The sequence below is a fragment of the Pseudoalteromonas sp. T1lg22 genome, from assembly GCF_002964645.1.
GTDB lineage: Bacteria > Pseudomonadota > Gammaproteobacteria > Enterobacterales > Alteromonadaceae > Pseudoalteromonas.
This window is the reverse complement of sequence record NZ_PQBY01000016.1, coordinates 1-431,487: the sequence shown is the minus strand read 5'-3', so window position 1 is coordinate 431,487 and position 431,487 is coordinate 1. Positions and strand designations below refer to the sequence as shown.

The 431,487-nt window shown below is 49.7% G+C and carries 393 protein-coding genes, 5 tRNA genes, 13 pseudogenes and 1 riboswitch; of the genes and pseudogenes, 271 read left to right on the top strand and 140 right to left on the bottom strand.

Annotated elements, in window-relative coordinates:
• The coding region (locus C2M24_RS11695; RefSeq protein ID WP_267894379.1) for an EF-Tu/IF-2/RF-3 family GTPase at nt 1-463 on the top strand (463 nt) is incomplete at its 5' end.
• Nucleotides 464-1,565: 1,102 nt separating this feature from the next.
• Here C2M24_RS11695 and C2M24_RS11690 read toward each other — a convergent pair.
• From C2M24_RS11690 to C2M24_RS11680, 3 genes are read right to left on the bottom strand one after another with little or no spacing between them, the layout of a single operon-like run.
• Nucleotides 1,566-2,240: a DUF799 domain-containing protein gene (locus C2M24_RS11690; protein WP_105215058.1), complete on the bottom strand. Its 675-nt coding sequence runs from the start codon at nt 2,238-2,240 to the stop codon at nt 1,566-1,568.
• Between the two features lies 1 nt (nt 2,241).
• Nucleotides 2,242-2,586 (bottom strand): DUF4810 domain-containing protein, encoded by a 345-nt coding sequence (locus C2M24_RS11685; protein WP_105215055.1) that lies wholly within the window; start codon nt 2,584-2,586, stop codon nt 2,242-2,244.
• 12 nt (nt 2,587-2,598) lie between these two features.
• Nucleotides 2,599-3,273, bottom strand: coding sequence for a CsgG/HfaB family protein (locus tag C2M24_RS11680; protein ID WP_105215053.1), 675 nt, complete (start codon nt 3,271-3,273; stop codon nt 2,599-2,601).
• Nucleotides 3,274-3,783: 510 nt separating this feature from the next.
• On the opposite strand from C2M24_RS11680, the gene C2M24_RS11675 reads away from it, so the two are divergent.
• Nucleotides 3,784-4,380 carry a 1-acyl-sn-glycerol-3-phosphate acyltransferase gene (locus C2M24_RS11675; protein WP_105215051.1) on the top strand — a complete coding sequence of 199 codons (597 nt, stop codon included), beginning with the start codon at nt 3,784-3,786 and terminating at the stop codon, nt 4,378-4,380.
• Between the two features lie 72 nt (nt 4,381-4,452).
• A pseudogene (locus tag C2M24_RS11670) lies at nt 4,453-7,916 on the top strand (PAS domain-containing hybrid sensor histidine kinase/response regulator).
• A 65-nt stretch (nt 7,917-7,981) separates the two neighbouring features.
• Here C2M24_RS11670 and C2M24_RS11665 read toward each other — a convergent pair.
• Nucleotides 7,982-8,638: a response regulator gene (locus C2M24_RS11665; protein ID WP_105215049.1), complete on the bottom strand. Its 657-nt coding sequence runs from the start codon at nt 8,636-8,638 to the stop codon at nt 7,982-7,984.
• Between the two features lie 131 nt (nt 8,639-8,769).
• Nucleotides 8,770-11,061, bottom strand: coding sequence for a TonB-dependent receptor (locus C2M24_RS11660; RefSeq protein ID WP_105215047.1), 2,292 nt, complete (start codon nt 11,059-11,061; stop codon nt 8,770-8,772).
• A gap of 302 nt (nt 11,062-11,363) precedes the next feature.
• Between C2M24_RS11660 and C2M24_RS11655 the strand changes: the two genes are divergently transcribed.
• From C2M24_RS11655 to C2M24_RS11625, 7 genes are all read left to right on the top strand, one after another.
• Entirely contained in the window at nt 11,364-12,668 is a 1,305-nt protein-coding gene (locus C2M24_RS11655) for a GntP family permease (protein WP_105215045.1), read from the top strand.
• A 12-nt stretch (nt 12,669-12,680) separates the two neighbouring features.
• Nucleotides 12,681-13,859 (top strand): E22 family MetX-like putative esterase, encoded by a 1,179-nt coding sequence (locus C2M24_RS11650; RefSeq protein WP_105215034.1) that lies wholly within the window; start codon nt 12,681-12,683, stop codon nt 13,857-13,859.
• Between the two features lie 2 nt (nt 13,860-13,861).
• Nucleotides 13,862-14,620: a 3-hydroxybutyrate dehydrogenase gene (locus tag C2M24_RS11645; RefSeq protein ID WP_105215032.1), complete on the top strand. Its 759-nt coding sequence runs from the start codon at nt 13,862-13,864 to the stop codon at nt 14,618-14,620.
• Between the two features lie 8 nt (nt 14,621-14,628).
• A complete protein-coding gene (locus C2M24_RS11640) occupies nt 14,629-15,330 on the top strand; it encodes a CoA transferase subunit A (protein ID WP_105215030.1) in 702 nt (233 codons plus the stop codon).
• A gap of 2 nt (nt 15,331-15,332) precedes the next feature.
• Complete coding sequence (locus C2M24_RS11635) at nt 15,333-15,989, top strand: CoA transferase subunit B (protein ID WP_105215028.1); 657 nt, start codon at nt 15,333-15,335, stop codon at nt 15,987-15,989.
• Between the two features lie 166 nt (nt 15,990-16,155).
• Nucleotides 16,156-16,368, top strand: a complete 213-nt coding sequence (locus C2M24_RS16180; protein ID WP_105199956.1) for a GDCCVxC domain-containing (seleno)protein — start codon at nt 16,156-16,158, stop codon at nt 16,366-16,368.
• Nucleotides 16,369-16,509: 141 nt separating this feature from the next.
• Nucleotides 16,510-17,298, top strand: coding sequence for a TIGR00266 family protein (locus C2M24_RS11625; protein WP_105215026.1), 789 nt, complete (start codon nt 16,510-16,512; stop codon nt 17,296-17,298).
• Nucleotides 17,299-17,314: 16 nt separating this feature from the next.
• On the opposite strand, the gene C2M24_RS11620 is transcribed toward C2M24_RS11625, so the two are convergent.
• Nucleotides 17,315-17,776, bottom strand: coding sequence for an EVE domain-containing protein (locus C2M24_RS11620; protein WP_105215024.1), 462 nt, complete (start codon nt 17,774-17,776; stop codon nt 17,315-17,317).
• 84 nt (nt 17,777-17,860) lie between these two features.
• Between C2M24_RS11620 and tesB the strand changes: the two genes are divergently transcribed.
• Nucleotides 17,861-18,718 (top strand): acyl-CoA thioesterase II, encoded by an 858-nt coding sequence (gene tesB / locus C2M24_RS11615; RefSeq protein WP_105215022.1) that lies wholly within the window; start codon nt 17,861-17,863, stop codon nt 18,716-18,718.
• A gap of 119 nt (nt 18,719-18,837) precedes the next feature.
• Here the strand turns inward: tesB and C2M24_RS11610 are convergent, their stop codons facing one another.
• The gene (locus C2M24_RS11610) at nt 18,838-19,869 is read right to left on the bottom strand and encodes a cytosolic protein (protein WP_105215256.1); all 1,032 of its coding nucleotides are present in this window, start codon (nt 19,867-19,869) and stop codon (nt 18,838-18,840) included.
• 565 nt (nt 19,870-20,434) lie between these two features.
• Here C2M24_RS11610 and drt3a point away from each other — a divergent pair.
• Both drt3a and drt3b read left to right on the top strand, forming a co-directional pair.
• A complete protein-coding gene (drt3a, locus tag C2M24_RS11605; protein WP_105215020.1) occupies nt 20,435-21,616 on the top strand; it encodes an antiviral reverse transcriptase Drt3a in 1,182 nt (393 codons plus the stop codon).
• Nucleotides 21,609-23,552, top strand: a complete 1,944-nt coding sequence (gene drt3b, locus C2M24_RS11600; RefSeq protein WP_105215018.1) for an antiviral reverse transcriptase Drt3b — start codon at nt 21,609-21,611, stop codon at nt 23,550-23,552. The genes drt3a and drt3b overlap by 8 nt, the downstream gene beginning before the upstream one ends.
• Before the next feature lie 598 nt (nt 23,553-24,150).
• Here the strand turns inward: drt3b and plsB are convergent.
• Nucleotides 24,151-26,597, bottom strand: a pseudogene (gene plsB / locus C2M24_RS11595) (glycerol-3-phosphate 1-O-acyltransferase PlsB).
• Between the two features lie 791 nt (nt 26,598-27,388).
• On the opposite strand from plsB, the gene rpsJ reads away from it, so the two are divergent.
• The 14 genes from rpsJ (at nt 27,389) to C2M24_RS11520 (ending at nt 35,532) form a co-directional block, all read left to right on the top strand.
• On the top strand, nt 27,389-27,700 hold the full coding sequence (gene rpsJ / locus C2M24_RS11590) for a 30S ribosomal protein S10 (RefSeq protein ID WP_010376390.1): 312 nt from the start codon (nt 27,389-27,391) through the stop codon (nt 27,698-27,700).
• A gap of 27 nt (nt 27,701-27,727) precedes the next feature.
• Nucleotides 27,728-28,363, top strand: a complete 636-nt coding sequence (rplC, locus tag C2M24_RS11585) for a 50S ribosomal protein L3 (protein WP_105215016.1) — start codon at nt 27,728-27,730, stop codon at nt 28,361-28,363.
• 17 nt (nt 28,364-28,380) lie between these two features.
• On the top strand, nt 28,381-28,986 hold the full coding sequence (rplD, locus tag C2M24_RS11580) for a 50S ribosomal protein L4 (RefSeq protein ID WP_105189381.1): 606 nt from the start codon (nt 28,381-28,383) through the stop codon (nt 28,984-28,986).
• Entirely contained in the window at nt 28,983-29,285 is a 303-nt protein-coding gene (gene rplW / locus C2M24_RS11575) for a 50S ribosomal protein L23 (protein ID WP_105199951.1), read from the top strand. Before rplD ends, rplW begins: the two co-directional genes overlap by 4 nt.
• A 17-nt stretch (nt 29,286-29,302) precedes the next feature.
• Complete coding sequence (gene rplB, locus C2M24_RS11570) at nt 29,303-30,127, top strand: 50S ribosomal protein L2 (protein ID WP_105189379.1); 825 nt, start codon at nt 29,303-29,305, stop codon at nt 30,125-30,127.
• 16 nt (nt 30,128-30,143) lie between these two features.
• Complete coding sequence (gene rpsS, locus C2M24_RS11565; protein WP_010367084.1) at nt 30,144-30,422, top strand: 30S ribosomal protein S19; 279 nt, start codon at nt 30,144-30,146, stop codon at nt 30,420-30,422.
• Between the two features lie 12 nt (nt 30,423-30,434).
• Nucleotides 30,435-30,767: a 50S ribosomal protein L22 gene (rplV, locus tag C2M24_RS11560; RefSeq protein WP_105189398.1), complete on the top strand. Its 333-nt coding sequence runs from the start codon at nt 30,435-30,437 to the stop codon at nt 30,765-30,767.
• A 12-nt stretch (nt 30,768-30,779) separates the two neighbouring features.
• The gene (gene rpsC / locus C2M24_RS11555; RefSeq protein ID WP_105199950.1) at nt 30,780-31,481 is read left to right on the top strand and encodes a 30S ribosomal protein S3; all 702 of its coding nucleotides are present in this window, start codon (nt 30,780-30,782) and stop codon (nt 31,479-31,481) included.
• A gap of 12 nt (nt 31,482-31,493) precedes the next feature.
• A complete protein-coding gene (rplP, locus tag C2M24_RS11550) occupies nt 31,494-31,907 on the top strand; it encodes a 50S ribosomal protein L16 (RefSeq protein WP_105199949.1) in 414 nt (137 codons plus the stop codon).
• A complete protein-coding gene (rpmC, locus tag C2M24_RS11545) occupies nt 31,907-32,098 on the top strand; it encodes a 50S ribosomal protein L29 (RefSeq protein WP_105189377.1) in 192 nt (63 codons plus the stop codon). Before rplP ends, rpmC begins: the two co-directional genes overlap by 1 nt.
• Nucleotides 32,098-32,355 carry a 30S ribosomal protein S17 gene (gene rpsQ, locus C2M24_RS11540; RefSeq protein WP_105199948.1) on the top strand — a complete coding sequence of 86 codons (258 nt, stop codon included), beginning with the start codon at nt 32,098-32,100 and terminating at the stop codon, nt 32,353-32,355. The genes rpmC and rpsQ overlap by 1 nt, the downstream gene beginning before the upstream one ends.
• A gap of 356 nt (nt 32,356-32,711) precedes the next feature.
• The gene (locus tag C2M24_RS11535) at nt 32,712-33,269 is read left to right on the top strand and encodes an RNA polymerase sigma factor (protein ID WP_105215013.1); all 558 of its coding nucleotides are present in this window, start codon (nt 32,712-32,714) and stop codon (nt 33,267-33,269) included.
• A complete protein-coding gene (locus tag C2M24_RS11530) occupies nt 33,269-33,907 on the top strand; it encodes an NrsF family protein (RefSeq protein ID WP_105215011.1) in 639 nt (212 codons plus the stop codon). Before C2M24_RS11535 ends, C2M24_RS11530 begins: the two co-directional genes overlap by 1 nt.
• Before the next feature lie 323 nt (nt 33,908-34,230).
• Nucleotides 34,231-35,532, top strand: coding sequence for an NAD(P)/FAD-dependent oxidoreductase (locus C2M24_RS11520; protein WP_105215007.1), 1,302 nt, complete (start codon nt 34,231-34,233; stop codon nt 35,530-35,532).
• A 49-nt stretch (nt 35,533-35,581) separates the two neighbouring features.
• Here C2M24_RS11520 and C2M24_RS11515 read toward each other — a convergent pair whose 3' ends face one another.
• Nucleotides 35,582-35,947: a hypothetical protein gene (locus C2M24_RS11515; protein ID WP_105215005.1), complete on the bottom strand. Its 366-nt coding sequence runs from the start codon at nt 35,945-35,947 to the stop codon at nt 35,582-35,584.
• Between the two features lie 221 nt (nt 35,948-36,168).
• Between C2M24_RS11515 and C2M24_RS11510 the strand changes: the two genes are divergently transcribed.
• Entirely contained in the window at nt 36,169-36,762 is a 594-nt protein-coding gene (locus C2M24_RS11510; RefSeq protein WP_105215003.1) for a hypothetical protein, read from the top strand.
• Nucleotides 36,763-36,799: 37 nt separating this feature from the next.
• On the opposite strand, the pseudogene acnA reads toward C2M24_RS11510, so the two are convergent.
• Both acnA and C2M24_RS11500 read right to left on the bottom strand, forming a co-directional pair.
• Nucleotides 36,800-39,540, bottom strand: a pseudogene (gene acnA / locus C2M24_RS11505) (aconitate hydratase AcnA).
• A 163-nt stretch (nt 39,541-39,703) separates the two neighbouring features.
• Nucleotides 39,704-40,096 (bottom strand): RNA-binding S4 domain-containing protein, encoded by a 393-nt coding sequence (locus tag C2M24_RS11500; RefSeq protein ID WP_105215254.1) that lies wholly within the window; start codon nt 40,094-40,096, stop codon nt 39,704-39,706.
• 180 nt (nt 40,097-40,276) lie between these two features.
• On the opposite strand from C2M24_RS11500, the gene C2M24_RS11495 reads away from it, so the two are divergent.
• Nucleotides 40,277-40,576 (top strand): hypothetical protein, encoded by a 300-nt coding sequence (locus tag C2M24_RS11495; RefSeq protein ID WP_105199945.1) that lies wholly within the window; start codon nt 40,277-40,279, stop codon nt 40,574-40,576.
• Nucleotides 40,577-40,644: 68 nt separating this feature from the next.
• Here C2M24_RS11495 and cysQ read toward each other — a convergent pair whose 3' ends face one another.
• Genes cysQ through cysG form a run of 6 tightly spaced genes read right to left on the bottom strand, consistent with a single transcriptional unit; the run spans nt 40,645 to nt 47,539 of the window.
• Entirely contained in the window at nt 40,645-41,415 is a 771-nt protein-coding gene (gene cysQ, locus C2M24_RS11490; RefSeq protein WP_105199944.1) for a 3'(2'),5'-bisphosphate nucleotidase CysQ, read from the bottom strand.
• A gap of 3 nt (nt 41,416-41,418) precedes the next feature.
• The gene (cysC, locus tag C2M24_RS11485) at nt 41,419-42,015 is read right to left on the bottom strand and encodes an adenylyl-sulfate kinase (protein ID WP_105215001.1); all 597 of its coding nucleotides are present in this window, start codon (nt 42,013-42,015) and stop codon (nt 41,419-41,421) included.
• A gap of 15 nt (nt 42,016-42,030) precedes the next feature.
• Entirely contained in the window at nt 42,031-43,749 is a 1,719-nt protein-coding gene (locus tag C2M24_RS11480) for an SLC13 family permease (RefSeq protein WP_105214999.1), read from the bottom strand.
• Nucleotides 43,750-43,752: 3 nt separating this feature from the next.
• Complete coding sequence (cysN, locus tag C2M24_RS11475; protein ID WP_105214997.1) at nt 43,753-45,174, bottom strand: sulfate adenylyltransferase subunit CysN; 1,422 nt, start codon at nt 45,172-45,174, stop codon at nt 43,753-43,755.
• Nucleotides 45,174-46,073 carry a sulfate adenylyltransferase subunit CysD gene (gene cysD / locus C2M24_RS11470; RefSeq protein ID WP_105199940.1) on the bottom strand — a complete coding sequence of 300 codons (900 nt, stop codon included), beginning with the start codon at nt 46,071-46,073 and terminating at the stop codon, nt 45,174-45,176. Before cysD ends, cysN begins: the two co-directional genes overlap by 1 nt.
• Before the next feature lie 44 nt (nt 46,074-46,117).
• Entirely contained in the window at nt 46,118-47,539 is a 1,422-nt protein-coding gene (gene cysG / locus C2M24_RS11465) for a siroheme synthase CysG (RefSeq protein ID WP_105214995.1), read from the bottom strand.
• A gap of 259 nt (nt 47,540-47,798) precedes the next feature.
• Here cysG and deoC point away from each other — a divergent pair, with 259 nt between their 5' ends.
• The 16 genes and pseudogenes from deoC (at nt 47,799) to C2M24_RS11385 (ending at nt 67,226) form a co-directional block, all read left to right on the top strand.
• Nucleotides 47,799-48,530: a deoxyribose-phosphate aldolase gene (gene deoC, locus C2M24_RS11460; protein ID WP_105214993.1), complete on the top strand. Its 732-nt coding sequence runs from the start codon at nt 47,799-47,801 to the stop codon at nt 48,528-48,530.
• Entirely contained in the window at nt 48,527-49,033 is a 507-nt protein-coding gene (locus tag C2M24_RS11455; protein ID WP_105199937.1) for a hypothetical protein, read from the top strand. Before deoC ends, C2M24_RS11455 begins: the two co-directional genes overlap by 4 nt.
• Nucleotides 49,034-49,124: 91 nt before the next feature.
• Nucleotides 49,125-49,201, top strand: a tRNA-Trp gene (locus C2M24_RS11450).
• Nucleotides 49,202-49,326: 125 nt separating this feature from the next.
• Nucleotides 49,327-49,704 (top strand): preprotein translocase subunit SecE, encoded by a 378-nt coding sequence (gene secE, locus C2M24_RS11445; RefSeq protein WP_105199936.1) that lies wholly within the window; start codon nt 49,327-49,329, stop codon nt 49,702-49,704.
• A gap of 4 nt (nt 49,705-49,708) precedes the next feature.
• Nucleotides 49,709-50,267, top strand: a pseudogene (gene nusG, locus C2M24_RS11440) (transcription termination/antitermination protein NusG).
• 195 nt (nt 50,268-50,462) lie between these two features.
• Nucleotides 50,463-50,891: a 50S ribosomal protein L11 gene (rplK, locus tag C2M24_RS11435; RefSeq protein ID WP_105199934.1), complete on the top strand. Its 429-nt coding sequence runs from the start codon at nt 50,463-50,465 to the stop codon at nt 50,889-50,891.
• A gap of 4 nt (nt 50,892-50,895) precedes the next feature.
• Nucleotides 50,896-51,600, top strand: coding sequence for a 50S ribosomal protein L1 (gene rplA / locus C2M24_RS11430; protein ID WP_105199933.1), 705 nt, complete (start codon nt 50,896-50,898; stop codon nt 51,598-51,600).
• A gap of 287 nt (nt 51,601-51,887) precedes the next feature.
• A complete protein-coding gene (rplJ, locus tag C2M24_RS11425) occupies nt 51,888-52,382 on the top strand; it encodes a 50S ribosomal protein L10 (RefSeq protein ID WP_105199932.1) in 495 nt (164 codons plus the stop codon).
• A gap of 81 nt (nt 52,383-52,463) precedes the next feature.
• A complete protein-coding gene (gene rplL, locus C2M24_RS11420; RefSeq protein ID WP_105189354.1) occupies nt 52,464-52,826 on the top strand; it encodes a 50S ribosomal protein L7/L12 in 363 nt (120 codons plus the stop codon).
• Between the two features lie 270 nt (nt 52,827-53,096).
• Nucleotides 53,097-57,122: a DNA-directed RNA polymerase subunit beta gene (gene rpoB / locus C2M24_RS11415; RefSeq protein WP_105199931.1), complete on the top strand. Its 4,026-nt coding sequence runs from the start codon at nt 53,097-53,099 to the stop codon at nt 57,120-57,122.
• A gap of 92 nt (nt 57,123-57,214) precedes the next feature.
• Entirely contained in the window at nt 57,215-61,393 is a 4,179-nt protein-coding gene (gene rpoC / locus C2M24_RS11410; protein WP_105199930.1) for a DNA-directed RNA polymerase subunit beta', read from the top strand.
• Between the two features lie 186 nt (nt 61,394-61,579).
• Complete coding sequence (rpsL, locus tag C2M24_RS11405) at nt 61,580-61,954, top strand: 30S ribosomal protein S12 (RefSeq protein ID WP_010387308.1); 375 nt, start codon at nt 61,580-61,582, stop codon at nt 61,952-61,954.
• A gap of 97 nt (nt 61,955-62,051) precedes the next feature.
• On the top strand, nt 62,052-62,522 hold the full coding sequence (rpsG, locus tag C2M24_RS11400; protein ID WP_105199929.1) for a 30S ribosomal protein S7: 471 nt from the start codon (nt 62,052-62,054) through the stop codon (nt 62,520-62,522).
• A gap of 27 nt (nt 62,523-62,549) precedes the next feature.
• Nucleotides 62,550-64,667: an elongation factor G gene (fusA, locus tag C2M24_RS11395; protein WP_105199928.1), complete on the top strand. Its 2,118-nt coding sequence runs from the start codon at nt 62,550-62,552 to the stop codon at nt 64,665-64,667.
• Nucleotides 64,668-64,724: 57 nt separating this feature from the next.
• Nucleotides 64,725-65,909 (top strand): elongation factor Tu, encoded by a 1,185-nt coding sequence (tuf, locus tag C2M24_RS11390; RefSeq protein WP_105214991.1) that lies wholly within the window; start codon nt 64,725-64,727, stop codon nt 65,907-65,909.
• Between the two features lie 990 nt (nt 65,910-66,899).
• Nucleotides 66,900-67,226 (top strand): DUF6572 domain-containing protein, encoded by a 327-nt coding sequence (locus tag C2M24_RS11385; protein ID WP_105189617.1) that lies wholly within the window; start codon nt 66,900-66,902, stop codon nt 67,224-67,226.
• A gap of 1,263 nt (nt 67,227-68,489) precedes the next feature.
• On the opposite strand, the gene C2M24_RS11370 is transcribed toward C2M24_RS11385, so the two are convergent.
• Nucleotides 68,490-69,020, bottom strand: coding sequence for a PaaI family thioesterase (locus C2M24_RS11370; protein ID WP_105214985.1), 531 nt, complete (start codon nt 69,018-69,020; stop codon nt 68,490-68,492).
• Between the two features lie 229 nt (nt 69,021-69,249).
• Here C2M24_RS11370 and C2M24_RS11365 point away from each other — a divergent pair, with 229 nt between their 5' ends.
• Nucleotides 69,250-69,780, top strand: a complete 531-nt coding sequence (locus C2M24_RS11365) for a DUF924 family protein (protein WP_105199976.1) — start codon at nt 69,250-69,252, stop codon at nt 69,778-69,780.
• On the opposite strand, the gene C2M24_RS11360 is transcribed toward C2M24_RS11365, so the two are convergent.
• Entirely contained in the window at nt 69,777-70,145 is a 369-nt protein-coding gene (locus C2M24_RS11360) for an STAS/SEC14 domain-containing protein (RefSeq protein WP_105199977.1), read from the bottom strand. The two genes, C2M24_RS11365 and C2M24_RS11360, sit on opposite strands and share 4 nt — an antisense overlap.
• A 206-nt stretch (nt 70,146-70,351) precedes the next feature.
• Here C2M24_RS11360 and lexA point away from each other — a divergent pair, with 206 nt between their 5' ends.
• The 5 genes from lexA to C2M24_RS11335 all read left to right on the top strand — a co-directional run bounded on the left by lexA (nt 70,352) and on the right by C2M24_RS11335 (nt 75,427).
• Entirely contained in the window at nt 70,352-70,969 is a 618-nt protein-coding gene (lexA, locus tag C2M24_RS11355; RefSeq protein ID WP_105199978.1) for a transcriptional repressor LexA, read from the top strand.
• A 316-nt stretch (nt 70,970-71,285) separates the two neighbouring features.
• On the top strand, nt 71,286-72,419 hold the full coding sequence (coxB, locus tag C2M24_RS11350) for a cytochrome c oxidase subunit II (RefSeq protein ID WP_105199979.1): 1,134 nt from the start codon (nt 71,286-71,288) through the stop codon (nt 72,417-72,419).
• The gene (gene ctaD / locus C2M24_RS11345; protein WP_105199980.1) at nt 72,416-73,990 is read left to right on the top strand and encodes a cytochrome c oxidase subunit I; all 1,575 of its coding nucleotides are present in this window, start codon (nt 72,416-72,418) and stop codon (nt 73,988-73,990) included. The genes coxB and ctaD overlap by 4 nt, the downstream gene beginning before the upstream one ends.
• Nucleotides 73,991-74,533 carry a cytochrome c oxidase assembly protein gene (locus tag C2M24_RS11340; protein WP_105214983.1) on the top strand — a complete coding sequence of 181 codons (543 nt, stop codon included), beginning with the start codon at nt 73,991-73,993 and terminating at the stop codon, nt 74,531-74,533. It begins immediately after the preceding gene.
• Between the two features lie 18 nt (nt 74,534-74,551).
• The gene (locus C2M24_RS11335) at nt 74,552-75,427 is read left to right on the top strand and encodes a cytochrome c oxidase subunit 3 (protein WP_105214981.1); all 876 of its coding nucleotides are present in this window, start codon (nt 74,552-74,554) and stop codon (nt 75,425-75,427) included.
• Here C2M24_RS11335 and C2M24_RS11330 read toward each other — a convergent pair.
• Nucleotides 75,327-75,629, bottom strand: coding sequence for a DUF2909 family protein (locus C2M24_RS11330; RefSeq protein WP_267894377.1), 303 nt, complete (start codon nt 75,627-75,629; stop codon nt 75,327-75,329). The genes C2M24_RS11335 and C2M24_RS11330 overlap by 101 nt on opposite strands.
• A gap of 29 nt (nt 75,630-75,658) precedes the next feature.
• On the opposite strand from C2M24_RS11330, the gene C2M24_RS11325 reads away from it, so the two are divergent.
• From C2M24_RS11325 to C2M24_RS11305, 5 genes are read left to right on the top strand one after another with little or no spacing between them, the layout of a single operon-like run.
• Complete coding sequence (locus tag C2M24_RS11325; RefSeq protein ID WP_105214979.1) at nt 75,659-76,390, top strand: SURF1 family protein; 732 nt, start codon at nt 75,659-75,661, stop codon at nt 76,388-76,390.
• Nucleotides 76,377-76,880 (top strand): transmembrane cytochrome oxidase associated protein, encoded by a 504-nt coding sequence (locus C2M24_RS11320; protein ID WP_105214977.1) that lies wholly within the window; start codon nt 76,377-76,379, stop codon nt 76,878-76,880. Before C2M24_RS11325 ends, C2M24_RS11320 begins: the two co-directional genes overlap by 14 nt.
• 10 nt (nt 76,881-76,890) lie before the next feature.
• Nucleotides 76,891-77,880 (top strand): COX15/CtaA family protein, encoded by a 990-nt coding sequence (locus C2M24_RS11315; protein ID WP_105215249.1) that lies wholly within the window; start codon nt 76,891-76,893, stop codon nt 77,878-77,880.
• Nucleotides 77,881-77,898: 18 nt separating this feature from the next.
• Complete coding sequence (cyoE, locus tag C2M24_RS11310) at nt 77,899-78,807, top strand: heme o synthase (protein ID WP_105214975.1); 909 nt, start codon at nt 77,899-77,901, stop codon at nt 78,805-78,807.
• Nucleotides 78,797-79,402, top strand: a complete 606-nt coding sequence (locus C2M24_RS11305) for an SCO family protein (RefSeq protein ID WP_105214973.1) — start codon at nt 78,797-78,799, stop codon at nt 79,400-79,402. The genes cyoE and C2M24_RS11305 overlap by 11 nt, the downstream gene beginning before the upstream one ends.
• On the opposite strand, the gene C2M24_RS11300 is transcribed toward C2M24_RS11305, so the two are convergent.
• On the bottom strand, nt 79,380-80,420 hold the full coding sequence (locus C2M24_RS11300; protein WP_199775715.1) for a polysaccharide deacetylase family protein: 1,041 nt from the start codon (nt 80,418-80,420) through the stop codon (nt 79,380-79,382). The two genes, C2M24_RS11305 and C2M24_RS11300, sit on opposite strands and share 23 nt — an antisense overlap.
• A 42-nt stretch (nt 80,421-80,462) precedes the next feature.
• Between C2M24_RS11300 and dinF the strand changes: the two are divergent.
• Nucleotides 80,463-81,735 (top strand): annotated as a pseudogene (dinF, locus tag C2M24_RS11295) (MATE family efflux transporter DinF).
• A 96-nt stretch (nt 81,736-81,831) separates the two neighbouring features.
• On the opposite strand, the gene nfuA reads toward dinF, so the two are convergent.
• On the bottom strand, nt 81,832-82,407 hold the full coding sequence (gene nfuA, locus C2M24_RS11290; RefSeq protein ID WP_105214969.1) for a Fe-S biogenesis protein NfuA: 576 nt from the start codon (nt 82,405-82,407) through the stop codon (nt 81,832-81,834).
• A gap of 149 nt (nt 82,408-82,556) precedes the next feature.
• On the opposite strand from nfuA, the gene C2M24_RS11285 reads away from it, so the two are divergent.
• Nucleotides 82,557-85,124 (top strand): M14 metallopeptidase family protein, encoded by a 2,568-nt coding sequence (locus C2M24_RS11285; protein ID WP_105214967.1) that lies wholly within the window; start codon nt 82,557-82,559, stop codon nt 85,122-85,124.
• 79 nt (nt 85,125-85,203) lie between these two features.
• On the opposite strand, the gene C2M24_RS11280 is transcribed toward C2M24_RS11285, so the two are convergent.
• A complete protein-coding gene (locus C2M24_RS11280) occupies nt 85,204-85,893 on the bottom strand; it encodes a ComF family protein (protein WP_105214965.1) in 690 nt (229 codons plus the stop codon).
• 87 nt (nt 85,894-85,980) lie between these two features.
• Here C2M24_RS11280 and bioH point away from each other — a divergent pair, with 87 nt between their 5' ends.
• On the top strand, nt 85,981-86,727 hold the full coding sequence (gene bioH / locus C2M24_RS11275; RefSeq protein ID WP_105214963.1) for a pimeloyl-ACP methyl ester esterase BioH: 747 nt from the start codon (nt 85,981-85,983) through the stop codon (nt 86,725-86,727).
• Nucleotides 86,728-86,789: 62 nt separating this feature from the next.
• Nucleotides 86,790-87,098 (top strand): hypothetical protein, encoded by a 309-nt coding sequence (locus C2M24_RS11270; RefSeq protein ID WP_105214961.1) that lies wholly within the window; start codon nt 86,790-86,792, stop codon nt 87,096-87,098.
• A 60-nt stretch (nt 87,099-87,158) separates the two neighbouring features.
• On the opposite strand, the gene C2M24_RS11265 is transcribed toward C2M24_RS11270, so the two are convergent.
• From C2M24_RS11265 to C2M24_RS11255, 3 genes are all read right to left on the bottom strand, one after another.
• The gene (locus C2M24_RS11265) at nt 87,159-89,474 is read right to left on the bottom strand and encodes a Tex family protein (RefSeq protein ID WP_105214959.1); all 2,316 of its coding nucleotides are present in this window, start codon (nt 89,472-89,474) and stop codon (nt 87,159-87,161) included.
• A gap of 135 nt (nt 89,475-89,609) precedes the next feature.
• Nucleotides 89,610-90,188, bottom strand: a complete 579-nt coding sequence (locus C2M24_RS11260) for a CBS domain-containing protein (RefSeq protein WP_105214957.1) — start codon at nt 90,186-90,188, stop codon at nt 89,610-89,612.
• Nucleotides 90,189-90,225: 37 nt separating this feature from the next.
• Nucleotides 90,226-90,540 (bottom strand): hypothetical protein, encoded by a 315-nt coding sequence (locus C2M24_RS11255; RefSeq protein ID WP_105214955.1) that lies wholly within the window; start codon nt 90,538-90,540, stop codon nt 90,226-90,228.
• Nucleotides 90,541-90,617: 77 nt separating this feature from the next.
• On the opposite strand from C2M24_RS11255, the gene greB reads away from it, so the two are divergent.
• From greB to envZ, 3 genes are all read left to right on the top strand, one after another.
• Nucleotides 90,618-91,100, top strand: coding sequence for a transcription elongation factor GreB (gene greB, locus C2M24_RS11250; RefSeq protein ID WP_105214953.1), 483 nt, complete (start codon nt 90,618-90,620; stop codon nt 91,098-91,100).
• A 100-nt stretch (nt 91,101-91,200) separates the two neighbouring features.
• Entirely contained in the window at nt 91,201-91,920 is a 720-nt protein-coding gene (gene ompR, locus C2M24_RS11245; protein WP_105214951.1) for an osmolarity response regulator transcription factor OmpR, read from the top strand.
• Nucleotides 91,920-93,239 (top strand): two-component system sensor histidine kinase EnvZ, encoded by a 1,320-nt coding sequence (gene envZ, locus C2M24_RS11240; RefSeq protein ID WP_105214949.1) that lies wholly within the window; start codon nt 91,920-91,922, stop codon nt 93,237-93,239. The genes ompR and envZ overlap by 1 nt, the downstream gene beginning before the upstream one ends.
• Nucleotides 93,240-93,402: 163 nt before the next feature.
• On the opposite strand, the gene C2M24_RS11235 is transcribed toward envZ, so the two are convergent.
• From C2M24_RS11235 to hslR, 3 genes are all read right to left on the bottom strand, one after another.
• Nucleotides 93,403-94,941 carry a phosphoenolpyruvate carboxykinase gene (locus tag C2M24_RS11235; RefSeq protein ID WP_105199998.1) on the bottom strand — a complete coding sequence of 513 codons (1,539 nt, stop codon included), beginning with the start codon at nt 94,939-94,941 and terminating at the stop codon, nt 93,403-93,405.
• 271 nt (nt 94,942-95,212) lie between these two features.
• On the bottom strand, nt 95,213-96,061 hold the full coding sequence (hslO, locus tag C2M24_RS11230; protein WP_105214947.1) for an Hsp33 family molecular chaperone HslO: 849 nt from the start codon (nt 96,059-96,061) through the stop codon (nt 95,213-95,215).
• A gap of 8 nt (nt 96,062-96,069) precedes the next feature.
• Nucleotides 96,070-96,471: a ribosome-associated heat shock protein Hsp15 gene (hslR, locus tag C2M24_RS11225; protein WP_233999542.1), complete on the bottom strand. Its 402-nt coding sequence runs from the start codon at nt 96,469-96,471 to the stop codon at nt 96,070-96,072.
• A 267-nt stretch (nt 96,472-96,738) separates the two neighbouring features.
• Here hslR and gspC point away from each other — a divergent pair, with 267 nt between their 5' ends.
• From gspC to C2M24_RS11160, 13 genes and pseudogenes are all read left to right on the top strand, one after another.
• Nucleotides 96,739-97,608 carry a type II secretion system protein GspC gene (gene gspC, locus C2M24_RS11220; RefSeq protein WP_233997925.1) on the top strand — a complete coding sequence of 290 codons (870 nt, stop codon included), beginning with the start codon at nt 96,739-96,741 and terminating at the stop codon, nt 97,606-97,608.
• Nucleotides 97,609-97,632: 24 nt separating this feature from the next.
• Nucleotides 97,633-99,699 carry a type II secretion system secretin GspD gene (gspD, locus tag C2M24_RS11215; protein ID WP_105200002.1) on the top strand — a complete coding sequence of 689 codons (2,067 nt, stop codon included), beginning with the start codon at nt 97,633-97,635 and terminating at the stop codon, nt 99,697-99,699.
• Nucleotides 99,700-99,751: 52 nt separating this feature from the next.
• Nucleotides 99,752-101,248, top strand: a complete 1,497-nt coding sequence (gspE, locus tag C2M24_RS11210) for a type II secretion system ATPase GspE (protein WP_325034819.1) — start codon at nt 99,752-99,754, stop codon at nt 101,246-101,248.
• Nucleotides 101,248-102,480, top strand: coding sequence for a type II secretion system inner membrane protein GspF (gene gspF, locus C2M24_RS11205; RefSeq protein ID WP_105214941.1), 1,233 nt, complete (start codon nt 101,248-101,250; stop codon nt 102,478-102,480). Before gspE ends, gspF begins: the two co-directional genes overlap by 1 nt.
• A 44-nt stretch (nt 102,481-102,524) precedes the next feature.
• Nucleotides 102,525-102,947 (top strand): type II secretion system major pseudopilin GspG, encoded by a 423-nt coding sequence (gene gspG, locus C2M24_RS11200; protein ID WP_105200005.1) that lies wholly within the window; start codon nt 102,525-102,527, stop codon nt 102,945-102,947.
• A 2-nt stretch (nt 102,948-102,949) separates the two neighbouring features.
• Nucleotides 102,950-103,534: a type II secretion system minor pseudopilin GspH gene (gene gspH, locus C2M24_RS11195; RefSeq protein ID WP_105200006.1), complete on the top strand. Its 585-nt coding sequence runs from the start codon at nt 102,950-102,952 to the stop codon at nt 103,532-103,534.
• Nucleotides 103,534-103,937, top strand: a pseudogene (gene gspI / locus C2M24_RS11190) (type II secretion system minor pseudopilin GspI). The gene gspH and the pseudogene gspI overlap by 1 nt, the downstream one beginning before the upstream one ends.
• Complete coding sequence (gspJ, locus tag C2M24_RS11185; protein WP_105215245.1) at nt 103,937-104,710, top strand: type II secretion system minor pseudopilin GspJ; 774 nt, start codon at nt 103,937-103,939, stop codon at nt 104,708-104,710. The pseudogene gspI and the gene gspJ overlap by 1 nt, the downstream one beginning before the upstream one ends.
• Entirely contained in the window at nt 104,703-105,695 is a 993-nt protein-coding gene (gspK, locus tag C2M24_RS11180) for a type II secretion system minor pseudopilin GspK (protein ID WP_105214939.1), read from the top strand. The genes gspJ and gspK overlap by 8 nt, the downstream gene beginning before the upstream one ends.
• Nucleotides 105,692-106,897, top strand: a complete 1,206-nt coding sequence (gene gspL, locus C2M24_RS11175) for a type II secretion system protein GspL (RefSeq protein WP_158683756.1) — start codon at nt 105,692-105,694, stop codon at nt 106,895-106,897. Before gspK ends, gspL begins: the two co-directional genes overlap by 4 nt.
• Nucleotides 106,894-107,364 carry a type II secretion system protein GspM gene (gene gspM, locus C2M24_RS11170; protein ID WP_105200009.1) on the top strand — a complete coding sequence of 157 codons (471 nt, stop codon included), beginning with the start codon at nt 106,894-106,896 and terminating at the stop codon, nt 107,362-107,364. Before gspL ends, gspM begins: the two co-directional genes overlap by 4 nt.
• A gap of 2 nt (nt 107,365-107,366) precedes the next feature.
• On the top strand, nt 107,367-108,131 hold the full coding sequence (locus C2M24_RS11165; RefSeq protein WP_105200010.1) for a type II secretion system protein N: 765 nt from the start codon (nt 107,367-107,369) through the stop codon (nt 108,129-108,131).
• Nucleotides 108,131-108,736 carry a UPF0149 family protein gene (locus C2M24_RS11160; protein ID WP_105214935.1) on the top strand — a complete coding sequence of 202 codons (606 nt, stop codon included), beginning with the start codon at nt 108,131-108,133 and terminating at the stop codon, nt 108,734-108,736. Before C2M24_RS11165 ends, C2M24_RS11160 begins: the two co-directional genes overlap by 1 nt.
• Nucleotides 108,737-108,770: 34 nt before the next feature.
• Here C2M24_RS11160 and C2M24_RS11155 read toward each other — a convergent pair whose 3' ends face one another.
• Nucleotides 108,771-108,968 (bottom strand): hypothetical protein, encoded by a 198-nt coding sequence (locus C2M24_RS11155; RefSeq protein ID WP_105214933.1) that lies wholly within the window; start codon nt 108,966-108,968, stop codon nt 108,771-108,773.
• A gap of 6 nt (nt 108,969-108,974) precedes the next feature.
• Entirely contained in the window at nt 108,975-109,316 is a 342-nt protein-coding gene (locus tag C2M24_RS11150) for a hypothetical protein (protein ID WP_105214931.1), read from the bottom strand.
• Nucleotides 109,317-109,529: 213 nt separating this feature from the next.
• Between C2M24_RS11150 and ccoG the strand changes: the two genes are divergently transcribed.
• Genes ccoG through C2M24_RS11130 form a run of 4 tightly spaced genes read left to right on the top strand, consistent with a single transcriptional unit; the run spans nt 109,530 to nt 113,246 of the window.
• A complete protein-coding gene (gene ccoG / locus C2M24_RS11145; protein WP_105214929.1) occupies nt 109,530-110,963 on the top strand; it encodes a cytochrome c oxidase accessory protein CcoG in 1,434 nt (477 codons plus the stop codon).
• Between the two features lies 1 nt (nt 110,964).
• Nucleotides 110,965-111,942, top strand: a complete 978-nt coding sequence (locus C2M24_RS11140) for a serine/threonine protein kinase (protein WP_105200015.1) — start codon at nt 110,965-110,967, stop codon at nt 111,940-111,942.
• Nucleotides 111,943-111,976: 34 nt separating this feature from the next.
• Entirely contained in the window at nt 111,977-112,597 is a 621-nt protein-coding gene (locus C2M24_RS11135; protein WP_105200016.1) for a thiol:disulfide interchange protein DsbA/DsbL, read from the top strand.
• Between the two features lie 16 nt (nt 112,598-112,613).
• Nucleotides 112,614-113,246, top strand: a complete 633-nt coding sequence (locus C2M24_RS11130) for a thiol:disulfide interchange protein DsbA/DsbL (protein WP_105200017.1) — start codon at nt 112,614-112,616, stop codon at nt 113,244-113,246.
• A gap of 52 nt (nt 113,247-113,298) precedes the next feature.
• On the opposite strand, the gene trmA is transcribed toward C2M24_RS11130, so the two are convergent.
• A complete protein-coding gene (gene trmA, locus C2M24_RS11125) occupies nt 113,299-114,396 on the bottom strand; it encodes a tRNA (uridine(54)-C5)-methyltransferase TrmA (protein WP_105215243.1) in 1,098 nt (365 codons plus the stop codon).
• A gap of 671 nt (nt 114,397-115,067) precedes the next feature.
• Between trmA and C2M24_RS11120 the strand changes: the two genes are divergently transcribed.
• The 4 genes from C2M24_RS11120 to C2M24_RS11105 all read left to right on the top strand — a co-directional run bounded on the left by C2M24_RS11120 (nt 115,068) and on the right by C2M24_RS11105 (nt 121,098).
• Nucleotides 115,068-116,123, top strand: a complete 1,056-nt coding sequence (locus tag C2M24_RS11120) for an OmpA family protein (RefSeq protein WP_105200018.1) — start codon at nt 115,068-115,070, stop codon at nt 116,121-116,123.
• A gap of 260 nt (nt 116,124-116,383) precedes the next feature.
• Complete coding sequence (acnB, locus tag C2M24_RS11115; RefSeq protein ID WP_105200019.1) at nt 116,384-118,981, top strand: bifunctional aconitate hydratase 2/2-methylisocitrate dehydratase; 2,598 nt, start codon at nt 116,384-116,386, stop codon at nt 118,979-118,981.
• Between the two features lie 233 nt (nt 118,982-119,214).
• Nucleotides 119,215-119,850: a 2OG-Fe dioxygenase family protein gene (locus C2M24_RS11110; RefSeq protein WP_105214927.1), complete on the top strand. Its 636-nt coding sequence runs from the start codon at nt 119,215-119,217 to the stop codon at nt 119,848-119,850.
• Nucleotides 119,851-119,859: 9 nt separating this feature from the next.
• Nucleotides 119,860-121,098: a cysteine desulfurase-like protein gene (locus C2M24_RS11105; RefSeq protein ID WP_105214925.1), complete on the top strand. Its 1,239-nt coding sequence runs from the start codon at nt 119,860-119,862 to the stop codon at nt 121,096-121,098.
• 57 nt (nt 121,099-121,155) lie between these two features.
• On the opposite strand, the gene C2M24_RS11100 is transcribed toward C2M24_RS11105, so the two are convergent.
• Nucleotides 121,156-121,860, bottom strand: coding sequence for a 2OG-Fe(II) oxygenase (locus C2M24_RS11100; RefSeq protein ID WP_105214923.1), 705 nt, complete (start codon nt 121,858-121,860; stop codon nt 121,156-121,158).
• Nucleotides 121,861-121,888: 28 nt separating this feature from the next.
• Between C2M24_RS11100 and C2M24_RS11095 the strand changes: the two genes are divergently transcribed.
• Nucleotides 121,889-122,293: an acyl-CoA thioesterase gene (locus C2M24_RS11095; protein ID WP_105214921.1), complete on the top strand. Its 405-nt coding sequence runs from the start codon at nt 121,889-121,891 to the stop codon at nt 122,291-122,293.
• Here C2M24_RS11095 and C2M24_RS11090 read toward each other — a convergent pair.
• Nucleotides 122,290-123,237, bottom strand: coding sequence for a hypothetical protein (locus tag C2M24_RS11090; protein ID WP_158683755.1), 948 nt, complete (start codon nt 123,235-123,237; stop codon nt 122,290-122,292). The genes C2M24_RS11095 and C2M24_RS11090 overlap by 4 nt on opposite strands.
• Nucleotides 123,238-123,287: 50 nt before the next feature.
• Nucleotides 123,288-126,113: an excinuclease ABC subunit UvrA gene (uvrA, locus tag C2M24_RS11085; RefSeq protein ID WP_105214917.1), complete on the bottom strand. Its 2,826-nt coding sequence runs from the start codon at nt 126,111-126,113 to the stop codon at nt 123,288-123,290.
• Between the two features lie 208 nt (nt 126,114-126,321).
• On the opposite strand from uvrA, the gene C2M24_RS11080 reads away from it, so the two are divergent.
• From C2M24_RS11080 to C2M24_RS11055, 6 genes are all read left to right on the top strand, one after another.
• Complete coding sequence (locus C2M24_RS11080; protein ID WP_105214915.1) at nt 126,322-127,689, top strand: MFS transporter; 1,368 nt, start codon at nt 126,322-126,324, stop codon at nt 127,687-127,689.
• 19 nt (nt 127,690-127,708) lie between these two features.
• Entirely contained in the window at nt 127,709-128,392 is a 684-nt protein-coding gene (gene ssb / locus C2M24_RS11075; RefSeq protein WP_105214913.1) for a single-stranded DNA-binding protein, read from the top strand.
• Nucleotides 128,393-128,508: 116 nt separating this feature from the next.
• Complete coding sequence (locus C2M24_RS11070; protein WP_267894382.1) at nt 128,509-128,742, top strand: hypothetical protein; 234 nt, start codon at nt 128,509-128,511, stop codon at nt 128,740-128,742.
• 76 nt (nt 128,743-128,818) lie between these two features.
• Nucleotides 128,819-129,199, top strand: coding sequence for a hypothetical protein (locus C2M24_RS11065; RefSeq protein ID WP_105214909.1), 381 nt, complete (start codon nt 128,819-128,821; stop codon nt 129,197-129,199).
• Nucleotides 129,196-130,047: a S1C family serine protease gene (locus C2M24_RS11060; protein WP_105214908.1), complete on the top strand. Its 852-nt coding sequence runs from the start codon at nt 129,196-129,198 to the stop codon at nt 130,045-130,047. Before C2M24_RS11065 ends, C2M24_RS11060 begins: the two co-directional genes overlap by 4 nt.
• 405 nt (nt 130,048-130,452) lie before the next feature.
• The gene (locus C2M24_RS11055; protein ID WP_105214906.1) at nt 130,453-132,036 is read left to right on the top strand and encodes an EAL domain-containing protein; all 1,584 of its coding nucleotides are present in this window, start codon (nt 130,453-130,455) and stop codon (nt 132,034-132,036) included.
• Here the strand turns inward: C2M24_RS11055 and C2M24_RS11050 are convergent.
• On the bottom strand, nt 132,020-132,928 hold the full coding sequence (locus tag C2M24_RS11050) for a 1-aminocyclopropane-1-carboxylate deaminase/D-cysteine desulfhydrase (protein ID WP_105214904.1): 909 nt from the start codon (nt 132,926-132,928) through the stop codon (nt 132,020-132,022). The two genes, C2M24_RS11055 and C2M24_RS11050, sit on opposite strands and share 17 nt — an antisense overlap.
• 377 nt (nt 132,929-133,305) lie before the next feature.
• On the opposite strand from C2M24_RS11050, the gene C2M24_RS11040 reads away from it, so the two are divergent.
• From C2M24_RS11040 to tldD, 8 genes and pseudogenes are all read left to right on the top strand, one after another.
• The gene (locus C2M24_RS11040) at nt 133,306-134,349 is read left to right on the top strand and encodes a rod shape-determining protein (protein WP_105200035.1); all 1,044 of its coding nucleotides are present in this window, start codon (nt 133,306-133,308) and stop codon (nt 134,347-134,349) included.
• Entirely contained in the window at nt 134,349-135,197 is an 849-nt protein-coding gene (mreC, locus tag C2M24_RS11035) for a rod shape-determining protein MreC (protein ID WP_105214900.1), read from the top strand. Before C2M24_RS11040 ends, mreC begins: the two co-directional genes overlap by 1 nt.
• On the top strand, nt 135,190-135,666 hold the full coding sequence (mreD, locus tag C2M24_RS11030) for a rod shape-determining protein MreD (RefSeq protein WP_105200037.1): 477 nt from the start codon (nt 135,190-135,192) through the stop codon (nt 135,664-135,666). The genes mreC and mreD overlap by 8 nt, the downstream gene beginning before the upstream one ends.
• Nucleotides 135,667-135,668: 2 nt before the next feature.
• On the top strand, nt 135,669-136,226 hold the full coding sequence (locus C2M24_RS11025) for a Maf family protein (protein WP_199774427.1): 558 nt from the start codon (nt 135,669-135,671) through the stop codon (nt 136,224-136,226).
• 1 nt (nt 136,227) lies between these two features.
• Nucleotides 136,228-137,699: pseudogene (rng, locus tag C2M24_RS11020) on the top strand (ribonuclease G).
• Entirely contained in the window at nt 137,699-141,547 is a 3,849-nt protein-coding gene (locus tag C2M24_RS11015) for a YhdP family protein (RefSeq protein WP_105214898.1), read from the top strand. The pseudogene rng and the gene C2M24_RS11015 overlap by 1 nt, the downstream one beginning before the upstream one ends.
• Nucleotides 141,547-142,374, top strand: coding sequence for a carbon-nitrogen hydrolase family protein (locus tag C2M24_RS11010; protein WP_442792516.1), 828 nt, complete (start codon nt 141,547-141,549; stop codon nt 142,372-142,374). The genes C2M24_RS11015 and C2M24_RS11010 overlap by 1 nt, the downstream gene beginning before the upstream one ends.
• Nucleotides 142,371-143,810: a metalloprotease TldD gene (gene tldD, locus C2M24_RS11005; RefSeq protein ID WP_105214894.1), complete on the top strand. Its 1,440-nt coding sequence runs from the start codon at nt 142,371-142,373 to the stop codon at nt 143,808-143,810. Before C2M24_RS11010 ends, tldD begins: the two co-directional genes overlap by 4 nt.
• A gap of 63 nt (nt 143,811-143,873) precedes the next feature.
• Here the strand turns inward: tldD and yjgA are convergent, their stop codons facing one another.
• The gene (gene yjgA / locus C2M24_RS11000; RefSeq protein ID WP_105214892.1) at nt 143,874-144,386 is read right to left on the bottom strand and encodes a ribosome biogenesis factor YjgA; all 513 of its coding nucleotides are present in this window, start codon (nt 144,384-144,386) and stop codon (nt 143,874-143,876) included.
• A gap of 191 nt (nt 144,387-144,577) precedes the next feature.
• On the opposite strand from yjgA, the gene pmbA reads away from it, so the two are divergent.
• A complete protein-coding gene (pmbA, locus tag C2M24_RS10995; RefSeq protein WP_105214890.1) occupies nt 144,578-145,927 on the top strand; it encodes a metalloprotease PmbA in 1,350 nt (449 codons plus the stop codon).
• Between the two features lie 136 nt (nt 145,928-146,063).
• Nucleotides 146,064-146,480: a VOC family protein gene (locus tag C2M24_RS10990; protein WP_105214888.1), complete on the top strand. Its 417-nt coding sequence runs from the start codon at nt 146,064-146,066 to the stop codon at nt 146,478-146,480.
• A gap of 59 nt (nt 146,481-146,539) precedes the next feature.
• On the opposite strand, the gene mgtE is transcribed toward C2M24_RS10990, so the two are convergent.
• From mgtE to C2M24_RS10930, 12 genes and pseudogenes are all read right to left on the bottom strand, one after another.
• Nucleotides 146,540-147,898 (bottom strand): magnesium transporter, encoded by a 1,359-nt coding sequence (mgtE, locus tag C2M24_RS10985; RefSeq protein ID WP_105200046.1) that lies wholly within the window; start codon nt 147,896-147,898, stop codon nt 146,540-146,542.
• A gap of 111 nt (nt 147,899-148,009) precedes the next feature.
• Nucleotides 148,010-148,276: an HPr family phosphocarrier protein gene (locus tag C2M24_RS10980; RefSeq protein ID WP_105200047.1), complete on the bottom strand. Its 267-nt coding sequence runs from the start codon at nt 148,274-148,276 to the stop codon at nt 148,010-148,012.
• A gap of 5 nt (nt 148,277-148,281) precedes the next feature.
• The gene (gene rapZ, locus C2M24_RS10975) at nt 148,282-149,127 is read right to left on the bottom strand and encodes an RNase adapter RapZ (RefSeq protein WP_105200048.1); all 846 of its coding nucleotides are present in this window, start codon (nt 149,125-149,127) and stop codon (nt 148,282-148,284) included.
• Between the two features lie 106 nt (nt 149,128-149,233).
• Nucleotides 149,234-149,681: pseudogene (gene ptsN, locus C2M24_RS10970) on the bottom strand (PTS IIA-like nitrogen regulatory protein PtsN).
• Nucleotide 149,682: 1 nt separating this feature from the next.
• Entirely contained in the window at nt 149,683-149,970 is a 288-nt protein-coding gene (gene hpf, locus C2M24_RS10965; protein ID WP_022945550.1) for a ribosome hibernation promoting factor, read from the bottom strand.
• Between the two features lie 25 nt (nt 149,971-149,995).
• The gene (locus C2M24_RS10960; protein WP_442792515.1) at nt 149,996-151,444 is read right to left on the bottom strand and encodes an RNA polymerase factor sigma-54; all 1,449 of its coding nucleotides are present in this window, start codon (nt 151,442-151,444) and stop codon (nt 149,996-149,998) included.
• Nucleotides 151,445-151,509: 65 nt separating this feature from the next.
• Nucleotides 151,510-152,235, bottom strand: coding sequence for an LPS export ABC transporter ATP-binding protein (gene lptB / locus C2M24_RS10955; RefSeq protein WP_105214886.1), 726 nt, complete (start codon nt 152,233-152,235; stop codon nt 151,510-151,512).
• Nucleotides 152,232-152,762 carry a lipopolysaccharide transport periplasmic protein LptA gene (gene lptA, locus C2M24_RS10950; RefSeq protein ID WP_105200051.1) on the bottom strand — a complete coding sequence of 177 codons (531 nt, stop codon included), beginning with the start codon at nt 152,760-152,762 and terminating at the stop codon, nt 152,232-152,234. The genes lptB and lptA overlap by 4 nt, the downstream gene beginning before the upstream one ends.
• A complete protein-coding gene (gene lptC, locus C2M24_RS10945) occupies nt 152,752-153,306 on the bottom strand; it encodes an LPS export ABC transporter periplasmic protein LptC (protein ID WP_105200052.1) in 555 nt (184 codons plus the stop codon). Before lptC ends, lptA begins: the two co-directional genes overlap by 11 nt.
• Entirely contained in the window at nt 153,303-153,854 is a 552-nt protein-coding gene (gene kdsC / locus C2M24_RS10940) for a 3-deoxy-manno-octulosonate-8-phosphatase KdsC (RefSeq protein WP_105214884.1), read from the bottom strand. Before kdsC ends, lptC begins: the two co-directional genes overlap by 4 nt.
• A complete protein-coding gene (locus C2M24_RS10935; RefSeq protein WP_105200054.1) occupies nt 153,854-154,822 on the bottom strand; it encodes a KpsF/GutQ family sugar-phosphate isomerase in 969 nt (322 codons plus the stop codon). Before C2M24_RS10935 ends, kdsC begins: the two co-directional genes overlap by 1 nt.
• Nucleotides 154,823-154,833: 11 nt before the next feature.
• Nucleotides 154,834-155,805: a calcium/sodium antiporter gene (locus C2M24_RS10930; protein ID WP_105200055.1), complete on the bottom strand. Its 972-nt coding sequence runs from the start codon at nt 155,803-155,805 to the stop codon at nt 154,834-154,836.
• 203 nt (nt 155,806-156,008) lie between these two features.
• Between C2M24_RS10930 and C2M24_RS10925 the strand changes: the two genes are divergently transcribed.
• From C2M24_RS10925 to murA, 7 genes are read left to right on the top strand one after another with little or no spacing between them, the layout of a single operon-like run.
• Nucleotides 156,009-156,803, top strand: a complete 795-nt coding sequence (locus C2M24_RS10925) for an ATP-binding cassette domain-containing protein (RefSeq protein WP_105200056.1) — start codon at nt 156,009-156,011, stop codon at nt 156,801-156,803.
• The gene (mlaE, locus tag C2M24_RS10920; protein ID WP_442792512.1) at nt 156,803-157,591 is read left to right on the top strand and encodes a lipid asymmetry maintenance ABC transporter permease subunit MlaE; all 789 of its coding nucleotides are present in this window, start codon (nt 156,803-156,805) and stop codon (nt 157,589-157,591) included. The genes C2M24_RS10925 and mlaE overlap by 1 nt, the downstream gene beginning before the upstream one ends.
• 12 nt (nt 157,592-157,603) lie before the next feature.
• Nucleotides 157,604-158,158, top strand: a complete 555-nt coding sequence (gene mlaD, locus C2M24_RS10915) for an outer membrane lipid asymmetry maintenance protein MlaD (protein WP_105200057.1) — start codon at nt 157,604-157,606, stop codon at nt 158,156-158,158.
• Nucleotides 158,159-158,164: 6 nt separating this feature from the next.
• Nucleotides 158,165-158,842: an MlaC/ttg2D family ABC transporter substrate-binding protein gene (locus C2M24_RS10910; RefSeq protein ID WP_105214882.1), complete on the top strand. Its 678-nt coding sequence runs from the start codon at nt 158,165-158,167 to the stop codon at nt 158,840-158,842.
• On the top strand, nt 158,835-159,128 hold the full coding sequence (locus C2M24_RS10905; protein WP_105200059.1) for an STAS domain-containing protein: 294 nt from the start codon (nt 158,835-158,837) through the stop codon (nt 159,126-159,128). The genes C2M24_RS10910 and C2M24_RS10905 overlap by 8 nt, the downstream gene beginning before the upstream one ends.
• A gap of 5 nt (nt 159,129-159,133) precedes the next feature.
• Nucleotides 159,134-159,391, top strand: a complete 258-nt coding sequence (locus tag C2M24_RS10900) for a BolA family protein (protein ID WP_105200060.1) — start codon at nt 159,134-159,136, stop codon at nt 159,389-159,391.
• An 11-nt stretch (nt 159,392-159,402) separates the two neighbouring features.
• A complete protein-coding gene (murA, locus tag C2M24_RS10895) occupies nt 159,403-160,662 on the top strand; it encodes a UDP-N-acetylglucosamine 1-carboxyvinyltransferase (protein ID WP_105214880.1) in 1,260 nt (419 codons plus the stop codon).
• Nucleotides 160,663-160,714: 52 nt separating this feature from the next.
• Here the strand turns inward: murA and C2M24_RS10890 are convergent, their stop codons facing one another.
• From C2M24_RS10890 to C2M24_RS10880, 3 genes are all read right to left on the bottom strand, one after another.
• A complete protein-coding gene (locus C2M24_RS10890; protein ID WP_105200062.1) occupies nt 160,715-161,797 on the bottom strand; it encodes a trypsin-like peptidase domain-containing protein in 1,083 nt (360 codons plus the stop codon).
• 104 nt (nt 161,798-161,901) lie between these two features.
• Nucleotides 161,902-163,254, bottom strand: coding sequence for a DegQ family serine endoprotease (locus C2M24_RS10885; RefSeq protein WP_105214878.1), 1,353 nt, complete (start codon nt 163,252-163,254; stop codon nt 161,902-161,904).
• 120 nt (nt 163,255-163,374) lie between these two features.
• A complete protein-coding gene (locus tag C2M24_RS10880) occupies nt 163,375-163,827 on the bottom strand; it encodes a YhcB family protein (RefSeq protein WP_105200063.1) in 453 nt (150 codons plus the stop codon).
• A gap of 100 nt (nt 163,828-163,927) precedes the next feature.
• On the opposite strand from C2M24_RS10880, the gene zapE reads away from it, so the two are divergent.
• From zapE to C2M24_RS10825, 11 genes and pseudogenes are all read left to right on the top strand, one after another.
• Nucleotides 163,928-165,016, top strand: coding sequence for a cell division protein ZapE (gene zapE / locus C2M24_RS10875; protein ID WP_105215241.1), 1,089 nt, complete (start codon nt 163,928-163,930; stop codon nt 165,014-165,016).
• 246 nt (nt 165,017-165,262) lie between these two features.
• Nucleotides 165,263-165,691 (top strand): 50S ribosomal protein L13, encoded by a 429-nt coding sequence (rplM, locus tag C2M24_RS10870; protein WP_105187995.1) that lies wholly within the window; start codon nt 165,263-165,265, stop codon nt 165,689-165,691.
• 13 nt (nt 165,692-165,704) lie between these two features.
• The gene (rpsI, locus tag C2M24_RS10865) at nt 165,705-166,094 is read left to right on the top strand and encodes a 30S ribosomal protein S9 (RefSeq protein ID WP_105200064.1); all 390 of its coding nucleotides are present in this window, start codon (nt 165,705-165,707) and stop codon (nt 166,092-166,094) included.
• Nucleotides 166,095-166,570: 476 nt separating this feature from the next.
• Nucleotides 166,571-167,167 carry a ubiquinol-cytochrome c reductase iron-sulfur subunit gene (gene petA / locus C2M24_RS10860; RefSeq protein WP_105200065.1) on the top strand — a complete coding sequence of 199 codons (597 nt, stop codon included), beginning with the start codon at nt 166,571-166,573 and terminating at the stop codon, nt 167,165-167,167.
• Nucleotides 167,167-168,432 (top strand): cytochrome b, encoded by a 1,266-nt coding sequence (locus C2M24_RS10855; RefSeq protein WP_105200066.1) that lies wholly within the window; start codon nt 167,167-167,169, stop codon nt 168,430-168,432. The genes petA and C2M24_RS10855 overlap by 1 nt, the downstream gene beginning before the upstream one ends.
• On the top strand, nt 168,429-169,166 hold the full coding sequence (locus tag C2M24_RS10850; protein ID WP_105200067.1) for a cytochrome c1: 738 nt from the start codon (nt 168,429-168,431) through the stop codon (nt 169,164-169,166). Before C2M24_RS10855 ends, C2M24_RS10850 begins: the two co-directional genes overlap by 4 nt.
• A 141-nt stretch (nt 169,167-169,307) precedes the next feature.
• Nucleotides 169,308-169,933, top strand: a pseudogene (sspA, locus tag C2M24_RS10845) (stringent starvation protein SspA).
• The gene (locus C2M24_RS10840) at nt 169,933-170,415 is read left to right on the top strand and encodes a ClpXP protease specificity-enhancing factor (RefSeq protein ID WP_105200069.1); all 483 of its coding nucleotides are present in this window, start codon (nt 169,933-169,935) and stop codon (nt 170,413-170,415) included. The pseudogene sspA and the gene C2M24_RS10840 overlap by 1 nt, the downstream one beginning before the upstream one ends.
• A gap of 220 nt (nt 170,416-170,635) precedes the next feature.
• Nucleotides 170,636-171,154 carry a shikimate kinase AroK gene (gene aroK, locus C2M24_RS10835; RefSeq protein ID WP_105187988.1) on the top strand — a complete coding sequence of 173 codons (519 nt, stop codon included), beginning with the start codon at nt 170,636-170,638 and terminating at the stop codon, nt 171,152-171,154.
• A 21-nt stretch (nt 171,155-171,175) separates the two neighbouring features.
• Nucleotides 171,176-172,246 (top strand): 3-dehydroquinate synthase, encoded by a 1,071-nt coding sequence (aroB, locus tag C2M24_RS10830; RefSeq protein ID WP_105214876.1) that lies wholly within the window; start codon nt 171,176-171,178, stop codon nt 172,244-172,246.
• Nucleotides 172,247-172,575: 329 nt separating this feature from the next.
• Nucleotides 172,576-173,454 (top strand): Dam family site-specific DNA-(adenine-N6)-methyltransferase, encoded by an 879-nt coding sequence (locus tag C2M24_RS10825; RefSeq protein WP_105200071.1) that lies wholly within the window; start codon nt 172,576-172,578, stop codon nt 173,452-173,454.
• On the opposite strand, the gene C2M24_RS10820 is transcribed toward C2M24_RS10825, so the two are convergent.
• Together C2M24_RS10820 and C2M24_RS10815 are read right to left on the bottom strand one after the other, a co-directional pair.
• Nucleotides 173,410-173,589, bottom strand: a complete 180-nt coding sequence (locus C2M24_RS10820; RefSeq protein WP_105200072.1) for a DUF2970 domain-containing protein — start codon at nt 173,587-173,589, stop codon at nt 173,410-173,412. The two genes, C2M24_RS10825 and C2M24_RS10820, sit on opposite strands and share 45 nt — an antisense overlap.
• A gap of 12 nt (nt 173,590-173,601) precedes the next feature.
• Nucleotides 173,602-173,910 (bottom strand): hypothetical protein, encoded by a 309-nt coding sequence (locus tag C2M24_RS10815; protein WP_105214874.1) that lies wholly within the window; start codon nt 173,908-173,910, stop codon nt 173,602-173,604.
• 257 nt (nt 173,911-174,167) lie between these two features.
• On the opposite strand from C2M24_RS10815, the gene rpe reads away from it, so the two are divergent.
• The 9 genes from rpe (at nt 174,168) to speD (ending at nt 183,233) form a co-directional block, all read left to right on the top strand.
• The gene (gene rpe / locus C2M24_RS10810; protein ID WP_105200074.1) at nt 174,168-174,842 is read left to right on the top strand and encodes a ribulose-phosphate 3-epimerase; all 675 of its coding nucleotides are present in this window, start codon (nt 174,168-174,170) and stop codon (nt 174,840-174,842) included.
• The gene (locus C2M24_RS10805; RefSeq protein WP_105200075.1) at nt 174,839-175,501 is read left to right on the top strand and encodes an HAD-IA family hydrolase; all 663 of its coding nucleotides are present in this window, start codon (nt 174,839-174,841) and stop codon (nt 175,499-175,501) included. Before rpe ends, C2M24_RS10805 begins: the two co-directional genes overlap by 4 nt.
• Before the next feature lie 16 nt (nt 175,502-175,517).
• Nucleotides 175,518-176,522, top strand: a complete 1,005-nt coding sequence (trpS, locus tag C2M24_RS10800) for a tryptophan--tRNA ligase (RefSeq protein ID WP_105200076.1) — start codon at nt 175,518-175,520, stop codon at nt 176,520-176,522.
• Nucleotides 176,523-176,591: 69 nt separating this feature from the next.
• Nucleotides 176,592-177,173: an anthranilate synthase component II gene (locus C2M24_RS10795; protein WP_105200295.1), complete on the top strand. Its 582-nt coding sequence runs from the start codon at nt 176,592-176,594 to the stop codon at nt 177,171-177,173.
• Nucleotides 177,174-177,856: 683 nt separating this feature from the next.
• Nucleotides 177,857-179,056, top strand: coding sequence for an aspartate aminotransferase family protein (locus tag C2M24_RS10790; RefSeq protein ID WP_105200077.1), 1,200 nt, complete (start codon nt 177,857-177,859; stop codon nt 179,054-179,056).
• Between the two features lie 116 nt (nt 179,057-179,172).
• A complete protein-coding gene (gene astA, locus C2M24_RS10785; protein ID WP_105200078.1) occupies nt 179,173-180,192 on the top strand; it encodes an arginine N-succinyltransferase in 1,020 nt (339 codons plus the stop codon).
• Nucleotides 180,193-180,204: 12 nt separating this feature from the next.
• Nucleotides 180,205-181,674, top strand: coding sequence for a succinylglutamate-semialdehyde dehydrogenase (gene astD, locus C2M24_RS10780; protein WP_105214872.1), 1,470 nt, complete (start codon nt 180,205-180,207; stop codon nt 181,672-181,674).
• Nucleotides 181,675-181,923: 249 nt separating this feature from the next.
• Entirely contained in the window at nt 181,924-182,331 is a 408-nt protein-coding gene (locus tag C2M24_RS10775) for an OsmC family protein (RefSeq protein WP_105200080.1), read from the top strand.
• Between the two features lie 95 nt (nt 182,332-182,426).
• The gene (gene speD, locus C2M24_RS10770) at nt 182,427-183,233 is read left to right on the top strand and encodes an adenosylmethionine decarboxylase (RefSeq protein ID WP_105200081.1); all 807 of its coding nucleotides are present in this window, start codon (nt 182,427-182,429) and stop codon (nt 183,231-183,233) included.
• A 24-nt stretch (nt 183,234-183,257) separates the two neighbouring features.
• Here speD and C2M24_RS10765 read toward each other — a convergent pair whose 3' ends face one another.
• Nucleotides 183,258-184,157 (bottom strand): phosphoribulokinase, encoded by a 900-nt coding sequence (locus C2M24_RS10765; RefSeq protein WP_105187972.1) that lies wholly within the window; start codon nt 184,155-184,157, stop codon nt 183,258-183,260.
• A 137-nt stretch (nt 184,158-184,294) separates the two neighbouring features.
• Here C2M24_RS10765 and C2M24_RS10760 point away from each other — a divergent pair, with 137 nt between their 5' ends.
• Nucleotides 184,295-185,167 (top strand): hypothetical protein, encoded by an 873-nt coding sequence (locus tag C2M24_RS10760; protein WP_105214870.1) that lies wholly within the window; start codon nt 184,295-184,297, stop codon nt 185,165-185,167.
• Here the strand turns inward: C2M24_RS10760 and C2M24_RS10755 are convergent, their stop codons facing one another.
• From C2M24_RS10755 to C2M24_RS10735, 5 genes are all read right to left on the bottom strand, one after another.
• Entirely contained in the window at nt 185,168-185,842 is a 675-nt protein-coding gene (locus C2M24_RS10755) for a hypothetical protein (protein ID WP_105214868.1), read from the bottom strand.
• A gap of 6 nt (nt 185,843-185,848) precedes the next feature.
• On the bottom strand, nt 185,849-186,202 hold the full coding sequence (locus C2M24_RS10750; protein ID WP_105214866.1) for a DUF2750 domain-containing protein: 354 nt from the start codon (nt 186,200-186,202) through the stop codon (nt 185,849-185,851).
• 5 nt (nt 186,203-186,207) lie between these two features.
• Entirely contained in the window at nt 186,208-186,780 is a 573-nt protein-coding gene (locus C2M24_RS10745) for a glutathione S-transferase family protein (RefSeq protein ID WP_105214864.1), read from the bottom strand.
• Between the two features lie 86 nt (nt 186,781-186,866).
• Nucleotides 186,867-187,148 (bottom strand): peptidylprolyl isomerase, encoded by a 282-nt coding sequence (locus C2M24_RS10740; protein WP_105200087.1) that lies wholly within the window; start codon nt 187,146-187,148, stop codon nt 186,867-186,869.
• 84 nt (nt 187,149-187,232) lie between these two features.
• The gene (locus tag C2M24_RS10735) at nt 187,233-187,784 is read right to left on the bottom strand and encodes a glutathione peroxidase (protein ID WP_105214862.1); all 552 of its coding nucleotides are present in this window, start codon (nt 187,782-187,784) and stop codon (nt 187,233-187,235) included.
• Nucleotides 187,785-187,862: 78 nt separating this feature from the next.
• On the opposite strand from C2M24_RS10735, the gene C2M24_RS10730 reads away from it, so the two are divergent.
• Nucleotides 187,863-188,351 carry a GNAT family N-acetyltransferase gene (locus C2M24_RS10730; protein WP_105200089.1) on the top strand — a complete coding sequence of 163 codons (489 nt, stop codon included), beginning with the start codon at nt 187,863-187,865 and terminating at the stop codon, nt 188,349-188,351.
• Here C2M24_RS10730 and asd read toward each other — a convergent pair.
• Complete coding sequence (gene asd / locus C2M24_RS10725) at nt 188,340-189,206, bottom strand: archaetidylserine decarboxylase (RefSeq protein WP_105200090.1); 867 nt, start codon at nt 189,204-189,206, stop codon at nt 188,340-188,342. The genes C2M24_RS10730 and asd overlap by 12 nt on opposite strands.
• A gap of 118 nt (nt 189,207-189,324) precedes the next feature.
• Nucleotides 189,325-190,383: a small ribosomal subunit biogenesis GTPase RsgA gene (gene rsgA / locus C2M24_RS10720; RefSeq protein WP_105214860.1), complete on the bottom strand. Its 1,059-nt coding sequence runs from the start codon at nt 190,381-190,383 to the stop codon at nt 189,325-189,327.
• Between the two features lie 116 nt (nt 190,384-190,499).
• Here rsgA and orn point away from each other — a divergent pair, with 116 nt between their 5' ends.
• From orn to C2M24_RS10700, 4 genes are all read left to right on the top strand, one after another.
• Complete coding sequence (gene orn, locus C2M24_RS10715; RefSeq protein ID WP_105200092.1) at nt 190,500-191,045, top strand: oligoribonuclease; 546 nt, start codon at nt 190,500-190,502, stop codon at nt 191,043-191,045.
• A 99-nt stretch (nt 191,046-191,144) separates the two neighbouring features.
• Nucleotides 191,145-191,220, top strand: a tRNA-Gly gene (locus C2M24_RS10710).
• A gap of 132 nt (nt 191,221-191,352) precedes the next feature.
• Nucleotides 191,353-191,428 (top strand) — tRNA-Gly (locus C2M24_RS10705).
• A gap of 81 nt (nt 191,429-191,509) precedes the next feature.
• A tRNA-Gly gene (locus tag C2M24_RS10700) sits at nt 191,510-191,585 on the top strand.
• 104 nt (nt 191,586-191,689) lie between these two features.
• Here the strand turns inward: C2M24_RS10700 and queG are convergent.
• Nucleotides 191,690-192,856, bottom strand: coding sequence for a tRNA epoxyqueuosine(34) reductase QueG (queG, locus tag C2M24_RS10695; RefSeq protein WP_105214858.1), 1,167 nt, complete (start codon nt 192,854-192,856; stop codon nt 191,690-191,692).
• A gap of 12 nt (nt 192,857-192,868) precedes the next feature.
• Here queG and C2M24_RS10690 point away from each other — a divergent pair, with 12 nt between their 5' ends.
• The 18 genes and pseudogenes from C2M24_RS10690 (at nt 192,869) to C2M24_RS10605 (ending at nt 210,862) form a co-directional block, all read left to right on the top strand.
• On the top strand, nt 192,869-194,356 hold the full coding sequence (locus C2M24_RS10690; RefSeq protein ID WP_105214856.1) for an NAD(P)H-hydrate dehydratase: 1,488 nt from the start codon (nt 192,869-192,871) through the stop codon (nt 194,354-194,356).
• 7 nt (nt 194,357-194,363) lie between these two features.
• A complete protein-coding gene (gene tsaE, locus C2M24_RS10685; protein ID WP_105200095.1) occupies nt 194,364-194,834 on the top strand; it encodes a tRNA (adenosine(37)-N6)-threonylcarbamoyltransferase complex ATPase subunit type 1 TsaE in 471 nt (156 codons plus the stop codon).
• Entirely contained in the window at nt 194,827-196,167 is a 1,341-nt protein-coding gene (locus C2M24_RS10680; protein WP_105214854.1) for an N-acetylmuramoyl-L-alanine amidase, read from the top strand. The genes tsaE and C2M24_RS10680 overlap by 8 nt, the downstream gene beginning before the upstream one ends.
• An 8-nt stretch (nt 196,168-196,175) precedes the next feature.
• The gene (gene mutL / locus C2M24_RS10675) at nt 196,176-198,023 is read left to right on the top strand and encodes a DNA mismatch repair endonuclease MutL (RefSeq protein ID WP_105214852.1); all 1,848 of its coding nucleotides are present in this window, start codon (nt 196,176-196,178) and stop codon (nt 198,021-198,023) included.
• A 6-nt stretch (nt 198,024-198,029) separates the two neighbouring features.
• On the top strand, nt 198,030-198,947 hold the full coding sequence (gene miaA, locus C2M24_RS10670; RefSeq protein ID WP_105214850.1) for a tRNA (adenosine(37)-N6)-dimethylallyltransferase MiaA: 918 nt from the start codon (nt 198,030-198,032) through the stop codon (nt 198,945-198,947).
• 79 nt (nt 198,948-199,026) lie between these two features.
• Nucleotides 199,027-199,293 carry an RNA chaperone Hfq gene (gene hfq, locus C2M24_RS10665; RefSeq protein WP_105187956.1) on the top strand — a complete coding sequence of 89 codons (267 nt, stop codon included), beginning with the start codon at nt 199,027-199,029 and terminating at the stop codon, nt 199,291-199,293.
• Nucleotides 199,294-199,304: 11 nt separating this feature from the next.
• A complete protein-coding gene (gene hflX, locus C2M24_RS10660) occupies nt 199,305-200,588 on the top strand; it encodes a ribosome rescue GTPase HflX (protein WP_105200098.1) in 1,284 nt (427 codons plus the stop codon).
• A 142-nt stretch (nt 200,589-200,730) separates the two neighbouring features.
• A complete protein-coding gene (gene hflK, locus C2M24_RS10655) occupies nt 200,731-201,903 on the top strand; it encodes an FtsH protease activity modulator HflK (protein ID WP_105200099.1) in 1,173 nt (390 codons plus the stop codon).
• Nucleotides 201,904-201,905: 2 nt separating this feature from the next.
• Nucleotides 201,906-202,783 (top strand): annotated as a pseudogene (gene hflC, locus C2M24_RS10650) (protease modulator HflC).
• A gap of 77 nt (nt 202,784-202,860) precedes the next feature.
• Nucleotides 202,861-203,055, top strand: coding sequence for a DUF2065 domain-containing protein (locus tag C2M24_RS10645; RefSeq protein WP_105214848.1), 195 nt, complete (start codon nt 202,861-202,863; stop codon nt 203,053-203,055).
• 125 nt (nt 203,056-203,180) lie between these two features.
• On the top strand, nt 203,181-204,497 hold the full coding sequence (locus C2M24_RS10640) for an adenylosuccinate synthase (protein ID WP_105200102.1): 1,317 nt from the start codon (nt 203,181-203,183) through the stop codon (nt 204,495-204,497).
• A gap of 315 nt (nt 204,498-204,812) precedes the next feature.
• Nucleotides 204,813-207,266 carry a ribonuclease R gene (gene rnr / locus C2M24_RS10635; protein ID WP_105214846.1) on the top strand — a complete coding sequence of 818 codons (2,454 nt, stop codon included), beginning with the start codon at nt 204,813-204,815 and terminating at the stop codon, nt 207,264-207,266.
• A 12-nt stretch (nt 207,267-207,278) separates the two neighbouring features.
• Entirely contained in the window at nt 207,279-208,013 is a 735-nt protein-coding gene (rlmB, locus tag C2M24_RS10630; RefSeq protein ID WP_105215239.1) for a 23S rRNA (guanosine(2251)-2'-O)-methyltransferase RlmB, read from the top strand.
• Between the two features lie 187 nt (nt 208,014-208,200).
• Nucleotides 208,201-208,545 (top strand): 30S ribosomal protein S6, encoded by a 345-nt coding sequence (gene rpsF, locus C2M24_RS10625; RefSeq protein WP_105200104.1) that lies wholly within the window; start codon nt 208,201-208,203, stop codon nt 208,543-208,545.
• A gap of 18 nt (nt 208,546-208,563) precedes the next feature.
• The gene (priB, locus tag C2M24_RS10620; protein ID WP_105200105.1) at nt 208,564-208,893 is read left to right on the top strand and encodes a primosomal replication protein N; all 330 of its coding nucleotides are present in this window, start codon (nt 208,564-208,566) and stop codon (nt 208,891-208,893) included.
• Nucleotides 208,894-208,904: 11 nt separating this feature from the next.
• On the top strand, nt 208,905-209,132 hold the full coding sequence (rpsR, locus tag C2M24_RS10615; RefSeq protein WP_010386263.1) for a 30S ribosomal protein S18: 228 nt from the start codon (nt 208,905-208,907) through the stop codon (nt 209,130-209,132).
• 35 nt (nt 209,133-209,167) lie between these two features.
• Entirely contained in the window at nt 209,168-209,620 is a 453-nt protein-coding gene (gene rplI / locus C2M24_RS10610) for a 50S ribosomal protein L9 (RefSeq protein WP_105200106.1), read from the top strand.
• 759 nt (nt 209,621-210,379) lie between these two features.
• Nucleotides 210,380-210,862, top strand: a complete 483-nt coding sequence (locus C2M24_RS10605; protein WP_105214844.1) for a DUF4304 domain-containing protein — start codon at nt 210,380-210,382, stop codon at nt 210,860-210,862.
• 209 nt (nt 210,863-211,071) lie between these two features.
• On the opposite strand, the gene C2M24_RS10600 is transcribed toward C2M24_RS10605, so the two are convergent.
• A complete protein-coding gene (locus tag C2M24_RS10600; RefSeq protein WP_105214842.1) occupies nt 211,072-211,413 on the bottom strand; it encodes a cupin domain-containing protein in 342 nt (113 codons plus the stop codon).
• 20 nt (nt 211,414-211,433) lie between these two features.
• Entirely contained in the window at nt 211,434-211,793 is a 360-nt protein-coding gene (gene yidD / locus C2M24_RS10595; RefSeq protein WP_105214840.1) for a membrane protein insertion efficiency factor YidD, read from the bottom strand.
• 1,048 nt (nt 211,794-212,841) lie between these two features.
• On the opposite strand from yidD, the gene C2M24_RS10590 reads away from it, so the two are divergent.
• The 7 genes from C2M24_RS10590 to C2M24_RS10560 all read left to right on the top strand — a co-directional run bounded on the left by C2M24_RS10590 (nt 212,842) and on the right by C2M24_RS10560 (nt 221,309).
• Nucleotides 212,842-213,405: an RNA polymerase sigma factor gene (locus C2M24_RS10590; protein ID WP_105214838.1), complete on the top strand. Its 564-nt coding sequence runs from the start codon at nt 212,842-212,844 to the stop codon at nt 213,403-213,405.
• Entirely contained in the window at nt 213,392-213,901 is a 510-nt protein-coding gene (locus C2M24_RS10585; RefSeq protein ID WP_199774396.1) for a hypothetical protein, read from the top strand. The genes C2M24_RS10590 and C2M24_RS10585 overlap by 14 nt, the downstream gene beginning before the upstream one ends.
• Before the next feature lie 9 nt (nt 213,902-213,910).
• Nucleotides 213,911-214,867: a DUF4097 family beta strand repeat-containing protein gene (locus C2M24_RS10580; protein WP_105214836.1), complete on the top strand. Its 957-nt coding sequence runs from the start codon at nt 213,911-213,913 to the stop codon at nt 214,865-214,867.
• A gap of 135 nt (nt 214,868-215,002) precedes the next feature.
• Entirely contained in the window at nt 215,003-216,382 is a 1,380-nt protein-coding gene (gene dnaB / locus C2M24_RS10575; RefSeq protein WP_105200113.1) for a replicative DNA helicase, read from the top strand.
• Nucleotides 216,383-216,387: 5 nt separating this feature from the next.
• Nucleotides 216,388-217,467 carry an alanine racemase gene (gene alr, locus C2M24_RS10570; protein ID WP_105200114.1) on the top strand — a complete coding sequence of 360 codons (1,080 nt, stop codon included), beginning with the start codon at nt 216,388-216,390 and terminating at the stop codon, nt 217,465-217,467.
• Nucleotides 217,468-217,665: 198 nt separating this feature from the next.
• Nucleotides 217,666-218,646 carry an FHA domain-containing protein gene (locus tag C2M24_RS10565; RefSeq protein WP_105214834.1) on the top strand — a complete coding sequence of 327 codons (981 nt, stop codon included), beginning with the start codon at nt 217,666-217,668 and terminating at the stop codon, nt 218,644-218,646.
• A gap of 14 nt (nt 218,647-218,660) precedes the next feature.
• Entirely contained in the window at nt 218,661-221,309 is a 2,649-nt protein-coding gene (locus tag C2M24_RS10560) for a serine/threonine-protein kinase (protein WP_105214832.1), read from the top strand.
• On the opposite strand, the gene C2M24_RS10555 is transcribed toward C2M24_RS10560, so the two are convergent.
• From C2M24_RS10555 to C2M24_RS10545, 3 genes are all read right to left on the bottom strand, one after another.
• A complete protein-coding gene (locus C2M24_RS10555; protein WP_105214830.1) occupies nt 221,296-221,844 on the bottom strand; it encodes a hypothetical protein in 549 nt (182 codons plus the stop codon). The genes C2M24_RS10560 and C2M24_RS10555 overlap by 14 nt on opposite strands.
• Nucleotides 221,845-221,945: 101 nt before the next feature.
• On the bottom strand, nt 221,946-222,377 hold the full coding sequence (locus tag C2M24_RS10550; protein ID WP_105214828.1) for a secondary thiamine-phosphate synthase enzyme YjbQ: 432 nt from the start codon (nt 222,375-222,377) through the stop codon (nt 221,946-221,948).
• Between the two features lie 38 nt (nt 222,378-222,415).
• Complete coding sequence (locus tag C2M24_RS10545; RefSeq protein ID WP_105200118.1) at nt 222,416-222,850, bottom strand: transcriptional repressor; 435 nt, start codon at nt 222,848-222,850, stop codon at nt 222,416-222,418.
• Between the two features lie 113 nt (nt 222,851-222,963).
• Here C2M24_RS10545 and C2M24_RS10540 point away from each other — a divergent pair, with 113 nt between their 5' ends.
• The 6 genes from C2M24_RS10540 (at nt 222,964) to C2M24_RS10515 (ending at nt 227,416) form a co-directional block, all read left to right on the top strand.
• Nucleotides 222,964-223,572, top strand: coding sequence for a MarC family protein (locus tag C2M24_RS10540; protein WP_105200119.1), 609 nt, complete (start codon nt 222,964-222,966; stop codon nt 223,570-223,572).
• A gap of 119 nt (nt 223,573-223,691) precedes the next feature.
• Entirely contained in the window at nt 223,692-224,696 is a 1,005-nt protein-coding gene (gene dusA, locus C2M24_RS10535; protein WP_105214826.1) for a tRNA dihydrouridine(20/20a) synthase DusA, read from the top strand.
• Nucleotides 224,697-224,839: 143 nt separating this feature from the next.
• Entirely contained in the window at nt 224,840-225,043 is a 204-nt protein-coding gene (locus C2M24_RS10530) for a PspC domain-containing protein (protein WP_105200121.1), read from the top strand.
• Between the two features lie 101 nt (nt 225,044-225,144).
• Nucleotides 225,145-225,633: a copper chaperone PCu(A)C gene (locus C2M24_RS10525; protein ID WP_105200122.1), complete on the top strand. Its 489-nt coding sequence runs from the start codon at nt 225,145-225,147 to the stop codon at nt 225,631-225,633.
• Nucleotides 225,634-225,641: 8 nt separating this feature from the next.
• The gene (locus C2M24_RS10520; RefSeq protein WP_105200123.1) at nt 225,642-226,628 is read left to right on the top strand and encodes a DUF2333 family protein; all 987 of its coding nucleotides are present in this window, start codon (nt 225,642-225,644) and stop codon (nt 226,626-226,628) included.
• Between the two features lie 11 nt (nt 226,629-226,639).
• On the top strand, nt 226,640-227,416 hold the full coding sequence (locus C2M24_RS10515) for a TIGR04219 family outer membrane beta-barrel protein (RefSeq protein WP_105214824.1): 777 nt from the start codon (nt 226,640-226,642) through the stop codon (nt 227,414-227,416).
• A gap of 63 nt (nt 227,417-227,479) precedes the next feature.
• Here the strand turns inward: C2M24_RS10515 and C2M24_RS10510 are convergent, their stop codons facing one another.
• The 3 genes from C2M24_RS10510 to C2M24_RS10500 form a co-directional block, all read right to left on the bottom strand.
• On the bottom strand, nt 227,480-228,046 hold the full coding sequence (locus C2M24_RS10510; RefSeq protein WP_105214822.1) for an SRPBCC family protein: 567 nt from the start codon (nt 228,044-228,046) through the stop codon (nt 227,480-227,482).
• A 186-nt stretch (nt 228,047-228,232) separates the two neighbouring features.
• A complete protein-coding gene (locus C2M24_RS10505) occupies nt 228,233-229,018 on the bottom strand; it encodes an META domain-containing protein (protein WP_105214819.1) in 786 nt (261 codons plus the stop codon).
• A 103-nt stretch (nt 229,019-229,121) separates the two neighbouring features.
• Entirely contained in the window at nt 229,122-229,688 is a 567-nt protein-coding gene (locus C2M24_RS10500) for a PhnA domain-containing protein (RefSeq protein WP_105187923.1), read from the bottom strand.
• 242 nt (nt 229,689-229,930) lie between these two features.
• Between C2M24_RS10500 and C2M24_RS10495 the strand changes: the two genes are divergently transcribed.
• Nucleotides 229,931-230,572 carry a paraquat-inducible protein A gene (locus C2M24_RS10495; RefSeq protein WP_233999540.1) on the top strand — a complete coding sequence of 214 codons (642 nt, stop codon included), beginning with the start codon at nt 229,931-229,933 and terminating at the stop codon, nt 230,570-230,572.
• On the opposite strand, the gene C2M24_RS10490 is transcribed toward C2M24_RS10495, so the two are convergent.
• The 3 genes from C2M24_RS10490 to C2M24_RS10480 form a co-directional block, all read right to left on the bottom strand.
• On the bottom strand, nt 230,569-232,056 hold the full coding sequence (locus C2M24_RS10490; protein ID WP_233999539.1) for a Ppx/GppA phosphatase family protein: 1,488 nt from the start codon (nt 232,054-232,056) through the stop codon (nt 230,569-230,571). The two genes, C2M24_RS10495 and C2M24_RS10490, sit on opposite strands and share 4 nt — an antisense overlap.
• Nucleotides 232,043-234,121: a polyphosphate kinase 1 gene (ppk1, locus tag C2M24_RS10485; RefSeq protein ID WP_105200129.1), complete on the bottom strand. Its 2,079-nt coding sequence runs from the start codon at nt 234,119-234,121 to the stop codon at nt 232,043-232,045. The genes C2M24_RS10490 and ppk1 overlap by 14 nt, the downstream gene beginning before the upstream one ends.
• Before the next feature lie 109 nt (nt 234,122-234,230).
• The gene (locus tag C2M24_RS10480; protein ID WP_105200130.1) at nt 234,231-234,731 is read right to left on the bottom strand and encodes a glycine cleavage system protein R; all 501 of its coding nucleotides are present in this window, start codon (nt 234,729-234,731) and stop codon (nt 234,231-234,233) included.
• 312 nt (nt 234,732-235,043) lie between these two features.
• Here C2M24_RS10480 and C2M24_RS10475 point away from each other — a divergent pair, with 312 nt between their 5' ends.
• The 10 genes from C2M24_RS10475 to C2M24_RS10430 all read left to right on the top strand — a co-directional run bounded on the left by C2M24_RS10475 (nt 235,044) and on the right by C2M24_RS10430 (nt 245,990).
• Nucleotides 235,044-237,275: an ABC transporter permease subunit gene (locus tag C2M24_RS10475; RefSeq protein WP_105214814.1), complete on the top strand. Its 2,232-nt coding sequence runs from the start codon at nt 235,044-235,046 to the stop codon at nt 237,273-237,275.
• A gap of 16 nt (nt 237,276-237,291) precedes the next feature.
• Nucleotides 237,292-238,941: a phosphate ABC transporter permease PstA gene (gene pstA / locus C2M24_RS10470; RefSeq protein ID WP_105200132.1), complete on the top strand. Its 1,650-nt coding sequence runs from the start codon at nt 237,292-237,294 to the stop codon at nt 238,939-238,941.
• Between the two features lie 29 nt (nt 238,942-238,970).
• A complete protein-coding gene (gene pstB, locus C2M24_RS10465; protein WP_105200133.1) occupies nt 238,971-239,795 on the top strand; it encodes a phosphate ABC transporter ATP-binding protein PstB in 825 nt (274 codons plus the stop codon).
• Nucleotides 239,796-239,854: 59 nt separating this feature from the next.
• Nucleotides 239,855-240,556 carry a phosphate signaling complex protein PhoU gene (gene phoU / locus C2M24_RS10460; protein WP_105200134.1) on the top strand — a complete coding sequence of 234 codons (702 nt, stop codon included), beginning with the start codon at nt 239,855-239,857 and terminating at the stop codon, nt 240,554-240,556.
• 264 nt (nt 240,557-240,820) lie between these two features.
• On the top strand, nt 240,821-241,498 hold the full coding sequence (locus tag C2M24_RS10455; protein WP_105200135.1) for a TIGR00153 family protein: 678 nt from the start codon (nt 240,821-240,823) through the stop codon (nt 241,496-241,498).
• Nucleotides 241,499-241,570: 72 nt separating this feature from the next.
• Nucleotides 241,571-242,839, top strand: coding sequence for an inorganic phosphate transporter (locus C2M24_RS10450; protein ID WP_105214811.1), 1,269 nt, complete (start codon nt 241,571-241,573; stop codon nt 242,837-242,839).
• A gap of 99 nt (nt 242,840-242,938) precedes the next feature.
• On the top strand, nt 242,939-243,853 hold the full coding sequence (locus tag C2M24_RS10445; RefSeq protein ID WP_105214808.1) for a hydrogen peroxide-inducible genes activator: 915 nt from the start codon (nt 242,939-242,941) through the stop codon (nt 243,851-243,853).
• Nucleotides 243,854-243,968: 115 nt separating this feature from the next.
• Complete coding sequence (locus C2M24_RS10440; protein WP_105214806.1) at nt 243,969-244,520, top strand: RNA polymerase sigma factor; 552 nt, start codon at nt 243,969-243,971, stop codon at nt 244,518-244,520.
• Entirely contained in the window at nt 244,501-245,109 is a 609-nt protein-coding gene (locus tag C2M24_RS10435; RefSeq protein ID WP_158683754.1) for a hypothetical protein, read from the top strand. The genes C2M24_RS10440 and C2M24_RS10435 overlap by 20 nt, the downstream gene beginning before the upstream one ends.
• The gene (locus tag C2M24_RS10430) at nt 245,109-245,990 is read left to right on the top strand and encodes a hypothetical protein (protein ID WP_105214802.1); all 882 of its coding nucleotides are present in this window, start codon (nt 245,109-245,111) and stop codon (nt 245,988-245,990) included. The genes C2M24_RS10435 and C2M24_RS10430 overlap by 1 nt, the downstream gene beginning before the upstream one ends.
• Before the next feature lie 73 nt (nt 245,991-246,063).
• Here C2M24_RS10430 and C2M24_RS10425 read toward each other — a convergent pair whose 3' ends face one another.
• Nucleotides 246,064-246,267, bottom strand: coding sequence for a hypothetical protein (locus C2M24_RS10425; protein ID WP_105214800.1), 204 nt, complete (start codon nt 246,265-246,267; stop codon nt 246,064-246,066).
• A 468-nt stretch (nt 246,268-246,735) separates the two neighbouring features.
• Here C2M24_RS10425 and queA point away from each other — a divergent pair, with 468 nt between their 5' ends.
• The 7 genes from queA (at nt 246,736) to C2M24_RS10390 (ending at nt 255,404) form a co-directional block, all read left to right on the top strand.
• Complete coding sequence (queA, locus tag C2M24_RS10420) at nt 246,736-247,773, top strand: tRNA preQ1(34) S-adenosylmethionine ribosyltransferase-isomerase QueA (RefSeq protein WP_105214798.1); 1,038 nt, start codon at nt 246,736-246,738, stop codon at nt 247,771-247,773.
• 346 nt (nt 247,774-248,119) lie between these two features.
• Entirely contained in the window at nt 248,120-249,244 is a 1,125-nt protein-coding gene (gene tgt / locus C2M24_RS10415; RefSeq protein ID WP_105214796.1) for a tRNA guanosine(34) transglycosylase Tgt, read from the top strand.
• Between the two features lie 79 nt (nt 249,245-249,323).
• A complete protein-coding gene (yajC, locus tag C2M24_RS10410; RefSeq protein WP_105200142.1) occupies nt 249,324-249,662 on the top strand; it encodes a preprotein translocase subunit YajC in 339 nt (112 codons plus the stop codon).
• A 13-nt stretch (nt 249,663-249,675) separates the two neighbouring features.
• Complete coding sequence (gene secD, locus C2M24_RS10405) at nt 249,676-251,535, top strand: protein translocase subunit SecD (protein WP_105200143.1); 1,860 nt, start codon at nt 249,676-249,678, stop codon at nt 251,533-251,535.
• Between the two features lie 12 nt (nt 251,536-251,547).
• Nucleotides 251,548-252,492 carry a protein translocase subunit SecF gene (secF, locus tag C2M24_RS10400; RefSeq protein ID WP_105200144.1) on the top strand — a complete coding sequence of 315 codons (945 nt, stop codon included), beginning with the start codon at nt 251,548-251,550 and terminating at the stop codon, nt 252,490-252,492.
• Nucleotides 252,493-252,710: 218 nt separating this feature from the next.
• The gene (locus C2M24_RS10395; protein WP_105215235.1) at nt 252,711-254,510 is read left to right on the top strand and encodes a bifunctional diguanylate cyclase/phosphodiesterase; all 1,800 of its coding nucleotides are present in this window, start codon (nt 252,711-252,713) and stop codon (nt 254,508-254,510) included.
• Nucleotides 254,511-254,636: 126 nt separating this feature from the next.
• The gene (locus C2M24_RS10390) at nt 254,637-255,404 is read left to right on the top strand and encodes a YggN family protein (RefSeq protein WP_105215233.1); all 768 of its coding nucleotides are present in this window, start codon (nt 254,637-254,639) and stop codon (nt 255,402-255,404) included.
• Nucleotides 255,405-255,583: 179 nt separating this feature from the next.
• On the opposite strand, the gene yacG is transcribed toward C2M24_RS10390, so the two are convergent.
• The 11 genes from yacG to C2M24_RS10335 all read right to left on the bottom strand — a co-directional run bounded on the left by yacG (nt 255,584) and on the right by C2M24_RS10335 (nt 266,257).
• Nucleotides 255,584-255,823 (bottom strand): DNA gyrase inhibitor YacG, encoded by a 240-nt coding sequence (gene yacG / locus C2M24_RS10385; protein ID WP_105214794.1) that lies wholly within the window; start codon nt 255,821-255,823, stop codon nt 255,584-255,586.
• A gap of 84 nt (nt 255,824-255,907) precedes the next feature.
• The gene (gene pilB, locus C2M24_RS10380; RefSeq protein WP_105214792.1) at nt 255,908-257,584 is read right to left on the bottom strand and encodes a type IV-A pilus assembly ATPase PilB; all 1,677 of its coding nucleotides are present in this window, start codon (nt 257,582-257,584) and stop codon (nt 255,908-255,910) included.
• 74 nt (nt 257,585-257,658) lie between these two features.
• Entirely contained in the window at nt 257,659-258,294 is a 636-nt protein-coding gene (gene coaE, locus C2M24_RS10375; RefSeq protein WP_105214790.1) for a dephospho-CoA kinase, read from the bottom strand.
• On the bottom strand, nt 258,287-259,177 hold the full coding sequence (locus C2M24_RS10370) for a prepilin peptidase (RefSeq protein WP_199775714.1): 891 nt from the start codon (nt 259,175-259,177) through the stop codon (nt 258,287-258,289). The genes coaE and C2M24_RS10370 overlap by 8 nt, the downstream gene beginning before the upstream one ends.
• Nucleotides 259,178-260,401, bottom strand: coding sequence for a type II secretion system F family protein (locus C2M24_RS10365; protein ID WP_105214788.1), 1,224 nt, complete (start codon nt 260,399-260,401; stop codon nt 259,178-259,180).
• Nucleotides 260,402-260,498: 97 nt separating this feature from the next.
• A complete protein-coding gene (gene pilB / locus C2M24_RS10360) occupies nt 260,499-262,190 on the bottom strand; it encodes a type IV-A pilus assembly ATPase PilB (RefSeq protein ID WP_105214786.1) in 1,692 nt (563 codons plus the stop codon).
• Nucleotides 262,191-262,200: 10 nt separating this feature from the next.
• The gene (locus C2M24_RS10355; RefSeq protein WP_105214784.1) at nt 262,201-263,409 is read right to left on the bottom strand and encodes an O-antigen ligase family protein; all 1,209 of its coding nucleotides are present in this window, start codon (nt 263,407-263,409) and stop codon (nt 262,201-262,203) included.
• A 74-nt stretch (nt 263,410-263,483) separates the two neighbouring features.
• Nucleotides 263,484-263,942, bottom strand: a complete 459-nt coding sequence (locus tag C2M24_RS16170) for a pilin (protein ID WP_105214782.1) — start codon at nt 263,940-263,942, stop codon at nt 263,484-263,486.
• A 372-nt stretch (nt 263,943-264,314) separates the two neighbouring features.
• On the bottom strand, nt 264,315-265,157 hold the full coding sequence (gene nadC, locus C2M24_RS10345) for a carboxylating nicotinate-nucleotide diphosphorylase (protein WP_105214780.1): 843 nt from the start codon (nt 265,155-265,157) through the stop codon (nt 264,315-264,317).
• Nucleotides 265,158-265,179: 22 nt separating this feature from the next.
• The gene (gene trmL / locus C2M24_RS10340; protein WP_105214778.1) at nt 265,180-265,644 is read right to left on the bottom strand and encodes a tRNA (uridine(34)/cytosine(34)/5-carboxymethylaminomethyluridine(34)-2'-O)-methyltransferase TrmL; all 465 of its coding nucleotides are present in this window, start codon (nt 265,642-265,644) and stop codon (nt 265,180-265,182) included.
• A 166-nt stretch (nt 265,645-265,810) separates the two neighbouring features.
• Complete coding sequence (locus C2M24_RS10335; protein ID WP_105214776.1) at nt 265,811-266,257, bottom strand: REP-associated tyrosine transposase; 447 nt, start codon at nt 266,255-266,257, stop codon at nt 265,811-265,813.
• A gap of 329 nt (nt 266,258-266,586) precedes the next feature.
• On the opposite strand from C2M24_RS10335, the gene C2M24_RS10330 reads away from it, so the two are divergent.
• Entirely contained in the window at nt 266,587-267,444 is an 858-nt protein-coding gene (locus tag C2M24_RS10330; protein ID WP_105200303.1) for a cation diffusion facilitator family transporter, read from the top strand.
• Between the two features lie 113 nt (nt 267,445-267,557).
• Here C2M24_RS10330 and C2M24_RS10325 read toward each other — a convergent pair.
• Nucleotides 267,558-268,396: pseudogene (locus C2M24_RS10325) on the bottom strand (23S rRNA (adenine(2030)-N(6))-methyltransferase RlmJ).
• 265 nt (nt 268,397-268,661) lie between these two features.
• Here C2M24_RS10325 and zapB point away from each other — a divergent pair.
• From zapB to C2M24_RS10310, 3 genes are read left to right on the top strand one after another with little or no spacing between them, the layout of a single operon-like run.
• Nucleotides 268,662-268,883, top strand: coding sequence for a cell division protein ZapB (gene zapB, locus C2M24_RS10320; protein WP_105200156.1), 222 nt, complete (start codon nt 268,662-268,664; stop codon nt 268,881-268,883).
• Nucleotides 268,883-269,173 carry a cell division protein ZapA gene (locus C2M24_RS10315; protein ID WP_105200157.1) on the top strand — a complete coding sequence of 97 codons (291 nt, stop codon included), beginning with the start codon at nt 268,883-268,885 and terminating at the stop codon, nt 269,171-269,173. The genes zapB and C2M24_RS10315 overlap by 1 nt, the downstream gene beginning before the upstream one ends.
• A 36-nt stretch (nt 269,174-269,209) precedes the next feature.
• Entirely contained in the window at nt 269,210-270,187 is a 978-nt protein-coding gene (locus tag C2M24_RS10310) for an MBL fold metallo-hydrolase (protein WP_105214774.1), read from the top strand.
• Nucleotides 270,188-270,408: 221 nt separating this feature from the next.
• Here C2M24_RS10310 and C2M24_RS10305 read toward each other — a convergent pair whose 3' ends face one another.
• Nucleotides 270,409-273,195, bottom strand: a complete 2,787-nt coding sequence (locus tag C2M24_RS10305) for a S9 family peptidase (RefSeq protein ID WP_105214772.1) — start codon at nt 273,193-273,195, stop codon at nt 270,409-270,411.
• Between the two features lie 165 nt (nt 273,196-273,360).
• On the opposite strand from C2M24_RS10305, the gene C2M24_RS10300 reads away from it, so the two are divergent.
• The 7 genes from C2M24_RS10300 (at nt 273,361) to C2M24_RS10270 (ending at nt 280,327) form a co-directional block, all read left to right on the top strand.
• Nucleotides 273,361-273,804 (top strand): YaiI/YqxD family protein, encoded by a 444-nt coding sequence (locus C2M24_RS10300; RefSeq protein ID WP_105187885.1) that lies wholly within the window; start codon nt 273,361-273,363, stop codon nt 273,802-273,804.
• Nucleotides 273,805-273,827: 23 nt separating this feature from the next.
• Nucleotides 273,828-273,945, top strand: a riboswitch (TPP riboswitch).
• Between the two features lie 129 nt (nt 273,946-274,074).
• Complete coding sequence (thiC, locus tag C2M24_RS10295; RefSeq protein WP_199775713.1) at nt 274,075-276,024, top strand: phosphomethylpyrimidine synthase ThiC; 1,950 nt, start codon at nt 274,075-274,077, stop codon at nt 276,022-276,024.
• A complete protein-coding gene (locus C2M24_RS10290) occupies nt 276,024-277,028 on the top strand; it encodes an FAD-dependent oxidoreductase (RefSeq protein WP_105214767.1) in 1,005 nt (334 codons plus the stop codon). Before thiC ends, C2M24_RS10290 begins: the two co-directional genes overlap by 1 nt.
• An 11-nt stretch (nt 277,029-277,039) precedes the next feature.
• Complete coding sequence (thiS, locus tag C2M24_RS10285; RefSeq protein WP_105214765.1) at nt 277,040-277,237, top strand: sulfur carrier protein ThiS; 198 nt, start codon at nt 277,040-277,042, stop codon at nt 277,235-277,237.
• A complete protein-coding gene (locus C2M24_RS10280; RefSeq protein WP_105214755.1) occupies nt 277,238-278,029 on the top strand; it encodes a thiazole synthase in 792 nt (263 codons plus the stop codon).
• Nucleotides 278,030-278,036: 7 nt separating this feature from the next.
• Entirely contained in the window at nt 278,037-279,575 is a 1,539-nt protein-coding gene (gene thiE / locus C2M24_RS10275; RefSeq protein WP_105214753.1) for a thiamine phosphate synthase, read from the top strand.
• A complete protein-coding gene (locus C2M24_RS10270; protein ID WP_267894375.1) occupies nt 279,572-280,327 on the top strand; it encodes a HesA/MoeB/ThiF family protein in 756 nt (251 codons plus the stop codon). Before thiE ends, C2M24_RS10270 begins: the two co-directional genes overlap by 4 nt.
• A 45-nt stretch (nt 280,328-280,372) precedes the next feature.
• On the opposite strand, the gene C2M24_RS10265 is transcribed toward C2M24_RS10270, so the two are convergent.
• Nucleotides 280,373-281,296: a manganese-dependent inorganic pyrophosphatase gene (locus C2M24_RS10265; RefSeq protein ID WP_105214751.1), complete on the bottom strand. Its 924-nt coding sequence runs from the start codon at nt 281,294-281,296 to the stop codon at nt 280,373-280,375.
• Nucleotides 281,297-281,483: 187 nt separating this feature from the next.
• Between C2M24_RS10265 and mutM the strand changes: the two genes are divergently transcribed.
• A complete protein-coding gene (mutM, locus tag C2M24_RS10260) occupies nt 281,484-282,293 on the top strand; it encodes a bifunctional DNA-formamidopyrimidine glycosylase/DNA-(apurinic or apyrimidinic site) lyase (protein WP_105214749.1) in 810 nt (269 codons plus the stop codon).
• 193 nt (nt 282,294-282,486) lie between these two features.
• On the opposite strand, the gene C2M24_RS10255 is transcribed toward mutM, so the two are convergent.
• The 4 genes from C2M24_RS10255 to C2M24_RS10240 form a co-directional block, all read right to left on the bottom strand.
• Nucleotides 282,487-282,978 carry a DUF3299 domain-containing protein gene (locus C2M24_RS10255; protein WP_105214747.1) on the bottom strand — a complete coding sequence of 164 codons (492 nt, stop codon included), beginning with the start codon at nt 282,976-282,978 and terminating at the stop codon, nt 282,487-282,489.
• A gap of 7 nt (nt 282,979-282,985) precedes the next feature.
• The gene (locus C2M24_RS10250; protein ID WP_105214735.1) at nt 282,986-284,245 is read right to left on the bottom strand and encodes an ABC transporter permease; all 1,260 of its coding nucleotides are present in this window, start codon (nt 284,243-284,245) and stop codon (nt 282,986-282,988) included.
• The gene (locus C2M24_RS10245; RefSeq protein WP_105214733.1) at nt 284,232-284,930 is read right to left on the bottom strand and encodes an ABC transporter ATP-binding protein; all 699 of its coding nucleotides are present in this window, start codon (nt 284,928-284,930) and stop codon (nt 284,232-284,234) included. Before C2M24_RS10245 ends, C2M24_RS10250 begins: the two co-directional genes overlap by 14 nt.
• Before the next feature lie 82 nt (nt 284,931-285,012).
• Complete coding sequence (locus tag C2M24_RS10240) at nt 285,013-286,050, bottom strand: CDP-glycerol glycerophosphotransferase family protein (protein WP_105200305.1); 1,038 nt, start codon at nt 286,048-286,050, stop codon at nt 285,013-285,015.
• 276 nt (nt 286,051-286,326) lie between these two features.
• On the opposite strand from C2M24_RS10240, the gene C2M24_RS10235 reads away from it, so the two are divergent.
• The 4 genes from C2M24_RS10235 (at nt 286,327) to C2M24_RS10220 (ending at nt 290,004) form a co-directional block, all read left to right on the top strand.
• Complete coding sequence (locus tag C2M24_RS10235) at nt 286,327-287,427, top strand: phosphoribosylaminoimidazolesuccinocarboxamide synthase (protein WP_105214731.1); 1,101 nt, start codon at nt 286,327-286,329, stop codon at nt 287,425-287,427.
• Nucleotides 287,428-287,657: 230 nt separating this feature from the next.
• Complete coding sequence (locus C2M24_RS10230; protein ID WP_105214729.1) at nt 287,658-288,737, top strand: CDP-glycerol glycerophosphotransferase family protein; 1,080 nt, start codon at nt 287,658-287,660, stop codon at nt 288,735-288,737.
• The gene (locus C2M24_RS10225; protein WP_105214727.1) at nt 288,727-289,131 is read left to right on the top strand and encodes an adenylyltransferase/cytidyltransferase family protein; all 405 of its coding nucleotides are present in this window, start codon (nt 288,727-288,729) and stop codon (nt 289,129-289,131) included. The genes C2M24_RS10230 and C2M24_RS10225 overlap by 11 nt, the downstream gene beginning before the upstream one ends.
• A gap of 45 nt (nt 289,132-289,176) precedes the next feature.
• Nucleotides 289,177-290,004 carry a sulfurtransferase gene (locus C2M24_RS10220; RefSeq protein WP_105214725.1) on the top strand — a complete coding sequence of 276 codons (828 nt, stop codon included), beginning with the start codon at nt 289,177-289,179 and terminating at the stop codon, nt 290,002-290,004.
• 61 nt (nt 290,005-290,065) lie between these two features.
• Here C2M24_RS10220 and C2M24_RS10215 read toward each other — a convergent pair whose 3' ends face one another.
• A complete protein-coding gene (locus C2M24_RS10215) occupies nt 290,066-291,034 on the bottom strand; it encodes a class 1 fructose-bisphosphatase (RefSeq protein WP_105214723.1) in 969 nt (322 codons plus the stop codon).
• A 177-nt stretch (nt 291,035-291,211) separates the two neighbouring features.
• Between C2M24_RS10215 and C2M24_RS10210 the strand changes: the two genes are divergently transcribed.
• The 7 genes from C2M24_RS10210 to panP all read left to right on the top strand — a co-directional run bounded on the left by C2M24_RS10210 (nt 291,212) and on the right by panP (nt 300,196).
• Nucleotides 291,212-293,641: a zinc-dependent metalloprotease gene (locus tag C2M24_RS10210; protein WP_233999538.1), complete on the top strand. Its 2,430-nt coding sequence runs from the start codon at nt 291,212-291,214 to the stop codon at nt 293,639-293,641.
• A gap of 361 nt (nt 293,642-294,002) precedes the next feature.
• Nucleotides 294,003-295,358, top strand: coding sequence for a UDP-N-acetylmuramate:L-alanyl-gamma-D-glutamyl-meso-diaminopimelate ligase (mpl, locus tag C2M24_RS10205; RefSeq protein ID WP_105214719.1), 1,356 nt, complete (start codon nt 294,003-294,005; stop codon nt 295,356-295,358).
• Nucleotides 295,355-295,978 carry a flavin prenyltransferase UbiX gene (locus C2M24_RS10200; RefSeq protein ID WP_105214717.1) on the top strand — a complete coding sequence of 208 codons (624 nt, stop codon included), beginning with the start codon at nt 295,355-295,357 and terminating at the stop codon, nt 295,976-295,978. Before mpl ends, C2M24_RS10200 begins: the two co-directional genes overlap by 4 nt.
• Nucleotides 295,979-296,899 carry an ABC transporter ATP-binding protein gene (locus C2M24_RS10195; RefSeq protein WP_105214715.1) on the top strand — a complete coding sequence of 307 codons (921 nt, stop codon included), beginning with the start codon at nt 295,979-295,981 and terminating at the stop codon, nt 296,897-296,899.
• Nucleotides 296,900-296,901: 2 nt separating this feature from the next.
• The gene (locus tag C2M24_RS10190; protein WP_105214713.1) at nt 296,902-297,669 is read left to right on the top strand and encodes an ABC transporter permease; all 768 of its coding nucleotides are present in this window, start codon (nt 296,902-296,904) and stop codon (nt 297,667-297,669) included.
• The gene (gene trmB, locus C2M24_RS10185) at nt 297,669-298,334 is read left to right on the top strand and encodes a tRNA (guanine(46)-N(7))-methyltransferase TrmB (protein WP_105200179.1); all 666 of its coding nucleotides are present in this window, start codon (nt 297,669-297,671) and stop codon (nt 298,332-298,334) included. Before C2M24_RS10190 ends, trmB begins: the two co-directional genes overlap by 1 nt.
• Nucleotides 298,335-298,567: 233 nt before the next feature.
• Complete coding sequence (panP, locus tag C2M24_RS10180; protein ID WP_105200180.1) at nt 298,568-300,196, top strand: pyridoxal-dependent aspartate 1-decarboxylase PanP; 1,629 nt, start codon at nt 298,568-298,570, stop codon at nt 300,194-300,196.
• A 356-nt stretch (nt 300,197-300,552) separates the two neighbouring features.
• On the opposite strand, the gene C2M24_RS10175 is transcribed toward panP, so the two are convergent.
• From C2M24_RS10175 to C2M24_RS10165, 3 genes are read right to left on the bottom strand one after another with little or no spacing between them, the layout of a single operon-like run.
• On the bottom strand, nt 300,553-301,494 hold the full coding sequence (locus C2M24_RS10175; RefSeq protein WP_105214711.1) for an alpha/beta fold hydrolase: 942 nt from the start codon (nt 301,492-301,494) through the stop codon (nt 300,553-300,555).
• Between the two features lie 6 nt (nt 301,495-301,500).
• On the bottom strand, nt 301,501-302,868 hold the full coding sequence (locus C2M24_RS10170) for an ATP-binding protein (RefSeq protein ID WP_105214709.1): 1,368 nt from the start codon (nt 302,866-302,868) through the stop codon (nt 301,501-301,503).
• A complete protein-coding gene (locus C2M24_RS10165; RefSeq protein WP_105214707.1) occupies nt 302,869-303,552 on the bottom strand; it encodes a response regulator transcription factor in 684 nt (227 codons plus the stop codon).
• Between the two features lie 165 nt (nt 303,553-303,717).
• On the opposite strand from C2M24_RS10165, the gene C2M24_RS10160 reads away from it, so the two are divergent.
• The 5 genes from C2M24_RS10160 (at nt 303,718) to C2M24_RS10135 (ending at nt 309,685) form a co-directional block, all read left to right on the top strand.
• Nucleotides 303,718-304,170, top strand: coding sequence for a Spy/CpxP family protein refolding chaperone (locus C2M24_RS10160; protein ID WP_105214705.1), 453 nt, complete (start codon nt 303,718-303,720; stop codon nt 304,168-304,170).
• Between the two features lie 856 nt (nt 304,171-305,026).
• Nucleotides 305,027-306,043, top strand: a complete 1,017-nt coding sequence (locus C2M24_RS10150) for a Fe(3+) ABC transporter substrate-binding protein (RefSeq protein WP_105214701.1) — start codon at nt 305,027-305,029, stop codon at nt 306,041-306,043.
• A 13-nt stretch (nt 306,044-306,056) separates the two neighbouring features.
• Nucleotides 306,057-307,688, top strand: a complete 1,632-nt coding sequence (locus tag C2M24_RS10145; RefSeq protein ID WP_105214699.1) for an ABC transporter permease — start codon at nt 306,057-306,059, stop codon at nt 307,686-307,688.
• Nucleotides 307,688-308,728, top strand: a complete 1,041-nt coding sequence (locus C2M24_RS10140; RefSeq protein WP_105214697.1) for an ABC transporter ATP-binding protein — start codon at nt 307,688-307,690, stop codon at nt 308,726-308,728. Before C2M24_RS10145 ends, C2M24_RS10140 begins: the two co-directional genes overlap by 1 nt.
• 60 nt (nt 308,729-308,788) lie before the next feature.
• Nucleotides 308,789-309,685, top strand: a complete 897-nt coding sequence (locus C2M24_RS10135; RefSeq protein ID WP_105214695.1) for a Dyp-type peroxidase — start codon at nt 308,789-308,791, stop codon at nt 309,683-309,685.
• Between the two features lie 38 nt (nt 309,686-309,723).
• Here C2M24_RS10135 and argR read toward each other — a convergent pair whose 3' ends face one another.
• Entirely contained in the window at nt 309,724-310,191 is a 468-nt protein-coding gene (gene argR / locus C2M24_RS10130) for a transcriptional regulator ArgR (RefSeq protein WP_105200190.1), read from the bottom strand.
• Nucleotides 310,192-310,684: 493 nt separating this feature from the next.
• Here argR and mdh point away from each other — a divergent pair, with 493 nt between their 5' ends.
• The 5 genes from mdh to lpdA all read left to right on the top strand — a co-directional run bounded on the left by mdh (nt 310,685) and on the right by lpdA (nt 318,897).
• Complete coding sequence (mdh, locus tag C2M24_RS10125; RefSeq protein ID WP_105200191.1) at nt 310,685-311,620, top strand: malate dehydrogenase; 936 nt, start codon at nt 310,685-310,687, stop codon at nt 311,618-311,620.
• A gap of 282 nt (nt 311,621-311,902) precedes the next feature.
• Nucleotides 311,903-312,652, top strand: a complete 750-nt coding sequence (pdhR, locus tag C2M24_RS10120) for a pyruvate dehydrogenase complex transcriptional repressor PdhR (protein WP_105200192.1) — start codon at nt 311,903-311,905, stop codon at nt 312,650-312,652.
• 88 nt (nt 312,653-312,740) lie between these two features.
• Complete coding sequence (gene aceE, locus C2M24_RS10115; RefSeq protein WP_105214693.1) at nt 312,741-315,407, top strand: pyruvate dehydrogenase (acetyl-transferring), homodimeric type; 2,667 nt, start codon at nt 312,741-312,743, stop codon at nt 315,405-315,407.
• A 10-nt stretch (nt 315,408-315,417) separates the two neighbouring features.
• The gene (gene aceF, locus C2M24_RS10110; RefSeq protein WP_105214691.1) at nt 315,418-317,331 is read left to right on the top strand and encodes a pyruvate dehydrogenase complex dihydrolipoyllysine-residue acetyltransferase; all 1,914 of its coding nucleotides are present in this window, start codon (nt 315,418-315,420) and stop codon (nt 317,329-317,331) included.
• 153 nt (nt 317,332-317,484) lie between these two features.
• On the top strand, nt 317,485-318,897 hold the full coding sequence (lpdA, locus tag C2M24_RS10105; RefSeq protein ID WP_105200195.1) for a dihydrolipoyl dehydrogenase: 1,413 nt from the start codon (nt 317,485-317,487) through the stop codon (nt 318,895-318,897).
• A gap of 99 nt (nt 318,898-318,996) precedes the next feature.
• Here the strand turns inward: lpdA and C2M24_RS10100 are convergent, their stop codons facing one another.
• On the bottom strand, nt 318,997-319,320 hold the full coding sequence (locus C2M24_RS10100) for a hypothetical protein (protein ID WP_158677911.1): 324 nt from the start codon (nt 319,318-319,320) through the stop codon (nt 318,997-318,999).
• Nucleotides 319,321-319,649: 329 nt separating this feature from the next.
• On the bottom strand, nt 319,650-320,192 hold the full coding sequence (locus tag C2M24_RS10095; RefSeq protein ID WP_325034815.1) for a GNAT family N-acetyltransferase: 543 nt from the start codon (nt 320,190-320,192) through the stop codon (nt 319,650-319,652).
• A 70-nt stretch (nt 320,193-320,262) separates the two neighbouring features.
• Here C2M24_RS10095 and C2M24_RS10090 point away from each other — a divergent pair, with 70 nt between their 5' ends.
• On the top strand, nt 320,263-320,934 hold the full coding sequence (locus C2M24_RS10090) for a tRNA-uridine aminocarboxypropyltransferase (RefSeq protein ID WP_105214689.1): 672 nt from the start codon (nt 320,263-320,265) through the stop codon (nt 320,932-320,934).
• 134 nt (nt 320,935-321,068) lie between these two features.
• Complete coding sequence (locus C2M24_RS10085) at nt 321,069-323,165, top strand: TonB-dependent receptor (protein ID WP_105200198.1); 2,097 nt, start codon at nt 321,069-321,071, stop codon at nt 323,163-323,165.
• A gap of 65 nt (nt 323,166-323,230) precedes the next feature.
• Here the strand turns inward: C2M24_RS10085 and suhB are convergent, their stop codons facing one another.
• Nucleotides 323,231-324,034 (bottom strand): inositol-1-monophosphatase, encoded by an 804-nt coding sequence (gene suhB / locus C2M24_RS10080; protein ID WP_105214686.1) that lies wholly within the window; start codon nt 324,032-324,034, stop codon nt 323,231-323,233.
• Nucleotides 324,035-324,248: 214 nt separating this feature from the next.
• On the opposite strand from suhB, the gene trmJ reads away from it, so the two are divergent.
• The 13 genes and pseudogenes from trmJ to C2M24_RS10015 all read left to right on the top strand — a co-directional run bounded on the left by trmJ (nt 324,249) and on the right by C2M24_RS10015 (nt 336,178).
• Complete coding sequence (trmJ, locus tag C2M24_RS10075) at nt 324,249-324,980, top strand: tRNA (cytosine(32)/uridine(32)-2'-O)-methyltransferase TrmJ (protein WP_105214684.1); 732 nt, start codon at nt 324,249-324,251, stop codon at nt 324,978-324,980.
• A 163-nt stretch (nt 324,981-325,143) separates the two neighbouring features.
• Complete coding sequence (gene iscR / locus C2M24_RS10070) at nt 325,144-325,635, top strand: Fe-S cluster assembly transcriptional regulator IscR (RefSeq protein WP_105200207.1); 492 nt, start codon at nt 325,144-325,146, stop codon at nt 325,633-325,635.
• 32 nt (nt 325,636-325,667) lie between these two features.
• The gene (locus C2M24_RS10065) at nt 325,668-326,885 is read left to right on the top strand and encodes an IscS subfamily cysteine desulfurase (protein WP_105200208.1); all 1,218 of its coding nucleotides are present in this window, start codon (nt 325,668-325,670) and stop codon (nt 326,883-326,885) included.
• A gap of 34 nt (nt 326,886-326,919) precedes the next feature.
• Complete coding sequence (iscU, locus tag C2M24_RS10060) at nt 326,920-327,303, top strand: Fe-S cluster assembly scaffold IscU (RefSeq protein ID WP_105200209.1); 384 nt, start codon at nt 326,920-326,922, stop codon at nt 327,301-327,303.
• 9 nt (nt 327,304-327,312) lie between these two features.
• Nucleotides 327,313-327,636, top strand: a complete 324-nt coding sequence (iscA, locus tag C2M24_RS10055; RefSeq protein ID WP_105200210.1) for an iron-sulfur cluster assembly protein IscA — start codon at nt 327,313-327,315, stop codon at nt 327,634-327,636.
• Nucleotides 327,637-327,728: 92 nt separating this feature from the next.
• The gene (hscB, locus tag C2M24_RS10050) at nt 327,729-328,256 is read left to right on the top strand and encodes a co-chaperone HscB (protein WP_105214682.1); all 528 of its coding nucleotides are present in this window, start codon (nt 327,729-327,731) and stop codon (nt 328,254-328,256) included.
• 39 nt (nt 328,257-328,295) lie between these two features.
• On the top strand, nt 328,296-330,158 hold the full coding sequence (gene hscA / locus C2M24_RS10045) for a Fe-S protein assembly chaperone HscA (protein ID WP_105214679.1): 1,863 nt from the start codon (nt 328,296-328,298) through the stop codon (nt 330,156-330,158).
• A 3-nt stretch (nt 330,159-330,161) separates the two neighbouring features.
• The gene (fdx, locus tag C2M24_RS10040; RefSeq protein WP_105200213.1) at nt 330,162-330,500 is read left to right on the top strand and encodes an ISC system 2Fe-2S type ferredoxin; all 339 of its coding nucleotides are present in this window, start codon (nt 330,162-330,164) and stop codon (nt 330,498-330,500) included.
• A 71-nt stretch (nt 330,501-330,571) separates the two neighbouring features.
• On the top strand, nt 330,572-332,005 hold the full coding sequence (locus tag C2M24_RS10035; RefSeq protein ID WP_105214677.1) for an NAD-dependent succinate-semialdehyde dehydrogenase: 1,434 nt from the start codon (nt 330,572-330,574) through the stop codon (nt 332,003-332,005).
• A gap of 91 nt (nt 332,006-332,096) precedes the next feature.
• Entirely contained in the window at nt 332,097-332,984 is an 888-nt protein-coding gene (locus tag C2M24_RS10030; RefSeq protein WP_233999537.1) for an NTP transferase domain-containing protein, read from the top strand.
• Nucleotides 332,985-333,006: 22 nt separating this feature from the next.
• Nucleotides 333,007-334,136, top strand: a pseudogene (locus C2M24_RS10025) (phosphotransferase enzyme family protein).
• Nucleotides 334,137-334,266: 130 nt separating this feature from the next.
• Entirely contained in the window at nt 334,267-335,649 is a 1,383-nt protein-coding gene (locus C2M24_RS10020) for a Gfo/Idh/MocA family protein (protein WP_105214675.1), read from the top strand.
• A gap of 289 nt (nt 335,650-335,938) precedes the next feature.
• On the top strand, nt 335,939-336,178 hold the full coding sequence (locus C2M24_RS10015; protein WP_105214673.1) for a hypothetical protein: 240 nt from the start codon (nt 335,939-335,941) through the stop codon (nt 336,176-336,178).
• A 13-nt stretch (nt 336,179-336,191) separates the two neighbouring features.
• Here the strand turns inward: C2M24_RS10015 and C2M24_RS10010 are convergent, their stop codons facing one another.
• Entirely contained in the window at nt 336,192-336,452 is a 261-nt protein-coding gene (locus C2M24_RS10010; protein WP_105200309.1) for a YfhL family 4Fe-4S dicluster ferredoxin, read from the bottom strand.
• 265 nt (nt 336,453-336,717) lie between these two features.
• On the opposite strand from C2M24_RS10010, the gene C2M24_RS10005 reads away from it, so the two are divergent.
• Nucleotides 336,718-337,587: a kinase gene (locus C2M24_RS10005; protein ID WP_105214671.1), complete on the top strand. Its 870-nt coding sequence runs from the start codon at nt 336,718-336,720 to the stop codon at nt 337,585-337,587.
• Between the two features lie 2 nt (nt 337,588-337,589).
• Here the strand turns inward: C2M24_RS10005 and trhP are convergent, their stop codons facing one another.
• Nucleotides 337,590-338,942: a prephenate-dependent tRNA uridine(34) hydroxylase TrhP gene (gene trhP / locus C2M24_RS10000; RefSeq protein WP_199775711.1), complete on the bottom strand. Its 1,353-nt coding sequence runs from the start codon at nt 338,940-338,942 to the stop codon at nt 337,590-337,592.
• 282 nt (nt 338,943-339,224) lie between these two features.
• Between trhP and ndk the strand changes: the two genes are divergently transcribed.
• From ndk to der, 9 genes are all read left to right on the top strand, one after another.
• On the top strand, nt 339,225-339,656 hold the full coding sequence (gene ndk / locus C2M24_RS09995; RefSeq protein ID WP_105200219.1) for a nucleoside-diphosphate kinase: 432 nt from the start codon (nt 339,225-339,227) through the stop codon (nt 339,654-339,656).
• A gap of 168 nt (nt 339,657-339,824) precedes the next feature.
• Nucleotides 339,825-340,955 carry a bifunctional tRNA (adenosine(37)-C2)-methyltransferase TrmG/ribosomal RNA large subunit methyltransferase RlmN gene (locus C2M24_RS09990; RefSeq protein ID WP_105200220.1) on the top strand — a complete coding sequence of 377 codons (1,131 nt, stop codon included), beginning with the start codon at nt 339,825-339,827 and terminating at the stop codon, nt 340,953-340,955.
• Nucleotides 340,956-341,047: 92 nt separating this feature from the next.
• Nucleotides 341,048-343,165: a type IV pilus biogenesis/stability protein PilW gene (gene pilW, locus C2M24_RS09985; RefSeq protein WP_105214669.1), complete on the top strand. Its 2,118-nt coding sequence runs from the start codon at nt 341,048-341,050 to the stop codon at nt 343,163-343,165.
• On the top strand, nt 343,162-344,103 hold the full coding sequence (locus tag C2M24_RS09980; RefSeq protein WP_105214667.1) for a RodZ domain-containing protein: 942 nt from the start codon (nt 343,162-343,164) through the stop codon (nt 344,101-344,103). Before pilW ends, C2M24_RS09980 begins: the two co-directional genes overlap by 4 nt.
• Nucleotides 344,104-344,108: 5 nt before the next feature.
• A complete protein-coding gene (gene ispG / locus C2M24_RS09975) occupies nt 344,109-345,227 on the top strand; it encodes a flavodoxin-dependent (E)-4-hydroxy-3-methylbut-2-enyl-diphosphate synthase (RefSeq protein ID WP_105200223.1) in 1,119 nt (372 codons plus the stop codon).
• Nucleotides 345,228-345,337: 110 nt separating this feature from the next.
• Complete coding sequence (gene hisS, locus C2M24_RS09970) at nt 345,338-346,612, top strand: histidine--tRNA ligase (protein ID WP_105214665.1); 1,275 nt, start codon at nt 345,338-345,340, stop codon at nt 346,610-346,612.
• Nucleotides 346,613-346,633: 21 nt separating this feature from the next.
• Complete coding sequence (locus C2M24_RS09965) at nt 346,634-347,269, top strand: YfgM family protein (RefSeq protein WP_105200225.1); 636 nt, start codon at nt 346,634-346,636, stop codon at nt 347,267-347,269.
• Between the two features lie 11 nt (nt 347,270-347,280).
• A complete protein-coding gene (bamB, locus tag C2M24_RS09960; protein WP_105214663.1) occupies nt 347,281-348,453 on the top strand; it encodes an outer membrane protein assembly factor BamB in 1,173 nt (390 codons plus the stop codon).
• A gap of 89 nt (nt 348,454-348,542) precedes the next feature.
• Nucleotides 348,543-350,018, top strand: a complete 1,476-nt coding sequence (der, locus tag C2M24_RS09955) for a ribosome biogenesis GTPase Der (protein WP_105200227.1) — start codon at nt 348,543-348,545, stop codon at nt 350,016-350,018.
• Nucleotides 350,019-350,089: 71 nt separating this feature from the next.
• Here the strand turns inward: der and C2M24_RS09950 are convergent, their stop codons facing one another.
• The 3 genes from C2M24_RS09950 to C2M24_RS09940 all read right to left on the bottom strand — a co-directional run bounded on the left by C2M24_RS09950 (nt 350,090) and on the right by C2M24_RS09940 (nt 352,717).
• The gene (locus C2M24_RS09950; protein ID WP_105214661.1) at nt 350,090-350,680 is read right to left on the bottom strand and encodes a glycosyltransferase family 25 protein; all 591 of its coding nucleotides are present in this window, start codon (nt 350,678-350,680) and stop codon (nt 350,090-350,092) included.
• A complete protein-coding gene (locus C2M24_RS16245) occupies nt 350,677-350,847 on the bottom strand; it encodes a glycosyltransferase family 25 protein (RefSeq protein ID WP_158683753.1) in 171 nt (56 codons plus the stop codon). Before C2M24_RS16245 ends, C2M24_RS09950 begins: the two co-directional genes overlap by 4 nt.
• A gap of 178 nt (nt 350,848-351,025) precedes the next feature.
• Entirely contained in the window at nt 351,026-352,717 is a 1,692-nt protein-coding gene (locus C2M24_RS09940) for a dipeptidyl-peptidase 3 family protein (protein ID WP_105214657.1), read from the bottom strand.
• Between the two features lie 327 nt (nt 352,718-353,044).
• On the opposite strand from C2M24_RS09940, the gene C2M24_RS09935 reads away from it, so the two are divergent.
• Complete coding sequence (locus tag C2M24_RS09935) at nt 353,045-353,884, top strand: HDOD domain-containing protein (protein WP_105214655.1); 840 nt, start codon at nt 353,045-353,047, stop codon at nt 353,882-353,884.
• Nucleotides 353,885-354,083: 199 nt separating this feature from the next.
• Here C2M24_RS09935 and rdgC read toward each other — a convergent pair whose 3' ends face one another.
• The gene (gene rdgC / locus C2M24_RS09930; protein ID WP_105214653.1) at nt 354,084-354,992 is read right to left on the bottom strand and encodes a recombination-associated protein RdgC; all 909 of its coding nucleotides are present in this window, start codon (nt 354,990-354,992) and stop codon (nt 354,084-354,086) included.
• Nucleotides 354,993-355,059: 67 nt separating this feature from the next.
• Nucleotides 355,060-356,820 carry a sensor histidine kinase gene (locus C2M24_RS09925; RefSeq protein ID WP_105200234.1) on the bottom strand — a complete coding sequence of 587 codons (1,761 nt, stop codon included), beginning with the start codon at nt 356,818-356,820 and terminating at the stop codon, nt 355,060-355,062.
• 573 nt (nt 356,821-357,393) lie between these two features.
• Between C2M24_RS09925 and thrA the strand changes: the two genes are divergently transcribed.
• The 4 genes from thrA to ung all read left to right on the top strand — a co-directional run bounded on the left by thrA (nt 357,394) and on the right by ung (nt 362,777).
• Nucleotides 357,394-359,811 (top strand): bifunctional aspartate kinase/homoserine dehydrogenase I, encoded by a 2,418-nt coding sequence (gene thrA, locus C2M24_RS09920; RefSeq protein ID WP_105214651.1) that lies wholly within the window; start codon nt 357,394-357,396, stop codon nt 359,809-359,811.
• A 9-nt stretch (nt 359,812-359,820) separates the two neighbouring features.
• Nucleotides 359,821-360,762, top strand: coding sequence for a homoserine kinase (gene thrB, locus C2M24_RS09915; RefSeq protein WP_105214648.1), 942 nt, complete (start codon nt 359,821-359,823; stop codon nt 360,760-360,762).
• Nucleotides 360,762-362,045: a threonine synthase gene (gene thrC / locus C2M24_RS09910; protein WP_105214646.1), complete on the top strand. Its 1,284-nt coding sequence runs from the start codon at nt 360,762-360,764 to the stop codon at nt 362,043-362,045. The genes thrB and thrC overlap by 1 nt, the downstream gene beginning before the upstream one ends.
• 66 nt (nt 362,046-362,111) lie before the next feature.
• Nucleotides 362,112-362,777 carry a uracil-DNA glycosylase gene (gene ung, locus C2M24_RS09905; protein ID WP_105214644.1) on the top strand — a complete coding sequence of 222 codons (666 nt, stop codon included), beginning with the start codon at nt 362,112-362,114 and terminating at the stop codon, nt 362,775-362,777.
• A gap of 52 nt (nt 362,778-362,829) precedes the next feature.
• Here ung and C2M24_RS09900 read toward each other — a convergent pair whose 3' ends face one another.
• Together C2M24_RS09900 and tal are read right to left on the bottom strand one after the other, a co-directional pair.
• A complete protein-coding gene (locus tag C2M24_RS09900; RefSeq protein ID WP_105214642.1) occupies nt 362,830-363,015 on the bottom strand; it encodes a DUF3545 family protein in 186 nt (61 codons plus the stop codon).
• A 159-nt stretch (nt 363,016-363,174) separates the two neighbouring features.
• Entirely contained in the window at nt 363,175-364,125 is a 951-nt protein-coding gene (tal, locus tag C2M24_RS09895; RefSeq protein ID WP_105214640.1) for a transaldolase, read from the bottom strand.
• Between the two features lie 306 nt (nt 364,126-364,431).
• Here tal and yaaA point away from each other — a divergent pair, with 306 nt between their 5' ends.
• Nucleotides 364,432-365,211, top strand: a complete 780-nt coding sequence (gene yaaA / locus C2M24_RS09890; protein ID WP_105200241.1) for a peroxide stress protein YaaA — start codon at nt 364,432-364,434, stop codon at nt 365,209-365,211.
• Nucleotides 365,212-365,291: 80 nt separating this feature from the next.
• Here yaaA and C2M24_RS09885 read toward each other — a convergent pair whose 3' ends face one another.
• Together C2M24_RS09885 and C2M24_RS16010 are read right to left on the bottom strand one after the other, a co-directional pair.
• Nucleotides 365,292-365,528, bottom strand: a complete 237-nt coding sequence (locus C2M24_RS09885; RefSeq protein ID WP_105200242.1) for an EF-hand domain-containing protein — start codon at nt 365,526-365,528, stop codon at nt 365,292-365,294.
• An 88-nt stretch (nt 365,529-365,616) separates the two neighbouring features.
• Nucleotides 365,617-365,868, bottom strand: coding sequence for a hypothetical protein (locus tag C2M24_RS16010; protein ID WP_105200243.1), 252 nt, complete (start codon nt 365,866-365,868; stop codon nt 365,617-365,619).
• A 252-nt stretch (nt 365,869-366,120) separates the two neighbouring features.
• On the opposite strand from C2M24_RS16010, the gene C2M24_RS09880 reads away from it, so the two are divergent.
• Genes C2M24_RS09880 through C2M24_RS09865 form a run of 4 tightly spaced genes read left to right on the top strand, consistent with a single transcriptional unit; the run spans nt 366,121 to nt 369,984 of the window.
• A complete protein-coding gene (locus C2M24_RS09880; protein WP_105214638.1) occupies nt 366,121-367,539 on the top strand; it encodes a sensor histidine kinase in 1,419 nt (472 codons plus the stop codon).
• A 10-nt stretch (nt 367,540-367,549) separates the two neighbouring features.
• Nucleotides 367,550-368,101 carry a hypothetical protein gene (locus tag C2M24_RS09875; RefSeq protein WP_105200245.1) on the top strand — a complete coding sequence of 184 codons (552 nt, stop codon included), beginning with the start codon at nt 367,550-367,552 and terminating at the stop codon, nt 368,099-368,101.
• Nucleotides 368,091-369,440 carry a sigma 54-interacting transcriptional regulator gene (locus tag C2M24_RS09870; RefSeq protein ID WP_105200246.1) on the top strand — a complete coding sequence of 450 codons (1,350 nt, stop codon included), beginning with the start codon at nt 368,091-368,093 and terminating at the stop codon, nt 369,438-369,440. The genes C2M24_RS09875 and C2M24_RS09870 overlap by 11 nt, the downstream gene beginning before the upstream one ends.
• A gap of 43 nt (nt 369,441-369,483) precedes the next feature.
• Nucleotides 369,484-369,984 (top strand): DUF1543 domain-containing protein, encoded by a 501-nt coding sequence (locus C2M24_RS09865; protein ID WP_105214636.1) that lies wholly within the window; start codon nt 369,484-369,486, stop codon nt 369,982-369,984.
• A 16-nt stretch (nt 369,985-370,000) separates the two neighbouring features.
• Here C2M24_RS09865 and C2M24_RS09860 read toward each other — a convergent pair whose 3' ends face one another.
• From C2M24_RS09860 to pdsR, 3 genes are all read right to left on the bottom strand, one after another.
• Nucleotides 370,001-370,213: a hypothetical protein gene (locus C2M24_RS09860; RefSeq protein WP_105200311.1), complete on the bottom strand. Its 213-nt coding sequence runs from the start codon at nt 370,211-370,213 to the stop codon at nt 370,001-370,003.
• Between the two features lie 218 nt (nt 370,214-370,431).
• The gene (gene pdsS / locus C2M24_RS09855) at nt 370,432-372,564 is read right to left on the bottom strand and encodes a proteobacterial dedicated sortase system histidine kinase (RefSeq protein ID WP_105214634.1); all 2,133 of its coding nucleotides are present in this window, start codon (nt 372,562-372,564) and stop codon (nt 370,432-370,434) included.
• A complete protein-coding gene (gene pdsR / locus C2M24_RS09850; protein ID WP_442792514.1) occupies nt 372,565-373,197 on the bottom strand; it encodes a proteobacterial dedicated sortase system response regulator in 633 nt (210 codons plus the stop codon).
• A gap of 435 nt (nt 373,198-373,632) precedes the next feature.
• On the opposite strand from pdsR, the gene C2M24_RS09845 reads away from it, so the two are divergent.
• The 4 genes from C2M24_RS09845 (at nt 373,633) to C2M24_RS09830 (ending at nt 380,537) form a co-directional block, all read left to right on the top strand.
• Nucleotides 373,633-378,648, top strand: coding sequence for a S8 family serine peptidase (locus tag C2M24_RS09845; RefSeq protein WP_105214632.1), 5,016 nt, complete (start codon nt 373,633-373,635; stop codon nt 378,646-378,648).
• Nucleotides 378,649-378,852: 204 nt separating this feature from the next.
• Nucleotides 378,853-379,107 (top strand): YkoF family thiamine/hydroxymethylpyrimidine-binding protein, encoded by a 255-nt coding sequence (locus C2M24_RS09840; protein WP_105188085.1) that lies wholly within the window; start codon nt 378,853-378,855, stop codon nt 379,105-379,107.
• Nucleotides 379,108-379,135: 28 nt separating this feature from the next.
• Nucleotides 379,136-379,759: a nicotinamide riboside transporter PnuC gene (gene pnuC / locus C2M24_RS09835; RefSeq protein ID WP_105214630.1), complete on the top strand. Its 624-nt coding sequence runs from the start codon at nt 379,136-379,138 to the stop codon at nt 379,757-379,759.
• Nucleotides 379,752-380,537: a phosphotransferase gene (locus tag C2M24_RS09830; protein WP_105214628.1), complete on the top strand. Its 786-nt coding sequence runs from the start codon at nt 379,752-379,754 to the stop codon at nt 380,535-380,537. The genes pnuC and C2M24_RS09830 overlap by 8 nt, the downstream gene beginning before the upstream one ends.
• Here the strand turns inward: C2M24_RS09830 and C2M24_RS09825 are convergent.
• Both C2M24_RS09825 and C2M24_RS09820 read right to left on the bottom strand, forming a co-directional pair.
• Entirely contained in the window at nt 380,534-382,069 is a 1,536-nt protein-coding gene (locus C2M24_RS09825) for a tetratricopeptide repeat-containing sulfotransferase family protein (RefSeq protein WP_105214626.1), read from the bottom strand. The two genes, C2M24_RS09830 and C2M24_RS09825, sit on opposite strands and share 4 nt — an antisense overlap.
• 42 nt (nt 382,070-382,111) lie before the next feature.
• Nucleotides 382,112-384,547, bottom strand: a complete 2,436-nt coding sequence (locus C2M24_RS09820; protein WP_105214624.1) for a TonB-dependent receptor — start codon at nt 384,545-384,547, stop codon at nt 382,112-382,114.
• Nucleotides 384,548-385,287: 740 nt separating this feature from the next.
• Between C2M24_RS09820 and C2M24_RS09815 the strand changes: the two genes are divergently transcribed.
• From C2M24_RS09815 to C2M24_RS09805, 3 genes are all read left to right on the top strand, one after another.
• Nucleotides 385,288-385,362, top strand: a tRNA-Arg gene (locus C2M24_RS09815).
• A 338-nt stretch (nt 385,363-385,700) separates the two neighbouring features.
• Nucleotides 385,701-388,223, top strand: a complete 2,523-nt coding sequence (locus C2M24_RS09810; protein ID WP_105214622.1) for a TonB-dependent receptor plug domain-containing protein — start codon at nt 385,701-385,703, stop codon at nt 388,221-388,223.
• Nucleotides 388,224-388,351: 128 nt separating this feature from the next.
• Complete coding sequence (locus C2M24_RS09805; RefSeq protein ID WP_105200255.1) at nt 388,352-388,564, top strand: Rho-binding antiterminator; 213 nt, start codon at nt 388,352-388,354, stop codon at nt 388,562-388,564.
• Here C2M24_RS09805 and C2M24_RS09800 read toward each other — a convergent pair.
• On the bottom strand, nt 388,542-389,510 hold the full coding sequence (locus C2M24_RS09800) for a zinc transporter ZntB (protein ID WP_105200256.1): 969 nt from the start codon (nt 389,508-389,510) through the stop codon (nt 388,542-388,544). The genes C2M24_RS09805 and C2M24_RS09800 overlap by 23 nt on opposite strands.
• A 180-nt stretch (nt 389,511-389,690) precedes the next feature.
• Here C2M24_RS09800 and C2M24_RS09795 point away from each other — a divergent pair, with 180 nt between their 5' ends.
• The 3 genes from C2M24_RS09795 to C2M24_RS09785 are packed head-to-tail and all read left to right on the top strand — an operon-like array spanning nt 389,691 to nt 392,078.
• A complete protein-coding gene (locus tag C2M24_RS09795; RefSeq protein ID WP_105200257.1) occupies nt 389,691-390,119 on the top strand; it encodes an ATP-dependent zinc protease family protein in 429 nt (142 codons plus the stop codon).
• 8 nt (nt 390,120-390,127) lie between these two features.
• Nucleotides 390,128-391,033 (top strand): 30S ribosomal protein S6--L-glutamate ligase, encoded by a 906-nt coding sequence (rimK, locus tag C2M24_RS09790; RefSeq protein WP_105200258.1) that lies wholly within the window; start codon nt 390,128-390,130, stop codon nt 391,031-391,033.
• Nucleotides 391,020-392,078, top strand: a complete 1,059-nt coding sequence (locus C2M24_RS09785) for a succinylglutamate desuccinylase/aspartoacylase family protein (protein ID WP_105200259.1) — start codon at nt 391,020-391,022, stop codon at nt 392,076-392,078. The genes rimK and C2M24_RS09785 overlap by 14 nt, the downstream gene beginning before the upstream one ends.
• Nucleotides 392,079-392,108: 30 nt before the next feature.
• Here C2M24_RS09785 and C2M24_RS09780 read toward each other — a convergent pair whose 3' ends face one another.
• From C2M24_RS09780 to C2M24_RS09770, 3 genes are all read right to left on the bottom strand, one after another.
• Nucleotides 392,109-392,663 carry a mechanosensitive ion channel domain-containing protein gene (locus C2M24_RS09780; RefSeq protein ID WP_105214620.1) on the bottom strand — a complete coding sequence of 185 codons (555 nt, stop codon included), beginning with the start codon at nt 392,661-392,663 and terminating at the stop codon, nt 392,109-392,111.
• A gap of 73 nt (nt 392,664-392,736) precedes the next feature.
• Nucleotides 392,737-394,398: a POTRA domain-containing protein gene (locus C2M24_RS09775; protein WP_158683752.1), complete on the bottom strand. Its 1,662-nt coding sequence runs from the start codon at nt 394,396-394,398 to the stop codon at nt 392,737-392,739.
• 51 nt (nt 394,399-394,449) lie between these two features.
• Nucleotides 394,450-394,740, bottom strand: coding sequence for a DUF3630 family protein (locus C2M24_RS09770; RefSeq protein WP_105214618.1), 291 nt, complete (start codon nt 394,738-394,740; stop codon nt 394,450-394,452).
• Nucleotides 394,741-394,753: 13 nt separating this feature from the next.
• Here C2M24_RS09770 and C2M24_RS09765 point away from each other — a divergent pair, with 13 nt between their 5' ends.
• Nucleotides 394,754-395,074: a c-type cytochrome gene (locus C2M24_RS09765; RefSeq protein ID WP_158677912.1), complete on the top strand. Its 321-nt coding sequence runs from the start codon at nt 394,754-394,756 to the stop codon at nt 395,072-395,074.
• Here the strand turns inward: C2M24_RS09765 and recQ are convergent.
• Complete coding sequence (gene recQ / locus C2M24_RS09760; RefSeq protein WP_105214614.1) at nt 395,056-396,873, bottom strand: DNA helicase RecQ; 1,818 nt, start codon at nt 396,871-396,873, stop codon at nt 395,056-395,058. The two genes, C2M24_RS09765 and recQ, sit on opposite strands and share 19 nt — an antisense overlap.
• Before the next feature lie 130 nt (nt 396,874-397,003).
• Here recQ and C2M24_RS09755 point away from each other — a divergent pair, with 130 nt between their 5' ends.
• Together C2M24_RS09755 and rarD are read left to right on the top strand one after the other, a co-directional pair.
• A complete protein-coding gene (locus C2M24_RS09755) occupies nt 397,004-397,456 on the top strand; it encodes a thioesterase family protein (RefSeq protein WP_105214612.1) in 453 nt (150 codons plus the stop codon).
• A gap of 59 nt (nt 397,457-397,515) precedes the next feature.
• Complete coding sequence (rarD, locus tag C2M24_RS09750; protein WP_105214610.1) at nt 397,516-398,412, top strand: EamA family transporter RarD; 897 nt, start codon at nt 397,516-397,518, stop codon at nt 398,410-398,412.
• Nucleotides 398,413-398,518: 106 nt separating this feature from the next.
• Here the strand turns inward: rarD and maoP are convergent.
• A pseudogene (gene maoP / locus C2M24_RS09745) lies at nt 398,519-398,892 on the bottom strand (DUF413 domain-containing protein).
• A 94-nt stretch (nt 398,893-398,986) separates the two neighbouring features.
• Between maoP and C2M24_RS09740 the strand changes: the two are divergent.
• Complete coding sequence (locus C2M24_RS09740; RefSeq protein WP_105214608.1) at nt 398,987-399,844, top strand: LysR family transcriptional regulator; 858 nt, start codon at nt 398,987-398,989, stop codon at nt 399,842-399,844.
• A 155-nt stretch (nt 399,845-399,999) separates the two neighbouring features.
• On the top strand, nt 400,000-400,929 hold the full coding sequence (locus tag C2M24_RS09735; protein WP_105214606.1) for a porin: 930 nt from the start codon (nt 400,000-400,002) through the stop codon (nt 400,927-400,929).
• Between the two features lie 51 nt (nt 400,930-400,980).
• Here the strand turns inward: C2M24_RS09735 and recG are convergent, their stop codons facing one another.
• The 3 genes from recG to asnC form a co-directional block, all read right to left on the bottom strand.
• A complete protein-coding gene (gene recG, locus C2M24_RS09730; protein ID WP_105214603.1) occupies nt 400,981-403,056 on the bottom strand; it encodes an ATP-dependent DNA helicase RecG in 2,076 nt (691 codons plus the stop codon).
• 64 nt (nt 403,057-403,120) lie between these two features.
• On the bottom strand, nt 403,121-403,816 hold the full coding sequence (gene trmH / locus C2M24_RS09725) for a tRNA (guanosine(18)-2'-O)-methyltransferase TrmH (protein WP_105214601.1): 696 nt from the start codon (nt 403,814-403,816) through the stop codon (nt 403,121-403,123).
• A 75-nt stretch (nt 403,817-403,891) separates the two neighbouring features.
• Nucleotides 403,892-404,350 (bottom strand): transcriptional regulator AsnC, encoded by a 459-nt coding sequence (gene asnC / locus C2M24_RS09720; RefSeq protein ID WP_105200272.1) that lies wholly within the window; start codon nt 404,348-404,350, stop codon nt 403,892-403,894.
• 159 nt (nt 404,351-404,509) lie between these two features.
• On the opposite strand from asnC, the gene asnA reads away from it, so the two are divergent.
• On the top strand, nt 404,510-405,502 hold the full coding sequence (gene asnA, locus C2M24_RS09715) for an aspartate--ammonia ligase (RefSeq protein ID WP_105215220.1): 993 nt from the start codon (nt 404,510-404,512) through the stop codon (nt 405,500-405,502).
• A gap of 341 nt (nt 405,503-405,843) precedes the next feature.
• Here the strand turns inward: asnA and C2M24_RS09710 are convergent, their stop codons facing one another.
• From C2M24_RS09710 to C2M24_RS09685, 6 genes are all read right to left on the bottom strand, one after another.
• On the bottom strand, nt 405,844-406,236 hold the full coding sequence (locus C2M24_RS09710; RefSeq protein ID WP_105214599.1) for a RidA family protein: 393 nt from the start codon (nt 406,234-406,236) through the stop codon (nt 405,844-405,846).
• Between the two features lie 9 nt (nt 406,237-406,245).
• Complete coding sequence (spoT, locus tag C2M24_RS09705) at nt 406,246-408,351, bottom strand: bifunctional GTP diphosphokinase/guanosine-3',5'-bis pyrophosphate 3'-pyrophosphohydrolase (RefSeq protein ID WP_105214597.1); 2,106 nt, start codon at nt 408,349-408,351, stop codon at nt 406,246-406,248.
• Nucleotides 408,352-408,464: 113 nt separating this feature from the next.
• The gene (gene rpoZ / locus C2M24_RS09700) at nt 408,465-408,740 is read right to left on the bottom strand and encodes a DNA-directed RNA polymerase subunit omega (protein ID WP_105187776.1); all 276 of its coding nucleotides are present in this window, start codon (nt 408,738-408,740) and stop codon (nt 408,465-408,467) included.
• A gap of 76 nt (nt 408,741-408,816) precedes the next feature.
• Nucleotides 408,817-409,437 (bottom strand): guanylate kinase, encoded by a 621-nt coding sequence (gene gmk, locus C2M24_RS09695; protein ID WP_105214595.1) that lies wholly within the window; start codon nt 409,435-409,437, stop codon nt 408,817-408,819.
• 153 nt (nt 409,438-409,590) lie between these two features.
• Nucleotides 409,591-412,722, bottom strand: a complete 3,132-nt coding sequence (locus tag C2M24_RS09690) for an efflux RND transporter permease subunit (protein WP_105214593.1) — start codon at nt 412,720-412,722, stop codon at nt 409,591-409,593.
• Between the two features lie 11 nt (nt 412,723-412,733).
• The gene (locus tag C2M24_RS09685) at nt 412,734-413,987 is read right to left on the bottom strand and encodes an efflux RND transporter periplasmic adaptor subunit (RefSeq protein ID WP_233999536.1); all 1,254 of its coding nucleotides are present in this window, start codon (nt 413,985-413,987) and stop codon (nt 412,734-412,736) included.
• A gap of 572 nt (nt 413,988-414,559) precedes the next feature.
• On the opposite strand from C2M24_RS09685, the gene C2M24_RS09675 reads away from it, so the two are divergent.
• Nucleotides 414,560-415,450 carry a cation diffusion facilitator family transporter gene (locus C2M24_RS09675; protein WP_105214589.1) on the top strand — a complete coding sequence of 297 codons (891 nt, stop codon included), beginning with the start codon at nt 414,560-414,562 and terminating at the stop codon, nt 415,448-415,450.
• A 13-nt stretch (nt 415,451-415,463) separates the two neighbouring features.
• Here C2M24_RS09675 and C2M24_RS09670 read toward each other — a convergent pair whose 3' ends face one another.
• From C2M24_RS09670 to C2M24_RS09635, 8 genes are all read right to left on the bottom strand, one after another.
• On the bottom strand, nt 415,464-416,618 hold the full coding sequence (locus tag C2M24_RS09670) for an MFS transporter (protein WP_233999535.1): 1,155 nt from the start codon (nt 416,616-416,618) through the stop codon (nt 415,464-415,466).
• Nucleotides 416,619-416,831: 213 nt separating this feature from the next.
• On the bottom strand, nt 416,832-419,471 hold the full coding sequence (locus C2M24_RS09665) for a hypothetical protein (protein ID WP_105214587.1): 2,640 nt from the start codon (nt 419,469-419,471) through the stop codon (nt 416,832-416,834).
• Complete coding sequence (locus C2M24_RS09660) at nt 419,471-420,076, bottom strand: hypothetical protein (RefSeq protein ID WP_105214585.1); 606 nt, start codon at nt 420,074-420,076, stop codon at nt 419,471-419,473. The genes C2M24_RS09665 and C2M24_RS09660 overlap by 1 nt, the downstream gene beginning before the upstream one ends.
• 472 nt (nt 420,077-420,548) lie before the next feature.
• Nucleotides 420,549-423,161, bottom strand: coding sequence for a hypothetical protein (locus tag C2M24_RS09655; RefSeq protein WP_105214583.1), 2,613 nt, complete (start codon nt 423,159-423,161; stop codon nt 420,549-420,551).
• On the bottom strand, nt 423,161-423,766 hold the full coding sequence (locus tag C2M24_RS09650) for a hypothetical protein (RefSeq protein ID WP_233999534.1): 606 nt from the start codon (nt 423,764-423,766) through the stop codon (nt 423,161-423,163). The genes C2M24_RS09655 and C2M24_RS09650 overlap by 1 nt, the downstream gene beginning before the upstream one ends.
• Before the next feature lie 752 nt (nt 423,767-424,518).
• Nucleotides 424,519-427,023, bottom strand: coding sequence for a hypothetical protein (locus C2M24_RS09645; RefSeq protein WP_105214578.1), 2,505 nt, complete (start codon nt 427,021-427,023; stop codon nt 424,519-424,521).
• Entirely contained in the window at nt 427,020-427,628 is a 609-nt protein-coding gene (locus C2M24_RS09640) for a hypothetical protein (protein ID WP_105214576.1), read from the bottom strand. Before C2M24_RS09640 ends, C2M24_RS09645 begins: the two co-directional genes overlap by 4 nt.
• A 421-nt stretch (nt 427,629-428,049) precedes the next feature.
• A complete protein-coding gene (locus tag C2M24_RS09635) occupies nt 428,050-428,910 on the bottom strand; it encodes a YicC/YloC family endoribonuclease (protein ID WP_105214574.1) in 861 nt (286 codons plus the stop codon).
• A 168-nt stretch (nt 428,911-429,078) separates the two neighbouring features.
• Here C2M24_RS09635 and rph point away from each other — a divergent pair, with 168 nt between their 5' ends.
• From rph to C2M24_RS09620, 3 genes are read left to right on the top strand one after another with little or no spacing between them, the layout of a single operon-like run.
• The gene (gene rph / locus C2M24_RS09630; RefSeq protein ID WP_105187768.1) at nt 429,079-429,792 is read left to right on the top strand and encodes a ribonuclease PH; all 714 of its coding nucleotides are present in this window, start codon (nt 429,079-429,081) and stop codon (nt 429,790-429,792) included.
• Nucleotides 429,793-429,818: 26 nt separating this feature from the next.
• Nucleotides 429,819-430,463, top strand: a complete 645-nt coding sequence (pyrE, locus tag C2M24_RS09625; protein WP_105187767.1) for an orotate phosphoribosyltransferase — start codon at nt 429,819-429,821, stop codon at nt 430,461-430,463.
• Between the two features lie 58 nt (nt 430,464-430,521).
• The gene (locus tag C2M24_RS09620; protein ID WP_105214572.1) at nt 430,522-430,977 is read left to right on the top strand and encodes a diacylglycerol kinase; all 456 of its coding nucleotides are present in this window, start codon (nt 430,522-430,524) and stop codon (nt 430,975-430,977) included.
• The last annotated feature ends 510 nt before the right edge of the window (nt 430,978-431,487 follow it).

The following is a 431,487-nucleotide window of genomic DNA, read 5'->3' as shown; positions in this document are numbered from 1 at the left end:
CGAAGTTGAAATCGTAGGTATCAAAGAAACTACGAAGACAACTTGTACTGGTGTAGAAATGTTCCGTAAGCTTCTAGACGAAGGTCGTGCTGGTGAGAACATCGGTGCCCTTCTACGTGGTACTAAGCGTGACGAAGTAGAGCGTGGTCAAGTACTAGCTGCTCCTGGTTCAATCAACCCGCACACTAAGTTCGAAGCAGAAGTATACGTACTTTCTAAAGACGAAGGTGGCCGTCACACGCCATTCTTCAAAGGCTACCGTCCACAGTTCTACTTCCGTACAACTGACGTAACTGGTGACATCCAACTACCAGACGGCGTAGAAATGGTAATGCCTGGCGACAACATCAAGATGACTGTTGAACTAATCTGCCCAATCGCGATGGACGAAGGTCTACGTTTCGCGATCCGTGAAGGTGGTCGTACAGTAGGTGCTGGTGTTGTAGCAACTATCGTAGAGTAATAGTTACTCTCAAGAAAAAAGGCCGCTTTTAGCGGCCTTTTTTGTGCCAGCACCAAAGTAGACCACCTTCACGGCTCGAGCGCGAGGCAACGGATGCCGATAACTTCGTTACGAACCGGGACCAAGCTTCAGGGACGAATTCCTTGCAGAGTGGTGATGCAGGTCAAATCGCAGCGCTCGCCGCTTGAAGGCGAAGAGCTCTGCGATGAGCGGGGACGCCGTAACTTCGTCACGAACAGGAACCCAGCTACATGGATGTATTGCTAAAACCACGCTTACTTCGGACACCAAAGGCCGCATTAGCGGCCTTTATCATTTCTGTAATTCTGTCTACAGCGTTTAAAGCTATACTCACTTCTGAGTTTAAAACTCCCCACAGCTTTGCACAGTGAGTTCTTGTCGCGTTGGCGACGACAACCAAAGAGGGAGTGATTCGACTCCCTCTTTGGAAACTCCGCGAACCCGTAATTCGCCTATGCTTACGAACTCAGGTTTTTGCTAAACGCTCCACTTAGGCTGCGACACGATTTAACGGCACTTCCCTGTGCCGATAAATCTAGCTCGGCCTCCATGCCTCGCTGTCTTAGCCACGCTATGCAGCAAAAGCCGATATCGAAAGCGCGAATTTAAACGGGAAACTCGATACCTGTAGGTCAGGTTTCAACCTGACAATTTTTGTAGGGCCATCGACAGTGGCGGTAGTTGATACATAGGTGTTCTTGAGATCGTGATAGTGTATGGATGTAACCTAGGCTTTAGCCTTGCGTGAATAGTTTGACGTCAAGTCATAGTCGGCGACCCAGCGAGATCTCCAGTCTCTGCCTTTTTGGGTTAGGCATGACGAGCATTACCCCATTGATTTTAAACTGCCTTGTAAGTAAATGTCGTCAAAATAGAGCAAATTTGAATGTCGATGTGAAATCAATACTGTCCTCTTAAATTGATTCTTTTATCATTTTTGCACGACATGGCCATGGGGAGAAGCCTACGTCTCAGGGGGATTAGCACCTCTAAGCCGATATTAAAGCCTGATTCCCCCAACAAAAAGCGAGCCTTTTAGGCTCGCTTATGGGTAGTAGGGGTCAGTTCGCGCTAAATATGTTTACTTTTTCTCGCTTGGAGCAGGCTGACCATGCTTAGGTGAGCGCGGGCCATAGAGTAAACCGTTATGGGCTTCTGAAGATAACATTCTGTTCGCCGTGACCGCGGAAACATCAAAACCCGCATCGGATACGGTTTCGACGATTTGGCTAACTGCTGCTTCAACTAACAGGCCTACAAGCCCTCCTCCACTGTTGCCTCTGTTTTCTGCCGAAGAAGCGGTTCCTTTACCTTGCCAGAGCACGGTGCCATCACGCAGGTCGACTAGTTGAGCTGAAGCGGTCACTCTCGTCTCGCTAGAAATAACAACATAGCTGGTACCATATTCTTCAATGGTTATATATAAGGCTGCATCGGCTCCAAAGATTTCCCGCAACTTGCCAATCGGAATCGCATGGGCGTCATGTGCTACCGTAATGCCATTGCTTCTGAATGTTTGATCCACCAAGGCTACGGGGAATACATAAAATCCTGATTCAGCAATCGGCGTGGTGACCTGAGACATAACGCTGTAAGACGCGATGACTTCGGTAGAGTTATTAATGGGGGGCAATACCAAAATAGAATAGGGATTGGCATCGCGGAAATTGGAGTAATCATGACTCTGAGGCGTATTGATACATCCGCTCGCTAGGAGCGTCGCAGCTGCTGCCAATAATATTTTAATCTTGGTCATTTCATACCTCCTTGGCCGATTTGATTAGGAAGTCGATATACTGTGCTGACTCCGGGAAAAGGAATTTTTCCTGTTCAAAATGTTCCATACCTTGCGTGTTATTGCCTGTTTCAAAGTACAGCATGCCTAAATGAGCGTGGATACCAGGAGCAATGGCTTTGCCTTTGGCACTTGCCTGTTCAATCACAGTTTCAAGAGCCGCAATTTGTTCCTCGATTGTTGAGTTATCGGCCTTGAAGTAGTCATAAACAGAGCTGTTGTAATTGCCGTAATAATAAAGTGGCTCGACCGTTTTACAGCCGGTAGCTGCGACGGCAAAAATAGCCGCAGTAATGAGCTTTTTCATTGTGATACCTTCTTATAATTTCCAAGCACCTGACTCTATGCCCGTAACTAATTTATCCACGACTTGTCTGATGGCCAGATCGATCACTTTACCATTGAGTGTTGCATCGTAACTTGCTGTGCTGCCGAACCCAATCACCTCACGCTCTGATAAGCTATATTCCCCCGCTCCTTGCACCGAATAGATGACTTCCGACGTTGCTACGTTTATGACATTCAGAGTCACTTTTGCATAGGCAATTTGCGATTTACCCTTGCCCAAAAGGCCAAATAACTGTCTGTCACCAATGGCTTTGCGTCCAAATTCTGTGACATCACCCGTTACGACAAATTTGGCTCCTGCGATATTAAGTTGGGTTCCTGAACGCTCGGCTTCGCTCGTCAGCATCTCCATATTATCTCTGTCTAGCACGCTAAAGCGGTTTGTTTGCTGAAGGTGACTGATGAGTGATGTTTTCGCCTGGCTGCCTAGGCGATCTTGTCCTGTTGAAAAAATACCGTTCTGGAAACTGGAGCGGTTTACGAATTTACCTACCACTAGTTTGCTTTTTTCACCCGCGTAGGTGGTGTTGTAACTCTCGACCTTTGGGGGCTCTATAACCTGCGAGCTTGTTGTTGCACATCCGGACATCAAGGTTGTGGAAGCTACAATGATTGCTGCTAGTAATGATTTGTTATTTTTAAACATTGCAAAATCCCTAGTTAAATATTGTTATCTGTAGTTAGAGGCGCGGTGGTAGCTGTGATATGGAGCGTCAAGAACTACTGTAAGAGCGAGAAGCAATTTAAAGAGTTCCATCTGAGGCTGCTCGAAACATTATTCCTGTCTGAAAGCCACCCTTTGCCAATGTAAATAAAATATTAACCAAAAGCATGTTGAATTGGAATGATTGGTGCGTAATTTAAGATTTACCTGCCTCGCTGGTAGCAGTTACCGATAACAACGGTCGGTGATTACAAAAAAAGCAACAGCCTTTTTCTTGCGTGTGCCCTGGCACAAGCTAAGAAGCAAATTTGAATGTCTAAGTAGAATCAAGTATGTCGCCTAAATTGTGTGAATCTCAAGTTTTGGTTGGACATTCAAATTTGCTCATCCACACTGTGTTTTAAATCATAAATTCGGTAAGAGCTTAATAAAATTGACTAAACAGCCACTTAGCGCCAATCTAACGAGATTGTCCCCGACGTTAAAACGCTTATGCCTGAGCTGAAGATCCCCACGAATATTCCCCGTACCCATAGTCGCTTTGGCCGTTGGCTGGGTACCAAGGTGCTGAACTGGTTTGGTTGGCAGGTGGTGGGGGAGTTTCCCGAGCATGGCAAGTTTGTCGCCGCGGTGGCGCCTCACACCTCAAACTGGGATTTTGTTATCGCCATCGCGGTGAAAATGCACTTGCAGGTGCGGATCCGCTTTTTAGGTAAGCACAGTATTTTTGTCTGGCCTTTGGCGCCCTTGTTACGAAAATGGGGTGGTATTCCTGTCGACAGACGCTCTTCCCATGGCGTGGTGGCCCAGGTGAAGACTCTGTTTGATAACAGCGACGCGCTGATCCTCGGCTTGGCGCCTGAGGGCACCCGCAAATATACGCCGCAATGGAAAAGTGGTTTTCTGCATATCGCCAAGGCGGCAAAGGTTCCCGTGGTGCCCATGGCGCTGGATTACAGTAAAAAGCAGTTTGTGATCATGGCACCGTTAGAGGTTGGAGAAGATATAGATACAACCCTGGCTCAGGTAAAGGCCCTGTTTCCCGCCGAGATGGCGAAATATCCCCGGCAGGTATCGGGCATCAAGTAACACTAAAGTCAGTGGTGTTTTTACATACAGAAGCGCTATGATGATGAGAAAATAATAATAAATTAGCCCGTTATGTTCTCGATTGGTGTGATAAGCCTGATTGCCCTGGCCTACCTTGGGGTCTTGTTCGCCGTGGCCTGGTATGCGGATAAATTCAAGCACCGCGCCAGTGCCTGGGTTTATGGTCTGTCGCTCGGGGTGTATTGTACCTCCTGGGCGTTTTACGGCACCACGGCGCAGGCCGCCAATAACGGTTGGTGGCTGGCTCCCACCTATACCGGCACCATCTTACTCTTTATATTTGGCTGGCAAATCTATACCCGCATCGCCACCATCTGTCGCCAGCAGCAACTGACCTCCATGGCCGACTTTATTGCCACCCGTTATGGTCAGTCATCGAGTTTGTCGGGCCTGGTGTCACTGATCTCGGTGATCGCCATAGTGCCCTATATCGCCCTGCAGCTAAATGCCACCAGTGCCAGTATCACTATGCTCACCGAGGTGGAGCGCGGGCAAAACGACTATTTTTATCAGGACAGTACCTTTTATATCACCCTGACCTTGGCGCTGTTTGCCATTTTGTTCGGGGCACGAAGGGTGCGCCCCAGTGAGCACAATCCGGGCTTGATGGCCTCCATCGCCTTTGAGTCCGTGGTCAAGTTGCTGGCCTTCGTCGGCGTTGGTTTATTTATTTGCTTTGGGTTATTTGACTCGCCCCAGGCTATTTTTGCGGCGGCGCAACAGCAAGAGATAGCGGCGCAGATGCAAACCACCGCCAGTCCGGGTTATGTGTATTGGGTGCATGTGTTGCTCGGCTTATTGGCGACCTTGTGTTTACCACGCCAGTTCCATACCGCCTTTATCGAGCATGATAACGAGCAGCAGATAAGGACCTCGCGCTGGCTGTTCCCCCTTTATCTGTTGCTGATTAACCTCTTTATTCTGCCCATCGCCTATGCGGGCCTGGTGTATTTTCAGGGTCAGGATGTGGGCTATGACACCTTTGTGCTGGCCCTGCCCATTGCCGCCGAGGCGCCCTGGGTGTCGTTGTTGGCCTTCTTGGGGGGCTTTTCTGCGGCGACCAGCATGGTGATCGTCTCCACCATAGTCTTGTCTATCATGATCACCAACGACTTTATTAACCAGTTTTTGCTGCGCCGCTCACAGCTGAGTTCGTCCCACCGCGGCCTCTCCAAGTTTAAATTACTTCAGGCGCGTCGGGTGGTGATAGTGGTGATCCGCTACTCAGTTATGCCAGCCACCGGGTACTGGCCGAGGGTAATACCCTGGCCAATATGGGTCTGATGTCTTTTACTTTGGTGGCCCAATTTGCCCCGGCGATGATCATCGGCCTGTGGTGGTCTAAGGCCTCGTGTCGCGGCGCCCAGCTGGGTATTTTAAGCGGCTCGGCGATTTGGTTTTACACCCTGCTGTTGCCAAGCGTGTATAGCGCCCTGTATGGCGAGGCCGTCTGGCTGAACGAGGGGCCTTGGCAGATTTCCTGGTTGGCGCCCAACGATCTGTTTTCCTTGGGTCTGGAGCCTTTAACCCAGGCCGTGCTGCTGTCTTTGGGTGTGAACACATTTGTGTATTTGCTGGTGCCCTTTATCAGCGCGGCGCAGCTGGCCGAGCGCCTGCAAAGCAATAAGTTTATTCTGCGTGGCGTTGAAGAGCGTGACGCCAATATCGCCCTGAGCTATCAAGAGCTGGCGCTGTTATTACAGCGCTTTAGTGAGCCGGAACGGGCCGCCGAGCTGGTAGAAAAATACTTCCCCGCCGCCCGCAATCTTTGGAAGGAGCAGGCGCCCACCACGGTGGAAGAGCGGGTCGAGCGGGAAATGTCGGCCCTGGTCGGTGGCGCCTCGGCGCGGCTGATCCTCGATGTGGCTAAGGATGAAAAACGCCAGCCCTTTGAGCAGGTGGCGGAGTTTGTTGATGAAGCCTCTCAAGTACTGCGCTTTAACCGGGATCTATTGCAGGCCACCATAGAAAACATAGAGCAGGGTATTAGTGTGGTCGACAGCGACCTCAAACTGGTGGCCTGGAATCAGGGTTATCAGGAGATGTTTGCCTATCCAAAAGACATGCTGGCGGTAGGGCGACCGGTGGCCGAGCTGATCCGCTTTAATGCCGAGCGTGGCCTGTTTGAATGCCAGCAAATCGAGGCGGAGGTAAGCAAACGTATCGCCCACCTGCGCCGTGGCAGTGCCTATAAATATCGCCGCGAGCACAACGATGGCCGGGTCTTTGAGATGCAGGGTAACCCCTTGCCCGGCGGCGGTTTTGTTACTACCTACACAGATATCAGCGACTTTGTGCAACAGCAACGTGAGTTAGAGCTGGCCAACCTGAATCTGGAAGAGAAAATAGCCGCTCGTACCAGTGAGTTGGTGGCCACTAACTATGCCCTAATAGCGGCCAAGCGTGAGGCGGAATCGGCTACGGAAAGTAAGACACGATTTTTCGCCGCCGCCAGTCATGATCTGTTACAGCCTTTTAATGCCGCCAGCCTGTTTTGCTCGCTGATGAGCGAAAAGGCGCAGGGCTCGGAATTGGCCGAGCTAGCGCAGAATATTCGCAACTCTCTGGCCAGTGCCGAGGATCTGTTGTCGAGCATCTTACAGCTCACCAAGCTGGAGTCCGGCTCCTTTAAAATCAATAACACAGACTTCTCCCTGACCAGCCTGTTACAACCCCTTGCCAATGAATACGGGGCCCTGGCCAAAGACAAGGGCCTGGCATTTCGCCTGCAGGGCGCCGAGGTAATGTTGAAAACGGACAAGGCGCTGCTCAAGCGGGTGCTGAGCAACCTGTTGAGTAACGCCATTCGCTATACCGAGCGGGGCGAAATCCGAGTGCTGTGCGAGAGTCATGGTCAGCAGTTATCCATTATGGTGGAGGACACCGGAGCCGGTATAGCCAAGCAAGATCAGGAACTGATTTTTGAGGAATTTAAACAGCTGCAGGGCAAGGAGCAAGCTCAGGGCCTGGGTTTGGGACTGGCCATAAGCAAGCGTATTTGTGCCGCTTTGGATATTAATATGACGCTGGGTTCACAGCTCGGCAAGGGCACTCAGTTTACCTTGTCTTTGCCCTGTTACAGCCAGTCGCACAGTAAGGTGCCGGCACCGAGCGAACACAAGGGTCAGGATAATCAACTGGCGGGTCTGCGCATCTGGCTGCTCGATAATGACGATAACGTGTTACAGGCGCTGTCTCAGGTGCTCCAGAATTGGGGATGCAGCGTGGCGCTGGCCAATGATCAGGCGCAGTTGGCGGAGTTGGTCAATGGCGGTGAAGCGGATATTCTGATTGCCGACTACCAGCTAGACGATGGCGTCACCGGCTTGCAGGTGATCCAGGCTTTAGGCCTGGATGAGATGGCAATCTTAATCAACACTGCCAACCACGACGAGGCCATTCGTGAGCGTGTGAGTGATTGCGGTTATCCCTTGTTGTATAAGCCGTTAAAAACTCCGGCATTAAAGCGCACTTTAAAGCGGTTAAAGGCGAATCAGGAGCGGGTTAATTTGTAGATACAAGGTCGGTGCTTTGCGCCGACAATATGCCCTTTGTGTCGGGATAAAATCCCGACCTACAGTCAGGCTTCTTCACTTTCGGCCACCGTGGCCATTTGCTTGAATAAAATGCCCGCCTGGGTGCGGTTGTAGACATTGAGCTTTTTCAAAATGGCCGAGACATGCTGCTTAATGGTGGTTTCCTGAATCGACATGGCATAGGCAATTTGCTTATTGAGCATGCCATCGGCGATCATGCTTAACACTCTATACTGCTGTGGCGTCAGTTTTTCCAGGTTACGGGCAAACTGGGCCTGCTCACTGTTAACGTCGGTGCAAATTTCCGTTTGTGGCGGTAACCAGTTTTCCCCTTCGATAACCTGGGCTATGGCTTCACTGATCACATCCAGGGATGAAGACTTGGGAATATAGGCACTGGCACCGAGCGCCATGGCTTGTTCAATTATGCTGGGATGTTCATTGGCGGAGACCATGATCACCAGAATATCCGGGTATTGATTGCGTAGTCGCGCTAAGCCTTCCAGGCCTTGAGCACCGGGAATGGTGAGATCTAAAAACACCAGTTCAATCTCCGGATGGACGACAAGGGCACTAAACAGCTCCGATAGATCGCTGGCTTCTAAAATTGGCTCATCGGCCATGGCCTGTGCGGCGGCTTGTTTGAGGGCGCTGCGAAATAACGGGTGATCATCGGCGATAATGGCTTGCACACTGGGCATCCTAAGTTGACTCCATCTTCCTCGTTATAGGGGATTTTATTAGTCGCGGCAAGGGCCTGCGTTAAGTTGCATATGGAAAGGCGGCCATTTGAAACCGGGGGAGGGCTGGCCGCCTTGATACGCAAGAAAGGTTAGAAGTTATAACCAACGGTGAGCGACACGGTGCGCGGGTCACCAAAGTAGCCGATCAAGGTGTTATCGCCACCCAGACCCGGGGTGTACTTACTGACATCCGTGGGATCAGACGCATCCGGGGTGACAAACTGATAGCCGCCGATCATATATTCTTCATCCGTTAAGTTCTTGCCATGGAGGCCAACACGCCAGTGGCCGTCGGTGCTGTACCAGTTAACGCTGAGGTTAAGCAGGCCATAGCTGTCCTGGCTGAGCAGGCTGTCTTCTTCGAATAACACATAGTCGCCACGGTAGTAGTAGTTGGTGTTAAACACCCAGTCGCCGTTATCCGTATACAGGCGATAGGTGGCGCCCAGGTTAAAGGTGAGATCCGGGGTGTTGGAAATGCTAAAGCGATCCGATTTATCGAAGGTTTCGCCGCTAACGGGGTCCGTATCTAACACCTCTTCGAAGTCCGAGTCGATATAGCCCATAGACGCATCAAACGTCAGGGCGTCGGTGGCGACATAGTTCAGCTCCACTTCCACACCGTCCGCAGAGGATTTACCTATATTACCCAAGCGCTGGTTGAGATCCGCCGAGCTATCGCCGGGCAGTACCGAGATATACTGACGGTCTTCATGATCTAAGGTAAAGAAGGTGATATTGGCACGCAGGTTGTCGTTCCACTCGCTCTTCATACCCAGCTCGTAGGAATCCACGATTTCCGGGTTGGCCGCCGGCTCGGCGGTGCTGGCACGGGGGTTAAAGGTGCCAGATTTAAAGCCCTGAGCGTAGCTGGCGAAGAACATGATGTCGTTATTGTATTGGTACTCGACGCCAACGCGAGGAGTAAAGCGTGACCAATCTTTTTCATCGTCCAGTACCGTAGGGACCAGCTGGCCTTCAGGGCGAACATATCCTGGCACCCAACCTGATTCAGGGTATACGGTATCGAAGATCAGGCCATTGTTAACGATCGCCTCTTTACTGTCACGGGTGTAGCGTGCACCTAAAGTCAGTGACCATTGCTCTGACAGGTCAAGACTACCCTGAATATAGGCGGCCTTACTGGTGGAGTTACTGCAACCGCTTACTTCACGCGTCAGGCTTGGCCCGCCCAGGGCGATACCAAGCTGCTCTAAGATGGCCTGAAACTGGCCGCACGACTCACCATCGTAATAATACAAGCCGGATACCAGCTTATAATTATCGCCCTGATGGTTTAGCTGTAACTCATGAGTGGTTTGCTCATCGTCATAAATGGCAGGGACGTCGAAAATGCGGATAGAGGTATTGTCAAAGTCGATATTGGTCGGTGAATAGCTGTCGCGCTTGGCACCGATATACTTAAACGAGGTGCTGTCGTTCATGTCCCAACGTGCGGTCAGGCTAAACCCTTCCAGCTCCACCTTGTTCCAAGTAGGTAAGCTGGTGTAGGAGTCATACACACTGTCTGGCACAGGCGCATCGGTCAACAAACTAGGAAGCAGGCGATAACCACCTTTTGAGTTTGAGTCATCGTCGGTTTTATCCCAGCCGAGGCGGAAAAACAGATCTTCCGTGGGGCGATACTCCAGGGTCAGGCGTGCCGCGGTAAGATCCTTGTTATAGTTTTCTCGATCTTGATTGTCTAAATCAGAGGTAATGAAATCACCAAAGCCGTCGCGGTTTAAGGTGGCAAAGCCGTAACCCAGGTAGAGCTGCTCATCGATCAGCGGTACTTGCCCGGTGATCTTCAAATCTCTTTGGTTATAGCTGCCCACAGTACCCTGGATATCAAAGGTCATATCGCCGGTCATTTCCTTGGTGACATACTTCACCGCGCCGCCAATGGTGTTTTTACCGTAGAGTGTCCCCTGTGGGCCACGTAATACTTCAATTTGCTGGACATCCAATAAATCCAGTACTGCACCCTGAGGTCGAGCCACGTAGACATCATCGATGTAGATACCCACACCCGGCTCATAACCCCACAGAGGGTCCTGCTGACCTACACCGCGAATAAAGGCGGTGATGGTGGAGTTGGTGCCGCGGCTGGCCTGCAAGGTGGTGTTGGGTGAAAACTGCTGTACCTCGGTCATCACCGAAATACCGTTTTCCTGTAGTTGCGCAGCGCCGATTGAGGTCACGGCCACCGGTACCTCTTGCAGGTTCTCTACCGTTTTACGGGCGGTAACCTCGATGCGCTCCAGCTCGGCTTTTTTTACTTCTTCTTCTGCCAAGGCCGTTGGACTTGCCAGTGCACTTGTGAGTGCCGCCCCAATCGCTAAGGCTAGACTAGAGCGGCGTAGACTGTATGTGTTCATCCTGTATCCCCTGTTATTGTCGTTGTCCGTGCGCCGGTATTGTTATGGGTCGTCACGGTATGGGTTTGTTTTAAAAATATTAATTAACTGTGACTTTAGGGGAAAAATGCGACGAGGGGGTTAGTACCTTAGTACTATCGCCGCTACAGCCCTTTATTTACGGGGCGTGGCGCAATTCTATAACCTTAGTACTATGTATTTTAACGGTTTGTGGGGCCACACTGATTGCCAGTGTTGTTAACAGAAACAGCTGCTATGCTAGCTCTGATAACTAAAACAATAATAATTCGAGGAGCACTTCTATGCTCAGTATGATTGGCCTTATCGGCGGTCTGGTACTACTTATCATTCTTACCCTGCGCGGCGTAAACCTGTTTATTGCCGCGCCCTTATGTGCCCTGTTGGTGGCGCTGAGCGGCAATATGGCGCTCTTTCCCGGTGAGAATGTGTCTTTAGACTTTGTCAGCACCTATATGAACGGCTTTGCCGGTTTCCTCAGTGCCTGGTTCTTTATGTTCTTGCTCGGCTCCTTGTTCGGCAAGTTTATGGAAGACAGCGGCGCCGCGGACAGCGTTGCCCGTGCCATAGTCAACAAGCTGGGTATGAAACACGCGGTATTGGCCGTGGTGATCGCCTGTGCGGTACTGACCTATGGTGGTGTCAGCGTCTTTATCGTCGCCTTTTCCGTATATCCCATGGCTCTGAGCCTGTTTAAAGACGCCAACCTGCCGCGGCGCTTTATTCCCGCGACTTTGGCCTTTGGCTCGGTGACCTTTACCATGACCTCGGCGGGCTCGCCGGAGATTCAAAACTGGATCCCCATCAAGTATTTGGGCACTTCGCCCTATGCGGCCTGGGAAGTGAGCCTGGTGGTGGCTGTGTTTATGGCCATTGCCGGTTACTGGTGGCTGAAGAAGATGATCACCAAGGCGGTGGCCAATGGTGAGCGCTTTGAGGCCCGCGATGACGACCCGGAAATTCCCGAGCGCGACTATCCCCATCCGATCACCGGAGTGATCCCGCTGCTGGTGGTGTTACTGCTGTCTTTTACCCTGCACGATGTATTGCACCAAAGCGCGCTGATTGTCGCCTTGCTCGGCGGTGTATTGGCGATTCTGGTGATCAACTTCAAGCATTTCCACAACCTCAGCGGTGCCATTAACCTGGGTACCACGGGGGCGCTGGTGGCCATAGGTAACACCAGTGCGGTCGTCGGTTTTGGTGCGGTGGCCAAAAACACAGAGGCCTTTCAGGTGGCGGTGGAAGTCATGACTAATATGCCGGGCAACGAATTGCTCGGTGCGGCGGTGGCCGTCAGTGTCATTGCCGGTTTGACCGGCTCGGCATCAGGCGGACAGGCCATAGCCCTGCCGTTAGTGGCGCCTCATTACCTGGATGCGGGTGTGAATCCAGAACAATTACACCGGGTGGTGGCGATCAGTTCCGGGGCGTTGGATACCTTGCCGCACAACGGTTATGTGGTGACCACCATCCGCGCCATCTGTAAAGAAACGCACCAACGCGCTTACTGGTCTATGGCGGCATTAACGGCCGTGGTGCCACTGATTGGCGTGGCCCTGGCGCTCGCCCTATTTATCTTATTCTAAGGAGTGAACAACATGAGCATGCTGCGAATAATAGGCCTTGTTTTAATCTGTGTAAGCCAGTGGGCCTGGGCTCAGGGCGAGCCCCCGCTGGTGGAAAAACAGCGTTTCGCCTTTGCCAACTACACCACGGAGTCGGGTGTGACCTTGCCCGAGGTGCAGGTAGGGTGGGAGAGCTACGGCACCCTGAATGACGCCAAGGACAATGTGATTCTGATCACCCATTTCTTCTCCGGCACCTCCCATGCGGCGGGTAAATACAGCGCGGATGACGCTTTGCCCGGGTATTGGGATGCCATTATTGGCCCGGGGAAGGCCATAGACACCAACAAGTTTTTCGTGATCAGCTCGGATACCCTGGTTAACGCCAACTGGCACGATAAAAACGTGATCACCACGGGCCCGGCGTCCATTAATCCAAAAACCGGCAAGCCCTATGGCCTGGACTTCCCCGTGGTCACCATAGGTGATTTTGTCGAAGTACAAAAACGTTTGCTCGACAGCCTGGGGATTGAAAAACTCCACGCCGTCATTGGCGCCTCCATGGGCTCATTCCAGGCGCTGGAATGGTCGGTGCGTTACCCAGACAAGGTTGAACGTTTAGTGCATGTGATTGGTGCGGCGAAAATGGACGCCTGGACCGTGCCAGCCCTGGAAAAATGGGCCTTGCCTATTCGCCTGGACGCAAACTGGAATAATGGCAATTACTATGAGGGTGAGCGCCCGCTGGCCGGTGTGACCGCCACCATGCTTAACATCACTCAGGACGCCATGCACCCGGAAAGTTATAAGGCCAGCTTCCCGAACTTCAAGGTGCAGGACGAGGGTGCAAAGAAAGACATACGCACCCTGCCGGCCATTAACCAGACCTTGCATGAGCGCGCCCTGGTTCGAGCGCAAACTCAGGATGCCAACCATATTCTCTATTTAGTGCGCGCCTCGCAACTGTACAGCGCCGGCATGCAGGAAGACCTAAGCGCGGCGGCAAAAAAGATTCAGGCCAAGGTGCTGCTTATGCCCGCCAGTAACGACCTCTTGTTACGCCCAGGCCCGGTGCGCGCGTTTGCCAAGCTGCTTAAAGAGCAAGAGAAAGATGTAAAAATCGAGGAAATTGAGGGTATATGGGGTCATCTTGACGGTATTTTCTCCATTCAAACCAAGGGCCAGGTGATCGGCGAATTCTTAGCGGAGTAATTATGAGCAAACGAATTTTAATTACCGGTGCCGCCAGTGGCATTGGCCGCTATGTGGCGGAGCATTTGGGCAAACAAGGGCACGAGATCTTACTGACCGATCTGGATGGTGAGCGAGCCAAGGCCGAGGCCGAACAGCTTCAACAGCAGGGCATTCGTGCCCAGGGCCTGGCGCTGAATGTGGCGGATCTTGCTTCCCTCGGGGATTTTATTGCCAGGCAGCCGACTATAGACGTGCTGATCAATAACGCGGGCGTTCAATACGTAGAGCGTCTAGACGAGTACCCCTTGGATAAATGGCAGCTGCTGCAGGATGTGCTGCTCAATGGCCCGGCCATGCTCACCAAGGCGGTGCTTCCAGCGATGCGAGAGCAAAACTTTGGTCGCATTATCAATATCGGCTCCATCCATGCCCAGGTGGCCTCCAAGTATAAGTCGGCCTATGTGTCGGCCAAGCATGGCCTTATTGGTTTGGGCAAGGTGCTGGCGCTGGAAACCGGGGATGTGGATATCACGGTCAATACCATTTGCCCGGCCTATGTGAAAACACCCCTGGTTGAGGCGCAAATAGCCAGCCAGGCCAAACAACATGGCATCACGGAGCAGGAGGTGATCGACACCATAATGCTGGCCCCCATGCCTAAAAAGGCCTTTATCGGCCTGGATGAAATCGCCCACACCGTTGACTTTTTAATGGCGGATGCGGCGCGCAATATTACTGCCCAAGCCATCGCCCTTGATGGCGGCTGGACGGCGCAATAGGAGAGAAGATGGCAGGTTTTAATAAGGTAGTGAACAGCTACGGTGAAGCTATGGCGGGCCTCGAAGACAATATGACGGTGATCGCCGGCGGTTTTGGCCTATGCGGTATTCCCGAGGGCTTGATTAAAGAAATCAAAAACAAGGGCACCACCGGCCTAACAGTGGTTTCCAATAACTGCGGCGTCGATGGCTTTGGTTTAGGCATCCTGCTTGAAGATAAGCAGATCCACAAAATGGTGGCCTCTTATGTGGGTGAAAACGCCTTGTTCGAGCAGCAATTGCTGAGCGGTGAGCTGGAGGTGGAGTTAACCCCTCAGGGCACCCTGGCGGAGAAAATGCGTGCCGGTGGCGCCGGCATCCCTGCGTTTTACACCGCAACCGGGGTCGGCACAGTGGTGGCCGAAGGCAAGGACATCAAGCAGTTTGCTGGCCGCGACTATGTGCTTGAGCCAAGCATTGTCGGCGACTTTGCCATAGTGAAGGCGTGGAAGGCGGATCGCTACGGCAACTGCATCTATCGTCATACGGCGATGAATTTTAACCCCATGGCCGCCACCGCTGGCAAGATCACCGTGGTTGAGGCGGAAGAAATTGTCGAGCCCGGGGAGCTGGAGCCCAGTCAAATTCACACCCCGGGTATTTATGTGCAACGCGTGATTCAAGGTCAGTTTGAAAAGCGCATCGAAAAACGTACGGTGCGAGGAGCATAACCATGGCACTGACACGAGAGCAAATGGCGCAGCGCGTCGCCCAGGAATTACGCGACGGTTATTATGTGAATCTGGGCATAGGCATTCCCACCCTGGTTGCCAACTATGTGCCCAAAGGCATAGATGTGATGCTGCAATCGGAAAACGGCTTGCTGGGCATGGGCGAATATCCGCTTGAGGCACAAGTGGATGCGGACATGATCAACGCCGGTAAGGAAACCGTGACCGCCCGCACCGGCGCCGCGATTTTTAACTCAGCCGAAAGCTTTGCCATGATCCGCGGTGGTCATGTGGACTTAACCGTGTTGGGCGCTTTCGAAGTGGATCAAAACGGCAACATCGCCAGTTGGATGATCCCCGGCAAGTTGGTCAAGGGCATGGGCGGGGCCATGGACTTGGTGGCGGGCGCCAAAAATATTATCTGTACCATGACTCATGCCAGCAAGCATGGCGACTCAAAACTGCTGACCCAGTGTTCACTGCCGCTGACGGGCGTCGGTTGTATCAATAAGGTGATCACCGACCTGGCGCTGCTGGAAATCAAGGATGGTGCGTTTCATCTGCTTGAGCGCGCTCCCGGCGTAAGCGTGGAAGAGATTAAAGCAAAAACCCAGGGCAAGCTCATCTGCCCGGATCAGGTTCCTGAGATGCAGTTTTAGGGTTGTCCCGACTCTAAACTGCGCCAGCCAACACCCAGCTAGCCTGCTATGCTGGGTGTTTTTTATGTGTTCATCACAACCCAACCCAAACGCAGGCGTAGGGTGCCCTAAGTAGGAGCTGTGCTAAGGTTTAAGGGCTATTAACCAAGATGCGACAGAGATCTAAATGAATAATGTCATTCTCGAGTCTGTTATCACTTGCCCAGCGTGCGGCGCAAAGAAGCAGGAAACCATGCCAACGGATGCGTGCCAGTATTATTATGAGTGTTCATCTTGCCACACCCTGCTAAAGCCTTTACCCGGTGACTGCTGCGTGTATTGCTCATATGGCTCGGTTAAATGCCCACCGATACAAAAAGATGGCAGGTGCTGCGGTTAATAACACTCAAAACGAATCGGGCAGCGATTGCCACGGCTACAGCCTAGATTCCCCCCTTGTAAAAGCTGCTTACATTTTATTCGATGCACTGAATGTGCATTTAGGTCATGCTAGGTCCATCAAGAAAAAGGAGAAAGCACAATGCGATGTCATGAAGTTGACTATGAAATTATCGGCCATTCAATGCAAATGGTGGAAGTGGAACTCGACCCGAATGAAACTGTGATTGCCGAAGCGGGGGCGATGAACTACCTCGATGACGGCATTCAATTTGAAGCGAAAATGGGTGACGGCTCACAGGTCAATCAAGGCTTTATGAGTAAGCTGTTTAGTGCGGGTAAGCGCATGATCAGCGGCGAGTCCCTGTTTATGACCCACTTTACCAATCAGGGTATGGGTAAAAAACGCGTTGCCTTTGCCGCGCCTTTTCCCGGCACCATCATCCCCTTGAACATGGCGCAGCTGGGTGAGCAGGTGTTCTTACAAAAAGACTCCTTCCTGTGCGCGGCAATGGGCACCGAGGTCAACATCGCCTTTCAGCGTAAATTAGGCGCCGGCTTCTTTGGCGGCGAAGGCTTTATTTTGCAGCGCTTAGAAGGCGATGGCATGGCTTTCGCCCATGCCGGTGGCACGGTCGTTGAGAAACAGCTCAATGGTGAAACACTGCGTTTAGACACTGGCTGTGTGGTTGGCTTTACCGGCGGCATCGAGTTCGATATCGAGCGGGTGAAGGGCCTGCGTTCCATGTTCTTTGGCGGTGAAGGCCTGTTTCTGACCACGCTGCGCGGCCACGGCACCGTGTGGATCCAAAGCTTGCCATTCTCACGCTTGGCCGATCGCGTGCTTGAGCACGCGCCTAGAGCCGGGGGTGCACGCCAAGGCGAGGGCTCGGTCCTTGGCGGCATCGGCGATATGATAGGCGGCGATTAATTCACGCCGCCTCGTCTTACTTACTGGCAATGCCGCACAGGTATTGCCATTCTTCCTCGGTGACCGGCATCACGGACAAGCGCCCGGATTTTTTCAGCGCCAGCTCTTCGATGGCCGGGTCGGCCTTGATCGCCTGCAGGGTCACCGGCTTGTTAAACGTTTCCCTGTACTGCACATCGACACTAAACCAGCGTGGTGCCTCGGCCGTGGCTTTAGGGTCATAGTAATCGCCACTGGCATCGTATTGTGATGGATCCGCATAGGGGCCGTTCACTATCTCGGCCACGCCGACTATGGCCGGTACCTTGCAGCTTGAATGATAGATAAACACCTTGTCGCCCACCTTCATGCCATCGCGAATAAAATTACGGGCCTGATAATTACGTACGCCATCCCACACCGTGGTGCCGTTCGGCGCCGCTTTTAGGTCTGCTAATGAAAATGCATCGGGCTCTGTTTTGAGTAGCCAATAAGCCATGTTGGGTCCTGTGCTGAGCTAGGTAATCGGGTTCATTGTATAGTATTATCATTGTATTAGCTGCAATGTGGAAATGAGGACACAATGAGCCAAGCATTAGATAATTTATTGTCGCTGTTAAAACTGGAAGAAATCGAGTTGGGCCTGTATCGCGGTGCCAGCCAGGACCTGGGTTTTAAGGCCGTTTTTGGCGGTCAGGTTATGGGTCAGGCACTGTCGGCAGCGAAGGAAACCCTGCCCGAAGGGCGCGTGGTGCATTCCCTGCATTCCTATTTTTTACGCCCCGGCGATGCCTCGCGTCCCATTGTGTATGATGTGGAAAACATCCGCGACGGTAAGAGCCTGAGCACCCGCCGTGTCAGTGCCATTCAGTACGGCAAGCCGATTTTCTATATGACCGCCTCTTTCTCCGGCGACGCCCAGGGCCTGGAACACCAAACACCTATGCCGGATGTGCCGGCACCGGAAGGCTTACGCTCTGCCCTGGAATTTTACCAAGAGCATGCGCACCAAATTCCAGAGCCTATTCGCAACAAGTTTATCAGCGAAAAGCCCATCGACATGCGCCCGGTGAATTTCCAAAACCCCTTTAAGCCGCAGGTGGCCGAGCCAATTAAGCATATCTGGTTTAAGACCAATGGCGAGATGCCGGACGACCAGCGTATTCACAACTATTTGTTGGCCTATGCATCGGACTTCGAGTTTTTGCCTACCGCCTTGCAGCCCCATGGCAAGTCCTTTATGCATCCGAACATGCAGGTTGCCACTATCGATCACTCCATGTGGTTCCACCGTCCATTCCGTATGGACGAATGGATGCTCTACAGCGTAGACAGCCCCAGCGCCAGCTGTGGCCGCGGTTTGGTGCGCGGCCAGTTCTTTGACCGTAAGGGCAATTTAGTGGCTTCCACCATTCAAGAAGGTGTGATGCGCGAGCGTTAGGGGCTTAAAACTGCTGCGCTCGCGACGTTTTCAATGGTTTTTGGCGACGACACCCGAGGGCGCCTCCACATTTGCTTTTTGCTTGCCCGTGTTAGGTGACAACGCATGCTTAAAAGTTGCTACCCAAGCTGCCTTAATTTGTGCTCAACGAGGGGGTCATCCGGTACCAGTTGCTGCGCTACTTCAAGCAGCTTGATGGCATCGTTAGGATGGTCGTCTTGGTGCTTCACCGCGACATCAATGAGTGGTTGCACATCAATTTGCGCTTGATGCTCTTGCACATGGTTCTCTTTTTCATCGGCCAATATTTGATGTGCGGTACTTAACAATGCCAGGCGGTGTGGCGAGTTACTATTGGCTCGGTTAAGAGATTGATAATAATCTTCTTTTAGGCGCAAGGTTTTGGTTTGCTGGCGGAACGTTTTGATATCCAGTTCTTGATGGTGCATGAAGTCCTTCGCCACCTGCTTATAAAAGCCAAACTTATTGAGATAACTGGCATGAGTGCCATGACCCATACCGTAAACGCGAAGGTGAGTTAGCTGTGAGTAGCGCTTTGCGTGTTTACGGTCAATCTCATTGGTTGGATCGTAAATGATGTAGCCTTTGGCACTTCCTAATTGGAGATCATGGTAATCACCTTGCCAGTCAAACTGCTGCGCAAGTTCTGTGCTGGAGCGAGTATCCCATGGCGCAATGGTGGTATTTTTAGTGCTCACCGGATGCAGTAACAGTACATAATCGAGCTTTAAGAGCTCAGAAAATGCCCCTACGGCAAACCCCCCACGACTTAAACCATAGCCGAGGCGAGTAGGGAATGGAGTGAGTAATGACGTTAACTGCTCCAAGAAAAAGATAAGGTTACGGCTGCGAAACCAGTTACTTTGGCCTAAGTGTTGAAAAGCAATGACATTCACTTGCTGTTTTTGCGCCAAGCGATAGCCCCATGGAGCAAAATCCTTGTGTAAATCACTAGTTTGGTAGTTTGTGCCGGCAGGTGAAAACGTGAATAACAGTGGTTTGCTAGGGTCTATAAAGTGATATTTAACATACACATCATCGAGTAAGTCGCTGCCCGTCATTGGTAGACGTTCGCGTCGCTCTGAAGGTGAAAGAGTTAGCCACTCATCTAGCCAATATAGTAACTTCATACCGTGCTCCCAGTAGGCCTCACGCCCACCGGCGCCAAGACAAACCCACAAAAAGCCCCGCATTGTAGCAAAAGTGAGCGGCTAAGAAAAATAAGGGGATTGTTGTCGAGCCGTCGACTGTGACGGTTAGAGCTTGTCGCGTTGGCGACTCCAAGTTAGAGGAAATGCGCGCCCATTTCCTCTAACAACTCCTAGGGCGCCCGTGATTCGCAATTGCCTCCGAACTCAGGTTTTTGTTAAACGTTCCGCTTAGCTTTCAACACGGTTTAACTCGTCTTCCTGACTCGATAAACCTAACTCCGCATCCATGCTCCGTTGTTTCAAGCACACTCCACAACAAAAGCCGATTTCACCAGCGCGAATCAGAACGGGGAAGGATGACACCTGACTGTTCGGTGTAACTTGTTTTACTTGGGGCAGTTGTAATTGCTTGTAATCAAATTGCCTGATAACTTATTGCTATTATTGGATAAAAAATTTATGGGAAGTCTGTGGGTTATGGATAACTTCTTTTACAGGGTACTTTTGCACATATGCTGTCATCTAAAAGCTGTAGGCTAACCTAATGCTAAAACAGGTTTTTGATAGAGAGCAACTTTCTAAAGCTATTACGTCATCAGATGTTTGGCAATGGAACATATTGAAAGACTATGGTGATGTTGAAACTGCTGTTGATCATACTGTCAGCCACTGGAAGTCAAGCAACCTCAACTTATCATCATTAAATACAAGGACGGTAAAGAATAAATTAGTATTTACCCCAGCCATTATGGAAGACGCTCTTGCTATCAAGCTACTGGATAGGTTTATTCGAAGAATTTATAAAGTTAGGCAGTCTGATCGTAACCGAATTGTCAGGCAGTTAGTCACCTTATTAAAAGACTCAGGTAATTATCATGTACTTAGGTTGGATATCAAAGACTGCTATGAAGCTATACAATTCGAGCATCTAATCAATAAGTTTAGAGATGAGCAAATCCTTGCTCCTGAATGTACCAAACTGTTGGATGATATTTTTAGTGATGTTTGCGCAAACCATAAGTTGCGAGGTTTACCAAGAGGGTTATCTATAAGCCCTACGCTTGCAGAATTGTATTTGGAAACACTAGATAAGCAGATTGCTGCACACCCAAACGTGATATACAGCGGAAGATATGTCGATGACATCATAGTCTTAACTCCATCAGGGAAGGAGCAAGGTGTAAAAACTGATATCCAAGGGTTCATGAATGAAATGGGCTTAACTCTCAATAATAATAATGGGAAGTACTATAGTGGCTCTTCAAGCTCGGCAGAGTTTGATTACCTCGGTTACGCAATTAAGGTTGAGCCCAAAAAAAATAATCCAAACACAGTAAGTTTGAAAATTTCTCAATCAAAGTTAAATAAACTCAAGTCTCGGATAGTTATCAGCTTTTGTGATCATAAAAAGAAAAATAATATACCTCTTTTAAAAAGAAGGCTTGAATACCTTTGTATGTTGAAAACTGTTAGGAAAGGTAAGAATGGCAATTTACTAGCAGGTCTTTCTCATAATTATCAGTATGTTACTGATGGCTTTGAATGTTTAAAGCCTATTGATGGTTTTCTATTTCAGCAATTAGTTAACCCTCGGTTTGGTCTCAATCAACAAGAGAAAGATAGTATTAAGAAAGTATCGATATATGGAAACGCGAAGAAGGGTAATATAGGAAAGTTTAGCAAGAAGCAAACAGCTAAAATAATGCAGGTTTGGAAAAATGCCTAAAACTATTAGAGTAAATACTAATAACAAGTTAAGAACTCTGTTAACTGACGTTCTTCCTTATGAGCTACCAATATGGTTCACTAACTTCTCTATGTATCAGAGGTTTAGTACGGCAGCTCATATTAATGCGTACAGGAATGTTTCAGGTCTTGATTTTTCAAGTGGATCAGGTGTCTATATTCCTTTAGATTATCTTGTATGTCGAGGTGGTAATAAATCTCCACGTACAATCTCAATTATGCATCCTGTAGCTCAACTCAAAGTTTGTGATTTTTATGATGAATACGATGATTTAATCGAATATTACTGTACAAAGTCAAAATACTCTTTAAGACATCCTTACCGAAAATCAACCAAATTTTACGGTAAATCTCAAAAAGGGTCAAAGATAGCTGAAGGGGTTGAAAGCGCAGAGGAGGAGCGAATTGTTTCAAGCTCCTATTTTAAATATAAGAAGTACCCTTTCTTATATCGCTTTTTCGAATCTTATGAATATCATAAACTGGAAAAACAGTTTCATAGCATGCTACAGGTTGATGTTTCGAAGTGTTTTCCAAGTATCTACACTCATTCGATCGGTTGGGCGGTAAAAAATAAGCGCTTGGCCAAAGCCAAGCCAAGGGCTCACGGTGACTTTGACGGAGAGTTTGATAACTTAATGCAACTCACAAATTATCGTGAGACGAATGGTATTATTATAGGGCCTGAAGTAAGTCGGATTTTTTCAGAAATTATTTTACAGAGAATCGATTTAAACTTAGTCGAAAGGATGTTGAGTAATGAATTTAAAATTTCCAAAGACTATGATTTCAGACGTTATGTCGATGATTATTTTGTTTTCTTTCGTTCAGAGGAAGTGAAAAAAGCTTTCATAAAATCATTAGAGTTAAGTCTTTTGGAGTATAAAATGTACTTGAATGAGGCAAAAACGACAATTGCCTCTAGACCATTTGCAACTGACATATCTCTGGCTAAATACGCATTAAAGTATGCTGTGGGCCAATATTACAGTTCACGTTATAGAGATGAAAATACTGATTCAGAATCCATAGTTCAATTGCGAAATCCAAGCTCTAAAGCTAACAAAACAATAGCTGAAATTAAAATGGCTTTGGCTAACCACAAGGTTGAGTACAGCTCTATTTCGAACTATCTATTCAGCGCTGTTACAAAAAAAACACTCTCGTACTTATCGAAAGTATCGGAGATTGATGAAAAAGAGGAGTTTCATTTAAATTGGTTATTAGTGGATTTAGATGTGTTATTTTTTATTCATGCAATGGATATTCGGATAAGGCCAACGGATAGGTTGGCGCGTTTAATTTACGACCTTCTTGAAAAAACTACGAGCTGGCCTGAAAATTATAAAGAAATAATCCACAAAAAAGTTTTCGATCATGTTAAACAGGCAATAAATATATTTATTTGCCATGCAAATGATATTATCGGGCTTGAGACCTTGAACCTTCTGATTATATTGACAATGCTACCACCTAAATACCAGATCCCGGAGAGTAAATTGACGGAGTATTTTGGTAGCTTAAAGAAGAACTCTGCAACCAATGATTTCTACTTTCGCTGGGTAACATTTATGCTTTACATTGAAAGTAAACCAGAGTATCAGCAACTGCGAGAAGAGCTTATTCAAGCCGCAGAAATGTATTTTCTAGATAGCGATGATATGTTTATAGACTCTGAATACTTTATGTTCTATTTTGACTATCTAGCTTGCCCATACATAAATAGGGATACTAGGAAAGAGGTGATAGAAAAAGTTAAAGGTATCACCTTAGATAGCAAGAAAAAGCCAGTACATTTTAATGTTGATACACAAAGCCAAATACTGCTTAATAAAGACTTTATTGTTAACTGGAGTGATCCAGAATATTTAAAAAACAGCTTAGAGAAGAAAGAGTATATTTTCTCTTACAACTAGTTTATGTCGCCTGCCTCCGTAGGTTTCTACACTCACTTAAGTGCTTGTATGGCCTTTAGCGGCTGCTCACACAAGCATTTCGGTGTTTGTACGGGCTGAGGGAAACTTCAGTCACACACACGATGGGAGGTAGGCGGCGCCCAACATGGGCATCAGTCATCAGTGTTGACCTTGCACTTCGCACTTATTAAAAAGGCCTAGTAAGCGCCTAAATTATTACAGTGCTAGATTCTCTTACTCTACAATCCATTGCTATTAAATCTTAACCCTGACTCGGTGTGTCAGTGAATTCCCCTTACATTGCATCCGAAACGTGATGCGAGAAGAGTAATCGCCCGCTGGGATTGCGGGCGAAAACATGCTCAGTACAGGGAAGTGCTGTGCATGTTGGTTACATTCATTTCTCGTAGTGCGTTGAGGAAACCATGCAATGTCGGGGCGCCTTGGGGTTCTTAGGGGTGGTTGGCGTAAACCACCCCTAAGGTGCTGTCGCCACCGCGACAAGATCTGTCAGCTACCACCGCTATCGGCGGTTCGACAAAACCCATCAAATACCACAGGTGTCAGCGCAGAGCGCCGACCTGCAAGGTCGTCAGGCCTAAGCCTGACCTGCATGCATCGCCGCTATGGCATCACTTATCGACTGCCACAGCCTGGCCGGCAGCAACTGCTGCAGATCTTGGTACAGGGCAACTAGCTCGTCGGTATGGGCGAGGGCGTTGTCGCGCTGATGCACCAAGCCTTGCTCTTTAAGGCTGGCAATAAAGCCGGTCAGTACCTTCTTATCGAAGAATTCCGGGCTCTTAATGCCATGCAAGGTGCCCAGGCGGTTGGCGATCACGGTGCCTTCTTTTTCCAGCTCCGAAGGGTTCATATCGCCGCTTTGGCTTAATAGGCCTATGACTATGGCGTAGCGCAGCAAGGTGTGATGTACCACCTTGCCGAGCATTTCCAGGGTAGCCTGGTTGTCACCTGCTTTGATCACTTCCAGCTGCTCGCCATGTTGGCGAATAAGGCCCTGTTCGGCAAAGCTGGTGAGAATCTTGTCGATGTAGTCTTCGTTCAGCTCGGGCAGGAACCATTCCTTGGCAAACAAGGGGTAGAGGCGTTGAACCTGTGCCTTGCACTCGCTAACAGTGATGCTGTGGTGGTTAAACAGCTGCTGGGCGATAACGCTGGGCACCGCAAACAGGTGCAGCACATTGTTGCGGTAGTAGTTAAACAGGGTGCGCTCTTTTTCTTTAATGGCAATGATGTCGCCAAACGGGTCGTTGACCACATCAAACTTATTGAGCGTCAGCGCGTGCTCCAGCAGCTCGGCGCTGTTTTGCTGGGGCAGGGTTAACTTGTCGCTGAGCGGCGCATCGCGGTGCAGGCGCAGATAGAAATCCATCTGCTCCAACAGTTGTGACTTACTGAGCGCAAACTGATCATTGGTTAACAAGATGGTGGCCAGCAGGTTCACTGAGTTCAATGCCGCGGCACTGTTGATATTGAGCATGATCTCGTCGGCCAGATTGCTGACCTGCTTACCCAGCCAGGCCGGCTTTTGTACATCGGTGGGGTGAATCGCCTCGCGCCAGTTCGGCTGCTGCTCATTGAGGAACTGGTTGATATTGATGGGCGCACCAAAGTTCACGTTGCCGCGACCATAGTTCTTGAGGTTTTAATGGCCTTGAAAATACCCAGCACGGACTCGTTCTTTTTATTGTCGCCGGCCAGCTCTTTGAGGTAGGTGTTGATCTCCATCACATGCTCATAGCCGATATACACGGGCACTATGCTGATGGGGCGGTCGATGCCGCGCAGCATGGCCTGCAGGGTCATGGCCAGCATGCCGGTTTTCGGTGGCAACAGGCGACCGGTACGGCTACGCCCGCCTTCGGTGTAAAACTTCACCGAGTAGCCGTTAATAAAGAGCTGACTTAGGTATTCTTTAAACACCGCCGAGTAGAGCTTGTTACCGCTGAAGGAGCGGCGAATAAAGAAGGCGCCGCTGCGACGGAATATGGGCCCGGCGGGGAAGAAGTCGAGGTTAATGCCCGCAGCGATATGCGGCGGCACCAGGCCCTGGTGATAAATCACGTAGGTGAGTAACAGGTAGTCCATATGGCTGCGGTGGCAGGGCACATAGATGATCTCGTGACCTTTGTCGGTCAGCTCGCGCACCTGCTCGGCATAGTTCACATCGATGCCGTTATAGAGCTTATTCCACAGCCAGGTAAGAATACGGTCGGCAACACGGACCATGGCATCGGAATAGTTGGCGGCGATTTCATCGAGCAGACGCAGGGCATTTTGTCGCGCCTGGTCCTGGCTGATGCCCTTAGCCTTGGCTTCATCGGCAATGGCTTTTTTAATGGCGGGTGAGGCCAGCAGAGAATTAAACAGGGCTTCGCGCGACGGCAGTTTGGGGCCGGTGGCCGCCAGCTTTTGGCGACGGAAGTGCACCCGGGCCACGCGCAGCAGCTTTTGCGGCAATTCATCTTTATCGCCCTTATCGTGCACCAGCTGGGTTAAATCCAGGGGCTGGCTAAAGCGAATAAGGTTGTCGCGCCCGGAAAATAACACCACAAAAAACTTCCGGAACCAGCTCGGTGTTAAGGAGTGGGAGATCAGCGTGCTTAAACCCGGCTTTTCTTTCCCCGGGTTGCGGCCCCACAGAATGGTGACCGGAATAATCTGGATTTTTTGTTGCGGTTGCTTGGCCAGAGCATCGAAAATCGCCTTACCCTGTTGCAGTGCACAGCTGGGGCGGCTTTTAGTGCCGAACACCGGTGGTGGATTTTGAATGCCGATGAAGCGCGGCAGCTCGGTGTCGGCCAGGCTCTGCTCCTGGGTGGGGTCGGGCAGGCCCAGCTTGCGACAGACCTTCGCCAGGGCGGCGATATCGAGGCGTGAGTTTAAGCGGCCAATGTAGAAGGTCGGTACCGAGGTATCGAGCTCAAAGTCGGCAATCGGTTGCTGCGGCAGTACCTTGGACCTTACACAAATGGCATTTAAGCAACGGGCTAAAAAGTCGACGCTGCGGTTTAAAATCTTCATTTATACTCACTCGCTTAACCACATTACCAAGGGGCAATAACAGATCAGGTAATGTCGAATACCAATTAATTAATACCTTGCACCATCCAGCGCGTTAAACGACGTCTTGGCTTGGTTAAAAATTATTTATACAGAACAACTATATACCATAATTTTAGCCTTGCTATCCTGCGTCTCTATCCGACGCTGTGGCCGCTTACTTTATTAATGCAATTGGCATCAAAAAACACAAAAAAGGGCGCAAATGATACCAAGTTATAACTGGACTGACCATTTCTGTAAGCCGACTTTGCGCCTGACCTGAGCTTGCGCCCTAAAGGTGTCGCCTAGCTTTATCGCTATGAGATATTGCGCGGTATACAAAATGATCAGGTCTTAAGCTTGCTGTCAGTTAAAAATCTAGATAATTACGACTAATGGTTGCGATAAACGCACCAGGCTCGGTATTTAGTCGTATCCCTGAGGCTGAATTCTGTGTTACGGCAGGCAAGAAGGATGGATACGCGGCGCTTGTCGAGCATTTCGTCCTTCTTGTCCACTGTACCCATCCCCCGCTGAAAAAACTGTTGCATTTATCGCCAATCTCTCTATAATATGCGGACTTTCTTTGCCTTAGGTGTTTCACCAAGGACTTGGAAAGCTAGATATAGCTTGGATTTCAAGCATAAACAGGAGCTCCGATTTGGAGCTCAATGGTAGAAAATGAAAGGACAACCGACTTCTTAGTAGTAAGTAAGTTTCGGGTGTTTTTTTATGCTCTTTTTAAATGCTCTTTTTATTGAGGTTTTAGAATGTCAAATCAACGCATTCGCATTCGCCTAAAAGCTTTTGACCACCGTTTGATTGACCAATCAACGGCGGAAATTGTGGAAACTGCGAAACGCACAGGTGCTCAGGTACGTGGTCCAATCCCACTTCCTACACGCAAAGAACGTTTCACTGTATTGATCTCTCCGCACGTTAACAAAGACGCGCGTGATCAGTACGAGATCCGCACCCACAAACGTCTGATCGACATCGTAGAACCAACAGACAAGACTGTAGACGCTCTAATGCGCCTAGACCTTGCTGCTGGTGTTGATGTTCAAATCAGCCTGGGTTAATCGGAAGATTAGAGAGGTTTTAGGAAAATGGCATTAGGTCTAGTCGGTCGTAAAGTGGGCATGACTCGTATCTTCACTGAAGATGGCGTATCTATCCCAGTAACCGTAATCGAAGCGACTCCTAACCGTGTTACGCAGATCAAATCTGACGCAACAGACGGTTATAACGCGCTTCAAGTAACCGCAGGCGAGAAAAAAGCTAGCCGTGTAAACAAACCAGCAGCGGGTCACTTCGCTAAAGCTGGCGTTGAAGCGGGTCGTGGTCTGTGGGAATTCCGTCTTAATGGCGGTGAAGGCGACTTCGAAGTTGGTAACGAAATCACTGTTGAAGTATTCAACGAAGTGACCAAAGTTGACGTTACCGGTACTTCTAAAGGTAAAGGTTTCCAAGGTGGTGTTAAGCGCTGGAACTTCAGCATGCAAGACGCTACACACGGTAACTCTTTGTCTCACCGTGCTCCTGGTTCAATCGGTCAAAACCAATCACCTGGTAAGGTGTTTAAAGGTAAGAAAATGGCCGGTCACATGGGTGCTGAGCGTGTAACTACTCAGAACCTTGAACTAGTACGTGTTGACGCTGAGCGTAATCTGCTTCTAGTTAAAGGTGCAGTACCTGGCGCTATCGGCGGTGACGTTATCGTTAAACCAGCTGTTAAAGCATAAGTCCTGGAGATTTAGTGATGGAATTAGCAATTAAAGACGCGTCAGGCGCTCTTGAAGTTTCCGAAGCTACTTTTGGACGTGAGTTTAACGAAGCATTAGTACACCAAGTAGTTGTTGCTTACGCAGCAGGTGCTCGTCAAGGTACTAAAGCTCAGAAGACACGTTCTGAAGTAAGCGGTGGCGGTAAGAAGCCATGGCGTCAAAAAGGTACTGGCCGTGCACGTGCTGGTACAATCCGTAGCCCAATCTGGCGCAGCGGTGGTGTGACTTTTGCAGCTAAGCCGCAAGATCACAGCCAAAAAGTAAACCGTAAGATGTATCGCGGTGCGATCAAGAGCATCTTATCTGAGCTTGTTCGTCAAGAGCGTTTAGTTGTAGTTGAGAACTTCGGTATCGAAGCTCCTAAGACTAAAGCCCTTGTAGCTAAGCTTAAAGAGCTTGAGCTTAAAGACGTACTAATCGTGACTGAAGAAGTAGAAGAGAATCTATTCCTTGCAGCACGTAACCTATACAAGGTTGACGTACGTGACGTAGCTGGCATCGACCCAGTAAGCCTAATCGCTTTCGATAAGGTTGTTATGACTAAGGGTGCTGTAAAGCAACTTGAGGAGGCGCTAGCATGATCCGTGAAGAACGTCTTTTAAAAGTAATCCTTGCTCCACATATCTCTGAGAAGAGCACTGTATCTGCTGAAGATAACAACACGATTGTTTTCAAAGTACTTAAAGATGCAACTAAAGCTGACGTTAAAGCAGCTGTAGAAAAGCTTTTCGAAGTAGAAGTAACTGGTGTTCGCACACTTAATGTTAAGGGTAAAACAAAGCGTACTGGTATGCGTTTCGGTCGTCGTAGCGACTGGAAGAAAGCCTACGTTACTCTTAAAGAAGGTAGCGAGCTAGACTTTGTCGGCGGCGCCGAGTAATAAGGGGAGTTAGAATTATGGCACTTCAAAAGTGTAAACCAACTTCTGCGGGTCGTCGTCACGTCGTTAAAGTGGTTAACCCTGATCTACACAAGGGTAAGCCATACGCTCCGCTTCTAGAGAAGAACTCTAAGACCGGTGGTCGTAACAACAAAGGTCGTATCACGGTTCGTCATATCGGTGGTGGTCACAAGCATCATTACCGTGTAATTGACTTTAAACGCACTAAAGATGGCATTCCAGCTAAAGTAGAGCGTCTAGAGTATGATCCAAACCGTAGCGCGAACATCGCCTTGGTTTGTTATGCCGACGGTGAGCGTCGTTACATCATCGCTCCTAAGGGTCTTAAAGCAGGTGATCAAATCCAGTCTGGTGTTGATGCACCAATCAAAGCTGGTAACACCTTACCTATGCGCAACATGCCTGTAGGTTCGACTGTACACAACGTAGAGCTTAAGCCTGGCAAAGGTGCACAGATTGCACGTTCTGCAGGCGCTTACGTACAAATCCTAGCACGTGAAGGTCAATACGTGACTCTACGTCTTCGTTCAGGCGAAGTTCGTAAAGTACTAGCTGACTGTCGCGCAACTCTAGGTGAAGTAGGTAATGCTGAGCACATGCTACGTTCACTTGGTAAAGCCGGTGCAAACCGCTGGCGTGGTATCCGTCCGACCGTTCGTGGTGTTGCCATGAACCCGGTAGATCACCCGCACGGTGGTGGTGAAGGTCGTACTTCTGGTGGTCGTCACCCTGTATCTCCATGGGGCGTACCTACCAAAGGTTACAAGACTCGTAAGAACAAGCGTACTGATAAGTTTATCGTACGTCGTCGTACTAAATAATAGTTGAGGAATAGCCATGCCACGTTCTCTCAAGAAAGGTCCATTTATTGACCTGCACTTGCTGAAGAAGGTAGAGAAAGCGTTGGAAAGCGGTGACAAGAAGCCAATTAAAACTTGGAGCCGTCGTTCAATGATCATACCTAACATGATCGGATTGACCATCGCTGTCCATAATGGTCGTCAGCACGTTCCTGTGTTTGTCACAGACGAAATGATCGGTCACAAACTGGGTGAATTCGCACCTACACGTACTTATCGCGGCCACGCTGCTGATAAGAAAGCTAAGAAACGTTAATCGGAGGTTATGATGGAAGCATTAGCTAAACACAAATTCGCCTCTGGTTCGGCGCAAAAAGCACGTCTAGTTGCAGACCAAATCCGTGGACTACCGGTAGATCGCGCCCTAGAAATCCTGGCGTACAGCCCTAAGAAAGCGGCTGCATTAGTTAAGAAAGTACTTGAGTCTGCTATCGCGAACGCGGAGCACAACGAAGGTGCTGACATTGATGAGCTTGTAGTAGCGAAAGTATTTGTAGACGAAGGTCCTACAATGAAACGCATCATGCCTCGTGCTAAAGGACGCGCTGACCGCATCCTTAAGCGTACAAGCCACATCACTGTTGTGGTTTCGGATAACTAGGAGATATAAGTAATGGGACAAAAAGTTCATCCTACTGGTATTCGCCTAGGTATCTCTAAACCATGGGTTTCTACCTGGTACGCGAATACAAAAGATTACTCTGAGCAGCTTTTTGGCGATCACAAAGTACGTTCTTACCTTACTAAGGAACTTAAGAACGCTTCTGTGGCTAAAATCGTTATCGAGCGCCCAGCTAAATCTATCCGTGTAACAATTCACACAGCTCGTCCTGGTGTTGTTATCGGTAAGAAAGGCGAAGACGTTGAAAAGCTACGTCAAGCTGTAACTAAAATCGCTGGTGTACCGGCTCAGATCAATATTTCTGAAGTTCGTAAGCCAGAGCTTGATGCACAACTAGTAGCTGACGGTATTGCGTCACAGCTAGAGCGTCGTGTTATGTTCCGTCGCGCTATGAAGCGTTCGGTACAAAACGCAATGCGCTTAGGTGCAAAGGGTATCAAAGTTGAAGTAAGCGGTCGTCTAGGCGGCGCAGAAATCGCACGTTCTGAGTGGTACCGTGAAGGTCGTGTACCTCTACACACTCTTCGTGCTGATATCGATTACGCAACTTCTGAAGCTGCAACCACTTACGGCATTATCGGTGTTAAAGTATGGATCTTCAAAGGCGAAGTTATTGGTGGTCTTCCACTAGTACAAGAGCAAGAGAAGCCTGCTAAACGTGGCCCGAAGAAAGCCAAGAAAAGTGCTAAGTAGGAGTAGCGAATAATGTTACAGCCAAAACGTACAAAATTCCGTAAGATGCACAAAGGCCGCAACCGTGGTCTTGCGCAAAACGGTAACAAAGTAAGCTTCGGTACTTTCGGTCTTAAGGCTACTGGTCGTGGCCGTATGACTGCTCGTCAAATCGAAGCAGCTCGTCGTGCTATGACACGTCACATCAAGCGTCAAGGTAAAATCTGGATCCGTGTATTCCCAGACAAGCCAATCACAAACAAACCGCTTGAAGTTCGTATGGGTAAAGGTAAAGGTTCTGTTGAATACTGGGTTGCTGAAATTCAGCCTGGTAAAGTACTTTACGAAATGGAAGGTGTTTCAGAAGAGCTTGCTCGTGAAGCATTCAACCTAGCGTCTCGTAAATTACCATTCAAAACCACTTTTGTAACTCGGACGGTGATGTAATGAAAGCTAGCGAACTTAAAGACAAAAGCGTAGAAGAGCTTAACGCTGAACTTATTGAACTTCTTCGTGAGCAGTTTAACCTGCGCATGCAAGCAAGCACTGGTCAGCTAGCTCAATCTCATTTGCTACGTAAAGTACGTCGCGATATCGCGCGTGTTAAAACGGTTATTAACCAGAAGGCAGGTGCATAATGAGCGATAAGATCCGTACTCTACAAGGCCGTGTAATCAGCGACAAGATGGACAAGTCTTTCACTGTTGCTGTAGCCCGTTACGTGAAGCACCCTATCTATGGGAAATTCATCAAACGTACTACTAAGTTGCACGTACATGATGAGAACAACACTGCCATGACTGGCGACACAGTTACTATCCGTGAGTGTGCGCCTATCTCTAAGACTAAGTCTTGGACTTTGGTAGATGTTATCGAGCGTCCGAAGAAAGCTTAATTTTTAATTAAGTCTATTTGGACCTAAAAAGCCCCGGCATCTGCCGGGGCTTTTTCATTATTGGGCCGTTGCGGCTGACAAAATACCCACACTCCCGTCTATTTCTTCTTCCCTTTTTTATTGCGTTTTCAGCCAGTTAAGCCTTGGTCGATCAGGGTTAACTTATCCTGATCTGAGCCCGATTTATTTTATGCCTTGTAACCTTTGAAAGCTGCGGTACGTATTAAGCAAATATGGCGTGTTATTGAGGTGCTATTATTAACGCTTCTAGGTCTTACAAATTTATCGGAATTGCGTCCATCTCAGGGGGCTTTAATATTGGAATTGTCATCTTATCGGCTTATGAACTTACCCGGATGAGCATCAATGACGCGTCGCAATCCGATAACGGCCGTTGGTCAGAGCTGATGGCCAGCGCTCAAATGGGTTGCGAATCCGATTATCGTCAATTACTGACTGAGCTGGCGAACGTGATCCACGGCTACCTTAAAAAGCGATTCGGGGATCAGGAGTTCATAGAAGATTGCGTCCAGGAAACCTTGCTCGCCATTCATAAGGCGCGCCATACCTATGATCCCCAGCGCCCGTTCCGGCCTTGGTTTTTCACTATTGTTCGGCACAAGGTGATAGATTATCTGCGCCACAAAAGTAGCCGTATTCAACACACCGAGTCGTATCAACTCGAAGCGCTGGATCTTGTATCCCAGAGCGCTTCGGTGGAAGACTGCATTGATGAAGAGAACCTATTGCTGGAGCTGTCGGCTCCCCACAGGGAAGCGCTCACCTTGACCAAGCTGGTAGGACTGAGCAGCAGCGAAGCCGCGAAACAATTGGGAATCTCAGAAAGCGCGCTTAAGGTGCGAGTGCACAGGGCCATCAATAAACTCAAACATCTTATCGAGGCGGAAGACTAATGCCGGATCGAATAACCTTTATCGCGGCTCTCAGCCATAACCTCAAGCCGGTAGGCAAGATGCCGGATCTGGACAGGCTGGCCATGGCCTGGTTTGTGTTGAGTATGCTGTATGTAGTTGTGCTTACTCATCTCGTGGGTCCAGCCCGCCCGGACGCCTTTGCTCAGCTGTTGTCGACGCCGCGTTTCTTATTCGAAACCCTGTCGGGGGTGGTGGCGATAGTTTATGTCAGCGTGCAGGCTTTTCGAGATGCTGTGCCCGGCAGAACGAGCGGCAGATTGCAGCTCCTTGGTTTAATGCTGATGTTATTCTGGCTGCTGCAATATGTAATCGGCTTTGTGGCTCCCACACTTGAGCCCGCAAGCCTGGGAAAAAGACAAAACTGTGATTTTGAAACCCTGCTGTATTCCCTGGTGCCCCTAAGCCTGGCCTGGTTTGTGACGCGTAAGTTCTACCCTCTCTACCCACGACGTATGGCCATCTCTTTGAGCCTGGCGTCCGGTATGATGCCTGCTTTGTATATGCAGCTAGCCTGCATGTATGAACCAAGCCATATTTTGCTGTTTCACATCACCCCAGGTTTGCTAGTGATGGTGATCGGATTGGGATTAGCCTGGCTTTATCGCGTAAGGCGTTGAGCGGGAAGACTGGCAATTACATCCACCTCATTCGCTGGGATCTGCCATTTTGCTAAGCATTGATTCACCAGTTAGCCGTGTAATTTACCTATCCACGCATTTAGAATGCGGCAAATGCTGCAGGTCTATGTCTCGCTTAGCAAAGTTATTACATATATTAATTCAGTAGTTGGCACCTTAATGACTTTTGTTAACAGAAGGCGTAAGCTGGCCCAAAGTGTTCCTCGAAAACAAGAGATTGGCCAACCCACTGGCCATCAATACCCAAGTGCATTTGACGCTCAGGTACGTGCATTTGGGTATGCAATTTTTGAGGAATAACTATGAACGACGAATCGATACCACGCATCGTTATTGTTGGTGGTGGTGCAGGAGGATTAGAACTCGCTACGGGCTTGGGCCATAAATTGGGCAAAAAGCACAAAGCTGAAATTATACTGATAGATCGTAACCGCACACACATCTGGAAGCCTCTACTCCATGAGGTCGCAACTGGCTCACTTGATGCTAGCTTGGATGGTGTTGTCTATTCTGCGCATGCAGCAAAACATCATTTCATTTTTCAACTCGGCACGTTTTGTAATCTTGACCGTCTTACCAAAACAATTTTACTTGCCCCCCTATTAGATGATCGTGGCCAAGTGGTGCTTCCTGAGCGCACGCTTAGATACGATAAACTGATTCTCGCCATCGGCAGCGTGAGCAATGACTTCAATACTCCCGGAGCACAAGAGCACTGTTTCTTCTTGGATTCAGTCAGTGGTGCAGAACGTTTTCAACACACCTTGTTGGACAGCTTTACTCGCTTGCAGCAGGCGGATGAGAGCACATCAAAACTCAACGTAGCCATCATAGGTGCCGGAGCCACAGGTGTTGAATTATCTGCTGAGCTCTATCATGTCACTAGTTTACTTAAGATATACGGACTAGATAAGGTCAATAAAGATCGCCTGAACATTCACCTTATTGAAGCAAGTGACCGGATCCTCCCGGCGCTGCCTGAGCGTATCGCTACTAAGGCGACATTGGAGCTTAAAAAAATTGGCGTTACCTTACATTTGGGTAAACGAGTTTTGCAAATCGATGAGCGCACTATCCACTTTGAAGATCAAACTTTGGATTGCGACATTAATGTCTGGGCTGCAGGTGTAAAAGCACCGGACTTTTTGAAAGACCTTGGTGTCTTTGAACTCAATCGCAACAACCAAATTGTGGTTAACTCTTACCTGCAAGTAAGCGATGACGAACATATCTATGTAGTGGGGGATTGCTGTGCGTTCACCCAAGAGGACGGTTCCCTGGTGCCGCCGAGAGCACAGTCGGCGCATCAGATGGCCAGTACGGTAAAAAACAACATCATTCGCGAGTATCAGGGCAAGCCTCTGCAACCTTTTGTTTATAAGGACCATGGTTCCCTAGTGAACTTGGCCCGTTTTAGTGCCGTTGGCAATTTGATGGGTAACCTCAGCAGTGATGTGTTTATTGAAGGCAAAATTGCGCGGTGGATGTATATGAGCCTGTACAGAATGCATCAACAAGCAGTGCATGGCACTTTGAAAATGATGGCGCTGTGGCTTAGTGAAAAGCTGATGCGCGTTGTTAGGCCGAAAATGAAATTACACTAAGTGCTCAATGCGGCGCATAAACAACTTATTCGCCGCATTGAAGAAGAGGTTATGGGGTTTCTCTGCCCGGACCCAGAAGCGGACATAAGAAGTAGACATCACCTTCATCCATAAAGCCATTGGCATTGGCATCCACCCACCAACGCCCGCCATAATAGCCGGTATCCATGGGGCCAAATTCGGTTTGTACCCCGGTGGGGCCATCCATTTCCAGTAACTGGAAATTTTCAGTGCCATTAAACGGCAAATCTTTTAACAGCAGAGTGTCGTAATAAAGGCTCTGAGAGGTCACGTAAATGACCGGAAGGTCTGGGGCCCCTTTACCCGTGGTACGCTCTTTAGCGTCGACAGCGGAAGTCAAGAGGGCGACTGCACTCACCAGGACAATCACCGTTAGGGGTTTGTATGTGTTCATAGTGGTACCTTAATCTTTAGTTGGTAATGTGCCGCGGCACATTGATTAGATTTGCGCGCTCGCATCAATGGACGCGGCGCACTTCTAAAACCCTTGCTGGGTTAAAAGCGAATACGCACAGCCTGGTGAAATTGTTACATCGCGAGGCAAGTATTTTTGTCATTGAGGCTTCATAAACTTGCTCTAGGATGCGCCCTCTATGGATGCAATGTGAGTAAGTCATGCCTGAGAACAAAGAGCCGATTTTGATCATTGGCAATGCGCCTATCACCGCAGACATCCGTGCCGAGGTGGATTCTTATACCCGGGTAGTGCGTTTTAACTTTTGTGCCGGCATGCCGCAGCATCTTGGCCGCAAATGCACCGATCTCTGGCTCAGTGGCCGTGGTCGCCAAGCCCATAAATTGGTGCATTCACACTTGGATATAGATGCCCAGCAACTGCTTAGCCTAGTGATCACAGACCCACCCCCTAACCCAGTTACACAGACGTGCTTCCGTCTCCTTGGTCGCCAAGGCAGCTTGGATCATGGTGAAGCGCTGATGACTAAGTTTGCCCCTGCACACTCAAAAAAAAGAATAACGGCGGCGGCAAGACAACAGCTCTTAGCCGAGTTGTTGCGTTTAGGGCAGCCCGAGTGCAAACCCAAATGGCCAAGCTCAGGCACTCAGGCCATAGCGCATTTCGTCGCAGCTGGAACGCCGGTGCATATTATCGGTTTTGGTTTCCAAGGCTGGAAACGCCACCCCTGGCGATTGGAACGGCGTTATGTGGCCAAGCTACAAGAGCAGGGAAAGCTGCGCTATTTGGCCTAAAAAGAAAAAAGCCGTGCTAGGCACGGCTTAATCTGACTTAGGAGCGCAGCATTTGCCTCAGCACATACTGCAAGATGCCGCCGTGCTTGTAATATTCCCATTCTTTCGGGGTATCGATACGCACATCCACTCTAAACTTGGTTTGCCCCCCGCCCTCAGCGGTGGCGATAATCTCCAGCTCCTTGGCTTTATCGCACAGGCCATTAACATCGAAGGTTTCCTTGCCGGTTAACCCCAGCTCTTCATGGTCTTCACCCGCTTTAAACTGCAGGGGCAGTACGCCCATGCCGATGAGGTTGGAGCGGTGGATACGCTCATAGCTTTTGGCGATAACCGCCTTAATGCCAAGCAGGAGGGAGCCCTTGGCCGCCCAATCCCGCGATGAGCCAGTGCCATATTCGGCCCCGGCCAACACCACCAAAGGCGTGTCCGTTTGCTGGTACTGCATGGCCGCATCATAAATACTGGCAAGCTTATCTTCCGGTTGGGTTCTGGTTATGCCTCCTTCGGTGCCCGGTGCGAGTTGGTTACGCAGGCGCACATTGGCGAAGGTGCCGCGCATCATCACCTCATGGTTACCTCGGCGTGAGCCATAGGAGTTAAAGTCTCCTTGTGATACATCATGTTCAAGCAGATACTCTCCCGCAGGAGCATCGGCCTTAATCGCTCCGGCCGGGGAGATATGATCTGTGGTGACAGAGTCGCCCAGTTTCGCCAAACAACGGGCCCCGGCTATGCTGGGTAGACCCGGTGGCTCCTTGCTCATGCCATCAAAGAAGGGCGCCTTGCGAATATAGGTGGATGCCTCATCCCATTGATAGCGCTTAGCCTCGGGCACAGCGATAGTGCGCCAGCGCTCATCGCCCTTGTAAACGTCGGCATAGCTTTTCGCAAACATCTCCTTGGTGACCGTGGACTTCACCAGCTCCGCCACCTCGCTCACCGAGGGCCAGAGATCTTTAAGGTAAACATCGCGGCCTTGCTCGTCTTGCGTCAGTGGCTCGTTATACACATCGATATCGGTGCGCCCGGCAATGGCATAGGCGACCACCAGAGGCGGCGAGGCGAGGAAGTTCATCTTCACATCCTGATGAATGCGCCCTTCAAAGTTGCGGTTGCCGGAGAGAATCGAGCTGACGATCAATTTATGATCAATGATGGCCTGGTGAATTTCATCGGCCAGGGGTCCGGAATTACCAATACAGGTAGTGCAGCCATAGCCGACCAGGTTAAAGCCCAATGCTTCCAAGTCATCCATAAGCCCGGCTTTTTTTAAGTAGTCGGTGACTACCTGCGAGCCCGGCGCCAGGGAGGTTTTTACCCAGGGCTTCACATTCAGTCCCAGCTCCTTGGCTTTTTTAGCAACCAGTCCGGCGGCGAGGATCACACTGGGGTTCGAGGTATTGGTGCAACTGGTGATGGCGGCGATGACACAGGCGCCGTCGCTAAGCTCAAACTCCTCACCGTTAAACTTAACCTTGGCAATGCCGCAGGTATTTGCTGCGGTTTTGGATTGTCTTGGCTGCCCACCCTCGGAAACAATGCGGGCTTCATCTTCCATCCCCAGTGCAGTTTTCTCGGCTCGCTCATCTTCAAAGTGACGTAAATGTGCGCTAAGATCTTGCCGGCTTCATCAAGCGGGATACGATCCTGCGGTCGTTTTGGTCCCGCCAAGCTCGGTACTACTGTACCTAAATCCAGTTCTACGGTGTCGCTGTAAAGGAATTCGTCGCCGGCCTCACGCCACATTCCCTGATGCTTGGCATACGCCTCAATTAGGGCTATTTGCTCGTCACTGCGATTGGTGAGTTTAAGATACTCAATGGTTTCCTGGTCGATGGGGAAGATGCCGCAGGTGGCACCATACTCCGGCGCCATATTGGCTATGGTGGCTCTGTCAGCCAACGGCAAGTCGGCCAGGCCATCGCCATAGAATTCCACAAACTTGCCGACCACGCCTTTTTCGCGCAGCATTTGTGTCACGGTTAATACCAGATCCGTGGCCGTGGTGCCTTCGGGCAGTGCGCCCTTGAGTTTAAAGCCGACTACCTGGGGGATCAGTAAGCTGATGGGTTGGCCGAGCATGGCGGCCTCGGCCTCAATGCCGCCCACACCCCAGCCGAGAATGCCCAGGCCATTGATCATTGTGGTGTGCGAGTCGGTACCGACCAGGCTGTCCGGGTAGGCGAAGGTGTGTCCCTGCTCCTCATTTTCAAACACCACCCGGGCCAGGTACTCCAGGTTTACCTGATGCACTATACCGGTGGCCGGAGGCACTACGGTGAGGTTATCAAAGGCCGTTTGCCCCCAGCGTAAAAATTCGTAGCGTTCCTTATTGCGCTGGTATTCCAGTTTGGCATTGATATCGAAGGCGCCGTTGTTGCCATAGCTGTCGACCTGCACCGAGTGATCGATCACCAGCTCCGCCGGTGACAGGGGATTGATCTTGCTGGGGTCGCCACCGAGTTGCTCCATGGCATCACGCATCGCGGCTAAATCTACAATAGCGGGCACCCCGGTGAAGTCCTGCATCACCACCCGTGCCGGCGTAAAGGCTACCTCTTTACTCGGCTCGGCTTGTGGTTGCCAATCAAGTAAGGCCTGAATATCGTCTTTGTGGATGTTCTCGCCATCTTCGTGGCGCAGCAGGTTTTCCAGTAAAATCTTTAACGAGAATGGCAGGCGCTTGGCTTTATCGCCTAAGCTTGCTAACGAGTGAATATGATATTGCTTGGCGTTGACGGTAAGCTGTGCAAGCGTGTTAAAGCTGTTCTTCATTCAATACCCCTTTTGCTCTTGGCGCATGACACAATCGCACAGTGCGATTATTTGATGCGTAAAGTTCCTTGCGGCTGAATTTTAGCCACATTTAAGAGCTTGGGGATATTTGCGTGTTTTTCAACCTGTCAGGGCAGGAAACTTTGTAACTCGCCCTGCGAACTTACCCGAATGAAATGGGCTTACGGCCGGTGTTTTCGTCGCGGTTAGAGGTTTTCTTCTTGGCTTTTTTGGCTGCAGCGGGTTTCGCTGCTTGCTTCGCAGGTGCCGCTTGCTTTGCCTTGGGAGCTTTTGGCGCAGGGGCTTTGTGTTGCTCGCGCTGCACCATATTTTCCGCAGCGCTCATTAAAAAGGTGTCGCCGTCGAAGTGCACCGTATCACCGGCATAGATTTTTTTTCGCTTTTGCGTGCACAACTCGCCGTTAACGCCCACATAACCGTCGGCGATCAATAACTTGGCATGGCCACCGCCCTCTGCGAGGTCGAGCACCTTAAGTAGCTTACAAAGCTCTATGGGTTCTTCTTCAAGTTCAACTTCAATAATATCGTCGTGCATGCTGTTCGGGCGCTTGTTGCCTAGTTGGTGGCCATTATACCCCAAGCCTGGCGGCAAGCATCGCAAAAAGACAAAACTTTTGTCGCCGCCTGTAGTCCAATTCATAAATTTGTCATACAAAAGCCTACAATAGGGGCCTGGTCGTGATGAGCGGCCAGCCAAGATCTATAGGAGAATAAGATGGGTGCAAGACAAGCGGTTTTTGAGGAATTTTTAGGCCATAAATATGCACATCATTGCAGTGCCGAGCAGGTGCGTACGGCCATTACCGACGCTATTAAGCTCTCAGGTGCGCATGGCGAGCAATACTTTGCACTGCTATCGCGCTTTAACGATAACCATAACCGTATTCTCTATCAGGGTCGCAGCGCCGAGCCCTTCTTGGAGTTTTGCCAGCATAAGCTGTTTAAAGAAATCACCTATGACAAGACCAGCGTCCGAGCCTGGGCCCAAGGTCGTGGCCTTGAACTGAGCCTGTGAAGGTTATTCTGAAAAAAAAAGCAGCCTAGGCTGCTTTTTTTAACTTTCAATTCGACGTAGCGGGCTGCTTAGGATTGCAGGGCACTGACAATAAAGAAAGGATTGAGATAGCTTTCTTTTTGATTGTATTTAAGAGGCGCTCCGTCAACCGTAGTCACAGTGGCACCGGCGATGACGGCCACCGCATGTCCGGCACCTGTATCCCACTCTGACGTCGGTCCTAAACGCGGGTAAATATCGGCGGCGCCTTCGGCTACCAAGCACAGCTTCAGCGAGCTGCCTTTGGGTACCATATCCACTTCGTCAAACTGCTTTAGGAAGTTGGCCAGTTGCTCGGACGGGTGTGAGCGACTGCCGACCACGCGGATCACGCCCTTATTTTCCTTCTTAGTCACCTTCAGCTCGATGCGCGCTTCGCCAACCTGCTTAAAGGCACCTATATCCTGGGTGGCCAGATAGGTGACTCCGAGCGCCGGGGCATCGACCACGCCCAGTACTGGCTCGCCGTTTTCAATCAGAGCGATGTTGATGGTGAATTCACCGTTTTTCTTAATAAATTCCTTGGTGCCGTCAATGGGGTCGACCAGCCAGTAACGTTGCCATTGCTGTCGCTCCTGCCAGCTAATGGCGGCGCTCTCTTCACTCAGTACCGGCAGCTTAGGCGTGATTTTCTCCAGCCCAGCAAGGATCACCTTGTGAGCGGCCAGGTCGGCATCGGTGACCGGGCTTTTATCGTCTTTATACTCGACGTTAAAGTCCTTGTTATAGATGCGCATGGCCGCTTGTCCGGCGTCTTGCGCCAGTTGCACAACTTGTTCTAGCAGTTCTGGAGAAGTCATTGGCTATCCTATTATGTTTTTGCCGCGCAAATAGGCGATAAGTTGCGCCACGCAGCCGTCTATATCCTGTGTTGAAGTATCCAGGGTGAGCTCAGGGTTACGCGGCACCTCATAGTCAGAGTCAATGCCGGTAAAATGAGCGATTTCACCTGCCCGCGCTTTCTTATACAAGCCCTTCGGGTCGCGCTGTTCGCAGGTGGCCAAAGGTGTATCTAAATACACTTCGATAAACTCGGCTTCACCCACCAGATTACGTACCATATCTCTTTCTTCCTGAAATGGGGAAATAAACGCGGTGAGTACAATTAATCCGGCATCGACCATAAGCTTAGCGGTTTCACCGACGCGGCGAATATTTTCTTTACGATCGGCGTCGCTAAAGCCGAGATCGCCACAGAGGCCGTGGCGGACATTATCGCCATCAAGCAAATAGGTGTGCTGGCCCAACTCATGCAGCTTGGCTTCCAGGGCGCCGGCTATGGTGCTTTTGCCCGAGCCGGAAAAGCCGGTAAACCACAGAATGCAGCTTTTATGGCCATTTTGCTGTTGTCTTTTTTGCTTATCGACACCGTGTTGGTGCCACACTATGTTTTCATCCATTCTCAGGTCTCGATCTTAAAACTCAAATACATAACCAATCAGTGACAGTACCACGGCGGCATAGGCCAAAGACATTATCACACCTAGGCGGGCAAAGTCGGCAAAGCGATACTGGCCGGCGTTCATCACTATCATATTGGTTTGGTAGCTATATGGGCTGATAAAGGCGGCGCTGGCGCCATAGGCCACCGTCATGGCGAAAGGTATCAGGCTTGCCTCTAAGGAGTTGGCCAGGCCATAGGCGAGCGGGAACATCAGCGCCGCAGCGGCATTATTGGTGATCAGCTCGGTCAGCAGTACGGTCAGCACATACACCAATACCAGGGCCATAAAGGGGGTCAGCCCCTGGTGCTCTCCCAGCCAGTGTTGCAAAGCCAGTTCGGCGCCGGAGCCGCTAAAGGCATTGGCCAGACCCAGAGCCGAGGCGATAATGATCACCAGCTCAAAGGGAAAACGACGTTTTAATTCCTGGCCGTCGAGCACCTTGGTGGCCAGCAGCAGGGCGACAAACACCAATAAGCCCTGTACCAGGGGCACTAAGGCGGTGGCGGCCAGGGCAATGACCGCGGCAAAGCCACCGAGCAGGGCGAATTCGCTAACGCGATTATAGACCTTGGCGACACTGTGCTCGCTGACAAAGTAAAAGTTCTTATCCAGGTTGTTGCGGTTTTGAAAGTCGCGGCCCACCGCCAGCATCAGCCGGTCGCCGGGACGTATGGCAACCTCGCCCAGCTTGCCGGACAGGCGCTCGCCATTGCGGTGAATGGCCACCACGGCGGCATCGAATTTGGCGCGAAAACCCACGTCCTTTAAGGTCTGGCCCACCAGGGTCGAGGTGTGGGTGACTATGACTTCTTGCAGGTTTGAGCTCAGTAAACCATTGCTGTCGGCGAACAGGGTGATCCCGGGAATGCGCTGCAGGGCGGTCACGCTCTGCACATTGCCGGTAAAAATCAGCTTGTCGCCGGCGCGTACCTTGTTTTGTGGGCGTACCGGGCTTATCAAACGTTTTTCGCGGACGATTTCCACTAAGAAGAGGTCATCGAGATCGCGCAGACCATTTTTTTCTATGCTTTTGCCAATCAGGGGGGAGTCCGGATTAACCTTGGCTTCAAGCAGGTACTCCTTGTGTTCGCCTTCAACCCTGGGGTAGTCGGGCAGCAGCCTATGGCAAAAGATCAGCAAGAGGACGCCCACCAGAGTGACGGCCAGACCTATGGGTAAAAAGCTAAACATGGCCAGGCTCAGGCCATCATATTGTTGGGTAAAACTATTGACTATGAGATTGGTGGAAGTACCAACGAGCGTAGTCGTGCCGCCCAAAATGGCCGCATACGACAGTGGGATCAACAACTTAGAAGGTGCATGATGCTTATTGCGGGTCAGTGGCCCAACTAAAGAGGCGACCACGGCGGTATTATTTAAAAACGCCGATGCCGCTGCCGTCAGCGTACTTACCTTGATAATGCTTAATTTCAAGGAAGGGTTGACGATGCGCTTGGCCAAAATCTGCAACAAGGAGGTACGCTCCAGGGCGATGGAGACCAGCATCAACAACACCAGGCTCACCAGCCCGGTGTTGGTAAAGTTGCCCAGCAGGGTTGGGGTATCCACATACCCCAGGGCATAGCAGCCGAGTAATGCGCTGAAAAACAGGGTCGCCGGGCGCACATGGGTCAAAACCAAGGCGGCAAATAAGGCGGCTATTATCAGCACATAAAAAACGGCATCCATGGCTTAACGCAACTTACTGATGTCTAGTGCTTGCCAATGCGGGAAGTGCTTACGCACCAGGGCATTTAGCTCAACTTCAAAGTCGCTGAACTGACTTGCTTGTTGCTCCTGCGTAGCTGCTAATACCTGCTCAACCATACCCGCACCCACGGTCAGGTTAGACAGGCGGTCGATCAGGATAAAGGCACCTGTTTCGCGGTTATTGCGATACACATCCGCTAGCAAGGGTTCGGTCAAATCCACAGTCACTATGGCAATCTCGTTAAGCTGCAGCTTGTCCGCCTCGCCATGGGCCAAGGTATTTACGTCTATGGTGTGATCTATGCGTGAGATCACCGCCGCAGTTTTCTTGGCACCTAGCTTGAGGTTATAGGTTTTGCCGACAATCAAAGGCTCTTCGTGCATCCATACCAGTTTGGCTTGCAACTGGTTGGTCGCCACCGAAGTGGAAGCGCTCGGTACGATCACATCGCCGCGACTGATATCTATCTCGTCGTTCAAGGTCATGGTGATCGCCTGACCGGCTTCTGCGCTATCCAAGTTGCCGTCGAAGGTGACCAGTTCCTTGATGCTGGAGGTTTTACCCGAAGGCAGTACCTTCACTGTATCGCCAACCTTAAACTCGCCCGAGGTGATAGTGCCCTGGAAACCACGGAAATCAAGGTTAGGGCGTACCACATACTGCACCGGCAGGCGGGCTTCAAAGCCATTATTGGTGGCTGCCGCCGGAGAGTCTTCCAGCAACTCTAGTAAGGGCTTATCCGTGTAATACGGCGTGTGCTCGGAGCGAGTCACCACGTTGTCGCCTTTAAGGGCTGACATGGGCACAAACTTGATATCGCTGACATTCAGCTGCTCGGCAAACTTAAGGTAATCGGCCTTGATCTTCTCGTACACAGTTTCATCGAAGCCGACGATATCCATTTTGTTGATGGCTACCACAAACTGCTCGATACCAAGTGAGTCACAGATAAAGCTGTGGCGCTTGGTTTGCACCTGTACACCATAGCGGGCATCAACCAGAATAATCGCCAGATCACTGGTTGACGCGCCTGTCACCATGTTTCGGGTGTATTGCTCGTGTCCCGGGGTGTCGGCAATAATAAACTTGCGCTTGGCGGTGGAGAAATAGCGATAGGCCACATCTATGGTGATGCCTTGCTCGCGCTCTGCCTGCAGGCCATCAACCAGCAGGGCTAAATCCAGCTCTTCGCCGGCGTTACCCACCTTTTCATTGTCTTTATGCAGTGCCGCCAGTTGATCTTCATAGATCTGGTGGCTGTCGTGCAGCAAACGGCCGATCAGCGTCGATTTACCGTCGTCAACGCTGCCACAGGTCAACAGGCGCAACAGGCTTTTGTCTTGTTGGCGCGTTAAATAGGCCTCTATGCCTAATTCTTTTACTTCATTGGCAGTTGCTGACATTAGAAATAGCCCTCACGTTTTTTCTTCTCCATGGAACCGGCGGAATCGTGGTCGATTACGCGGCCCTCACGCTCCGATGATGTCGACAGCAGCATCTCTTCGATAATGCCGGTCAGGGTATTGGCTTCGGATTCCACCGCGCCGGTAAGCGGGTAGCAACCCAGGGTACGAAAACGTACCGACTTCAGCTGCGGCTGCTCGCCTTCGTTCAGTGGCATACGCTCATCGTCGACCATGATCAGGGTGCCGTTACGCTCAACCACAGGGCGTGGCTGGGCCAGGTAAAGTGGCACGATTTCGATATTTTCCTGGTAGATGTACTGCCAGATATCCAGCTCGGTCCAGTTCGACAACGGGAACACACGGATGCTTTCGCCCTGGTTCACTTCGCCGTTATAGGTATTCCACAGCTCCGGACGCTGGTTTTTCGGATCCCATCTATGGTGCTTATCGCGGAACGAATAGACGCGCTCCTTGGCGCGGGATTTCTCCTCGTCACGGCGGGCACCACCGAAGGCGGCATCAAAACCATACTGATTAAGCGCCTGCTTCAGACCCTGGGTCTTCATGATGTCGGTGTGCTTGCTGGAGCCGTGTACGAAGGGGCTGATATTGATAGCCAAACCTTCGGGGTTTTTATGTACCAGCAGGTCAAAGCCATATTCTTTGGCCATGCGATCACGAAACTCAATCATCTCGCGAAATTTCCAGTCGGTATCTACATGCAGCAAGGGAAAGGGGATCTTCGCTGGGAAGAAAGCCTTACGGGCCAAGTGTAATAGCACCGAGGAGTCTTTACCTATGGAGTAAAGCATTACCGGGTTTTCAAATTCAGCCGCGACTTCGCGGATAATTTTGATGCTTTCAGCTTCAAGCTGCTGAAGATGTGTTAAAGCCATAGCTTTGTTCCTGCCTAAACTCTTAATAAATTTGCCATAGGGTGTTATGCCACATCGGTCAGGGGCTGCGCCAGGCTGCTGGTTTGCGCGGTATTGCCAAACCAGGCCAACTGCCGATGTAATGAGGCTACTTCACCTACTATGAGTAAGGCCGGTGACTGAATATTATGTTGAGTCACCAACTCGTCTAACTGTGCCAGGGTGCCCGTAACCACGCGCTGTTCTTTGCGCGTGCCGTTTTCTACTATGGCCACCGGTGTTGCCGGGCTGCGGCCATGGTTAATAAGTTGTGCCTTGATATCCGGAGATTTCATCACCCCCATGTAAATCGCCAGGGTTTGATTAGGCTTAGCAAGGGACTGCCAATCCAGCTCCTGACCCTCTTTTTTACAGTGGCCGGTTACAAACTGAATGCTCTGCGCGTGATCCCTGTGGGTCAGCGGAATACCGGCGTAGGCGCTACAGCCCGCTGCGGCGGTAATGCCTGGGACGATTTGATAGCTGACGCCATGCTCGGCCAGTACCTGCACTTCTTCGCCACCGCGACCATAAATAAAGGGGTCGCCACCCTTAATACGGCAGACTTTTTTGCCTTGCTGCGCCAGCTCCACTAGGATTTCATTGGTGCGCTCTTGCGGCACGCTGTGGTCACCGGCGCGCTTACCTACACAAATAAGGTCGGCATCGCGGCGTACCAGCTCCATAATTTCGTCGGACACCAGGTAGTCGTAAACCACCACATCGGCCTGCTGCATTAGCTGTAAGGCTTTGAGCGTCAATAATTCCGGGTCGCCTGGGCCGGCGCCAATCACATACACCTCGCCCTTGGGCGCAGGGGTGTCATTCAGCATTTGCTGCAGTTGCGTATAGGCCTGTTCTTCATTGCCTTTTTGCACTTCACTCACCACATTGGAGTCAAACACCTGCTCCCAAAACTGACGGCGGTCGGCAAAGTGGGTAAAGCGCTGCTTTACCTGCGAACGAAAACGACCGACCAGATTGGCCAATGGGCCAATGTGCTGTGGGATCAAGGTCTCAAGTTTTTCCCGCAGACGTCTTGCCAGTACAGGCGCAGTGCCGGCACTTGAAATCGCGATAGTCACCGGGCTGCGGTCAACAATCGATGGGAAAATAAAGCTGCACTTGGGCTGATCATCGACCACATTAACGAAAATGTTCTGTTCATCGGCGGCCGTTTGTACCTGGGCATTGACGGTTTCACTGTCGGTAGCGGCGATCACCAGCATAAAGCCCTTTAGCTGCTCGGCGTTAAATTCGGCGCGAATTAGGGTGATTTTTTGTGCTTGTGCCAAGTTCTCTAGTTGCGTGCAAAATTCAGGCGCGATCAGCGTCAGTTTGGCACCCGCCTTGAGCATGGCCGTTGCCTTACGCTGGGCCACTTCGCCGCCGCCTACGACCAGCACCGGCTTATTATCTAATTTTGTGAATATGGGAAAATATTGCACGCGTTACCACCTGTTCCAAGCAACTAAAAAATAGCGAACCCTAAGATTCGTTAGAGCTGCAAAGCATAATGCCAGCCCCAATGGTTAAAAAATAATTTGTTCCAAGCTTATATAACCAAAAGTTATATGCTGACTTTCGAAATGGCTTAAGCCAATAAAAATAAAGCGTTAACGGAGTTTTATAAAACAGCCGGGAAGGGGATTTAAGAATTCCGTTTGAATGTTAGTATAGGTGTAGCGGAAAAAGGAGGGTGTGGAAATGAGTGCAGCAGATGACGCCTTGCGGGCATTGGCCTGTTTGGATTTTACGCGTTTGGATGAGCGGGATGAGGAGCAAGATATCAAAGCGTTTTTGCAGCAATTGTCGGCGGATAAGCCCTTACCTGCGGCGATTTGCATCTATCCGCAGTGGTTGACCTATGTGCGCGCCTATATGCAGATGCACTTTTATCAGCCCCCCGCCTTGGCGACCGTGACCAATTTTCCACATGGCGATCAGCCTTTAGATGTGGTGTTACGTGAAACCGAGTTGGCACTGGCCCTGGGCGCCGATGAAATCGATTTGGTCCTGCCCTATAAGCGTTTGCAGGCGGGGGATGAGCAAACGCCCTTGGATTATGTGCGCCGTTCAAAACAACTGTGTGCTGGCCGGGCCAGGCTTAAAGTGATCATCGAAAGTGGCGAGCTCAGTTTGCCTCAGGTAGCGCAGGCGACTCGTATTGCCATCGCCGGTGGCGCCGATTTTGTTAAAACCAGCACAGGCAAGGTGGCGGTCAATGCCACTTATGAAGCCGTGGCCGTGATGCTGGCAGAAATAAATCAAAGCGGCCAGGGTGTAGGGTTAAAGGTTTCCGGCGGTGTCAGAACCCTGGCACAGGCGCAGCAGTATATGGCTTTGGCCGATAAAGAAATGGGCGAGTCCTGGCTGACTCCCGCTCATTTTCGTTTTGGCGCTTCGGCGCTTTTAGAAGACTTGTATCGCGCCTTATGACAGACAGCGAAACAGAAAAATTACAATTAGAGCATGAAGCGGCGCGGCTTTTTTTGCGTGCTTATGAGCGCACCTATCATACGCCGATGCGCCATATCTGGCATAATGAGCCGGCCAAGCCCGACGTCAGCTGTTATATGGACGAAGAGCGTCTGGACATAGAGATCGCCCACCTGTATGCCAATGAACATGAGGCCATGGCGGTGTTGGGGCGGGTGTTGGGTCTGGATATCCAACGCCAACTGGCACAACTGGCTTTGAATCCGAGCTCGGAGCAACTGTCCTTTGCCCTTGGCCGATTGTTAAGCGCCAAAGCCAGTAAAAAATACGACAGTAAGCGAGTATGGCTGCTGATCCGCAATGCCAGCACACTATGGCAAAGAGAGGACTTTATTGCCGTTTTGCGTACTTTACCGGTGCCAAAGACGCATCAGTTTGAGCAAATCTGGTTGTTAAGCGATTGGCGTGGCGAAGAGCAACCTCTGCTGCTATACAAAGATTGAACGGACTAAAAGCGCGCAATTAATTTTATATGTGGCTGGCTTTTACTCTTGTGTTAGCGCGGTTGGTCAGTATAATGGGCATCCACTTTGCAGGGGCGTAGTTCCAATTGGTAGAACAGCGGTCTCCAAAACCGACGGTTGGGAGTTCGAATCTCTCCGCCCCTGCCACTTTTCAGCTAGTAAGTCTAAGTTTAAAAATCTGTTTTAAAAGCAATTTTTTAAGGTTAGATTTGGATAGATTTACCCTGTCAAGTGACGGGGTTGTTGTGTCTGTATTTAAGGTATCAGGAATTATGAGTGCAAATGTAGAAAACCCGTCAAGCTCGATGGACTGGGTAAAGTGGCTATTCGCCATTGCGTTACTGGTAGCAGCGGTAGTAGGTAACACCGTATATGGTGAAGAGTCTGCACTACTTAGAGCTATCGGTGTTGTTGCGGCAGTGGCTATCTCCTTAGCGGTAGCAGCGACCACAGAAAAGGGTCGTAACTTTATCAATTTCGCGAAAGAAGCACGCATCGAAGTACGTAAAGTGGTTTGGCCTACGCGTCAGGAAACCATACACACTACCTTCATCGTAATGATTGCAACAGTTATCATGGCACTAATCCTTTGGGGATTGGACGGAATTTTATTCCGAGTAGTAGGCTTTTTAACTGGGTTGGAGATCTAGTCCCATGACGGAAGAGAACAAAGAAAAGAAATTACGCTGGTATGTGATTCAGGCTTTCTCAGGTTTTGAGAAGCGTGTAGCACAAACCATCAAAGAGCACATTCAAATCCAGGGTCTGGAAGACAGCTTTGGTGAAGTGCTAGTACCTACTGAAGAAGTAGTGGAAATGCGCGCCGGTCAAAAGCGCAAATCAGAGCGTAAGTTCTTCCCGGGCTATGTTCTGGTTGAAATGGACATGAACGATGCCAGCTGGCACTTAGTGAACAGCACGCCTCGCGTGATGGGCTTTATCGGCGGTACTTCTGACCCGTCCAGCGCCAATCAGCAAAAAAGAAGCGGATCGTATTCTTAACCGTCTACAAGAAAATGCCGAAGCGCCTAAGCCTGCGACTCTGTTTGAGCCGGGTGAAGTGGTACGTGTTGTTGATGGTCCTTTTGCCGACTTCAACGGTGTTGTTGAAGAAGTGGATTACGAGAAAAGCCGCGTAAAAGTATCTGTACTTATCTTTGGTCGTTCGACGCCGGTTGAGCTGGAGTTCAGCCAGGTAGAGCAAGACAAATAATTTGTCTACTTAAACGACAAAATCGTATTGAAAAAGGCCGCTGATTAACTTATAATCAGCGGCCTTTTTGTATTCGTGCTCGGTGTTCTGCACTTTAGTATGAGCAAAAAGCGCACTAAATTTTTAAATTGGGAAGCCGCTTGAGTACGCGTCCTCGCGCGCACGAGGCTAAGACCCACCTAACGAGGTATAATCATGGCTAAAAAAGTTGAAGCTTTAATCAAGCTACAAGTTGCTGCTGGTATGGCTAACCCTAGTCCACCAGTAGGTCCTGCTCTAGGTCAACACGGTGTTAACATCATGGAATTCTGTAAAGCGTTCAACGCCCGTACAGAATCACTAGAGAAAGGCGCTCCGGTTCCTGTAATCATCTCAGTTTACGGCGACCGTTCATTCACGTTTGAAATGAAGACACCACCTGCTGCTTACCTTCTTAAGAAAGCTGCTGGTATCAAGTCTGGTTCAGGCCGTCCTAATACTGAAAAAGTAGGTACTGTTACTCGTGCTCAACTAGAAGAAATCGTTGAGATGAAGAAACCTGACCTTACAGCGGCCGACATGGACGCTGCGGTACGCACTATCGCAGGTTCTGCGCGTGCAATGGGCTTGAACGTAGAGGACTAAGATAATGGCAAAACTAACTAAACGTATGCGTACTATCCGCGAGAAAGTGGAAGTAACTAAAGATTACGAAATCAACGAAGCTGTAGCGCTTCTTAAAGAGCTAGCGACTGCTAAGTTCGTTGAAAGTGTTGACGTTGCTGTTAACCTTGGTATCGATGCACGTAAATCTGACCAGAACGTACGTGGCGCAACTGTTCTTCCTCACGGTACTGGCCGTGACGTTCGCGTAGCTGTATTCACCGCTGGTGCAAATGCAGAAGCAGCGAAAGAAGCAGGTGCTGACATCGTAGGTATGGAAGATCTTGCTGAACTAGTTAAGAAAGGCGAGATGAACTTCGACGTAGTTGTTGCTTCTCCAGATGCAATGCGCGTTGTTGGTCAACTAGGTCAAATCCTAGGTCCACGTGGTCTTATGCCTAACCCTAAAACTGGTACTGTAACTCCTAACGTTGCAGAAGCAGTTAAAAATGCTAAAGCTGGTCAGGTTCGTTACCGTAACGACAAGAACGGCATCATCCACACTACTATCGGTAAAGTGGATTTCACAGCTGAGCAACTACAAGAAAACCTTGAGTCTCTAATCGTAGCGCTTAAGAAAGCTAAGCCTTCTCAAGCGAAAGGTACTTTCATCAAGAAAGTAAGCATCTCTACGACTATGGGCGCAGGTGTTTCTGTTGACCAAAACTCTCTAAGCACGCAAGTATCGTAATTAAAGAGTTTACGTGGCGCGATTTTTATACTATAATTTCGCGCCATTTTGTTGAGAAAACGTCTCAACAAAACAACAAATTCGGGTTGAAGCCAAGTTAAATTGGCTTCCGTCCAAGACCGTAGGTGCAGTGTTTCATTGCTTAATTTCCTACGTAGACGGTGTGAATCCCAGCTAGATTTTTCCTAATCTTCTGGCTCTCGCCGTAACAAGCAACTCCGCTGATTGATTGGTGGAGTAGAGTAAAACTGAGGGATGTAAATTCCTCACAACCAGGAGTAACACCCATGGCTTTAAACCTTCAAGACAAAAAAGCAATTGTTGCTGAAGTCAACGAAGCTGCCAAAGGTGCTCTATCTGCAGTTGTTGCAGATTCTCGTGGTGTAACAGTAGACGCTATCACAGGCCTTCGTAAAGAAGCTCGTGCAGCTGGTGTATGGATGAAAGTTGTTCGTAACACCCTAGCTCGCCGTGCTGTTGAAGGTACTGAATACGAGTGTCTAACCGAATCACTAGTAGGCCCAAGCCTAATCGCTTTCTCTTCAGAGCACCCAGGTGCTGCTGCGCGTATCTTCAAAGATTTCGCCAAGAAGCACGAAGCGTTTGAGCTTAAAACGGCCGCTTTTGACGGTTCACTAGTTGATGTAGATATGCTTGCTAAGCTACCTACATACGACGAAGCTGTTGCACGTCTAATGAGCGCTATGAAAGAAGCTTCTGCGGGCAAGCTGGCAAAAACTCTTGCTGCAGTTCGCGACCAGAAACAAGAACAAGCTGCTTAATTTTTATTTATAAGCTATTGTTCTTTATCGGTGTATTGAATTTAATGAACCGCAAGGTTCGAGAATATTAGGAAATTTACAATGTCTGTAACTAAAGACCAAATCCTTGACGCTATTGCTGAAATGTCAGTAATGGAAGTTGTTGAACTAGTTGAAGCAATGGAAGAAAAATTCGGCGTAACTGCAGCTGCTGCTGTTGTTGCTGCTGGTCCTGCTGAAGCTGCTGAAGAGAAGACTGAGTTCGACGTAATCCTAGCTGGCGCTGGCGCTAACAAAGTTGCTGCTATCAAAGCAGTACGTGGCGCTACAGGTCTTGGCCTTAAAGAAGCGAAAGCTCTTGTTGAATCAGCTCCTGCACCTATCAAAGAAGGTGTATCTAAGGAAGAAGCTGAAGCACTTAAGAAAGATCTTGAAGAAGCTGGTGCTGAAGTTGAGATCAAGTAATCTAGCATACGCTAGGTTCGCTGCCTGAGAAATCAGGCAAGGGCTGGTGATTATTTAATCACCGGCCCTTTTGCGCTATAGAGAGAAAATCCACTGTTGCGCTCTCTATAATCAAATTTCACTATTATTATCAATTAGTTACACCAATTATTGGCAATAGCAGTGACATTTGGACGCAACTCTAAATGTTGTAGAAATTGGCATATCGTCAATGAAGTCCTGTTCTTACAAGAACAGGTAGGGTCAAAGATCAGCAAGCTGAGGAACCCCATGGCTTACTCTTATTCTGAAAAGAAACGTATCCGTAAGGATTTTGGTAAACGTCCACAGGTGTTGGATGTGCCTTTCTTACTGCAGATGCAGCTAGAATCGTTTAAAAAATTCTTAACGCCGGACGCTGACGGTGATTTCGGTTTGGAAGCAGCTTTCCGTTCCGTTTTCCCGATTAAAAGCTACTCGGGCAATTCTGAGCTTCAATACGTAAGTTATCGTATTGGTGAGCCAGTATTCGACGTTAAAGAATGTCAAATTCGCGGCGTGACATATTCTGCTCCACTTCGCGTGAAACTTCGTCTAGTGCTTATGGACAAAGAAGCACCTGGCACTGTTAAAGACATCAAAGAGCAAGAAGTTTACATGGGCGAGATTCCGCTCATGACCGACACAGGTACCTTTGTTATCAATGGTACTGAGCGTGTTATTGTTTCTCAGCTACACCGTTCACCTGGTGTATTCTTTGATAACGACCGTGGTAAAACCCACTCGTCGGGCAAGGTTCTTTATAACGCCCGCGTTATCCCTTACCGTGGTTCTTGGCTCGACTTCGAATTCGATGCTAAAGATAACCTGTATGTACGTATTGACCGTCGTCGTAAACTTCCTGCGTCGATCATTCTGCGTGCCCTTGATTTCTCAACTGAAGAAATCCTAAACATCTTCTTTGAAACCACGACCTTTGAAGTGACTGACGGTAAAGTTCTTATGGAACTTGTGCCTTCGCGTCTGCGTGGTGAAACCGCTGCTTTTGAAATCAAGAGCGAAGACGGTGAAGTATTGGTTGAGCAAGGCCGCCGTGTAACTGCGCGTCATATCAAAACCATCGAGAAAAAAGGTATCGACCAGTTAGAAGTACCACACGAGTACATCATTGGCCGCGTACTAGCTAAAAACTACTTCGATGAGTCTACTGGTGAAGTAATCGCCAACGCTAACGACGAGCTATCGCTAGAGCTGATGGCTGAGCTTGTTAAAGCAGGTCACACTAAGATCGCAACTCTTTACATCAATGATGTAGACAGCGGTGCTTACATGTCAGATACGGTACGTATCGACTCAACGAACAACCGCCTAGAAGCACTTGTGGAAATTTACCGCATGATGCGCCCTGGTGAGCCACCAACAAAAGAAGCGGCCGAAGCTCTATTCGACAACCTATTCTTCTCTGATGAGCGCTATGATCTATCAACCGTAGGTCGTATGAAGTTCAACAGCCGTGTTGGTTACGACTCAGACGAAGGTCCGGGTACGCTTTCTAAAGAAGATATCGTTTCGGTAATGAAGGTACTTATCGACATCCGTAACGGTAAAGGCGATGTGGATGATATCGACCACCTAGGTAACCGTCGTATTCGTTCTGTGGGCGAAATGGCTGAGAACCAATTCCGTGTTGGTCTAGTACGTGTTGAGCGTGCGGTACGTGAGCGCCTAAGCCTTGGCGATCTTGATGCCATCATGCCACAAGACCTGATCAACGCTAAGCCTATCTCGGCTGCGGTTAAAGAATTCTTTGGTTCATCACAGCTTTCACAGTTTATGGACCAGAACAACCCGCTTTCAGAAGTAACGCACAAGCGTCGTATTTCTGCATTAGGTCCGGGCGGTCTAACGCGTGAGCGTGCAGGCTTCGAAGTACGTGACGTACACGTAACGCACTACGGTCGCGTATGTCCAATCGAAACGCCTGAAGGTCCAAACATCGGTCTAATCAACTCATTGTCTACGTACGCACGTACCAATGACTTCGGTTTCCTAGAAACACCTTACCGTAAAGTGGTAGATGGCTCTGTAACTGATGATGTTGATTACCTATCTGCTATCGAAGAAGGTCAATTCGTAATCGCTCAGGCAAACGTTGACTTGAACGATAACAACGAATTCATTGAAGAACTGGTTACTTGTCGTCACAAAGGTGAATCAACCTTGATGCCGCGCGAAGACATCCAATATATGGACGTATCGCCACAACAGGTTATCTCAGTAGCTGCTGCCCTTATCCCATTCCTAGAGCACGATGATGCGAACCGTGCATTGATGGGATCGAACATGCAACGTCAGGCTGTTCCTACACTACGCGCCGATAAGCCGCTAGTAGGTACAGGTATCGAGCTTACACTTGCCAAAGACTCAGGTGTAACTATCGTTGCTAAGCGTGGTGGTGTGGTTGATTACGCTGATGCGAGCCGTATCGTTATCAACGTAAACGAAGATGAGCGTGTACCTGGTGAAGCCGGTATCGACATCTACAACCTGACTAAGTACACCCGTTCTAACCAGAACACCTGTATTAACCAAAAGCCAACTTGTATGGTTGGTGAGCCAATCGTACGTGGTGACGTACTAGCCGACGGTCCTTCAACAGACCTAGGTGACCTGGCACTTGGTCAAAACTTACGCGTGGCATTCATGCCTTGGAATGGTTACAACTTCGAGGATTCAATCCTACTTTCAGAGAACGTTGTAAAAGAAGATCGTCTAACGACTATCCACATCCAAGAGCTTCAGTGTATTGCTCGTGATACCAAGCTTGGGCCGGAAGAAATCACAGCCGATATCCCGAACGTGGGTGAATCTGCACTAGGCAAGCTGGATGAGTCTGGCGTTGTTTACATCGGTGCGGAAGTGAAAGGCGGTGACATCCTAGTAGGTAAAGTAACTCCGAAAGGCGAAACCCAGCTTACTCCAGAAGAGAAGCTACTGCGCGCCATCTTTGGTGAGAAAGCGTCTGACGTTAAAGACAGCTCGCTACGCGTACCTAACTCTGTATCTGGTACTGTTATCGACGTACAGGTCTTCACCCGTGACGGTGTAGAAAAAGACAAGCGTGCGCTTGAAATCGAAGAAATGCAGCTGCGTGAAGCCAAGAAAGACTTCAACGAAGAGTTCAAGATCCTTGAAGAAGGTGTATTGAGCCGTGCTCGCAAGCTTCTTACCGATTCAGGTGTAGACGCCGCCAAGCTAGCCGGTCTTGCTGCTGACAAGATCCTAACGCAAAGCCTGGCCGAAGAAGACAAGCAAGCTGAACTAGAGCAACTTGCTGCTCAGTACGAAGAGCTTAAGGCCGAGTACGACAAGAAATTTGAAACCAAGCGTCGCAAGATCACTCAAGGTGATGACTTAGCGCCGGGCGTATTGAAGATTGTGAAGGTTTACCTAGCGGTTAAACGTCGCATCCAGCCAGGTGATAAGATGGCGGGTCGTCACGGTAACAAGGGTGTTATCTCGACTATCGTACCTGTAGAAGACATGCCTTACGATGACAAGGGCCGTACCGTAGATATCGTGTTGAACCCACTGGGTGTACCATCACGTATGAACATCGGTCAGATCCTTGAAACCCACATGGGCCTAGCGGCACGTGGTATCGGTGAGCGTATCGAAGAAATGATGAAAGAGCAGCGTGAACTTCACGAGCTGCGCGAATTCATCAAGAAAGCGTACGAGCTAGGTGAATGTCGTCAGAAAGTAGACATCGACACCTTCTCAGATGACGAAGTTCGTCGTCTAGCCGAGCACCTTAAAGGCGGTCTACCAATCGCAACTCCGGCCTTCGATGGCGCTAAAGAAAGCGAAATCAAAGAGCTATTGGAGCTAGGTGGCTACCCATCAAGCGGTCAGGTAACCCTGTATGACGGTCGTACCGGTGACCAGTTTGAGCGTCAAGTAACCGTAGGTTACATGTACATGCTGAAACTGAACCACCTTGTTGATGACAAGATGCACGCCCGTTCAACTGGTTCTTACAGCCTAGTAACGCAGCAGCCTCTGGGTGGTAAAGCTCAGTTCGGTGGTCAGCGCTTCGGTGAGATGGAAGTATGGGCACTTGAAGCGTACGGCGCAGCCTACACGCTACAAGAGATGTTGACGGTGAAGTCGGATGACGTGAACGGTCGTACCAAGATGTATAAGAACATCGTTGATGGCAACCACAAGATGGAGCCAGGTATGCCGGAATCATTCAACGTATTGTTGAAAGAAATCCGTTCACTCGGTATCAACATCGAGCTTGAAGAAGAATAAGCCGGTTGGGCGCATAGTGCGCCCACTACCTGCAAAAAGAATGAATGGGTGGATTTCTGCCCTCGAGATTAACCTCCGACAGGAGAGCTAAGGTGAAAGACTTACTTAAGTTTCTGAAGCAACAAAATAAGACCGAAGAATTCGACGCAATTCGCATTGGTCTTGCTTCGCCAGACATGGTGCGTTCATGGTCATTCGGTGAAGTAAAGAAACCTGAGACCATTAACTACCGTACTTTCAAGCCTGAGCGTGACGGCTTATTCTGTGCCCGTATCTTCGGCCCAGTGAAAGACTATGAGTGTTTGTGTGGTAAATACAAGCGCTTAAAACACCGTGGTGTTATCTGTGAAAAATGTGGCGTTGAAGTAACGCTGACTAAAGTACGTCGTGACCGTATGGGTCACATTGAGCTTGCAAGCCCAGTAGCCCACATCTGGTTCTTGAAATCACTACCGTCTCGTATCGGCTTAATGCTTGATATGACGCTACGTGACATCGAGCGCGTACTGTACTTCGAATCATTCGTTGTGACCGAGCCTGGCATGACTACGCTTGAGCGTGGCCAGCTACTAGGCGAAGAAGAGTACCTGGATGCTCTTGAAGAGCACGGCGACGAGTTCGAAGCTAAGATGGGTGCAGAAGCTGTACTTGATCTGCTTCGTGAACTGGACCTAGGTCAGCTGATCGCAGAAATGCGTGAAGAGCTACCTACTATCAACTCAGAAACTAAGCGTAAGAAAATCACTAAGCGCTTGAAGTTGATGGAATCATTCCACCAGTCTGGTAACAACCCAGAGTGGATGATCATGACTGTTCTTCCGGTTCTACCACCAGATCTACGTCCTCTAGTACCACTAGACGGCGGTCGTTTTGCGACCTCTGATCTGAACGACCTATACCGTCGTGTTATCAACCGTAACAACCGTTTGAAGCGTCTTCTTGACCTAGCGGCACCAGACATCATCGTACGCAACGAAAAGCGTATGCTTCAAGAAGCGGTAGATGCGCTACTTGATAATGGTCGTCGTGGCCGTGCGATCACAGGTTCTAACAAGCGTCCTCTTAAGTCGCTTGCAGACATGATCAAAGGTAAGCAAGGTCGTTTCCGTCAAAACCTTCTAGGTAAGCGTGTTGACTACTCAGGCCGTTCTGTAATCACCGTAGGTCCGACACTGAAACTACACCAGTGTGGTCTTCCTAAGAAAATGGCACTTGAGCTATTCAAGCCATTCATCTACGGCAAACTAGAGCGCCGCGGTATGGCGACAACCATCAAAGCTGCGAAGAAGATGGTTGAGCGTGAAGTACCAGAGGTTTGGGACGTACTAGACGAAGTAATTCGTGAGCACCCAGTGCTACTTAACCGTGCACCGACACTTCACCGTTTGGGTATCCAGGCGTTTGAGCCGGTACTAATCGAAGGTAAAGCGATTCACCTGCACCCGCTAGTGTGTGCGGCGTATAACGCCGACTTCGACGGTGACCAAATGGCGGTTCACGTACCATTGACGCTAGAAGCGCAGCTAGAAGCGCGTGCGTTGATGATGTCAACCAACAACATTCTTTCGCCTGCGAACGGTGAGCCAATCATCGTACCTTCACAGGACGTTGTATTGGGTCTGTACTACATGACCCGTGATCGCATCAATGCCAAAGGTGAAGGCCTGGTATTTAAAGACGCGAAAGAAGCTGAAAAAGCATACCGTACCGGCGTTGCGCAACTACACGCACGCGTAAAAGTACGTATGACGCAAACAGTGATTGCCGAAGACGGTACTTCAAGTGAAGTAACTGGCATCGTTGACACCACTGTAGGTCGTGCAATCTTCTCATTAATCATGCCACAAGGCTTACCGTTCGAGTTGGTTAACCGCCCACTTGGTAAGAAGCAAATCTCGGGCATGCTGAACGAGTGTTACCGTCTACTAGGTCTTAAAGATACCGTTATCTTTGCCGACCAGGTTATGTACACCGGTTTCCACTACGCGATGAAGTCGGGTGTGTCTATCGGTATCAATGACATGGAAATTCCACCGGTTAAAGCTGAGATCATCGAAGCGGCCGAGGAAGAAGTTGCTGAAATCAACCAGCAGTTCCAGTCAGGTCTTGTAACCGCCGGTGAAAAGTACAACAAGGTTATCGATATCTGGTCACGTGTGAACGAAAACCTTTCACGCGAAATGATGGCTAACCTGTCAAAAGACACTGTAATCAACGCTGATGGCGTTGAAGAAGAGCAAGACTCATTCAACTCAGTGTTTATGATGGCCGACTCGGGCGCTCGTGGTAGTGCTGCTCAGATCCGTCAGTTGGCGGGTATGCGTGGTCTAATGGCACGTCCGGATGGTTCAATCATCGAAACACCAATCACGGCTAACTTCCGTGAAGGTCTGAACGTACTTCAGTACTTCATCTCGACCCACGGTGCGCGTAAAGGTCTTGCCGATACCGCATTGAAGACAGCGAACTCGGGTTACCTAACGCGTCGTCTAGTAGACGTAGCGCAAGACTTGGTAATCAACGAAGTAGACTGTGGTACCGAAGATGGTCTAACCATGAAGCCGCTAATCGAAGGTGGTGACGTAGTTGAGCCGCTACGCGAGCGTGTACTAGGTCGTGTGGTTGCTGAAGACGTGGTTATCCCAGGTACTGATACTGTACTAGTTGAGCGTAACATCATGCTTGACGAGAAACTGTGTGACCTTCTAGAAGAGCACTCAGTGGACGAAGTACGCGTACGTTCTGTTATCACCTGTGACAACGACTTCGGCGTATGTTCGAACTGTTACGGTCGTGACCTTGCCCGTGGCCACCGCATCAATGCGGGTGAAGCGGTCGGTGTTATCGCGGCACAGTCAATCGGTGAGCCGGGTACACAGCTTACGATGCGTACCTTCCACATCGGTGGTGCGGCATCTCGAGCGTCAGCAGAGAACAGCGTACAAGTTAAGAACAACGGTCGTCTTAAGCTGCACAATGCGAAATTCGTATTGAACACTGAAGGCAAGATTGTAATCACTTCACGTTCAACAGAAATCACCATCATCGATGAGCATGGTCGTGAGAAAGAGCGTTATAAAGTACCTTACGGTGCAGTACTAACTGTACAAGACGGTGCGGAAGTGAAGGGTAACGACATAGTTGCTATGTGGGACCCGCACAGTCACCCAATTATTATCGAACACGAGTCAAAAGTGTCGTTCAGCGACATCGACGATTCGAACACGGAAACGCAGACAGATGATCTGACTGGCCTAACACGTGTGGTTATTAAAGACCTTGCGAAAGTTAACGCCAAAGAGCCTAAGCTAATCATTGAAAATGAAGAGCGTGGCCTGCAGGAAATCCGCCTACCGTCATTCACCACAATCGAGGTGAGCGATGGTGCGACATCTAAACCAGGTGACGTATTAGCGCGTATTCCACAAGAAGGTTCGAAGACTCGAGACATCACCGGTGGTCTACCGCGCGTAGCGGACCTATTCGAAGCTCGTAAGCCGAAAGATCCAGCAATCCTTGCTGAAATCTCAGGTATGGTTAGCTTTGGTAAAGAGACCAAGGGTAAGAAACGTCTTGTGATCACACCGGAAGAGGGTGATGCATACGAAGAGATGATTCCTAAGTGGCGTCAGCTTAACGTGTTCGAAGGTGAAATCGTATCTAAAGGTGAAGTTATCGCCGATGGTCCGGAGTCTCCGCATGACATCCTTCGTCTACGTGGCGTAACCGATGTTGCTAACTACATCGTTAACGAAGTGCAAGACGTTTACCGTCTGCAAGGTGTAAAGATTAACGATAAGCACATTGAAACCGTGATCCGTCAGATGCTACGTAAGTGTCTGATCACTGACGGTGGTGACTCTGAATTCCTAGCCGGTGAGCAGGTTGAGGTAGCACGTGTAAACATTGCGAACCGTGACCTAGAAGAGCAAGGTAAGATCCCAGCTAAGTTTGAAATTCAGCTGATGGGTATTACCAAGGCATCACTTGCTACAGAATCATTCATTTCTGCAGCCTCGTTCCAGGAGACCACGCGTGTCCTAACCGAAGCCGCTGTAAATGGTAAGAGCGATGAGCTACGTGGTCTGAAAGAGAACGTAATCGTGGGTCGTTTGATCCCAGCCGGTACCGGCTTTGCGTATCACCAGGATCGCGCTAATCGTCGCAAGCAAAATGCAGAGGACCTGCTAGAGCCAACAGTAAGTGCTGAAGAGGCAACTCAAGCGCTAACTGACGCCCTAAACGCAGATCTGTCTGGCGACCAAGAATAAACTTAATTTCATAATTAAGTCATGCCTGGAGTGGTAGAATACCGCTCTGGGCATTGTTTTGGTTGACAGGCTAAACTTTGCTCATTAAAATTCCGCCACCCTTTTACTCGCTACAGTGACTGTTGCGGATAAATTGGGCGGAATTTTTAATTTCAGTAGTAATTTTAATTTTTCAGGAGCTATTTAATGGCAACTATTAACCAGCTAGTGCGCAAGCCACGTCGCAGCAAGGTTACCAAAAGTAACTCAGCCGCGCTAAAGGCATGTCCACAAAAGCGTGGTGTATGTACTCGTGTATATACTACTACTCCTAAGAAACCTAACTCGGCTCTACGTAAAGTAGCCCGTGTTCGTCTAACGAACGGTTTCGAAGTAACATCATACATCGGTGGTGAAGGTCACAACCTTCAAGAGCACAGTGTAATCCTAATCCGTGGTGGTCGTGTTAAAGACTTACCAGGTGTACGTTTCCACACTGTTCGCGGTGCACTTGACTGTGCAGGCGTAAATGACCGTAAACAAGGTCGTTCTAAGTACGGTGCAAAACGCCCTAAGGGCTAATGGTTCTCCGTTAGTAAGGCCAAGCACTTAAATTTTTAATAAATATTGTTTTGGGAATCTGTTCAAAAGACAGACCTGAAGATACCGGAGATTCAAAATGCCAAGAAGACGCGTTATAGGTCAACGTAAAATTCTTCCAGATCCTAAGTTCGGATCAGAATTACTTGCAAAGTTCGTCAACGTAGTAATGCTTGACGGCAAAAAATCTACTGCTGAAAAAATCGTATATGGTGCGCTAGACGTGGCTGCTGAGAAATCAGGCAAGTCGCACCTAGAAATCTTTGAAGCTGCACTTGAAAACGTTCGCCCACAGGTTGAGGTTAAATCTCGCCGTGTTGGTGGTTCAACGTACCAAGTACCAGTTGAAGTACGTCCAGTTCGTCGCAACGCATTAGGTATGCGTTGGTTAGTTGACGCTGCACGTAAGCGTGGCGAAAAATCTATGGGCCTTCGTCTGGCTCAAGAGATCGTTGACGCTGCTGAAAACAAAGGCACTGCGGTTAAGAAACGTGAAGACGTTCACCGTATGGCTGAAGCGAACAAAGCATTCGCTCATTACCGTTGGTAATCTGTCCTTAACCTTTAAGAGGATAATATGGCACGTACAACTCCAATTGAGCGCTACCGCAATATCGGTATTTGTGCTCACGTAGATGCGGGGAAAACCACCACTACGGAACGTGTACTTTTCTACACGGGCCTATCTCACAAAATCGGTGAGGTACATGATGGTGCCGCAACTATGGACTGGATGGAGCAAGAGCAGGAGCGTGGTATCACTATCACGTCTGCTGCGACTACTTGTTTCTGGAAGGGGATGGACGCGCAATTTGACGATCACCGCATCAACATCATAGACACTCCTGGACACGTAGACTTCACCATTGAAGTTGAGCGTTCACTGCGTGTACTAGATGGTGCCGTGGTCGTGCTTTGTGCCTCATCAGGTGTACAGCCACAGACAGAAACAGTTTGGCGCCAGGCCAACAAATACGAAGTCCCTCGTTTGATCTTCGTAAACAAGATGGACCGCATTGGCGCCGACTTTTTGTCGGTTGTAGACCAGGTGAAAACCCGCCTGGGTGCTACTCCTGTTCCCATTCAGCTGCCTATCGGTGCTGAAGAAGAATTTAAAGGTGTTATCGATCTTATCAAGATGAAAGTCATCAACTGGAACGACGAAGACCAGGGCATGACCTTCAGCTATGAAGAGATCCCGGCAGAACTTCAAGACCAAGCCGAAGAATACCGCTCTGAGCTAATCGAAGCGGCTGCGGAAGCGTCTGAAGAACTAATGGACAAATATTTAGAGGAAGGCGAGCTCAGCGAAGCTGAGATCAAAGAAGGCCTGCGCGCCCGCACCTTAGCGAACGACATCGTGCTAATGGCCTGCGGTAGTGCATTTAAAAACAAGGGTGTTCAAGCCGTGCTTGATGCCGTTGTTGAATACATGCCTTCACCAACCGAAGTCAAAGCAATCCAGGGTGTGTTAGAAGACGGTGTAACCGAAGACACGCGCCCAGCAGACGACAAAGCGCCATTCTCGGCCTTGGCGTTTAAGATTGCCACCGACCCCTTTGTTGGTACGCTAACCTTTTTCCGTGTTTACTCGGGCACAGTGGGCCAGGGTGATACGGTTTATAACCCAGTTAAATCAAAGCGTGAGCGCTTCGGTCGTATCGTTCAGATGCACGCAAACTCACGCGAAGAGATCAAAGAAGTTCGTGCCGGCGATATCGCCGCTGCGATTGGTCTCAAAGACGTTACAACAGGTGATACCCTGTGCGATGGTAATGCTCCTATTACGCTTGAGCGTATGGAATTCCCAGAGCCGGTAATCTCTGTTGCGGTAGAGCCAAAAACCAAGGCAGACCAGGACCGCATGGGCGTGGCGCTAGGTAAACTAGCGGCAGAAGACCCATCGTTCCGTGTACAGACCGACGAAGAATCTGGCCAGACTATTATCTCTGGTATGGGTGAACTTCACCTGGATATCATCGTCGATCGTATGAAACGTGAATTCAATGTTGAATGTAACGTTGGTAAGCCCCAGGTTGCCTATCGTGAAGCGATTCGTTCAACCGTTGAGGTTGAGGGTAAGTTTGTACGTCAATCGGGTGGTCGTGGTCAGTATGGTCACGTTTGGGTCAAACTTGAACCACTTGATATCAGTGATGATGACGCACCAACCTTCGAATTCGTTAACGAAATCGTCGGTGGTACGGTACCGAAGGAATACATTCCTGCGGTAGAAAAAGGTCTCCACGAGCAGATGGAGCAAGGTGTTCTTGCTGGTTATCCGCTACTGGGCGTAAAAGCGACACTTTTCGATGGTTCATTCCACGATGTCGACTCGAACGAAATGGCCTTTAAGATCGCTGGTGCACTGGCAATGCGTAAGGGTGCGCTTGAAGCAAGCCCGGTATTGTTAGAGCCTATCATGAAGGTTGAAGTGATCACTCCAGAAGCAAACATGGGTGATGTTGTAGGCGACCTAAACCGTCGCCGCGGTATGATCGATGGCATGGATGAGGCACCTGGCGGTTTGAAACAAATCAACGCCGAGGTTCCGCTTTCAGAAATGTTCGGTTATGCAACTGACTTACGTTCTGCCACGCAAGGTCGTGCCTCGTACTCGATGGAATTCCTCAAGTACGCAGAAGCGGCTAAAAACGTAGCAGAATCTATTATTGCAGCTCGCGCTGTTAAGTAATTTTAGTTCGGTCCGATCTTCGGGTCGGACTTTAATTTCTTTATAGGAATTTTTAAAATGGCAAAAGAAAAGTTTGAACGCGTAAAACCGCACGTAAACGTTGGTACAATCGGCCACGTTGACCACGGTAAAACAACTCTAACTGCAGCAATCACTAACGTACTTGCAAAAGTATACGGTGGTACAGCTAAAGACTTCGCATCAATCGATAACGCTCCAGAAGAGCGTGAGCGTGGTATCACAATCTCAACTTCACACGTTGAGTACGACACTCCAACTCGCCACTACGCGCACGTTGACTGTCCTGGACACGCTGACTACGTTAAAAACATGATCACTGGTGCTGCTCAGATGGACGGCGCGATCCTAGTAGTAGCTGCGACTGACGGTCCTATGCCTCAGACTCGTGAGCACATCCTACTTTCTCGTCAGGTTGGTGTACCTTACATCATCGTATTCATGAACAAATGTGACATGGTTGACGACGAAGAACTACTAGAGCTAGTAGAAATGGAAGTTCGTGAACTTCTTTCTGAGTACGATTTCCCAGGTGACGACCTACCTCTAATCCAAGGTTCAGCTCTTAAAGCGCTTGAAGGCGAGAAAGAGTGGGAAGACAAGATCATCGAGCTTGCAGAAGCCCTAGATACTTACATCCCAGAGCCAGAGCGTGACATCGATAAGCCATTCATCATGCCTATCGAAGACGTATTCTCAATCCAGGGTCGTGGTACAGTTGTAACTGGTCGTGTTGAAGCCGGTATCATCAACGTGAACGACGAAGTTGAAATCGTAGGTATCAAAGAAACTACGAAGACAACTTGTACTGGTGTAGAAATGTTCCGTAAGCTTCTAGACGAAGGTCGTGCAGGTGAGAACATCGGTGCCCTTCTACGTGGTACTAAGCGTGACGAAGTTGAGCGTGGTCAAGTACTAGCTGCTCCTGGTTCAATCAACCCGCACACTAAGTTCGAAGCAGAAGTATACGTACTATCTAAAGACGAAGGTGGCCGTCACACGCCATTCTTCAAAGGCTACCGTCCACAGTTCTACTTCCGTACAACTGACGTAACTGGTGACATCCAACTACCAGACGGCGTAGAAATGGTAATGCCTGGCGACAACATCAAGATGACTGTTGAACTAATCTGCCCAATCGCGATGGACGAAGGTCTACGTTTCGCGATCCGTGAAGGTGGTCGTACAGTAGGTGCTGGTGTTGTAGCAACTATCGTAGAGTAATAGTTACTCTCAAGAAAAAAGGCCGCTTTTAGCGGCCTTTTTTGTGCCTGAAAGTTGAGAAGACCACCTTCACGGCCGTGAAGGCTGAAAGCGGAAATAAGCGAGTGAACAATTTCACTCGCGCCGCTTGAAGGCGACGAGCTCTGCGAGGAGCGGGAGGGCGTACAGTTGCGTTGGTGTTGGCAAGGCGTAGCCTTGCAACCTTGCTTGTAAGCTCTCAGCTTCCTACAAACAAACCAAAGGCCGCATCAGCGGCCTTTATCACTCCTGTGATTCCTTCTACAGCTTTTAAAGCTTGGTTGTGTGAACTTATTCACTTCTTCCGTTAAAACTCCCCACAGCTTTGCACAGTGAGTTCTTGTCGCGTTGGCGACGGCAACTTGAGATAAAAATCACCTTAGGTGCAAGTAATTCGTCCCTGAAGCCTGGTTCCTGTCGGCATCCTTGCCTCCACTTCCTCGTGCTGCGACGATTATCAATCGTCGGTCACTCGTCACCCCTTGGAACCCCGAGGCGCCCGTAATTCGCCAATGCTTCCGAACTCAGGTTTTTGCTAAACGCTCCGCTTAGGCTGCGACACGATTTAACGGCACTTCCCTGTGCCGATAAATCTAGCTCGGCATCGTGCCTTGCTGTCTTAGCCACGCGCCGCAACAAAAGCTGATTTCTCCAGCGCGAATTTAAACGGGATTAGGCTGATACACCTGCGTTTCAATTTAGGCTAACGCAAACTGTAAGTTGGATTAGAGCGAAGCGGCCGTTGATAATTTTCGACTAAACCGTTTATAACGCAAATTGCGTGCATATTCAGGAAAACGACCCAAGCGCTCGTTTTTATCCCATACACAATATTCTTATAGTGAATGAATCCTAAAAGTGGCAGCAACTTACATTGTTTGATACAAATAGACCAATCATAAAAGCGAGCAATGTTTCGGTAGAAAAACGCGCGATTAGCTCGCTATAAACATGTTAGCTTTCAAGGATGGTATGTCTATAACTGATAGCCAAACGATTGACTCAGTCATTCGCAGCGATGAACATAATGATGTGGTGTTACTGATTACTGATCATCTTGATTGGTCAGAGCCACAAGAACACTTATTAGCATTGCAACAGAAATTGAATACGTATATTTCTTTTGTGGAATCAGGACAATTGTTCAGTGATTTTCCTGACACCAAAAATAAAGAGGTTTCCATTTTAATTGCCTGCGGATTTGAACCAGTCAATGCAGCACTTAGTTTTTTTAAAAAAGCAGATGTGTTCTTAAACGATAGGCTCAACATCAGGCTAAGGTATGCAATTGAAAGCTAACAAGTCAATTATGGCATGGACGCAAAACGCATGGCTTGTGCTCCTTCGTCGCTAAGTATAGCCATGCATTTATGCGCCCCATATTGAGGCGTTATGTTTTTCGAGGTTCGTATGGCATTTGGAACAGCGCTATATAAATTCAAAGAGTTACTTGAACATCGTAAGTACTTTAGAAAGTGCCAGCGCTGCTTTTACCATTACGATACTAGGAAAGGAGAGTGCTCCCATTGTTCTCATTTAGATGAGGCAGGGCTCAAATCTCTATTTCATGAAAGGGAGAGAAACTTCCAAGGGCGTCGCCAATTGGGCCTAATGTTTGCTTTTGCGGCCGTTGTTGCGGCAATATTCTTAGCAATCTCGTTCGTGGGTTAAAACATAACAAGCGCAAGCAATACGCTACAGCCCTTCGGGCCTTCGCGGGACGCCCAACGCTGTGCACCTTTTGCGCGGTCGCTTTGCTCCCATTATTGCGCAAAAGGCGCACAACATTGGTCGCCCATGTTGCGGGCGTTATATTTAAAATCAGACTACGGAGTAATATTAATGGAAGATATAAAAGTAAAAAGGAGTTTCTCACAATGGTTTTTTGGCGAATACTCATGGACACTTAAGTTTGTTTGGATAGTATCTTTAATGGTGTTTTTTACGATTGGGTACAACACTGAAAAAAGCTTTTGGACTTTACTTGTTGAAGGAGACTTCAACTCAGCATTCCTACTTATTATAATTGGTTATTTATCTGATTTTCGTTACAGAATCGTAAAAGAGTCTAGGAATAATTAAATATAACAAGCGCATTAAGTCAGACGGCTCAATTTGTCCGATTTTTTGCAAAGATAAACGACGCAAAAAAGCGTCCAATTAATTGACCCGCTTCTTATGCGGGCGTTCCCACAGTCCGCTTTTGGCACTTAGCGCCTTCTCGGACACCTCACAACTAACAGGTATCGATCCCCCGTTTTGATTCGCGCTGTAGAAATCGGTTTTTGTTGTGGAGTGTGCTAGAGACAGCGAGATAGGGATATCGAGCTAGGTTTACCGAGGTAGGACACCTCGTTAAACCGTGTCGAAAGCAAAACGAAACGCTTAACAAAAACCCGAGTTCGGAAGCATTAGCGAATCACGGGTTCGGGGGGTTTCCAAAGGGGGAGTCGAATCACTCTCCCTTTGGGTGTCGTCGCCACCGCGACAAGATCTAAAATCGAAGGGCCTTTCGCAAGGCTAAAGCCTCGCCTACAGACAAGACGCTAGAACAATCCCGCATTAAAGCCCAGCGCTTTTACTTCTTTTCTCCACCACAGCCGCTGTCATCCTTGAAATACAACACAAATCGCCGGCGCTGTTGTAGATCTTAATCTCCCATACCGATGAGCGGCCGCCTAGGTGTACGGGTCTGGTTACGGCTTTGAGAGTGCCGGTGCGTGAGGCTTTAAGGTGATTGGCGTTGATCTCCTGGCCGACGCAGTAATATTTATTGATGTCGACGGCGAAGTTGGCGGCGTAGCTGGCGACGGTTTCGGCCAGTACCACGTAGGCGCCGCCGTGGACTATGCCGATGGGGTTGTAGAGCTCGTTGTCGATAGGCATGGTGGCCACCAGGTAATCCGGGCCGATTTCGCTGATTTCAATGCCGAGTTTGGTCATAAGCGTGCCCTTGGCGCCGACGCCGAGGTCGAGTTTGCGACACAGATCAAAATCGATTTCCTGAGCCCAAATACTTGGGGTGTTTTCGCTTACACTCGAGTCTGGCTGCTCAGTGACCGGTAGATCGTTTTCATGATTCTGAATACTCATACAGATTCCTTATACGGCGGCATGGTTAACGGGGGTTATTTGCACTCATTGGCACTGTGCTCCACATAGTGCTGCACTCGCCTGGGCTTCTGCAAGCCTTTTACGACGGTTAGCGAGCGCAAAAAGAGGAACGGGGCGGCGATATCTTCGGCGGCCTGGCTATCACCTGAGGGCCGGATTTGACTAGACTGTCAGTAACGACCTGGGTGTAAATGTTGAAGGAGGGTCTATGGACTTTCAATCCGTGTATGATTTCTGGTTTAACCAATGCAACAGCGAGGACTGGTTTAAAAAGAGTGCGACCTTCGATGCCAGGGTTACCGAGCTGTTTGCCAAGACTCACCGCGCCGCCAGTCGGGGGGAGCTCTATCATTGGCGTAGCAGTGCCCACGGTGCCCTGAGTGAAATTATCGTGCTCGATCAATTCTCCCGTAATATCTATCGCGATACCGCCAGCGCCTTTGCCCAGGATGCTCAGGCCTTGTGCCTGGCTCAGCATGCGGTAGAAAAGGGCTACGACCTGCTGCTCAATGAGCAGGAGCGTGGCTTTTTATACATGCCTTATATGCACAGTGAAAGTGCCGTCATTCATATGCTTGCCGAGCACCTGTTTCGGCCTTTGGAGAGTTATTCCTATGAGCTGACCCATAAGGCGATCATCGACCGCTTTGGTCGCTACCCGCATCGCAACGCTATACTCGGGCGTCGGTCGACACCAGAGGAAATAGCATTTTTAGAAACGCCCAACAGCAGTTTTTAATCGGCCTCACTCACCCAGTTACGTGCTTGCTCCATCTGGTCATATTGAAAGGCTCTGATTTCGGCACTGATAAAATGCGCCGTTAAATGCTCGCCGAGCATGGCCAGGGGAGAGTCGGTAACTACGGCTATCCTGCTGATTCTCTTATGGTGGTCGCGGGCAAAGCGCAGGTGCGCTGACAAGGCCGCAAACGAATCCCAGCCGGGAAAGTGACGGGTGGCTATCATCAGCCCCTTGAGTCCACCATGACGTTCTATATAGGGATCTATAATACGTACGGCGGCTATAAAGTCGGCGGCAGACAACTCGCCATGGGGGGTAAATACGCCAATATCATGTTCATTATCTAGGCTGATACAGAGCATATTGGGTTCCTTCTTTCATTTAAAATGCTTCGATGCGAAATCGGCTACCTATAACTGTAGGCGCTTTTTTAAGTATTTGCGCAGTCGCTGATACAGCTTAGAAATAACTCCTGACTGTGGCAGCAGCAAAATCATTGAATATATTTGCGATTTTCTGACAACTGTATATACTCACAGTTAAATGTACTGTATGGAAAACCAGTTGTATGCGCCCTTTAACTAATCGCCAATCTCAAATTTTAGAGCTGATCAAAGTCTTTATTAAAGATACCGGCATGCCGCCGACGCGCGCCGAAATTGCACAAACATTAGGTTTTCGCAGTGCCAATGCCGCCGAGGAGCACCTTAAGGCGCTGGCCAAAAAAGGGGTGATCAGAATGAAACCCGGTGCCAGCCGCGGTATTCAGCTGGTTGAGGAAGAAGAGCCGGAGCAATTAGGCCTGCCGTTAATCGGTCGGGTTGCCGCCGGTGAGCCCATTTTGGCGCAGGAGCATATCGAGAGCCATTGCCAAATCGACCCCATGTTGTTTAAACCGGCGGCGGATTATCTGCTACGGGTTAACGGCATGAGTATGAAGGATATCGGCATTCTTGATGGCGATCTGCTGGCGGTACACCGTGCGCAAGTGGCCGAAAACGGTCAGGTGGTGGTAGCCCGAGTGGGTGACGACGTAACCGTGAAGCGCCTGGAAAAGGCCGGTCGCAAGGTTTTCCTGCATGCGGAAAACGAAGAATTTGCTCCTATCGAAGTCGATTTAGAACATGAATCCTTTGATATTGAGGGCTTAGCGGTTGGTGTAATTCGAAACGCCGACTGGATGTAGGTTTTATTCGGTATTTTTGCCCCCGATACGCCGTTTATTGGGGGTTTTACGGCGCTTTTCTCCCTTCTTTTCTTACGCGCTAACAGTTTGAATATCCCCCAAATATTTATTTAAAAAAGAAAAACAAAAACGCTTCATTTCTTGCTATTCGTTCAAATCTTGACTAATTGTTATATTACAGGCTTTGCTGGTTGCTTTTTGCGCACTTTGTTTGCAGAAAATTGAATCGGCCAGTCCAAGCATAATAATAACGAAGATTGGCTAGCAGTAATTGCCTCTTCCCTTTTTGCGTTGCGCGTAGTTAAGGAGATGGTACATGAAGCAGCTTTGCTCCCTCATGTTGCTGTGTTTGTTTGCTCCCCATCTGGCCTTGGCCAACAGCAAGTACAACTTGCGCCCCGGGGTGACGGATATCAGCGAGAATGTTTACCAATTGCATATGACGATATTTATCATCTGCTGTGTGATTGGGGTGATCGTATTCTCGGTCATGTTTTGGGCCTTGCTCAGGCACCGTAAATCCAAGGGCGTTACCGCCGCCACCTTCCATGAAAGCACTAAGGTCGAAATTCTTTGGACCGCTATTCCCTTTCTTATCCTTATCGGCATGGCGGTGCCGGCGACCAAGACCCTGATCGCCATGGAAGACACCAGCAAGGCGGACATCACCATTAAGGTGACCGGCTCGCAGTGGAAGTGGCATTACGAATACATGGGCCATGATCTGGGCTTTTATTCGCTGTTGGCCACCCCTCAGGAGCAAATTCAAAATGCCGAGAATAAAGGCGAAAACTACCTGCTGGAAGTGGATAAGCCACTGGTGATCCCAACCGGTAAAAAAGTGCGTTTTCTGATGACCTCTGACGATGTTATTCACTCCTGGTGGGTGCCGGACTTTGCGGTGAAAAAAGACGCCAACCCAGGCTTTATCAACGAGGCCTGGACCAAGGTTAACGAAGCGGGTATCTATCGCGGTCAATGTGCCGAGCTGTGTGGTCAGGACCACGGCTTTATGCCCGTGGTGGTTGAAGCGAAATCCCCTGAGGAGTTTGATATCTGGCTGGCGGCGCAAAAACAAGCGATGTTAGACCAGGCCGATGCCGATGCTGCCTTACTCGACCAAACCTTGTCTCATGACGAGCTCATGAGCACTGGTGAGAAGATCTATATGACCCGCTGCGTAGCCTGTCACCAACCGACTGGTCTCGGCGTTCCCGGAGTATTCCCGGCAATCAAGGGCAGCCCAATCGCGACCGGCGAAATCAAAGACCACATCGATATCGTGGTACACGGTAAACCTGGCACCGCCATGCAGGCGTTTGTTAGCCAGCTCACTATTAAAGAGCTCGCGTCCGTTGTTACTTACCAGCGTAATGCCTTTGGTAATGACACCGGCGATACGGTGCAACCAAGTGCGATCCAGGCCTTTATTGATGGGGAAGAACAATGAGTACAGCAGCTGCAACACACGAACATCACGGGCCTGCGACTGGCATTAAACGCTGGCTCTTTACCACTAACCATAAAGACATAGGCACGCTATACCTGCTGTTTTCGCTGCTGATGTTTTTAACCGGCGGCGCCATGGCCATGGTGATCCGCGCCGAGCTGTTTCAGCCGGGATTACAATTGGTCGACCCGCACTTCTTTAACCAGATGACCACGGTGCATGGCTTGATCATGGTCTTCGGTGCGGTGATGCCGGCCTTTACCGGCCTGGCCAACTGGATGATCCCCATGATGATCGGGGCGCCGGACATGGCCTTGCCGCGCATGAACAACTGGAGCTTCTGGATCCTGCCCTTCGCCTTTGCCATCTTGCTGATGTCGCTATTTATGGATGGGGGCGGCCCGGCCTTCGGTTGGACCTTCTACGCGCCGCTGTCGACCACCTACAGCAACGACAATACCGCGCTGTTTGTGTTTGCCATCCATATTATGGGTATCAGCTCCATTATGGGTGCCATTAACGTCATAGTGACTATCGTCAACCTGAGAGCGCCGGGCATGAAGTGGATGAAGCTGCCGCTGTTCGTATGGACCTGGCTGATCACCGCCTTCCTGCTGATTGCGGTGATGCCTGTGCTGGCGGGGGCAGTGACCATGGTACTGACGGATAAATACTTCGGCACCGACTTCTTTAATGCCGCCGGTGGTGGCGATCCCGTGATGTTCCAGCATATTTTCTGGTTCTTCGGTCACCCCGAGGTGTACATCATGATCTTGCCGGCGTTTGGTATTATCTCCACCATAGTGCCCACCTTCTCGCGCAAAAAACTCTTTGGCTACTCTTCCATGGTGTATGCCACCGCGTCCATCGCCTTGTTGTCCTTTGTGGTCTGGGCGCACCATATGTTTACCACCGGCATGCCGCTGGCCGGTGAGCTCTTCTTCATGTACTCCACCATGCTGATATCCGTGCCCACCGGGGTCAAGGTGTTCAACTGGGTGGCGACCATGTGGCGCGGCTCCATCAGTTTTGAAGCGCCCATGATGTTTGCCATCGCCTTTATCGTGCTCTTTACCCTGGGCGGTTTCTCCGGCCTGATGCTGGCGATTACACCGGTGGATTTCCAATACCATGATACCTACTTTGTGGTGGCGCATTTCCACTATGTGCTGGTTACCGGGGCGGTGTTCTCCATTATGGCCGCGGCCTATTACTGGCTGCCGAAATGGACCGGGCATATGTACAACACTAGGCTGGCGAAGTGGCACTTCTGGATGTCGCTGATCAGCGTCAACGTGCTCTTCTTCCCCATGCACTTTGTTGGCTTGGCGGGCATGCCCCGTCGTATCCCAGACTATGCGCTGCAGTTTGCCGACTTTAACGCCATCATCAGTATCGGTGGCTTTGCCTTCGGTCTATCGCAGCTGCTGTTTGTGGCCGTGGTGTTTAAGTGCATCAAGGCTGGCGAAAAGGCCCCGGCCAAGGTGTGGGACGGAGCCGAAGGTTTAGAGTGGCAGGTGGCTTCACCGGCGCCTTATCACACCTTTGAAACGCCGCCCGAGGTGAAATAAATGAACCATATGCCGCTGTTAAGAAAGCTCTTATTAGGCACCCTGGCGATGTTCGCCTTTGCCTTTGCGCTGGTGCCCTTGTACGACGTGTTCTGCGATGTCACCGGCCTTAACGGCAAGCCCTCTATGGAGCAGGCGCAGCAAAGCGAACGGGTGGATAACAGCCGTGAGGTTACCGTGAGCTTTACCACCCATGCCCAAAGCGGTGCGCCCTTTAAGGTCAGCGCTCAGCAGCAGTCTGTGGTGGTGAAGCCTGGCGAGATGAGCCTGGTGACCTTTGCGGCGGCCAATACCAGCGATCAAGCCCGGGTGATGCAGGCCATTCCGTCTGTCTCTCCTGGGTTAGCGGCAAAATACCTACATAAACTGGCGTGCTTTTGCTTTGACCAGCAAACCTTGCAGGCCAACGAACAACAAGAATATCAATTAAGATTTTATGTCGATCCGGCGTTGCCACCCGAATACGAGGAGCTAACGCTGTCATATACGCTTTTTGATATCAGCGCCAAGCATAGCGAGTCGTTAGTGGCGGCGGCGCGATAACCCAAATGAGGCATGAATATGAGTGAAGAGTATCAAAAGTACTATGTGCCGGCGCAAAGTCCCTGGCCGATAGTCGGCGCGGTGGCGCTGTTCTTTATCGCCGCCGGTGCCGGTCTAACCGTGATGCAAATGGAGCAGGAAAGCAGCCATGGCCATTACCTGTTATTTGCCGGTATTGCCGTGTTGCTGTACATGCTGGTGGGCTGGTTTCGTAATGTCATCAGCGAGTCCCATGGCGGTCTCTACTCGATGCAGATGGATCGCTCCTTTAGACAGGGCATGAGCTGGTTTATTTTCTCCGAGGTGATGTTCTTTGCCGCCTTCTTCGGCGCCTTGTTCTACGCCCGTATGCTGGCGGTGCCCTGGCTCGGTGGTGATGGCAATAATGTGATGACGGGCGAAGTGTTATGGCCGGAATTCACATCTGCATGGCCGCTGGAAAGCACTCCGGATGGCACCAGCACCCAGGCCATGGGCTGGCAGGGGCTGCCGCTTATCAACACCATTATCCTCTTGGTGTCGTCGGTAACCTTGCAGTTTGCTCACACCGCCATAGAAAAAGATAAGCGCACGCCTCTGACCCTCTTCCTGCTGTTGACCATAGTTCTTGGTATCAGTTTCTTGGGCCTGCAAGCCTATGAATATGTGCATGCCTATCAGGATTTAGGACTGAAGCTGGATTCCGGCATTTACGGCAATACCTTCTTCTTGCTTACCGGCTTTCACGGCTTGCACGTAACCCTGGGCACCATAATGCTTATTGTGGTCTGGATCCGGGTGTTAAAGGGCCACTTTAGCAGCGAAAAGCATTTCGCCTTTCAAGCGGCGGCCTGGTACTGGCACTTTGTAGATGTGGTGTGGCTGTGCCTGTTTGTATTTGTGTATGTGTTGTGATCGGTGATTGATTAAAGCGCAGCAGACCAAACTGCTGCGCCAGCAAAATAATAATAAGTACTAGGATGCACAGGGCAACGCGTTTGCCCAAATAGCGCGACATAGGCACCTTGTTATCGGCTTTTATCATCGCCAGTAAGGCGCGGAAAAGGGTGTAAATGACGGTCAGCAAGAGCGCAATAATTATAATTTTAATAAGCAAGATACGGATACTCCGAGGTTGGTGGTTGAGTGTTTACAGCTAAGCTTAGCGCAATTTTATGGATAGGGCTGGTTATCCTCGCGGTAACTGTTTGTACTCGCTTGGGTTTTTGGCAACTTGAACGGGCAGAACAAAAACAGCAAAGACAACAGCTGCTGGATTCCTGGTCGGCTCAGGGCGTTATGCCTTTGACCAAGGCGCTGCGCTATATCGAAAGCGAAGATGCCACAGGTTTGCAGGTTCGCTTTGATGCTCAGTTGCAGAGCGAATACTGGCTGCTGGACAATCAGGTGTATCAGGGCCGGGTCGGCTATGATTTGCTGGTGCTGGCCTTGGCGCCTGGCGCCAGTCACTGGCTGTTGGTCAATCTCGGCTTTGTGCCGGCACCCAGCAAGCGCAATGAACTGCCCACTATCACCTTGCCATCTGGGATCACCCTGACTCAGGCGTTAGTCAAAGAAGGCCCACTGGCGCAGTTTACCCTGAGCGAAACTCAGGCCCCGCAAGGCTGGCCCAAACGTATTCAAGAGATCGCCATCACCCAGATGAGCGAGCAAACCCGCAAACCCATATATCCCTTTATGGTCTATGCCCAAGATGCCATTGATGGCATAGGCGCCATCCCCCATTACCAGCCGGTCACCATGTCCGCAGACAAGCACAAGGCCTACGCCTGGCAGTGGTTTTTAATTGCCCTGGCGGCCTTGGTGATTGCTTTAAGTGCCTATTGGCGAGCAAGGAGAACGCATGCAGCTACCTAAACCCCTTATGTTATTTATCGGCTGCTTTTTGCTGCCCATTGTTGCCGCCGTGGCGGTTTTGTATTCCGGCTGGCTGCCCGGCCATAAGAGTAATCAAGGGCGGCTGATGAGCGAGCAGGTAGAACTGAGCGACTGGCAGCAATACCCGCCATCGCCCTGGACCATAGCTCTGGTTAATACCGAGCCCTGTCAGGGCTGTGCGCAGCAATGGCAGGACCTGCAGTCGCTCTATGTGGCTCTGGGTAAAAATAAAGACAAGGTGCGCATTGCCGTCTTGGGCGAAGCAGCACCCAAGGCGCAAGACATGCCCAGTATTCATATTAACAGTGCTCCGGCGCAGCTGAATGCCGGCAGTCTGTATTTAATCGACCACCATGGTTTGGTGGTGCTGGAGTATGACTTTGCTCCACAAGCCGACGCCAATCGCTTGGTACACAAGGGATTGTTGAAGGACTTAAAAAAACTACTTAATTATGCGCGTAGCAGTTAAAGAGGCCAGTATGACAAAAAACTATAAATTTCTGGTGTTAACTACGGCTTTATTGGCCGTGTTGGTGGTGGGCCTGGGGGCCTATACGCGATTGAGCGATGCCGGTCTGGGTTGCCCCGACTGGCCCGGCTGTTATGGCTTTTTAACCGTGCCCGATAAGGCCCATGAAATCGCCGCGGTGGAGGAAAACTTTCCCGGTATGGAGGTGGATCAGGGTAAGGCATTGAAGGAAATGGTGCATCGTTACTTTGCCGGCACCTTGGGGCTGTTGATCCTCGCCATTGCCCTGTATGCGTGGCGTTATGGCAAGCAGGTCCGTATGCCGGTGCGTTTGCCCATGGTGCTTGTGCTCTTGGTGATCTTCCAGGCCATGTTGGGTATGTGGACCGTGACCATGAACCTGCAGCCTCTGGTGGTGATGGGCCACCTGCTCGGTGGTTTCTCCATTGCCAGCCTGTTATGGCTCTTGTATTTGCGCAACCACAGTCGCCCCGTGCCCGGTGGCGACCCAGGTGCCAAGAGCTTGCAGGGTTGGAGCATGGCAGCCTTGAGTATGGTAGTAGTGCAGATTGCCTTAGGGGGCTGGCTGGCGGCCAATTATGCCGCCGCCCATTGTGTTGGTTTTCCCCTGTGTGAAGGCAGTGAGGCGTTTTCCCTGGCCGAGGTGTTCCATTTGCCTATGGAGCATGCCAATTACGAGTATGGGGTGCTCTCCTACGAGTCGCGCATGTCCATTCACCTGCTGCACCGCTTTGGCGCCCTGATGACTCTCTTGATTGTCGGTGCGGCCATGTGGCGGGTATATAAAGCTGCCTATTCGCGCACCATTAAAAATGCGGCCTTAGCGGTCGGTGCCGCCCTGGCGGCCCAACTCACCCTGGGAGTTGCCCTGATCTATTTGCAGATCCCCTTGTTGATGGCGCTGGCGCATAACCTGATGGCCCTGCTGTTGCTGCTGACCCTGGTGCGGTTGTGCTATTTACAAAAACGAAAATGTTAGGCGCGAAGGAGAAGAATTATGAGTAAAGCAATAACCTTAACACCCTCTCTGTCGCACTGTGCAAGCTGGCGCGATTATCTGGCCATGTGCAAGGGCAAGGTGGTACTGATGCTGGTACTGACCGCCTGGGTTGGCCTGGCCCTGGCGCCGGATATGGGGCGCTCCTGGGTGCTGCAGCTGATCAGCCTGCTCGGCATTGGCCTGCTATCGGCGGCGGCGGCGGTGATCAACCATATTGTCGACCGTGAAATAGACTCCAAGATGGCGCGCACCCGCCATCGCCCGGTGGCCCAGGGTAAGGTCAGTGAAGGACGGGGCTTTGCCTTTGCCGCGCTGCTCGGTGGCATTGGCTTTGTTGCCCTGGTCGGCGCTGCCAACTGGCTGACCGCCTTGTTAACCCTGCTGGCGCTGGTGGGCTATGCGGTGGTTTATACCCTGTTTCTTAAGCGGGCAACGCCGCAAAATATCGTCATTGGTGGTTTGGCCGGCGCCATGCCGCCGTTATTGGGCTGGGTGAGTGAAACCGGGCAGCTGGCCGCCGCGCCTTGGCTTTTGGTGATGATCATCTTTGCCTGGACGCCGCCGCACTTTTGGGCTCTGGCCATTGCCCGTGAAGCGGATTACCGCCGCGCCAATATTCCCATGCTGCCGGTCACCCATGGTATCGATTTTTGTAAAACCTGCGTGCTCGGTTATACCGTGCTCTTGGCTCTGGTCTGTGTGTTGCCCTATCTGATCGGCATGTCCGGGCTCTTCTATCTGCTGGCGGCATCGGCGCTTAACCTGATGTTTATCGCCTATGCTTGGCGTTTAAAGCGCGAGCCTCAGCATCAATCGGCAATGCGTGTTTTTAAGTTCTCTATCCTGCATTTAATGTTACTCTTTGTCGCATTATTTATTGATAAGTGGGTATTTTATGTCGCTTAAGTGGTGGCTGATTGGGGCGCTTACAACCTTGACTCTGGGTTGTAGCAAGCCGGAATTGCAGGTGGAGGCCTTGGTGTATGAGCAGCCACGGGTGATAAATGCCTTTAGTCTGGAAGATCAGCATGGCGAGCGAGTTGGTGTGGCCGATTTACAAGGGCAGTGGGATCTGCTGTTTTTAGGCTATACCAGCTGCCCGGATGTGTGCCCCATGACGCTGGCGAAATTGCGTCAGGTCGAGACGCAAGTAAAAGATCATAACCTGAATGTGTGGTTTGTATCTGTGGACCCTCAGCGGGATACGGCGGCGAAACGTCGCCAATATATCACCTACTTTAACCCTCAGTACAAGGCGGTTTCGGCCCCGCATCAGGACCTCTATCCCTTTGTGCAAAACCTCGGGCTGATGTACGCCATTAGCGAGCAGCAGGAAGGCGACTACCTGGTGGATCACAGTGCTTCCGTGGTGCTGGTGGACCCGGATGGGAAGATCCGCGCCATCTTTAAGCCAGAATTTGTTGCCGGCTCGGTACCGACCATCAATACCGAGGTCATGGTACGCGAGCTAAAGGCGATTATTGACTATTACCCTGGGTGATCACCCAGGGTTGGGAGAACCACAAATAACGCCCCGATTTGTGCAGCGACGGGGCGGTGCAGTTATAGCGGGCGCGGCCGGGTTTTAAATCCTGTTTGGCCTGCACGGTCACGTGATTGCCGTCGAGCCACTTGATCTCTGCTTGACCCTGGCCGGAGACATAGCAAGCAAACTGATTGTTATGAAAGCCCTTTTCGGCAAATTCCAGGGTGACCTTGGGACGCGGTTCGGCGGTTACAGTGTCGCTATAGTCGAGCTTGGCCAGGGCAAAGGGCAAGGACTCCAGCTTGGTCGCCAGGGTTTCCAGGTCGGCATAAAAACCAGAAGCAGGGAAGCGCGGCAGGCGGGTAAAATCATTGCCCGGGCCCAGGGCACCCGAGTGCTGACCTATGCCTATATAACCTAACTCTTTCACCACCTGCTGCAGTGCCTTATCGAACTCGCCATAAGGGTAGGCCAGGTATTTCAGGCTGTAGCCAATTTCCTCTTCGATGCGTTTTTCGGCACTGGTGAGGTCGGCTTTAATGCGGCTGCGCCATTGCTCTTCGCTTTCTCCTTCAAGGCGATGATGGAGATAATCATGACGGCTGCTGTGGTTGGCAATCAGGGCTCCCTGTTTGCTGAGCTCCTTGAGTTGTGCCCAGGTCATCACATAGCCTTTTTGTTCGTCGATCAAAGCCGGATTAACAAAGATGGTGTAGGGGTAGCCAAATTCCGCCAGTATGGGGGCGGCCTGCTCGATATTATTGTCATAGCCGTCATCAAAGGTGATGGCCACGGTTTTATCGTCAAACGTTTGTCCTTGCTGCAAGCCACTGAGGAGTGTATCCAGGGCAACTACCTTAAATTCATGCTGCTGCAAATACTGTAAATGGGCGCGAAAGGTGTCGGCTTCGACACTGGTTACCTTGGGCAGGGTTTTACTGACGTGATGATACTGTAAAATACCCGCTGCCTGGGCAGAGGCGCCAAACAGGGCGCATAAAGAGAAGAATAAATGGGACAATTTTCTATACATAACCACACTCACCATAAAAGCTTATTGCTGCTTGCCGGGCCCATGATTCTATCTAATATCACGGTGCCTTTGCTAGGCCTGGTTGATACCGCGGTTATCGGCCACCTCGGCAGCGCCCATTATTTAGCAGGTATTGCCCTGGGTGCAACGGTTATTTCCATCTTGTTTTGGCTCGCCGGCTTTCTACGTATGAGCACTACCGGGCTTATCGCCGCCGCCTTTGGCGCCGAAGACAAGCAAGAGCTGGTGCAGGCGCTGCAAAAAAGCTTAATGCTGGCGCTGGCGGTGGCGCTGCTCTTGTTGCTGTTACAAAAACCTTTGGGGTCGCTGATGGCGCTGCTTGCCGATGCTTCGCAGCCAACCATGGAGCAGGCCTTTAATTATTTTTATATTCGTATTTATAGTGCCCCGGCGGCCTTGGCGAATCTGGTGCTGCTGGGCTGGATGCTTGGCGTGCAATACGGGCGTGGTCCATTTTTACTGGTGCTGCTCACCAATGTCATCAATATCGCTTTGGATATTCTCTTTGTAGTCGGCTTTGGCTGGGGCGTTAAGGGCGCGGCCCTGGCCTCGGTGATCGCCGATTATTGCGCCTTGGTCTTTGCCCTGTGGTTGGTATCGCGTTTGTTTGCCAAGCTGCAGTTGCACTGGTGTTGGTCCTTCGGCGCCCGATTGCTGCAACTGGGTGCCCTGCTGCGCCTCAATGGCGATATTTTCCTGCGCTCCTTAATGCTGCAGCTGTGCTTTAGCTTTATGACCTTTTACGGTGCCCGCTTAGGGGATGTGGTGCTGGCCGCCAATGCGGTACTACTGAACTTCCTGCTCTTGATAAGCTTTGCCATGGATGGCATTGCCTATGCCGCCGAGGCCAAGGTGGGGCAGGCGCGTGGGGCGCAAATCCGTGCATGGTATTAGAATGTGGGTACGTATTAGCTTACAGTGGGGTGCTGTATTTGCGGTGCTTTATGCTGTGGGCTTTTATGTTTTTGGGGAGCAGGTGATCCGCTTGCTCACCGATGTGCCCGAGGTTAACAGCCTGGCTATCGCCTATTTGCCCTGGCTGGTGCTGATGCCGCTTATTGCTATGAGTTGTTTTTTATTCGACGGTATTTTTGTCGGTCTTATGCGTGCCAAGGATATGCGCAACACCATGATGCTGTCTGCCTTAGTGGGCTTTTTCGGGGTCTTTGTGTTAACCCAGGGCTGGGGAAATCATGCCCTGTGGGCAGCTATGACCGCCTTTCTGGCGCTGCGTGGCATTAGTCTGGCGGTGCGTTATCGTCAATTGCTAAAGGCGGATGCTTTACTGCATTAACAAGACGAAATGATTGGTAAAAATGCAGAGGCCGATAAGAAAGGATTTGAGGCTGCGCTTGGGCTTGGCGCCCAAGCGCTAATCAGCGTCGCAAACTTAGTAGTAAGAGTGGTCGCCATGGCTGTGTTCGGTAATATCACGAACACCTGTGATTTCGCTGAATTTAGCGACCATTTCTTTCTCAATACCCTCTTTTAGGGTGACATCGATCATAGAACAACCATTACAGCCGCCGCCAAACTGCAGCACGGCAATGCCTTCGGCTGTGATTTCAACCAATTGTACCTGGCCGCCGTGGTTAGCTAACTGAGGGTTTACCTCGGTTTGCAGCATGTGCTCAACCTGCTCTTCCAGTGATGCATCGCTAGAAAGCTTACGGGCCTTGGCATTAGGTGCCTTAAGGGTCAATTGGGTGCCCATTTTATCGGTTACGAAATCGATTTCCGCCGCCTCTAGAAAAGGTGCACTTTCCTTGTCGACTACCGCATCAAAACCGTTGAAGTTAAGACGAATATCATCTTCTTCAACCGCATCGGCCGGGCAGTATGACACGCCACATTCGGCTCCTGAGGTACCAGGATTAACAACGAACACTCGGATATTGGTGCCATCAGCTTGTTCTGAAAGCAATTTTGCAAAGTGACTTTGCGCGGTTTCTGAAATTGTGATCATAGTAACAACACTATACTTGACTGTTTTACTCGGTTAATGGCTATGATACTCCGCTCATCGCGTTGCCGCCAGTGTTGAACGTAAAAAGTTGGCTTAATTTTAAGCCAATGGTAGCGTGAGAATATGGTTTTTAATTCACTGTTATCCTAATGCGCCGAATTTTACTTTTATTATTAACTGTCTTTGCCTCATCCCTAGCCGCGCAGCCGCTCAGCTACTATTTTGGTGACGAGGTGCAATTTGACCCTAAGGTGCCCACGCCGGCATCGATATTGGGTTATGAGGTGGGCCAGTGGCATGTGCGTCATGATCAGCTGGTTTATTATATGCGTGAGCTGGCCGAGCACAGTGATCGCGTGCAAATGCAAACCATAGGCTACACCCATGAGCAGCGCCCTTTGGTGATGCTGACCATAGCCGCACCCGAGCGCCTGGCTAATATTGAGCAAGTACGCCAGACACACCTGGCCCGAGTGACGGGCGAAGGCAAGGGCTCCTCTGCTACCACAACGGTAACTGCACCGGCAGTCATGTATATGGGTTACAGCGTCCATGGAAATGAGCCTTCCGGCAGTAACGCCGCGCTGTTAGTGGCTTATTATCTAGCTGCGGCGCAGGATCAGCGCGTTGAGCGCCTGTTGCAGGAAACAGTGATCCTGCTCGACCCTTCGTTAAACCCGGACGGGCTGGCTCGTTTCGCCAATTGGGCTAACTCTAACCGCGCCATGGTGCCGAACGCCGATCCCAATACCCGCGAGCACAATGAAAACTGGCCGAGCAGCCGCAGTAACCATTATTGGTTCGATCTTAACCGCGACTGGTTATTGCTACAGCACCCTGAATCACAAGCCCGTATCGCCCAGTTTCAGCGCTGGCAGCCCAATGTGTTGACCGACTTTCATGAAATGGGGCCAAACAGCACCTTCTTCTTCCAGCCCGGTATTCCTAGCCGTAAAAACCCGCTGACGCCGGATGAAAACGTGGATTTGACCAAGGCCATAGCCGAGCACCACGCCCGTATTCTCGACAGCCATGATCGCCTGTATTTTACCGAGGAGTCATTTGATGACTTTTATGTGGGCAAGGGCTCAACCTACCCGGATGTAAACGGCAGCGTTGGTATTTTGTTTGAGCAGGGCAGCAGTCGCGGCCATGTGCAGGACACCATAAATGGTCGTTTGGAATTTCCATTTACCATTAAAAATCAGCTGCTAACCAACTTTTCTACCTTTGATGCCGTACTTGAAAAGCGCCAGCAGCTGCTTGATTATCAGCAAGATTTCTTTGCCCAGGCGAGTCAGCTTGCCGATAAAGACAAGATAAAGGGCTATGTGGTTGGTGCGCCAAAAGATCCGACCCGGTTGCGTTATTTCCTCTCTATTTTGGCGCAGCATCAGATAGATGCTTATGCGCTGCAAGAAGATGCGACCGTAGAAAAGCAGCAGTTTGCGGCCCAAAGCAGTTACCTGGTGCCCTTGTCACAGCGCCAATACCGCTTGATCAAGGCCATTTTTAGCGAGCAGCAAAACTTTGTCGATAATACCTTTTATGACGTTTCCGGCTGGACCTTGGCCCATGCCTTTAACCTGGAATTTAAAGAGCTAAATAGCGTTCGTGGCTTAGATGTGGCGGCGCAGCCTTGGTCACCAAGCAGCAGTGCCTCGCAACAGGTCTTGCAGCCTCATTATGCTTTTGCTTTTGAGTGGTTCGATTATCACGCCCCTAAACTGCTAACCAAGCTATTGCAGCAAGGTATAGAGGCGCGCGTTGCTTTGGCGCCCTTTACCGCCAGCAGCGACGGGCAAAGTCGTGAGCTGGCCGCCGGTTCAATTGTGATCGCCGCAGGATTGCAGCAGCGCGATGATTGGTTAAGGGTATTAAATCAGGTCAGTGCCGAATTTGATATTGATGTGCATGGTATCGACTCAGGGTTAACCAGTCGTGGCGTTGACCTAGGTTCGCGCCAGTTAGCGCCGGTGCAGTTGCCCAAGGTGCTATTGGTGGGTGGCAAGCAAAGCAGCCAGTATGAAGTGGGCGAGCTTTGGTACTACCTTGACCGCCATGTGGGTTTAACGCCGAGTATTATCGAGGCCGATGAGTTAACCAAGGTCGACTTGAATAACTACACTCATATCGTTTTTGCCAATGGCCGCTATGCCAGCTTGGCAAAGTCATTTAAAGCCGAGCTACATACCTGGGTACGTAATGGCGGGGTGATCTGGAGTCATAAAGGTGGGGCGCAATTCCTGGCCGATGAGCAGATATTAAAGGCCAGCTATTTGTCCCGTAAAGACATGGCGGCGGCTTTTTCGACCCAAGGTCTGAATTATGGCGACAGGGATATGCTGGCGGGTAAGCAGCGTATTGCCGGCGCGATTTTTAATACCAAGGTCGATTTGAGCCATCCATTGAGTTATTCACTCACCCGCGACGAGCTGCCGGTATTTAAGAACGGCACCTTTTTATTGGAGCAAGCATCCGTGCCCTTTGTGAATGTGGCGACCTATACGGAAAAACCCTTGCTTGCCGGTTTTACTCATGAGCAAAACCTGGCACAAATCGCCAATGGTGGTGCCATCCTTGCCCATAGCTATGGTCGTGGTGCTGTGGTGGCTATGACGGACAACCCGGTATTCAGGGGCTTTTGGTATGGCAGCAGCCGTATTTTCAGTAATGCCTTATTCTTTGGCGCCCATATAGATGCCAGCGCCGAGTAAGTTTTACATCTTCGAGTAACTTTACTCCTTCCAGTTATAGTTCTCTCCTAAGCAAAAGCCGGTGTAAAAACCGGCTTTTTTATGTTTTCGCGGTGAGGCAAACGACCCAGGCGGACACCGAGCGCGCTCCCGCCGCTTTGAGCAGTTTTGCGGCGCTATCCAAGGTTGCCCCCGTGGTCAGCACATCATCTACCAAGGCAATATCAAGATTATGCACATCGGCCTTAAGGTTAAAGGCCCGGGCCAGATTTTTGCGTCTTTGCCTGGCACCAAGCCTGGCTTGAGCCCGAGTACAATGGTGTCGCGCTAATAGGTTAGTGACAAACAGCTGGGGCGGCAGGGCGTCCTGCCATAGCCGCACCACCTGATTAAAGCCACGCCAAACCAGCCGTGAAGGTGCCAAGGGAATAGGAGCGACAAGATGCGGCCAGTGCCAGCTGGGCTGGGTGGCCAGCTGCGCAAAGTAATAACTAAGCAGGCTGGAGATGGCCACCTGGCGATACATACGTTGTTCATACTTGTATTGCTTTAACCAGGTCGACAAGGGTGGGCGATACCAGTCCAGGGCCTGCAAGTTGTCTATATAACGCAGTGGAAACTGGCGTTGAATATCGGCGCGCAGCAGCAAATCTTCTTCTAGATCAGCGTTTATGCCGTTAAAAGCCTTGATGCAGTGAGCACATACTTGTTGTCCGGCACTGAGGGGCTGAGCACAGAGCTGGCAGTACTGCGGGAACAGCCAGGCACAGGCTTTTGTGAATGCGTCCATTGCATAAGCCTTTATTCACGTTAATAATGCAGGTGTCGGCGCGCGGCGCGACAGGGCTTTAATAATAGTGGATGCGGAACAGGTTAAATGCAAAAACAACTGGTGTTGCTTCATGGCTGGGGTATGAACCGTGAAGTATGGGAGTTGGTTCGTCCAGAGCTTAACTTTATTTTTGACGGTGAGGTGCGGGCCCTGGATTTGCCCGGCTATGGCCATGCCCAGTCGACTCAGAGAGAAGGGTTTCACTCGGATCTGCCGACCATGGCCAAACAATTAGCGGAGCAGCTACAAGACGGCTCCATTCTTGTTGGCTGGTCACTCGGTGGTCTGGTTGCCTTGTATCTGGCGCACTTTTATCCGCATAAGGTCAGCAAGGTGATCTTGGTTGCCTCGACGCCATTTTTTAGCCACAGCTCGAACTGGCCGGGAATTAAGAATGCGGTGTTGGAGCAGTTTAACCAACAGCTGGTGGAAAACAGCAATAAAACCATAGAGCGCTTTCTTGCCATTCAGGCCATGGGCAGTGAGTCGGCGCGTCAGGATATTAAACAGCTTAAGGCGCTGATCCAACAGGCGCCCAGTACCTCGGAGCAGGTGCTTAAGCAGGGCTTGGAAATCCTGGAATATCAGGACTTAAGACAGGAATTTGCTCACCTTAAGCAACCCATAGGCGCTATTTTTGGCCGCTTGGATGCGCTGGTGCCTTATAAAGTCATAGAGCAGATGCAGCGCTTAAGGCCGCACTTGGATATAGAGGTGTTAGATAAGGCATCTCATGCGCCTTTTATTTCCCACAAGGACGAGTTTGTAGCGGCATTAAAAGCCATGCTTTAGTTGTATTTCATTCGTGTGTTTTTTGCGCAACAATAACTAAGGACTTACCTCGGAGAGCTGAGATGACGGTAGCAATGATTTTTAATGCGGGAATGGATGGTTTTGCCCGTGCCCAGCAGGATGCGACTCAAGCCAGTGCCAATATCAATCGCGCCACCACAGCACAGCTAGACACCCAGCAATTACAACTTGGACGTCAGCCTCAAGGGGCGAGTAATGGTGAAACTCTGATAGCACCGGTGGCGGAAGCGCCGCGTCTCGAGCAAGAGCTGGTGAATTTACAGGTCGCCGAATTGCAGGCCAAGGCCAGCGCTAGGGTGATTGCCAGTGCCGATGATCTTTTGGGCACCATTATCGATATTCGCGCCTAGCAGCCAATTACAAGCATAAAAAAACGCAGCCTAGGCTGCGTTTTTCGTCGTTTTAAGCCATTACTTTTTCAGCTTGGCAAAGGCCTCGGCAAAGGCATTGCCCATAGCGGCATTGCCTTGATCCTTGCTGCGATTATTGCCCTTCTTGCTTGGTGCTGCAGCCTTCTTCGCCGCCGGCTTAGCTGTGCTTTTGGCACCTGCTGCTGGCAGCTCGTCATTAAGGCGCATGGTAAAGCTGATACGCTTGCGGGCACTGTCAACTTCCATCACCTTGACCTTAACGATATCGCCGGCCTTAACCACTTCGCGGGGATCGCTAATAAACTTGTCGGTTAGCGCTGAGATATGCACTAGGCCATCCTGATGTACGCCGACATCGACAAAGGCACCAAAGTTAGCAACGTTCGATACCACGCCTTCAAGCACCATGCCGGGTTTAAGGTCATTAATGGTTTCTACACCAGCCTTAAATTCCGCAGTTTTAAACTCGGGGCGCGGATCGCGGCCCGGCTTATGCAGCTCGCTGATGATGTCGGTGACCGTGGGCAGACCGAATTGCTCGTCTGTATAGTCCGCGGCTTTGAGGTTTTTCAACACCTCGGCATTACCGATTAAATGGGCGATATCCTGATCGTTGGCGGCGCAAATATTCTTAACCAGGGGGTAGGCTTCCGGGTGAACCGCAGAGGCATCCAGAGGATCGGCACCACCGACAATACGCAGGAAGCCGGCACTTTGCTCAAATGCTTTTGGCCCTAAACGCTCAACCTTTTTCAACTCGCTACGCTTGGCGAAGGCACCATTGTTATCGCGATATTTAACGATGTTCTGGGCCAGGGTTTTGTTTAAGCCGGAAACACGTGTCAGCAGCGGCACCGAGGCGGTATTCACATCAACGCCCACAGCGTTTACACAGTCCTCTACCACTGAGGTCAGGGTTTGCCCTAGCTGGCTTTGCGATACATCATGCTGGTATTGACCCACACCTATGGATTTAGGCTCGATTTTTACCAGCTCTGCGAGAGGATCCTGCAGACGGCGGGCGATGGATACGGCGCCACGCAGAGAAACGTCAAGATCCGGGAATTCCTGAGCGGCAAACTCGGATGCCGAGTACACGGAGGCACCGGCTTCGCTGACCATTACCTTGCTTAATTTCAATTCTGGCGCTGCTTTAATTAGCTCGGCAACCAGTTTATCGCTTTCGCGGCTGGCGGTACCGTTACCTACGGCGATCAGCTCCACCTTGTGCTGGCGGCATAACTGCTCCAGCGTACGCAAGGACTTATCCCATTGGTTTTGTGGTGCGTGGGGGAAAATGGTGGCGGTGCCAAGCAGCTTGCCCGTGCTATCAACCACGGCAATTTTACAGCCGGTACGTAGACCCGGATCCAGACCCAGGGTTACCTTGGCGCCCGCAGGGGCTGCCATAAGCAAGTCTTTAAGGTTCTTGGCGAACACATCTATGGCGCCGGTTTCGGCTTGCTCGCGCATATTGGCAAGAAACTCATTTTCCAGATGCAGTGCCAGTTTCACCTTCCAGGTCCACTGTGCTACCTGTGCCAGCCACTGGCTGGCTGCCTTGCCTTCGATGGCAAGATTGAAGTGGCGGGCAATCATGTTAACGCACAGGGCCTGACCATCTTCGCTTTGCGCATCCGGGTTCATGTTCAGCGCTAGCACCCCTTCGTTACGGGCGCGCAGCATGGCCAAGGCGCGGTGCGATGGAATGCTGGCGATGGCTTCGTTATGCTCAAAATAATCCTGATACTTGGCGCCGGTTTTTTCCTGACCGGCGATCACTGCACTGCTAATATGGCCATGCTGTTTGATGTGGCTACGCAGCTTGGCCAGTAACTTGGCGTCTTCGGCAAAGCGCTCCATCAAAATATAGCGGGCACCCTCAAGGGCTGCTTTGCTATCCGCTACGCCCTTATCGGCATCGATAAAACGCGCCGCTTCACTTTCAGGATCTAGGTTGGCATCGTTAAGCAGGGCATCGGCCAAGGGCTCAAGACCAGCTTCAATGGCGATCTGACCCTTGGTGCGGCGCTTAGGCTTGTAGGGAAGATACAGGTCTTCAAGTTCGGTTTTGGTCGCCGCGGCAGCAATATCTGCGCTCAGCTGCGGCGTTAACTTGTCTTGTTCGCTAATGGTTTTAATGATGAATTGGCGGCGCTCTTCAAGCTCACGTAAATAGCCTAAACGCTGCTCTAAAGTACGTAATTGGGTGTCGTCCAGGCCACCGGTTACTTCTTTACGGTAACGGGCAATAAATGGCACCGTGGCGCCTTCATCTAAAAGCTTGGTTGCTGCTAGCACTTGATGTTCTTGCGCTTGTAATTCCTGCGCCAGAATCGTGGTGAGATTAGCCATTAATAACCTTATATCTTGGTGCCCAAAGCAGGGCGAATACGAGTAAAATTAACTGGATAATATCACAGCTGGTCGCGAACGACAGGGCAAATTTGTCGTTCGTGACCCGCATTTTAAGTGCCTTAAAATGGCCTGTTAGTGGGGGTGTTCTACGCTGGCAACCACATCCTGAAAAGACTGCGCCACTGGGGTAATATCCAAACCTATATTCAGGGTTTTGGCTATCTTACGGGCGCAGAGAATACCGCGAATTTGCTCATTCTCGGTCACCAGCAGATAGAAGCTGCCGGTGCGCTCCATGGTGCTAAGCACATTGCCTAGGGTAGTATTGCGTACCGCCAGCATGCTAATGCATGGCAATGTGTGCAAAGAGCGCATAACGTCGTGCACCATCAGCTCACTGGGTTTAAGACCAAGCTGCAGGGCTTGGGTAGTGACGCGAATACTTTGTAGCTCAACGCTTGAGGTGACTCCTATCACCTGTCCTTGCTCATCAAGCACCATGAGCGCATCTGTCGGCGTGCTGCTGGCCAATTTACGCGCCGCCGTCAGCGGGGTGTTGGCCTGCACACAAATGGGGCTTTGCAGGGTGAAGTCTTGCAACAGGCTTAAGGCGCCACTGCTGGTATCTAGCTGTAAGTGTGACTCGTGTGCGCTCGCCAATTGAGCACCATCAAGAATATGGTGTGTACGTAATGAATTAAAATTAGTCATGATATTTCTCCAAAAAAATTGTAAATAAAACAGTTTTTTAAGAGAGGTGTGGCGGTGCTCTTTGTTGTGCTGCGGTGAGCACTCGACGGTTAAGCGGCGCACTGGGCGCTATCGACACTGTATTTTTTGCTAAGGCCGCTTGCTTAATAGCAGGGCTTAGCGGATGCTCAGGGTCGTGATCATTATCGCTATCAGGATTGATATTTTGTGCCGTATCGACACTAACGGTAAGGCTATACTGGTCACTGGAGTTGGCAGCTGAGGTGAATAGGTGTTGGCTTGCGAATAGGCCGCATAGGGCAAACAAGGCAAACACAAAAAGCAGGTTGTACTTCAAGTTGTACTTTTGCATACCATCACCTGCCTATAAAATTACTACCTAGGGGTAAATATGACCCTGTTTATATGAACGAAAACTGAACATTATTTATGAAAACGAAATTAATCACCCGCCGTGGTTATCTGCAATTACAAACTGAACTCGACCATTTATGGCGAACCGAGCGTCCTGAAGTAACAAAAAAAGTGGCCTGGGCGGCGAGTTTGGGCGATCGCTCTGAGAATGCCGATTACCAATATAATAAGAAGCGTCTGCGGGAAATTGACCGCCGAGTCAGATACTTAAGAAAGCGATTGGACGAGCTTAGAGTCGTAGATTACAGCCCGAAGCAAGAAGGTAAGGTGTTCTTTGGTGCCTATGTGGAGGTTGAAGATGAGCAAGGCGAAGTGCTGGCCTTTCAAATCGTCGGCCCAGATGAAATTTACGATAACAAGGCCGTGGTTTCCATTGATGCCCCTATGGCTCGCGCTCTGTTGAAAAAGGAAGTCGATGACGAGGCCTGGGTGAACACGCCTAATGGTCGAAAGTTGTGGTATATCAATAGTATTCGCTATCAGCAAGGTGAAGAGTAAGGCGGAAAACAAATGTAACAATCTTCTTAACCTTGGGCGTTTCCCAACTCGGGTATTTCGCATATAGTTAAGGCTACAACAAGAAAAATTAAGCAAGAAGATGGGACAAGAAACCACCAAAATCCTCGTTGTCGATGATGATATGCGTTTACGCAGCCTGTTAGAAAGATACCTGGTTGAGCAGGGCTTTATCGTTCGCAGTGCCGCCAACTCAGAGCAAATGGATAAATTGCTGGAGCGGGAAAACTTTCACCTCATGGTGCTCGACTTAATGCTGCCCGGTGAAGATGGCTTATCAATTTGTCGGCGTTTACGACAAAAGGAAAATGAAATTCCGATTGTTATGCTGACCGCGAAAGGGGACGAGGTAGACCGCATTATCGGCTTGGAACTCGGTGCCGATGATTATATCCCTAAGCCTTTTAATCCCCGTGAATTGCTGGCCCGTGTAAAGGCCATCCTGCGCCGCCGCGCCAAAGAGGTGCCCGGTGCCCCTTCTGCCGAAGAGAACCTGGTAAAATTCGGTGAATTTGCCCTTAATCTGGCGACCCGGGAAATGACCCGAGGCGATGAGGTGATCTCCCTGACCAGCGGCGAGTTTGCTGTGCTTAAAGCCTTGGTTTCGCACCCTCGCGAGCCGTTAAGTCGGGATAAGTTAATGAATCTGGCTCGGGGCCGTGACTACAGCGCCCTGGAGCGCAGCATCGATGTGCAGGTGTCGCGCCTGAGGCGGATGATAGAGGTGGATGCCGCCAATCCTCGCTATATTCAAACCGTTTGGGGACTAGGTTACGTATTCGTACCCGACGGCAATAATTGATGCACTTACTTCCTCGAAGCGCTTTTGGACAAACGGTTTTCCTGGTTGGCGCCCTGCTGCTGATCAACCAGGTGGTGTCTTATGTAGCGGTGAGCTTCTATGTGGTTAAGCCGACCATAGAGCAGGTCAACATCATGCTCGCCAAACAGGTAAAAACCGTGTTTATCGGCGTTAATGACGGCGTTGAGGTGAGTGATCAAGTGTCCAAGCGTTTCCTTGAGGAAACCGGTATTGAGATATTAACTCAGCGCGATGCCTACATTAATGGCTTAGGCGAAGCGCGAGAGTACTCCATGCTCTCGAATATTATGTCGCAGCAGCTCAATGGCTCGGCCCGGGTGCGCATCAGTCAAACCGATCCTCTGATTTATTGGATAGAGCCACCGCAGGCACCGGGTTATTGGGTGCGGGTGCCGCTGTCGGGCTTTACCGAAGCCAATATTGAATTCTTAACCTTTTACCTGACCAGTATCGGTTTTCTAAGTGTGCTCGGTGGCTGGCTCTTTGCCCGTCACCTCAACCGCCCGTTAAAGGCCTTGCAGGAAGCGGCGATTAAGGTGAGTAAGGGGGACTTCAGTACCGAGGTCGATGAACAAGGTTCGACGGAAATGGTGGAAGTGACCCGGGCCTTTAACAAGATGTCGCGCGGTATTGCCGCCCTTGAGCAGGACAGGCGCTTGCTTATGGCGGGTGTCTCCCACGATTTGCGTACCCCCTTAACCCGTATTCGTCTGGCGACGGAAATGATGTCTGACGATGAGGACTACCTGCGCGAAGGCATAATTCATGATATCGAAGACATGAATGCCATTATTGATCAGTTTATTGAGTACCTGCGCCACCATGATAAGGGCGATTATCAAAGGGAAGATCTGAATGCCCTAGTGGAAGAAGTAGTGCATGCGGAGCAACAGCATGGGCGCGTGCAGGGGCGGGAAATTAGCGCTCACCTCAATCCCAGCTTGCCCAACGTGCCCATGAGCCATGTGGCCATTAAGCGGGTGCTGACCAATATGATTGAAAATGCTCTGCGTTACTCCAGTGCCGATATAGATGTGGTAACCCACTATAACGCCCGTAAAACTCATGTGTGTGTGAGCGTAAAAGACAGAGGTCCGGGCATTCCCGAGTCTGAGCTGGAAAAGGTGTTTGCGCCCTTTACCCAGGGCGATCAGGCTCGTGGCAGTGAGGGCAGTGGTTTAGGCCTGGCCATTATTAAGCGCATTATTACCATGCATAACGGCCGGGTGGAATTAAGAAATCGCAAGGAAGGCGGTTTGTGTGCCACCATCTACCTACCCATAAAAACGCCGGCATAAAGCCGGCGTTGCACCCTGTTTGTTTCCTTTTGCCCTTGCGCTAGGCACCTGTCTGTTGATTGAGTTATAAGCTCACTGCTAGGCTCTAGTAACAAAAACGCCAGCATAAAGCTGGCGTTGGTGCGAATTCTCAGCGCTATGGCTAAGTTAAAGAAGTTGACCCTTAGCTATTAGGGCCAGCTTGTTTAATGGCGTCAGATACGTCGTACTTAGCAAAGTTCTCGTTAAAGTCGTTCGCTAGTTTCTGTGCGTATTCTGCGTATTTCTCTTTGTCGTTCCAAGTGTTGATTGGGTTTAGAACCGCGCTATCAACGCCAGGTACGGCTACCGGTACGTCTAGGTTTAGTACGTCGATATGTTGAGTTTCAACGTCGGCTAGTTTGCCAGATACGATAGCATCAACAACGGCACGCGTAGTCGGGATGTCGAAACGCTTACCAACGCCGTAAGGACCACCAGTCCAACCTGTGTTTACTAGGTATACCTTGGCACCGAACTCACGAACGCGCTTCATTAGAAGCTCAGCGTAAACGCCAGCTGGGCGAGGGAAGAAAGGTGCGCCGAAACAAGTAGAGAAGGTTGATTCGATATCAGAAGTTGAACCGATTTCGGTTGAACCTACTTTCGCTGTGTAACCGCTTAGGAAGTGGTATGCAGCTGCTTCTTCGCTTAGAACAGAAACAGGAGGTAGTACGCCACTTACGTCACAAGTTAGGAATACCACGGCCTTAGGCTCACCAGCGCGGTTTTCTTCTTTACGCTTGGCTACGTGCTCAAGTGGGTACGCGGCACGAGTATTCTGCGTAAGTGATGAATCTGTGTAATCAGGAGTACGTGTGTCATCCAGAACAACGTTCTCAAGGATGGTGCCGAAGCGGATAGCATCCCAGATCACAGGCTCGTTCTTCTGAGACAGGTCGATACATTTCGCGTAACAACCGCCTTCGATGTTAAATACGCTGCCAGGTGCCCAGCCGTGCTCGTCATCACCGATTAGGAAACGGCTTGGATCCGCAGAAAGAGTTGTTTTACCAGTACCAGATAGACCGAAGAACAGGGCAGTGTCGCCTGCTTCGCCTACGTTTGCAGAGCAGTGCATAGGTAGCACGCCTTTAGCTGGAAGTAGGAAGTTCTGTACTGAGAACATAGATTTTTTCATTTCGCCCGCGTAGTGCATACCAGCAAGTAGTACTTTACGCTCTGCGAAGTTGATGATGACCGTTCCGTCACTGTTTGTACCGTCACGCTCTGGCTCACATACAAACGAAGGTACATTTAGGATTTGCCACTGTGGCATGTTGGCCTTGTTGAAGTGCTCCGGCTGGATGAACATGTTTTTAGCGAAAACATGGTGCCAAGCAGTTTCAGTGGTTACAACGATTGGTAAGTAGTGCTCTGGATCCGCACCTACTTCAAGGTGAGAAACGAAGTGGTCGTTTTGCGATACATGATTCTCAACTCGCTCCCAAAGGGCGTTGAATTTATCAGCATCGAAAGGACGGTTAACGTTACCCCATTGGATATCGTTCTCGGTGCTAGACTCTTTTACGATAAAACGATCGTTAGGAGAGCGGCCGGTACGACGACCAGTTTTAGCCACGAAAGCTCCGTTAGCAGCAAGAGAACCTTCACCACGGCGAATTGCCTGCTCGATTAGTTCTGCAGTTGTAAGATCAACAAAACGAGTAGCGCTTGAAGTCATGTTTTTACCTAAAAGTTGTGAGAGATTGAACGGTTAATCTAAAGCGGTGTGAGAGTGCTTTGATATGCAAATTATAGTAACAGATGGTTTGTGCATATACGAGCTTTGAAGTCGCTAAAAATGCCCGTTTTAGGTGAAAAAACATGAATAATTACAGTGATACCGGTGTCATGAAAAATGCATGTTCTTATGATACCGGTGTCATTTTTATTCACAAAAAAACTCGGGCGTTAATAACCCGAGTTTTTTATCGCCTTCGTTTAGGCCTATATTAATTAAAAATCGCTTTAATCTGCTCTTCGTTAAAGCGGTAATCAGTCAGGCAATAATGACAGCTGATCACTATCTCGCCATTTTGATGGACGTCGGCGAGCAACTCTTCCTGGCCTATATTGACTAGGGCATCCATGGTTTTTTCACGGCTACAGGTACATTTAAAGCGAATCGGCTGCGGCTCGAACAACTGGGGGTTGTCTTCGTGATAAAGGCGCGTTAGCACTGTATGGGCATCGAGGTTGAGCAGCTCATCGTTAGTAACCGTGTCGCTCAGTGTTTCTAAATGGCTGAAATCGGCTTCCGATTTCTCCCCTTGATGCACAGGCAATACCTGCAAAAATAAACCTGCGGCGCGCTCTTGGCCTTCGGTGACATCGGTGGCAAACCACAGACGCGTGCGCAGCTGCTCCGACTGGGCAAAATACTGCTCAACGCATTTTGCCAAGGTGTCATGCTCTAACGGCACTATGCCCTGGTAGCGCTCGCCTTTGATAGGAGTGATGGTGATGATCATATGACCCTTACCCATCAACTCAAGCAGGTTGTCGCTTTTTATTTCACCCTGCATACGGGCTACACCGCGCATATTTTGTTCATGGTCACCATTTATTGCGGCAAATTTAACCGGGCCATCGCCCTGGATTTGCACATTAATATGGCCTTGAAACTTTAAGGTTGCTGTGAGTAAAGAAGTCGTTACAAACAGCTCGCCCAAGAGTTTTTTAACCGGGTCAGGGTAGTCGCGTCCTACCACCATTTGGGTGAAAGCGTCACTTACTTGCACTAACTCGCCGCGCACGTCGAGTTGTTCAAAAATATAACGATATAGTAGATCTTGCTGCATGTGTTTCTCTATCTGGCTTTAAACTTGATCAGTTCACGGCGCTGTTTTTTATCCGGCTTGTGATCTGGATGCGGTGCAAAGAAGGCGTTATTTTTCCGGGCTTGCGCGTTTTCTTCGCGTTTTTGCTTACTTTGCTCTGTTTCCTCATAGCAAGTCACAGCAATGGGGGCGGCAACGCGTTTTTCAAGTAATTTAATTACCGTAATTTGCTTTTCATCGAAGCCCTGAGCGAGACGAATTTGCGCACCTACCTCAACCTGTTTGCTGGGTTTACAGCGTTGTCCATTGTAATGTACTCGGCCGCCTTGCACCATCTCGCGAGCCAGGGCGCGGGTCTTATATAAACGCACCGCCCAAAGCCACTTATCTAAGCGTACCGGGTCGGGTTTATGTTCGGGGGTTTTGGTCACGATGTTTGGCCTTATTGCAAGCCCATATATAGAGGGGCAAAGTTAACATATAAGCAAGTGTAAAAAAAGTTGGCAAGATTGTAATACAGATGCCTTACTTAGCTTATATAGTCCTTGCCCGATTTTACATATTGCTACAGTACGCGCTTGTTGAACGCAGGTGATGAATGTACTATGTGGCGTTAGTTAACAGAATGATAATAGTGAACAGTTTTGGATTTAGCCCAACTACAACAAAGGCTTAAACAGCTTCCACAGACGAAGATTGTGACTGCTATAGTGCTGGCTACGACAATATATTGTGGCTATTTAGCGGCTTCGTTGGTGTGGTTACTGTGGCCACAACCGCAAGTTACGGCGGTCATGCCGCCGGCGACGGCCTCGTCGACGGCAAAAAATGGCGTCAATATTGCCGCTATTAAGGCAGTTAAATTATTTGGTGATGCTGCAGCGGTAGTGCAGGAGCAGCCCAAGCAAGAAGTGACCAGCGATGCTCCTGAGACACGTTTAAGCATCAACCTTACCGGGGTTGTGGCGGCCACCGATGATAATAGTGCTGGCTTGGCCATTATCGAATCCCAGGGTAGCCAGGAAACCTACGGCATAGATGATGTGATCAAGGGCACCCGAGCAAAACTGGCTAAAGTTTTGCCCGATCGCGCCATTTTGGACGTTAACGGTCGTTTTGAAACCCTGATGCTCGATGGCGTCAGTTTTACCAAAACGGTCAGTATGCCGGTTCCGGCCAGCAAGGAGCCAGAAAAATCCGGACCCAGCCGACAACAGGCTAAGCAAAGCGTTAATGTCACCGCCGATCCCGAACTCAAAGCAGAGTTACAACAAAAACGCGAAGAGGTATTGGCGGATCCTGGCAAGCTGACGGATTATATTCGTGTTAGTCCGGTGCGCAACCAGGGACAGTTGCAGGGTTACAAGTTAAGTCCGGGTAAAGATCCCCTGCTGTTTAAGCAGATGGGCTTAGAGAATAATGATATTGCTGTTGCGATTAATGGCTATCAACTCACCGATATGAAACAAGCAATGGCGGCTTTGCAGGAGCTTCGTTCAAGTACAGAAGCGGCGATTACGGTGAACCGTAATGGCCAGCTTATCGACGTGCAATTTAGCCTGCAATAATCACAAAGTGTGGAGAGAAGAATAATGGGCGCGAAATTTCGCACAAAAGTTTTAAAAGGGCTGGCCAAATATGGTGCGCTCTTTTTTGCCGCTGGTATTAGTTTAAACCTGTATGCAGTTGAGTATGCGGCAAATTTTAAAGGCACGGATATTAATGAATTTATTAATATCGTCGGTAAAAACCTGAATAAAACCGTAATCATCGATCCCAATGTGCGCGGTAAAATCAATGTCCGCAGTTATGAATTGATGGACGAAGAATTGTATTATCAATTCTTCCTTAACGTGCTGGAAGTGCACGGTTTTGCCGCGGTAGAAATGCCTAACGGTATTCTTAAGGTTGAAAAAAGCTCAGACGCGAAAAAGACGAATGTGCCGGTGATCGGCGAAGAAGACGGTTACGGCGGCGATATGCTGGTGACCCGCGTAGTACGAGTTAAAAACGTAACTGTGCAAGAGCTCGGCCCGCTTATTCGTCAGTTCAGCGATCAAAAAGACGGCGGCCATGTAACCAACTTTAACCCATCAAACGTAATGATGCTGACCGGCCATGCCGAGTCGGTTAACCGTCTCGTAGAGATTATTCGCCTGGTTGACCAAGCCGGTGATAAGAGCGTTGATATCGTTCGTCTGAAACATGCCACCGCCGCGGATGTGGTATCCGTAGTCGATAATATTTTTAAAGATACCGGCAAGGGCAGTGTGCCTGAGTTTTTGATCCCTCGCGTGGTCGCCGATGAGCGTACCAACAGTGTGATCGTCAGTGGTGAAGGCCAAGCCCGTACTCGTGCCATCGAATTAGTAAAACGTCTTGATAACGAGCTGGAAAGCACGGGTAATACCAAGGTGTTTTATCTTAACTACGCTAAGGCCGAAGACTTGGTCACAGTACTACAGGGCGTAAGTAAATCACTGACCGAAGAACAACAGGGCGCCGCTGCCACTCAACGAACATCGCGTCGCTCTCGCAGCGATATCAGCATCGAAGCTCATAGTGACTCCAACTCACTGGTTATTACCGCCCAGCCGGATATGATGCGCTCGCTTGAGAAAGTGATAGAGCGTTTGGATATCCGCCGTGCTCAGGTATTGGTCGAAGCCATTATCGTTGAAGTATCGGAAGGCGACGGCATTAATTTTGGCCTGCAGTGGATCACCGAAGAAGGCGGCATGCTGCAGTTTAATAACGGCACCACAGTGCCCGTGGGTTCATTGGCCGTGGCCGCAGAGCAGGCTCGTGATGAAACCATTATTGATAATGTTATCGGCTCTGAAAATGGCACGGTAACACCAATCGAACGTACTCAAGAAGGTGACTTAGGTCCATTAGCCGCGTTGTTAGGCGGTATCAATGGTCTGGCCATGGGTATTGTCCGCAACGACTGGGGCGCTATTGTTCAGGCGGTATCAAATGATACTAACTCGAACATTCTAGCAACGCCTTCGATCACCACCATGGATAACGAAGAAGCTTCGATGATCGTGGGTCAGGAAGTGCCAATTATCACAGGTTCATCGACTGGCAGTAACAACGATAACCCATTCCAGACCGTTGAGCGTCAGGAAGTGGGTGTGAAACTGAAAGTAACGCCGCAAATCAACGATGGCTCGGCGGTACAACTTACAATTGAGCAGGAAGTATCGAACGTTGCCGGCTCTACCGCGGTGGATATCTCCATCAACAAGCGTGCCATTACCACAACCGTTTTAGCCGATGACGGCGGCATGGTGGTGTTAGGTGGCTTGATTGACGAAGACGTACAAGAAAGTGTTTCTAAGGTACCATTGCTGGGTGATATTCCAGTGCTGGGTCACCTGTTTAAGTCCACTAGTACGGCCAAGCGTAAGCGTAACCTGATTGTCTTTATTCGCCCGACGATTCTTCGCGACAGCGAAAGCATGAACCGTCTTAGCCACAGCAAGTATAACTTTATCCGTGGCGAGCAGTTAAAGCAGGATGACGATGGTATCGACCTTATGCCATTCGAGAAGGTGCCTATGCTGCCGGAGTGGGACGACGCCCTGGTATTGCCTCCTACGTATGAAGAGTACCTAAGAGAACAGAATAAGGCTGAGCGTAACAATGACTGAGCAAGTGGCCAATGATGCCTCTCCTGAGCTGCCGGTAAGCGACGAAGAGCTGATGGAAGTATCGGAAGTGCTTGCCGCAGCGCCGTTGCGACTGCCTTTTGCCTATGCTCGCCGTTTCCAGGTTTTGTTGGTCGACAAGGACCAAAAATTGGTGTTGTACTACGCCAATGAGCTAGACGCGCAGGTGATGTTGGAAGTGCGCCGTTTCGCGGGACGCGGCTTCGTAGTGGAAAAGCTCGCAGAAGATAAATTTGAGCTGCTATTGGAAGCCTCTTACCAAAGAGACAGCTCCGAAACCCAGCAGATCATGGAAGATATCGGCAACGAGGCGGATCTTTTCTCTCTTGCCGAAGAGCTGCCGCAAACCGAAGATCTCTTGGCGGGTGACGATGATGCGCCTATCATCAAGTTGATCAATGCCATGCTCGGCGAAGCCATTAAAGAAGGCGCCTCGGATATACATATAGAAACCTTTGAGCAGGATCTGGTGATACGTTTTCGTGTCGATGGCGTGCTTAAAGAAGTGCTTAAACCCAACCGCAAATTGTCGTCGCTTTTAGTGTCGCGTATCAAGGTTATGGCCAAGCTGGATATCGCCGAAAAGCGGGTACCGCAAGACGGTCGTATTAGTTTAAGAATTGCCGGCCGCGCCGTTGATGTGCGGGTATCGACCATGCCATCGAGCTTTGGTGAGCGTGTGGTACTGCGTTTGTTGGACAAAAACAACGCTCGCCTTAACTTACAAGACCTAGGCATGACGCAGCACAATCAGGAGCTGTTTGCCGAACTTATCCGCAAGCCTCACGGCATTATCCTCGTTACCGGTCCTACGGGCTCGGGTAAGAGTACGACCTTGTATGCCGGTATGAGCGAAATCAACAGTAGAGATCGTAATATCTTAACCGTTGAAGATCCGATCGAATATGAAATTCCAGGCATAGGCCAGACTCAGGTGAACCCCAAGGTGGATATGACCTTTGCCCGCGGTTTACGGGCTATTTTGCGTCAGGATCCGGATGTGGTGATGGTCGGTGAGATCCGTGACTTGGAAACGGCACAGATCGCCGTGCAGGCATCTTTAACCGGTCACCTGGTATTGTCGACCCTGCACACCAACACCGCCGCTGGTGCCATTACCCGAATGGAAGATATGGGCGTTGAGTCCTTCTTACTTTCTTCATCTTTACTTGGGGTCTTGTCGCAGCGTCTGGTACGTACCCTGTGTAAATCGTGTAAGCAGCCGCATCAGGCCGATGCCAACGAGTGTCAGATGCTCGGCGTTAGTGCTGAATCGGCGCCAATCATCTACCGCGCCGTGGGTTGTGAAGAATGTAACTACAATGGCTATAAGGGCCGAACCGGTATTCATGAGCTGTTGATCGTGAACGACCATATTCGCGAACTTATTCACAATGGTAAGGGCGAGCAAGCGGTTGAGAAATACATTCGTCAGCATAGTCCGAGTATTCGTGGCGATGGGTGTACCCGTGTGCTGGCAGGCAAAACCACTCTCGAAGAAGTATTACGGGTTACCCGTGAGGAGCAATAGTGGCGGCGTTTGAATATCGAGCTCTGGATGGCAAAGGCAAAGAAAAAAAGGGCATTTTAGAGGCCGATACGGCAAAACAGATACGTCAACAATTACGTGATAAGGGCTTGATGCCTTTAGCCGTTGAGCTGGCAGCCTCGCAGGAGAAGGCCAGTGCCGCAAAAACCGGCCTGTTTAGCGGCCTGTTTAAGGCGAAAATCGCGACCTCAGATCTGGCCTTGATCACCCGCCAGTTGGCGACCCTGATCCAATCTGCACTGCCGGTAGAAGCCGCGGTGATGGCGGTGGCCGAACAGTGTGAAAAGCCTCGCCTCAAGAAAATGTTGATGGCGGTACGCTCCAAGGTGGTCGAGGGTTACACCCTGGCCGATGGCCTGGCGGAATTTCCTCATGTTTTCGATAACCTCTATCGTTCTATGGTGGCGGCAGGGGAAAGATCCGGGCATTTGGATCAGGTATTAAATCGCCTAGCGGATTATACCGAGCAGCGCCAGTATATGCGTTCGCAGATAGTGCAGGCCATGGTGTACCCCACCATACTTGTGGTGTTCGCCATTGCCATAGTTTCTATCTTGCTTGGTACAGTCGTTCCCGAGATCCTAAAGACGTTTGAGAAATCCAAACAGGCTCTCCCCTGGACCACAGAATGGGTAATGGCGGCCAGTGCCTTTGTACAAAACTACTGGTTTATTACCCTGGTCGTGGTGATAGCCGTGGTGGTCGCTATTAAGCAGGCGTTGAAGCGCCCCAATATTCGTTTTTGGTACCATTCCCGGTTATTGTCCATGCCTGGTTTAGGCAAGGTCAGTCGTGGCCTGAATACAGCGCGTTTTGCCCGTACCCTAAGTATCCTTTCTTCCAGTTCGGTGCCCTTGCTTGAAGGCATGAAGATTTCCGGTCAGGTATTGGAGAACGATAAGATCAAACAGGCGGTGGCCGAGGCGGCTACTCGGGTCAGTGAAGGTGCCAGCCTGCGTGCTTCTTTGGAACAGTCTAAACTTTTCCCACCCATGATGCTGCACATGATTGCCAGCGGTGAAAAGTCCGGTGAGTTGGAGCAAATGCTTGAGCGTGCTGCAGACAACCAGGACCGCGAGTTTGAGACCATGGTGAATGTGTCATTAAAACTCTTAGAGCCGGCAATGATAGCGAGCATGGCACTAATTGTGCTATTTATCGTAATGGCAATATTGCAGCCAATCATGGCAATGAACAAGGCAATTGGCTTATAGTGGCCAAGTAAACACAGATTTCAGTAAATTTAGAGGTACGAACAATGAGAAAGCAGTCTGGTTTTTCATTACTTGAAGTGATGGTGGTATTGGTCATCATAGGCATGATCATGTCGATTGTAGCCCCGAATATCATGGGACAAAAAGAAGAAGCCGATCTTGATAAGGCGCAGTTGGACATTCAGCAAATTGAAGATGCGCTAAGCATGTATAAGTTGCGTGTTAATACCTACCCAACTACAGAGCAGGGTTTGGAAGCACTTGTGACCAAGACCAGCATAGAGCCAATTCCAAAGCGTTTCCCTGAGGGTGGTTTTATCAATGAATTGCCATTGGATCCTTGGGGTAACCCTTACCAGCTAATCTATCCGGGTGAAATCGGTAAGATTGATGTATTTTCTATGGGCCCTGACGGCGAAGCAGGTACCGAAGATGATATCGGTAACTGGGACGAAGAAGAGCGCTAAGCATGAAGGCGGTGAATCATCGATCCGGTTTTACCCTAATCGAAATTCTGGTGGTGCTGGCAATTATTGCGTTTAGCGCCAACCTGATAGTTTATAGCATTGATGATTCACGCCACGACGAGTTAGAGCAAACGGCCTTTGCCTTGCAAACCAGCATTAACTTTGCGTCCGAATACGCCATCCTTAATCAGCGTCAGCTCGGTTTATTTGTAGATGACGAAAATGGTTATGAGTTTATGGTCTATGGGGAGCAAAAATGGCAAGCATTGGATGACAGCGATGGTGTGCTAAAAGGCAAAAAGCTGGAGTCCGACTTTTCCCTGACCCTGAATCAAGAAGATCTCCCTTGGGCGCAGGATAGTCTGCTGAATGAAGTGGATTGGCAAAAACTATTGGGAGCCGATGACGATGACTTTCTTGAACTGCAAAAAATGCAGATCCCCCAAGTGATGATCCTATCCTCAGGCGAAATCAGCCCGTTTCAACTACGTCTTGCCTTGCAGGATGCGGACGAAGATCTGGCTCCCTTTATTATCGAAGGGGAATTTATGGCGCCGGTTAGCCTTTACCAAGAAGAGCTGCAATGATGGCTCAGCATAGATCTCGCTCAGGTAAGCGCAGCGCTGGCTTTACCCTTATCGAAGTTTTAGTGGCGCTCAGTATTTGTGCCATGGCCGGGATCGCTGCGATGCAGATCAGTGGCGAACATATTAATCATTTAGGCGCCATTCAAGAACAAACCTATGGCTCCTGGGTCGCGGAAAACCAGTTGGTTGAAATTCGCGCCCAAGGAGATAAGTGGGATGCCAAAAATGGTGCCAAGGGCAAAACTGAGTTGGCCGGAGTAACCTGGTATTGGCAACAGGAAGTGATACGCACCGCCAACAGCAGCTTTGTGAAAGTGGTGATATCCGTATTTACCGATGAAGAGCGTGAACAATTTGCCTATGGCTCGCGACCTATATAGATAAAGAGGCGAGTAAAACATGATGCGTAGCCGCTTTGCTAATGTGTCTCGCCAACGTGCTTTTACCCTGGTTGAGGTGCTTGTAGCCTTGGCCGTAATGGCCTTTATTATCGGCGCCACCCACCAGATTTTTGAGGTCAGCACCCGAACCAAGGAAATGTCGGAAGAGACATTGGATAACCTATCACGTTTGCAGACGGTTTTTCGGGTGATGGAACAGGATTTTAGTCAGATAAGTAAGCGCAAGGTGCGCAATGAGGCTGGCGATTTTCAGGAAAAATACCTGTTACACGAGCGCTTTTTATTTGGCAGTGAACTAGATGGCATTGCCTTTATACGCAACGGCTGGACCAACCCGGGCTACTTGTTGCCGCGCAGTGAACTGCAAGCCGTAGCCTATCGGGTGCAAGAAGGACGTTTAGAGCGTTTGTATAGTCTTTATGTCGATCAGTTAGACAGCAGTGAGCCTAGAGTGCAGGTGCTGTTAAATGATGTGGAAGATTTTAGGTTTGAGTTTTTTAACGGCCAGGCGCAAAAGTGGCAGGAGCAATGGCAGCAGGAACTGTTACCTAAGGCCGTTGCCGTGGATCTGACCTTGAAAGAAGGCGACCCAATTCGTCGCCTATTTTTACTGGCAGGTCAGGGCGCCGATATCCCGGTGCAGCAAGGCGGCTCAGGAAATAATTCAGGCGGTGGTTCATCTGGTTCCCAGGGCGGTAACCAAGGTGGAAATAATAATCAAGGCGGCAACAACTCGGGTGGCGGCGGTTCGACGGGGAGCCCTAATCATGGTTAATCGTCACCAAGGCGGGGCGGCCCTTATCATTGTTTTATTTATTGTTGCCCTAGCCGCAACCATTGCCGCGCAGATGAGTATGAATCTTATGGTTCAGGTGCAAAAGTCATCGAATCTTAACGATTTTCGTCAGGCTAAGTGGTATGCCTATGCGGCGGAGGCCCTGGCGCAAAAGGTGCTGCGCGAAAGTATCGAAGAAGAGCCGGACAAAATGCACCTGAAACAGAGCTGGGCTTTGGCAGCTAATACGCCGTTTCCTGTGGAAAATGGCACCATTGCCGGGGAAATTAAAGACTTGCAAGCCTGTTTAAATCTTAATGCGCTACGGGCTGAGCCTCAAACGCAAAACGGCGGCTATGTAAAATCTAACCCGGCTCATCAGGCTCTGCTAGCCTTATTAAAGGAAATCGATGATTTGCCAAGTGATGAGTCTGAAGAGGCTATGGCCGACAGCGTGTTTGACTGGGTGGATGAAGACAGTATTACCATGCGTTCCGGCGCCGAGGAAGACGAGTATTTATCCCGGGATGTGCCTTATTTAACCGCCAATAACTTCTTTGCCGATTTTTCCGAGTTACGCCTGGTAAAAGGCTTTAACCCGCTGGCGATGCGTAAATTGGCTCCTTATGTTTGCGTGATCCCCGGCAGTGAGGTATTTGCATTAAATGTAAATACCATTACCGAAGATCAAGCCTTGCTTCTGGCTGCTATGATTGAAGGGTTGGACGAGTCATCGGCGCAGTCGGTGATCAGTGCACGCCCGGAAAAAGGCTTTGATTCGCTGAGCGACTTTGTTAACGAGGTAACCCAGCAGGGGGGCCGTGATGTTAAAGAGGACGATGGTCGGTTTGTGCTGAAAAGTTCGTATTTTCAATTGCAAACAACCGCAACTTTTGTCGAGTTTGAGTTTACTATGACCTCGCTATTACAAATAAATAATAAAGAAATTTCCATTATGGCGCGAAAATTTGGAGGCCTGCAGTGAGAGAATCCTTACTGATCCACGTGGGCGAGCGCCCAGATCAGCCTATTCATTGGCTGGTATATAATCCCGCAGAGGACGAAATTATCGCCAGCGGCCACCTCGCCGAGGCAACCGCTTTATCCGGACTCACGGACAAGGCGCGCAATCGCGATTGCACCTTAGTAGTGCCCTGCGCTCAGGTGCAACTGCAAAGCGTGAAATTGCCCGCGAAGTGGAATCGCAAGCTGGCTCAGGCCTTACCCTTTATGGTGGAAGAGCAGGTGACGGTCGATATCGACAGCCTGTTTATCGCCCATGGCAATGCCTACAGCGAGGCGGATAATCATTTTATTAATATCGCTCTGGTTAATAAGCAGTGGCTGCAAAACTGGCTGGAGCTATTTGCTGAAGCCGATATTGCCGTAGTGAATGTGTATGTTGATGCCCTCTTGCTACCCGAGCCTGCACCGCAAAGAGCCAGCGCCATAGCCATTAATGATGACAGTTTTTTGGTGCGTTCCAGCCAGTGGCAAGGCGCCCAGTTGGAGCCGGATTGGGCAGCAGCCTATTTAATCTCGGCAGGCATCGAGACCTTAGACTTATACAGCCCATTACCCAGTGGCGAATTGGGAATTGAAACCTATAGCCACGAAGATAAGTTTGAATTGCCTTTGGCCATGTTTGCCAAGGCCATCTCACCTATCAATTTGCGTCAAGGCACATTTGCCTACAAGAAAAAAAGCAGTGGTTGGATTAAGGTATGGCGTCCGGCCATGGTTGCCGCGGGTGTGGCTCTGGTCTTTATGCTGGGCGTCAAGGGGGGGCAGTGGTATCACTATTCTTCTCAGGCCGAGTCGGTGAAAGGGCAGGTAGTGAGCAGTTATGAGTCGGCTTTCCCCGGCACCAAGGTGCGTCCGCATCTTATCCGTAACCAGATTAATACCGCACTGGGCGGCCAGAGTCAGGGCGGCGGCGCTGAATTTCTGATGATGTTGCAGGATTTTGCCGATATCGTGCAGCAAAGCAATGAGTTTGTAACGCAAACGCTGCGTTTTGATCAGCGCCGCAATGAATTACGGGTTGGCGCCAGAGCCAAAGACTTCCAAAGTTTTGCACAAGTAAAGGCGCGCTTGGAACAGCGCGGTTTCAGTGTCGACCAGGGGTCATTAAACAATGATGGCGAAACCGTGGTGGGTGAATTACGCATAAGGGGCGAACAATGAGCGCATTAACGAATTATTGGCAATCATTGAAGCCACAAGAGCAGCGTTTGCTAAGCATCGCCGGCGTTATTTTTATCATCTTTTTCTTTGTTATGGTGATCTATCGGCCGTTAAATAACGCCGTTGCTGAGGCCAAACAAGAGCTGAGCAAACAGCAAGAATTGCTGCAATTTGTGCAGCAAAGTGTGGTGCAAATTAAGGCCCAGGGCGGCTCCGTAAAAGCTGTCTCCAGTGGTAATGTCACCCAGGTGGTGAACAGCACCCGTTCACGCTATCAAATTGAGATCGCTCGCATGCAGCCCAGTGGTGAAGGTTTGCGTTTAAATATTGATAGTGTGCCCTTTAATCAACTCTTGTCTTGGTTGGATGACATAGTCAAAAACCATGGCGTGACCATTAGTAATATCGAGCTGTCTTTAGATCCAAAACCGGGCCATGTCCGTGTTAGTCGTATCGTTCTGGAGTAACTATGTCTGTGAAGAAAATCAGCGGTCTAGCCGTTGTATTTGTTGTTTTTTTGCTGGTTTTCGCCATTGCCCTGCTGCCCGCTTCGGTGGCCTTGGACTGGTTTAAAAAAGATCTACCACCTGGCTTACAGTTGGGTCCGGCCACGGGCACGGTCTGGCAAGGCCAGGTGCACGGGGCGCGTTATCAGGGCCAGTATGTCAGCCAGGTGAAATGGCAGGTTAAGCCGCTGGCGCTGTTGCAGGCGCAGTTGAATATGGATCTGGTGCTAGGTAATAAGCGCAATACCAATGAAATTTCGGCCCAGGGTCAATTAGTCTACGGCCTATTTAACAAGCAGCTGCAGCTTCACGATACCCAGGCACGACTTTCTCTTGAGCAAGTTTTACAGCGAGTGCGTCTACCCATACCTACAGAGGCCAAGGGGCGGGTGTTTGTCGAACTGGATAACTACCAACTAGGTGAGCCTCACTGTCAGGCATTAGCCGGCACCATCAGCTCTGCGGATATCAGCGTGAAGGGTCGTAATGGTTGGTTTAGCATTGGCGAGCTGGAAGGTGAGCTTAGCTGCGTAAATAGTGCTGCTAAGGTGACGGTTACCAAGGAAAACCGTCTGGGTTTACAGGTTGATGCCAGCTTTAACGACCGTGGTCAGTTTAGCGTTAAAGGCTTTATTAAACCGGATGCCAGCCTGCCTAAGGACGTGCATGATGCGGTGCAGTTCCTGGGAGCGCAGGGAGCCGACGGTCGCTATCGGATCGATTTCTAATGAGTGAGCAAGCGCTAACCTCTTTGCGTGACTACCTGAAGGAGGCTGGTAATGCTATGCCCTTGGCTCAGGTTCAGGGTTATCTTTTTGCACTTATCTGTGCTCCTGCTCCCATAGAGGAAGAGCAATGGTTGCAAGAGGTGCTAGGTGGCCATGCTGCCGATTGCGATGAAAGTGTTTTATTTGCACTCATGAGTCTGCATCAGGATATAAGTGAGCAGGTGTATGAGACCGGTTTTAAGCTTACTAGCAATGTCGCAGTTGCACAGCGCTGGCAGGATAATCTAGCTGCCGATGCCGAGTTGCATCAATGGGCACAAGGCTTTGTGCTGGGTGTCAGCTATTACCTTGAACCCTTGCTAAGTGCCCCATCGTGCCCCGAAGAAAGTAAAGATATGCTTGCTCAGGCGGTCACTGTACTTGGATTATTTGCCGATGCTGAGCAATTCAGCATACATGCGGCAAACTCTGGTCAGGATGAGCAGGCATTTAACGATGCTCTGGTTGATATGATGGCCGATTTTAGCCTGGGATTTGCCGAACTGATTGAGCTTACTGCGGTGCAAAGTGGTTTATTCGATGATGAGCCGCACTGGGAAACCTAACCCCGCCATTTTCGCTATGTCTTCTTGGGTGAGCTTAGCCGAGTTGCAATAGCAGGTCGGTGCAGCCCTTGGTGCAACGGGCTCTGGCATAGCCGGGTTCGGCGAGTTGCAGACTTATGGCGCCTTGGCAGTGCTTGCATAACACGGTTTTGCCCTTGCTCAGTTGCTGCAGCAGACGTTTGTGCTCGGCAAAAGAATCGCCTTGCTTTTTATTGAGTGCTGAAAAGTCCATAGCTTACTAGTGGGTAGCCGCAATAATGGTGCAGGTCTGCAGTAAATCGTCACCATAAAAATACTGATTAAGCTCTCTGTTTTTACAGTATTTTTGCTCCCACCAGTGCATACCGCGAACCGTTTTAAAACTGTCGGCGAGATGGGCGTCCTGATCTTTGTTTAATTTAAGTTGAGAGCGGACCTCAGCTAGGGCATGTTTTGCCTTCACTTCCCTTTGTACCTGAGTGGAATCACTTAAATCCGACACCACAGAGCCAAGAATTTTGTCACGGGGATTTTTGATCAAAGGATGATCAACGCTTAGCAGTGCTAACAGAATAACGACCAACAGTAATAACTTCTTCATGAGTAAACCTTGATCTAGGTGGCAACGGGGACGCTGATAGTGTAGTAAACTCTGGGTTTTAAAAGCAAGCCTATTAAGGCGCTTAGGGTTAAATATAATCTTCTGGTTACATCATTTTGGTGGCCGAATTGATATACTTGCCCGAAACGACAAACCTAATAACCAATTAGGTAAGTTTGCCCATTCCTAAATCCCTGGCGTTGAGGAACTAAGATGGAAAAAGAGCAGCGGATCAAGGTAAAAAACATACCCAGTGACGTGAAAATCGAAAAGCCCAGCGGGGCCGAGTACGATAGATTTAATCCCCGTAACCGCATTTATGTCCGAGCCGTCACCGGATTACACCAGTTGCTAAGACAGCGTATCGGCTTAGTCGGTATGCTCGCCTTTATGTTGTTGCCTTGGATTAACTACAACGGCCAGCAAGCGGTTTTATTCGATATAGGTAATCAGCAGTTCAGTATTTTTGCCCTGACCTTTTGGCCGCAAGACTTAACCATACTCGCTTTTATTTTTATGATTGCCGCCTTTGCGCTGTTTCTGGTGACCACCTTCTACGGCCGTGTCTGGTGCGGTTATACCTGTCCGCAAACGGTGTGGACCTTTATCTTTATCTGGTTTGAAGAGAAGTTTGAAGGCACCGCCAACCAGCGTAAAAAGCTGGATCAGCGTGCCATGGACTTTGATAAGTTTTGGCGCAAAACGGCCAAACATGGCAGCTGGTTGCTTTTCTCCTTGTATACCGCCATTACCTTTGTCGGCTACTTTACGCCCATGCGTGAGCTGGTGTTCGACTTTGTGACCTTTTCTGTGGGCGGCTATGCGCTGTTGAATATTGTCGTATTTGCCCTTTGTACCTATGGTAATGCGGGCTGGATGCGGGAAATTATGTGTTTGCATATTTGCCCTTATTCGCGCTTCCAGTCGGCCATGTTCGACAAAGACACCTTTACCGTAAGTTATGATGCCAAGCGCGGCGAAAACCGCGGTCCGCGTGGGCGTAAACAAGATCCTAAAGAGTTGGGGTTGGGCGACTGTATCGACTGTAACCTCTGTGTACAGGTGTGTCCTACCGGTATAGATATTCGTAACGGCTTGCAGTACGAGTGCATTAACTGTGGCGCCTGTATTGATGCCTGTGACGGCGTTATGGACAAGATGAATTATCCTCGTGGCCTGATCTCCTATACCACGGAACGTAACCTGGAGGCTTCCGCCGAGAAAACCAAGCCGGTGCGCGGTAAGTTAATTGGTTACTCTATTATTCTCTTTATCCTTATCGGCGCGCTGGCGGCTAATATCGCCATGCGGGTGCCCATGGATCTCGATATTATTCGAGACCGTAATCAGTTGTTCCGTATCAATGTTGATGGCTTGGTAGAAAACACCTACACATTGAAGGTATTGAATAAGGCTCAGGTAGCGCAGCAGTTCCGAGTTGAGGTTGAGGGGCTGGAGCATTATCAGGTGATTGGTCAGCTTGAGTTTAGTGTGGCACCTGGACGCTCTCACGATCTGCCTTTATCTGTGATTATCGACCCTTACGATCTGAAAAAGCCGATGACAGAGTTTAATTTTGTGCTTTACCCGGTGACTGATCCCGAGACGCAAATTAAGCAAAGCAGTAATTTCTTTAAGGGTCGTTAAGGTGAGTGAATTTAGTTTTGCTTCCTTAACCCCGGATACCATTTTAGATGCCCTCGATGGTGTGGGCATCTATGCTGAGTCTGGGCTCTTGGCGCTTAATAGCTACGAAAACCGTGTTTATCAGTTTATAGCTGAGGATCAGCGCCGCTATGTGGCAAAATTCTATCGCCCTGAGCGCTGGAGCAATGAGCAGATCCTCGAAGAGCATAGCTTCAGTGCCGAGCTGCAAGAAGCCGAGGTACCTGTGGTGGCGCCGTTGCGTATTGATGGTCAGACACTGTTTGAGCATCAAGGCTATCGCTTTACGCTGTTCCCCAGCGTTGGTGGCCGCCAGTTTGAGATGGATAATCTCGACCAGCTAGAACAGCTTGGCCGTTTAATTGGTCGCATGCACAAGGTGGCGGCGGCAAAACCTTTTACCACGCGGCCTGTGCTAGGCTGTGATGAATATCTATATCAAGCCAAGGTTCATTTGCAGCACAGTAACTTGGTAAGTGAGGCAATGTCTTTACCTTTTTACACCGTGCTCGATCAGGTTATCGACAAAGCTAGCCGCTTATACCAGAGTGTTGCTACTATACGCTTGCATGGAGACTGCCACGCTGGCAACATTCTCTGGTCCGGCGATGATATGCTAACCTTTGTTGACCTTGATGATAGCCGTCAGGGCCCAGCGATGCAGGATTTATGGATGATGCTCAGTGGCGATCGGCAAAATCAGCTGGTCCAGCTTGATACCCTAGTGAATGCCTATGAGGAGTTTGCCCATTTTGAGCATGGCCAGTTGCGTTTAATAGAGCCGCTGCGGGCGATGCGCATGGTGCATTATATGGGCTGGATTGCCAAACGTTGGCAAGACCCGGCATTTGAGCGGAACTTTTCTTGGTTCGCACAAGACAAATACTGGGAGCAGCAAACTCTGGCATTAAAAGAGCAACTGGCGGCGCTGGATGAGCCAGCGTTGAAATTGATGCCATAAGCGCGCAGCCAAATTGAATTTAAAAGAGACGATTATGATAAAAACACTAACAGGTTCGTTATTACTACTTTGTTTACCTCTGGCCTCTTGGGCAGCCGACTTTAAGGCCGGCGAGCATTACCAAGTGCTTGATACTAAGGCCTCTGAAAGTGACAAGGTAACCGAGTTCTTTTCTTTTTACTGCCCTCATTGCTATCGTCTTGAGCCGGCGGTCGGTGCGCTTAAAGATGCCTTGCCAAAGGATGTGCCCTTTATTAAAAGCCATGTAAACTTTTTACGTTTGGATAAGGCTGCGCAAAATCGCCTAACCACGGCGTATCTAATCGCTCAGCAAGAAGGTAAAGGCGAACAGGTATCTGAGGCCATCTTCAAGAGTATTCATCTGCAACGCGAGCCACTGCAATCGCAGCAAGCGGTAGAAAAATTATTGGCGGAGCAGGGCATTGGCGCCGAGCGTTATAGCATGTTAGCAAGCAGCATGCCGGTATTGGCCGGTGAAAAGGCCGCTCTGGAAGCGCAAGAAACTTATACCAAGGCCGGCGCTCTAACGGGCGTGCCTACCATTATTGTTAACGACAAATACAAGGTGCATGTACACACTGTGAAGTCGCAACAAGAGCTTAATGAGCTCGTTAACCATTTATTAGAAAAATAACACGGAGAATAAAGGTATGAAGAAGTTTATTGCCCTAGCGCTAATGGCGCTGGCATTACCTTTGACAGCAGTGGCAGCACAGTTTGAAGAAGGTACTCACTATGAAGTCGTTTCTGAGCGTGCTAGCCGTAAGCCGGAAGTAAAAGAATTCTTCTCTTTCTACTGCCCAGCCTGTAACGCTTATGAAGGTTTACTAAGAGACGTTAAGCCTAAGCTTAACGAAGGCGTGAGCTTTAAGCGCAGCCATGTAAACTTTATGGGTGGCCGCACCGCAGAAAACCAGGATATGTTGTCGCAAGCCTTGGCAACGGCCAGTGTGTTACCTGAAAAAGAGCTTTTGGTTGCTGCCATCTTTAACCACATTCACAATAAACGTTCGCAGTTTAACGAAATGGCCGACGTGAGAGATGTGTTTGTTGCCAATGGCGTTGATGCACAAAAGTTCGACAAGTTATTCGAAGGCTTTGCGGTACGCACTAAAGCCTCAAAGATGCAGCGCGATCAAGAATACTATAAAGAAAAGGGTGCCCTGAAAGGCGTACCTACCTTTATCGTTAACGGTAAGTATCGTTTGATCTTAGGTCGTGATTCTGGCGTTACCGAGCCAGATGATATTGCAGCGCTAATCAACTACTTGGCCAAGAAGTAAGTACGGCCAATGATAAAAAAACCGCATCTTTTGATGCGGTTTTTTTATGTTCTTATTTGCGCTTTAGGTAGACCCCGGATTCAATATGATGGGTGTAGGGGAACTGATCAAAGATAGCAAAGCGGGCTACTTCGTGGGTTTGCGTCAGTATCTCCAGATCGCGCTCCAGGGTCTCCGGGTTGCAGGAAATATAGATGATGTTGTCGTACTCGCTGGTAAGCTTACAGGTCAGTTCATCCATGCCGGCTCTTGGTGGGTCGACCAAGATGGTTTGGCAATCATAGCTGTGTAGGTCTATGTTACCTAAGCGGGTAAAGGTGCGTTCTTTACGCATTGCCTGCGTAAATTCTTCGCTGCTCATGCGGATGATATCCAGGTTTTCAACCTTATTGGCGGCAATATTATATTGCGCCGAGTGTACCGATGACTTGGAAATTTCCGTGGCCAGCACGCGATTAAAGGAACCCGCCAGGGCGATTGAAAAGTTGCCATTACCACAGTAGAGCTCGAGCAAATCATTGCTCAAGGGGGCACAGATATCCTGAGCCCAGGCCAGCATAGACTCATTTACCTTGGCATTGGGTTGGGTAAAGCTGTTTTCCACCTGCTGATAGGTATAAGTGCGGCCATTTACTTCAAGTTGCTCAATCACATAATCCGTGGCCAGTACCTGCTTTTGTTTGCGGGCGCGGCCAATAAGCTCAACATTAAAACGCTGTTGCAGTCGTGCTTGTAGATCCTGTGCCGCTTGCAACCACTGCTCATCTAACTGTTTGTGATAGAGCAGGCTGATTAAGGCGTTGCCACTTAACGTGGTCAGATAATCGATTTGGAACAGCTTACGACGCATCAGCTCGTTATCTTTTAACTCGGCGATCATCGCACTCATCAGTTCATTGATCAGCTCGGCACCCGGGTCGAAGCGCTCGACGCGGACTTTTTCTTTACTCTGTTGATCGAACATAATGTGGTAGAGGTCATCGCCATCATGCCAGACACGAAATTCCGCACGTTGCCGGTAATGTTTCGGGGTCGAGGCAAACACTTCTAACTTATTGACACCAAAGCGAGAAAATTGCGCAAGAATACGCTCTTCTTTTTCTGCTAATTGCTGGTTGTACCCGGACGCGTCGATTTCTATTACTGGCATGCAAACCTCTACTAATTTATGTGCGCCGCTATTGTAGGTAGCTGCGTCCAATTGTCCAGTAACAAGTGCCATATTCTTGTTTGTTTTTTCTACAGCTTGATGCATTACTCGGGTTATGAGTGCCAGGGCCATTATAAAATTTTGCTATTGCGCCGCGAAAAACTACATGTCGCGATTCGGGTAATAAAGAAACCTTGGTAAAGAGGTTGGATGGATGCAGGGTTTTATTGCACATGCGGTGAGTATTTTTCAGCCTAGCTCCCGCAAGTTTAAAGATGTGGGTTAATTAAACTACAATATCTTGCCAGGGCTGGTTCAGAGGGCTTTTTCTGCTGTGTTGTAATTTGCAAAGTGGCAGAAACTTTACTACTTTAATACTAAAATCATCTTATATTCAGGAACATAATGCTTTAATATAGCGTACCTGATTAAGTTAAGGCGCGAACTTGCTTAATTAGACTACAATGTAGATGTGTTGAAACCTGTTAGCGCGGATCTAGACCTGGTGCTGTATAGCACCTGCGATAAAAGCAAGAAATGTCGGCTGATAGATTAATGAATCATCGGAATATAACTAAGTAAGAGGCACAAGATGGACCTTTTACTTGGCGCATTAAGGACTAATTTACCTTGGTGCGCATAATCGATAATCGTAAAATGGGATGGAAACAATGAAAATCAAATCACTTTCTGCTGCTATCGTTTTGGCAATGGCATCACAAGCTGTTGTTGCTGAAGAACAGAAAAACCCTCACGAAGGTATTCACATTGGTGTGTTTGGTGATTACTTCTGGGCTGACTGGGACAACATCAAGGGCGCAAACCCTGCGAATGTTGCGCTAGGTGAGTCTTTCGGTTCAGGTATCGAAGTAGGTTACCGCTTTAACGAATACTGGACAGCTCGTCTAGAATTTGCAGCCCTTGAGCTTGATAAAGAAAATTCAGACAACCACAAAACAGGTGAGCGTTACGGTGCTGATGTATTGTACCACTTCAACGACACTTTCTACGGTGTACTAGGTGCAAAGAAATTTGACGTATACGATGACTTCAATGCAGCTAACCTAGGTTTTGGTTTCCGTAGCCACTTCCGTTACAACTGGGCATTCTTCGGTGAAGCCAACTATTACGAAGGTCTTAACCAGAACCATTCTGATTTCGGTCTTAAGCTAGGTGTTAGCTACCACTTTGGTGACAAGCCTGAGCCTAAGAAAGTTGAGCCAGCACCAGTAGTTGTTGCTCCTAAGCCAGAGCCAAAAGACACAGACAAAGACGGCGTACTTGATGCCAACGATAAGTGTGCAAACACACCTATGGAAGATGCAGTAGATGCGTCGGGTTGTACTCGTTACATGGAAAAAGGCGACAAGGTTAGCTTGTTAGTACGTTTCCCACACGATAACTCTGACGTTAACCAGCGTTACTTGGATGATATCCAAAAAGTTGCTGAATTCATGACTAAGTACCCGCAAACAAACGTACTACTTGAAGGTCACGCTTCAGCAGTAGGCGATGCAGGTTACAACAAAAAGCTTTCTAAAAAGCGTGCAGACGGTGTTGCTAAGCAACTAATCAATGATGGTATCTCAGCTTCTCGCGTAGAAACTGTAGGCCTAGGTGAAGAGCGTCTATTGAACACAGAAAACACCAAAGAAGCTCACGCTGAAAACCGTCGCGTTGAAGCGCACATCTCAGTTACTGAGCGTGTAAGCATCAAACGTAACTAATTAGTAGGTTATTACCAACCTATGATGAAAAGCCCGGCTGATGCCGGGCTTTTTGCAAATAATTATTACTCAACATTCACCAACCTATAGTTTTAAAGCCCTTACATTCATTGTATTTATATTGACTATTTTGCCTCTAGGCGGCGACGCCAATTTTCTTCTATCTTTAAAGCCTTTATAATTGTTATCGTGTCAAAATTCTATAAGTAGTATGGACGCGTCGAAGTCTGCTACTTTCACGTCACCAAGAGGGCATAATTGTGCTTCAAGAATATCGTAAACATGTTGAAGAGCGTGCAGCCCAAGGTATTGTGCCTGCACCATTAGATGCTCAGCAAACTGCTGACCTGATCGAATTAATCAAGAATCCACCTGCCGGTGAAGAAGAGTTTATCCTAGACCTTCTAGTTAACCGTGTACCGCCTGGCGTAGATGACGCCGCCTATGTAAAAGCGGGCTTCCTAGCCGCCGTTGCAAAAGGTGAAGCGCAGTCGCCACTAATCAATAAAGAAAAAGCGGCCGAGCTACTTGGCACCATGCTAGGTGGCTATAACATCGAGCCTATGATTGATCTGTTAGACGATGCTGAACTTGCACCGTTCGCAGTAAAAGGCCTATCGCACACCCTGCTTATGTTTGATGCCTTCTACGACGTAGAAGAAAAAGCCAAAGCGGGTAACGAATTTGCTAAGCAAGTTATCGAGTCTTGGGCAAACGCCGAGTGGTTCCTTGAGAAGCCGGCTGTGCCAGAGAAGATCTCTGTAACCGTGTTCAAGGTAACCGGTGAAACTAACACAGATGACCTTTCACCTGCTCCAGATGCCTGGTCTCGCCCGGATATCCCACTACACGCACTGGCTATGCTTAAGAACGAGCGTGACGGTATCAACCCTGATAAAGCCGGTGAAATCGGTCCAATTGCCCAACTTGAAGAGCTTAAAACCAAAGGTTTACCACTAGCGTACGTAGGTGACGTTGTAGGTACGGGTTCATCACGTAAGTCGGCAACTAACTCGGTACTTTGGTTCATGGGTGATGATATTCCTCACGTACCAAACAAGCGCGTTGGCGGTGTATGTCTAGGCGGTAAGATCGCTCCTATCTTCTTCAACACCATGGAAGACTCAGGTGCACTACCTATCGAGTTGAACGTTGACGACATGAATATGGGTGATCAAATCGATATCTACCCGTATGAAGGTGTGGTTAAGCGTCACGGTACCGATGAAGTTATCTCTACGTTCAAGATGAAGTCAGACGTGATCCTTGATGAAGTACGTGCCGGTGGCCGTATTCCACTAATCATTGGTCGTGGTTTGACCGACAAGGCTCGTACCTCATTGGGTATGGAAGCCGAAGACATCTTCCGTAAGCCTGCTCTTGTTACCGATTCTGGTAAGGGCTTCACCCTGGCTCAGAAGATGGTAGGTAAAGCATGTAACATGCCTGGCGTTCGCCCTGGTCAATACTGTGAGCCTAAGATGACTACAGTTGGTTCGCAAGATACCACAGGTCCTATGACTCGTGATGAGCTTAAAGACCTTGCTTGTCTTGGTTTCTCTGCCGACCTAACTATGCAGTCTTTCTGTCACACGTCTGCGTATCCTAAGCCTATCGACGTAAACACGCACCACACACTACCTGATTTCATCATGAATCGTGGCGGTGTATCGCTACGTCCAGGTGACGGTGTAATCCACTCATGGCTAAACCGTATGCTTCTTCCTGATACCGTAGGTACAGGTGGTGACTCGCATACTCGTTTCCCTCTAGGTATTTCATTCCCAGCGGGTTCTGGTGCGGTTGCATTCGCAGCGGCAACAGGTGTTATGCCACTGGATATGCCAGAGTCGGTACTAGTACGCTTCAAAGGCGAAATGCAGCCGGGCATCACACTACGTGACCTAGTACACGCAATTCCTTACTACGGTATCAAGCAAGGCCTGCTTACCGTTGAGAAGAAAGGTAAGATCAACGAATTCTCTGGTCGCGTACTAGAGATCGAAGGTGTTGAGCACCTAACCGTTGAGCAAGCGTTCGAGCTGTCAGATGCCTCTGCCGAGCGTTCAGCCGCAGGTTGTACCGTTAAGCTAAGCAAAGAGTCTATCTCTGAGTACCTAGAGTCAAACATCGTTATGCTTAAGTGGATGATCGCTGAAGGCTACGGTGATGTACGTACTATCGAGCGTCGTATCAACGCGATGCAAGAGTGGTTGGCTAACCCAGAACTTATGGAAGCCGACAAAGACGCAGAATACGCGCACGTAATTGAAATTGACCTGGCGGAAATCAAAGAGCCAATTCTTTGTGCTCCTAATGACCCGGATGACGCACGTCTTCTTTCAGACGTAACTGGCGAGAAGATCGACGAAGTATTCATCGGTTCATGTATGACTAACATCGGCCACTTCCGTGCCGCTGGTAAGCTGCTAGACAACTTCGGTGGTCGTCTACCAACCCAACTTTGGGTTGCACCACCTACTAAGATGGATAAAGACCAGCTTACCGACGAAGGTTACTACGGTATCTTTGGCCGTGTAGGTGCGCGTATCGAAACTCCGGGATGTTCATTGTGTATGGGTAACCAGGCACGTGTTGCTGATAAGGCAACGGTTGTTTCTACCTCTACGCGTAACTTCCCTAACCGTCTAGGTACAGGTGCAAACGTATTCCTAGCGTCTGCTGAGCTTGCAGCGGTAGCCGCAATTCTAGGTAAGCTACCTACAGCTGCGGAATATCAAGAATACGCGGAGAAGATCAACGCAACAGCGGCTGATACTTACCGTTACTTGAACTTCCACAAGATGCCTCAATACACGAAGAAAGCGGATAACGTGATTATCCAGCAAGCCGTATAATCAGGATTTGTGATAAAAGCCCGCTTACCTAGCGGGCTTTTTTATGTTTAAAATTAGTTAAAATAGAATATGGGTTTTAGTAATTTTTCATATTTTTAATTTTTAATCCTTAAAATTTAAGATTAAAGGTTTTTTTATTTAATTTGACATCAAAATTGTCCGTAAATGAAATCAAACCTGCCAAAGAAATAGCTTAAAATCCCCGCCAATTTTCTTATCAAGGCAGGATCTTTATGACTTCGTTAAATAACCAGAACCTTCTGCAACTTCGTTTCATTGACCAGTCTCATATTGACGCGGTAAAGCCTTCTTTTGACCATCTTCCCGATAATCCCTATGCCGATGGTGCCTTCCGTAAGCGTCGTTATTCAGTGATCAAGGTGCAACAACAGGGTGAACTCACCCTTCAGCCTACTAAAGCCTTTGTACAAGATGATTCCATCAATACCTTCCAGGGCAATGTTGAGCGTACCTACGAAAACCTCGACGCAGACTTGCTGAGCAGCGAAGGCATGAAGCGCATTGTGGCCGAGTTTATTGCCATGACAGGTATCGACGCCGATCGTGATATTGAAATTCACCAGTTCCGTATGTTGGCCATCGACAGCGATACGCCGCCGGCACCGGAAGGTATTCATCAGGATGGCTTCGACCACGTCTGTATATGCGGTGTATCCCATGAAAACATCGCCGGTGGTGAGTTATTGGTGTATGAGCACAAAGAAGCCAAGCCGTGTTTCAAGATGGAAATCAAAGACGGCATGTTCGCACTTATCGATGATCGCCAGGTGTGGCACAACGCCACCCCCATGAACAAGCTGGATGAGTCGAAGATCGGCTATCTTGATTGTTTTGTACTGACTGCGTAAGGAAGAATGATGAATCTAGTCTCTCTGCGTAGCCAGTTCCCGGCCTTAATGCAGCAAGTAAACGGCGAGTCGCCAATCTTTTTTGATGGCCCGGGTGGTGCACAAGTACCGCAATCGGTATTGGATGCCATGGCGGCTTACCTGGGTTTTTACAATTCAAACCTGGGTGGCGCATTTTTCTCCAGCGATAAAACCGTGGCGGTGATGAGCCAAGCCCGTCAGGCCATTGCCGACCTGCTTAACAGCCCAAGCCCGGAGCAAATCGTCTTCGGCGCTAACATGACCAGTTTAACCTTTAGTTTTAGTCGCGCTATTTCACGCGGCTGGCAAAGTGGCGACGAGATCATAGTGACCAATGCGGATCACTTCTCCAATGTGTCTTCGTGGCGTCAGGCCGCCGAGGATAAAGGAGCCACTGTGCATGCGCTGCGTATTAACGAAGCGGATTGCACCCTGGATATGGCGCACTTCGAGTCATTGCTTAATGCCAATACCAAGCTGGTCGCCGTAACCTATGCGTCGAACACCACGGGCTCAATCAATGATGTGAAGCGTATTATCGAGTTGGCGCATCAGCATGGCGCCTTGGTGTATGTGGATGCGGTTCACTATGCTCCACATGAGCTGGTGGATGTGCAGGCGCTGGATTGTGATTTCCTTGCTTGTTCGGCCTATAAGTTCTTCGGCCCCCATGTAGGTATCGTTTACGGTAAGCGTGAGCATTTGGAAAACTTCACCCCCTACAAGGTAGAGCCGGCGAAAGATGTAGTACCGGGTCGTTGGGAGACGGGTACGCAAAGCTTTGAAGGCCTGGCCGGTGTGGTTGCCGCCGTTGAGTATATTGCTTCGCTGAGCGGCCTGGATGCGCAACTGCCGCGTCGTCAGCGTCTTGAAGCGGCATTTGCCAACAGCAAAGAGCACGAAATGGGGTTAAGCAAGCACTTCCTTACACGGCTAAAAGAGTTTCCACAGATCTCGCTGTTCGGTATTGATGATATGGAGCGTTTGGCCGAGCGTACGCCGACCTTTGCCCTTACCTTTGATGGCTTAGAGCCACGTCAGGTATCCGAGTTCTTAGGCAAGCAGCATGTCTGTGTATGGGACGGTAACTTCTATGCCCAGGGCTTGTGTGAGCAATTAGGTGTAATGGACAAGGGCGGTGTGGTACGTATCGGTTGTATGCACTACAACAGCATCGAAGAAATTGACCGATTATTTACCCTGTTCGGCGAGCTACTCGGCTCATAGCGCTGCGCTCTGTTAAAAAGGCTGCCTAGGCAGCCTTTTTTGATCTTGGGTGGTGGGTTATTTTTGTGCTTGGCCGTAGATTTGCTCGGCGCGATTAAACAACACCCAAGAGGTAAGAATGTACTTGTCATTCGACAAGGGCTTATTACCGCGGTGGGTATGGGTAAAGTAGGCCGGTGCGACCACCATGGTGCCGCGTTGTGGAGCGATTTTACGCTTTTGATAGTAAAACTCGGTTTCGCCGCCTTCGCTGACATCGTTCAAGTAGAACATAAACAGCAGGACGCGGTGTAAGGCTTCGTTATGGCCGGTTTGTGGATAGACCTCACTGTGCCAGTAAGGATACCCGCCCTTATTGATCTCGTATTTCTGCGCTTGAATACTGCCTAAACGAAACAGCTGTTGCATCAAGGTACCCAGTTGCGGTTTGGCCACCTCTTCAAAGTTGTCCTGGTTCAGCGCCACCGGTTTACCGGTTTTTGGATGGAAGACCTGTAAGCCAAAGGCGCCAATCATCATAAATAGATGTTCTTCAACATAGCGCATCACGTGTTGTGCGGTGACCTGCTGAATATGCTGCAAGTGCTGCTGGTACTCTGGGTGAGCATTGAGGTAAAGGTCTTTACTGTCTTTTTTACTTAAATCTATGCCGCCAGAGGTGGTACCCTGCTTCAAATGCGGGCTCTGCTCGAACAGGTCGATAAACTGACTACAAAAAGTGTCACTAAGCGCGTTATCATAAACGCCAATGAAGTCTGTCATGACTGCAACCTTACCTATTGGAATTATTATGCTTATTGAAAAAGTTCAGCCCAGATTTAGTGAAACTGATGTCCTCGGGCACATTAACAATACAGTACTACCGGTGTGGTTTGAAGCCGCCCGCACACCTATTTTTAAAATCTTTACCCCAGATCTTAATCCACATCAATGGCGCTTGATTGTTGCTAAGGTGGAAGTGACCTTTTTGGGCGAGCTTTTCTATGGCCAGGAAGTGGAAGTGAAAACCATGATCGAGCGTATCGGCTCCAGCTCTTTTGTGATCAAACAACAAGCTTGGCAGCACGGCCAGTGCTGCGCCGAGGGTAAGACGGTGATGGTGCGTTATAACTTTGAAAACAAAGCGTCACAAGCCTTAAGCGAAGAGGAAAAGTCGCAACTTAGCCAGCATCTCGAGGCCGTGCAAGAGGGCTAGGGGCTGTTGATGGTGGTTGTGGCAGGGAAAGCCGGAGACACACACCGTTTTGTTTCAAAGCGGATGCCATACTCGGCTTGCTCGTCCTCGAAGAGCTCAACAATTTCATAATCATTGAGCTCAACCACCTTACTGTTTTTACTTTTTTCGCAGCGTGAGAAGCTGTCTGCCTCCCAATTGTAGGCAAACTGAGCGACCAAGATTTTTATCCACTTATCGGAATCCTTGCCCGGCTCGGCAATGTTTGCTTCAAGGTGCATGGTCGCAGGGGCCTCTTGTGTTTGTTCTGCACTGGGTTCTTGCTCCTTACTCATCTCTTTTTCAAAGCTCGCACTGACCTGATCTATGACATCACCGGCGTTGTCGAAATCCCCTGAGGTTACCACTAGGTTGGCCGTGACAATAACACATAAAACAAAGCGGGCGATGGCGGTTTGAATGGGTCGTTTCGTGCTGTCCAAGAAGTGCAAGCCAAAGCGCTGGAAAGGTCTGAGTAAGAGTAATACCAAGATGTAAAGGGGAAGCACCAGCTGGAGAAGAAGCAAGGCGATAACCGAAAGCGCTAACATCCAACTGGGCAGGTACAGCAAGATAGCAAAGTTATGGGTATAGTCGAAATGGCTTGCCGCTACGCCGGTGACTTCATTTACCGTGCCAGCTGCATTCGCCAGCACAAAATTGGCTATGGTACCGTAAAACAGTAAGAGAATGGCTTTACCGGGAAGTGAGTGAAAAAGCTGAAGAAAGCGCGGCCAGAACTCAATGGTTAAAGCCGCCACTGTGCATGCCGTTGTCAGCCAGATACTGACGGGAGAGAGCAACAAAGCGACCGCGTACAGGCGTTGTGCCAGGGTCAATGCTTGCCAAAACCTTGCAAAGCCTAGTTTAAGGTTTCTCGTAGTTCGGGCTGTTTTTGCTTTGAGGCGTAATAAGGGGGCCGTCATGATAAGCCTGAATATTTTCTTTATTTATTCAGACTTTACCCCCTAATTGCTTATTTTGCCAACAATGGCTTGAGATAGTGCCCGGTATGGGAGCGCTCATGCGCAGCTACTTCTTCCGGGGTACCGGCGACGAGAATTTCACCGCCACCGCTGCCGCCTTCCGGCCCCAAATCAACAATCCAGTCGGCGGTTTTGATCACATCCAGGTTATGCTCAATCACCACTATGGTATTGCCGTGGTCGCGCAGGCGGTGCAATACCGTCAGCAGTTGCTGAATATCATGGAAGTGCAGGCCGGTAGTGGGCTCATCCAAGATATACAGGGTTTTACCCGTGTCGCGCTTGGACAGCTCTCGGGCCAGTTTCACACGCTGCGCCTCACCGCCGGATAAGGTGGTTGCCGCCTGTCCCAGACGAATATAGGACAGGCCTACATCCATCAGAGTTTGCAGCTTACGATTGATAGCAGGAATGGCATCGAAAAATTCGCGCGCGTCTTCCACCGTCATTTCCAGCACCTGATGGATGTTTTTACCCTTGTAGAGCACCTCTAATGTTTCGCGGTTATAGCGTTTGCCCTGACACACATCGCAAGGCACATACACATCCGGCAGGAAGTGCATTTCCACCTTGATCACGCCATCGCCCTGACAGGCCTCACAGCGTCCGCCCTTAACGTTAAAGCTAAAGCGACCCACCTTGTAGCCACGCGAGCGTGACTCTTGAGTACCGGCAAAAAGTTCACGTATGGCGGTGAAAATACCCGTATAGGTGGCCGGGTTTGAGCGTGGCGTACGGCCGATAGGGCTTTGGTCGATATCGATAACTTTATCGAAATGATCCAGGCCAGTGATTTCTTTATGCGGCGCCGGCTCAACCGCTGTGGCGCCGTTGAGTACAGTGTGTGCCACCTTAAACAAGGTGTCGTTAACCAGGGTCGACTTACCCGAGCCGGAGACACCGGTAATACAGGTCATTAAACCGAATGGGATGCGCAAGTCGACATTCTTGAGGTTATTGCCGGTAGCGCCAAACAGCTCTAGCCATTTCTCGTTAGTCGGGTGGCGCTCCTTGGGCACGGCGATTTCTTTGACGCCGCTGAGGTATTGGCCCGTCAATGAGTCCGGATTGTTCATGATGTCGTCGCGCGAGCCTTCGGCCACCACGTGGCCACCATGAACTCCGGCGCCCGGGCCGATATCGATAATGTAGTCGGCGGCGCGAATGGCATCTTCATCGTGCTCCACCACTAAGACGGTATTGCCGAGGTCGCGCAGGCGCGTCAGGGTTTGCAGCAGGCGGTCGTTATCGCGCTGGTGCAAGCCGATAGAAGGCTCGTCCAACACATACATAACCCCTACCAGGCCGGCACCTATCTGGCTGGCCAAACGAATGCGCTGGGCTTCGCCCCCGGAGAGGGTATCGGCACTGCGCTCCAGGGATAAATAATTTAGGCCGACATTGACTAAGAAGGATAAGCGGTCGCGAATTTCTTTAAGGATTTTATCGGCAATCTGTGCTTTTTGGCCGCTGAATTCCAGGCTGTCGAAATAGTCGAAGGCCTGGCCTATGCTCATCAGGGTCACCTTAGGCAGGTTAGTCTCGTCGATAAAGACGTTACGTGCTTCCTGACGTAAGCGTGAGCCGCTACAACTGGGGCAAGCCTGTGAGGTTTGATACTTGGCCAACTCCTCACGCACCGAATTGGACTCGGTTTCATGGTAGCGGCGCTGCATATTATTGAGCACGCCCTCGAATTCATGATTGCGGGTGATTAGATCGCCGCGGTCGTTACGATAATGGAAGGCGACCTTGTCCTTGCCAGAACCCTCCAGCACCACCTTTTTGGCCTCATCACTTAAATTTTGGAAGGGCGTATCCAAATCAAATTGATAATGCTCGGCCACAGATTGCAGCATTTGGAAATAGTAGAAGCTGCGCTTGTCCCAGCCCTTAATGGCACCACCGGCGAGGCTTAGCTCGGGGTTATGAACCACGCGGTGGGGGTCGAAATACTGGCGTACACCCAGGCCATCACAGGTTTGACAGGCACCGGCCGGGTTATTGAAGGAAAATAATCTTGGCTCAAGTTCGCTCATGGCATAGCCACAGCTTGGGCAGGCAAAGTTGGCGGAGAACACCAGCTCTTCTTCAAGGGAATCATCCATGGCGGCCACCTGAGCAACGCCACCGGAGAGCTCCAGCGCGGTTTCGAAGGACTCGGCTAAACGTTGTTGCTGCCCTTCTTTCACCTTTAAGCGGTCAACCACCACTTCTATGGTGTGCTTTTTATGTAGCTCTAACGGCGGAGGATCGGATAGGTCACAGACTTCACCATCGATGCGAGCGCGGATATAGCCTTGTGCCGCCAGTTGCTCGAGCAGCTTAACATGCTCACCCTTACGGTTTTTTACCACGGGTGCCAACAACATCAGCTTGCTGCCCTCGGGCAGGGCTAGGACGTGATCCACCATCTGGCTGATGGTTTGCGCCGCCAACGGCAGGTGATGGGTTGGACAGCGTGGTTCGCCGACACGGGCAAACAGCAAACGCAGGTAATCGTATATCTCGGTGATGGTGCCCACGGTTGAACGTGGGTTATGGGAGGTCGACTTCTGCTCGATGGAAATAGCTGGCGACAGGCCTTCAATATGATCTACATCGGGCTTTTCCATCAGCGATAAAAACTGGCGCGCGTAGGCCGATAAGGATTCCACATAACGCCTTTGCCCTTCGGCATACAGGGTGTCGAAGGCGAGGGACGATTTGCCCGAGCCCGATAATCCGGTAATGACGATCAACTTATCCCGAGGTATGGTTAGATTGATGTTTTTAAGGTTATGGGTGCGCGCACCGCGAACTTCGATATTATCCATTCTTCGCCTGTTTCCCGAGCTGCTTATTAACCTGTAAGTATCGCATAGTTTGCCATTACTTAGCGATGCTTTCTTGTCCTTAAACCGAGCCGATGGCTTGCATCTTGGCAAGGGCTAAATTCGCGGCTAGGCATGTCCCAATGGCAGGCGATTATGCTATCATCGCCGGCCAAGATAGAATTTGTTATCAGCCGATTAGTAATCCGTCATGTCTGCATCCCAGTTAAACAGTGTTGAAAAGCGCGCCGCGCTGTCGTTGGCGAGCGTGTTTGCCTTTCGTATGCTTGGCCTCTTTATGTTGATGCCGGTGCTGGCCATTTATGGTCAGGATCTCAGTGGTTTTTCGCCCTTGTGGATCGGACTTGCCATTGGTGCCTACGGGTTGACTCAGGCGCTGCTGCAAATCCCCATGGGCTGGCTATCTGACCGTTTTGGTCGTAAACGTATTATTATCGCCGGATTAATCGTCTTTACCCTGGGCTCTGTGATAGCCGCTTTGGCCGAGTCCATGTATATGCTGACGCTAGGTCGAGCGCTGCAGGGCATGGGCGCCATTGCCAGTGCCTTGTTGGCCTTGGCTGCGGATCTAAGCCGCGACGAGCAGCGTCCCAAGGTGATGGCGGTGATTGGCATGAGCATAGGCATGAGCTTTGCGATTGCCATGTTGCTTGGCCCCATGGTGGCGGCCAGCTTTGGCGTGTCTGGAATTTTTTGGTTAACGGCAGCTCTGGCGCTGGTGGGAATGGCCATAGTTGTGTGGCTGGTACCCAGTGCGGTTAATCGGGCTCCCAAGGGGGAAACCACTGTCACCCTGCGGGATGTGGGTAAACTGGTGCGCCACCCGGATCTGGCGCGTTTGGATTTGGGGGTGTTGTTTTTGCACCTGACCCTGACCACCATTTTTGTTTCCTTGCCACCTCAGCTTATTAACGACGGTTTACCCGCGGCCCAGCATTGGCAATTGTATATTCCGGTATTTATTTTATCTTTTGTGCTTATGGTGCCTATGATGATAGTGGCTGTGGCTAAGCAAATGGAAAAACCCCTGTTTTTGGTGGCCATAATTATGCTGGTTGTCAGCATGCTGGGCTTGGTTTTCGGAGCCAACTCTGTCTATATGATAGCCTTGTGTATGATGTTGTATTTTATCGCCTTTAACTTTCTAGAGGCGACCATGCCGGCCCTGGTATCACGACTGTCGCCAGCCAATCAGAAGGGCTCGGCCATGGGCGTGTTCTCATCATCCCAGTTTATCGGTGCCTTTTTGGGCGGTATTCTTGGCGGATTTGTGGCTCAGCGCGGTACCCCCGAGATGGTGTTTGCGGCTGCCGCCTTGGTTGGGTTAATATGGTTTGTCATTGCTGTAAAAATGCGAGTACCGCCGCGCAGTAAAATTATCAGTTTGCTAAGTGCAGTAGGCAGCGAACATGATGCAGAACAATTAGCGGCGCAATTGGTAGAGCTGCCGGGAGTGCTTGAAGCCACGGTGGTATGTGATGAAAACCGTAGCTACCTCAAGGTAGACGAGAAGAAATTTGATTTACAGGCGGCGCAACAGCTAGTCGCCTCAGCGTAAAAAGTAGGAGCATATATCCATGGCGCGCGGTATTAATAAAGTGATTTTAGTGGGCAACCTGGGTCAAGACCCTGAAGTTCGCTACATGCCTAACGGCAATGGCGTTGCTAACATTAGCATCGCGACCAGCGACAGCTGGAAGGATAAAAACACGGGTCAGATGCAAGAGCGTACCGAGTGGCACCGCGTGGTGTTGTTCGGCAAGCTGGCCGAGGTAGCCGGTGAGTATCTACGTAAAGGCTCGCAGGTTTATATCGAAGGTAAATTGCAAACCCGTAAATGGACAGATCAAAGCGGTCAGGAAAAGTACACCACGGAAATCGTGGTTGACGGTTTCGACGGTAAAATGCAGATGCTCGGCGGTCGCGGTGAAAACCCAGGCGGCGGTCAAGGCGGTTACCAAGGTGGCCAGCAGCAGGGCGGCTTCGGTGGCGGCCAGGCGCAGAGCCAACAAGGCGGTCAGCAAAGTGGTGGCTATGGTCAATCACAGCAGCAGGGTTATGCACCGCAGGGCAACCAAGGCATGCAGCAAGCTGCTCCACAACAAGGTGGCCAGCAAGGTGGCCAACAAGGCGGTGGTTATGGCAACCAGCAGGGCGGCCAACAGGGCGGTTTCGCTCCTAAGCCACAAAATGCCCCTCAAGGCGGCGCTGCTAACCCAATGGAACCGCCAATCGACTTCGATGACGATATTCCGTTCTAAGGAATACATAACTAATAACTGTTGATTAAAAATATTAAAGGTCTGCTTTGCAGGCCTTTTTTATGCTCTGTAAAAAATTTTTTAAAAACTAAGTACGTTAACTCCCTTAATTAACAATCCACAAATCACAAGGTTCTCAATGGCCTAATTGCTTTGTCATGTTACCCAATGAAGCAGAAAAAATGATAGATAAATCGTTGCTTTATACCGCATCAATTCGTCCAAGTGAAAGGCTGGTGCTGATGGGCGATGAAAAGGTAATTGAAACGGCTATTGAAGTTGGTTCAAAGGCATTAAATAGAATGACCTTCCTTCAGGAAAGAATAGTCTTTGCTAGTAAGTTAAACTAATTGAATTTCTTGCCTGTGTACTTGATTATATGCTTAATTTAACAGTTTTGGACTTAAAAAATAAAAAGGAGTGGGTATGCAAAAAGCTTTGATATTGGCTTTAGGAGTTATTTTTTTGTGTGGTTGTGTCAATACTACTAGCAATGACGCAGCGGGTAAATCAGCAACAATAATGCTGGCGAGCGACATGACAAATGTCCCAGTCCAACCATTCAATATTGAGAAAGATTGTTTAATTTATATAAATAATACAAGTGACCACTTTGAGTACTTAAATAATAGTAGGTTGAGATGGGATGGCGATTGTAAAAATGGTAAAGCAAATGGTTTGGGGAAGATCTTAGATAGTAGTGGTCCAGTAGATAGATATGATATTACATTCTTAAGAAAAGGCATACCAGAACAACTTAGTATTAGTGGGCTTGAAGGGGAGGTGTTACTTATATTTCGGAAATGAAGACAGAAAATGGTAAACCCGCTACTCGTTTTTTTTGTAAAGTGAAATTACTTGGAAGTTCTATTATTTCAGTAGAGGTTTGCGCTATGGCTGATTATTTAAAGGGGGTAGCTACCGAACATTCCAAAGGAAAAGAACAGTTAGTTTCATCGGCAATGGCAATGCTCAAAAAGTATAATAATCAAAAAGGCACTTTAGTATCCAAGGGAGAGCCTACAAAAAAGCGAAAAACTTCAACAGGAACAGGCTTCTTTATCTCGAATGATGGTTTTGTGCTTACCAATAGTCATGTAATAAAAGGTTCATCAAAAATTTCAATTATTTTAAATGATAAATCTGTATCGGCTACTCTAGTTGATCATGACCCTAGCAATGATATCGCTTTACTGAAAGTAGATAAGGCAGTTGAAGGTTTATCTATTGAGCTTAAAAACAAAACAAAGCAAGGAACCGCAATCGCCATTTTAGGATATCCAAATATAGGCTTACAAGGCAACGAACAAAAAGCAACATTTGGGTATGTTAATGCCAATTCAGGTATCCAAGGTGATACTCGGTATTTCCAAATTGATTCTCCCATACAACCCGGAAACTCAGGTAGTCCAATGGTAAATGATCAAGGTGTTGTCATTGGTATTGCTTCGGCATCGTTAAATCAATCAGCGGCTATTGAGGCTACGGGAACATTAGCACAAAATGTGAATTATGCCGTTAAAATAGCTTATGCATTGCCAATGCTGATAAATCATGGTGTTGACTATATTGAACCAGCCAAGCAAAAAGCCTTGGAAAAAACAGAGCTGATAGAGAGTATTTCAAATAGCGTTGTTCTTGTTGTGGCAGAGTGATGTAGGTTATGTAATGGTATTACCCCCTGAATTAATTAAGTTAATTGATCGTAAAGCATCGGTAGAGTGTGGGCATAATAATTTACTTCACTCTTCTGTTTATATTAGTCAATTAAATGCGCACATAAACGGCACATTTGAGTTAGCAAAGCATGAAATCGAATCCAAAGTGGATTTCTTAGCTGGTTGCATGACTATAACACTATGAGGTATATAAGCTTGCTTAACTGAGCTTATTGAAATCTAGATAGTTTCTTCTGAAGACCCCGTAATACGGGGCTTTTTTATGGGCTCACACTTGAGCTTCCCCAGCACATGGACAACACTTTAGTCATGAGTAAAGATGACTAATAGACCTTGGATTTGTCCATTTTCACTAAGTATCAAAAGCTTGGCTTAACTTGCATGCTTGGCGCGCTGATGATGGTGCTGATCAACGCCATTTTGGTGTGGGGCTTGATGCAGGAGCGGCAATCGCAAATACAACAACTGGAAACGCGGCTTGAGCAATTGGGCAGTGTTAACGAGCAGGTGCTCTCCACGGCTCTGGCGCCTTATGGTTTATCAAGTAAGGCGCAAAAGGGGAGTTTTGTGATGCCGGTACAATTTAATCTGGCCCTGAGCTCAGGGGCGCTCACCGTTTATAGTCAGCCCTTGTGGCAGCAGCATAGCCATTGGTTTATTGCCATTAATGTTTTGTTGCTTATTTTTTTATGGCGCACGGTACAGTGGCTGCGCAGGACCGAATGGCGCGCGGCGCGGGCATTCAGCTGCTACGGAGGGCAGAAAAAAGAGGACGAACACCAGGATACCCATCCGGTCAGTGCCAATATGCTGGGGGTCAACCAGCTTTATCAAAGTGTTTTTGCTATTGTTTATTGCCAGCGCTTAAGCTCGGTAGCGTCCGGGGTCGTGAGCTTATTCGAGACCCTGTTGCAGGAGCAGTTACAGCATCAACAAAGGGTATCGGTTAAAATTCTTAATTCCGGCTGCTTCGCCATTACGGTTAAAGAAGTGGCCTATAAACAGCTGGAAACTCATTTGCAAAGCTTTAGTGCCATGGCGCTTAAGTGTTGCCGTAGCCTATTGCCTGATTTGCGTCGCGATGAGGTTAAAGTCGGCCTGTGTAACTATCGCAGTGGTGCCGATCAGGCGGTGGTCTATCAGCTGTGCCAATCGGCATTGGCATTGGCGTGTCAAAGTGAGCATAAGCATTGCTACCGCATTCCCTTTAGTCATAATCACTCCATGCTGCTGGCCGCCAAGTCCTGCTCTTTGGTTGATGCCATTAATAACGAGCAGTTTGTATGTTTCTTCCAGCCTGTATTCGACTTATATAATGAGGAGATTATGCATCACGAAACCCTGCTGCGAATTCGCCATCCACAGCTAGGGCTGATTTCTCCTGAATATTTACTAAGTCACAGCACGCCTGAAAGTGCTGCGCGCAGCGTTGATATTGCCGTACTGAAGCGTCTTGAAACCATGCTTAAGAGCGAGCAGTTGCAGGCCGATATCAGTTTAAATATTCACCCCAGCTCCTGGCTTGATGATGATGTATGGCGGCGGTTAGGGGAGTTTTTAGAAGCCCACCCCAGGGTGTGCCTGGAGTGTCCGGCAGCGCTGCTGGCAAAGCAACCCAGGCTGATAGCAAAGCGCTTAAAAAGCACAACAGCGTGCCAGTGCGGTATCATTGTCGACCAGCTAAGCAAGTGGCCCACCGACGCCATAAACACCCTTAATGTACCGATTAAGGCCGTTAAATTAGCCAGTGAATTGATCAGCCATGTGGATACGGACAGGCATATTCAGCGTCGGGTTTTATCTTATGTCGCCAATGCACAGCGCTTGGGGATAGTGGTTTTTGCGGTCGGCATTGAGCGCCATCAACAGGCCGAAGTGCTAAAACAACTGGGTGTGCAAGGAGCGCAAGGCTTTTACTTCACCGGCACCATTAACCAACTCAGTGCCTTTAACTTGCCCCAATAAGGCCGCGATACCTAAGGCCTTCCTTACCCTGTAAGCCACCGGTATGGATGGCAATGATATGGCTGCCGCCGGGAAAATAACCCTGTTCGATCAGTTGCCAGAGGGCATAGATCATTTTGCCGCTGTAGATGGGCTCCAGTGGGACCTTGTGAGTGTGTTCGAACCATTGGCAAAAGCGCCATAGTTCGGGGCTAAAGCGACCATAGCCGCCGTCATGATGGTCACAAAGCAGACGCCATTCGCAGTTGGGCTGTGGCTGAAGTCGTTTGATTTCTTGTTGTAGGTATTCGGCATTTTTCAATACAGCTATGCCCAACACCTGGGTTTGTGTATGCCCGGATAGCAGTCCCGCCAGGGTGCCGCCACTGCCGGTGGCACACGCTAAGAACTGATGTTCCGGCAGGCTGTGGGCCAGTTCTTCGACTCCCCTTAAGGCGGCGGTATTGGTGCCACCTTCGGGAAGGATAAAAGCCTTGGTAAAGCGCTGCTGTAATTGCTCTAGGTACTCCGGGCTATTGCGCTGGCGATACTCGATACGGGTAACCGGATGCAACTGCATACCGCAGGCCTTGGCAAAACGCAGCGTCGGATTATGCTCATCCAGCTGCGGGCCCCGCACTATAGCGCGCGTTGGTATGCGGAATATTTTGCCGGCGGCGGCACTGGCATACAGGTGGTTGGAAAAGGCGCCACCAAAGGTCAGCAGCTCGGATTTACCGGATTGGGCAAAGGCGACCAGGTTGTACTTTAACTTGCGCCATTTGTTGCCATGGATAATGGGGTGCAGCAAATCGTCACGTTTAATACTCAAGCGCACACAGTGTTTGGTTAGCAGCGCATCCTGGATTTGCTGCAGGGGAGATTCGGGGATTGTATTTTCGACCAGATTCATGGTTAACCGTGTTTATTTGCTGTGAGTATGTGCACTGATGGCGCTGCGTTATTATCCGTTGCGACTAGGATAAAAGCCAGCTTCAAGCTGGAATCCAGTACTTTTACCCACCGAGTCAGCGACTGTTAAGCGCAGAGGTGGACAATGAGCGCCAGCGGTGGCGAGATGAGGGGTTATACTAGGCTTGCCGCGGGTAAGTTTTTAAATGTACTACTTTATGCGTATGTCGACAGATGTCATCAAAGTTTTGCATTTACGGCGCTCAATGTGCTGTTTTTTAGAGACCAATGCAAGCTTTATGTTGCCGCGACGCAGTTGCATTGGTAAAGTGTCCCAAGCTTTCAGATAATAAGAATTTTCAAAGGTCAACCAGTCCCATGTTCAAGAAACTCCGTGGTCTTTTCTCCAACGATCTATCGATCGATTTGGGGACAGCGAATACCCTGATTTACGTTAAAGAAGAAGGTATCGTCCTTAACGAGCCTTCAGTAGTAGCCATTCGTCAAGAGCGTGCTGGTGGACCTAAAAGTGTGGCTTCGGTAGGGACGGAAGCCAAGCAAATGCTGGGTCGTACCCCAGGCAACATTAAAGCCATTCGCCCTATGAAAGACGGTGTTATTGCCGATTTTTATGTTACCGAAAAAATGCTGCAGCACTTTATTAAGCAAGTGCACAACAACAATTTCTTGCGCCCAAGCCCACGCGTTCTAATTTGTGTGCCTTGTGGTGCCACTCAGGTTGAAAAGCGCGCCATTCGCGAGTCGGCCATGGGTGCTGGTGCTCGTGAGGTGTATCTTATCGAAGAGCCGATGGCGGCAGCCATTGGTGCCGGTCTGCCGGTATCTGAAGCAACGGGTTCCATGGTGGTCGATATCGGTGGTGGTACCACAGAAGTGGCCATTATCTCACTGAACGGTGTGGTGTATTCTTCATCGGTGCGTATCGGTGGTGATAAGTTTGATGAAGCCATTATCAACTACGTACGTCGTAACTTCGGTAGCCTGATCGGTGAAGCCACGGCGGAGCAGATCAAGCACGAGATAGGTTCGGCATTTAAGACCGACGAAGTAAGAGAAATGGAAGTACGTGGCCGTAACTTGGCCGAAGGTGTACCGCGTTCATTTACTCTGAACTCACACGAGATCCTCGAAGCTTTGCAAGAGCCATTGATGGGCATAGTAAGTGCGGTAATGGTGGCGCTGGAGCAATCGCCGCCAGAGTTGGCATCGGATATTTCTGCTCACGGCATGGTATTGACCGGCGGTGGCGCACTACTGAAAGACTTGGATCGCTTACTAATGGAAGAAACCGGTATTCCGGTTGTGGTAGCCGACGACCCACTTACTTGTGTTGCGCGTGGGGGCGGTAAGGCCCTGGAAATGATCGACATGCATGGTGGTGACGTATTTAGCTACGACTAATGAATTTATTATTTGGTCGCACTATTTCAATGCAACTGCGATTAACCATCGCAGTTGTGCTTAGTGTTATTCTTATTCTTGGTGATCGCTACACCAGTGGCGGCACAGCAGTACGTACCTCGCTTAATACCCTGGTCAGCCCCTTGTTATACCTGGCCAATCTTCCCTATGAGCTGCTTTCGACCAGTGCTAAAAATCTGACCTCTCGTGAACAACTGCTAAAGGAAAACGAAGCCCTGAAAAACAAGCAATTGTTGCAAAGTGAACAGCTGCAGCAATATGCCTTTTTGGTGCAGGAAAACGAAAAGCTGCGCGCCTTATTAGGCTCAAACCCACGACAGCAGCAAGGTAAGCTGGTGGCCCAGGTTTTATCCGTGCACTCGAATCCTTACAGTCACCAGGTGGTGATCAATAAAGGAACCTCGGATGGCCTGCGTGAAGGCTTGGCGGTAATAGATGAGTTGGGTGTGGTCGGCCAGGTGATCCAGGTCGGCGCCAGTACCAGTCGTGTCTTGTTGCTGACAGATACCACTCATGCCACGCCGGTGCGGGTGCTGCGCAACAATGTGCGCACAGTGGTTGAAGGCATGGGTAAGATCTCCAGTGTTAAACTTTCTCATGTGCCTCACAGCTTGGATATTCGTATCGGTGATGTGTTGTTAAGCTCGGGGCTTGGCGAGCGCTTTCCCGAAGGTTATCCGGTTGCCGTGGTCACCCATATCAATCGTGATGAGGGTCGCCCCTTTGCGCAAATCTACGCGCAGCCGGTGGCGCAGCTCGACCGCATTCGACTATTGCTGGTGTTAACCGATACACCCCAGATGCAAGAGGTAAAGATCGATGAGTAAGCAATATGGGCTCATTATCTTAAGCGTCTTTTTCTCCTTGGTAATGGCGCTAATGCCCTTACCGATTTCCATGGAAGCGTTTCGTCCCGACTGGGTGCTTTTGGTCTTAATGTATTGGTCATTAGCCTTGCCGCATCGCGTCAATATAGGCACCGCCTGGCTAACCGGCTTGATCATTGATTTGGCCACCGGCTCTCCGCTTGGAGTGCATTCGCTGACTTATGCGGTGACCATTTACATTACCGCCAGTAATTATCAAAAGCTGCGTAATTTTTCCATTTGGCAGCAAGGCTTATTAGTAGCCGTGTTCCTGGCCTTGCATCATCTGCTGCAGTTCTGGCTCCATCACTTTCTTTTGGATGTCTACTTTTCGCCGCAATACCTGTGGCCGGTGTTAACCGGTGCCATTTGTTGGCCTTGGTTGTTCCTGTTGCTGCGTAAATACCGCCGTCATTTTCGGATCCGTTAATCATGAAGCCAATTTATCTTGCTTCGCAGTCGCCCCGGCGCCGCGAGCTTTTAGCGCAACTGGGCGTTGAATTTGAACAGTTTTCCGTGGATGCGGACGAACGTCCCTTGGCCGGTGAAAGCGCTCTGGCGCTGGTGGAGCGTCTGGCTCGTCTTAAGGCGGAGACCGGCGTTGCCCTGGGCTATCATGACCGTCCTGTGCTTGGCAGTGACACAGTAGTGGTGTGCGACGAACAAATCATGGGTAAGCCCCATGATTTTGATGATTTTGCTGCCATGATGCGGCTGCTCAGTGGCCGCAGCCATGAGGTTTTGACCGCGGTGGCTTTGGCAGACACAGAGCATACAAGCAGTGTGGTGGTCAGCACTCAGGTCACTTTCAAGACCCTGAGCGAGGCGGAAATAGCCGCCTACTGGCACAGCGGTGAACCCTATGACAAGGCCGGAGGCTACGGCATTCAAGGGCGTGCGGGCGCTTTTGTCACCCACCTTAGCGGTAGCTATTTTGCGGTGATGGGGTTACCTTTGTATGAGACACAAAAATTACTAGCTGAATTTTAGCATGAGCTCAGAATTACTTATCAATGTGACTCCCAGTGAGAGTCGCGTCGCCTTAATAGAAAATGGCGTGCTGCAAGAGATCCAGGTTGAGCGCATCGGCAATCTCGGTATCGTCGGTAATATTTATCTCGGTAAGGTGAGTCGCGTATTGCCCGGTATGCAGGCAGCCTTCGTCGATATCGGCCTAGATAAAGCAGCATTTTTACACGCTTCCGACATAGTCAACAGCGCCTCCTTTGAAGACGGCCTCGACGAGCAGCCGGTGAAAAAGGTGCAGGATATTCGCGAGTTGGTACGTCAGGGCCAGCATATTATGGTGCAGGTGGTTAAAGACCCTATCGGCACCAAGGGTGCCCGATTAACCACGGACATCACCATTCCTTCACGTTATCTGGTGTTTATGCCGGACGCCACACACGTGGGCGTCAGCAGCGCATCGAAAGCGATGAGGAGCGCCAGCGTTTAAAAGACATAGTGGCTCAGTATAATGATGAAAATGGTGGCTTTATTGTGCGCACCGCCGCCGAAGGGGCGAGCGAGCACGAGCTTAAGCACGATGCCGAATTCCTTAAAAAGCTGTGGTTGAAAATAGTCGATAAGCGTAAAAAGACGCGTAAAGAAAGCATATTGCACGAAGACTTAAAGCTGGCGTTTCGTACCCTGCGTGATTACGTTGGCGAGGATATGGAGCGCATTCGTGTCGACTCCAAGCTGACTTATCAGGAGCTGGTGAGCTTTACCGAAGAGTTTGTGCCGCACCTTCATAAAGTGCTGGAATACTACCCAGGTGAGCGCCCCATTTTTGATCTTTTTGATGTCGAAAACGAAATTCAAAAGGCACTGCACCGCAAGGTAGAGCTGAAGTCCGGCGGATATCTTATTATCGATCAGACCGAGGCCATGACCACGGTGGATGTGAATACCGGCGCCTTTGTCGGTCATCGCAATCTCGAAGAAACGATTTTCAACACCAATATCGAAGCCACCAGTGCCATTGCGCGTCAGTTGCGACTGCGTAATCTGGGCGGCATCATAATTATCGACTTTATCGATATGATCTCCGATGAGCACAAAAGGCGGGTATTGCACTCTTTAGAGCAGGCGTTGTCTAAGGATAGAGCCAAGGCCAATATCAATGGCTTATCGGCACTGGGGCTGGTGGAAATGACCCGCAAACGCACCCGGGAAAGCCTGGAGCATATTCTCTGCGGTGTGTGTCCATCCTGTGCCGGTCGGGGCTCGTTGAAAACGGTGGAAACCGTCTGTTATGAAATCCTCCGTGAGATTGTGCGCGTCAACCGCGCCTATGATGCCGACAAATTTATGGTGTACGCCTCAGCGGCCGTCAGTGAAGCGCTGATAAACGATGAATATCACAATCTTGCCGAGCTAGAACTCTTTATTGGTAAACAAGTGATTATTCAAACCGAAAACCTGTATAGCCAAGAGCAGTTCGATGTGGTGATGATGTAGTGAACGCCAGGTCGGTTTGCTTTTTTTGCGTCACAAAAATTTGGCAACTCAGCGCCATAATTTTAGTGCTGTTGGCCGTGCTTGTGTCGTTGCTAAAATACAGCTTACCTTATGCCAACGATTACCGTGTCGAGGTCGAGCAGTTTCTTGGCGAGCAGCTTAATGCCGATATCTCCATAGGTTCGCTTAGTGCCAGTTGGCAGGGCAATGGCCCGGCCCTGGTGGTTAACGAAGTGGGCTTTGCCGATAACGCCCAAGCCCCCATCAGCGTCAGCGTGGCGCAAACCCGCCTCCACATCAATTTGTGGCAATCCCTGCTGCACAGACAATTACGCTCTAACTATTTTGTGCTTAATGGCTTTAAGGCCAAAATTGACGCTCGGCAACTGTTTGCCAGTCAGCAAAGCAATAATAACTCACAGCAGCAAGCGCTGATCGAGAGCCTCTTCCTCGGCGCCTCAGGGCATTTTGCCATAGAGGAGAGCGAGCTTAATATCATCAGCCTGGATAATCGTAATCATAGAATCTTGTTAGAAAATTTGGTGTGGGAAAACCGCATCGACGGGCATTATGCCGAGGGGCAGGTAAGCCTGCCCGGCATTGAACAGAACTCTTTGGAAGCACGGCTTAAGCTATCCGGTGAAACCCTGGCAGGGGTGTATGGGGATCTTTATGTGCAGGCTCAAGGTCTGGATGTTTCCGGCTGGTTAAACGACTATTTGCACCCCGAACTTAAAGAGCTGCAGTCGGATTTAAACATTGAATCCTGGTTGCATTTTGCCGGTGGGCGCCTGACCGATGTGCAGCTGTTAACCCATCCGAGCAAGTTATCCTGGCGTAATGGCGAGCAGGATGAATACCTTGAATTGCAGCAAGGCATGGTACGAATTCACCCGCAAGCCAAGGGCTGGCGTGTGCGTACATCCGGACTGCAGCTTAGCGACGAGCAGTTCCAATGGTCACCGCTGATTTTCGATGGCTTGTTTAGCGATGAGCAACAGGTCTGGGTGCAGGATTTGGATATCTCCATGGTCTCCACCTTTGCTCGTTTGGCCAAGGGCGAGGCCCTACAAGGCTTGCTGTCCATCCAGCCGCAAGGCTTTATCAATGAAGGTTATTTCCATTGGCAAAATGCCGATAAATGGCGCTTATGGTTTGCCGCCGAGCATCTCGGCTGGTCCGGCATTTATGGTATTCCTGGGGCGCAAGACCTCAGTGCCACAGCGCATATTACCAATGAAAAAGGCCTGCTAAGCGTACAGGGGAGTGATAATCACCTGCTTACCGGCGACACCTTTAGTCAGCCGCTGGCCTATCAACAACTGGTGGCGGAAATTGCCTTTTATAACCATGGCGATTATTGGTCGATTGAAAGCGATAATGTGCGCTTAAACAATGACGACCTGCAACTGGTGAGCGAATTTGCCTTGCACCTAGAGGCTCAGCCTAATCTTGACCTCTATGCTGAGATCAGCGGTGGCAGCGCCGCCAGCGCCGGGGCTTATTTTCCCGTGCCCTATATGCACAAAAATTTGATCGACTACCTCAATGGCGCCATTAAGGGCGGTGACATGCGCTTTGCTCAGGTGCTGATGCAGGGGCCGATTGCCGAGTTTCCCTATACAGAAAATCAGGGCCGCTTTGTTGTTAAGGCCGAAGTCGACAACGCCAAATTCGCCTTCGCCCCCCAGTGGCCAGCCCTTGACGAGATAGGTGTGAGCCTGAACTTTGATAATCAGCGCATGGATATCTACAGCCGGGAAGGGGAGTTATTAAATTTAAGCCTGGACAGCAGCGTGCATGTCTACCTGGAAGACTTGCTCAATGCCGATACCCTGTTTATCGATATTGACGAGCAGGTCGACGCCCCAGAATTACAGCCGTTTTTTGCCGATACGCCATTGGCTAAGCCACTGGCGACCGTATTTGATGTGATTCAGGCAAAGGGCAGTATTGCCGGACAGTTACAGCTGCAAATCGACCTTAAGGACGGTGGTGTGCTGGCAAAGGGCGATGTGGAATTTGCCGGCAACCCTGTGTATCTGGCTCAGCCCGGTTTAAACCTCGAAGACTTACGTGGTCGTCTGAGCTTTGCCAATGATCACATTGAGATTAAAGAGGCCAGTGCCAGTTGGCAGGGCATGCCGCTCACCATCAGCCTGTTAGGGGCGCAGGAAGGTGACAGCTATAACACCAATATTGAGCTGAGCCTGGAGGCGGATACTGCCAAGCTAGAGCAGCACCTAAATGGCTTGCTGGCGCCTCAGTTGCAAGGGAAAACGCCGCTGAATGCTCAGCTTCAACTGAAATTCGGTGCGCAAGGCTTTAATTATGAGGCCCATGTACAAAGCGATCTGATCGGCATCAGCAGTAGCCTACCGGCACCCTATAACAAACAGGCACAAGAGGTATTACCTCTTAATGCGCTGATCCAAGGCGATGATATTTCTAACTTAATTATGGCTGAGCTCGATGGTCAGCTGTATTTCAATGGCATCTTAGATAATGGCAGTGGGCAGATGAGCAGCGCTCACCTGATAGTCGGTGAGCAAAACCTTGGCCTGAATCAGCAGGGCTTTGATGTCACGGTAAACCTGCCCAAGGCGGATGTGTTGGCCTGGCAACCTGTTATCGACAATATTATCAATGTTTCGAGTCGCCCTGCGAGCGGCAACTCGGTAATGCCCAAATTCAATAAGGTAGTTGGGCAGATAGGCCAGGCGCAGTTGGGCCCAGTGCCCTTCAACGAGCTGGAATTTACTCTGACTCCAACGCCAGGTGCCATGGATTTAAAGCTGAACGCCAAGGAATTAAGAGCGCGTGTTGATATCCCTACGGGGGAGCAGCAGCGCGATATTCATATTCAATCCGATTACTTACGAGCCAATGTGCCTACGGAACAAAAGCCCCAGAACGAGCTGGAAAATGCATTGGCAGAGCAAGCGCTTGAGCTGCCTGAGGAAGACCTTAGCTGGCTAGCCCGTCTACCGGCGGTGCGCTTTGACTGCGACGACTGTCGCCTGAATCAATACCAGCTGGATAAGGTAAGCATGGCTTTTGAAGGGGATGGCCAGCAACTTAATATTAACAATATCCTAGTCGATAAGGGCGAGCATACCTTACGTGCCGATGGTATCTGGCGAGACGGGCAAACGGCGCTTCAAGGTGAGTTTAAAAGCGATGATATCGGCGAGCTGTTCGATGAATTCGATATTACCTCCACGGTTCAGGACTCTAACGCCAGCATGGATTTTGCCTTGCACTGGCGAGGAGCGCCCTATGATTTCGATATCGCCAGCCTGGGTGGCAATATCGAATGGCGTCTAGGGGGAGGGCATTTAAGCGAGATCAGCGACGGCGGCGCCCGGGTATTTTCATTGCTAAGCCTGGACTCACTGGTGCGTAAACTGAAACTGGATTTTCGCGATGTTTTCGCCAAGGGCTTTTTCTACAATAGCATGGAAGGCAGCATGCAGCTGGCCAGCGGTATTGCCTATACCAAGGACACGAAAATGGATGGTGTGCCGGCAGATTTAAGTATTCAAGGGTATGCGGATCTGAATAACCAGACTCTTAATTACGATTTGTCGGTGGCGCCGCAGGTAACCTCCAGCCTGCCGGTGATTGTGGCCTGGATGGTTAACCCGGTAACGGGCCTAGCAGCTTTAGCGCTGGATAAGGTGATCCACTCGGCGCGGGTGATCTCCGAGATTAAGTTTAAGATCCGTGGCCCCATGAGTGACCCTGAGGTGATTGAGCTTGACCGTAAGAGTCGTGAAGTGACCTTGCCTCAGGCGGCGCAAAATGAACCGCCAGAAGAGGGCGATCTGGAGCCACAACCACAGTGATTATTCATGCCTTGCAAGTGTGTGCTCAAAGCGACCCGGAAGTGAACTTTGCCGCGGTACAGGCCTTGATAGCCGAACTGCCGCCGCAGCGTCCCGCTCTGGTGTGCTTACCTGAAAGCTGGCTGTGCTTTGCCAAACAAAGCGAGCAGGTGCTGGCCGTGGCCGAGCAGCATCAAGCCTGGCGTCAACGTCTGGCACAGCTCTGCTGTGAGGAAAATATTTGGCTGGCCGCCGGTACCCTGCCCGTGATGAGCACCAGTGGTCGCTATTATGCCGCTTCCTTGCTTATCGACAACCAAGGCGTCGAGCGCGCCCAGTACAATAAAATTCACCTTTTCGATGTCACCGTTGCCGACAGCACGGGCAATTATCGCGAGTCCAAGCATACCCAGCCTGGCGAGCAAGTCGTCGTGGCCGACACGCCTTTTGCCCGGCTGGGACTCAGTGTGTGTTATGATATGCGCTTTAGTGAATTATATCGGGCGCAAGTGCAACAAGGCGCCGATGTGCTGCTTGTTCCCAGTGCCTTTACCGTGCCCACCGGGCGTGCCCACTGGCACACCTTGTTGCGGGCCCGCGCCATCGAAAGCCAGGCCTATGTGGTGGCCGCCGGTTTATATGGCCGTAATGGCACCGAGCTAAGCCATGATAATGGCCGCGAAACCTATGGTCACAGTGTGATAGTGTCGCCCTGGGGCGAGATCCTCGCCGAGCTAGATCATGGCCAAGGGTGGATAAGCGCCGCCCTCGACAGCAACGAATTAAATCAATGCCGTGAGCGCATGCCGATGGCCGCTCACCGCCAAGCGAGAAAAGTAATTTTATGAGCCAAGTAGAGCACAATCTCTTAACCCAGAGTCATCTTGACCGTGATGATCTCGCCAAAGCCCTGGCCTATATTCACCAGCATAAGGTGGATTATGCCGACCTGTATTTCCAGTCCAGCTATAACGAGTCCTGGGTATTGGAAGATGGCCTGGTAAAAGAAGGCAGCTACAACATTGAGCGTGGTGTTGGCGTGCGCGCCATCAGCGGCGAGAAAACCGGCTTTTCCTATTCCGATGCTATCAATCTTGAGGCCATTAATAATGCTGCCATGGCCGCGCGCAGCATTGCCGATGCTGGTCAGGATGGCAAGGTACAAGTCTTTAGCGAGCAGGATGTAAAGCGTCAGTTTGAGCCCATGCAGCCCATTCAAAGCATGAAGGATGCGGACAAGGTGGCCCTGCTGCATGAAGTGGAAGACTATATCCGTCAATTGGCTCCAGAGGTTGAGCAGGTGGTCAGCTCCATGTCAGCGGTTTATGAAGAGGTTTTGATTGCCGCCAGTGATGGCACCTTTGCCACGGATATTCGCCCACTGGTACGCTTAAACTGCTCCGTATTGCTGACCAAGGGTGAACGCCGTGAGCGCGGCGGTGCCGGCGGCGGTGGTCGCACAGATTTTCATTACTTTAAAGAGCTGGTCGAAGGTAAGCCGCGTTGGATGCACTACGCCGAGGATGCGGTGCGCATGGCGCGAGTAAACCTTGAAGCCATAGATGCTCCGGCGGGCACCATGCCCGTGGTATTGGGCGCAGGCTGGCCGGGCGTGCTATTGCATGAAGCCGTGGGTCATGGCCTGGAAGGTGACTTCAACCGCAAAGGGGCATCGGCCTTTAGCGGTAAGATAGGTCAACAGGTGGCCTCCGAACTTTGTACCGTGGTTGATGACGGCACCATGGCCGATCGTCGCGGTTCATTAAATATCGATGATGAAGGTACGCCTGCCGGTTATAACGTGCTGATTGAGAACGGTATCCTTAAGGGCTATATGCAGGATAAGCATAATGCCAAGCTGATGGGGGTGGCACCTACTGGTAATGGTCGTCGTGAGTCTTATGCTCACCTGCCCATGCCGCGTATGACCAACACCTATATGTTGGCCGGTGAACATTCACAGGCGGATATTATCGCCTCGGTCGATAAGGGCATCTATGCGCCTAACTTCGGCGGCGGTCAGGTAGATATTACCTCGGGTAAGTTTGTGTTCTCGGCTTCCGAAGCCTATTTGATCGAAAACGGTAAGATCACCACGCCGATTAAGGGCGCGACCCTGATAGGTAACGGCCCTGAGGTAATGAAGCAAATCTCCATGGTCGGTAATGACCTTGAGCTGGATAAGGGCGTGGGCGTGTGTGGTAAGGACGGTCAGAGCGTACCGGTTGGCGTGGGTCAGCCGTCGCTGAAAATTGACCAGCTTACCGTGGGCGGTACCGCCTAAGGTAGGTAAACAACGCAAAAAAGGCAGCCATGGCTGCCTTTTTTGCGTTTTAAGACGTCGGCTCTAAAGCATCAGATCTTTAAGGATCTGGAATAGTTCTTTGAAGGCCTTGCCCGGCTTTTCCTGCTTAACCTCTTTCGCCGCCTGGCGAATAAGCTGGCGCATGCGTTGGCGTTCCAATTGCGGGTAGGTCTCCAGCAAGGGATTAAGACCGGCGTCGCCCTGGGCGATAAGATCATCACGAGTTTGCTCGATATGATTGATGATCACATCTTTCTGGTTGTTCTTATTGGTGATAATAGCCATTGCCTGGTGAATGTCTTCGACATTGGTGGTGCTGCGCAGGGTTTTGGCAATATAGTTTAAGTGTCGACGGTAGGCGTCCTTTTTATCCTTTAAACGGTCGGCCAGTTCCATCGCAGCTTCCAAGTCGGGACTAAGCGGAAGCTTCTCGCGTTGCTTTTTAGACAGGTTGGCAATCTCTATGCCTAGCTCATGGTATTCCATGGCATCGCGCTTAAGCTCGCTTTTAGATACGTAAATAATCTCTTCTTCGGGTTGCGGTTTTTTGGCCATACTGGTCTCGAATAATGCACTTTGTCGTTATTATACCAATTCGTTTGGCTAAGTGGTCGGAAAATTGCGCAGATAAAATCGCGACAGCACCGCCCGTAAGACAGAAACAAATAACAAAGCGTAACTGACGCTAAATTAGTGTGAGGCTTTGTGGTAGGCTAGGGTCATTAGATTCAAGAGCGAAACGAATTATGCAAGAAAACGAATCTGCGGCGATTTACCAGCAAATCGACGAAGTAAAAGAGGCCGTCAGTGAAGTCTTAGAGCAGGCCAAAAAGCTCGGCGCCACGGCGGCCGAAGCGGCTATGTCGAGCACCAGCGGCTTGTCGGTGAGCACCCGTTTGGGCGAAGTCGAGACCATCGAATTTAACCAAGATGGTGGCCTAGGTGTCAGTGTTTATGTGGGTAATAAAAAGGGCTCGGCATCGACCGCTGACCTCAGTCCACAAGCCTTGCGTTCCGTGGTGGAAAAGGCCATTGAAATTGCCAAATACACCTCGGAAGACCCTTGCAATGGTTTGGCCGATGCCGAATTGTTGGAAATGAGCCCGCCGGATCTGGACCTTTATCATCCTTGGCAGGTAACGCCGGAGCAAGGCATTGAAATTTGTCAGGAAGCGGAGCACGCGGCGTTAAACTTCGACCCGCGCATAGTGAATTCCGATGGCGCCAGTTTCAGCAGCCATCAGGGCCTGCGCGTATATGGTAACAGCCATGGCATGCTGGCTGGTTTCCCCCGTACCCGCCATAGCATAAGCACCATGGTGATAGGTCAGGAAGGGGAGCAAATGCAACGCGACTCGGCCTACACCATAGCCCGTGAGCAAAGCGGTTTAAAGGCGGCCAGCGAAGTGGGCCTGGAAGCGGCCAGCGAAACCCTGGCACGATTAAATAGCCAAAAGCTGGGCACCATGAAGGTACCGGTGATTTTCCGTGCCGATGTGGCTAACTCCTTGTTTGGCCACCTAGTAGGAGCCATTGGTGGTGGCGCCCTGTATCGCAAATCCAGCTTCTTGCTTGATAGCCTAAATACTAAGGTGTTCAGCGATATAGTTAATATTAGTGAGCGCCCGCACTTGCTTAAAGGCTTTGCCTCGTCACCCTTTGATTCAGAAGGGGTAAAAACTCAGGACCGTGAAATTATTCACGGCGGTGAGCTAAAAACCTATCTTCTGGCCAGCTATGCGGCCCGCAAAATGGGCATGACGGCAACCGGTCACGCCGGTGGCATTCATAACTGGCTGGTGGAACAAACGCACCAGGATTTAAAGGCGCTGCTGAAGCAGATGGGTCGTGGTTTATTGGTGACCGAGCTGATGGGCCAGGGCGTTAATACAGTGACAGGTGATTACTCCCGCGGAGCTGCCGGATTCTGGGTTGAAAACGGCGAAATTCAGTATCCGGTGAGTGAAATTACCATAGCCGGTAACCTGAAAGACATGTTTAAGGGCATAGTCGGCATAGGTGGTGACATCGACCCGCGCGGTGGTGTGCTTACAGGCTCAGTGCTTATTGAGCAAATGCAGATAGCCGGCGAGTAACTCAAGCATCTGTTTCTCGAATAATTTTAAAGCGCCTGATGGGCGCTTTTTTTCATTTTGCACTTTACCTTAACTTAAGTTGAGGTTTTAAAGTCTTTCCTAAGTTAAAAAATGAAAACCAAATTAGGAGAGAGCTATGTACTTAGAGCATGTGAATTTAGTGGTCACGGATATCAATGAGTCGCTGCGTTTTTATCGCGCCGCCTTCCCGCACTGGCTGGTACGCAGCAAGGGCGAAGGTACCTGGTCCGGTAAACCGCGCAACTGGCTGCACTTTGGTGATGACTACCACTACGTTGCCCTGAGCGATAACGGCGAGGGGGTTAATCGTGATCTGGAAGGGCATCAACCCGGCCTGGCGCATTTCGCCTATGTCACTCAGGATATCGATGGGGTGATAGAGCGCTTGCAGAAGGCGGGCTTTGCTATTGCCAAAGACGGGATGGATAATCCCTATCGTCGCAATGTTTACTTTTTAGATCCGGCGGGTTTTGAGGTGGAGTTTGTGCAATACCTGACGGATATTCCCGAGCTGCGTAATAATGAGCTTTGAGAGAATACGAAAAAGCCCAGATAAATCTGGGCCTTGTCTTTGTGATACGGCTCGTTTGGCTAGATAAGGAACCAGGTTGCGGTGCCGAGGAAGGCGAAGATACCGACTATATCCGTGACCGTAGTCAATACCACATTACCCGCCAGGGCCGGGTCTATATTCATGCGCTTGAGAATAAGCGGGACCACCGCACCGGCGATACCGGCGGCCAGCAGGTTCATAAACATGGCAAAGGCAATCACCAGACCTATGGTGATGTCCCATTTCCACAGGGCAATGGCACTGCCTATGAGTATCGCCCACAACACGCCGTTCAAGGCACCGATGGCCAGCTCCTTGGTCAGTAAGAACTTTTGGTTGGTCTCATTGACATGGCCTAGGGCCATACCACGAATAACCAGGGTCAGGGTCTGCGAGCCGGCAACGCCACCCATGGACGGCACTATGCCGTTAAGCACGGCTAAGAAGGGTAAAATACCCAGGGTGGTTTCGAAAAAGCTGGCCACAAAGGCCGCCAACATGGCGGTAAGCAGGTTTACACCCAGCCAGATAGAGCGTCGCTTGGTACTTTTCACAACCGGCGCAAAGGTATCTTCTTCATCATCAAGACCGGCCAGGCTTAACATGCTGTGCTCGGCACTTTCACGGATAACGTCAACGATATCATCGATGGTAATACGACCGAGCAGATGGGCTTGATCATCCACTACCGGGGCTGAGATCCAGTTATGACGTTCGAACAGTTGTGCCACTTCCGACTCGTCCATGCTAATGGGAATGACTTCGCATTCCTCGTCCATTACCTCGCGCACTATGGCGTCGGGCATATTGGTTAACAAGGCGGTCAGTGGCAGTGAGCCCAAAAAGCAGTTGTCTTTATCGACCACGTAGAGCTCATCCGTGCCCTCGGGTAATTCGCCTTTTAGGCGCAGGTAACGCAACACCACATCGATGGATACGTCCGGGCGTATGGTCACGGTATCCGTGTTCATCAAGGCCCCGGCCGAGCGCTCCTGATAAGACAGCGCCGTGGTTGCCCTGTCTCTATCCTGGCTGTCCATCGCCTCGATTACGTCTTTATAAACGGGCTCCGGCAGGCTTCGCAGTACTTCACCGAGATCATCGTCGTCCATGTCCTCGGTCGCCGCGGCAATGTGCTCCGGCTCCATGCGCGCAATAATGCTAAGACGCACGTCTTCAGACAGCTCTTCGAGCACGTCACCCTGAACGTCGGGGTCGACTAAGGCCCAAAGCTTGGAACGGGTTTTATGCGGCGATGATTCGAGTAAAAGGGCGGTGTCACAGGGCGCTGTTTTTGCTAGAAGCCGACGTACATGAACAAATTGGCCGCTATTGAGTGCTTCAGTGATCTCTTGAAGTGGTTGCAGCGGATTTTCTTGTTCATAGGCTTCAGGCATAGGCTTCCCTTGTCGATAAAAATGGAAGAAACGCACCGATAAGCGAGCACTTACAAGCGCTTAGTAAGTTTACCTTAACTCAGACTAAGATACCAAAGGTAAATGAGGGAGCTATTCTTGTTCGTGAAACTTTTCTGCTATCAACTGCCCAATGGCAGCCAGCGCACCTTCTTCGTCGTTGCCCTCGCACACCACTTTGACTTCCTTGCCTTGGCCGCTTTCGAGCAAGAGTAAGGCGAGGACGCTGTCGGCCTCGGCGCTTTTCTCACCCTGATACAGGGTGATCTTAGCATCAAAGTTCATTGCCAATTGTGCCAGCTGTGAGGCGGCACGGGCGTGCAACCCCAGCTTGTTTTGAATAACAAAGGTGGCTTCCATCAAGTCTAGCCCTCCTGCTCGCGATGGCGGATTTTCACGTTAGGGTGAGAGTCCATAAAGCGCTCGCCCAAAGTTTGCGCCAGATACACAGAGCGGTGCTGGCCACCGGTACAGCCTATGGCTATGGTCAGATAGCTGCGGTTATTACGCTCTAAATGAGGTAACCAGGTTTGCACGAAGGTTTGAATTTGCCAGGTAAATTTTTGCACTATGCTATGGCTGGCAAGGTAGTCTTTGACCGGTTGGTCTAGGCCGGTTAAGGGCTTAAGTTCCGGCTCCCAATGTGGGTTAGGTAAAAAGCGGGCATCGAACACATAGTCGGCATTTTTTGGGATGCCGTGTTTAAAACCGAAGGATTCAAAGGTGATAAGCAGTTGCTTATCTTTTTTACCCAGTACCTTTTCTCGTATCATCTCGGCCAACTGGTGAACACTTAACTCACTGGTATCAATGATAAAGTTGGCGTGAGTGATCAACACATCCAGTAGTTGTTTTTCTTCGCGGATGGCCAAGTCCAGAGGCAGGTTTTGCATCGACAGCGGGTGCAGGCGTCGGGTTTCTGAAAAGCGTTTGATCAGGGTCTGCTCGTCACTGTCGAGGTAAAACAGTGTCGGTTGTGAAAACTCTGGTAGGTAACCTAGGATATCGCTGAATTCTTGTTCTTCTTTGGGAAGGTTGCGAACGTCTATGCTGACGGCAATTTTATCGTAATTGTCGGAAACGCTGCGCACCAGGGCGGGCAATAGGTTGACCGGGATATTATCGACACAATAGTAGCCGAGATCTTCAAGTACATGCAGGGCGACGGATTTACCGGAACCGGAGCGCCCACTGACAATAATCAAATCCATTTATCCACCCCTTGCCGAGCCATATGCTGGCATTAAAGTTAAACACTCGAACTTATCAGTCGCACTTCTCAGTCGCACTTTTCAGTCGAACCTACAGTGTGGCGCCTTAGGCAACCATTAACTGGTACAGTTCCTGGTCACTGGTGACCGATCTTAGCTGCTTACAGAATTGTTTATCTTTAAGTTTATCAGCAATTTTCGCCAAGGTCTTGAGATGTTGATCGCATTGATCGCCTGGTACAAGCAGCGCCACAAAAATATCAACGGGGCGATTGTCGATGGCGTCAAAATTGATGGCTTCACGGTTGGTGACGATAATGGCCAGGGTATTCTCTATGCCTTCAAGGCGACCGTGTTGGAATGGCAACCCCTTTCCCTATGCCAGTGCTGCCAAGCTTTTCACGAGCCAGAAGGGAATCCAGTATGGCTTGCTCACTGAGGTGGGGGATATGTTGGTGTGCTACCTGAGAGAGGTATTCCAACATTCTTTTTTTGCTATTAAAAAGGACCGCAGCCTTGCTGCAGTCCTTGGAAAAAAGTAAATCTAAGCTCATTTTAATGACGAGACAATTTCTCTTTATGTTTGATTACCTGGCGGTCTAATTTGTCAATTAAGCCATCGATCGCCGCGTACATATCCTGATGCTCTGCGGTGGCAAACAGTTCGCCGCCGTTTACATGAAGTGTTGCTTCTGCTTTTTGTGTGAGTTTCTCGATATCAAGAATAACATGCACATTATTAATGTGGTCAAAGTGACGCTCTAATTTGGCAAATTTACTATTTACATAGTTGCGAAGAGAGTCTGTGATTTCTACATGACGACCGGTAAGATTTAATTGCATAAGCATTTTCCTTCTTGTCTAACGTCTATATCAAGCTTTTACGTTGATTTGACGGTGGTATGGCCAACGATTCACGATATTTTGCAATCGTTCGTCGAGCCACTTTGATTCCTTGCTCTGCTAGTATGTCGGTAATCTTGCTATCGCTTAACGGTTTTACAGGATTTTCCGCGGCTACTAGCTTTTTGATCAATGCTCTAATCGCTGTGGATGAGCATTCACCTCCATTCTCGGTATTCACATGGCTGGAGAAAAAGTACTTTAACTCAAAGATCCCACGTGGCGTGTGCATGTATTTTTGTGTGGTAACACGAGAGATTGTTGACTCGTGCATTTCCACCATTTCTGCAACGTCGTTAAGGACCATTGGCTTCATTGCTTCTTCGCCATGTTCAAAGAATGCCTGTTGTTGCTGAACAATGCAATTAGTTACTTTAAGTAAGGTGTCATTGCGTTGCTCCAGGCTCTTTATAAACCATTTTGCCTCTTGCAAGTGAGAGCGAATAAATTGGCTGTCACTTTGTGATTTGCAGTTGCGACCCAGGGATGCGTAGTGATCGTTGACACGTATCTTCGGCATGCTGTCGGGGTTTAATTCCACCTTCCAGCGACCCTTGACCTTCTTCACCGATACATCCGGGATCACATACTCCGACTCTTCGCGCACTATGGTCGCTGCGGGCTTGGGATTCAGGCTGTGTATCAGTGTCATCACCTCTTTCAACTGGGCTTCTTTAAGCTTAGTCTTTTTCATTAAGGTGCGGTAGTCACGGTTACCAAGCAAATCAATATAATTACAAACTACCTCTTTCGTCTCGTTAAGCCAAGGGGTTTGAGGCGAAAATTGCTTGAGCTGGATCAACAAGCACTCTTGTAGTGAGCGGGCGCCAATACCAATGGGATCAAACATTTGAACTCGCTTAAGCACGGCCTCTATTTCGTCGAGTTCAATCTCTTCTTCCAGCTCATCATGGTTGATGCTTTCGAGCAAGTCCTCGGTGCTAACGGTAAGTAAGCCGTTGTCGTCGATGGCTTCGATAATCGCGGTGGCAATGGCTTCATCTATGGCGCTAAACGGGGTGAGGCGTAATTGCCACATAAGGTAATCGTGCAGGGTTTCTGTGGTTTCGCCTTGGTAAATAGACTCGTCATCGGGCATGGGCCCAGATGCAACCGGGGCGGCACTGATGTACTCGTCCCAGGATACATCCATAGGCAGCTCATCGCTGATCGAGTCATTGTTAAGGGCGTCGCCGCTTTCAACTTCGTCCTGATTGCTTGTGCTGTTATTGCTTTGAATGTCGCTATCGCTGTCGGCCGCCGAATTTTTATCGCGTGGCAGGTCACTATCGCCGTAATGCTCTTCTTCGATTTCGAGCAAGGGGTTGGCATCAAGCGCTTCTTGAATTTCTTGTTGGAGATCCAAAGTACTGAGCTGCAACAGGCGGATAGCCTGCTGCAATTGTGGGGTCATTGTTAATTGCTGGCCTAGACGCAGCTGTAATGATTGCCTCATGTACTCTAACAATCCTTTTGTGATTAAAGTCTAAACTGCTCACCTAAATACACATCGCGTACTGTTTGATCTGCTAATACCTGTTGGGGAGTTCCAGATGCGATTAGCTCGCCATGGGAGACGATATAGGCAGTTTCACATACGTCTAATGTTTCGCGCACATTGTGATCGGTAATAAGAACGCCAATACCACGGTTGCGGAGGTGTTCAATGATTTTCTTAATATCTAGCACTGAAATAGGGTCAACACCAGCAAAAGGTTCGTCGAGCAGAATAAATTTCGGGTTAGCAGCGAGGGCGCGGGCAATCTCCACACGACGGCGTTCGCCGCCGGACAGGGCCATGCCTAATGACTCACGAATATGCTGAATATTAAATTCGTCCAGCAGACCTTCGAGCTCGCTTTCACGGCCGCTTTTATCCAGGTCCTTACGGGTTTCCAAAATAGCCATCAGGTTCTGATAGACGGTCAATTTACGGAAAATAGAAGACTCTTGCGGCAAATAACCTATGCCTAAACGGGCGCGTGAATGCATGGGCAGCAGGGTGATATCCTGCTCATCGATGCTGATCACACCCTTGTCGCTTGGTACCAGACCCACAATCATATAGAAGGTAGTGGTTTTACCGGCGCCGTTGGGGCCAAGCAAGCCGACTATGCTGCCGGCTTTGACTTCCAGGCCCACATCCTTGACCACTTCACGGCCTTTATAGCTTTTTGCCAGCTTTTGCGCCTTCAGCGTGGTCATGGTTGTCCCTTCTCTTTTTGCTCGTCATTTTGCGGTGTGAGCGTGGTTCTTACACGGGTGCTCGAATCTTTATCTTTTTCGGCACTGATCAGCTGCTTGTTTATATCATAGCTGATCGTCTCGGCGACGATCTGTTGATCGGCCATGGCAATTTTGGCGGTGCCGGAAATCTGTAGCATTTGCGTGGCTACATCGTAGCGGATTTCCTTAGCTGAAGCGGTGATTTGCGTACCATCGTCCATGGTTTCGCTGTAGATGGCCGGGTTGCCGGTGGCAATAAGCAGCTGCTTGTTATCACCTAACTCAGGGCGACGGTGGGCCTCAAGGCGATCCGCCTTGATTTCTCGTTGACCATGAACAATGTGCACATTTTTATCAAAAATGGTGATGTTTTCTTTGATCAGAGCCTGCTGTTTATCGGCGTCGATCTGTACTTCCGTCACCGTGGCTGGTTGCTCTGCCCAGGCATTTACAGCGCCTAGTCCAAACCCCAAACCTATGATTAATGCTTTGAATTTACTGGTCATAATATACCGTTCGCGTATGTTTTATTAGTTCCACTATCTCTGTATTGATATCCGCTTTCAAGCCCTGACCTGTGATCAGTAGATCCGGCCCCCTGAGCTCAACACTTTGTTCCGATTCCATACGTTGGGCATCAATGTCTATTTGGATAGCTGCTGCTTGGACCTTTTCGATCATTGCCCCTGGTATTAAATTGGTGGCGATGACGTTGGTTTCCAAGATCAAAATATTATTATTGTAGAGCGTCGCCTCATCGGCGGTTACACGCCAACGTTCACCGTCGTTATAGAGGGTAAATACCGGCTTCTTGAAGTGGGTAAAACCCAGCTCGTCGAAGAGCTCCATATGTTCAGCATAGACGGTGTGGCTTAACGCCCCCTGATCGTTATAGCTGCTTTGTCTTAGTCCGGTGGCAATATAATCCGGGATAGAAATGGCATCGCTGCTGCTTTTTACCGTTTTTTCCGATTGCATATAATAGGGCGCCCATAGCCAGGCCATAAGCGCAATAAAAACGATGGATATCAGCACCCGCGCCATATTCATGAGCTGGTGCCCTCGGTGCCCAGGCTGCCGCCCTTGGCCAGTATCAGCAGGTCGGTGAGTTCGCGTACCGCACCAAAGCCACCTGGCAGCATAGTAGTGTAGTGGGCAACGCGCTTTACCAAGGGGTGCGCGTCATTAACGGCCACGGCAAAACCTACTTTTTCCATTACCGGCAAATCCGGGCCATCATCACCTATATAGGCAACCTGCTCATCACTCAGATTAAGGGTTTGCTTGAGTTCGGCATAGGCATCGAGTTTATGCTCACGGCCCTGATAAATATAAGGGACGCCCAGGCTTTCCATGCGGGTTTGCACTATTTGTGACTGGCGGCCGGTGATCACCGCCACCTGAGTACCGCTATTAAGCAGCGCCTTAATGCCAAAGCCGTCTTTGGTGTTAAAGGCTTTGAGCTCTTCACCCTGATTGCCCAAATAAATACGGCCGTCGGAAAACACGCCGTCGATATCGCAGATAAGCAATTTTACCGCCTGCGCTCTTTGCCAGGCATCTTGCTCTATGGGCTGATACAAATCGGAAAATTGCATTAGAGCACTCCCGCACGCAGTAGGTCTTGCATATTCAGGGCGCCAATGGGGCGACTATCCTGATCGATGACGATCAGACCGTTGATACGCTTTTGTTCCATGATATTAAGTGCCTCGGCGGCCAGCATATTAGCGGTGGCCGTAGTGCAATTTGGTGTCATCACCTCGAGCAGGGCGGTGCTATGGATATCGATGCGTTGCTCCAGCACTCGGCGCAGGTCGCCATCGGTAAAGAGTCCAACCAGTTGTTGCTCATCGTTTATAACAGCCGTCATGCCCAGGCCCTTGCTGGAAATTTCCAACAAGGCTTCTTTAATGCTTTGTGATTGATGCGAACGCGGTACGCTATCGCCGCTGTGCATAACGTCGTTTAGCGTTAGCAATAAACGTTTACCCAGGCTGCCGCCGGGGTGGGATAAAGCAAAGTCATCGGCGGTAAAGCCCTTGGCTTCGAGCAGGGCAACGGCGATGGCATCGCCCATGGCTAAAGTGGCCGTGGTACTGGCGGTGGGAGCCAGGCCCAAGGGGCAGGCTTCCTGAGAAACGCCGATGCAGATATGCAGATCCGCCAGGGTAGCCATGCTTGACTGGGCGTTGCCTGTCATGGCCACCAAGGTTGCGCCAATGCGCTTAATCACAGGGATGATGCTGACAATCTCATGAGTCTCGCCGGAGTTAGAGATCAATAACACCACATCCTGGGCGGTGATCATGCCTAAATCTCCGTGACTGGCTTCTCCCGGGTGCACAAAAAAGGCCGGGGTGCCTGTACTGGCCAGGGTGGCGGCTATCTTGTTGCCGATATGACCTGACTTGCCCATGCCGACCACGATAATGCGTCCGGCGCAGGCCTTCATTAGCTCACAGGCCTGAATAAACTGCTCGTCCAGATGTTGTAGCTGTTCTTGAAGGGCAAGAACTTCTGTCTCTATCACCCGCTGGGCGGAAGCGATGTAGCTTTGTGTCATATACGCTTACTCTATGCTATCTGACTAAAAATATATCCTTGGTAGGCAAAAAATGCGACCAGCAACATGCCTCCTTCTAACCTGTTGATGCGTCTGGCACCACGAAAGTTCAAACTCATGGCAATTAATACTATGGTCGCGGCTATCATAACCAGGGCGTCGCGGTTGGCTGCAGCCGGGTCAATCACAGCAGGGTTGAGAATGCCAGCAAGAGAAAGCACGGCAAGGATATTGAATAGGTTTGAACCGACGATATTACCCAGGGCCAGGTCGTCTTCGTTTTTTAACACCCCGGCCACACAGGCGGCAAGCTCTGGCAAACTGGTGCCAATGGCGATAATGGTGAGGCCGATTACCAGGTCGCTAAGACCAAAGAATTGAGCGATTTCCACCGCCGAAGAGACGATAAAATGCGAACTGACCGGCAGTAGTATCAGGCCCACAACCAGCCACAGTGAGGCGGTTTTGGTGCTTACGTCTTTAGGGATTTCATCACAGGCTTCGCTGACAAAGGGGTCGTCCTCAGTATTCTTGTGCTGGCGTGAAATAACGATAAGAAAAGCGATAAAGGCGACAAAGCCGGCCAGTAGCAACCAGCCTTCTACACTGGAGAAATAGTTGTCGGTAAACATGTACCAGGCGGCCACAGAGACCACAAAAACCAAGGGCATTTCCCGTTTAAGTGTTACCGAGGAAACTGAAAGCGGGCGCAACAGGGCGGTGATACCCAGCACCAGCAGAATATTGGTTATATTTGAGCCCACAGCATTACCGACCGCAGTATCGGTTTTATCCGCCAGCGCCGCTGACGCCGACACCATCATTTCCGGGGCTGAAGAGCCCATAGCGACTACGGTTAAACCTATGATTAAAGCGGGTACGCCAAGGTTGCGTGCCAAAGCCGCGGCGCCAAAGACAAAACGGTCAGCACTCCAAACGAGAGCGACAAAACCGGCGACGAGAATGGCAAAAGAAGTGAGCATGAGTGCAAAGCCAATGAGTTAGAAAAAATACTGGCGCAAATAGTATCAAAAGCCGTTGTAATTGTGTAAAAAAACGCACCTAATTTGTCGTCATTACAGCTTTGTTGAATGATCTTACAAATTTTTACAGATTCTTTTTTCCCTCGGCGCAAAAAAACTTTAAAATGTCGGGTCACATGATAGAAGAATAGTGGGAGAGCGACTTGTCGCAACCAATCGTTGAAATCAAGGATGTTACCTTCAAACGCGCGGAGCGTGTTATCTATCAGAATATGAGCCTAACCATTCCCAAGGGGAAGATCACTGCCATTATGGGCCCCAGTGGTATAGGTAAAACCACCTTGCTGCGGTTGATCGGCGGTCAGCTCAAGCCAAATAGTGGCGATATTCTTTTTCAAGGTCAAAGCATTCCCAGCATGAATCGCGCAGCGTTATACAAGGCGCGCACGAAAATGAGCATGCTGTTCCAAAGCGGCGCCTTATTTACCGATATGTCGGTGTACGACAATATCGCCTTTCCGCTGCGTGAACATACCCAGCTAAGCGAAGAATTAATCCGTCTTATCGTCCTGATGAAGCTGCAAGCCGTGGGTTTACGTGGTGCTAAAGACTTAATGCCCGCAGAGCTCTCTGGTGGCATGGCCCGTCGTGCCGCACTAGCGCGCGCCATCGCCCTGGACCCGGAATTCATCATGTACGATGAGCCGTTCGCCGGGCAAGACCCTATTTCCATGGGCGTGCTGGTGAAGTTGATCCGCTCGCTTAACAATGTTCTTGGGCTGTCGTCCTTAATCGTTACTCATGATGTGCCCGAGGTAATGAGCATCGCCGATCACGTGATTATCATCGCTGAAAAAGGGGTGATAGGTTGTGGCAGCCCGGATGAGCTGCGCAAGCATGAGTCGCCTCTGGTGCAGCAATTTTTACAGGGCTTATCCGATGGTCCTGTGCCATTTCATTTTGATGCTCAGCCTTATGAACAGGAGTTAATGTCATAATGTCAGCCTTGCTCGAGTTTTGGCAGCGCCTGGGGCATAAAACCCTGAGCCGCTTCGCCTCTATGGGCCGTGCTACCTATATGTTGTTAGGTGCTTTAATAAGCATGCCTAACTTTCGTAAGGGCACGCCGCTGCTGATCCGCCAGCTTTACATGGTGGGTTTCTTATCTCTGATTATTATTGTGGTATCCGGCTTGTTTATCGGCATGGTATTAGCGTTGCAAGGTCATACCGTGTTGGTGGATTATGGCGCCGAAGACAGTTTGGGGCCCTTGGTGGCACTGAGCTTATTGCGTGAATTAGGCCCTGTGGTTACAGCGCTATTGTTCGCCGGGCGTGCCGGCAGTGCGTTAACTGCAGAAATTGGATTAATGAAGGCCACCGAACAGCTTACGAGTCTGGAAATGATGGCGGTGGACCCTTTGAAACGGGTTATTGCACCGCGCTTTTGGGCGGGCATGATCAGCATGCCAGCGCTGGCACTCATCTTCTCTGCGGTGGCCATTTTAGGGGCGCATTTAGTCGGCGTTGATTGGCTTGGCGTTGACCGCGGTAGTTTCTGGTCAATTATGCAATCGCAGGTGTCGTTCGAGAAAGACATACTCAACGGCATCATTAAAAGCTGTGTATTTGCCTTAGTGGTGACCTGGATAGCCTTGTACAAGGGTTATGACTGCGTCCCCACATCGGAAGGGATCAGCAAAGCGACAACGGAAACCGTTGTCCATTCTTCACTGGCCGTGCTTGGCTTCGATTTTATTTTGACCGCCGTGATGTTTGGCGGCTAAAGGATTAACACCATGAATTCGAGAAAAATTGAAATTTTGGTCGGCTTGTTTGTCTCTCTGGGCATTGCCGCGCTTGTTATGCTGGCGCTCAAGGTAGCCAATGCGGGTTTAAGCGGCAGCAATGGCACTTATTCATTGCAGGCTAAGTTTGAAAATATAGGATCACTAAAATCTCGTGCACCTATCAAGGTGGGCGGGGTGGTTATCGGCCGTGTCGAAACCATTCAGGTGCACCCGAGTGAGTTTGTGCCTGTGGTCTATATGGCCATAGATAACGCCTATGAATGTAAGTTTTCCGATGCCACTTCGGTATCGATTTTGACCTCGGGAATCTTAGGTGAGCAATACTTGGGCCTTAACCCGGTTATTGCCAGCAACCAAGCGCAGCAGGCCTGTTTGGGTAATGCTGTGGCCGAGTCGCAACAAGATGATGAGTTATCAATTGACGCCATCTTTGGCGTGCAGTCAAAAGCGTTAAAGGACGGCGATATGATCACCGATACCAAGTCAGCCTTGGTGTTGGAAGAGCTAATCGGCCAGTTTCTATTCAATCAAGGTAGCGAGTAGGTAGTTATGGATAAGGTTTTCAGTTTCGTAGCAGGATTATTTTTGCTGCTAGCCCCTCAGGTGCAGGCGGTGGAAGTTGATTTAAGCGACCCATATAAAATGGTGCGCCAGGTTGCCGATCAAACCTTTAAGCGTATCGAACATGACCAAAGCAAGATTGCCGCCGATAAAGAGCATCTAAAGGTGATAGTGGAAGAAGAGCTTCTTCCTTATGTCGATTATAAGTATGCCTCTTATCGCGTGCTGGCGAGCTATATTCAAAAGGCGCGTAATATCGAAGACCCTGAGGAGAAAAAGCAGGCCATCGAGAATATTAAGCGCTTTATGGATGTGTTTAAGGATTATCTGGTAGCCACTTATGCCGGTGTATTTACCCAATACACCAACCAAACCGTGGAATTCGACAGTGCGAAAGACTTCGGTAGCGATACTGTGGTAGTGGTAAAAACCACGATTAAAGATCCGGGTAAGCCAGACATTGATATTGGCTTTAAAGTGCGTAAGGATAATAGCAATCAGTGGCGCGCTTATGACATGATAGCCGAAGGCATTAGTTTGCTTGATGCCAAACAAAGTGAGCTGCATGGTATTTTACGCCAGGAAGGCATTGAACATGTCATTGATTTACTAGAGAAGAAAAGTAAACTGCCAGTTCAGTTTCGTGGTGAAGGTGGCAATGAGTAGCCTGACCTTATCACAACAAAGTGATGACCAATTTACACTTAGCGGTGAATTAACCCGATATAGTGTTGCCGATAAGACCTTGGTACAGCAGCTGCTCGCCAGTGGCAGTACAAAGGTAGCACTGGATTTAAATGACGTTAGTCACGTTGATACCGCTGGGTTGGCCTGGTTATTAGACAGCTTGTCGCAGCTTCATAAGCAAGGTAAAGAGTTGCGATTACAGCATATCCCTGAACAGCTGCAAAAGTTGATGCAACTGGGTCAGGTCGACAAAATTTTTGAGTGAGAGTAATGCAAAGCAGTCAAGTTGAAGCTTTATTGAAAGACGAGCTAGGGCTCGAAGAAGTAATAGTTAAAGTTGAAGGTACCCACTATCAGGTGATCGCCGTGGGTGACTGCTTTGACGGGTTAACCCCGGTCAAAAAACAGCAGTTGGTGTATAAGCCACTGATGGAGCAAATCTCAGATGGCACCATACATGCTGTGACTATTCGTGCCTTTACGCCAGAACAGTGGCAGCGTGAACGCAAATTTATCCTTCCGCAATAACAGGCACAGTAATGGATCATTTTATTATTCAAGGTGGCACCCCGTTAAGCGGTGAGGTGACCATTTCCGGGGCGAAAAATGCCGCCCTGCCCATTCTATTTGCAGCCCTTTTAGCCGATTCTAAAAGCTGCTTTAGCAATGTTCCCAAATTACGCGATATCACTACTACGGAAGCCCTGCTAAAAGAGCTGGGTGCCGAGGTGTATTGGCAAGACGACAAGCTTATCGTCGATGGCGCTACGGTAGACAATATCCTGGCGCCGTATGAATTGGTAAAGCAAATGCGCGCCTCGGTATTGGCCCTGGGCCCTTTATTGGCCCGCTTTGGTAAGGCCCAGGTTTCTTTGCCAGGCGGTTGTGCCATAGGCGCCCGTCCGGTCGATATCCATATTCAAGGCATGCGTCGCATGGGCGCTCAGATTGAAGTGGAAAACGGCTATATTCACGCTCAGGTTGATGGTCGTCTTAAAGGCGCGGAAATCTTTATGGATACCGTGAGTGTAGGTGCTACGGAAAACTTGCTGATGGCAGCAACCCTGGCGGAAGGTAAAACCATATTGGAAAATGCCGCCCGCGAACCTGAAATCAGCGATCTTGCTAAGTACTTGAATAATATGGGTGCCAAGATCAGCGGTGCCGGCAGCAGCCGCATCGAGATTGAAGGGGTTGAGCGTCTAGGTGGTTGCGAGCATTCCATCTTGCCTGACCGTATCGAAACCGGCACCTTCTTGGTTGCTGCGGCCATGGCTAAAGGCGATATCCTGTGTAAGAACACGGATCATCTGAGCCTGGAGCCGGTAATTGAAAAGTTACGCGAAGCCAATGCCCATATTGAGGTCACTGAGAATAGCATTTATCTGGATATGCGCGATCGTGAACTTAAAGCGGTAAACATTAAAACCTTACCGCACCCGGGTTTCCCGACCGATATGCAGGCCCAGTTTACCGCCCTAAACGTGGTAGCCAAGGGCAGCGCGACTATTACAGAGACCATCTTTGAAAACCGCTTTATGCACGTGCCTGAGCTGCAACGCATGGGTGCAGACATCCGCCTTGAGGGCAATACCGCCATTTGTGGTGATACCCCTAAATTAAGCGGTGCGCGAGTGATGGCCACGGATCTGCGCGCTTCGGCCAGTTTGATTCTGACCGGTATTATCGCCGAGGGCGAAACTCGGGTGGATCGCATCTATCACGTTGATAGAGGCTATGAGCATATCGAGGATAAGCTGACCGCGTTAGGCGCTAACATCAAGCGCGTAAGCGACTAACTGCGAACATAAAAAAAGCTGCCTGATGGCAGCTTTTTTTATATCAATAGCATTACATGCGAGTTTCCAGCTCGGCCACGGTAACCGTAAGCTTATGTAGTTCGCCATCGCGGTAGAGTTCAACCTCCAGCTCGGTGCCCGGGTTGGTATTGGCAATACGCTCTAGGCTTTGCTGTATATTGCTGACCGAGTGGCCACCCATACGAATAACTATATCGCCTTCTTTTATACCCGCCTGCCAAGCCGGCCCAAGGGGGTCGAGCTTATTAATGCGCATGCCAGCTATGGCCATCTTATTATTGGTGACATCGCGCCCTTGTTTATCTACGGCTGTGACATCCATACCCATATAACCGCGCACCACACGGCCGTAGCGGATCAACTTATCCATCACGTCTTTGGCCAAGGAGTAGGGCACAGCAAAAAAGATCCCTTGAATATCCAGGTTGCTACGGGTTTTAAACTGGGCCGAGGTAATACCCACCAGATCGCCATGGGAATTAACCAGGGCGCCCCCCGAGTTACCGACGTTGATGGCGGCATCCATTTGTAACAGGCTTGAGTGTGAGCTGTCGGTGAGTCGCTGCTTACCCGTGGCACTGATAATGCCCTGGGTAATGGTTTGCCCGAGATTTAAGGGGTTACCTATAGCCAGGACCACATCGCCAACCTGGGGGGAAAAGGTTTCATCAATGGGAATAGTAGGCAGGCTTTGTGCGTTTATCTTTAACAGGGCCAGATCGGTGACGGTATCAAAACCCACCAGTTGCACATCACTAAAGTGGCGGCCATCGCTGAGCATCACCATGATCACATCGGCGCTATTGATAACATGGTAGTTGGTAAGAATATAACCATCTGCGCTCATTACTACGCCGGAGCCAATTTCCGATACCGTGCTTTGTTGCTGCATGTAACGGGGTTGAGTAGAAATGCGTTCGGAATAAACCGTGACCACGGCGGGTGCGGCGCGTTTTACGGCGGTGGCATAGCTCATATGTGAGCCGCTAAAGCCGTCGCTTGCCAACATTGGCAGTAAGGCATCCCGTAGCGAGGGTGTGGCCAGCACCATAATAAAGGCGAGCCCCAAACCGCTCAGCAGCGGCACGAGCACAAATCTGATTTGTTTTAGCACGAAATTAATAATTATTATTAGTTTGTTGAGCTAACAATGATGGCACAGAAGTAACAACAGCGGCAAGGGCGCCGCTGTTGAATTGTTGCAAGTCGAGGTGGTGCTTACTGAATCGGAGCGAAGAAGGTGCTGTTACCGCGGCGCACTACAAGCACTATATTGCCTTTAATATCGGCTATGGTGCTGGACAGCTCTCGCACTGTTTCTACGCGCTGGCGATTCACCTGAGTGATGATATCGCCTTCCTCTAAGCCGATACGGGCGGCAACCGAGCGGGGATCGACGCTATTGACTATCACGCCTTTGATGCCGTTACGCTTACCGGACTCGAGCTCGGCACCGGCCAGTGCCGGGTGCACTTCCGCCGCTTCTTTGGAGATATCACCGGCGGCGGCCAGGGTGACGTCCACTTCGATTTCATCGCCGTCACGATAGAGGCCGATTTCCACTTTCTTACCTTCGCCCAGGGTCGCTATTTTACCCTGTAGCTCCTGGAAGCTGCGTATATCATTGCCATTGACGCTGATGATCACATCGCCCGCCTTGATACCGGCCTTTTCAGCGGCCGAGTCTTCGACCACGCGCTCAACCATGGCGCCGCGCTTCACATCAAGATCCAGGGCTTCGGCGTAACCGGCATCCAGCGTGCGTCCGGAGATCCCCAGCGAGCCACGGCGTACCTGGCCAAACTCAATGATCTGATCGACCAAGTTCTTCATCATATTTGAAGGAATGGCAAAGCCGATGCCCACGTTGCCACCTGAGGCGCCGAGGATGGCGGTGTTGATGCCGATCAGCTCGCCCTTAAGGTTCACCAGGGCACCACCTGAGTTACCCTGGTTGATGGCGGCATCGGTTTGAATAAAGTCTTCGTATCCTTCAATATTGAGGCCGCTACGGCCAAGAGCACTGACAATGCCCGAGGTGACCGTGTGACTTAAACCAAATGGGTTGCCTATGGCTACGGAGAAGTCGCCGACGCGTAGCTTGTCTGAGTCGGCCAGTTTAATTTCGGTCAGGTCTTTGCCTTCGATTTGTAAAAGGGCGATATCCGACTCTTTATCGGCGCCAATCAACTTGGCGGCAAATTCACGGCCGTCTTCTAAGGTCACCAGCATTTCTTCGGCATCGTCGATAACATGGTTGTTGGTAACTATATAACCGTCATCGGCATCTATGATCACGCCTGAGCCTAAGCCGCTAAAAGGGCGCTTTTGCGAGCGAGGCTGAGGGCGACCAAAGAAAAAGTCGAATGGGTCGACACGACCACGGACTTCCTTGGAACCTGAAACGCGAATACTAACAACGCCAGGTGTTACGCGCTCGAGCATAGGCGCTAGGGTGGGGAGTTGTTGACCATCAACGGCAACGGGTAATTTTGCCTCGGCAAGGCCGGGCTGCATAAAAAATGTGGCCGATAAAATTGCGGCACTGAGAACTGATAACTTCATTTTCATAGTATAGACAAACTCCAAAAGAGAGGGCCGCGAAGCAGCCCGGTACCTATAAAGCTATTTTCTATACTGACTATGGGGATGCTAAATTAGTTCCTCAAGGGTAGAACGACTGCTTATTTATCAAGCAGATTGTCTTTGTTCAACATCCTTCTTCTCGCCTCGAAACAGTCCGGATTCACCGGCGGCATAGTCGGCCGGTTGGCTGTCATGGACTATGTTGCTGGAGTGGCGCTCGGGACGCTGACTTAATGATGCCTGCAGTTGTTCCGTGGTTTCTTTAGAGAAAAACGGCTGGCTCTCACCCAGGTCCTTTTTGCTCAGCAATAAATGGTCGCTTTGCTGCACATGATGAGCCAACTGCTCATAGTTGTCTTTTAATTTATTGATCAGTCTATTAGTGCTATCCAAGTGGTCAGCGACGTCCTGGCGATATTGTTCCAGCTCGTTTTGTGCTTTTTCAGCTTGTTGCTCTAATTCTTCCTGCTTAAAGCGTTTTTTTGTAAACAAGCCACCAACAAAGAAGCTGCCAATGGCAATAATGATTACAACTCCAATCCAAGTAATAGTGGACATAGATTTCCCCTTCTGAAAACTTTCTTAGCCAAATATACGCTTTGTTATGAGCCGTGTTAAGATAGCGCGAAAATTTACCTCTTTGTACGCCGTTACTATCATGACTCCTTGGCAAAAATACCAACAAGACTTACAGCGTGACGACTTTCTCTATGATGCCGCTCAGGAAAATGCCGTTAGGCACCTGCAAAGGCTATTCGATGATATGGTCGCGCAACCACCCAAGCCGGCCGGTTTATTCGCAAGACTCTTTTCTAAGGATAGCACGAAGACCATTAAAGGGCTTTATTTTTGGGGTGGTGTTGGTCGTGGTAAGACCTACCTGGTAGATACCTTTTATGAGGCTTTGCCAACGGAACGTAAAATGCGTGTGCACTTCCACCGTTTTATGCACCGGGTTCATCATGAATTAAAGCAATTACAAGAGGTTAAGAACCCTCTTTTGGTGGTGGCCGATAAGCTTAAAAGTGAAACGGATATCATCTGTTTTGATGAGTTTTTCGTCCAAGATATCACCGATGCCATGCTTTTGGGGGGCTTAATGGAGGCCTTGTTCGAGCGTGGCATCATCTTGGTGGCAACCTCGAATATAGTGCCAGATGAGCTATATAAAAATGGCCTGCAACGAGCGCGCTTTTTACCCGCCATTGAGTTGGTTAAGGTCAATACCGAGGTGGTGAATGTAGACTCAGGTGTCGATTATCGTTTGCGTACGCTCGAGCAGGCGGAGATCTTCCACAGTCCTCTAGATGAGCAGGCGGATAAAAACCTCTTTGCTTATTTTGAGCAGCTCTCTCCAGAGCCCGGGCGCGCCAATGAAGAGATTGAAATCGAAGGGCGAATGATAGGCACCCGTATGGTCAGCGACTGTATCGTGATGTTTGATTTTGAGCAGCTTTGCGAAAGTGCGCGCTCTCAGGTCGACTATATGGAAATCTCCCGTCTTTATAACACTGTTTTGTTGGCCAATGTTAAGCAGATGGGCCAGCATAATGATGATGCGGCGCGCCGTTTTATCGCTCTGGTCGATGAATTCTATGAACGTAATGTAACCTTGATCATCTCTGCCGAAGCGCCAATAGAGCAGCTTTACAGCAGTGGTCGGTTGAACTTTGAGTTTAAGCGTTGTGTTAGTCGTTTGCAGGAAATGCAGTCGCACGAATACCTAAAACGCCCTCATTTGGCCTGATCTTAGCGGCGCGTTTTGGTGCCGCCACTTCGACCCCTTAAAGGCGCGCAAAAAAACAGCTAAGCAGTAGTAATTCCCTATTTGCTTTGCTATACTCCCGCGCCTACCACTTGCCGTTCTACCTCGGTTCGTTTAGCCACTACTGAGGGTTAAGTCTTAAACTCGAAGGGGTTGAAGCATATTTAATAGAGCAGCAGAAAAATTTCTGCTTGTGGTTTTATAATTGTAAACATTGGATTTTTATAAATGAAAACGTTTGTTGCTAAGCCAGAATCAGTAAAACGTGACTGGTACGTAGTTGACGCTGAAGGTAAAACTTTAGGTCGTATCGCTACTGAGATCGCTCGTCGCCTACGCGGTAAGCATAAAGCTGAGTACACTCCTCATGTTGACACTGGTGATTACATCATCGTTATCAACGCGGAAAAAGTAACCGTAACTGGTAACAAGACTCAGGACAAGATGTACTACGCGCACACTGGCTTCCCAGGTGGCCTTAAGTCTATCAACTTCGAGAAACTTCAAGCTAAAAAGCCTGAAATGATCATCGAAAAAGCTGTTAAAGGCATGCTTCCACGCGGTCCTCTTGGCCGTGCAATGTACCGTAAACTTAAAGTTTACGCAGGTACCGAGCATAACCACGCTGCACAACAGCCTCAGGTTCTAGACATTTAAGGAGCACTAACTCATGGCAAATCAATACTACGGTACAGGTCGTCGTAAAAGTTCAAGTGCTCGCGTTTTCCTACGCCCAGGCACTGGCAACATCGTAATCAATCAACGTTCTATCGAAGAATATTTCGGTCGTGAAACTGCTCGCATGGTTGTTCGTCAGCCTCTAGAGCTAGTTGAAATGACTGAAAAGTTTGACCTTTACATCACTGTTGAAGGTGGTGGTACTACTGGTCAAGCTGGTGCTATCCGTCACGGTATCACTCGTGCGCTTATGGAGTTCGATGAATCACTTCGTCCTTCACTTCGTAAAGCTGGCTTTGTTACTCGCGACGCTCGTAAAGTTGAGCGTAAGAAAGTGGGTCTTAAGAAAGCACGTAAGAAAACACAGTTCTCGAAGCGTTAATTTATTACGTATCCAGAATTTCAAAACCCGGCTTTGCCTTTGGCAAACCGGGTTTTTTATTGCCTGTTTTCGACGCGGGGACGGCTTAGGTCTCTTTCGCCGAGAATATTTCATAATTTCCCCGATTTAATGCAAATCAAGCCGATAATTTTGAGAATTTTTTGCTACAATTGCCGGGCAAATAAACTAACGAAGTGATTTTAAACTACTTTGCTTGACTAGACCTTGATCTTTATCAGCGTCGGCGGCGAGTGTTTGCGATAACATAAACAGCACTGCTTGATAATCGAATACGCTTTTTGAACCCAGACTCAGTCGCTGAGAGGGTGCTTATTCGACTGTGAAACAGTGAATAACCTTGTTTTAATCAAGGCTTTTATTTATGATCGCTTCTATTTTGTAACTTCAAAAATTAACCTGCTGTAACTGATGTTCTCAATATAGCAAGTGTTGAGAATCATAGTGGAGATAAGTGGATGAGCAATGCGCCTGTAGACAACAGCCGACGCCGCTTTTTGACCATTGCTACCTCTGTTGTAGGTGGTGTGGGTGCGGTTGGAGCTGCTGTTCCTTTTATTGCGTCTTGGAACCCTAGTGAGAGAGCCAAATCTGCGGGTGCTCCCGTAGAAGTGGATATCTCTAAACTAGAGCCTGGACAATTAATCCGTGTTGAATGGCGAGGCAAACCTGTTTGGGTAATCTCGCGTACGCCGGAAATGCTAGAACAACTTAAAGCACACGAAGATCAACTCCGTGATCCTCAGTCTGATGAACCGCAACAGCCTGGGTTTGCCAAGAACGAATTCCGTTCAATCAAAGAAACTATCTTTGTGGCCGTGGGTATTTGTACTCACCTGGGTTGTTCTCCTAGCTTCCTACAAGGTGGCTTTGGTGAGAAAGTGGAAGGCACAGACGATGGTTTCTTCTGTCCATGTCATGGTTCTAAATTTGATATGGCCGGTCGAGTATTCCAGTCGGTTCCAGCTCCTCTAAACCTAGAGATCCCTCCTTATTACTTCATTGACGACACAACTATTTTAGTTGGTGCTGAGCAAGGCGAAGGGGTAGCATAATGTTTGGTAATATTATCAACTGGATTGATGAACGTATTCCTATGACTCGCGTCTGGAATATGCACATCGCACAATATCCCGCACCGAAAAACTTTAACTTCTGGTACTTCTTTGGCTCACTAGCCATGCTAGTACTAGTAAACCAGATCGTTACTGGTATCTGGTTAACCATGAACTTCGTTCCTTCGGCCGAAGGTGCGTTTGCTTCCGTTGAATACATCATGCGTGACGTAGAATACGGCTGGTTGCTGCGTTATCTCCACTCTACTGGCGCCTCGGCGTTCTTCGTAGTGGTTTATTTGCACATGTTCCGTGGCATGATCTACGGTTCATACCAGAAGCCGCGTGAACTACTGTGGCTATTCGGTATGTTTATCTTCCTAGCGCTAATGGCTGAAGCCTTCATGGGTTATCTACTACCTTGGGGTCAGATGTCATTCTGGGGTGCTCAGGTAATTATCTCACTATTCGGTGCTATTCCGGTGATTGGTGATGACCTTACCCTGTGGATCCGTGGTGACTACGTAATTTCAGGTGCAACGCTTAACCGCTTCTTCGCCCTACATGTAATCGCACTGCCGCTGGTACTTGTTATCCTAGTGTTCTTGCACATTGTTGCTCTTCACGAAGTGGGTTCAAACAACCCAGACGGTGTTGAAATCAAGCGTAAGAAAGGCACGGTTGCTGAAGAAGACAAGCCAAAATTCAAGTTCCACGAATACTACACAAACAAGAAAGACATCGTTGATGCGATTCCTTTCCACCCTTACTACACGGTAAAAGATATTGTGGGTGTTGTGGGCTTCTTAATCCTATTCTGCTACGTGGTGTTCTTTGCGCCGGCTATGGGTGGTTTCTTCCTAGAAGCGCCAAACTTTGAAGCGGCAAACCCGCTGAAAACGCCTGAGCACATCTTCCCTGTTTGGTACTTCACGCCTTTCTATGCGATTTTGCGTGCGATCCCAGACAAGCTAATGGGTGTAATCGCCATGGGTGCGTCAATTGTAGTGCTAGCGCTGCTACCTTGGATTGACCGTGGTAAAGTTAAATCAATCCGCTACCGTTGTGGTTTCCACAAGCTGAACATTGCTCAGTTCGTTGTAACCTTCGTTATCCTTGGCTGGGTAGGTGCAACTCCACAAACTGACTTCAAAACGATTTTGTCGCAGATTTGTACAGTTACTTACTTTATGTTCTTCGTGCTACTGTTCTTCTACTCTAAGAACGAGAAGACCAAGCCATTGCCAGAGAGGTTGACTAAGTGATGAAAAAACTAGTAATCGGTTTATTCGCATTGCTGCCAACGCTATCAATGGCAGCGGGTCCTTCGATGCCTTTGCAAGAAGCAAACATCGACCTAACGGATCAAGCATCATTACAACGCGGTGCTAAGCTATTTATGAACTACTGCCTTGGTTGTCACCAAATGCAGTACCAGCGTTATGAGCGTACTTTCCGCGATATCGGTATTCCTACCGATATCGGCCAGGAAACGCTTATTTTCGATGGTTCGAAAGTAGGTAGCCACATCACCAATGCGATGGAAAAAGATGATGCTGCAAAATGGTTCGGTGCTGCGCCACCGGATTTAACACTGATTTCACGTGTTAAATCACCTGACTACATCTACACCTACTTAAAGTCGTTCTATAAAGATGAGTCGCGTCCATTTGGCGTAAACAACATTGTGTTCCCTTCTGTAGGTATGCCGCACGTTCTTCAAGAACTACAAGGCCTACCAAATCCTGTATTCGAGGAAGTGGAAGAGCACGGAAAAACAGTTAAGAAAGTGGTAGCGGTTGAAACCGACGGCCAGGGTGAAATGAGTGTTGACGAGTATGATCATGCTGCTCGCGACATTGCTAACTTCCTAGCCTATGTAGGTGAGCCTTCACGTTTAGATTCAGAGTCTTTAGGTATCAAGGTTATTGGTTTCCTATTTATCCTCTTTATCTTTGCTTTCTTACTGAAGAAAGAATACTGGCGTGATGTTCATTAATTAGAATAATCAACCAGTTAACTCAATAGGGGCGTATGCCCCTATTGCCGTTTAAAATCATTGCTGTGAATTTAGTCAGGCTAGGCACTGTGATGACGCAAAAAGTATGTTGTACTTTGTGATTTTTTAATGGAGGTAGGCATGGCCGTTGCTGCCAATAAACGCCCTGTAATGACGCTGTTTTCCGGCGCGAATTGTATGTACAGCCATCAAGTTCGTATTGTCTTGGCTGAGAAAGGCGTGAGCGTGATATCCATTTGGCGGAGAAAGATAACCTGCCAGAAGCATTACACGAAATTAACCCGTACGGTACGGTTCCTACTTTGATCGATCGTGAGCTAGGTCTTTACCAAGCAAACATCATCATGGAATATTTGGATGAGCGCTTCCCGCACCCTCCATTAATGCCTGTGTACCCGGTAATGCGTGGTCGCAGCCGCTTGATGATGCACCGTATTGACACCGATTGGTATTCGCTTGCTTCGAAGATCCTGGCCGGTGGCAGCGATGCTGAGCAAGCACGCAAAGAGCTGACCGAAGCACTGCTTGCGGTAGCACCTATTTTCAATGAAGCACCATACTTTATGAGCGAAGAGTTCAGCCTAGTTGATTGCTACCTGGCGCCGCTATTATGGCGTTTACCTGAGCTTGGTATCGAGCTTGCGGGTGCTGGCAGCAAAGAGCTGAAAGAGTACATGATTCGCTTGTTTGAGCGTGAATCGTTCCAAGCGTCATTGACTGAAGCAGAACGTGAGATTCGTCTCTAATGACACCTAACAGACCTTATCTGTTACGTGCCTTTTACGACTGGATAGTCGACAACCAGTGCACACCGCACTTGGTTGTCGATGCCGAGTTTGCTCAGGTACAGGTACCGACTCAGTTTGTTCAAGACGGACAAATTGTGTTGAACATCAGCCCGAGCGCTGTAATGCAATTTTCCATGGATAACCGAGCATTGACCTTTAATGCTCGCTTTGGTGGTCAGCCCATGCAGGTTTATGTACCCATGGGAGCTGTATTGGCCATCTATGCCCGAGAAAATGGCGAAGGCACGGTATTTACTCAAGAAGAGTTATACGAAGAGCAGGATCGTTCTGAATCAGTACAATCAACTGCCGAGTCTGAGCCGCAACAACCGCAGGCCGGGTTCGAGGCAATTGACAATCCAAACCCACAAGCAAGCCGTGAGAACAGTCAGGACGACGGCAAAGGCAAAAAAGCTAATCACTTAAAAGTGATTAAGTAGCCTACTCAGATTCGGCTTAAGTAGAAATCCATCGTAAGCAGGGCTAAGTTCTAAAAGTGCGCTGGATTTCTCTAATCGACCCACCGCCCACTGTGATTATTTGCAGTATTATGCTTGAAAACAGGCATAAATTACTGAGATAATCTCCCCCTTGAATTTTGGGGCCAGTCGCGAGGCGGGGTTTTATTTCAAATTTTAGAGTTCGTTTGTACTAAAAGATATGGCTGAGAAACGTAATATATTTCTAGTAGGTCCCATGGGGGCCGGAAAGAGCACAATTGGTCGCCACATTGCAGACCAACTGCACCTTGAGTTTTATGACTCGGATAACGAAATCGAGCGCCGCACCGGTGCCGACATTGCTTGGGTATTTGATATCGAAGGCGAAGATGGTTTCCGTCGTCGTGAAGAAGCGGTGATCACAGATCTAACCGAGCTTCAGGGTATCGTATTAGCAACAGGTGGTGGCTCAGTAGTCAGTAAAGAAGTACGCAACAAACTGTCTGCTCGCGGTATTGTGGTATACCTTGAGACCCCAATCGAAAAACAGGTTGCCCGCACCCAGCGTGATAAACGACGTCCGCTACTGCAAACAGAAGAAGCGCCGCAGCATGTGTTGGAGCGTCTAGCCGAAGAGCGCAACCCGCTGTATCAAGAAATCGCCGACTTTGTTGTGCGTACCGATGAGCAGAGTGCGAAAGTTGTGGCTAACCAAATCATCGAGAAGCTTAACTTCTAAATATCCCAAGGAGAATTGCGCATGCTGGAACTCAATGTTGAACTTGGTGAGCGCAGTTATCCCATCTTTATTGGTAACGAGTTAATACAAGACGGTGCGCGCCTGCAGCAATATGTAGGCGAGCGACGCGCGGTAATCGTTACCAATGAAACCATAGCACCTCTCTACCTGGACACCCTGATTGCCAGCTTGGCAGATAAGGATCTTCTTGTCTTCGTAATGCCCGACGGTGAGCAATACAAAACATTGGAATGGTTTGAGCGCCTCAATGCCTTTTTGTTAGAGCACAACTGTGGCCGCGATACCATTTTGCTGGCCTTGGGTGGCGGGGTTATTGGTGACCTGACCGGTTTTGTTGCTGCCTGTTATCAGCGCGGCGTACCTTTTGTGCAGATCCCTACCACCTTGTTGTCGCAAGTGGATTCATCCGTAGGCGGTAAAACCGCGGTTAACCACCCCTTGGGCAAGAATATGATCGGTGCCTTTTATCAGCCTCAGGCAGTGTTTATCGATACCGCTGCGCTGGCCACCTTACCGGCCAAGGAATTTGCCGCCGGTATGGCCGAGGTGATTAAATACGGCTTGATCTACGACCTTGATTTGTTCGAGTTACTTGAGCGTAATGTTGAAGAGATCAAGGCCTTGGATGCTCAGCTATTGCCAAGGGTGATACAGCGTTGCTGTGCCATTAAGGCGGAGATAGTAGCGGCGGACGAAAAAGAAGCCGGGCTTAGGGCCTTGCTTAATTTAGGTCATACTTTTGGTCATGCTATCGAAGCTGAAATGGGCTACGGCGCCTGGCTTCACGGAGAAGCGGTCGCGGTCGGTATGGTGCTGGCAGCACAACTGGCACACAGCCGAGGCAAGCTAAGTAGTGCCGAGGTTGAGCGTATTATTGCCTTGCTCAAAGCCTATGATCTACCATTGCAAATCCCAGATGAAATGACCCCAGCGCAGTTTCTTGCCCATATGCGCAAGGACAAAAAAAACAAAGCGGGACGCATTCGCTTTATTCTGCCTAGCCAATTTGGACGTTGTGAATTGGTTGATGATGTCAGCGACGCCGAGCTAGAAACCCTGCTCACACGCTAATACAATCGCTCCTCCTGCCTGTGGCCTATAATGGTCAGCACCAATAAGAAGGTGCAGTGCGCCTTATCATAGTGCCGTTAAAGGCCGGCATGTGCTTACCTGGGCTCAGGCCGTGTCTAAGAATGAACTAACCTCTTAGTTGGCGGCGATACGCATACTAATTGGCGAGGCCCAGCGCTAAGGTAAACAAATAGCGCAGATAAAAGGGGAGATAAACTCGCAACAGTCCCCTGAATTGCGGTAGAATTTGGCTTTGACCCCGGTATTTACATTTACCCTTGTGGTGCACCGGGAGTGAGATAATAATTAAAGATGAGCTAGTAGAATAGATGCAAAAGAAAACCCGTGCTTTCCTGAAATGGGCGGGCGGCAAATACAGTTTGGTCGAAGATATCGCCAAACGTTTAGATCAAGCTCAGGAGCTCACCGGCAGCTCTGCATCTACGCTCGTTGAACCCTTTGTTGGCGCCGGCTCGGTGTTTCTAAATACCAATTTTAAGCATTACGTGCTTAACGATATCAATGCGGATCTAATCAACCTCTATAAAGAATTAGCCCATGCGCCTGATGAGTTTATCAGTGATGCGCGTAAGCTGTTTTGCGAGCTTAATAATGACGCCGATGTCTATTATGGCTTGCGGGCTCGCTTTAACGAAAGTCGCGATGCCTACGAACGCGCCATCCTATTCCTCTATATGAATCGTCATGGTTACAATGGCTTGTGCCGTTATAATCTTAAAGGCATTTTTAATGTGCCTTTTGGAAAATATAAAAAGCCTTATTTCCCCGAAGCGGAAATGTATTTCTTTGCTGAAAAGGCACAGCAAGCCACCTTTACCTGTTTAAGCTATCGCGATGTCTTTGCTTCATTACCGCAAGATGCCGTGGTTTATTGCGATCCTCCCTATGTGCCGCTGAGTAAAACCGCATCCTTTACCAGCTACGCCAAAGGCGGTTTTAACCTGGACGACCAAGCGAACCTGGCCAACTTGGCAGAGCAGGCCGCGGGTGAACAGCAAACTTCGGTACTGATCTCTAACCACGATACCTTATGGACCAGAAAGATCTATGAGCAGGCGGATATTGATGTGCTCAAGGTAAAGCGCACCATCAGCCCTAAGGGGAATGGTCGCAATAAGGTCAATGAATTGATGGCTATGTATTTATCCGGTCGCCAATACCAGTTGAACCAGGCCAAACACGGCTAGGACAAAAATAACAAACAGGGCGATGGCGAGGGCGATAATGATCTTGGGGTTATGATTGCTGAAGTCTTGTTGACGTTTGGCGTCGCTTTGTACACCAAAAAAGGCCGCGACCACAGTTTGAATTTGTGACCACATAAGAATTCCTGCCTAGTAGGAAGTATTAGAGAATTGTCGGGCGCTTTCCTTGTTGTCGTTACGGCTAAGTAATTCCAACAAGTCTAAATAATGAAATTGGGCACTGCGGCTGTCGCCGGCAAACCAAGCAAACCAAGATTGTTCACCATCAGGATTAGCACAGTCTTGAGTTTGTTCGCCGTACGCATTGGTATCACAAACGCATTGGCTATAGGTTTCAGAGTTAAGAGATGAGCCAGATTGGATAGCAAAAGTGCCAACAATCATAGCAGTAGTTGCAACGCCTGCTAACAACGCATGTTTTTTCAGCACTAACAACATATCCCTCTCCGATCCTTAACTAGTCACTAGAGCTTACGCAAAGTTGTTTAAAAAAACAACTGAACTTTTAAAAATAATTAAACTTTTTACTTTAAAAACAAGGGTGTAATGTTTAATTTATGTTAACGGTTGGGCTTTAACGTTTTGTTTCTAAATAATTCGTCGGGATCGATGAAAAACCTCGCAAAAATAAACATACGCTAACAACTATGCGTATTTTTCGTTAAAGTATAGGCCCCGTTCAAAGGAGCAGTATTATGAAAGACTACCTGATCGCGCCCTCGATCCTTTCCGCCGACTTTGCCCGTCTTGGTGAAGACGTAGAGCGAGTTATTTCCGCCGGCGCCGATGTGGTGCATTTTGATGTGATGGATAATCACTATGTGCCGAACCTGACGTTTGGTCCCATGGTGTGTAAGGCGCTTAGAGATTATGGCATCACGGCACCTATTGATGTGCACCTGATGGTGAAGCCGGTCGACAGCCTGATCCCTGAATTTGCCAAGGCTGGTGCCAGCATTATTACCTTCCACCCCGAGGCCAGCGAGCATGTGGATCGTACCCTGGCTCTGATCAAGGAGCATGGTTGTCAGGCAGGTCTGGTATTTAACCCGGCGACACCGCTGCATATTATTGAGCATGTTATTGATAAGCTGGATGTTATCTTATTAATGTCAGTTAACCCTGGGTTTGGCGGCCAGAGCTTTATTCCTCATACCTTGGAAAAGCTTAAGCAGGTACGTGCCATCATAGATGCCAGTGGTCGTGATATTCGACTTGAGGTCGACGGTGGTGTGAAGGTGGATAATATTGCCGAAGTGGCGGCCGCCGGTGCCGATATGTTTGTAGCCGGTTCGGCTATTTTTAGTCAACCCGACTATCAGGTAGTCATCGAGCAGATGCGCAGCGAACTCGCCAAGGTTGCTCAGTGAAATACCAGGCGCTGATATTTGATCTTGATGGCACCCTGGTCGACAGCGTGCCGGATATGTACATAGCGGTGAACCTGATGCTTACCGATCTGGCTCGACCGGTGATCTCTCACGCCATGGTCAGCCAGTTTGTCGGTAATGGCATAGAGCAGCTAGTGGTGCGTGCGCTCAGTGGTGATATGGAGCCCAATCCGTTGCTAACGGAGCAGGAGATTAGCCGTGCCAACGAGCTGTTCTGCCACCATTATCTTGCGGTGTTGGGCCAGTATTCGCAGCTTTACCCCCATGTTGAAACTGTATTGGCGGCCTTTGCGGCTACGCCCAAGGCTCTGGTCACCAACAAGGCCCGATGTTTTACCGAGGCTTTATTGCAACAGCTGGGTATTGCCAGTCATTTTCAGGTGATTGTGTGTGGCGATGATGGTAAGAAAAAACCTTCGCCCGAGCCCTTGTTAAAGGCTTGCCAGCAGCTTGGTGTCGAACCGGCTCAAGCCTTGATGATCGGCGACTCGAAATCGGATCTGCTGGCGGCACAAGCAGCGGCCATGGATGCCCTGGCTTTGAGCGGCGGTTATCACCAGGGGGAAGACCTGCGCCAGTACAATCCAGAGTACCTCTGTGACCAATTCTTAGATATAATCACCGCCATTAATCGATAAGCAATAAAGGAACATCATGAGTAAACCAGTAGTGTTAAGCGGCATTCAGCCAACAGGTGGTATGACAATCGGCAATTATGTTGGCGCCATTAACCAGTGGCTTAGCTTGCAAGAGCATCATGAAAGTTACTTTATGCTGGTTGACCTGCATGCCATCACCATTCGCCAAGAGCCGGAAGTATTACGCTCGCGTGTGCTTGATGGTGTGGCCCTTTATGCGGCTTGTGGTATCGACCCGGAAAAAGCAGCGTTATTCGTGCAATCTCAGGTGCCTGAGCATGCGCAGCTGGCCTGGGTGTTGAACTGCTACGCGCAAATGGGCGAACTTAACCGCATGACACAGTTCAAGGATAAGTCGGCCAAGCACGCCAACAACGTCAATGTCGGCCTGTTTGCCTATCCTGTGTTACAGGCGGCCGATATCCTTCTGTATCAGGCGGATCAGGTGCCGGTAGGTGAAGACCAAAAGCAACACTTGGAGCTGACCCGAGATATCGCCACGCGCTTTAACAACCTTTATGGTGAAGTATTTAAGCTGCCAGAGCCTTATATTCCTGAGTTTGGTGCCCGTGTAATGAGCTTGCAGGATCCATTGAAGAAGATGTCCAAGTCGGACGAAAACCCAAATGGTTACATCATGCTTCTGGACGAGCCGAAGAAGATCGAGAAAAAGCTGAAAAAAGCGGTGACAGACTCTGACGAGCAGGCACGTATTTACTTTGATCGTCAGGAAAAGCCGGGCGTATCAAACTTGTTGACCTTACTGTCGGTAGCAACCAAGCGTTCTATCGATGATCTAGTGCCTGAGTACGAAGACAAGATGTATGGTCACCTGAAGAAGGACACCGCCGATGCCGTGGTAGCCATGATTGAGCCTATTCAACAGCGCTTTAAAGAGATCCGTGCGGATCAGGCGTTGTTGGATCAGATCATGCGCAGCGGCGCTGAGAAAGCCAGAGCGAAGGCAGCGCCGACATTAAAAGCAGTGTACGACGCACTTGGCTTTATTCCGCGTCCTTAAGCGTTAGGGCAGAAATAGACTAATCCAAAGCCAAGCGTGTAAATGCTTGGCTTTTTAGTGGAAGATTCCATGTTATTAATGATCGACAACTACGACTCATTTACCTTTAACTTGGTGCAGTATTTCCAGCGTCTTGACCAGGAAGTCTTGGTTAAGCGCAACGATGAATTGACCCTGGCCGATATTCAAGCGCTTAAACCCGAGCATATAGTACTGTCGCCCGGACCATGCAGTCCCAATGAGGCGGGTATTTCCCTTGATCTGGTGCGCCGTTTTCAGGGCAGTATTCCTATTCTTGGTGTTTGCCTGGGACATCAAACCATAGCCCAGGCCTTAGGCGCTCAAGTGGTGCGTGCCAGAGAGGTTATGCATGGTAAAACTTCTGTGATACGTACTACACAGCAGGGCGTTTTTGCCGGATTAGACGAGCGCATTGAGGTGTGTCGTTATCATTCCTTGGTGGTGGCCCCGGAAACCTTACCAGCCGAGCTGAAAATTACCGCTTGGACCGAGAATGAGCAGGGTGAGATGGATGAAATCATGGGCTTATTGCATACCGATAAGGCCTTAGAAGGGATTCAGTTTCACCCGGAAGCCATTCTTACCCAGCACGGGTTGGACATGCTAAAGCACTTTATCGAGCGAAATTAACGCTCAGAATATAGCAACTCAGCAGGCGCACTTTCTTCAAGTCTAAAGGCGTAGATTATTAGCGCTAATGTGAGTACTAACTTACATCTCTTTATTAAAGAAGACATTGAAGCTTAAGCCTGTGCTTTATTACTTCGCTTAGGTAAGCCGTCATAGTTCAGCGGCGTGGCCAAAACTCTGGTGCAGGCCTATGGCTCTTGCCAGAACCATTGGTTGTAGCAGATGAACGGCGGTTATGCTGTGGCTCTCTTGGTCTGCAAAATCCTCAACTTACCCCTTGATATGGTATCGATTTAGGTACTTTCACCCAGCAAACTGATGCAAAATAAGCCGTTGCTGAAAATATTTTGTAAATTTTTTACGTATATTCATTCAAATACTGTTCAGTATGTGCTTTGACGGCGGCAACTCATGCCATATGGCTTCTTTATTAATGGCGCTAAAATAGTTATTCACTCAAGGTGAAAATCTACCCTCAATGCCTGTGTTTACGGGGTCTGCATGAAAGCTTTGCATGAGACTTTACGGGTTTTTTCTGAAATAATGATGTTATTCATGTAGTGCTTTGTCCGTCGCCTTAATGGCGGATTTCATAGCCTTGTTAAGAGTGTTGCACTAGCTTTAAGGTCCCCAGACCTGTACTTGGTACCCACTTTTAACGCCATACTCAATGAGGAAAGAAAATGACAGTTAATCGCGCTTTATTTGATGAAGTAATGGTTCCTAACTACAACCCATCGGATGTGATCCCGGTACGCGGCGAAGGTGCTCGTGTATGGGACCAGCAAGGCCGTGAGTTTATCGACTTTGCCGGTGGTATTGCGGTTAACTGTTTGGGTCATTGTCATCCAGCGCTAGTTACGGCATTAAAAGAGCAGGGCGAGAAACTTTGGCACCTGTCGAATATCTGGACCAATGAGCCGGCACTGCGCCTGGCGAAGAAAATGACCGACGCGACCTTTGCCGAGCAGGTTTATTTTGCCAACTCGGGTGCGGAAGCTAACGAAGCGGCACTAAAGCTTGCTCGTCGCTGGGCCCTAGATAACTTCGGTGCACAAAAATCAAAAATCATCGCCTTTAACCAAGGCTTCCACGGTCGTACCTTCTTTACCGTAACCGTGGGTGGCCAGGCTGCTTATTCAGACGGTTTCGGTCCTAAGCCGGGTGATATTGTGCATTGTGATTACAACGACCTGGAAGCATTCAAGTCATTGATCGATGACAACACGTGTGCGGTTATGATGGAGCCATTGCAAGGTGAAGGCGGCATCATTGCTCCTGAAGCTGATTTCGTTAAGGGCGTACGTGAGTTGTGCGATAAGCACAATGCACTGCTTATTTTCGATGAAGTACAAACAGGTGTTGGCCGTACCGGTGAGCTTTATGCTTATCAGGGTCTGGGTGTAACTCCAGATATCATGAGCTCGGCTAAAGCCTTGGGCGGCGGCTTCCCTATCGGTGCCATGCTGACCACTAAAGAGATTGCCAAGCACCTTAAGCCGGGTACGCACGGTTCAACCTACGGCGGTAACCCGCTGGCGTGTGCGGTAGCCGAAGCGGCTTTCGACACTATCAATGACCCTGCGGTATTAGCAGGCGTAAAAGAAAAAGAAGCGCTATTTAAGCAACTTCTAAATGACATCAATGCTAAGTACGATGTTTTCAGTGATGTGCGTGGTAAAGGCTTGCTTATCGGTGCAGTAGTGAACGATAAGTTCAAGGGTCGTGCCCGTGAATTCCTGGTTGCCAGCATGGAACAAGGTTTGATGTCGCTTGTGGCCGGTGCCGATGTGGTACGTTTTACACCGTCATTGGTGATCAGCGAAGAAGAGATTCGTGAAGGCATGGCACGCTTTGAAAAAGCGGTTGCCAGCCTAGTTTAAGCACTTCACCACGGCGCTCTGTCTAACTACTAGAACGCCGGTCAATTTGAAGTTTGGCGCTGCATGGCGCGGCGCCAGGCTTGTTATGGTTTAACCTTTAGGGAGTAAGCGGATCTATGATGGTTCTTCGCCCAATCCGACAACAAGATTATCAAGAGCTGCTCGTTATCGCCGAGGAGTCGGGGCATGGTTTTACCTCGCTGCCACTGAATGAAGAGTTGTTGCAGAATAAGATCACCCGTTCTATTGAATCCTTCGCCAAGCCGACAGCAAAAGCCGGTGATGAAGGCTACTTGTTTGTTCTTGAAGATAGCGAAACCGGTGAAATCGCCGGTACCTGTGGCATTGAAGCTGCGGTGGGTTTAGATGATGCATTTTATCACTACCACCTTTCCAAAGTGATCCACTCGTCTCGCACCTTAGGTGTGTACAAGGCGGTTGATATTCTAACCCTGTGTAACGATTACACCGGCGCCACCGAACTTTGTACGCTGTTCCTGAAGGAAAAATATCGGCAAAAATTTAATGGCAAGTTACTGTCTAAATCGCGTTTCTTGTTTATTAACCAGCACCGTGAGCGTTTTGCTGACACAGTGATCGCCGAAATGCGTGGTGTATCCGACGAGCAGGGCAGCAGTCCGTTTTGGCAGTGGCTTGAAGAGCACTTTTTCAGCATGGACTTCCCCACCGCGGATTACCTGACCGGCATAGGCCAGAAGGTCTTTATCGCCGAATTGATGCCGAAATACCCGATTTACGTAAACCTGCTGAGCAAAGAAGCGCAGCAGGTTGTAGGCCAGGTTCATACCAATACGCGTCCAGCCATTGAATTGCTTAAAAGCGAAGGCTTTACCTTTAACGGCTATGTCGATATTTTCGATGCCGGTCCTACGGTGGAAGCCAAGGTCGACAATATCCGCACCGTTATCAACAGTGGCCTGCGCACCGTAGTGATAGGTGAGAGCCAGGGCGACAACGCGGTGATGGTGGCCAATCAGAACATTGAAGATTACCGTGCCCTGGTGGTTGAGGTGGATCTAGATGGTGGCGATGACGCCGAAATTATTTTAACGCAAAGCACCGCCGATGCGCTCAAAGTACAGAGCGGCGACCAGGTGTGCGTGGCAGCATTATAAGGAGTCATATTTATGTCTCATCCAGCACAATTTATTAATGGTCAATGGCTTGCAGGTCAGGGCCATGCAGTTAGCTCGGTAAACCCTGCTAACAACGAACAGCTTTGGCAGGCCAACAGCGCCACCGCCGAGCAGGTAAATGACGCCGTTGTAGCGGCGCGCAATGCTTTTATCCCTTGGTCGGATAAAACCTTTGCCGAGCGTCTGGCTGTAGTTCAGGCCTTCGCCGAGCAGCTGAAGGCGAACAGCGAAGAAATGGCGGTAATTATCGCCCAGGAAACCGGTAAACCTTTATGGGAAACGCGCACTGAAGCCGCCGCCATGGTGGGCAAGGTAGCGATTTCAGAAAAAGCTTACCAAGAGCGTACCGGCACGGTAGAAAATGCCATGCCAGTGGGTAAAGCCGTTATTCGTCACCGTGCCCACGGTGTAGTAGCTGTGTTTGGTCCTTATAACTTCCCAGGTCACCTGCCTAACGGTCACATAGTACCGGCGCTTTTAGCGGGTAATACCGTGGTGTTTAAACCTTCTGAGCTGACTCCGGCAGTAGCCGAGTTTACTTTGAAACTATGGCAACAAGCGGGTCTGCCTGATGGTGTGCTTAACCTGGTTCAGGGTGAAGTTGAAACCGGTAAGGCTTTGGCCTCACACCCGGGTATCGACGGTCTATTCTTTACCGGTTCATCACGTACAGGTCATATCCTGCATGAGCAGTTTGCCGGTCAGCCGGGTAAAATCCTGGCTTTGGAAATGGGTGGTAACAACCCGCTTATCGTTAAAGATGTCAGCGATATCAAGGCGGCGGTGCACGATATTATTCAGTCGGCCTTTATTTCCAGCGGCCAGCGTTGTACCTGTGCGCGTAAGCTTTTCTTGCCTGAAGGCGAGTTGGGTGATGCTATTTTGGCGCAACTGCTAACGGCCACTAAAAACATCAAGGTTGGCGACTATGATGCCGCCGAGCAGCCGTTTATGGGTTCTATGATCTCCGAAGCAGCAGCCAAGGGCATGGTGGCGGCGCAGCAACAGCTTGTTGAGCTAGGTGCTCAGCCATTGCTGGAACTGACGCACACTGCAGGCACAGGTTTTGTTACTCCGGGTATTATCGAGTGTACCTCGGTACAAGACTTCCCGGATGACGAGCATTTTGGCCCGCTGCTTAAGGTATTCCGTTACAGCGACTTCGATAGCGCCATCGAGAAAGCCAATGAAACCGCTTATGGTCTGTCTGCCGGCCTACTGGGTGATAACGAAGCGGACTATGAATACTTCCTGCGTCGTATTCGTGCCGGTATCGTCAACTGGAACCGTCCTATCACAGGTGCGTCAAGTGCGGCGCCATTTGGTGGTATTGGCGCCTCTGGTAACCACAGAGCCAGCGCCTACTATGCCGCGGACTATTGCGCTTACCCGGTAGCCTCGGTAGAGCTGGAGCAGCTGACCCTGCCGGACACGCTTAGCCCGGGCTTAAGCCTGGACTGATCAGCTCTTGTGGATAAAAAAGCAGCTTAGGCTGCTTTTTGTCTTTAGGTGACTCGGGAGCTGCGCGTTTTTATCGATGAAGTTGCCAGTTTGGTAAAAAACTATTCGATAACGCCATGGCATCAGTGGCTCAATAACCGCTCGTCCTGCGCATGAGCGCAATTATCGCAGCGGGAATAAATGCAGGTTTGCATCATCGGCGTGCTGCTTTACAATCGCTGAGATTTTAATTTAAACAACGAGGTTTACATGCAAGCAAACGTAAAGTGGGTTGAGGGCGACACCTTTATCGGTACTTCACATTCTGGCCATAACGTGGTGTTTGATACTGGCAGTGATCCTAAGGCGCCGTCGCCGATGGAAATGGTGTTAATGTCGGCGGGTGCATGTTCATCGGTGGACGTGGTTAGCATTCTAAAAAAGGCGCGTCAGCAGGTAAGTGGTGTGCAGGTGCAGCTAAGCGGTGAGCGTGCCGAGACAACACCTCGCGTGTTTACAAAGATTAATTTGCACTTTATCGTTACCGGTACCGAGGTGAGCGAGAAGCATGTTGAGCGTGCCGTAGCCCTGTCTGCGGATAAATATTGCTCGGTGGCGATTATGCTGGAAAAGTCGGTGCAAATAACCCATAGTTTTGAAGTACAAGAAATCGTTTAAAAAGTACTTTTTAAGGGAGCCAAATTGGGCTAAAATCCGCCCTCTTTTTTGAGTCCCTGAGTGACTTTTGTGACTAGGTTTGAGGTTGGTTTATAGTGAACAAGCCCTTTGATAAAATTAAGCTTCATGGTTTCAATAACTTAACCAAAAGCTTAAGTTTTAGTATTTACGATATTTGCTATGCGAAAACAGAGCAACAACGTAAAGAATACATTGAATATATTGATGAGCAATACAGTGCTGATCGTCTTACGGACATTCTTGGTGAAGTCGTTGACATTATTGGCGCCAATATCCTTAATGTTGCCCGTCAGGATTATGACCCTCAAGGGGCCAGTGTAACTATTCTGATCTCGGAAGAGCCGGTAGACGAACAGAGCTTTGACAGCGAAGAAACGCCGGGGCCATTACCCGAGTCTGTGGTTGCGCACCTGGATAAAAGCCATATTTGTGTGCACACCTACCCAGAGTCGCACCCGCATGATGGTATTTGTACCTTCCGTGCCGATATCGAAGTATCAACCTGTGGCATTATTTCGCCACTAAAAGCGTTGAACTTCCTGATCCACTCGTTGGAATCGGACGTGGTAACTATTGACTACCGTGTGCGTGGTTTTACCCGTGACGTTAACGGTGTTAAGCATTATATCGACCATGCCATTAATTCTATTCAGAATTACATGACTGATGATACCAAAGAGCTGTATCAGATGATGGACGTGAATGTGTACCAGGAGAACCTGTTCCACACCAAGATGATGCTTAAAGAAACGGATTTAAATACTTACCTGTTCGGTGTAACTACCGATGAGCTTGAAGAAAGCGAGCAGGAAGAAATTCGTGAGCGTTTAAACCGCGAGATCCAAGAGATCTTCTACGGTCGCAACCTGCCAGAAGCTTAATCCTTTAAGCTTTATTAGCGCCGGCTAGATGGGTAAATCTGCTGGCGCTAAATGTTCTAAAGCCCGCTTTTTCACTAACAATTCTTTGATCAGCGGCGTTAATAATAACTCCATTGCCAAACCCATCTTACCGCCGGGCACCACAAGTGTGTTCATTCGCGACATAAAGCTGCCATCTATCATCTGCAAAAAGTAGGGGAAGTCGACGCTGTCGATGCCGCGAAAACGGATCACCACAAAACTTTCGTCCAGCGATGGAATGTCCTTGGCACTAAAAGGGTTGGAAGTATCCACAGTAGGCACGCGCTGAAAGTTAATATGAGTGCGCGAGAACTGTGGGGTGATATGGTTTACGTAATCATCCATGCTGCGCAGTATGGAGTCCATCACCGCCTCTCGGGAGTGTCCACGCTCCGAGGTATCGCGGATCAGCTTTTGTATCCACTCAAGGTTGATGATGGGCACCATGCCAATCAGGAGGTCGACATGCTTGGCCACATCATGTTCTTCATCCACCACACCACCGTGTAAGCCTTCGTAGAACATCAAATCTGTACCGCTTTCTAAATCCTGCCAAGGTGTGAAGGTGCCCGGAAGTTGGTTGTAGGGCACGGCTTCATCAAAGGTATGCAGATAACGACGCACCTTGCCGCTGCCGGTTTCGCCATAGTTGGTAAACAGCTTTTCGAGGGCGGCAAAATCATTGGCTTCACGACCAAAATAACTGATATGACGACCTTGTTGCTCTGCTTCGCGTATTTTCTTATCCATCTCGGGGCGGGTATAGCGGTGGAAGCTATCGCCTTCGATAAAGGCGGCGTTGACGTCCAGGCTGCGGAAAATATGCTTAATGGCATTGGTGGTGGTGGTAGTGCCCGCACCTGAAGAACCGGTAATCGCGACAATGGGATGTTTGGCCGACATAAGATTAATCGTTTGTTAACTCAAATACCCTTTATAAAGGGGCTTCCATGTTAAATCAAGGCGCGGTTTGCCCTAAAGGGATTTCACGCTAGTATAGAAGGGCAAATTTAAGAGCAAAAATAAGAACGAAAACAATAATGAAATTAACGACTTTAAAGGTATTAAGCTTGCTGTGTTGCAGCCCGCTGGCCTTGGCCCAGAGCCAAATCCTGCTGTTGCAACACGATGAGCAGGGACAAGCCGAAGTGCTGGCGGTGAGCGAGCGCGGGACTTACAGCAATCAACCGGCGATAAGTAAAGCTGGCGTCTACTACAGTTATGAAATCGGCACTGATAAGCAGGCACAAAAGGAGATCTTCTTTTACGACTTCGCCACCCAAGACCGCCGTAATATCAGTAACACCCCAGCTTACAGCGAATATTCGCCAACCTTGGTGCCAGGTTTAAACGCCTTATCGGCCGTGGTGGTTGAACCCGATGCCAGCCAAAAGCTTTGGTCTTACCCCTTGGGTGAGTCGGCGCCGAGCACACGCATCCTGGATAACAGCCTGACCATAGGTTATCACGCTTGGGGAGCACGGCAGGACTTGCTGGTGTTTGCTCTTGGTGAGCCGCACAGCGCCAAATATTTTAATCTGGCCGAGCCGGAAAAAATCCATCATGTGGCGGATAATCCGGGTCGTGGCTTTAGCTATAACCCGGTGCTGGGCGTCTTCACCTTTACCCAGCAGCAGGACTTGCAAAACTGGTTTAGCAGCTTTGCCCCAGACACGAAAACCGTGACCCAGCTGTTTCGTTTGCCACAAGGAGTGCAGGACTATACCTGGGTGACGGATAAGAGCATAGCTTATGCCTACGGCGGGCGGGTATATCAAAAGCAGTTACAGAGCGCCAAAGCGGCTACCCTGTGGCATGACTTAAGCGAATACTGTGCAGGAAATATCACCCGACTGAGCTATTTGCCCGAGGGCGATAAGCTGGCTTTTGTCTGTGAGGATAAGGCGCCCTAGTTAGCTGCGGGCGCAGAAGCGCTGCCAATGGCTATGAGCATTCACTATGCGTACCCCGCGAACAATTTTTTGCAGGGTGCGCAGATCGGCAAAATCATCTTCGGGGTAGTCTTTTAGCCCCATCAGATAATAAAAGCCGGGTTTGCAGCCAAGCTGCATGGCGCTGATGCGAATGCTTTGCTCAAAGTTAAGGCGCAAACTGCTGAGCGCGGTTTTATGACCTTGTTGATCCACGGTCGGCAGATGGCATTTTTGCATATACCCAGCGCGTTCGCCCTCACCAGAGAACCAAATACGGGCCTTTTCACTGTAACGCCCTGACTTTGATGGTAAGTCGAATAATAAGCGGCTGTGCTGCTGCGTTTTGACGAAATCGACATACTCGCTCAGGCCAGAGGCAAACAAATGCGGGTGGATGGGGATTTTACGAGCCTTGATCTTGCCATGGGTGTGCAGGTGTAAAACCGGTATAGTGCTGGTGATATCGACATCACCCAGTTCTAAGGAAGCGAGTTCATCGCTAAAACCACCGCTGTAATAGGCCAGCAGCGGCAGCCAAAAATGCCAATGCTTGGGCTGCTCGCGCGCTTGCTTGTCATCGCCATAAATATACCCGGAAAACAGGGTATGTAACTCCATACTGGAAAAGGGCCGCCGGCCTAAATGGGTCTTCACTAGGTATTAATCGGTTAGTGCGCTCACCAAGGACTTGGCCGACAGCTCGGTGCAGACCTGATTATCCCAGTTGATACCCACCATAACATTATCGTCAATTAACTGAGGAGCGAAGTCCTCAAGCACTTCATCGAGGGGCAATGAGAAAGGGCTAAACCCTTGCCAGTCACCTGTGCATTGCGCCTGAGCCAGCTCTTCACTGTGCCACATAAGCAATACATCCTGGTTGTCATCATAGGCGGAGCTGACCGAGGCAATACCGCCATCATCACTGCCGAGCAACCAGATCTCTTTGCTTTGTTGCACCTGGTCGCAAAATAGCTCCCACTGCGATTCAATTTCAATGTCGTCATGTGCCATCTTAATTATCCCTGTCTTGGATCCGTTGCTTGTGCTTGTGGTGATGTTTTCTGGGCTTGCCAAAAAGCCATGAGTGCCGGGTAAGGCGTTACATCATGTAGCTCTCTAAATTGTAGCCAATCAAGTAGACAAAACAGGCTGGCGCATACGTAGCTATGCTGTATAGCCGCTACCTGTTGCTCTAGGGCATCAAGGCACAGGGCGATACGCTGTTTTTGCAAGTCGAAAAATAAGTGTTCTTCATTGGTGTCAAAGCCGGAGCGCTGGCTTAACAGCAGCTCTATGGCCGAGTCATTGGCGGCATTGATAACCGTGAGTTGATTGCGCTCATCCCAACTCATGCTGGGCAGTTTAAAGTGCGCACTTAGGTATTCGTACACCACATTGGAGTCGTAAATGACCTGTTCGCCATCGACCAAAAAGGGAATTTTAGCCACTGGACTGTGAGCCAAAAGGAATTTTCTGCCATCGGGCGAAAAAATATCAAGGTGTTGAAAAGAAACCGCTAGATTGTGCTGTTCACACCAGATGCGTAAGCGACGAGCGAAAGGAGACGTGTTGGAGCCATACAGTTGCATTGCCAAACCTGCCGTAAGCGTGAGTCTGTGTTCGAGAGCTCAAACATAACAGGCTTGGCGGTCAATGCAACTGAAATTTAAAGGAATTAATCGCTACGACTGGTAACCTCAAGAAGGTGATAGCCGAACTGGGTTTGCACCGGGCCCTGAACTACATTAAGAGGGGCCGAAAATACCACTTTATCAAATTCTGGCACCATCATACCCGGGCCAAATTCACCGAGGGCACCGCCATCTTGCGAACTTGGACACATGGAATGCAACTTTGCTAATTCTGCAAAATCAGCGCCTTGCTCAATTTGTTCCTTCAGATCAAGACACAGGGCCTCGTTGTCTACCAGTATGTGACGCGCACTTGCCAATGTCATATTTACTCTCCATATCTTCTTTATAATCAATGAGACAAGACTAGCTTGCTAGCCCTGAGTTGGCCACCGTAATTGTGTTAAAGTTTAGTCTTTGTGAGCGAGAGCTTGTTCAATTGCCTTGGTGAGTTCGCTCGACAGCGGCTTGGTACGGCTGTTAAAGCGTTGTACCTGCTGTCTATCCTTGCTCACCAGATATTTGTAAAAGTTCCAATTGGGCGAGCTGGTTTTCTTGTTGAGGTATTGAAATACCGGATGGGCATCTGAGCCACGCACCGACACCGGCGCCATCATGGTAAAGGTCACGCCATAATTGATAAAGCAGACCTTGGCAGTGTCTTTTTCCTCATCTTCTTCTTGGAAAAAATCATCGGAAGGGAAGCCCAAAATCACCAGCCCCTGGTCTTTGTATTTTTGATGCAGCTGTTCGAGCTCTTTAAATTGGGGTGTAAAGCCGCAATTACTGGCGGTGTTGACTATCAGCAAGGGCGAGTCTTTAAACTGGCACAGGTTGATGCTTTGCTCGGAGCGCAGTTTGCGCACCTGGATATCGGTAAAGTCGCCACATTCCTGGTTGTCATTGGCATAAGCCAGGCTCGTAGCCAATAAGAATAAGCTGGCGAGAAATAATTTAAACATGTTCGTTCTCAAGTTATTGTTAGTTTTAATATATAGGTTAGTATCGGCACATTAGATCACCCAGCTTGTGGCTGAAATATGTTTGTACCTGCACAGATTGAAGACTTACCCAGTATAGTCGCCATTTATAATCAAACCATCCCCAGTCGCATGGTGACCGCCGACACCGAGTTGGTGAGCGTTGAGTCGCGTCGAGAGTGGTTTCTATCCCATAACGATAAACGTCCCATCTATGTTTACAAAGACGGTGACAAGGTGGTGGGCTGGTTGAGCTTTAAATCCTTCTATGGTCGTCCTGCCTACGAGCAAACCGTGGAGATCGCAATTTACCTGTGTGAATCGGTGCGCGGTCGCGGATTAGGCAAACTGAGTCTGGCATTTGCCGAGCAGCAGGCGCATCGTTTGGGGGTGACCAATTTGTTGGCCTTTATATTCAGCCATAACATACCGAGCATGCGTTTGTTTAAACAGGCTGGATTTAGCCAGTGGGGCGAGTTGCCTAAGGTGGCGATTATGGATGGTCAGAGTTACAACCTGACCATCCTGGGGAAGTGTCTAGTCGACTAATTTCGCAAAAGGCGTGCCCATGCGGGTGACGGCTTCAGGCACTTGAGTGCTGATAAAGTCGGCCTGATTAGCACCCCAAGCCATTACTACGGTGGAGCCCAGTTTAAAGCGGCCCATTTCTTCACCTTTTTTCAGGTGCACGGCGCGGTCGCCTGTGCTCGGGTAATCCCAACTGAACACGTCTTTACCTGCTGGTGGTGTTACCGTGCCGGCCCAAATGGTTTCTATGCTGGCGACTATGGTGGCGCCGACCAAGACCATGGCAAGGGGCCCTATCTCGGTGTCGAATATGGCTACCACACGCTCGTTACGGGCGAACAGGTTAGGCACGTTTTGCGCCGTTAACGGGTTAACCGAGAATAAATCGCCCGGCACGTAAATCATGCGTTTTAGCGTACCATCGACAGGCATATGAATACGGTGATAATCCTTGGGCGCCAGGTAGATGGTAGCGAACTTACCGCCTAAAAACGGCTGAGCATCCTCGGCCTTACCGCCAAGCAGGGCTTCAAGGCTGTAGTAGTGGCCCTTGGCTTGCACTAATTGACCATCGAGAATATCACCGAGTTGGCTAATGGCGCCGTCCACCGGGTGGGCGACAATGTTTGCATCTTCAGCCAAGGGGCGAATGCCCGGCTTAAGAGGACGGGTGAAGAACTCATTAAAGGTTTGATAATGCTCGGGAGCTTCATGCAATGCTTCGCTCATATCAATTTTATATTGTTTAATAAACAACTTGATAAGGGCAGTGGTTAGTTTACCCGCTTTGGCAGCAGCCAGTTTACCAACCAAACGGGATACGCCGTGTTTTGGCAATGCATATTGAAAAGCAATTTTTACTTTATCTAAGTTCACTGTTTAATTCTCAAAATATTTTTACGAATGGTAGCTAAATCAAGGAGTAAAAACCATAGCCTAATAAACAGGCAAGGCGTTGGCGGCCGTTTCTTGCCGCCGCGGGTTAGCGCTCGGCTTACACTCTTGGATTACGTGCCCCGGCGCGGCTATCTGCCATGGATTCGATAATCCTGTGGTAGTTCTCAAAACGAAACTCGGCAATATCGCCATTTTCCACGGCTTCGCGTAATAAACAGCCAGGATCGTCCAGATGTTTGCAGTCCCTGAACTTACAGCCGCCTAAGAACTGGCGAAACTCTTTAAAACACCAAGCCACACGCTCAGGCTCTAAATGCCATAAACCGAATTCGCGAATTCCCGGTGAGTCAATTAGATTACCGCCGCTGGGCAGGTGATGCAGGCGCGAGACAGTGGTGGTATGTTGCCCTAGGCCGCTGTTAGAGGAGACTTCCTGAGTGAGGATCTCGGCATCGGGCAGCAGGGTATTAACTAGGCTTGATTTACCGACGCCACTTTGCCCCACGAAAATACTGTTTTTATCGACCAGCTCGGCTTTAAGGTGCTCTATGCCTTCACCGCTGTGGCTACTGACCAGATGAATGTCGTAGCCCAGCTCATGATATTCGGCGAGTATTTCCATAAACATATCGCGGTCTTCATCCTCAAGCATGTCGACCTTATTTAACAGCAATACAGGGGCTATGCCCATGTCTTCGCAGGCAACGATATAACGGTCGATAATTTGCGTGCTGAACTCGGGCACCACGGCCGATACCATAAGGATCTGGTCGATGTTGGCGGCCACCACCTTAACGCCATCATAAAAGTCCGGGCGGGTAAGCTGAGAGCGGCGCTCTTCAACCAGTTCCACCACGCCGGCAATATCGCCGTCGCTGACGTTGGCGCGGCGAAACAGCACCTCATCGCCACAGACTAAGCTGGTTACTGTGCGGCGAATATTACAGCGAAGTACATCGCCGTCGGGCGTTTCTATGTCGGCATGTTGGCCAAAACGACTGACCACAACCCCAGGCTCCTGAGCGCCGAGGTTATCGCTATCGAATTCGCTTGTTTGGGTGTCGGCTGAGCTTTCTTTAGCGCGTTGTAAGCGCTTTTGATGATTGGCTCGAATGCGTCGAGCCTGGCCTTTGGACAGTTTTTGCTTTTTTGCCACGCGGTCTCTGTACTTAGCTGGGCTAAACCTTTTTAAAAAAGCTTTAGGTCTATGAGTTAAGCTAATATGATATATCTTATTGCGTTAAACCGAAAGTAAAGCAGGGTTAGGTTGATATGGCTGTGAATGATAAGAATTTAGTGTGGTTGGATTTGGAAATGACGGGGTTGGACCCAGAGCAGGATAGGATCCTGGAAATTGCCACCATAATCACCGACAGCGAACTCAATATCCTGGCTCAGGGCCCGGTTATAGCAATAAAGCAAAGTGATGAGTTACTTGATGGCATGGACCAGTGGTGCACCAACCAACATGGCAAGTCGGGTTTAACGGCGCGATGTAAGGCCAGTGAGGTAACGGAGCAAGAGGCCATGGCTGATACCCTGGCATTTTTAGAGCAGTGGGTACCCAAAGGAGCTTCGCCCTTGTGTGGTAATTCCATCGGCCAGGACCGCCGTTTTCTTGTGCGTTATATGCCTGAGCTTGATAATTACTTCCATTACCGCAGCATTGATGTCAGTACCATCAAAGAGTTGGCGCGACGCTGGCAACCGGAAGTACTTGATAAGGTAAAAAAGCAGGGATCGCACCTGGCACTGGACGATATCAAGGACTCGATCATGGAATTGCAGGTTTATCGTACAGAAATCTTCAAAATTTAAAAAAATCCCAAAAAAGGGCTTGCAAAGAAGGGGCAATCTTGTAGAATCCTGCCCCGCTTAAGACGAACATGAATGTGTTAATTTTGAGCTATATATGAAGCGGCACTAGCTCAGCTGGTAGAGCGCAACCTTGCCAAGGTTGAGGTCACGAGTTCGAACCTCGTGTGCCGCTCCAAATTTTCACTCGTTTAGCTCAACGTTTGAATCTCACTCAGAGCATTTATGAAGCGGCACTTGCTCAGCTGCTAAATTGCAAAGCCGCAACCTCAGGTTGCGACCAGCGATAAAACAAAGAGCGACCTATGAAGCGGCACTAGCTCAGCTGGTAGAGCGCAACCTTGCCAAGGTTGAGGTCACGAGTTCGAACCTCGTGTGCCGCTCCAAATTTTCACTCGTTTAGCTCAACGTTTGAATCTCACTCAGAGCACTTATGAAGCAGCATATTTTTGCTTCAGACCTATGAAGCGGCACTAGCTCAGCTGGTAGAGCGCAACCTTGCCAAGGTTGAGGTCACGAGTTCGAACCTCGTGTGCCGCTCCAATTTTACCCATTAAATAAAAATCCCTCTTTTTAACAGCAAAAATTTACCAATGCCTTGTCGTGCGTGGTATTTATAACTTCGAATCCTTAATTGCTCGTCCTAACTAAGCGTCTCGAACTAAGCCTTTTTCAACGGCGCGAACAAGTCGCTGAGTTTTCTTTTGTGTGCTAATCACCTTGACCTCTATGGCTTGTGCTTTTCGTTGTTGCTGCGCTAATGCCCATTGAATATGCTCGCCGACCAAATCATCGACTTCATCTAGCTGCTCCTCAAGGGCTTGCACTATGGCTTGATCATAAGGGGCGTTACCCAGAGCCACGGCAATATTGCGAAGCCAGCGTTGATGACCGATGCGGCGTATCGGGCTGCCTTCGGTATTCTTTAAAAAGGTCGCTTCGTCCCAAGCAAAGAGGGCAAGCAGACTTTTATCGCGTAATTGCGCTCGGGCATGAAAGTCTTGCTCGGCGGTGATTTGGCCATAGCGATTCCAAGGGCAGATTAGTTGGCAATCATCACAGCCATAAATACGGTTGCCCATGGCCTGACGGTACTGCTCGGGGATAGCGCCTTTAAGCTCTATGGTCAGGTAGGAAATACATTTGCGGGCATCGACCACAAAGGGTTCTACTATGGCGCCGGTAGGGCACATGGTCATGCAGGCCACGCAGTTGCCACAGTCCCCTTGGCTGGCTAAGCGCTCGGTGGGGTCATCCACGGGCAGGGGAATATCGACAAACAATTCACCCAAGAAGAACCAGGAGCCGGCCTGCTTATCGATAATTAAGCTGTGTTTGCCGGTAAAACCAAGCCCGGCCTTGGCGGCCAGCTGGCGCTCTAATACAGGAGCCGAGTCGACAAAGGGGCGAAAGCCAAGACTTTCTACCTGCTCGCTGATGCGCTCTCCTAGTTTCTTAATGCGGTTGCGCATAAGCTTATGGTAATCGCGTCCCAGGGCGTAGCGACTAATATAAGCCAGATTTGGGTCTTTCAAGGTTTTGGCAAAGCCTGCATCGGGGGGCAGATAATGCATTTTCAGGGAGATCACCCGCTGCGTGCCCGGTACCAGCTCGTCCGGGCGAGAGCGTTTGGTGCCATGCTCGGCCATAAAGTTCATTTCGCCGTGATACCCTAAATCGAGCCAGCGTCGCAGCTGAGCTTCATGCTGGCGCAAATCGATATCGCAGATCGCCGCGTCGGCAAAACCCAGTTCGCTTGCCCATTGCTTAATTTGCTGGGCTAGTTCAGGATAATTGATAGTGTCTTGAGGCAAAAGTAAACAACCATGTATCTTAACTACAGTACTAATTTACCACAGCAGGCTTATAGCCCCCAACAGTTAAGAGAAAACGAGGCGCATGCGGCCAAGCACTGCGGCATTAGCATGACAGAGCTGATGGCAACCGCTGGTGGCGCTGTAGCGGCCTGGGTGCAGGCCCATTATGCCAATAACCAGCGAGTGCTGGTGCTGGTGGGCAGCGGCAATAATGGCGGCGATGGTTTCGTTGTTGCCGAGCAACTAAGACGTGCCGGTTACTCTGTGCAGGTGTGGCCCCTGTTATCCTTAGCTCACTTGGGAAGCGACGCCATAGAAATGATGCAGCGCTATAAAAATGGCGGTGGTGAGTGCGTGGCCAAGCCCAATTTGCACCAGTTTGAGTTGATCATAGACGGTGTCTTTGGCATTGGTCTGGATCGCCCTCTGAGCCCGGAGCTGCAAGACACCTTTACACATCTTAATGAATTGCGTGCGGTGCGTATTGCCATCGATGTTCCCAGCGGCGTAAATGCCACAAGCGGTGAGGTTTACCCCGGCGCTTTTGCCGCGCACCATACCCTGACCTTTATCGGCTTAAAACAGGGGATGCTCACCGGACGAGCCAAGGCGCAATGTGGCTTACTCTGGTTTGCGCCTTTGGGCGTGGCTCAGGCCTTTGCTCATATCTGTATGCCGAAGGCGCGTCGCCTAATTCATGATGAGATGATGAGAAAACGCCCGCAGCGCCAGCCCTGTGCCCATAAAAATAATGCCGGTCATGTACTGGTGATAGGTGGTGGCCCAGGCATGGCCGGAGCGGCGCGTTTGGCCAGTGAGGCAGCGCTGCGTTGCGGTGCCGGCCTGGTCAGCGTGGCGACCCACCCGGAAAATGTCATGGCGGTATTGCAGGGGCGTTTTGAGTTGATGGTGCATGGGGTTGAGACGCCGGAGCAATTGATGCCGCTGCTCGACAAGGCTTCGGTGCTGGTGGTAGGGCCCGGACTGGGGCAGTGCCAATGGGCTCAAACCTTACTGCAGCAGGTGCTAAAGCACGGGAAGGATAAAGTAAAGGTGCTTGATGCCGATGCCCTTAACCTGCTGGCGCAAAACCCTCAGGAACTAAATAAAGCCGTGCTGACGCCGCACCCAAAAGAGGCGGCCAGGCTATTGAATACCTCGGTGGCTGAAGTTGAAGCCAACCGCTTTGCGGCGCTAACCGAGTTGGTAAAGCATTATCGGGCAACCGCGCTGTTAAAAGGGCCGGGTACCTTGATTGCTTGTGAGCAAAGGCTGTGGATCAACAGCAGTGGCAGCGAGGTACTAGCGAGTGCTGGGATGGGTGATGTATTATCTGGTATTATAGCTGCTTTATTAGCCCAGGGCCTGAGTGCCCAGGATGCGACATGCCTTGGTGCCTACTTGCATGGGTTTGCTGCCGAGCAAGCGGCGGCACAAGGCGGCAAGGGGCTATTAGCCAGCGATTTATTCCCAGTTTTAAGAGCATTAGTAGGATAAGCAATAGATGAGTCATGAATTTCACCAGTATTTAGCCGACGAAGCGGCCACCGTGGCCTTTGGCAACACTCTCGCCAAATTTGTGGCGGGCGGTGTGGTGATTTATCTTTATGGCGATCTGGGGGCGGGTAAAACCACCTTGAGTCGCGGTCTAGTGCAAGGGCTGGGCCATAAAGGCAAGGTTAAGAGTCCCACCTATACCTTGGTGGAACCTTACGAACTACCCGAGGTCAATATATATCATTTTGATTTATATCGATTAGCCGATCCCGAAGAACTGGAGTTTATGGGGATCCGGGATTATTTTGATAATAGTGCCGTATGTATTCTAGAGTGGCCAAGTAAGGGTGCCGGGATGATCCCTCGCGCCGATTTAAAAATCACCTTAGAGTATAACGGCGAAGCGCGTGAGATCAGCATTCTTGCCGACACCGAGCGAGGCGCTGACATAGTAACGAAGTTAAAAGGCAATGCTTAAAACAATTATAACCGCGAGCAAGATTACCTTAAGTTGCATACTAGTGCTGTGGGCTGCGGCCGCATCGGCACAGAATAAAATTGAAGGGGTGCGGGTTTGGCCGTCGCCGGATAGTACCCGCATCGTATTCGATATGGCCGAAAAGCCGGATTACAGCTTTTTTATGCTCAGTAATCCGCGGCGCCTGGTGGTGGATATTAATAACACCGCCCGACACAGCGACTTTCCGAACATAGAAAAAAAGCATCAACTCGTTGATGTGATCCGCGCCAGCAAGCCAAAAAAAGCCGGCTCTACCCGAGTGGTGTTTGAATTACTTAAACCGACAAAGCCCGTGCTCTTTGCTCTGGCACCAACTGGTCCCTATAAAGACCGCTTGGTGATCGACCTGTACGATAAAAGCGACAACCAAAGCGCCGAGAAAACACCTAAGAATCGCGTGCTTGAAACCAATCGTGACATAGTGATTGCCATAGATGCCGGTCATGGCGGTGAAGATCCGGGCTCTATAGGCCCAAGCGGTACCTATGAAAAAGACATTACTCTGAAAATCGCCAAGCGCCTAGAGCGTTTGATTAATGCCGAGCGTGGCATGAAGGCGCATTTAGTGCGCAGTGGTGATTACTTTATCAAGGTCAACTCGCGTAGCGCCAAGGCCCGTGAAGGCAAGGCCGACTTCCTGGTTTCTATTCACGCGGATGCTTTCACCAGCCCGCAGCCAAGAGGGGCATCGGTGTGGGTGTTGTCGCTGCGCCGGGCCAACTCGGAAATCGGTAAATGGATTGAGGACAGGGAAAAACATTCAGAGCTTCTTGGTGGTGCTGCGGATGTGATTCGTGATACCGCCAGTGAAAAATACCTGGCGCAGACGCTGCTTGATATGTCCATGGATCATTCCATGAAAACCGGCTTTAAGATTGCCGAAGAGGCGGTTAAAGAGCTGAGCAAGGTCGCGAAAATGCATAAACGCTATCCGCAGGCGGCGAGCTTGGGGGTATTGAAATCACCGGATATTCCATCCATCCTGGTTGAAACCGGCTTTATTTCCAACCCACAGGAAGAGCGTTTATTGCTTTCGGCGGGGCATCAGGAAAAGCTGGCACAGGCTGTGTTTAAATCGATCCGCGGCTATTATCAGCAAAATCCGCCGGATGATTCCCTGTTCGCCACCATTAAGGCGCAGAATCCAACCCGTCACAAGATCTCCCGTGGTGAGTCGTTAAGCGTGGTTGCCAGCCGTTATGGTGTATCGGTGAGCGACCTGAAGCGGGCTAACAAACTCAAATCAGATCGGGTCTATATCGGCCAGGTACTGACCATTCCCAGCACCTAAGTGAGCTTATGAGTATAGAGATATTACCGGCGCGTTTGGCTAACCAAATCGCCGCCGGTGAGGTTGTTGAGCGTCCAGCATCCGTGGTTAAAGAGCTGGTTGAAAACAGCCTGGATGCCGGTGCTACCCGCATTCGCGTCGACATTGAGCGCGGCGGCCATAAGCTTATTCGTATTAGTGATAATGGCAGCGGTATTGCCAAAGACGAGCTCACCCTGGCGCTATCGCGTCATGCCACCAGTAAGCTGAAAAGTCTCGATGATCTGGAAAATATTTGCTCTTTGGGCTTTCGTGGTGAAGCCCTGGCGTCGATTAGCTCGGTCTCTCGACTGACGCTTAAATCCAAGCCCGCAGCGCAAGCAGAAGCCTGGCAGGCCTTTGCCGAGGGGCGGGATATGGCGGTGCAGGTACAGCCGACGGCGCATCCGGACGGCACCAGTATCGAAGTAAAAGATCTGTTTTTTAATACCCCGGCGCGGCGCAAATTTTTACGTACCGAAAAGACCGAGTTTAGCCATATCGATGAACTGCTTAAGCGTATAGCCCTCAGCCGCCTCGATATCGCTCTGACCTTAACGCACAATGGCAAGGTGGTACGCCAGTATCGCCCTGTGTCCGAAGAGCAGGCGGTGAAGCGTATTGCGCAGGTCGCCGGAAAGGGCTTTGCCGAGCAGGGCATGCACCTGCAAAGTGGCGAACAGGGCTTGTATTTGCACGGCTGGATCATGCCTCAGGAAACCCAAACCGAGCCGCAATACACCTATGTAAATGGCCGCATGATGCGCGATAAGCTGATCTTGCATGCAATTCGCCAGGCCTTTGAAGAGCATGTGGGCGCCACCCATGTGCCGGCCTTTGTACTGTATTTGGAAATCGACCCGCGCCAGGTGGATGTGAATGTGCATCCGGCTAAACACGAGGTGCGTTTTCATCAGGCGCGCCTGGTGCATGACTTTATTTTGCAGGCGGTACAGCAGTTAATCACCACAGAGCAAAGTCTGTTTGGTCACCAGGAAGCGCAGCTGCCAACACAAGCCGCGACGCCGATTGAGTATGGTGATTATCCGAAATCCCATTTACAGCCCCAGCTTATGCAGCCGCAGAATGAATCTCAAACTTGGGCAAGCGCTTTATCAGCTTCACCTAGGGCGTCATCGGGTGGCGGCAATGCGAGTGCGGGCTATGGTGCTAAAGCCCCTGGCTCAGCGCCCAAAGCGGCACAAATTGAACAGGCTAATCGCTATTATCAGGGCATTAGCGAGGTGCAGGCGCATAGCTTTACTCAGGCCGCGCAGCAGGTCGCGCCAGTAGCAGGAGCGATAGCTTTAGGGCAAAACGTCGACATTCTCCCTTTAAATCATGGGCGCTGCGCCCTAAGCCAGGAAGGCGAGCTTTACCTGGGCCATTGGCGCAGTGTGTTATTACCGGCTTGGCAGCAAGGGCTCGAAGAAGATGCACAGTTGCCGGGAAGGGCACTGTTACTGCCGGTGCGGGTGGCTATCAATAGCGAAGAGTTTACCCGGCTGGAGGCAAGCCAGTCCTGGCTGGCGGTGCTGGGCTTTGATCTGGAGCTGGTAAAACAGCATGTGATGGTCAAGCGTTTACCCAGCTGTTTGTACAGTGTGGACGCCAAACAGGTGATCGAATGTGTATTGGCGGCGCCGCTTAGTGAAAAAGATGGCGAACAGCCCTGGCTGCAATGGCTGGCAAGTCAGGTGCCGGAGACTTACTTTGACGGTCAGGACTTTCTTAACTGGCGCTTGCAGCTGCAAAAATGCCCCGAGATTATGCAGCACTTACAGCAAAAAGCCGTTAAAATAGACGTATCCCAGTACCTCAACCAAATAAGCGTTTAAAGTTCCGTGAGTACACTGCCAGTTATATTTTTAATGGGGCCAACGGCCTCGGGTAAAACCGATCTAGCCATTGAGCTCTGCCAGCACTTCGATACCGAAGTGATCAGTGTCGACTCGGCCTTGGTATATAAGGGCATGGACATAGGTACGGCCAAACCTAATGCTGAAGAGCTGGCAAAAGCGCCGCATCGATTAATCGATATTATCGACCCGGCCGAAAGTTACTCCATGGCGGATTTTCGCAGCGATGCTCTGGCGCATATCAAGGAGCTGCACGCTCAGGGCAAGGTGCCCCTGTTGGTGGGTGGTACCATGATGTATTTCAAAGGCTTGCTTGAGGGCTTGTCGCCTTTGCCCGAGGCGGATGAAGCGGTGCGGGCCGAGTTGGAAAAAGAAGCCAAGGAGCAAGGCTGGCCAGCCTTACATCAGCAGCTGCAGCAGATAGACCCGCAGGCCGCGGCGAAAATCAATGCCAATGATTCGCAGCGTATTAACCGTGCCCTAGAGGTGTATCGCATTAGCGGCAAGACCATGACGGAGTTACAGCAAAACAAGGCGCAAGCTCTTGATTTTCCTGTTTATCAGTTTGCCATTGCGCCAAGCGATCGCAAGGTGCTGCACCAGCGTATTGAGAAAAGATTCAAAATAATGCTGGAGCAGGGGTTTGAAAATGAAGTTTTGTCCTTATATAACAGGGATGATTTGCATCCAGATTTGCCATCGATACGTTGTGTCGGCTATAGACAAATGTGGGATTACATCGTCGGTGAAATTGACTATGATGAGATGGTTTTTCGCGGCATTGCGGCAACCCGTCAGTTAGCAAAACGTCAGCTGACCTGGTTACGCGGTTGGTCGGACCTCACCTGGCTTGAAAGTGGGGATAGTGAAAACTTGCAACGTATAGTAAGTTCGCTAAGCTAGTATTATTGGAACGATTTTTGTTTTAAGTATGTTCCAGATATAGTTACATAATAACATCTATAAACTAAGGAAAATAACAATGGCAAAAGGCCAATCGTTACAAGACCCATTTTTGAATGCGTTACGTCGTGAACGTGTTCCTGTTTCTATCTTTTTAGTTAACGGCATTAAACTGCAAGGTAAAATTCAGTCATTTGACCAATTTGTGATCTTGCTTGAAAACACAGTAAACCAAATGGTGTATAAGCACGCGATTTCGACCGTAGTGCCGGCCCGTTCAGTTAATTTCCACGGTGCGCAAGGAACAGACGCGCCAGAGTCAGAAGAAGGGAATTTTAATCAGTAGGAGCAGTGTGCTTGTTTGACCGTTATGAAGCCGGCGAACAGGCAGTCTTAGTACACATAGAGTTTCCCCATGAAGGTGATAGAGAAGACCTTCAAGAGTTGGAAATGCTGGTGTCTTCTGCAGGTGTTAGTAGTCTGATGGTTGTGCAAGGCAGCCGTCAGGCACCACATCCCAAGCTATTCGTCGGCACGGGTAAAGCAGAAGAAATCGCTGAGATTGTCCAATCCCACAACGCAGATGTCATTATATTCAATCACGAATTAAGCCCATCACAAGAGCGCAACCTAGAGCGAGTGTGCAAATGCCGCGTGCTCGATAGAACCGCGTTGATTTTAGATATTTTCGCCCAAAGGGCGCGTACCCATGAAGGTAAACTCCAGGTTGAACTGGCGCAGCTACGCCATATTTCCACCCGTTTGATCCGCGGTTGGACACACTTGGAGAGACAAAAAGGTGGTATAGGTTTACGGGGTCCTGGTGAGACCCAGCTTGAGACCGACCGCCGTTTATTGCGTGCACGTATTAAAAACATCCTTAAACGTCTTGATAAAGTAGCGAAACAACGTGAACAAGGGCGTCGTGCGCGAAATCGAAATGAAATTCCCGGTGTTTCTCTGGTGGGTTATACCAACGCCGGAAAGTCGACCCTGTTTAATCGCCTGACCGAGTCGGATGTGTATGCAGCGGATCAGCTGTTTGCGACCCTGGACCCCACTTTGCGTAAGCTTGAGGTGCCGGATATTGGCAGTGTGATCCTCGCCGATACCGTGGGCTTTATTCGCCATTTGCCCCATGACCTGGTGGCGGCCTTTAAAGCCACACTGACCGAGACCCGTGAAGCGGACCTTCAGTTACATGTGATCGATGCGGCAGATCCTCGCCGTAAAGAAAACATCGAGCAGGTACAGGAAGTGCTGGAGGAGATTGAGGCCAACGAGATCCCGCAATTGCTGGTGTACAACAAAATTGACCAACTCGAAGATGTTGAGCCGCGTATTGACAGAGACGACGAAGGCAAGCCACGTCGAGTGTGGTTGTCGGCGCAGCAGGGTCAAGGGGTGGAACTGCTAAAGCAGGCGATCAGCGAATTGCTGGCTAAGCAAATGCTCAACACCTTGTTGTGTGTGCCGCCGAGTCAGGGGCGTTTACGTGGTGCTCTGTACAACCTCAACAGCATCAACAAGGAAGACCATGACGAAGATGGCAACTGGTTGCTGCAGGTGAATGTACCCATGAGCGAGTGGAATAAGTTGAAAAAGGAAATCGGTGAACAAATCGATAGCTACCTTACTTAGCATGGGAAAATACGCTAAAGTAGCACCATTAAAGATTTTCTTTGTTTACAGCTGGGCGTTTAACGCCTCGTTGTGACAACGCAGGTAATGCTAAGCTAGCATTACCCCGAATAACGAATATTGATAACTATGGAGTAGAGCTATGGCCTGGAACGAGCCGGGTAACAATGGCAACGGCAAAGACCCTTGGGACAATAAAGGCGGTCGCGACCAAGGCCCACCTGATTTAGACGAGGTACTGAAAAAGTATTCCGATAAATTTGGCGGTCTGTTTGGCGGCAACAAGGGCGGAAATAAAGGCGGTGGTGTCGGAGGCGCTGGCATCTTTATCGTGGTGATCATCGCGCTGATCATTTGGGCCTTGAGCGGTTTTTACACCGTAAAAGAAGCGGAACGTGGTGTGGTCTTACAGTTTGGTAAGTTTGCCCGTATCGCCGAGCCAGGTCTGCGTTGGAAAGCCACCTTTATCGAAAACGTTATTCCCGTGGATATCGAAGCGGTACGTTCACTGTCGGCGTCTGGCTTTATGCTGACCGAAGACGAGAACGTGGTTAGCGTTGAGTTTGAAGTTCAGTATCGTGTGCTTGACCCTTATCTTTACAAGTACAGTGTTACCGATGCGGATCACAGTCTTCAGCAAGCCCTGGATAGCGCCCTGCGTTATGTGGTTGGTCATGCGAAGATGGATCAGGTACTGACCACTGGCCGTGAGGTGGTACGTCAGCAGACTTGGGAAGAGTTGAACGGTATTATCGAGCCTTATAAATTGGGTCTGGTTGTTACCGACGTGAACTTTAAAGACTCTCGCCCGCCGTCGGAAGTAAAAGACGCCTTCGATGACGCCATTGCCGCGCAAGAAGATGAAGAGCGCTTTATTCGTGAAGCGGAAGCCTATGCCCGTGAAATCGAGCCTCGTGCCCGTGGTCGCGTTACGCGTATGACCCAGGAAGCGGAAGCCTACCGTGAGCGTGTAACTTTGGAAGCTCAGGGTGAGGTGGCGCGTTTTGAAAAGCTGCTACCTGAGTATCAAAGTGCTAAGCAGGTAACACGCCAGCGTTTGTATATTGATGCCATGGAGCAGGTGCTTGGCAGCAGCTCTAAAGTCTTGGTTGACGTGAAAGGCGGCAACAACATGATGTATCTGCCTTTGGATAAAATCATGGAGCAGCATTCGTCAGGTAAAAAAGTAACTTTACCAAATGCCAATACCATCCAGGATTTACGTAACAAGCTAGGCACTAATTCATCGCAAAACAGCCAGGTGAATTCAGGTAATGACCGTTTCGCTAAAGACCGCTTTAATGGAGGACGATAAAAGTGAGAAATTTTAGTTTAATCCTCATTATCGCTGCTGTGGTATTTTCTTTTTCTTCGGTATTTGTGGTGCCGGAAGGACAAAGAGCCATTGTTTTGCTATTCAGCAAGGTGCAAAAAGACGACAGCGATAACGCCGTGGTGTATGAGCCGGGTCTGCACTTTAAGGTGCCCTTTGTGGCTCAGGTGCGCAAACTGGATGCTCGTATTCAAACCTTGGATGGTGCACCGGATCGCTTTGTAACCAGCGAGAAAAAAGATTTGATCGTTGATCTTACGTGAAGTGGCGCGTTCAAGACTTTAGTGATTATTACATGCGTACTCGCGGTGATAAGAACTATGCGGAAACCCTGCTTAAGCAAAAGGTAAACAATGGCCTGCGTACCAACTTTGGTGCTCGTACTATTCGTGAAATCGTTTCTGGTGAGCGTAGCGAGCTGATGGCGGATGCCTTAATTCAGGCCTCGGAAAGTGCCCGCGAGTTGGGTATTGAAGTGCTGGACGTGCGCGTGAAGCAAATCAACCTGCCAGACGAAGTGAGCAGCTCAATCTACCAGCGTATGCGCGCCGAGCGTACCGCGGTAGCGAAAGAACACCGCTCACAGGGTCAGGAAAAAGCCGAAGAGCTGCGCGCCGAAGTGGATCGTCGCGTGACGGTTATGCTGGCGGATGCCGAGCGTAATGCCCGTTCTGTGCGCGGTGAAGGTGATGCCCAGGCGGCAAAAATTTATGCCGATGCCTACAACAAGGATCCTGAATTCTTCGGTTTCCTGCGTAGTCTTGATGCGTATAAAAACACCTTTAAGAATAAACAAGATGTGATGGTGATAGAGCCCAACAGCGAATTCTTCAAATATATGAAGAACGCCTCGGCGCAGTAATCGCTCCATTTTTAAAAGCCCTGAGATTTAGTCTCGGGGCTTTTTTTTTTGCCATTATTTTAACTGGGGGAGGCTAAATGAGCTGGCAATTATTTTTAAGTGCCGTAGCATTAATGCTGATATTTGAAGGCCTGGGGCCGGCGCTATTTCCAAAACAGTGGCGCGCTTATTTACTGCAGATAGTGCAGACCGATGAGCGGACTCTGAAGATGGTCGGCATAATTTTAATGCTCATTGGCGCGGTGTTATTTCACTTTGTGCAACCAGGTTAATCCCTTGCTAGCCCTATGAGTAAAAAGTAAAAAAACTATTAGCGGAAAAAATAGCCAAAACGGGGTGATCTCTGGCCCTCTTTTCTGGTAAAATCTGCGCCTAATTTTTTCTAAGTGAATTTGCAATGGGTAAAAACGTCGTTGTATTAGGCACCCAGTGGGGTGACGAAGGGAAAGGGAAGGTTGTTGACCTTCTTACAGATAAAGCATCTTTAGTAGTACGCTACCAAGGTGGTCACAATGCTGGTCACACGCTAGTGATCAATGGTGAGAAAACCGTACTGCACTTGATCCCATCGGGTGTACTGCGTGACAACGTTAAATGTATCATTGGTAACGGTGTTGTACTTGCTCCAGACGCCTTAATGAGAGAAATCGGCATGCTTGAAGAGCGTGGCGTACCTGTGCGTGAGCGTCTTCTAATTTCTGAAGCTTGTCCGCTGATCTTGCCTTATCACGTAGCACTTGATGTTGCGCGTGAAAAAGCACGTGGCGATAAAGCCATTGGTACTACTGGTCGTGGTATCGGTCCTGCCTACGAGGACAAGGTAGCACGTCGTGGTCTGCGTGTTGGTGATTTGTTCAACCCAGAGCAATTCGCGAACAAACTACGCGAGATCCTTGAGTACCACAACTTCACTTTAGAAAATTACTACAAGGTTGAGCCGGTCGACTTCCAGAAGACATTCGATGACGCTATGGCTGTGGCTGAGATCCTTAAAGCTATGGTTGTTGACGTTACCGAGCTGCTTGACCAAGCGCGCGCAAACGGTGAAAACATCCTTTTTGAAGGTGCTCAAGGTACACTTCTTGACATCGACCACGGTACATATCCGTATGTAACTTCTTCAAACACCACTGCTGGTGGTGTGGCGACAGGTGCTGGTTTTGGTCCATTAAATCTGGACTACGTACTAGGTATCGTAAAAGCCTACACTACTCGTGTTGGTTCAGGCCCATTCCCTACAGAGCTTTACGACGGCCTTGATAAGCAAGACCCAGTTGGTAAGCACCTAGGTGAGAAGGGTCACGAGTTCGGCGCGACCACAGGTCGTCTGCGTCGTACTGGTTGGTTTGATGCCGTGGCTATGCGTCGTGCAGTGCAGATCAACAGCATCTCAGGCTTCTGTATGACCAAGCTTGACGTACTTGACGGTATCGAAACCATCAAGATCTGTACTGGCTACCAGCTTGAAGATGGCACAGTTACCAACGTAACTCCGCTTGCCGCTGAAGGCTACGAGAAGGTAACGCCTGTATACGAAGAAATGCCGGGCTGGAGCGAAAACACTTTCGGTGTGACTCGTGTTGAAGACCTGCCTAAAGCAGCAATCGACTACATCAAGCGTATCGAAGAAATCACAGGCGTACCTGTTGATATCATCTCTACCGGTCCTGACCGTGTTGAGACCATGATAGTACGCAACCCATTCGGTGAGTAATTACCAAATGCGTTAGAAAAAAGCTGCTTCGGCAGCTTTTTTTGTGCCCAAATTTTGAAATTTTGTTACTGTTTTTGCCTTTAAGTGGTGCTAAGCGAAAAATGTCACAGCAGCGTTGGCGTTTTTACGTACCGCTTGTTGCTTGCTTAGCTCTCACCTGGCAAGGTTGCACCTTGCACACGGCATTCTTGTTGCGGGAAAGAGCCTCAATTTGATTTAAAAGCCCAATCGACCCAAAACTTTAACAGTAATTCCCTGTTGCCTTTTTCTTATATGGGTTAAAATAACAGCATAAATCATAGTATAAGTTAATGAATGACCAAGCAGGATCCATACCTCGATAGAGAACAGCAAAAATACGACAATCCCGTCCCCAGCCGAGAGTTTATTCTCGACCACATAAAGAAACGCTCTAAACCTGCCACCTTTAGCCAACTTTGCGGCGAACTCGAAGTTTATGAAAGTGATCGTCAAATCGCTTTTAAGCGTCGTTTGCGTGCCATGGAGCGTGAAGGTCAGGTGCATTTTAATAAGCACAAGTGTTACGTCATCCCCGAGGATAGCGCCCTGGTGAAAGGCAAGGTCATCGGCCACCGTGATGGCTTCGGCTTCTTGCAGGTTGAGGGTGAACCCAAAGACTGGTTTATTCCCCGTCATCAGATGAATCTGGTGCTCCATGGTGATGTGGTGCTGGCCAAGGCTGGCTCACGAGGCCAGGGTGGTAAGGTGGAAGCGCGTATTGTTCGGGTGCTGGAAAACGAGCGTGCGCCTATTATTGGTCGTTATTTTGTTGAGCACGGTATGGCCGTGGTGGTGCCGGAAGATCCGCGCCTGACGCAAGACATTATAGTTCTGCCCGGTGCAGAAAAGGGTGCGCGTCATAATCAAATGGTGCAAATCGAGATCACCCAAAACCCGACCCGCCATATGAATGCGGTAGGCAAGGTGACCGAAGTGCTGGGCGATCACCTGGCGCCGGGCATGGAAATCGAAGTGGCACTGCGCAACTACGAAATTCCCCATCAATGGCCGGAGGCCGTTGAACAGCAGGTTGCACCTCTGGGCGAGTTTGTTGAAGAAAAAGATAAGCAAGGGCGAGTAGATTTACGTCATCTGCCGCTGGTGACCATAGACGGTGAAGACGCCCGAGATTTCGATGACGCCGTGTATTGTGAGCGCAAAAAATCCGGTGGCTGGCGGCTGTGGGTGGCCATCGCCGATGTCTCTCACTATGTGAAAAAGGGCTCACCGCTGGATATGGAAGCCATCAACCGTGGTAACTCGGTGTACTTCCCCGAGCAGGTGATCCCTATGCTGCCGAAAGTGCTTTCCAACGGCCTGTGTTCCTTGAACCCTAAGGTTGACCGCCTTTGTATGGTGGCGGAAATGAGGGTTTCCGATGCGGGTAAGTTGTCGGGTTATCGTTTCTACGAAGCGGTGATGAATTCCCATGCCCGTCTAACCTACACCAAGGTGCATGGTATTTTAGAAGGCGACGAGCGCCTGTGCGAAGAGTACGAGCCGTTAGTGGGTTATCTAAAAGACCTGCAGCAAATGTATATGGCATTAAAAGCGGCGCGTCAGCAGCGCGGTGCCATTGAGTTTGATACTCTGGAAACCCGCTTTGTCTTTAATGCTCATCGCAAAATAGACTCGATTGTACCCGTGGTGCGTAACGATGCTCATATGCTGATCGAAGAGTGTATGATCATGGCCAACGTCGCCGCCGCGCGACTGTTGGAAAAACATGAAGCCAGCGCCCTGTATCGGGTGCATGATGAGCCGGACAGCGAAAAGCTGGGACATTTCCGTGAGTTCTTAGGTGAGCTGGGTGTGGAGCATCCCTTTGGTGATGCCCCCGAGCCCGGTGAGATCACCGCCGCCATCAATAAGCTGGCGGAGCGTCCGGAAATTGAGCTGATCCAAACCATGTTGCTGCGCGCCATGAAGCAAGCCGTGTATCAGGCCGACAACATTGGCCACTTTGGTTTGGCTCTGCCAGCCTATGCGCATTTTACCTCGCCCATACGCCGTTACCCGGATTTAGTGGTGCACCGCGCCATTAAGGCCATTTTAAAATCTCAGGGTCAGCAAACCAGCGGCGAGCATGCATACAGCGCCGATGAAGCGGATCAACTGGGCGAGCAGTGCTCCATGACCGAGCGCCGCGCCGATGATGCCACCCGTGAAGTGGCGGATTGGCTAAAATGTGAATATATGCAAGACCATGTGGGCATGCAGTTTGGCGGGGTGATCTCCTCGGTGACCAACTTCGGTATTTTTGTACGCCTGGATGACCTGCAGATTGACGGCCTGGTGCATATTGCCAGTTTAGGTGATGAATACTTCCATTATGATGGTGCCAAGCACTGTTTAGTGGGCGAGCACACCAACAAGGTGTATCGCATGGGTGATAAGGTGCGCGTGCAGGTGGCCTCGGTGTCCCTTGAAGAGCGCCGCATTAACCTGGTGCTGGCCAGCGATGCTGAAGACAGATATAGTCGCCGCCGCGCTAAACCTTCGGTGCGCGAGCAGCTAAAATCAGGGGAGATCCCTGATAAAGGTAGAAAGCCTAGATCTGGCGCCAAGTCCGGAGCTAAGTCAGGTTCCAAATCTGGCTCAAGGTCGGGCGCTAAACCCGCAGGCAAGGACAAGCCTAAAAAGGCTGGTGAAAAAGACAAAAAGGGGGCCGTGGCGAAAAAAGCCAAGGCCAAGAAGGCAAAGAAAAAGCAGCGTGCAGGTAAAAATGCCCGCACCAGAGCAAAATAGTAGAGAGTGTTTGTGAGCAACGAACTAATTTTTGGCTTTCACAGCGTTGAAGCCATCTTAAGCAAAGAGCCTGAGCGCTTTTTAGAGATTTACGCACTCAAGGGCCGCGAAGACAAGCGTCTTAATGACGTTATTAATCAGGCTCGCAAGTTTGGTATTTCAATCCAGTTTATGCAGCGCAAGGCCCTGGACGATAAGGCCAAGGGCGAACAGCACCAGGGCATTATCGCCAATGTGCGCGCCGGTAAGCAGTACAGCGAAAAAGACTTGGACGATATTATCAAGCGCGAGCAAACCCCCTTCTTGTTGGTGCTTGATGGCATTACCGATCCGCATAATCTCGGTGCCTGTTTACGTAGCGCCGATGCCGCCGGTGTCCATGCCGTTGTGGTGCCTAAGGATAAGTCGGCCAAGTTAAATGCCACGGCCCGCAAGGTGGCCTGTGGAGCAGCGGAAACCGTGCCCTTAGTGCAGGTGACCAACCTGGCGCGTACCCTGCGTGAAATCAAGGACGCGGGCGTGTGGGTAGTGGGCACTGCCGGTGAAACCGATACCACCTTGTTCGAAGCCAATCTGACCGGCCCGATCGCCATAGTGATGGGCGCCGAGGGCGATGGCATGCGCCGTTTGACCCGCGAGCACTGCGATGTGTTGGTGAAAATCCCCATGGTGGGCACTGTATCCAGCCTCAATGTATCCGTGGCTACGGGCATCAGTTTATTCGAAGTGCTGAGACAGCGCGCTTAACTTATCGAAATAGCGTGAAGCCCGCATTATCGCGGGCTTTTTTATTGCTTAAGGCGGATAAATTAAGTTGCTTAATTTGCCAGCAATGCGTAGAATACGCGCTCATTTCGACCTTTTAACTTTAATTCCTTGCCTTAAACCGAGTGGTCGAAACGGTGGAAGGCTATATTAACCGTAAGGAATACCCATGCGTCATTACGAAATCGTATTCATGGTTCATCCAGATCAAAGTGAACAAGTAGCTGGTATGATCGAGCGTTATACTGGTTCTATCACTGAAGCTGGCGGTAAAATTCACCGTCTAGAAGACTGGGGTCGTCGTCAACTGGCTTACCCAATCGAAAAGCTTCACAAAGCACACTATGTTCTAATGAACGTTGAAGCACCAACTGAAGTAATCAACGAGCTTGAAACTTCTTTCCGCTACAACGATGCAGTGCTTCGTAACCTAGTTATGCGCACTAAAGATGCAGTAACTGAAGCTTCTCCTCTTGCTAAAGAAGAGAAAAAAGAAGCTGCTGCTGAAGCTTAATCGTTCTGCGTGGTTGTAATGGCTGAACTGTCTAGCGAGCAAGCGCTCAACCTAGTCGAACTTGGTGGCGTTATTTGTAAGGCCCCAAAATTCAGTCAAAGCCCGGCCGGTGTGCCACACTGTATTTTCGTGCTTGAGCATCGTTCAATACAGGTTGAAGCGCAACTTAACCGACAAAGTTATGTTCGCATTCAAGTGGTCGCAAGTGGCAATGAGCATCAACCAGCAACACAGTATTTGCAAGTTGAGCAACAGGTACGAGTTAGGGGATTTTTAAATCGCCATCAGGGCCGAAACGGCCTCAGTCAACTGGTACTACACGCTCAGCAAATTGAAAGAATTAATTGAGGAAAATACTCATGGCACGTTACTTCAGACGTCGTAAGTTCTGCCGCTTCAAAGCGGAAGGCGTACAACAAATCGATTATAAAGATCTAGCTACTCTTAAAAACTACGTTACAGAAAGTGGCAAAATCGTACCTAGCCGTATCACAGGTACTAGCGCTAAGTATCAGCGTCAGCTAGCAACCGCTATCAAGCGTGCTCGCTACCTAGCCCTTCTTCCATACACTGACTTACACAAGTAAGCAGCGGATTAACTGTTTTTAAAAGGTGTAGAGACATGCAAGTTATTCTACTAGACAAGATCGCAAACCTAGGTAGCCTAGGTGACCAGGTTTCAGTTAAATCTGGTTTCGCACGTAACTTCCTTTTCCCTAAAGGTAAGGCAGTTCCTGCAACTAAAGTTAACATCGAAACTTTCGAAGCACGTCGCGCTGAGCTTGAAGCGAAAATCGCTGAAGAGCTAGCTGCTTCACAAGCACGCGCTGAGAAGCTTGAAGCACTTGCAGAAGTGACTCTTGTTTCTAAAGCAGGTGACGAAGGTAAACTATTTGGTTCAATCGGTACTCGTGACATCGCTGACGCGATCTCTGCAACTGGTATCGCTGTAGCTAAATCAGAAGTTCGCCTACCTACCGGTACTATCCGTGAAACAGGTGAATTCGACGTAGCAATCCAGGTTCACTCAGAAGTTACTGCAACTATCAAAGTGATCGTTATTGCTGAAGCTTAATCGTCGATTAGCTTTATGTGAAAAACCGCGCCAAGGCGCGGTTTTTTTATGTCTGTTTGTAGGTCGCTGACAACCATGCCTATGTAGTTCGGTGCTATGCGCAGACAAAGGTGCCTTTGGAAAGATCTTGTCGCGTTGGGTGAGCGCGTTAAGAAAATAGTCCGGTGGACTATTTTTAGCAAGCGAACGCCTTGAGCCAGAGAGAGGCCGGGGACGGCAACTTGAGATACAAATCACCTTAGGTGCAAGTGATTCATCCATGAAGCTGGGCTCCTGTCGGCATCCATGCCTCCACCTCCGTGAGCTGCGAAGCAAGGCTTCGGTCACCCGTCGCCCTCGCTCTTAATGATACACTCCACAACAAAATCTGATTTCTCCAGCGCGAATCAAAACGGGGAGGGTGATACCTGTGAATTTTGAGTGCCTGGTGTGCCAGAAGCGGACCTTCACACGTAACTCGTTTCTGCCCCACAATGAGTTAACATAAATGCTCTAAGGGTGATTTTGAGCGAAAAGCTAACGTTCATGCTTCCATCTAAATTACTGTTTATATATCCATAATCATTGAGTTTCTTCCATAGTCAGGAAAACGACCCAATGGGTCGTTTTTGTCGTGTCCACATTTAGGGCAATGTAACGTAACTTCAATGCTGGTAAGTACTTCCTAAATTTGCTATCAATGGTCATAGGACAAAAACGAGACAGATTGCGGCAGAAAAACGACCCAATCGCTCGATATTAAATTGTTAAGGCATTAGGATGGCTAGTGCAAAAAGTTTAAAAAAGTACGCAAAGAATAGCCTGTCGCCTTATATGGCCGCTTTAGGATTCGAACTTATTAAAGGGCTTTCATATGTAAAGGAAGCACCTGAAGGAATGACCTACTTCGTGGATTGTTTTGCCAGCAGGTGGGGTAATGTGACCTTTGACGTCGGCATCTATGTTCCAGAGTTGGATGAAGAAGAACGGGAAGATCTGGCTTGGCCTAAGGTCATGAGATCTCTTGTTGGGGGAGAGCTTCAAGAAGACAGTCCGATGCTCAAATATGTTCAGCATTGCTGGAATTTTGAAAGTGAACCAGAGGCAGTTATTGATCGTGTTCAAGCAGCAATAGAAAAGTATGCCATTCCTTTTTTCGAAGAGATTCAATCTAGAGAAGATATGGTAAATGCAATTGATAACGACTGGTACAAATGGCAGAGAGATGAAGAGCTGTTGGGCAGGATATTACAAAAGCCTTAACAAGCCGATGCACGCGGAGCCAGCTACGTTGCACAATTATTGTGGTGTCGCTGCGCTCTTTTACCACAATAATTGTTCCACTGCGCTGGCCCGGTGATCGGGGCGTTACCGAATAAATACTCTAACGTGTTTTTGTCCAAAAACGCGCTAGAGTGGTCGTCTGCTTCTCCCTCTTCGCAGACACTAAGCTGATGTGAAGACTAGTCGATTCAAACTAACACTCTATCTCCATGGCTTGGGGGTGTTGAGGTGACGATGAAACAGAGGTGTTCTTCGTGTTTATTTTTGAGTTGGTGCGGTGTTTGGGCGGGGACGTGTATGCCTTGTTGAGGGTGTAATTTATACTCTTTACCGTCTACTTCGATGGTGGCGATGCCGCTGAGGATAAAGAAGAACTGCTCGCTGTGTTCGTGATAATGACGGACTTCTTTACAACCCGGTGGCACAAGTTCTTGAATAACGCTGAGGTTGGCAGATTTCACTAAATGCCAACCATCGCAGTTATCGCCCCAGGTGTAGTGCTCTGTATTTTCGGTATTAACGGGTTTCATAGTATTCCTGAATTAAGTGTTTATGGCCAGCAGTCGCAAGGGAGGTCGGGTAGGTCGCAATTTTTTCCTCTACCCGCGCAGCTGGCGACATCGCAGGCCGCGGATGGGTCGCAGCAGTCATAGCCATTGTCTTTCTTTTTGCGTTTGTTTTTATCTTTTTGGGTGTTTAGTTGCAGCGTGGCATAGGCACTTTTACAGGCATACATGCGTGCTCTGATTTTTTGGTATCCGTGCCAGACTCCATCTTTTTGGACGATGTCTAATACTGCGGCAGAACAGGACGCTCCTTTGTGCAGGCAGGCATGTGCACAGCGAAATCCTTTGTAGGGAGAAATAAAGCGCTGATAGAAGCGTATAAAAATTACCGCGAGGAAGTTCATCATTGTTTCCTAATACTTGACTCGCTACCACGGGTAAAGTTCGTGAAGCAGGATATACCCGAAGTAGCTAAGAAATCCCCAAACGATGGCAAACAAAACTTCGCACCGTATCTTAATATTTGCATCCAACTTGATATGCCGAAATTGGCGGGTGCCGATATAGCCATATAGAAATGATGCGTTGGTGATGTTGCTCATCAAGCCAGATGGAGAGTCCCAATACTTTACTTCGTTTGGGTATTAGCATTTAAGTTTGCTGATAACAACAAGATTAACCAACAACATCAAAAATAGTAGCGAAAAGAAAATTTCCAAATGCTCAATCCTTGCTTAAAGCCGTTCGTGATTATGACTTTTAGACCACATCCCATGTTGGCTAGATTAACTTGTTAGCACAGAAAGTCCAATTTATGTACTACCTCATAGTGAGATCTTTATCAACATAAACAACGCGATAATTGAACTCGGTGTATCAGCTAAATCCCCTTACATTGCATCCTCAACATAATGCGAGAAGAGTAATCGCCCTTTGGACTAAGGGCGAAAACATGCCCAGGAAATGGCTGAAAGCGGAAACAAGGGAGTGAATAATTTCACTCCCGCCGCTTGAAGGCGACGAGTTCTACGAGGAGGGGGACTGTCCTATGCATGTTGGTTACGTTCACTTCTCGTAGCGCGTTGAGGAGATAATGCAATGTCGGGGCGCCTCTGGGTTCTTAGGGGCGACGAATGACCGACGATTGATAATCGTCGCAGCATGAGGAGGTGGAGGTAGGGATGCCGGCAGGAACCCAGCTTCAGGGACGAATTATTAGCATCGCACTGAACCAAGCATTTCCTCTAAGTCGAGGTCGGCGACCCTACAAGAACTCAATTCAAAGTACCATCGTCACTACGATCACCCAACTTTTCAGCCCCACGCCAAAGGCACCTTTGTGACCCTTTGAAAAATAAATTAAAAAATTTTTTAAAACCATTTAAACCCTTTGTACTTTTGGGTGCGTCTAATAGAGTAACAAAGCAAATAAACAACAACAGGATGACGCGGATGTTGGTTAATGCCGAACAGGCATTCTCACAAACACAAACGGCGCAACAGGAACTACAAAGCATAGAGAAAGCCCAGCAGGGTGACCAAGATGCCTTTTATATCCTGTACCAAACGCATGTAAAACGTGTGTATGCGCTCTGTCTGCGCTTGGTGGCCGACCCGGCGCAGGCGGAAGATGTGACTCAGGAAGTGTTTGTGCAATTGTGGCAAAAAATACATAGCTTCGATGGTCAGTCGCAATTCAGCACCTGGTTGCATCGCGTGGCCAGCAATATCGCTATCAGTTATCTGCGCAAGCAAAAGAACTGGATTCAGCGGGTGGTGAGCAGTGAAGATGCCGGCATGGAGTACGAGCAAGCCGCGCAATGTCAGGAGCTTAATGGTCTCGACAAACTAATAGTGCGTTTGCCCGAGCGCGCCCGGCAGGTATTTGTCCTGCACGCGGTGGAAGGCTATCGCCACGAAGAAATAGCACAGATGATGAATATGGCGGTGGGATCGTCAAAATCCCAGTATCACCGCGCCAGAGGGTTGTTAAAGGAGTGGTATGAAAATGAGTAAACCAGACTTCGACCAGTTTTTAGATGAGCAACTGCAATCGCAGCAAAAAGAAGTGAGCCCAAGCCGCGACCTTTGGCCAGGTATTGAGCATGCGATTAACTTGCAGCAAAGCGCTAACCAAAACAAGGCAAAGCGCAATTGGCTGATGCCGGCATTCGGCAGTGCCGCCGCAGCGATTCTGGTGGCCGTGGTGGGCTTGAACATGCCAATGCAGCAAGACGCTCAACAACCCCAGTTTGCGCTTATAAGCGATGTATTTGAGCAACAAAAGCAGAGCCTGCTGGTGCAGTATCAGTCGCAACCGGCGTTAACCGATAACTGGCAACAGCAACTTGAAGAGTTGGAGCAGGCGGAAAAGGCAATCAAAACCGCGCTGGAAGACGACCCAAATAATCGCGCACTACTTGGCATGTTAGCGCAAGTATACCAACAACAACTTGATTTAATTAATAAAGTGCACCAGCCCAAGCAGGGCACTGTATTACAGCATATTTAGGAGAAGAAGATGAAAGCACTAGCATATACCCTGGCATTGGTTCCATGTTTGGCCTTAGCGGGTGAGAAAATCGACGAGCAGATCAACGTACCTGCGGATGGTCGTATCTTTATCGACAATCAGCGCGGCGACATCATTATCAAGGGCTGGGATAAGGCAAGCCTGCAGATCAAGGGCGAGCTGGACGACAGAGCCGAAGGCTACACCCTGGAAACACGCGGTCAACGCACCGACTTTATTGTCAAAATGCCTAAGAGCTCCAATTGGGGTTGGGGCAATAAGGATGATGAGGGTGAAGGTTCCAGGCTCACCATTTATATGCCGATGCAAAGCGCCCTAAGCCTGGAAGGCGTGAATGTCGATGTAGATGTAAGCGATCTCAATGGCGACAGCCGTATTGAAACCGTTAACGGCGATATCGATGCCAAAAAATTACAAGGCAAACTGACCTTTGAAACCGTTAACGGCGATATTGATGGCACCGACCTGCAAGGTGATATTCGCTACCAAACCGTCAATGGCGATATTAACGATGTTAATTCTGCCGGCCAGCTGCGCATGACCCTGGTAAACGGCGATGTCACCAGCAAAACCAGTTCAGAAGATATTCGTTTTGAGAACGTCAATGGTGATCTGACCTTGCACGCACAAACCCTGGGCAGCTTGAAGCTGAACACGGTTAACGGCGAGCTGGAAGTGTATGTGCAAGAGCTTAAAGCGAATGCGCAGATTCGTGCCGAAAGCGTCAGCGGCGACTTAGACTTGTACCTGCCAACGAGTGTCTCGGCACGCTTTGACTTAGACGTTCATGCCGGTGGTGATATCCGCAATGAGCTGAGCAAAGACAAGGCGGTCAAAGCCAAGTACGGCCCGGGCGAGAGCCTAAGTTTCACCCTGGGTCAGGGCGAGGCCGAGGTGGAAGTGACTACCATCAGTGGTAACACCAACTTACGTAAAAACGACTAATTAACGCGACTAGCAAAAAACAACTCCCAACTTAGCGGGCACTTAGCCCGCTTCTTTTTTAAAAATACAACGCAATTGTTGCACTGCCATACTAAGCCGATAGAATAAGGCAATTCGCTCCCCTTTTGAGTAACTATGGCAAAGATAGATAAACAGGTTGATAGCCTAAAAGTACCCCCGCATTCCATTGAAGCCGAGCAATCCGTGCTTGGTGGCCTAATGCTTGATAATGAAGCCTTTGACCGTGTGGCTGAGATAGTGGTATCTCAGGATTTCTATACCCGCACGCACAGGTTTATTTTCGAAGCCATGGAACGTTTGGTGGAAGCTGGGCAGCCCATAGATCTCATCACCATTTCGGAATCGCTGGAGAAAAATAACCAGCTGGAAGGCATAGGTGGCTTTGCTTATTTAGGGGAAATTGCCAAAAATACGCCAAGTGCGGCGAATATCTCTGCCTATGCGCATATCGTACGTGAACGTGCCGTAGTGCGTGAAATGATCGGTGTGGCTAATGAAATTGCCGAAGCGGGTTTTAACCCCGAAGGGCGCGGTAGTCATGAGTTACTCGATCTGGCCGAGAGTAAAGTATTTAAAATCGCTGAACAGCGCACCAAGAGCACCGAAGGTCCGCAAAATATCCATACTATTTTGGAAAAGACCGTCGATAAAATCGAAGAGTTGTATCAGTCGCCCCAAGACGGTGTAACCGGTGTCAGCACGGGTTATTCGGATCTCGATAAAATGACCGCAGGTTTACAGCCTTCGGATTTGATCATAGTCGCCGCTCGTCCGTCCATGGGTAAAACCACCTTCGCCATGAACCTGGCCGAACATGCTGCCATGACCCGAGATAAGCCCGTAGTTATCTTCTCACTGGAGATGCCCTCGGAGCAGATCATGATGCGTATGTTGGCGTCATTAGGACGTATCAACCAAACCAAGGTACGTACCGGTCAGCTGGATGATGATGATTGGGCGCGTTTATCTTCCACCATGGGACTACTGATCGAAAAGGGCAAGATGTATGTCGATGACGCCTCGGGGCTAACGCCTACCGATGTGCGTTCACGAGCCCGTCGTATCGCCCGTGATCACGGCGGCATCAGTATGATCATGGTCGACTACCTGCAGCTGATGCGGGTGCCAAGTTTGTCTGATAACCGAACCCTGGAAATCGCCGAAATTTCCCGCTCACTTAAGGCCCTGGCCAAAGAGCTGGAGTGCCCTGTGGTAGCCCTGTCGCAGCTTAACCGTACGCTGGAGCAGCGTGCCGATAAGCGCCCGGTAAACTCGGACTTGCGTGAATCGGGCTCAATCGAGCAGGATGCCGACTTGATCATGTTTATCTACCGTGACGAGGTCTATAACGAAGACAGTAACGACAAGGGCACTGCGGAAATCATCATAGGTAAGCAGCGTAACGGCCCTATCGGTAAGGTCAGGTTAACTTTCCAGGGGCAATACTCACGCTTTGATAATTATGCCGGACCGGCAATGGAAGATGAGTACTAATAATTATGGCCCTGGCTACGGCAACTATTGATTTTTCTGCACTGCGAGCCAATCTCGCCCGGGTAAAAGAGCTGGCGCCCAACAGTCAGGTGATGGCGGTACTTAAGGCCAACGCCTATGGCCATGGTCTGGTACCCATAGCCCAGCAACTGGCGGGGGCGGATGCCTTTGCCGTGGCCCGCATTGAAGAAGCCTTGGCGCTGCGCACCGGCGGTATTACCAAGCCAATTGTCTTGCTTGAAGGCTTTTTTAAGGCCAGCGATATCGACATCATGCTGGCCAACAATTTCCAAACCATAGTCCATGACGAGTACCAGTTAGCAGCGCTGGAGCAGGCGCAGCTCAACGGTCAAATCAAGGTGTGGCTTAAGGTCGACACCGGCATGCACCGCCTCGGCGTTGAGCCGGAGCAGTTTGAGCAGTTTTATCAGCGTCTTAAACGCTGTGCCAATGTGCATGAGCAGCTGCATTTGATGACTCATTTTGCCTGCGCCGACGAGCTTGAAAACAGCTATAACCAAACCCAGCTGGCCACCTTTACTACCTTGGTCAGCGATAAGCCAGCACCCTTATGCCTGGCTAATTCCGCCGCCATTATCAATTACCCGCAAAGCCATGGTCACTGGGTGCGCCCCGGCTTGATGCTTTATGGGGTATCGCCGGTACAGGGTAAAACCTCCTCTGAGCTGGGTTTACAGCCGGTGATGAGCCTGACCAGCGAAGTGATTGCGGTGCGTCGGGTGAAAAAGGGCGAACCCGTAGGCTATGGTGGTCACTGGCAGGCCAGTGCCGATACCCAGTTAGCGGTTGTTGCCATAGGTTATGGTGACGGCTACCCGCGCCATGCCGAAAACGGCACCCCAGTGTTGATTAATGGTCGTCGCTATCCGCTGGTGGGCAGGGTGTCCATGGACATGATCAGCGTAGATATTGGCGCCGATAACCAGAGCGTCGCGGTGGGTGATGACGCCATCATGTGGGGCGCCGAGCTCGGCATCGAAGAAATTGCCACCTGCGCCAGCACTATCCCCTATGAATTGCTGTGCAATATCACTCCACGGGTTACCTACCAGTATCTAAACTAGGCGGTGAGAAGCCGCCTTTGTTGTTATTTTCCCGCCCCACGCAATGAAAAACAAGCTATCAATTTGATTTATAAGTGAAAAGCTAAGTATCCAAGTGGGGTTGTGGCCGACTTGTAAAGCAGTTGTTTCTTTTTTCTAAAAAAAAGCCCAAAATGTCAGTTACAACAATTCTTATAGGGACAGGTGCTGGGAGCGGATATGGCTTACCTTATCGAACTAGATACGGACAATGTGATCTACCTGCATGCCCACCATAGTTTTGGTCGCTTTCAATATAGCGTCGATACCCTAGTTGTTGAGCCCAGCGTGTCGAAAATTCACTGTATTATCGAGTGGCAGGGGAGTCATTGGCAGGTCCGCGATCTAAGTCGTAATGGCACCTGGTTGAACTCGAAGCGCTTGGAAAAAGATCGCCCCGAGATACTGCATTGCAATGATCTGCTTACCTTTCCCGGCAATAGCTGCAGCGGTTATCGGGTTGCCAATCTCGATAAGCCCGAAGATATGCTGATTATTCTCAACTCATTGCAAAGGCCTACCGAGCAACATATCCCCCTGAGCAGCTATAATCTGATCCCAGATGAGCAGCCGGAAATTGCCGTATTTATTCAGCGTGAGAGCGGCTTTTGGTGTTTTGAACGCCTCGACGGACCGCTGCTTGAGCACACCATTATCATAGAGCATGACAGGGTGAGCGACAGTCGCCATACCTATCAATTGCACTTAAGCCATAGCGAGGCGGCAACCGCCATGCGTGATGTGGCCAGCGTGAAACTGGCGGATCTTAACTTTATTTTCAACCTTACTTTAGATGAAGAGTCGGCGGAGCTGGTGATTAAAGGCCCTAATGAAGAGGTCGACCTGGGTGAGCGTTGCCATCATTATCTTACTCTGAACTTGGCGCGCTATAGGGCGCAGGACGCGGCCAAGGGCGTGCATGAGCTAAGCCAAGGATGGGTTGATACCGAAGTGATCGCCAAAGACTTAGGCATAGATTCCCGCTATCTTAATATTCAAATTCATCGCGCCCGCAAACAATTTAGCGATGCCCTGGCTCATGTGGAAGGGGCGGATCATGTTATTGAACGTAAGCTGCGCAAGGTGCGCTTTAACGCCAGTAACTTCGAGATTTATAAGGGTCACCAACTCGAGGGCGCAATCAACAGCGCTTCTAACTAGTAGGGCTAGCGGTAATGCAGAAGTTAGCACACTACGAGATTAAACATCTGATCTACCAAGGTGCCATGGGGACCGTCTTTGAAGCGTTCGATACCAAGTTGGAGCGCACGGTTGCCTTAAAGGTGTTGGCGCAGGCGGATCTTAGCGCCGCCGACAGTGCTGAAGCCCTGAGTGAAGCGCGCTTTCTCGCTCGATTAAATCACCCCAATATTATTCAAGTATTTGATTGTGCAGAAGATCAGGATACGCATTTTCTGGTAATGGAATTTTGCCGTGGCAAAAATCTGCTGCAGTACCAAAAACAGCATTTACTCAGCCTGGAACAAAAGCTCTCCCTGTTGATCGATATCGCCAAAGGGCTGGAGCATGCTCATCGCAACGGCATCATCCATAGGGATTTAAAGCCCAGCAATATTTTGATCAGTGAATCGGGGGCGGTAAAAGTTGCCGATTTCGGTATTGCCGAATTTATTGGTGCAAATGCCAAGGCCGGTGCCAGCGCCGGTACTCAAGGCTATATGGCGCCGGAGCAGATCCTTGGTCAGCCTCTTAGCAATAACAGCGACTGGTTTTCTTTTTGTGTGCTTGCCATCGAGTTACTGACGGGACAGCACCCCTATGGCGGCCAAGGCCAAGGTAGTGAAAAAGATATGGCGCGGGCCATATGCGATGGTCAGTTTATTGATCTGAATGCGTTTTCTGCCTACTTGCCGCAGCCGCTTATCCATATACTCAGTCAGGGCTTGGCGGTAGAGCCGGGTAAGCGTGTTAACTTACGCCGTGGTGCGTTGAGCACTCAGCTTGAGCAAATATTGCAGTTGCAGGTACAGCAGGCCATTATGGCGCAGCAGACCGAGCCGCTAGAGGCCCCAGCCCAAGGCAAGCAAAATGAGATGGCTTCATCTGAGGCTGCCTCCGAAGCTTCAGAGCCGGCTAAAACGAGCTCAAAACCTACCCGGCGAGCCTGGTATTATGGCCTTACCTTTAGCTTTATCGCTGTCTTGCTGGTGAGCCTCTATCTGTTTCGCGATTACTTTATCAAGGCGCCTGTGGTGGCTATTTTACCCACTCAGGTAGAGATAGATGCGCCCGAGCTGGCCTACTACCAGGGCACGCTAAGCGGTTCTATTCAAAGTGCACTGTGGCAACAATTGGCATCGCAAAATGAGCATCTGGTTAGTCGCACGGAACTGCAGATGCTGGCCAAGGGAGTTGAGCCGGAGCGCTTACAAGACCCCAAAACCTATTTTCAGATGCTGGCCGATTACACCGGAGCCAGCGTTTTTATCACCAGCTCGGCTTCTTGCCAACAGCGCTATTGCAGCATTGAAATCAGCCGCTTAGAGGCGCCAGACTGGCAGCTGGTGGCCACCAAGCAATGGCAGTCGGATTTGGTCGACACCCGTAATGTGCATGAGTCGGCGCGCTTTTATGGCGCCAGTCTGTTTGCTCATGAGACAAGCTTTAATATGCAGGATGAGCAGGCGCTTCAGGAGCAAATCTTCAATTATTACAACCGTTATTATAATGATGACGAGATCAGTGAGCCCTTGTTCAACGAGGTTATGGCTTTGTTGAGTACACAATCGCATTTTGATGTGGGCTATACGCTGGCGCGGGAATTGGCGCTGCAGCTGAAGGAGATCACCGGCAAGGATGAATATCTAGAGCAGGTGCAAGGCTTGTTGGCTCAGGCGCCGCGACAATATCAGCGTCGGCCCAGTTATTTTAGCAGCCGTATCTTGCTGTCCTTGGCCCAGGGAAAGGTTGAAGATGCGTCTCATGACCTGGCGCAATTACGCCGGCTAGGTGGGGGAGAGGCGGAATATTTAAACCTGCAAGCTTCCTGGTATTTGGCTCAAGGAGAGCGAGAAAAGGGACGTGATGCCTTGGAGCGTTCCCTGATGATGCGACCCAATCTAAATGTGCAAATAAAGCTGGCGTCCTTGCTCTATAGCATGGGCGACATCGACTCGGCGCTGTCCTTGCTCGATGATGTGCTCAATAAGCTGCCATTGGACAAGGATGCCTTACAGTTAATGGCGGTGCTGGCGCTCACCCAGGGGGACTTTGCTACAGTGATCCGCCATTATGAGGCGCTCATTAAGGAGTCTTTAGATCCCAAAGATGTTGCCAACACCAGCATCTTGGCTAATCTTGCTTTGGCCTATTTGTATGTGCAGCAATATCAGCAGGCGCAAATCATAGCCGGGCAAGCCCATAGCCTGGCGCCAAATAATTCGGGGATCCTGTTAAACTATGCGGATGCATTGACCCTGGCGGGGCAATTGGCTTTGGGACGTGAGTATTATCAGCGAGTGATAGATGTGAATAATGGTCAGCAGTCCGCTTACTCCTGGTCAGACAGGGCCCAGGCCTATGCCCATCTGGGAGATTATCAAAGGGCAACCACCGCCATTAATACCAGTTTGGAGCTCGGGCAGGAGCTGGCGGATATCCATTATGCCGCAGCCATTGTCTATGCTGCTACCGGCGATAATCATTCGGCGCTGTATTACGTGCAAAAGGCGATGCAGGCTGGGTATGGCGCCAACTGGTTTGTTCTACCTTGGTTCAAGCCGTTATGTGCCTATCCGCAATTTACCGAGCGATTACACCAGTCACAACGGCTTTGTGATGACGCCCCGGTTACTGCTCTTTAGGGCGATCGACTATAATGCGCGGGTCCTGAGACATATAAAAACGGCCGCTGCTCAATTGCTTGGCGGTATAACGAAAGCCAATGGTTAGCGGTTGTGCCGAAGGTGAGGGCGTGACCTCAATCACCTTATCAAGTGGGCTGTTATCACTGCCTGCATAGCGAATCGTGGGTTCTACCTGGCGCAGCACTATGGTGAGCTGTTTCTTATCTTCGCTCAACTGCGAGTCGACATTGTAGTTACAATTGCTATCACTCTTAACATATTCCACGCCATTGCCGAAAAATTCCCAATCCGGGTCTTCAATATGCACTATAAATCTGGCTTCCTGGCGCTTTTCAATACTGGGATCGTCGGCATTATTGGTGAAGGTGACGTTGAAGTCGTCGTTATTGGCGCCGCCTAAACGCTCACCACTGTCGTTCAGTTGGGTTACCCAGCGTTGTGAGCTACTGGGGGTGAGCATAAAGCTTTGTTGTGCTGTGTAGTCATTGGGCAGGCAGGGAACGATCAAATTTGTATGATTTGGAGTGAGCATTGTTGTTCCTTATTGATTCAGAGTCTATTAACTATAGCCATAGTTTGAATAAAAAAGGAAAATTGTAATCTTTTGTAAGAAAAGAACTTTTGGTGTTTTTGTTAGGGGTACATTTGACCCTGAAAGGTCGCCAAAATGCGTCGCTTGCCACCCATATCTCTGTGCTCACCCAGATAAATGCCCTGCCAGGTGCCTAGCACCAGATGCCCGTCGCGAATAGGCAAGGTCAGCTCGCAGCCCAGGGTGCTGGCCTTGATATGGGCCGGCATATCGTCATCCCCTTCATAGGTGTGGCGATAGAAGGGCTGGCGCTCGGGGGCGGCCCAGTTGAAGTGGGCTTCCATATCCTGACGCACCGTGGGATCGGCGTTTTCATTAATGGTTAAACTGGCGGAGGTATGCAGCAGTAACAGGTGTACCAAGCCGACCTGATATTGGCCGATTTGTGGCAAAAGCCGCTCCAGTTCATCATCGATAAGATGAAAACCACGCGTTTTGGCGCTTAGGGTAACTTGATGTTGTTGCCAGCTCATAAGGTATCACGGCTCATTTTGACGTACTGCTTTGGCGCTTAAGATTGGCAGTTCTTGCAAATGCCATGGGCCTCTATGGTTTGGGCGCTGACGCTAAAGCCATGCTCAAGGGCAAGAGCGCTTAGCTCATGGGAAAGCACGCTGGAGTGCAGCTCAGCCACATGACCGCACTGATCACAGATCAGCAATTGCACCGGGTGGATGGACTCAAAATGATGGCACAGCATAAAGGCATTGGTGCTTTCTATTTTATGAATAAAGCCTTGCTCCGCCAGAAAATCAAGGGCGCGATAAATGGTGGCCGGTTTGGCGCTGCTTTCGGTAACCTTAAGCTGCTCAAGTAAGTCGTAGGCACCTACACCGCTTTCGGTGCTCGCCAGTAAGCGAAAAACCTTTTCTCTAATGGGTGTGAAGCGCGCACCCTTGCTATCACACATTCTTTTCGCTTTATTGACCAGCGCATCAACGTTCATAGGTTACCTTTTTGATCTTCTCGCACCCCTAATAGCATACTATGGTCGCGAAAAATTACTATCTCTGAATTGTCGCCAACGGTATAATTTTGTTTTCATAACTGGGAGTTAGCGTGAACGAGTTAATCGCCACATTTATCTTCTTTTTTGCGGTTATCGACCCGGTTGGCACCATTCCGGTGTTTATCGCCGTCACCCGAGGCGAAGATGCCGCCTTTAAACGCAAGGTAGCCTATAAGGCCGTCGCCGTTTCAGCCCTGGTGTTATTATTCTTTGTGGTGGTTGGCGAGCTGCTGTTAAACGCCATTCGTATTCCCTTAGCCGCGTTTCAAATTGCCGGTGGCATCGTTCTGTTGTTATTTGCGTTGACCATGATCTTTGGTGAGGGTAAGCCTGAGTCCGAGATCAAGAGCATGCGTGACTCCACTGAAACCGCGATTTTCCCCTTGGCCATTCCTTCCATTGCCAGCCCTGGGGCCATGCTGGGCGCGGTACTGATGACCCGCAATGCCGAGTTTACCTGGGTCGAGCAGGCGATCACTTCTGCTGTGATGCTGGGTGTGCTGGTGCTGGTACTCGTGCTCTTGCTGCTTGCCCGTTATGTGCATAACTTTATCGGTGACAGTGGCGCCAGCATTATTTCCCGGGTTATGGGTTTGATCTTAAGCTCGGTGGCGGTGGCCAATATCCTCGGCGGCATTAAAGATTATTTTGCGCTCTAGCAAGAGGATTGTTTGATGGCGTGAAATTTACGCGTTAGTTGCGTATAATTCGCGCCCTTACTGCACACTAGTACTGCACACTTAATACATAATCGCAGGCGTTTTTTAGGTAATCAGCCATGACAGATACTATCACTCATACTCCGACTCCCACTTGGCAGCAAGACACTTTCCGCCGTTTTAGCGTTGCCCCTATGCTGGATTGGACCGACCGTCATTGCCGTACCTTTCATCGCCTGATGAGCAAAGAAGCGGTGCTTTACACTGAGATGATCACTACCGGTGCCATTATTCATGGCAAGGGCGATTACCTGCATTTTAATCAGCATGAGCAACCTGTGGCCTTGCAGCTGGGTGGTTCAAACCCCGAGGAGCTGGCCCATTGCGCTAAGCTGGCGGCAGAGCGCGGTTATGCGGAAATTAACTTAAACGTGGGTTGTCCTTCCGATAGGGTGCAAAATGGTCGCTTTGGCGCCTGTTTGATGGCAGAGCCCGAGCTGGTGGCCGAGGGCATTGCGGCGATGAAGGCGGTGACCAATATCCCGGTTACGGTAAAAACCCGTATTGGTATCGATGAGCAAGACAGCTATGAGTTCCTTTTGGCGTTGATCGATGCCAACCATAAAATCGGCTGTGATGATTTTATTATCCATGCCCGTAAGGCCTGGTTGCAGGGCTTGAGCCCGAAGGAAAACCGTGAAATCCCGCCGCTTGATTATCCTCGTGTGTACCAGTTGAAAAAAGACTATCCGCATCTGCATATCAGCATAAACGGCGGCATTAAAACCCTTGCCGAGTGTCAGCATCATTTAGAGCATGTTGATGGTGTGATGATAGGGCGTGAAGCATACAGCAATCCCTATTTGCTGGCGCAGGTGGATGCCGAGCTTTATGGCCTGCCGGGCTGCACCTTGACGCGCCATCAGGTGGCCGAGCAAATGTTGGATTATATTGACGATGAAATGCGCCAGGGCGCCCGCTTTTGGCATGTGGCGCGTCATATGCTGGGGCTTTTCCAAGGGATGCCGGGAGCGCGCGGTTATCGTCGCCACCTTTCCGAGAACGGCCATAAAAGTGAAGCCACGGCGCAAACCCTAGTACAGGCATTGGGCTTTGTCAGCTAGAAGTAGGAAAATACACTACAAATTAGTCTGTCCGGCTAATTAGAATTAGCCGGCTGTATTTTATAACCCTTTAAATTCAATATCTTATGTTTTGGCATGTAACTTGAGAGCCATGCAGTAGTTCCACTAATTAGGAGTACAGCATGGCTAAATCAAGCAGCACTTATTATCGCGATGCCCTGAATAAGAAAATCTCCGGCGTATGTGCCGGTTTTGCGAAACATCACCATCTGCCAATCTGGCTGGTTCGTTTGGCGGTGATCATCGTCTTTCTCAATGCCCCCATTATCATGGCGGCGCTTTACCTTGTTTGCCACCTGCTCTTTGAGGAGCAGATCCTGGTTTAATCCCACCCCAGTGGGGTTTAGGTTGCTGATTTTACTAAAGACACTCAGTTGTCATTAAGTTATATTAGGGTACCTTCAAGGGATAAATTCAAGGAAGCATTATGTTGCGTATTTTCAATCGGGCCTTGCTTGCGGCAACGGCCCTCTGTGCTTGTACCTTTAGCTACGCCCAGGATGGGCTAATGATCAGCGAGGCTAAGGTTCGCCAGTTTTTGCCGGCGGCCAGCAGCTCTGTGGGCTATTTTACCTTGGAAAATAATTCCGAGCGTGAGCGCACCCTTAAAGCCGTTGAACTAGAGTCGCTGGGGCGCGTTGAAATTCATACCCATGAACACAGCGATGGCATGATGAAAATGCGCAAGTTGGACAGCCTCACTATCGGCGCAAATAGCCGCATAGTGTTGCAACCGGGTGGGCTACACTTAATGTTATTTTCGCCACAGCAGGCCCTTAGCGTCGATCAGACTCTGAAAATGACATTGATCTTCGCCGATGGCGAACGTGTAAATGGCCAGGCGCGTGTTTTCAGCTTGATAGAGAAAGAGCAAAAGCGCGACAGCGGCAGTGAGCACCAGCACCACCACAACTAGGAGTTGATATGTCACAGCATAAAGGAAAGATCGCAGCCGCCATCGCCGCTGTATTATTGTTATTTTATTTAATTGCCGTGTATTGGAGCATAGAGCCAGACCGCTTTGATGTGCTCGAAAATGCCAAGCAGCAGGCCAGTGAACGTAACGAGCAACTGGTGACAGGATATGTGACCACCTCGGCGCTGATCACTGTGACTCAAACCTTACTCGATAAACCAGGTGGCTACCTCAGCAATGATATGATGCCGCCGAGCGTTATGATGGACAATATGCCGGCCTGGGAATACGGCGCATTGGAAATGGCCCGTGATATGGCCCTATCCATGCGTAAAGACTTTAGCCGTTCGCAATCTCAGTCAACCGAGCATCCTTCGCTGAAAAAAGCTCAGCCGCAATTTAACATCAGCAATACCGCCTGGATGTGGCCAAGTGCCGAGGGTGAGTATCAAAAAGGCATAGAGCTGCTGATTGAATACCGCTCGCAAATTGCCGACAGTGGTGATCGCCAAAGTCAGTTTTACGCCCGTGCCGATAACCTGCGCGCCTGGGTTAAAGAAGCAGAAAAGCGCCTAGGTAGCTTAAGTCAGCGCCTCAGTGCCAGTGTCGGTCAGGAGCGCTTAAACACGGATTTAGCCGGCGATCGCGAAGCCCATCAGGCCACCTATGCGCCTCATGAGCAAATGGTGCGTACTTCCTGGTGGAAAATTGACGACACCTTTTACGAAGCCCGTGGCGCCACCTGGGCGTTACTGCATTTTCTAAATGCCATTGAGTATGACTTTGCCGATGTATTAGAGAAGAAAAATGCCAGGGTGAGTGTGCAGCAGATCATCCGCGAGCTTGAAGCTACGCAGGAGCCGGTATGGAGCCCAATGGTCTTAAACGGCAGTGGTTTTGGTTTTGTGGCCAATCACTCTTTGGTGATGGCTAATTATATTTCGCGTGCCAATGCGGCACTGATTGAACTAAGCGAGTTACTCGCACAAGGATAATAGGGGATAAAATGAAAAAGTACGTTCTAGCGGCAGCAGTATCGTTAGCAAGCATGGCGCCAGTAGCCCAGGCCGATACGTTACTGGGTTTATACGTAGGTGCCGAAGGCTGGCAGGCAGAGCCAGAAGGCAGCTTTGGTAGTAAAGGTAATGCCCAGCAGGATTTCGCGTTTGAAGATGAAACCTTAACCAGTTACTACGTAGCCCTAGAGCACCCAGTACCACTTATCCCTAACGTAAAGTTACGTTACACGGAAATGGACGTAACCGGCGACACCACCCTAGTTGACGGTTTTGAGTTCCAGGACGTTAACTTTGGCGCCGGCACGAACCTGTATACCGAAACCGATCTTACTCATATCGACTATGTGTTGTACTACGAAATTTTCGATAACGATACCCTGTCGATCGACTTGGGTCTAAGTGCTAAGCAGTTCGATGGTGATTTTTACATCATTGATACCATGAGTGGTGAAAACGCCAGCACAGGTGCCATGGTGCGTACCGACTTCTCTGGCTTTGTACCACTAGCCTATGGCCGTGCTCAGGTTGGCCTGCCGTTCACAGGTCTTAGCGTGTTTGCTGAAGGCAGCATGTTCGCTCTTGATGACAGCTCGGTACATGACTACCAGGTTGGTGTTGAGTGGGAAGTGATCGATAATTTAGCGGTTGATGTGGCTATTCGCGGCGGTTACCGCAGCATGCTGATCGAGCTTGATGATATCGACGATATCAATACGGATATCGATGTATCTGGACCGTTCGCAGGTTTGCAGGTGCACTTCTAAGCGCAGATCTGCGCAGCAAAAAAGCGCCTTTTGGCGCTTTTTTTGTGTCTTTCCAAAAGCAGGCTAGGGGTCGCTGGGCTGCTCACTACCCTTATCGTGCTCTGGCTGGGGCAGCTCGGATAGGGTTCTTAAGTTATTCAGACTATGGGTGATGGTATTTTGCAGTTGATGCTCGGCAAGCCAGGCCAGATAAGGACCAAGTACCGGGATGGTGATTTCTCCCCGCTGTTGCCAGGTTACCCTGCTGCCTTGGGCATAGCCTTGGATGCTGATAGTGCCACGGGAAAGGTATTCGTCATTTACCAGCACCTGAAATTCTAATTGCTCCGCACTGCTGTGGGTAATGCTCAGTTCACCACGGGAGCTGTCACCTAGCCAGTTGATATGCGCACCCACGCCCTGAGTTCTGCCATGTACCTGCAGCCGGGCGCGATCTTCGATTTGTTGCACCGCCAGCCATTTTGGCCAGTTGTTTAAATCCTGTAACCAAGGGGCAATTTGCGCCGATGAACTTGTGATATCGACGCTGCGCTGCACCTGATAGCTGGGGGTCAGTACCAGACCAAAAAAGACGATAACAAGTAGGATAAGCACCAGGACTTTGAGCGATTTTTCTAAGGCTGTCAGCACGCTATATGGCCTCTTACCGTAAGTTACGGATAATTATAAAGGATTAGAATATCCTGTTCGTGGCAAATTTACCATGCTGCTGCTTTTGTAATGGGAACAAAGCGGCGTTTTCTAGGGATAAAGGGGTAGGGGAAGAGCTGAAAAAATAAAGGAGAATGCGGCGCCAAGACGCCGCAATAAAAAGCCTTATGGCAGGTGTACGGCCTTAAAGCTAGCCAGGGCATCGCCTTGCTCATTTTTCAACGTTAAGGTGTCGCCATTAATGCGGTATGAGAAGGTATCGGCTAGCACTTTGCTGAATGCTTGCTCTTGATCCATTTGCTCCATACACATTTTTCTGGTGCTGGCTAACGACTTAAAGCGTAAGCCAAAGTGCTGAGCTGTCACGTATTGACCCATAACCTGGTTACAACCCAAGAAGCCGCTGACACGACCGTCCTGGTGCAGGGTGATTTGTGGTTCACGCTGTTGAACAACTACTTGCTCAGTGCCGATTTTCATCGCTTTCCAGTAGGTATTAACCAAGTTTTCATTCGGCTTGGCAACGCGCTCCATCATCACCTTAATCGGGCTTTGTGTCTGCGTGGTACCGAAGGGGTCGTTATTTTGCGTGGTGATATAACGCAGCTCACCATTATGGGTTATTTTGGCGCTGACGCTGTAACGCATACGCTCTTTTACCGCATCGGCGGCATAGGTCAAGGCTAGATCATAAGGCGGCGCACCATCTAAAGTGACGGTTTCGCTGGCAATGACCTCGGCGGCCACATCCATTTTTGAGACATCGGAAAGGGTAACGGTTAACTGCGAGCCAGGCGGTAGCATGCTGCGGTCTTTGTAAAGAACCTGCACCTGCATGGTTTTCATTTTTTGCTCGGCGGCGGTTTGTGCGCCTTGCTCCGGGGTATTGCTACAGGCACCCAATAATACGCTGGTAAGGGCTAGGGCCGAAAAAGTAATCTTTTTGCTCATATTATTAACTCCTTTAATACTGCCAGTATTTTAAGTAAATATGTATTAATTACACCTTAATACATGGACTTATACTGCGACCCTCGCGGTTAAACGGCGGTCGCTATTTCTTTACAAATTTAGTCAGAATAACGATTCGCTGACCTTCCACGCGCCCTTCGATATGCTCAGGGTTCGAGGTCAGGCCGATATTGCGTACCGCTGTGCCACGTTTGGCAACCAGGCTGCTGCCTTTTACATCTAGATCTTTGATCAGGGTGACGGTATCACCGGCGGCCAGACGCACACCGTTGGAATCAAGATGCACCACATCTTCGTCTTCAGCAATGGCGGCTTCGGCCCACTGTTGGGTTTGCTCATCTAGGTATAGCATATCCAGCATATCGCCGGCCCAGCTGTGCTCGGCACTTAATTTATTCAGTAGGCGCCACGCCACAACTTGTACCGCAGGTACCTGGCTCCACATGCTGTCGTTAAGGCAGTGCCAATGGGTGTCGCTTAACTGATCTTGGTTCTGTAATTGCTCGGCACAAAAACCACATACCAGGATGGATTTGTCAGAATGGGCTTCACCTTCCGGTGGTACGGCGTACACGCTTAGGTTGTCGCTGCTGGCACATAATTCACATTGGTTGTTGCTACGATCGCGTAACGTTTGTTCTATGCTCATAAAAATCAGTACTTAATAGAGTAGAGTAAAGCCCAATTATAACCAATATACCCACACAAAAGGTATTGTTTTAGGAACTGTTGCCTTTACAGTAAACCTTTAGGGGAGGCAGTCCCTAATTAATTCGTGTACATAAATGTACAAAAATGCTTTTTTGCACCACAGAAAGAGTCATAATAACAAGCTCTTGCGATCTGGCTTGGCCATGGCAAGTGCATTTTTGGCTCTGTTGGAGGAATGCCGTGCGTCGTTTTTTTATTAGTCTACTGCTTATTTTTTCTCTGGTGTTGCTGGCCTTTGCCGTTACCGAGCCGGCATTGACTATAGAAGCAAAAATTGCCAAGTCTGAATTGGCAAGCAGTGCCGTTGAAGCCATTACCGAGGAGGGTGACAGCCAAAGCCGGTATATGCTTCAGACCTTGTCGCAAATGCTCGGCCTAGATCGACTCGAAGGGCATATTGAAGCCTATGGCAAGACGCGCAGCATCTGGGGGACTGTGATGGAGTTGTACCAGCATGACAATGTTTTGGTGGCCGTGCTGGTGGCTATGTTTTCCGTGGTGGTGCCCCTGTTTAAATCCACATTGCAATTTGTTGTTTTGCTGCTTGGACCTGGGCCGAGAGTTGGGAGCCGACTTGGACGAGTGCAGGGGCGTTTGCAAAGGGTCACTGCTATGCTGAGCAAATGGAGCATGGCCGATGTGTTTGTGCTGGCGCTTATCATCACCTATCTGGGTGGTAATGCCGATGGCCACTTTGGTCAATTAGTCATAATGCAGGCGCAGTTACACCAGGGCTTTTGGCTGTTTCTCGGCTATTGCCTGGTGTCCATAATCACCAGTATTGTGTTACATCGACAGTGCCAACTATGGAATAGGGCCTAGAACACCTGAAGTTTTAGGCCCAGTTTCTGCCATTGCCTTTGTTCCGCTTCCAGATCGGCGGCGAACAAGGTGTGCTCCTTAAGCCACTTTCCCTTAAATTCCACGTTCAATGAATGGCCATCCACAGTGATGGCAAACTGAGGTTTACTCTGTGCCTGGCGCTTGCGGTTAAGCAAGACAGCCAAACGAAACAGGACGATCAGCCGATAGAGTGTGGCCTGCGGCAGATGAATAAAGTCGGGCATTTCTCTGAGCTTGATTTTCTTGCGCGAGAAACGGGTTAAGGTTGCCAGCAGTTGTTGCTGCTCCTGAGTAAAGCCGGGCAACTGGCTGTGGGCAATAATATAAGCGCTGTGCTTATGCAGTGCGGAGGAGTTGATGCTCAAGCCCACCTCATGCAGTTGTGCGGCCCAGTTAAGAACGGCCAAATCCTCTTCGCTTAATTGCCACGGCTTGGCAACATGAGGAAAAAGCCATTGCAGGGAAGCGCATACATTGGCGGCGTGCTCGGTATCTATCACATAACGGGCACTTAAGTTGGTGATGGTGGTAACGCGGATATCCTTGTCCGTGAGTTTGTCATGAAGCTCATGCAGCAGGCCTTCACGCAGCGAGTAATCGCAATAACTGAGCTTTTCTATATTCAGCGAGCGCATTACCGCAATCATAATGGCTAAACCTCCGCAAAAGGTGCCACGGCGCTCGGGCACCAGCTCGCTATAGGGCAGATTATCGAAGTGGCCAGCGGCGCAGCTGCTGTTCATTAGCTGTAATAAATCGTCTAGAGTCAGATCTTGGTTCAGATCACCCTGATGGCAAACGGCGGTCAACACCTTGGCGGTGCCCGAGGTGGCCAGCACATGCTGCCAACCTAGTTGACCATAACTGGTGGTGATTGACTCCAGCTCCTGCTCGGCGCGTAAAATGGCGCGCTGAAAACGCTTTTTGGTGATCCGGCCATCGCCGAAAAACTGCTGCGAATAACTGACACAGCCCATATTTCGACTGCTGAGCGCCAAATGCTGATGATGCTCGCCGATCACCAGCTCGGTGCTGCCACCGCCTATATCTATCACTAAACGGCGGCCTTCATGATGCATATGATGAGCCACGCCCTGGTAAATAAGTCGCGCTTCTTCCTGACCGGAAATTACCTCGATATGAAAGGGGAAAATCGCTCGCGCTCTTTGCATAAAGCGTTTAACGTTACGGGCCCGGCGCAGAGTATAAGTGGCGACCACCTTAACGTTGGCGGCGGGAAAGTTCGCCAGGGTAAGGGCAAATTGCTTGAGTACAGCAACCGCCCTGTCTATGGCTTCATCGCTGAGGCAGTAGCGGTGATCCAGCCCCGCGGCCAGATAGACCCGTTGTTTTTCCTTATGCAGTACCTCGAAGCGGCCATCGACTTCACGTGCTAGCAGCAGGTGAAAACTGTTGGATCCTAAGTCAACTGCGGCGTAGGTAGTGGGCTCATTGGTTTGCACGGCTGCTTTCCCATTTCTTCAGATAATCATGTATGGCTATCTGCGAGCGAATTTTCTTTTTATTACCGCGACGCACATAGTGATTTTGTTGTTGTGCGTCAATAATACGGGCTTTGCTGCGGTCGCGCCATTGCAGTTCAAGAATATCTATGATCACCTGCTGCAGGGCCGGGCTGTAGATGGGGACCCCGACTTCGACGCGATGATCCAGGTTACGGGTCATCCAGTCGGCGGAGGAGATATAGACCTTACTTTGTTCATATTTACCGAACACCATGACTCGCGGGTGCTCTAAAAAGCGATCCACTATGCTGATCACCTTGATATTCTCGCTTAATCCCTTAATGCCTGGCACCAGGGAGCACATACCGCGAATAATCAGGCGTATCTTCACCCCTTGCTGCGAAGCCAGATAGAGCTTGTCGATCAGTTCCTTATCTACCAGGTTGTTGATCTTAATAAGAATGCTGCCGTTACGCTTAAGCTGGCACTGCTCTTCAATCAAACTGTTGATACGCTCGCGGGCATTGACCGGCGAAACCATAAGGTGTTCAAAGTTAAATGGCTTGTAGCTGTGCTCGATAAACTTAAAGACGTTGTCGCACTCCTCACAAATGGCAGGATCTTTGGTGAACAGGCTAAAGTCGGTATAGATTTTCGCTGTTTTCTCGTGGAAGTTACCCGTGCCTATATGGGCATAGGAAACGATTTGCCCCTGCTCTTTACGGTGGATCACGCAAAGTTTGGAATGCACCTTCAAAGAAGGGATACCGAAGATAACCTTGATGCCAGCCTCGTCCAGGGATTTGGCCCATTCAATATTGTTCTGCTCATCGAACCTGGCCTTGAGCTCCACCATGACAGTCACCTTTTTACCATTTTTGGCGGCATTGACCAGGGCGCCAATTAAGCGCGACTGGCTGGCAACACGATAAATATTGACCTTGATATGCACCACATCCGGGTCGAAGGAGGCCTGGCGCACATAGTTTAAAAAGTGATTAAAGGTGTGATAGGGGTAATAGAGCAAGATGTCTTCATGGCTGATGGCATCGAACACGCTGCTAAAGCGCTCAAAGGCATGAGAGCGCAGGCTCGGCAGCGGGCTGTTTTCTAAATAGCGACGACCTACATTGGGAAAGGCCAAAAAATCGCGGAAATTACGGTATCGGCCACCTGGGATCAGGGCATCAAAGCGGTTGATACCTAAGCGTTTACGCAGCACCTTGTGCATTTCGCTGGGCATAGTATGGTCGTATACCAGACGCACCGGCTCGGAGCGCAGGCGCTGTTTTAAGCCCTTGGACATCTTGTCCAATACGCCTTCTTCGATTTCATCATCGAGATTGTATTCGGCATCTCGGGTCAGTTTAATGGCGTAGCCACGAATGGAGTCGAAGGCGAAAAAGTTGCCGAATACGTCTTTAAGAAAATAAAGAATAATATCATCGAGCAGCACTATGGTCTTTTGGCGCCGGGTTCTTTCTGCCGGCAGCACCACAAAGCGCGGCAGGCGATTGGTCGGCACCTCCAGCAGGGCGTAGTGATTTTTGTCATCCTGCATTTCCACGAACAAATAGGTCATGGTGTCGTTGATATGGCCCGAGTAATTCTTGTTTTCGTCCACCAAAATAGGTGACAGGTGTTCAAGTACCTCGGCCTTAAAGAAACCACCCAGCCATTGCTGATGAAAGGGGCTGAGCTGCTCTGGGCGTTTTACATGGATATTGTGTTCGGTCAGGGTCTTAAGAATATCATCATAGGCGACATTGAAATCATGACCCAGGGTTAAGACCTTGTCCTGAATTTGCTGCATTAAGGCCTCATCTTCGTCAAAATTGGCGTCTGGCAGCTTGTTAAGAAGAATTCGGCGCTTTACATCGGCAACCCGCACCTGGAAAAATTCATCGAGATTATTGGAGAAAATACCTAAAAAGCGAATACGCTCGATAATGGGGTTAGTTGTATCTCTCGCTTCTTGCAATACCCGCTCGTTAAACGATAACCAACTCAGCTCTTTGGGATAATAGCTGGTGACGTGCAGGTCGACTTGTTCCATGTTCATAACACACTCAGAATAAAGGGCTGGCTAAGTGCGCTAATTTATTGCAGAAACATGACCGAAATATGACAGAGGCCGCAGCCTTGCCTATTTCGGTCGTAAGTTTTTGCCGCTAATCTTCGATATCGACGATCACATCCGAGGTAATGGATTCTAGCGCTTCAATAACCACGTCTCGACTCATTCCCGCAGGTAAAGACACGGTTGCCATGGCGCTGAAAATAGGCACGCCCCAGTTAGGTGCGCTTTGTCGCTTTGATGTCAGATGGGTGATATTGGCCCCCTTATGACGGATCACGGTTGCCAGCTCTTGTACTATACCCGGGCGATCATTGCCGGTGATCACCAGGTTAATTAACTCGGCGGTTGCGGCGTTGGTGAGGTCGCCGGATTCGACGCGAATTTCCAAATGCGCAATGCTATTGAGGGAATCTTGTAACTCGCGCAGGTGCTCTTCGGCCACTTCGACCTGAACGATACCGGCAAACTTACCGGCAAGATGGGAAAGGTTACTGGCTAACCAGTTACCATGGTGACTAAGAATTACGGAAGCAAGGTCTTCTAAGAGGCCGGGGCGGTCTTGGCCGATTACGGTTAATACTAACTGCTGCATAGGTTACTGTCTCTTTATTATTGTGAGTGAAAAGCCCGTTTAAGGGAGCATATATAAACCCCAGAGAATTCGTTAAGGCAATGTTAATTATAAGGTTTTAAATAGGTTTGAATATTTATTCAAATCTTTCATCAGCAAGTATTGACCCCTTTTTTAAGTTTGTCCAATTGTTGCAGTGAGGATTTTAACTCCCGGGTCTGCTGGCTAAGAAGATTAAAATTCAGCTTTTCGTAGCAGTTTTAGAGCCATGTAACAAAACTGTCATTTTGATGAAATATAATCCGCACATCGTCAAGATCTAAGGGTAAGTTGATGACTTCCAATCCGCAAAACCTGTCATTTAGCACGGATAGAAGCCGTCTGTTTAAAGACAAAATAGCTCAGTTTAGTATTACCTCAGGTGGGGTAATGGTACTCGTGGCGCTGTTGCTGATATTTTTCTATCTCCTCTATGTAGTACAGCCAATTTTTGAATCGGCTGAAGTTCAAGAGCGCGCACATTTCACCGTAGACCAGCAAGAAGTAGTAGGTCTAGGCCTTGAAGAGCAAACCGAGGTCGCTTACTTGCTTAAGCGCAGTGGTGCCGTTGATTTCTATAATATCCAGGGGACTGATTTCGGTAAGCAGATCACCGAACTGACGGCAGAGTTGCCGGCGGCAGTGTCCAGCTTTGCAACCAGCGCGCCGCACCAGGGCTTGTACGCCTATGGTTTGGATAGCGGTGAAGTGGTTATCGTAAAGCCCAGCTTTCAGGTTACCTTCCCTAACAACCAGCGTAAGATGACGCCTGTCCTTAATTACCCCTTAGGCAGTGAGCCGTTAACGGTTGACCAGCAGGGCGCCGCCATAAAGCGCTTCGCCTTTGCTCAAACTGAAGGCAAGCTTGTTGTGGTTGCTTTGACCGCCGATAAGCGCGTGGTATTTAGCGCCTACGTGGGTGAAGAAAACTTTATGACCGGCGAAACCGAATGGGTTGCGGAGCAAACCGAGCTGGATATCGACGGTCGTATTGATGAGCTGTTGATCTCTCCCGATGGCAGTCGCGTTTTTGTGCGTTCGGCCAATCAGATTTATATCTTCGACAGCCGTTATGCCGATGATGTGCAACTGACACAGATTTTGGCGGCGAATGAAGAAAATGCCAATATTGTTTCTGCGCAGCTACTTGCCGGCGCCAACTCGCTAATGTTGGCCAATGACAACGGTGAAGTGTCGCAGTGGTTTGAGGTGAATACCGATGAGGGTAAGGAATTTAAGAAAATTCGTGCCTTTGAAACCTCAAAGCAAAAAGCCATTAATATTTACTCTGAATTCTACCGTCGCACCTTCTTTACTACCGGTGCCAACGGTGAGTTAGGCCTGTATTACACCACCAGTGAAGCTAAGCTATGGCAGGGCAAGGTGGCCGAAGGAGCCATTAAAAACTTTGCCGTTGCTCCGCGTGCTAATGCTGCGTTAATTCTTGCCGACAACAAGGTGAGCGTGCTGGAAATTGAAAATGAGCACCCGGAAGTAACCTGGTCTGGTTTATGGCAAGAAGTTTGGTATGAAGGCTACCCTGAGCCGGATTACATCTGGCAGTCAACGTCGGCCAGTGATGACTTTGAATCTAAATTCTCTTTGGTGCCTATTTCATTCGGTACCTTAAAAGCGGCCATGTACGCCATGTTATTCGCCGTGCCTATCGCTCTGTCTGCGGCTATTTACACCGCCTACTTTATGTCGAGCGAGCTCCGTAAGGTGGTTAAGCCAACGGTTGAAATTATGGAAGCCTTACCAACGGTTATCTTAGGTTTCTTGGCCGGTCTCTGGTTGGCGCCGTTAATTGAGGAAAACCTCCCGGCCATTGTCGCTCTCTTGGTACTGTTGCCTATAGGTATCTTAGCTACTGCTTTGGTATGGACTAAGCTGCCGGAGCATATTCGTCACCGTATTCCAGAGGGCGCACACTCGATTATTCTTATTCCTGTGGTGTTGTTTATCGGCTGGTTGTCATTTGCCATGAGCGGTAACCTCGAAGCCTGGTTCTTTGGTGGCAACGTGCGTCAGTACATTACCAACGAGTTAGGCATGACCTTCGACCAACGTAACTCTTTGGTTGTGGGTATCGCCATGGGCTTTGCGGTTATTCCGACTATTTTCTCGATTGCCGAAGATGCGGTATTCAGCGTGCCTAAGCACCTGTCGAACGGCTCTCTGGCGCTGGGCGCCACCCAATGGCAAACCCTAGTGCGCGTAGTATTACTTACCGCCAGCCCGGGTATCTTCTCGGCTATTATGATGGGCCTAGGTCGCGCCGTGGGTGAAACCATGATCGTACTGATGGCGACAGGTAACACGCCAATTATGGATTGGAGCATTTTCCAAGGTATGCGCACTCTGGCGGCCAACATAGCGGTAGAAATGCCGGAGTCAGAAGTAGGTAGTTCGCACTACCGTATTCTTTTCCTTGCCGCCTTTGTGCTGTTTATTTTCACCTTTGTCTTTAACACGCTTGCTGAGTTTGTTCGTCAGCGCCTGCGTGAAAAGTACAGCTCACTGTAATTAGAGGAGAAACGACATGATAAGACAGTGGTTTAAGTCTGGTTCTCCTTGGATTTGGATGACCGGTGGTGCGGTAAGCATCAGTTTGATTTCGGTAATCGGCCTGCTGGCCTTGATCGCATGGCGTGGTCTGGGCTTCTTCTGGGCCTCACCGGTACACGAGTTTCATATTCAGGGCTCGGTAGAGCAGCACACCGTAATAGGTGAAATCTATGACCACGAAGTGGTGCCGGCCAGCCGCGTACGCCAAGCGGGCGTAGACTTGGGGGACTTCCAGGGGGAAGAACTAACTCGTTACCTGATCAAAACCGGTAACCGTGAATATGTGGAGTTGGACTTCCGTTGGATTTTGGAAACCGACATCCAAAGCCAATCGACGCCCCATAACCTGGCCGTGTTCGAACGTTCTAAAAACGGTAACTTCTATGGTTATATCGAACAGGTGATCGAAAACGGTCAGCCGGTTCAAGGCGACCTGGAAGAAAAACTGGAAGAGCTGGTAGAGCGTGCGGTAGACCTGAATGAACAGGCGCTGGACCTGCAAAATGGCGACATTGGTCATATTAACTACGAGCTTGAGCGCCTGCGTTTAAAAGAGCGTGGCTATGAGCTTGATAACGAGTTGACTCACGAGCGTGCCGCTGAGCTTGAAGCCCAACGTAAGGCCTTGCGTGAACAGTATAAAGAGCTGGAAAAAACACTTTTCCAACTGCGTGATGACGCCAAGCGCGATCAGGTTGTAGTAAAAGACATGCGCGGTGAGCTGGTAACCCTGCCACTGTATCAGGTGCTGGATTTCTGGTTGCCGAACGACATGGGCTTCTTTGCCAAGGTGGGTCATTACTTCGGCCAGTTGGGCAAGTTTATTTCTGACGACCCGCGCGAAGCGAACACTGAGGGCGGGGTATTCCCAGCCATCTTCGGTACCGTATTTATGGTTATGCTAATGGCAGTGATTGTGACTCCATTTGGTGTGGTTGCAGCCATTTACCTGCACGAATATGCGGCGAAGAATGCGGTAACCAAGATGATCCGTATCGCGGTAATCAACTTGGCCGGTGTACCTTCGATTGTATACGGTGTATTCGGTCTTGGTTTCTTCGTTTACATGCTAGGTGGCAGCATAGACCAATTGTTCTACCCGGAAGCGTCGCCAAGCCCGGTATTTGGTACTCCGGGTGTGATCTGGTCGGCATTGACTCTGGCTATTTTGACTCTGCCTGTGGTTATCGTATCAACCGAAGAAGGTTTATCACGTATTCCAAGTCAGGTGCGTCAGGGCTCATTGGCTCTGGGTGCCACCAAGGCTGAAACCCTGTGGCGCATCGTGGTGCCTATGGCCAGCCCGGCCATTATGACGGGTCTGATTCTGGCGGTGGCCCGTGCGGCCGGTGAGGTTGCACCTCTGATGCTGGTGGGTGTAGTGAAAATGGCACCAACTCTGCCACTGGATGGTAACTTCCCTTATGTGCACTTAGATCGTAAATTTATGCACTTGGGTTTCCATATTTATGATGTAGGCTTCCAAAGCCCAAACGTAGAAGCTGCGCGCCCACTGGTCTATGCAACTGCATTCCTGCTGGTCACAGTGATTATTGCTCTGAACATCACGGCAATTGGTATTCGTAACCATTTGCGTGAGAAGTTCCGCGCGCTAGACAACTAATGTAAAGAATTGAGATAGGTAAAAACGTTATGATTACAGTTGCAACCGAAGTAAACGCAGCAAACACGCACAAGTTGGATCTAACCAATCTGACCCCAGAGCAAACAGCGTTACAGATTAAAAACCTCGATCTTTACTACGGCGAGAAGCAAGCACTGGCAAATGTCAGCATGGATATCCCCAAAGGTCAGGTAACCGCATTTATCGGTCCATCTGGCTGTGGTAAGTCGACGCTATTGCGTTGTATTAACCGCATGAATGATCTGGTTGATACCTGTCGTATCGAAGGTCAAATCCTGCTGCACGGCGAAAATATTTACGACAAGCGTGTCGATGTTGCGGCCCTGCGCCGTAACGTCGGCATGGTGTTCCAGCGTCCTAACCCCTTCCCTAAGTCGATTTATGAGAACGTGGTTTATGGCCTGCGCCTACAGGGCATTAAAGACAAGCGTAAGCTGGATGAAGTGGTGGAAAAATCACTGCGCGGTGCGGCCTTGTGGGATGAAGTTAAAGACCGACTGCACGACAGTGCCTTTGGTCTGTCAGGTGGTCAGCAGCAGCGTCTGGTGATTGCCCGTTCAATCGCGATTGAACCTGAAGTTTTGCTTCTGGATGAGCCGACCTCGGCACTTGACCCAATTTCAACCTTGGTTATCGAAGAGCTGATCAGCGATCTAAAAGATAAATACACTGTGGTAATAGTGACACACAACATGCAACAGGCAGCCCGTGTGTCAGACCAAACCGCATTTATGTATATGGGTGAGCTAATTGAGTATGCAGATACCAATACCTTGTTCACCACGCCAAGTAAAAAGAAAACCGAAGACTATATCACTGGTCGTTACGGTTAAGCTGTGATGGGCGTAGCAATGCTTGCTATCATTATTAGGTAAGAATTAAGAAGGCCATTATGGAACATAATATTAATAAGCATATCTCCGGTAAGTTTAACGAAGAGCTGGAAAATGTGCGCAATCATGTACTAAGCATGGGTGGTTTGGTTGAGCAGCAACTAAACAGTGCCTTAGACGCCGTAGCCAAAGGCGACGGCGAACTGGCGAAGAAGGTAAAAGAAAACGATTACCGTGTTAACGCCATGGAAGTGAACATAGATGAAGAGTGTACGCGCATCATCGCCAAGCGTCAGCCGGCGGCGAGCGATTTACGCCTGGTTGTTGCCATCGCCAAAACCATCGCCGATCTAGAGCGTATCGGCGATGAAGCCGAGCGTATCGCCAAAGTAGCCTTGGATTCTTTCACCAAGGATCAGCAGGGCTTGCTGGCGAACATGGAAAACATGGGTCGCCTGGTGTCAAAAATGCTGCACGATGTGCTTGATGCTTTTGCCCGTATGGATGCGCAAAAAGCGTTTGAAGTGCACAAGGCCGATGAAAAGGTCGACCGTGAATACGAAGCCCTGACGCGTCAGATCATGACCTATATGATGGAAGATCCGCGTTCAATTCCGCGTGTAATGGAGCTGATCTGGTCGGTACGTTCACTGGAGCGCATTGGTGATCGTTGTCAGAATATTTCTGAGTACGTAATCTACTTTGTTAAGGGTAAAGATATTCGCCACGTATCACAGGATATGATTGCGAAGACCATCTAACCGGTAGCAAGATGTAAGGGCAAAAGGACTTTTGCCCTTTTTTATGTTCATATTTTTCGCCGTCTTGGAGTTGGCAAAACATTGATGAATTGAGCATGAAAATTCATGCGTTCGGGTGATTAATAAGGTAAAATCACGCCCGAAGCATAAAGATGCAAATCGAAAATAAATTGACACTGATAGCGATTATAGGAGCCATCCTAAGACGTTTCCGTGACTTATTTATGACGATTTTATTGCAAACTAAGATTCAAAGGGTCAATTATGCCTAGTAATGCGTTTTTAGGGGTTTTTGCAAAATCACCTATTAAACCAATCGAAGATCATATAAAAAAGGTGCACAAAGCCAGCGCCATGCTTATTCCATTTTTTGAACATGTGTTTAAAAAAGAGTGGCATGAAGCGGAAGAGTTACGCCTTAAAATTCGCTCACTTGAACGTGAAGCGGACGAGTTAAAACGTGAAATCCGTCTTAACTTGCCACGTGGTTTGTTCCTTCCAGTTGAGCGTACCGACCTACTTGAGCTGATCACTCATCAGGATAAGATTGCTAATAAAGCAAAAGATATTGCCGGTCGTGTTGTTGGTCGTGAGATGACAATCCCAGAGACCATTCAAAAAGACTTTTTGCAATATTTATCCCGCTGCGTGGATGCAACTAAACAAGCATCAAAGGCAATTAACGAGCTAGACGAGTTATTGGAAACCGGTTTTCGCGGTCGCGAAGTTGTGCTGGTGGAAAAAATGCTGGTTGAGCTTGATGCCATTGAGCAAGACACGGACGACATGCAAATCAGATTGCGTCATGAATTACGTCGCATCGAAGACACGATGAACCCAGTTGATGTGATGTTCTTATACAAGATCATCGAATGGGTGGGTGATTTAGCAGATATCGCTGAACGAGTTGGTGCTCGTTTAGAAGTGCTGTTAGCCCGTTAACATTGCCCGGATTTAACTCAGTGAAAGGTACAGAGTTAAATCACACAAAGTTAAAAAAATAAGGTTTTTCTGATGGATATTATTTCGTCCTACGGTACCCTGTTAGTGCTTGTTGCCGCAGCGGTAGGTTTCTTCATGGCTTATGGTATCGGTGCAAACGATGTAGCCAACGCCATGGGTACTTCTGTGGGCTCTAAAGCCCTAACGATCAAACAAGCAATCGTCATTGCGATGATTTTCGAATTTGCCGGTGCCTACTTGGCTGGCGGTGAAGTAACATCAACGATCCGTAAAGGTATTATTGATGCCGCCCCATTTGCTGATATCCCTGAACTTATGGTTCTGGGTATGATTGCCGCGCTCTTTGCCGCGGGTAGCTGGTTATTAATTGCCTCTTTCCTGGGCTGGCCTGTTTCAACAACTCACTCAATCATTGGCGCCATCATAGGTTTTGCCCTGGTTGCCGTGGGTAGTGAAGCGATTCAGTGGACTAAGGTTGCAGGCATAGTCGGTAGCTGGATTGTCACCCCGGCGATCTCTGGTTTTATCGCTTATCTTATCTTTATGAGCGCGCAAAAGCTGATTTTCGATACCGAAAAACCGCTTGAGAATGCCAAGCGTTTCGTGCCTATGTATATGGGTCTTGCCGGTTTCGTAATGTCTCTTGTGACTATCAAAAAAGGCTTAAAGCACATAGGCATTAACTTGGGTGCAGTGGAAGGCTATATGCTTTCTATTGGTATCGCCGTTATTATCGCCATTATCGGTAAAATCGTTATTCAACGTATGAAGATGGACCCTAAAGCCGACAAGAAAATGCAGTTCAACAACGTTGAAAAAGTGTTTGCGGTATTAATGGTTCTGACCGCCTGTTGTATGGCCTTTGCCCACGGTTCAAACGATGTAGCTAACGCCATCGGTCCACTTGCTGCGGTAGTAAACATTGTTGAGAACAATGGTGAAATCGCTAAGAAAGCGGCGCTGGCCTGGTGGATTCTGCCTCTTGGTGGTATTGGTATCGTTGTTGGTCTTGCGCTACTAGGTAAGAAAGTAATTAAAACTATCGGTGAAGGCATCACTCACCTAACGCCTAGCCGTGGTTTTGCTGCCGAGCTTGCCGCTGCTTCTACCGTTGTTATCGCCTCAGGTACAGGTCTGCCTATCTCTACCACGCAAACCTTGGTTGGTGCGGTATTGGGTGTAGGTATGGCCCGAGGTATTGCCGCGCTGAATATGGGCGTAATAAGAAATATCGTTGTTTCTTGGGTAATTACGTTGCCTGTTGGTGCCGCACTTGCTATTGTAATCTTCTACGTATTACGAACAGCATTTGGCGTATAAAGCGTAGGCGCTGAGCGCCTGCCACGACTAAACAGTCTTTTAGCTTGAAAAGATCTCAACGCCCCAGGTGTTGGGGTCTTTTTATTTATGGGCATAAATATGACGAACCTACCCAGTATTAAGCAGCTACAGTATCTCTTAGCCGTACACCAGCATCAGCATTTCGGCCGCGCCGCCAGCGCCTGTTATATAGGTCAGTCGACCTTAAGTAGCGCCATTCAGAACCTTGAGGAAAACCTTGGGGTGCAGCTCATCGAGCGAGAAAATCGTAGCCTGATGTTTACCGCCATCGGCGAGGAAGTGGTGGAAAAGGCGAAGAAGATTATCGATGACACCATGAGTGTTAAAGAGCTTACTCGCAGTCACCTGCATCCACTTAGTGGCTCGCTCACTATTGGCATTATTCCTACTATTGCCAGTTTTGTGGCCGCGCCGCTGCATTGCTATTGTAAGGCCACTTTTAAAGAGCTGGATCTGGTGCTGGTAGAAGACACCAGTGATAAGTTGCTCGACAAACTCGAGCATGGCCATATAGATCTTGCCCTGCTGGCCTTACCTTATGAAACCAGCCGTTTTCATACTCAGATCCTTGCTAAAGATAAGTTTTATCTGGTGCATCATAAGGATTACCAGATTGACTCTGAGGTCGATTACAACCTGCTACCGGAGCACAGTGTCTTCTTGCTTGAGCGAGAGCACTGTATGACGGGGCATGCCCTTAGTGCCTGTAACCTAGAGCGAGCTAGCTGTATTAACCCTTTTGAGGCCAGTAACCTACATACCCTGCTTTCCATGGTGGAGTACAAGCTGGGCGTTACCTTCTTACCGCAAATGGCGCTCAATGCCGGGATTTTAGACTCCAAGCCCTTGCTGGCGGTGAGCTCGGACTCGGATGCCCATCGTGATGTCGGCTTAGTTTGGCGTAAAACCACGGGGCGTATCGGCGACTTCCGTCTCTTCAGTGAGAAGGTTGGCGAGTTTCTTCGCACCTGCTGCACGGTTGGCAGCGAATAATATTTGTTGAAAGCGGCTTAGGCCGCTTTTTTTATAAATAAATTTAATTTTTCCAAACTTTTTCCTATCGCCTTGCAACTAACCTAATAACACAATCAATTGATTGCTTAATTACGTGATTTTTAACTCAGAACAACGGCTAATAACAAAAGCACAAAGCGGCAGCAATAAAGCCTGGCTGACCCTGGTGAAACGCCATGAGAAAAGGTTGTATAACCAGTGTCTAAGGTTGCTTCAGCACCCGGATGACGCCCTGGATGTGATGCAGGAAACCTTTATCAGTGCCTATCAAGGTTTGGGTCAGTTTAATGGCCAAAGTCAGTTGCACACCTGGTTGTTTCGTATCGCCTATAACAAGTCGGCGGAGCATTTTCGCCGCCACCGCCAGCATCAGAGCCTGGATGAGGTGGCAGAGCCAAGCAGTAATGTATTGCATATGGAGCGCCCCTTAATGCAGGCGCAACAAAATCAGCGGCTGCTAGCCGAGCTTGCCAGGTTACCCTTTGAGCAAAGGGTGGTGGTGGAGATGAAATTCTTCCAACACTGCACCTTTGAAGAAATTGCGCAGCAGCTGGAGGTATCGGTCAATACGGTTAAAACACGTTTGTATGCGGCTTTGGGTCGATTAAAACCGCAATTGGAGGTTCATGATGGCCAAACAAAATAATCTAGAAGCGCTTTTTGACAGAGCCTTAGATGGCGAGCAGTTGAGTGCGGATGAAATGGCGGCGTTGAGCGGCGATCCTGTGTTTGGCCCCATGCTTAAACAGGCCGAATATTGGCAAGGGGCTGCCGAGCAGTTTGCTGCGCAGGATGTTCCTCAAAGCTGGCAAGCTGAGCGGTTGTTTCCATCAACGCCGACCTCAAGCCAGTATTTTCCCTGGGTAGCTGCAAGCATTATGAGCTTTGCCATGCTCTTTGGCGGTTACCAGGTGTATGGCACTAATCAGCAGCTGGTGGCGCAAATTCAACAGCAAGAGCAAACCTTAGCCGAGCAAAAACAGCAGATGCAGCAATTGAGCGAGGCCTTGGTGGCACAGTCGCAGTGGCAAAAGGAAGCCTTAGCGGATATAGCCACACAAACCGTGGATATCGCCCGCAGTGAGCGCCAGGATGCGATGGCGACTCTGGTCGATTACATCAATACCCAGCGGGCCCAGGATAATGCTTATTTGCGCATGCAGCTCAATGATATTGCTGAACAAATTGAACAACAGCCGCCTTATAGCACGGCTTACAACACAGAGAGTCAATGATGAAAAAGTACTTTATAGCAAGCGCTGTGGCGCTAGGTGTGGCTTCCTTTACTAATGTTGCGCAAGCCGGTGAGTTTGACCAGGTGCAGCGCCAAATTGGCATAGTGGAAAATATTCTGAGCACGGCGTTAAAGCAGGATCTAGAGCGTCAATCGGTACAGGTTTCCAGTACCTATTTGGCCAACCAAGGGGTGCTGTATCGAATTCGTCTGGATAATCATTTTGTCTTTGTAACCGAATTTGATGATATGCCCTTGCCGCCGCTGCCGCCTGAGGCCGTGATCACCGCAGATTCGGTGACCATGAATGATGGCCATATGGAATTTGTAAATGGTGAGGTCGTAGGTACAGAGTCCAAGGAAATCATTATTGAGTTGGAAGATATTCGTGAGCAATCGGAGCAAATGCGTGCCAGCGCTGAGCAGCAGAGGGAATTGCGGCATCGCCTTCGCGAGCTTAACCGCGAGCAAAGGGAAGTGAGAATCCAATCCAAGCTCCAGGATGACGATAAGGAGCTCACCAAGCAATTGCAGAAAATAGAGCGTGAAATCGTCAAGTTGCGCGAGGAAAAAGACACGCTCGATGCCAAAAACAAGGTGCTGGTCAAAGAAGTAAAGGTGAAACGTTTGAAGCAAAAGGAAAAGCAACAACAAGAGCAGCAGGAGCAATTACAAAAAGCACTCACCAGTGTAGCCCGCAGTCTCTGCGATTATGGTGTCGGGATGCGTGATATCAGTGATGAGCAATTTGTAAATGTGCAGTTTAGCCAGGCGCGTAACCAGCATATGGCGGTGTTTAAAAAATCGGATATCAACCGTTGCGTAAGTGGCAAGCTGGATCATAAAGACTTGCTAAGCAGAGCGAAGCAATACGCTTTATAGCAGGCGGGTATGAGTTGCACACATCAATGATGTACACCCAGACTCAGTACCAAGCTTAACACCCTGTAGTGCACTACAGGGTTGTTTTTGAGCCAAACTGATGTTTTTCCAGCGCTGGTAGAAACAGCAGGTACACCCAGATCACTAAATTAAAGTAGGGCACCAGACCCAAGGCCAGAAAGAGCTTAACCGGATAGCCTTTACGTTTGGCATGCATATAACATTGCCCAGCTATAAAGAGGTTGACGCACAAAAGTAGAGTAACTAAAAAAAACATGCCGATTTCCTTTATTTGTAGTCTTCCACACCCCTGAACACAGGCGGTGACGCGGAGTTCCTGAACCAGTAACCTGGTTTGCCACATTCCATTGTTGGGCCATTATTAGTTTTTTTGTTGTGCCACCTTAGTTGGCACGGGTCGCGCATTTACACCAATTGGTATTGGCCGTCTTGCTTGTATCTTTGGCAAATGCACAGATAAGCTCAGACAGACCATGAACTATTCAGTATAGACAAGCAGTTGCAGAGCAAAAGTAACGCTAGTTAAAAAACAATCAACTTGTGGTTAGTTTGATGTTTTTGCAGCAAATATTTTTTGATTTTCTTCGGGGTATCAAGCGGTCACCCTTTTATGGCAGAACTCTAGCCTGTGGCGAATCCAAAGCTCGGGCTGGTTAGTGTGCTTGATTTCGGATTGGGGAATCACTAGACTTGGCGCGATTTTCAGCACCCTGGAGAGCCCGACATGCGTGTGGCCGATTTTAGTTTTGATTTACCCGAAGAGTTAATTGCCCGTTTTCCACAAAAGGAGCGCAGCCAAAGCCGCTTGCTTAAGGTGGATGGTAACAGCGGTGCTACCTCTCATCATATTTTCAAAGACATTATCGACTTTATCGAGCCTGGCGATCTTTTGGTGTTTAACAATACCAAGGTGATCCCGGCGCGCATGCACGGCAATAAGGCTTCCGGCGGTAAGGTGGAAGTGCTGGTTGAGCGCGTATTGGATGATAAGCGGGTTTTAGCTCATGTACGCTCGAGCAAGTCACCTAAGCCTGGCACCATGCTGCTCCTTGAAGGCAAAGCAGAAATGGAAATGCTTGGCCGTCAGGGTGAGTTATTCGAACTGGAATTAAAAGGCGAGGGTTCGGTGCTGGAGACCCTGGAACAAATTGGTCATATGCCTTTGCCGCCTTATATCGACCGTCCGGATAACGACGAAGATAAACAGCGTTATCAGACCGTTTACGGTGAAAAACCCGGTGCCGTGGCGGCGCCGACCGCTGGCTTGCACTTTGATGAAGCCCTGATGCAGCAGCTAAAAGACAAGAATGTTGAGATGGCCTTTGTCACCCTGCATGTGGGAGCCGGCACCTTTCAGCCGGTGCGCGTAGAGAGCGTTACCGATCACCATATGCACTCGGAATACATTGAAGTGCCAGAAGAGGTGGTGGCCGCAGTGCAGGCCGCTAAAGCGCGTGGCGGTCGAGTTATCGCCGTGGGTACAACCTCGGTGCGTTCTTTGGAGTCGGCGGCGAAAATCGGTGGCGGCGAGCTTAAAAGCTACTTTGGCGACACGGATATCTTTATCTTCCCCGGCTACCAGTTCAATGTCGTCGATGCCATGATCACCAACTTCCACTTGCCAGAGTCCACCCTGATCATGCTGGTCAGCGCGTTCTCGGGGCAAACGCATATTATGGATGCCTACCACGAGGCCATCAAAGAGCGTTATCGCTTTTTCAGTTATGGTGATGCCATGTTCTTAACCAAGCAAACAAGTTAGCTCTAGGTCTTTCATTCCTTGTAGGTCGGGCTTTTAGCCCGACAAGTATGCAAAACTGTCACCTTGTCGGCCTAAAGGCCGACCTACAAACATACACCCCTTGCTGCCTGTAGGTCGGGCTTTCAGCCCGACAAATATGCACAACTGCCACCATGTCGGCCTAAAGGCCAACCTACAAAACGCGAAGCTGCGAGCATAACCTAACCCACCCCCCTTTTATTTTTTCGATTTGCCCCAATTCATAGTATTGCCGTGCCAAAAAAGGTAGAATCGGACGGTTAAATTGCGCCTAAGTTCGCAACAGTTAAGTAGAGTTGGACTGTTTTTCCGACCGATTGAGGTTCATATGAAATTTGAATTAGATACAACCGATGGCAAAGCCCGTCGTGGTCGCTTGATTTTTGACCGTGGTGTAGTGGAAACTCCGGCATTTATGCCCGTGGGTACTTACGGCACGGTAAAAGGCATGACTCCTGAAGAGCTAAAAGGCACGGGAGCGCATATTTGTCTGGGTAATACTTTCCACCTGATGTTGCGCCCGGGCACTGAGATCATCAAACAACACGGTGATCTGCACGACTTTATGGGCTGGGATAAGCCGATCCTGACCGATTCAGGCGGCTTCCAGGTATTTAGCCTGGGTGCCATGCGTAAAATCTCCGAAGAAGGTGTGTTGTTTAGCTCACCGGTGAACGGCGAGAAAATCATGCTAAGCCCGGAAAAGGCGATGCAAGTGCAGCGCGATCTAGGTTCAGATATTGTGATGATCTTCGATGAATGTACGCCGTATCCTGCAACCGAAAAGCAGGCGAAAGACTCCATGGAGCTATCGCTGCGCTGGGCAAAACGTTCAAAAGAAGGTCATGGCGACAACCCGTCGGCCTTATTCGGTATTATCCAGGGCGGCATGTATCCAGAGCTTCGTGCACAATCGCAAGCAGGGTTGGAAGAAATTGGTTTCGACGGTTATGCCCTAGGTGGTTTATCCGTAGGTGAACCAAAAGAAGACATGATCAACATCCTGGATCACTGTGCCTACAAGATGCCGGAGCAAAAGCCACGTTACCTTATGGGTGTGGGTAAACCGGAAGACATCGTTGAGGCGGTGCGCCGTGGTATCGATATGTTTGACTGTGTTATGCCGACGCGAAATGCCCGTAATGGTCACCTGTTTATCACAGATGGCGTGGTGAAAATCCGCAACGCCGTGCATAAAACCGATACAGCGCCACTTGATAGCGAATGTGATTGCCATACCTGTACTAACTTCTCACGCGCGTATCTGCATCATTTGGATAAGTGTAATGAGATCTTAGGAGCACGCCTTAACACTATCCATAATTTGCGTTATTACCAACGCCTTATGGAAGGGTTGCGTGAAGCCATTGCCGCAGGAGAGCTTGACGCATTCGTGGCGGACTTTTATGCTCGCCGTAATCTGCCGGTTCCTGAACTTGCTGAAACAGAATAACTGCTGGCCCGCCTTGTGCGGGCTTGCGTATAAATTAAGACATTAAAATTAATAGTTACATACTGAAGGGGAACACCTGATGAGTTTATTTATTGCTAACGCTCATGCCAGCACAGCTGGTGCCGCACCTGCTGGTGGCGGTTATGAAATGCTAATCATGCTGGCTATTTTCGGCTTGGTATTTTATTTCCTGATCTACCGTCCACAGGCCAAGCGTGTAAAAGAGCACAAGAGCCTGATGAGCGCCCTAGCCAAGGGTGATGAAGTCCTTACGCAAGGCGGCCTTGTGGGTAAAATCACTAAGGTAACCGAAGACAAAGACTTCGTAACCATCGCCTTAAACGACCAAGCTGAAGTGACTGTACAGAAAGCCTCAATTTCTGCAGTGCTACCTAAAGGCACCATGAAGTCACTATAAAAAGGAAAGATACGTGTTAAATAAGTATCCTTTATGGAAGTATTTACTCGTGCTTTTAGTGCTTGCGGTAGGGGTGTTATATGCTACCCCTAACATCTATGGTCGCGACCCTGCCATTCAGGTAACGGGCGCCAAAGGTGCCGACGCAGACCTAAGCGCACTAGATACGGTAAATACCATCCTTAGCGAAAATAAAATTGAATCCAAATCGAGCAAGCTCGAAGACGGGCAGATCCTGGTTCGCTTTAAGAACGTAGAAGAACAACTAAAAGCTCAGGACATCTTGCGCGACAACTTAAGTGAAGACTACATCTCAGCCATTAATATGGCGCCGGCACAACCCGAGTGGTTGAAGTCGATTGGTGGTAATCCAATGAAGCTGGGTCTTGACTTAAGTGGTGGTGTGCATTTCACCATGGAAGTTGACATGGTGACCGCTATGGACAATGCACTGAACCAGATGGAACAGGACTTCCGCTCGGATTTACGTGAAGAAAAGTTACGTTATCGTACCATACGCCGAGTTGCTGGCAGCGACTCGGTGCAGGTAGTTATGCGCAGCGAAGAAGATAAAGGCGCGGCGGAGAAATTCCTGCAAGGCCGTTATCAGGGCTATATGTTTAGCGACGATAGCAACAACGACAGCGGTTTTGTGGTAACCATGAGCGAGCTGCGCATCAAAGAGTTGCGCGATTACGCCATCAAGCAAAACGAAACCATTATTCGTAACCGTATTAACCAAATCGGTGTGGCCGAGCCAAACGTACAGCGCCAAGGTGCTGAGCGTATTATCGTCCAGCTTCCGGGCGTACAAGACACGGCGCGAGCCAAAGAAATCCTGGGTGCTACGGCTACCCTTGAGTTCCGCGAAGTGGATCAAGATGCCGATCCAGGCCTTGCCATGCAGGGTCGTGTGCCGCCGGGCACAGAGATCATCATGGATCGTACGGGTCGTCCCGTGGTGCTTAAAAAGCGCGTGATCTTAGAAGGTAGCCATATTACCGGTGCACAATCGAGCCTGGATGAATACCAGCGTCCGCAGGTAAACATCTCGCTTGATTCCAAAGGCGGCGCCAAGATGGATGCCTTTACTAAACGCGCTATTGGCAAACCTATGGCCACGGTATTTATTGAGTACAAGCCATCCGGTGAAGTGGATGCCAATGGTAAAGCCCTGCCGCCGATCAAGGTGGAAGAGGTTATCAACGTGGCTACCATCCAGGCGCGTTTAAACCGCAGCTTCCGTATTACCGGTCTTGATAGCCCGGCTGAAGCTCATAACCTAAGCTTGCTGCTTCGCGCTGGTGCCCTGGTTGCACCGATTCAAATCGTTGAAGAGCGTACTGTGGGTCCAAGCCTGGGTCAGGAAAACATCGAAGCGGGTATGACAGCGGTTGTGCTTGGTTTTGCCTTTGTGCTTGCCTTTATGTTGCTGTACTACAAGGGTTTCGGCATGGTTGCCAACCTGGCGCTTGCTGCCAACCTGATTATGATTGTCGGTGTTATGTCGATGATCCCTGGCGCCGCTCTGACGTTACCTGGTATTGCCGGTATCGTACTGACAGTAGGTATGGCGGTTGATGCCAACGTACTTATTTTTGAGCGTATCCGTGAAGAGCTGGCCGATGGCCGCAGTCCGCAACAGGCGATTCACTTCGGTTACGACAGCGCCTTTAGCACCATATTTGATGCCAATATTACCACCCTGATTGCTGCGGTTATTCTGTTTGCAGTGGGTACAGGTCCGATTGCCGGCTTCGCGGTAACTCTAGCCATTGGTATTTTGACATCAATGTTTACAGCCATTGTCGGTACCCGTGCGGTGATCAACCTGATCGTTGGCGGCAAACGCATTGAAAAGCTGTCGATATAGGAGCAACTAAGCATGCAATTATTAAAAGTAAAAGGCACCTTGCCATTTATGAAAGCACGCAAATTGGCAATGGGTTTCTCCATCTTGCTGATCTTTGCTTCTGTCGCGTCGTTTTTTGTTAAAGGCCTTAACTTTGGTTTGGATTTCACCGGCGGTACCGCCGTTGAGGTAGGTTTTTCACAACCGGCCGATCTAAGCAATGTGCGTAAAGTACTTGCCGAAAATGGCTTTGCCGAAGCCTCGGTACAGCTATTTGGCTCCAGTAAAGACGTCTTGGTGCGCTTGCCACCTCAGGGTGAAGGCGTAAAGGCCGAGGTGATTGGTAACCAGGTGATGACGGCAATGAAACAAGCGGATGCCGATGCGCAAATGCGTCGTATCGAGTTTGTTGGCCCAAGTGTGGGGGAAGACCTTAAAGAGCAGGGCGGTTTGGCCATGTTAACGGCGCTTATCTGTATCTTGCTTTATGTGGCGATGCGCTTTGAGTGGCGCTTCGCACTGGGTGCGGTATTCGCGCTTTTCCACGATGTGGTGTTAACCATGGGCTTGTTCTCATTACTCGGTCTTGAGTTTGACTTAACCATCTTAGCGGCCATCTTGGCGGTAATAGGTTACTCACTCAACGATACCATAGTTGTATCTGACCGTATTCGTGAGAACTTCCGTAAAGTGCGTACCGATGACACCTTAGAGATCATCGATATTTCATTGACGCAAACTCTGAACCGTACCTTGGTAACCTCAATCACCACCATCTTGGTATTGATTGCCTTGTTCGTATGGGGTGGACAGACCATTCACGGTTTTGCTACGGCATTGCTATTTGGTGTGTTCATCGGTACTTACTCTTCAGTGTACGTTGCCAGTTCGGTAGCCGTGGCGCTAGGTGTGAGTAAAGAGGATTTGATCCCGGTAGAGGTGGAAAAAGAAGGTGCGGACTTAGACGCCATGCCTTAATCGCCTTTCTTGCGATTGTAGTGCGATATAGAGAAAATGCCGCTTTTCAGCGGCATTTTTTTTCGCCTGTAGGTCAGCCTCTCAGAGCGACAATAGAGCACTAACCCACACTTAAATCAAAAAGGATAAAAATAAACCTTTTCATATACTTGTCATATTCAAGTGCTACCCTGCGCCACCGTTTGTGCTTTTAGTGTAGTAGGCCGGTGAATACGGACTTGATAGCAGAATTAACCTTGATATTGCGGCAGCGGTCGATCACAACCCTATTTCAGCCTATTTTCGATGTTACGCAGCAGCAAATAATTGGCTATGAGGCCTTGAGCCGAGGCCCAGAAGGCAGTCCCTTGCACGCTCCGGCCGTGTTGTTTCAATGTGCGCAACAGGCGCGTCGGCTCTCCGAATTAGAATTATTATGCCGCGAAACGGCCATTGCCACCTTTGCCAAGCTGGGACTGACAGGTAAGCTGTTTTTAAATGTCAGCCCTAATACTTTGCTTGATCCCGCCCACCCAAAGGGGCAAACGCTACACTTGTTACGTAAATATGGCCTGGGACCTGAGCAGGTGGTTATTGAGCTCACCGAGCAGGATAAGGTCGAAGATGCTAGGCTATTACGAATAGCGGTGGAACATTATCGCGAGCTTGGTTTTCAAATCGCCATTGATGATTTGGGGGCTGGCTACTCTGGGTTAAAGCAATGGTCTGAAATACGCCCCGAGCTAGTCAAAATAGACAGGTATTTTATCGACCATTGTGATTTTAGCCCGGTCAAACGGGAGTTCTTAAAATCCATTATCGACTTGGCTAAGGCCACCAATACTCGATTGATCGCCGAAGGAATAGAGCGCTTTGAGGAATTTCAACTGCTGACCAGGCTGGGTATAGACAATGTTCAGGGCTACTTGCTGGCCTGCCCAAGCGCACAACCCGAGTGTCACTATCGGCATCATCATATGCCTGAATCGACATGGAGAGCGGGCCCAGCTCGCCGTGAGCAGGGTTTAAATATAGGTTACTTAGCGCAGGCCAAACAGGCGTTGTGCCAGCAGACCAGCTGCAGTGAGGCGCAAAAAGTATTTGCCGAGGACAATAATGCTTGTTGTGTGGTGGTGTTAGACAGCGAGCATCGCCCCGTGGGTCTGCTTTATAAAGAGCGGCTTAGTGAGCTGTTTTCGACTCCCGCTGGGCATGCATTTTATGATAGGCAAGCTATCAGTACGGTAATGGAACGCTCGCTTCTTGTGGTTGATGAAAATGATACCTTGGATAGCGTCAGTCATCAGATCACCGATGGCGACCTTGATATTCGTCGTCATATCATTGTCACTCGCGAGCAGCAATACCTGGGAGTGGTGCCACTGCGAATTATTCTCAAGCATATAACCGAGGAAAAGGTGCGTCATGCCCAACATGCCAATCCGCTGACCATGTTGCCCGGTAATATTGCCATCAATGAAGCCATTGAGCAGCGTCTGCATACAGGCAGCTCCTTTACCCTGGCTTATTTTGACCTCAACCATTTTAAGCCCTTTAACGACCTCTATGGTTATGACAATGGCGATGGGGTGATCAAGCTGGTGGCCGAGCTTATTCGTCGCCATACTCAGACAGTTCCCTGTTTTGTTGGTCATATGGGTGGCGATGACTTTATGGTTGTGTTCGACGACCCTCAGGCGCAGGCTATATGTGCTGCGGTTATCGCTGATTTTGATCGCCTGATCGAGGGTTATTTCAGCACCGAGCATATCAAGGCCAAAGGCTATTGGAGTTGCGACAGGCAGGGAAGGCGTCAGTTTATCCCTTTACTGTCTTTAGCCGTTGGTTTGGTCTCCCCTGATATCAATTGCTGCCATAACGGCCATCAGGTTGCCGCTCTGGCCGCCGATGCGATAAAAGAAGCCAAGTGCCAACTGGGCAGTTATGTATTTTGTTGCCAGCGTCGCAAGCCCGCGGCGCCCTTGTATCGTTTGCATCAGACGGATGTGAGCGTCCACCGTCATAGTTTGAGAAATTAAAGCGCTCACCTGTCCCTAGTACATAAATTTAGCTGTTTGCTTATGAGCCGCCGTTTGATAATCTGTGCCGCAGTTGAGTCGAGGGTTGTTATGAAGCTGCGCTTTTTAGGGTTTACGGTTGGGTTAATGATGGCATCCATGGATGTGAGTGCACAGGTGTCAGACGAGCACAGCGCGGCACGTGGGCACTGTGATGTAGAGCTGACCCATGGCCTGATCATCACTCAGGACACCATTCGCATTGTTGATAATAACCAAACCCGGGTGCAGATTAACCAGGGCAATCAGCTGCTGGTGCGAGGTCAGTGGATTGAACTCGATGCCAAGGAAACGGAAATTCTTGAGCAATACAATCAAATGATCCGCGATACAGTTCCTGAATTGGTGGAGTTGGCTACCGATGGGGTCAATATCAGCCTGAGCGCCATTGAGAATGTAGTCACGGGTCTTTCCGATAAAGAGCCTGAAGTGCTTAAGGCGCAACTCCAGTATGTGGAGCAGGCGCTGCGCAATAAATTCAAACGAGGCGATGATTTCTTTTATATCGCCCCTCAGTCTCTCTCTAAATTAGATGACTTCTTTGCTGAGGAAGTATCGAAAAAGATTCATACTGCAATTCAGGGCTCGCTGGGAGCCATGTTGATAGCGCTCGGCGATGCCCTCGAATCCCGCGAGGGGAATATTGAGGAACGCATCAGTGATGTGGGCACCCGGATGGAAATTATTACCGCAGAAATCGACAAATCCCTGCAAAAGAAAGCCGAGCAGTTGGCACTGAAATCGGAAGAGTACTGCAACTGCTTGAATATGCTTGATACCACAGAGTCCAAGCTGCAAAAGCTGGTTCCCGAATTAGCCGACTTTGATCTGGTAAAAATTAAATCTGAAATGTAGGTCGGGGTTTGCCGCCATACTTGTAGGCCAGGCTTTAGCCTGACAAGAGAGCAATGCAGGGGCACATTGCCGAAAGCCCGACAATGGAACACCGCTCTTTATTATCGCCTGTAGGTCGGGCTTTCAGCTCGACAATAGAGCATCAATCTTCCTTTGTCGGCGCAGAGCACCGACTTACACTAATCTTTAAAAAAGCTATCTTCGCTTTTTGCCAGCATGGCCTCAATTTCTTCGATAAAGGCACTGGCATCTGCGCTTTGCGGCTCATTGCTCAGGGGCGTGGAAATACTATTTGATTCCGATGACCATTCGCCTAAATCAATAAGTTGGCAGCGTTTGCTGCAAAATGGTCGGTAAGGGCTTTGGGGGCCCCACTCAACGTCTTGCTCACAGGTAGGGCAGTTCACTTTCGCAGGCATCTACACTTGCTCCGCATATTCTTAGATGCGGGCAAGTGTATCTAAGCAGGACGCTAATTGAAAGTTATATACCCTCAACTCGGGCTACATCAGGGTAACCCGGTTGATTTCGGTGAGAGAGGTAATGCCAGCCGCCGCTTTGCGCAGGCCCGCGCCTCTTAGAGTGGTGAAGCCATCTTGTTTGGCTATGGCGGCGATCTCTATAGAGGTTGCGCCATTCATAACTGCCTGAGAGATCTTCGGACTAATCGGTAACATTTCATAAAGGCCGATACGACCTTTATAACCTTCGGTGCATTCATCGCAGCCAACGGCCCTATACAGGGTCAAGTTAGCGGCTTCCGCTTCGCTGTAGCCTTGCTTTAGTAGCTCGTCAACAGGTAACTGCTCAGGTACTTTGCAGTGTTTGCAAAGTTTTCTGGCCAGGCGCTGTGCTATTACCAAGGTCACCGAGCTAGCGACGTTATAGGCAGGCACGCCCATGTTCAGCAGTCGGGTAATGGTTTCCGGCGCTGAATTGGTATGCAGGGTAGAAAGTACCAAGTGGCCTGTTTGTGACGCCTTAATGGCAATTTCCGCGGTTTCCAGGTCACGTATCTCACCTACCATGACCACATCCGGGTCCTGACGCAGGAAGGCGCGTAAGGCATTGGCAAAGGTCAGGTCGGCTTTGGGGTTAATCTGTACCTGGTTAATACCCTTAACGTTAATTTCCACCGGATCTTCGGCGGTGGAAATATTGCGCTCGGCGGTATTTAATATACTGAGGCCGGTATACAAGGACACGGTTTTACCCGAGCCGGTAGGACCGGTGACCAGTATCATGCCCTGAGGTTGGGCTAATGCGTCTAAATAGAGAAGTTTCTGCTCTGGCTCATAGCCCAACACATCAATGCCGAGCAGGGTGGTGGAGCCATCGAGAATACGCATAACGATTTTCTCACCCCACAATGTCGGCAAGGTGCTGACACGGAAGTCGATTTTCCTATGCTGTGACAGGCTCATTTTAATACGCCCGTCCTGAGGCTTACGCTTTTCGGAAATATCCAGCTTGGCCATCACCTTAATACGAGCGGCGAGGCGGTTTGCTAAATTAAACGGCGGGTGCGCCATCTCATGCAAAACGCCATCGATACGAAAGCGGATACGGTATTCACCATCATAGGGCTCAAAATGTAGATCGGATGCCTCGCGATGAATGGCATCGCGGAGAATTTTATTGATATAGACAATAATGGGGGCATCGTCGTCACTGGTTTCATGATCATCGGCCACATGGCCTTCATCATGTTGAATTTGGCCCAGTTCCTTAACGTCCTGCTCGGAGATTTTTAAGGCATGGGTGGCATCGAAAAGGTTTTCAATTATCTTATCTATATGCTGATAATCGCAAAGCACCACATCACATTGCAAACCGGTACTGAACTCGTAGTTTTCAAGTGCGCCGTAATCCGTGGGGTCGGACACAGCCAACATAAGTCTGTTGCCTTTTTTCGCCAGCGGCAGCACGTGGTGACGGCGGATCAAGCGCTCTTTTAGCAGGTTTGTATCTATGCTTTGTTCATCAAACTGACTGAGATCAAAATAGGGGACACGAAAGAGTTCGACACACTGACTTAATAGCTCGTTTTGACTCATATTGCTGCAGCGCACAATCAGTTCGGCGGCGCTGCGACAACGGTCCTGCTCAAGCCTGACCTTGTCATTATCAAGGCGACCCAAGGTTATAAACTTTCGGATCAGAGGAGAGTTGATGTTCATAAAATACCGATATAACGCAAGCTAGATGTAATTATAATAAGCTTAGACAAACTAAGTTATTACAGGTTATATGGTTATTGTTGCTTATCTGCACAAGAATGCAACTTAACTCGCTTTAAATAACTGTAATGGTAGCGCTGCACCTTGCTCTTAAGTGCAGCTAATGTGCCGGAATTACTAATAATATCATCGGCTTTTTTCACTTTATTGCCACGGCTCATTTGTGCGGCAACTATAGCTCGTGCCGCGTCCAATGACAGTTTATCACGTTCGCAGGTGCGCGTTAATTGTAGCTCTAATTGCACATCAATCAATAATGTGCGCTGGCAGTATTTTTCCAGTCCGTTTTCAAACAGCAGCGGCGCTTCTAAAATCACATAGGGGCTTTGCGCTCTTGCCAATTGGTCGAGCATCTCGGTGCGGATAAGCGGATGAAGCAGGTTATTAAGCCAGAGCTTCTCGCTATTATCGCTAAATACGATTTTTCTTAGCTTGGCTCTATTAAGAGCGCCATGGGTATCGAGTATGCTTTTCCCGTGGCGCTTAACTATGGCATTTAAGGCCGGGCTGCCCGGCTCCACAACCTGACGGGCAACCAAGTCGGCATCGACAACCTCGATGCCGAGCTCGGCAAAAAACTTGCTGGCGCTGGACTTACCGCTGCCTATGCCACCTGTTAAACCCAAGACCCAAGGGTGTGTGTTAGCCAAGAAGCATACTCATATAGCTTGCCTGCAATTGCTCGCCCCAGAGCATGGCTATCCAGCCGGCGATGGCAATATAAGGGCCAAAGGGAATAGGAGTAGCCTTATCCCGCCCTTGAATTGTCAGCAGGGTGATGCCGAGCACAGCCCCAACCACACTGGAAAGCAGAATAATTATGGGCAGGGCCTGCCAACCAAGCAAGGCGCCAAATACTGCCATTAGCTTAAAGTCGCCATAACCCATGCCTTCCTTGCCGGTTACCAGTTTGAATAACCAGTAAACGCTCCAAAGACTTAAATACCCTGCCGCAGCACCTATAATTGCCTCGCCTGGGGGAATTGTGATGCCCACAACACTGGCAATAAGAGCTAACCAGAGTAATGGCAAGGTGATTTGATCCGGCAGCAGCATATGATCGATATCGATAAAGGTCAGCGCCACTAAACACCAGGTTACGGCAATGTATAAGAGTGCCAGTTCGCTGGCACCAAGCTTCCAGGCAACCACTGTACCTAATAGCGCTGTAATTAGTTCAATGGCGGGATAGCGCACCGAAATCGGGTTTTTACAATTGGCGCATTTGCCGCCGAGCAACAGCCAACTCAGTAAGGGAATATTCTGCCAGGGTTTTATCTTGCTCTTACACTTAGGGCAGGTAGAGCTAGGCGTAATTAGGTTAAAAGTGCTTTGGGGCTCCTGCGCATCGCCCTGAGCTAATTCATCCGCCAATAACAGCCGGCATTCACCTTGCCATTGGGTTTGCATCATCTTTGGTAATCGATAGATGACCACATTTAAAAAACTGCCAATGGCCAGGGACACGAAAAAAGCCGTGGTATAAAAAAACCACGGCTGTGCTTGCATTAAGCTTTGTACTTCTGAAAACATTTAGATTACTGAACCTAGTTGGAAGATAGGCAGGTACATGGCAATAATTAAGCCACCGATCAATACGCCTAATACGGCCATAATCATGGGCTCAAGCAGGCTGGAAAGGCCGTCTACGGCATCATCTACTTCCTGTTCATAGATGGTGGCAACCTTGGCAAGCATATCGTCTAAAGAGCCGGACTCTTCACCTATGGCCACCATTTGTATCACCATATCGGGGAAGATATTAGAGTTACGCATGGCCCAGTTCATTGGGTTACCCGAGCTAACTTCTGCCTTAATCTCCAAGATGGCATCGCGATAGACGGCGTTACCAGAGGCACCTGCCGCAGAATCTAAGGCATCAACCAAGGGCACACCGGCGGCAAAGGTGGTTGATAGGGTGCGGGCATAACGGGCCACCGCTGCCTTATTCAAAATCATGCCGATAACGGGGATTTTTAAAATGGCTTTATCCACTTTGTCGCTAAAGTTTTTATTGTGCATTCGTGCCTGCGCAAAAAGATAGCCGCCGATAGCTAAAATGAGCAGGGCAACCCACCAGTAAGCCTGTAAGAATTCGGATATACCAATAACCATTTGCGTAAACGCGGGCAGTTCGGCACCAAAGTCTGAGAAAATCTCTTCAAACTGAGGAACCACAAAAATCAAAAGAATAGAAGTTACTATAATGGCAACCACAATAACGGCTATGGGGTAGAAGAGTGCCTTTTTAATTTTTGATTTAAGCGCCTCTGCCTTTTCTTTATAAAGGGCGATACGGTCGAAAATTCTATCCAGCGCACCGGATTGTTCGCCGGAAGAAACCAAGTCGCAATAGAGATCGTCAAAATATTTTGGATGTTTACGCAGTGCCGAACTAAGTGGGTGGCCGGCTTTAACCTCTTCGCCTATATTATTAAGCAAATTTTTAATGCCGGGGTTTTCCGAGCCATCGGCAATCATGTCTATGGCTTGCACCAAGGATACACCCGCTAATAGCATGGTGGCTAATTGTCGTGTAAGTACCGCGATATCTTTTGCAGTAATACGTTTTTGACCGTTGCCGAATAGGGATTTGGGTTTACGCTTTACCTTGGAAGGAGTAATGCCCTGCTTGCGTAGCTGCGCCTTAACTAAGGCGATACTTGTACTGCTTAACTCACCCTCGAGCTTTTTACCTCGGGAGCTGACTCCCACCCACTGGAAGGTGTCCTGTTGACTTTTTAATTGTTTTGCCATTCTTCTATCCACAATCCTGTTGAACTAGACTAATAGTAACACGCTGATTACGTTTCGCTTACTTTTAGTGTAGAGCATTAAGGTTAAACTTTGTTATCTAAGCATTGGTAACACGATTCACTTCTACCAAGCTGGTAACCCCTTGAGCGACCTTTTTTAAGCCGGATGCGCGCAGATTATTAACGCCTTCGCCAATTGCAACCTCAGCAATTTCCAACGAGTTACCGCCGCGCATAATAATTTCCGCTATTTTCGGGGTAATGGGCATGACCTCGTAAATACCCACGCGACCCTTATAGCCCTCGGTGCACTCATCACAGCCCTTGGGTTTAAAAATACTGAGTTCAGCTAATTGCTCATAACTAAAGCCCTGTTTTATCAGCTCTTCCTGGGGTAATTGCTCCGGCTCTTTACAATGATTACACAGGCGTCGCGCCAAGCGCTGGGCGATAATCAAACTCACCGAGCTGGCGATATTATAAGAGGGCACACCCATATTCATTAAACGGGTCAGGGTTTCCGGCGCCGAGTTGGTGTGCAGGGTTGAAAGCACCAGGTGACCGGTTTGTGCTGCCTTAATGGCAATTTCTGCGGTTTCCAAATCTCGTATCTCACCCACCATGACCACATCCGGGTCTTGACGCAAGAAGGCACGCAGGGCGTTGGCAAAAGTCATATCCGCACGCATATTAATTTGCACCTGATTAATGCCTTCCAGGTTAATTTCTACCGGGTCTTCGGCGGTGGAGATATTGCGCTCGGCGGTATTGAGTATATTTAAGCCGGTATAAAGGGACACGGTTTTACCAGAGCCGGTAGGACCGGTTACCAGGATCATGCCCTGGGGTTGGGCTAGGGCATCTAAATATAATTTCTTTTGCTCCGGCTCATACCCCAGTACATCGATACCCAGCATGGCGCTGGAGCTGTCGAGAATACGCATTACGATTTTTTCACCCCACAGGGTGGGAAGTGTACTAACCCGGAAATCAATACTTCTTTTCGCGCTAATTCTTAGCTTAATACGACCATCCTGAGGCTTACGCTTTTCTGCCAGGTCCATATGGGACATCACCTTAATACGGGCGGCAATACGGCTTTCCAGATTGACTGGCGGCGAGGCGATTTCATGAAGCACGCCATCGACGCGAAAGCGAATGCGGTAGCGCTTCTCATAGGGTTCAAAGTGTAAGTCCGAAGCGCCGCGCTTAATGGCATCCATTAATATCTTGTTGATATAGACGATAATGGGGGCATCGTCTTCCTTACTGTTTACATCCGTAGTCAGGCTTTTTTTGTTATTGCTCTCATCAGATTCGACGCCTTCGAGCTCTTCCATATCATCTTTGCTCAGGCCTAGACTGGAACTGCTGTCGAAAAGTGAGTCTATGGCTTTATCTAGGTAATCGTACCTAACAACAACGGCTTCGGTTTGCATCCCAGTATTAAATTCATAATCTTCGAAGGCATTAAAATCAGTGGGATCGGCCGTGGCAATAAATAAGGTTTTACCCTTAACCGCAATAGGAAGAAGTTTATGCTTTCTAATTAGATTTTCGTTTACATACTCAAGGGGAATTGTTGCTGAGTCAAAAAGAGATAAATCCAGCATGGAAACATGGAACATTTGGCTGGCTCTGGCCTGCAGAGTTTCAGGTTTCATTTTGGCCACAGTACAAATAGCTTCAGCAAGACTCATTTGCTGCTCTGACTTTTGTCTGGCGAGTTCGCTTAGGTCAAATACTCCCAGAGCCGCCAAGCGACGGGCTAAAGGTGAACTAAAATTCATAATTTTTTACTCATATTATTGCTAGATCCAGCCATAAACCTGGGCGCATCACTCCCGTGGCATTTTCTTGCATCATATCAAAACTAAGCCAACAAGTTATAGCTAACACTAATGCAAATAACGTTTTTACCAGAGAAAATTTCAATTCGATCTTATGACTAGCCAAGGGAGGCTTTTGGCTTTGATGCGAGCTCTGATACAGCAGTGCCCCCCAAATTGCTGCCAAATAAAGCTGGGATAAGGGATTAATAAAAACTCCGCTGAATAAGGACAATAAACCACACGATAAAAGAATAGAGGAAAGCAGATTTACCTTAAGCTTGCTTTTAATTTCGTTGCGGAGCTTCCATACTGGGTATAAATAAGTGCAAACTGCGCAAACAGCAACAATAAAGCCATAGCTATATGTTAACTGAAGTATTGAGTTATGAGGGTGATTTAACAGCAGGTGAGTATTACTGGAATCAAACAACCCAGGGGTAATACCAACGACAATATTCTTAAAACTAAGGGATTCTAATGCGCCAAGCCAGAGCTCGATTCTACCAGATGAAGAAGTGCGCATTAAATATTCGCCATTATCAGGTGCGATTAGGATATTTAAGAAATAAATGGCTATCAGTAATATCCCTATTCTTATACTGGCTTTTTTATCAATAAGCGCAAACAGCGCTATAGATAAGCCAAATGCCAGCATAGCCCCCCTGGCACCACTAAACACAGCTACAACAAGGTTCAAACCTATTAGCAGATATAGGTACTTTTTATAGCTAGTTGAGCAGACAGTTAAACCAGTCAGTAAAAGCGGCAAGGTGGCTACCTGCATATGATTTAAGTAACGAACATTGTCAAAGAAATTATAGGCATCAAGAGCGAAAAAACCTTTAAGTATTAGACTAGCTATCCCCACCATAATGGTAATAACAATCACACCTTGGGTGTAAATTAAGATTGGGATGGCAACGCTAATTGCGGGCCAGAGAGTAGTGCTGCTTTGCTGCGCAAACAAATAAAGGCTCAATGTTAAGCTAAGGGCGAAAGCGCAGTGGAGCCTATATTGCTCAGGAGAAATAAATAAGGTTAACAATGAAAATACTATAAAAATAGTTAAGGCTTTATTGAACTGTTTGGTGTTTGGGTATTTGAGCAGGGAAATAAAGAGAATAAGAGTGATAGTTTCAAAAATTCTGTAAATATCGAAAGTTGCTAAGTTACTCACCAATAAAGCCCAATAGAGGTTAGTAAAATTAAAGGGCCGTCATTTGACAGCCCTGAAGGTAGGGAGGCTAGTTATTAGCTACCACGACAGTTTGAAGGGCGGTATTTGTCCTCTACAGAACCACCAGCACAACTCCACACGATATTACCCGGAGTACCATCAGTACCAGCTGCTGCGGTAGGAGTAAATACAATAGTATTATCAGTAGCTGCTACTTTTGCATTATAAGTTACGGTAATAATACCACCTGTACCAACTTCGACAGAAGTTACAGCATTGCCTGTGATTTCATTAGCAGGTGCCATACCAGCTAAAGTGTTTGTTGTTGGGAATGCACCTTGAGTAGCATAATACTCAGCTACAGAAGCTTTCGCCGCCGAGGCTAAATTTAGACCTTCTGAAACGTGACCGCGCTTCGTGTAATCTTGATACGCAGGTAGTGCTACCGCAGCAAGAATACCGATGATCGCAACTACGATCATTAATTCGATTAGGGTGAAACCCTGTTGTTTGTTGTGAGTCATTTTTTCCATTTTCCTCTCCTAAAGGATTTTTTGGGCAAAGTTAAGGTAACCAGAGCTACTGCTTTAATCTAGTTTAGCGCCGGTTGGTTTTCAATGTTAATAGCTTTAAATAATTTTAAAAGTCATTAACAAGAAAAATGTCGGCACCGCTAATGCTCGGTTAAATTGTAGCCTAATTTTAAGGAGCTACGAACTTAACCCGCATTTTTTAAAAGTGTACGCTGCCGATGTTACAGTTTCATTGATTTATAACAAAGTATTACTTTATTTTATAAACCTCATTCTTTGAAACTAGATGCTATCACGCAGATTTTATTTTGGGTAGCCCTTTTTATAACATTGTGTAACATTTGTATCGGCGTTAAATTGCTTGGTTCTGTTTTAGAAACGCATTGATAAATCAATAGCTTTGATATGCTTGGTGAGGGCGCCGCTGGATACAAAGTCAACGCCGACGTTAGCATATTGTTGCAAAGTTTCGAAGGTGATATTCCCGGACACTTCCAGCTTGGCACGGCCAGATGTGCGCTCTACCGCGGTGCGTACATCGTCCAGCGAAAAGTTGTCGAGCATAATGATATCGCTGCCCGCTGTAAGCGCTTCGTCTAACTCGCTGAGGTTTTCTACTTCTACTTCCACCGCTTTATCTGGGTGGTTTTTACGTGCTTGAGCTATCGCAGCGCTGATACCACCACAGGCGCTGATATGGTTTTCTTTAATTAGAAAGGCATCGAACAGTCCGATACGGTGATTGCGCCCGCCACCACATTTAACCGCGTACTTCTGCAATGCGCGCAAGCCTGGGATGGTTTTACGGGTATCGAGGATTTCGGTGTTGGAACCCGCCAGTACTTGGGCATAGCTGTGAGCCGCAGTAGCAGTGGCACTAAGGGTTTGCACAAAGTTTAGAGCGGTGCGCTCGGCGGTCAGTATGGCTCTGGCATTGCCTTTGGCGGTGAATAGAAGCTGATCCGGACTCATTTGTTCGCCGTCGGCGATATAAAAGGTCAGCTCTACACTTGGGTCAACCTGTTGAAATACTTCGATTACCAGGTCTTTACCACAGAATACACCAGCTTCGCGGGTGATCACCTTGGCATCGGCCTGTTGCTCGGCGGGGATAAGTTGCGCGGTGATATCGCCCTCAAGGGCGCTTTGTCCGTCTAAATCTTCCGCAAGTGCTTGCGCCACCAGGCGGGTGATAAGTTCTGGAGTTGGGGTCATAAATTATTACCTATGGGAAGAGTTAAACGGCACCGGCGAAATCGAGCTGGCGCCAGGATTCAAACACAAATACGGCGACCGCATTGGAAAGGTTCATACTGCGGCTATTGGCCTGCATGGGAATGCGCACCCTTTGCTGTTCTGGCAGGGCGGCAATAATGTCGTCGGGTAAGCCTCTGGTTTCCGGGCCAAAGAGTAGGGCATCGCCGGCCTGATAGCTCACCTCGTGGTGGTATTTCTTGCCCTTGGTGGTGCAGGCAAAGATCCGCTTCGGTTGCTGTGAGTCTATATAGCTTTGCAAATCAGCATGGCGCTGCACCTGAGAAAATTCATGGTAATCCAAACCGGCGCGTTTAATACGCTTGTCATCCCATTCAAAGCCCAGCGGCTCGATTAAATGCAGGCGATACCCGGTATTGGCGCAGAGGCGAATAATGTTGCCGGTATTGGGTGGAATTTCCGGTTGAAATAAGATGATGTCTAGCATGGTGTTTATCGACAATCTAAGGTGCTAAGCCAAAATTGGCGCAAGTATATCAAACTTGGTATTAAGAACGCATCTTTTGTAGGCCAGCCTTTGTCGTTGTAGGTCGGGCTTTACCCCGACAATAGATCGTCATACTTTCTTTGTCGGCGCAGAGCACCGACCTAGATTACAAATAGCGGGAATTCCAAAACGGGTATTGTCCAAGGTTGGAAGCCAGATGTTTACGTAGCGGGTTTGCGGCAATATAGCGAGCAATTTGCAACCTGTCTTCTTCGGCCCTTAATTGACGTTCAAAGTAGCCGGGTTGCCACACCTTTCCTTTACGCGCTAAAAGCGTGTTGATATCGGCCGCGGTGGCTCCCTTTAAACGCCCCACCGCCTCATGCAGGTTATCCTTGTTTAAGCGCAATAAACCATGGAAATGATCTGGCATCAGCACCCAAGTCAGCCAAGTGCAGCGACAAGCAAGCTCATGTTGATGTAAATGCCAGCAGAATAATGTTGCCAGTTCAAAGCGTTGAAAAAATGGAATGCGTTGGTAACAAGTAAAAGTGATGAAGTATTCACCATTAGCCTGACTAAAATGTCCTTTTCGTAAATCATTTAAGCTCATGTCCAGATCCTTGGAAGGCTAAAATTTGATTATAGTTTAGATTCCTAAGTTAGGTACTTTGCATCGATAAAGAGAAAGTGGTGAGCTATTGTCGGGGTTATCGACAATGTGCTCCTGCGTTGCTCTACTACCGCCATCCCTGGCGGCAAACCCCGACCTACAAGGGTGAAGCCAAAATTAGCCTAAGCATGGCAAACGTGGTTACAATAACGCACATATAAGTAAATGAATCATAGCGAGTATAATTAGTGGCCAACGCAGCACCAACACCAAAGACAGGGAAGGGGTATGATTTTTGGGTGCGCTTTGCCAGCGTCAGCACTCTGATTATGGTTAGCGTAATGATTTTCGCTAAGGCCTGGGCCTGGTTGGCATCGGGGTCGGCGGCTATGTTGGGCTCCCTTACCGACTCCTTACTGGATATCAGTGCGACCTTGATGAACTTCTTTGTGCTTAGTTATGCACTAAAGCCGGCCGATGATGACCATAGATTTGGTCATGGTAAGGCCGAAGCCCTAGCCGGCCTTGGCCAATCTGCTTTTATTGCCGGCAGTGGCTGTTTGCTCGCTTTTCATGCCATAGAGCGCATGTTTAATCCGGTCGCCATTACGCATTCTTTGCTTGGTGTCTGGGTGAGTGTGTTTGCAATCTTCTGTACCCTGGTTGTGGTGTTTGTGCAATATCAGGCCTTGAAGCGCACCGAATCCGTGGCTCTTAAGGCCGACTCTTTGCATTACAAGGGTGACTTGTTCCTTAACCTAGCTGTGATGCTGGCGTTGTTATTGGCTTATTACGGGATAAGTGGCGCCGATCCTTATTTCGCCATTTTGGTTGCCGCCTATTTATTGTATAACGCCTGGCAAATTGCCACTGAAAGTGCGGGGCACCTGATGGATAAGGAGCTGCCCGATGAAGAAAAAGCGCATATAGTGGCGGTTGCCTGCGCTCATGAGGCTGTGCACGGTGTGCATGCCCTACGTACCCGCCAAGGCGGTAAGGTGCGTTTTGTCGAGTTTCACTTAGAGTTGGATGACCATATTCCCTTAGTACAAGCCCATCGCATCGCCGATGAGGTTGAGCTTATGGTAAAGGACGCCTTTAGCCTGCAAAAACATCCCGAGTTCGGCGGGGAGGTGGATGTGTTAATACACCAGGATCCTGTCTCTGCGACGCGCAAGCACCTTTAGCTTTGCTTAAATGTCGGCGCGAAGCACCGCTGTAGGTCGGGGTTCTCCCCCGACGTGAGGGCACCATTCTTACAATGTCGGCGCGAAGCACCGACCTACGACAAAAGCCTAACTTATTCTTCCACCAATTGTATGGCGCGGTAAAAGCCACTGCTGTCGCTTAATAAGGTGACCAGCTCGGGCAGCACTTGCTCCATGGTCTGCATCAGGGTGTAAGGCGGGTTGATGGCTATCATCCCGGAGGCGGTATGCCATGGGTGTCGGTGTCGGCACTGGTGGCCAGTTCGAACAGCTGAATATTCTTAATGCCGCTTTGGGTTAGACGTTGTTCGATACGGTCGATGCGCTCGCGATCCACCACAGGGTACCAAAGCAAATAGGTGCCGCTGCTAAAGCGCTTATGAGCTTTAATAAGGCTGTCGACGGCTTTGTCATAGTCGCTTTTAATTTCGTAAGGCGGGTCCATCAGTACGCAGGCGCGACGAGATAAAGGCGGCACCAAGCCGAGTAAACCGCTAAAGCCGTTTTCACCTTTCACTCGCAAGGAGCGCTTGCCGGCCATATTTTTCTCAAGCAAGGCCAAATCCTGCGGGTGCAACTCAAAAAACCAACCCTTGTCTTGCTTGCGCAGGTAATGCTCGGCCACCTTAGGCGAGCCGGGGTAATGGGCTAACGCCGCGCCATTATTCATGCTCTTAATTAAAGCTACATAGTCGCTCAATGCCTCAACATCACCCTGGTAATCCCAAAGCTTGGCAATACCATCGGCATACTCCTTGGTCTTTTGCATATCGGCGTTGTCGAGGGCAAAAAAGCCCGCACCCGAATGGGTATCGATATAATCAAAAGGCTTGTCTTTTTTCACCATGTGCTTAAGCGACTGAGCCAATACCAGGTGTTTGACGACATCCGCCGGGTTGCCGGCGTGGAAGGAGTGACGATAACTGAGCATAAATAATCCAGACCAAAAAGTTGCGCCGCCATTTTACTCTTTATTGTCAGCGATAAACAGCCGACGATGGCCAATAGCATGCCCAAGACTTGTTTGTATAAAAAGCGCGCTGATAAGTTAAACGCTTGCTGAACCTCGGTCGGTTGAAAATGAACCCGCTGTTAATACTGGAAAAATTTACAGGAATTCGCTTGTAACCCCTAGCATCCCTAGGCAGATTGCTTTACATTTGCACACTCTAATCAACAGTTTAAAGAGCGCATTTATGAATCAAGAAACCCTTTCCCAACTCGAACAACTGGTCGATAAACTAATTGCCCGCAATGCAGAGCTAGGCCAAGAAGTATCGGCGCTGCGTGAAAGCAATGCCAAGTTACAAGACGAAAACGAAACCTTGCAACTTGAAGTGCTTGAAAGCGAAGAAAAGCAAAAAGAAACCAGCACCACATTGAGCTCATTACTTGAGAAGCTGCAAGCGGCGAGCTAATGAGTGACAAAGGGCACAGCGTTAAGGTAAACCTGCTCGGTAAAGAGCATCAGTTTGCTTGTCCCAAGGGGCAAGAGCAGGCACTGCTCGCTGCGGCCGAAAACTTAAATGCTAATGTAGAGCAAATGCGTACGCGCTCGGCAATTCGCAATGATGACAAGGCCTTGCTGTTAGCAGCGCTGACCTTGTCTCATGAGCTGCTTGAGGCCAAGGCGCAGTTGCATCAATTGTCGGCACAGCAACATGCTTTGTGTGACAAGCTGGAAGCTGCTTTGCAGCAAGAAGATTAAGGCGCCCTTGAGCGCCTTTTTTATGGAGAGTCGTTTATGCGTCAATATTTAAGCGCCCTTATTTTATCTGTGGTCGCGACCGGCGCCCAGGCCCAGCAAAATTGGCAAACGCTCAGTGACCATGTTGAATTTATTGAGCAGCCCGCTAAGTTGCGCTTTTATGATTCCAACCAGACGCTGATCCAAGGAGAGCAGTGTGCGCTGCTGGTGGACGCCCCTGGGGAGTTTACGCAAACGGAAGCCTTTATTGGTGAGCTGAAAAAGCAAGTGCGCGTGCCCCTGTGTTATGTGCTGGCCTCCCATGCCCATGATGACCATTTACTTGGTTTGGCCCTGGTACAAAAGCACTTCCCGGATGCGCAGCTCATCGTGCATCAGTCCCTTGGTGAGAATTTTCACCTCGCCCATGAGCAGTTAAACGAGCGTTTGGATGGCTTTGTTAAAAGTATCGCCCTAAGTACGCAACGTATGGAAAAGATGCCGGAGCAGGAGCAACAAGTTTGGCGGGAAAAAATAGCCCGAGCCCAGGCGCGCTTTAAACAGTGGCAGTCGCTGCGCTTTTCAACGCCTGATAAGGTGATATCCCAGACAACCCAGCTTGATTTGGGCAAGTTAAATGTCGAGCTACTGCCTTTTGCTGCGCATACTCAAGGTGATATTGCCGTATTGGTAAGGGATGATAAATTGCTGGTTGGCGCTGATATGGTCGATACTTTGCCGTACCCGGGTGAGGCCAACTATCAGGCCTGGCTGCAGGCTTTGGATGAGTTATCACAATTGCCTGTGACTCAGGTGCTGCCGGGTCATGGCGGTGTCCTTGCAACGCCTGACCTAACAAAGCCCAAGGCCTGGCTTGAGGCCATAGTGGCTCATGTTAAGGCGAACCCAAGCACCGATGTTGCCACCTTGGTTGAAACCTTTCCCAAGCGGTATCAGCCTCAGGATGATGAGCTGGCACAACGAGCTTATGCCATGTTTTTAGAGGCCGGCATTAAACGCGCGAAACAGCTGTAGGTCGGCCTTCAGGCCGACAATAGGACGCGATTCTTACCATGTCGTTGTAGGTCGGCCTTTGCCGCCATGGATGGCGGTAGTAGAGCAATGCAGGAGCACATTGCCGAAAGGCCGACAAAAATGCAAAATTGCTTAGATGTCGGCGCAGAGCACCGACCTACAAATGTGCACGATTCTTACCATGTCGGCGCGAAGCACCGACCTACAATGTTTTGTCGTTCTTATTCCTCGTAAAAGGGAATGCCTTCTTGCATCCACTGTGGTGCGGCTTTGCCTTTTAGGTGATGGTCAAAGTACTGCATCATGCGAATCGAGAAGTCGACCTGATTCGGGAATTGCTTGAGGTGATGGGGCTCGCCTTCGTATTCCAAGAAGATCACATCCTTACCGGCACGACGCAGTGCCAGGTAGTATTGAATGCCTTCCTGCCAAGGCACGGCACCGTCTTCATTGCCAAACATCACCATAATAGGTGTGTTCACCTTGTCGGCGAAAAACACCGGTGAGTTTTCAATGTAGAGCTCGGGAGCCTCATACAAGGGCTTACCGATACGGCTTTGACCCGTTTCGTACTGGAACTGGCGAGCCAGACCCGATTTCAAGCGTATGCCGCTGTAGGCCGAGGTCATGTTCGATACCGGGGCGCCAGACACCACGGCCTTAAACATATCCGTTTGCGTAACCATAAAGGCACTCTGATAACCCGCCCATGAGTGGCCCTGCAAGCCGATGGCATCAGGGTCGGCAACGCCCATATCAATGAGCTTTTGCGCCGCGTTGATCATGGTTTGAGTCGATGAGGGTCCTGGATGGCCTACTTCAAAGCGAATATCCGGCAAGAAGATGGCATAGCCGTTCGAGGTAAACATGGGGAAGTTGGGTCTGTGATTCAGCTCCATCTTCGGGAAGTCGAAGCGGCGCTGACTCATATAGCGATAGAAGTAGATGACTACCGGTACTTTTTTGCCCTCGACATAGTCGGCCGGCTTGATCAGTACACCCTGAAGATCTTCACCATCATAGCCTTTATAGCTGACTAGCTCGGGTTTTTGGCCCCATTTAAACTGGTCGATTTGCGGGTTAAGGTCTGTGACCTGCCTGGCGTTAGTCAGGTTTTTATCCGCCAGCCAAAAATCCGGAAATTGCGAGTAGCTTTGTTGGGTAAATAAATACTTCTCCGCGTGTTTGGCTTTTTTCACCAGATCAAACCGAGCGTCGCCGTCGAGCAAGGTAACTAAAGACTTATCCGCCAGCTTGAGCTGGGCCACACCCGCTTGTTTGTCTTTTAAATCAAATACGCGCAGCAGCAGAGTTTCATCCGGATTAAACCCGAGCTTGTCACTGTCGAGGTTAATCACGCGATATTGCTTGTTGTTGCCTTTACCCTGGGTCAAGGATTGGGCTTCCCCGCTGCGGGTATCAAACGCCCAAATATCATGCTTGGAGTTAATTAACACCTTGGAGCCGTCTCGGTACCAGCCGGCGACACCATAATCGCTGACAGGAGACGGGTAGTCGTGTTGATCATCGGCAAAGATGGCATTAATGGCCTTGCTTAGGGGGCGAACCTTGTTGCTGCCCAGGTCTTTTAATTGCCAAACGCCCTTGTCAAAGAAGACCGCATACTTGCCCGTGGGCGACAGGCTGGGGCGGTGAGGGTGCTCGGCCACGATCAGTTGCTTGTTACCGGTTAGTACATCGACCGCATAGTAGTCGCTATAAAAGCCCTTGTAGGTGATTTGTGCCAGGTAATCCTGATTGTTGTAACCAAGCAGGTGATCGGCCTTTTTATTCAGGTTGAGCTCGGGAACCTGGGGATCCGCGAGCTGCACCACCTTATTGCCATCAAGGTGATATACCGCCTGATAATGACGGTGCTTATTCTCTTCACCCCATTGTTGCTCTTCGCGAGGTTTGATTTCAGCGTCTTGATGGTGCCATAGATTAAGCTTGGCCTGGGCCATAATGGTGTCGTAATCACGCAGTGACTCGGCGTCCTGGTATTTTAGCTCTTTGGGTTTGGCGGCAAGGGTAGGACGGGCGGTGAAATACAAGCGCTCGCCATCTTCAGACCAGCTCAACGTGCCTTTTTTACCCGCCTGCCATTGACTATCCAGGTCCTGTAATTTGTTTTGCTCAACATGCCAAAGCATGGTGCGATAGTCTCGGCGACGCTGGTCATCATTCACATAGTTGCCGACATTAAAGGCCACCAGGTTTTGCATTGGATGCCAGTCGATAGCGCTGAGGGTTACACCCGGCTCATCGATAAGTACATGGCTTTGGCCGCTGTTTAAGTCCAGGTAACTGATCTCGTTTTCGCTGCCGTCTTTACTTTGCGTATTGAACAGCAAGCCAGCGCCTGTGTGGCTAAAGGCGAATTTGAGCACTGCGTCCTGGCTGCTGCTGACACCCGAGTTCAAGTCCACGACAACCAGCTCTAAGACCTTGTCTTTTTTATCTGCCTTAATGGCGTCTTCGGTTTTGCCTGAGCTTTCTGCACCGTTTGCTGGTGCATCAGTTTCTTCGCCTTTATCATCTGCTTTGTTTTCTTCTTGCTCATGGCGATAGGCAAGCCAGCGACCATCATCGGAGATTTGATAGTCTTTAACGGCGGCAAACTCTTGTTGCTCACCGCTTTGGGTATTGACCAGTACGAGTGTGTTTTTTAGTTTTTTCTTGGCTTTTTTATCGGCGGTTTCTTTCTCTAACAGGGAAGGAACTTGCAAAAACGCGGCCCACTGGCTGTTTTTATTGATGCTGGCCTGGGTACCGCGCTCAACGCTGGCAAGCAAGGTGTTGCTCTCAAGGTCATACACCAGACCCTGGGCGTCACCGCGATAGGGGGCGGCACTAAAGGCCAGTACCTTGCCTTGCTCACCCAAAACCGTGGACTTGGGATATTTAAAGTCAAAGACATCGCTAAACTCGAGTGCCTCTTGGGCATAAACTTGGGTGCCAAGCGTCGCAATCAGCGCAGCGCTAAGTACCGTCAGTGCAGGTTTCATAACAATTCATTCCTGTATCGTTTTTTTGCCCATTGTAAGCGCTTAAATTTGCAGCGCGACTAAATTCGATAAGCCGTCCGTTATTGCCGTTGAATCGCACTTTGGCGGTTTTTCTTCGGTCTAACCCCGCGTATACTGGTGTTTTCACTTTCTAGATTGAAGACTATGAGTATTTGGGTTGATGCCGATGCCTGCCCGGTGGCCATTCGTGAGATAATCTGCCGCGCCGCTATGCGCACCAAAACCAAGACGGTATTTGTTGCTAATCAGTATATTCGCCTACCGGCTTCGGAATATTTACGCATGCAGCAGGTGATGCCGGGCTTTGATGTGGCCGATAACGAAATTGTGAAGCAGGTGCAAAGCGGTGAGCTGGTGATCACCAGTGATATTCCCCTCGCTTCGGAAGTGATCGATAAGGGCGCACTGGCACTGAATACCCGCGGCGAGCTCTATACCAAGGAAAACATCAAGTCACGCCTGAATATGCGCGACTTTATGGATACCCTGCGCAGCAGCGGCATTCAAACCGGTGGCCAGGCGCCGCTGAGCGCCCAGGATAAACAACAATTTGCCAATCATCTCGACCGCTGGCTTGCGCAGCAGTGAGTTTCTGGGCTAGACTGCGCCACGAACACTTGTCGGAGTGCCCTAACTTACCATTAGGTATCAAGGGGCTGAGATCGCAATTGCGGGATCCGTTAACCTGATCAGGCTCATACCTGCGTAGGGAACAAGCTTGCCTCGGCACGCTTGTGCTAACTTGGCACAAGTTCGGCCCAGCCTAAGCGGCGCGTACGCGCACGGACCAAAGGCACAGACCAGCAAGGTCTTTGCACCTCCAGACAAGACACACTCAACCAATTAATGAGAAGCGTCATGTCAGAATCGAACAAACCTAGCCGTCGTCAAAACCGCGAAGCGGCGTCGCACTATATTCATAACCTTACCGGTCAACCCTTTCCTAATTCGCAAAAAGTCTATGTTGAAGGTACCTTGCCCGGCGTGCGCGTGGGCATGCGGGAAATAGCCTTAAGCGACAGCTTTGTCGGTGGCACCGAAGATAGCCCCATCTATGAAAAAAATGCCCCTATTCGCGTCTACGACACCTCGGGCCCATACACGGATCCCGACTTTGAGCTCAATGTACGCAAGGGTCTACCTAAGTTTCGTCAGGCCTGGATAGAAGGGCGTGACGACACCGAGTTGCTAGAGAGCAAAAGTTCACAGTTTGCCCAGCAACGTATGGCCGATGAAGGCCTGGATCATATTCGCTTTGAGCACTTGCCCCAGATCCGCCGTGCCAAAGCGGGTCAAAACGTGACGCAAATGCATTATGCGCGTCAGGGCATAATTACCCCTGAAATGGAATACATTGCCATTCGCGAAAACATGGGCCGTGCCGAGGTACGTGAGCAGTTACTTAAGGAACAGCACCCAGGCCAGTCTTTTGGTGCCAGCATTCCCGAGTTTATTACGCCTGAGTTTGTGCGCGACGAGGTTGCACGTGGCCGCGCGGTGATCCCTAACAATATAAACCACCCGGAATCCGAGCCGATGATCATTGGCCGTAACTTCCTGGTCAAGGTCAACGCCAATATCGGTAACTCCTCGGTGACTTCGTCCATCGAGGAAGAGGTAGAAAAAACCGTATGGTCGACGCGCTGGGGTGCCGACACCATCATGGATCTATCAACCGGCCGTTATATTCACGAAACCCGTGAATGGGTCATTCGTAACTCACCGGTACCTGTGGGCACAGTGCCCATTTATCAGGCCTTGGAGAAGGTCAACGGTGTGGCCGAGGACCTGACCTGGGAAATCTTCCGCGATACCTTAATTGAGCAAGCGGAGCAGGGGGTGGATTACTTCACCATTCACGCTGGTGTGCTGCTGCGTTATGTGCCCATGACCGCCAAGCGGGTAACCGGCATCGTCTCGCGCGGTGGCTCTATTATGGCGAAATGGTGTCTGGCGCATCATAAGGAAAACTTCCTCTACACCCACTTTGAAGAGATCTGTGAAATCCTCAAGCAGTACGATATCTGTTTCTCACTGGGCGATGGTCTGCGTCCCGGCTCGATCGCCGATGCCAATGACGAAGCTCAATTTAGCGAGCTGCGTACCCTGGGCGAGCTGACAAAAATTGCCTGGCAGCACGATGTGCAGGTGTTTATTGAGGGGCCGGGTCATGTACCCATGCATATGATCAAGGCTAATATGGACGAGCAGCTGGAACATTGTGGCGAGGCGCCGTTCTATACCTTGGGGCCGCTAACCACGGATATCGCCCCGGGTTATGATCATTTCACCTCGGGTATTGGTGCGGCGCAAATCGCCTGGTACGGCTGTGCCATGCTTTGCTACGTGACGCCAAAAGAGCATCTGGGTCTGCCCAATAAGGAAGACGTAAAAGAAGGCTTGATCACCTACAAGATAGCCGCCCACGCGGCGGACTTGGCCAAGGGGCATCCTGGCGCCCAAGAACGTGATAACGCCTTGTCTAAGGCGCGCTTTGAGTTCCGCTGGTTGGATCAATTCAACCTGGGTCTCGACCCGGATCGTGCCCGTGAATACCACGATGAAACCCTGCCGCAGGAATCCGGCAAGGTGGCGCACTTTTGCTCCATGTGCGGACCAAAATTCTGCTCCATGAAGATCACCCAGGAAGTGCGTGACTATGCCAAGGACTTAGAAGCCAAGGGCATAGACCCGAATAATTTGGGCGAGGAGATCAGCGTTCGCATGGTCGATGTGGAGTCTGAAATGAAGGCCAAGTCGGCGGAGTTTAAGGCCGCCGGCAGCGAGCTTTACCACAAGGCCTACTAATGGGTAAAAAAATAGCCATAGTGGGCTTTGGCTTGTGCGGTCGGGTGGCCGCACTCTTGCTGGCCAAGCATTACCGGCTCGAAGTTTTCGACAGTGGCGACGCCGAAGGAAGCGGCAGTGCCGGTCCGGTGGCCGCTGCCATGCTGGCGCCCTTGGCAGAGTCGGTGCTGTGCGAGCAGGATTTGGCCGAGCAGGGGCTGGAGTCTCTGGCGATATGGCCGCAATTGCTGGCGCTGCTCGACACTCAGGTGCATTTTCAGCGCCAAGGCACCGTGGTTGTCGCCCACCCGCAGGATCAAGGGGCCATGGCGCATTTTCAAAAGCAGTTGAAGCCCTTGGCCGGTTATGCGCCGGAGCAGTTAAGCGCGGCGCGCCTGCGCCAGTTGGAGCCGGAGCTGGCCGGGCGTTTTGGCGGCGGGCTTTACCTGCCCAGTGAGGGGCAACTGGATAACCTCGGATTTTTCCACCATAGCTATGCGCGCTTAAAAAATGCCGGGGTGCGATTTCACTTTCACACCCAGGTACAGCCACAGGAGCTGGCCCAGCAGGACTATCTGGCGGTGCTTGATTGTCGCGGTATGGGCGCCAAGGGCGAGCTGCCCTTGCGTGGTGTGCGCGGCGAGGTGGCTCGGGTAGTGGCTCCCGAGGTTTTCCTGCAGCGCCCGGTGCGCCTGATGCATCCGCGCTACCCCATTTATATTGCTCCGAAACCGGGCAATCGCTATGTCATAGGTGCCACGGAAATCGAGTCTCAGGATCAGCGCCCAGTCACGGTGCGCAGTGGTTTGGAGCTATTGAGTGCCGCTTTTAGCGTACACAGTGGTTTTGCCGAGGCCCATATTGAGGCCCTGCAGGTGGGCTTACGCCCGGCATTGATGGATAACCGCCCCAGCGTCAGTCGTCAGGGCAAGGTGATCAGCATCAATGGCCTGTACCGCCACGGCTATATGCTGGCTCCCGCCGTGGTGCGCACGGCCCTGACCGAGTTTAATACCGCATTTTAAGGTAATGAATTATGCAGATTTTTATTAATGACAGCGCCTTTGAGGTGCCAGAGCAGGCCAGCGCAAAGCAGGCCCTGGCTAGCTTTGGTGCCACGCCGCCCTTTGCCTTGGCCGTCAATGGCCAATTTGTGGCTCAGGGGCAATATCCGCAGCTGGTGCTGCAAGACGGCGACCGGCTCGACATCCTCGCGCCAATACAAGGGGGTTAGATGAGGGATACACTTAGCATTTACGGTCAGGAATTTAACAGTCGCCTGCTGATCGGATCGGCGCTTTATCCATCGCCCAAGTGTATGCAGGAGGCGATCCTCGCCAGTGAGAGCGAAATCGTCACCGTATCCCTTAGACGACAAAATTCTCAGGCCGCAGGCGATGATTTTTGGCAGCTTATTAAAGACACTGGCTTGACCGTGCTGCCCAACACCGCCGGCTGTCACAGTGTGCAGGAGGTCATGACCCTGGCGCAGATGTGCCGTGAGGTCTTCGCCACCGATTGGATCAAGCTAGAACTTATAGGCGATGACTATAACCTGCAGCCGGATCCTGTGGCCTTGCTTGAGGCCGCCGAGCAATTGCTGGCCGAGGGCTTTAAGGTCTTACCCTATTGCACCGACGACCTGGTGATTTGCCAGCGCCTGGCCGCTTTGGGTTGTGAGGTGATCATGCCCTGGGCGGCGCCCATAGGCACAGGCAAGGGCATTCTTAACCCTTATGCGTTGCAAAGCATTCGCGAGCGCCTGCCTCATGTCACCTTGATTGTCGATGCCGGGCTGGGTGTGCCGTCCCATGCCTGTCAGGCCATGGAGCTGGGCGCCGATGCGGTGTTGTTAAACTCGGCCATCGCCGGCGCCAATGACCCAGTCTTGATGGCGCGCGCCTTTGCCAATGCCACCTTGGCCGGTCGACAAAGCTATTTGGCCGGACCTATGGCGGTAAAATCCACCGCCGTGCCTTCAACACCGACCCTGGGTATGCCAGTATGGCACCAGTTTAACGAGTGAGAGCAGTATGAGCGAAATAGTTTGGACAATTGCCGGCTCGGATAGTGGCGGCGGCGCCGGTATTCAAGCGGATTTACAGGCCATGCGCAGCTTTGGCGTACATGGTTGCAGCGTAATCACGGCGCTGACGGCGCAAAACAGCCTTGCCGTTGAGGCATTGAATCCGGTGGATTTGACGGTTATCGAATCCCAGTTGCAGGCCCTGGCCCATGACCTGAGACCCCAAGCGATAAAAATAGGCATGCTTGCCAATGTCCAGCAAATTCAGTTGATTGCCGAGCACTTACAGTATTATCGCGACAACTGGGAAACACCGCCTCAGGTTGTTTACGACCCGGTGGCCATTGCCAGCAGCGGCGATAGCCTGATTGAGGAAGACGCGCAAAGCGAGATTGCCGACGCCATCAAAACGCATTTGTTGCCGCTGGTGGATGTGATCACCCCCAATGTGTACGAAACTCAATTGCTTACCGGGGTGTACCTGATAGGTCCGGATGCGTTGCGTGACGCCGCCAAGCGCCTGCAGCAGTGGGGCGTTAAAGCGGTGATTATTAAGGGCGGGCACTGGGATTATCCGCAAGGTTACTGCGTTGATTTTTGCCGCCACGGCGAGCAAGAGTACTGGCTGGGAAATGAGAGCGTTGTCACGCCTCATACCCATGGCACCGGCTGTACCCTGTCCTCGGTGCTGGCATCCTGCCTGGCTAAGGGCTATCCCCTAAAAGATGCTTTTATCCTTGGTAAGGCCTATATCAATGCCGGGTTAAAAGCCGCAAAACGTTATGGTGAGGGTGTGGGCCCGGTCGCGCACACCCAGTTCCCGGAAAATTTGGCCGACTTTCCCCTGGTAATTGAACCGGGCACCTGGCTGGGCGATGCCCTGGATTTTGATTGTGCCAATGATTTTAATTATGCCGCCGGCTTTGCCCCTTGCCCTGAACGTCTTGGCCTGTATGCAGTGGTTGATTCCCTGGATTGGCTAGCACTGTGTTTGCAAAACGGCATGAAAACAGTGCAGTTACGCATTAAAGATGCCGAGGCCGGCAATTTGGAGCAGGATATTATCCGTGCCATTGAGTTGGGAAAAACCCATCAGGCACAGGTGTTTATTAACGACCACTGGCAGCTGGCGCTGAAGCACGGTGCCTATGGGGTACACCTGGGCCAGGAAGACCTACACACCGCCAATCTTAAGGCCATTCAGGATGCCGGCATGCGGTTGGGCTTATCCACCCATGGTTTTTATGAAATGCTGCTGGCGCACAATTATCGTCCCAGCTATATGGCCTTTGGCGCCATCTATCCGACTACGACTAAGGACATGAGCGGACAAATCCAAGGCCTGGAAAAGCTGCGCCATTTTGTGCCCTTGATGCAGCCGCATTATCCCTGCGTGGCCATTGGTGGCATTGATCTGATGTGCATGGACGAGGTGGTGGAAACCGGAGTGGGCAGCATTGCCGTAGTGCGCGCCATTACCGAAGCGGCGGACCCACAAGCGGCCATTGCCGAGTTACAGCAAGCGATCGCCGGAGCGCTTGAGTGAGCACAAAAGAGTTAAGTGCCAAGGAGCAAATCCGCTACTCTCGGCAGCTGATGCTGGATGGTTTTGGTATTGATGCCCAGTTGCGTCTGAAAAACGCCACCGTGTTGGTGGTCGGTTGTGGAGGTTTGGGCAGCCCGGCGCTGATGTATCTGGCCAGCAGCGGTGTGGGGCGGCTGCGATTGATGGATGATGACCTGGTGGAACTCAGTAATCTGCAGCGTCAGGTGCTGTTTAAGGTTAACCACCTTGGGCAGCCCAAGGCTAAGGCCGCGGCCAAGGTACTGGCGAGTCTAAACAATGAGATTGCCATCGAGGCGCTGGTTAAGCGCGCCGATGCCGACAATCTCGCCGAGCATATTCGTGACTGCGATCTGGTGCTGGACTGCAGCGATAATTTTACCACCCGTTATGCGCTTAACCGCGCTTGTTACGCCCTTGATAAGCCATTGGTGAGTGCGGCGGCGACGGGCTTTAGCGCCCATCTGGCCTATTTTGATCTTCGCTCTTCGTCATCGCCTTGCTATGAATGCATGTTTCCCGAGCGTCTTGATAACCCCAGCGCTAATTGCGCTACCCAAGGAGTGATAGCGCCTTTACTTGGCATTATTGGCGCACAGCAGGCCTTGTTGGCCATTCAGGCTATCTTGGGCTCCGGTGAGGCGGGGACGCTGCACAGTTATAATGCTCAAAGCCTGGGGCAAAAAACCTTTAAATTGGTTAAAAATCCGGATTGCGCTTGTTGTGGGAAATAAAAAAAGCCAAGCGAGGTGCTTGGCTTTTTATGTTAGTAGGTCGCTTTAGCCAGCGAATGCGTCTTGCAGTGGCGGTACAACCTGCTTTTTACGACTTAATACGCCATCTAGCCATACCTTCGAGTCTGCAATCTCAGCGCCATAGGCTTTGGCTACTATGCCTTCATCATCAGAAGCGATAAGCATTTGCGAACCTTCCTTCATGATGTCGGTTAACAGTAGTAATACGCTGTGGCGGTTGCCTTCCTCTTTCAGCTTGGCGATATCCGCTTCCAAGTCGGCCTTGATATCGTCAAATACAGACAGGTCGATCACTTCCAGCTGGCCGATGCCAACCAGGTTACCGTTCATGTTGAAGTCTTTGAAGTCACGCATAACCAGGTCGCGTGCCGGCGTGCCTTCAACGGCAGATTTTACCTTGAACATTTCCATGCCCAGCTCTTTCGGGTCGTCGATGCCAGCGATTTCTGCCAGGGCTTCAACGCATTTGATATCGGCTGTAGTACAGGTTGGTGATTTGAAAATGACGGTGTCGCTCAGGATGGCGCACATCATCAAGCCGGCGATGCCCTTAGGGATTTCCACATTGTAGAAGTCATACATCATTTTGATAATGGTGTTTGAACAACCTACCGGGCGGATCCAGCACTCAAGCGGAGTTGAGGTAGTCAGATCGCCAAGTTTATGGTGGTCGACTACGCCTACTACGCGGGCCTGATCGATATCATCGGGAGCCTGAGTTTTCTCGGTGTGGTCAACGATATACACATCTTCACCGGCATAGCTCATTTTAAGCTCTGGGGCTTCGAAGCCGAAACGGTCAAGGATAAATTGCGTTTCCGGTGATAACTCGCCTAAACGGGTTGGGATCGCTTCTTCGCCGATCTGGTTTTTAAGGTATGCCAGTGCAATTGCACCGCAGATAGAATCAGAATCAGGGATCTTGTGTCCCACTACATACATGGCCATTGTGACTCTCCAAAATACTTTGCCCCTATTGTAACAATAATTAACCGCTCTGGGGTAGCGGCAAATGGGCTGATTGAGGGCGACTTTTTGGTTACACTGGGCTCATTATTTTTGCTGGATGCATCATAAGCTTGGCAGTTAGGTCCAAGCGCAACAGCTATTTTTACCATTAGAAGGATAAGTTTGTATGCCTGAACTTCCAGAGGTCGAGGTTAGCCGTTTAGGCATAGCTCCCCATGTTGAAGGGCGCACCATCACTAAAGTGAGTATTCACCAAAGCCAATTGCGTTGGCCTGTAAGCGAGCAAGTCTATGAACTAGGTGGAAAAATCATTGAGTCCGTGAGCAGGCGGGCCAAGTACCTGTTGCTGCATACCGACGAAGGAGCGGTGATCCTGCACTTAGGCATGTCCGGTCATTTACGTGTGGTGCCTATTAATGAGCCGCTTAAAAAGCATGACCATGTGGTATTTGATTTCGACAACGGCTTGAGTTTGAGGTTGAACGACTCCCGTCGTTTCGGCGCCTGTTTGTGGCAGGAGCTCGACAGCCTGCATTCGGTGTTTAGTAAACTTGGTCCCGAGCCGCTGACCGATGATTTCGATGCCAACTGGTTATTTGCCAAGTCGCGTAATAAGAAGCAGCCTATTAAGCAGTTTCTGATGGATAATCATGTGGTGGTCGGGGTGGGCAATATCTATGCTAACGAATCCCTGTTTAAGGCCGGCATTAACCCCAAGCGTGAAGCCGGCAAGGTAAGCCTAGCGCGCTATCAGAAGCTCACGCCGATCATCAAGGAAACCTTGGCCGCGGCCATTGAGCAAGGTGGCACAACCCTGAAGGATTTTGCCCAAAGTGATGGCAAACCGGGTTACTTCGCTCAGCAATTACTGGTGTATGGCCGTAAGGGACTGCCCTGTGTCGAGTGTCAAAGTGAGTTGACGGAAATTCGTCTGGGTGGGCGCAGTACCGTGTATTGCAAGCGCTGCCAGCGCTAGTGGGTGAATGTGTAGGTCGGGGGTTGCCGCCATGGATGGCGGTAGTAGAGCAATGCAGGAGCACATTGCCGAAAGGCCGACAATAGAGCATGATTTTTACCATGTCGTTGTAGGTCGGCCTTTAAGCCGACAAATCTGCACCTTTGCTTAAATGTCGGCGCAGAGCACCGACCTACAAAAATGCAAAATTGCCTTATAGCTCAAAGGGCGCGACGCCAATACCTTTGATTTTATAGCCGGTTTTGGCGATATCACCGCTCCAGCTTTCAGCACTCATTACCCCGGTCACGACTATGGCGTCATACAGGCTTTCGATAGGCACGCCATCGGCTATGGTGACATGTACAATTTGATTTGGCGGCGGTGGTGGCACATGAATACAGGCGCCGAAATAGGGCACCAGTAGAAACTCGGTGATCACCTCGCTGTCGCCCTCAAGGGGTACCACAAAGCCTGGCAAACTTACTGTTTTACCATTGTATTTTTGCACCACGGGAGCGTCTAAATTCGGTTGCACCCAGTTTTGGTCGGCGCCTTCGTGACTGGCGGCGGAATTACGGGTATCGACGGTCACATGCCCCTCGGGCACTAAATCTTCCCAAAAAATTTCCACCGGTTCATTGGCGAAAGAGGCCACGCTCACACAGGTTAATAGTACGGCTAGAAAACGATTAAATAGACTCATAATAATCCTAGGTCTTAACACTCATCCCATCATGCAGGGAATAAAAATAGGCACGGACTGCGGGGATTAAGCCGACAATCCAGGCTGCCGCCATAATAACGGCGATCAGCTTAAGTTCATAGCTTGAGATACCTTGAAGATCGATATTGATACCGGCCTGAGCCTGTAATTGTGGCTGTGCCAGCGTCAGCAAAAGATAACACAGGGCGACCCCTAAGCTGGTGCCAAGCAGGCTGATCAATAGGGACTCCATGCTCATCAAGGAGAATATATGCCAGGGTTTAGCGCCCACCGAGCGCAAAATAGCTAGCTCACGGCGTCGTTGTGACAGGTTGGCCAACAAGGTGGTGAGCATGCCCAGCAGGCTGACCAGCAGCACCACGATAGAGAATAACAGCAACAGCTTTTCGACCATGGCCAACATGCCCCATAACTCTCGCAAGGTGACCCCGGGCATAATGGCCATCAGGGGTTCGCCTTTGTAGTTATTAATATTGCGGCGGACCTGCAGGGTATAGAGGGGGCTGTCAAAACCCAGTAAAAAGGCGCTGATCTGTTTGGGCTCACCGATTAAGTCGGCAGCATGGGGCTCGTTATGGTTATGTTGTTCTTCATCTTCATGATGCGCCTGTGCACCGTGTAATTGCGCGATGGCAATCAAAGGGACATGCAGGGTTTTGTCCACCGGGGTGCCGGTGGCGGCGAGAATGCCTACCACAACCAGTGGTTTGTCATCATGGTGATGAAAACTGGTTTTACCCATGCCATGGGCGACGACAATATTATCACCCAAGCCATAGCCCAAGCGTTTGGCCACTTCGGCGCCAAGCACCACTTCGTTGTCCTCTGCAAAGGGGACGCCGGCACTAAAGCTTAGGTGCTGCTTTTTACCGTATTGAAAGTGGCTAAAGTAATCGCCGGTGGTACCAAGCACCGCATAGCCTTTGTGGGTATCGCCCAAAGACAAGGGCAGCGCCCATTTAATGCCCTTTTTGCTGCTGATATCCTGATAGCTTTGCCAGCTCACGCCATTATTCATATGGCCGATGCGAAATACCGAGGCGAGCAGTAATTGAATATCGCCGGTACGGGCACCGACGATCAAATCCGTGCCCGACACAGTGGCGGCAAAGCTTTTCTTGGCCTGCATACGTACTCTTTCTATGGTGAGTAGCAGCATTACGCTAATGGCTATGGTCAGCAGGCTTAACAACACGCTGGCGCGGCGATTGAGCAGGCTTTTACTGGCTAATTTAAGCAAGATCATCGGCTGCTCCTTGCAAGTCATCCAAGTGCACCACCTTGGAGAACAGTGGTGCCAGGCTTTGCTCGTGGCTAACAAACACCACGGTGGCACCGGTTTTATCCGTTTGCGCAAATAGTAACTCGATAAAGGCCTGGCGATTGGCTTCATCCAACGCCGAGGTGGGCTCATCGGCAATGATGATTTCCGGGTCGCCGATCACCGCGCGGGCAGCGGCCACCCTTTGTTGCTGACCTATGCTCAGGGTATTGACTGGCTGTTGATGAAACTGCGGTGCTAATCCCAGCTGGGTAAGCAAGGTGTGGGCGACCTCGTTAAGTGATGTTTGATGAGCAAGAGCCCGTTGCTTGCGTAATTTGGAAAAGGCGCAGGCCAGGGTCACGTTTTCAATGGGGCTTAAATAGGGTAGTAAATTAAAACTTTGGAAGATGTAGCCCAGGTGGTCGGCGCGAAATTGATCGCGCTGGGCGCTACTCAAGATCTCGATGGCGGTACCGTTAAGCCTGATGCTGCCGCGCTGCGGTGTTTGAATCCCGGCCAGCAAGGACAACAGGGTGGATTTACCGCTGCCGCTGGGGCCGTGTAAAAACAGATGTTCTCCCTTGGCAATATGCAGAGCGTCTATGCTCAAGGTGGGTTGGCCGGTATGACCCTGCCAGGAAAACCACAACTTATCTATGTCTATCATTGGCGCCGTTATATCTTCTTGTTCGCTGCGCTTAGCTTATCACGAGCGTCTGAGCAAAACAGGGGGTTGCGATTAAGCGCCGTTACCAGCGCCAATAGGATAACTTCTTACGCATTTTAAACTGGCGTAGCAGATTAAGTGGTTTGCGTTTGAGCTCCTTGCCGTCTGAGTCGATCAGGTCGTTGGTGGCCGCCAGCACTCTGACACTGGATTGCCCATCCTGATAGGGGTGCAGTTGTTGGCAAAAGGCCTCGATATTGGCCATAAGCTCGGGTGGCTGATTAAGCGCTTCGGCAATGGCGTCATCCACCTGATCCGCTTCGGTGATATTAAGCAAATGTGGCCCCGGAGCCTGGTTATTAAAGGTCACCACTGGGCGGCGCAATAATAAAAACATCAATAAAATCGAAGATGTGTCACAGAGCATGACGTCAGCAGCTTGCAGTAATGGAATAACGTTGTCGGTCTCAACAAAGGTGAGATTCTCATCCTGCATCGCCTTGTATTGGTCGACTATCTCTGTCGCCATCTTGGGATGGAATTGCACCAAAATACGGTATTTGCCACTGTCTCTCAGCTGTTTGACTTGTTTAATTAACACTGGCGCAAGAGACAGGCGTTTGGAAAATGTGGAGCAGATTAACAGCGTTGGGCGTGTATCCGTAGCTGAGACATATGGGTTGTCAGAGATGGTTGAAAATAAGGAATCAAGCATTGTCCAACCTGTTTCCCTGACACGGAAAAACCCCATCTCTTTAGCTTGCTCGGTAAATGGGCCTGTGGTGTTGGGACCCTGAGTACAATAGAGGTCAAAGCAACCGCGAATAGTGAAATGATCATTTTTACCACGGCTGTTAAGTTTGCCAGCATCAAATCCATGGAATACAGCCACTTTTTTACCGGGGAAAAAAGTGGGCAAAATATTCGCAGGTGCAAACGTGGCGTGTGGATCCCAGGCTTTTATTTCGTCAATGCTATGGAGACGCTGTTCATCCTCGGCTAAAAAGTCAGGGTTTACTTCGGAGCCTTCTAAAAACCACTTCACTTCTCCGCCATGAGCAAGAATTTGTTTTTGCAATGGGCGCAAAATTGCATAGGAGTAATTTTGCGATATATACATTAAATAACGTTTACCCTGAGTGCTGCTTGCTAAATCCACTAGAAGGCCCTTAATCGATTAAGATGTTCTTTAGTTTACAGCAAGATGAAGAGCGAATGACAGATGCAGGCGCTAGTTTTAGGCGTGATTAGAAAAGATAGGACAAAAGTCCGCTTATGGCGGCGTTTTTCTTTATCTTCGTGTCCAGCTAGCTTATCATAGCGCGCCTAAAGCCTTGGTTGCCGTGAGCGCTGCCAAGGCCAAGCATTCGCCTCTCAAGCCCTTGTTGGAGTAGCCATGAGCAATTATAAAGTCTTAGACATTAATGACGATTTACCTATTCGTACCAAAGGACCCGTGCACAGCGGCAAGGTTCGTTCGGTATACTGGTTAACCGAGCAAGACAGTGCGCGCCTAATTGCCGAGAAAGGCTATGCCGTACCAGAGGGCACCGAGCTGGCGCTTATGGTGATTTCTGACCGCATCTCTGCATTCGACTGCATCTGGCAGGGTGAAGAAGGTCTAAACGGCGTACCAGGGAAAGGCATTGCCCTTAATGCAGTGGCGTCACACTGGTTTAAGCAGTTCGATGCCGCGGGTTTGGCGGGCAACCACATTGTTGATATTCCGCACCCTTATGTATGGATCGTGCGCAAGGCCAAAACCGTTAGGGTAGAAGCCATTGCTCGTCAATATATTACCGGCAGCATGTGGCGCGATTATGCCAAGGGCATTCGCAGCTTCTGTGGTATCGACTTACCCGAAGGCCTAGAAGCCAATCAGAAGCTGGAAGAAGTGCTGATCACGCCTTCAACCAAGGGCATTATAGAGGGCCTAGATGATGTGCCGGCGGTGGACGATGTAAATATCACCCGCAAGAATATCACCGACCACCTGGACGCCTTTAATTTCAGCAGCGAAGCCGATGTGGCCAAGTACGAGCACCTGCTGACGCAAGGTTTTGAATTGATCAGCGCCGAGCTGGCCAAGCTGGATCAGATCTTTGTTGATACCAAGTTTGAGTTTGGTTATGTGGAAGACATGAACGGCAATGAACAGCTTATCTATATCGATGAGGTGGGCACGCCGGACTCTTCACGTATCTGGGATGGCCCGGCCTACCGTGATGGTAAGATCATTGAAAACTCGAAAGAAGGTTTCCGCCAGTTATTGATCAATAATGTGCCGGACAGCGATGTATTGTTGAATAAAGACCGTATGGATGAGCGTGAAGCCCTGGCTAAAGCGTACAAGTTGCCGGTAGAGGTGATGATGCAGGTATCCCAAACCTATGTGGGGATAGCCAGCAAGATTGTCGGTGAGCAACTGGAAATTCCAGCGGATCCACGCAGTGAAATTATTGCCATTCTCGATAACGAATATCAGTTAATCGACTAATTTAACTTCCCCTGTTTGAAAATACCGCTCACCTAGGTGCAGCGGTATTTTTTTATGTGCCTTCCCCTTTCACTGCTTTGCCTAGGCCGAGAGACGATTCAAACTGGTCACAGTGGCATTTTTAAGCAGGTAAAAACTAATTCTTAATCCTTATATTTGCGCGCAAATCTAAAAATTAAGAATTAACTTTAGTATGATGCACAACATTGTTAAAACAGTGTGAATAAGAAATGAAAGTTTTCTTTGATGTATTGCACTTATACTATCTTCCCCAATATTTACCCCTGTATAAGCAATTGCTGCAGAAAGGGGCAGCGGTGTGCTTCGTATTTTACAATGAGCAGGATAAGGCGCTAAAAGAGGCGGCTGATGCAGCCATAAAAACACACAAGCTACCTGTGCATTGGCTCGAGAGTGAGGATGAATCCCTCGACTTTTATCGTCAATGTGATGGCGAGTGGATTATTTTTGGCAAAGCCTTTGCCCAAATGCAGGTGTTAAACCAAAGCAAAAAAACCGTATTAATGCAGCATGGTATTGGCCCTAAGGCCTGTTATTACCATGCTTCAAATAATGCGGCTAGCGTACGCTTCGTTGAAGGTGAGCACCGTTTAGCACGTCTTGAGAGCCTGTATCCAAATGATAAGTTTGTCGATACCGGATACGCTAAGCTAGACCCTTTGTTGCAAAGCCAGGCTTTTACATCGCAGCACAGCCTGGAAGATCTGGGTTTAGACCCAAATAAGCCAACCTTACTCTATGCGCCGACATTTTATCCCAGCTCCATAGAAATGATGGAAAAAAATTGGGTGGATGAATATGCCCACTGCAACATTATTATTAAGCCGCATTTCTTTTCACTAACGAGAAATAAATACCAAAAACAACAACAATTGCTCAATAAGTGGGCGCAGCGCAAGCACGTCTACCTGGCGGCTGTCAGTGAGTTTAATCTGGTGCCATTTATGGCTTTGGCCGATGTGATGATTTCCGATGCATCGTCGGCAATTTTCGAGTTTTTTGCCCTTAAAAAGCCGGTTATCTGGTGCAATTTTTATAAATTAAGGTGGTCATATCGCGGCCCCTTTGCCTATAGATTTAAGGCAAGATTAGACTCGGATATCGACTACTTTGAGGCCTTAACCTTCAAAGTCGATAAAGCTAAGCAATTGCCTGGAGCGATCGAGCAAGCGCTGTCGCAACCACAGGCAAAACATAATCAAGACAACATAAAAACAATAACAAAGCTCGCAGGGAAGCTGGATGGGCTAAGTTCTCAGCGAATAGTAAGCTTCTTATATGACAATTAAAGTAATTACCTTTGGTACATTTGATGTGTTCCATGTCGGCCATGTAAACCTGTTACAAAGGGCCGCAAAACTCGGTGATGAGTTAATCGTTGGTGTCTCCTCCGATGCGTTGAATAGACAGAAAAAAGGGCGTGCGCCTGTGTATTCGCAACAGGACCGTTTGCGTATCATTGCCGCCATGTCGGATGTGACCCAGGTGTTTGTGGAAGACTGTCTCACTCTTAAGCGCAGATATATCAAAGAGCATGGTGCCGACATTCTGGTTATGGGTGATGATTGGCGCGGAAAGTTTGATGAATTTAATGATATCTGTGAGGTAATTTACTTGCCGCGCACTCCGAGTATTTCGACCACAGAAATTATCGAAGTGGTGCGACAGCCAGAGTTCTGCTAACGTCCATGTTATTGTTGCAATAAGTATCCAATGACAAGGTGGCGTATGAGCCAGCAAATCACCGTGGCGCAGCTGAATGCACAGCTGCACAACCCCAAGCTAAAAATCTTTGATGCCGGCATGGTACTCCCGGGTAAGTCGGGCGAATATGCGCCGGCGGCGGTCATTAAAGGGGCGCAGCGTTTTGATATTAAAAGCGCTCTGGCCGATAACGCCAGCCCCTGGCCTCATACTTTATGCAGCGCCGATCAATTTGAGCAACAGATGCAAGAAGCTGGAGTGAGTCAGGACTCGGAAGTGGTGGTCTATGACGACCAGGGCTTATTTAGCGCCGCCCGAGCCTGGTGGATGTTTAAGGCCTTTGGCTTCGATAACGTTAAGGTGCTGCGTGGCGGTCTACCAGCATGGCGCACCGCCGAGTTGCCGGTGCAACAGGGCTGGCATAGCGCCGAGGAGCGAGGTAATTTTAAAGCCTCCCCACGGGCGGACTTTTTTATTAATACCGAGCAGGTGCTCGCGGCTATCGACGAGACCTCGACCTTGTTGCTTGATGCCCGACCGGCGCAGCGTTTCAGAGGTGAGATGGCCGAACCCAGAGAAGGCATGCGCGCCGGACATATTCCCAATGCCAAGAGCTTGCCTTATGCCGAGTTAATAATAGATGGCGAGCTACGCCCACAGGAACAGTTGCAGCAAGCATTGGCGCAACTGCTTGAACAGGATATTCAGCGCTTGCAGTTTAGCTGTGGCTCGGGCATCACCGCCTGTATTTTAGCGCTGGCCGCGTATGAGTGTGGCCATACTAACTTACAGGTTTATGATGGCTCTTGGAGCGAGTGGGGCGCCCGCCATGAACTGCCGCTGGAAAAATAAGGGGCTATTCAGGATTTAAGTTAAATAAAAAAGGGCAGTATCAACTGCCCTTTTTTTAACTTTATTTGTGGTAGCTTAAGCAGGCTTCCACTTCTTCTTTTGAGCCCAAAATTACAGCCACACGTTGGTGAATTTGCTCTGGCTCTATATCCATAATGCGCTCATAACCGGTTGAGGCCAGGCCGCCGGCTTGCTCGATAAGCATGGCCATAGGATTGGCTTCATAAAGTAGGCGCAATTTGTACGGCTTTTCCGGGTTTTTGGTGTCTTGCGGATAGGTGAATAAACCACCGCGGCTAAGCACGCGGTGAACATCGCCTACCATGGCGGCAATCCAGCGCATATTGAAGTTGCGACCACGAGGTCCGGTTTCACCGGCTAATAGGTCGGTAATATAGTTTTGCATCGCCGGCTGCCAGTGGCGCTGGTTCGATGTATTAATGGCGAATTCTTTGGTTTGCTCCGGCACCTTGGCAAAGTCCTGAGTCAATAAGAAGGTACCTTGGGTTTTATCCAGGGTGAAAATACGTGTGCCCTGGCCCGTGGTAAGCGCCAGCATGGTCGATGGGCCGTAGAGTACATAACCTGCGGCTACCTGCTGGTCACCCTTTTGCAAAAAGATATTAGGATCAGCCGGATCTGCATCCTTTGGCGCGCGCATAACAGAGAAAATGGTGCCAACCAATGAATTGATATCAATGTTGGATGAGCCATCAAGAGGGTCAAATGCGACTATGTATTCTGCGTCTGGGTTACCCGCAACCGTGCCCGGCTCTTCTTCCGAGGCGATGGCCTTAACATAACCGGACTCTAAAAGGATGTCTTTCAACAGCTGGTTGGAAAGTACATCCAGTTTCTTTTGCGTTTCGCCCTGGATGTTTTCATCCAGTGTGGAACCTAGCACGCCAGATAGGGCGCCTTGGCCAACACGGAAAGAGATTTCTTTACAGGCCGCTAAAATAGTACGGATAAGTGAAATAAGGTCATGTGAGCAACCATCTTCAAGCAAGACTGGGGGGAGTCGTCGCATCTTAATTGTTCCTAAGTTTTATGGGGTCTACACGACATTTTAAAGTGAGAGGATGTCGTCTAGATTACGCTGTCTATTTATCGCTTTGTGGTTGTAGACTCTAGGCAGAGAGATATACTCAAGGCTTATAAATTCCACAGCCAACCTACGATACCAATAACAACAAAAGTGAGAATTATGCCAAGTACGCAGATAATACGAATAGCACTGTTTCTTTTGTTCTTGCCTATGATAACCCAAGCGCAGGCAGCAATTAAGTCTATCAGCCAATTTACTCAAAATATGAGCAAATATCCTGGCTATTTCACCTTTTATTATGCCAATGATGAGGGCAAGCTTTATCTTGAGGTGGATAAGCTGAAGGCGCCGTTTCTATTGCAGCAAAGCCTGCCCTATGGTTTGGGCTCCAATGATATTGGCTTAGACCGTGGCCAGTTGGGTAATACCTATTTGGCGCAGTTCGAGCGTATGGGCAATAAGGTGATGTTGCGTGCATTGAATACGAATTACCGCGCCTCGAGCAGCAACAGCGCCGAGCAACAAAGCGTGAATGAGGCCTTTGCCTCGAGTATTTTGTACGGTTTTGAGGTGCAGGCGAGCACGGATTCCCGAGTGCTGCTGGACTACACCCCTTATCTGCTCAGTGATGTGCACGGTGTTAGTCGCACCCTGGCGGCGCGTAAGCAAGGTAACTTTAGTGTCGACACCAGCCGCAGTGCGGTGTTTATGCCGCGCAGTAAGTCATTTGTGAAAAATACCGAACTGGAAGCGGTGCTCACCTTTACCGGCACTAAGCCTGGCGAGTATGTGAAACAGGTGAGCGCCGACCCTTACGCCATCAGCGTGAATATGCATCACTCATTCGTTGCCTTGCCGGACGATAAATACCAGCCAAGAGCCTTCCACCCGCAATCCGGGTATTGGAGCATAGAGCACAAGGATTATTCTGCGCCCTTGGGCGAGAGCATGCTGGTGCGCTATATCCCCCGCCATCGCCTGGCCAAAAAACACCCCAATCAGGCCGTCAGCGAGCCGGTGAAACCCATTATTTACTACCTTGATCCGGGCGTGCCGGAGCCGGTGCGCAGCGCCTTACTCGATGGTGGCAAATGGTGGAATGCCGCGTTTGAAAAAGCCGGTTATAAAAATGCCTTCCAGGTCAAAATGCTGCCCGAGCATGCCGACCCCATGGACGTACGCTTTAACGTTATTCAATGGGTACATCGCGCCACTCGAGGCTGGTCGTACGGCAGCTCAGTGATAGATCCGCGCACCGGTGAAATTATTAAAGGTCATGTCACACTAGGTTCGCTGCGTGTGCGTCAGGATATCCTGATTGCCGAAGCCCTGGCCGCTCCTTATAAAAAGGGTGATGAAGTCACCGCCGAGTTGCAGGCCATGGCGCTGGACAGAATTCGTCAGCTCAGCGCCCATGAAATTGGTCACACCCTGGGAATAGCCCATAACTTTGCCGCTTCGCCCAAAGCGCGTGCTTCGGTGATGGACTACCCGCATCCCTTGGTCAGCCTGGACGAGCAGGGTGTGCTGGATATATCAAAAGCCTATGCCAAGGGCATGGGAGTGTGGGATGAGCAGGTGATTAAATATGGTTATGGCGATTTTAGCCGCCAAAACGAGGCTCAAGCCTTGGCCAAGATCCTTGCCGAGAACAAAGCCCTTGGCCTCGAGTTTATCTCCGATAGAGACGCCCGTGCTCAGGGCGGCGCCCATCCCAATGGTCATTTGTGGGATAACGGCGATAACCCAAGTAAAGAGCTGGAACGCGTGATGGCGGTACGGGCCAAAGCCCTGTCCCGTTTTGGCGTTGATAATATCAAAGCTGGCACCTCCTTATCTCAACTTGAAGAAGTGCTGGTGCCCTTGTATCTATTCCACCGTTATCAGGTGGAAGCCGCGGTCAAGCTGATCGCCGGTGTGGATTACAGCTACGAGGTGCGTGGTAAAGAGCAGGTGCAGGGCGCGCAAGTGGTCGATGCTGAGGTGCAACGTCAGGCTTTGGCCTCGCTGCTGCTTACTTTGGATGCCAAAGAGCTGGTGGTGCCGGAGTCAATTCTGGCCTTGATCCCGCCTAAAGCCTATGGCGAATACAGCACCCGCGAAAGCATAGTAGGCCGTACCGGTCTGACTCTGGATGCCATGGCTCTGCCTGAAGTGGCGGCAAACCATAGCTTGAGCCTGCTGTTACACCCAGAGCGCGTTAATCGTCTGGCGCAGCAAGGTGCCCGCTCTGAACAGGCCTATAATCTGGATACCTTGCTTGATACCCTGGTGAAGCGGGTATTCGACAATAACCATGGCAATGCCATGGAGGCAAAAGTGCAGCACCGTATTCAATGGTTGACGGCACAGCACTTTGCCAATCTGGTTGCCAGCGATAAGGTGGCACCTGAGGTGCAGGCCCAGTTCAAGTTTTACCTGCAGCGTGTGGCTGATGACTACAGACAAAACAAGCTGCTAGGTAGCGTTAGCTCAGGGGAGAGCGCCTTTAAACAACATCTGGCCGATGCCATTAATCATTTCCTTGAAACCGGTCAGTGGCAACAAGGCTTTAAGCCATTACCCTTACCACCAGGCTCGCCTATTTAGGGAGACCCTAGGTAGATTGGCAAGGCTAAATTTGGCATCATATAAGGCCGCGCAATACTTAGGGTCTGTTTATCTTTGCGGTTAACTTTATGTTCAATCTAAACGCATTCTGATCACGACGCTCGTTATGCTGCATAGTCATTCTATGTTCATAGCGAGTAACACAGAGCAGGATGCGTTTAGATGAACCCGTAGGGCAGCGCTTGTAGCGCATTTCTACTGTGTTGTTACATGTTTATGTAGAATAACTACACCACACATGTGCCGCCTTGTATAAATACACTACAAACTGCTGCAGAAACGAACAACAAAGGTCAACAGACCCTAGCCATTGCGCGGCTTTTATTATTAGGAAGTCATTATGCACATACATATTCTCGGCATCTGCGGTACCTTTATGGGCGGTATTGCGGCGATTGCCAAGGCCTTAGGCCATCATGTGACCGGCTCGGATCAAAACGTTTACCCGCCGATGAGCACTCAGCTTGAAGAGTTAGGCATTGAATTGGTGCAGGGCTATGATCCCGCTCAGCTAGAGCCAGCCCCCGACGTAGTGGTCATTGGTAATGCCATGAGTCGCGGCAATCCCTGTGTTGAATATGTATTGGAAAAAGGCCTGTGTTATACCTCGGGTCCTGAATGGCTAAAAGAGCATATCCTGCGTGATAGCTGGGTGTTAGCGGTCGCCGGTACCCATGGTAAAACCACCACTGCCAGTATGCTGGCCTGGGTGCTGGAATACGCCGGACTCAAGCCGGGCTTTTTAATTGGCGGTGTAGTGCAGAATTTCGGTATCTCGGCGCGCGTGGGTGAAACCCCGTTTTTCGTTATCGAGGCCGATGAATATGACACGGCATTTTTCGACAAGCGCAGTAAGTTTGTCCATTACCTGCCAAGAACGCTGATCCTGAATAACCTGGAATTTGACCATGCGGATATTTTTGCCGACCTAAGCGCCATTCAAACCCAGTTTCACCACCTACTGCGAACTCTGCCAGGCTCGGGCAAGGCGATTTACCCCAGCGATGATCAGGCGCTGGTCGAGGTGATCAACAAGGGCTTTTGGAGTGAACAAGAAGTCTTAGGCGCCGCGCAATGGGATTATCAGCTACTTAAGGCCGATGGCAGTGAATTCACCGTATTGTTTGCCGGTGAGCCGCAAGGCGTGGTGCGTTGGCAGGCCATTGGCGAGCACAATGTTAAGAATGCCCTGATGACCATAGCCGCCGCCCGCCATGTGGGGATTCCGGTGGCAAGCAGCATAGCCGCGCTGGCGGAATTTATCTCGCCTAAGCGCCGTATGGAGCACAAGGGTGAGGTAGTTGGCGTCAATGTTTATGACGACTTTGCCCATCACCCCACGGCCATTGCCACCACCTTGGCGGGTCTGCGTGCCAAGGTCGGCGATGAGCGCATTATTGCGGTGCTAGAGCCGCGCTCAAACACCATGAAGATGGGGGTGCATCAGGACACCCTGCTGGACTCCCTTGCAGGCGCCGATGAAGTATTTTTATTCGAGCCCCCCGAGCTTGGCTGGTCGCTGCAAGAGCGCGCCGAGCAGGCCGGTGCCCGTTGTTTAGCGGATATTGATGCCTTGGTGGCAGAGATAGTGGCCGCGGCCGAAACTGGGAGTCATATATTGGTTATGAGTAACGGTGGCTTTGGCGGCATTCATCAAAAGCTGCTCCATGCCTTAGCACAAAAGGAAACATCATGAGCACATTTAAAGAGCCCATTACCCTGGCCTTTAGCGGCGCCTCCGGAGCCCCTTACGGTTTGCGTTTATTACAGGTGTTGATAGAGCAAGGCCACCAGGTATTTGTGTTGATCTCCAGCGCCGCCCGGGTGGTGTTTGATACCGAATCCGGCATTAAGCTGTCCGGCCATGAGGATAAGGCAACGGAGCAACTCAGTGCCTTGGTCAATGCTGCCGATGGCCAACTTAAGGTCTTTGGTAAGGATAACTGGTTCAGCCCGGTAGCATCAGGCTCAGCCGCGCCGAAAAAAATGGTGGTGTGTCCCTGCAGTGCCGGTACCGTGTCGGCCATTGCCCTAGGCGCCTCGGACAACCTGATGGAGCGTGCCGCCGATGTGGTGATCAAAGAGCGTGGCCAACTGATCTTGGTACCCAGAGAAACCCCTTTTAGTGAAATTCACCTGGAAAATATGCTGAAACTGGCGCGCATGGGCGTCACCATAATGCCGGCGGCTCCGGGCTTTTATCATCAACCTGAGTCGATAGCCGATCTGGTCGACTTTATGGTGGCCCGTATTCTCGATCATCTGGGCATAGAGCAGAGACTTACCTCGCGTTGGGGTTATGGAGAACAAAAATAAATGACCATTGCATTGAATATTCAAGGGTTAAAAAAGACCTATAAAAACGGCGTTGAAGCCGTCAAAGGCATAGATTTAAAAGTACAGCAGGGGGATTTCTTTGCCCTGTTAGGCCCCAATGGCGCCGGTAAGTCCACCACCATAGGGGTGATCTCATCGCTGGTGAACAAAACTGCGGGCAAGGTTGAAGTTTTCGGCCATGATATAGATACCGACCTGGAAGCGGCTAAATCCGAGCTGGGTTTAGTGCCGCAAGAGTTTAACTTTAGCCAGTTTGAAACCCTGCAGCAGATTTTAGTTAACCAGGCCGGTTATTATGGCGTGCCTCGCGCCGAAGCCCATAAGCGTGCCGACAAGTACCTGGCACAGCTTGGTTTGTTAGATAAAAAAGACAAGGCCGCTCGTACGCTTTCTGGTGGTATGAAACGCCGCCTGATGATCGCCCGCGCCCTAATGCATGAGCCCAAGCTGTTGATTCTTGATGAGCCAACCGCGGGTGTAGATATCGAATTACGCCGCTCCATGTGGGATTTCTTACGTGAAATCAACAAGCAAGGGGTGACCATTATTCTTACCACCCACTACTTGGAAGAAGCCGAGTTGCTCTGTAAAAACATCGCCATTATCGACCATGGCATCATAGTTGAGCACACCACCATCAAGGCGCTGCTGGCTAAGCTGGATAAAGAAACCTTTGTGCTTGATTTAAAACAGCCGGTGCAGCCGATAAGCCTGGAGGGCTACCAATTTGCCCTGACCGACGACCACACCCTGGAGGTTGAAGTCGCCAAGTCACAGGGCCTTAATGGTGTATTTAGCGCCTTAAGTGAGCAGGGCAATACTGTGCTAAGCATGCGTAACAAGGCCAACCGTTTAGAAGAGTTGTTCGTCGGCTTGTTAAATCAAGGGCGAGGGGAGTGATCATGTTGAAGTATGGCATTGCGCTAAAAAGTATTTGGATCAAAGAATGTATTCGCTTTTTGCGAATTTGGGTGCAAACCCTGGTACCCCCGGCGATCACCATGACTTTGTATTTCGTGATTTTTGGTAGCCTGATCGGCTCGCGCATCGGCGAAATGGGTGGCTTTAGCTATATGGAATTTATCGTCCCGGGTCTGATCATGATGTCGGTGATCACTAACTCCTACTCTAATGTGGCTTCAAGTTTCTATTCCACCAAGTTTCAAAAGAGTATAGAAGAGCTGCTGGTGGCGCCGGTGCCCAATTACATTATTGTGCTGGGTTATATGGGCGGTGGCATGGCTCGTGGCATGCTGGTGGGCTTAATCGTGACCCTGGTATCACTGTTTTTTGTGGATATTCAAATTCATAATATCTTTGTGATTGTCGCCACGGTGATTTTAACTTCGGCGGTGTTTGCCCTCGGCGGTTTAATTAATGCCGTGTATGCCAACAGCTTCGACGATATCAGCATTATCCCGACCTTTGTGCTAACGCCACTGACTTACTTGGGCGGCGTGTTTTATTCCATCACGCTACTGCCTGAGTTTTGGCAAGGGGTATCGCAAATTAACCCCATCATCTACATGGTCAATGCTTTTCGCTTTGGCTTTTTAGGTGTGTCCGATGTAAATATCTGGTTCTCATTCGCCGTCTTGCTGGCGTTTATTACTGTGTTATTTACCTTAGCATTAACATTGATTCGTAAAGGTGTGGGGTTACGTCACTGATGAGCGAAGCAAATTCAAGAGCCATAGTCTCTAACCAGCCAAGCCTGCATGAAAAACTTGATGAAGTGGTGAACAAGCACCTGAGTGCGGAGTTTAAAAAGCCCATTGCCGCGCATACTCAAGCGGCCTTTGATGAGGTTAATGCCAGGGTGCAGGCTTTTAATGGCCCTATTATTCTTGATTCCTGTTGTGGCGTCGGGGAGAGTACAGCTAACTTGGCTAAGCTGCACCCAGACGCGCTAGTGATAGGCATAGATAAGTCGGCGCACCGTTTAGATAAGCATGATGTGCAGTATCGCCAGGATGAAGATGCCCAGTATATGCTGGTGCAGGCGGATCTGAACGACTTTTGGCGCTTGGCCGTGCAGGCCAACTGGCAGCCAACGCACCATTATTTGCTCTATCCCAACCCTTGGCCCAAGGCCAAGCACTTGCAGCGACGCTGGCATGGCGCCGCGGTATTCCCAAGCATAGTGCAGCTTGGCGGCAAGCTTGAACTGCGCAGCAACTGGGATATTTATGTGCGTGAGTTTGCCCGTGCTCTGCAACTGGCGGGACACCCAACTCAGGTCAGTGAGTATGCCAGTGACACAGCCATTACCCCGTTCGAGCGTAAGTATTGGGCCAGTGGCCAGCAAAGCTATCGCTTAGTGGTTGATCTGTAAGCGTATCTGGTTGGGCACAAGGACGGACTCCGAACTTGTGCCCATCACTGAAACTTATGTTGAGAATGTCGTAAAAAATTCATGCAACATTCTTAAAATTGACCAAAGCTGCAAGACTTTTTTAGGTGATTGCTATAAAGTGAGCGCAAGTAAATCGACCGCTTGAAGCGATCCGTCATCGCCTTATATCGGTATAGTGAACCGGTATCCAAGCCAACCCAATTAGGTATGTCATGAGTGATAAGCGTTTTGCCGTAGCATCAGAGCACAGCTTGATGCGCGTCTTTACGGTGCCAGAGGCACCGGACTCAACGCTCAGCAAAATAGAAGCCGAGATCTCCAGTAACCTGGCCGGTTTCCTGAATGAGAACATCGCTGCGGTGGAAAAACCGCTGCATGAAATTGAGCGCGATTTTGAATCGGCGCAGATCCCAGAAGAGCCTATGTTTGTCAGCGCTCACGCGCAGGACATCATGGATAAGCTGGTGGCGCACTCGGTACACACCGCAGCTCCAAGCTTTATCGGCCATATGACCTCGGCCCTGCCTCACTTTGTGTTGCCACTGTCTAAGCTGATGGTGGGTTTAAACCAAAACCTGGTAAAAATTGAGACCTCTAAGGCCTTTACGCCTTTGGAGCGCCAGGTTATCGGCATGCTCCATCATATGGCTTATGACCGTAAGCAGGGTTTTTATGATAAATGGATGCACAGTGCCAAGACATCCTTAGGCGCTTTTTGCTCCGGCGGTACAGTGGCTAATATTACGGCGCTGTGGATCGCCCGTAACCGCTTACTCAAACCCGAAGGTGATTTTAAAGGCATAGGCGCTCAAGGCCTTATTGCGGCCATGTTCCACTATGGCTACAAGGGCCTGGCGGTACTGGTGTCGGAGCGCGGTCACTATTCACTGGGTAAGTCGGCAGACTTACTTGGCATAGGTCGCGACCACTTTATATCCATTCCTACCGATAAAGACAATAAGGTGGATGTGGAGGCCATGCGCAAAGAAGCGCAGGCGCTGCAGGCGCAAGGTATTAAGGTGATGGCCATTGTCGGTGTAGCCGGGACTACGGAAACCGGTAATATCGACCCTCTTAATGAAATGGCGGATTTGGCGGCGGAAATCGACTGCCATTTCCATGTCGATGCAGCCTGGGGGGGGGCGACCCTGTTGTCGCAAAATGCCCGTCATTTGTTGGCCGGTATCGAGCGTGCCGACTCCATCACCATAGATGCCCATAAACAAATGTATGTGCCCATGGGCGCGGGTATCGTGCTGTTTAAAGATCCCACGGCCACCGATGCCATCGAACACCACGCCGAATATATTCTGCGTAAGGGCTCAAAAGACTTAGGCAGCCATACCCTGGAAGGCAGCCGTCCGGGCATGGCCATGCTGGTGCATGCCTGCTTGCGTATTATTGGTCGTAAAGGCTATGAAATGCTGATCGACAAGAGCTTGGACAAGGCCCGTTACTTTGCCGACTTGATCAAGGCGGAGCCGGACTTTGAACTGATCTCCGAGCCTGAGCTGTGTTTGCTGACCTATCGCTATGTGCCCGAGGCCATCAAGGCGCGCTTAAAAACCGCCGATGAGCAAACCAAGCTGGATATTTACGCTGCCCTTAACCGCTTTACCGCCAGTATGCAGAAGCGCCAGCGTGAAGCCGGACGTTCATTCGTGTCGCGAACCCGATTAACGCCGCCAGAATATGGCTATCAGCCGACCGTAGTGTTCCGTGTGGTCTTGGCTAACCCTCTTACTTCAAAGGAAATATTGCAAAATATCCTGGCTGAGCAGCGGGAGCTGGCCTTGTCCGATCCCATGTATAAGAAATACCTAGCGAAATACTTAACCTGAGGTTTGGGTAAGGGATGAGCTAACTTATTGTTTTTTAAAGTTCACTATAATACCAATTCTGTTAAGTATGTGATCAGATATAGCGCTGGATAAATGATGTGATAACAAGGCGGAATTTTTCCTATGTAGTTATTCTACATATAAAAATTCCAACACCGTTAGCACGATATTTAGCCCGCTAGAATGATTAGCTATTTAAGTGAATTGGTATAAATATACCCCCTTGTCTAGCCAGAGAGTTTTAGGGATAACCAGCGAATTTACGCACTAATAGCTGGCTATTGGTAGTGAATTCAACGCCGTTAGCGCCAAAACTGGCTGCTAGAAAGGCATTAGCTATCCGAAGCTCAGGTTACTTATAATTGCTCGCAGAAGTTGAGCAAATCGCGCAGCAGGGCTTTTCGTATGGAGTCCTGCTCGCATAAAAGTTCATGCCGAGCGCCAGAGTAGGTTTTTAATGCCGCCTGCTGCTGGGCATGGACAAAGTCCTGATAGGGCGAGGTATCCACCACACTATCTTGTTGCGCTGCGGCAATAAACAAGGGCACAGGGCACAGACTCTTCCTTAGTTTTGCTATCGCCTTAAAGGCCGCATTCAACCATTTATAGGTCACGCCACCTAGCTGTAATTCCGGGCTTTGCTGATACAAGGCACGAAAACGCCGGTAACGCTCCTCACTATGGGTTAATTCATTTTCGCTAAAGGGCACCGCCGCATAGGGGCCGTGTCCGGGCACATAACCTTCGCCCTTAGTAAAGGTGCAGACAGAGCTGGCCCACAACTTGGCGAGCCAGGGCGCCGTTGAGCCCGTGTTTATCTGCAACATGGGGGCACTTAAAAAGAGTCCGGCAAACTGTTCAGGATGAGTGCATGCATAATCCAGAGCGATGGCGCCGCCCATGGAGTGACCGAGCAAGACCTTTTTGCCCGGCCATTGGGGATTGACGACCTGGGTAATAAACTCATGCAGATCCGATTTATAGTCCTCGAAATCGCCGACATAGCCCTTATGGGTATCGGTAAGATGGCGGTAGGAGCGCCCCTGGCCCTGATGATCGACTATAAACACGGCGATATTGTTACGCGCCAGCTCCCACAGCAATTCCTGATATTTTTGCGCCGCTTCGATGCGCCCCGAGCTGATCACCAAGGCGTAATCGGCGCGATAGGGCAGATGATAGGCGTAAAACAACTTACCATGCTTGGTATCCAAAAAGCCTGAGATCATATCCTGATGCCAAAAATGGGCAATGGCATCATCGTTTTTATGGAGCAGGGCTTCGCTGGAATAAAACATTCAGTATTAAGTCGTAGGTAGCTTGATGGTGGCTACTAAACCACCTTGAGGATGATTTTGCAATACCAGCTCCCCCTGATGGGCGGCGATGGCCTTGGCGGCAATGGCCAAACCTAGCCCGGTGCCGCCGCTGTGGCGGGTGCGGGCTGTGTCCACACGATAGAAGGGCTCGGTAATATGAGCCAGTTCTTGCTCGGCAACGCCCGGGCCATCATCGCGAATGCTCAGTTGCCATTGTTGCTGTTCATGCTTGAGCGTCACGTCGATATGGCTATTGGCATATTTGATGGCGTTGCGCAGCAGGTTTTCGCAGGCGCTTGCCAAGAGCATGGCATCGACATTCAGCAGCGGTTGCTCTGGCAATTGGGGTAAGCTGATGGTTTTGTTGTGTGATTTGGCCTCAAATTCGGCATCGGTAAACACAGGGGCAAACAGTTGCGCCGGAGAAAAGGCTTGGGTTTGTAGGCTTTGCTGGCGGTTTTCCAGGCGTGATAGCGTCAGGATGCGCTCTATCATCAGGTCCAAAAGTTGCGCTTCTTTTTCTATACGTTGCAGCTGTGCCAAGGTGTCTTTATCGGCCTTGTCCTGAGCTATGGCGCAGGCCAGTGATAAGCGCGTGAGCGGTGAGCGCAGCTCGTGAGAGATATCACCAAGCAAGGTCCTTTGGGTATTGACCAGGGTTTCCAGACGCTGCGCCATGGCGTTGAATTCACGGGCGAGAATGCCTATTTCATCGTTTCGCTGTGCGGCTTGAGTCACACGGCTGTCGAGTTGACCCTCGGCAATGGCCCGGGCACTAGAGCGCAGGGAATTAAGCGGGCCTATCAGGGTGCGGGTAAAGAGAAAACTCAACAATAAAGAGGCTCCTACGGCAACCGCTACCTTTAGCCAATGGGGCAGGAGTTTGAGACGCACAAACCAGGGCAGGGTGCGACCTGGGCGCAGCTCATACAGTTGGTACTGGCCATCTGGCAAATTGATCAACAAGGGCCCGAGGGCGTGGAAATGCTCATTAAAAATCATCTGTGGCATCATATCCTGGCGAAAATTCAGCAGGCCTAAATCCACCTCATCAGCGGCGTTAAAGTTACTGTAGGCCAGGTCTTTTTCCGGTGAATACAGATATAGCTTACGTTTTTTCATGCGTCCTTGGTTGATCACTGCCTCTGCCGTGTGCTGATGCTTTTTAGCCGAACGCTCCAGAGCATGACCCAAACGCTTAAAGTAATGGGCATCGCTGCCCTGCAAGGGTTCATAACTGAGATCGCTGAAGCTAACTGAGCTCAGTGCCGCCATGAGTATTATGGTGGCCGCGAAGGTGAGCCAGAACCACAGGAAAATTTTTACATAGAGCTTGTTAAGAGGCTTGAACACTTAGGCGTCTCCGATCAGTACGTAGCCGGCACCGCGAACGGTGCGAATGCGCTCGTTTTCTATGTGTTCGGCTATTTTTTTGCGCAGGTTGCTGACATGCATATCTATGGAGCGATCGTAGGGCGCCAAACGCCGGCCTAACACCTGCTCGCTGATCTGCTCCTTGCTGATCACTGCGCCGGGCTCTTGTAACAATAGATGTAAGATTGCAAATTCGGTACCTGTCAGGGTCAGGGCTTGCCCTTGCGCGCTGGCGCTGCGACTTTGCATACAGATATTCAGGTTGGCAAATTCCAACTCTTGGCGCGGCTGGCTGTTGTTTATATGTTCTATGCGCCGGGTGATCGCCTTGATCCTTGCTATCAGTTCGCGATGATTAAAGGGTTTAGGAATATAGTCATCGGCACCAAGCTCAAGGCCGAAGATGCGATCAAAATCATCGCCCTTGGCGGTTAGCATGATCACTGGTACCAAGGAAGTGGCGCGCAGTTGCTTAAGTACCTCAAAGCCGTCGAGCTTAGGCAGCATTACATCAAGCAGGATCAGGTCATGTCTGTTTTCCATGGCCATTGCCAGGCCTTGCTCACCATCGTGAGCACATTCCACTCCAAAGCCTTGGGAGTGTATATATTCACTGAGCATGGAGGCCAGTTCAATGTCGTCGTCTATTAATAAAACCTTCATCGCCTATCTCAAAAACACGGGAACTAGTTTCATCTTAACTGATAGCAAGTTTCCAGTGCGACACCTTTACACAACCTTTACGTGCTCCTGACACTGCTTTGCGTTGCGCTTGCTAGAGTAAATAACACACCCAGTTCACAACCAAGGACAACTTAGGAGTCCGTTATGAAATTAAATAAATTACTTACAGCCGCCGTTATTTCTATCGGCTTAGCATCAAGCGTCGCCATGGCAGGCCAGGGCGGTCATCATAAGCAGGGTGAGCACGGCATGCTAAGCGAGCACATGATTGAGCAATTACAGCTTAGCGAGCAACAGCAAACGCAAATCAAAGCCATTATGGATGCCAATAAACAACTTAAGCCGCAACGAGGCTCGCGTCACGAGGGCTACAAGGCTTTGCAAGCGCTAACTAATACCAGCGAAAGTTTTGATGAGCAGGCGGCCCGAGAAATCATTCAGGCCCAGCAAAGTAAACAGATGGAGCGCAAGATTGCTCATCTGAAAAGCAAGCATCAGGTATGGAATCTTCTTACCGAAGAGCAGCAACAAAAGTTTGCACAAATGAAGGAAAAGCGTAATAAACGTCATGCCGAGAAACGGGATGTCAATAAATAAGCTGGTTTGATTTGAGCTACGCAGTAATAAAAGGGGGAAATTTCTCCCTTTTTCTTTGTGTGTTTATAAGGAGATGAACGCTGCCGGGAATACAGTGTGAGCATCAGTTAAACACCAGGGATAAATTTTATTGCAGATAAAAAAGACGCGACCATATAGGTCGCGCTGACGGAATTTTCCAGCATCCTGCCGGCATTGAAGCAAGTTCAATTCCCTGTAATCACTGGGTGATTAAGCTGCAACATGGCTGCTGCAGTGTCGTCCCTGTCCCCTTTTTCCTGTGACAACCTGTCGTACGGTTTAGTGCATCGCATGTAGTTAGCATTTTGAATAACTAAGCCGCTTTGGTTCTCTCCCCCACATCCTGTGTTGCCCGCTCCCTGCTGGCGTTCCTTAGGCGAACCAATGCCCGTATCCCCTCGCACATCCTGTGCCTGAGCATCCTGCTCTTTTTCCTTGTCCTAGATTACAGTCCTTCGTGTTCTGCATCCTGCAGCTGTCCTTCCTGGCAGTCCCTGCTAAGTTTTCCTAACTTTGCCGCTTGTACGCCCTCACAAGCAATGAAGATAGTATAAGGGAATGTTTCTTCCCTGGTCAGCCAGGTAAACTCATAATAAAAGCTGTAAAACCCGCGTAATAAACTATGTTTTCCTTAATAAATAATGAGTTACGCAATTTTTTGTTTAAATTTTTAGCACTGATTGCGGCAATCGCCATGTGACTTGTAAGACATATCTCACAAGGTGGGGGGCCAACTGGGAAATTATTGGGGTTACCAGCGGTTTAGCACTGTACTTTTTCGTCTTAAACAGTATGATGCTTTTGAGAATTATTTTTATTTAACTAGGAGCTCTTGGTGAAGAAAGCACTTGGATTTGCATTGGCATCGGTTGTTTCAGTTTTGTCTGCAGCGCCAGCAGTAGCCTCAGAAACCGTTAATATTTACTCATTTCGCCAGCCCTTCTTAATTGAACCTATTTTAGAAAAATTCACCGAGCAAACCGGTATCGAAACCAAGGTGGTGTTTGCCAAAAAAGGTCTTATCGAGCGTTTAAAGCGTGAAGGCAAGCATACGCAGGCTGATTTGGTGCTAACCTCAAACTTCAGTGCGTTAATGCAGCTAGAAGACATGGCACTGACGCAAACCATCAGCAGCGAGCAGATCGATGCCAATATTCCCGCCGGCTTTCGCGACCCTGATGGTCAGTGGGTGGCACTGACCAAGCGCGTGCGTAATGTTTATTCGTCAAAAGACAGAGTCGGCAAGCTAGATAGCCTGAGTTACGAAGACCTGGCCACGGATGCGTATGCCAACAAGGTTTGTATGCGTCCGGGCAAGCACCCTTATAACCTGGGTTTGGTGGCATCCATGATAGCTCACCATGGTGAAGCCGAGACGAAAAAGTGGCTCGAAGGCCTAAAAGCCAACCTGGCGCGTAAGCCGCAAGGAAATGACCGCGCTCAAGTGAGAGCGGTGAAAGAGGGCCTGTGTGATGTGGCCATAGGTAACAGCTATTACTTCGGCAAAATGATGCAGGATGAGCAGCAAAAGGCCTGGGCGGATGCCGTGTATATCAACTTCCCTAACCAGCAAGACCGTGGCGCTCATGTGAACGTCTCTGGTGTGGTACTGACCAAGCACTCGAAAAACAAGGAAAATGCCTTGAAACTGATCGAGTTTATGACCGACAATACGGCACAAAATATGTATGCCTCCGTCAATATGGAATATCCGGTGAAGCCGGGTGTGCCCTTGTCTGAGCTGGTTGCGTCCTGGGGTGAGTTTAAAGAAGATACGCTGCCGCTGGGGGAAATTAGCAAGCACCGTAGCGCCGCGTTACGACTCCTTGACGAGGTTAAATTCGACCTTTAACTGATTAGTTTCAATGCAGTTTAAATTTTCGCTGTCCTGGTGGCAGCTGATTGCGTGGACGACAGGCTTAGGCCTGTCGTTGCCGTTAGGCTTCCTGATTTTTGAATCCTTGCAAAGTGATCCTCTGGTGTTTGCGCATTTGTGGGAAACCGTGCTGTGGGATTATATTGGCAACACCATCTTGTTGATCCTTGGCGTGGCCTTGTTGAGCTGCGTGATAGCGCTGCCGCTGGGATGGTTGGTGGCCTATTGTGATTTCCCCGGTAAAAAGCTTTTTTCCTGGGCCTTGATGTTGCCCCTGGCCATGCCCTCCTACCTGATTGCCTACGTGTATACAGATTTGTTCGACTATGCGGGGCCAGTGCAAATTGCGCTGCGCGATGCCTTTGGTTGGCAATCTCCCGACGACTATTGGTTTTTCGATATCCGCACCCTAGGCGGTGCCATAGTTATGCTGGCCTTGGTGTTATATCCCTATTTGTTTCTAATTTTTAAAACGGCGCTTAAGGAGCAGTCACATAAGCTGGTGCAGGCCGCGGAGATCATGGGGAATACGCCGGTGCAAAGCTTTTTTAAGATCAGTCTGCCTTTGAGCCAGGGCGCCATTGCCGCGGCGGTAGCGTTGATCAGCATGGAAGCCATGGCCGACTTTGCCACCGTAAGTTACTTTGCCGTCAGCACCTTAACAACCGCCGTTTATGATACTTGGTTTGGTTACTACTCCTTGACCGCGGCGGCGAAAATTTCCGGCATCATGCTGCTAATTCTGTTTGTGGCGATTTTTATTGAGCGCTATTCCCGTCGTAATCAGGCTGTGTTTGAGCGACAAACCCAGCCCAGTGATGAGTCTCTCTATCCGCTCACCGGTGGCAAGGCATTCGCCGCCAGCGCTTTTGCCAGCCTAGTATTATTGGTCGCCTTTGTGGTGCCGGTCTGGGTGCTCGGGGGTTATGCCATCGATTACTTCGAGCAGGCCTGGAACAGCGAGTTTTTCCTTTATGCCTGGCAAAGCCTGAAGATTTCCGCTCTGGTGAGCGTCCTGGCTATTACCCTGAGTATCTTGGTGGTTTACTTTCAGCGCTTAACGCCTTCGCCTGCCAGCCTTTGGCCTGGGCGTCTTGCCAGCACAGGCTATGCCTTACCGGGTACGGTACTGGCCATCGCCGTGTTGTTGCCGCTGACGACTCTGGAAGAGAGCATCAATCTGTGGCTTGAGCCCTACGATAAGGCTCCTGGGCTGTTCTTAAGCGGCACCCTGTTTGCAATTGTGTTTGCCTATGTGGTGCGCTTTTACGCCATTGCCCACGGCAGCATAGAATCGAGTTTTAGCCGTATTAGCCCGAGTTTGGATATGGCCAGCCAGTCCATGGGGCGCAATGCGAGGCAAACCCTGACCAGTGTACATATTCCTATTCTGAAGCGGGGCATTTTAACCGCAGGATTATTGGTCTTTATCGAATGTATGAAAGAGCTACCAGCGGCCTTGCTGCTGCGGCCTTTTAACTTCGAAACCCTGGCCACCCATGTGTTCCAATATGTCAGCGACGAACAGCTTGAGCTGGCCTCGGTGGCGGCCTTGTTTATCGTCCTTGTGGGTCTTATTCCGCTTTATTTTATTAACCGCTCTATGGAGCAAAAACACTGATGACGGCACAGCTTCATTTAGACAATATCAGCTTTAACTATGGCGAGCGTGCCGTGGTGGATAACCTGAGCCTGCATTTGGGCGATAACGAAATTCTTTGCCTGTTAGGAGCCAGTGGCTGCGGCAAAACCACCACTCTTAAGGCCATCGCCGGTTTGCTGCGCCCGCATCAAGGGGTTATCCGTCTCGGCGAGACCATTTTATGCGACGATAATCGCTTTGTGGCGCCTCAGCATCGTAATATGGGCATGATGTTTCAGGACTATGCCCTATTTCCACACTTAAATGTGGCCCAGAATATCGCCTTTGGTTTAAAGGCCATGACCCGGGCCAACAAGGTGCAGCGGGTTAAGGAAATGCTGGCGCTGGTCCATCTCGAAGACTGTGCCAACCGCTACCCGCATCAGTTATCCGGTGGCCAGCAGCAGCGAGTCGCCATCGCCCGAGCCTTAGCCTATAAGCCTAGCCTCTTGTTGTTGGATGAGCCTTTTTCCAATATTGACCATCAGGTGCGCTTTCAGCTGATCGCCGATATTCGTCGCATTATTAAAGACCAGCAGGTGTCGGCGATTTTCGTGACTCACTCCAAGGAAGAGGCCTTTGCCTTTGCCGATACCCTGGCGGTGATGCATGAAGGGAAAATTGCTCAACAGGGTACACCGCAGCAGCTTTTTCATCACCCGCGCTCGAAAGTGGTGGCCGAGTTTCTTGGCTCAGGTTTATATCTGGATGCGCAAAAACAGGATGACTATCACTTTGAAACCCAGTTTGGCGTGGTTCAATCGCACCAAGCGGTGGCGGGTAATGAGCTTACCGGGCAGTTATACGTGCGCCCGCACGACTTGCAACTGATACGCGATGACAAGGGGCCTGTAACCGTTGTGTCTAAGCGTTTTGTCGGCACCGAGTATGTGTATCGGGTGCAGGTGTTAGGGCAAGAGATTGAAATACCAGTAAAACAACCTGAACAAGAGTTTTTGCCGGGACAAAGGCTATCTATTACAATTAGTTCCCATGCGGTGAATTTTTTCACCGCCTAAAACAGCCCCAGCCCGCAGCGCAGGCGGGCACAATCCAAGAATAAAAACATAGGAAATTAGATGGCCAAAGCGCAATCCGGCGTGTGCGCGCAAGCTAACTTACATGGCTTGCATCTGTTTTTTAATGTCCTTGATGGTCAGGATGAAGCACTCAAGGGCAAACTTGCTCAGCTCCTCGATGTACAGACAGAGTTTGACGAGCGCTTCTCTGAGGCCATGGTGGCCAGCTTTGTTGCCATCGGCGCTCAGTATTGGCCGCTATTACACCCCCAACGTACACCATCAACACTCACGAGTTTTCCTCGTATCAGTCATAGCGATCATAGCGTCGGTGTGCAGCCATTCGATTTATTTGTACAAATACGCTCGGACCGTGAAGACGTAAATCATCTTTTTGGCCAGCGGGTTTTGCAATTGTTGGCAGGGAAGGTGGAGCTGGTCGAGGAAATCAGCTGTTTCCGTTTTCTCGATGGCCGCGACTTTAACGGCTTTGTTTATGCCCCGGATACCCCTTTCGGGCGCCAGAAAATGCTTACCGCTCTAGTCAGTGACGAAGAGTATTTTGCGCATGGCAGCTATATCCATGTGCAGCGCTTTACCCATAACCTCACGTCTTGGCAGGCACTAAGTCAGGAAGAGCAGGAGCTGGTAATGGGGCGCACGCGTCTTGACAGTGAGCTGTTGATGCCGCTTAGCGCCAACAGTCATGCGGTGTGCACCGAGTTAAAAGATGAAAAGGGCCAGCCGCTGTTATTACATCAGGGTATGCCCTTTGCGAGTATGAATAAACAAGGTCTGCTGTCGGTGACCTGCGCCGCCAGTGGTAATGCCTTTGCGCAAATGCTTAATAGTCAGCTGGGTAATTATCTGCATTATGATGCCTGGCTCGACTTCACCCAGGCGGATATGGGCGCGGCTTTCTTTGCACCCTCGGTGGAATTACTGAAAAGTTTATAAGTAATTGAACAAAGAAAAAGAGGCGAGCGCCTCTTTTTTTATACGTTATCGAATAGTTTGCGTACCCGATCTAAGGTGACATCGATTTCAGACACCTTGGCGGGAGCGATAAAGATGGTATCGTCACCGGCTATGGTGCCCAGTACGCCATCGGCCTTGCCCAAGGAGTCGAGCAGGCGGGCAATCAATTGCGCCGCACCCGGGCTGGTGTTGATGATGATCATCATTTCATTGTGAACTATATCGATCACCAATTGGCGCAGTGGGGACTTAGCGGTTGGTACGGCGAGTTCGGCCGGCAAACAGTACACCATTTCCTGTTTGGCATTACGGGTTCGCACCGCGCCGAATTTACTAAGCATGCGCGAAACCTTGCTTTGACTGATGTTGTCAAAACCTTGTTCTTTAAGGGCGTCGACAATCTCACCTTGTGAACCAAAGTTTTCTTCTTTAAGAATTGCCTTAAAGGCTTTTACCAAAGCTTCCTGTTTTTCTTGCGCTTGCATAATGTCATTCTTCTTTGCAAATTGTTGTCAATATTCTACCTAAGAAGTCAGTGTATTTCATCTTAGTAGGGTCTGTTGACCTTTGCTGTTTGTTTCTTCAGCAGTTTGTAGTGTATTTATACAAGGCGGCACATGTGTGGTGTAGTTATTCTACATGAACATGTAACAACACAGTAGAAATGCGCTACAAGCGCTGCCCTACGGGTTCATCTAAACGCATCCTGCTCTGTGTTACTCGCTATGTACATAGAATGACTATGCACCATAACGAGCGTCGTGACCAGAATGCGTTTAGATTGAACATAAAGTAAACCTCAAAGATAAACAGACCCTAGAATCTTTACAGTTAAGTTTACGACTATGGTCGAGATTATCCTCAAAATAACGCGGATTAATTTGTCTTTATCGCCTATTTTCATTATCTTTAGGCCATCTTTAGGTCTGATGACCCTAATCTCACATAACCTAGTCTCGTTATTTACGGAGAATTAAAATGAAAGTTGCCGTTTTAGGTGCTGCCGGTGGTATCGGTCAAGCGCTATCTTTACTACTAAAAAATAGCCTTCCTGCTGGTTCTGAACTGTCTCTATACGACGTAGCGCCTGTTGTTCCTGGTGTTGCCGTAGACCTATCACACATCCCAACTGCAGTAGCAGTAAAAGGTTTCGGTAAAGACGACCTTGATGCAGCACTAAGCGGTTGTGACGTTGTTTTGATCCCAGCGGGTATGCCACGTAAGCCGGGCATGGATCGTGCTGACCTATTCAACGTAAACGCGAGCATCATCCAGACTCTTGCTGAAGGCATAGTTAAAAACTGTCCTAAAGCCATGGTGGGTGTTATCACTAACCCGGTAAACGGCACTGTGCCAATCGTTGCTGAAGTATTCAAAAAAGCGGGTACTTATGACCCAGCTCGCGTATTCGGTGTAACAACGCTTGATGTTATCCGTGCCGAGACTTTCGTAGCTGAGCTTAAAGGTCTAGACGTAAGCCAGGTTAAAGTTCCTGTGATCGGTGGTCACTCGGGCACTACGATTCTTCCTCTTCTTTCACAAGTGGAAGGAGCTACTTTCTCTGACGAGGAAATCGCAGCACTTACTACACGTATTCAAAACGCGGGTACTGAAGTTGTTGAAGCTAAAGCCGGTGGCGGTAGCGCAACACTTTCAATGGGTGCAGCGGCAGCACGTTTCTGCCTATCACTAGTGAAAGGCCTACAGGGTGAAGACGTGATCGAATACGCTTACGTTGAAGGTAATGGTGAAGACGCACAATTCTTCGCACAGCCAGTACGTCTTGGTAAGAACGGTGTTGAAGAGCTTCTTTCTTACGGCGAGCTAAGCGCGTTTGAGCAAAAAGCAAAAGACGACATGCTTGCAACTCTGAACAAAGACATCCAAGAAGGTGTCGACTTCATGAATAAATAAGCTAACGCCTTTGGGCAGTTAGTCGCATCCCTTGAGTATTACTCGCGGATGCATAAGCCTCTACAGATTGTTGTAGGGGCTTTTTTTATGCCTTTTTACATACAATTAACTGGTTTGACCATTTGTTACCGAGCGAAAATTACTTTCACTTTTGTTCATATCTTACATACTGAAGTGAATAAAAATGGCGGTGTATAGCGGCAATTTTGACAGCCTGAGGGGAATCTGATACCTTATCCGCACTTTTTGGTATGACCAATTTACCCGAAGCTAAAGATAACCATGTCATTAAAAGTCAAAGCAGCGAAACTTTCGGATGTGATCCTAGCGCAACTTGAGAACATGATTCTCGAGGGCTCGTTAGCACCGGGTGAAAAATTACCGCCGGAGCGTGAGCTTGCGAAACAGTTTGAAGTCTCTCGTCCGTCGCTGCGCGAAGCAATTCAAAAACTCGAAGCCAAAGGCTTAGTCACTCGTCGTCAAGGCGGTGGCACCTTTGTAAAAAACCAGTTGGAGGAAGGGTTAAGCGATCCGCTTTTCGAGCTGATCAGCAAGCACCCGGAATCACAATTTGATTTACTAGAGTTTCGTCATGCCCTTGAAGGAATTGCGGCTTACTATGCAGCCTTGCGTGGTACCCAAACTGATTTTGACAAGGTTAAAGAAAGCTTTGAAAAAATCGCTCAGGTAAGCGATGACCTGGCGGCGAAGGCCAAAGCCATCAATGCCTTTCATTTTTGCATCGCCGAAGCGTCACACAATGTAGTTTTGCTGCATTTGGTGCGCGGTATGCAGGCCTTGCTGGAGCAAAATGTCCTGCAAAACCTGCAGGTACTGATGAAGAAAACCGAGGTGTCACAGCAACTTGCTGAGCACCGTCAAGTGTTGATGGGAGCCGTTATTGAAGGGCACCCAGAGCAGGCACGTCTAGCCAGTAATGCCCACTTAGCCTTTATCGAAGAGGCATTATTGGAAGCAACCAAGGAGCACTCACGTATCGAGCGCTCATTGCGACGTACCCGCACACAATAAAATTCGCTTTAAGCCCCTGTGGAGCCTTGCTCGCACGGGGGCTTTTTAGCATTTTAAATTCGTATTTTAAACATAAGGAAAACTCCATATGTCTGAAGTCAATAAAGTTGACGTAGACGCATTAGAAACCCAAGAGTGGTTACAAGCCCTTGAGTCTGTAGTGCGTGAAGAGGGTGTTGAGCGAGCGCAATTCATTCTTGAGCAAGTGCTAGAGCAAGCGCGTTTAGACGGTGTTGATATGCCAACCGGCACCACCACTAACTACGTTAATACCATCCCTGCAGATCAAGAACCTGCATACCCGGGTGATGTAAATATCGAGCGCCGTATCCGCTCTATCATCCGTTGGAATGCGATCATGATTGTTCTGCGTGCGTCTAAGAAGGAACTTGACTTAGGTGGACACATGGCGTCTTTCCAGTCGTCAGCAGCCTTCTACGAAGTATGCTTTAACCACTTCTTCCGTGCTCCTAATGAGCAAGACGGCGGTGACCTGGTTTATTACCAAGGCCACATTTCACCGGGTATTTATGCCCGTGCTTTTGTTGAAGGTCGTTTGACTGCAGATCAGCTTGATAACTTCCGTCAGGAAGTGGATGGCAAGGGTCTTCCTTCCTACCCGCACCCGAAATTAATGCCAGAGTTCTGGCAGTTCCCAACCGTATCCATGGGTCTGGGTCCAATTGCGTCAATCTATCAAGCACGTTTCCTTAAGTACCTAGATGGTCGTGGTCTTAAAGACACATCTAACCAGCGCGTTTATGCCTTCCTGGGTGACGGTGAGATGGATGAGCCAGAATCACGTGGTGCGATTTCATTCGCCGCTCGTGAAGGTCTGGATAACCTATGTTACCTAATTAACTGTAACCTGCAGCGTCTGGATGGACCTGTAATGGGTAATGGTAAGATCATTCAAGAGCTTGAAGGTCTGTTCAAAGGTGCCGGCTGGAACGTGATCAAGGTTGTATGGGGCAGTGGCTGGGATAAGCTGCTTGCTAAAGATACAACAGGTAAGCTACTTCAGCTTATGAACGAAACGCTTGATGGTGACTACCAAACCTATAAAGCGAAGGATGGCGCCTACGTACGTGAGCACTTCTTCGGTCGTTACCCAGAAACTGCAGCCCTTGTTGCCGATATGACTGACGAAGAGATCTTCGCCCTTAAGCGCGGTGGTCATGAGCCGTCGAAACTATTCGCAGCGTTCAAATCAGCACAAGAAACCAAAGGTCGTCCAACTGTAATCCTTGCAAAAACCGTTAAAGGTTATGGCATGGGTGATGCTGCTGAAGGTAAGAACATCGCGCACCAGGTTAAGAAAATGGACATGACCCACGTAGCGCACCTACGTAGCCGTCTTGGTCTAGATGACTTGGTATCTGAAGATGATTTAGCAAATCTTCCGTACCTAACGCTAGAAGAAGGTTCGAAAGAGTACGAATACCTGCACGCTCGTCGTAATGCCCTACATGGTTACACACCGCAGCGTCTTCCTAACTTCAGCGAAGAGCTAGCATTACCTCAGTTAGATGCATTCAAGCCACTGCTTGAAGAGCAAAAGCGTGAAGTTTCAACGACCATGTCTTTCGTACGTACCTTAAACGTACTTCTTAAAGACAAGGGCATTGGTAAAAACATAGTGCCTATTATTGCCGATGAAGCCCGTACTTTCGGTATGGAAGGTCTGTTCCGTCAAATCGGTATTTATAACCCGCGCGGCCAGAACTACAGTCCAGAAGACCGTGACATCGTTTCTTACTATAAAGAAGACCAAGGTGGTCAGGTACTGCAAGAAGGTATCAACGAGCTAGGTGCAATGTCTTCATGGGTTGCTGCAGCAACCTCATACAGCACCAACGATCTACCTATGATCCCATTCTATATCTACTACTCAATGTTTGGTTTCCAACGTGTAGGCGATATGGCGTGGATGGCCGGTGACCAACAAGCACGTGGCTTCCTTCTAGGTGCAACGGCTGGTCGTACAACGCTTAATGGTGAAGGTCTGCAGCACGAAGATGGTCACAGCCATATTCTTGCAAACACAGTGCCTAACTGTATTTCTTACGACCCAACGTTTGGCTACGAAGTTGCTGTAATTATCGAAGACGGTATCCGTCGCATGTACGGTGAGAACCAAGAGAACGTCTTCTACTACCTGACTCTGATGAACGAGAACTATCATCAGCCGGCAATGCCAGAAGGCGCCGAAAAAGGTATTCGTAAGGGTATCTACAAGCTAGAAAGTTACGCTGGCAGCAAAGGCCAGGTACAGCTTCTAAGCTCAGGTACTATCATGAATGAAGTACGCAAAGCAGCGCAGATACTTAGCGATGACTACGGCATTGCCTCTGACGTATTCTCGGTAACCTCATTCAATGAGATCACCCGTGATGCTCAAGACGCAGACCGTTACAACATGCTACACCCAGAAGCAGAGGCAAAAGTGCCTTATGTAACTTCTGTACTAGGTGATGCACCTGCGATTGCTGCGACTGACTACATGAAGAACTATGCAGAGCAAATTCGTGCCTTTATCCCGGCTGAGTCTTACCGCGTACTAGGTACCGACGGTTACGGTCGTTCGGATAGCCGTGAAAACCTACGTCGTCACTTCGAAGTGAACGCAGGTTACGTGGTAGTTGCCGCACTGACTGAGCTGGCTAAACGTGGTGATGTTGAGAAGTCTGTAATTGCCGAAGCAATTAAGAAATTCAACATCGACGCAGACAAGATTAACCCGCTGTACGCTTAAGAGGTTAGCAATGACTATTGAAATTAAAGTTCCAGATATCGGCGGTGATGAGGTTGAAGTTACTGAGATTCTTGTTGCCGTTGGCGACAAGGTTGAAGTTGAGCAATCGCTTATTACCGTAGAAGGCGACAAGGCCTCTATGGAAGTACCTGCAAGCGAAGCGGGTGTGGTTAAAGAGATTAAAATCGCTGAAGGCGACACGGTTTCAACCGGCACCTTGATCATGATTTTCGAAGGTGAGTCGGCGGTAGCCGAAGCTGCGCCTGCGCAAGAAAGTGCACCTGCCGCCCCAGCGGCGAGCGCGGCTGCCAGCGCGGCTGCAAGCGAAAGCGTTGACATCAAGGTACCTGATATCGGTGACGATGAAGTTGAAGTTACTGAAATCATGGTCAGCGTCGGCGACACGGTAGCAGAAGAGCAATCAATCCTAAGCGTTGAAGGCGACAAGGCTTCTATGGAAGTACCCGCACCACAAGCCGGTGTGGTTAAAGAAATTAAAGTCAACGTAGGCGATAAGGTGAAAACTGGCTCGCTAGTGTTTGTCTTTGAAACTGCCGGCTCAGCACCTGCTGCAGCGCCAGCCGCTCCAGCTCAGGCACCAGCACAAACTGGTGGCGTTGAAATCAAAGAAGTCGTTGTGCCAGATATCGGCGGTGACGAAGTTGAAGTGACCGAAGTTATGGTCAGCGCTGGTGACAGCGTGTCAGAAGAGCAATCTATTCTGAACGTTGAAGGCGACAAGGCCTCTATGGAAGTGCCTGCTCCTTTCGCCGGTATTGTCAAAGAAGTAAAAGTGAATGTGGGCGACAAGGTGAGCACTGGCTCTCTTATCTTCACCTTCGAAGTACAAGGCTCAGTGCCAGCAGCTGCAAGTGCGGCTGCAAGTGCGGCTGCACCTGCTGCTACAGCAACGCCTGCCGCTGCACCAACTGCCGCTCCTGCTCAAAAAGCAGGTGGTCCGGCGCCAGCGAAGCGTGAAGACTTCGTTGAGAACAGTGACTATGCGCACGCATCGCCTGTGGTTCGCCGTCTGGCTCGTGAGTTTGGTATCAACCTTGCCAAAGTGAAAGGGACTGGCCGTAAGAACCGCGTTGTTAAAGAAGACGTGCAGAACTATGTGAAAGAGTTAGTGAAGCAGGTTGAGTCTGGCAATGCCGGTAAAGGTGGCAATGGTGCGGGTGTAGATCTGATCCCATGGCCAAAAGTGGACTTCAGCAAGTTCGGTGATGTGGAAGAGAAGAAACTTTCACGTATCCAGAAACTATCTGGTGCCAACCTGCACCGTAACTGGGTTCATATCCCTCACGTAACTCAATACGATGAAGCGGATATCACCAGCCTGGAAGCTTTCCGTAAGGAGCAAAATGCCCTTGCCGAGAAGAAAAAGCTAGGCGTGAAGATCACTCCACTTGTGTTCGTAATGAAAGCGGCGGCGAAAGCGTTGGAAGAGTTCCCAACCTTTAACTCATCGCTATCGGAAGACGGTGAAAGCCTGATCCTGAAGAAATACGTACACATAGGTATCGCTGTAGATACACCAAACGGTTTGGTTGTACCGGTAGTGCGTGATGTAAACAAAAAAGGCATCATCGAACTATCACGTGAGCTGATGGAAATTTCTGCCAAAGCGCGCGATGGCAAGCTGACCTCTGCAGATATGCAGGGCGGCTGTTTCACCATCTCCAGCCTGGGTGGCATCGGCGGTACGGCATTTACGCCAATCGTCAATGCGCCGGAAGTGGCGATCTTGGGTGTGTCTAAGTCTGACTTCAAACCTAAGTGGAATGGTAAAGAGTTTGAGCCGCGCCTCATGGTGCCGCTAAGCTGTTCATACGACCACCGTGTAATTGACGGTGCCTTGGCAGCACGCTTCACTGTGACCCTGGCAAATTACCTAAGCGATATTCGCAACCTGGTAATGTAAGCTAAATAGATAGAACTTTAATCCCAGTAAACGGTTTTTACTGGGATTTTTTTACTTTGCAATGATACAATCTTTGCACAATTTTTGTGAGTAATGGCGGGTAAATGAAATTATTCGTTATTGCTTCCCGTTCGGACAAAATAAGGTAATAGCATGAGCAACGAAATCAAAACTCAAGTCGTTGTACTAGGCGGTGGTCCTGGTGGTTATTCTGCAGCTTTCCGTGCCGCAGACTTAGGTTTAGAAGTCACTCTAGTTGAGTCACGCAGCACCCTTGGTGGCGTGTGCTTGAACGTAGGTTGTATTCCATCTAAAGCACTACTTCACGTTGCTAAAGTTATTGATGACGCAAGCGAAATGGCGTCTCACGGTGTTTCTTTCGGCAAGCCTGAAATCGACCTGGACAAGATCCGTGGTTGGAAAGAGTCTGTAATCGGCCAGCTAACTGGCGGCCTAGACGGCATGGCGAAAATGCGTAAAGTGAAGGTAGTTAACGGCTACGGTAAATTCACTGGCAGCAATACCCTAGACGTTGATGGCACTACTATCACTTTCGACAATGCTATTATCGCTGCGGGCTCTCAGCCTGTTAACCTACCTTTCATCCCTGAAGATGATCGCGTAATCGATTCAACCGGTGCCCTTGAGCTTAAAGACGTTCCTGAGAAACTACTTGTACTAGGTGGTGGTATCATCGGTCTTGAGATGGGTACTGTTTACCGTGCACTAGGTTCACAAATCGACGTTGTTGAATTTGCTGATCAACTAGTTCCTGCGGCTGATAAAGACGTTATCAAGATCTACACACGCTACGTAAAAGACAAGTTCAACGTAATGCTTTCTACTAAGGTAGTTGCTGTTGAAGCGAAAGACGATGGTCTTTACGTATCATTCGAAGGTAAGAATGCACCTGCTGAGCCAGTACGTTACGACAAAGTACTAGTTGCTGTTGGTCGTACACCTAACGGTAAACTTATCGACGCTGAGAAAGCGGGTGTTAACGTAGACGAGCGCGGCTTCATCAACACTGACAAGCAAATGAAGACCAATGTTGGTCACATCTATGCAATCGGTGACGTTGTAGGTCAGCCTATGCTTGCGCACAAAGCAGTTCACGAAGGTCACGTTGCTGCCGAGGTTATCTCTGGTCAGAAGCACTTCTTCGATCCTAAGTGTATTCCTTCAATCGCTTACACAGATCCAGAAATCGCTTGGGTAGGTGTAACCGAGAAAGAAGCGAAAGAGCAAGGCCTTAACATTGAAACTGCGGTATTCCCGTGGGCAGCATCGGGTCGTGCTATCGCTTCTGCACGTACCGAAGGTCAAACTAAGCTTATCTTCGATAAGGACAATGGCCGTATCATCGGTGGTGCCATGGTTGGTATCAACGCCGGTGAAATGCTGGGTGAAATCGGCCTAGCGGTTGAGATGGGTGCAGACGGTGAAGACCTGGCGCTAACTATCCATGCTCACCCGACTCTTAACGAGTCTATCGGTCTAGCTGCAGAAATCTTTGAAGGTTCAATCACTGACCTACCAAACAAAAAAGCAGTTAAGAAGAAGTAAGCGCTTTTTCTAAGCTCTTTTGCTAAGTAATAAAAAACCCGGCCTAAGCCGGGTTTTTTGTTTTTATGCTTCGCTATGATTGCGAATTAAACTGCTAGTTCACATGCTCGGCCCCGGCCAACTGCCTTTTTGGCAGAGATAAACCAGTTGCTGGCATGCTTGAACAAAATCACGGCCGTTACGCTCTGCAAGCATGGCATTCGTGAGTTGTTCACGCGAGAGTTTTGGCGTTACTTCTTGCAGCGCTTCAAAGGTGTCTAACACCCTTTCCGCTAGCCCTTTTCGGTACTGCTCGATGTGAGCGAGCCATACCGGCATATATTCGTGTCGTACCTTGGCGCCATCTAGTGCACCAATTGGCTGATGCCCCTGACCTTCTATTAAGGTGCAGCTCAGTGCCATAAAGCTATTTATTTTATCCATCTGCTCACCATACCTGTGTAATACCAATTCACTTAAATAGCTAATCATTCTAGCGGGCTAAATGCTATTTCTGATCACATACTCAACAGAATTGGTATCAGCTCTCAAACTAGAGATTACAAAATATAGCCGTATTTTTGACAGCCTGACATTACATTTGATTACAAAGTGAACAGTTTGTGTTTTTTAACCTGGGTCAGAGCAGGGCTCAAAGCCGCAGTTATTTGGCTATGGTTTTGATATTTCTCGGCTTTCGCTTAATAAAATAGCGCGGGATAAGGCTAAAAGAAAATGTGTATTTTTTTCGTAACTATTTTTGTCAGTGGCACTTAACGTGCCGCCATTTCATAGTAGACCACGTCCCAGTCGCCCATGGGATCCTGGTGGGTATAGCTGCGAATATACTCCATGCCCAGTTTTTTCATAATGGCTATTGAGCCTAGGTTATCTTGCTCGGCAATGGCGCAAAAGTGGCTTATATCACCTTGTTTACGCAATGCCTGTACCACGGCCGCCGCGGCTTCACTAGCATAGCCCTTGCCCCAGCTGATCTGTTTAAAGCGCCAGCCGAGTTCTAGGTTAAGCCACTGGGGCTGCTCGCTAAAAAATTGGTAGGGGCGTACCAAAACCCAGCCCAAAAAGCGCTGCTCGGTTTTTTCTGTGACCTGCCAAAGACCCCAGCCTTTTTCCGGGTTCAGGTATTTGGCCAGGCGCGGCAGGGCGATCTCATCTATGTCTTTGCGGGTGCTGGGTTTGCCACCATTAATGTATTTCATCACCGCCGGATCCTGGTCGAGCTCGAAGAACAGGTCGCCATCGTCAAGCGTCATAAGACGGTAGCTGAGGCGTTCGCTGTCGGGGATAGTGATCATGTTATTTACTCCGTGTTTGCTCTACAATACGCGCCCGAATCAAACCAAGGCAACCCCAAGGCGGAACCAGGTGACCAATTCTGTATTAAAACTGCGGACCCAACAAATAGCAATGGCAAAGCGCGAGTTTAAAGCCCGTGGCAGCAAGCTCAGCCGTTGTGAGTCTTGCCTCTTGGCCGAGCCTTTATGTATTTGTGCCGGGGTCGAGCCGGTGCCCTGTGGCGTTGCGGTTTGTATGCTGATGTACCATAACGAAAGCTTTAAGCCCTCCAATACTGGGCGTTTAATCGCCGATATAGTCCCCGATAACCATGCTTTTCGCTGGGACAGAACTGAGCCGGATCCCGCTTTACTGGCGCTGATTGCGGATCCCCAATATCAGGCGTATGTGGTGTTCCCGAGTGAAGGCATGACACCGGAGCGAGTTTGTACCCAGGTTCAGCATCAAGGGGATAAAAAGCCCTTGTTTATCTTTTTGGATGGCACCTGGCGCGAGGCCAAAAAGATGGTGCGCAAGTCGCCTTATCTGGATGCTTTACCCATTCTTTCCATCACTCCGGAAAAGTTATCGGACTATCGTTTGCGTGTTGCCCCCCATGCACACCAGCTTGGCACCGCTGAGGTGGCGATCATGGTGTTGCAACTGGCCGGTGAGACAGAAGCCGCAGAAAAATTAGAGCAGCATTTTGTCGCCTTTCGCGGCGCCTATCTAAAGGGCAAACGCTCTAAGCTGAGTGACTAGTCATGGGATGCCTTTTTCCCTTTGCTATTGCGCCGCTTTTACGCCCCGCTTAAGTACCTAAACTGTTCATTTAATGGCTTGATTTTGCTAGACTCGGTGTTCCATTTTTAATTCAGTAGGGATGCCTTCCCAGCATGAATGCACGTTTATGTTTATTAGCCTGTGCGGTCGCTCAAAGCCTAAGTGTTAGCGCCTTTGCAGATGAAAGTGAAATTGAACGAATTATTGTTACCGGCGACTTTAAAAGCGAGTCGATTCAAGAGCTAAGCGCCAGTGCCAGCCTCTTCTCTGAAACCGAAATTGCCGCTCGCGACGCCAAGTATTTGGATGAGCTGTTAAATCAGGCCGCCAACGTTAACTTTACCGCTGGGGCATCGCGTGGTCGCTTTGTGCAGGTGCGTGGCATAGGCCTGCGTTCGCAATTTGTTGACCCCATTAACCCTTCCGTGGGCATGGTGATAGACGGTATTAACTATTCTGGCCTAGGCGGCGCGGCCATGCTGTTCGATGTCGATCAGGTGGAAATCTACCGTGGCCCTCAGGGCACACGTTTTGGCGCCGATGCCATGGCCGGGATGATCCATATGGAAAGTACCGATCCGACCGTGACGCCAAGCCTTAAGGTCAAGCTGGGAGCGGGTAACTATAATGCCTGGGATGCAGGTATCGCCGCGGCCACCGGCTTTGGTGAGAAAAGCAGTGTGCGTGCCAGCTTCTATCAGAATAAATCCGATGGCTATATGAAAAATGCTTATCTGGGTCGTGATGATACTCAGAATATCGACGAGCAGGTCGGACGCATCAAGCTGCACTCGCAACTTACCGAGCACTGGCGCGCCGAGTTTGTCGCTCATTTTATGGATATAGATAACGGCTATGACGCCTTTACTCTGGATAACAGTCGTATCAGTGTGGCGGATCAGCCGGGTAAAGATACTCAGGAAAGTAACGCCTTTGGTCTGAGTAATATCTATACCGGTTTTGATTTTGCCGATATCGCCCTGAATCTGACCGCCTTAGATGCGGATATGCTTTATAGCTATGATGAAGACTGGGTCTGTAATGACCCGCAAGAGCCAGCGCTGTGTAAAGCTGGCTTGCACCCTTGGGGTTACAGCTCAACCGACAGCTACGAGCGTGAGCGTCAAGATCACAGTGCCGAGCTGCGCTTTACCTCTAAAGCAGGTGACTGGGTTGGTGGCCTGTATTATCAGTCGCGCGAGGTTGACTTGCTGCGCCAGTATACCTGGAATGACGGCGATTTTACTTCTAACTATGATAGCGACAACCTGGCTATCTATGGTCAAGTTGAGACCCCAATCAGTGATAAAACCCGCTTAGTCACCGGCTTGCGCGTTGAGCGCAACGAAGGCGACTATATGGATGTCCACGGCGTAAGCGAAACCGTTGACGATACCATGATTGGCGGTAAGGTCGCTCTTGAGTATCAAGTGGTACCACGCACCATGATATACACCAGTATCAGCCGCGGTTATAAGGCCGGTGGTATCAACGCCGAGGCCATAGCCAAAGCCAATGATGAAGGTTTAAGTCAGGATGCGGAGTTTTTCCTCAACCATCGTACTTTTGATCCAGAATATCTGTGGAATGCCGAGTTCGGTGTGAAGGGCAGTTCAGCCGATCAACGTTTGAATCTGCGTATTACCGCGTTTTATATGTATCGCGATAATATTCAGCTTAAAGCTTGGAAAACCGAAGATCAGCAATTTGCCGGTTACTTCGACAATGGCAACAGCGGTGAAAACTATGGTCTTGAAATTGAAGGCGAATACGTTTATTCACCACGTCTAACCCTAAGCGGTAGTCTGGGTTTGTTGGAAAGCGAAATCGACGGTTTTGTTACAGCCGATGGCATTGATCAAACGGATCGTGATCAGGCGCAGGCGCCTAATTATCAATATGCCATCAACGCGCGCTTTAATATTACCGATGCCTTATCTGTGAGTGTGGGCATGGAAGGCAAGGACGAGTATTACTTCTCCAACAGCCATGACTCGCAAGCACCGCATGCGAACCTGGTAAACGCCAGCATTGGCTATCAGGCGGATTACTGGGACTTAAACTTCTGGGTGCGTAATGCCCTGGATGAAGATACTTATACTCGCGGCTTTGAGTTTGGTAACAATCCGGTAAATGAATACGCTACGCAAACCTATGTGCAATATGGTGAGCCGCGTGTGGCGGGTGTGAGCTTTACTTACGAGCTGTAACGGTTAACGAGACACAAAAAAACGCGAGCTAAGGCTCGCGTTTTTTATTGCCGATAAAGGAGTGATTATTTCAATAATGACTCGGTTAGTACCGGACGAATTTCTTTTACAAGGGCTTGGGCTAGCTTAGGAGCACCACATACTATGTTGCCGCTTTTCTCAAAGTTTGCACCACCGGCGAAGTCCATCACCAAACCACCTGCTTCTTTAACAAGTAGCTGACCTGCGGCTGTATCCCAAGGTTTCAAACCAATTTCGAAGAAGCCATCAACGCGACCGGCAGCTACGTAGGCCATATCCAGCGCTGCAGAGCCCGCGCGACGAATATCAGAGGTGTGTACGAATAGGGCTTTAAAGGCTTCCATATAGGCATCCATATGGTGCTTGTGCTTGAACGGGAAACCTGTTGCCAGCACGGTACCAGACAAGTCTTTGGCGTTGCTTACACGGATACGCTTGCTGTTAAGCTGGGCGCCTTGACCACGGCTGGCGGTGAAAAGCTCACCACGGATTGGGTCATAAACAACCGCTTGTTCGATGCGACCTTTTACCTTAAGGGCAATCGATACACAGAAATGCGGGATATCTTGGATAAAGTTAGTGGTGCCGTCGAGAGGATCGACAACCCATAGGTAATCTGCGTCAGAACCTTCAAGTTGACCTAGTTCTTCACCCACAATGCTGTGGTTTGGGTACGCTTTTAAGATGGTTTCGCGAATAACGGCTTCAGCCTCTTTGTCGACGTTAGTCACAAAGTCGTTGTTGCCTTTTTGAGTGGCTTCAACTTTTGATAAATCTTCACAGGCGCGCAAAATCACCTTACCTGCGTTTCGCGCAGCGCGAATCGCAATGTTTAACATTGGATGCATAGCATTACCTTTGGGTTGTAAAAGAACAATATTTTGAGCCGGAGTATTCTAACGATTTTACTGACAAAGTAAATAAAGTTCGTAAAAATAATTGCTGTTTTTTTAACCGCAATGCATCTTTGAGGGTAAAGATGGAGGAAATTTCAACTCCTGCTGGCAAGGCTTATGATAAACTAGCGCGCAAATTGGTTATTGAAAGCATAAGCACATCACTATGGCGTTAGAGAATATTCGCATTGTATTAGTTAACACCTCACATTCGGGCAATATCGGCTCCGCCGCACGGGCGATGAAAACCATGGGCTTTAGCAGCCTGTATCTGGTCGACCCGGCCTGTGAAATCGACAGTCATGCCAGTGCCTTGGCGGCCGGTGCCACGGATATTCTTGGCACTGCAACCACAGTCTCGACCTTAGAAGAAGCTCTTGAAGGCTGTAGTCTGGCGATTGGCACCAGTGCGCGCTCACGCACCCTGAGCTGGCCCATGGTTGACCCCCGTGGCTGTGGCGAAAAGCTGGTTAGTGAGTCTCAGCAAGGCCCTGTGGCCCTGGTCTTTGGTCGTGAAAACAGCGGTCTCAGTAATGATGAACTGCAACTGTGTAATTTCCATGTTTGTATTCCCGCGAACCCAGAGTACAGCTCACTGAACTTGGCTATGGCGGTGCAAACCCTGTGCTATGAAACCCGCATGCAGTTCCTTGATAAGCAAGAGCAGGTGGTTGAAGAAGATGAAGCCGAATACCCGAGCAACGAGCAGATGCAGCGCTTTTATGAGCATCTGGAAAAAACCTTTGGCGACACCGGCTTTATCATTAAGCAGCACCCGGGTCAGGTTATGACCAAGCTAAAACGCTTGTTTAACCGAGCGCGTCCAGAGCAACAGGAGCTGAACATTTTGCGTGGCATGTTGACCTCGGTCGACAAGCAGATGAAAGACCCTAAATAAAGGGTCAAATCCATACTTTTCAAAGCGGATAAATACTTGACTAAATCACTCAGGTATTTACAATGTGAATGAATACCCGAGTATTTCACTCAAGTACTAGTAAATACTTGACTCTAATACTCAGGTAATTAAAATTCACACTCTTGATGAGTATGGGGGCGTTATGAAGTTAACATCTAAAGGCAGATATGCGGTTACCGCTATGCTCGATGTTGCGCTACACACAGATGTTGGGCCCGTTCCCCTTGCCGACATTTCCGAGCGGCAAGAAATCTCCTTGTCTTATCTGGAGCAATTATTCGCGCGCTTGCGTAAGCAAGGTTTGGTGACCTCGGTACGAGGCCCTGGCGGCGGTTATTTGCTCGGCAAAGAGGCCAGTGCCATTTCCGTGGGTGATGTGATTAGCGCCGTAAATGAGTCGGTGGATGCCACTCGTTGTCATGGTGCTGAGGGCGGCTGCCAAAGTGGTATGCGTTGCCTTACCCACACCCTGTGGACTGAGTTAAGTCAGCGCATTGAAGAATTTTTACATGGCATCACGTTAGCCGAGTTGGTCAATAAGTCCGACATTAAAGAAGTGGCCCAGCGCCAGGATAAAAGCCTAAGTGATGCCCTGAGCAAGTTAGAGAATATAGAAGTCAGCTGTCAATTGTGAGCAACCCCAGGGTTGCCGTGAGCGGAGAAAGTATGAAGTTACCAATTTATTTAGATTATGCAGCAACAACGCCAGTGGACTCGCGCGTTGCCGAAGAAATGATGCAATGCCTGACAATGGAAGGTAATTTTGGTAACCCAGCATCACGTTCGCACCGCTTTGGTTGGCAGGCCGAGGAGGCAATCGATCAGGCGCGTCACGATATCGCTGAGCTGATTAATGCCGATCCACGCGAAATCGTATTTACTTCGGGTGCCACAGAGTCAAATAACTTGGCCATCAAAGGTGCCGCTAACTTCTACAAGAAGAAAGGCCAGCACATTATTACCGTGCGCACCGAGCATAAAGCGGTAATCGACACTTGTCGTGAGCTTGAGCGTCAAGGTTTTGAAGTAACCTATATGGACGTGGAAGCTAACGGTCTGCTTGATCTGAAAAAGCTTGAAGCCGCCATGCGCGATGACACCATCCTAGTAAGCGTAATGCACGTAAACAACGAGCTAGGTGTGATTCAAGATATCGCCACCATCGGTGAGATGTGCCGAGAGCGCAAGATCATGTTCCATGTTGATGCTGCACAAAGCGCCGGCAAGGTGAAAATTGACCTGCAAGAGCTGAAAGTTGATTTCATGTCCTTCTCTGGCCACAAGGTCTATGGTCCTAAGGGTATTGGTGCCCTTTACGTGCGTCGTAAGCCACGTGCTCGCCTAGAAGCGCAAATGCACGGCGGTGGTCACGAGCGCGGTATGCGTTCGGGCACACTAGCCACGCACCAGATCGTTGGCATGGGTGCGGCTTTCCGCATCGCTAAACAAGATTTCGATAAAGATCACGCCCATATCAGTGCCTTACGCACTCGTCTAATCGACGGCATTATGAAGGATATGGACGAAGTATACTTCAACGGTGCACCAGAGCACTCTGTGCCTGGCATAGTCAATATCAGCTTCAACTTCGTTGAAGGTGAGTCGCTGCTAATGGCAGTTAAAGACATTGCGGTTTCTTCAGGTTCAGCCTGTACATCGGCCAGCCTTGAGCCTTCATACGTATTGCGTGCCCTAGGTCGTAACGATGAGTTGGCGCACAGTTCTATCCGTTTCAGCATTGGTCGCTTTACCACCGAAGAAGAAATCGACTACACCGTTAAACTTATTAAAGAGTCTATTAGCCGACTTCGTGAGATGTCTCCACTTTGGGAGATGCATCAGGAAGGGATTGATTTAGAGTCGGTTGAGTGGGCACATCATTAAGCCTTGGCAGTAACAAGGTAGCGAGGTAAAAGTTATGGCATACAGTGATAAAGTAATAGATCACGTAGAGAATCCACGTAACGTTGGCTCTCTTGACAAAAATGATCCAAGCGTAGCGACGGGCATGGTTGGTGCACCGGCGTGTGGTGACGTAATGAAGCTACAAATCAAGGTTTCTGAGCAAGGCGTTATTGAAGACGCGAAGTTTAAAACTTACGGTTGTGGTAGTGCCATTGCATCATCATCATTGGTAACCGAGTGGGTTAAGGGCAAGACTCTTGACGAAGCTGCGGAAATCAAAAACACCGACATCAGCGCCGAGCTTGAGTTGCCACCGGTGAAAATCCACTGCTCAATTCTGGCAGAAGATGCGATCCAGGCAGCGATTAAAGATTACAAGAGTAAACACGGCAAATAAGGCAGTAGTATGGCAATCACCTTAACAGATGCAGCGGCGGAGCGCGTAAAATCCTTTCTAGACAATCGTGGTAAAGGATTGGGTCTGCGTGTGGGCATTAAAACCACAGGCTGTTCAGGGCTTGCCTACGTTCTTGAGTTTGTTGATGAACTTAGCGAAGGTGATGAAACCTTCGAGCACAAGGGCGTAACGGTCGTTGTCGACGCAAAGAGCCTGGTATACATAGATGGTACCGAGCTGGACTTCACCAAAGAAGGTTTAAACGAAGGGTTTAAATTCAATAACCCGAACCAAAATGGTGAATGTGGTTGCGGCGAGAGCTTTACCGTATAACGGCACTTATTGGGCAAGGCGTTGCTCAGGATCAGGTATTGTATTCGCTTAAGCCCTACCTTATGTAGGGCTTTTCGTTATAAAGGTTTTTCATGCGTTATTTTGAATTGTTTTCGATCCCGGTAAATTATGACGTCGATCTGCAAATGATCGGCGCCCGCTATTTAGATTTGCAACGGGCGGCGCATCCGGACCGACACAGTGGCGGCAGTGAGCGAGAAAAGCTGCTGGCGGTGCAAAAAACGGCGGAAATTAACGATGCTCTGCAAACCCTTAAGCACCCCCTTAAACGCGCCGAATATATGCTGGCCGAGTTAGGTCTGGAAATTCGTGGCGAGCAGCAAACCCTGCAAGATCCTATGTTCTTGATGCAGCAAATGGAGCTGCGTGAAGAGCTTGAAGAGGTCAAGACAAGCGATGACCCAGATGCGGCGATTGCCAAGCTAGAGCAGCACATTAAAGAGTTGAACAACGAATACAGCAATGAGCTGCAAAGTCTATTAGCCAGCCAGGATGAAAATGATTGGCAAAAAGCGGCGGATAACGTGCGAAAACTCAAGTTTGTTTTTAAATTAAAAGACGAGCTGGAGCGCATTGAAGATGAATTATTTGACGACTAGTGACTAATCAGCATTGAGTAAAAAGGTTTTATAACACACATGGCATTACTGCAAATTGCTGAGCCGGGGCAAAGCACGGCACCTCATGAACATAAACTCGCGGTAGGTATCGACCTAGGTACCACCAACTCCTTGGTGGCCACGGTGCAAAGCGGCGAGGCCAGAACCCTCACCGATGAGCTGGGTAACGCCATGTTGCCTTCTGTGGTACGCTATTTAGAGCAAGGCCATGTGGTTGGCCAAGAAGCTGCGGTTCATGCCGCAGACGACCCGCATAATACCCTGATTTCAGTTAAGCGTTTCCTAGGTAAAACCCAGGCGGAAATAGAAAGTAGCTATGGTCAATTGCCCTATGAATTCAGCGATGACAACGGCAGTTTGCATATTCGTACCCGCCAAGGCGATATCAGCCCGGTACAGGCATCGAGCGATATCTTAAACGCCCTGCGTGAGCGCGCTGAGCAAAGCTTTGGTGGCGACACCATTACCGGCGCGGTGATCACGGTTCCGGCCTATTTTGATGACGCCCAGCGTCACAGCACAAAAGATGCGGCGCAACTGGCCGGCATTAAGGTGCTACGATTACTGAACGAGCCAACCGCCGCGGCGGTAGCCTATGGTTTGGACTCGGGTCAGGAAGGGGTAATCGCCGTGTACGACCTGGGCGGTGGTACCTTTGATATTTCTATCTTGCGCCTCAATAAAGGGGTGTTTGAAGTGCTGGCTACCGGTGGTGACTCAGCCCTCGGCGGTGATGATTTCGATGCGTTATTAGTTGAACACTTCAAGCAGCAAACTTCAGCTCAAAACCTATCAGCCAATACCCTGCGTTTATTTATCAATAAAGCGAAAGCTTGTAAGGAAGCACTTACAAACTATGCTAAGGTCAATGTTGGCCTGGAGTTCGATGGACAAACGCATACAGTTGAAGTCACGCGTGAATTATTCGCCGAGCTGGCTCTGCCCCTGGTGAAGAAAACCCTGCGTAGCTGTCGTCGTGCCCTCAAAGATGCCGGTATAAGTACGGATGAGGTGCTCGAAGTAGTGATGGTGGGCGGCTCGACCCGCATGCCTATCGTGCGTGAGCAGGTGGGTGAGTTCTTTGCCAAAGAGCCGTTAACCAGCATAGACCCGGATCGCGTAGTTGCCATCGGTGCCGCCATTCAGGCCGATATCCTGGTAGGCAACAAGCCGGAAGCGGATATGTTGCTGTTGGACGTATTACCCCTGTCTCTTGGTTTGGAAACCATGGGTGGCCTGGTCGAGAAGATCATTCCTCGCAATACCACCATTCCGGTAGCGCGCGCGCAGGAATTTACCACCTTTAAAGACGGGCAAACGGCCATGTCACTGCATGTGCTGCAAGGCGAACGAGAACTGGTTGACGATTGTCGCTCTTTGGCTAAATTCAGTCTTAAAGGTATTCCGCCTATGGCCGCCGGTGCGGCGCATATTCGCGTGACCTTCAATGTCGATGCCGACGGTCTGCTAAGCGTGACTGCGATGGAGAAATCCACCGGCGTACAGGCGGAAATTCAGGTGAAACCTTCATTTGGCTTATCCGATGATCAGGTAGCCGAGATGCTTAAGTCCTCGATGAGCAACGCCAAAGAAGATATGCAGGCGCGTATGCTCAAAGAGCAACAGGTAGAAGTCTTACGCGTACATGAAGCTTTGGAAGCATCGCTTGCCACCGACAGCCACTTACTGGACGAGCAAGAACTGGCGACGCTACGTGAAGCCATGGCACAGATGCAGGCGATCAGTGCCAGCACCACAGAGCCACAAAAGATTAAAGACGCCATCGAAAAGGTGGATGCGGCGAGTAGCGAGTTTGCCGCCCGTCGTATGGATGCATCAATTAAAAAGGCCTTGAAAGGCCAATCAGTAGATGAGGTATAAGCAATGCCACAAATTATCTTTTTACCCAATGAAGAGCTATGCCCAGAGGGCGCAGCCATCGAAGCCAAGGCCGGTGAGACGGTATTGGATGTGGCGCTTAAAAATGGCATCAGCATTCCTCATGCCTGCGAAAAGTCCTGTGCCTGTACTACCTGCCATGTGATTATTCGTGAGGGCTTTGACTCCTTGGAAGAAAGCGATGAGCTTGAAGATGACATGCTGGATAAAGCCTGGGGGCTAGAGTCTGAGTCGCGTCTGGGTTGCCAGGCCAGAGTAGCCGACGAGGATTTGGTGGTTGAGATCCCCAAATACAACCTCAATATAGTGAATGAAGAGCATTAAGCTTTCACGCATGTAAATTAGAAAAAGCCGCTGTATCATAGAATCAGCGGCTTTTTTATTGGGAGACTTATATGAGTACGGCCTTGTTATTTACCCAGCCCTTTATCGATGGCCAGTGGCTAGAGGGAGAGGGGGAGTTTGATGTATTTAATCCCGCCGACAACAGTGTTTTGGCGAGCGTATCCCGGGTAACAGCGGCTCAAGTCGAGCAAGCCATTGGTGCCGCCGAGCGGGCCTTTAGCAGTTTAAAAAATACCAGTTGTGAGCATCGTGCCCAGGTGCTTGAGCGTTGGTATGACCTGGTGATCGCTAACCAGCAGGCACTGGCCGAGCTGATGACCAAGGAGCAGGGCAAGCCCTTGGCGGAAGCGCTTGGGGAGGTTAAATATGGGGCCGACTATATAAAATGGTATGCCGAGCAGGCCAGGCGAAGCTATGGTGAGCTTATTCCCGCCAGCAATGACAAGCATAGAATTTCGGTTATTAAGCAAGGTGTGGGCGTGGTGGCGGGCATCACTCCGTGGAATTTTCCTATCGCCATGATCACCCGCAAGGTGGCACCGGCTTATGCCGCCGGGTGCAGCTTTATTTTAAAACCCTCCGAGCATACGCCTTTATCTGCCTTGGCCCTGGCGCACTTAGCCCATGAAGCCGGCTTCGAACCGGGCGCTTTTGATGTGCTGCTGAGCGATCGCGCCAAGGAAGTGGGAGAGCAGCTCTGTGCTTCAGAGGTGGTGCGCAAATTCACCTTTACCGGCTCCACCGCCGTGGGCAGGCAATTACTGGCCCAGTGTGCCCCAACGATAAAACGCACCTCCATGGAGCTTGGCGGTAACGCACCCCTGCTGGTGTTTGCCAGCGCCGATCTGGATAAGGCCGCCGATGGCATTATTGCCAGCAAATTTCGCAATGCCGGACAAACCTGTGTCTGTGTAAACCGAGTCTTGGTGGATGAGAGCGTCGCTGAGGACTTAACCGCCAAACTGGCCGAACGAGTCCAGGCCTTAAGCGTGGGTGATGGCTTTAGTGCCGGGGTGGATATTGGTCCCTTGATTTACCCTGCCGCCAAAGACAAGGTGTTGCAACTGGTTAAAGACGCGCTTGAACAAGGTGCCAAACAGGTTAACCAGGCTGCTTCCTTAGACGGTAACTATGTGGCGCCGCTGTTGCTTACCAATGTAAATGCCGAGATGCGCATCAGTCAGGAAGAGATCTTTGGTCCCGTGCTGACCGTCGCCACCTTTAGCGATGAGGCCGAGGCGATTAGCCAGGCCAATGCCGTTCCTTATGGTTTGGCGGCTTATTTTTACAGTCAGGACATAAGCCAGATTTACCGTGTCGGCGAGGCGCTGGAATACGGTATGGTGGGGATCAACGAAGGGCTTATTTCCAATCCGGTTGCACCCTTTGGCGGCGTAAAGCAATCGGGCCTGGGACGCGAAGGCGGCCATCAGGGACTGGACGAGTATCTGGAAGAAAAGTACCTGTGCTTAAATATCGGTTAGCGGCATTTAAACGGGTATGCTACCCCAGATATTTGCAGTGCCGGGGCGCTAGTCGTTACACTCTCATTTTTGCAGTAATGGATAAGTGCTTGTGAATCCACATATTAGTTTGGTCGTGCTGGCGGGCGGATTAGGCAGTCGTTTTGGCGGCGCCAAGCAAATCGCCCCGCTGCCCGGAGTCAATCGCACCATAATGGAGTTGAGCATTGAAGATGCCTATCACGCCGGTATTCGCCATCTGGTGCTGGTGATCAACGCTGCCGTGCGCGCTTATATTGAGCAAGAGATATTGCCTAAGCTGCCCGCCGATCTGGAAGTCACCCTGGTTGAGCAGCGCCTTGAAGATGTTCCCGCCGAGTACGCACAGCGTGCAGCACAGCGGCAAAAGCCCTGGGGCACGGGTCATGCACTGTTATGCGCGAAAGAGGCGGTTATCGACAAGGCCATAGTGATCACCGCCGATGATTATTACGGCAGCCAGGCCTATAAACAACTGGTGCAACACTTTAAGCGCAGCAGCAACTGGGCCTGTGTGGCCTATCCACTGCAACAAACCTTGTCGGAGCAAGGAGGAGTTAATCGCGGTATTTGTGCCCTTAATGAGCTGCAGCAACTCGTGCGTGTGGATGAAGTGCTGAATATCCAATACCAGGAAGATGGCACCTTAGTTGGCCTCAACGACAAGGGACAGGCGAGAGCTTTGGCTTCGGATGCCCTTGCGTCAATGACCTTTTGGGGGATAGACAAGCGACTCTTTACGATTTTGGCAGAAAACTTTGATGACTTCCTTGGTCACCATGACAAGGGCAACGCAAAGGAGTATTATCTTCCCGATCAAATCCAATACGGCATTGACCAGCACTTAGCTGTGGTCGAGGTATACGCCGCCAAGCAGGCTTGGATGGGGATGACCTATAAAGATGAATTGCCCCTACTGGCTCGGAATATCGCCGCGCTTAAGGGATTAAGCCATAAGTAACGGGGCTGCCAAACATACACCTATGAATACAGATTATTATGCGCAGCTGTTAGCGCAGCAATACGGCTTTGCGCCACCACTGAGCTTAAAGGCCATAGGCAACGGCCATATTAATACCACCATGTTGTTAGGACATCGCGATGGCAGTGTGGTGGTACAGAAACTCAATACCCAAGTCTTTCCTGAGCCCGAAAAACTAGTCGCCAATGCCCGTAAAATTGAGCAGACCTGATGCAAAAACATCAGGCAAGCCAGTATGATCTTGAAGTGATCAAGCATGTGCCCACCCTGGAGGGGAGCTATTTGCCGAGCATTGATGGTGAGTATTGGCGGGCCTTGGAATTTATCGGTAACAGCCGCAGTGAAGAGGTGGTGCAGTCGCCCTTGCAGGCTCAGGTTGCTGCCAGTGCCTTTGGTCGCTTTGCCGCCGCGCTGCAGGATTTCGACGCCGAGTCCTTGTATCCGGTGATCAAGGATTTTCATAATCTCGCCATGCGCATGGACATGCTGGAGCAGGCTGTGCAAGCCGATAAACTCGGTCGTGTTAAGGACGTACAGCAGCAGTTGGATTTTTGTCGCGAGCAAGCTTTCCTAATAGATGAAGTGGTGACGGTTACCGCGCAAATACCTTTGCGTCCTTGTCATAACGACACCAAAATCAACAATATGCTGTTTAGTGACAAGCAGGGTACGTCAGAGCCAAAGGCTGCGCCTGCGGCAGCACCCGCGGCTGCACCCGCGGCTGCACCCGCGGCCAAAGCGGTGATCGATCTGGACACCTGCATGCCCGGTTATTGGTTATTCGATTTTGGCGACATGGTGCGCACCTTCTGCTCGCCGGAAGAAGAAGACAGTATTAACCTGGCGAATGTGCGGGTGCGTGAAGAAATCTTTGCCGCCCTGGTTAAGGGCTACATTGAGCCTTTAAAGGCGCACATTACCGCCGAGGAAAAGGCCAGCTTCTGGCTTGGCGCCAGGGTGATGCCCTTTATGATCGGGGTGCGTTTTCTTACCGACTATATCGACGGCGACCATTATTTCAGCATTAAGCACGGCCGCCATAATCTCGATAGAGCCAATAATCAGTTTGCCCTGTATCGCAGCGTACTGGCGCAACAAGAAAGGCTTAAGTCGCTGATTGATAATGCTTAAACTACAGACCCAGCAAATAGCTGGGTTTTTTATCGCTTTCATTTGCCATTAATCTCGTTCTTTTTGCCTGCCTTGGTGCTTTACGCTAGCTTGCTAGAAAAGCCTGGAAAGGCAAGACTGAGGAACGAGCATGAAACAATTCAACAGACGCGATTTTTTAAAGGCGGCGGGAGCGGTGGCCGGTGCCGCCGCAACGGCGTCGATGGCGGGCTGCGCCGGAACTGCCGCTGGTACTGCGGCTACACCAAAGGCTCAGGGCCAGTCGGTGATCGGATTAATCGTCCCAAAAATGGATGTGGTGCGGGTCGGCTTTATCGGTGTGGGTCAGCGTGGCTATGGCCATGTAAAACGCATGAGCTACATTGAGGGCGCCGAAATCAAAGCCATTTGTGATACTCACCAAGAGGTGCTGGATCGCGCCGTCGACTTCCTGGTTAAAGAAGGCAAGGAAAAACCCACCGCCTATGGTGACAGCGAGCTGGCCTATAAAGACATGTTGGCCCGCGATGATATAGATATAGTGATTATTTCCACGCCCTGGCGCTGGCATGCGCCCATGGCCATCGACACCATGAACAGTGGCAAGCACGCCTTTGTTGAGGTGCCACTGGCGCTGACGGTTGAAGAAATGTGGGAGATAGTCGACACCGCCGAGCGCACCCAGAAAAACTGCATGATGATGGAAAACGTCAACTACGGCCGTGACGAATTGATGGTATTGAACATGGTGCGCCAGGGTGTCTTCGGCGAGTTACTTCACGGTGAGGCAGCCTATATTCATGAGCTGCGCTGGCAGATGAAAGAAATCGAGCACAAGACAGGCTCGTGGCGTACCGCCTGGCATACGCGCCGTGATGGCAACCTTTACCCCACACATGGTTTGGGCCCGGTTTCCCAGTATATGAATATCAACCGGGGTGATCGTTTTGATTACCTCACCTCCATGAGCTCGCCTGCTCTGGGCCGTGCCGCCTACGCCCAGCGTGAATTCCCGGCGGAGCACGGGCGTAATCAACTTAAGTATATTGCTGGCGACATGAATACCACGCTGATCAAAACCGTTAACGGCCGCAGTATCATGGTGCAACACGATACCACCACGCCGCGCCCCTATAGTCGTCACAACCTGATCCAGGGCACCAATGGGGTTTTCGCCGGCTTCCCGAACCGTATTGCCTTGGAGCATGGCGGCAACAAGAGTTTCCACGAATGGGAATACGATATGCAGCCCTGGTACGATAAATATGATCACCCCTTGTGGCAGAAAATGGGCGCTGAAGCCGAGCGCAATGGCGGTCACGGCGGTATGGATTTCTTGATGTTCTGGCGCATGATCTATTGCCTGCGCAATGCTGAGCCTTTGGACCAGGATGTCTATGACGGCGCTGCCTGGTCGGTAATTTCGCCGCTGTCAGCGCAATCGGTGGCCAATCGCAGTGAGTCCATCACTATTCCGGACTTTACTCGTGGCGCCTGGCGCAGCGCCACACCCCTGGGCATAGTCGGCGCATAACACAGCCCTAGATGTAGGCCGGCTTTGTAGGTCGGTCTTTTAGGCCGACAAAAATGCCCTTCTGTAGCAATGTCGGCACAGCGCGCCGACCCACAAAATCATATTTCTAGATGGATGACGATAAGTGTCCGGCCTTGGACACAGAGGTGTCCGTTCGCGGACGCTATTTGTGTGGTGAAAATAGAATCCTGTTTACAGGTTGTTGAATTTTATGGTTATTTTATTTTGGCACGGTCGTTGATAGTAACTAAGGGACATTTACTTACTAGCTTGAACCAAGGATACCATTATGAAATACCTACATGCAGCCATAGTTTCCGGTCTACTGTTAATGAGTTCACTGACCCATGCCAATACCCTGGTGCAGGAAGTGGAGCAGGCCATTAAGCAGACCACCCAAGAGGCGTTGGCCCAGTTAGTGGCGGCGCAGAAAAAGGCCATACAGGACTCGCTCACCCAGATGTTGTTGCAGCCAACTAAGGCGCTGCCGAGTGACAAACAAACTGATGTAATTCCTGCTAAGGATTAATCCATGCGGGTGGTTAGTTGGGCTCGTCGCCTTGCGTTAGCTGTACATATTTATCGGCGAGCTCAGCGAGTGTTTCCTTATGCTCGGGATCCGGCTTAATACAGTCGATAGGGCATACGCTCACACAGGTTGGGTTATCATAATGGCCGACGCATTCGGTGCATTTACTTGGCTCTATTTGATAAATCTCCGCACCCATATAAATGGCACCATTCGGGCACTCGGGTTCGCACATATCGCAGTTAATGCATTTGTCGTTGATCAGTAATGCCATTTTTTTACCCCATAAACGCAGGTGCGCGATGGTACATAAAATTCCCCTGTGACTCACTAGCCAAGGTGAGGCTAATTCGCCTTGTTTTGATCTAAAACAAAAAATGCTTGAGGTGTAAACGTCGCTCGGTTGGGCTCCTTGTTGCACCAAACTGGTGCCACTCTTCAAGGTGGAGTAAATAAGCCACTGTTTTATAATGTACTTATATGTTGGCCCAGGGTATGCACTGAGGCTAGACAGGGTAACAAAAGGGCAGAGCGCTAAGATGGATACAGCGGCATTTTTATCTCTTCATAAACTGACAGCTCAGTATGGGGCACAGATCACGGACTATTTTGCGCCCTTGGCGCAGCAAATTAGTGCCACCAAAAAGCCAAGGGCAGCACTGTTTGTGACTATCAACGGCGCGCAAGGCTCGGGCAAAAGCACTCTGGCGGATTATCTCGCCTGCCACCTGCGGGAAGAAGGCGGACTTAATGTCTGCGCCTGCTCCTTGGATGACTTTTACTACTCCCAGGCGCAGCGTTATGAATTGGCGCAGCAGGTGCATCCCTTATTGGTGACCCGGGGCGTGCCCGGAACACATGATATCGCCCGCTTGCATAAGCTGGTGGACGCTGTCCGTGAGGGGCAAGCACCGCTGAGCGTGCCACGCTTCAATAAAGCGATGGACGAGCCCTGTGACCCCGGGGAGTGGCAGCACTTCTCGCGCCCCATCGACGTGCTTATTATTGAAGGCTGGTGTGTGGGCACACCAGCGCAAAGCGAAGAAGCCTTGCTGGTGCCCATTAATGCCCTTGAGCAAGAGCAAGATGCGGATGGCCGCTGGCGGCGCTACGTGAATACTTGCCTGGCACAGCATTATCAGCCGGTATTTGCCGATGCCGATATCAGTATAATGTTGAAGGCGCCAAGCTTCGATGCGGTGCTGGCCTGGCGCTGGCAGCAGGAGCAAAAACTGATTGCCCGCGTCGGTCATACGGCCCACACCATGAGTAAGACGCAAGTCGCTGATTTTATAAGCTACTTTGAGCGCCTTACCCGTCATGCCTTAACTCAGTTACCACACCGCACTCAGGTGGTGCTGGAACTGGATTTAGAGCGCCGTATTACCGCCTATCACAATGCCTTGTAGTCTCACCCTTGGGTAGGGAAGGGGTTACGAGTGTCCTGACCCGGCATTAAGTTGCGCAGCAGGATGGCTTTGTCCAGGTCCAGATCTTCCGGCAGTGGAATACGAACTATATGCCCCGAGCCCTTAGCATCGTCTATGCTTTCGCCCTTTTTATTTTCCATATGCTCAAGGTTAAAGTTGATATTGCCCTGTGGCGTCATCAGCTCTAACGAATGGCCGGTACAGAATTTGTTTTTCACATCGATTTCCACCAGGCCATTGTTGGTGCGTCCTAACACTTCACCGACAAACTGCTGCGAGTCGGAGACCGAATGGCCATAGTCATAATTTTGGTAGTCCTGATGTGCATGGCGCTTTAAGAAGCCTTCGGTATAGCCACGGTGTGCCAGATGCTCCAGGCTCTTCATCAGCGTCGGGTCGAAGGGCTTGCCGGCCACCGCATCGTCGATGGCGCGACGATAAACCTGAGCGGTGCGTGCCACGTAATAGAAGGATTTGGTGCGGCCTTCTATCTTCAAGCTGTGCACACCCATACGCGTCAGCGCATCCACATATTGCACCGCGCGCAGGTCCTTGGAATTCATGATGTAGGTGCCGTGCTCGTCTTCGAATGCAGGCATGTATTCCCCCGGGCGACCTTGCTCTTCGAGCATAAAGACTTCCTTGGTTGGCTCACCCAGGCCCAGAGTCGGATCGATCTTGTGCACCAGGTCACCGGTTTCTGTTTCTTCGCCGGGTTTGACATCATAGCTCCAGCGACAGGCGTTGGTGCAGGTGCCTTGGTTCGGGTCACGCTTGTTGATATAACCGCTGAGCAGGCAACGCCCAGAATAGGCCATACACAGGGCGCCGTGCACAAACACTTCTAACTCGGTGTTAGGGCAAAGCTCGCGGATTTCACCGATTTCTTCCAGTGATAATTCCCGGGATAAAATAACCCGCTCTATGCCTTGCTTAGCCCAGAACAGCACGCTGGCATAGTTCACCGCATTGGCCTGCACGCTCAAATGAATGGGCATATCCGGCCATTTTTCTTTCACCAGCATGATCAGACCCGGATCGGACATGATCAGCGCATCCGGTTTCATGGCAATAACCGGCTCGATATCACGCAAATAGGTTTTTACCTTGGCATTATGCGGAGCGATGTTAGACACCACGTAAAGCTTTTTATTTTGCGCATGGGCTTCGTTGATACCCAGCTCTAAGTTGGCGAGATTAAATTCGTTGTTGCGCACCCGTAAACTGTATCTGGGTTGTCCGGCATAAACTGCATCGGCGCCATAAGCAAAGGCGTAGCGCATGTTTTTTAAGCTGCCCGCCGGGCTAAGTAATTCAGGAGTAAAGATAGACATGGTTAATTCCTTGGCTGAGTCCGAGTCAACTGAGGTAAAAAATAGCGGCGGATTCTAGCGCGTGTGCCCGCTGAGGATTTTGATTTGGATCAGGGTTTGGGTGAGCTGGTGGAGCTGCATCCGGTCTATGGCCCGGGTTCCGTGAGGCCCATTAGTCAAAGCGTCACAAAAATTTGTTAGTCTTGCCTGGGTCACAATGTAGTAGGATTTTCATGCTAAAGCGCGTATAATTCGCGCCCGGTAAAGTTTAACACTTAAATTTAACGTTATTTGGAGCAACACATGGCTTTAGAGCGCACTTTCTCTATCGTTAAGCCTGATGCGGTAGCTAAAAACCACATCGGTGCAATCTACAACCGTTTCGAGTCTGCTGGTCTTAAGATCGTAGCATCTAAAATGGTTCACCTTTCACAAGAGCAAGCTGAAGGCTTCTACGCTGAGCACAAAGAGCGTCCTTTCTTTGGTGCCCTTGTTTCTTTCATGACTTCTGGCCCAGTAATGGTTCAGGTTCTTGAAGGTGAAGATGCAGTACGTAAAAACCGCGAAATCATGGGTGCTACTAACCCAGCTGAAGCGGCTGCTGGTACTCTACGTGCTGACTATGCTGACAGCATCGACGAGAACGCGGTACACGGTTCAGACGCTCCTGAGTCTGCTGCTCGCGAAATCGCTTACTTCTTCGCTGAAGAAGAAATCTGCCCACGTACTCGTTAATTTCGAGTTGTAAGCAGAACCAGGGAAGGGCCTTCAGGCCCTTTTCTTGTCTCATGCAATTCCTTAGTTTATTTGCTCTGCGCTGAGTGAACTAAGAAATTGCTATAATGGTTAAATTGTGTACAATTGCCGCCTTCGTTTTATCCGTCACCTGATAGAGGTTTATTCATGGCCACGACTGAGAAAAAAATCAATTTACTCGATTTTAATCGCCAAGGTATGCGCGACTATTTTGCATCCATTGGTGAAAAGCCGTTTCGTGCCGATCAGGTGATGAAGTGGATCTATCATTTCGGCATCGATAACTTCGAAGAAATGAGCAATCTGAATAAGAAGCTGAAGGCTCGCCTGCAAGCCGAATGTGAAATTCGTGCGCCGGAGATCACGGTTAAACAACCTTCTAGCGACGGTACTATCAAGTACGCACTTATCCTTGATGGTGGCCAGGAAGTAGAAACTGTGTGGATCCCGGAAAAAGACCGCGCTACCTTGTGTGTGTCTTCTCAGGTTGGCTGTGCCCTTGAATGTACCTTCTGCTCGACCGCGCAGCAGGGCTTTAACCGTAACCTTAAGGTGTCGGAAATCATAGGTCAGGTGTGGCGTGTGGCCAAAGATATCGGCCTGCATGGCGATAGCACCCGTCGTCCTATTACCAATGTGGTCATGATGGGCATGGGTGAGCCTTTGCTAAACCTTAAAAACGTCGTGCCTGCGATGGAACTGATGATGGACGATTGGGCCTTTGGCCTGTCGAAACGTCGCGTTACCCTAAGTACCTCTGGCGTGGTGCCGGCCCTTGATTTGCTTAAAGAGCAAATCGACGTGGCTCTGGCTATTTCTTTGCACGCACCGAACAATCCATTGCGTGACGAGTTGGTACCAATTAACAAGAAGTACCCGATCGAAGAGTTCCTGGCCGCTTGTCGTCGTTATATCGACGGGTCTAAAGCGAATAAGGAAGTGACGGTAGAATACGTGATGCTGCAGGAAGTAAACGATAGCACGGATCATGCCCATGAGTTGGTGCAAACCCTAAAAGGCACGCCTTCTAAGGTGAACTTGATCCCATTCAACCCCTTCCCGGGCAATGAATATGGTCGTTCCAGCAACTCACGCATCGACCGTTTCTCCAAGGTACTGCAAGCCGCTGGCATCACCACCATAGTCAGACGTACCCGAGGTGATGATATTGATGCCGCTTGTGGTCAGCTGGTGGGTGATGTAGTCGATAGAACCAAGCGACTGGCCAAACGTCAGGAGCGAGAAAAGAACGCAATCGCGGTAAATGTCTCTCAGTAACATAAAAATAAGCCCTTTTTTCAAATAATTGATGAAACAAAAGGGCTTTTCAGTAATGATAGGTGCAATAACGGAATAAACGAGGCTAAGCCATGCGCAAGCTGTTAGTGACCAGTATAAGCTTACTCGCCCTTGGTGGGTGTGTAACCGAAAGTACATATGTGGGCAGTGACAAGCCCGTTGTTGAAAAGAAAATCAATAACGTAGAAGCCGCCCGCACCCGAATCTCCCTTGCCTTAAATTACCTTTCCCAAGGCGATAGCACGCAAGCCAAATATAACCTAGAACGTGCTGCTAAATTCGCCCCGGAACTGCCAGAGGTACATTACTCCATTGCTTATTACTACCAGCAGGTTGGTGAGAAGCAACGAGCCAAAGACGCTTATGAAAAGGCACTCAGTCTAGAGCCGAACGATCCTAACACCCTAAACAACTACGGGGTGTTTTTATGTGATATCGGTGAGTATGATCTAGCGGTCGATAAGTTTATGGCTGCCATTGAGGTTCCGAGTTACCTGCGCGTAGCGGAAAGTTATGAAAATCTGGCGCTGTGTGCGCTGGAATTTGATAAGTTTGATGCTGCCGAAACCTTCTTAGAAGACTCCCTGCAGCACAGCTCGTTACGCCCATCAAGCCTAATCAACCTGGCTGCGGTAAAGTATGCTAAAAGTGACTTTTATAATGCTCAGCAGGTGTTAAATCGCTACCAGCGCACCGGTCGTATCTCGTCACGCTCCCTTTTACTTGGTTACTTGATCCATGACCGTATGGGTCATATTGAAGATGCCCGTAAGTTGGCCGAAACCATTACCGTCACTTACCCCTCGTCGATAGAAGCGCGCATTATTCGCGAACAGCGCTACAGCGCCAGTGAATTTGAACAATTACGAGAACAGTACCGTCGTCACAAGCTCACCGAGCTGCAAGACAGCATGGAAGGCAATCAAATCGTTGCCAAACCTAAGATTAAGGTTGTGAAGAAAAAGACCGGTGCTGAATCAGAAGCCAGTGCTGAGGTCTTAACTGCGGCCGCACCAGCGGCAGAATTTGTTGAGACCTCGGTTGCGACCGTAGCAGCCAAGACAGCTGTGGAAGTGGCTGCCGAAGCAGTAGACACAGTGGCGGAGCAAATTGATGTTAAGGCGGAAGTTGAGCCTTCAGCCGAGCCTTCGGCAGAGCCTTCAGCCGAGTCAGCAGTTGAGCTTTCTGCCGAGACAGTCGAGACGGCAACCGACACCATGCTTGAAACAGCGGATGAACTGGGAGAAGAAGCTTCGGCCGAAGCTATCGCCGTCGAGAATCAGGCCAGCGAACAAATGGCTGCTGTTGAAACGGCAACCGAGCAAACAACTGAAGCGGCCAATGACTTAGCATCTGAGCTTACGGCATCGGCTAAGAGTGCAGAGCAAGAGCTGGTATCTGAGGTTAAGTCTTCGACTGAGCTGTCAGCCGAGCCGTCAGCCGAGCCGTCAACCAAGCCTTCGGCAGTGCCTAATGCCGAAGCCGCGACGAAATCTCTAGACGCAGCAAAGAGCAAGGCTGAAGAAAAAGCTAAAGCAGAGCCTTCGACTGAGACCTCGAATGAGTCCTCGACTGAGTCTTCGACCCAGAAGCCTGACGAATCTAGCGTTACTACCCTGGCCGAGCAAAAGGATCAATTACAGTCAGAATTGGCGCGTGAGTTTGCTTCCTTGCAGTTGGCTGCGGATGTAACTGCAGAAGATAAGCCGGAGGCTGAGGATGTGACCGAGCAGCTTGCTGCTAACAGTGCACAGCTTGAAGAAGTCGCTGAATCTCAGGATCAGGTCGAAGATGTAAGCCCTGCAGCCGAGGTGGTGACGCCAAAGGCCAAGGTGGTTGAGCAAATGGCCATTGCCAATACTGCGGGTAAAAAAGAAATCCCTTTCCATGTGATGCAAAAGGGTGAAAACCTGTTTAATGTTTCGACCCGCTATAATATCCGTCTAAGCACCTTACGTAAGTGGAATAACCTCGTCAGTGCCGATCATGTGCAAGTTGGCCGCAAGATTTACTTACAGCAACCGTATAATTATCATACCGTGGCTGAGGGTGATACCTTGTTTGAAATTTCCAGGAAATACAATGTGCGCATGGAAAAGCTTTTGGAGTGGAACCAGATTGAAGAAAACAGCAAATTGGTTCCGGGCGATAAAGTATATATAGCAGATCCTAAGAATTATCGATTATGAGTGACAGTGGTGAAGTAGCACAGCAGGCTGAGGAGGAATCAGCCGCTATTGCCATAGGCAAGCAGTTAGCCGGTGCTAGGGAACAACAAGGGTTAAGCCAGGAGCAACTGGCGCGCAAGCTAAATTTGACGGTGCGCAAGCTCGATGATTTAGAGCAAGGGCGTTTCGCCGGTCTGGGCGCCACTATTTTTGTGCGTGGCTATATCAAGGCTTATTGCAAGGTGCTGGCTTTGGACTCGGCTCCCTTGTTGGCCGCTATTAAGCCAGAGCCTCAGGCACAAGAACAGGCAAGCATGCAGAGCTTCTCGCGACGCACCGAAAAGGAAGCGCACGACAATCGTTTGATGCTTTTCAGTTATGCCATCCTCGCTATTATTCTAGGTTCATCCCTGTTCTGGTGGTGGCAAGACAGTGACGAGCAGGTTGTGGAAACAACGCCCTTGGCCGCGGATATAGTGGCGGCTCCGGCACCAGAGCCTGAACAGCCTGGTCTTATTGATGCGGGCCCTGGGACTTTGCAAGAGTCTGAGCAAGCTCAACAGGTAAATCCGCAACAAGGCGTCGCCGAGTTGCCTGATAAAGTTGATAACCTCCAACCTAACCTGGGTGTAGTGCAAATCGACAAGGGCGAAACTGCCGAAGAAATGCCCCCAGAGGAGGTGCCCCTGGCTGAAGCGCCCCTGGCCGCCGGTGAGCAAAGAGTGATTATGCGCTTTAGCGGTGAATGCTGGGTTGAAGTGCAGGATGCCAAGGGAAAGCGCTTGGCCTATGACATTAAACAAGCGGGGCAAGAGTTAGAGCTAGTAGGTTTGGCCCCCTTTGCGGTCACCCTGGGCAAGCATGATGTGGTTAGCGTCAGCGTCAATGGGGAAGCCGTGGATATTTCGCATTTTCCACCAAACCGTTTAGCTAAATTTTCATTACCGTTAACAGAGTAAGTAGTATGTTTTCAGAGTCACCAATCAAGCGCCGCAAGTCTACGCGTATTTATGTTGGCGATGTGCCGATTGGCGATGGTGCGCCCATTGCCGTGCAATCCATGACCAATACCGACACCATGGATGTCGATGCCACGGTGAAGCAAATTCAGGATATCGCCCAGGCTGGTGCCGATATCGTGCGAGTGTCCGTACCCACCATGGCGGCCGCTGAAGCATTTAAAAGCATAAAAGAGCAGGTCGATATTCCCCTGGTCACAGATATTCACTTCGACTACCGCATCGCCCTGAAAGTGGCGGAATATGGCGCCGATTGTTTGCGCATTAACCCGGGTAATATCGGCAGCGAAGACAGGATCCGTGCCGTGGTTGATGCCGCCGGCGCGCGCAATATTCCTATCCGTATCGGTGTCAACGGTGGCTCCTTAGAGCGTGACTTGCAGGAAAAATATGGTGAGCCAACGCCCGAGGCGCTGTTGGAATCGGCCATGCGTCACGTGGAAATTCTCCAGCGTCTTAACTTCGACCAATTCAAGGTATCGGTTAAGGCCTCCGACGTATTCCTAGCGGTAGGCGCCTATCGCCTGCTGGCTAAAGAGATAGATCAACCTCTGCACCTGGGCATTACCGAAGCCGGCGGTTTCCGCTCCGGTTCGGTGAAATCCGCGGTGGGTCTTGGCATGTTATTGGCCGAGGGCATTGGCGATACCTTACGCGTATCCCTTGCCGCCGATCCTGTGCAAGAGATCAAAGTGGGTTTCGATATCCTAAAATCCCTGCGTATTCGTTCGCGTGGCATTAACTTTATTGCCTGCCCGAGCTGCTCTCGTCAGGAGTTTGATGTGGTCAGCACCATGAACCAATTGGAAGAGCGTTTGGAAGATGTGATCACACCAATGACGGTGTCGGTGATCGGTTGTGTTGTTAACGGCCCAGGCGAAGCCCTGGTCAGCGATATCGGCTTGGCCGGTGCCAACCGTCGTTCTGGCTTGTATATCAATGGTGAGCGTCAAAAGACCCGCATCGACAACGATCATATCGTTGAGCAGCTGGAGCAGCACGTGCGCGAATACCTTGCCAAGCAGGAACAACAGCAGCCAATTGACATTAAATTAGTTGATTAAGGCCGGCGCCGGTACTTGGTGGTAGCGGCGCAATCAGGCTATAATAGCGCGCTTTATCGACGCGTTTTCACGGGCTCAGAGCAGCCTACTACAGAATTTTGGGATTATCAGTGGCAAAACAAATTCAAGCAGTTCGCGGCATGAACGACACCCTTCCGGGCGACACCCAAGTATGGCAAAAAGTGGAAGACACTTTGCGTCAGTGTGTGGCTTCATTTGGTTATCAAGAAATCCGTTTCCCCATTGTTGAGTCAACCGACCTGTTTAAGCGTTCTATCGGTGAAGTAACCGATATCGTTGAAAAAGAAATGTATACCTTTGAGGATCGCAACGGCGACAGCTTGACATTGCGCCCAGAGGGTACGGCCGTGTGTGTACGTGCCGGTAACGAAAATGGCCTGCTGTACAACCAGGAACAGCGCCTTTGGTATATGGGTCCCATGTTCCGTCACGAGCGTCCGCAAAAAGGCCGCTACCGTCAGTTCCACCAGTTCGGTCTGGAAGTGTTTGGTATTGCCAGCGCCGATATCGATGCCGAAGTGATCATGTTGACGGCGCAGCTGTGGCAGCAATTCGGTATTAGCGAGCATGTGCGCCTGGAGCTGAACTCATTAGGTTCAAACGAAGCGCGCGCCGCCTACCGTGATGCCTTGGTGGCCTATCTTGAGCTGCATGAAGACAAGCTGGATGAAGACTCCAAGCGTCGTATGCACTCAAATCCGCTGCGCGTTTTGGACAGCAAAAATCCGGACGTACAAGCCATCCTGGTAGATGCGCCTAAGCTGTCCGAGCACCTGGATGAAGAATCACGTGCTCATTTTGCTAATTTGTGTGAACGATTAGACGCTGCGGGTATCGAATACCAGGTTAACGAAAAGTTGGTTCGTGGTCTGGATTATTATAACCGTACCGTGTTTGAATGGGTCACCGAGAGCCTGGGCGCTCAGGGTACCGTTTGTGCCGGTGGTCGTTACGACGGTCTGGTTGAGCAACTAGGCGGTAAGGCCACCCCTGCAGTTGGTTTTGCCATGGGTATGGAGCGCTTGGTGTTGCTACTTCAGGCTCTTGACTGTGTTGGCGAAATACGCCGCAACGCCGATGTGTATGTAGCGGCCATGGGTGAGCAGGCTAGCATTCAAGCCCCTGTGATCGCCTCTAAGCTGCGCGCCGAAGTACCTGGCTTACGTGTCTTGGTACATGCCGGTGGCGGCAACTTTAAGAAACAATTAAAACGTGCTGATAAAAGCGGTGCCGAAGTGGCACTGATTTTAGGCGAAGATGAACTCAACCAAGGTGTGGTAACTGTGAAATACCTACGCGAAGAAAAACCACAGTTAACATTTGCCTTGGATGAAATTACCCAGCTGTTGGCTGACATGATTTAGACCCAAGTCTAAGAGGTAATGATGGAAATTTATTCAACAGAAGAACAACAAGCAGAAGCGATTAAAGGCTTTTTTAAAGAACACGGCGTATCAATCGCCCTTGGTATCGTTATCGGCCTGGGTGGCTTGTACGGCTGGAAAGCCTATAACCAGCACCAGATCACCAGCGCCGAAGCAGCTTCGGATGCATTTAATCAGGTAGCACAAAGCACAGAAGTTGAAGGTGCCGATGTGATCGCGCAAAGCGAAACCCTGATGCAGCAGCATGAAGGTTCAAGCTACGCCGTATTGGCCGCCTTTGTTGCCGCCAAAGAAGCGGTAGATGCGCAGCAACTTGATGTAGCCGCAGAGAAACTGACCTGGGCACAACAACATGCACCGACTAAAGAGCTTAAAGCCATTGCCACCACGCGTTTAGCGCGAGTGCAATTGGCACAGCAAAACTATGATGCTGCCTTAGCAACCCTGGGCACCGAGTTACCGGCAAGCTATGAAGCCGCTGTTGCCGAATTAAAAGGTGATATATACCTGGCTCAAGGCGATAAAGAGCAGGCTCGCATCGCTTATCAAAGCGCGGCGGATAAAGGTGGCTTAGAAAGCAACCCGCTATTGCAAGTTAAATTGGACGATTTGGCAGCGCAAACGCCAGCTGCGTAGGGAGCGGGTTGATGAAAAAGGTTACTCTTGCAGGGATTGCCTTATGTATGGCGACCTTGGCGGGTTGTTCGTCGAACGACGAAGAAGAGTTGGTATTACCGGAAATTAATAACCAGTTCGAAACCCAGGTAGTGTGGCAAGAAACGGTAGGCGATGGCGTTGAGCATTATTTCTCACGTTTGCAGCCAGCCTTTTATAAAGACAGAGTATTTGTGGCCGCGCGCAACGGTGAGGTTGAAGCCTTATCTTTAGCCGATGGCGATACCCTGTGGCAAACGGATGTGCGTGACGACTCAGGCTTCTGGCCTTGGTCAAGCGAAGAAAGCGCTAAGCTTTCCGGCGGTATTCTGCAGGCTTACGGCAAGATCTTTATCGGTTCTGAACATGGTCAGGTGGTGGCGCTGGATCGCGAAACAGGTGAGTTGATTTGGCGTAAAAGCGTACCCGGTGAGGCGCTATCCCGCCCAGCAGCTGGCGACGGTTTAATCTATGTAAACCTGGGTTCAGGTCGCTTGTTAGCCTTGCACCCGGATACAGGTGAAGAGCGCTGGCGCTATGAGCAAGAAGTGCCGCCGCTAACACTGCGTGGTTTAAGCTCACCAACGGTTGCCAATGGTGGTGTGCTGGTAGGTGAAGAAACCGGTAAATTGACCGTGTTGATCGCCGACAGTGGCTTTGCCGCCTGGCAAGCCGAAGTGGCGCAGCCTAAAGGTGCCTCAGAGTTTGAGCGTTTGGTTGATGTTGATACCGAGCCAAAGGTCAGTGGCGCCATGGTTTATACCCTGGCTTACAATGGTAACCTGGCGGCGGTGGATATCCGCTCCGGCAACGTGGTATGGAAACGTGAATACAGCAGCTATCGCGAATTCAGCATTGTTGGCGACACCATTTATGTGGTCGACAGCGACGGTGTTATCTATGCTTTGGATAAGAGCTCGGGTATTGAACGCTGGTCGCAAGCGGCTTTACGCGGTTGGTATATTACCGGCCCTGCGGTATTGGGCAACTACCTGGCAGTAGGCGACCAAGAAGGTAACCTGCACTGGATTGACCGCAAGAGCGGTGAGTTGGTAGCGCGTCATGAATTTGATGACTCGGGCTTCTATGTTGAGCCTATCCTTGCCGACGACCGCTTGATTGTTATCACTCGCGACGGTGAAGTCAGCGCCATTAAAGCGCAATAATTTAGTTAATTAGGCTATGTCCTAAGATAGGCTTCGCCTTAGGCCAGATGGCTACGGCGGAGCTTTTTTGTTATTTGAAGAGGTACATTATGCTTCCTGTGATCGCCTTAGTTGGGCGACCTAATGTCGGTAAATCGACATTGTTCAACCGCTTAACTCGCACCCGCGACGCACTTGTTGCGGACTTCCCGGGCCTTACTCGTGATCGTAAATACGGCCAGGCGAGCTATGACGGCTTTGACTTTATCGTTGTTGATACCGGCGGTATTGATGGCTCCGAAGAGGGTATCGAAACCGAAATGGCCGAGCAGTCTCTGCTGGCGATCGAAGAAGCGGATGTGGTGCTGTTCCTTGTGGATGCCCGTGCCGGTATGACGGTGGCCGATCAGGCCATTGCCCAGCACCTGCGCAAGCAAGAGAAAAAGGTGTTTGTGGTTGCCAACAAAACCGATGGCATTGACGCCGACTCAAACTGTGCCGAGTTTTATCAACTGGCCATGGGTGAGGTATACCAGATAGCCGCAGCTCACGGTCGTGGTATCACAGGTCTGCTAAACAGCGCCTTACAGCCGGTGATCGAAGAGCTTGCCAAAGAGCGCCAACTGCTGATCGAAGAAGACCCGTTTGCCGCCTATGATGACGAGCATCAGCCTCAGGGCGAAGGCGAAGAAGGTGAGCAGGAAGAGCTTGCCGATAAGGCCATTAAACTGGCCATTATCGGTCGCCCTAACGTAGGTAAATCAACGCTGACCAACCGTATTCTCGGTGAAGAGCGGGTGATAGTGTACGATATGCCGGGCACCACCCGGGACTCTATTTACATCCCTATGACCCGTAACGACCGCGAGTATGTGCTGATCGACACCGCCGGTGTTCGTAAGCGTAAAAAGGTCAGTGATGTGGTCGAGAAGTTCTCGGTGATCAAGACCCTTAAAGCTATTGAAGACGCCAATGTGGTGCTTTTGGTGATCGATGCCCGCACAGGTATTTCGGATCAGGACTTGAGCCTGCTGGGCTTCGCCCTCAATGCCGGCCGTTCTTTGGTATTGGCGGTAAACAAATGGGATGGCCTGGACAGCGATGTGAAGGACCGTATTAAGTCTGAGCTTGACCGTCGTTTAGGCTTTGTTGACTTTGCCCGTATTCACTTTATCTCTGCCTTGCATGGCACCGGGGTAGGCCACCTGTTCGAGTCGGTTGAAGAAGCCTATGACTCGGCCACCAAGCGTATCAGCACCGCTATGTTACGTCGTATCATGGATATGGCTCAGGCCGATCACCAGCCGCCGCTGGTGCGTGGTCGCCGCGTTAAGCTCAAATATGCTCACGCCGGTGGTTATAACCCGCCACGTATCGTGATCCACGGTAACCAGGTGCACGAGCTGCCGGACAGTTATAAGCGTTACCTGATGAACTATTACCGCAAGGCGCTGAATATTATGGGTACGCCAATTAAGATCGAGTTTCGTGAAGGGGATAACCCTTATGCCGGTCGCAGCAATAAGATGACCCTGTCGCAGCGTCGTCGTATTAGAAAAATTGGCCAGGAGAGCAAGGACAAGTAAGTTCTTTCCCTGTTAGCAAAAGGCGCTCATTGAGCGCCTTTTTTGTGCAGCTTGAAAAATCGCAGCTAAGTTTATTTGGTAAACTGCTCTAGTACACTAAAGTCCGGTTTGGCCATTAATCGCTGCCATTCAAATCGTGTACGGTGGCGCAATCGTTTGCTGGTGCTGTAGTGCGTTGATTTGCGAGGAGCTAGCTTATCTATCTCACTGTCACAGCCATAAGGAGTAACTAGGTTATTTTTACTGACTAAAATATTCAGATTGTGCAGCCACCAAGATTGAAGGCTAATATCAGCGGGCATATAAAAGCCTTCATACATACAGAGCATCTTTTGCGCGCCAGCTTTCGTTACTAATTGTGCCAATGTTGAGTTAGGCACTTTCTTTGGGTAACACAGGGCATGTTGTTTATCTAACCAAGCTGTTTTTAGAGCTGGCTTGGGCTTTTTGCCATTGTATAGCTTGATAAGGTGCCAATGCGATTTACTGCATACGGCCTTAAGAAAGGAATGAATTGTGGGGTCGAGTTCAGCATCGTCCTCTAATAAAAATAAAAAATCAGCATCTGAAAGTAAAAATTTCTGCAGGGCTTTCTTGTGCGACAAAACGCAGGCAATTTCACCATTACTTAAAGGTTTGTAATAAAGCCTTTTGTTTCTCAGTTGATCATATTCTGCTGTGCTGTGCTGTGCTGTGCTGTGTCTATTTCCGCACCATCGACCGCTTTTATTATCTCAAAGTCCAAAGCTAACTTGCTTAGGTGTTCGCTTATGCGCTGTCGGCGCTCTGTACAGCGATCAAGATTGATTACATAGGTGGCAATACGCAAATTTGGCTCCTTGCTCGCGCTTTTTATTGAAAAGTTTTGGCTGTTAATTTTTAGTAACAAACGTTGAAGGCTAGTCTCTGTTTTTTGTGATCTTGTGTCAATAAAGGGCTTTGTTCTTGTCATGATAAAGACAAAAAAATAGCGCCCTTTGGCGCTATTTCTGAAGTTAAACTCTGGCTTATTCCAGACCCAACACCTTTTTACCTTGAGTAAAGTCAACGTCTACCGGGATATTGGCCTGACTTAGTTTTTCTAGGTCGGCGGCAAGCTCTGGCTTAATATCGCCCATAGAGGCAACCAGTTGATCCACCTTTTGATAATCGCCGTTACCTTGTAGGGTTAGGATCAGGCTAGAAAGCTTGGCCATGGCCGCGCCCATCTTATCCATATTAACGCGGTAAAGGCCGTTAGCGTCTTTAGAGAAAGCGCCTTCTTGTTTAAAGAAGTTAAAGCGGATCATGTTCGCCTTACCATGAGCGCTTGAAGCACCGAAACGAACCGAGCGGAAAATGCCGGCCATAAAGGTGACATAGTAGTCTTCCAGCGTGCCTTCGGTGATCTCGCCTTTTTTCAGCAACTGTTCAACCATGTACAGACCAAGGATATCCGCCTTGCCTTCTTCCAGGGCGCTGGCATGCTCTTGCAGTGATTGACGTACCGTTCCCTTGTCGGTGATGGTATTTTTAATGCCCAGGCCGTGCGCCACTTCGTGGAACATGGTGTTGGCAAAGAAGGCATCGAAGGTGATGTGCTTACGCTGCTCTGGGACGATAAGCTCGGCGGCGATCGGCATCAAAATCTTATCGAACTTGGCGCGCATGGCGTTTTTCAGTTGCAGGCGACGGGTGCCTTTTTCCAACTGGACCTGCTCATCGTTCGGCAGGTTGATGGCGATGGTTTTGCTGCCGGCATTTGAGTGGCCTGCGTAGTAGATCACATCGTAGGCGTTAAGGTCGGCATCCGACCCCGGTACTTCTTGCTTGTACTCGTCGGCAACCGGCAGGCCTTTTTGTAGCTCAGGGAGGAACTGGGCAAACTTGGCCAGGCGCTCACTCCAGGCCATGTCTTTTACCAATACATAAGACTCGAACGCAGCGCGGTAACCGAACAGCTGATCTTCATAGGTTTCAATGGGGCCAATCACCACGTCGATGGGATTATTTTTCATATCCATCCAGGCGAAATCTGAGGCTTGGTAGTCGTCGCTTAACAGGGCGTCGGCACGCATACTCAGGTAGTTGGCGAATTCTTTGTCTTCGGCAAGTTCACTGGCTTCGCGCAGCAACTTGGCGGCGGCCTCTAGTTCGGTTGCATATTCTTGCGAATAGGCGACGCTGTATAGCTTGCCTTCGGCATCGCGTTTGATCACAGAGTAAAGGCCGGTTTTATCGGCAAGATCGCTATTCTCTAGCTCTTCTTTGCTCATATCCGCAGGATAGAATTGGGCGCCGGCCGATTTAGCTTCGAAACCCGAGAGGAATAGCTGATCGCCATTGAGACGATCCCAAGGGCCATAGTTGATCTTGGCAAATTGACGAACTTTTTCATCGCTTAGGCTGTTTAGGAACTCGGCTCGGTCACCGCCGAAAGCCTGTTGCCAGAAGAGCTCGTCCATAATTTTTGAGGCATCGATCAGCTTGGCCAGCATTTTCTTCTGGTTGCCGCTTAGGTGCGTTAGATCTGTATTCAGTTCGAAGTCGGTATAGATATTCAAACGGCTCGGAGCGATATTGATTAACTCTACGGCTGCATTGCTAGGTGCTTGTTCGGCAACGGTTTCGCTGTTGCTTTGCGGCTGTTTTGAACAACCACTAAGGGCAACTAAGCCACCGAGCAGCATGGCTTGAGAGATTTTCGACAGTTTACGCATAAGAGTCCTCGTTGAGTAATTATGAGTCTTGTGGTGCCGGATAAGACTCACAAAATTAGTGAATGCCGGGCTAAGAAGGTGATCCATACCGAGCATGCCTTATATTGGCGATGATGCCTTCTGGATGCTTTTTGGCCTCCAGAGGCACTGATTTTTGTAGTCTTATTTAACCAATTCGTTGTTGTGCTGACAACGGTAAAAAACAGGATAAGGGCGACAAATTTCTAAAATTAATGGTTTTTTGCGCTATCACTTTTAAAACTTTCTCGCTAACTTATAAACAGAAACAAGAAGAGCGTTCGCGTTGCTGAGAAAGGATACCGGATAATGTCTACCGAAAATGCCTTGTTTACCATCTTGGTTGATCGCATCAACAGCGAGACCCTGATACTACCTTCCCTGCCCGAAGTGGCCTTAAAAGTACGTGCCAGTGCCGATGATCCGGATATTTCCTCGCACACCATGGCCGATATGATTGCCACAGATCCAGCCTTGGCAGCGCGCATCATTAAGCTCGCCAACAGTAATTTAATGAACAGCTCGGTGAAGGTGACTGGGGTTAATCAGGCGGTGACATGTGTCGGCTTAGGGCCAATTAAGAATATTGCTACGGCGATGGCCATGGAGCAGTTGTTTGTGTCGCAAAACCCCGTGATCAAGGGGTATATGGATACGGCCTGGCAGAAGACCAATAAGGCTGCTTGTCATGCCATGGTGCTGGTGCAGCAATTTCGTGAGCAGCAGCAACACGCTCGCATTAACGCAGACACCATCACTCTGGCGGCGCTCACATACAACATAGGGATTGTGCCGATTTTAACCGAAGCGGAAAAACACCCAGAGGTGTTTGCGAACCCTTGCTTTCTCGCTCATGCCATTCAAAAACTGGCCGGTTGCATCGGTGCCGCTACCTTAACAGCATGGGGTTTTTCCGAGGAGTTTGTTGAGCTTGCTAAGCTGTGGTGCGATCCAAACTATCGCCCAGAGGACATAGAGTTTGTTGACTTTGTGCGTCTGGGAGCGATTCTTGAAGGCATTTTGCAGGTCTCAGATAAAACGGCGGCACTGCAGGTGTATGTGGATAAGGGCATTATTCCATCGCATGCACTGTTTGCTGAGGACGAGTATCAGGAGTTAGTCAAAGATACCTATGAGGTGTTTTTATAGCTTGGCCTTTGCCGCCGTGCTTGTAGGTCAGCCTTTGCCGTCATAGTTGTAGGTCGGTCTTTGCCGCCATGGATGGCGGTAGTAGAGCAATGCAGGAGCACATTGCCGAAAAGGCCGACAAAAAGCCACATGGTTAAACTTGTCGGCGCAAAGCACCGACCTACACTATTTGTCGGCGCAAAGCACCGACATTTAAGCCTTACAAATCTTTGGCGTCGCCGAGCTCTTTGGTTAAGGCTTCAAGTAATTCCTTGATTTCTTCCGATGCCAGAATAAAGTCGGCATCCAGTTTCACCGCCATATCTTCTTTTGGAATATCGGCATTTTCTTCTTTTAATACCTCGGCATAGTTTACGCGTTTAATCGAACCGTCGTTTTGCAGCATAAACTTGATGCGTTCATGGTATTCCAATGCCAGCTTGGTGACTTCCTTGCCATTGTCCAAATGGTTTTTCACCTCGTCAGTGGCCAGGTCATGGCCCTTAAGCTTGACTTGGGCGCCATTGTCATCCGGATCCTGTAACTCGGCGTCAAGGCCGATGGCAAAGCCTTCCGGGGCATTAAAGTCTTTTAACCAGGAAGTAAGGAATAAACCCAGGTCATAGTTAGCAAAGGCGGGCACCACGGGCAAGGTGCCCAATGATTTACGTAGCAGCGCCAGTAGCTCTTCGGCCTTGTTAAAGCTGCCGCTATTGACGACTACCCAACCATTTTCCATATCGATAAAGGCATATTGCAGGCTCGACTTTTTAAAGGCCTGAGGCAGCAGGGTATTAAGGATATTCTCTTTAAGCTCATCCTTTTCCTTTTTGTTTACTCGGCGGTTTTCCTGTACTTCCAGTTGTTCTACCTTTTCCTGCAGCATGTCGTTAACGACCGCAGCCGGTAGTACTTTTTCTTCGCGCTTGGCGCATACCAGAATCGAGTTTTTAGAAAAGTGGCTTAATGTTTGGCCATGCTTGCCCAGGGCCTTGGTCCAACCGAAGGTGTGCAGATCCTGACTGCCACAGGGGCGGAATAAATCCTGCTCCAGAGCCTTGTCAAAGTCTTCTTGCTGATAGCTGATCTCTTGCTTAAAACGATAGCAAATTAGGTTACTAAACCACATAAATATACTTCCATGGAGCGCCAAAGGCGCAAATTTATAGTGCCGCCATCATAACGGAGTGGCGTCGCTAATTAAACATTAGCATGGGTTTTGGCAGGTCTTTCGGGAGCGAGATGAAATACTGCAACCCTTGATTAGGTGTGCTGCTGACTGATATCTCGCCGCACAGGGTTTGTTTTACCAGGTTAAAGGTAATATGGGTGCCCAAGCCGCTGCCGCCCTGGTCCCGCTTAGTGGTGAAGTAGGGGTTGAATAGCTGTTCCAGTTGCATCGCATTGACGCCGCAACCATCGTCTCTGTATTCGATTAATACCCGCTCATCCTGTTCTCGGATCAGTATATCTATATGACCGTGCTTGGTTTGTTCAAAGCCATGGATCAGCGAGTTCATAATTAAATTGGTAAAGATCTGGCTAATGGCACCGGCGGGTAAGTTAAGGATAAGGTCATCCGGGCACTGAATATTGATTTTATGTTCTGTATTTTTCAGTTTTGGATGCAAGGAGCGGATCACCTCGCCAAGGTATTCTTTTAAGTTAATGGTGCGCACCGCTTCGCTGGCTTGATCTATGGCGATTTGCTTAAAGCTGGCAATCAGCTCGTTAGCGCGGGCAAGATTATTGCCAAGCAACTCGGTACTTTGTTTTGCCTCGCCAATAAATTGCGCCAACTCGGCTGGCGTCAGAGTTTGTTTTTCGTGCGCCTGTTCCAGCTCATTAAGGCGTTCTTGTAAAAATGAGGTGGCAGTGATCCCTATGCCTACGGGAGTATTGATGTCGTGGGTAATGCCGGCAACCAGGCCGCCAAGAGCTGCCATTTTCTCCGAGCCGAGTAAGCGCTCCTGCGTGTTGTTAAGCTCATCCATATAGCGCAGCATTTCTCTTTGTTTGGCAAGCAGCTCCTGTTCGGTCTGGCGCCTCAGTTCAATTTCTTCGGTAAGATTAAGCTTTTGTTTTTCCAGCTCATATTTTTGTTGTTGCAGATCCATCATGGCCTGGCTGAGATTGGAGGTCTTACGGGCTACTTCTTGCTCGAGCTCAATATTTTGTTGGTCGAGTTTTTCGTTGCTCTTGAGCAATTCTTTTTGCGTGTATTTTAGCTTGTTGCGGTATTCGACCACCTTGGCTATCAGGTTATTAAAGGCCTGTGCCATGACGTGGAGTTCGTTTTGCTTATGGGTATCGAGTTTAATTCGGGTGTCTTCGATGGCATCCGGCTCAACCTCTTCGATTTGCTCCGTCAATTGCTGCAAAGGCAAGGTCAGGTGTTTTCTAAAAGCCAATAAAAACAGCAGGATCAAAAAGGTGGTTTTGATCATGGCGTTACCCACGAGCAGGTAAATGGAAACCATAATACGGCTGACCACCACGTCACGACTGGAAAACAAGGTGACATCGCCAACCTGGGTTTCACGGCCGGAAAATTCGAATACCAGAGGAAAGGTATAGCCAAACAGGCCTGACGGCGTATCTTCAATCATAACAGTGTCTTGCGCCAGAGGTTTAGCTTTGCGTTCACGGCTATCTAATGAGCGACCGAGTTGCGAGATCACCTCGCCGCTGTCGTCACGCACTATGATGCCCTCAACCATGGGAATGGCAATAAGGCCCTCGGCTATGGTGACGCTTTGATCTGTATTGAGCTCCCAGATGGCACGGGTCAAGCTGCCGCTAAAGGTTTGTTGCAAAATCTGCAATTCGCTGCGGATATAGCTTTTAGTGTTGAAGTATTCGGCATATATCTGTGCGCAGGTCACCACAAAGGTCAGCACAAAGTAAACGGATAAAACACTGGTAAGGAGTTTTTTCGACAGACTGTTACGCAACATGTTTGAACTTGGCCCTGTGCAACTAAAAAAAGGCGGTGACAAAACTCCGATGTTGAGTTTGTATTTGGTGCCGCTATATCCTCGCAGAAATAGCGCTAAGGATTTTAAAAAACATACAAAATAATAGCTTATTGACAGGCGTTTAACAAAAGCAAATATTTTCGCGGCGCGGTTTTGCGCCCAGGGCAAACTTGTACTTTGTATTCTAAGTTAACAGCACAAGGTGAGGTCGTTGCGTTTGCCTGTCATAGCAAGATGCTCAAGCACTTTACAACTTCGGCAGCCAATTTGCATAAGTATTTCTACGTATTGTTTTGGATATAAGAAAAAAGCATATTATTTGTTAAATATTGCTGTTGACAGAAATAGTCATTTTCGGGCAGTCTAAATGCATGAATACAAATTACGCAACACTGACCATCATTATTACCACCACCATCCGTAGCGGATAGTGGCATGGGTCGGTGCGCGAAGAAAAAAAGGCCTATGCTCTATTGCATGGGCCTTTTTTTTTGGGGTCCTAAAAGGGCGTCATCAGCAGAATAATTGCAGTTAAACGGGAATGAGGAAGTTATGCAGGTATTGAAATTTGGCGGGTCATCACTGGCCGATGCGGATTGCTTAGCTCGGGTTAGCGCCATAGTGCGCGCCGAGCTGAAAGAGCAAATGTTACTGGTATTGTCGGCACCAGGAGGCATGACAGATGCTCTGGTGACCTTAAGCGAACTGGCGCAGTCCGGGCAGGATTACAGTATTCCCTGGCAGGCCCTGTGCGCCCGTGCCGAGGGGTTAAAATCTGAGGTTACAGCACTGGCTGAGGCGCCCGATTCATGGCCCGACTTTCAGGAGCTGAAGCGCCGCCTTGACGGCATTGCTCTGTTGGGGGAATGTCCGGATGCGGTGCACAGTTATATCATCAGCTTTGGCGAACGTATCAGTGTGGCCTTGATGCAGGCCCTGCTGGCCGACCTCGGAGCCCACTGCGTACCCGCAGATCAGGTGGTGCGCTCACATGGTGGCTTTATGGATGCGGAAGTGGATCTCGATGTGTCAAAACAGCTGATGCAGCAGTATTTGCATGCCAACCCGGCAAAAGTATACATAATGCCCGGCTTTACCGGCGCCAATGAGCAGGGACGATTAACTACGCTGGGGCGCAATGGCTCGGATTATTCAGCGGCGGTGGCGGCGGCTTGTTTGGAGGCTGAGGTTTGCCAAATTTGGACCGATGTGGATGGTGTTTACAGCGCTGATCCCCGTTATATCAAGGGCGCCACTAAGGTTGATCATCTCTCTTATAAAGAGGCCATGGAGCTCTCTTATTTCGGCGCTAAGGTGTTGCACCCCAAGACCATAATGCCCTGTGCCAAAGCGGGCGTGCCCTGTGAGATTAAAAATACCCATGCGCCTTCGCTTCCAGGTTCGCTGATCAGCGATGAGGCGCGTTCTTCTGAGCCAGTGAAAGCCATTTCCAGTTTACAGGACCTAGCCATGCTGACTGTGTCTGGCCCGGGTATGAAGGGCAAGGTGGGTATGGCGGCCAAGGTGTTTACCGCACTGGCGATGGATAATGTTTCCATCGTGCTTATCACCCAATCGAGCTGTGAGTTCAGCATTAGTTTTTGTGTGTACCAGCAGGACCTTGCTCTTGCACTAAGGGCGCTTGAGCAGGCCTTTGAGCTTGAAGCCAAGGCCGGGCTTATCGAGCCGGTGCAGGTACAGCGCCACCTCGCCATTGTGACCCTGGTGGGTGACAATATGCGTGCTCATAAGGGCTTGGCTGCCAAGTTTTTTGCTTCCTTAGCGCAGGCACAAGTGAATATAGTGGCCATTGCCCAGGACTCCACGGAAAGCTCGATCTCTGCGGTGATCGATGGCGAGCTGTGTAACGATGCGGTGAAGGTGTGCCATGAAAACTTCTTTACTCATATGCCGTCCATTGATGTTTTCCTGTTAGGTTGTGGCCTGGTGGGCAGCGAATTGTTGAGCCAGGTAGAGAAGCAGCAAGAGTGGCTGAACGCGCGCAATATCAAGTTAAAGGTGCGCGGCATAGCCAACTCAAGGCAGATGCTGCTAAACGGTGAGGGGATAGATTTGCAGCAATGGCCAACGCAGTTGCAGCAAACGGCACAGGAGTTTGACCTGAAATATCTGGAACAATTCGTAAAACAGCATCACCTGATCAACCCGGTGATCGTCGATTGCAGTTCAGCGGCGGCGCTGGCGGATCAATACGTTAATTTCTTAAATGCCGGTTTCCATGTGGTCGCTGCCAATAAAAAGGCCAATACCAGCTCGCAAGCCTATTATTGGCAGTTAAAGGAAGCGGCGCAGCGCAATAACCGACGCTTCCTTTATGAAACCAACGTCGGTGCCGGTTTGCCCGTACTCGATAATCTTCAGTCTTTATTTGGCGCCGGCGACCAGCTATTGCACTTTAGCGGCATTCTGTCTGGTTCCTTGTCGTATATGTTTGGGGTGCTGAGCGATGGCTTAAGCTTGTCCGAGGCCACCATCAAGGCGAAAGAAAGTGGCTTTACCGAGCCGGATCCCCGTGATGATTTGTCCGGTACCGATGTTGCCCGCAAGTTGTTGATCATTGCCCGTGAAGCCGGATTGGAACTCGAACTTGAAGATATAGAAGTTGAGTCTGTCTTGCCGCCAGGCTTTGCTAATGGTCTCAGTGTCGATGAGTTTATGGCTAAGCTGCCCGAGCTCGACAGCGATTTTGCCGACAAGGTGTCCTCCGCCAAGGCTGAGGGTAAGGTGCTGCGTTATGTCGGCAGCATAGACAAGGGGCGCTGCAAGGTCGGCATTGAAGCGGTGGATAGCAAGCATGCCTTATTCGATATTCGCGATGGCGAAAACGCGCTGGCCATTTTGAGTCAGTATTATCAGCCAAGACCCTTTGTGATCCGTGGTTATGGGGCCGGCGCCGAAGTTACGGCGGCGGGGGTTTTCGCCGATATTCTTAAAACATTACCGCGATAAGGACATCTGATGATTCAAGTATATGCTCCGGCTTCCATAGGTAATTTTGCCGTCGGTTTTGATGCCCTTGGCGCCGCCATTGCGCCAATTGACGGCAGTTTGCTCGGTGATCTGGTTAAGGTCAGTGCCAGCACGACCACTGAGTTTGTCTGCTCCGGGCCTTATGCCCATAAGCTACCGGCACAGGCAGAGCAAAACCTGGCCTATATGTGTTTGCAGCATTTTAAACAGGCGGTGGCTCCGGATATGCCGGCGGTGCGTTTAGAGCTGGTAAAAAACCTGCCCGTAGGTTCGGGATTGGGCTCCAGTGCCTGCTCTGTGGTGGCAACTATTGCTGCATTGGATAAGTTTGCCGGCACCGGGCTCAGTGATGAGGCTCTGATCGAGCTGATGGCCGACTTTGAGGCCAAGGTCAGCGGCGGCCGCCATTACGACAATATCACCCCTTGTTATTTGGGGGGCCTGCAACTAACGGCGGAATTTATTCCAGGTAAGTCTCTGGCCATTATGACCCCGGATAACTGGTATCCGGTGGTGGCCTTTCCCGGGTTTACGCTTAACACCGCCAAGGCGCGTGCGGTGCTGCCAAAGCAGCTGGATATGCACCACAGTGTTGAGTTTGCTCAGCGCCTTAGCGCTTTTTGTACTTTGATGCTGCAACAGCGCAGCGAAGAGGCGCTGTCTATCATGATAGATACTGTGGCCGAGCCCCATAGGGCGCAATTGATCGAAGGCTTCAACGCGGCGCAACCGGCGCTGTTACAGCTAGGCGCCAAAGCGGTCAGTATTTCTGGCGCCGGGCCGACACTGTTTGCGCTATGCGACAACCTCGCCAGCGCTGAGCTGTGCCAGCAGTGGCTCAGCGACCACTATATTAATGAACAAGGTTTTAGCCATATTTGCCAACTCGATTGGGCCGGCACCAGAGAATTGAATGAGGAACTAGGGTAATGCAGTTATATAATTTGCAAGATAATGAGCAGGTGGTGTCTTTTGTTGAGGCGGTAAAAACCGGCCTAGGTCGCAATCAAGGGGTGTTTTTCCCTACCGAGCTGACGCCCTTGGCGGATGTTGATGCCTTACTGGAACTCGACTTTGTTACCCGCAGTGCCAAGGTATTGCGTCATCTGTTAGGAGATGAATTGAGCGATGACACCCTGGCGCACATGGTCGCGGGGGCCTTTACCTTCCCTGCGCCCTTGGTCAAGGTAGCCGATAACCTCCATTGTTTAGAGCTGTTTCACGGTCCGACTCTGGCCTTTAAGGACTTTGGCGGACGCTTTATGGCCCAATGTCTGGCGCAGTTTAGTCAGGGCGAGAAGGTTACTATTTTAACCGCCACCAGTGGCGATACCGGAGCCGCCGTGGCTCATGCCTTTTATGGTAAAGAGAATGTCGATGTGGTGATCCTCTATCCCGAGGGCAAGATCTCCGAAGCACAGCAAAAGCTGTTTACCACCCTTGGCGGCAATGTACATTGTTACAGCGTTAAAGGCTCCTTCGATGATTGCCAGGCCATGGTCAAGCAGGGCTTTTTGGATGAAGAGCTGAAATCGCGACTTGGCCTTAACTCGGCCAACTCTATCAATATCAGCCGACTATTGGCGCAGGTCTGCTACTACTTTGAGGCAGTGGCGCAACTGCCGAAAGAGCAAAGAGCGAGCGCACATATTTCTGTGCCCAGTGGTAACTTCGGTAACGTCTGTGCGGCCATGATAGCGGCGGTGATCGGCTTGCCTATCAGCAAGTTGTCGGCCACCACTAACCAAAACGATACCGTACCGCGTTACCTTGAGTCCAAACAATGGCAGCCCAATGAGACTTTGGAGTCCCTGTCTAATGCCATGGATGTGAGTCGGCCAAATAACTGGCCGCGGGTGCAGGTGATGCTCGACAGTGGACAGTTTAGCTATAACGACTTTTTCTCTCACAGTGTGGACGAAGCCACCACTGCGGCGGCGATGCGCGAGTTGCAGGAGTTGGGCTATATGGCCGAGCCCCACACTGCGATTGCCTACCAGGGGCTAAAGGCGGATTTGGCTCCGGGCGAGCAGGGGATCTTTTTGGCCACCGCTCATCCGGCCAAGTTTAAAGACAGTGTGGAAGATATTTTGGGTATTCCTTTGGATATGCCTAAGGCGCTCGCCGATGCCCTTGCCAAGCCCTGCTTAGCCGAGCCCATGGATGCCGATTATCAGCAATTGCGGGAGGCCATGCTGGCGAAACTCGGTTAATTTGGTAAGCTAGCTTTAGCATTAACGAGACGGCTTCGGAGCCGTCTTTTTTATTCGAGAGCTTATATGACATCCTGGTCCGATTTATTGGCAGCGCAAAAAAAGCAGGCCTATTTTCAAGAGACATTAGATTATGTGCAGCAGCGTCGCGATGCGGGTGTTGCCGTGTATCCGCCCAAAGAGCAGGTTTTTGACGCATTTCGCGCCACCGAGTTTAACGATGTAAAGGTGGTGATCTTGGGTCAGGACCCATACCATGGTCCAAATCAGGCCCATGGTCTGTGTTTTTCCGTATTGCCTGGGGTTAAGGCACCGCCTTCGCTGGCTAATATGTATAAGGAGTTGGCACAGGATATTCCTGATTTTGCCATCCCCAATCATGGTTATCTGCAGTCCTGGGCCGAGCAGGGGGTGTTATTGCTCAATACCGTGCTGACGGTGGAGCAGGGCGAGGCCCATTCTCACAAGCACTTGGGTTGGGAGCATTTTACCGATCAGGTGATCGCGGCACTGAACGAGCAAGGTGAAGGCATTGTCTTTTTACTTTGGGGCGCGCATGCGCAAAAGAAGGGCAAGCATATAGATACCACCAAGCATTTTGTGCTTAAAGCGCCGCACCCGTCTCCCTTGTCGGCACACCGAGGCTTTTTTGGCTGTAGCCACTTTTCAAAGGCCAATACCCTGCTTGCAGAGCAAGGAAAACAACCCATAGACTGGCGCTTGCCCAGCTAAGCTAATGCCATAAAAAGCCATAAAAAAAGGAGCAATAAATGCTCCTTTTTTACTAGAAATCTAGCTCTTCTAAGGCGATGGTATCGCTGAATAGATCGAGTTCTTGTAGTTCTTTACGTAAACGTTGTTTATCTTTCAGTGCTTCGATTTCGCGCCACTTTCGTTTTTTATTACGACCGGTATTCTTTCTCGCCTCTGGACCTTCTATTATTTTTAGTAGTTCGTTCAGACTATCCATGACACTCTCCTGTATAACTAACGCAATCAATCTATACCATAGAAAGTACAAAAATAAAACGAAATTGTTTATTTTAAGTTACAGGAAAGTGATGTTTTTATTACCGGGGAATTGTGTGAGAACGCCAGCCTGTCGCTGGCGTTATATTTTGGAAGAAAATTAGAGGGCTGCGAAGCGGCGTTCAAGTTCCACCTGTGCTTCGGCGAAGGCGCGTATGCCTTCAGAGAGCTTCTCGGTGGCCATGGCGTCCTGGTTATGCAACCAACGGAATTCGCTCTCGCTTAGGGCTGCTGGTTTAGCTGCTACACTGGCCGGTGATGTCAGCTGATATTCCGTATTCGCCGGTAATTGAGCCAACTCTTCAAGTAACGCCGGGCTTATGGTCAGGCGATCGCAGCCGGTTAAAGCCAGGATCTCACCGGTATTTCTAAAGCTGGCACCCATGACTATGGTTTCATAACCATGGCCTTTGTAGAATTCATAGATGCTGCGTACCGATTGCACCCCGGGATCCGCCAGCGGATCGCTTGGCTTTTCCATGCCATTGGCCACATGCCAGTCAAGAATACGGCCAACAAAGGGAGAGATAAGGTACACATTAGCATCGGCACAGGCGCGGGCCTGGGCTTCACTGAACAGCAGCGTCAGGTTGCAACGAATGCCTTCCTTTTCCAGCTGCTCGGCGGCTTTAATGCCTTCCCAGGTCGAGGCGATTTTAATTAAAATCTTGTCGCGGCTAACCCCTTCAAGGTCGTACAGGGCCAGCAGTTGTTTTGCTTTCGCTATGCTTGCTTGGGTGTCGAATGACAGACGCGCATCGACTTCGGTAGAAATATAACCGGGAACGATATCGGCGATTTCCTTGCCGATCAGTACGGCGAAGTAATCGCAAGCCAGTGCCAACTGGGCGCTGGTGTCATCACTTTGGCTGCGCGCATATTGCCAGGCCTTATCAAGATAGGGCTGGTAGGCTGGGATTTCGCTGGCCTTAAGTAAGAGTGATGGATTGGTGGTGGCATCCTGGGGTTGATGCTTACGTATTGCTTCAATATCGCCGGTATCGGCAACAATCGTTGAATGCTGCTTCAACTCCTGTAGTGCTGTAGTCATGTGCTTTCCTCATTCCAAGCATTGAGCGTCTACTGAGTTTATCGTCTGTGCCTATAGCAAATAGATAAACACTTATAGGTTATGTAGTTAATGTTGCACCTTAGTGACAACCATGGGGAGGTCAATTGTCCGTGCCAGGGGATTGATGCCATGTAAATAACATCAAAATGAACCGGTCGCCGCCGTTTTGGCGAGAGCGTATGGCACGCAGACCGATTAAGGGTCATGAACCCTCTAATAAAGCGTGATCTTTGCTTTATTTAATGTTGAAATTGACACTATTGTAGAGCCAAGTCAACAGCATTTATGATCACAGTCATTTCCCCAGCAAAAAACCTTGATTACGAGACTGCCGCTCCGGTAGCAACTCACAGTCAACCCGAATTACTCGCCTACAGTGAAGAATTGATTTCTGTATGCCGCGACTTAACGCCGCAGCAAATCGGCAGCCTGATGAAAATAAGCGATAAGCTCGCCGGTTTAAATGCCGCCCGCTTTAGCGAATGGTCTCAGCCTTTTAACAGCGATAATGCCAAGCAAGCTATTTTTGCCTTTAACGGTGATGTGTATACCGGGCTTGAAGCGAGTACATTAAGTGCTGATGCACTGGATTATGCGCAAGGACATTTGCGTATTCTTTCCGGTTTATACGGAGTACTTAAGCCGCTCGATCTAATGCAGGCCTACCGCTTGGAAATGGGGACTAAATTAGAAAACCCAAAAGGCACCAACTTATACCAGTTCTGGGGCAGTATTATTGCCGAAAAGCTCAATGAAGTTTTGGCTCAAAGTGGTGCCAAGCAATTGATTAATCTTGCTTCGAATGAGTATTTTAAAGCGGTGGATAAGAAGGCACTGAACGCCGACATTATTACGCCGGTATTTAAAGACTGCAAAAATGGTCAATATAAGGTGATCAGCTTCTACGCGAAAAAGGCGCGTGGCATGATGGCCCGTTATATTATGGAAAATAAGGTTGAGACTCTGGCGCAGCTTAAGGAGTTTACAACAGCGGGTTATTACTTTAGTGCCGAAGCTACGGTTAAGGAAAATGAGCCGGTATTTTTGCGTGAAGAACAGGGATAAGAAAGCCCGAACAATAAAAAAAGCGCCCTCGGCGCTTTTTTTATTGTCTAACTGCAGGTCACAGCTCAGCGCGACACGCCTTACTGACGAGCGTAATTGGTAAACTCGCGCAACGACAGTTTACCGTCTTTATCTTGATCATAACTGCTAAAGCGAGACCACAAGGCCGGCTCTTGCGCCGCTTCCGACTTGCTAATAGCGCCGTCACGGTTTCGGTCTAATTCTTTAAAGCGCGACTCGATACTGCTGGCCTGCACCGAAGTGGTGACAAAGGCAAGCATCAAGGTGCTTAAAACTAATGCTGCAATTTTATTCATGTAAAAATCCTAGCGTACAGGTTACGCATATTATGCTGTTAGCCTAACCAAATTTGTGAACCTGGCCAAATGGAATAAGATTAATCGCCTAATTGCTGAGATTAAGTTGGCCACTTAGGCCGTCGTCTGCCAATTCAAAGACATGCTCACCGATTTGCTTGGGGTCCAGCTGCAAATTATGCGGCATTGTTTGTTGCGGACTTGCCAACTGATTAAACGATGGGCTCGCTGACTGCACTGCTGCTGGCTGATTCGTCGCGGAGTGAGACTCCGAAGGTTGTTTAGCGCTTACCAGGGTAACACATAAAATTAAGGCTACGACCAATACTACACGTCGCACGGTATTCTCCAATTCATAGTGGCTTAATTGAAACTCATTTATAAATGTAAGTGAAGGTCTTTAGACCGCAGGGTGGCTCTCCTAGCAAATTCAATGCCAGTTTTTAAAGTTTATATTTTTCAGTTGGTTATATTTTTAAGGTGAGGGTTGAGCTGAATGGTTTGTAGCTATTTTGCAACAGCTTATGGTTTCTTTAAATTTTTCTACTAAATTTCAAATAGTTAGTTTTTCTCTTTTTGGCAACAAGGAGTCATGGTGATTTTTCGCATGCTGCACTGGCGCCCCAGCCTGTTCGCCCAATTCTTTATCGGCGTGGCCATACTGCTAGTGCCTTTGGCCTTAGTTGTGGTGGTATTTTTACAGGCTCTGGACCAGCATATGGTCAATACCCAGCAGATGGTATTGAGCAGTTACCAGAAGAATGAACAATTCAATGAGTTTAAGCAGCTGTTTCAATCCCTGGAGCGGGCAACGCTACAAAATTGGGTATTAAAAAGCGAGCAACTTAGTAAGGCGGTGAATGAGCAATGGCATAAGGCCGATGCGCTTTTGACGCAGCAGGCCAAGGCGGCCACCTCGGCTGGTGAGCTGGTTCGTTGGCAGCATTTGCAGGCGGATTTTGTCGCCAGCCGAGAAAATATAGAGCAGCAGGAGCAGGCCAATGCCGAGTTGTTTTCACCGCTGCGCCAACAAATCAACAGCCATGGTAATTGGTTGCACACTCATACCAAGGAACAGATAGACCTGGCACAACAGGCGCTTACGGATCTACAACAGAGCTTTATTAACTGGTTGGTGGCCCTGGTGCCCATAGTGTTGCTGCTCGGTGGTGGTTATTTATGGCGCCTAAGCAGCAATCTCGGGTATTTATCTCGAGTGATAAGTCAGCTAGGTAAGGGCGATTGGGATGTGGATATTCAACTCACCGGTGCCAAAGAGCTGCGAGATCTGGGGCAAAAACTTAACTGGATGCAGCAGCAATTACAAAGCCTGGAGCAGCAAAAAGATACCTTTTTACGCCATGTGACCCATGAGTTAAAAACGCCCTTGGCCTCCATGGTGGAAGGCTGTGATTTATTGCAGGAGCAGCTGGTGGGCCCCATCAATGAGCAGCAGCAAGATGTACTGCAATTGATCAGCCAAAGCACAGATCGTCTTCATGGCATGATCACAAACCTGCTAAATTATAACGCCATCAAGGCACGGACCCTGAGTAATAAAGGCTGCCAACTCGATACGTTAAAGGCTCAGGTACAGGAGCACTTTGCCGAACGCCTGCGGTTGGGTCGGCAAACCTTGGTATGGCGCTGCCCGGCGGAGCTTAAAGAGTTGCCCCTTGATGGTGAATTGTTACAAATGATCTTGGTGCAACTGGTTTCCAATGCCATTAAGTTTTCACCCAATGGGGCGCAAATAGAGATAAAAATCGAGCGTTATAAGCAAGAGCTGGAGATAGCCGTAGTCGATCAGGGACCGGGTATAAAGGAGTCAGAGCGCGAGCGTTTATTCGATGCCTTCTATCAGGGGCAGGCTGCCAAGCGCAACGCCGTGGCCGGCAGTGGTTTGGGGTTATCCATAGTCAAGGAATGTGTTAACCAACTCAATGGCGAGGTGCAGATCCATTCAGGCTCACCTCAGGGCAGTTGTTTTAGGCTTAAATTTAGTTGCTAATGGAGTCAAGATGTTGAAATTTGCCAAGTGTGTTGCCGTGTTACTGGTGCCCATCTTGAGTGCGGGCTGTCAGTTGCCGGGCCCAAGAACGGCGGGAGAGACTAGTCACTTAGGTGAGCTTGAAAAGCAGGCTCCCAACCCTAAACCCAGGCCTAAGCAACAACCCATCTACCCCAGTGCCGAGCAGTTGGTGCAATGGCATGCACAGCAATGCGGCGGTTTTACCTCGGCCACCGAGTTACAGGAATATGTGGCGGCGCCGAGGCTGAAGCAATTTTTTGCCCGCCTCTGCTTACGGGGCCAATCAAACCCGGACGAGCTACTAAGCGACCTTGAGGTGATCAGCGGTCAATATTACTGGCCCGAGTCCAGCGCCCGTTATTTCTGGTTGCTTAAGCAGCAGCTTCAGGCCAATGCCCAACAACAACAGCAACTTGCTAAGCTGCGCCAAGAGCAGCAGCAAATGCAGGAAAAAATGGAAAAGACCTTGTCGTCGCTGGCGGCCATAGAGCAGCAATTGCTGCAACGTGCGTCCCAGCAGGAGGATAATAATGAGTTCTAAAGCACGGGTTTTACTTGTTGATGATGATGTCAGTTTATTAAAACTACTGACCATAAGGCTGATGGCCAATAACTACGAAGTGACCACGGCCAATAGCGCCCCTCAAGCCTTGAGTGAGTTGCAGCAGCAAACCTTTGACGTGGTGCTGACCGATTTGCGCATGGACGATATCGACGGTTTGCAACTGGCCGAACAAATTCAGCAGCTTTATCCTAGCTTACCCGTGGTAATGATGACGGCGCACGGCTCTATTCCCGATGCGGTACGTGCCACCAAGCAGGGTATTTTTGCGTTTTTGACCAAACCCATAGATAAGGATGAGTTGATCGACACCCTGGCTAAAGCCGTGCGTCTGCATGGTCAAGGGCAGGGGCACGCTCAGCAAGTAAGTCACCCCTATATAGTGACTCGCAGTGCCACCATGTATCACCTGTTAGAGCAAGTGCGTATGGTGGGAGCCACGGATGTGAATGTATTGATTTCCGGCGCCAGCGGTACGGGTAAAGAGCTGCTGGCCAGAGCCGTGCATGAGAGCAGTGCGGTTAGCACCGGCCCTTTTGTTGCCATTAACTGCGGCGCTGTGCCCGCCGAGCTCTTGGAATCCCAGCTGTTCGGCCATAAAAAGGGTTCCTTTACCGGTGCGACCGCCGACCATGTGGGGCTCTTTTCCGAAGCCCAAAATGGCACCTTGTTTCTTGATGAAATAGGGGATATGCCGTTGAATTTACAGGTTAAGCTGTTGCGCGTCCTGCAAGAGAAAAAAATCCGCCCGGTTGGTCATAGCGAGGAAATTCCGGTTAATGTCAGAGTGGTGTCGGCCACCCACAAGGATTTGCCTGCGGCAATCCGTGATAACAGTTTCCGCGAGGATCTCTACTATCGCTTAAATGTGGTGAACCTGCGTTTGCCAGCCTTGAGCGAACGTCGAGAGGATATCTCCTTGTTGGCGCATCACTTTTGTGAGCAAATTGCCGCTCGTCAGCAGCAAGGGGTGAAACGTTTCAGCGATGATGCCATGGACTTGCTTTTGCGCCACGACTGGCCCGGTAATATTCGCCAGCTGCAAAACGTAGTGGAGCAGGTGGTGGCATTGAGCCCTGGGGTGCTGATCAGTGCCCAGCAGGTGGCCATGGCCTTGCAGTGTGAGCTCGAAGCCAGCTCGCCCATTGCCTTAAACGAGGCTAAGCGCCAGTTTGAGCGCCAGTATTTGATTAATGTATTGAAAATGGTGGATGGCAATGTCGCTCAGGCAGCCAAATTGGCCAAGCGTAACCGCAGCGACTTCTATAAACTGATTAAGAAGCATGAGATCGATGTGGAGCAATTCAGCCGCGACTGATTAACCGTTATAATGCCGCCACACAAGGCCAAAGGAGTGAGTGATGCAATTATTTATGGTTTACCTGGGCGGTCGCATCGAAGGCTGTCATATTGAAATGCACGATGTGCGCTTTGTCGTTGGTGAGCGTATTGAAGATTGTTACGGCAAGCTCAAAGCCCAATGGGTGGGCAATAAAAACAGTGTGCATATGGACAGTTATATGGCGGTGCACCATATCGACGGCTATGCGGTGAGCCTGGGTGATGCGCCGCAACAGCGCAGTGAACGCCTCTATTTCGTTAATTTAGGCGCCTATCGTGCCGATCAACTTGCCGAACAACATGCTTTTACTTTGACCGTGGCGACCAGCGCCGAGCAGGCCAAACAACGGGTGAAGCAGGGTTTACTTACCGGCATGAGTCATCAGCATAAAGACGATTTACATGAGGTGGATGACTGCTTTGCCCTGGATCTGATCGATGCCCAGTATCATATCCATCTTACTCCCAGCAACCAGGCGCAAGCCATGCATCCGGACTGGTTTGGCTACCATGTGCTTTAGGGCGTGGCTTTGAAGCTTAGTCGTCGTTTTCTTCTTGCTTGATTGCGATGCGGATGGCGAGGATCACCAAGGCGAATAAGGCAAATGGCAGGGCCGCCAAGGAATATTCCACCAAATTGCTATCTTGATAGTTAGGTTGTAAAACGAAATGCCCGCCGACACACAAGGCGATGGCGATAAATAAAATGGGTAGCAGGGCGAGCTCTTTTTTTGCCTGATGTTTTTTCACAAGTGATTTCACGTGAGGATAAAGGCAGCTATTGTAATTAAGCCTGGCCCCGTGATTCAAGCTTTATCCTTGTTGCGCTGCTGTCATCTTGCTCGCGAAACAGCGCCCTACTATATCCAGTTTTTGCGGTCATAGTATCTAGCCTTGCACATCTAGCTGTGTAAGTAATTACCAACTTATTACGCAGGCTAGATGCTCTTTAATTAATCGATTTTGAATCAGGACAAGGGTATATCAACAAGGATGGTCACACCGCGACCATCTTCGCGGTTGCTGGCGCGTATCTGGCCGTGATGAAAATCAACAATCAGACGAGCGATATACAGGCCCAAACCCAGATGCGGCTGTTGCTGCTTATCCTGAGCGCGCACCGACACCATGGAGTCGAAAATATGTTTACCTATGTCCTTAGGTAGCGATGGCCCTAGATTGCTAATGCTGAGTTGAGCTTGGTTGTTTTCTCGTGCCAAGGTGACCAATATTTCACTCTCAGGCTCAGCAAATTCCAGGGCGTTGTTGATCAGCTTATCAAGCAACTGCGCGAAAAAGTCGGCGGCCCCTTGCACAGGAAGCGCCTCTTGGGTGATATCCAGGGCAAAGCGTGCCTGTGGATAAGCCAACTGATAGCCCTGCATACAGCCTTGCAGCACCTGGGTGAGATCATAATGCTCCCGCGCCGAGGTATTAATGCTCTGTTCCAACCGAGTCGCCTCGCTCATGGTGGTGATAAGCTTATTCAAGCGGGCGACCCCTTCTTGAGCCCGGGTCAGGTATTTTTGTTGCTGCGGTTCGTGGGCGATCAATTGCAGATTTTCCAGCGAGCTGCGTACCACGGCCACCGGCGTTCGCAATTCGTGAGAAAGGCGCGACGACATATTTTCCAGATAATGGGTATAGCCGCCAAGGCGATTAACTATATTAGCGAAGCTGCGCGAGAGGTCGCCTATTTCGTCACTGTCGTTACTCACGCTCAGTTGCGCCCGTACTCGGCCCTGTTCATCAATGGCCTGCTCGGCACTGTCGCGTAAGCGGCGAATACGTGAGGAAATGCGCGAGGCAAAGAAAAACAATGAGATGGTGCCCACCAGCATCACCGCAATAATCACATTAAAGAGCTTTTCCAGCGCCTTGTTGCGCAGAGTGCGCACGCCATTGGTGGTTTCTTCGGCGATAACAGCGCCCAGCACCTGCTCATTACTCCAAATGGGGTAGGCGGCGGAGAGGATCACCGCTTTGCTGTCTGGTGTCAGGCGCCAGTTCGAGGCCGGCTCACCGCGTAAGGCACTGGCAATATGACTGCCTTGCAGCGCCGCCACATCATGTAAAATATCGAGAAAGTCACTGGGTGGCTTGGTCAGAATTTGGTAATAGAGCGGGTGCAAAAAACGCTGCTCGAAACGCTGCCACATGCCTTCATTATCCTGCTCCTGTAAGGAGCTGGCCCAGACTCCGTCCGCATGTTGAATGGTGCCCGATTGCGCCAGCACCCTGTGATGTTTATCCACCACCCAGATACGGCTGCCGCTGTGGCCCATGCCCTTGATAATGCGTTTAATCTCCGGTGAGGGCAGCAGCACAGTGCCAAGTGTATTGGCATCGGCAATATTAGAGGTGGCCATTAAATGACGCTCTTGCTCGCCCGTGTCCCAATCGCTGATGGCAAAGCCGAGCTTGTTGCCAAGCATGGACAGGGGCATACGCAGTTCTATGTTATAGCCTTGCTCGGTCTGGCGAAAATAGCCCTGAATATCCTTATAGGGAGTCAATTCGGGAAGGCTAAAGGCATTTACCCAGCCGTCTTCGCGGGTGGCAATTATGTAATTTTTTAGCTCGCCATTGGGAGACTTAATGGCGATTTTTAAATGATCGTTGCGCTCCAGACTAAGGGCATTTTTTGGGCGCAGACGAACCTGGTTATCCTGTACCGCGAACACCGCATACAGGTGCTGGCCGTATTTGCCGACCATGTGTGCGAATGACAGGTCGCTGTCATCATGATCCGGGTTTGGAGTTTGCAGGTAGTTACCCTGGTATTGCCACATCAGGCTTTGATAGGGAGCCCAGTCACCAAGCTCGCCATCGAGGCGGATGGCATTGTTGATCTGGTAGGCGTAAAGGTCGCGACCCTTTTCTACCTTGGCGGTAAATTCACTGGCATTTTCAAATAAAGCGGGGCGTTCATGCAGGGCGGTGGCCAGCGCTCTTGTGGTTCCGACCAGGGTTTTTTCTTGACCCTGGCGCAGATACTTTTCCATTTCCCACACATATTCGTAGCCAAGCCAGGGCAGCACCAGTAAAAAGCAGGACAGCAAGACCACCTTGCTGCGCAGCCCAAGCCCAAAGCGCGCCATCTATTTGCTTTCCCAGCGATAACCCATGCCATATACGGTGTCGATGCAATCGAACTGGGCATCGAGCGCCTGGAACTTGCGACGAATGCGTTTTACATGGGAGGTGATTGTACTGTCGTCAACGTAAATTTTGGCATCGCTCATCAGTTCATCCCGGCTTTTTACATGCCCCGGACGCTTAGCCAGTGAATGCACCATCCAAAACTCGGTCACGGTCAAATCCACCGCCTCACCCAGCCAGTTGGCGCGCAAACGTTTTAGGTTCAGCTCCAGCTTGTCTTGTACCAGGGTGTCCTCTTGTTCACTTGGTAAGCCTTGCGCTTCAACGCGGCGAAACAGCGCAGCGATACGCGCCGCCAAATGAGCCATGCTGATGTCCTTGGTAAGATAATCATCGGCACCCATACGCAGCCCACATACGGTATCTATTTCACTGTCGCGAGCGGTCAGAAAAATAATTGGCAGGGTTTGTGAGCGGGCCCGTAAGCTTTGGCACAGCATAAAGCCGCCATCGATTTCGTTGCCCAAGCCGATATCAACTATGGCCAGATCCGGCAAACGCTCGCTCAGTGCTAGCTCGGCGCTGGGCCTGTCGGCGAAACCTTGCACTTCATAGCCTTGCCCTTGCAGCATTTCTACATAGTTATCGCGGATCGCGGCTTCGTCTTCAATAATGGCTATTCGTTTCATCTTAGGGCTAACTTACGGCTAACAAGGTGATTTTGTTAACACTATACCCTGATTTGCTAGCCTTGGGATGAACGAAGCAGCAATTGCCATAATTGATCATAATTCCCCAAAGTTGCGCCTAAGAATGTGAGCTTGATACTTACAAAAGTTGATTTATTGTTGCGATAAACTGCATGAGTACAAAATGCTACCTTATTGCACACTTTGGTACATTTGCTCTAAGGCCTTATATGGTAAGGCATGTAGAGTAGCGGTTTGGGTGTAACTTACTCTTAGCGCTTTTAGCACCCTGTTTACATATTGTTTTCTTTGTTCGGCGCAACGTACCCTACTGCGCTAGCGCAATATGCGCGAAAAATTTTCATCAAGGAATACAACATGTCCAACAAGAATAGAAATATAAAGGGGTTGGGGCGCAAAAGTACCATTGCGATGCTAACCGCTATGTACGTGGCCGGGGGAGCCGCGTCCGCACAGCCGGGCTTTGAAAAAGCGCCTGCGGGCTCTTTTTACACCCCGGTATTCACAGCTGAAGACCTAGCTAATTACAAAGAATCGAAAGAAGCGCAAACCCTATTTGGTTCTGTGGGTCAGCTTAATAGACATTATCAGGATAATTCACCTAAGAATGTCTTCACACCTAAAGAAGGGGTGACCGGCAAGCGTACCTACATAGTACAGCTCCAAAACGATGCTGTGGTTAACTACCAAGGCGATATACAAGGTCTTGAGGCCACGGCCCTGACAACCACTCGTACCATGGTGGGTCGCTCAACGTTGAACGTGCGTTCACCTGAGGTGAAAAGCTACCGTCGTTATTTGCAAGACCAGCAAAACAAGGTGCTTAGCCGCGCCCAAGCGCATGGCGCCAATATCGAAATGAAGCAGCAATTGACGCTGGCTAACAACGCCATGATAGTCAATATGACGCAAGAAGATGCCATGGTTCTGGCCAAGCAAAGCGGCGTCAAGCGTATTACCGAAAACCGTATTTTCGAGCTGCGTACCGATCGTGGCCCAGAATTTATCGGTGCCGATAAACTCTGGCAGGGACAGGTTCCGGCCTCATCACTCAGCGTTAAGGGTGAAGGCATGGTTGTGGGTATTATTGATACCGGCATCAATACCGATCACATCGCCTTCGCTAGTGACGAAGAATATGCTAAGACCAACCCATTTGGTGCCGGTAACTTCATCGGTGACTGTGTTGAATCACCAGAGTTGTGTAACGATAAGCTGATCGGTGTGCGCTCTTACCCTGAGGTCACAGTAGCCAACAGCGATTATATTTTTGGTTCTAAAAATCGTCGTCCAGAAAACGGCGAAGACTACAATGGCCACGGCTCTCACACCGCCAGCACCACAGCGGGTAATGAGCTAGTGGATACGCCATTGCAAACCGTAGACGGTTCAGTGACCAGCGATGGTATCGACCTGCCTTTTACGTTTGAAAAGACCAGCGGTGTTGCGCCTCGTGCCCATATCATCTCTTATCAGGTATGTTGGCCGGGTGGTTCTGGTGACCCCTATGCCGGCTGTCCAGAATCCGCGATTCTATCTGCCTTTGAAGATGCCATTGCCGATGGTGTCGACACCATTAACTTCTCAATCGGTGGCGGTGAGTCCTTCCCTTGGGAAGATCCCATGGAATTGGCCTTCTTAAGCGCGCGTAAGGCGGGTATCTCGGTTGCCGCAGCTGCAGGTAACTCGGGCCCTTATTACATGTCTGCGGATCATACCTCTCCTTGGGTAACCACAGTAGGTGCCTCAACTCATGACCGTGTTATGTCATTGGGTGACAAGGTTATCAACAACTTTCAGGGGGTTCGCGCTCCTTTTAGCGGCGAGTATGCGGGTAAGAGCTACTCAGGCAGTATCACAGGTGCTGTGGTATTAGCGGAAAACTTTGCAGATCCAAACCCGGACGATGCCTATACAGCGGCCAGCTGTAACGTACCTTTCCCTGCGGGAACCTTTACCTCAGATCAAATCGTTGTCTGTGAGCGCGGTGACATTGCCCGTGTAGCGAAAGCCGAAAACGTGGCGGCCGGTGGCGCCGGTGGTTTTATCCTGCAAAATACCAGCTCAAATGAAAATCTTGTTGCCGATAATTATGTAATTCCGGGTATTCACCTGTCTTCTCAAGCCCGCTATACAATCCGAAACTGGGTTAACGCCAACCCGGTTGGTGAAGCGATCGCCACCATAGGTGAGCCGGTGAATACCTACGAGTTTGACCCTGAGAAGGGCAATGAACTGGCTATCTTTAGTTCTATGGGTCCAAGTCGTTATATCAATAACCTGGTACCGGATGTAACCGCCCCGGGCGTTGATATTTACGCGGCCAATGCCGATGACCAGCCATTTACCGCTAACCCGACCGCTTCGGATTGGACCTTTATGAGCGGTACCTCAATGGCGACTCCGCATGTAACCGGCGCCATGACCTTGTTGATGCAGATGCACCCAACATGGACACCGGCAGAGATCCAGTCGGCCTTGATGATGACGGCCAATAAGGTGAAAATCTTTAATGGTTACGCAATTATCGACCCTTACTACAACTTTATGGCCGGTGGCGGCGCGATTGATGTAGCGCAGGCAGCCAATGCCGGTCTGGTGATGGATGAGACCATTGAAAACTACCAAGATGCGAACCCGCGCAATGGCGGTTTGGTTGAATGGTTAAACCTGCCTTCTTTGGTTAATCAAGACTGTGAACTTGAATGTTCATGGATGCGTACCGTTAAAGCCACCAAAGATGGCTCATGGCAGGCCAGCGGCTTTGGCTGGGGCGTGCAAGGTGAAGACCAAAGCGCAGGCGTTGAAGTGGAAGTATCACCAAGCAGCTTCACATTGAAAGCCGGTGAAACTCAAGATGTCATGGTAACCATGAAGTTGCCAAACATCATTGAGCACAAGGTAGAGCCAGATGAGCCGGATGCGCCATGGGAAAATGTCCTAAATAAAGACATCTGGTTTAACGGCAAGGTAGTGTTTAACAATGTGGATGGCCAGTCGCCGGATGCACACTTTACCCTGGTAGCGAAAAATACCCTGGATGAGTTACCGCTGGCCGTGGATATCGATATGGCCCGCAATAAGGCTTCTGAGTCTATTGTTGTTAACACCGACAGCTACAGTCAGCTGACGCCTACCTATTATGGTTTGGTGAAGCCAACCACGATAGAGGCGGACGTAATAGGTGTAGGCCCTTATGTTACTAAGGATCGTGTTGAACGTGGCTGGGACATTCAGTCCATTACCGTTCCTGAAGGCACTAAGCGTCTAATGGTGAAGGTTGCCTCTACGGAGCAAACTTCTAACTTAGCTGATGTTGTTGAGCCGCGCTGGCAAATCAAGAAAGCCCACTTGCTCCTTGGTTTCGACGCCAACAACAGTGGTTCTTTCATGGTCAGCGATGATGAGATTGCAGAAGATCCGCAAGCACTGATCAAGGCACTTAATGCGGAAATGATCTGTTATTCATCAAGCAGTGTTGAAGACAACTACTGTAACATTATTGACCCTGAGCCAGGTCAGTACTGGTTTGCTACCGCTGCTTTAGCCGCGCCGCGTGATTATGAATATCGCACCAAAACGCACTATGCGGTAATCGGCAATGAATACAATGGTGGCTTTGATGTGTCTGCGCCAGAGCAGCACACAGGCAATGGTAACTATGAAATCGCCATTAACTGGGATCTGCCTGAGTCACAAATGGGTGATGTTTACTACGGTGGTTTTGCCCTGGGCAACGCACCGGGTGCCGAAGGCACGCTTGGCTTTACCTCTTTGAACTTTAACCACGACAGCGAAGCACTGACCCTAAATGTGAGCCAAGATGCCGCTCGCGCTATGGATGTGCTTGATGTAAACGTGAAACTGAAGGCGAACTACGAGTCGCAAGAGCGTGACTACAACTTTGAGTTGACTCTTCCTGAGGGTATGCAGCTTTGGTCTGAAACCATGACCTCGAACAACGAGCAAGTTGCCGAGATGATCAAGGTTGAAGGCAACAAGCTGACCATTGCAGGCACACAGCAGGCAACCCGCAATGTTAAGCGTGACTACATAGTGACCAATAACATTACCGATGCCAGCTGTAAAACGCCGATGATCGACGAGTTCTCCACCGGTGGTTACATCGACCTTCAGGGTGAGTTCCGTCTACAGCCAACCACACCTTGGTATGAAGGTGGCCACAGAGTGTACTTTGATGTACCAATTGACTGGTTATTCTATAAAGAAGGCGCCAAGTTCGAAGTTTACAACCAACCAAACAACAACGAAGTGCGTTTACACCCAACTGGTGCTATGCAGTTTACTCCACAATGGTGGATGATGGATGCGCACCGTGGTCCAGGTTTCTTGACGGAAGCATTAGCGCCATTCTGGCGTGGTTCGTTCGAAATCGCTAACAAGCGTGACCCTTACGACCCTACCGGTCTAACCATAGCATCACAGTATGCCGAAGAGCGTCCTGACCTAGGTGACCTGTTGTTTATGGAGTTCGATAATGTAACCGACAAGAACACAGGTGACACCTATGACTACGAGGTGATCCTGCGCAGCGGTATCGATGACCACAAGGATAAGTTTGAAGTTATCTATGCCTATGACAACCTGGGCGCCAATGTTGATGAGGGTGTGATCATGATCGAAGGCGGCGACAGTGTTTACTCGTCTACTGCCGGCTTTAAAGATGGTTCACTGTACAATGTTATTGGTTACAACGACCTAGGTAAGGTGCTTAAAGACGACCTAGTGATCTGTTTCGACTATGTGGGTCCTGAGCAAAGTGAAGTTGAATTCTCTTTCAAAGCGACCGTTAATCCAGAGTCGGCGGGAACCGATAAAGAGATCACCTTAGCCTATGAGCTTGGTAGCGAAGCGAAAACCTTAACTCATACCATTGCGGTCAAAGGCAACCTGAAAATGTCGGCCCTTGAGAATATGGCTGTAGAAGAAAACGGCCGTATCGATGGTATCGAAGTAGTGGTACTTGATGCTGACCAATCACCAAATGAACTTCTGGTGAGCGGCGATAACATCAGCGCTGAAATCAATGGCATGTCGTTCAACCTTGTCCCGAACGCGAACTTCCACGGTGATACAGAAGTAACGGTAACCGTACGTGATAAGGCCAACACCAGCGACAGCGTTTCGCAGACATTTCTGCTGAGCGTTGCATCTGATGGCATCGAATATGGTTGTACTGATGCGACAGCAAGCAACTACGATGGTAGCGCAGATACCGATGACGGCAGCTGTGAGTACCCTGTAACTGTGACTCCAGAGCCTGAAGTTAAGAAATCTTCTGGCGGTAGCACCAGCATCTTTATGCTGATGTCACTGCTGGCCCTGTTCGGCGTACGTCGAGTTCGCGGCTAAACAAGGTTTCTCTGCCAATTAGCTGCCTGAGCGCAGCAAGGAAAAAAGCCCCTAGTTAGGGGCTTTTTTATTGCCTGGAATGAGTGAACCTAGCTCATGCGATAACTTGCGAACAGTGGGGGAGGATAAAAGTCACGGCGAAATTTTGGCAACGCTCGGGTTCAGGTTACAATAGCGGCATTCTTTATTACTAGTGACATGCCCATGAAACTGACCGTTGAAATCAGTAAGTACCCGCTTCATCAAGACTATATCCCCTTTATTAAAGACTTTATTGACCGTCTTAATGAACACAAAGAGCTTAAGGTGATCACCAATACGCTCTCGACTCAGGTGTTTGGCGACTATGATACCGTGATGGCGGTGTTAAGCGCTGAGATCAAGCGCTCCTATGAGCAATTTGGTAAGGCCATATTTGTTTGTAAGTTTTTGCATGGCGATCTGTCGCCTCAAGACTAACTCTTAGGAACGCCTTTAGGAACACCTTATGGATGCCTTAAATAGTACCTTATCTGGCTTTGCCGCCATGTCCGGCTGGGAATATGCCGCGGTTGCGCTTTCCGTGGCCTATTTATTGTTGGCCATGCGCGAAAGCCTGTGGTGCTGGCCGGCGGCCTTTTTCAGTACCCTGATCTACACCCTGATGTATTGGCAGGGCGCCTTGTTGATGGAATCCCTGCTGCATTTTTATTATATGGGTATGGCTATTTATGGCTGGTGGGCATGGCGCTATGGCAAGGAGCGCAGCGAGAGTCAGGGCATTGTCAGTTATCGCCTGAGCACCCATGCCTGGCTGATTATTGCGACCACGCTTATCGCCGTATGCATAGGCTATGTAATGGATAATTACACGCGTGCCGATTATGCCTATCTCGACAGTTTAACCACCTGTTTTGCGGTGTTAACCACTTACTTTGTGGCAAAAAAAGTGTTGGAAAACTGGCTTTATTGGGTGGTGATCGATGCCGCTTCCATCTACTTGTATTTGGCCAAGGGCTATTATCCGACCGTGGTTTTATTTGTGTTTTATACCTTTATGGCGATTGCCGGCTACCTGCGTTGGCGCCAGCAATATCAGCAGAAGGAACAAGGAGTGCCGGCCTATGCCTGAGTCGGTGGGTCGTATCCATGCCTTGGTCACGGCATTTCAAGCCGATGCGGTGATTGAGCAAATTACCTTTTTGCCGCAAGGGGTGAGCAACGAGAATTACCGGGTTGATACCGAGCAGGGCACCTGGCTGGTAAAGCTCTATGGCAGGCAGGTACCCGATGCCGCCATCGACGCCCAGCGTACCCTGGCGCAGCTGGGTGTGTGTCCGGCGCCTGTTTATGTGGACAAGGGTCATCGCTGTGCCATTTTCGCTTATGCGCCAGGGCAGATGCCGAGTGATTTCGATGGTGAGCAAGCCCTGTTGCGCTTGACCCAGATTCACGCTTTGCCAAGCAGTGGCGCAGCACTGGATTTGCATGATGAGCTGGCCGGTTATGCCAGTGAACCTTATTATCACCCTTATGCTCAGGCGTTGCAGGAGGTGGTAGCCTTGACACAGGCTATAAGTGAGGATTACTGCTTCTGTCATAACGACCTGATCAAAGAGAACATTATCAGCCACCGTGGACAATGGCGGTGCATAGATTTTGAATATGCCCAGCATGGTGACCGCTACTTCGATTTGGCCATGTTAACCCTGAGCTTTAAGCTCTCAGTGGAGCAGCAAGAGTGGCTGTTCAGCCAGTACTTTAGCGCCCTTGAGTTGCAAGGAAACTGGCAAAAGTTTAAGGCTATGCAAAAGCTGGTGGCGGCCTTAAATTATTTTTGGTACGCACGCCATCAGGTGCAGCACCGGATTGACGACGCTAAGTTGAGCCTAGATACGCTACTGGCTTAAAGCGTATCTACTAAGGCTTCATATTGTGTTTGATAGTGACGCCAAAAATCAATGGAAGCCTTGTTCAGTGGGCGGCGAATTTGCAATTTACTGGCGGTGGCACAGGCATCAGGCCTGGTATAAAACTCTAAGCAGTCATCCTGCCAGGGCAAGTGGCAAAAGTCATATAAGTGGCGCAGCGCCCGCTCACCTTCGCTTACCAAGTCTTCATAGCTCTGTAAAATCACATTATTCGGATACTTAGCGGCAAAGTGCCGCGCTAAGCGCTCATAATCGTCATAGAATGTGGCGATGTGGGTAAGCTTAAAGGAATAATGGTGAAACGGGCTATGCACTTGATAGGCCTGGCGAAAGTTGGCGATGCAAGTGTCTTCTTTGGCGCGCAGCATAAGCACTATCTTCACCTTTGGCAGGGCGTGGACGATAAAGTCGATATAGTAAAAGTTAAACGGCAGTTTATCGCAGCCCCGCTCTGTGTCCCCCTTTAAGTCCGTATAACGGCTCAAATAATCCTGTGCCAAGGCGGCCATATCCCCTTTGCTCGCTTGGCTTATGACCTCGGGAGTCACAATGGCGGTACTACTTTGCCCGCTTATGCGTTTTACCGCCTGAGGTAAATCCTGCAACTCACCTAAGGGCGCCAAGTGTGGACTTTGGCACAGTAACTGAGCTACTAAGGTGGTGCCTGAGCGCGGCATGCCGGCTACAAATACTGCTTCAGCATCATTATCCCGTTGCGAGATAAGCTGAGGTGGTGTCGAGATCAACTGCTGGCAAAAGGCGCTGTGCTTAGCGGCATCAAAATGAATATTCCTAGCCACCGCCTCCTTGCTGTTTGAAAAGGCGATAAAGGCCTCGTCATATTCCCCAAGTTGTTCATGCTCTAGGGCTTTGGCATGGAACAGATGTTGACGGGCTATGGCATTTTGCTCTTGTGCCAGCAGGGCGGTGAGCTGTTTTATATGCGCCTGCGCTTCGGCCGTGCTGCTTTGCTCGGCCAGGGCATAATGAGCGCGATAGTGATTGGGGGCGATCTGCAGCGCTCTTTGCAAGAGTTCCTTGGCTTGGTTGTTAGCGGCCATAATATTGTGGCTAATGGCGGCGTTAACCAGGATATCTGCGTTATCCGGTGCCCGGGCCGCAGCGCGCAGATGGTAGATATGGGCGCTGTGATAATCGCCGAGACGAGAATAGAGGTTAGCCAGGGTATCCAGTTGCCCGGCATCGGTGAGTGACGCTTTGTCCAGGGCTTGCAGAGTTTGCAAGCATTCACCGCTGCGCCCAAGCAGGTGTAAAAACTTGCCTCGGCTAAGCACATATTCCGGTTGTTTTGATAACTCCAGCGCCCTATCCAGGAGTTTAACCGCCTTGGTCAGGTCACCAGCTTGGGCGTTTACCTCGGCCATCAGCGACCAGGCAAGGTGATCCTTTGGATTGTGCTGCAAGCGTTTTACCAGTTCACCATGGGCTTGAGGCAAGGCTTGCTGGCGCAGCAGTTGTTGAATATGTTGGCGCAAAGTGGAATGGGTCATATAAATAAAAAAAAGGGGCAACCTTGGTTGCCCCTTAGTGTATTACAGCTCGAAGTTATAGGTAAACTTCATGCCTATGGTGCGTGGCGTGGTGATGTAGTGACCATACACCCGCTGCAACTCTGGCAAGGCGTGGTTTTGGTCTTCATAACGTGCCATGCCCGCCCAGGATTTATCACGACGAGTCGAGGTAAAGGCATACTTGTCGAACAGGTTGTCCACATACAGGGTAGCCGACCACATATCTCCGGAGATTTTCGCGGATAGGTTGCTAAGAGCATAGCCCGGCAGCACTTCGCCATCGGCCTTAAGGCCCACCTTGGTATAGACATCGCTTTGTGCGGTCAGGCCATAGTTGATGTTTAACAACTTGTCGCCAAATACTTCATTTTCATAGCTGACCCCTAAAGATGCTTGATGCTCAGGCGAGCCCGGCAGGCGGTCGCCATCGGCGCCGTCGTAATAAGCCTGGTCTGGCTCATATACATCAAACAACATGGGCGCATCTTCAGTCAGCTCGGCCTTGGCATAGGCGTAGGTCGCATAGAGGGTCCAGTTATCGCCCAAAATAGCGCGGGTAGATAACTCAACACCCTGAGAGCGTGCCGAGCCGGCGTTGGTGGTGATAATCTCCTGGCCATTGACCGTGGTCGACTGAATTTGCGCATCGTCCCAGTCAACGCTAAACAGCGCCGCATTGAAGTGCAGCTTATTACGTAGCCAGGTTGATTTAATGCCCAGCTCATAGTTGGTGGTGGTGTCTGGCTTGTAGGCCATTTCGTTGGGCAGGGCACAGACGATTTGCTGTTCCGGTAGCTGCTCAGGGCACGACTCCAGGCCATTACTGCCACCGATGCGGAAGCCTTCACTAATGGTGAAGTAGGTGACCAAGCCGTTGTCGAAGGTGTAGTTGGCGTTGAACTTAAACAGGCTGCCGTCATCTTCGGCGCTGCTTGGCTCTAGCTCAACATCCGCTCGTGAGGCATAGAAAACATCATCCCAGGCGTCATACAGGGGCGTTGCCGAACCTGATTTAGAGTCGATTTCATACTCGTAAAAACGTGCGCCTAAGGTGATGTTGAACTGATCGTTAAAGGCATAACCTACTTCGCCAAACAGGGCTTTTTCCGTGGTATCTGACTCAAAAATAGCTATGTATTCCAGGTCCGGTTCGATATTGGGAATATCGCTGCCATAGTCGAAGTTATCGAAGCCAGGAGCATATTCTCTGTCGTCCGACTTGCTTTCAAACTTGTTGTAGTAAGCGCCAACAATCCAGTTCCACGGGCCGTCGTGGCTGGATACCAGGCGCAGCTCCTGGGTAAAGCTGTCTTGCTCACTGGTGTCCTTGGTGTAATCGACAAAGGCAGGGAAGTTGGCGTAGCCGGTCCAGATATCGTAAAGCAGATCGGTCTGATCGCGCTGACCTTCTTGCTCATAGCTAGACCAGCCTGAGGCCGAAACCAGCTCGGCAAAGCCCAAATCGGCTTTGAGCTCCAGACTAAGCAATTCATCTTCTTGCTCATTGGGCTCTTCAACACGATAGGCAGAGTCGTATTTGCCGACTAGATCGTGAATGGGGTTATCCGGGCTGATGCTGCCGTACTGGGTGATCGAGTTGCCGCCGTGTTCCTGCTTTTGATAGAAGTAGTTCAGGGTGCCCTCGAAGACTTCATTTGGAGCCCAACGTAAGGACAGGCGCGCCGTGGTGATGTCTTCATCATTGGCATCTTCAACCTGCTTAAGGTTGGCCTTAACCACGTCGGCATTGTTCCAATCTGGGTCGGGCAGAGACACGCCAGGCTCGCGCACTACGAAGTTGTAATCCATATAACCCGGGTTGTGGTAATAATTCACGCTGGCGCGCAGAGCCAGTTCATCCTCTATGAGAGGGGTGTTAAATACAAAACCCGCTTCGCCGCCGGTGCCATCGCTTTGTGACAGGGTAAACAGGTCGCCGCTAATTTGCCCTTCGGTGATATCCAGCACTGGTGCCTTAAGCATATAACGAATGGCGCCGCCCAAAGTTCCGGCACCGTAAAGTGTGCCTTGTGGGCCGATCAGGACTTCGACGCGCTCCACATCGGTAAGGCGTAAATTGATATTAAGGGGGATTTCACCCAAATAGGTGGCCACTGTGCCGCTGTCGGAGGCACGCTCCGACGAGTTGGTGTTTAAGCCGCGCACTATGATTGGCGAGCCTTCACGTCCGCCCTGATCGGTAATGGTCAGGCCTGGTACCCAGCGCGCCACGTCTTCGAGCTGGGCTATATTCTGATCTTTCATCACATCGGCATCCATGGCGGTGATGTTAAGCGGCGCTTCTTGCGCCGAACCGCTGCGACGAGTCGCGGTAATTTGAATGACTTCCAATGCCTTTTCTTGTTTGATTTCGCTGTTGGCTTGCTCGGCGTTGGCGTGGCCACATAAGCAGCCGGCAATGGCCGTAGCCAGTAGTGTTGGCTTAAATTTACCCATGTTGTATTACCCTGTGATCTTGATATAGCAATGTAATTTGCCATTAATAAAAAGCACGTTAACAATAATTAAACAACCCTCTAAAATAGGGACGAAAATTAATATTCAGCTATCGTGCCTTTTTATTCTTTATTTGCCGAGTTTTGTGCATTTTTGTGCAAAAATAATCGCTATTTTTTTGCGTGATATTGCTATAAAAGCAGGGCTTGCATGTTAAAAGGGGATCTTGCCATCTGACATGTAAGCGGGCTTTTTAACTCGTAAATAAAGATAATTTGAATTTTAATGCAATTATATAGAATTAAAATTCAAATTATAGATTTTTATAGTCAATATATTGTGGTTATTTTGTTGTTTTTTTGTAGCTTGCCAGGCTAGGAGCATAAAAATGCTTAAAACCAGCCTGTTCTGCATAATTAACTTGTTGTTTTATTGGCAATAGTGACTATTGCACGCGCTTTTTGGCAGTGGGTTTTTAGCAAAAAGGCGGCGGGGTGAAGTCAAGCTGGGCAATCCAGCTATTTGAGTCTGAAGCCTGCGCCTATGGACCAGGCGGGTGTAACTTTGCTACTGAATAAATTATCGCCATCCGATTCGCGAGGGCTGGTATTTCCCAAGGGATGCCATTACTATAGGCGCAGTTGGCGCAATCCCCTGTGCTGACTAATGCCAATTCTGTTAAGTATGTAAGCAGATATTTAGCCCGCTAGAATGATTAGCTATTTAAGTGAATTGGTAAAGCTCTCGTGGTGAAATGGATATCACGTGGCCCTCCGGAGGCCAAGTTGCAGGTTCGATCCCTGCCGAGAGCGCCATTATTACTTGTCTTTATACCTTCTGATTTTTTACCTTGGTTCCTATGTATGTGCTTGCTCGGATATTTGCTTAGCGCTAACTCCTGGTCTTGTGGCTATGACGACGCAAGATATTGAACTGTCAAGCGTATTAAAACTGCCCAAAAAACAAACTCAAACTGTTTTTTCTTGCATGTTTATAGCGCCTTTTTAGCACTTTGTTTACGTCTGAAACAGGGTGTTATTAAGTGCTTGTTTAGGTGAATAAGTTAGCTTATTTTGCTATTTGCTGTTACCGAAACGGATACGTATGATTGCCCCCTTTTTTACTAGCACATTCCAGTATTCGAGGGGTTCTCATGACTTTTACAACCAATAAGCTGGCTTTAAGCCTGGCTATCGCATCGGCATTGGGCAGTGCGCCAAGTCTTGCTGCTACGGCGCCAAACGGCAATGCGGCAGAGCAGGATATGGAAGTGATTGCCGTGACTGGTACTCGCCGCAGCCTACGTAGCCTGGGCGAGAGTACAGTGCCTGTGGATGTGATCACCAGTAATGATATGACCAGCACGGGTCAGTTGGAGATCAGTCAGGTTTTGGCCACTCAGGTGCCGAGTTTTAACTACCCCAGTGCCACCTTATCCGATGGTACAGATCATGCCCGCCCCGCTGTATTACGTGGTTTGGCGCCGGATCATACCCTGGTACTGGTCAATGGTAAGCGTCGTCATGCCGGCGCCTTATTAAGCCTGGGCGGTGTTGTAGGCCGAGGCTCGACCGCGGTGGATTTGAATATGATCCCAGTTGCCGCCATTAAGCGTGTTGAAGTGTTACGCGACGGCGCCGCCGCTCAATATGGCTCGGATGCCATAGCCGGGGTGATCAACCTGGTGTTGAAGGACGCCGATGAAGGCGGCAGCATCAGCGCTACCTACGGTGAATATGATACGCAAATGGCTGGTGTGCCGCAGCTTGAAAGTGCCTACGCCGATAATAATGGCAACCTGGCCTTTGCAACCGGCGACGACCGCCGCATTAACGATGGCACCAATCGCACCTTTAGTGCCAACACCGGCTTGGCCTTAGGGGATGATGGCTTTGTGAATATCGCCTTAGAGTACCGCGACCATGAGCCGACACTGCGCTCTGGTTTCGATCCCCGCGAGCAGTATGCCCGTCTTGAGGATGGCAGTCTGGACCCGCGTGAATTTACCATAGACAGATATAACCACCGCTTCGGCAAGGCAGCGCTTGAAGATGTCGCCTTGTTTATCAATAGCGGCTATGAGTTAGACCAGGGCTACAGCTTATATGCCTTTGGCAGCTACTCGGAGCGTGAGGGTAACTCGGGCGGATTTTATCGCCGCGCCAAGGATAACCGCAATGTGACTGAGCTTTACCCCGATGGTTTCTTGCCACAAATCGATACCCAAGTGAAAGACTATGCCCTGGCCCTTGGGTTGGAAGGGGAAAGCGGCGACTGGAGCTGGGATATCAGCAGCAACTATGGTCGCAACGACTTTGCCTTCGGCGTCAGCAATAGCTTGAATACCTCGCTGGGTATTAATAGCCCGCGTGAGTTCGATAACGGCGCCCTGGTGTATGACCAATGGTTGGTTAACGCCGATGCCAGCACCGTGCTTGATTTGGGTCTAAATGATGATGTGTTTTTCACTATCGGTGCCGAGTACCGTCGTGAAGGCTATAAAATCGAGCAAGGCGAAGAGGCCTCTTACATTACCGCTGTTGACAGCAATGGTGCTCCATTGGGAGCCGGTGGTGCTCAGGTTCTGCCTGGTTTTAGCCCTGCCAGCGTGACCGATGAAAGCCGCTACAATATGGCCTTGTTTGCGGAATTCGATACCTATCTAAGCGATGATTGGAATATGGTTTTGGCCGGTCGTTTGGAAGATTACAGCGACTTTGGCAGCACCTTTACCGCGAAACTGGCAAGCCGTTATAGCGTTAGCGACAACCTGAGCCTGCGCGGTGCCATCAGCAGCGGTTTCCGTGCACCGTCTTTGGCACAAAGCTCATATCGCCAGATCTCTACCGTGCTGGAGAATAACAAGCCGTTTGAAATAGGTTTGTTCCCAGCAGATACCGTCGCGGCACAAGCTCTGGGCGCCGAGCCTTTGGAAGCTGAAGAGTCGGTCAATATCACCGCCGGTTTTATCTATAACCGTGGTGCCTTTAGCCTGACCCTGGATGCCTACCGCATCGATATCGACGATCGCATCGTGCTTTCGGAAAACCTCGAAGGCGACGAAGTGGCTGCTATCCTAGCGGCCGCAGGCGAAGCCAATGTTGAGAGTGTGCGCTATTTCACCAATGCCATAGACTCGCGCACCCAGGGCGTGGATATAGTCGCTACTTATCAGCTTGATTTGGCAAGCTGGGGCGATATGCGTTTAAGCGCGGCGGCCAACTTTAACGACACCGAAGTCACATCCGTTAAAGACAATCCGCAAGAGCTGGACTCACTGGGCGAGAGCTATCAGCTGTTTGCCCGCCGTGAAATCGGCCGCTTTGAGGAGGGCACCCCGGACAGCAAATTAAACCTGGCGGCGATTTGGAACCTGGGCCAGTGGCAAACCACTTTACGCCTCACTCGCTACGGTGAGGTGGCGGATATTTCCTCACAGCCGGAGCGCGACGAATATCTGGATGCTAAATGGCTGACCGACCTGGAAGTAGCTTATCACCCTGATGCCAGTTGGAAGCTGGCTTTAGGCGCCAATAACCTGTTCGACCAATATCCGCAGGCCACGGTGGATAATGTCGGCCAGTCTGATTTTAATCAGATCTTCCCGTATACGCCTTTTGCCCCGTACAGCCTGGATGGGCGCTTTATCTACGGTAATATCACCTACCGTTTTTAATAAACGAACAGCAATAGTCTGGGGCTCAATGAGCCCCTTTTTCTTGTCGCCGCCAAGGTCGGGCTGTCAAAAGCAGGGGGAGTAGGCTATATAGAGATGAGTTATTTGATTAATGGGAGGGGAAGGCTATGAGCTATACGCCTATTTCCTGCGAGCAGCATGACCTGATCGAGATTTTTTGCATGCGTCATAATAAGGTGGCGGTAACTTTGCACAGCGGTGAGCAGTTTTGTGCTCAGGCCGAAGACGTAGGAATCATAAGCGGCCAGGGCGAGTGGCTGCACTTTAGCAACCACGAAAGTGTGCGTCTTGATCAGATCAAAGCCATTTCTTTAGCTTAAAATAAACGGCAATCAAGGCGGTTAGGGCGACTAGGGCAATGACGAAAATGGCAAAAGCCGCATCGGACTCTGTGCCCGGTATGCCGCCGATATTGACCCCCAGCAGGCCGGTCAAAAAGCCCAAGGGCAAGAACAGCGCCGCCACCACTGACATCACATACATGCGCTTATTTAACTGATCGGAAACCAAACTGGAAACCTCTTGTTGAATAATTTGTGCGCGCTCAATATTCATATCCAGCTCTTCTAAATAGCGCACCAGATGGTTAATGGTTTCGCTGAGGCGCGAGCAATCCTCGTCTTGGAGCCAGCTTGGCTGCTGCGTTAGCAGGGCGCGCAGGGCGTCTTTTTGCGGGCGGATATAGCGCTTTAAGCCTATGGTCTGTCTGCGCACCTGGGAGAGTGCATTATGATCATGGGGCTTGTTGCTGCCATCTACCTGCTCCTCAAACTGGTCGAGCTTGTCTTCAAGTTCGTCGATAACGTCCTGCATCCGTGAAGTCAGGTTTTCGCTCAGTTGGCAAATAAGCGAAGAGGCGTCCTTGGGTCCCTGGCCGGCACGCAACGAATCCGCCAGGGCGCTGACCGAAAGCAGGCGACGGTGGCGGGTGGAGACAATCACCTGCTCGCTGACATAAAGGCGAATAGACACCATATCGTCCGGAGTTTGTGCCGGGTTCAGGTTAACGCCGCGCAAAAACATCAGGGTACCCTGGTCGTCGGCTACCATGCGCGGGCGGGTTTCATCGGCCAGTAATGATTGATAGGCAAAATCACTTAAATTAATGCAGTTAAGGTAGTCTTTGGCTTCATCAAAGCAATAGTCAAGATGCAGCCACAGTAATCCGTCGCTACGTTGCCAAGCGCTGACTTGGTCTATATTGGTCAGTTCTTTGCTAACGCCGCCTTGGCCGTCAAGTACTAAGGCATGGATTAATGCACTCATGGGGAAATTCGCTTTTTGTTGTTGCTATTTTCTTCTATCCTTGACTACAAGTTTATATAGGTCAATCAATTATATTAATCGACGCGAGTAAATAATTTCACTGTCAATTGAAGTGAATTACCGTATAAAGCGGATCTTTAACAACTTGCTCCTAGTCGGAGCACTGAACCGGTAGCCATTATGGAAAACAGAATATTAGTAGGTTGGCGCGAGTGGGTTGCGTTGCCCGAGTTAGGGATCGAACAGATCAAAGCTAAAGTAGATACCGGTGCTCGCACCTCTTGTATTCACGCATTTAAGGTTGAACCTTATATGCAGGATGGCGAAAAGTGGGTGCGTTTTTGGGTGCATCCCAATCAAGAGGATGTCGAAACCGAAATTCAGTGCCAAGCTAAAGTAAAGGATGAGCGTACCGTCACCGATTCTGGCGGCCATAGCGAAATGCGTTATGTGATTGAAACTTTATTGAGTATTGATGGCCAACAATGGCCTATGGAAGCAACACTGACCAACCGCGACACCATGAAGTTTCGTATGTTGCTAGGGCGCACCGCCATGGTGGGCCGCATTGTGGTTGACCCAGAGCTCTCACACCAAACAAAGTTATAAGGATAACTATGAAAATTGGTATTTTATCGCGCAACAAAAACCTCTACTCCACTCGCCGCCTTATTGAAGCGGCTGAAAAGCGTGGTCATGAGGTGCAAGTGTTGGATGCGCTGCGTTGTTATATGAACATCAATTCACAGGAGCCGGAAATTCACTTCAAGGGTGAAAAACTTGAAGGTTTTAACGCCATTATTCCGCGTATCGGCGCCTCGGTAACCTTTTATGGTTGCTCGGTATTACGCCAGTTTGAAATGATGGGCGTGTATCCGGTTAATGAATCGGTCGCCATTTCTCGCTCGCGCGATAAGCTGCGCTCTTTGCAATTATTGTCGCGCAAAGGGATCGGTATGCCGGTAACCGGGTTTGCATCAAAACCCGATGACGTAAAAGACTTATTGGAAATGGTTGGCGGCGCACCCGTGGTGATCAAGCTGCTTGAAGGCACCCAGGGTATTGGCGTGGTACTTGCGGAAACGCGCAAGGCGGCGGAAAGCGTAATTGAGGCCTTTATGGGTCTTAAAGCCAACATCATGGTACAGGAATACATTAAAGAAGCCGGCGGCGCAGATATTCGTTGTTTCGTTATTGGCGATCGCGTTATTGCGGCGATGAAGCGTCAGGCCCAAGAGGGTGAATTCCGCTCTAACCTGCACCGCGGCGGCAGTGCCAGCCTGGTTCGCATTACTCCGGAAGAGCGTAAAACCGCGGTGGCGGCGGCCAAGGCCATGGGCTTGAATGTGGCCGGTGTTGACCTGCTACGCTCGGAGCGCGGCCCCTTGGTGATGGAAGTAAACTCTTCACCTGGCTTAGAAGGTATTGAAGTGGCGACAGGTAAAGACATTGCCAGCATGATCATTCAATTTATTGAAAAGAACGCGAAAGCAAAGAGGACTAGAACCCGTGGCAAGGGCTAAGAAAAATCCGCCATTTACTTTATTAGGGGAGCAGGTTGCTCCCGGAGAGCGCCGCGTCTTTGAACTCGAAGCGGCCAAGTTGTACACCCACTCACCCCTGACCATTAATTTAGAAGTGGTCAACGGCGTTGAGCCTGGGCCGACCTTGTTAATTTGTGCCGCCATTCATGGCGATGAGCTTAACGGGGTGGAAATAGTGCGGCAAACCCTGGCCAAGGTGGATGTCGCCAAGCTGCGTGGCACCTTGATTGCCGTGCCCGTAGTTAATGTGTTCGGCTTTATTCACAAGTCGCGATATTTACCGGATCGTCGTGATTTAAACCGCAGTTTCCCCGGCTCGATTCGTGGCTCTGTGGCCGGGCGCATGGCCAACACCTTTTTTAACGAGGTGGCGGTGCACTGCAGTCATATTATTGATTTGCACACAGGTGCTCTGCACCGCACTAATTTACCGCAAATTCGTGCCGACTTGAGCAATGATGAAACCGCTAAAATAGCCAATGCTTTTGGTACTCCGGCGGTGATCAATGCCTCCTTGCGCAACGGTTCACTGCGCTCCGAAGCGGCGGCCCGTGGTATTCCAGTGATCACCTATGAAGCCGGTGAGGCGCTGCGCTTTGACCCTATTGCTATTGCCGCTGGCGTGCAAGGGGTGGAAAACGTCATGCGTAAGCTGCGTATGATGCGCGGCAAGCGGGTACGTAAACAGGCAGAGCCGGTGATTGCCTCGGCCACCAGTTGGATCCGTGCCGAAACCGACGGCATTATTCGTGCTCAGGTATCGCTCGGTGAGCGGGTGCGTCAGGGTCAGGTTTTGGCCTATATCAACAGCCCGCTTGGTGATACCGAGTGCGCCGTGGTTGCACCGCGCAGTGGGATTGTGATTGGTCAGCAAACCTTGCCGCTGGTCAATGAGGGCGATGCGGTATTCCATCTGGCTTATTTTGCCCATGCTAACGCCATTGTTGAGCAGCAATTGGAAACGTTTATCGATGAGATCAGCGATATGGAAGATGAGCTGAAAACAGCCGAGCTCAATAACTGATAAAAATAAGCGCCTTTAGGCGCTTATTTTTTATTTTTTCGGGCCAAGTATTTTGCGTATCGGCTTGGCTTTGAGTGGAGCCTTGTTGAGCACCATCACCGGACGGGTAACAAAGAGGTTGTTGGGGTAGAGCACCCTATGACCATCGACATGCTCAAGCACCACATTCATCAGCCCCATTTCAACAATACGCCCCTCGACAAAATTGGCGCCATCGATCACCTTGACCCAGTAGCCGATGCGGTAGTCGTTTTGTGCAAACATCAATAAGAATGAGGTCAGGTTGGAAAGCAGTGACCAGCCGGCAAACAGGGCCACGCCAAGCATGGCAAACAGGCTTGAACCCAACACCAGCAGGCCGCGCAGTTCTATGCCCCAAAACACCAGCAGCACACAGCTCAGCACTATGGCCAGTAATACCTTAAGCAGCAATTGCGCCCGTTGTTTGCGGTGTGGGTCGACGCGCCCCTTAATGGCTCTATCGAATATTTTTTGCTGTAAGCGCACCAGCAGAGGGAAGAGCAATAGCACTCCCAAGGTGATAATCCATTTATAGTTTTGGCTGACTAATTCCAGTAGCGACACCGTTTTTTCCTACAAAATAAAGGAAGCATTAAAAGCAGCTATATAGCATGGAATATTGAAGCAACAAAGTGTGTTAGAAGGTTTTTTTCACACTCACCAGCCACTGCAGCGGGTCGACATCGTCGCTGCGGTTGATGGGGCGGGCGACATCCAGATGGATCACCGCGCCGGCATTGGCACGGCTCGGAGCCAGGCGTAAGCCGAAGCCAAAATTATGGCGAAAATGGGCGTTTTCCTGCTTGTCATGAAACCAGGCCTGACCGGCATCGTAAAAGAGGGCGCCACCAACGCTAAATAACTGCCAAAGGTTATATTGCCAGTAATAGCGTTTTTCAACACTAAAAAGGGCGCGCCGGTCACCGAGATCATAATGATGCGGATAGCCACGCAAGCCGGTTTCTCCGCCAAGAGCAAGTTGTTGATCCGCGGTCAGTCCTTCGGCGGCATCCACCTGCGCCTTCACATACCAGGACTGAGCATCGTCACTGTTAAAGAGGTATTCGGCCTGAGCGCCGAAGAAGAGGTTCTCGGCATCAAAATCTCGCTCGCGGATGGTGCCATCAAGGCCGAGCGACCAGCGCCATAAGCTTTGCTGGCTGATATAGTGGCTGCGGCGCACATTGAGTTTAAGTACATAACGACTGGCATCGTCGCTGAAGGTGCTGGGCGAGTAGCCGAATTGGGTATGGATCTGCCAACCCAGATTCAAGTCTTCGGTGCGGCTTATGGTGTCGATATTATGCACCTTAACAAAGTCATCTTCGAACCAGCTAATGTCGATATAGGGGTAAGAAAGTGTGCGCTCCGTGGCGATGGGCACATAGGTTTGGGCAAGCTCGTAAAAGCGCTCTTTATGGTAACGGTAGCCAAAGCGTATGCGCTGAGTCCAGTGCTCTGCCGGGCGTCGCGCGAGGCCAAAAAACACCTCGTTGCTACTGGTTTCCTGAGAAAATTCGCTGATCGTTTCGCCCTTGTCGTAGAGCTTTTCATCGCGTTTATTGCTGCCGTTGGCAAAGCCGTAGCTGTAAGGAGTATCCAATGAATAGAAGGGATAACTCAGGGCCAGCCAATGGCGTTCGCCGTCGCTGTTATCGGCATATTCGAGGCGGCCCTGGTAACGGCTGCCGAAAATATTGGGGTCGGCATAGGTAAATTCGTAGCCGCTGCGTTCATCATCATTGGTGCGCACCAAAGACAGGCGTTTACCCCAGCCTAAAAAGTTGCTGTCGCGAAACCCAAAGGTGGAGCGGTTTTCGCCGCCGCTGCGGCTGAAGCTGATCTCCGGCAGCAGAGTCCAAAGCTCGCGGGTGGTGATCACCACATCCACATATTTTTCACAGCGTTCGGTAGCGCTGATCTGAGCGTCGTATAAATAGCCTTGTTGGCGCAGCAGACGCTCGGATTCACGCAATAGTTCGGGAGTATAGAGGTCGCCTTCACTGAACAGCAGAATGTTTTTCAACACCTGCGGCTCGGTCATAATGTGCATCTTGTTGGCTAGGTGAAACAGCCAATTGTCTTCGCTTGGCAGCTTGGTATCGAAGATATTGTTTTGGATAAAGCGAATGCTGCCGATTTGGCGTTTGCCATCGGCATCGGGTAATGGCTGTTTATCTGCAAGTTGTCGCGATAGCAATTGCTCTGAATCGGGTGCTAAATGTTCACTTTTACACTGTGCCAGAGCCTGTCCTTGCGCCGCCACTAAGATCCCTAAAATCACCGCCAGCCGTTTCATCTAACTCACTATTTTTTTAGCTTCCGTCATTTCAGTCTACTGCACAAAGCGTTAACTTGCGCTCAAATAATCCGTTAAATTTTCCAGAAGTCGCTCGGACTGTGCGCCACTGGCTGCGATCCACAGATTATCGCCATAATACTCAAAGTGCAGCTCAAAAGGGCAATTGCGGTAATGAAAGCGCAGCATATGGCGGTCGGCGCCCTGGGAAAATTCGCCGATGCTAATTTCATCCTGATGCAGAAAAATATGGCCCCAAAAGTCGAACTCATCCGCTTCTGGCATGATATCTGGGTTAATGATGATTACCTGATGATCTCGGTCTAGACTTAGAGTGGTCACTTTTTTACTCTCTATGTATATGAAATATAGTTACTTCATCTTGATTTTATTGCTGGCTTTTGAAGTTAATGCCGAGCCTTTGGCGGCTCGCTGTCAGAGCTGTCACGGTCTTGATGGTATTGCCCGCAGTGCCAACACGCCGCATTTAAAAGGCCAACATGTTGCCTATTTGCGCCAGCAGTTACTCGATTACCGTGCGCGTAAGCGCCGTCATGCCCTGATGTCGGCCATTGCCGCATCCTTAACCGAGCAGCAAATTGATAAACTGGCCAGGTTTTATGGTCAGCCCTATGCTGACGGGGCTCAGCAAGCGGACTATTCCGCCGATAAGTAATTGCGGATCAGTGTCATAAAGGCGCCACCATATTTAGTTAACTTGCTAAAGCCGACTCCGGAAACCTTTAAAAACTCGGTGTCATTGGTGGGCATAGATTGTGCCATCTCCGCCAATGTCTTATCGGTAAAGACCACATAGGGCGGCACATCGTCTTCGTCGGCAAGTTGTTTACGCAAGGCGCGCAATTTGGCGAACAGCTTCTTGTCGTAGTTAAACTGTGCCAGCTTATCCTGAGATACGTGCTGGGCCTGTAGCCGTGGCTCGGCCAGTTGCAGTTGGTACTCGCCCTTGAGTACCGGTCGCGCCGCCTCGGTCAGGCATAATATCGAGCCCTGGCTGATATCCTGATGCAGCAAGCCCTGATGCACCAGTTGGCGCAGGATACTGAGCCAGTATTCGCTGCTGTGATCCTTGCCTATGCCATAGGTGCTCAGGGTATGGTGGTTTAAATCGCGAATACGCTGGGTATTGGCGCCGCGCAGTAATTCAACGATATAACCCAAACCAAATCTCTGACCGGCCCGATAGACACAAGAAAGCGCCTGCTGCGCTACTAAGGTGCCATCAAAACGTTGTGGCGGGTTAAGGCAAATATCGCAGTTGCCACAGGCTTCGCGCTGATATTCACTAAAGTAGTTAAGCAGGATTTGCCGGCGGCAGGTTTGTGCTTGGGCAAAGCTGGCCATGGCATTAAAGCGCTGCTCTTCAACCCGGCGTCTTTGTTCATCTTCGATATCTTCAAAAAAGCGCCTTACCCTGGGCACATCGGCAGGATCGAAATACATAATGGCCTCGGCGGCCAATCCGTCACGCCCGGCACGGCCGGTTTCCTGGTAGTAAGACTCGATATTTTTGGGGATATCGTAATGCACCACAAAGCGCACATTGAGTTTATTGATGCCCATGCCGAAGGCAACCGTGGCGACCACGATTTGAATATCATCCTTGGCAAAGGCGTTATGGACAAAATGGCGGGACTCGTTGCTCATGCCCGCGTGGTAGCCGGCGACGTTCAGTCCGGACTCGCTCAGCTTTTGTGCCAGGTCATCGACTCGTTTGCGGCTGGTGCAATAGATGATGCCGCTCTGTCCGCTTTGGGTGCGCAGATAACGCAGCAACTGGGCAAAGGGCTTAAATTTTTCTTCCAGGGTGTAGCGAATATTGGGCCGGTCGAAACTACCTATATGGATATAGGGGGAGATCAGCCCAAGCTGATTGACTATGTCCACGCGTGTGGCGCTGTCGGCGGTGGCCGTCAGTGCCATCATGGGCACCTGGGCAAAGCGCTGCTTTAACTCGCTTAAACGGAAATAATGGGGGCGGAAATCGTGCCCCCAATGAGAAACGCAGTGAGCCTCATCGACGGCAATTAAACTTAAATGCAAATAACTCAGGCGCTCGAGGAACTCATATTGTAGCGCCTTTTCCGGGGCCACATACAAGAGCTTTAGCTCGCCATCATGGAGCTGCTGATAAACCAGTTGCTGCTCTTCACGACTCAGGGAGTTATTAATAAAGGCGGCCTTAACGCCTTGGGCATTAAGCTGAGTGACCTGATCCTGCATCAGTGAAATCAAGGGGGAAATCACCAGAGTGAGCCCGGGCAATAACATGGCCGGCACTTGATAACAAAGGGATTTGCCACCGCCGGTAGGCATCAAAACGAGCGCGTCCTGGGCCGCCAGCACGGCGTTTATCACCTGCTGTTGACCGTCGCGAAACTGGCTATAACCAAAGACCTGTTGCAGTATTTGCTCTGGTGTTGGCTCGTTGAATAATGCGGATACAGTGCTCATAGCGGGCTATTTTAGAGTCTTTTATTGACCTTGTCTGTAGCCGCAGCATTAAAGGCGAGAACTTTGCTTAAAAACTAATCTCGCGCTAGGATGAACTCATCTTACCAGTTTTATCAAGTTAGAGAATGCCATGGATAAATCCTTTGCCTATGAGCAGTTAGCCCAGCTTTTTGTGCAAATGCCCTTTAGTCAGTTGTTGGGTATAGAGATAACTCATCTCGATGGCGAGTCGGCGCGCATTCATATGCCCTGGCGGGATGATTTAATCGGCAACCCCCAGCAACGAATTTTACACGGTGGGGTGATCTCCTCTTTGTTAGATACGGTAGGGGGAATTTTGGCGGCGGCTTCCGTGGTGGATAAGCTCGATGGAGAGCCGCTGACCAGTTTGAAAAGCAGGTTGGCTACCTTGGGCACCATAGACTTGCGCAGCGACTATTTACGCCCCGGCAAGGGCGAGCGTTTTAGCGCCAGTGCCGTGTTGATCCGCTCCGGTAATAAGGTGTGCGTGTGCCGTATGGAGCTGCATAATGAACTGGGAGTGCAAATAGCTTATGGCACAGGTACTTATTTAGTCGGATAGTGCTGGCTCTGCGCCAAGTGCGCGCGTAAAATACGCTTTTTAGTCAGTATGGTTCCCTTATGTCGTCCCATCCAGAGCAAAAAAAGGGCATGCTCTTTGCCGCATCAGCCTTTGTTATGTGGGGTTTCGCCCCGGTTTACTTTAAGCAACTGCTGCAGGTGCCGGCGCTGGAAATCCTAGTGCACCGCATCATTTGGTCAGTGTTATTTCTGCTGGTGATCGTCGCGCTGGCAAAGCAATGGCATAAGGTGCAGGCCATTATAGCTAAGCCCAAATACCTGAGTATGTTGTTGCTGAGTGCGTCTTTATTGGGTTTCAACTGGTGGCTGTTTATTTGGGCGGTGAATAATGATCATATGCTCGATGCCAGTCTGGGCTACTACATTAATCCTCTACTCAATGTGTTACTTGGGGTGACCTTTTTAGGTGAACGCTTGCGCCGCTGGCAATTAGCCGCCGTGGCCCTGGCGGTCACCGGGGTGCTGATCCAGGTGCTGAGTTTCGGCTCCTTCCCCGTGGTGGCCTTTGCCCTGGCCGGCTCTTTTGCTATTTATGGTTTGATCCGTAAGAAAATGCCGGTGGAGTCCTTACCCGGTTTGTTATTAGAAGCACTGATTTTATTGCCGGCGGCACTGATCTATTGGTATTTAATGACCCCCACCGCAAGCTCGGATCTGACCAGCAACAGCTGGCAGCTTAATCTGCTGTTGATCAGTGCCGGTGTGGTAACCACCTTGCCTTTATTGTGCTTTACCGCCGCCGCTAAGCGCTTGCAATACACCACCATAGGCTTTTTCCAATATATAGGTCCGAGCCTGATGTTTATGCTGGCGGTGTTGTTTTATGGCGAAGTATTCGATGTACAGAGGATGATCACCTTTGCCTGTATCTGGGTGGCGCTGGTTATCTTTAGCTATGATTCCTGGCGCTTTGGCCGCCGTCGCCTGGCCGTATAAATGCCAGCAGTTTAGTTGTGTTCCAGGCAGTGTGGGCGAGAGCAAGCACTGCCTTAGCAGACAAACCCGCTCTCAAGTGTAAATTCCGAGCAAAAAAAACCTGGAATTAATCCAGGTCATCTGCATCGGTTTCAACTTCCACTTCAGGCGCATCGTAGCTGCGCTTGCGACCAAACAAGGTAAAGAATCTGGCCTTGCTGGTGGTGAGTTTAAGGTATTTAATCCAGGCATTTTCAATCGGGTTGATTGGGGTCGATAACCCAGTTGTGGCCGCGACGAAGTGTGCTTGGGTGTCGTTGCTGGGTTCTACGGTTTTTCTTGCAACGCTTTTAATAAACGACCATGCTGTTCGAGGATTTCTGACTCGAGCAAGGTGAAGTTACCACTGCGACTAAAGCCACGAGGAAACTTTTCGTCGTTATAAAATTTATGATCACATGGAAACGCTTTGCGTAACTCGACAAGTTGATTGGCCGTCATAGCAGACTCCTTTTTACAAGAGATTTCGGCTGGAGTATGGTACAGAAGCTTGGTTTTATTAAACAAAAAATTTTTATCGTGAGGATAAAAACGAGTGGATATCGATTTACTTAAAACCTTTATCGAAGTAGCGCGCACCCGCCATTTTGGCCGGGCCGCGGAAAATCTCTACATTACCCAATCTGCGGTTAGCTTTCGTATTCGCCAACTGGAACAAAGCCTAGGGGTCAACTTGTTCTTACGCCAGCGTAATAATATTCAGCTGACACCGCCTGGGGAGCGCCTATTGCCCCATGCCAAATTGATTGTCACTGGGGTGCAGCGGGCAAAGCTGGATGTGGCCCTGGCCGATAATATGCGCCGTCAATTGGCGCTCAGTGGCACAGCTAATATCTGGGATGCGTTTTTGCAATTCGGTATAGCCCATGTGGTCTCGGCCATGCCGGGGATCTCCCTGGTGGCTGAGGTGAAAAACCAACAGGAAAGCACGCGACTACTGCTGGAACGTACCTTGGATCTGGCAGTACTGTTTGATCTGCCTAAGGTTGATGAATTGGTGGTGGAGCCCATTTGCACTCTGGATATTATTCCGCTGTCGAGCTATCCGGACGCCACCGCCGAGACGTTTTTCAATAACCAGTATGTGTTTGTTGATTGGGGTACGGCCTTTTCCCTATGGCATGCCCGCAACTTTGCTAACTCGGCACCGCCGTATTTTCGAACCAGTACCGGGCGTATCGCTTTGGAGCTAATACTGCGTTGTGGCGGCAGTGCCTTTGTGCCTCGGGTGCAGGCGCAGCAGTATCTGGACTCTGGCGAGTTATTTTTGGTAGAGGGGGTACCGCAAACCTCACGGGATATTTTTGTTGCCTTCCATAAAGATAATGAACAAAAAGATCTGATTGAAAAATTGCAGTTGCAACTACAATTGCTGGGCGAAGAAGTCACCTAAAAAAAGTGATTTAAGACAAAAGCATGACGCTTTGGTTTCATGCCGGTGACGGTTTATTGAACATTAAGTTGCATCTGTCATATTTTTGTAATTTACCGCTGGCAGACTGCACGCATTGAAACACTTGTTGCGATTTTTTAATTGAGGAAACAACTATGCGATTTGCTCCTTCTGCTTTAGTAGTAGCGGTACTATCTGGTCTATCATTCAACGCGCTTGCCGACGTAAATATCTACGGTAAAGCCAATGTAACAATGCAGTCTTCTGACGAAGGTGAAGGTTCATTCACTGAAATCAAAAGTAATGCGTCACGCCTAGGCTTCAAAGGTACTGAAAACCTAAGCGATGGCCTAGATGTAGTTTATAAGTTTGAATTTCAGGTAGATGTTTCTGACGCCGACTCTAAAGGCGACGATGACAACATTACTGCTCGTAACCAATATGTTGGTTTAAAAGGTAACTTCGGTCAGGTAGTTGTTGGTCGTAACGACACGGCGCTTAAGCAATCTCAAGGTAAAGTTGACCTGTTCAGCGACCTTGAAGCCGATATCAAAAACATCTTTAAAGGTGAAAACCGTCTAGGTAACTCAGTTACTTATACTTCAAACAGCTATGGTGGCGTTAAGCTAATCGCCAGCTACATCGCTGAAGACGATGTTGATGCCGATGACGGTTACTCTGTAGCCCTTACATACGGTGACCAAGGTCTTAAAGAAACCAAGTTGTTTGCCTCTGTTGCTGCCGACAGCGACGTTAAAGGCTACGACATTGTTCGTGCTACGGTACAAACTAAGCTAGCTGGCTTTAAACTAGGTGCTATGTACCAGACTCAAGAGCCGGCCGAAGGCGGTGAAGACGCGGATGGTTTCCTAGTTAGCGCTTCTTACGCAATCGATAAAACTGTGCTTAAAGCTCAGTACCAAACCATGGACTTCGATGGTCTAGATCGCAATGGTATCACTGCGGGTGTGGACTACAAGTTCAACAAAAACACTAAGCTATTCGGTTTCTACACTAAGTTTGAAGACGATGCGGCGGAAAACGATGAAGATTACCTAGGCCTAGGTATCGAATACAAGTTCTAAGCCGGACTTAAAAATTGATAAGCCCCGACAACCTTGGTTGCCGGGGCTTTTTTATGCCTGGGCGTAGCTGGAACGGCCGGCGAGCCAACGCTGGCTTAATGCCATGGCGGCTTGCGGGTGCTCATGCAGCAGGCGCTTGGCCAGGGGACGTAATTGCCCAATGAGGGCCTTATCGCGCTCTAAATCGGCAATTTTAAAGTCGGTCATGCCGGTTTGCTTGGTGCCCAACACCTCCCCGGGGCCACGAATTTCAAGGTCGCGCTCGGCAATCACAAAACCGTCGTTGCTATCACGCAGCACTCCTAGGCGCTGTTGTGCCGTGTGAGACAGGGGCGCATGATAGAGCAGCAAACAATGAGAAGCGGCGGCACCGCGGCCGACCCGACCACGCAGCTGATGCAGTTGAGCCAAGCCTAAACGTTCCGGGTTTTCTATGATGATCAGGCTGGCGTTGGGCACATCAACACCCACTTCGATAACCGTGGTGGCGACCAGTACATCCAGCTCGCCGTTTTTAAAACGCGCCATAATGTCTTGCTTTTCATCCGCCTTTAAACGCCCGTGCACCAGGCCAATGCGCAATTGCGGCAGGCGCTCGCTCAGCTCTTCAGCACTGAGTTGTGCGGCTTGGCATTGCAAGGCATCGGACTCTTCAATCAGGGTACACACCCAATACACCTGGCGGCCGTGCTCTTGCACGGCATGACGCACCCGCTCGATCACATGGTCACGTCGACTGTCAGGCACAGCCACTGTGGTCACAGGTGTGCGTCCCGGGGGCAGCTCGTCAATAATGGAGGTTTCCAGGTCGGCATAGGCTGTCATCGCCAAGGTGCGGGGAATAGGAGTGGCGGTCATTACCAGTTGGTGCGGGTAACAGTCGCCAAATTTGCCTTTTTCTCGCAGCGCCAGGCGTTGATGTACGCCAAACCTGTGCTGCTCATCGATAATAATCAGCGCCAGGTTGTTAAATTGCACCTGCTCTTGAAACAGGGCATGGGTGCCGATAATCATTTGCGCCTGACCACTGGCTATGTCCCCGAGGATTTGCTCCCGCGCCTTACCCTTGGTTTTGCCGCCGAGCAGGGTAACCGTCAGGCCCTGCTCGCTAAACCAGCGCTCAAAATTGAGGGCATGTTGCTCGGCGAGGATCTCGGTCGGGGCCATAAGGGCCACCTGATATCCGGCGGCAATGGCGCATAAGGCGGACAGTGCCGCCACCAGGGTTTTACCCGAGCCTACATCGCCTTGCACCAGGCGCATCATGGGGTAGGGCTGCTGCAAATCGGTTTTGATCTCCGCCACTACCCTTTGTTGGGCACCGGTAGGAGCAAAGCCCAGAGATGCTAAGAAGGCTTGCTCCAACGCATGAGTCGGCGCCAGGGTGACCGCTTTATGTGCCTGTGCCTTTTGCCTTAACGCCAATAGGCTTAGGTTATGGGCCAGCAATTCTTCAAAGGCGAGGCGCTGCTGCGCCGGGTGAGTGCCTAGCTCCAGTGCCTGCATATTTGCGTCTATGGGAGGCTCATGCAAATAACGCACGGCATCGTTCAATGCCCAACCGGCAGGGCGGTATTGCTCTGGGAGTAATTCTTCAATGGGCGAGCGGGCCAATACCTGCAAGGCTTGCTCCACCAGGTTGCGCAGGGATAACTGTTTAAGCCCTTCCGTAGTTGGGTAAATGGCACTGAGGTGAGTTTGGGTCGGTAAGGACTGGGCGCTGTCGCTGATGCTGTATTCCGGGTGGGCCATTTCCAGCCCCGCCTTGCCACGGCGCACCTCGCCAAAACAACGCATCACCTTACCCGTTTGCATGGCATTCTTTTGTGCCGCAGAAAAGTTGAAAAAGCGCAGGGTAATGCGTCCGGTGCCATCGTTGAGCTGACAGAGCAACATGCGCCGACGGCCAAAGGTGATGCTGGCGTTTTCTATGGTCGCCTCAATGCAGACATGGGTGTGCGGCAGTAGCTGATTAATGGCTACTACTCGGGTTCTGTCCTCATAGCGCAGCGGCAGATGCAGTAGCAGGTCCTGCACGGTTTTGATGCCGAGCCTATTGAGGCGCTCGGCCATTTTCGGGCCCACGCCCTTAAGTTCGGTGATCGGGTAAGTGTTGAGGCTCGACAATGGGCGCGTCCTTGAATCGGTAATACTCTAAGTGTACTGATCCAAGGGGTTGCCTTTCAAGTAGTTAACCTTTTCGCTTGTAACGTAAAGTATTCCAGAAGGTCTCATCGGCGATGATTTCGCCCTCGTCGTCCAGCGCCGGGTAGGGCAGGCCTTTTTCTTTACACTGCTGGGCTATGATGGGGTGGCAGCCTTCAAACAATAATCTGTGTTTAATGCCCGGGTCGAGCATATCGCGCTCGTAGCAATTTTTGGCTTCGCGCTGACGCTGGGCTTCATACAAGATCAATGCGGCGGCAACCGACACATTCAGGGATTGCACCATGCCGCGCATGGGGATCACTATGTGTTTATCCGCATGGGCCAGGGCCTTATCGGAAATACCATCGCGTTCCTGACCAACGATAAACGCGGTGGGCTGGGTGTAATCGATATCGCGGTAGTCGACGGCATCATCACTGAGGTTGGTGGCCAGCAACTGCACGCCTGGGATCTGCTCGCGGATTTTTGCCACCGCGGTGTCGATATCGTCGTGCATATGGGTTTCCACCCAGTTTTTACTGCCGCCCGAGGTGTTATTGGTGAGACGACGTTGCTCTTTTGGCCAGACCGCGTGGACATTATGACAACCCACGGCATCGGCGGTGCGCACTATAGCGGAAAGATTGTGGTGCTTATGTACCTCGTCTAAACATACTGTGAGGTCGGTTTGTCGTCTGTCTAATACCTGTTTTACTCGGTGGTAACGCTTGTTGGTCATGGCCCAATTCGACTGCAATAAAAAAGTGCCGGGATTATACGCTAATCAGGCAAGTGCAATCCAGCGGCACCCTGCTTAAGGGGCAACGTTGCGATTAATGGGGTTTTGTAAGGAGATCAGGGTTTCTGTGGACTGAATCGCCTCAATGGCCTGGATCTTGTTGATCAGCACGTCTTGCAGGTGCTCGATAGAACGGGTCATCACCTTAATAAAAATGCTGTAGTTGCCCGTGGTGTAATAGGCCTCGACCACTTCGTCAAGCTCGCGCAGGCGCTCCAGAGTCTGCGGATAATCGCGGGCGTTATTGAGATTTATGCCGATAAAACAGCAGACATCATAGCCCAGTCGTTTAGCATCAACGCTGACCTGAGTGCCTGTGATCACCCCGGCCTGGCGCATCTTTTCTATACGCACATGTATGGTGCCGGCACTCACACCGCATTGTTTTGCTAATTCAGCATAAGGAGTGCGGGCATTGGTCATTAGGGCACCGAGTATGGATCTGTCGAGATTATCGAATCGATAATTTGTCATGGTGAAACACGCCTTAAATTAAATAAAATCTAATATTTTTAAGTTAAATTGATTTTTATTTTTAAGTAAAGCTATTTCTTTTAGATGGTGTTGAATGTTTATTTGATTGCGGTATTGTTTTTCATAACGAAGCAATCAGCAGCAATGGGAATGAGAGCCATGAGCCAAGAATTTATTCAACATCAACAAAGAATTAGTGCCGTAAAACAGATTTTTTCACAGCAACTGGCTACGGCCTTAAACCTAGTCGAAGTACAGGCGCCTATATTGGCCCAGGTCGGCGATGGTCTGCAGGATGAACTAAGCGGCCATGAAAAAGCGGTATCTGTGCAGGTGAAAAGCCTGCCACAGCAAAGCTATGAAGTAGTGCATTCCTTAGCTAAGTGGAAACGCAAAACCTTAGGTGACTATGGCTTTAGCGTTGGCACCGGTATCTATACTCATATGAAGGCGCTGCGTCCGGATGAGGAAAGACTAAGTCCGATTCACTCAGTGTATGTAGATCAATGGGATTGGGAAAAGGTGATTTGCGAGCGCACCGAGCGCAGCCTGGCTTCACTAAAAGAGACCGTGACCAGCATCTACGGTGCCCTTAAGGCCACCGAAGAATATGTTGCCCGCGAGTTTGGCATTGAGCCGCAGTTGCCAGAGCAGATCCACTTTGTGCATGCGGAAAAACTTCGTCAGCAATACCCTGATCTGAGCGCTAAAGAACGTGAGCGTGCCATTTGTAAGCGCTTAGGTGCGGTGTTCTTAATTGGTATCGGCGGTAAACTGGCCGATGGTCTGCGCCATGATGTGCGAGCACCGGATTATGACGATTGGTCAACCACCGCAGAGGAAGGGCTACCTGGCCTAAACGGTGACATCCTGGTGTGGAACAAGGTGCTTGAAGATGCCTTTGAGATTTCATCCATGGGAATTCGTGTTTGTCCTGAGTCCTTGTTGACTCAGCTTGAGCTCAGCGGGCAAAGCCATAAAAGTGCCATGCCTTGGCATCAGGCGCTACTGGCGAAGGAGTTACCGCAAACCATAGGCGGTGGCATAGGCCAATCGCGACTGGCCATGCTGCTGTTACAAAAAAGCCATATAGGTCAGGTGCAGGTTGGTGTCTGGTCAGAAGAAGTGAAGCAACGCGAAGCTTTACTGTAACGAAAAACCGCCGGCGTCAGCTCAGGCGCTGGCTTTAACCTTTATTCCCCTTGGTGATTTACAAGATATAAGGTGGATATAGGTACGCCGATTTCAAGGTCTTACTGGAAGCGGTTTATCAGGAGATTGGAAGATGCAAGAAGAGGGGAGCCATGAGTTTCCCCATGGCCGAAAGTACTTATACCAATTCACTTAAATAGCTAATCATTCTAGCGGGCTAAATATCGTGCTAACTGCGTTGGAATTTTTCTATGTAGAATAACTACATAAGAAAAATTCCGCCTTGTTATCACATCATTTATCCAGCGCTATATCTGATAACATACTTAACAGAATTGGTATTAGTTGGTAGACGGTAATTCCATAATGCCGTCAATTTCAACCTGTGAGCCCTTAGGTAGCTCTTTTACACCAATGGCAGCGCGAGCCGGGTAAGGGGTTCTGAAGTATTGGCTCATAATCTCATTAACAACGGCAAAGTTGCTTAGGTCGGTCAAAAAGATATTTACCTTAACCATATCCTGTAGTTCACCACCGGCGGCTTCACATACGGCGATGAGGTTTTTAAATACCTGATGCGTTTGCTCGGCAAAGTCGTCTGAAACCATTTCCATAGTGCTGGGTACTAGTGGAATTTGGCCCGATAGATAAACGGCTGTTCCCACTTTTACGGCTTGGTTATAAGTACCGATAGCCGAAGGAGCGTTATCGGTAGAAATAATGATTTTGTTCATGATTTTCCTTTATTTTTTTCTATAAACCTTTTGCACATCCGGCATTACCCGAATGCGACGCATAATATTGGCAACGTGAATGCGGTCTTTCACCGTCACGCCGAGGTCTATTACGTAGAGGTTACTTTCTTTTTCATCGGTTTGTAGTTCGACAATATTCGCTCCGGTAGAGGCCACTAAGCTGGTGAGCTTAGCCAAGGCACCCTGGTGGTTGATAATTTCCACCCGTAGCGTAGCGATATATTCTTTTTCCGAATTGTCTTCCCACTTCACCACGAAATACTTTGATGACTCGTTGCGCCAGCCACGAATATTTTTACATTCCTGGCGGTGTACGGTCAGACCTTTACCCTGACTAACGAAAGCAACGATATCATCACCGGGTACCGGACGGCAGCATTTGGAATAGTTCACCAACATGCCTTCGGTACCTATGATAGCCGCCTTGGTCGAGGTGGCGAGTTTATCTAAATCTGCTTCCTCGTTTTGTAGCAGGCGTTTGGCAACCAGGACACTCATAATATTGCCGCAGCCAATTTCCACCATTAGCTCCAGCATGGAATTGACCTGATGCTCTTCGAGCACCCGGTTGATGGTTTCGCTGCTGATGCTATCGAGTGAATACTCGCCAAGGGCCGAGTCCAGTAGTCGGCGACCCAGTTGCAAGGCTTCTTCGTGACGCTGATTTTTCAGATAGTTGCGCACGCACAAACGTGCCTTGGCGGTGACGATAAAGTTCAACCAGGTGGCATTAGGGTGCGCCCCTGAGCTGGTGATCACTTCCACTGTTTGCCCAGTATCGAGCGCCTTGCTCAGCGGATGAGGCTTGCGGTTGACCCGCGCCCCGACACAGGTGTTACCTACATCCGTGTGTACCGCATAGGCGAAATCCACCGCCGTGGCGCCCATGGGCAGTTCGACGATGCGGCCATCCGGGGTGAATACGTAAATTTCTTCTGGGAAGAGATCGGTTTTAACGTTTTCCACAAATTCGAACGAGGAGCCGGCACTTTGTTGCAGCTCCAGCAGGCTTTGCATCCACTGGCGCGCCCGCTGCTGTGCGGTATGGCCAGAGTTTTCCCCAGTCTTCTTATACATCCAATGAGCCGCGACCCCTTTGTCGGCCATATGATCCATGTCCAGGGTGCGGATTTGAATCTCTACGGGAATACCGTGCGGGCCGACCAGCGAGGTGTGCAGGGATTGATAACCATTGGTTTTGGGCACCGCAATATAGTCTTTAAAGCGGGTTTCAATGGGCTTATACAGATTATGAGCCACACCAAGTACCCGATAACAGGTATCCATGTTGTCGACCACGATGCGAAACGCATAGATGTCCATGACTTCGTTGAACATCAGCTCCTTGTTGAGCATTTTACGGTAGATGCTGTAGAGGTGTTTTTCCCGGCCCGATACTTGGGCGTGAATACCCCATTCGCTGAGGCGCGATTCTATTTCGCCTTGAATGTTGGTTATCACTTCCTTACGGTTGCCGCGGGCCTTGGCTACTTCCGACTTTAAAGCGCGGTAGCGCATCGGGTAGAGAGCTTGAAAACCTAAGTCTTCAAGTTCGTTTTTAATATCGTGGATACCCAGACGGTTGGCGATAGGGGCAAAAATATCCAAGGTTTCGCGGGCGATACGACGGCGTTTGTCCGGGCGCAGAGAGCCTAGGGTGCGCATATTATGGGTACGATCCGCGAGCTTGATCAGGATAACGCGAATATCCTGGGTCATCGCCATAATCATTTTACGGTAGTTTTCCGCTTGGAGTTCTCTTTTGTCTTTAAAACCGAGTTTATCTAGCTTACTCACCCCTTCAACCAGATCGGCGACGGTTTCACCAAAGATTTCTGCAAGATCTTGTTGGGAAAAATCCGTGTCCTCGATGACATCGTGCATTAAAGCCGCCATCAGGGTTTCATGATCCAACTTCATGTTGGCAAGGATTTGCGTTACTTCAACCGGGTGGGTGATATAAGGTTCGCCGCTTGAGCGAAATTGCCCTTCGTGCGCTTCTCTGGCTACGACATAGGCTTTTTGTACTAGCGCCACATCTTCGGGGGCTAGGTATTCTGATATTTTTTTCTTGAGACCTTCAAAGAGATACATTCACACTCCGGAAACGGCGGGAGAAATAGTCTAAGAAGTCAATATACGATGAAAAGCGGGGAAAGCCAACGGCTGCAAGGAAAATGCAGCCGTTTAGAGAGCATAAAATGCGCTTATTGGTTACCACCAACGATAGCAGCAACGGCAGCCATTTCGGCAGCTTCTTGGTTTTGCTGCTCCTGGCGCTCGATTGCGTCTAGGGTATCTGGGGTAATGTGACCGTTTTCGATTTCACGTAAAGCGATAACCGTAGGTTTATCGTTTTCCGCATCTACCATAGGGTCTTTACCGCCTACCGCGATCTGGCGCGCACGACGCGCCGCGACAAGGATCAAGTCAAAACGGTTGCCAATTTTATCTACTGCATCTTCAACAGTTACGCGAGCCATGCTTCACTCCAAAAATTAAATCTGTAAACGCGTAGTTTACTGCAACACCCTCTCAAGGCCAATACTTGGGCGGGTTTTATTTTAATAGTTCATCGATTAGGGCACCGTGTTTACGCTTTTGTGTACTTAGGCGTAAACGGGTAGCGGCCACTATGGTGGCGATTTCTTCACGGGCGGTGTCGAAATCATCATTTACCACTACATAATCGTACTCGTCGTAATGGGATGTTTCCGATTGGGCTTTTTCCATGCGCGCAGCGATCACCTCGGCCGAGTCTTGACCGCGATTGGTAAGACGGCTTTGCAACTCATCTTTGGACGGCGGCAAAATAAAGATGGTGGTGACTTCGGGAGCCAGCTCACGTACTTGACGAGCGCCTTGCCAATCCATGTCTAAAAACACATCAATGCCCGCATCAAGTTGTTTTTCAATGGCGGCTTTTGAGGTGCCGTAGTAGTTGTCAAAAACCTGAGCCCATTCAAAAAAATCGTTGTTATTGATAAGTTGTTTAAATTCGTCTTGGCTCACAAAGTGGTAATGCACGGTATTTTCTTCACCCGGGCGGGGGTCGCGGGTTGTGTGTGACACTGACACTTGCATATTAGTGTGCTTTTCTAATAACGCTTTGATTAAGCTAGACTTACCAGCACCTGATGGGGCCGATAAAATAAACAAATTACCACGAACTTGGCTCATGATGACTCTCAAATACCAACTGGATGAAAAATGGCCGAGCAGTATAGCTTATTTAGTCTGAATTTTGGATAAGATATTTCTGTTGCAGGTAACAACGTTATGAAGAATGTGCCCCAGCATAAGAGGTGGCTAGGGCACAAGGTAAGCAGCGACTTAATGTTGCTGTTGGGCTATTTTTGCTTTTGAAAATAGCGGATACAGTGCGGGAAGCACAAACAAGGTGAGTAATGTGGCGCTCACAAGACCGCCCACAATCACACTGGCTAAGGGGCGTTGAATTTCAGCGCCCACCCCTTGCGATAAGAGCATAGGAATTAAACCTAACGCAGAGGTCAGTGCTGTCATCAGTACCGGGCGAAGGCGTGAGGTAGCCCCTTCAAATACGGCTTGGCGCACATCGTTAGTTTCACCTAAGGCTTGGTTAATACGCTCAACCATTACCACCCCGTTGAGCACGGCTACACCAAACAAGGTTATAAAGCCAACGGAGCTTGGCACCGATAGGTACTGATCAAACAAGTACAGTGAAAATACCCCACCTATGACCGCCAAGGGCACGTTAATTAAAATTAAGGCCGCTTGCGATAATGAGTTAAACGCAAAGTAAAGCAGTAAAGCAATGGCCAGTAAGCTTAGCGGAATAACCACACTTAAGCGCTTTTGTGCGCGCTGCTGGTTTTCAAACTGCCCGCCAATGCTAACAGAGTAACCGCCTTCTAATTCAATGTTGCTGTTTATTTGCTCGCGAATGTCGGCCACAACCGAGCCCATGTCACGGCCTTGCACGTTAGCTTGCACGACCACACGGCGTTGCACGTCATCACGGCGAATTTGCGGTGGCCCTGAGCTAATGCTGATGTCGGCTACATCGGCCAAACGCACCCACGCGCCACTGCTTGAACGTAAATACAGATTACCAATGTCGGCAGGGGTGCTGCGACGTGCTTGCTCGTAGCGTACGTATATGTCGTAGCGTTCATTGCCATTAATAATTTGTCCTGCGCTGCGCCCGCCAATGCCGTCGCGTACAATTTCCATCACATCGGCCACTTGCAAGCCATAGCGAGCAAGTGCTTGGCGTTTAGGGGCAATAACAAGCTGCGCTTCCCCTTCAATTTGCTCAAGTGCCACATCACTTGCACCGGGAACTTGTTTAACTAACTGCTCTATTTCTTGGCCTTTTTGTGCCAATACGTCTAAATCGGGGCCAAACAGCTTAATGGCGAGCTGGGCTTTTACCCCTGAGAGTAATTCGTCAACCCGTGTACTGATAGGTTGCGAAAAGTTAAACAAGAGACCGGGGTACACCGACAGCTCTTTTTCCATTAACGACTGCAATTCAAAGCGGTTACTGGCGCTTTGCCATTGATCTACCGGTTTAAGACCAATGTAAATTTCAATGTTGTTTACCGGCTCTGGATCGCCGCCAATTTCGGCGCGGCCAATGCGGCTAAGCGCATAGGTTACTTCTGGGAAGGTCAGTAGTTTTTGCTCAAGCACGGGCGCGACTTCCAGTGCGGTGTCTAAACTAGAAGACGGCGCTAAGGTAACCCGCAAGTTAATAGTGCCTTCTTCTAGCTCGGGCACAAACTCAGTGCCAATGCGAGGCAAGGTAAAGGCTGCAGCAATCACAAGCAGTGTGGCTGCACTTACAATCACGATGGGGTGTTTAAGTGCATGTTTAAGGGCAAAGCGATACGCGCTATCAATAGGCGCAAGTAGCGGGCTTTGTCTTGGTTTAACACCGTTTTTAAACAACACGCTGGCCAGAGCTGGCACAACAATGAGCGCCACTAAAATCGCACTCACAATGGCTAAAATAATGCTAATGGCCATGGGCTGAAACAGTTTGGCTTCCACTCCCTCAAAGCTAAAGAGCGGGGTGAACACCACTAAAATAATGCTGGCGGCAAAAAATACAGGGCGTGCCACTTCGTGACCTGCATGTTTTATTTGGTTTTCAATGCTAATGCCATCGGGGTTTTGGCTTAAACGCTTAAAGATGTTTTCAACCATTACCACCGAGCCATCAACCAGCATACCAATGGCAACGGCAATACCCCCTAATGACATTAAATTGGCCGATAATCCCCACCACGACATAACACACAAGGCAAGGGCAATTGAAATCGGAATAGAAATAAGCACCAAAAAGGTGGCGCGCACATTCATTAAAAACAGCGCCAGCACAATAATGATAAACACAAACGCGAGCACTAATGCATTAATAACGGTATTAAGCGCTTGTGTGATAAGCGTGCTTTGGTCATAAAAGGGTTCAAACCTAACCCCTTGAGGCAGGGCTTGGTTGATGCGCTCTACGCGCTCATTAATGCCGTCGATAGTAAGCTTTGTATTAGCGCCCATACGCTTTAGCACCACACCGGAGACCACTTCGCCTAGGGCTTGCGGTTCACCTTGTGCATTACGCTTGGTCATAGTGACGGCCCCTTGGCGAATTTCACTGCCCACGTTTACGTTGGCAATGTCGCCCAGTGTGACCACCGTGCCGTCGATACTTTTTATAGCAACGTGTTTAAGTTGCTCAATGCCTTGGTCGCCATGATTAAACCAGCCTGTGCCACGCACCACTAACTGTTCTTGGCCGCGTTGCATGTACCAGCCGCCCACATTGCTGTTGCTGTTTTCGAGTGCAGCAACGATGTCTTCTTGATTCAGCTCGTAAGCCAGTAACTTAGAGGGGTTTAAATTGACTTGATATTGACGCACTTGCCCACCAAATGAGAGCACATCGGTCACGCCATCAACAGGCATCACCAACAGTTTAACGACCCAATCATTGAGTGAGCGCAGACTCATGGCGTCAAACCCGGCGTCTTCATCGGCAATGAGCAGATATTGATAAACTTGCCCAAGGCCTGACGTATTAGGCCCCATTTCAGGCGTACCAACACCTTGTGGGATCAGTTCTTTGGCTGCTTGCAGGCGCTCGAACACTAATTGGCGAGCAAAATAAATGTCGGTGCCTTCTTTAAACACCACGGTGACCCCAGAGAGGCCTGTTTTTGAAATAGAGCGCACTTGCTCTACATCAGGCATAGCGTACATCACCGCCTCGATGGGGTAGGTAATGAGTTGCTCGACTTCTTGCGCGGCAAGCCCCGGTGCTTCGGTATTAATGGCCACTTGCACATTTGTTACATCGGGAAAGGCATCTAAATTTAAGCGTGGGATCATGACCACAGATAAGGCCATAACCAAAAGCAGTGCCAATATCACCATAAGTCGGTGGCTGACCGACCAGTTAATCAGTTTATTAAACATGATGCAGCCCCTTAGTGATTGTGTGGATCAAAGCCAGATTTGGCCTGCTCTGAGGCAATAAAAAAGGCGCCTTCAATGGCAATGCGCTGACCGGGCTGTAAACCATGCACGACTTGCATTGAGTCTAGCTGCTGACCAAGTTGCACTTCTTGCGCTAAAAACTCGCCTTGGTCTTGTTCAACAAACACTTGCCAGTCGCCATCGGGGCTGCGCATAAGGGCACTTTGTGGCACCGCCATTAATTGAGCGGTTGTTTTGCTGTGAAAATACACATTAACGAACATGCCTGCGTGCAAAGTGTCACTGCTGTTATTAACACTTAAACGAATAATTTGCGTGCGCGTTTGTGGGTCAATGGTGTGCGCTTCTTGAATAACTTTTGCAGGGTAGGTGCTGTCGTTAAACACAATGCTTGCAGGTGTATTAACCGTAATGTGTGTGCGATTGGGGGGCACTTTTGCCTCAACCCACAGTGCTTTTTCATCTGCAATGGTCATTATTTTTTCGCCAGCGGCCACGCGTTGGCCTTGGGTAAATTCATCGCTGATAACCATGCCCGAAATGTGAGCAACGAGAGAGTATTCACCAAATGACGTGATGCTATCTTGGCTAATGGCATCAATGGCTTTTGGAGTTAAACCAAGGGCAATCAGCTTACCAAACGCTGCTTTATACACAGACTGGGCTTCGAGTAACTCGCTGTCACTTAAGCTGAGTTGGTCGAGCTTTTTAACGCGTTGCCACTGCGTAGAGGCCACTAAGTAATCACTTTGTGCTTGTGCCATCGACTCGCTAAATAAGGTGACTAATGTTTGCCCTTTTTCTACGTGTTCTCCTAGCATGGCATGGCGAGACACCACCACCGAATCGGTGCGTGGCGACACAATGTAGCTAGTGTAGCCATTGGCTTTAATTTCGCCCGGTGCGTAGTAGGCGTTGTCTAAAAATTGCGGGGTAATGGCAGCTACTTTGATGTTAGCTAACGCTATGCTTTGCTCGGTTAAATGAATTGCTTGGCTGTGTTCGTCTTCATCGCCGTGCTCATCATTTGATTCATTGTGCTCATCTTCTTGAGCGTGTTCATCGTGCTTTTGTGTGTGCACATGCTCGGTGTTGGTGGCGTACACGTTTGTGCTTAATAAGGCACTACTTAACGCCATTGCACAGGCTATTGTGAGTGCAAAAAAAGAAGTGGGTTGCACGAGGGCTTTGCGTGATGCACGCTCACGACTCATCTCTTTTTGAGATAATAAAATTTCGCTCATAACATTCTCTATTCGTTTAAAAATTAAAAATGAACGCGCACGTTGCGATTTAATTCAACGGCACGAAAAAAGTAAATAATTAAACGATAGGAGGGCGGAAATTTGGCTCAATAAAACTGCGCTTGGCAAGTTTGGGGGTCGCAGGAAGCGTATGTGCTCCGTAGGGGGGCAATACCGACAAGTGTGCTGCCATAAACCAATTTACATGGCTGCCAGAGCAATGACCGCAGTGATGACAGTCTGAAATGTCGTGGGTGCTTTGTGTGTCGGTGTTAATGTTTAACGCATCATTGGTATGGGAATGCGATGCTTGTAAGTGTGTGCTGTCAATTTGGTGAGGCGGCGTGCTGGTGGCATTAGCAAACGCTGACTGCGTAGCAATCAGTAACATTAATGCAATGCAAAGTAGCCGAGAAATACTCACCGAATCTCCTTAATCAAGCATGTGCTTGGTTATGGTGTTTCACTTAAATTAATTAACAGGGCAGATTATTACGCGTTCCCTATTGATTTACAAGTCTGTATTACCTAATTTAGGTGAATAAAGTACCTGATTTTATTGGAATGTTATAATGCCACATAACCATAATCATTCGCACGATATTGCTTCTGAACGCATTGGTTGGGCCTTCTTTTTAAACCTGACATTTACCATTATTGAGTTTATAGGTGGCTGGCTTACCAACAGTACCGCCATTATGGCCGATGCCGTGCATGATTTAGGGGATAGCCTGGCCATCGGCAGTGCCTGGGTGTTGAATAAACTCAGTAATAAGCATGCCAATGCCCGCTTTACCTATGGCTACCGGCGTTTAAGTCTGCTTGGGGCGTTATTGAATTCTGTGGTACTTGTGGTTGGCTCGACCTGGGTCTTGGTGTTGTCGGTGCCGCGGCTTTTTGACCCGGTTATGCCCATGACCGAAGGCATGCTATTGCTTGCGGTGCTCGGCATAGCTGTTAATGGTTACGCGGCGCTCAAACTGAGTAAGGGCAAATCCCTAAATGAGAAAGTGCTGAACTGGCATCTGCTGGAAGATGTGCTTGGTTGGGTGGCCGTGTTGCTGGTGGCCATAGTACTGATGTTTGTGGACTGGCCGATACTCGACCCTATCTTGTCCATACTCTTTACCCTTTTTATTCTTGTTAATGTGGTGCGTAACTTGCGTCAAACCTTGAGGTTATTTTTGCAGGGAACGCCGGATCAGCAAACTCAACGCCAGTTGGCGGCGCTCTTAGTGGAGCCGCAAGAGATCAGCACAGCTCATCATGTGCATTATTGGTCTTTGGATGGTGAGCACCATGTGCTGACCGCCCATTTATGTTTGCGTGAGCACCTTGATGCTGCCGAGGTGATGGATTTAAAGCAGCGCTTAGCGCAGCTGCTTGGTGACTTCGAGCTGGCTCATACCACCTTGGAATTTGAATATCCCGAGGAGCAATGTCGGGATCATAAAGGCGAATAAGAACCCTGAGCTCTTATTCGCTGGAGATGGCTTTTTCGCTGCGCAAACTGGCGAGCAGAATATAAATAGCGCTAAAGGCCAAAGTGATAAACAAATAGGTAAATAGGCCGTGTTGGTGGGCCATAAAGGGCTCGGCGAATAAGGGCCCAAGCACAGAGCCGACAGAGTAGCTCAGCAGCATAACCTGGGCGGCGCTTATCATATAGCGTTCTTCCAGTTGCTGACAGCCCAAGTCGATAGCTATGGGGTACAGGGCAAAGGTGGCCGCACCCAGTAATAAAACCGCTAGCGCCAGCACCTTTAAACTATCTGAGGTGAGAGACAGGGCCAGCGCCAGCACTCCAAGCAGGGTAAATGCCACCATTAACATGCTTCGAGTCATGTACTTATTAAACTGGGTGATCAGCGGTTGTACCGCCATACCACCTAAGATCACCAACGCCATCAGGCTTCCTATATCTTGCTCGGTGATGCCACGTGCCGCCAAGGCCAAAGGCATAAGGCCATAGATGGCACTTAGAGCCAAACCTGAGATCAGGCAGCCAAACAGGGCGCTGTGATTGAGTTTTAATATCTGTTTTAGCTCCAGGCGGGCGCTGTGATGATGGTTTGGTGCGTGATTAGGCAACAAGACCATAACCAAAAATGCAGCCACCATCACCAGGGTAATGCTGATAAAAGGCGCTAATCCCGAGGTGCCGAATAGGTTTATTCCCAACTGACCAAAAGCCGTGCCGCCATACAAGGCCACCATATACAGGCTAAGACGTTTAGCCCTGGTACTTGGCTCGCCGGCCATTAACCAGGATTCCACCACCACAAAAATTCCTGCCACGGCAAAGCCGGCCAACAGCCTCAGCGCAAGCCAAAACCAGGCCTGAGGATAAAGGGGCAGGGCGACTGCGGTCAGAGTGAAAAGGGCCAGACAAATCAGGTAAGTAGGGCGAAATCCCAGACGTTTAAGCACCGGCTCTATGCCCAAAGTGCCCGCCAGAAGACCAATATAAAAACTACTGGCAAGCCAGCTTGCCAAGGCATCATCGAACGCAAATTGCGCCAATGAAAGAGGCAATAAACTCATTAAATAACCGGCGGCGATAGCGTATAAAGTCAGTGCCAAAATCGGCGCAAAGATACGAGGAGTGCCAGCTTGAGATTCGAGATGCACGGTACGGGAGTCCTAAAAGTAATGATATGTGGTCGATTAAGCGACCGGCGACTATGCGCAAGCTGTCCACAAATGTAAAACAAGCATTTTTGTCCGTGTCGATAATGAAAATTGATGCTGCAGTGGCCCAGTGAATTGGCACAGGGGATTGGGGATTATAAATAGAAAAATGGCCCAGTTAAGGGCCATTGCTTAGGAGTCACAACACAGAGATTAATATTTGTCGTCTAGGTGTTCACAGCGACCAAACTCGGCACCGCCTTTCACCGCTTCTATAACTTGTTTCGGGAAGCTTAGTTCTTGGTTTACGCCATCTTGGCAAACAAAGGCTTTGTTGGCGTCAATCTCAATGGTTATTGGCGTAGAAGCTCCAACCAGACCGGCCATCATTTCTGAGCCATTGGCGCTGACACCAAAGATACCGTTGGTCATCAGGTTCTTAGCTTCAATCACACCTTGCTTAGCGAAGAACTCTTCACCCGTCATCCAGCCAATACCTTCTAGGTAGATGGTTGAACCTGCTGGCATACCACCGATTAGGGTACGGCCTGTGATAAGTGATAAATCGTCGTTTGCGTCCATCACCATCATCAGAGGCAGGCCTGAATTTGCGGCAATGTCTTCATGGGTTAGGTTGAATGGCGCTGCACACATGTTCATACCGAAGTTAACAAAAGGTACATCGTCACACCAACGCAGGCCACCTAGTTCGGTAATTTCGTCGGTACCGGCATGCCATACTTTCACACCCTGACCGAAGGCTCTGCGACCAAAGCCACGTTGTGAACCAAAGGCGATGCGCTCACCATCTTGAGAAATAACCGAGGCATTGAGGGCGCCAAAGTCTTTAAACAAATCGCGTAATTTGCCATCGACCCAAGCCAATTGTGAGTTGTTGTTGTTACCCGAACCGGTAATGGTTTTACCATTGCCAGACACTCTGTCGGCGCGAACCCAGGCTTCTGTGCGCTCACCGTTGATCAGTACCTCATAACTATTGCCCCATCTGCTAGGGATAAACTCTAAGCCATCGGTCAACAGGGTCGCTTTACCCGTTTTGGTATCCCAAATGGTTGGCACGCCGTAAGACTGAGAAGCCGCGCCTGGGGCACACTCATTGCCGCCGGCATTCGGTTTACGGGAGTTGCCCACTACAATGTGACCTGTGTCATCCATGTCCCAAATAGCATGAGAACTTACGCTTGTTTGGCCGCCTAACGCACAGGTGTTGTTGCTCGGATCTTCTAATGCGGTTAACTGATTCGAGCGCAGGTCCCAAATCGCACCTTGAGCGATGCCATTGCCATCCATATCGGCCAGCACCGCGGCTTTTGTTGCCGTTTTGTTCATTGCCGCATTGGTTGCTTTCAATGGGGCAAAGCCTTCCGGGGTGACCACAGTCTCAAAAGAGTTTTGCACGCTGTCATAGATAAAAGGAATACCCGTTAGGGTCGTGCCCAGTGCTCTTTTACCATTCTTCGAATGATCAACGACAAACGCTGAAATAAGCGGCGTGTATTGAATCCCGCTGTGATAACCATTGAAGTACATTTCCACTTCTTTGGTTTCACCGCCAGACACAATGATTTCAGTCATATCACAGGCCTGATCTAGCGCTGGAGACGTACCTTCATTCTCATTCCAGTATTCATTCTCTGAGATGATACTCGTTGGTGTGGTTGGGTAGCCACCGGCAAGAATAGGATCCATATACAGAGCATAACGACCGCCCGGGGTTAGACCACTAATGGTGAATGAACCGTCTGGACCAACTAGGCCTTGGGTCATGTTACCACTTTGCTGGGTGATCACGTCGTAAAGCGGGTTATCCAGGTTACGCGCAACCATGTTCATACCCGAGTATTCAACACCGTCTTTGGTGTATAACTTACCCTTAATGGTGCCGTATTTAGATTTATAATCCGCCGTTGGGTAGAGGTCGGAAATATTGACGATATCATCACGCACATTGACCGTGCCTTGCTCTAGGCCTTCGACTCCACGCACGTTAATGAAGGGGTACATGGTTTCGATGCTATCGGTTGGTGCTTGACCACGGTTAGTGTAAGTCGTTGTACCTGCACAACCGGCAACACCATCATGGAGCGGGAACCAAGGTTTAGCTACGTAAGTAAAATGGCCGTTTGCTTGAGAGTGTGACATGTTCATGGCATGACCAAACTCATGGGTGAATACCCCTTGTACCATCTTGCCTTCAGTGTCATTGATATCGATGTACCAGCCATTCATCAGTGCCGTCGCTTCGAGGATCTCACCGGTTTCTTCGTTGGCGATTTCAGGAAAGGCGATACCCAATACCTGGTCGCGAGGGATACCAAAGTAGTTCTCTAAAATGGCGCCATCGGTGTCATAGTTGACCCAAAAGCCGTAGCCATTTTCAGCGCTGTAGATCTGATCTACGTTGCTTGCATTTACATCGCTAATACCCGTTTGGCTCTCAATTGTTCCCGCTATGGCCATTGACAAGGTTGAGGTTTCAACGTTGGACCATTGGGCGACCGCATCGGCGGTGACGGCATTGGCCTGGGCGATTGTGAGGAAAGTATAATCGCGGTCAAGCGGAACGTTTTTCTCCAGCACCGTACCATCGGGTAGGGTGATATCTACGTTGAAGGTGGAGCCCTTTTCAAGCACTGTAAAGCTTTCTACGTCGTTACCGTCTTTATCCTTGATAAGTTGACCGCCATCTGTCCACACCGGGATAGTGCCTTTAGAGGTATCCCACTTATAAGGCTGCATGGTTTTTTCATGTACATAAAGTGGGCCGCCTGCAATTGAACCCATCGAGATGGTAGCTAGGGCAATGCCTGCTGCAATTTTTGAGAATTTCATTACTGCTGTACTCCTGCAAGTCGACCAACTAGGCCCATAAAGGTATCTACATCTAGCGCCCCTGGGGTGGTAATAAGGTTGCGCTCTTCATCGGTAAATTTGGATGTGTCCATATCTTCAAATAGGCCGCTGTTAGCGAACTGATTAACGGCTTTGCCGTTAGTAACCACAAACTTACCTTGAGCCATGCCCGCGGTGGTTTGGAAGCCGGTGATAGAGGCAGGTTTGTACATAAAGGCAATGACGGTTTCGCCTTCATGCCATTTTGCAAAGCCCTCAGGAGTCACACCCAGGTACACCTTGCCATTGCCCAAAGAGCGCGGCTTGATCAGACCGAATTGGCGGAAGGTGTAGGTTGAGTCGTCTTGCAACTTACCCTTGGCGTCACTGTTTACCGCAATGGTGACTTCGGTGTAGGGGCGCTTATTATCAAAGCCATCGGTTACTTTAATAACCTCGCCAGCGATGATGTTTTGCGAAGCCACGGTGAGCTCTTGCAAGTTTTGCTTTTTAAGCTTCATTGCATTAGCTGACGTAGCAAGTGACAAACCTGCAGCGACAGTCAATGCGATCGAAGCCTTTTTAAGTAATGATTTTGTTTTCATTGGACACTCTCCATTGATGAATGTGTTGTAATCATCGAGCTGTTAATAACATGTTTCGGTGGTGAACATTTATTGAACATTGTGGGTAAGTATTCAACGCAATTTATGTACACTTTTGTACAAGTGTATTCGTTTTAACTGTCTCTGGCGTAATTCGGTTTTTTGTTTTAATTAATTTAAATATCAATTGGTTGAGTTTATTTTTTCCCTAGTTTCTAGGCCTGCCCATCACTGCACCTTCATCTTGCTTTTAGGTTTTTTAAGTTGATGATTTTATTGGTTTAATCTTGTGTTTTTAGTGGAATTCTTGGAAGGGAGGGTTTTAATAATCAATGGTTATGATTAAGTGGGTTTATATAATTATTTTTGTATTTTTATGCAGCCAATCAAGATAAAAAGTAGTTCTAAAAGCCTTGTATGGGATAGAAAAATGGCCCAGTTAAGGGCCATTACTTGGGTCACAACATAAAGATTAATAGGTGTCGTCTAGGTGCTCGCAGCGACCGAATTCAGCACCATTTTTTACTGCGGCCATAACCTGTTTAGGGAAGCTCAGCTCCTGGTTTACGCTGTCTTTACAGACGAATGCTTTGTTGGCATTGATCTCAATACTGATCGCTGCACCAGCTAAGTTAGCCATCATTTCTGAGCCATTCGCGCTCATAGCAAACCAGTTATCAGTTAACAGGTTTTTAGCTTCAACAACGCCTTGACGACCGAAGAACTCAGCAGCTGTCATCCAACCAAGACCGTCCATGTAAATTGCACTACCGCCATTGTAACGTGCAGTAATGAGTGACAAGTCTTCATTTGCATCAAGAGGGATCATGCTTGGTACACCGACAACAGACGATATGTATTCATGATCCAAGTTATACGGTGCTTCACAGTAGTTAACGAATCGCTGGATGTAAGGAATGTCATCACACCAACGCATGCTGCCTAGCGCCTCAAGCTCATCTGTTTGGGTATTCCAAACTTTGATTCCGTCATACTTGCGGTTGCGGCCTTCACCAACGAGAGTATTAAACGCAATTTTTTCACCATCTTGGCTAATTACGGCAATATCTCGGGCACCAAACTTACTATTGATGTCATGAAGTTCGTCATCAACCCAAGCCACTAAACCTTGGCTGTTGCCTGTACCAGTAATTACTTTACCATTACCAGAAACACGATCGGCACGCATCCATACTTCTCTGCGCTCACCATTTACGAGTACATCAATACGAGAGCCGTAAAGCGAAGGCACATACTCAAGACCTGCTAGTTCTGTTGCTTTGCCAGTCGTAGTGTCCCATACCGTTGGTACAGCATATGAGCGAGCCCCTTCACCTTGCGCACATTCTTGGCCACCAGATGTTGGTTTGCGGTAAGTACCGACAACAAGTTTACCTTCATCGTCTATATCCCAAATTGACTGAGAGCTCACACCTTGTTGGCTGCCCAGCGTACAGGTGTTATTTGAAGGGTCTTCCAGTTCCGCAAGCTTGTTAGAGCGAATATCCCAAACCGCACCTTGGCCAATGCCATCACCATCTAGGTCAGCAATAACAGCCGCTTTTGTAGCTGTTTTGTTCATTGCCGCGGTGGTTGAGCTAAGTAGTGCTGAACCATCCGGAGCGATCATTGTAGAAAAAGAGTTTTGCACGCTGTCGTACATGAAAGGCACGCCACCATACGTGGTGCCGAGCGCTTTTTTACCGTTTTTCGAATGCTCTGTGACAAATGCAGAAACTAATGGCGTGTATTGGATACCATTTTTGTAACCATTGAAATGCATTTCGATTTCTTTGGTTTCACCGCCGGCAACAACGATTTCAGTCATGTCACAGGCATTATCCATTGCCGGTGATGAACTCTCGTTGCTATTCCAGAATTCAGACTCAGAAATAAGCGCGGATGGGGTGGTTGGGTAACCCCCGGCTCGGATTGGCTCCATGTATAACGCATAACGACCACCGGGTGTTAAGCCATTGATGGTGAATGAGCCATCGGGACCGATACGACCCTGCGTCATATTACCCGTTTGTTGAGTGATCACGTCGTACATGGGGTTATCCAGGTTACGGGCGATCATGTTCATACCCGAATACTCAACCCCTTCTTTGGTAAACAATTTGCCTTTGATGGTGCCGTACTTGGTTTTGTAATCAGCGCTTGGGTAGAGGTCGGAAATATTCACGATATCATCACGTACATTGACAGTGCCTTGCTCCATGCCTTCTGTGCCGCGCACGTTGATAAAGGGGAACATGGTTTCGATGCCATCGGCCGGTGCCTGGCCTCGACCCGTGTATTGGTTAGTTGTGCTACAGCCGGGCACGCCGTCGTATTGAGGGCTCCAAGGGGAAGCTATATAGGTAAAATGGCCGTTTGCTTGTGAGTGAGACATGTTCATCGCGTGACCGAACTCATGGGTAAATACGCCCTGAACCATCTTGCCCTCGGTGTCCTTGATATCTATGTACCAACCATTCATAAGCGCCGTTGCCTCGGTGATTTCACCGGTTTCTTCATCGGCCCACTCAGGGAAGGCAATACCTAGTACCTGGTTACGAGGGATGCCAAAATACTCTTCCAGAATTGCGCCATCACTGTCGTAGTTAACCCAGAAGCCATAACCATTTTCCGCCCCATAGATTTGGTCTACATTAGATGCATTAACGTCACTGATGCCGGTTTGACTTTCAATGGTGCCAGCAACGGCCATGTCCAAGGTTGATGTGTCAACATTCGACCACTGGGCAACGGCATCGGCGGTTACGGCGTTAGCTTGAGCAATCGTCAGGAAGGTGTAATCGCGTTCTAGGGGGATGTTTTTAGGCAACACCTCACCATCGGGTAATGTGATATCAACGTTGAACTTAGTGCCTTTCTCTAAAATAGTGAAGGCTTGAACATCGTTACCATCTTTGTCTTTAATGAGTTGGCCACCGTCGGTCCATACAGGGATGGTTCCGTTTGCGGTATTCCACTTGTATGGCTGCATGGTTTTTTCGTGGATATAAAGAGGGCCGCCGGCGAATGCTCCTGCAGACAGTGTGGCTAAAGCGATGCCTGCTGCTAGTTTTGAAAATTTCATTACTGCTGTCCTCCCGCTAATTTACCGACCAAATTCATAAAGGCATCCACTTTCACAGCGCCAGGATTAGTGAGCATATTGCGCTCTTCATCAGAAAATTTTGATGTATCCATGTCGTCAAATAAGCCCGTGTTCGCAAATTGGTTTAGGACTTTGCCATCGCGCACAACAAACTTACCTTGTGCCATGCCGGCGGCCGTTTGGAAGCCGGTAATAGCGGCTGGTTTGTACATAAAGGCAATCACGTTTTCACCTTCGTTCCATTTGGCGAAACCGTCCGGTGTAACGCCTAAATACACCTTTCCGTTGCCCATTGAACGTGGCTTTAGCAAGCCAAACTGGCGAAAAGTGTAGGTTGAATCGTCTTTTAGTTTGCCTTTGGCATCACTGTTGACTGCAATGGTGACCTCGGTATAAGGGCGTTTGTTATCGAAGCCATCGGTGACCTTAATGACTTCGCCGGCGATGATGTTTTGTGAAGCGGAAGTGAGTTCTTCTAGATTTTGTTGCTTCAGCTTCATGGCATTGGCTGAGGTAGCCAGGGAAAACCCTGCAGCTACCGTTAGCGCAATTGAAGCCTTCTTGAGCATGGATTTGGCTCTCATTAGAAATTCTCCGTTGATGATTTTATTTTTATTTACTGACTATTAACACTCAGCTCTCTCTAAGGTTTTATAAATCGAATTGTTATTCAATTGATTATTTGTGCAATTTTGTATCAGAGGTTTTTTTAGAGTCTTCCTGATTAATGGTGATGTTGTTTTTATTTTTTATAAGTCGTTGATTTGAATGCTGTTGTTGTTTTGTTTTGTGCGTCAGAAGAGTTTTGTTTACTTTTTAAATTAGAGTTTTAATTCAAATTTCACGACATTGGAGCTGATTAAATTACCTGAATGCTTATTCATTTTTATGGGTTAGATATTCTTTAATCTTTGTTGTTTTTATTCTCATATTCTTTGTCGGTATAAATGTACCTAAAATGGCTTGTTGGGTTGCAATGTGAAGGGATTGTTTTTCGGGTGATAAATGAACTGTTGTTAATTTTTTGTTTTGGCTGGTGGGCCATGTAAACAACTAGATGTTTATCCGCATTTTTGGCCCGGACCGTAAATGCGGTTTGTGTTAATTGTCCTGTTGGGGATCCAGCAGACACAGAACACAGCGAGGGGGAATTACTTTTAGCGACTAGGATGCTATCTTGATTCGTTGGGTATCATTGAAAAACTTTGGCGGCTTCTGTTGTTGTTTGCATCTGTAAGCACAAACTCGCTGAACAAAAACTGGGACCCGGCAGAGCGAGTCCCAATTGAGATATCAGACTAACAAGAAAAGCACATTGTTAGATTCTGACAAGTTACTAAATCATTCCACAGCGTCCTATTTTAGCACCATTGGCGACCGCTTCTCTTAGTCCACCAGGGAACCCGGTTAATATCGAATCACCATTGTCACATACATAAACTTGGCTCAAATCCATATACCAAGACATCCCACCGGCAACACCCAGCATTTTGCTACCGTCACCACTTAGGGCAATCGGATTACTCATCGACAATTTACCGAGTTCCGCTGCACCTTGCTCACGCAAGAAGCGGCTTAGCTCAAGCCAGCCAATACCTTCCACCCACAGTGCGCCATAATAGCCAAAGCGGCTACCACCGGCTCGGCCAATTGCGACTTTGCCGTCATCGCTTAAATCGCTAACCGTCATAGGCACGGCACCGTAAGAGGCTGTGATCTCATCTGGTGATAGCTCTTTACACAGGTTCCAAGAGTAGAAGATGTATTGAATATCCTCACACCATGGCAGCGAGCCGATGTTGGTTACCGCATCTTCACTCAGTCCTTTACGTGAATCCCATAATTGAACACCGTAATTGCTGGTCAGCGCAACGCGGCTGCCGTCGAAGTTTGAGACCTTAGCTTGCTTTGCATTGAACGCGGTGGTGAGGTCGAGCATAGGACCGTCATCAACCCAGGCAACGGCCTGATTGTAATTCACCTGACCGAGTGCCACTTTACCGTTACCAGATAAGCCGTGAGCAAACGCGTACAAAGTTCGGTTCCAATTCACACCGCTGGTATCCAGTTCGCGGATACCGCCTTTTTCATCCCAGATAAAGGGTTTCATTTCGCCGGAGAAGTACTCTTGGCAGTTGCCATTGCCGTTTAAGTCTTGGTATGCCATACCGACAACAGTAGAACCTGAATCGTCCATGGCTGAACCAAGGGCGCTGATTTTTACCCCAGCGAAACTGGTAGAGACGTTACATTGGCTTTGTCCTAGATAGCCAACCGAACGCGCTTCATTACCAGACCAAACGGTGGGCTCCATAATGCCGTTGCCATCCTGATCGTGTTGCACCAAAACATGTTTACCGTTGCGGCTTAGGTATGATTCAGCACCCACATAGCGGCTGGGTAAAATTTCGAAACCGTTATTGGCATCCCACATCACCGCGCTGAGACCTGCTGTGCCAACTGCCTTACGGCCATTTTTCGACAAATCGCTAAAAGTCACTGAGGATAGGGGAGTTACCTGCACCCCTTTCATGTATCCATTGAAAGTGAAATCCGCTTCTTTGGTAACACCTGCTTCGGCGATAATAGCCGTTTGGTCGCAGACTTCATCGATCAGGGGATCACTACTTTCGTTTTCGTTCCAATATTCTGCCGTTGAAAGCAAAGGCTGAGGTGTTGTTGGGAAGCCACCGGCAACGATTGGCTCTACATACAACACGTATTGCTCACCCGGCGTCAGATTTCGAATCGTGTATCGCCCATCCGGACCGACTTTGCCCTGTGTGGCAGAGCCTGACATGTCTGACACCGCATCGAATAGCGGGTTGTTGACGTTGCGTGCAACCACATTGATCCCGCTGTACTCAGTTCTGCCATCTTTAAGGCGCAACACGCCGGTTATGGCTCCGCGGGAATTAGCGTAGTGAGCACTTGGGTACAGGTTTGATATCGCCGCAACATCATCGGGATGTTCGATGCTACTTTGATTTACAGCACCTGCCTTGTAGTGATCAATGTACGGGTACATGGTTTCGATCATCGCTGGATTACCGCCGGCGATAGGGTTCACACCACAGCCGGGTACACCTGGGTACAGCTTGTTTGCCGCTGAACTTAGATAGGCTAGTTGGCCATTTACCTGGGTGTGGGAAAGGTTGATAGCATGACCAAACTCATGCGTGAATACGCCCGCAATTTTGCTGCCATCGTCATTAGGAGCCACTGCCCAGCCATTCATTATTGCTGTCGCTTCGAGAATCTCACCGGTTTCTTCGTTGGCCCATTCAGGGAATGCCATACCTAAAACAGATTGTTTTGGTACCCCAAATACGTCTTCTACAACCGAGCCATCCGTGTCATAGATTACCCAAAAACCATAGCCATTTTCGGCGCCATAGACTTCATTTGCGTTTGCGGCAGTGATATCTGAGATCCCTGTTTTGCTCGCAATCGTACCTGCAACGGCCATTTCTAGCGTTGCCGTTTCGACATTTGACCACTGGGCAATGGCATGGGCTGTGATTTCGTTCGCTCGGTCAACCGTTAACAAGGTGTAGTCGCGATCGAGTACGGTGTTTTTAGGGATCACAGTGCCATCTGGCAGGGTGATGTTGAGGTTGTACTTGGTGCCCTTTTTTAGCACGGTAAACGACTCAACATCCTTACCGTCTTTATCTTGAACCAGCATACCGCCATCAGTCCAAACAGGGATAGCGCCTTTACTTGTATCCCACTTGTAGGGCTGCATGGTTTTATCGTGAATATAGAGTGGGCCAGCCGCCAAAGCACCAGCAGAAAGAGTAGCTAGTGCGATACCAGCAGCAAGTTTAGAGAATTTCATTGTTGTTGTACTCCCGCAAGTTTACCGACAAGGTTCATAAACACATCAATCTTCACTGCTTCTGGATTAGTAAGCATGTTGCGCTCTTCGTCAGAGAAGCTTGCAGTGTCCATGCCTTCAAACAGGCCTGAGTTAGCGAATTGGTTAATTACCTTACCATCGCGGACAACAAACTTACCTTGTGCCATGCCAGCAGTAGTTTGGAAACCGGTGATAGAGGCTGGCTTGTACATAAAGGCGATGACGTTTTCGCCCTCATTCCATTTAGCGAAGCCGTCAGGTGTGACACCCAAATAAACCTTACCATTGCCCATAGAACGCGGCTTCAGTAGGCCAAACTGACGGAAAGTGTAGGTTGATTCTTCTTTTAATTTGCCTTTTGCATCACTGCTGACGTTAATGGTGACTTCAGTGTAAGGATGCTTGTTATCAAAGCCATCGGTGACTTTAATTACTTCGCCGGCAATGATGTTTTGTGAAGCAGCAGTGAGTTCTAGTAAGTTTTGTTGCTTTAACTTCATGGCGTTGGCTGAAGTAGCAAGTGATAAACCTGCAGCAACCGTCAGCACAACCGAAGCCTTCCTAAGCATAGATGTAGCTTTCATTAGACCTTCTCCGTTGATGGTTTTTATTATTCACCGAGATTTTTATTATATTCACGGTGGCTTTTAGTTATTTAATAATCAGCGGATGTGGTCAATTTATTATATGTACCATTTTGTATTGAAAGTGTACTAAGTTGTTTTTGCGGATTTGAAATCGTGAAAATTTATAACTTAATGTATTGATGTTAGTTTTTATGGGTCGTTGAGTTTTTAATAGAGGTTTTTAAATGTTTTTATGATTACTTTTTTTTGTTTGTTTTTTTAATTTCTAACCCTCTTTTTCTTTAATATATGTTTCTTTTTTATGAATGAATAAGTGAAGGAAGTCGCTTGGGAAGACAGCTTGTTGCCAAGTCGTAAGGCATAAAAAAGCCCCGCATGATGCGAGGCCGGTTAAAACGTTTAATTTCGAGCGGAGGGCTTATTCAATATTCTGAATTTGCTCACGCATCTGCTCAATTAAGACCTTCAATTCAACGGCGGCATTGGTGACTTCGGTATTAATCGACTTTGAAGCCAGGGTATTGGCCTCACGGTTAAACTCTTGCATCATAAAGTCCAAGCGTCGGCCACAGGCACCGCCTTTTTTCAGGATCTTATGGGTTTCTTTTACATGCGATTTAAGGCGGTCGAGCTCTTCGGCGACATCTTGTTTTTGCGCCAGATAGATAAGTTCTTGCTCAAGACGACTTTCATCGATCTCGGCTTGCAGTTCTTCAAGCTTTTGCGATAGCTTTTCACGCTGCCATTTGATCACTTCCGGCATATGCGCTTCAACTATGGCAACTTGCTCAAGGATAGCGTCAAGGCGAGTGCTGATCATCTGCTCAAGGTTTTCGCCTTCGCTGCCACGGGCGGCTTTAAAGTCTTCAATGGCACCGTCTAAACCGGCAAGCAATTCGCTTTGCACCGTATCCATATCCATTTCTTCTGCTTCCATCACACCGGGCCAGCGCAGGATATCAACCGGGTTAATGTCGCCTTTACTTTGTGCCTGTACCCATTGGGCACTCTTTACCAGCTGTGAGGCCAGTGACTCGTTGATGTTGAGCTCACCCACATGGGCTGGGTTAGCGGCAAATTTTAGGAAAACTTCAACCTTACCCCTTTGTAGGTTCTTTCGCAGGCGTTCACGGATCACAGGCTCTAAACCACGAAATTGCTCAGGGGCGCGAATAAAAGTTTCCAAGTAACGTTGGTTTACGGAGCGAATTTCCCAAGTTCCGGTACCCCAGTCGCCTTTCACTTCTTGGCGAGCATACGCAGTCATGCTGTGGATCATGAATGATTTCCTAATTTTGAATAGCAGTATCGCTATGATTATACCTTAACAAAATGTGAGCTCTAGCAGAATTTTCCGGCAAAAATGGCCATTTTCATAAAAGTGCCGTGGCATAGCCGCGGGTGAACACATATAATGAACGAAATTTTTTATTGAAGGGGATAGTGAATGCGTCCTAGTGAAAGAACACCTAATCAAATTCGCCCAGTGACCTTTACTCGCCAATACACCATGCATGCCGAAGGTTCGGTATTGGTTGAGTTTGGTAATACCAAGGTTTTATGTACGGCGAGTGTTGAAGCGGGTGTGCCGCGCTTTATGAAGGGTCAGGGTAAAGGCTGGGTTACCGCAGAATACGGTATGTTGCCGCGTTCTACCCATACTCGTAATAACCGTGAAGCGGCGCGTGGTAAACAAGGTGGACGTACCATGGAAATTCAACGCCTGATCGCGCGTGCCTTACGTGCGGCGGTTGATTTAAAAGCCCTGGGTGAAAACACTATCACCATAGATTGCGATGTTATTCAAGCCGATGGCGGCACCCGTACCGCGTCAATCAGCGGTGCATGTGTTGCACTTGTCGATGCGCTTACCTATATGCGCAGCAAGGGCATGATCAATACCAATCCCCTTAAACACATGATCGCTGCTATTTCAGTGGGTATCTACAATGGTGAGCCGATCAGTGACTTGGAATATTTAGAAGATTCTGCGGCTGAAACCGATATGAACGTGATTTTGACCGAAACTGGTAAAATTATTGAAGTTCAGGGCACTGCCGAGGGCGAACCTTTCTCATTCGATGAGCTTGAGCAAATGCTAAGCCTGGCGAAGCATTCTATTCGTGAAATCATCGATATCCAAAAGCAAACCTTGGCCTAACCCTTAACAGCTTGACGAGTAGAGTAATGAAAGAATATCAAAAGCAGTTTATTGAATTCGCATTAGCCAAACAGGTACTTAAGTTTGGTGAGTTCACCTTGAAGTCTGGGCGCACGAGTCCTTACTTTTTCAACGCCGGCTTATTTAACACGGGTAAAGACCTGGCCAAACTGGGTCGTTTTTATGCTGCAGCGCTGGAAGATGCAGGCATAGAGTACGATCTATTATTCGGCCCGGCCTATAAAGGTATTCCAATTGCTACTACCACGGCGGTTGCTTTAGCGGATCACTACGATAAAGACGTACCTTATTGCTTTAACCGTAAAGAAAAGAAAGACCACGGTGAAGGCGGCAGTCTGGTAGGCTCAGAGCTTAAAGGTAAGGTCATGCTGGTGGACGATGTGATCACTGCTGGCACGGCGATTCGTGAGTCGATGGAAATCATTGCAGCCAACGGCGCGGATCTGTCAGGCGTTCTTATCGCCCTAGACCGTCAGGAAAAAGGCAAGGCTGAGTTATCGGCGATTCAAGAAGTAGAACGCGACTTTAATACGCAGGTTGTCTCTATTGTTAAGTTAGCCGACCTTATTACCTATCTGGAACAGCAAGGTGATATGGACGAGCACCTGCAAGCGGTCAAAGCGTACCGTGACCAGTACGGTGTTGCCTAATATAGAGTAAAGAGCCCCTTCATTGGGGCTTTTTTATGGTTAAAGGAATGAGTAGTCGATGCAAGTAAATTCCAATAAACCCAATGGCCAAGGTATAGGACGATTATTTAAAGCCTTACGTTGTACTTATCTCGGTTTAAGCGCGGCAATAAAAGAAGAAGCTGCTTTTCGTCAAGAGCTGGCCCTGGCACTGCTCTTGTTGCCCCTGTCTTTTATTATTGCAACCGACATGATGCATTGGCTGGCTTTAGTGGTTGTGCTGCTACTGGTTCTTATCGTCGAGTTGATCAATTCGGCGATTGAAGCGCTGACAGATAGAGTTTCTACCGATATGCACGTGCTATCCGGGCGTGCCAAGGATATGGGTTCTGCCGCAGTGACCTTATCTCTACTGATAGCCGCCTTGGTGTGGGGGCGTGAGTCTTTATCAATATATAGCGGGTGTTTCATAAGCACAGATACAATTAAAACAGCGAAAAAGGCCATTAAAAGGATATTTAATGGCCTTTTTTAATGCCTTTTGTGTGTAATTTGCGCAAACGATCCGTTTTTCGCAATTTTCTTTAAAAAAGGGCTTGCGTCAAAATCGAATCTCCCTATAATGCGACCCCACTGAGACGGCAGGCAGCAACGCATAGCGAGGCGCTAGCGGCTCAGGGAGTCAAGTAAAACTGAGTTTTGAGACTTTCCTTGAAAAAAGAAACTTTCTCAAAATTAAGTGTTGACAACAAATCAGGGTTGAGTAGAATGCACAGCCCTCGAGACGCGAAAGCAACTCGAAACCGGGTAACCGGACTGTTCTTTAAAAATATGAAGCAATCATCTGTGTGGGCACTCGTACAGGTTGAGTTCTAACAGCAGATTCTAGTTCGCTAGATGACGCAAACAAATTTAGAGTCTCAATTGAGCTGAGTGACCAACGGAATAAAGAAATTTATTCAGCACAGTCAATTCGATTCGAAAGAATCAAAATCAGAATTCAATGAGCGCCGTTCTTCACTCTTTATGGGTGGGAACAAAAAAA

What these genes read in the sequence shown, in the direction of transcription:
- C2M24_RS11690 (WP_105215058.1), bottom strand. Translation starts at nt 2,240, where the DNA reads ATGACCAAGATTAAAATATTATTGGCAGCAGCTGCGACGCTCCTAGCG.
- C2M24_RS11685 (WP_105215055.1), bottom strand. Translation starts at nt 2,586, where the DNA reads ATGAAAAAGCTCATTACTGCGGCTATTTTTGCCGTCGCAGCTACCGGC.
- C2M24_RS11680 (WP_105215053.1), bottom strand. Translation starts at nt 3,273, where the DNA reads ATGTTTAAAAATAACAAATCATTACTAGCAGCAATCATTGTAGCTTCC.
- C2M24_RS11675 (WP_105215051.1), top strand. Translation starts at nt 3,784, where the DNA reads ATGCCTGAGCTGAAGATCCCCACGAATATTCCCCGTACCCATAGTCGC.
- C2M24_RS11665 (WP_105215049.1), bottom strand. Translation starts at nt 8,638, where the DNA reads ATGCCCAGTGTGCAAGCCATTATCGCCGATGATCACCCGTTATTTCGC.
- C2M24_RS11660 (WP_105215047.1), bottom strand. Translation starts at nt 11,061, where the DNA reads ATGAACACATACAGTCTACGCCGCTCTAGTCTAGCCTTAGCGATTGGG.
- C2M24_RS11655 (WP_105215045.1), top strand. Translation starts at nt 11,364, where the DNA reads ATGCTCAGTATGATTGGCCTTATCGGCGGTCTGGTACTACTTATCATT.
- C2M24_RS11650 (WP_105215034.1), top strand. Translation starts at nt 12,681, where the DNA reads ATGAGCATGCTGCGAATAATAGGCCTTGTTTTAATCTGTGTAAGCCAG.
- C2M24_RS11645 (WP_105215032.1), top strand. Translation starts at nt 13,862, where the DNA reads ATGAGCAAACGAATTTTAATTACCGGTGCCGCCAGTGGCATTGGCCGC.
- C2M24_RS11640 (WP_105215030.1), top strand. Translation starts at nt 14,629, where the DNA reads ATGGCAGGTTTTAATAAGGTAGTGAACAGCTACGGTGAAGCTATGGCG.
- C2M24_RS11635 (WP_105215028.1), top strand. Translation starts at nt 15,333, where the DNA reads ATGGCACTGACACGAGAGCAAATGGCGCAGCGCGTCGCCCAGGAATTA.
- C2M24_RS16180 (WP_105199956.1), top strand. Translation starts at nt 16,156, where the DNA reads ATGAATAATGTCATTCTCGAGTCTGTTATCACTTGCCCAGCGTGCGGC.
- C2M24_RS11625 (WP_105215026.1), top strand. Translation starts at nt 16,510, where the DNA reads ATGCGATGTCATGAAGTTGACTATGAAATTATCGGCCATTCAATGCAA.
- C2M24_RS11620 (WP_105215024.1), bottom strand. Translation starts at nt 17,776, where the DNA reads ATGGCTTATTGGCTACTCAAAACAGAGCCCGATGCATTTTCATTAGCA.
- tesB (WP_105215022.1), top strand. Translation starts at nt 17,861, where the DNA reads ATGAGCCAAGCATTAGATAATTTATTGTCGCTGTTAAAACTGGAAGAA.
- C2M24_RS11610 (WP_105215256.1), bottom strand. Translation starts at nt 19,869, where the DNA reads ATGAAGTTACTATATTGGCTAGATGAGTGGCTAACTCTTTCACCTTCA.
- drt3a (WP_105215020.1), top strand. Translation starts at nt 20,435, where the DNA reads ATGCTAAAACAGGTTTTTGATAGAGAGCAACTTTCTAAAGCTATTACG.
- drt3b (WP_105215018.1), top strand. Translation starts at nt 21,609, where the DNA reads ATGCCTAAAACTATTAGAGTAAATACTAATAACAAGTTAAGAACTCTG.
- rpsJ (WP_010376390.1), top strand. Translation starts at nt 27,389, where the DNA reads ATGTCAAATCAACGCATTCGCATTCGCCTAAAAGCTTTTGACCACCGT.
- rplC (WP_105215016.1), top strand. Translation starts at nt 27,728, where the DNA reads ATGGCATTAGGTCTAGTCGGTCGTAAAGTGGGCATGACTCGTATCTTC.
- rplD (WP_105189381.1), top strand. Translation starts at nt 28,381, where the DNA reads ATGGAATTAGCAATTAAAGACGCGTCAGGCGCTCTTGAAGTTTCCGAA.
- rplW (WP_105199951.1), top strand. Translation starts at nt 28,983, where the DNA reads ATGATCCGTGAAGAACGTCTTTTAAAAGTAATCCTTGCTCCACATATC.
- rplB (WP_105189379.1), top strand. Translation starts at nt 29,303, where the DNA reads ATGGCACTTCAAAAGTGTAAACCAACTTCTGCGGGTCGTCGTCACGTC.
- rpsS (WP_010367084.1), top strand. Translation starts at nt 30,144, where the DNA reads ATGCCACGTTCTCTCAAGAAAGGTCCATTTATTGACCTGCACTTGCTG.
- rplV (WP_105189398.1), top strand. Translation starts at nt 30,435, where the DNA reads ATGGAAGCATTAGCTAAACACAAATTCGCCTCTGGTTCGGCGCAAAAA.
- rpsC (WP_105199950.1), top strand. Translation starts at nt 30,780, where the DNA reads ATGGGACAAAAAGTTCATCCTACTGGTATTCGCCTAGGTATCTCTAAA.
- rplP (WP_105199949.1), top strand. Translation starts at nt 31,494, where the DNA reads ATGTTACAGCCAAAACGTACAAAATTCCGTAAGATGCACAAAGGCCGC.
- rpmC (WP_105189377.1), top strand. Translation starts at nt 31,907, where the DNA reads ATGAAAGCTAGCGAACTTAAAGACAAAAGCGTAGAAGAGCTTAACGCT.
- rpsQ (WP_105199948.1), top strand. Translation starts at nt 32,098, where the DNA reads ATGAGCGATAAGATCCGTACTCTACAAGGCCGTGTAATCAGCGACAAG.
- C2M24_RS11535 (WP_105215013.1), top strand. Translation starts at nt 32,712, where the DNA reads ATGAGCATCAATGACGCGTCGCAATCCGATAACGGCCGTTGGTCAGAG.
- C2M24_RS11530 (WP_105215011.1), top strand. Translation starts at nt 33,269, where the DNA reads ATGCCGGATCGAATAACCTTTATCGCGGCTCTCAGCCATAACCTCAAG.
- C2M24_RS11520 (WP_105215007.1), top strand. Translation starts at nt 34,231, where the DNA reads ATGAACGACGAATCGATACCACGCATCGTTATTGTTGGTGGTGGTGCA.
- C2M24_RS11515 (WP_105215005.1), bottom strand. Translation starts at nt 35,947, where the DNA reads ATGAACACATACAAACCCCTAACGGTGATTGTCCTGGTGAGTGCAGTC.
- C2M24_RS11510 (WP_105215003.1), top strand. Translation starts at nt 36,169, where the DNA reads ATGCCTGAGAACAAAGAGCCGATTTTGATCATTGGCAATGCGCCTATC.
- C2M24_RS11500 (WP_105215254.1), bottom strand. Translation starts at nt 40,096, where the DNA reads ATGCACGACGATATTATTGAAGTTGAACTTGAAGAAGAACCCATAGAG.
- C2M24_RS11495 (WP_105199945.1), top strand. Translation starts at nt 40,277, where the DNA reads ATGGGTGCAAGACAAGCGGTTTTTGAGGAATTTTTAGGCCATAAATAT.
- cysQ (WP_105199944.1), bottom strand. Translation starts at nt 41,415, where the DNA reads ATGACTTCTCCAGAACTGCTAGAACAAGTTGTGCAACTGGCGCAAGAC.
- cysC (WP_105215001.1), bottom strand. Translation starts at nt 42,015, where the DNA reads ATGGATGAAAACATAGTGTGGCACCAACACGGTGTCGATAAGCAAAAA.
- C2M24_RS11480 (WP_105214999.1), bottom strand. Translation starts at nt 43,749, where the DNA reads ATGGATGCCGTTTTTTATGTGCTGATAATAGCCGCCTTATTTGCCGCC.
- cysN (WP_105214997.1), bottom strand. Translation starts at nt 45,174, where the DNA reads ATGTCAGCAACTGCCAATGAAGTAAAAGAATTAGGCATAGAGGCCTAT.
- cysD (WP_105199940.1), bottom strand. Translation starts at nt 46,073, where the DNA reads ATGGCTTTAACACATCTTCAGCAGCTTGAAGCTGAAAGCATCAAAATT.
- deoC (WP_105214993.1), top strand. Translation starts at nt 47,799, where the DNA reads ATGAGTGCAGCAGATGACGCCTTGCGGGCATTGGCCTGTTTGGATTTT.
- C2M24_RS11455 (WP_105199937.1), top strand. Translation starts at nt 48,527, where the DNA reads ATGACAGACAGCGAAACAGAAAAATTACAATTAGAGCATGAAGCGGCG.
- secE (WP_105199936.1), top strand. Translation starts at nt 49,327, where the DNA reads ATGAGTGCAAATGTAGAAAACCCGTCAAGCTCGATGGACTGGGTAAAG.
- rplK (WP_105199934.1), top strand. Translation starts at nt 50,463, where the DNA reads ATGGCTAAAAAAGTTGAAGCTTTAATCAAGCTACAAGTTGCTGCTGGT.
- rplA (WP_105199933.1), top strand. Translation starts at nt 50,896, where the DNA reads ATGGCAAAACTAACTAAACGTATGCGTACTATCCGCGAGAAAGTGGAA.
- rplJ (WP_105199932.1), top strand. Translation starts at nt 51,888, where the DNA reads ATGGCTTTAAACCTTCAAGACAAAAAAGCAATTGTTGCTGAAGTCAAC.
- rplL (WP_105189354.1), top strand. Translation starts at nt 52,464, where the DNA reads ATGTCTGTAACTAAAGACCAAATCCTTGACGCTATTGCTGAAATGTCA.
- rpoB (WP_105199931.1), top strand. Translation starts at nt 53,097, where the DNA reads ATGGCTTACTCTTATTCTGAAAAGAAACGTATCCGTAAGGATTTTGGT.
- rpsL (WP_010387308.1), top strand. Translation starts at nt 61,580, where the DNA reads ATGGCAACTATTAACCAGCTAGTGCGCAAGCCACGTCGCAGCAAGGTT.
- rpsG (WP_105199929.1), top strand. Translation starts at nt 62,052, where the DNA reads ATGCCAAGAAGACGCGTTATAGGTCAACGTAAAATTCTTCCAGATCCT.
- fusA (WP_105199928.1), top strand. Translation starts at nt 62,550, where the DNA reads ATGGCACGTACAACTCCAATTGAGCGCTACCGCAATATCGGTATTTGT.
- tuf (WP_105214991.1), top strand. Translation starts at nt 64,725, where the DNA reads ATGGCAAAAGAAAAGTTTGAACGCGTAAAACCGCACGTAAACGTTGGT.
- C2M24_RS11385 (WP_105189617.1), top strand. Translation starts at nt 66,900, where the DNA reads ATGTCTATAACTGATAGCCAAACGATTGACTCAGTCATTCGCAGCGAT.
- C2M24_RS11370 (WP_105214985.1), bottom strand. Translation starts at nt 69,020, where the DNA reads ATGAGTATTCAGAATCATGAAAACGATCTACCGGTCACTGAGCAGCCA.
- C2M24_RS11365 (WP_105199976.1), top strand. Translation starts at nt 69,250, where the DNA reads ATGGACTTTCAATCCGTGTATGATTTCTGGTTTAACCAATGCAACAGC.
- C2M24_RS11360 (WP_105199977.1), bottom strand. Translation starts at nt 70,145, where the DNA reads ATGCTCTGTATCAGCCTAGATAATGAACATGATATTGGCGTATTTACC.
- lexA (WP_105199978.1), top strand. Translation starts at nt 70,352, where the DNA reads ATGCGCCCTTTAACTAATCGCCAATCTCAAATTTTAGAGCTGATCAAA.
- coxB (WP_105199979.1), top strand. Translation starts at nt 71,286, where the DNA reads ATGAAGCAGCTTTGCTCCCTCATGTTGCTGTGTTTGTTTGCTCCCCAT.
- ctaD (WP_105199980.1), top strand. Translation starts at nt 72,416, where the DNA reads ATGAGTACAGCAGCTGCAACACACGAACATCACGGGCCTGCGACTGGC.
- C2M24_RS11340 (WP_105214983.1), top strand. Translation starts at nt 73,991, where the DNA reads ATGAACCATATGCCGCTGTTAAGAAAGCTCTTATTAGGCACCCTGGCG.
- C2M24_RS11335 (WP_105214981.1), top strand. Translation starts at nt 74,552, where the DNA reads ATGAGTGAAGAGTATCAAAAGTACTATGTGCCGGCGCAAAGTCCCTGG.
- C2M24_RS11320 (WP_105214977.1), top strand. Translation starts at nt 76,377, where the DNA reads ATGCAGCTACCTAAACCCCTTATGTTATTTATCGGCTGCTTTTTGCTG.
- C2M24_RS11315 (WP_105215249.1), top strand. Translation starts at nt 76,891, where the DNA reads ATGACAAAAAACTATAAATTTCTGGTGTTAACTACGGCTTTATTGGCC.
- cyoE (WP_105214975.1), top strand. Translation starts at nt 77,899, where the DNA reads ATGAGTAAAGCAATAACCTTAACACCCTCTCTGTCGCACTGTGCAAGC.
- C2M24_RS11305 (WP_105214973.1), top strand. Translation starts at nt 78,797, where the DNA reads ATGTCGCTTAAGTGGTGGCTGATTGGGGCGCTTACAACCTTGACTCTG.
- C2M24_RS11300 (WP_199775715.1), bottom strand. Translation starts at nt 80,420, where the DNA reads ATGTATAGAAAATTGTCCCATTTATTCTTCTCTTTATGCGCCCTGTTT.
- nfuA (WP_105214969.1), bottom strand. Translation starts at nt 82,407, where the DNA reads ATGATCACAATTTCAGAAACCGCGCAAAGTCACTTTGCAAAATTGCTT.
- C2M24_RS11285 (WP_105214967.1), top strand. Translation starts at nt 82,557, where the DNA reads ATGCGCCGAATTTTACTTTTATTATTAACTGTCTTTGCCTCATCCCTA.
- C2M24_RS11280 (WP_105214965.1), bottom strand. Translation starts at nt 85,893, where the DNA reads ATGGACGCATTCACAAAAGCCTGTGCCTGGCTGTTCCCGCAGTACTGC.
- bioH (WP_105214963.1), top strand. Translation starts at nt 85,981, where the DNA reads ATGCAAAAACAACTGGTGTTGCTTCATGGCTGGGGTATGAACCGTGAA.
- C2M24_RS11270 (WP_105214961.1), top strand. Translation starts at nt 86,790, where the DNA reads ATGACGGTAGCAATGATTTTTAATGCGGGAATGGATGGTTTTGCCCGT.
- C2M24_RS11265 (WP_105214959.1), bottom strand. Translation starts at nt 89,474, where the DNA reads ATGGCTAATCTCACCACGATTCTGGCGCAGGAATTACAAGCGCAAGAA.
- C2M24_RS11260 (WP_105214957.1), bottom strand. Translation starts at nt 90,188, where the DNA reads ATGACTAATTTTAATTCATTACGTACACACCATATTCTTGATGGTGCT.
- C2M24_RS11255 (WP_105214955.1), bottom strand. Translation starts at nt 90,540, where the DNA reads ATGCAAAAGTACAACTTGAAGTACAACCTGCTTTTTGTGTTTGCCTTG.
- greB (WP_105214953.1), top strand. Translation starts at nt 90,618, where the DNA reads ATGAAAACGAAATTAATCACCCGCCGTGGTTATCTGCAATTACAAACT.
- ompR (WP_105214951.1), top strand. Translation starts at nt 91,201, where the DNA reads ATGGGACAAGAAACCACCAAAATCCTCGTTGTCGATGATGATATGCGT.
- envZ (WP_105214949.1), top strand. Translation starts at nt 91,920, where the DNA reads ATGCACTTACTTCCTCGAAGCGCTTTTGGACAAACGGTTTTCCTGGTT.
- C2M24_RS11235 (WP_105199998.1), bottom strand. Translation starts at nt 94,941, where the DNA reads ATGACTTCAAGCGCTACTCGTTTTGTTGATCTTACAACTGCAGAACTA.
- hslO (WP_105214947.1), bottom strand. Translation starts at nt 96,061, where the DNA reads ATGCAGCAAGATCTACTATATCGTTATATTTTTGAACAACTCGACGTG.
- gspD (WP_105200002.1), top strand. Translation starts at nt 97,633, where the DNA reads ATGGGCGCGAAATTTCGCACAAAAGTTTTAAAAGGGCTGGCCAAATAT.
- gspE (WP_325034819.1), top strand. Translation starts at nt 99,752, where the DNA reads ATGGAAGTATCGGAAGTGCTTGCCGCAGCGCCGTTGCGACTGCCTTTT.
- gspG (WP_105200005.1), top strand. Translation starts at nt 102,525, where the DNA reads ATGAGAAAGCAGTCTGGTTTTTCATTACTTGAAGTGATGGTGGTATTG.
- gspH (WP_105200006.1), top strand. Translation starts at nt 102,950, where the DNA reads ATGAAGGCGGTGAATCATCGATCCGGTTTTACCCTAATCGAAATTCTG.
- gspJ (WP_105215245.1), top strand. Translation starts at nt 103,937, where the DNA reads ATGCGTAGCCGCTTTGCTAATGTGTCTCGCCAACGTGCTTTTACCCTG.
- gspK (WP_105214939.1), top strand. Translation starts at nt 104,703, where the DNA reads ATGGTTAATCGTCACCAAGGCGGGGCGGCCCTTATCATTGTTTTATTT.
- gspM (WP_105200009.1), top strand. Translation starts at nt 106,894, where the DNA reads ATGAGCGCATTAACGAATTATTGGCAATCATTGAAGCCACAAGAGCAG.
- C2M24_RS11165 (WP_105200010.1), top strand. Translation starts at nt 107,367, where the DNA reads ATGTCTGTGAAGAAAATCAGCGGTCTAGCCGTTGTATTTGTTGTTTTT.
- C2M24_RS11160 (WP_105214935.1), top strand. Translation starts at nt 108,131, where the DNA reads ATGAGTGAGCAAGCGCTAACCTCTTTGCGTGACTACCTGAAGGAGGCT.
- C2M24_RS11155 (WP_105214933.1), bottom strand. Translation starts at nt 108,968, where the DNA reads ATGGACTTTTCAGCACTCAATAAAAAGCAAGGCGATTCTTTTGCCGAG.
- C2M24_RS11150 (WP_105214931.1), bottom strand. Translation starts at nt 109,316, where the DNA reads ATGAAGAAGTTATTACTGTTGGTCGTTATTCTGTTAGCACTGCTAAGC.
- ccoG (WP_105214929.1), top strand. Translation starts at nt 109,530, where the DNA reads ATGGAAAAAGAGCAGCGGATCAAGGTAAAAAACATACCCAGTGACGTG.
- C2M24_RS11135 (WP_105200016.1), top strand. Translation starts at nt 111,977, where the DNA reads ATGATAAAAACACTAACAGGTTCGTTATTACTACTTTGTTTACCTCTG.
- C2M24_RS11130 (WP_105200017.1), top strand. Translation starts at nt 112,614, where the DNA reads ATGAAGAAGTTTATTGCCCTAGCGCTAATGGCGCTGGCATTACCTTTG.
- trmA (WP_105215243.1), bottom strand. Translation starts at nt 114,396, where the DNA reads ATGCCAGTAATAGAAATCGACGCGTCCGGGTACAACCAGCAATTAGCA.
- C2M24_RS11120 (WP_105200018.1), top strand. Translation starts at nt 115,068, where the DNA reads ATGAAAATCAAATCACTTTCTGCTGCTATCGTTTTGGCAATGGCATCA.
- C2M24_RS11110 (WP_105214927.1), top strand. Translation starts at nt 119,215, where the DNA reads ATGACTTCGTTAAATAACCAGAACCTTCTGCAACTTCGTTTCATTGAC.
- C2M24_RS11105 (WP_105214925.1), top strand. Translation starts at nt 119,860, where the DNA reads ATGAATCTAGTCTCTCTGCGTAGCCAGTTCCCGGCCTTAATGCAGCAA.
- C2M24_RS11100 (WP_105214923.1), bottom strand. Translation starts at nt 121,860, where the DNA reads ATGACAGACTTCATTGGCGTTTATGATAACGCGCTTAGTGACACTTTT.
- C2M24_RS11095 (WP_105214921.1), top strand. Translation starts at nt 121,889, where the DNA reads ATGCTTATTGAAAAAGTTCAGCCCAGATTTAGTGAAACTGATGTCCTC.
- C2M24_RS11090 (WP_158683755.1), bottom strand. Translation starts at nt 123,237, where the DNA reads ATGACGGCCCCCTTATTACGCCTCAAAGCAAAAACAGCCCGAACTACG.
- uvrA (WP_105214917.1), bottom strand. Translation starts at nt 126,113, where the DNA reads ATGGATAATATCGAAGTTCGCGGTGCGCGCACCCATAACCTTAAAAAC.
- C2M24_RS11080 (WP_105214915.1), top strand. Translation starts at nt 126,322, where the DNA reads ATGTCTGCATCCCAGTTAAACAGTGTTGAAAAGCGCGCCGCGCTGTCG.
- ssb (WP_105214913.1), top strand. Translation starts at nt 127,709, where the DNA reads ATGGCGCGCGGTATTAATAAAGTGATTTTAGTGGGCAACCTGGGTCAA.
- C2M24_RS11065 (WP_105214909.1), top strand. Translation starts at nt 128,819, where the DNA reads ATGCAAAAAGCTTTGATATTGGCTTTAGGAGTTATTTTTTTGTGTGGT.
- C2M24_RS11060 (WP_105214908.1), top strand. Translation starts at nt 129,196, where the DNA reads ATGAAGACAGAAAATGGTAAACCCGCTACTCGTTTTTTTTGTAAAGTG.
- C2M24_RS11055 (WP_105214906.1), top strand. Translation starts at nt 130,453, where the DNA reads ATGCTTGGCGCGCTGATGATGGTGCTGATCAACGCCATTTTGGTGTGG.
- C2M24_RS11050 (WP_105214904.1), bottom strand. Translation starts at nt 132,928, where the DNA reads ATGAATCTGGTCGAAAATACAATCCCCGAATCTCCCCTGCAGCAAATC.
- C2M24_RS11040 (WP_105200035.1), top strand. Translation starts at nt 133,306, where the DNA reads ATGTTCAAGAAACTCCGTGGTCTTTTCTCCAACGATCTATCGATCGAT.
- mreC (WP_105214900.1), top strand. Translation starts at nt 134,349, where the DNA reads ATGAATTTATTATTTGGTCGCACTATTTCAATGCAACTGCGATTAACC.
- mreD (WP_105200037.1), top strand. Translation starts at nt 135,190, where the DNA reads ATGAGTAAGCAATATGGGCTCATTATCTTAAGCGTCTTTTTCTCCTTG.
- C2M24_RS11025 (WP_199774427.1), top strand. Translation starts at nt 135,669, where the DNA reads ATGAAGCCAATTTATCTTGCTTCGCAGTCGCCCCGGCGCCGCGAGCTT.
- tldD (WP_105214894.1), top strand. Translation starts at nt 142,371, where the DNA reads ATGAGCCAAGTAGAGCACAATCTCTTAACCCAGAGTCATCTTGACCGT.
- yjgA (WP_105214892.1), bottom strand. Translation starts at nt 144,386, where the DNA reads ATGGCCAAAAAACCGCAACCCGAAGAAGAGATTATTTACGTATCTAAA.
- pmbA (WP_105214890.1), top strand. Translation starts at nt 144,578, where the DNA reads ATGCAAGAAAACGAATCTGCGGCGATTTACCAGCAAATCGACGAAGTA.
- C2M24_RS10990 (WP_105214888.1), top strand. Translation starts at nt 146,064, where the DNA reads ATGTACTTAGAGCATGTGAATTTAGTGGTCACGGATATCAATGAGTCG.
- mgtE (WP_105200046.1), bottom strand. Translation starts at nt 147,898, where the DNA reads ATGCCTGAAGCCTATGAACAAGAAAATCCGCTGCAACCACTTCAAGAG.
- C2M24_RS10980 (WP_105200047.1), bottom strand. Translation starts at nt 148,276, where the DNA reads ATGGAAGCCACCTTTGTTATTCAAAACAAGCTGGGGTTGCACGCCCGT.
- rapZ (WP_105200048.1), bottom strand. Translation starts at nt 149,127, where the DNA reads ATGGATTTGATTATTGTCAGTGGGCGCTCCGGTTCCGGTAAATCCGTC.
- hpf (WP_022945550.1), bottom strand. Translation starts at nt 149,970, where the DNA reads ATGCAATTAAATCTTACCGGTCGTCATGTAGAAATCACAGACTCTCTT.
- C2M24_RS10960 (WP_442792515.1), bottom strand. Translation starts at nt 151,444, where the DNA reads ATGACCCCACAATTGCAGCAGGCTATCCGCCTGTTGCAGCTCAGTACT.
- lptB (WP_105214886.1), bottom strand. Translation starts at nt 152,235, where the DNA reads ATGACCACGCTGAAGGCGCAAAAGCTGGCAAAAAGCTATAAAGGCCGT.
- lptA (WP_105200051.1), bottom strand. Translation starts at nt 152,762, where the DNA reads ATGACCAGTAAATTCAAAGCATTAATCATAGGTTTGGGGTTTGGACTA.
- lptC (WP_105200052.1), bottom strand. Translation starts at nt 153,306, where the DNA reads ATGAATATGGCGCGGGTGCTGATATCCATCGTTTTTATTGCGCTTATG.
- kdsC (WP_105214884.1), bottom strand. Translation starts at nt 153,854, where the DNA reads ATGCAATTTTCCGATTTGTATCAGCCCATAGAGCAAGATGCCTGGCAA.
- C2M24_RS10935 (WP_105200054.1), bottom strand. Translation starts at nt 154,822, where the DNA reads ATGACACAAAGCTACATCGCTTCCGCCCAGCGGGTGATAGAGACAGAA.
- C2M24_RS10930 (WP_105200055.1), bottom strand. Translation starts at nt 155,805, where the DNA reads ATGCTCACTTCTTTTGCCATTCTCGTCGCCGGTTTTGTCGCTCTCGTT.
- mlaE (WP_442792512.1), top strand. Translation starts at nt 156,803, where the DNA reads ATGTCAGCCTTGCTCGAGTTTTGGCAGCGCCTGGGGCATAAAACCCTG.
- mlaD (WP_105200057.1), top strand. Translation starts at nt 157,604, where the DNA reads ATGAATTCGAGAAAAATTGAAATTTTGGTCGGCTTGTTTGTCTCTCTG.
- C2M24_RS10910 (WP_105214882.1), top strand. Translation starts at nt 158,165, where the DNA reads ATGGATAAGGTTTTCAGTTTCGTAGCAGGATTATTTTTGCTGCTAGCC.
- C2M24_RS10905 (WP_105200059.1), top strand. Translation starts at nt 158,835, where the DNA reads ATGAGTAGCCTGACCTTATCACAACAAAGTGATGACCAATTTACACTT.
- C2M24_RS10900 (WP_105200060.1), top strand. Translation starts at nt 159,134, where the DNA reads ATGCAAAGCAGTCAAGTTGAAGCTTTATTGAAAGACGAGCTAGGGCTC.
- murA (WP_105214880.1), top strand. Translation starts at nt 159,403, where the DNA reads ATGGATCATTTTATTATTCAAGGTGGCACCCCGTTAAGCGGTGAGGTG.
- C2M24_RS10885 (WP_105214878.1), bottom strand. Translation starts at nt 163,254, where the DNA reads ATGAAAATGAAGTTATCAGTTCTCAGTGCCGCAATTTTATCGGCCACA.
- C2M24_RS10880 (WP_105200063.1), bottom strand. Translation starts at nt 163,827, where the DNA reads ATGTCCACTATTACTTGGATTGGAGTTGTAATCATTATTGCCATTGGC.
- zapE (WP_105215241.1), top strand. Translation starts at nt 163,928, where the DNA reads ATGACTCCTTGGCAAAAATACCAACAAGACTTACAGCGTGACGACTTT.
- rplM (WP_105187995.1), top strand. Translation starts at nt 165,263, where the DNA reads ATGAAAACGTTTGTTGCTAAGCCAGAATCAGTAAAACGTGACTGGTAC.
- rpsI (WP_105200064.1), top strand. Translation starts at nt 165,705, where the DNA reads ATGGCAAATCAATACTACGGTACAGGTCGTCGTAAAAGTTCAAGTGCT.
- petA (WP_105200065.1), top strand. Translation starts at nt 166,571, where the DNA reads ATGAGCAATGCGCCTGTAGACAACAGCCGACGCCGCTTTTTGACCATT.
- C2M24_RS10855 (WP_105200066.1), top strand. Translation starts at nt 167,167, where the DNA reads ATGTTTGGTAATATTATCAACTGGATTGATGAACGTATTCCTATGACT.
- C2M24_RS10840 (WP_105200069.1), top strand. Translation starts at nt 169,933, where the DNA reads ATGACACCTAACAGACCTTATCTGTTACGTGCCTTTTACGACTGGATA.
- aroK (WP_105187988.1), top strand. Translation starts at nt 170,636, where the DNA reads ATGGCTGAGAAACGTAATATATTTCTAGTAGGTCCCATGGGGGCCGGA.
- aroB (WP_105214876.1), top strand. Translation starts at nt 171,176, where the DNA reads ATGCTGGAACTCAATGTTGAACTTGGTGAGCGCAGTTATCCCATCTTT.
- C2M24_RS10825 (WP_105200071.1), top strand. Translation starts at nt 172,576, where the DNA reads ATGCAAAAGAAAACCCGTGCTTTCCTGAAATGGGCGGGCGGCAAATAC.
- C2M24_RS10820 (WP_105200072.1), bottom strand. Translation starts at nt 173,589, where the DNA reads ATGTGGTCACAAATTCAAACTGTGGTCGCGGCCTTTTTTGGTGTACAA.
- C2M24_RS10815 (WP_105214874.1), bottom strand. Translation starts at nt 173,910, where the DNA reads ATGTTGTTAGTGCTGAAAAAACATGCGTTGTTAGCAGGCGTTGCAACT.
- rpe (WP_105200074.1), top strand. Translation starts at nt 174,168, where the DNA reads ATGAAAGACTACCTGATCGCGCCCTCGATCCTTTCCGCCGACTTTGCC.
- trpS (WP_105200076.1), top strand. Translation starts at nt 175,518, where the DNA reads ATGAGTAAACCAGTAGTGTTAAGCGGCATTCAGCCAACAGGTGGTATG.
- C2M24_RS10795 (WP_105200295.1), top strand. Translation starts at nt 176,592, where the DNA reads ATGTTATTAATGATCGACAACTACGACTCATTTACCTTTAACTTGGTG.
- C2M24_RS10790 (WP_105200077.1), top strand. Translation starts at nt 177,857, where the DNA reads ATGACAGTTAATCGCGCTTTATTTGATGAAGTAATGGTTCCTAACTAC.
- astA (WP_105200078.1), top strand. Translation starts at nt 179,173, where the DNA reads ATGATGGTTCTTCGCCCAATCCGACAACAAGATTATCAAGAGCTGCTC.
- astD (WP_105214872.1), top strand. Translation starts at nt 180,205, where the DNA reads ATGTCTCATCCAGCACAATTTATTAATGGTCAATGGCTTGCAGGTCAG.
- C2M24_RS10775 (WP_105200080.1), top strand. Translation starts at nt 181,924, where the DNA reads ATGCAAGCAAACGTAAAGTGGGTTGAGGGCGACACCTTTATCGGTACT.
- C2M24_RS10765 (WP_105187972.1), bottom strand. Translation starts at nt 184,157, where the DNA reads ATGTCGGCCAAACATCCCATTGTCGCGATTACCGGTTCTTCAGGTGCG.
- C2M24_RS10760 (WP_105214870.1), top strand. Translation starts at nt 184,295, where the DNA reads ATGAAATTAACGACTTTAAAGGTATTAAGCTTGCTGTGTTGCAGCCCG.
- C2M24_RS10750 (WP_105214866.1), bottom strand. Translation starts at nt 186,202, where the DNA reads ATGGCACATGACGACATTGAAATTGAATCGCAGTGGGAGCTATTTTGC.
- C2M24_RS10745 (WP_105214864.1), bottom strand. Translation starts at nt 186,780, where the DNA reads ATGCAACTGTATGGCTCCAACACGTCTCCTTTCGCTCGTCGCTTACGC.
- C2M24_RS10740 (WP_105200087.1), bottom strand. Translation starts at nt 187,148, where the DNA reads ATGACATTGGCAAGTGCGCGTCACATACTGGTAGACAACGAGGCCCTG.
- C2M24_RS10735 (WP_105214862.1), bottom strand. Translation starts at nt 187,784, where the DNA reads ATGTTTAAATTATTTCTCGCCAGCTTATTCTTATTGGCTACGAGCCTG.
- C2M24_RS10730 (WP_105200089.1), top strand. Translation starts at nt 187,863, where the DNA reads ATGTTTGTACCTGCACAGATTGAAGACTTACCCAGTATAGTCGCCATT.
- orn (WP_105200092.1), top strand. Translation starts at nt 190,500, where the DNA reads ATGGCTGTGAATGATAAGAATTTAGTGTGGTTGGATTTGGAAATGACG.
- C2M24_RS10690 (WP_105214856.1), top strand. Translation starts at nt 192,869, where the DNA reads ATGTATCTTAACTACAGTACTAATTTACCACAGCAGGCTTATAGCCCC.
- tsaE (WP_105200095.1), top strand. Translation starts at nt 194,364, where the DNA reads ATGAGTCATGAATTTCACCAGTATTTAGCCGACGAAGCGGCCACCGTG.
- C2M24_RS10680 (WP_105214854.1), top strand. Translation starts at nt 194,827, where the DNA reads ATGCTTAAAACAATTATAACCGCGAGCAAGATTACCTTAAGTTGCATA.
- mutL (WP_105214852.1), top strand. Translation starts at nt 196,176, where the DNA reads ATGAGTATAGAGATATTACCGGCGCGTTTGGCTAACCAAATCGCCGCC.
- hfq (WP_105187956.1), top strand. Translation starts at nt 199,027, where the DNA reads ATGGCAAAAGGCCAATCGTTACAAGACCCATTTTTGAATGCGTTACGT.
- hflK (WP_105200099.1), top strand. Translation starts at nt 200,731, where the DNA reads ATGGCCTGGAACGAGCCGGGTAACAATGGCAACGGCAAAGACCCTTGG.
- C2M24_RS10645 (WP_105214848.1), top strand. Translation starts at nt 202,861, where the DNA reads ATGAGCTGGCAATTATTTTTAAGTGCCGTAGCATTAATGCTGATATTT.
- C2M24_RS10640 (WP_105200102.1), top strand. Translation starts at nt 203,181, where the DNA reads ATGGGTAAAAACGTCGTTGTATTAGGCACCCAGTGGGGTGACGAAGGG.
- rnr (WP_105214846.1), top strand. Translation starts at nt 204,813, where the DNA reads ATGACCAAGCAGGATCCATACCTCGATAGAGAACAGCAAAAATACGAC.
- rpsF (WP_105200104.1), top strand. Translation starts at nt 208,201, where the DNA reads ATGCGTCATTACGAAATCGTATTCATGGTTCATCCAGATCAAAGTGAA.
- priB (WP_105200105.1), top strand. Translation starts at nt 208,564, where the DNA reads ATGGCTGAACTGTCTAGCGAGCAAGCGCTCAACCTAGTCGAACTTGGT.
- rpsR (WP_010386263.1), top strand. Translation starts at nt 208,905, where the DNA reads ATGGCACGTTACTTCAGACGTCGTAAGTTCTGCCGCTTCAAAGCGGAA.
- rplI (WP_105200106.1), top strand. Translation starts at nt 209,168, where the DNA reads ATGCAAGTTATTCTACTAGACAAGATCGCAAACCTAGGTAGCCTAGGT.
- C2M24_RS10605 (WP_105214844.1), top strand. Translation starts at nt 210,380, where the DNA reads ATGGCTAGTGCAAAAAGTTTAAAAAAGTACGCAAAGAATAGCCTGTCG.
- C2M24_RS10600 (WP_105214842.1), bottom strand. Translation starts at nt 211,413, where the DNA reads ATGAAACCCGTTAATACCGAAAATACAGAGCACTACACCTGGGGCGAT.
- yidD (WP_105214840.1), bottom strand. Translation starts at nt 211,793, where the DNA reads ATGAACTTCCTCGCGGTAATTTTTATACGCTTCTATCAGCGCTTTATT.
- C2M24_RS10590 (WP_105214838.1), top strand. Translation starts at nt 212,842, where the DNA reads ATGTTGGTTAATGCCGAACAGGCATTCTCACAAACACAAACGGCGCAA.
- C2M24_RS10585 (WP_199774396.1), top strand. Translation starts at nt 213,392, where the DNA reads ATGAAAATGAGTAAACCAGACTTCGACCAGTTTTTAGATGAGCAACTG.
- C2M24_RS10580 (WP_105214836.1), top strand. Translation starts at nt 213,911, where the DNA reads ATGAAAGCACTAGCATATACCCTGGCATTGGTTCCATGTTTGGCCTTA.
- dnaB (WP_105200113.1), top strand. Translation starts at nt 215,003, where the DNA reads ATGGCAAAGATAGATAAACAGGTTGATAGCCTAAAAGTACCCCCGCAT.
- alr (WP_105200114.1), top strand. Translation starts at nt 216,388, where the DNA reads ATGGCCCTGGCTACGGCAACTATTGATTTTTCTGCACTGCGAGCCAAT.
- C2M24_RS10565 (WP_105214834.1), top strand. Translation starts at nt 217,666, where the DNA reads ATGGCTTACCTTATCGAACTAGATACGGACAATGTGATCTACCTGCAT.
- C2M24_RS10560 (WP_105214832.1), top strand. Translation starts at nt 218,661, where the DNA reads ATGCAGAAGTTAGCACACTACGAGATTAAACATCTGATCTACCAAGGT.
- C2M24_RS10555 (WP_105214830.1), bottom strand. Translation starts at nt 221,844, where the DNA reads ATGCTCACTCCAAATCATACAAATTTGATCGTTCCCTGCCTGCCCAAT.
- C2M24_RS10550 (WP_105214828.1), bottom strand. Translation starts at nt 222,377, where the DNA reads ATGAGCTGGCAACAACATCAAGTTACCCTAAGCGCCAAAACGCGTGGT.
- C2M24_RS10545 (WP_105200118.1), bottom strand. Translation starts at nt 222,850, where the DNA reads ATGAACGTTGATGCGCTGGTCAATAAAGCGAAAAGAATGTGTGATAGC.
- dusA (WP_105214826.1), top strand. Translation starts at nt 223,692, where the DNA reads ATGACAGATACTATCACTCATACTCCGACTCCCACTTGGCAGCAAGAC.
- C2M24_RS10530 (WP_105200121.1), top strand. Translation starts at nt 224,840, where the DNA reads ATGGCTAAATCAAGCAGCACTTATTATCGCGATGCCCTGAATAAGAAA.
- C2M24_RS10525 (WP_105200122.1), top strand. Translation starts at nt 225,145, where the DNA reads ATGTTGCGTATTTTCAATCGGGCCTTGCTTGCGGCAACGGCCCTCTGT.
- C2M24_RS10520 (WP_105200123.1), top strand. Translation starts at nt 225,642, where the DNA reads ATGTCACAGCATAAAGGAAAGATCGCAGCCGCCATCGCCGCTGTATTA.
- C2M24_RS10515 (WP_105214824.1), top strand. Translation starts at nt 226,640, where the DNA reads ATGAAAAAGTACGTTCTAGCGGCAGCAGTATCGTTAGCAAGCATGGCG.
- C2M24_RS10505 (WP_105214819.1), bottom strand. Translation starts at nt 229,018, where the DNA reads ATGAGCAAAAAGATTACTTTTTCGGCCCTAGCCCTTACCAGCGTATTA.
- C2M24_RS10500 (WP_105187923.1), bottom strand. Translation starts at nt 229,688, where the DNA reads ATGAGCATAGAACAAACGTTACGCGATCGTAGCAACAACCAATGTGAA.
- ppk1 (WP_105200129.1), bottom strand. Translation starts at nt 234,121, where the DNA reads ATGAACATGGAACAAGTCGACCTGCACGTCACCAGCTATTATCCCAAA.
- C2M24_RS10480 (WP_105200130.1), bottom strand. Translation starts at nt 234,731, where the DNA reads ATGCAGCAGTTAGTATTAACCGTAATCGGCCAAGACCGCCCCGGCCTC.
- C2M24_RS10475 (WP_105214814.1), top strand. Translation starts at nt 235,044, where the DNA reads ATGACTTCCAATCCGCAAAACCTGTCATTTAGCACGGATAGAAGCCGT.
- pstA (WP_105200132.1), top strand. Translation starts at nt 237,292, where the DNA reads ATGATAAGACAGTGGTTTAAGTCTGGTTCTCCTTGGATTTGGATGACC.
- pstB (WP_105200133.1), top strand. Translation starts at nt 238,971, where the DNA reads ATGATTACAGTTGCAACCGAAGTAAACGCAGCAAACACGCACAAGTTG.
- phoU (WP_105200134.1), top strand. Translation starts at nt 239,855, where the DNA reads ATGGAACATAATATTAATAAGCATATCTCCGGTAAGTTTAACGAAGAG.
- C2M24_RS10455 (WP_105200135.1), top strand. Translation starts at nt 240,821, where the DNA reads ATGCCTAGTAATGCGTTTTTAGGGGTTTTTGCAAAATCACCTATTAAA.
- C2M24_RS10450 (WP_105214811.1), top strand. Translation starts at nt 241,571, where the DNA reads ATGGATATTATTTCGTCCTACGGTACCCTGTTAGTGCTTGTTGCCGCA.
- C2M24_RS10445 (WP_105214808.1), top strand. Translation starts at nt 242,939, where the DNA reads ATGACGAACCTACCCAGTATTAAGCAGCTACAGTATCTCTTAGCCGTA.
- C2M24_RS10435 (WP_158683754.1), top strand. Translation starts at nt 244,501, where the DNA reads ATGATGGCCAAACAAAATAATCTAGAAGCGCTTTTTGACAGAGCCTTA.
- C2M24_RS10430 (WP_105214802.1), top strand. Translation starts at nt 245,109, where the DNA reads ATGAAAAAGTACTTTATAGCAAGCGCTGTGGCGCTAGGTGTGGCTTCC.
- C2M24_RS10425 (WP_105214800.1), bottom strand. Translation starts at nt 246,267, where the DNA reads ATGTTTTTTTTAGTTACTCTACTTTTGTGCGTCAACCTCTTTATAGCT.
- queA (WP_105214798.1), top strand. Translation starts at nt 246,736, where the DNA reads ATGCGTGTGGCCGATTTTAGTTTTGATTTACCCGAAGAGTTAATTGCC.
- tgt (WP_105214796.1), top strand. Translation starts at nt 248,120, where the DNA reads ATGAAATTTGAATTAGATACAACCGATGGCAAAGCCCGTCGTGGTCGC.
- yajC (WP_105200142.1), top strand. Translation starts at nt 249,324, where the DNA reads ATGAGTTTATTTATTGCTAACGCTCATGCCAGCACAGCTGGTGCCGCA.
- secF (WP_105200144.1), top strand. Translation starts at nt 251,548, where the DNA reads ATGCAATTATTAAAAGTAAAAGGCACCTTGCCATTTATGAAAGCACGC.
- C2M24_RS10390 (WP_105215233.1), top strand. Translation starts at nt 254,637, where the DNA reads ATGATGGCATCCATGGATGTGAGTGCACAGGTGTCAGACGAGCACAGC.
- yacG (WP_105214794.1), bottom strand. Translation starts at nt 255,823, where the DNA reads ATGCCTGCGAAAGTGAACTGCCCTACCTGTGAGCAAGACGTTGAGTGG.
- pilB (WP_105214792.1), bottom strand. Translation starts at nt 257,584, where the DNA reads ATGAACATCAACTCTCCTCTGATCCGAAAGTTTATAACCTTGGGTCGC.
- C2M24_RS10370 (WP_199775714.1), bottom strand. Translation starts at nt 259,177, where the DNA reads ATGTTTTCAGAAGTACAAAGCTTAATGCAAGCACAGCCGTGGTTTTTT.
- C2M24_RS10365 (WP_105214788.1), bottom strand. Translation starts at nt 260,401, where the DNA reads ATGGCAAAACAATTAAAAAGTCAACAGGACACCTTCCAGTGGGTGGGA.
- pilB (WP_105214786.1), bottom strand. Translation starts at nt 262,190, where the DNA reads ATGAATTTTAGTTCACCTTTAGCCCGTCGCTTGGCGGCTCTGGGAGTA.
- C2M24_RS16170 (WP_105214782.1), bottom strand. Translation starts at nt 263,942, where the DNA reads ATGGAAAAAATGACTCACAACAAACAACAGGGTTTCACCCTAATCGAA.
- nadC (WP_105214780.1), bottom strand. Translation starts at nt 265,157, where the DNA reads ATGACCCCAACTCCAGAACTTATCACCCGCCTGGTGGCGCAAGCACTT.
- trmL (WP_105214778.1), bottom strand. Translation starts at nt 265,644, where the DNA reads ATGCTAGACATCATCTTATTTCAACCGGAAATTCCACCCAATACCGGC.
- C2M24_RS10335 (WP_105214776.1), bottom strand. Translation starts at nt 266,257, where the DNA reads ATGAGCTTAAATGATTTACGAAAAGGACATTTTAGTCAGGCTAATGGT.
- C2M24_RS10330 (WP_105200303.1), top strand. Translation starts at nt 266,587, where the DNA reads ATGGTTAGCGTAATGATTTTCGCTAAGGCCTGGGCCTGGTTGGCATCG.
- zapB (WP_105200156.1), top strand. Translation starts at nt 268,662, where the DNA reads ATGAATCAAGAAACCCTTTCCCAACTCGAACAACTGGTCGATAAACTA.
- C2M24_RS10315 (WP_105200157.1), top strand. Translation starts at nt 268,883, where the DNA reads ATGAGTGACAAAGGGCACAGCGTTAAGGTAAACCTGCTCGGTAAAGAG.
- C2M24_RS10310 (WP_105214774.1), top strand. Translation starts at nt 269,210, where the DNA reads ATGCGTCAATATTTAAGCGCCCTTATTTTATCTGTGGTCGCGACCGGC.
- C2M24_RS10305 (WP_105214772.1), bottom strand. Translation starts at nt 273,195, where the DNA reads ATGAAACCTGCACTGACGGTACTTAGCGCTGCGCTGATTGCGACGCTT.
- C2M24_RS10300 (WP_105187885.1), top strand. Translation starts at nt 273,361, where the DNA reads ATGAGTATTTGGGTTGATGCCGATGCCTGCCCGGTGGCCATTCGTGAG.
- thiC (WP_199775713.1), top strand. Translation starts at nt 274,075, where the DNA reads ATGTCAGAATCGAACAAACCTAGCCGTCGTCAAAACCGCGAAGCGGCG.
- C2M24_RS10290 (WP_105214767.1), top strand. Translation starts at nt 276,024, where the DNA reads ATGGGTAAAAAAATAGCCATAGTGGGCTTTGGCTTGTGCGGTCGGGTG.
- thiS (WP_105214765.1), top strand. Translation starts at nt 277,040, where the DNA reads ATGCAGATTTTTATTAATGACAGCGCCTTTGAGGTGCCAGAGCAGGCC.
- C2M24_RS10280 (WP_105214755.1), top strand. Translation starts at nt 277,238, where the DNA reads ATGAGGGATACACTTAGCATTTACGGTCAGGAATTTAACAGTCGCCTG.
- thiE (WP_105214753.1), top strand. Translation starts at nt 278,037, where the DNA reads ATGAGCGAAATAGTTTGGACAATTGCCGGCTCGGATAGTGGCGGCGGC.
- C2M24_RS10265 (WP_105214751.1), bottom strand. Translation starts at nt 281,296, where the DNA reads ATGGCCATGTATGTAGTGGGACACAAGATCCCTGATTCTGATTCTATC.
- mutM (WP_105214749.1), top strand. Translation starts at nt 281,484, where the DNA reads ATGCCTGAACTTCCAGAGGTCGAGGTTAGCCGTTTAGGCATAGCTCCC.
- C2M24_RS10255 (WP_105214747.1), bottom strand. Translation starts at nt 282,978, where the DNA reads ATGAGTCTATTTAATCGTTTTCTAGCCGTACTATTAACCTGTGTGAGC.
- C2M24_RS10250 (WP_105214735.1), bottom strand. Translation starts at nt 284,245, where the DNA reads ATGATCTTGCTTAAATTAGCCAGTAAAAGCCTGCTCAATCGCCGCGCC.
- C2M24_RS10245 (WP_105214733.1), bottom strand. Translation starts at nt 284,930, where the DNA reads ATGATAGACATAGATAAGTTGTGGTTTTCCTGGCAGGGTCATACCGGC.
- C2M24_RS10240 (WP_105200305.1), bottom strand. Translation starts at nt 286,050, where the DNA reads ATGTATATATCGCAAAATTACTCCTATGCAATTTTGCGCCCATTGCAA.
- C2M24_RS10235 (WP_105214731.1), top strand. Translation starts at nt 286,327, where the DNA reads ATGAGCAATTATAAAGTCTTAGACATTAATGACGATTTACCTATTCGT.
- C2M24_RS10230 (WP_105214729.1), top strand. Translation starts at nt 287,658, where the DNA reads ATGAAAGTTTTCTTTGATGTATTGCACTTATACTATCTTCCCCAATAT.
- C2M24_RS10225 (WP_105214727.1), top strand. Translation starts at nt 288,727, where the DNA reads ATGACAATTAAAGTAATTACCTTTGGTACATTTGATGTGTTCCATGTC.
- C2M24_RS10220 (WP_105214725.1), top strand. Translation starts at nt 289,177, where the DNA reads ATGAGCCAGCAAATCACCGTGGCGCAGCTGAATGCACAGCTGCACAAC.
- C2M24_RS10215 (WP_105214723.1), bottom strand. Translation starts at nt 291,034, where the DNA reads ATGCGACGACTCCCCCCAGTCTTGCTTGAAGATGGTTGCTCACATGAC.
- C2M24_RS10210 (WP_233999538.1), top strand. Translation starts at nt 291,212, where the DNA reads ATGCCAAGTACGCAGATAATACGAATAGCACTGTTTCTTTTGTTCTTG.
- mpl (WP_105214719.1), top strand. Translation starts at nt 294,003, where the DNA reads ATGCACATACATATTCTCGGCATCTGCGGTACCTTTATGGGCGGTATT.
- C2M24_RS10200 (WP_105214717.1), top strand. Translation starts at nt 295,355, where the DNA reads ATGAGCACATTTAAAGAGCCCATTACCCTGGCCTTTAGCGGCGCCTCC.
- C2M24_RS10195 (WP_105214715.1), top strand. Translation starts at nt 295,979, where the DNA reads ATGACCATTGCATTGAATATTCAAGGGTTAAAAAAGACCTATAAAAAC.
- C2M24_RS10190 (WP_105214713.1), top strand. Translation starts at nt 296,902, where the DNA reads ATGTTGAAGTATGGCATTGCGCTAAAAAGTATTTGGATCAAAGAATGT.
- trmB (WP_105200179.1), top strand. Translation starts at nt 297,669, where the DNA reads ATGAGCGAAGCAAATTCAAGAGCCATAGTCTCTAACCAGCCAAGCCTG.
- panP (WP_105200180.1), top strand. Translation starts at nt 298,568, where the DNA reads ATGAGTGATAAGCGTTTTGCCGTAGCATCAGAGCACAGCTTGATGCGC.
- C2M24_RS10175 (WP_105214711.1), bottom strand. Translation starts at nt 301,494, where the DNA reads ATGTTTTATTCCAGCGAAGCCCTGCTCCATAAAAACGATGATGCCATT.
- C2M24_RS10165 (WP_105214707.1), bottom strand. Translation starts at nt 303,552, where the DNA reads ATGAAGGTTTTATTAATAGACGACGACATTGAACTGGCCTCCATGCTC.
- C2M24_RS10160 (WP_105214705.1), top strand. Translation starts at nt 303,718, where the DNA reads ATGAAATTAAATAAATTACTTACAGCCGCCGTTATTTCTATCGGCTTA.
- C2M24_RS10145 (WP_105214699.1), top strand. Translation starts at nt 306,057, where the DNA reads ATGCAGTTTAAATTTTCGCTGTCCTGGTGGCAGCTGATTGCGTGGACG.
- C2M24_RS10140 (WP_105214697.1), top strand. Translation starts at nt 307,688, where the DNA reads ATGACGGCACAGCTTCATTTAGACAATATCAGCTTTAACTATGGCGAG.
- C2M24_RS10135 (WP_105214695.1), top strand. Translation starts at nt 308,789, where the DNA reads ATGGCCAAAGCGCAATCCGGCGTGTGCGCGCAAGCTAACTTACATGGC.
- argR (WP_105200190.1), bottom strand. Translation starts at nt 310,191, where the DNA reads ATGCAAGCGCAAGAAAAACAGGAAGCTTTGGTAAAAGCCTTTAAGGCA.
- mdh (WP_105200191.1), top strand. Translation starts at nt 310,685, where the DNA reads ATGAAAGTTGCCGTTTTAGGTGCTGCCGGTGGTATCGGTCAAGCGCTA.
- pdhR (WP_105200192.1), top strand. Translation starts at nt 311,903, where the DNA reads ATGTCATTAAAAGTCAAAGCAGCGAAACTTTCGGATGTGATCCTAGCG.
- aceE (WP_105214693.1), top strand. Translation starts at nt 312,741, where the DNA reads ATGTCTGAAGTCAATAAAGTTGACGTAGACGCATTAGAAACCCAAGAG.
- aceF (WP_105214691.1), top strand. Translation starts at nt 315,418, where the DNA reads ATGACTATTGAAATTAAAGTTCCAGATATCGGCGGTGATGAGGTTGAA.
- lpdA (WP_105200195.1), top strand. Translation starts at nt 317,485, where the DNA reads ATGAGCAACGAAATCAAAACTCAAGTCGTTGTACTAGGCGGTGGTCCT.
- C2M24_RS10100 (WP_158677911.1), bottom strand. Translation starts at nt 319,320, where the DNA reads ATGGATAAAATAAATAGCTTTATGGCACTGAGCTGCACCTTAATAGAA.
- C2M24_RS10095 (WP_325034815.1), bottom strand. Translation starts at nt 320,192, where the DNA reads ATGATCACTATCCCCGACAGCGAACGCCTCAGCTACCGTCTTATGACG.
- C2M24_RS10085 (WP_105200198.1), top strand. Translation starts at nt 321,069, where the DNA reads ATGAATGCACGTTTATGTTTATTAGCCTGTGCGGTCGCTCAAAGCCTA.
- suhB (WP_105214686.1), bottom strand. Translation starts at nt 324,034, where the DNA reads ATGCATCCAATGTTAAACATTGCGATTCGCGCTGCGCGAAACGCAGGT.
- trmJ (WP_105214684.1), top strand. Translation starts at nt 324,249, where the DNA reads ATGGCGTTAGAGAATATTCGCATTGTATTAGTTAACACCTCACATTCG.
- iscR (WP_105200207.1), top strand. Translation starts at nt 325,144, where the DNA reads ATGAAGTTAACATCTAAAGGCAGATATGCGGTTACCGCTATGCTCGAT.
- C2M24_RS10065 (WP_105200208.1), top strand. Translation starts at nt 325,668, where the DNA reads ATGAAGTTACCAATTTATTTAGATTATGCAGCAACAACGCCAGTGGAC.
- iscU (WP_105200209.1), top strand. Translation starts at nt 326,920, where the DNA reads ATGGCATACAGTGATAAAGTAATAGATCACGTAGAGAATCCACGTAAC.
- iscA (WP_105200210.1), top strand. Translation starts at nt 327,313, where the DNA reads ATGGCAATCACCTTAACAGATGCAGCGGCGGAGCGCGTAAAATCCTTT.
- hscB (WP_105214682.1), top strand. Translation starts at nt 327,729, where the DNA reads ATGCGTTATTTTGAATTGTTTTCGATCCCGGTAAATTATGACGTCGAT.
- hscA (WP_105214679.1), top strand. Translation starts at nt 328,296, where the DNA reads ATGGCATTACTGCAAATTGCTGAGCCGGGGCAAAGCACGGCACCTCAT.
- fdx (WP_105200213.1), top strand. Translation starts at nt 330,162, where the DNA reads ATGCCACAAATTATCTTTTTACCCAATGAAGAGCTATGCCCAGAGGGC.
- C2M24_RS10035 (WP_105214677.1), top strand. Translation starts at nt 330,572, where the DNA reads ATGAGTACGGCCTTGTTATTTACCCAGCCCTTTATCGATGGCCAGTGG.
- C2M24_RS10020 (WP_105214675.1), top strand. Translation starts at nt 334,267, where the DNA reads ATGAAACAATTCAACAGACGCGATTTTTTAAAGGCGGCGGGAGCGGTG.
- C2M24_RS10015 (WP_105214673.1), top strand. Translation starts at nt 335,939, where the DNA reads ATGAAATACCTACATGCAGCCATAGTTTCCGGTCTACTGTTAATGAGT.
- C2M24_RS10010 (WP_105200309.1), bottom strand. Translation starts at nt 336,452, where the DNA reads ATGGCATTACTGATCAACGACAAATGCATTAACTGCGATATGTGCGAA.
- C2M24_RS10005 (WP_105214671.1), top strand. Translation starts at nt 336,718, where the DNA reads ATGGATACAGCGGCATTTTTATCTCTTCATAAACTGACAGCTCAGTAT.
- trhP (WP_199775711.1), bottom strand. Translation starts at nt 338,942, where the DNA reads ATGTCTATCTTTACTCCTGAATTACTTAGCCCGGCGGGCAGCTTAAAA.
- ndk (WP_105200219.1), top strand. Translation starts at nt 339,225, where the DNA reads ATGGCTTTAGAGCGCACTTTCTCTATCGTTAAGCCTGATGCGGTAGCT.
- C2M24_RS09990 (WP_105200220.1), top strand. Translation starts at nt 339,825, where the DNA reads ATGGCCACGACTGAGAAAAAAATCAATTTACTCGATTTTAATCGCCAA.
- pilW (WP_105214669.1), top strand. Translation starts at nt 341,048, where the DNA reads ATGCGCAAGCTGTTAGTGACCAGTATAAGCTTACTCGCCCTTGGTGGG.
- C2M24_RS09980 (WP_105214667.1), top strand. Translation starts at nt 343,162, where the DNA reads ATGAGTGACAGTGGTGAAGTAGCACAGCAGGCTGAGGAGGAATCAGCC.
- ispG (WP_105200223.1), top strand. Translation starts at nt 344,109, where the DNA reads ATGTTTTCAGAGTCACCAATCAAGCGCCGCAAGTCTACGCGTATTTAT.
- C2M24_RS09965 (WP_105200225.1), top strand. Translation starts at nt 346,634, where the DNA reads ATGGAAATTTATTCAACAGAAGAACAACAAGCAGAAGCGATTAAAGGC.
- bamB (WP_105214663.1), top strand. Translation starts at nt 347,281, where the DNA reads ATGAAAAAGGTTACTCTTGCAGGGATTGCCTTATGTATGGCGACCTTG.
- der (WP_105200227.1), top strand. Translation starts at nt 348,543, where the DNA reads ATGCTTCCTGTGATCGCCTTAGTTGGGCGACCTAATGTCGGTAAATCG.
- C2M24_RS09940 (WP_105214657.1), bottom strand. Translation starts at nt 352,717, where the DNA reads ATGCGTAAACTGTCGAAAATCTCTCAAGCCATGCTGCTCGGTGGCTTA.
- C2M24_RS09935 (WP_105214655.1), top strand. Translation starts at nt 353,045, where the DNA reads ATGTCTACCGAAAATGCCTTGTTTACCATCTTGGTTGATCGCATCAAC.
- rdgC (WP_105214653.1), bottom strand. Translation starts at nt 354,992, where the DNA reads ATGTGGTTTAGTAACCTAATTTGCTATCGTTTTAAGCAAGAGATCAGC.
- C2M24_RS09925 (WP_105200234.1), bottom strand. Translation starts at nt 356,820, where the DNA reads ATGTTGCGTAACAGTCTGTCGAAAAAACTCCTTACCAGTGTTTTATCC.
- thrA (WP_105214651.1), top strand. Translation starts at nt 357,394, where the DNA reads ATGCAGGTATTGAAATTTGGCGGGTCATCACTGGCCGATGCGGATTGC.
- thrB (WP_105214648.1), top strand. Translation starts at nt 359,821, where the DNA reads ATGATTCAAGTATATGCTCCGGCTTCCATAGGTAATTTTGCCGTCGGT.
- thrC (WP_105214646.1), top strand. Translation starts at nt 360,762, where the DNA reads ATGCAGTTATATAATTTGCAAGATAATGAGCAGGTGGTGTCTTTTGTT.
- ung (WP_105214644.1), top strand. Translation starts at nt 362,112, where the DNA reads ATGACATCCTGGTCCGATTTATTGGCAGCGCAAAAAAAGCAGGCCTAT.
- C2M24_RS09900 (WP_105214642.1), bottom strand. Translation starts at nt 363,015, where the DNA reads ATGGATAGTCTGAACGAACTACTAAAAATAATAGAAGGTCCAGAGGCG.
- tal (WP_105214640.1), bottom strand. Translation starts at nt 364,125, where the DNA reads ATGACTACAGCACTACAGGAGTTGAAGCAGCATTCAACGATTGTTGCC.
- yaaA (WP_105200241.1), top strand. Translation starts at nt 364,432, where the DNA reads ATGATCACAGTCATTTCCCCAGCAAAAAACCTTGATTACGAGACTGCC.
- C2M24_RS09885 (WP_105200242.1), bottom strand. Translation starts at nt 365,528, where the DNA reads ATGAATAAAATTGCAGCATTAGTTTTAAGCACCTTGATGCTTGCCTTT.
- C2M24_RS09880 (WP_105214638.1), top strand. Translation starts at nt 366,121, where the DNA reads ATGGTGATTTTTCGCATGCTGCACTGGCGCCCCAGCCTGTTCGCCCAA.
- C2M24_RS09875 (WP_105200245.1), top strand. Translation starts at nt 367,550, where the DNA reads ATGTTGAAATTTGCCAAGTGTGTTGCCGTGTTACTGGTGCCCATCTTG.
- C2M24_RS09870 (WP_105200246.1), top strand. Translation starts at nt 368,091, where the DNA reads ATGAGTTCTAAAGCACGGGTTTTACTTGTTGATGATGATGTCAGTTTA.
- C2M24_RS09865 (WP_105214636.1), top strand. Translation starts at nt 369,484, where the DNA reads ATGCAATTATTTATGGTTTACCTGGGCGGTCGCATCGAAGGCTGTCAT.
- pdsS (WP_105214634.1), bottom strand. Translation starts at nt 372,564, where the DNA reads ATGGCGCGCTTTGGGCTTGGGCTGCGCAGCAAGGTGGTCTTGCTGTCC.
- pdsR (WP_442792514.1), bottom strand. Translation starts at nt 373,197, where the DNA reads ATGCTGCAAGGGCAAGGCTATGAAGTGCAAGGTTTCGCCGACAGGCCC.
- C2M24_RS09845 (WP_105214632.1), top strand. Translation starts at nt 373,633, where the DNA reads ATGTCCAACAAGAATAGAAATATAAAGGGGTTGGGGCGCAAAAGTACC.
- C2M24_RS09840 (WP_105188085.1), top strand. Translation starts at nt 378,853, where the DNA reads ATGAAACTGACCGTTGAAATCAGTAAGTACCCGCTTCATCAAGACTAT.
- pnuC (WP_105214630.1), top strand. Translation starts at nt 379,136, where the DNA reads ATGGATGCCTTAAATAGTACCTTATCTGGCTTTGCCGCCATGTCCGGC.
- C2M24_RS09830 (WP_105214628.1), top strand. Translation starts at nt 379,752, where the DNA reads ATGCCTGAGTCGGTGGGTCGTATCCATGCCTTGGTCACGGCATTTCAA.
- C2M24_RS09825 (WP_105214626.1), bottom strand. Translation starts at nt 382,069, where the DNA reads ATGACCCATTCCACTTTGCGCCAACATATTCAACAACTGCTGCGCCAG.
- C2M24_RS09820 (WP_105214624.1), bottom strand. Translation starts at nt 384,547, where the DNA reads ATGGGTAAATTTAAGCCAACACTACTGGCTACGGCCATTGCCGGCTGC.
- C2M24_RS09810 (WP_105214622.1), top strand. Translation starts at nt 385,701, where the DNA reads ATGACTTTTACAACCAATAAGCTGGCTTTAAGCCTGGCTATCGCATCG.
- C2M24_RS09805 (WP_105200255.1), top strand. Translation starts at nt 388,352, where the DNA reads ATGAGCTATACGCCTATTTCCTGCGAGCAGCATGACCTGATCGAGATT.
- C2M24_RS09800 (WP_105200256.1), bottom strand. Translation starts at nt 389,510, where the DNA reads ATGAGTGCATTAATCCATGCCTTAGTACTTGACGGCCAAGGCGGCGTT.
- C2M24_RS09795 (WP_105200257.1), top strand. Translation starts at nt 389,691, where the DNA reads ATGGAAAACAGAATATTAGTAGGTTGGCGCGAGTGGGTTGCGTTGCCC.
- rimK (WP_105200258.1), top strand. Translation starts at nt 390,128, where the DNA reads ATGAAAATTGGTATTTTATCGCGCAACAAAAACCTCTACTCCACTCGC.
- C2M24_RS09775 (WP_158683752.1), bottom strand. Translation starts at nt 394,398, where the DNA reads ATGAAACGGCTGGCGGTGATTTTAGGGATCTTAGTGGCGGCGCAAGGA.
- C2M24_RS09765 (WP_158677912.1), top strand. Translation starts at nt 394,754, where the DNA reads ATGTATATGAAATATAGTTACTTCATCTTGATTTTATTGCTGGCTTTT.
- recQ (WP_105214614.1), bottom strand. Translation starts at nt 396,873, where the DNA reads ATGAGCACTGTATCCGCATTATTCAACGAGCCAACACCAGAGCAAATA.
- C2M24_RS09755 (WP_105214612.1), top strand. Translation starts at nt 397,004, where the DNA reads ATGGATAAATCCTTTGCCTATGAGCAGTTAGCCCAGCTTTTTGTGCAA.
- rarD (WP_105214610.1), top strand. Translation starts at nt 397,516, where the DNA reads ATGTCGTCCCATCCAGAGCAAAAAAAGGGCATGCTCTTTGCCGCATCA.
- C2M24_RS09735 (WP_105214606.1), top strand. Translation starts at nt 400,000, where the DNA reads ATGCGATTTGCTCCTTCTGCTTTAGTAGTAGCGGTACTATCTGGTCTA.
- trmH (WP_105214601.1), bottom strand. Translation starts at nt 403,816, where the DNA reads ATGACCAACAAGCGTTACCACCGAGTAAAACAGGTATTAGACAGACGA.
- asnC (WP_105200272.1), bottom strand. Translation starts at nt 404,350, where the DNA reads ATGACAAATTATCGATTCGATAATCTCGACAGATCCATACTCGGTGCC.
- asnA (WP_105215220.1), top strand. Translation starts at nt 404,510, where the DNA reads ATGAGCCAAGAATTTATTCAACATCAACAAAGAATTAGTGCCGTAAAA.
- C2M24_RS09710 (WP_105214599.1), bottom strand. Translation starts at nt 406,236, where the DNA reads ATGAACAAAATCATTATTTCTACCGATAACGCTCCTTCGGCTATCGGT.
- spoT (WP_105214597.1), bottom strand. Translation starts at nt 408,351, where the DNA reads ATGTATCTCTTTGAAGGTCTCAAGAAAAAAATATCAGAATACCTAGCC.
- rpoZ (WP_105187776.1), bottom strand. Translation starts at nt 408,740, where the DNA reads ATGGCTCGCGTAACTGTTGAAGATGCAGTAGATAAAATTGGCAACCGT.
- gmk (WP_105214595.1), bottom strand. Translation starts at nt 409,437, where the DNA reads ATGAGCCAAGTTCGTGGTAATTTGTTTATTTTATCGGCCCCATCAGGT.
- C2M24_RS09690 (WP_105214593.1), bottom strand. Translation starts at nt 412,722, where the DNA reads ATGTTTAATAAACTGATTAACTGGTCGGTCAGCCACCGACTTATGGTG.
- C2M24_RS09685 (WP_233999536.1), bottom strand. Translation starts at nt 413,987, where the DNA reads ATGAGCGAAATTTTATTATCTCAAAAAGAGATGAGTCGTGAGCGTGCA.
- C2M24_RS09675 (WP_105214589.1), top strand. Translation starts at nt 414,560, where the DNA reads ATGCCACATAACCATAATCATTCGCACGATATTGCTTCTGAACGCATT.
- C2M24_RS09665 (WP_105214587.1), bottom strand. Translation starts at nt 419,471, where the DNA reads ATGAAATTCTCAAAAATTGCAGCAGGCATTGCCCTAGCTACCATCTCG.
- C2M24_RS09660 (WP_105214585.1), bottom strand. Translation starts at nt 420,076, where the DNA reads ATGAAAACAAAATCATTACTTAAAAAGGCTTCGATCGCATTGACTGTC.
- C2M24_RS09655 (WP_105214583.1), bottom strand. Translation starts at nt 423,161, where the DNA reads ATGAAATTTTCAAAACTAGCAGCAGGCATCGCTTTAGCCACACTGTCT.
- C2M24_RS09650 (WP_233999534.1), bottom strand. Translation starts at nt 423,766, where the DNA reads ATGAGAGCCAAATCCATGCTCAAGAAGGCTTCAATTGCGCTAACGGTA.
- C2M24_RS09645 (WP_105214578.1), bottom strand. Translation starts at nt 427,023, where the DNA reads ATGAAATTCTCTAAACTTGCTGCTGGTATCGCACTAGCTACTCTTTCT.
- C2M24_RS09640 (WP_105214576.1), bottom strand. Translation starts at nt 427,628, where the DNA reads ATGAAAGCTACATCTATGCTTAGGAAGGCTTCGGTTGTGCTGACGGTT.
- C2M24_RS09635 (WP_105214574.1), bottom strand. Translation starts at nt 428,910, where the DNA reads ATGATCCACAGCATGACTGCGTATGCTCGCCAAGAAGTGAAAGGCGAC.
- rph (WP_105187768.1), top strand. Translation starts at nt 429,079, where the DNA reads ATGCGTCCTAGTGAAAGAACACCTAATCAAATTCGCCCAGTGACCTTT.
- pyrE (WP_105187767.1), top strand. Translation starts at nt 429,819, where the DNA reads ATGAAAGAATATCAAAAGCAGTTTATTGAATTCGCATTAGCCAAACAG.
- C2M24_RS09620 (WP_105214572.1), top strand. Translation starts at nt 430,522, where the DNA reads ATGCAAGTAAATTCCAATAAACCCAATGGCCAAGGTATAGGACGATTA.